Annotated in this window: 338 protein-coding genes, 7 tRNA genes, 7 pseudogenes and 1 riboswitch (1 of these 353 only partly in view); of the genes and pseudogenes, 187 read left to right on the forward strand and 165 right to left on the reverse strand. The window is 66.0% G+C overall.

All coding sequences use genetic code 11. The annotated features are described in order from the left end of the window. Positions 1-134: 134 nt before the first annotated feature. Positions 135-479, reverse strand: a pseudogene (locus F8S13_09405) (3-hydroxyacyl-CoA dehydrogenase). Here F8S13_09405 and infB point away from each other — a divergent pair. The 7 genes from infB to F8S13_09440 all read left to right on the forward strand — a co-directional run bounded on the left by infB (position 430) and on the right by F8S13_09440 (position 7,159). Next, positions 430-2,298, forward strand: coding sequence for a translation initiation factor IF-2 (gene infB, locus F8S13_09410; protein KAB8143234.1), 1,869 nt, complete (start codon positions 430-432; stop codon positions 2,296-2,298). The pseudogene F8S13_09405 and the gene infB sit on opposite strands and share 50 nt — an antisense overlap. 112 nt (positions 2,299-2,410) lie before the next feature. After that, on the forward strand, positions 2,411-2,791 hold the full coding sequence (gene rbfA, locus F8S13_09415) for a 30S ribosome-binding factor RbfA (GenBank protein ID KAB8143235.1): 381 nt from the start codon (positions 2,411-2,413) through the stop codon (positions 2,789-2,791). 65 nt (positions 2,792-2,856) lie between these two features. Then, on the forward strand, positions 2,857-3,444 hold the full coding sequence (locus tag F8S13_09420; protein KAB8143236.1) for a methyltransferase: 588 nt from the start codon (positions 2,857-2,859) through the stop codon (positions 3,442-3,444). 48 nt (positions 3,445-3,492) lie between these two features. Further along, positions 3,493-4,488, forward strand: a complete 996-nt coding sequence (locus F8S13_09425; protein ID KAB8143237.1) for a bifunctional oligoribonuclease/PAP phosphatase NrnA — start codon at positions 3,493-3,495, stop codon at positions 4,486-4,488. Next, positions 4,488-5,366 carry a tRNA pseudouridine(55) synthase TruB gene (truB, locus tag F8S13_09430; GenBank protein ID KAB8143238.1) on the forward strand — a complete coding sequence of 293 codons (879 nt, stop codon included), beginning with the start codon at positions 4,488-4,490 and terminating at the stop codon, positions 5,364-5,366. Before F8S13_09425 ends, truB begins: the two co-directional genes overlap by 1 nt. 80 nt (positions 5,367-5,446) lie before the next feature. Then, the gene (locus F8S13_09435) at positions 5,447-6,382 is read left to right on the forward strand and encodes a bifunctional riboflavin kinase/FAD synthetase (protein KAB8143239.1); all 936 of its coding nucleotides are present in this window, start codon (positions 5,447-5,449) and stop codon (positions 6,380-6,382) included. A 93-nt stretch (positions 6,383-6,475) separates the two neighbouring features. Further along, complete coding sequence (locus tag F8S13_09440; protein KAB8143240.1) at positions 6,476-7,159, forward strand: metal-dependent transcriptional regulator; 684 nt, start codon at positions 6,476-6,478, stop codon at positions 7,157-7,159. A 283-nt stretch (positions 7,160-7,442) separates the two neighbouring features. Here F8S13_09440 and F8S13_09445 read toward each other — a convergent pair whose 3' ends face one another. The 3 genes from F8S13_09445 to F8S13_09455 all read right to left on the reverse strand — a co-directional run bounded on the left by F8S13_09445 (position 7,443) and on the right by F8S13_09455 (position 10,850). After that, positions 7,443-8,480: a glycosyltransferase family 4 protein gene (locus F8S13_09445; GenBank protein ID KAB8143241.1), complete on the reverse strand. Its 1,038-nt coding sequence runs from the start codon at positions 8,478-8,480 to the stop codon at positions 7,443-7,445. An 18-nt stretch (positions 8,481-8,498) separates the two neighbouring features. After that, the gene (locus tag F8S13_09450) at positions 8,499-9,695 is read right to left on the reverse strand and encodes a GNAT family N-acetyltransferase (protein ID KAB8143242.1); all 1,197 of its coding nucleotides are present in this window, start codon (positions 9,693-9,695) and stop codon (positions 8,499-8,501) included. An 84-nt stretch (positions 9,696-9,779) separates the two neighbouring features. Next, complete coding sequence (locus F8S13_09455) at positions 9,780-10,850, reverse strand: methyltransferase domain-containing protein (protein KAB8143243.1); 1,071 nt, start codon at positions 10,848-10,850, stop codon at positions 9,780-9,782. Between the two features lie 800 nt (positions 10,851-11,650). Here F8S13_09455 and F8S13_09460 point away from each other — a divergent pair. Both F8S13_09460 and F8S13_09465 read left to right on the forward strand, forming a co-directional pair. After that, a complete protein-coding gene (locus F8S13_09460) occupies positions 11,651-12,697 on the forward strand; it encodes a LacI family transcriptional regulator (GenBank protein ID KAB8143244.1) in 1,047 nt (348 codons plus the stop codon). A 49-nt stretch (positions 12,698-12,746) separates the two neighbouring features. Then, the gene (locus F8S13_09465) at positions 12,747-13,850 is read left to right on the forward strand and encodes an ABC transporter ATP-binding protein (protein KAB8143245.1); all 1,104 of its coding nucleotides are present in this window, start codon (positions 12,747-12,749) and stop codon (positions 13,848-13,850) included. Positions 13,851-13,913: 63 nt separating this feature from the next. On the opposite strand, the gene F8S13_09470 is transcribed toward F8S13_09465, so the two are convergent. Then, positions 13,914-14,099, reverse strand: a complete 186-nt coding sequence (locus F8S13_09470) for a hypothetical protein (protein KAB8143246.1) — start codon at positions 14,097-14,099, stop codon at positions 13,914-13,916. A 262-nt stretch (positions 14,100-14,361) separates the two neighbouring features. Between F8S13_09470 and F8S13_09475 the strand changes: the two genes are divergently transcribed. Beyond that, positions 14,362-14,664 carry a hypothetical protein gene (locus F8S13_09475; protein KAB8143247.1) on the forward strand — a complete coding sequence of 101 codons (303 nt, stop codon included), beginning with the start codon at positions 14,362-14,364 and terminating at the stop codon, positions 14,662-14,664. Here F8S13_09475 and F8S13_09480 read toward each other — a convergent pair. Together F8S13_09480 and F8S13_09485 are read right to left on the reverse strand one after the other, a co-directional pair. Beyond that, complete coding sequence (locus tag F8S13_09480) at positions 14,582-14,890, reverse strand: hypothetical protein (protein KAB8143248.1); 309 nt, start codon at positions 14,888-14,890, stop codon at positions 14,582-14,584. The two genes, F8S13_09475 and F8S13_09480, sit on opposite strands and share 83 nt — an antisense overlap. After that, the gene (locus F8S13_09485) at positions 14,890-15,540 is read right to left on the reverse strand and encodes a hypothetical protein (GenBank protein KAB8143249.1); all 651 of its coding nucleotides are present in this window, start codon (positions 15,538-15,540) and stop codon (positions 14,890-14,892) included. Before F8S13_09485 ends, F8S13_09480 begins: the two co-directional genes overlap by 1 nt. Positions 15,541-15,846: 306 nt before the next feature. Here F8S13_09485 and phoU point away from each other — a divergent pair, with 306 nt between their 5' ends. The 12 genes and pseudogenes from phoU to F8S13_09545 all read left to right on the forward strand — a co-directional run bounded on the left by phoU (position 15,847) and on the right by F8S13_09545 (position 29,814). Beyond that, positions 15,847-16,500 (forward strand): phosphate signaling complex protein PhoU, encoded by a 654-nt coding sequence (phoU, locus tag F8S13_09490; GenBank protein ID KAB8143250.1) that lies wholly within the window; start codon positions 15,847-15,849, stop codon positions 16,498-16,500. 113 nt (positions 16,501-16,613) lie between these two features. Beyond that, positions 16,614-17,024 carry a CBS domain-containing protein gene (locus F8S13_09495; protein ID KAB8143564.1) on the forward strand — a complete coding sequence of 137 codons (411 nt, stop codon included), beginning with the start codon at positions 16,614-16,616 and terminating at the stop codon, positions 17,022-17,024. A gap of 67 nt (positions 17,025-17,091) precedes the next feature. Beyond that, entirely contained in the window at positions 17,092-18,036 is a 945-nt protein-coding gene (locus F8S13_09500) for a universal stress protein (GenBank protein ID KAB8143251.1), read from the forward strand. 180 nt (positions 18,037-18,216) lie between these two features. Further along, entirely contained in the window at positions 18,217-18,471 is a 255-nt protein-coding gene (locus tag F8S13_09505; GenBank protein ID KAB8143252.1) for a hypothetical protein, read from the forward strand. Positions 18,472-18,792: 321 nt separating this feature from the next. After that, positions 18,793-18,949: riboswitch (SAM riboswitch) on the forward strand. 47 nt (positions 18,950-18,996) lie between these two features. Further along, positions 18,997-20,028: an S-methyl-5-thioribose-1-phosphate isomerase gene (mtnA, locus tag F8S13_09510; protein KAB8143253.1), complete on the forward strand. Its 1,032-nt coding sequence runs from the start codon at positions 18,997-18,999 to the stop codon at positions 20,026-20,028. Positions 20,029-20,044: 16 nt separating this feature from the next. Continuing rightward, a complete protein-coding gene (locus F8S13_09515) occupies positions 20,045-21,079 on the forward strand; it encodes a hypothetical protein (GenBank protein ID KAB8143254.1) in 1,035 nt (344 codons plus the stop codon). A 103-nt stretch (positions 21,080-21,182) separates the two neighbouring features. Further along, the gene (locus F8S13_09520; protein ID KAB8143565.1) at positions 21,183-22,112 is read left to right on the forward strand and encodes a carbohydrate kinase family protein; all 930 of its coding nucleotides are present in this window, start codon (positions 21,183-21,185) and stop codon (positions 22,110-22,112) included. Positions 22,113-22,174: 62 nt separating this feature from the next. After that, positions 22,175-23,437, forward strand: coding sequence for an adenosylhomocysteinase (locus F8S13_09525; GenBank protein ID KAB8143255.1), 1,263 nt, complete (start codon positions 22,175-22,177; stop codon positions 23,435-23,437). An 86-nt stretch (positions 23,438-23,523) separates the two neighbouring features. After that, positions 23,524-23,895 (forward strand): hypothetical protein, encoded by a 372-nt coding sequence (locus F8S13_09530; GenBank protein ID KAB8143256.1) that lies wholly within the window; start codon positions 23,524-23,526, stop codon positions 23,893-23,895. Between the two features lie 71 nt (positions 23,896-23,966). Next, positions 23,967-25,178: a methionine adenosyltransferase gene (locus F8S13_09535; protein KAB8143257.1), complete on the forward strand. Its 1,212-nt coding sequence runs from the start codon at positions 23,967-23,969 to the stop codon at positions 25,176-25,178. Positions 25,179-28,063: 2,885 nt separating this feature from the next. Next, a pseudogene (locus F8S13_09540) lies at positions 28,064-28,777 on the forward strand (hypothetical protein). A 596-nt stretch (positions 28,778-29,373) separates the two neighbouring features. Beyond that, positions 29,374-29,814 carry an LPXTG cell wall anchor domain-containing protein gene (locus tag F8S13_09545; protein ID KAB8143258.1) on the forward strand — a complete coding sequence of 147 codons (441 nt, stop codon included), beginning with the start codon at positions 29,374-29,376 and terminating at the stop codon, positions 29,812-29,814. Positions 29,815-29,893: 79 nt separating this feature from the next. Here F8S13_09545 and F8S13_09550 read toward each other — a convergent pair whose 3' ends face one another. Continuing rightward, positions 29,894-30,874, reverse strand: a complete 981-nt coding sequence (locus F8S13_09550; protein ID KAB8143259.1) for a polysaccharide deacetylase family protein — start codon at positions 30,872-30,874, stop codon at positions 29,894-29,896. A gap of 973 nt (positions 30,875-31,847) precedes the next feature. Between F8S13_09550 and htpG the strand changes: the two genes are divergently transcribed. Together htpG and F8S13_09560 are read left to right on the forward strand one after the other, a co-directional pair. Continuing rightward, positions 31,848-33,722: a molecular chaperone HtpG gene (gene htpG / locus F8S13_09555; GenBank protein KAB8143260.1), complete on the forward strand. Its 1,875-nt coding sequence runs from the start codon at positions 31,848-31,850 to the stop codon at positions 33,720-33,722. 220 nt (positions 33,723-33,942) lie between these two features. Continuing rightward, the gene (locus F8S13_09560; protein KAB8143261.1) at positions 33,943-34,590 is read left to right on the forward strand and encodes an SH3 domain-containing protein; all 648 of its coding nucleotides are present in this window, start codon (positions 33,943-33,945) and stop codon (positions 34,588-34,590) included. Positions 34,591-34,658: 68 nt separating this feature from the next. On the opposite strand, the gene lon is transcribed toward F8S13_09560, so the two are convergent. Beyond that, on the reverse strand, positions 34,659-37,037 hold the full coding sequence (gene lon, locus F8S13_09565) for an endopeptidase La (protein ID KAB8143262.1): 2,379 nt from the start codon (positions 37,035-37,037) through the stop codon (positions 34,659-34,661). 80 nt (positions 37,038-37,117) lie between these two features. Beyond that, the gene (locus tag F8S13_09570; GenBank protein ID KAB8143263.1) at positions 37,118-37,474 is read right to left on the reverse strand and encodes a hypothetical protein; all 357 of its coding nucleotides are present in this window, start codon (positions 37,472-37,474) and stop codon (positions 37,118-37,120) included. Positions 37,475-37,773: 299 nt separating this feature from the next. Between F8S13_09570 and F8S13_09575 the strand changes: the two genes are divergently transcribed. After that, the gene (locus tag F8S13_09575) at positions 37,774-39,108 is read left to right on the forward strand and encodes a M20/M25/M40 family metallo-hydrolase (protein KAB8143264.1); all 1,335 of its coding nucleotides are present in this window, start codon (positions 37,774-37,776) and stop codon (positions 39,106-39,108) included. Between the two features lie 51 nt (positions 39,109-39,159). Next, positions 39,160-41,256, forward strand: a complete 2,097-nt coding sequence (locus tag F8S13_09580; GenBank protein ID KAB8143265.1) for a hypothetical protein — start codon at positions 39,160-39,162, stop codon at positions 41,254-41,256. Positions 41,257-41,693: 437 nt separating this feature from the next. Here the strand turns inward: F8S13_09580 and nudC are convergent, their stop codons facing one another. The 6 genes from nudC to F8S13_09610 all read right to left on the reverse strand — a co-directional run bounded on the left by nudC (position 41,694) and on the right by F8S13_09610 (position 49,509). After that, entirely contained in the window at positions 41,694-42,515 is an 822-nt protein-coding gene (nudC, locus tag F8S13_09585; GenBank protein ID KAB8143266.1) for an NAD(+) diphosphatase, read from the reverse strand. Between the two features lie 74 nt (positions 42,516-42,589). After that, a complete protein-coding gene (gene map, locus F8S13_09590; GenBank protein KAB8143267.1) occupies positions 42,590-43,360 on the reverse strand; it encodes a type I methionyl aminopeptidase in 771 nt (256 codons plus the stop codon). Positions 43,361-43,456: 96 nt separating this feature from the next. Beyond that, positions 43,457-44,596, reverse strand: coding sequence for a pyridoxal phosphate-dependent aminotransferase (locus F8S13_09595; protein KAB8143268.1), 1,140 nt, complete (start codon positions 44,594-44,596; stop codon positions 43,457-43,459). Between the two features lie 504 nt (positions 44,597-45,100). Beyond that, positions 45,101-45,955 carry a hypothetical protein gene (locus tag F8S13_09600; protein KAB8143269.1) on the reverse strand — a complete coding sequence of 285 codons (855 nt, stop codon included), beginning with the start codon at positions 45,953-45,955 and terminating at the stop codon, positions 45,101-45,103. 597 nt (positions 45,956-46,552) lie between these two features. Continuing rightward, entirely contained in the window at positions 46,553-48,769 is a 2,217-nt protein-coding gene (locus F8S13_09605; GenBank protein KAB8143270.1) for a GAF domain-containing protein, read from the reverse strand. Positions 48,770-48,828: 59 nt separating this feature from the next. Next, positions 48,829-49,509 carry a response regulator transcription factor gene (locus F8S13_09610; GenBank protein ID KAB8143271.1) on the reverse strand — a complete coding sequence of 227 codons (681 nt, stop codon included), beginning with the start codon at positions 49,507-49,509 and terminating at the stop codon, positions 48,829-48,831. A gap of 776 nt (positions 49,510-50,285) precedes the next feature. On the opposite strand from F8S13_09610, the gene F8S13_09615 reads away from it, so the two are divergent. After that, positions 50,286-51,473: a tyrosine--tRNA ligase gene (locus F8S13_09615; protein KAB8143272.1), complete on the forward strand. Its 1,188-nt coding sequence runs from the start codon at positions 50,286-50,288 to the stop codon at positions 51,471-51,473. Positions 51,474-51,524: 51 nt separating this feature from the next. On the opposite strand, the gene F8S13_09620 is transcribed toward F8S13_09615, so the two are convergent. Next, a complete protein-coding gene (locus F8S13_09620) occupies positions 51,525-52,913 on the reverse strand; it encodes a hypothetical protein (protein ID KAB8143273.1) in 1,389 nt (462 codons plus the stop codon). A 41-nt stretch (positions 52,914-52,954) separates the two neighbouring features. On the opposite strand from F8S13_09620, the gene F8S13_09625 reads away from it, so the two are divergent. The 3 genes from F8S13_09625 to F8S13_09635 are packed head-to-tail and all read left to right on the forward strand — an operon-like array spanning position 52,955 to position 55,132. After that, the gene (locus F8S13_09625) at positions 52,955-53,608 is read left to right on the forward strand and encodes a DUF2085 domain-containing protein (GenBank protein KAB8143274.1); all 654 of its coding nucleotides are present in this window, start codon (positions 52,955-52,957) and stop codon (positions 53,606-53,608) included. A gap of 40 nt (positions 53,609-53,648) precedes the next feature. Further along, positions 53,649-54,221, forward strand: coding sequence for a TlpA family protein disulfide reductase (locus F8S13_09630; GenBank protein ID KAB8143275.1), 573 nt, complete (start codon positions 53,649-53,651; stop codon positions 54,219-54,221). A gap of 50 nt (positions 54,222-54,271) precedes the next feature. After that, positions 54,272-55,132, forward strand: a complete 861-nt coding sequence (locus tag F8S13_09635; protein ID KAB8143276.1) for a DUF2085 domain-containing protein — start codon at positions 54,272-54,274, stop codon at positions 55,130-55,132. Between the two features lie 70 nt (positions 55,133-55,202). On the opposite strand, the gene F8S13_09640 is transcribed toward F8S13_09635, so the two are convergent. Beyond that, positions 55,203-56,384, reverse strand: coding sequence for a S1 RNA-binding domain-containing protein (locus F8S13_09640; GenBank protein KAB8143277.1), 1,182 nt, complete (start codon positions 56,382-56,384; stop codon positions 55,203-55,205). Positions 56,385-56,921: 537 nt separating this feature from the next. On the opposite strand from F8S13_09640, the gene F8S13_09645 reads away from it, so the two are divergent. Together F8S13_09645 and F8S13_09650 are read left to right on the forward strand one after the other, a co-directional pair. Continuing rightward, positions 56,922-57,824, forward strand: coding sequence for a metalloenzyme (locus tag F8S13_09645; protein ID KAB8143566.1), 903 nt, complete (start codon positions 56,922-56,924; stop codon positions 57,822-57,824). Between the two features lie 88 nt (positions 57,825-57,912). Beyond that, the gene (locus tag F8S13_09650; protein KAB8143278.1) at positions 57,913-58,749 is read left to right on the forward strand and encodes an NAD(+)/NADH kinase; all 837 of its coding nucleotides are present in this window, start codon (positions 57,913-57,915) and stop codon (positions 58,747-58,749) included. On the opposite strand, the gene F8S13_09655 is transcribed toward F8S13_09650, so the two are convergent. Beyond that, the gene (locus F8S13_09655) at positions 58,746-59,954 is read right to left on the reverse strand and encodes a DNA double-strand break repair nuclease NurA (protein KAB8143279.1); all 1,209 of its coding nucleotides are present in this window, start codon (positions 59,952-59,954) and stop codon (positions 58,746-58,748) included. The two genes, F8S13_09650 and F8S13_09655, sit on opposite strands and share 4 nt — an antisense overlap. 371 nt (positions 59,955-60,325) lie before the next feature. On the opposite strand from F8S13_09655, the gene fabF reads away from it, so the two are divergent. From fabF to F8S13_09670, 3 genes are all read left to right on the forward strand, one after another. Continuing rightward, positions 60,326-61,570 (forward strand): beta-ketoacyl-ACP synthase II, encoded by a 1,245-nt coding sequence (gene fabF / locus F8S13_09660; protein KAB8143280.1) that lies wholly within the window; start codon positions 60,326-60,328, stop codon positions 61,568-61,570. A 72-nt stretch (positions 61,571-61,642) separates the two neighbouring features. Further along, a complete protein-coding gene (gene rnc / locus F8S13_09665; protein KAB8143567.1) occupies positions 61,643-62,338 on the forward strand; it encodes a ribonuclease III in 696 nt (231 codons plus the stop codon). Positions 62,339-62,348: 10 nt separating this feature from the next. Further along, complete coding sequence (locus tag F8S13_09670) at positions 62,349-63,188, forward strand: SDR family oxidoreductase (GenBank protein ID KAB8143281.1); 840 nt, start codon at positions 62,349-62,351, stop codon at positions 63,186-63,188. A gap of 62 nt (positions 63,189-63,250) precedes the next feature. On the opposite strand, the gene F8S13_09675 is transcribed toward F8S13_09670, so the two are convergent. From F8S13_09675 to F8S13_09695, 5 genes are all read right to left on the reverse strand, one after another. Further along, the gene (locus F8S13_09675) at positions 63,251-64,087 is read right to left on the reverse strand and encodes an alpha/beta hydrolase (protein ID KAB8143282.1); all 837 of its coding nucleotides are present in this window, start codon (positions 64,085-64,087) and stop codon (positions 63,251-63,253) included. A 127-nt stretch (positions 64,088-64,214) separates the two neighbouring features. Beyond that, on the reverse strand, positions 64,215-72,671 hold the full coding sequence (locus tag F8S13_09680) for a GAF domain-containing protein (GenBank protein KAB8143283.1): 8,457 nt from the start codon (positions 72,669-72,671) through the stop codon (positions 64,215-64,217). 100 nt (positions 72,672-72,771) lie between these two features. Continuing rightward, positions 72,772-73,716, reverse strand: a complete 945-nt coding sequence (locus F8S13_09685; protein ID KAB8143284.1) for a response regulator — start codon at positions 73,714-73,716, stop codon at positions 72,772-72,774. A 33-nt stretch (positions 73,717-73,749) separates the two neighbouring features. Then, a complete protein-coding gene (locus tag F8S13_09690; protein KAB8143285.1) occupies positions 73,750-75,150 on the reverse strand; it encodes a multidrug transporter in 1,401 nt (466 codons plus the stop codon). A gap of 186 nt (positions 75,151-75,336) precedes the next feature. After that, positions 75,337-75,984 (reverse strand): 4-vinyl reductase, encoded by a 648-nt coding sequence (locus F8S13_09695; protein ID KAB8143286.1) that lies wholly within the window; start codon positions 75,982-75,984, stop codon positions 75,337-75,339. A 436-nt stretch (positions 75,985-76,420) separates the two neighbouring features. Between F8S13_09695 and F8S13_09700 the strand changes: the two genes are divergently transcribed. The 4 genes from F8S13_09700 to F8S13_09715 all read left to right on the forward strand — a co-directional run bounded on the left by F8S13_09700 (position 76,421) and on the right by F8S13_09715 (position 83,912). Next, a complete protein-coding gene (locus F8S13_09700) occupies positions 76,421-80,221 on the forward strand; it encodes a hypothetical protein (protein ID KAB8143287.1) in 3,801 nt (1,266 codons plus the stop codon). Between the two features lie 130 nt (positions 80,222-80,351). Next, complete coding sequence (locus F8S13_09705; GenBank protein ID KAB8143568.1) at positions 80,352-81,497, forward strand: glycosyltransferase family 4 protein; 1,146 nt, start codon at positions 80,352-80,354, stop codon at positions 81,495-81,497. Positions 81,498-81,541: 44 nt separating this feature from the next. Beyond that, a complete protein-coding gene (locus F8S13_09710; GenBank protein KAB8143288.1) occupies positions 81,542-82,459 on the forward strand; it encodes a DUF2029 domain-containing protein in 918 nt (305 codons plus the stop codon). A gap of 76 nt (positions 82,460-82,535) precedes the next feature. Further along, complete coding sequence (locus tag F8S13_09715) at positions 82,536-83,912, forward strand: dipeptidase (protein KAB8143289.1); 1,377 nt, start codon at positions 82,536-82,538, stop codon at positions 83,910-83,912. 62 nt (positions 83,913-83,974) lie between these two features. Here F8S13_09715 and pknB read toward each other — a convergent pair whose 3' ends face one another. Together pknB and F8S13_09725 are read right to left on the reverse strand one after the other, a co-directional pair. Next, positions 83,975-85,813, reverse strand: coding sequence for a Stk1 family PASTA domain-containing Ser/Thr kinase (pknB, locus tag F8S13_09720; GenBank protein ID KAB8143290.1), 1,839 nt, complete (start codon positions 85,811-85,813; stop codon positions 83,975-83,977). Between the two features lie 150 nt (positions 85,814-85,963). Next, a complete protein-coding gene (locus F8S13_09725; GenBank protein KAB8143291.1) occupies positions 85,964-86,470 on the reverse strand; it encodes an exonuclease in 507 nt (168 codons plus the stop codon). 280 nt (positions 86,471-86,750) lie between these two features. Here F8S13_09725 and F8S13_09730 point away from each other — a divergent pair, with 280 nt between their 5' ends. Then, complete coding sequence (locus tag F8S13_09730; GenBank protein ID KAB8143292.1) at positions 86,751-87,770, forward strand: nucleoside hydrolase; 1,020 nt, start codon at positions 86,751-86,753, stop codon at positions 87,768-87,770. Positions 87,771-87,829: 59 nt separating this feature from the next. Here the strand turns inward: F8S13_09730 and F8S13_09735 are convergent, their stop codons facing one another. The 5 genes from F8S13_09735 to F8S13_09755 form a co-directional block, all read right to left on the reverse strand. Continuing rightward, a complete protein-coding gene (locus F8S13_09735; protein ID KAB8143293.1) occupies positions 87,830-89,623 on the reverse strand; it encodes an aldehyde ferredoxin oxidoreductase in 1,794 nt (597 codons plus the stop codon). Positions 89,624-89,847: 224 nt separating this feature from the next. Then, positions 89,848-90,525 carry a tRNA (adenosine(37)-N6)-threonylcarbamoyltransferase complex dimerization subunit type 1 TsaB gene (gene tsaB, locus F8S13_09740; protein ID KAB8143294.1) on the reverse strand — a complete coding sequence of 226 codons (678 nt, stop codon included), beginning with the start codon at positions 90,523-90,525 and terminating at the stop codon, positions 89,848-89,850. Positions 90,526-90,582: 57 nt separating this feature from the next. Continuing rightward, on the reverse strand, positions 90,583-91,098 hold the full coding sequence (gene tsaE / locus F8S13_09745; GenBank protein KAB8143295.1) for a tRNA (adenosine(37)-N6)-threonylcarbamoyltransferase complex ATPase subunit type 1 TsaE: 516 nt from the start codon (positions 91,096-91,098) through the stop codon (positions 90,583-90,585). Positions 91,099-91,260: 162 nt separating this feature from the next. Further along, positions 91,261-91,644: a hypothetical protein gene (locus F8S13_09750; protein ID KAB8143296.1), complete on the reverse strand. Its 384-nt coding sequence runs from the start codon at positions 91,642-91,644 to the stop codon at positions 91,261-91,263. Between the two features lie 214 nt (positions 91,645-91,858). Continuing rightward, the gene (locus F8S13_09755) at positions 91,859-93,310 is read right to left on the reverse strand and encodes a murein biosynthesis integral membrane protein MurJ (GenBank protein ID KAB8143297.1); all 1,452 of its coding nucleotides are present in this window, start codon (positions 93,308-93,310) and stop codon (positions 91,859-91,861) included. Positions 93,311-94,123: 813 nt separating this feature from the next. Between F8S13_09755 and F8S13_09760 the strand changes: the two genes are divergently transcribed. The 7 genes from F8S13_09760 (at position 94,124) to F8S13_09790 (ending at position 102,760) form a co-directional block, all read left to right on the forward strand. Further along, positions 94,124-94,627, forward strand: a complete 504-nt coding sequence (locus F8S13_09760; GenBank protein KAB8143298.1) for a hypothetical protein — start codon at positions 94,124-94,126, stop codon at positions 94,625-94,627. A 102-nt stretch (positions 94,628-94,729) separates the two neighbouring features. Beyond that, complete coding sequence (locus F8S13_09765) at positions 94,730-95,809, forward strand: deoxyguanosinetriphosphate triphosphohydrolase (GenBank protein KAB8143299.1); 1,080 nt, start codon at positions 94,730-94,732, stop codon at positions 95,807-95,809. Positions 95,810-95,835: 26 nt separating this feature from the next. After that, entirely contained in the window at positions 95,836-97,800 is a 1,965-nt protein-coding gene (locus F8S13_09770) for a DNA primase (protein KAB8143300.1), read from the forward strand. Between the two features lie 10 nt (positions 97,801-97,810). Beyond that, entirely contained in the window at positions 97,811-99,451 is a 1,641-nt protein-coding gene (rpoD, locus tag F8S13_09775; GenBank protein KAB8143301.1) for an RNA polymerase sigma factor RpoD, read from the forward strand. Between the two features lie 65 nt (positions 99,452-99,516). Then, entirely contained in the window at positions 99,517-100,896 is a 1,380-nt protein-coding gene (locus tag F8S13_09780) for a J domain-containing protein (GenBank protein KAB8143302.1), read from the forward strand. A gap of 108 nt (positions 100,897-101,004) precedes the next feature. Further along, complete coding sequence (locus F8S13_09785) at positions 101,005-101,880, forward strand: DUF1028 domain-containing protein (protein ID KAB8143303.1); 876 nt, start codon at positions 101,005-101,007, stop codon at positions 101,878-101,880. Between the two features lie 85 nt (positions 101,881-101,965). Further along, positions 101,966-102,760, forward strand: a complete 795-nt coding sequence (locus F8S13_09790) for an HAD-IIA family hydrolase (GenBank protein ID KAB8143304.1) — start codon at positions 101,966-101,968, stop codon at positions 102,758-102,760. On the opposite strand, the gene F8S13_09795 is transcribed toward F8S13_09790, so the two are convergent. After that, positions 102,666-104,564 (reverse strand): adenylate/guanylate cyclase domain-containing protein, encoded by a 1,899-nt coding sequence (locus F8S13_09795; protein ID KAB8143305.1) that lies wholly within the window; start codon positions 104,562-104,564, stop codon positions 102,666-102,668. The genes F8S13_09790 and F8S13_09795 overlap by 95 nt on opposite strands. Positions 104,565-104,653: 89 nt before the next feature. Continuing rightward, positions 104,654-106,147, reverse strand: coding sequence for a potassium/proton antiporter (locus F8S13_09800; GenBank protein KAB8143306.1), 1,494 nt, complete (start codon positions 106,145-106,147; stop codon positions 104,654-104,656). Between the two features lie 1,341 nt (positions 106,148-107,488). Between F8S13_09800 and F8S13_09805 the strand changes: the two genes are divergently transcribed. The 4 genes from F8S13_09805 to F8S13_09820 all read left to right on the forward strand — a co-directional run bounded on the left by F8S13_09805 (position 107,489) and on the right by F8S13_09820 (position 111,266). Next, complete coding sequence (locus tag F8S13_09805; GenBank protein ID KAB8143307.1) at positions 107,489-108,391, forward strand: MSMEG_4193 family putative phosphomutase; 903 nt, start codon at positions 107,489-107,491, stop codon at positions 108,389-108,391. A gap of 29 nt (positions 108,392-108,420) precedes the next feature. Further along, positions 108,421-108,924 (forward strand): DUF3090 family protein, encoded by a 504-nt coding sequence (locus tag F8S13_09810; protein KAB8143569.1) that lies wholly within the window; start codon positions 108,421-108,423, stop codon positions 108,922-108,924. A gap of 59 nt (positions 108,925-108,983) precedes the next feature. After that, positions 108,984-109,721 carry an SCO1664 family protein gene (locus F8S13_09815; protein KAB8143308.1) on the forward strand — a complete coding sequence of 246 codons (738 nt, stop codon included), beginning with the start codon at positions 108,984-108,986 and terminating at the stop codon, positions 109,719-109,721. A 147-nt stretch (positions 109,722-109,868) separates the two neighbouring features. Next, positions 109,869-111,266 carry an NADP oxidoreductase gene (locus tag F8S13_09820; GenBank protein ID KAB8143309.1) on the forward strand — a complete coding sequence of 466 codons (1,398 nt, stop codon included), beginning with the start codon at positions 109,869-109,871 and terminating at the stop codon, positions 111,264-111,266. A gap of 48 nt (positions 111,267-111,314) precedes the next feature. Here the strand turns inward: F8S13_09820 and F8S13_09825 are convergent. Next, positions 111,315-111,399: transfer RNA gene (locus F8S13_09825), tRNA-Leu, on the reverse strand. 136 nt (positions 111,400-111,535) lie between these two features. On the opposite strand from F8S13_09825, the gene F8S13_09830 reads away from it, so the two are divergent. From F8S13_09830 to F8S13_09870, 9 genes are all read left to right on the forward strand, one after another. After that, positions 111,536-112,558: a peptidase C39 family protein gene (locus F8S13_09830; protein ID KAB8143310.1), complete on the forward strand. Its 1,023-nt coding sequence runs from the start codon at positions 111,536-111,538 to the stop codon at positions 112,556-112,558. 60 nt (positions 112,559-112,618) lie between these two features. Next, positions 112,619-112,798 (forward strand): hypothetical protein, encoded by a 180-nt coding sequence (locus F8S13_09835; GenBank protein KAB8143311.1) that lies wholly within the window; start codon positions 112,619-112,621, stop codon positions 112,796-112,798. A 285-nt stretch (positions 112,799-113,083) separates the two neighbouring features. Beyond that, positions 113,084-113,902, forward strand: a complete 819-nt coding sequence (locus tag F8S13_09840) for a hypothetical protein (GenBank protein ID KAB8143312.1) — start codon at positions 113,084-113,086, stop codon at positions 113,900-113,902. Positions 113,903-114,196: 294 nt separating this feature from the next. Further along, on the forward strand, positions 114,197-115,204 hold the full coding sequence (locus F8S13_09845; protein KAB8143313.1) for a flippase-like domain-containing protein: 1,008 nt from the start codon (positions 114,197-114,199) through the stop codon (positions 115,202-115,204). Between the two features lie 6 nt (positions 115,205-115,210). Further along, a complete protein-coding gene (locus F8S13_09850; protein KAB8143314.1) occupies positions 115,211-116,434 on the forward strand; it encodes a hypothetical protein in 1,224 nt (407 codons plus the stop codon). A 187-nt stretch (positions 116,435-116,621) separates the two neighbouring features. Further along, positions 116,622-116,912 carry a 30S ribosomal protein S15 gene (gene rpsO, locus F8S13_09855; GenBank protein KAB8143315.1) on the forward strand — a complete coding sequence of 97 codons (291 nt, stop codon included), beginning with the start codon at positions 116,622-116,624 and terminating at the stop codon, positions 116,910-116,912. Between the two features lie 315 nt (positions 116,913-117,227). Next, complete coding sequence (gene pnp, locus F8S13_09860; protein ID KAB8143316.1) at positions 117,228-119,489, forward strand: polyribonucleotide nucleotidyltransferase; 2,262 nt, start codon at positions 117,228-117,230, stop codon at positions 119,487-119,489. A gap of 89 nt (positions 119,490-119,578) precedes the next feature. Then, on the forward strand, positions 119,579-120,946 hold the full coding sequence (locus F8S13_09865) for a DEAD/DEAH box helicase (protein KAB8143317.1): 1,368 nt from the start codon (positions 119,579-119,581) through the stop codon (positions 120,944-120,946). A 270-nt stretch (positions 120,947-121,216) separates the two neighbouring features. Continuing rightward, positions 121,217-122,308 (forward strand): hypothetical protein, encoded by a 1,092-nt coding sequence (locus F8S13_09870; protein ID KAB8143318.1) that lies wholly within the window; start codon positions 121,217-121,219, stop codon positions 122,306-122,308. 69 nt (positions 122,309-122,377) lie between these two features. Here the strand turns inward: F8S13_09870 and F8S13_09875 are convergent, their stop codons facing one another. Then, positions 122,378-123,349, reverse strand: a complete 972-nt coding sequence (locus tag F8S13_09875) for a MoxR family ATPase (protein KAB8143319.1) — start codon at positions 123,347-123,349, stop codon at positions 122,378-122,380. Between the two features lie 92 nt (positions 123,350-123,441). Further along, entirely contained in the window at positions 123,442-124,326 is an 885-nt protein-coding gene (locus F8S13_09880) for a GNAT family N-acetyltransferase (protein KAB8143320.1), read from the reverse strand. A gap of 80 nt (positions 124,327-124,406) precedes the next feature. Between F8S13_09880 and F8S13_09885 the strand changes: the two genes are divergently transcribed. From F8S13_09885 to purQ, 15 genes are all read left to right on the forward strand, one after another. Continuing rightward, on the forward strand, positions 124,407-125,534 hold the full coding sequence (locus F8S13_09885; protein KAB8143321.1) for a glycosyltransferase: 1,128 nt from the start codon (positions 124,407-124,409) through the stop codon (positions 125,532-125,534). 55 nt (positions 125,535-125,589) lie between these two features. Continuing rightward, complete coding sequence (locus F8S13_09890) at positions 125,590-126,033, forward strand: hypothetical protein (GenBank protein ID KAB8143322.1); 444 nt, start codon at positions 125,590-125,592, stop codon at positions 126,031-126,033. Between the two features lie 406 nt (positions 126,034-126,439). After that, positions 126,440-129,349 (forward strand): malto-oligosyltrehalose synthase, encoded by a 2,910-nt coding sequence (gene treY / locus F8S13_09895; GenBank protein ID KAB8143570.1) that lies wholly within the window; start codon positions 126,440-126,442, stop codon positions 129,347-129,349. A 33-nt stretch (positions 129,350-129,382) separates the two neighbouring features. Beyond that, complete coding sequence (gene glgX, locus F8S13_09900) at positions 129,383-131,515, forward strand: glycogen debranching protein GlgX (protein KAB8143323.1); 2,133 nt, start codon at positions 129,383-129,385, stop codon at positions 131,513-131,515. Positions 131,516-131,625: 110 nt separating this feature from the next. Further along, complete coding sequence (gene treZ, locus F8S13_09905) at positions 131,626-133,428, forward strand: malto-oligosyltrehalose trehalohydrolase (GenBank protein KAB8143324.1); 1,803 nt, start codon at positions 131,626-131,628, stop codon at positions 133,426-133,428. Positions 133,429-134,540: 1,112 nt separating this feature from the next. After that, the gene (locus F8S13_09910) at positions 134,541-135,356 is read left to right on the forward strand and encodes a 6-pyruvoyl tetrahydropterin synthase (protein ID KAB8143325.1); all 816 of its coding nucleotides are present in this window, start codon (positions 134,541-134,543) and stop codon (positions 135,354-135,356) included. A 36-nt stretch (positions 135,357-135,392) separates the two neighbouring features. Next, complete coding sequence (gene folE, locus F8S13_09915; GenBank protein KAB8143326.1) at positions 135,393-136,076, forward strand: GTP cyclohydrolase I FolE; 684 nt, start codon at positions 135,393-135,395, stop codon at positions 136,074-136,076. 4 nt (positions 136,077-136,080) lie between these two features. Beyond that, on the forward strand, positions 136,081-136,791 hold the full coding sequence (locus tag F8S13_09920; protein ID KAB8143327.1) for an SDR family oxidoreductase: 711 nt from the start codon (positions 136,081-136,083) through the stop codon (positions 136,789-136,791). A gap of 10 nt (positions 136,792-136,801) precedes the next feature. Continuing rightward, on the forward strand, positions 136,802-137,125 hold the full coding sequence (locus tag F8S13_09925) for a non-heme iron oxygenase ferredoxin subunit (protein ID KAB8143328.1): 324 nt from the start codon (positions 136,802-136,804) through the stop codon (positions 137,123-137,125). A 737-nt stretch (positions 137,126-137,862) separates the two neighbouring features. Continuing rightward, positions 137,863-138,546, forward strand: coding sequence for a deoxyribose-phosphate aldolase (deoC, locus tag F8S13_09930; GenBank protein ID KAB8143329.1), 684 nt, complete (start codon positions 137,863-137,865; stop codon positions 138,544-138,546). A 123-nt stretch (positions 138,547-138,669) separates the two neighbouring features. After that, entirely contained in the window at positions 138,670-139,488 is an 819-nt protein-coding gene (locus F8S13_09935) for a nitroreductase family protein (GenBank protein ID KAB8143330.1), read from the forward strand. Positions 139,489-139,579: 91 nt separating this feature from the next. Next, positions 139,580-139,873, forward strand: a complete 294-nt coding sequence (locus F8S13_09940) for a Dabb family protein (GenBank protein ID KAB8143331.1) — start codon at positions 139,580-139,582, stop codon at positions 139,871-139,873. A 54-nt stretch (positions 139,874-139,927) separates the two neighbouring features. Next, positions 139,928-140,623, forward strand: a complete 696-nt coding sequence (locus F8S13_09945; protein KAB8143332.1) for a metallophosphoesterase family protein — start codon at positions 139,928-139,930, stop codon at positions 140,621-140,623. Positions 140,624-140,868: 245 nt separating this feature from the next. After that, a complete protein-coding gene (locus F8S13_09950; GenBank protein ID KAB8143333.1) occupies positions 140,869-142,284 on the forward strand; it encodes a protein kinase in 1,416 nt (471 codons plus the stop codon). Positions 142,285-142,330: 46 nt separating this feature from the next. Next, entirely contained in the window at positions 142,331-143,113 is a 783-nt protein-coding gene (gene purQ, locus F8S13_09955) for a phosphoribosylformylglycinamidine synthase I (protein KAB8143334.1), read from the forward strand. 15 nt (positions 143,114-143,128) lie between these two features. Here purQ and F8S13_09960 read toward each other — a convergent pair whose 3' ends face one another. Next, a complete protein-coding gene (locus F8S13_09960) occupies positions 143,129-144,004 on the reverse strand; it encodes an amino acid ABC transporter substrate-binding protein (protein ID KAB8143335.1) in 876 nt (291 codons plus the stop codon). A gap of 187 nt (positions 144,005-144,191) precedes the next feature. Between F8S13_09960 and F8S13_09965 the strand changes: the two genes are divergently transcribed. The 4 genes from F8S13_09965 (at position 144,192) to F8S13_09980 (ending at position 149,055) form a co-directional block, all read left to right on the forward strand. Continuing rightward, positions 144,192-144,803, forward strand: a complete 612-nt coding sequence (locus F8S13_09965) for a hypothetical protein (GenBank protein KAB8143336.1) — start codon at positions 144,192-144,194, stop codon at positions 144,801-144,803. 50 nt (positions 144,804-144,853) lie between these two features. Then, the gene (locus F8S13_09970; GenBank protein ID KAB8143337.1) at positions 144,854-146,749 is read left to right on the forward strand and encodes an AAA family ATPase; all 1,896 of its coding nucleotides are present in this window, start codon (positions 144,854-144,856) and stop codon (positions 146,747-146,749) included. 249 nt (positions 146,750-146,998) lie between these two features. Next, positions 146,999-147,946: a GDP-mannose 4,6-dehydratase gene (locus F8S13_09975; protein KAB8143338.1), complete on the forward strand. Its 948-nt coding sequence runs from the start codon at positions 146,999-147,001 to the stop codon at positions 147,944-147,946. Continuing rightward, entirely contained in the window at positions 147,943-149,055 is a 1,113-nt protein-coding gene (locus F8S13_09980; protein ID KAB8143339.1) for an NDP-sugar synthase, read from the forward strand. Before F8S13_09975 ends, F8S13_09980 begins: the two co-directional genes overlap by 4 nt. A gap of 66 nt (positions 149,056-149,121) precedes the next feature. Here the strand turns inward: F8S13_09980 and F8S13_09985 are convergent, their stop codons facing one another. Then, a complete protein-coding gene (locus tag F8S13_09985; protein KAB8143340.1) occupies positions 149,122-149,733 on the reverse strand; it encodes a hypothetical protein in 612 nt (203 codons plus the stop codon). A gap of 262 nt (positions 149,734-149,995) precedes the next feature. Here F8S13_09985 and gap point away from each other — a divergent pair, with 262 nt between their 5' ends. Continuing rightward, a complete protein-coding gene (gene gap / locus F8S13_09990; GenBank protein ID KAB8143341.1) occupies positions 149,996-151,039 on the forward strand; it encodes a type I glyceraldehyde-3-phosphate dehydrogenase in 1,044 nt (347 codons plus the stop codon). Here the strand turns inward: gap and F8S13_09995 are convergent. The 6 genes from F8S13_09995 to F8S13_10020 all read right to left on the reverse strand — a co-directional run bounded on the left by F8S13_09995 (position 151,036) and on the right by F8S13_10020 (position 158,579). Then, a complete protein-coding gene (locus F8S13_09995; protein ID KAB8143342.1) occupies positions 151,036-151,602 on the reverse strand; it encodes a hypothetical protein in 567 nt (188 codons plus the stop codon). The two genes, gap and F8S13_09995, sit on opposite strands and share 4 nt — an antisense overlap. A gap of 131 nt (positions 151,603-151,733) precedes the next feature. Next, a complete protein-coding gene (locus F8S13_10000) occupies positions 151,734-152,489 on the reverse strand; it encodes a sigma-70 family RNA polymerase sigma factor (GenBank protein ID KAB8143343.1) in 756 nt (251 codons plus the stop codon). 243 nt (positions 152,490-152,732) lie between these two features. Continuing rightward, a complete protein-coding gene (locus F8S13_10005; protein KAB8143344.1) occupies positions 152,733-153,908 on the reverse strand; it encodes a hypothetical protein in 1,176 nt (391 codons plus the stop codon). Continuing rightward, positions 153,905-155,923, reverse strand: coding sequence for a DUF2142 domain-containing protein (locus F8S13_10010; GenBank protein ID KAB8143345.1), 2,019 nt, complete (start codon positions 155,921-155,923; stop codon positions 153,905-153,907). Before F8S13_10010 ends, F8S13_10005 begins: the two co-directional genes overlap by 4 nt. Next, positions 155,923-157,344, reverse strand: coding sequence for a sugar transferase (locus tag F8S13_10015; protein ID KAB8143346.1), 1,422 nt, complete (start codon positions 157,342-157,344; stop codon positions 155,923-155,925). Before F8S13_10015 ends, F8S13_10010 begins: the two co-directional genes overlap by 1 nt. 53 nt (positions 157,345-157,397) lie before the next feature. Further along, positions 157,398-158,579 (reverse strand): glycosyltransferase family 4 protein, encoded by a 1,182-nt coding sequence (locus F8S13_10020; protein ID KAB8143347.1) that lies wholly within the window; start codon positions 158,577-158,579, stop codon positions 157,398-157,400. A gap of 574 nt (positions 158,580-159,153) precedes the next feature. Here F8S13_10020 and zwf point away from each other — a divergent pair. Then, complete coding sequence (zwf, locus tag F8S13_10025) at positions 159,154-160,683, forward strand: glucose-6-phosphate dehydrogenase (GenBank protein KAB8143348.1); 1,530 nt, start codon at positions 159,154-159,156, stop codon at positions 160,681-160,683. 42 nt (positions 160,684-160,725) lie between these two features. Continuing rightward, entirely contained in the window at positions 160,726-161,838 is a 1,113-nt protein-coding gene (locus F8S13_10030; protein KAB8143349.1) for a glucose-6-phosphate dehydrogenase assembly protein OpcA, read from the forward strand. 81 nt (positions 161,839-161,919) lie between these two features. Here the strand turns inward: F8S13_10030 and F8S13_10035 are convergent, their stop codons facing one another. Beyond that, entirely contained in the window at positions 161,920-162,984 is a 1,065-nt protein-coding gene (locus F8S13_10035) for a LacI family transcriptional regulator (GenBank protein KAB8143350.1), read from the reverse strand. Between the two features lie 107 nt (positions 162,985-163,091). On the opposite strand from F8S13_10035, the gene F8S13_10040 reads away from it, so the two are divergent. The 6 genes from F8S13_10040 (at position 163,092) to F8S13_10065 (ending at position 170,113) form a co-directional block, all read left to right on the forward strand. Further along, positions 163,092-163,844, forward strand: a complete 753-nt coding sequence (locus tag F8S13_10040) for an ABC transporter ATP-binding protein (GenBank protein ID KAB8143351.1) — start codon at positions 163,092-163,094, stop codon at positions 163,842-163,844. Further along, positions 163,841-166,390, forward strand: coding sequence for an ABC transporter permease (locus tag F8S13_10045; protein ID KAB8143352.1), 2,550 nt, complete (start codon positions 163,841-163,843; stop codon positions 166,388-166,390). Before F8S13_10040 ends, F8S13_10045 begins: the two co-directional genes overlap by 4 nt. Before the next feature lie 8 nt (positions 166,391-166,398). Further along, positions 166,399-167,559, forward strand: coding sequence for a carotenoid 1,2-hydratase (locus F8S13_10050; protein ID KAB8143571.1), 1,161 nt, complete (start codon positions 166,399-166,401; stop codon positions 167,557-167,559). A gap of 119 nt (positions 167,560-167,678) precedes the next feature. Then, the gene (locus F8S13_10055) at positions 167,679-168,584 is read left to right on the forward strand and encodes a PDZ domain-containing protein (GenBank protein KAB8143353.1); all 906 of its coding nucleotides are present in this window, start codon (positions 167,679-167,681) and stop codon (positions 168,582-168,584) included. Positions 168,585-168,614: 30 nt separating this feature from the next. Next, complete coding sequence (locus F8S13_10060; protein ID KAB8143354.1) at positions 168,615-169,499, forward strand: trypsin-like serine protease; 885 nt, start codon at positions 168,615-168,617, stop codon at positions 169,497-169,499. Beyond that, complete coding sequence (locus F8S13_10065; GenBank protein ID KAB8143355.1) at positions 169,496-170,113, forward strand: response regulator transcription factor; 618 nt, start codon at positions 169,496-169,498, stop codon at positions 170,111-170,113. The genes F8S13_10060 and F8S13_10065 overlap by 4 nt, the downstream gene beginning before the upstream one ends. A 7-nt stretch (positions 170,114-170,120) precedes the next feature. Here F8S13_10065 and F8S13_10070 read toward each other — a convergent pair whose 3' ends face one another. The 3 genes from F8S13_10070 to F8S13_10080 all read right to left on the reverse strand — a co-directional run bounded on the left by F8S13_10070 (position 170,121) and on the right by F8S13_10080 (position 173,228). Continuing rightward, a complete protein-coding gene (locus tag F8S13_10070; GenBank protein KAB8143356.1) occupies positions 170,121-171,749 on the reverse strand; it encodes a DUF2723 domain-containing protein in 1,629 nt (542 codons plus the stop codon). Next, positions 171,746-172,549, reverse strand: a complete 804-nt coding sequence (locus F8S13_10075; GenBank protein ID KAB8143357.1) for a hypothetical protein — start codon at positions 172,547-172,549, stop codon at positions 171,746-171,748. The genes F8S13_10070 and F8S13_10075 overlap by 4 nt, the downstream gene beginning before the upstream one ends. 145 nt (positions 172,550-172,694) lie before the next feature. After that, entirely contained in the window at positions 172,695-173,228 is a 534-nt protein-coding gene (locus F8S13_10080; protein ID KAB8143358.1) for a hypothetical protein, read from the reverse strand. 380 nt (positions 173,229-173,608) lie between these two features. On the opposite strand from F8S13_10080, the gene F8S13_10085 reads away from it, so the two are divergent. After that, the gene (locus F8S13_10085) at positions 173,609-174,589 is read left to right on the forward strand and encodes a Gfo/Idh/MocA family oxidoreductase (GenBank protein KAB8143359.1); all 981 of its coding nucleotides are present in this window, start codon (positions 173,609-173,611) and stop codon (positions 174,587-174,589) included. A gap of 240 nt (positions 174,590-174,829) precedes the next feature. Next, complete coding sequence (locus F8S13_10090) at positions 174,830-175,822, forward strand: hypothetical protein (GenBank protein KAB8143360.1); 993 nt, start codon at positions 174,830-174,832, stop codon at positions 175,820-175,822. Positions 175,823-175,902: 80 nt separating this feature from the next. On the opposite strand, the gene F8S13_10095 is transcribed toward F8S13_10090, so the two are convergent. Next, on the reverse strand, positions 175,903-177,522 hold the full coding sequence (locus F8S13_10095) for a M1 family metallopeptidase (GenBank protein KAB8143361.1): 1,620 nt from the start codon (positions 177,520-177,522) through the stop codon (positions 175,903-175,905). Between the two features lie 211 nt (positions 177,523-177,733). On the opposite strand from F8S13_10095, the gene F8S13_10100 reads away from it, so the two are divergent. From F8S13_10100 to F8S13_10200, 21 genes and pseudogenes are all read left to right on the forward strand, one after another. Continuing rightward, the gene (locus F8S13_10100) at positions 177,734-178,306 is read left to right on the forward strand and encodes a Crp/Fnr family transcriptional regulator (GenBank protein ID KAB8143572.1); all 573 of its coding nucleotides are present in this window, start codon (positions 177,734-177,736) and stop codon (positions 178,304-178,306) included. 242 nt (positions 178,307-178,548) lie between these two features. After that, complete coding sequence (locus F8S13_10105) at positions 178,549-178,785, forward strand: 4Fe-4S dicluster domain-containing protein (protein ID KAB8143362.1); 237 nt, start codon at positions 178,549-178,551, stop codon at positions 178,783-178,785. 102 nt (positions 178,786-178,887) lie between these two features. Then, a tRNA-Met gene (locus F8S13_10110) sits at positions 178,888-178,964 on the forward strand. 101 nt (positions 178,965-179,065) lie between these two features. Further along, a complete protein-coding gene (locus F8S13_10115; protein KAB8143363.1) occupies positions 179,066-180,067 on the forward strand; it encodes an ABC transporter ATP-binding protein in 1,002 nt (333 codons plus the stop codon). A gap of 15 nt (positions 180,068-180,082) precedes the next feature. Then, positions 180,083-181,012, forward strand: a complete 930-nt coding sequence (locus F8S13_10120; protein KAB8143364.1) for an ABC transporter permease — start codon at positions 180,083-180,085, stop codon at positions 181,010-181,012. 250 nt (positions 181,013-181,262) lie between these two features. Then, on the forward strand, positions 181,263-182,114 hold the full coding sequence (locus F8S13_10125) for an ABC transporter permease (GenBank protein KAB8143365.1): 852 nt from the start codon (positions 181,263-181,265) through the stop codon (positions 182,112-182,114). A gap of 15 nt (positions 182,115-182,129) precedes the next feature. After that, positions 182,130-183,254, forward strand: coding sequence for an NAD-dependent epimerase/dehydratase family protein (locus tag F8S13_10130; GenBank protein KAB8143366.1), 1,125 nt, complete (start codon positions 182,130-182,132; stop codon positions 183,252-183,254). Between the two features lie 25 nt (positions 183,255-183,279). Beyond that, positions 183,280-184,338 (forward strand): NAD-dependent epimerase/dehydratase family protein, encoded by a 1,059-nt coding sequence (locus F8S13_10135; GenBank protein KAB8143367.1) that lies wholly within the window; start codon positions 183,280-183,282, stop codon positions 184,336-184,338. Between the two features lies 1 nt (position 184,339). Next, positions 184,340-185,131, forward strand: a complete 792-nt coding sequence (locus F8S13_10140; GenBank protein KAB8143368.1) for a glycosyltransferase family 2 protein — start codon at positions 184,340-184,342, stop codon at positions 185,129-185,131. A 376-nt stretch (positions 185,132-185,507) separates the two neighbouring features. After that, positions 185,508-187,265 (forward strand): hypothetical protein, encoded by a 1,758-nt coding sequence (locus F8S13_10145; GenBank protein KAB8143369.1) that lies wholly within the window; start codon positions 185,508-185,510, stop codon positions 187,263-187,265. Positions 187,266-187,451: 186 nt separating this feature from the next. Continuing rightward, entirely contained in the window at positions 187,452-189,812 is a 2,361-nt protein-coding gene (locus F8S13_10150; GenBank protein ID KAB8143370.1) for a hypothetical protein, read from the forward strand. Next, positions 189,813-190,517, forward strand: a pseudogene (locus tag F8S13_10155) (ABC transporter ATP-binding protein). It abuts the gene before it with no gap. Positions 190,518-191,173: 656 nt separating this feature from the next. After that, complete coding sequence (locus F8S13_10160) at positions 191,174-194,344, forward strand: glycosyltransferase (GenBank protein KAB8143371.1); 3,171 nt, start codon at positions 191,174-191,176, stop codon at positions 194,342-194,344. A 3-nt stretch (positions 194,345-194,347) separates the two neighbouring features. Further along, positions 194,348-195,688, forward strand: coding sequence for a glycosyltransferase family 4 protein (locus F8S13_10165; protein KAB8143372.1), 1,341 nt, complete (start codon positions 194,348-194,350; stop codon positions 195,686-195,688). Positions 195,689-195,959: 271 nt separating this feature from the next. Further along, positions 195,960-198,614: a hypothetical protein gene (locus F8S13_10170; protein ID KAB8143373.1), complete on the forward strand. Its 2,655-nt coding sequence runs from the start codon at positions 195,960-195,962 to the stop codon at positions 198,612-198,614. After that, entirely contained in the window at positions 198,577-199,656 is a 1,080-nt protein-coding gene (locus F8S13_10175; GenBank protein ID KAB8143374.1) for a glycosyltransferase family 4 protein, read from the forward strand. Before F8S13_10170 ends, F8S13_10175 begins: the two co-directional genes overlap by 38 nt. Continuing rightward, positions 199,653-200,975: a glycosyltransferase family 4 protein gene (locus F8S13_10180; protein ID KAB8143375.1), complete on the forward strand. Its 1,323-nt coding sequence runs from the start codon at positions 199,653-199,655 to the stop codon at positions 200,973-200,975. Before F8S13_10175 ends, F8S13_10180 begins: the two co-directional genes overlap by 4 nt. Positions 200,976-201,103: 128 nt before the next feature. After that, positions 201,104-201,832, forward strand: coding sequence for a glycosyltransferase family 2 protein (locus F8S13_10185; GenBank protein KAB8143573.1), 729 nt, complete (start codon positions 201,104-201,106; stop codon positions 201,830-201,832). Between the two features lie 5 nt (positions 201,833-201,837). Next, positions 201,838-204,093 (forward strand): glycosyltransferase, encoded by a 2,256-nt coding sequence (locus tag F8S13_10190; GenBank protein ID KAB8143376.1) that lies wholly within the window; start codon positions 201,838-201,840, stop codon positions 204,091-204,093. Positions 204,094-204,100: 7 nt separating this feature from the next. Continuing rightward, entirely contained in the window at positions 204,101-205,033 is a 933-nt protein-coding gene (locus tag F8S13_10195; protein KAB8143377.1) for a glycosyltransferase family 2 protein, read from the forward strand. Positions 205,034-205,061: 28 nt separating this feature from the next. Further along, on the forward strand, positions 205,062-206,006 hold the full coding sequence (locus tag F8S13_10200) for an NAD-dependent epimerase/dehydratase family protein (GenBank protein KAB8143378.1): 945 nt from the start codon (positions 205,062-205,064) through the stop codon (positions 206,004-206,006). 69 nt (positions 206,007-206,075) lie between these two features. On the opposite strand, the gene F8S13_10205 is transcribed toward F8S13_10200, so the two are convergent. Beyond that, complete coding sequence (locus F8S13_10205; GenBank protein ID KAB8143379.1) at positions 206,076-207,458, reverse strand: hypothetical protein; 1,383 nt, start codon at positions 207,456-207,458, stop codon at positions 206,076-206,078. 275 nt (positions 207,459-207,733) lie between these two features. Here F8S13_10205 and F8S13_10210 point away from each other — a divergent pair, with 275 nt between their 5' ends. Continuing rightward, positions 207,734-209,314, forward strand: a complete 1,581-nt coding sequence (locus tag F8S13_10210; GenBank protein ID KAB8143380.1) for a hypothetical protein — start codon at positions 207,734-207,736, stop codon at positions 209,312-209,314. A 141-nt stretch (positions 209,315-209,455) separates the two neighbouring features. After that, on the forward strand, positions 209,456-211,129 hold the full coding sequence (locus F8S13_10215) for a hypothetical protein (GenBank protein KAB8143381.1): 1,674 nt from the start codon (positions 209,456-209,458) through the stop codon (positions 211,127-211,129). Between the two features lie 54 nt (positions 211,130-211,183). On the opposite strand, the gene F8S13_10220 is transcribed toward F8S13_10215, so the two are convergent. Then, a complete protein-coding gene (locus F8S13_10220; protein KAB8143382.1) occupies positions 211,184-213,808 on the reverse strand; it encodes a hypothetical protein in 2,625 nt (874 codons plus the stop codon). 730 nt (positions 213,809-214,538) lie between these two features. Here F8S13_10220 and dnaE point away from each other — a divergent pair. The 3 genes from dnaE to F8S13_10235 all read left to right on the forward strand — a co-directional run bounded on the left by dnaE (position 214,539) and on the right by F8S13_10235 (position 220,508). Then, complete coding sequence (gene dnaE, locus F8S13_10225) at positions 214,539-218,327, forward strand: DNA polymerase III subunit alpha (GenBank protein KAB8143383.1); 3,789 nt, start codon at positions 214,539-214,541, stop codon at positions 218,325-218,327. A 192-nt stretch (positions 218,328-218,519) separates the two neighbouring features. Then, a complete protein-coding gene (locus F8S13_10230) occupies positions 218,520-219,632 on the forward strand; it encodes a DNA methyltransferase (GenBank protein ID KAB8143384.1) in 1,113 nt (370 codons plus the stop codon). Positions 219,633-219,659: 27 nt separating this feature from the next. Continuing rightward, a complete protein-coding gene (locus F8S13_10235; GenBank protein ID KAB8143385.1) occupies positions 219,660-220,508 on the forward strand; it encodes a sulfurtransferase in 849 nt (282 codons plus the stop codon). A gap of 62 nt (positions 220,509-220,570) precedes the next feature. On the opposite strand, the gene F8S13_10240 is transcribed toward F8S13_10235, so the two are convergent. Further along, entirely contained in the window at positions 220,571-222,796 is a 2,226-nt protein-coding gene (locus F8S13_10240) for a hypothetical protein (protein KAB8143386.1), read from the reverse strand. Positions 222,797-223,709: 913 nt separating this feature from the next. On the opposite strand from F8S13_10240, the gene F8S13_10245 reads away from it, so the two are divergent. Further along, positions 223,710-226,913: an isoleucine--tRNA ligase gene (locus F8S13_10245; GenBank protein KAB8143387.1), complete on the forward strand. Its 3,204-nt coding sequence runs from the start codon at positions 223,710-223,712 to the stop codon at positions 226,911-226,913. Between the two features lie 277 nt (positions 226,914-227,190). Then, the gene (locus tag F8S13_10250; GenBank protein ID KAB8143388.1) at positions 227,191-228,174 is read left to right on the forward strand and encodes a hypothetical protein; all 984 of its coding nucleotides are present in this window, start codon (positions 227,191-227,193) and stop codon (positions 228,172-228,174) included. 346 nt (positions 228,175-228,520) lie between these two features. On the opposite strand, the gene F8S13_10255 is transcribed toward F8S13_10250, so the two are convergent. Next, positions 228,521-228,802 carry a DUF342 domain-containing protein gene (locus F8S13_10255; GenBank protein KAB8143389.1) on the reverse strand — a complete coding sequence of 94 codons (282 nt, stop codon included), beginning with the start codon at positions 228,800-228,802 and terminating at the stop codon, positions 228,521-228,523. A gap of 29 nt (positions 228,803-228,831) precedes the next feature. On the opposite strand from F8S13_10255, the gene F8S13_10260 reads away from it, so the two are divergent. Further along, positions 228,832-229,518 (forward strand): hypothetical protein, encoded by a 687-nt coding sequence (locus F8S13_10260; GenBank protein KAB8143390.1) that lies wholly within the window; start codon positions 228,832-228,834, stop codon positions 229,516-229,518. A 489-nt stretch (positions 229,519-230,007) separates the two neighbouring features. Here F8S13_10260 and F8S13_10265 read toward each other — a convergent pair whose 3' ends face one another. The 3 genes from F8S13_10265 to F8S13_10275 form a co-directional block, all read right to left on the reverse strand. Then, positions 230,008-231,285, reverse strand: coding sequence for a S8 family serine peptidase (locus tag F8S13_10265; GenBank protein ID KAB8143391.1), 1,278 nt, complete (start codon positions 231,283-231,285; stop codon positions 230,008-230,010). A 71-nt stretch (positions 231,286-231,356) separates the two neighbouring features. Then, positions 231,357-234,779, reverse strand: coding sequence for a M6 family metalloprotease domain-containing protein (locus F8S13_10270; protein ID KAB8143392.1), 3,423 nt, complete (start codon positions 234,777-234,779; stop codon positions 231,357-231,359). A gap of 402 nt (positions 234,780-235,181) precedes the next feature. Beyond that, positions 235,182-238,784: a S8 family serine peptidase gene (locus tag F8S13_10275; protein KAB8143393.1), complete on the reverse strand. Its 3,603-nt coding sequence runs from the start codon at positions 238,782-238,784 to the stop codon at positions 235,182-235,184. 703 nt (positions 238,785-239,487) lie between these two features. On the opposite strand from F8S13_10275, the gene tatA reads away from it, so the two are divergent. The 6 genes from tatA (at position 239,488) to F8S13_10305 (ending at position 247,327) form a co-directional block, all read left to right on the forward strand. Beyond that, on the forward strand, positions 239,488-239,673 hold the full coding sequence (gene tatA, locus F8S13_10280) for a twin-arginine translocase TatA/TatE family subunit (GenBank protein ID KAB8143394.1): 186 nt from the start codon (positions 239,488-239,490) through the stop codon (positions 239,671-239,673). Positions 239,674-239,890: 217 nt separating this feature from the next. Then, complete coding sequence (gene obgE, locus F8S13_10285; protein KAB8143395.1) at positions 239,891-241,189, forward strand: GTPase ObgE; 1,299 nt, start codon at positions 239,891-239,893, stop codon at positions 241,187-241,189. A 26-nt stretch (positions 241,190-241,215) separates the two neighbouring features. Then, complete coding sequence (locus F8S13_10290; GenBank protein KAB8143396.1) at positions 241,216-242,274, forward strand: [LysW]-lysine hydrolase; 1,059 nt, start codon at positions 241,216-241,218, stop codon at positions 242,272-242,274. Between the two features lie 331 nt (positions 242,275-242,605). Beyond that, a complete protein-coding gene (locus F8S13_10295; GenBank protein ID KAB8143397.1) occupies positions 242,606-243,835 on the forward strand; it encodes an ammonium transporter in 1,230 nt (409 codons plus the stop codon). A gap of 523 nt (positions 243,836-244,358) precedes the next feature. Then, positions 244,359-245,546, forward strand: a complete 1,188-nt coding sequence (locus F8S13_10300) for a cation:proton antiporter (protein KAB8143398.1) — start codon at positions 244,359-244,361, stop codon at positions 245,544-245,546. A 242-nt stretch (positions 245,547-245,788) separates the two neighbouring features. Continuing rightward, positions 245,789-247,327, forward strand: coding sequence for an ammonium transporter (locus F8S13_10305; GenBank protein KAB8143399.1), 1,539 nt, complete (start codon positions 245,789-245,791; stop codon positions 247,325-247,327). A gap of 73 nt (positions 247,328-247,400) precedes the next feature. On the opposite strand, the gene F8S13_10310 is transcribed toward F8S13_10305, so the two are convergent. The 3 genes from F8S13_10310 to F8S13_10320 form a co-directional block, all read right to left on the reverse strand. Next, complete coding sequence (locus F8S13_10310; GenBank protein ID KAB8143400.1) at positions 247,401-247,838, reverse strand: Rrf2 family transcriptional regulator; 438 nt, start codon at positions 247,836-247,838, stop codon at positions 247,401-247,403. A 1-nt stretch (position 247,839) separates the two neighbouring features. Further along, the gene (locus F8S13_10315; GenBank protein KAB8143401.1) at positions 247,840-248,229 is read right to left on the reverse strand and encodes a response regulator; all 390 of its coding nucleotides are present in this window, start codon (positions 248,227-248,229) and stop codon (positions 247,840-247,842) included. A gap of 151 nt (positions 248,230-248,380) precedes the next feature. Then, entirely contained in the window at positions 248,381-249,646 is a 1,266-nt protein-coding gene (locus tag F8S13_10320) for a Glu/Leu/Phe/Val dehydrogenase (GenBank protein KAB8143402.1), read from the reverse strand. A gap of 607 nt (positions 249,647-250,253) precedes the next feature. On the opposite strand from F8S13_10320, the gene F8S13_10325 reads away from it, so the two are divergent. Next, positions 250,254-251,567, forward strand: a complete 1,314-nt coding sequence (locus F8S13_10325) for a glycoside hydrolase family 1 protein (protein ID KAB8143403.1) — start codon at positions 250,254-250,256, stop codon at positions 251,565-251,567. Beyond that, positions 251,567-253,054 carry a glycosyltransferase gene (locus F8S13_10330; protein ID KAB8143404.1) on the forward strand — a complete coding sequence of 496 codons (1,488 nt, stop codon included), beginning with the start codon at positions 251,567-251,569 and terminating at the stop codon, positions 253,052-253,054. The genes F8S13_10325 and F8S13_10330 overlap by 1 nt, the downstream gene beginning before the upstream one ends. A 54-nt stretch (positions 253,055-253,108) precedes the next feature. Here the strand turns inward: F8S13_10330 and F8S13_10335 are convergent, their stop codons facing one another. Together F8S13_10335 and F8S13_10340 are read right to left on the reverse strand one after the other, a co-directional pair. Further along, the gene (locus F8S13_10335; GenBank protein KAB8143405.1) at positions 253,109-255,439 is read right to left on the reverse strand and encodes a PHP domain-containing protein; all 2,331 of its coding nucleotides are present in this window, start codon (positions 255,437-255,439) and stop codon (positions 253,109-253,111) included. Positions 255,440-255,541: 102 nt separating this feature from the next. Continuing rightward, a complete protein-coding gene (locus tag F8S13_10340; protein KAB8143406.1) occupies positions 255,542-256,069 on the reverse strand; it encodes a hypothetical protein in 528 nt (175 codons plus the stop codon). Positions 256,070-256,520: 451 nt separating this feature from the next. Here F8S13_10340 and F8S13_10345 point away from each other — a divergent pair, with 451 nt between their 5' ends. The 5 genes from F8S13_10345 (at position 256,521) to F8S13_10365 (ending at position 262,308) form a co-directional block, all read left to right on the forward strand. Next, complete coding sequence (locus tag F8S13_10345) at positions 256,521-257,876, forward strand: branched-chain amino acid ABC transporter substrate-binding protein (GenBank protein KAB8143407.1); 1,356 nt, start codon at positions 256,521-256,523, stop codon at positions 257,874-257,876. A 163-nt stretch (positions 257,877-258,039) separates the two neighbouring features. Next, entirely contained in the window at positions 258,040-259,161 is a 1,122-nt protein-coding gene (locus F8S13_10350; protein ID KAB8143408.1) for a branched-chain amino acid ABC transporter permease, read from the forward strand. A 3-nt stretch (positions 259,162-259,164) separates the two neighbouring features. Beyond that, on the forward strand, positions 259,165-260,643 hold the full coding sequence (locus F8S13_10355; GenBank protein ID KAB8143409.1) for a branched-chain amino acid ABC transporter permease: 1,479 nt from the start codon (positions 259,165-259,167) through the stop codon (positions 260,641-260,643). 59 nt (positions 260,644-260,702) lie between these two features. After that, positions 260,703-261,533, forward strand: a complete 831-nt coding sequence (locus F8S13_10360; GenBank protein KAB8143410.1) for an ABC transporter ATP-binding protein — start codon at positions 260,703-260,705, stop codon at positions 261,531-261,533. Between the two features lie 52 nt (positions 261,534-261,585). Next, positions 261,586-262,308 (forward strand): ABC transporter ATP-binding protein, encoded by a 723-nt coding sequence (locus tag F8S13_10365; GenBank protein KAB8143411.1) that lies wholly within the window; start codon positions 261,586-261,588, stop codon positions 262,306-262,308. On the opposite strand, the gene F8S13_10370 is transcribed toward F8S13_10365, so the two are convergent. Next, on the reverse strand, positions 262,290-262,610 hold the full coding sequence (locus F8S13_10370) for a YdgA family protein (GenBank protein ID KAB8143412.1): 321 nt from the start codon (positions 262,608-262,610) through the stop codon (positions 262,290-262,292). The two genes, F8S13_10365 and F8S13_10370, sit on opposite strands and share 19 nt — an antisense overlap. A 166-nt stretch (positions 262,611-262,776) precedes the next feature. Here F8S13_10370 and F8S13_10375 point away from each other — a divergent pair, with 166 nt between their 5' ends. Further along, positions 262,777-263,646 (forward strand): DUF72 domain-containing protein, encoded by an 870-nt coding sequence (locus tag F8S13_10375; GenBank protein ID KAB8143413.1) that lies wholly within the window; start codon positions 262,777-262,779, stop codon positions 263,644-263,646. A 57-nt stretch (positions 263,647-263,703) separates the two neighbouring features. Here F8S13_10375 and dprA read toward each other — a convergent pair whose 3' ends face one another. Beyond that, the gene (gene dprA / locus F8S13_10380) at positions 263,704-264,783 is read right to left on the reverse strand and encodes a DNA-protecting protein DprA (protein ID KAB8143414.1); all 1,080 of its coding nucleotides are present in this window, start codon (positions 264,781-264,783) and stop codon (positions 263,704-263,706) included. Positions 264,784-264,977: 194 nt separating this feature from the next. Here dprA and F8S13_10385 point away from each other — a divergent pair, with 194 nt between their 5' ends. Both F8S13_10385 and F8S13_10390 read left to right on the forward strand, forming a co-directional pair. Beyond that, entirely contained in the window at positions 264,978-265,556 is a 579-nt protein-coding gene (locus F8S13_10385) for a CAP domain-containing protein (protein KAB8143415.1), read from the forward strand. A gap of 140 nt (positions 265,557-265,696) precedes the next feature. After that, positions 265,697-268,195 (forward strand): NTP transferase domain-containing protein, encoded by a 2,499-nt coding sequence (locus tag F8S13_10390; protein KAB8143416.1) that lies wholly within the window; start codon positions 265,697-265,699, stop codon positions 268,193-268,195. A 63-nt stretch (positions 268,196-268,258) separates the two neighbouring features. On the opposite strand, the gene F8S13_10395 is transcribed toward F8S13_10390, so the two are convergent. The 10 genes from F8S13_10395 to F8S13_10440 all read right to left on the reverse strand — a co-directional run bounded on the left by F8S13_10395 (position 268,259) and on the right by F8S13_10440 (position 281,176). Next, the gene (locus tag F8S13_10395) at positions 268,259-270,481 is read right to left on the reverse strand and encodes a S8 family serine peptidase (GenBank protein ID KAB8143417.1); all 2,223 of its coding nucleotides are present in this window, start codon (positions 270,479-270,481) and stop codon (positions 268,259-268,261) included. Positions 270,482-270,800: 319 nt separating this feature from the next. Next, positions 270,801-270,875: transfer RNA gene (locus F8S13_10400), tRNA-His, on the reverse strand. Between the two features lie 64 nt (positions 270,876-270,939). Next, complete coding sequence (locus F8S13_10405) at positions 270,940-272,988, reverse strand: hypothetical protein (GenBank protein ID KAB8143418.1); 2,049 nt, start codon at positions 272,986-272,988, stop codon at positions 270,940-270,942. Positions 272,989-273,147: 159 nt separating this feature from the next. Further along, complete coding sequence (locus F8S13_10410; GenBank protein KAB8143419.1) at positions 273,148-274,131, reverse strand: YvcK family protein; 984 nt, start codon at positions 274,129-274,131, stop codon at positions 273,148-273,150. Positions 274,132-274,215: 84 nt separating this feature from the next. Then, positions 274,216-275,592, reverse strand: coding sequence for a hypothetical protein (locus F8S13_10415; protein ID KAB8143420.1), 1,377 nt, complete (start codon positions 275,590-275,592; stop codon positions 274,216-274,218). Between the two features lie 7 nt (positions 275,593-275,599). Beyond that, positions 275,600-276,790 (reverse strand): hypothetical protein, encoded by a 1,191-nt coding sequence (locus F8S13_10420; GenBank protein KAB8143421.1) that lies wholly within the window; start codon positions 276,788-276,790, stop codon positions 275,600-275,602. A gap of 6 nt (positions 276,791-276,796) precedes the next feature. Further along, complete coding sequence (locus tag F8S13_10425) at positions 276,797-277,930, reverse strand: phosphoglucomutase (protein ID KAB8143422.1); 1,134 nt, start codon at positions 277,928-277,930, stop codon at positions 276,797-276,799. Next, positions 277,927-279,324 (reverse strand): phosphomannomutase/phosphoglucomutase, encoded by a 1,398-nt coding sequence (locus F8S13_10430; GenBank protein ID KAB8143423.1) that lies wholly within the window; start codon positions 279,322-279,324, stop codon positions 277,927-277,929. Before F8S13_10430 ends, F8S13_10425 begins: the two co-directional genes overlap by 4 nt. Positions 279,325-279,439: 115 nt before the next feature. Continuing rightward, a complete protein-coding gene (locus tag F8S13_10435) occupies positions 279,440-280,270 on the reverse strand; it encodes an alpha/beta hydrolase (protein KAB8143424.1) in 831 nt (276 codons plus the stop codon). Positions 280,271-280,543: 273 nt separating this feature from the next. Next, on the reverse strand, positions 280,544-281,176 hold the full coding sequence (locus F8S13_10440) for a hypothetical protein (protein ID KAB8143425.1): 633 nt from the start codon (positions 281,174-281,176) through the stop codon (positions 280,544-280,546). Between the two features lie 278 nt (positions 281,177-281,454). On the opposite strand from F8S13_10440, the gene F8S13_10445 reads away from it, so the two are divergent. Further along, positions 281,455-282,288, forward strand: coding sequence for a hypothetical protein (locus F8S13_10445; protein ID KAB8143574.1), 834 nt, complete (start codon positions 281,455-281,457; stop codon positions 282,286-282,288). A gap of 247 nt (positions 282,289-282,535) precedes the next feature. Beyond that, positions 282,536-283,384, forward strand: coding sequence for a ribosomal-protein-alanine N-acetyltransferase (gene rimI / locus F8S13_10450; GenBank protein KAB8143575.1), 849 nt, complete (start codon positions 282,536-282,538; stop codon positions 283,382-283,384). 64 nt (positions 283,385-283,448) lie between these two features. On the opposite strand, the gene F8S13_10455 is transcribed toward rimI, so the two are convergent. Then, the gene (locus F8S13_10455; GenBank protein ID KAB8143426.1) at positions 283,449-285,128 is read right to left on the reverse strand and encodes a ribonuclease J; all 1,680 of its coding nucleotides are present in this window, start codon (positions 285,126-285,128) and stop codon (positions 283,449-283,451) included. A 654-nt stretch (positions 285,129-285,782) separates the two neighbouring features. Between F8S13_10455 and F8S13_10460 the strand changes: the two genes are divergently transcribed. From F8S13_10460 to F8S13_10470, 3 genes are all read left to right on the forward strand, one after another. Then, positions 285,783-287,549, forward strand: a complete 1,767-nt coding sequence (locus F8S13_10460) for a methionine--tRNA ligase (GenBank protein ID KAB8143427.1) — start codon at positions 285,783-285,785, stop codon at positions 287,547-287,549. A gap of 62 nt (positions 287,550-287,611) precedes the next feature. Beyond that, complete coding sequence (locus tag F8S13_10465) at positions 287,612-287,926, forward strand: hypothetical protein (GenBank protein KAB8143428.1); 315 nt, start codon at positions 287,612-287,614, stop codon at positions 287,924-287,926. A gap of 119 nt (positions 287,927-288,045) precedes the next feature. Beyond that, positions 288,046-288,300 (forward strand): NrdH-redoxin, encoded by a 255-nt coding sequence (locus tag F8S13_10470; GenBank protein KAB8143429.1) that lies wholly within the window; start codon positions 288,046-288,048, stop codon positions 288,298-288,300. Between the two features lie 69 nt (positions 288,301-288,369). On the opposite strand, the gene F8S13_10475 is transcribed toward F8S13_10470, so the two are convergent. Beyond that, positions 288,370-289,662, reverse strand: a complete 1,293-nt coding sequence (locus tag F8S13_10475) for an adenylosuccinate synthase (protein ID KAB8143430.1) — start codon at positions 289,660-289,662, stop codon at positions 288,370-288,372. 253 nt (positions 289,663-289,915) lie between these two features. Here F8S13_10475 and F8S13_10480 point away from each other — a divergent pair, with 253 nt between their 5' ends. Further along, positions 289,916-292,045: a GAF domain-containing protein gene (locus tag F8S13_10480; protein KAB8143431.1), complete on the forward strand. Its 2,130-nt coding sequence runs from the start codon at positions 289,916-289,918 to the stop codon at positions 292,043-292,045. 81 nt (positions 292,046-292,126) lie between these two features. Here F8S13_10480 and F8S13_10485 read toward each other — a convergent pair whose 3' ends face one another. Next, positions 292,127-293,443 (reverse strand): HAMP domain-containing protein, encoded by a 1,317-nt coding sequence (locus tag F8S13_10485; protein KAB8143432.1) that lies wholly within the window; start codon positions 293,441-293,443, stop codon positions 292,127-292,129. Positions 293,444-293,641: 198 nt separating this feature from the next. Next, positions 293,642-295,792 carry a hypothetical protein gene (locus F8S13_10490; protein KAB8143433.1) on the reverse strand — a complete coding sequence of 717 codons (2,151 nt, stop codon included), beginning with the start codon at positions 295,790-295,792 and terminating at the stop codon, positions 293,642-293,644. A gap of 337 nt (positions 295,793-296,129) precedes the next feature. Between F8S13_10490 and F8S13_10495 the strand changes: the two genes are divergently transcribed. From F8S13_10495 to F8S13_10510, 4 genes are all read left to right on the forward strand, one after another. Next, entirely contained in the window at positions 296,130-297,692 is a 1,563-nt protein-coding gene (locus F8S13_10495) for a protoheme IX farnesyltransferase (protein ID KAB8143434.1), read from the forward strand. A 73-nt stretch (positions 297,693-297,765) separates the two neighbouring features. Then, positions 297,766-298,353: a GNAT family N-acetyltransferase gene (locus tag F8S13_10500; GenBank protein ID KAB8143435.1), complete on the forward strand. Its 588-nt coding sequence runs from the start codon at positions 297,766-297,768 to the stop codon at positions 298,351-298,353. Between the two features lie 170 nt (positions 298,354-298,523). Then, positions 298,524-300,347, forward strand: a complete 1,824-nt coding sequence (locus F8S13_10505) for an ABC transporter ATP-binding protein (protein ID KAB8143436.1) — start codon at positions 298,524-298,526, stop codon at positions 300,345-300,347. Positions 300,348-300,437: 90 nt separating this feature from the next. Beyond that, positions 300,438-302,234 (forward strand): ABC transporter ATP-binding protein, encoded by a 1,797-nt coding sequence (locus F8S13_10510; protein ID KAB8143576.1) that lies wholly within the window; start codon positions 300,438-300,440, stop codon positions 302,232-302,234. Positions 302,235-302,290: 56 nt separating this feature from the next. On the opposite strand, the gene F8S13_10515 is transcribed toward F8S13_10510, so the two are convergent. Next, on the reverse strand, positions 302,291-303,001 hold the full coding sequence (locus F8S13_10515) for a SpoIIE family protein phosphatase (GenBank protein ID KAB8143437.1): 711 nt from the start codon (positions 302,999-303,001) through the stop codon (positions 302,291-302,293). Between the two features lie 364 nt (positions 303,002-303,365). Between F8S13_10515 and F8S13_10520 the strand changes: the two genes are divergently transcribed. Further along, positions 303,366-307,595: a tetratricopeptide repeat protein gene (locus tag F8S13_10520; GenBank protein ID KAB8143438.1), complete on the forward strand. Its 4,230-nt coding sequence runs from the start codon at positions 303,366-303,368 to the stop codon at positions 307,593-307,595. Between the two features lie 438 nt (positions 307,596-308,033). Here the strand turns inward: F8S13_10520 and F8S13_10525 are convergent, their stop codons facing one another. From F8S13_10525 to F8S13_10545, 5 genes are all read right to left on the reverse strand, one after another. Next, positions 308,034-308,255, reverse strand: a complete 222-nt coding sequence (locus F8S13_10525; protein ID KAB8143577.1) for a hypothetical protein — start codon at positions 308,253-308,255, stop codon at positions 308,034-308,036. A gap of 2,715 nt (positions 308,256-310,970) precedes the next feature. After that, positions 310,971-311,768, reverse strand: coding sequence for an ABC transporter ATP-binding protein (locus tag F8S13_10530; protein KAB8143439.1), 798 nt, complete (start codon positions 311,766-311,768; stop codon positions 310,971-310,973). 19 nt (positions 311,769-311,787) lie between these two features. Continuing rightward, entirely contained in the window at positions 311,788-312,831 is a 1,044-nt protein-coding gene (locus tag F8S13_10535; GenBank protein KAB8143440.1) for an iron ABC transporter permease, read from the reverse strand. Next, positions 312,831-313,868 (reverse strand): iron ABC transporter permease, encoded by a 1,038-nt coding sequence (locus F8S13_10540; protein ID KAB8143441.1) that lies wholly within the window; start codon positions 313,866-313,868, stop codon positions 312,831-312,833. Before F8S13_10540 ends, F8S13_10535 begins: the two co-directional genes overlap by 1 nt. 200 nt (positions 313,869-314,068) lie before the next feature. Next, positions 314,069-314,614 carry a single-stranded DNA-binding protein gene (locus tag F8S13_10545; protein ID KAB8143442.1) on the reverse strand — a complete coding sequence of 182 codons (546 nt, stop codon included), beginning with the start codon at positions 314,612-314,614 and terminating at the stop codon, positions 314,069-314,071. Positions 314,615-315,139: 525 nt separating this feature from the next. Between F8S13_10545 and F8S13_10550 the strand changes: the two genes are divergently transcribed. Beyond that, positions 315,140-316,495 (forward strand): HAMP domain-containing protein, encoded by a 1,356-nt coding sequence (locus F8S13_10550; GenBank protein ID KAB8143443.1) that lies wholly within the window; start codon positions 315,140-315,142, stop codon positions 316,493-316,495. Between the two features lie 124 nt (positions 316,496-316,619). Here F8S13_10550 and F8S13_10555 read toward each other — a convergent pair whose 3' ends face one another. The 6 genes from F8S13_10555 to fabZ form a co-directional block, all read right to left on the reverse strand. Next, the gene (locus F8S13_10555; protein KAB8143444.1) at positions 316,620-316,910 is read right to left on the reverse strand and encodes a hypothetical protein; all 291 of its coding nucleotides are present in this window, start codon (positions 316,908-316,910) and stop codon (positions 316,620-316,622) included. 118 nt (positions 316,911-317,028) lie between these two features. Next, positions 317,029-317,742: a Crp/Fnr family transcriptional regulator gene (locus F8S13_10560; GenBank protein ID KAB8143445.1), complete on the reverse strand. Its 714-nt coding sequence runs from the start codon at positions 317,740-317,742 to the stop codon at positions 317,029-317,031. A 140-nt stretch (positions 317,743-317,882) separates the two neighbouring features. Further along, complete coding sequence (locus F8S13_10565) at positions 317,883-318,281, reverse strand: hypothetical protein (GenBank protein ID KAB8143446.1); 399 nt, start codon at positions 318,279-318,281, stop codon at positions 317,883-317,885. A gap of 115 nt (positions 318,282-318,396) precedes the next feature. After that, complete coding sequence (locus tag F8S13_10570; protein KAB8143447.1) at positions 318,397-319,008, reverse strand: GNAT family N-acetyltransferase; 612 nt, start codon at positions 319,006-319,008, stop codon at positions 318,397-318,399. 78 nt (positions 319,009-319,086) lie between these two features. After that, a tRNA-Leu gene (locus tag F8S13_10575) sits at positions 319,087-319,172 on the reverse strand. A gap of 60 nt (positions 319,173-319,232) precedes the next feature. After that, a complete protein-coding gene (gene fabZ, locus F8S13_10580; protein ID KAB8143448.1) occupies positions 319,233-319,670 on the reverse strand; it encodes a 3-hydroxyacyl-ACP dehydratase FabZ in 438 nt (145 codons plus the stop codon). A 253-nt stretch (positions 319,671-319,923) separates the two neighbouring features. Here fabZ and F8S13_10585 point away from each other — a divergent pair, with 253 nt between their 5' ends. The 6 genes from F8S13_10585 (at position 319,924) to F8S13_10610 (ending at position 326,113) form a co-directional block, all read left to right on the forward strand. Continuing rightward, positions 319,924-320,652, forward strand: a complete 729-nt coding sequence (locus F8S13_10585; protein ID KAB8143578.1) for a class I SAM-dependent methyltransferase — start codon at positions 319,924-319,926, stop codon at positions 320,650-320,652. A 30-nt stretch (positions 320,653-320,682) separates the two neighbouring features. Continuing rightward, the gene (locus F8S13_10590) at positions 320,683-321,648 is read left to right on the forward strand and encodes an asparaginase (GenBank protein ID KAB8143449.1); all 966 of its coding nucleotides are present in this window, start codon (positions 320,683-320,685) and stop codon (positions 321,646-321,648) included. Positions 321,649-322,234: 586 nt separating this feature from the next. After that, positions 322,235-323,005 (forward strand): type III pantothenate kinase, encoded by a 771-nt coding sequence (locus tag F8S13_10595; protein ID KAB8143450.1) that lies wholly within the window; start codon positions 322,235-322,237, stop codon positions 323,003-323,005. A 37-nt stretch (positions 323,006-323,042) separates the two neighbouring features. After that, positions 323,043-323,756: a ubiquinone/menaquinone biosynthesis methyltransferase gene (locus tag F8S13_10600; GenBank protein KAB8143451.1), complete on the forward strand. Its 714-nt coding sequence runs from the start codon at positions 323,043-323,045 to the stop codon at positions 323,754-323,756. Between the two features lie 17 nt (positions 323,757-323,773). Further along, a complete protein-coding gene (locus F8S13_10605; GenBank protein KAB8143452.1) occupies positions 323,774-324,688 on the forward strand; it encodes a DUF4230 domain-containing protein in 915 nt (304 codons plus the stop codon). 42 nt (positions 324,689-324,730) lie between these two features. Continuing rightward, complete coding sequence (locus F8S13_10610; GenBank protein ID KAB8143453.1) at positions 324,731-326,113, forward strand: GTPase Era; 1,383 nt, start codon at positions 324,731-324,733, stop codon at positions 326,111-326,113. 473 nt (positions 326,114-326,586) lie between these two features. Here the strand turns inward: F8S13_10610 and F8S13_10615 are convergent, their stop codons facing one another. The 3 genes from F8S13_10615 to F8S13_10625 all read right to left on the reverse strand — a co-directional run bounded on the left by F8S13_10615 (position 326,587) and on the right by F8S13_10625 (position 332,817). Continuing rightward, positions 326,587-326,805, reverse strand: a complete 219-nt coding sequence (locus F8S13_10615; protein KAB8143454.1) for a hypothetical protein — start codon at positions 326,803-326,805, stop codon at positions 326,587-326,589. A 1-nt stretch (position 326,806) separates the two neighbouring features. After that, a complete protein-coding gene (locus F8S13_10620) occupies positions 326,807-331,075 on the reverse strand; it encodes a tetratricopeptide repeat protein (GenBank protein KAB8143455.1) in 4,269 nt (1,422 codons plus the stop codon). Positions 331,076-331,413: 338 nt separating this feature from the next. Beyond that, a complete protein-coding gene (locus F8S13_10625) occupies positions 331,414-332,817 on the reverse strand; it encodes a hypothetical protein (GenBank protein ID KAB8143456.1) in 1,404 nt (467 codons plus the stop codon). Positions 332,818-333,213: 396 nt separating this feature from the next. On the opposite strand from F8S13_10625, the gene F8S13_10630 reads away from it, so the two are divergent. Next, positions 333,214-334,092, forward strand: a complete 879-nt coding sequence (locus tag F8S13_10630; protein ID KAB8143457.1) for an alpha/beta hydrolase — start codon at positions 333,214-333,216, stop codon at positions 334,090-334,092. A gap of 73 nt (positions 334,093-334,165) precedes the next feature. Here F8S13_10630 and aspS read toward each other — a convergent pair whose 3' ends face one another. After that, positions 334,166-335,473: an aspartate--tRNA(Asn) ligase gene (aspS, locus tag F8S13_10635; protein ID KAB8143458.1), complete on the reverse strand. Its 1,308-nt coding sequence runs from the start codon at positions 335,471-335,473 to the stop codon at positions 334,166-334,168. A 647-nt stretch (positions 335,474-336,120) separates the two neighbouring features. Here aspS and F8S13_10640 point away from each other — a divergent pair. Further along, positions 336,121-336,801, forward strand: a complete 681-nt coding sequence (locus F8S13_10640) for a hypothetical protein (protein ID KAB8143459.1) — start codon at positions 336,121-336,123, stop codon at positions 336,799-336,801. A 73-nt stretch (positions 336,802-336,874) separates the two neighbouring features. Here F8S13_10640 and F8S13_10645 read toward each other — a convergent pair whose 3' ends face one another. Both F8S13_10645 and F8S13_10650 read right to left on the reverse strand, forming a co-directional pair. Then, positions 336,875-337,927, reverse strand: a complete 1,053-nt coding sequence (locus F8S13_10645) for a flippase-like domain-containing protein (protein KAB8143460.1) — start codon at positions 337,925-337,927, stop codon at positions 336,875-336,877. Between the two features lie 774 nt (positions 337,928-338,701). Next, on the reverse strand, positions 338,702-339,604 hold the full coding sequence (locus F8S13_10650; GenBank protein KAB8143461.1) for a phosphatase PAP2 family protein: 903 nt from the start codon (positions 339,602-339,604) through the stop codon (positions 338,702-338,704). 44 nt (positions 339,605-339,648) lie between these two features. Here F8S13_10650 and F8S13_10655 point away from each other — a divergent pair, with 44 nt between their 5' ends. Next, positions 339,649-340,773 carry a PQQ-binding-like beta-propeller repeat protein gene (locus F8S13_10655; GenBank protein ID KAB8143462.1) on the forward strand — a complete coding sequence of 375 codons (1,125 nt, stop codon included), beginning with the start codon at positions 339,649-339,651 and terminating at the stop codon, positions 340,771-340,773. A gap of 78 nt (positions 340,774-340,851) precedes the next feature. On the opposite strand, the gene F8S13_10660 is transcribed toward F8S13_10655, so the two are convergent. From F8S13_10660 to F8S13_10690, 7 genes are all read right to left on the reverse strand, one after another. Beyond that, entirely contained in the window at positions 340,852-342,702 is a 1,851-nt protein-coding gene (locus tag F8S13_10660; GenBank protein KAB8143463.1) for an NADPH-dependent assimilatory sulfite reductase hemoprotein subunit, read from the reverse strand. Continuing rightward, entirely contained in the window at positions 342,702-343,226 is a 525-nt protein-coding gene (gene cysC / locus F8S13_10665) for an adenylyl-sulfate kinase (protein ID KAB8143464.1), read from the reverse strand. Before cysC ends, F8S13_10660 begins: the two co-directional genes overlap by 1 nt. Positions 343,227-343,273: 47 nt before the next feature. Beyond that, on the reverse strand, positions 343,274-344,089 hold the full coding sequence (locus F8S13_10670) for an ABC transporter permease (protein KAB8143465.1): 816 nt from the start codon (positions 344,087-344,089) through the stop codon (positions 343,274-343,276). Further along, the gene (locus tag F8S13_10675; protein ID KAB8143466.1) at positions 344,089-344,919 is read right to left on the reverse strand and encodes an ABC transporter ATP-binding protein; all 831 of its coding nucleotides are present in this window, start codon (positions 344,917-344,919) and stop codon (positions 344,089-344,091) included. The genes F8S13_10670 and F8S13_10675 overlap by 1 nt, the downstream gene beginning before the upstream one ends. 78 nt (positions 344,920-344,997) lie before the next feature. Continuing rightward, positions 344,998-346,152, reverse strand: a complete 1,155-nt coding sequence (locus F8S13_10680; GenBank protein KAB8143467.1) for an ABC transporter substrate-binding protein — start codon at positions 346,150-346,152, stop codon at positions 344,998-345,000. 33 nt (positions 346,153-346,185) lie between these two features. Beyond that, the gene (gene sat, locus F8S13_10685) at positions 346,186-347,355 is read right to left on the reverse strand and encodes a sulfate adenylyltransferase (GenBank protein ID KAB8143468.1); all 1,170 of its coding nucleotides are present in this window, start codon (positions 347,353-347,355) and stop codon (positions 346,186-346,188) included. Positions 347,356-347,464: 109 nt separating this feature from the next. After that, positions 347,465-348,181: a phosphoadenylyl-sulfate reductase gene (locus tag F8S13_10690; protein KAB8143469.1), complete on the reverse strand. Its 717-nt coding sequence runs from the start codon at positions 348,179-348,181 to the stop codon at positions 347,465-347,467. 249 nt (positions 348,182-348,430) lie between these two features. On the opposite strand from F8S13_10690, the gene F8S13_10695 reads away from it, so the two are divergent. From F8S13_10695 to F8S13_10705, 3 genes are read left to right on the forward strand one after another with little or no spacing between them, the layout of a single operon-like run. After that, positions 348,431-349,108, forward strand: coding sequence for a bifunctional precorrin-2 dehydrogenase/sirohydrochlorin ferrochelatase (locus tag F8S13_10695; GenBank protein ID KAB8143470.1), 678 nt, complete (start codon positions 348,431-348,433; stop codon positions 349,106-349,108). Beyond that, positions 349,101-349,913, forward strand: coding sequence for a uroporphyrinogen-III C-methyltransferase (cobA, locus tag F8S13_10700; GenBank protein ID KAB8143471.1), 813 nt, complete (start codon positions 349,101-349,103; stop codon positions 349,911-349,913). The genes F8S13_10695 and cobA overlap by 8 nt, the downstream gene beginning before the upstream one ends. A gap of 42 nt (positions 349,914-349,955) precedes the next feature. Then, positions 349,956-350,795, forward strand: coding sequence for a hypothetical protein (locus tag F8S13_10705; GenBank protein ID KAB8143472.1), 840 nt, complete (start codon positions 349,956-349,958; stop codon positions 350,793-350,795). A 28-nt stretch (positions 350,796-350,823) separates the two neighbouring features. Here the strand turns inward: F8S13_10705 and F8S13_10710 are convergent, their stop codons facing one another. The 3 genes from F8S13_10710 to F8S13_10720 all read right to left on the reverse strand — a co-directional run bounded on the left by F8S13_10710 (position 350,824) and on the right by F8S13_10720 (position 353,263). Further along, positions 350,824-351,462: an NYN domain-containing protein gene (locus F8S13_10710; GenBank protein KAB8143473.1), complete on the reverse strand. Its 639-nt coding sequence runs from the start codon at positions 351,460-351,462 to the stop codon at positions 350,824-350,826. 120 nt (positions 351,463-351,582) lie between these two features. Next, positions 351,583-352,737 carry a radical SAM protein gene (locus F8S13_10715; GenBank protein ID KAB8143474.1) on the reverse strand — a complete coding sequence of 385 codons (1,155 nt, stop codon included), beginning with the start codon at positions 352,735-352,737 and terminating at the stop codon, positions 351,583-351,585. Positions 352,738-352,795: 58 nt separating this feature from the next. Further along, positions 352,796-353,263, reverse strand: coding sequence for an NUDIX domain-containing protein (locus F8S13_10720; GenBank protein ID KAB8143475.1), 468 nt, complete (start codon positions 353,261-353,263; stop codon positions 352,796-352,798). A 71-nt stretch (positions 353,264-353,334) separates the two neighbouring features. Here F8S13_10720 and F8S13_10725 point away from each other — a divergent pair, with 71 nt between their 5' ends. After that, the gene (locus F8S13_10725; GenBank protein ID KAB8143476.1) at positions 353,335-353,613 is read left to right on the forward strand and encodes a SelT/SelW/SelH family protein; all 279 of its coding nucleotides are present in this window, start codon (positions 353,335-353,337) and stop codon (positions 353,611-353,613) included. On the opposite strand, the gene F8S13_10730 is transcribed toward F8S13_10725, so the two are convergent. The 12 genes and pseudogenes from F8S13_10730 to F8S13_10785 all read right to left on the reverse strand — a co-directional run bounded on the left by F8S13_10730 (position 353,610) and on the right by F8S13_10785 (position 368,407). After that, positions 353,610-354,407: a hypothetical protein gene (locus F8S13_10730; protein KAB8143477.1), complete on the reverse strand. Its 798-nt coding sequence runs from the start codon at positions 354,405-354,407 to the stop codon at positions 353,610-353,612. The two genes, F8S13_10725 and F8S13_10730, sit on opposite strands and share 4 nt — an antisense overlap. Further along, positions 354,404-355,033, reverse strand: coding sequence for an urease accessory protein UreG (ureG, locus tag F8S13_10735; GenBank protein ID KAB8143579.1), 630 nt, complete (start codon positions 355,031-355,033; stop codon positions 354,404-354,406). Before ureG ends, F8S13_10730 begins: the two co-directional genes overlap by 4 nt. A 133-nt stretch (positions 355,034-355,166) precedes the next feature. Continuing rightward, positions 355,167-356,150: an acetylxylan esterase gene (locus tag F8S13_10740; protein ID KAB8143478.1), complete on the reverse strand. Its 984-nt coding sequence runs from the start codon at positions 356,148-356,150 to the stop codon at positions 355,167-355,169. A 1,156-nt stretch (positions 356,151-357,306) separates the two neighbouring features. Then, positions 357,307-357,993 carry an urease accessory protein gene (locus tag F8S13_10745; GenBank protein KAB8143479.1) on the reverse strand — a complete coding sequence of 229 codons (687 nt, stop codon included), beginning with the start codon at positions 357,991-357,993 and terminating at the stop codon, positions 357,307-357,309. A 210-nt stretch (positions 357,994-358,203) separates the two neighbouring features. Continuing rightward, positions 358,204-359,205: an aldehyde dehydrogenase gene (locus tag F8S13_10750; protein KAB8143480.1), complete on the reverse strand. Its 1,002-nt coding sequence runs from the start codon at positions 359,203-359,205 to the stop codon at positions 358,204-358,206. 105 nt (positions 359,206-359,310) lie between these two features. Continuing rightward, positions 359,311-360,042 carry a DUF4261 domain-containing protein gene (locus F8S13_10755; GenBank protein ID KAB8143481.1) on the reverse strand — a complete coding sequence of 244 codons (732 nt, stop codon included), beginning with the start codon at positions 360,040-360,042 and terminating at the stop codon, positions 359,311-359,313. A gap of 211 nt (positions 360,043-360,253) precedes the next feature. Further along, positions 360,254-362,518, reverse strand: a complete 2,265-nt coding sequence (locus F8S13_10760; GenBank protein KAB8143482.1) for a PKD domain-containing protein — start codon at positions 362,516-362,518, stop codon at positions 360,254-360,256. Between the two features lie 6 nt (positions 362,519-362,524). Beyond that, on the reverse strand, positions 362,525-363,673 hold the full coding sequence (locus tag F8S13_10765) for a PQQ-binding-like beta-propeller repeat protein (GenBank protein KAB8143483.1): 1,149 nt from the start codon (positions 363,671-363,673) through the stop codon (positions 362,525-362,527). A gap of 1,239 nt (positions 363,674-364,912) precedes the next feature. Further along, the gene (locus F8S13_10770; protein ID KAB8143580.1) at positions 364,913-365,332 is read right to left on the reverse strand and encodes a PQQ-binding-like beta-propeller repeat protein; all 420 of its coding nucleotides are present in this window, start codon (positions 365,330-365,332) and stop codon (positions 364,913-364,915) included. Between the two features lie 212 nt (positions 365,333-365,544). Next, positions 365,545-365,721: pseudogene (locus F8S13_10775) on the reverse strand (heparin-binding hemagglutinin). 1,114 nt (positions 365,722-366,835) lie between these two features. Next, positions 366,836-367,321 (reverse strand): annotated as a pseudogene (locus tag F8S13_10780) (hypothetical protein). A gap of 453 nt (positions 367,322-367,774) precedes the next feature. Further along, positions 367,775-368,407, reverse strand: a pseudogene (locus F8S13_10785) (bacillolysin). A gap of 912 nt (positions 368,408-369,319) precedes the next feature. Here F8S13_10785 and F8S13_10790 point away from each other — a divergent pair. Further along, positions 369,320-370,180 carry an alpha/beta fold hydrolase gene (locus F8S13_10790; GenBank protein ID KAB8143484.1) on the forward strand — a complete coding sequence of 287 codons (861 nt, stop codon included), beginning with the start codon at positions 369,320-369,322 and terminating at the stop codon, positions 370,178-370,180. A 98-nt stretch (positions 370,181-370,278) separates the two neighbouring features. On the opposite strand, the gene F8S13_10795 is transcribed toward F8S13_10790, so the two are convergent. Then, the gene (locus tag F8S13_10795; protein ID KAB8143485.1) at positions 370,279-370,707 is read right to left on the reverse strand and encodes a hypothetical protein; all 429 of its coding nucleotides are present in this window, start codon (positions 370,705-370,707) and stop codon (positions 370,279-370,281) included. Positions 370,708-370,804: 97 nt separating this feature from the next. Beyond that, entirely contained in the window at positions 370,805-371,407 is a 603-nt protein-coding gene (locus tag F8S13_10800; GenBank protein ID KAB8143486.1) for a hypothetical protein, read from the reverse strand. Positions 371,408-371,603: 196 nt separating this feature from the next. Here F8S13_10800 and F8S13_10805 point away from each other — a divergent pair, with 196 nt between their 5' ends. Further along, the gene (locus tag F8S13_10805) at positions 371,604-372,203 is read left to right on the forward strand and encodes a TetR/AcrR family transcriptional regulator (protein KAB8143487.1); all 600 of its coding nucleotides are present in this window, start codon (positions 371,604-371,606) and stop codon (positions 372,201-372,203) included. Between the two features lie 240 nt (positions 372,204-372,443). After that, complete coding sequence (locus F8S13_10810; protein ID KAB8143488.1) at positions 372,444-372,815, forward strand: DoxX family protein; 372 nt, start codon at positions 372,444-372,446, stop codon at positions 372,813-372,815. On the opposite strand, the gene F8S13_10815 is transcribed toward F8S13_10810, so the two are convergent. The 4 genes from F8S13_10815 to F8S13_10830 form a co-directional block, all read right to left on the reverse strand. Beyond that, complete coding sequence (locus tag F8S13_10815) at positions 372,812-374,266, reverse strand: hypothetical protein (protein ID KAB8143489.1); 1,455 nt, start codon at positions 374,264-374,266, stop codon at positions 372,812-372,814. The two genes, F8S13_10810 and F8S13_10815, sit on opposite strands and share 4 nt — an antisense overlap. Then, entirely contained in the window at positions 374,263-375,315 is a 1,053-nt protein-coding gene (locus tag F8S13_10820; protein KAB8143490.1) for a hypothetical protein, read from the reverse strand. Before F8S13_10820 ends, F8S13_10815 begins: the two co-directional genes overlap by 4 nt. Next, entirely contained in the window at positions 375,302-376,033 is a 732-nt protein-coding gene (locus F8S13_10825; protein ID KAB8143491.1) for a response regulator transcription factor, read from the reverse strand. The genes F8S13_10820 and F8S13_10825 overlap by 14 nt, the downstream gene beginning before the upstream one ends. Positions 376,034-376,338: 305 nt before the next feature. Further along, positions 376,339-378,000 carry a SulP family inorganic anion transporter gene (locus F8S13_10830; protein KAB8143492.1) on the reverse strand — a complete coding sequence of 554 codons (1,662 nt, stop codon included), beginning with the start codon at positions 377,998-378,000 and terminating at the stop codon, positions 376,339-376,341. Positions 378,001-378,267: 267 nt separating this feature from the next. Between F8S13_10830 and F8S13_10835 the strand changes: the two genes are divergently transcribed. The 3 genes from F8S13_10835 to F8S13_10845 all read left to right on the forward strand — a co-directional run bounded on the left by F8S13_10835 (position 378,268) and on the right by F8S13_10845 (position 380,763). After that, complete coding sequence (locus F8S13_10835; GenBank protein ID KAB8143493.1) at positions 378,268-379,026, forward strand: glucose 1-dehydrogenase; 759 nt, start codon at positions 378,268-378,270, stop codon at positions 379,024-379,026. A 149-nt stretch (positions 379,027-379,175) separates the two neighbouring features. Further along, positions 379,176-379,877: a DsbA family oxidoreductase gene (locus F8S13_10840; GenBank protein ID KAB8143494.1), complete on the forward strand. Its 702-nt coding sequence runs from the start codon at positions 379,176-379,178 to the stop codon at positions 379,875-379,877. A 214-nt stretch (positions 379,878-380,091) separates the two neighbouring features. Then, a complete protein-coding gene (locus F8S13_10845; GenBank protein KAB8143495.1) occupies positions 380,092-380,763 on the forward strand; it encodes a DinB family protein in 672 nt (223 codons plus the stop codon). On the opposite strand, the gene F8S13_10850 is transcribed toward F8S13_10845, so the two are convergent. Continuing rightward, on the reverse strand, positions 380,749-380,985 hold the full coding sequence (locus F8S13_10850; GenBank protein KAB8143496.1) for a hypothetical protein: 237 nt from the start codon (positions 380,983-380,985) through the stop codon (positions 380,749-380,751). The two genes, F8S13_10845 and F8S13_10850, sit on opposite strands and share 15 nt — an antisense overlap. Before the next feature lie 271 nt (positions 380,986-381,256). On the opposite strand from F8S13_10850, the gene F8S13_10855 reads away from it, so the two are divergent. Next, positions 381,257-382,564: an esterase-like activity of phytase family protein gene (locus F8S13_10855; protein ID KAB8143581.1), complete on the forward strand. Its 1,308-nt coding sequence runs from the start codon at positions 381,257-381,259 to the stop codon at positions 382,562-382,564. Between the two features lie 469 nt (positions 382,565-383,033). Here the strand turns inward: F8S13_10855 and F8S13_10860 are convergent, their stop codons facing one another. The 5 genes and pseudogenes from F8S13_10860 to F8S13_10880 form a co-directional block, all read right to left on the reverse strand. After that, positions 383,034-383,804 carry a methyltransferase domain-containing protein gene (locus tag F8S13_10860; GenBank protein KAB8143497.1) on the reverse strand — a complete coding sequence of 257 codons (771 nt, stop codon included), beginning with the start codon at positions 383,802-383,804 and terminating at the stop codon, positions 383,034-383,036. Between the two features lie 26 nt (positions 383,805-383,830). Further along, positions 383,831-384,679, reverse strand: a complete 849-nt coding sequence (locus F8S13_10865) for a DMT family transporter (protein KAB8143498.1) — start codon at positions 384,677-384,679, stop codon at positions 383,831-383,833. Positions 384,680-384,681: 2 nt separating this feature from the next. Beyond that, the gene (locus F8S13_10870) at positions 384,682-386,103 is read right to left on the reverse strand and encodes a PLP-dependent aminotransferase family protein (protein KAB8143499.1); all 1,422 of its coding nucleotides are present in this window, start codon (positions 386,101-386,103) and stop codon (positions 384,682-384,684) included. A gap of 1,074 nt (positions 386,104-387,177) precedes the next feature. Continuing rightward, positions 387,178-387,318: pseudogene (locus F8S13_10875) on the reverse strand (RNA chaperone Hfq). Positions 387,319-387,505: 187 nt separating this feature from the next. Beyond that, complete coding sequence (locus F8S13_10880; GenBank protein KAB8143500.1) at positions 387,506-388,234, reverse strand: SDR family oxidoreductase; 729 nt, start codon at positions 388,232-388,234, stop codon at positions 387,506-387,508. 718 nt (positions 388,235-388,952) lie between these two features. Here F8S13_10880 and F8S13_10885 point away from each other — a divergent pair. Continuing rightward, entirely contained in the window at positions 388,953-389,390 is a 438-nt protein-coding gene (locus tag F8S13_10885) for a hypothetical protein (protein ID KAB8143582.1), read from the forward strand. Positions 389,391-390,707: 1,317 nt separating this feature from the next. Here F8S13_10885 and F8S13_10890 read toward each other — a convergent pair. Beyond that, positions 390,708-392,948, reverse strand: a complete 2,241-nt coding sequence (locus F8S13_10890; protein KAB8143501.1) for a HAMP domain-containing protein — start codon at positions 392,946-392,948, stop codon at positions 390,708-390,710. 713 nt (positions 392,949-393,661) lie between these two features. Here F8S13_10890 and F8S13_10895 point away from each other — a divergent pair. Beyond that, complete coding sequence (locus F8S13_10895; protein KAB8143502.1) at positions 393,662-395,488, forward strand: glycoside hydrolase family 3 protein; 1,827 nt, start codon at positions 393,662-393,664, stop codon at positions 395,486-395,488. A 126-nt stretch (positions 395,489-395,614) separates the two neighbouring features. Continuing rightward, positions 395,615-397,156, forward strand: a complete 1,542-nt coding sequence (locus F8S13_10900) for a glycoside hydrolase family 43 protein (GenBank protein ID KAB8143503.1) — start codon at positions 395,615-395,617, stop codon at positions 397,154-397,156. Between the two features lie 87 nt (positions 397,157-397,243). Here F8S13_10900 and F8S13_10905 read toward each other — a convergent pair whose 3' ends face one another. From F8S13_10905 to F8S13_10930, 6 genes are all read right to left on the reverse strand, one after another. After that, the gene (locus F8S13_10905; protein ID KAB8143504.1) at positions 397,244-399,418 is read right to left on the reverse strand and encodes a phospholipid carrier-dependent glycosyltransferase; all 2,175 of its coding nucleotides are present in this window, start codon (positions 399,416-399,418) and stop codon (positions 397,244-397,246) included. A gap of 25 nt (positions 399,419-399,443) precedes the next feature. After that, entirely contained in the window at positions 399,444-401,603 is a 2,160-nt protein-coding gene (locus F8S13_10910) for a glycosyl transferase (GenBank protein ID KAB8143505.1), read from the reverse strand. Then, a complete protein-coding gene (locus tag F8S13_10915; GenBank protein KAB8143506.1) occupies positions 401,600-403,984 on the reverse strand; it encodes a hypothetical protein in 2,385 nt (794 codons plus the stop codon). Before F8S13_10915 ends, F8S13_10910 begins: the two co-directional genes overlap by 4 nt. Positions 403,985-404,110: 126 nt before the next feature. Then, positions 404,111-404,767, reverse strand: a complete 657-nt coding sequence (locus F8S13_10920; protein KAB8143507.1) for an intracellular protease/amidase — start codon at positions 404,765-404,767, stop codon at positions 404,111-404,113. Between the two features lie 42 nt (positions 404,768-404,809). After that, entirely contained in the window at positions 404,810-406,366 is a 1,557-nt protein-coding gene (locus tag F8S13_10925) for a hypothetical protein (protein KAB8143508.1), read from the reverse strand. Positions 406,367-406,902: 536 nt separating this feature from the next. After that, entirely contained in the window at positions 406,903-407,184 is a 282-nt protein-coding gene (locus tag F8S13_10930) for a PspC domain-containing protein (protein ID KAB8143509.1), read from the reverse strand. A 144-nt stretch (positions 407,185-407,328) separates the two neighbouring features. Here F8S13_10930 and F8S13_10935 point away from each other — a divergent pair, with 144 nt between their 5' ends. Further along, complete coding sequence (locus F8S13_10935; protein KAB8143510.1) at positions 407,329-407,706, forward strand: DUF1294 domain-containing protein; 378 nt, start codon at positions 407,329-407,331, stop codon at positions 407,704-407,706. An 837-nt stretch (positions 407,707-408,543) separates the two neighbouring features. Here the strand turns inward: F8S13_10935 and F8S13_10940 are convergent. The 8 genes from F8S13_10940 to F8S13_10975 all read right to left on the reverse strand — a co-directional run bounded on the left by F8S13_10940 (position 408,544) and on the right by F8S13_10975 (position 419,088). After that, positions 408,544-409,017, reverse strand: a complete 474-nt coding sequence (locus tag F8S13_10940) for an Appr-1-p processing protein (protein KAB8143511.1) — start codon at positions 409,015-409,017, stop codon at positions 408,544-408,546. 112 nt (positions 409,018-409,129) lie between these two features. Next, positions 409,130-409,561 carry a response regulator transcription factor gene (locus F8S13_10945; protein KAB8143512.1) on the reverse strand — a complete coding sequence of 144 codons (432 nt, stop codon included), beginning with the start codon at positions 409,559-409,561 and terminating at the stop codon, positions 409,130-409,132. A 3-nt stretch (positions 409,562-409,564) separates the two neighbouring features. Continuing rightward, complete coding sequence (locus tag F8S13_10950; GenBank protein ID KAB8143513.1) at positions 409,565-411,088, reverse strand: biotin/lipoyl-binding protein; 1,524 nt, start codon at positions 411,086-411,088, stop codon at positions 409,565-409,567. Positions 411,089-411,114: 26 nt separating this feature from the next. After that, a complete protein-coding gene (locus tag F8S13_10955) occupies positions 411,115-414,261 on the reverse strand; it encodes an efflux RND transporter permease subunit (GenBank protein ID KAB8143514.1) in 3,147 nt (1,048 codons plus the stop codon). Positions 414,262-415,125: 864 nt separating this feature from the next. Further along, positions 415,126-415,809, reverse strand: a complete 684-nt coding sequence (locus F8S13_10960) for a response regulator transcription factor (protein KAB8143515.1) — start codon at positions 415,807-415,809, stop codon at positions 415,126-415,128. Further along, positions 415,806-417,851: a GAF domain-containing sensor histidine kinase gene (locus F8S13_10965; GenBank protein KAB8143516.1), complete on the reverse strand. Its 2,046-nt coding sequence runs from the start codon at positions 417,849-417,851 to the stop codon at positions 415,806-415,808. Before F8S13_10965 ends, F8S13_10960 begins: the two co-directional genes overlap by 4 nt. Positions 417,852-418,120: 269 nt before the next feature. Continuing rightward, positions 418,121-418,582: a GNAT family N-acetyltransferase gene (locus F8S13_10970; protein KAB8143517.1), complete on the reverse strand. Its 462-nt coding sequence runs from the start codon at positions 418,580-418,582 to the stop codon at positions 418,121-418,123. Positions 418,583-418,674: 92 nt separating this feature from the next. Further along, the gene (locus tag F8S13_10975; protein ID KAB8143518.1) at positions 418,675-419,088 is read right to left on the reverse strand and encodes a BLUF domain-containing protein; all 414 of its coding nucleotides are present in this window, start codon (positions 419,086-419,088) and stop codon (positions 418,675-418,677) included. A 280-nt stretch (positions 419,089-419,368) separates the two neighbouring features. On the opposite strand from F8S13_10975, the gene F8S13_10980 reads away from it, so the two are divergent. Continuing rightward, complete coding sequence (locus F8S13_10980; protein KAB8143519.1) at positions 419,369-421,960, forward strand: tetratricopeptide repeat protein; 2,592 nt, start codon at positions 419,369-419,371, stop codon at positions 421,958-421,960. A gap of 57 nt (positions 421,961-422,017) precedes the next feature. Here the strand turns inward: F8S13_10980 and F8S13_10985 are convergent, their stop codons facing one another. From F8S13_10985 to ltaE, 5 genes are all read right to left on the reverse strand, one after another. Then, positions 422,018-425,194, reverse strand: a complete 3,177-nt coding sequence (locus F8S13_10985) for a DUF4832 domain-containing protein (protein KAB8143520.1) — start codon at positions 425,192-425,194, stop codon at positions 422,018-422,020. Continuing rightward, the gene (locus F8S13_10990; protein KAB8143521.1) at positions 425,103-425,414 is read right to left on the reverse strand and encodes a hypothetical protein; all 312 of its coding nucleotides are present in this window, start codon (positions 425,412-425,414) and stop codon (positions 425,103-425,105) included. Before F8S13_10990 ends, F8S13_10985 begins: the two co-directional genes overlap by 92 nt. A 285-nt stretch (positions 425,415-425,699) precedes the next feature. Continuing rightward, entirely contained in the window at positions 425,700-425,966 is a 267-nt protein-coding gene (locus F8S13_10995; GenBank protein ID KAB8143522.1) for a BLUF domain-containing protein, read from the reverse strand. A 343-nt stretch (positions 425,967-426,309) separates the two neighbouring features. Continuing rightward, positions 426,310-427,005: a hypothetical protein gene (locus F8S13_11000; GenBank protein KAB8143523.1), complete on the reverse strand. Its 696-nt coding sequence runs from the start codon at positions 427,003-427,005 to the stop codon at positions 426,310-426,312. Between the two features lie 104 nt (positions 427,006-427,109). Then, a complete protein-coding gene (gene ltaE / locus F8S13_11005) occupies positions 427,110-428,156 on the reverse strand; it encodes a low-specificity L-threonine aldolase (protein ID KAB8143524.1) in 1,047 nt (348 codons plus the stop codon). Positions 428,157-428,805: 649 nt separating this feature from the next. Here ltaE and F8S13_11010 point away from each other — a divergent pair. Next, positions 428,806-429,660: a bifunctional 5,10-methylenetetrahydrofolate dehydrogenase/5,10-methenyltetrahydrofolate cyclohydrolase gene (locus F8S13_11010; protein ID KAB8143525.1), complete on the forward strand. Its 855-nt coding sequence runs from the start codon at positions 428,806-428,808 to the stop codon at positions 429,658-429,660. 153 nt (positions 429,661-429,813) lie between these two features. After that, positions 429,814-431,562, forward strand: a complete 1,749-nt coding sequence (locus F8S13_11015) for a PAS domain-containing protein (protein ID KAB8143526.1) — start codon at positions 429,814-429,816, stop codon at positions 431,560-431,562. Here F8S13_11015 and F8S13_11020 read toward each other — a convergent pair. After that, complete coding sequence (locus tag F8S13_11020; GenBank protein KAB8143527.1) at positions 431,559-433,232, reverse strand: AarF/ABC1/UbiB kinase family protein; 1,674 nt, start codon at positions 433,230-433,232, stop codon at positions 431,559-431,561. The two genes, F8S13_11015 and F8S13_11020, sit on opposite strands and share 4 nt — an antisense overlap. Positions 433,233-434,584: 1,352 nt before the next feature. On the opposite strand from F8S13_11020, the gene F8S13_11025 reads away from it, so the two are divergent. Then, positions 434,585-435,781 (forward strand): radical SAM protein, encoded by a 1,197-nt coding sequence (locus F8S13_11025; protein KAB8143528.1) that lies wholly within the window; start codon positions 434,585-434,587, stop codon positions 435,779-435,781. Positions 435,782-435,827: 46 nt separating this feature from the next. Then, on the forward strand, positions 435,828-437,378 hold the full coding sequence (locus F8S13_11030) for a hypothetical protein (protein KAB8143529.1): 1,551 nt from the start codon (positions 435,828-435,830) through the stop codon (positions 437,376-437,378). Between the two features lie 46 nt (positions 437,379-437,424). Here F8S13_11030 and F8S13_11035 read toward each other — a convergent pair whose 3' ends face one another. Then, entirely contained in the window at positions 437,425-437,826 is a 402-nt protein-coding gene (locus tag F8S13_11035; protein KAB8143530.1) for a poly(hydroxyalkanoate) granule-associated protein, read from the reverse strand. Positions 437,827-437,925: 99 nt separating this feature from the next. On the opposite strand from F8S13_11035, the gene F8S13_11040 reads away from it, so the two are divergent. From F8S13_11040 to F8S13_11050, 3 genes are all read left to right on the forward strand, one after another. Continuing rightward, on the forward strand, positions 437,926-438,840 hold the full coding sequence (locus F8S13_11040; GenBank protein KAB8143531.1) for an HAD family phosphatase: 915 nt from the start codon (positions 437,926-437,928) through the stop codon (positions 438,838-438,840). A gap of 170 nt (positions 438,841-439,010) precedes the next feature. After that, positions 439,011-440,081, forward strand: coding sequence for an STAS domain-containing protein (locus F8S13_11045; GenBank protein ID KAB8143532.1), 1,071 nt, complete (start codon positions 439,011-439,013; stop codon positions 440,079-440,081). Between the two features lie 54 nt (positions 440,082-440,135). Beyond that, positions 440,136-440,975 carry a PAS domain-containing protein gene (locus F8S13_11050; protein KAB8143533.1) on the forward strand — a complete coding sequence of 280 codons (840 nt, stop codon included), beginning with the start codon at positions 440,136-440,138 and terminating at the stop codon, positions 440,973-440,975. A 79-nt stretch (positions 440,976-441,054) separates the two neighbouring features. Here the strand turns inward: F8S13_11050 and F8S13_11055 are convergent, their stop codons facing one another. After that, positions 441,055-441,681 (reverse strand): TetR family transcriptional regulator, encoded by a 627-nt coding sequence (locus tag F8S13_11055; GenBank protein ID KAB8143534.1) that lies wholly within the window; start codon positions 441,679-441,681, stop codon positions 441,055-441,057. A gap of 101 nt (positions 441,682-441,782) precedes the next feature. Between F8S13_11055 and F8S13_11060 the strand changes: the two genes are divergently transcribed. Then, positions 441,783-442,259, forward strand: a complete 477-nt coding sequence (locus F8S13_11060; protein KAB8143535.1) for a nuclear transport factor 2 family protein — start codon at positions 441,783-441,785, stop codon at positions 442,257-442,259. Positions 442,260-442,320: 61 nt separating this feature from the next. Here F8S13_11060 and F8S13_11065 read toward each other — a convergent pair. The 3 genes from F8S13_11065 to F8S13_11075 all read right to left on the reverse strand — a co-directional run bounded on the left by F8S13_11065 (position 442,321) and on the right by F8S13_11075 (position 442,579). Beyond that, positions 442,321-442,396 (reverse strand) — tRNA-Phe (locus tag F8S13_11065). Between the two features lie 11 nt (positions 442,397-442,407). Next, a tRNA-Val gene (locus tag F8S13_11070) sits at positions 442,408-442,483 on the reverse strand. A 9-nt stretch (positions 442,484-442,492) separates the two neighbouring features. After that, positions 442,493-442,579: transfer RNA gene (locus F8S13_11075), tRNA-Leu, on the reverse strand. A 204-nt stretch (positions 442,580-442,783) separates the two neighbouring features. On the opposite strand from F8S13_11075, the gene F8S13_11080 reads away from it, so the two are divergent. Further along, complete coding sequence (locus F8S13_11080) at positions 442,784-443,932, forward strand: zinc-dependent metalloprotease (protein KAB8143536.1); 1,149 nt, start codon at positions 442,784-442,786, stop codon at positions 443,930-443,932. A gap of 66 nt (positions 443,933-443,998) precedes the next feature. Here the strand turns inward: F8S13_11080 and F8S13_11085 are convergent, their stop codons facing one another. The 3 genes from F8S13_11085 to glpX all read right to left on the reverse strand — a co-directional run bounded on the left by F8S13_11085 (position 443,999) and on the right by glpX (position 447,533). Further along, positions 443,999-444,601: an HD domain-containing protein gene (locus F8S13_11085; protein KAB8143537.1), complete on the reverse strand. Its 603-nt coding sequence runs from the start codon at positions 444,599-444,601 to the stop codon at positions 443,999-444,001. A 7-nt stretch (positions 444,602-444,608) separates the two neighbouring features. After that, positions 444,609-446,267, reverse strand: coding sequence for a protein kinase (locus F8S13_11090; protein KAB8143538.1), 1,659 nt, complete (start codon positions 446,265-446,267; stop codon positions 444,609-444,611). 267 nt (positions 446,268-446,534) lie between these two features. After that, the gene (gene glpX / locus F8S13_11095; protein KAB8143583.1) at positions 446,535-447,533 is read right to left on the reverse strand and encodes a class II fructose-bisphosphatase; all 999 of its coding nucleotides are present in this window, start codon (positions 447,531-447,533) and stop codon (positions 446,535-446,537) included. A gap of 606 nt (positions 447,534-448,139) precedes the next feature. On the opposite strand from glpX, the gene F8S13_11100 reads away from it, so the two are divergent. Further along, on the forward strand, positions 448,140-448,442 hold the full coding sequence (locus tag F8S13_11100) for a co-chaperone GroES (protein KAB8143539.1): 303 nt from the start codon (positions 448,140-448,142) through the stop codon (positions 448,440-448,442). Positions 448,443-448,535: 93 nt separating this feature from the next. Then, the gene (groL, locus tag F8S13_11105; GenBank protein ID KAB8143540.1) at positions 448,536-450,173 is read left to right on the forward strand and encodes a chaperonin GroEL; all 1,638 of its coding nucleotides are present in this window, start codon (positions 448,536-448,538) and stop codon (positions 450,171-450,173) included. A 232-nt stretch (positions 450,174-450,405) separates the two neighbouring features. Here groL and F8S13_11110 read toward each other — a convergent pair whose 3' ends face one another. From F8S13_11110 to F8S13_11120, 3 genes are read right to left on the reverse strand one after another with little or no spacing between them, the layout of a single operon-like run. Continuing rightward, positions 450,406-450,921 (reverse strand): hypothetical protein, encoded by a 516-nt coding sequence (locus tag F8S13_11110; protein KAB8143541.1) that lies wholly within the window; start codon positions 450,919-450,921, stop codon positions 450,406-450,408. A gap of 48 nt (positions 450,922-450,969) precedes the next feature. Continuing rightward, entirely contained in the window at positions 450,970-451,668 is a 699-nt protein-coding gene (locus F8S13_11115) for a hypothetical protein (protein ID KAB8143542.1), read from the reverse strand. After that, positions 451,649-452,719 (reverse strand): histidinol-phosphate transaminase, encoded by a 1,071-nt coding sequence (locus F8S13_11120; protein ID KAB8143543.1) that lies wholly within the window; start codon positions 452,717-452,719, stop codon positions 451,649-451,651. The genes F8S13_11115 and F8S13_11120 overlap by 20 nt, the downstream gene beginning before the upstream one ends. 244 nt (positions 452,720-452,963) lie before the next feature. Here F8S13_11120 and F8S13_11125 point away from each other — a divergent pair, with 244 nt between their 5' ends. Both F8S13_11125 and F8S13_11130 read left to right on the forward strand, forming a co-directional pair. Further along, the gene (locus F8S13_11125) at positions 452,964-453,734 is read left to right on the forward strand and encodes a hypothetical protein (protein KAB8143544.1); all 771 of its coding nucleotides are present in this window, start codon (positions 452,964-452,966) and stop codon (positions 453,732-453,734) included. Positions 453,735-453,934: 200 nt separating this feature from the next. Next, positions 453,935-455,254: a hypothetical protein gene (locus tag F8S13_11130; protein KAB8143545.1), complete on the forward strand. Its 1,320-nt coding sequence runs from the start codon at positions 453,935-453,937 to the stop codon at positions 455,252-455,254. A 75-nt stretch (positions 455,255-455,329) separates the two neighbouring features. Here the strand turns inward: F8S13_11130 and F8S13_11135 are convergent, their stop codons facing one another. Beyond that, a complete protein-coding gene (locus F8S13_11135) occupies positions 455,330-455,548 on the reverse strand; it encodes a hypothetical protein (GenBank protein KAB8143546.1) in 219 nt (72 codons plus the stop codon). Positions 455,549-455,654: 106 nt separating this feature from the next. On the opposite strand from F8S13_11135, the gene F8S13_11140 reads away from it, so the two are divergent. Continuing rightward, complete coding sequence (locus F8S13_11140) at positions 455,655-456,425, forward strand: BON domain-containing protein (protein ID KAB8143547.1); 771 nt, start codon at positions 455,655-455,657, stop codon at positions 456,423-456,425. Positions 456,426-456,500: 75 nt separating this feature from the next. On the opposite strand, the gene cysK is transcribed toward F8S13_11140, so the two are convergent. After that, the gene (cysK, locus tag F8S13_11145; GenBank protein ID KAB8143548.1) at positions 456,501-457,433 is read right to left on the reverse strand and encodes a cysteine synthase A; all 933 of its coding nucleotides are present in this window, start codon (positions 457,431-457,433) and stop codon (positions 456,501-456,503) included. Between the two features lie 133 nt (positions 457,434-457,566). Continuing rightward, positions 457,567-459,705, reverse strand: a complete 2,139-nt coding sequence (locus F8S13_11150) for a hypothetical protein (protein KAB8143549.1) — start codon at positions 459,703-459,705, stop codon at positions 457,567-457,569. 317 nt (positions 459,706-460,022) lie between these two features. On the opposite strand from F8S13_11150, the gene F8S13_11155 reads away from it, so the two are divergent. After that, positions 460,023-460,610: a PspC domain-containing protein gene (locus tag F8S13_11155; GenBank protein KAB8143550.1), complete on the forward strand. Its 588-nt coding sequence runs from the start codon at positions 460,023-460,025 to the stop codon at positions 460,608-460,610. A 58-nt stretch (positions 460,611-460,668) separates the two neighbouring features. Here F8S13_11155 and F8S13_11160 read toward each other — a convergent pair whose 3' ends face one another. Beyond that, on the reverse strand, positions 460,669-461,373 hold the 3' portion of the coding sequence (locus F8S13_11160; protein KAB8143584.1) for an ABC transporter ATP-binding protein. It continues 1,152 nt past the right edge of the window; the window shows 705 of its 1,857 coding nt (coding positions 1,153-1,857); its start codon lies beyond the right edge, outside the window; its stop codon occupies positions 460,669-460,671.

Raw genomic sequence — 461,373 nt, forward strand, 5'->3', positions numbered from 1 at the left:
GGCCCTGGCGGCGGCGGCGGCGGCGGGCGTGGCCCCGGCGGCCCTGGCGGCGGCGGCGGGCGTGGCCCCGGCGGCCCTGGCGGCGGCGGCGGCGGCGGGCGTGGCCCTGGCGGCCCTGGCGGCGGTGGCGGCTACCGTGGCGGCACTGGCGGCCCCGGTGGCCCCGGTGGCCCTGGTGGCGGTAGCGGCGGCGGCGGTGGCGGCGGCTTCAACCGTGGCCCTGGCGGTGGCGGCGGCTTCAGCCGTGGCCCTGGCGGTGGCGGCGGTGGCGGCTTCGGCGGCGGCGGCAGCGGTGGCGGCGGCTTCGGCGGCGGCGGTGGCCCGGCAGCGGGCGGTCGCGGCGGCAGCAGCCGTGGCGGCAGCAGCCGTGGCGGCAGCAGCCGTGGCGGCAGCAGCCGTGGCGGCAGCAGCGACCGACGCGACGGCGATATGAACGACGGCGGGCTGGGCCGTGGCCGTGGTGGCAGCGGGCGCGGCGGGCGTGGGATGGCACGCCCTGCCCCGGTGGTGCGCGCCCCGGTGCGCCCCAAAGGCCCGATCGAGCTTTCCAGCGTCATGACGGTGCGCGAGCTTTCCGAGGCCATGGGCGTCGGCGCTTCCGACATCCTCAAGGTGCTGATCAAGCTCGGCATGCTGGCCACGATCAACCAGCAGATCGACTACGAGACCGCCGCGCTGGTCGCCTCGGAGTTCAGCTTCGAGACCAAGGAGATGGTCCCCGAGATGCTGGCCGGGATCATCGACAACGTCAAGGACGTGATCGCCGAGCAGCAGGCCGAGGATCTGCGCCCCCGCCCGCCGGTGGTGACGATCATGGGCCACGTGGACCACGGCAAGACCAAGCTGCTGGACGCCGTGCGCTCGACCCGCGTGGCCGAGGGCGAGGCTGGCGGCATCACCCAGCACGTGGCCGCCTACCAGGTGGACATCCACGGGCGCAAGATCACCTTCCTGGACACCCCCGGCCACGAGGCCTTCACCGCCATGCGCGCCCGCGGTGCCCAGGTGACCGACATCGTCATCCTGGTGGTGGCCGCCGACGACGGCGTGATGCCCCAGACCCTTGAGGCCATCTCGCACGTGAAGGCGGCGGGCGTGCCGCTGATCGTGGCGATCAACAAGATCGACGTGGCCGAGGCCAACCCCGACCGCGTGCGCCAGCAGCTGGCCGAGCACGACGTGATCGTCGAGCAGTACGGCGGCGACGTGCCCTCGGTCGAGGTCTCGGCCCGCCAGAAGATCAATATCGACGGCCTGCTGGAGATGGTGCTGCTGGTGGCCGACCTGGCCGAGCTGAAGGCCAACCCGAACGCAGCCGCCATCGGCACGATCGTGGAGGCCGAGCGCGACAAGAGCCGCGGCGCGGTGGCCACCGTGCTGATCCAGAACGGTACGCTGCGCCTGGATGACAACATCCTGGTGGGCGGCACCTTCGGCTCGGTGCGCGCGATGTTCAGCGACACCGGCAAGCGCCTGCGCTCGGCCGAGCCAGCGATGCCCGTGCTGATCATGGGCCTGAACGACGTGCCCCAGGCCGGCGACGTGCTCCAGGTCGTCTCCGACGTATCGGTGGCGCGCGAAGTGGCCACCCAGCGCCAGCGCCAGCAGCGCATGGAGACCATGGCGGCCACTGCGCGCGGCACCACGCTGGACGAGCTGTTCAAAAACGCGCAGCAAGGCCAGATCAAAGAGCTGAACCTGATCATCAAAGCCGACGTGCAGGGCTCGATCGGCGCGCTTGAGCACGCGCTCGGCCAGCTCAACAACGAGGAGGTCCACATCCGCGTCATCCACCGTGGCACGGGTACGATCACCGAGAGCGATGTGAACCTGGCGGTGGCCTCGCACGCGATCATCCTTGGCTTCACCACCCGCCCCGACCCGGCGGCGCGGCGCGCAGCCGAGACCAACGGCGTGGACATCCGCTACTACAACATCATCTACCAGCTGATCGAGGACATCAAGAAGGCCATGATCGGCATGCTCGATCCGGAGTTCAAGGATGTGGCCACCGGCTTCGCCGAGGTGCGCAACACCTTCCGGCTGCCCTCGCGCGAGACGGTCGCGGGCCTCTACGTCACCGACGGCAAGATCACGCGCGGCGACAGCGTGCGCGTGCTGCGCAGCGGCGTGGTGATGCACGACGGCAAGATCGGCAGCCTCAAGCGCTTCAAGGACGATGTGCGCGAGGTGGCGTCGGGCTACGAGTGTGGCATCACCATCGATGGCTTCAACGATGTGCTGGTGGGCGACACGATGGAGTTCTACCGCAAGGAGCGCGTGGAGCGCACCGCCTAGCAGACGGCGCGTGGGGCGTGCCGCCGCTCGGCGGCGCGCCCTTCCTTTTCTGGCAGGGGCGTCGGCCCCATACGCAGGCGCTATGGCTGCCATGGGCCTGCACCTAGGATGTATGAGCAAACGAACCCAACAGGTCGGCGATGAGATCCAGCGCATCCTGAGCGAGGCCATCCAGTACGAGCTGCGCGACCCGCGCGTGGGCTTCGCCACCGTGATGAACGTGGAGATGAGCGCCGATCTTCAGCACGCCAAGGTCTTCATCTCGGTGATGGCCGAGCCAGCCGAGCAGAAGGAGACCATGGCCGCGCTTGAGCACGCCAAGGGCTTCCTGCGCCGCGCGGTGGCCCAGGGCCTGCGCCACATGCGCTCGGTGCCCGATCTGCATTTCCACCTCGACACCTCGCTGGCCTACACCCAGCGCATCGACGAGCTGCTGCACGAGATCAAGCAGGAAGACAAGGGCGACCAGGACAAGGGCGGCGAGCAGAAGTAGCGCACCGGCCAGCTGGCCAGCGCCCTCTGCCCCGCCCTTGCTGTGCGCCAGGGCTGGTGTCTGCGATGATTGAAACCCCAAACGACGTCTATTTTAAAAAGCGGCTGGACTACTATGTCCATAGCCAGACCTTCGCATTCGATGTGGGCCACACGCTGTTCTCCTCGTTCCAGGTGGATGAGGGCACCGACCTGTTCCTGCGCACGATCGACGTGCCGCCGCCGCGCCAGGTGCTCGACATCGGCTGCGGGGTGGGCGTGATCGGCATCGTGCTGGCGCGGCTGTACCCCGAGGCCCAGGTGCTCTGCGCCGACCGCGATCTGCTGGCCGTGCGCTACACCCGCCACAACGCCCAGCTCAACCAGGTGGCCAACGTCACCGCCATGGGCAGCGTGGGCTTCGAGGATGTGCCCAGCGACAGCTACGACCTGATCACCTGCAACATCCCGGCCAAGGTCGGCGACGAGGCGATCGAGCGCGAGTTCATCCTGGAGCCGCTGGCCCACCTGCGGCCCGGCGGCGACTACTGGTTTGTGGTGGTGAGCGGCCTCAACCACCTCATCCCCAAGGTGGGCGTGCGCCACGGCCTGCACCTCAAGCAGGTGAAAAAGCGCGCCGGACACGCGGTCTACCACCTCAGAAAGCCCGCCTAGCTGGCTCCATGCCCAGGGTTCGGCCCCCGAACGCTGGCCACACACACCATGCATCTGTTTACCGACCCGCACGCGGCGGCGGCCCCCATCGCCGCGCAGATCGCCGCCGCCAGCCACGTGCTAGTGCTCACCCACGTCAACCCCGACGGCGACGCCATCGGCTCGCTGCTGGGGGCCACCCACGTGCTGCGCGCCATGGGCAAGCAGGTGACGCCGGTGGCCATGCCGCCGCTGCCCGCCTACACGCTCTGGCTGCCCGCCGCCGACACCATCCAGGTCTACTCGCCCGGCATGGCCCTACCCCAGGCCGATCTGCTGCTGGTGGTGGACACCGCCAGCATGGGACGGCTGGGTGAGATCTACCCCAACCACATCGATCAGCTGGGCCAGCTGCCCATGGTGGTGGTCGACCACCACATCACCAACGATGGGCGCGGCACGCTCAACCTGATCCAGCCCGCCGCCGCCTCGGCCTGCGAGCTGCTCTACCAGCTGTTCGCCGCCATGGATGCCCCGATCAGCCCCGAGGCCGCGACCTGCATGCTCTTGGGCGTGACCACCGACACCCAGAGCTTCCAGACCAGCGCCACCAAGCCCAGCAGCATGCGCGCCGCCGCCGACATGGTCGAGCGCGGCGCGCAGCTGGCGCGCGTGGTGCACGAGGTCTACTTCGCCATGCCGCCCACCAACGCGGCCCTGATGGGCCACGCGCTCACCAGCATGCGCTGGGAGGACGGGGTGGCCTGGGCCTTTGTGACGCGGACCATGATGGACGCCACCGGCGCTGGCGACGAGGCGGCGGATGAGGTCATCCAGGTGATGCAGCGGCTGGCGGGCATCCGCGGCATGGTGCTGCTGAAGGAGCGCGAGGACGGCACCACCAAGATCAGCCTGCGCTCGCTGCCGCCCTACAACGTGGCGGTGCTGGCCCAGCACTATGGCGGCGGCGGCCACGCCCAGGCCGCCGGTGCCACGCTGCTGCTGGCCCCCGAGGCCGCCGCCGCCGATGTGCTGCCGCGCCTGCGCGCCCTGGTGGATGCCTGATGCACGGCTTTCTGAACATCGACAAGCCTGCGGGCATGACCTCGCACGACGTGGTGGCCCGGCTGCGCCGCCTGGCCCGCCAGAAGCGCGTGGGCCACGCTGGCACGCTCGACCCCGCCGCCACCGGCGTGCTGGTGGTGGCGCTGGGCCAGGCCACCCGCCTGATCGAGTATGTGCAGGATGAGACCCGCAAGTCGTACCGGGCCACGGTGCGGCTAGGCGCAACCACCACCACCGACGACGCCGAGGGCGAGGTGGGCGTGGTGCGCCCGGTGCCCGCCCTGGCCCAGGCCGATCTGGCCCAGGCGCTCGCGCCGTTCCAGGGCCACATCCAGCAGGTGCCGCCTATGTACTCGGCGCTGCACCACGAGGGCCAGCGCCTGTACGATCTGGCCCGCGCCGGGGTGACGCTCGACCTGCCCGCACGCCCCGTGGTGATCTACCAGATCGACCTGGTGGAGCTGCGCCTGCCCGATGTGGTGCTCGACATCACCTGCGGCAAAGGCACCTACATCCGCTCGATCGCCCGCGACCTGGGGGCGGCGCTGGGCTGCGGCGCACACCTGGCCGCGCTGCGGCGCACCGCCGTGGGCACATTCGTGGTGGCTCAGGCCGCCACGCTTGAGGCGCTGGAGCAGGGCCAGCCGGCCCTGGCCGAGGTGCTGCTGCCCGCCGAGCACGCCGTGCGCGACTGGCCCGCCGTGGCGCTAGATGCCGAGCAGGCCGCCTTCGTGCGCAACGGCAGGCCGCTGCTGCTGCCCGACGCCCCCGCAGGCGAGCGCGCCCGCGCCCACGGCCCCGGCGGCGAGCTGCTGGCCACGCTCCAGCTTCAGGATGGCCGCTGGCAGCCCACCAAGGTCTTTCAGTGGGACGCATAAGGCGGTTTTCTCGATTACAATGGTAGAGCCATCCTTACGAGGATCTTGTGGCCGCACTGTTTGTAACATCGAGAGATCCCATGAAGCTCATCCAAGGCTCGCAGCAGCCTGTCAACGATCTTCCCACGGTGCTCACCATCGGCGTGTTCGATGGGATGCACCGTGGGCACCAGCACCTGATCAGCAGCGCCGTGCGCCGCGCCCACGAGCTGGGCGCGCAGGCGGCAGTGCTGACCTTCGACCCGCACCCCGACCTCGTCATCCACCCCGAGCGCAAGCGCATCTACCTGGGCACGCTGCAGCAGCGGCTCGATATGATCGCGCGCCTCGGGGCGGATGTGGCGATCGTGCTGCCCTTCACCGAGGCCACCAAGGGCCAGAGCGCCCAGGCGTTTGTCGAGCAGATCACCGCCACGGTGGCGCTGCGCGAGCTGTGGGTCGGCTACGACTTCGCCCTGGGCCGCATGCGCGAGGGCAACACCACGCGCCTGGCCGAGCTAGGCCAGAGCTACGGCTTCAGCGTGCACCCGGTGGCCGCGCAGATCGACGGCGACGCGCCGATTAGCTCCTCGCGCATACGGGCGGCGCTGGCCCAGGGCGACATGGCCGAGGCCCAGCGCCTGTTCGGCCACCCCTTCGAGGTGGCCGGGCCGGTGGTGCAGGGCGACCAGCGCGGGCGCACCATCGGCTTCCCCACCGCCAACGTGGCCGTGGATGAGCTGGTGGTGCTGCCCGCCGACGGCGTGTATGTCTGCACCGTCGACCTGGATGGCACCCGCTACGGCGCGGTCACCAATGTGGGCGTGCGCCCCACCTTCGACGGCGTGCGCCGCACCTGCGAGGCCCACCTGCTCGACTTCAGCGGCGACCTGTACGGGCGCACCATCGGCGTGCGCATGCTGCACCGCCTGCGCGGCGAGCAGAAGTTCGCCGGTGTGCAGCAGCTGGTGGCCCAGATCCAGGCCGACGCCCAGGCGGGCCGCGCATGGCTGGCCCAGCACGACACAACACCGTAGAACGACGATATCATACGTTGCCCCATGGCCAGCTGCCGTGCTATAGTGCCAGCAGACCGCCAGCGAGGCCGGGGCAACCTGAAGAGAGAGACTATGGCGAAAGGCGATGACCGCACCCTCACCAACCGTGGCGTGAGCCGCGCTATCGAAGACTACCTGAAGGCGATCTACACGCTCGCCCAGGAGCATAGCGCGGTCTCCACCTCGCTGCTCTCCGAGCAGCTCGGCGTGCGACCCGCGTCCGTCACCGGCATGCTCAAGGCCATGGCCGAGGCCAGCCTGGTGATGTACACGCCCTACCGTGGCGTCGAGCTGACCGCCGAGGGCCAGCGGATCGCGCTGGAGGTGGTGCGCCACCACCGGCTGCTGGAGCTGTACCTGGTGGAGGCGCTGGGCTACAGCTGGGATGAGGTGCACGAGGAGGCTGAGGCGCTGGAGCACCATATCTCCGAAAAATTCGAGCAGCGCATCGCCGCCGCCCTGGGCAACCCCGAGTTCGACCCGCACGGCGACCCCATCCCCAGCATCCACGGCACGCTGCCGATCGGCTCGACCCGCCGCCTGGGCGACATCGCGGTGAGCGAGTGCGGCGTGGTGAACCGCGTGAGCGACCAGAACCCCGAGCGCCTGCGCTACCTGGCCGACATGGGCATCATCCCCGGCGCATCGGTCGAGGTCACATCCAGCGCGCCCTTCGACGGCCCCGTCACCGTGCGGGTGGGCGAGCACAGCTACGCGCTCGACCGGCGGCTGGCGCGCAAGATCTTCATCACGTAGCGGGTATAGTTCCCACCAAAGCTCCAAGACTCCAAGATTCTGAAGGTGTGAGATGGCTCGCACCTTCTTTTTTATGTGCTGAAAGCGGACACGAGATCCACACCTTGCCCACATCGGGCTGGGGGCGATAACGACAATGCGTGATCATATCTCATTCAGACAGGGGGGTTCACCGGCCCGGCAGGGGGGTTCACCGACAAACGCCTATAGGCAAACAACCCCCAAGGCCGCAACATCCGGCTGCCTTGGGGGTGAAAACCTGCGCATCGGCGTAAGAAGGGCGCTACCGCCCGAGCAGGCGGGCATAGAGGCTGGTGAAGCCGGTGCCGAGCGGCTGATAGCCGTAGGTGGATGCCACCTTCTCGCGGCCATGCAGGCCGAACTGCCGCCGCAGCGCCGCATCCTCGCCCAGCGCGCGCACCTTCTCGGCGTAGGCCGCCACATCGTTGCGCGGGCACAGGAAGCCGTTCTGGCCCTCGTCCACCACCTCGGGCAGGGCCGAGGCGTCGGTGGTGACCACCGGGCGACCGCAGGCCAGCGCCTCGGCGGGCGCGATGCCGAAGCCCTCCAGCCGCGAGGGGAACAGCAGGATGTCGCACGACTGGTAGGCCTTCACCAGCCCGGCGCGGTCGGGCGAGCCGATCGAGATCATGCGCGGGTGGGGCGGCTGCTCGTCGCTGCCCTGGAAGCCGCCAGTGTAGTAGAGCGCGTAGTCCTCGGGCAGCATGTCCATGATCTTGGGCAGCAGGTCGAAGCCCTTGCGGCGCGTGCGGTTGCCCACGAACAGCAGGCGGATGCGCGCATCCGAGGGCGGCAGGCCATCGTCGCTGCGGGCCAGATCGGGCGTGGGCACAAACACGTCGGTGTCGATCCCGTCGTAGATCAGCACGGTATCGCGCTTGCCGTAGGTCTGCTCGACCTGGCGCTGGGTGTAGCGCGAGACGCAGACCACCGCGTCGGCCTCGCGGATGGAGCGCTCGTCGTAGCGCGACTCGACCAGGCGGTAGAAGATGCGCTGGGCCAGCGAGCTGTAGGGCTGCAGCTCGGGGTCGGTGGTCAGGTGGTGCACAGTGGTGACCAGCGGCATGCCGGGCACGCGCAGCGCGAAGCCCACGCGCGAGCGGCCCTGGATCACGTCGAAGCCGCGCCACCAGCCCATGGGCAGGCTGCGCTGGATGAGCATGGGCGCGAAGTTGTACAGCTCGGGCAGGCGCAGCAGCTCGGCGCGGGGCGCACCGTGCTGGCGCACCGAGCGCAGGATGTTCTGGATGCCGAAGTCCACGCCGCCGCGCCCGGTGGGCGAGAGGTAGAGAGGTCGCATAGCGTACCGCCAGATCTGCTAGAAGAAATCGAATGAGAACGGCGCAAGCCCGGCGAACAGCGTGTCGGCCACGGCCAGCGCATCGCGGCTGCTGGCCGTGATGATGCCGAACGCGGCGGCAGCGCTGGGCCGCAGGTAGCGGGCATAGATCTGGGCCAAGGCGCGCACGTCGCAGCTGATCTGGGCGGGCGCGTCGGCGGGCAGGCGGCGCACCTGGGCCGCGCCATCGGCCACCTCGATCTGGTAGACACCCTGGTTGAAGGCCAGCCAGTCGTCGGCCACGGCCAGCGTCAGCGTGCCGCGCGCGGCGGAAGGGAAGCGGTAGCTGGCCAGCGCCTGCTCGACATCCACCAGCCGCAGCATGAAGTGCTGCTCCACCTCGCAGCGCAGCGGGTTGGGCATCAGCAGGTTCACCGGCGCATCCACCGGCGCGCGGAACTCCACCTGCTCACACTGCGAGTCGTGCTGCGAGAGGAAGGCGAACAGGTTGGCGCGGGCCACTGGGTCGAGCGCCACCATCTCGCGGCAGACCATGCGCGTGGTGCTGTCGGGCTTCTTCTCCATGCGGTAGATGGTGTAGGCCCGGCCCTGGCCCTGCTCGTCGCGCCAGATGGCGATGCGGCGCGGCTTGCCATCCCATGTGGTCAGGATCTCGCTGCGCCACCACTGGGCGTCGCGCACCATGGGCCCGAAGCGGCCACGCAGCGCCTGGGCGTAGATCGCATCCAGCTGCGGGATGCTGCGCTCATCCTCGATGGTGAACTGGCCGCTCTGCCGCCGCTGGAAGGGCAGCAGATCTTCGGGGGCGCAGCGGTAGACCGCCCGATCCATGCAGGTGGCCCAGCCGAATCGCCCGTAGAACGAGACCTTGAACGGGTGCAGCATGGCCAGCGCCATGCCGCGCTCGCGCATCTCGTCACAGGCCCCGCGCAGCATCTGCTCCACATAGCCGCGCCGCCGCAGCTCGGGCGGGCACGAGACCGCGCCGATCGCGCCGAACAGGTGGCTGGCGCGGCCATCGGTCAGGGTGTAGGGCTGCAGCACCATCTGGGATGTGAGCCTGCCGCCCGCGAACACGCCGCGCGCCACATTCTGCGGCAGCGTGGCCAGCCAGCGGTCCACATCCACCGACTCAATCCCGAAGGCGAAGGCGTCGCCAGCGGCGAACTGGGCCATATGCTCGGCCCCCACGGGGGCGTAGATCGTATCACTCATCGGCGGTCGCTCCTTTCATCATCGATTCGAGCGCGACACAAAAGAGGGGAGGCCTGCCGCCTCCCCAGCGCGGGACGGTAGCGGCTAGGCGCGGGGTTTCTCGACCACGATAAAGTAGCTGCCCGAGCGCAGGTGGCCGAACAGCCACAGGTCCAGCTCCATCATCAGGGTCACGGCGTAGAGCGCGTAGTAGACCGGGCCGCGCTTGCCCAGGAAGCCGCGCATCTTGCGGCGGGCGCGGATCTCGCGGGCGGTGCCCTCGGCCACATGGCCCTCGCCGGTGGCGGGTGCGGCGGCCTTCTTGGGCTTGCGGGCCAGCGCGGCCTCGCCCAGCTTCATCAGCACGTGCTCGACAAAGCTGGTGAACACGCTGTTCCAAAACACCACCTTCACCACCCGCAGCCCGGCGCGGTCCATGGCGGCCAGCACATCCTCCCAGTGCGGCATGGCCTTCACATGGTCGGATTTGCGGCGGGCCTCGCGCTCGAAGTCGTACACGCCCGCCTTCACGAACTGGCGGCCAAGCCAGCGGCTGGCATCCACCAGCGGCTGGAGCGACGACGGATCTTTGGTGTTGGAGAAGGCCATGAACTGGCCGCCCGGCTTGAGCACGCGGGCCGTCTCGGCCAAGTAGGCGTCGATCACGTCCAGCGGGAAATGCTCAAGCACATCGATCGAGAACGACTTGTCAATGGTATTCTCGGCGAAGGGCAGGCAGCGGGCGTCGGCCTTGGTGAGCGTGATCTTCTCCAGGGCCTCGTCGGCAAACATGGTCGCCGGGTCGGAGCCGATCATCAGGCCGACCTTGTCCACATTCCAGATCGCGTGCTTGGCGGTGCCGCAGCCATTGTCCAGCACCACATCGGTGGGCTTGAACTTGAGCAGGCGGGCCAGCGCGCGGTCGCGCACGCCAGCGGCCAGCAGCGCCGGGGCCATCTCGCGGTAGTCCAGCTCCTCGGCCAGCTCGGCCTCCTCGCTGACATACTTGGAGACGTAGCCGAACTCCACCGAGCGCGGCATCAGGTCGATATAGCCCTGCTCAAAGGGGTAGTCGTTGCCGCAGTGGGCGCAGTGCACGCCCGCATCGGCGACAACCAGGTCGCGCGACTGACATGTCGGGCACTGGAGCAGGTGGAAGAGTTCACGAGCGATCATAGGTTTTGCTTCTGTGTTGGAATTCAGACACGGTGCCCCACCGGGATGGCCGAAGCAGGCTCGGCGCTAGCGGGGGAGCCGCTCTCTCAATAGGCGCGTGGGGCGCTGTATAGCGAGTATGGCTAGCGCTGCGCATTGTACCATAGCGCGGGCGGGGCGAAGAACAATGAACCACGAAGACACGAAGGCGCGAAAGACGGGGGAACCGTTTTACCACCAAGGCTCCAAGACGCCAAGGGAAACATTAACCACGAGGACACGGAGGCGCGAAGGGGAGAGCCTGGTTACCGCCAACACACGCCAAGGAAAAAGGGTGCACCCCCAAACCTACCCACCCGGCCCATGCGGCGAAGATGTCGCTGGTGTTTTGATCGCCATATGCGCGAACACCAACTGCCAGGAAAACAGCATCGGAAAGCCTCAAATTGGGGATCCCAGGGGGCGATGCCCCCTGGCGGGGTTCCTAGGGGCTGGCCCCTAGGCGCTGCCCGCGCAGGGCATGCACCACCAACCACACACTACCATCATTATCCATTATCGAAGCCGCAGCCGCGCCATCCCGACCGGGCAACGCTCCAAGCATTGCCTACGGTCGGGATAACCGCGAGTCGACGCGGAAACCCTCGAAACATGACACCGAGCGAGCACGCCCGCCCATACATCGTGCGCGGCGGCACATGGAAATGCCGCATTCCAATGCCTTGGCGGCAGCAAAATCTGGTGTTGACAGCGTGGACAAGCGGTGCTATACTCCGCTTAATCGTTTCACCGGTTAATCGTTTAAATGCAGACAGGTCGCAATGGCCGCGACGATCAAACAGGTCGCACAGCACGCCGGGGTCTCCCCCGCCACCGTCTCCTACGTGCTCAACGGCACGGGCACCGTCACCGAGGTGACGCGCCAGCGTGTGCTGGATGCCGTGGCCGCGCTGGACTACCAGCCCAGCTACGCGGCGCGCAGCCTGCGCGGCAGGAGCCACACCCTGGGGCTGGCGCTCCCCGCCATGCCGGGGCGGCTTGCCGATCAGGCCCTGGCCGAGGTGCTGGCGGGCATCGCCGACGCGGCCACCGCGCGCGGCTACCAGCTGCTGCTGGCCGCCCCCGACGCCCAGCGCACCGGGGCCGAGCTGTGCCGGTCGCTGGCCCGCACGGGCCGGGTGGACGGCATGGTGCTGCTCGACCTGCTAGTGGACGATGAGCGCGCCTCGGCGCTCTGCGAGCTGGGATTCCCGCACGTGTGCGCAGGCCCCGCCCCCGCAGGCTGCGCCAGCCCATCGGTGCAGACCGACGGTGCGCAGGGCGCGGCCCTGGCCGTGCAGCACCTGATCGGGCTGGGCCACCGCCGGATCGGCCTGATCCAGCTGCCATCCGACATGGCCGAGAGCGAGCCGCGCTACGAGGGCTACGCCAGCGCCCTGGCCGAGGCCGGGATCGACCCCGACCCCGAGCTGGTGGTGGAGGCCGGGCGGCGCGAGGTGGATGGCTACCAAGCCATGCAGGAGCTGCTGGGCATCCCCGAGCCGCCCACGGCGGTGCTGGCCTGCAGCGACGAGCTGGCCCTAGGCGCGATGCACGCGCTCTACGACGCCGGGCGCGAGATCGGGCGCGACACATCGCTGATCGCCTTCGAGGACACGCCGGTGGCCGCGCACACCCACCCGCCGCTCACCGCGCTGCGCCAGCCGCGCTACCGCATGGGCGAGCAGCTGGCCACCCTGCTGATCGAGGCCATCGAGCAGCGGGCGCAGCAGCCCAGGCGTGTGACCCTAGAGACCCGGCTGGTGGTGCGACGATCCACCGGCCCCAACCAAGCTATCACCCCAGGCGAAACCGCCCAGCCCACGTAGGCGAAGGCGCGACGCCGATGATATTCTCTATGCGAAGGAGCATTCTGGTATGGCTAGCATCAAGTTTGACCACGTCAACAAGCGGTTCGGCGAAGTTCACGTTCTGAAGGATCTCAACATCGACATCCAGGACCAGGAGTTTCTGGTGCTGGTCGGCCCCTCGGGCTGCGGCAAGACCACCGCGCTGCGCTGCCTGGCTGGCCTTGAGGAGATCACCGACGGCAGCATCTACATTGGCGACCGCGTCGTCAACGACGTGCCGCCGAAGGATCGCGACATCGCCATGGTGTTCCAGAGCTACGCGCTCTACCCGCACATGTCGGTCTACGACAACATGGCCTTTGGCCTCAAGCTGCGCAAGACGCCGAAGTCCGAGATCGACAAGCGCGTGAAAGAGGCCGCCGAGATGCTCTCGATCGGCCACCTGCTCGACCGCAAGCCCAAGGCACTCTCCGGCGGCCAGCGCCAGCGCGTGGCCCTGGGCCGCGCCATCGTGCGCAACCCGGCGGTGTTCCTGATGGACGAGCCGCTGTCCAACCTCGACGCCAAGCTGCGCGTGCAGACCCGCGCCGAGATCTCGAAGCTGCACCAGCGCCTGAAGACCACCTTCATCTATGTGACCCATGACCAGACCGAGGCGCTGACCATGGGCACCCGCATCGCCGTGATGAAGGACGGCGTGCTCCAGCAGCTCGACTCGCCGCAGACGCTGTACGACCGCCCGGCCAACATGTTCGTCGCGGGCTTCATCGGCTCGCCGGCCATGAACTTCTTCGAGGCCAAGCTGGCCCGTGGCAACGGCGGCCTGGTGGTCGACCTCGGCTCGTTCCAGCTGCCGGTGCCGGCCAACCTGGCCGATGGCATCGCCGCCCACGTGGGCAAGCCGATCTACCTCGGCATCCGCCCCGAGGACGTGCACGACGCCAACTACGTGCCGCGCGGCGTGGACGAGAGCGCCAAGGTCACCACCCGCGTGAACGTGGTGGAGCCGCTCGGCTCCGAGGTGTACGCCTACATCGAGAACGGCGGCAAGGAGCTGGTGGCCCGCCTCGACCCGCGCACCGGCGCTCGCGTCGGCCAGCCGCTTGAGGTCACGGTGGACATGAGCAAGATGCACATCTTCGACCACGAGACCGAGAAGGCCTACCTCTAGGCATTCGGCTTCGCACAGCACAACGCGACGGCCCTGGCAGGTTGCCAGGGCCGTCGCGTTGTGTCATTTCTTCTGCTCATCCGCGGGCCTGCGCGGGGCAGCGCCCTCGTACTCCGACGTGCTCTCGGTCTTCACCTCGGTGTCGTCGCCGCTGGGCTGGCGGCTCTCTGCGCCCTCGTACTCCGACGTGCTCTCCGGCTTGGGGATGCCGGGCAGCTGCTCATCCTGCCGCGTGCCTTTGTCGCCCATGGTTGTCCTCCTGATGCATCGTCACATCGCTTGGCCATGGCCTACCGCAACATCTGTGCCGCAGCAATAAACACGGTGAAACCACAACACTGGGTTACGCCCTATACCCTAGATAGAACCAACGTGGGGCGTATACTATGGACAAAAGCGTACCCGGCGCGCATCCCCAAAAAAACCACAAAAAAAGATTTGCATTGCGATGCGCGCTGGTACTCCTGGTCGTTTCCCCACACACCGACGTGTGGGCCAAAGGAGGCCGACGATGCTACGACGACCACACCCCAACAGCGCCGAGCGCGCAACCCACCTCATGGATCAGCTCCACTCGATCGCCGAAGGCGCAGTCATCGACTGGCTGCTGCGCACCGGCCAGTGGGATCCCGAGGCCGAGACCAAGATCCAGCGGTTCCTGGACACGCAGCGCAGCTACCTTGAGCCGCAGGCCGAGGCCGAGCCAGCGCCCGAGCAGCAGGCCCCCGCGCCTAGAGCGGCAGCCCAAGCTGCTCGGCAGTCGGATCGTCATCCGTTTCTTCTGGTGCTGCCGAAAGAGGAATACGCAGCCTAACAGCGCGGTCGCCCTTGGGCCGCAGCAGGCGGGCGCAGCGGGCGCACAGGTTGCCCGGCGGCGCGGCCAGCTCGCGCAGCTGCCACTCGCGCAGGTTCAGCAGCGCGCCGCAGCGCGGGCGGCCCGCCGCATTGGCCAGGTGGTAGTGCCAGTCGGGGTTCACCCTGGCCAGGGCGCTCTTGGCCAGCACCCGGATGGGCTGGTTCGGCTCTTCGTGCATTGGCATCACCCCTCTTCGTCTGCGCGAAACAGCAGGCAGTAGCTGTGGTCGTAGCCGTCGTAGTAGCGATCCCATGTGATCACCACCTCGCCCGCAAAGCGCAGCACCTGCCCGACCGAGCGCGCCACATCCCAGGCCAGCGTGGTGATACCGTGGCTATCCTTCAGGTTGGCCACCTCGATCACCACGTGGCCACCAGGGGCCAGCAGCCCGCGCACCTGCGCGTAGATTGCAGCCAAGTCGTCCAGATACTGCCCGTAGGCATCCTCGGCGGGAGCGCCGCGCAGCACGTTCTCGCGCTCGTGGGAGGCCATGAAGGGCGGCGCGCTCATGGCCAGCGCGGCGGGCGGCAAGCCCAGCGCGGCGATCTGGCGCGAGTCGGCGCACAGCAGCCGCTCGGGGTTGCGCAGCCGCCCGCGCGCATACTGCGCCCGCCGCTCGTCGATCTCCACCCCGTAGCCCTCGCGGCCCATGGACTCGGCCACGGCCAGCGTGGTGCCGTAGCCCGCAAACGGGTCGAGCACACGCTCGCCCTGGCGCGTGAGCCTGCCGATGAACTCGGCGGCCAGCTCCTCGGGGTAGCGCAGCTCCTCCTCGCGGAAGGCGGGCGGGAGCCTGCCAGGCAGGCGGTGCTTGAGGCGAAGGTAGGTGCGCACGGGGCTTGTGTCTCGCTCTGCTGCTGCCGCAGCGCTTGGATCGGATCGGCCTATTATAGCGAAAGTTTGCCGCGCCCGCCGATGGTAGCTAGATGTCAACCGACCGGTAAACTCTTCCTCCCCCAAAACGAGCCATCCTGCGCTATCATGCCAGCAGAGCAGTGATGCTAGGCAAAACAGGAGCTACGCAGTCGAAGGTGCCCGTGTAGCAAGCGCGACCCAGATTCAGCGCACACACCCACCTCGGCCCCTCCAATCTCCCTTCTCGCTCCCGCGTAGGCCCCTGTGCACAACCGGAGGCAGCGTATGCGCACGCAGTACACATGGGAGCTAGAGTCCCTTCGCACCCAGATCACCACCCTGGGCCACACCGTGGCCGACCGGCTGGCGCAGGCCATTCTGGCGCTGCAGCAGCACGACACTGCCCTGGCCAAGATGCTGATCGACGCCGACAGCGAGATCAACGCCATGCGCGACACCATCGCCGAGCGCGTGGTCGCGATCATCGCCACCCAGCAGCCAGTAGCCTACGACCTGCGCGCGCTGATCGCCGCGAGCGAGATCGCCAGCGAGCTAGAGCGCGTGGGCGACTACGCCAAGAGCCTGGCCAAGATCACGCTGGGCAGCCCGCGCCAGCAGGCCAGCGCCATGCCCATGCCGCTCGCCCCGCTGGTGCGCGAGGTGCAGGCCATGCTGGCCGAGGCGATCGAGTGCTTCGCCATGCAGGATGAGATCCGCGCCCGCGAGCTGGAGAGCGCCGACGACGTGGTGGATGCGCTAGAGGCCCAGTTCCGCGCCCACGTGGCCGAGATGCACCGCGACGACCCGCAGTCCATGCTCTGGGCCACCGACGCCCTGATCGCCGCCCACACGCTGGAGCGCATCGCCGACCGCGCCACCAACATCGCCGAGCGCGTGATCTTCATCGCCAGCGGCGAGCGGGTCGAGCTCAACCACTAGCGCCGCCCGTCGCCACAAGGATGTGGCGCAGCGACCTACGAAAGGACACGACCATGGAAACGACAGCAGCCCGACCGAAATCATTCCCTGTCGATCAGGAGATCCGGTTCTGGATGTCGGCCCCGGCGGTCACGGTGAACCTCGCGGTGCCGCTGAGCGAGGCGCTGGAGCTGATGAGCACCTCGGGCGTGCGGCGGCTGCCCGTGGTGGTGGACACCGGCGAGCTATGCGGGATCATCACCCAGGGCGACATCCGCGGCGCGGATGTGTTCCAGGCCGCTGGCGTCGACACGCTGGCCATCGCCGAGACTCTGTGCAGCGTGAAGGTCTACCAGGTGATGTGCGACACGCCGCTGACCGTCGGACCCAGCACCAACATCCGCGAGGCCGCCATGCTGATGATCGAGAACAAGATCGGCGGCATCCCCGTGGTGGATAGCCAGCGCCAGGTGGTGGGCATCATCACCGAGAGCGACCTGTTCGAGGCCCTGGTCGAGCAGCTCGACCAGCGACATACAATGTAGCTATGATCGATGCCCCAGCAGTGTCGCTGGGGCGAATGTGCAGTGTACGAGCAAAGGAGCTACGGCCATGAAACACATTCTGGTTCCTCTAGATGGATCATCCCTCGCCGAGCGTGTGCTGCCCTACGTGCGCGAGATCGCCAAGATCGCCAAGGTGGATGTCACCCTGCTGCAGGTGCTCGACGACCGTGGGCAGGAGGCCTTCATCGCCGAGGATGCCATGGTGGCGCACGCCGACGGCAAGGAAACGTCATCCCCGCGCCGCCCGCCCTACGACACCGACGACGCCGAGTACGCCCGCACCTATATGGCCGATATGGTCGCCGACCTGAGCCGCGATGGCATCGAGGCCCAGTCGATCATCCGCGTGGGCCAGCCCGCCGAGATCATCGTGGAGATGGCCGGTGCCGCTGGCACCATGATCGCCATGGCCACCCACGGCTACAGCGGCGTGCGCCGCCTGGCCCTGGGCAGCGTGGCCGACAAGGTGGTGCACCTCTCCGAAGGGCCGGTGTTCCTGGTGCGCGGCGATGTGGAGGTGGCCGAGCCGCGCTTCCACCGGCTGCTGGTGCCGCTGGATGACACGCCAGTGGCCAAGCAGGTGCTGCCCTGCGCGATCGATTTCGCCGAGCAGGCCGGGGCCGAGCTGCTGCTGCTGCGCGCCATCCAGCCCTTTGTCGACCACTACGCCGAGCTGCAGCCCTTCGGCTACACCCAGCCGCCGGATGAGCAGTGGCTGATGGAGCAGCGCGCCGAGATCAAGCGCGATCTGCTGGGCCACGCCGAGCTGGTGCGCCAGCGCCACGCCGCCACCCGCGCCATGGTCTGCGACGGCGACCCCGCCGAGGTGATCGTGGAGGAGGCCAAGCGGCTGTGCGCCGACGTGATCATTATGGCAACCCACGGGCGCAGCGGGCTGCAGCGCTGGGCCATGGGCAGCGTGGCCGACACTGTGCTGCACCACACCTGCAAGCCCATGGTGCTGGTGCGCGCCCACCACAACCATAACTAACCCGCACCACAACGCCAGGCGGAGCGATCTGCCTGGCGTTGTGGTGCCCAAATACAGCAATTGGCAGCGAATCCCCTGCTGCGTACAGCATTTCATGGCTATGCTTGCCACAAAAGCGCCGCAATCAGCGTCTACCTATGCAGAACCTATTGCGAGGTAGCGATGTTCATGGGGGGTCGTATGATGAGGCAAGACGAGCAACATTCCTGGGAAGAGCTATGCCGATGGGCCGAGTTCGGGCTGATCACCCCCGAGCAGTTCGCCGAGCAGCAGCCGCAGCGCCCGCCGCTGCTGGGCCAGCGCATGGCTGCCCTGCTGGGCGCGCTGGGGATGCTACTGGGCGTGCTGGGCATGGGCCTGCTGGGCGCGCTGCCCGCCGCCCTGGCCCTGGCGATCGCGCTGCTGGGCCTGATGCTGGTGGCGGCGCGGATGTAGCCCAGCGCGTGCGGCCCGGCGGCGTACCGCTGGGCCGCACGGCAGATCCTGCACGATAGCATCACTTTCCGCGATAACATAGCTCTTCTTATCTATTTTTCACCCCTACACCGATTTCCCCAACCTTAGCGCACCATTTAGGTTGACTTCTCTATTCATATTGTTTTCCCCTATCAGCCATGTTCATGCAAAAAACATGCTCGAACTCGGGTTCGCATGTCGCAAAGCGCCGCGCGGATATACCTTCTTCCTCACAGGCGCAGAAAGTTTGCACCGATTTTCAAGCTATGCTATGATAGCCACGCACTAATTCAATAGGAAGACTCATCACGAGGGGCGGAGGGACTGGCCCGGTGAAGCCCGGCAACCCCCATGAGCACCTTGCCTTTAGCGGCCCACGGCGGCGGCAGAAGGCGGGAAGCAGGCATGGGAAGGTGCCAATTCCTGCAGGCGGGTGCTGCCGCCTGGTAGATGAGAGGAAAAGGATGAGCGGCCTCTCGCCTTGCGAGTGGCTTTTTTTGCGCTATGGCCAATGATCTTGAGACACTATGGTGGGAAGCTGGCGCACTCTACCTGATCGACCAGCGGCTCCTGCCCGCACAGGTGGTTCCCGTGCGCTGCGACACGGTGGGGGCGGTCGCCGCTGCCATCCAGTCGATGCAGGTGCGCGGCGCTCCGGCCATCGGCTGCGTGGCGGCCTATGGCATGGCCATCGCCGCGCGCACCCCGGCCACATCCGCCGCCGCGCTGCTGGATGCGCTGGTCAGCGCCAAGCGCCAGCTGGACGCCGCCCGCCCGACTGCGGTGAACCTGGCCTGGGCCACCGCGCGCATGCTGGCCCGCGCCCAGCGCGAGGGCAGCGTGGCTGGCATCCAGCAGGCCCTGCTCGATGAGGCCCACGCGATCAAAGCCGAGGATCTGGCCATGTGCCACGCCATCGGCCAGCACGGCGCGCCGCTCATCCCTGCCCAGGGCCGCGTGCTAACGCACTGCAACGCGGGCGGGCTGGCCACGGCGGGCTACGGCACCGCGCTCGCACCCATCCGCACCGCGCACGCCCAGGGCCGCGCGCTGCATGTGTGGGTCGATGAGACCAGGCCGTTCCTACAGGGCGCGCGGCTGACCGCGTGGGAGCTGCAGCAGGCCGGGGTGCCGCTGACGCTGATCACCGACTCGATGGCGGGCTACTTCATGCAGCGCGGCCAGGTCGACTGTGTGATCGTCGGGGCCGACCGGATCGTGGCCAACGGCGACACCGCCAACAAGATCGGCACCTACAGCCTGGCGGTGCTGGCCAAGGCGCACAGCATCCCGTTCTACGTGGCCGCGCCCTCATCCACCATCGACACGGCCCTGCCCGATGGCTCGCACATCCCGATCGAGCAGCGCGCGTCGGACGAGGTGACGCAGCTGGCTGGCACGCCCATCGCCCCGGCGGGCGTGGACGCCGCCCACCCGGCCTTCGACGTGACGCCCGGCAGCCTGATCACGGCCATCATCACCGAGCGCGGCGTCTGGTACCCGCCGTTCGCATTTACCCGCCTGAACGCTGCCTAGCAGCCGATTTTCGCCTATGCCGCTGCCATTCAAACCCGCCTGCGCACCGATGCTGCTCGGCGATCTGCCACACCAGACCGCGAGCCAGGCGCTCGCGCTGGCCCGGCAGCACACCGGCACCCTGCTGGCCTGGCCCCAGCTGCCCCAGCGCAGCCCGCGCGAGCAGCCGCTGGCCCAGTGCGCGGCGGGCTTCCCTGGCCTCGTGCACGAGGCGCACAGCGGCAGGCTGTATGTCGCCAGCGATGCCGCCGAGCCAACCCTGGGCACCTTCGAGCTGGCCTACCTAGAAAACCGCAGCGGCATCGCCCACCTGGATGAGCAGAACGCCGCCGGATTCTACGAGCTGCTGCGGCATGGCGAGGGCATGCCGCAGGCGCTGGCCTTCAAGGGCCAGACGCTCGGCCCGATCAGCCTGGCGCTCCAGCTGACCGACGAGCAGGGCCAGCCGCTGATCTACCAGCCCGCCCTGTTCGACCGCGTGACCCAGTTCGTGCGCATGCGCGCGGCCTGGCAGGAGCAGCGGCTGGCCGAGCTGGGCAGGCCCACCATCATCTGCCTGGATGAGCCTGCGCTGGAGCTGATGGGCTCGCCCTTCCTGCCGATCGGCTGGGAGGACGCCGCCGAGCAGATCGGCATGGCGATGGAGGATGTGCGCGGCTGCCGCGCGCTCTTCATCGGCAGGGGCTGGGAGCACATGGGCTGGGTCAAGGCCGACCTTGTGATCGGCAGCGCGCTGGGCCACGCCGACGCCATGGTCGACGCCGCCGCGCAGATCATCGCCCACCTGCAGGACGACGGCCTGATCGGCCTGGGGATCATCCCCAACCAGCCCGAGCCGCTGGCCGCAGCCACACCCCAGGCCCTGCGCGACCAGATGGCCACGCTGCTGGGGCAGCTAGAGCAGGCCGGGGTCGCGACCCGCACCCTGCTGGAGCAGGCGGTGATCACCACCGCAGGCGGCCTGGGCGCGCTCACCCCGCCCGAGGCCGAGCGCGCGCTGCGGATGCTGGCCGACACGGCGGCGCTGCTGCGCGACGAGTATCTGGCATAACCTGGGCTGCTGGCCCACCGCCGCGCAGGCGCGAGCCGCGCGAGATGAGAGGAAACCGACCGTGCGTATTGTTGTCACCGGTTCGCTGGCCTACGACTATATTATGAACTTCCCCGGCTCGTTCCGCGATCACATCCTGCCGGAGAAGACCCACATGCTCACCGTGAGCTTCCTGGTCGATTCCATGAAGCGGCTGCGCGGCGGCGTGGCGGGCAATGTGGCCCTGACCCTGGCCCTGCTGGGCGAGCGCCCGCTGGTGCTGGCCAGCGCCGGCCAGGATTTTGGCGAGTACCGCGCCTGGATGGAGGAGCACGGCATCGACCACAGCGGCATCGCCGCCGTGGCCGACGAGTTCACCGCCTCGTGCTTTATCAACACCGACCTCGCGGGCAACCAGATCGTGGCCTTCTACACCGGCGCGATGGCCTACTCGAAGAACCTTTCGCTCGTGCCGCTGGGCCTGGGGCCAGACGACCTGGTGCTGATCTCGCCCACCGACCCCGAGGCCATGAGCCGCTACGCCCGCGAGTGCCGCGAGTTGGGCGTGCCCTTCCTGTTCGACCCCGGCAAGCAGACCCCGCGCCTCACCGGCGAGCAGATCGTGGATGGCCTGCAGGGCGCGAAGATCCTGGTGGGCAACGACTACGAGTTCGCCATGATGGCCCAGGCCACCGGCAAGACCGAGGAGGAGCTGATCCGCTCGGTGCCGATCACCCTGGTGACGCGCGGCGGCGAGGGCGCGACGATCTACACCGAGGGCCGCGAGATCCACATCCCGATCGCGCCGGTCGAGCGCGTGCTCGACCCCACCGGCGCGGGCGACGCCTTCCTGGGCGGCTTTGTGTTCGGCCTCTCGCGCGGGCTGCCGCTGGAGACCGCCGGGCGCATCGCGGCGCTGGCCGCCTCGTACTGCATCGAGCAGCACGGCTGCCAGGAGCACAGCTACACCAGCGCGTCCTTCGCCGAGCGCTACGCCGCCACCTTCGGCACACCGCTGCCGCTGGAGGCCCTGGCCGCACAGGCGAGCGCCTAACCAACGCCGATACATTTGCCAATCGCGCAGATCTATCAATCATACATAAAAGGAGAAGACCCTTGGCCAACCCGTACGACATTAAGGACATCAGCCTTGCCGAGCAGGGCCGCAAGCGGATCGACTGGGCAGAGAAAGAGATGCCCGTGCTCCGCCTTATCCGCGAGCGCTTCGCCAAGGAGCGCCCCCTGCAGGGCCTGAAGGTCTCGGCCTGTCTGCACGTGACCGCCGAGACGGCCAACCTGATGAAGACCCTGGCCGTAGGCGGCGCAGATGTGGTGCTGGCCGCCTCCAACCCGCTCTCGACTCAGGACGACGTGGCCGCCGCGCTGGTGGCCTACGAGGAGATCCCGGTGTTCGCGATCAAGGGCGAGGACAACGAGACCTACTACAGCCACCTGAAGGCCGCGCTGGACCACAACCCGAACGTCACCATGGACGACGGCGCGGATCTGGTCTCGGGCGTGCTGAAGGATCGCCGCGACCTGCTGCAGACCCTGCTCGGCTCGACCGAGGAGACCACCACCGGCGTCATCCGGCTCAAGGCCATGGCCGCCGACGGCGTGCTGTCCTTCCCGGTGATCGCGGTGAACGATAGCGACACCAAGCACATGTTCGACAACCGCTACGGCACGGGCCAGTCGACCATCGACGGCATCATCCGCGCCACCAACGTGCTGCTGGCCGGCAAGACCTTCGTGGTGGCCGGCTACGGCTGGTGCTCACGCGGCATCGCCTCGCGCGCGCACGGCCTGGGCGCGAACGTGATCGTGACCGAGGTCGACCCGATCAAGGCGCTGGAGGCCGCGATGGACGGCTTCCGCGTGATGCCGATGCTGGAGGCCGCCAAGCTGGCCGACTTCATCTGCACCGCCACCGGCGACAAGAACGTGATCGACGGCCACCACTTCGAGGTGATGAAGGATGGCTGCATCGTCTCGAACTCGGGCCACTTCAACGTGGAGATCAACATCCCCGCGCTTGAGGCCCTCTCGGTCGAGAAGCGCCAGCCGCGCCAGTTCATCGACCAGTACATCACCAAGGATGGCCGCCAGATCAACCTGCTGGGCGAGGGCCGCCTGATCAACCTGGCCAGCGCCGAGGGCCACCCCAGCGCCGTGATGGACATGTCGTTCGCCAACCAGGCCCTGGCCAGCGAGTTCCTGCTGGAGAACAAGGGCAAGCTCTCCAACGGCGTGCACGCGCTGCCGAAGGAAGTGGACCAGCGGATCGCCGCCCTCAAGCTTGAGGCGATGGGCATCAACATCGACACGCTGACCGCAGAGCAGGCCCACTACCTGGCCTCCTGGGAAGAGGGCACATAGTTCGCACCCCACCGGCGGCAGGGCATCGGACCGGTGCCCTGCCTTTTGCTATCGCGCTACGCCGGCACATGGAATGGAGCACCCCCATGAGCTACGACCCCGAGCCGACCCAGCCATCGTTCACGCCGCCGCCCGGCTTCGCCGCCGCGCCGGAGATCGCCACCGAGCGCAACGACGGCGACAACTGGTCTATTATCGCTATCACCGTAACGACGATGACCCTGCTGGCTTGTGTGCCTGGCCTGAGCTGCCTGGTGCCGCTCGCACCGCTGATCGCAGGCATCATGGCGCTTTCCAAGGCCAAAAACGCCAGCAACCCGCAGCAGGCCAAGACATTCGGCTGGATCGCAACAATCCTGGGCATCCTGGTGCTGCTGGCGGCGGTGGTGGTGATAGTGCTCTACGGCGCGATCATCGCCGGGGCCATCCAAGACGCCCAGCGCAACGGCGACTTCTAGCGCCGCACGCCCACGCTCGGCGCGGGCAGCGTTCTCTCTTATCTGCTTCTAGCCTAAACTGGAGTATAGGCATGCCAACATCGTTCATGCAATCCCCCAAGCTCTTCTTCACCTCCGAGAGCGTCACCGAGGGGCACCCCGACAAAATCTGCGACCAGGTATCCGACGCGATCCTGGATGCGTTCCTTGCCCAAGACCCGCGCGCCCGCGTGGCCTGCGAGACGGCCACCACCACCGGCCTGATCGTGGTGCTGGGCGAGGTCACCTTCGGCACGGGCTACATCCCGGTCGAGGAGATCGTGCGCAAGACCGTGAAGGAGATCGGCTACACCAGCAACGACTTCGGCTTCGACGCCGACACCTGCGGCGTGATGGTGGCCCTGCACGGCCAGTCGCCCGACATCGCCCAGGGCGTGAACCGCGCCCTTGAGGCCCGCAGCCGCATCACCGAGGAGGAGGTCGAGACCATCGGCGCTGGCGACCAGGGCATGATGTTCGGCTTCGCCTGCAACGAGACCCCCGAGCTGATGCCGGCCTCGATCGCGCTGGCCCACCGCCTGGGCCGCCGCCTCTCGAAGCTGCGCAAGGATGGCACCCTGCCCTACCTGCGCCCCGACGGCAAGAGCCAGGTGACAGTGGAGTACAGCTACGGCAAGCCCGTGCGCGTGGACACCGTGCTGATCTCGAACCAGCACGCCGCCGATGTCGAGCAGGAGCAGATCCACCGCGACATCATCGAGCAGGTGATCAAGGCCGAGATCCCCGCCGAGTGGCTCGACGAGGACACCAAGTTCTTCGTCAACCCCACGGGCCGGTTCGTGATCGGCGGCCCCATGGGCGATAGCGGCCTGACCGGGCGCAAGATCATCGTGGACACCTACGGCGGCGTGGGCCGCCACGGCGGCGGCGCGTTCAGCGGCAAGGACCCGACGAAGGTGGACCGCTCGGCGGCCTACGCGGCGCGCTGGGTGGCCAAGAATGTGGTGGCCGCAGGCCTGGCCGAGCGCTTCGAGGTGCAGCTGGCCTACGCCATCGGCGTGGCCAAGCCGCTCTCGATCGGCGTCGAGACCTTCGGCACCGGCAAGGTGGCCGACGAGGTGATCGTCAAGGCCATCAGCGAGGTCTTCGACCTGCGCCCCGGCGCGATCATCCGCGACCTCGACCTGCGCCGCCCGATCTACCGCCAGACGGCGGCCTACGGCCACTTTGGCCGCACCGATGTGGAGCTGCCCTGGGAGCAGACCAACCGCGTGGACGCGCTGCGCGCGGCGGCTGGCCTCTAGGCCCACACCGGCACACACCGACCCAAAAGGGCGCGGCGAGCTACTCGCCGCGCCCCTTTATTATGGCCTATTCCTCGCAAAATCCCTCACAAAGAAGCAACCAAAAAATCCCCCGCCAACCGTTTAATTTCACAGATCCAGGTTCCTCAATCTTTCTTGGTGTCATGCGGGCCTCTGTATGGTCTCACGCGCGGGCTGTGGTGCAGCCGGTGCGCTCGATCATGCGCCCGCGCGATGCCCGCCCTGTAGCATAGGGAGCACGTATGCCGTTCCGTTGGAGCACGCGGGCCGTTCACCCCCGCGCGACGTTCGCCGCCACCTGCGTGGCCGCCATTGCGCTGGGTGCCATAGGGCAGCCAGGCGTGGCGCGGGCCGCCGCCATCACCATCACCGTCACCAGCGCCGCCGACACCATCGGGGCATGCCCAGGGCCTTCCTGCAACCTGCGTGCGGCCATCGATCTAGCCAACGCCAACCCCGGCACCGATACCATCGCGTTTGCGATCGGCGCGCTGGGCAGCGCGGCCACCATCCAGCCCACCTCGGCGCTGCCCGCCATCACCGAGGCGGTGGCCATCGACGGCTGGAGCCAGGGCGGCATGCTCTACGTCGGCGCTCCGCTGATCGAGATCCAGGGCGCGGGCGCGGGCAGCGCCGACGGCCTCGTGCTGGATGTGGGCAGCGATGGGTCGACCATCCGTGGTCTCACGATCAACCAGTTCGCGCAGAACGGCATCCTCATCCGCTCGGCCAGCAACCGCGTGATGGGCAGCTACATCGGCACCACCGCCGACGGCGGCGCGGCGGCGGCCAACGCGGGCGCGGGCGTGATCATCAACAGCAGCGCGGCCAGCGACAACCTGATCGGCACCGATGGCGACGGGGTAGATGACGCCGCCGAGCGCAACATCATCTCGGGCAACGGGATGTACGGCATCAACCTGAACCTGGGCGATGGGAATGTCGTCGCGGGCAATATCATCGGCCTCGACGCCGCCGGGAGCAGCGCCGTGCCAAACATGGGCGCTGGGGTAGGCATCTTTTCCAGCAACAACCTGATCGGCATCAGCAGCTTCGGCACGGGCACCGCCGATGCGGCCAACATCATCAGCGGCAACATCACCAACAACTTCGGCTCGCCCAGCACCTCGGCCTGCACCGGTGTGCCCGGCGACGGCATCGCCCTCGTCAACAGCGCCAGCGGAAACACCATCGCGGGCAATATCATCGGCCTGAACGCCGCCGGTACGGCCCCGATCGGCAACACCTGCGATGGCATCAATATCGGCGGCCCCAACAACCATATCGGCGTGGCCTACATGGGCAGCAACACCGCCGGGCGCAATGTGGTGGCGGGCAACCGTATAAGCAACATCTCGATCTTCTACACCAGCGGCACCGAGATCGCGGGCAACTACATCGGCACCACCGCCGACGGCCTGAGCGCGGCCTCGTCGAGCGGGTTCACCTACGGCATCCAGATACAGGGCGGCACCAGCACCACCATCGGCACCAACAGCGACGCCATCGGCGATGCAGGCGAGCGCAACATCATCGCGGGCAACCCCTACATGGGCATCCGCGCTATCGGCGCGGACACGGTGCACATCGCAGGCAACTACGTCGGCCTGAGCGCCGCCGGACTGCCGCTGGGCAATGGGGCCGCAGGCATCACCATCGACAACAACTCGCACGACTTCACCATCGGCGTGGATGGCGATAACGATGATGGCGAGCGCTTCGAGGGCAATGTCATCTCCAGCAATGCGGGCAACGGCATCGAGCTCTACAGCGGCCTGGCCAGCGGGGCCGATAACAACGTGATCGCGGGCAACTGGATCGGTACCGACCCCAGCGGGGCTGGCGGGGCAAGCTTCGGCAATGGGATGAACGGGATACTGATCGCCAGCATGATCGACTCCTCGGGCACACGCATCCCGGCCAACAACAACCGCATCGGCACCAACGACGACGGGGTGAACGACGAGCTTGAGCCAAATGTGATCGGCAACAACAGCAGCACGGGCATCAACCTGTTCAAACCAGGGGCTGCCACCATCGCGGGCAACTTCATCGGCGCGAGCGCAACCGCCACCCTGCAGCCTAACGGATGGGATGGCATCGCGGTGATGGAGGGCGACCCAATCACCATCGGCGGCAGCACCAGCGCGACAGGCAACCTGATCGCGGGAAATGTCGGTAACGGCATCGAGCTGGTCGGCTCCTCGCCCACTATCCGGGGCAACACCATCAGCCAAAATGGCCAGAGCGGCATCACGCTAGGGGTGAGCTTCAATGGCACCTATAGCCCCACGCAGGCCAGCGACGATGTGGTGGCCCAGCCCCAGATCGTCAGCAACACCATCCGCGACAACTGCTCAAATGGAGCCTCAAGCTGCGCGGGCATTTTTGCCCTCGACACATCGCCTGCCAACAGCGCCACGCTGGCGAGCGACAACACGCCCTACGCCAACAATGCTGAGAACTATATCGAGCAGTACTGGTACGGCGCAGCCGAGCTGATCAGCGGCGGCTCGCCCGTGGCGGGCAGCATCGTGCTGGACAGCGCGAACGGCGGGCCGAGCTACACCCTGGGCAGCAGCGCGAGCTGCGCGGCGCTTGGGACGATCATCCACGGCGACCAGGGCGCAATCAACTGCGACGACGTGACGACATGGGCCAGGATCTCCGAGTATCAGGTTTCAGCTGCGGGGGTGCGCTCCGCCTACATGCCGATCACGGCGGCTGCGCCGAGCACCGGCAGCTACAGCTTCGACGGCGACGCCAGCACCGACCCCACCGACAGCGGCGATGGGTTCGTGGGCGAGGGCACCACCACCGGTTCTCTGAGCCGGTACCAGATCATGGAGGTGCAGCCCGCCGCCGCAACACCGACCCCGTCAAACACGCCAACGGCCACGCCGTCAAACACACCGACGCGGACGATGACGCCGACGCCATCCAACACGCCAACGGCTACACCATCCAACACGCCAACGGCCACGCCGTCAAACACACCGACGCGGACGATGACGCCGACCCCGTCAAACACGCCAACGGCCACACCATCCAACACGCCAACGGCCACGCCGTCAAACACACCGACGCGGACGATGACGCCGACCCCGTCAAACACACCGACGCGGACGATGACGCCGACACCATCCAACACGCCAACGGCCACACCATCCAACACGCCAACCGCAACACCGTCAAACACACCGACGCGGACGCCGTCGCTGACACCATCCAACACGCCGACCAACACTGCGACGCTCACCCCGTCCAATACCGCAACGCCAACCGATACACCGACCAACACGCCAACCGCAACACCAACCGATACACCGACCAACACGCCAACCGCAACACCAACCGATACACCGACCAACACGCCGACCAGCACGCCGTCGCTGACGCCCACACTTACGCCAACGAACACGCCAACGAACACGCCGACCAGCACGCCAACGAACACGCCAACGAACACGCCGACCAGCACGCCAACGAACACGCCGACCGGCGTGCCTTCGGCCACACCCACGGGGACCATGTCGCCAACACCAACCAGCACGCCGACGCCGACTATCACGCCGACACCCAGCTCAGGGGTGGCACATAGCGTGTTCCTCCCCCTGCTGATGCGATCTGGCACGCCGGATCTCACGGTGACGAATGTCGAGATCGCGCCTGCCAAGCAGGGATTCACCACCAGCGACCAGGTGACAATCAGCGTGACGGTGAAGAACCAAGGCAGCGCAGCCACCGCCAGCGGCTTCTGGGTCGACCTCTACGTGCAGCCCTCGGCAGCACCCGCGATCAACACGCTCTGGCACGAGATCTGCGGTATCACGCCGTGCGTAGGCATGGCGTGGCCGGTGCGGCAGGCGCTGGCCCCTGGCGAGAGCATCACGCTCACCAGCGCCGCCAGCTACGACCCGCAGCGCAGCTTCTGGCTGGGCTGGCTGCCCAGCGGCACCAGCGACATCTACGCCCTCGCCGACAGCTGGAACACCAGCGGCACCAGCGGCGCGGTGATCGAGAGCGACGAGCAAAACAACCGCTTCCACCTGGGCGGCCTGAGCGTGAGCGGCGAAAACCCGCCCTACCAGCCCTGGCAGCCCGGCGCGACCCGCTCGCACGAGGTTCCCGCACGCACCCCGCTCGACCTGACAACCGTGGAGGAGGCCCACTAATGCACGCACGACACCTCGCGCCCATCCTGGCGGCGGCGCTGATCTTCGGCGGGATCGCAGGGCTGGGCGCGCCCGTGGCATGGGCGCAGGAGCCGCCGCCGCGGCCCACGCTCACGCCTGCGCCGCCCACCGCCACGCCCGAGCCGACCGCAGCGCCCACCAGCACGCCCCGGCCCAGCCGCGACGACGACAATGATGACGACCGGCCCACCGCCACGCCCGAGCCGACCGCCACCGTGGCCCCCACCGCCACGCCCGAGCCGACCGCCACCGTGGCCCCCACCGCCACGCCCGAGCCGACCGCCACCGTGGCCCCCACGCCGGTGGTGGCCCGCCTGCCGGACACCGGCGGCAGCGGCGGCGCACCATGGCTGCTGGCCGCGCTGGGCGCGCTGATGCTGGCCACCGGCATCGGGGTGCTGCGGCGCAGCATGCGCTAGGCGGCGCACCAGCACACAAAGGGGCGGGCGATCATGCGCATGATCGCCCGCCCCTTTTGCTGCCCGGCTATTGGCCTGGCTACCCGGCGCGATACCATCCGGCGCGCAGCGCCGTCGGCTCCTGCACCAGCGACGCGAACACATCCAGCCCTTTGCCGCCCTCGATCCGCCGTCGCGGCAGCGTGAGCATGTCCGAGTAGTCGTTGTCGTAGCGGGTGGTGGTGGCGTTGCTGAAGCCAGCGGCGCGCACCTGCGCCACCGTATCGGCGTTGTAGCGCCCGGATGGGTAGCAGAAGCTGCTGATCGGCGCGCCGATCTTCGCCTCGATCTCGCGCTTCGAGTCCGCCGCCTGCCGCAGCACCTCCGCCGAGGCTGCCTGCGAGAGGTCGATATGGTCCAGCGTGTGCGAGCCGATCTCCATGCCATTGCGGTGCATCGCCACGATCTGCTCCCAGCTCATGTAGGGCGGCTGGCCCACGAAGCTATCCACCACGTAGAACGTGGCCACGAAGCCGTAGCGCTGTAGCACCGGTAGCGCCTCGGTGTAGGCATCTAGGTAGCCGTCGTCGAAGGTGAGCGCCACGGTCTTGGCCGGGCAGGCTGGCTCGCCCTGGATGCAGCGCTGGGCGGTGGCCATCGTCACTGTGGCGTAGCCGTTGTCGTGCAGCCAGCGCATCTGCTCGTCGAACTGGGCAGGTGTGACCGAGAGGCCGTAGCCCAGCGGGTCGGCGGCCTGATCGACGGTGCGCACGTAGTGGTACATCAGGATGGGCACCGGCCCGGCCTGCAGCGGCCCGCCGAGCGCGGGTAGCGGCGTGGGAACCAGCCCAGCGGCCCCCACCAGCTGCAGCGGCCCGGGCTTGGCCGCGCCATCGGCCAGCGACGTGGGCGAGGCCAGGCCGCCGACCCCGCCCGCCCTCGGCAGGTACAGCCAGGCCACCATGGCCAGGCAGAAGGCATTCAGCACGATCAGGTATTTCGCCAGCCCCGATAGCCCCCGCCGCCGCCGCTCGCGCAGGCGGCGGTACTCGGCGCGGCGAGCGGCGCGCAGTTCTTCCATGGGCAGCCATCCTTTTCTTGGCCAAGGCCGCGTGACAGATCGGCATGATGGTAGCACTGCGATTTTGGCGCGTCAACAGGCGGTAGATTCTTTACCACCAAGACTCCAAGTCACCAAGGGGACGAATAACCTCGAAGGCGCAAAGGGGAAAAGGGAACGGATACCCTGGTTATTGATGCGATTGGGCCTGTGTACCCTGGGGAAGGGCCTGTGCAGCACAGCGGCCCACCTTCCCACCCGGCCCATGCGGCGAAGGTGCCGCTGAGGTTTTGATGGCCATATGCACGAACACCAGCGACCAGCATTCGGCATTGGAACGCTGCAAATTGGGATTCCAAGGGGGCGTAGCCCTCAGCAGGTATTACTTTTATGAGCGGGGCTTCTGAATGTGGCAAAACACACCATCAAGCGTGCCGAGCTATGCCGACCATGCATCATGCGCCACGCCATGATTGTTGCCCACCTTCCCACCCGGCCCATACGGCGAAGGTGCCGCTGATGTTTTGATGGCCATATGCACAAACGCTAGCCGCCAGGGAAGCGCATAGGAATGCCTCAAATTGGGGGTTACGAAGGGGGTTACACCCCCTCGCGGGGTTCCTAGGGGCTGGCCCCTAGGCGCCGCCCGCGCAGGGCATCCACCCACCCGACAACCACCACCGACATCGGTGATGGGGGACACGTCGAAAAAGTGACCCCATGTGAGGGGCGATGCCCCTAGCCGCCCGCGCAGGGCGCACACCAACCAAATATGAGCAGCCATCATCGAGGCCGCAGCGGTCGGCCCGACCGCGCCATCAGCCCAAACAGCGGCCCCATATGAACGCATCGCCCCCTCGCGGCAAATTCTAGCAAAACGTTTACGCTCCGCCCCGCCAAACGCTATTGCCGATTTCCGACTCCTCCGCTATCATGCCAGATCGCAAACCCGATATTCCAACACCATACTGTATATCTGAAGGAGAAGACTCCGATGACCGCTGAGACGACAGCAACGCCAGAGGCGACGCCGGTATCGTTCCGCGCCGAGACCAAGCAGCTGCTGCACATCCTAGCACACTCGCTCTACACCGACCGCGAGATCTTCCTGCGCGAGCTGCTCTCCAACGCGTCCGACGCGCTCACCCGCATCCAGTTCGAGATGCTCACCAACCAGGATGTGCTCGACCCCGAGGCCGAGCTGGCCATCCACATCACGGTGGACAAGGACGCGGGCACGATCACCATCAGCGACACCGGCATCGGCATGACCGCCGAGGAGCAGATCGAGAACCTGGGCACCATCGCCAAATCCGGCGCGCGCGACCTCATCCAGCGGCTGGAGGCCTCGCAGCGCGGCAGCATCATCGGCCAGTTCGGCGTGGGCTTCTACTCGGCCTTCGTGGTGGCCGACGAGGTGGCGGTCGTCTCGCGCTCGTTCCGCCCCGAGGCCCAGGCCTCCGAGTGGCGCTCGCAGGGCGAGGACACCTTCACGCTCCACCCCACCGAGCGGGCCGAGCGCGGCACCAGCATCATCCTCAAGCTGAAGGAGGACGCCAAGGAGTTCGCCGAGGACTGGCGGATCAAGCAGATCATCAAGAAGCACTCCGACTATATCAGCTTCCCGATCTACGTGGGCGAGGAGCAGGCCAACCAGCGCACCGCCATCTGGCGCAAGGCCCCGCGCGAGGTGAAGCAGGAGGACTACGAGGAGTTCTACCGCCAGAGCACCATGGACTTCAGCGCGCCGCTGCACCAGCTGCACCTGGCCACCGAGGCCCCGGTCGACATCCACGCCATCCTGTTCGTGCCATCCACCCGCGAGCGCGGCCTGATCGAGCGCCGCGTGGAGGGCAAGATCAAGCTCTACTCGCACAACGTGCTCATCCAGGAAGAGGCCAAAGACCTGCTGCCCAACTACTACCGCTTCATCGAGGGCGTGGTGGACAGCGAGGATCTGCCGCTGAACGTGGCCCGCGAGACCGTGCAGAGCACCCAGGTGCCCGGCAAGATCAAGAAGACCCTGACGGGCCGCCTGACCAAAGAGCTGGTGGATCTAGCCGAGAAGAACCCTGAGACCTACAAAAAGTTCTGGGATGAGTTCGGGGCCTTCATCAAAGAGGGCATCGCCACCGACTACGCCGCCCGCACCGACCTGCTGCCGCTGCTGCGCTTCTACAGCTCGAAGGAGCCGGAGAAGCTGGTTTCGCTGGCCGAGTACGCTGGCCGCATGATCGACAGCCAGACTGACATCTACTACGTGCTGGCCACCGACATCGAGAGCGCCCGCCGCAGCCCGCACCTAGAGGCCCTGGAGGAGCGCGGCATCGAGGCGCTGCTGATGGTCGACTTGGTCGACGGCTTCATGCTCAGCGGCCTGCGCGACTACGAGGGCCACGCGCTCAAGAACGCCGACGACCCCGACCTGAAGCTCCCCGGCGAGGCCGCAGCCCAGGATGTCGAGCTGTCCGACGAGGCCTTCGCCCGCGTGGTGTCCAAGGCCAAGGAGGTGCTGGGCGAGCGCGTCACCGGCGTGCGCGCATCCAACCTGCTGCGCACCAGCGCCGCCCGCCTGGTGGCCCCCGAAGGCTCGCCCAACCACGAGATGGAGCGCGTGCAGCGTATGCTCGACCGCGACTACAAGACGCCCGCACGCCTGCTGGAGCTGAACCGCAGCAGCCAGCTGGTAGCCGACCTGGCGACCCTGATCGAGCGCCAGCCCGAGGCCGAGATCACCAGCATCCTGATCGAGCAGATCTACGACGACGCGCTGCTGCTGGAGGGCCTGCACCCCAACCCGGCCAACATGGTGGACCGCATCGCCAAGCTGATGCAGGCCGCCGCCAGCGCCGCCGCCAAGGGCGCCTAGCCACACCGCTGCGGGGCGCGGCCCACACCGCGCCCCGCCCAACCACAGCAGAACGGCACCGCCGCCGCCCTAGCAATGTCGCCAGATCGCAGCCCACCCTCTGCCCTCTGTGCGCAGCATGGCGCAGGCCCAGCGGCAAAAATTGAAACAGCCGCTGGCCTATGCTATCATTCCAGCTAAGCATCCACCACATCCATGCAAATAAGGCAAGAGGACACCAATGGCACGGGATGAGGACGACTACGGCAGGCACGATCGGACCACCCAATCGGCACGCCGCCCCAACGACCAGGCAACCGAACGAATGTCTCAGCGCGAGATCCCCCAGGGCGAGCCGCTTCGTTCCGACTGGCTAAGCTCGCGCACCGCAGGGCGACCCAGCCGCCGACGGGCGAGCACCGTCCCTTCATCCCGCCAGGAGTTCGCGCTCTGGCTCCAGTATGGCGGCTGGCGCACGGTGCTGATCATCGCCGGTGCCGCCTTCGCCACCATCCTGCTGCTGATCGTGGTCGTCAATGGGGCCAGCAAGAACAATGCGGGCACGCCACCCGACAGCGGCGTGGGCGTCAACGGCCAGGTGGTCCCCACGCCCAACCCGTTCGGCCAGCCCACGGTCACGCCCGCCGCGCCCCCGCCCGCCGCTGCGACAGGCCAGTTCCGCGTGAAGGGCACCGATGGCGAGGGCCTGTTCCTGCGCTCTGCGCCGGGCACCAGCGGCTCGACGCCGATCGATGTGCTGCCCGACGGCACCATCGTCACCGTGATCGGCGACGACGAGATCGGGCAGGACTACACCTGGAAGCACATCCGCGCGCCCAGCGGCAAAGAGGGCTGGGCCGCCGCCAAGTTCCTTGAGCAGGTGCAGTAGCCCCTCGCATGCGCGCGGCCCCGCATGGCAAGCCATGCGGGGCCGCTTTGTATCGCGCTGCCGCCCGGCTAGGGCAGCAGCGCTGCCTCTAGCACCTCATCCATCTGCTCCACATACACAAAGCGCAGCTGGCGCTTGACCGAGGTCGGCACGTCGATCAGGTCGCGCTTGTTCTTGGCGGGCACCACCACCGTGCGGATGCCAGCGCGGTGCGCGCCCAGCACCTTCTCCTTCAGCCCGCCGATCGGCAGCACCCGCCCGCGCAGCGTGATCTCGCCCGTCATCGCCACCTCGCGCCGCACCTTCCGCCCCGACAGCGCCGAGATCAGCGCGGTGGCCAGCCCGATCCCCGCCGACGGCCCCTCCTTGGGGATGGCCCCCTCGGGCACATGCACGTGGATGTCGAGCCGGTCGAACTGGCGCGAGTCCAGCCCCAGGCGCTGGGCGTTGGCGCGGGCGTAGGTCAGCGCCGCCTGCGCCGACTCGCGCATCACATCGCCCAGGTGGCCGGTAAGCAGCAGCGCGCCCTTGCCCTCCATCACCGAGACCTCAATGGCCATCACATCGCCGCCCTTGGCGGTCCAGGTCATGCCGGTGGCCACGCCCACGCCATCCTCGCGCTCGGCCAGGCCGTGGCTATAGCGGGCTGGCCCTAGGAACTGGCTGATGTGCTGCCCCTGCACACGGTGCGGGAAGCTGCGCATCTCGGCCACCCGCCGCGCGATCTTGCGGCACACCGCGCCGATCTCGCGCTCGAGGTTGCGCACGCCCGCCTCATAGGTGTAGTGGCGGATGATCTGCCGCAGCGCCGAGTCGGTAAACTGCACACCCATCGCTTCGAGGCCGTTGGCCTCGATCTGCTTGGGCACCAGGAAGCGCTGGGCGATCACCAGCTTCTCCTGCTCGGTGTAGCCCGAGAGCGTGATCACCTCCATGCGATCGAGCAGCGCCGCCGGGATGGGGTCCAACAAGTTGGCGGTGGCGATAAACAGCACCTTGGAGAGGTCGAACGGCACATCGAGATAGTGGTCGCGGAAGGTGGTGTTCTGCTCGGGGTCGAGCACCTCCAGCAGGGCCGCCGCCGGGTCGCCGCGGAAGTTCGCGCCCAGCTTGTCGATCTCGTCGAGCATGAACACCGGGTTGCTGGTCTCGGCCTCTTTCATGGCCTTGATCACCCGCCCCGGCATCGCGCCGATGTAGGTGCGCCGGTGGCCGCGGATCTCGGCCTCGTCGTGCACGCCGCCCAGCGACGCCCGCACGAAGGTGCGCTCCAGCGCCTCGGCGATCGAGCGGCCCAGGCTGGTCTTGCCCACGCCGGGCGGCCCCACAAAGCACAGGATGGGCGACTTCTGCTTCTCGCCCGCCAGCTGGCGCACAGCCATAAACTCAAGGATGCGCTCCTTCACCGAGTCCAGCCCATGGTGGTTGAGGTCGAGCACGTGTGCGGCCTCCTCCAGATCGTAGCGGTCGTCGGTCAGGTTCATCCACGGCAGGTCCAGCAGCCAGTCGATGTAGGTGCGCACGATGCCGTACTCGGGCGAGGCGGGCGACATCGCCTCCATCCGGTCGATCTCCTCCATGGCCTTCTCGCGGATGTTCTCGGGCATCAGCTCGATCATCACGCGGGTGCGCAGCTCGCCGATCTCGTGGGTGAGCGGGTCTTCCTGGCCAAGCTCGCGCTGGATGGCCTTCATCTGCTCGCGCAGGAACAGCTCGCGCTGGTTGCGGTCGACCTCTTTCTGCACCTGGGTGTGGATGCGGCTCTCCAGCTCCAGCACATCCAGCTCCTGGGTCAGCATCACCGAGAGCCGCCGCAGCCGCTCCTCGGGGTCGAGCGTCTCCAAGATCTCCTGGCGGCGCGGCACATCCAGCGGCATGGTGGAGGCGATTAGGTCGGCCAGCCAGCCGGGGTCATCCACGTTCATCGCCATCACGTACGAGTCGTCGGGCAGCGTGCGCGAGAGCTTCACCACCCGCTCGAACAGCGACAGCACCGCGCGCATCATAGCCTCGACGGCCAGGGTGCGCTCCTCCTCGCTGAAGATCGGCTCGACCCGCGCGTGCAGGCAGGTGCCGCCATCCTCAAACGAGCGGATGCGCACGCGCCGCTGGCCCTGCACCACCACCGAGGTCGAGCCATCGGGCATCTTCAGCATACGCTGCACCAGCGCCTCGACGCCGATGGTGAACAGATCGGCTGGCCCCACCTCATCCACATCCTGCTCGCGCTGGGACACCGCCACGATCCGCCGGTCGGCGGCCATCGCCTCCTCAACTGCCTGCATCGAAGGCTCGCGGCCAACAAACAGCGGGCTGAGCATATGAGGGAAGAGCACCGTGTTGATCAGCGGCAGGACCGGCAGGTCGGACTCGCCGCCCTGGCCCTGGCTAAATGCGGCATCAGGGTTCTGCGGGAAGTCAAACAGGATGGGTGGCTCGTTGGGCATGCTGCACCTAATGCACAAACTTCTGCACTGTCTGAATTATAGCATAGCGCAGCCGCCCTAGCCGGAGCCAGCCCGCGTGGCTACGCTGCCCTGGCAGGAAAGCGGCCAAGGTAGCCGCCCAGCGCCGCCGCCAGCCAGCCGAGCAGCACGCTAAGCACCAGCAGGCGGGTGGACAGGCCGCCCAGAACCACGTTCATCAGCACATCAACCGCGCCCAGCAGCACCCCGTGCAGCAGGCCATCCTGCTGGGCAACCCGGCCCGCCGCGTAGCCGCTGGCCAGCATCACCACCACGCTCACCGACAGCAGCGCGGCGGCCACCGGGCTGCCCAGCGTGCCATAAGCAATATCATCTTGGCTGAAAAAGCCCCCCAGCATCACCGAGAGCAGGAAATCAACTGCGTAGCCGATCGCTATCGCCCGCCAACTGATAGACATAGCACGTCCTTCTATTCCAAACGCCATATCCCTATAGCATACCAGCAACCGCCGATCGTGTGGCAGGACACCTACCCATAGGCCTATGCGTTCTCCAAAATGCTTGAGTGAGATGGAAGCAAACAAACGCCGCAGGTAGGAGTGGCTTCGTGTTGTGGTTAAAACATACTGCCGAACGAGGGCGCAGCGACCTACACCAGCCTATAGGCCTATTGACGAGAGGAACCGAAGTTCTGGTTTTAAAAGGAAAGCAGTATGCTATAATTGCTACGATTGTTCTTTCCGCAATGGAGCGCGGCGTGATCGAATCAAGCCTTATCTCAACCGATATGCTGGTGGACGATCTGCGGCAGCTCTGTGCCATCCCCACAAGCACCGACCAGAGCGAATCAACCACCGCAGCCAGCCACATCGCCACGCTTATGCGGCTGCGCGGCCTCCAGGCCGAGATCATCCCCACCGCCGGCGCACCGCTGGTAGTGGGTCGGCGTGCTGGGCGCAGCCCCTTCACCCTGCTGCTCTACCACCACTACGACACCGCCCCGGCTGGCCCGTGGCGGGCATGGAACCACGAGCCATTTCTGCTGGCCGAGCGCGAGGGCTACCTCTACGGTCGCGGCGTAGCCGACGGCAAAGGCCCGCTGGCCGCCCACCTGGCCGCCATCGCTGGCGTGATCGCCGCCGAGGGCGAGCTGCCGATCGGCGTGGTGGTGGTGGCCGAGGGCGAGGCGCTGCAGGGCAGCCCCCACCTGGGCGCGCTGGTGGCCGAGCACCGCCAGAAGTTCCGCGCCGACGCCTGCCTGGCCACCGCTGGCGAGCGCGACATGAGCGGTAACCCGATCTGCTACGGCGGCGCGAAGGGCCTGCTGCAGGCCCGGCTCACCGCTGTGGGCGCGAACCAGATCTTGCCCGCAGGCCTGGCCGCCACCGTGCCCAACCCGATCTGGCAGATCACCTGGGCGCTCGCCCAGATCAAAAGCAGCGACGAGGAGATCCTGATCGAAGGGTTCTACGACGATGTCGAAAGCCCCAACCGGGTCGAGAACCAGCTGCTGCGCGCGGTGCGTGTCGATGAGGCCAAGCGCCTTGAGGCCTGGGGCATCGAGCACTTCCTGTTCGACATGAGCGGGGCCACGCTCACCACCGCCGAATCGACCCTGCCCACCTGCAACATCAGCGCGCTCAGCGTCGAGCCACAGTCCGAGATCGCGGGCGTGCCGATCGTGGCCACCGCGCGGATCGATTTCCAGCTCGTGCCGCGCCAGCGCCCCCAGGTCATCCTCGACCGCCTGCGCGAGCACATGAAGGAGAAGGGCTTCGACACCATCAACGTCGAGCGCATGAACGGCGGCTACCCCGCTGCCGCAACCCCGCCCGACCACGCCTTCGTCCAGCGCGTCCGCGGCATCGGCCAGCAGACCCACGGCGAGCCATTTGTGCGCCTGCCGTTCGGGCCGTTCGCCCTGCCGCTCTACTTCTTCGCCGAGGCGTTCGGCATGCCGCTGGCGGTGGTGGGCTGCGCCCGCCAGGACAGCGCCACCTACGGCCCCAACGAGCGCATCCCGCTGCGCGATCTGGTGCAGCACGGCCAGCTCCTGGCCGACCTCTTCACCAGCTACACCCAGAACCCCTAGGCCCTAGCCGCCAGCACGCGCATCGCCCAAACAGTGGTATTATTTGCGGCGATGCAACCAACATTTTTTACGAAGATCTACCACGGCCTTGTCGCCGAGCTGCGCGCCCTGATCGGCGCGATCCTCTCGCCCTGGCTGGCGGGCGTGCTGCTGCTGACGCTCGCCCTGCTGGCTGGCGCGGCCCAGCCCGCACAGCGCTACCATATCGAGGTGGGGTGGGAGGAAGGCGACCACGCCGACCTGCCGCTGATCGACGGCTTCTACGCCGCCGAGCCAGAGGGCCAGAAGACCACGCCCAACTACCGCTGGACCAGCGAGCGCGCCACGGTGGCGCTGCCCGGCTTCGGCGCGCGCCCGCTGGTCGCCACGCTCGCCGTGCTGCCGCTCAACCAGGAGCTGGCCGAGAAGGCCGCGAAGTCGTTCGAGGTCTGGGCGGGCGGGCAGAAGCTGGCCGATTTCCCCGTCGCGCCGCAGGGCCGCACCTACAGCTTCCTGCTGCCCAGCGCCGCCAGCGGCCAGGGCTTCGAGATCCGCTCGGCCACCATCACGCCCAGCGGCGATGCCCGCTCGATCGGCTTCGCGGTCGACCGCGTGGATGTGGCCGCCGCCGCTGGCCCGGCTCTGCCCGACCCCGCGCCTACGCTGGCCTGGCTGGGCGCGCTGGCCCTGGCCTGGCTGGGCGTGCGCCGCTGCGGGGTACCGCCGCGCCCGGCGGCGGTGGCGCTGGGCGCGCTGGGCGCGCTGCTAGCCCTGGCCGCCACGCTCGACCCGCCGCGCACCGCGCTCGGCCCCAGCGCCGCGCTCACCGCGCTGGCCCTCGGGCTGGCCCTGGTGCTGGTGCTGCGCCACGCTGTGCCAGCGCTGGCCCGCGCCGCCCGCATCCCCCTGGGGCAGGAGGCGCTGCGCTGGCTGCTGCTGCTGGCCCTGGCCGCGTTCGCGCTGCGCTACGGCGGCAAGCTCTACCCCTCATCCATGTGGGGCGATATCGGCTTCCACGCCAACCGCTTCACCGAGGTGGTGCTGGGCCGCGTGCTGCTGCTCTCGCGCAACCGTGGCGTCGATTTCCCCTACCCGCCCGCGCTCTACCAGCTGCTCGCGCCGATCATGCTGGTGGGGGTGGACATGCGCATGCTGCTGCGCGTGGGCGCTGCGGTGCTGGATGCGCTCAGCCCGCTGCTGGTCTACGCCATAGGCATGGTCGCGTTCGGCGGCACCGCGCCAGGCGCAGCCGAGGGCGAGGGCCGCACCAGCCAGCGCTGGGCGGTGGCCGCCGCCGCGCTCTACTCGCTCAGCGCCGCCACGTTTATGACCACATGGTGGAACTTCAGCACCCACATCTTTGCCCAGTTTGCCGACCTGCTGCTGATGGCCGCGCTGGTGGTGGCCGCGCCGCGCGTGCTGGCCAGCGTCGCCACCGGCAGGGCCACCAGGGGCGAGCTACTTGAGGGCGCGGTCTTCACCTCGCTCTACTCGCTGGTGTTCCTTGGCCACTTCGGCTTCTGGATGAATGTCTCGCTGCTCGGCGGTATGCTGATCATGGCCATGCTCATCCTGGCGTGGCGCGGCGCGCTGCCCTGGCGGGCGTTCTGGCGGCTGGCCCTGCCCTTCGCCCTGGCCGAGCTGATCGCGGCGCTGCTGTTCTACACCGGCTACACCAGCCTGTTCCTCGACCAGATCCGCGCCACCAGCGAGGGCGGCCTGAACGGCATGGCCGGCGGGCGCGCGCCCATCCCGCAGAGCACGCTCTGGCGCACACTCTGGGACTCGGGGTTCCGCGTGCACTTCGGCTTCTTTCCGGTGCCGCTCGCCCTGGTCGGCTTTGGGCTGTGGCTGCGATCCAAGCCCAAGGCCGCAGCGCCCGGCGACCCCTGGCCCGTGCTCGTGGCTATGATCGCGGCCACCTTCATCATCGCGCTGCTCTTCGCGGCGCTACCCTTCCTCACCGGCTCCTCGCTCTCCACCCGCTGGCTCATGTTCTCGGCCTGGGCCATCGCCATCGGCTGCATCTCCACTGTGCGCGCCACCTGGCGCTGGGGCTGGCCGGTGCGCGCTGCCTATATGCTGATGGCGGCCTACGTGCTGTGGGTCACGGCCAGCCAGTGGATCGGCGCGCTGGGCTTCCGCATCCGCCCGCCCGAACCATTCTAGGCCACTGCCCCGCCGCACCAAGGAAGCTGAGGGATAGATGCCCTCAGCTTTTTTGATCATCTGAGGGGAGACAGCCAGCGGGCCGCCGCACATCCTGCGGGCTGGTATGCCCATGCTGAAATGGCGCAGGCCCGCCAGCGCTGCCAGCCTGCTTTTCCCCCTAGCTGCCGCCAGTCCTACTAATCCGCGCCGCAGCTATCGCGCGGGCAGCTGCACTGGTTGAGCGGCCTGCTTCAGGGCCAAGAAAGCACATCCGTACGCAGAAGCAGCCCACGCAGCCACCCACGCAGCCCGCATAGCCGCCGAAACCACCCGCGCAGCCTGCGCAGTAAAGAAAAGCACGCCCCGCATACAAAAACACACGCCGCGCGACTGATGCGGGTCAGTCGCGCGGCGTGCGGCGGGCTATGGGCAAAACGGTGGAGGGAAAAGCGGGGCTAGGCTGGCCTGCGGCTGGCCACCCAGTGGTCGATCAGCTGGCGCGAGAGGCTGAGCGGGCCAGGCAGATCCGGCAGCTCATCCACGTGGAACCAGCGCGCATCATCCAGCTCGTGCGGGTCGATCACCAACTCGCCCCCGGCGTAGCTGCAGGTGAAGCCCACCATCAGCTGGGCGGGGAAGGGCCAGCCCTGGCTGCCAAAGTAGGTCACGCCAGCCACATCCACCCCGCACTCCTCCATCACCTCGCGCTGCACGCAAGCCTCTAGCGCCTCGTTCGGCTCCACAAAGCCCGCCACAATGCTGTAGCGCGCACCCCAGCCCGGCTTGTGGGTCAGCAGGATGCGGTCGCCATCGTGCACCAGCGCCAGGATGGCCGGGCTGATCTGCGGGTAGCGCGTGAAGCCACAGCTGGTGCAGCGCCGCCCCCAGTCGCCGCCCACGTGCTCCGTAGGGGCAGCGCACACCGGGCAGAACTGGCTCGTGCGCTGCCAGAACAGCATCTGGGCGGCATAGCCCGCGATGCCATACTCCTCGTCGCCCAGCGCGCCGAACAGCGTGCGCAGGTTGCGCGGCTGCCAGCCCTCGGGCAGCGGGTCGTCGCCCGCCAGGGTGCAGGCGATATATGGCACACCATCGAGCGTGCCCAGGTAGATAGGCGTGCCGCCCTGGGCATCGGCCAGCGCCGCGCGGTCGGCGATCAGCGCGATCTGTTCGCCCTCGGCCCGCACCAGCAGATCGCCATTTCGAAACAGCAGCCAGCGAGCCTCGCCCTCGGCAGGCTGCGCGGGCGGGTAGGCCCGCAGAAAAGTGCTTCGCATAGAAGAGACCTCATCGCGCTTGGCGCATAGGGGCGCGGCAGGGCACACCCGCCGCGCCAATCAGAACATACCGCTTACAGCTGGGTCAGCACCTCGGGGCCGTGCTCGGTGATCGCGATCGCGTGCTCGTACTGCGCCGAGAGCGACCCATCCGAGGTGCGCACCGTCCAGCCATCGCGGCGATCCACATACTGCTCCGGCCTGCCCATATTCACCATCGGCTCCACCGTGAAGATCATGCCGGGCATGATCTTCTGCAGCGTGCCAGCCTTGGCCACATGGGGCACCGTCAGATCCTCGTGCAGCTTTCGACCAACGCCGTGGCCCGTCCACTCGCGCACCACCGAGAAGCCCTGCGGCTCCACGTAGCCCTGGATGGCCGCGCCGATATCGCCGATCCGGTTGCCCGGCTGGGCCGCGTTGATGCCACGCCACATCGACTCCTTCGTCACCTCCAGCAGCCGCGCCGTCTCCGGCGGCAGCACGCCCACGCCATAGGTCACGCACGAGTCGCCATAGAAGCCATTCAGCTGCAGGCCGATGTCCACGCCCACAATATCGCCATCCTTCAGCGGCGTGTCGTCGGGGAAGCCGTGGCAGACCACCGAGTTGACCGACGCGCAGATCGTGGCCGGGAAGGCCGTGGCCGAGAAGCGCGGCTTGTAGCCCTTGTAGGCGGGCACCGCGCCGTGCTTGCGGATGTGGCGCTCGGCCAGCGTATCCAGCTCGCGCGTGGTCACGCCAGGGCGAATATGCTCATGCAGCAGCGCGAACACCTCGGCGGTCAGTCGGCCCGCATCGCGCATCTTCTGGATCTCAGACTGGTTATACAGAACAATCGCCATCACACACCTCACTTCTTTACCCAGCGCAAAACAGCCAGAAGACCGAGGCCGCAACGCAGCGCCCGATCTTCTGGCTGCTGGATTTTGGTACCTAAATTATAGCGCTTCTACCAGCCGCTGCACGCCAATTTCCAGCTGCGATCGCTCGGTCAGGCACGAGAGCATGATATGTGTGCCCTGCTCGTAGCCGTAGAAGTAGCCGGGGTGCACCAGCACGCCGTGGTTCAGCAGGTGGATCACCAGCTCCTCTTCGTCATCCCAGCCCTCCACCGAGGGAAACAGGTAGTAGCCGCCATCGGGCTGGTGCACGTGGATGCGCGGATTGGCCGAGAGGATCTCGATCGCGCGGTCGAGGTTCGAGCGCACCTGCGCCACCATCTGGGTGACAAACGGCCAGCCCTGGCTGAACATGTCCGGCAGCATGGCCTGCGTCAGCGAGTTCGAGCTGAGAAAGGTGTCGTTCAGCAGCTCTAACCGGTCGCCGAACGCCGCACTCGCGGGCTCGTTCAGGCCGATCCAGCCTAGCTTCAGGTCGGGCAGCGCAAACATCTTCGAGATGCCATTCAGCAGAAACACCGGCAGGCCGGGGAACAGGGCCGACAGCGGCGGGGTGGCCGGCGCGCGGTAGCTGAACTCGGCGAACACCTCATCGCAGATCAGCGGCAGCCCCAGGCGCTCCAGGGTCGGCAGCGCCTCGCGCACCACCGCGCCCGTGGGGTTGTGCGGCGACACGATCAGCACCGCCCGCGTGCGGTCATCCACCTGCACCCGCAGGCTGGCCGGGTCGATCCGCCAGTCGTGGGCCTCATCCAGCGCATAGGGCCGCAGGTCCACGCGGTAGATGTTGGCCAGGTACTCGAACAGCGGGTAGGAGACCACCGGCGCAAGCACATTGTCGCCAGGGTTGGTCAGCAGCGCGAACAGCAGACCATACGCCTCGCTGGTGCTGGCCGTCAGAAAAATATTCTCGGTCGAAAGAGTGTAGGATGGCGTCCGCCGCATATAATAGTCTGCGATCGCCTGACGCGCCGCCAGCAGCCCGCGCGGGTCTGGCTCGTAAGTCCGGCTCAGCAGGTAGCGCTCGGCGGCGGCGCGCAGCACCGCGTCGGGGAAAGTAAAGCCTTGGTGCGTTGGGTTACTGCTGGTAAGATCAATATACCCCTGCGACTCTGCTGCCTGCCGCGCTAACTCAATACGGTTGAGCGAAAGATCACCATCTGCAAAAAAACCTGTCATACGATACCACGATAAAAATCTATCAAAAAGCATAATAGCGTAAGTATACGTTCTTCACGCTAAAGCGCAAGCGGAAGCGCTCCACAGCCGCCCAAAGGCAGGCTTGAGCGCCGCGCCCAGTGGCCTGGCACACGTTCGGCAGGGCCACCTCCCATATTATAAGGTATAAGACGCCAGTGTAACACTCTATGTCAAGCCCTGCCCAGCGCAGCCCACCTTCCCCAGGGCCTATGCGTTCTGTCTGCGCTCTTTTCGCGTTTTGGCATCTTGGGGCAATTCGGTTTTTCCTTCGTGCCCTCAGCTCTTCGTGGTAAATAGGTCTTGTGTTCCTTGGTGTCTTGGTGGTAAAACGTGCTGCCGAACGAGAACGCATAGGCTCTGGCACCAGCCCAACAAAAAAACCCCGTGGCTTCTGCCAGGGATCTCTCACCGCGCCAGCGAAAGCGCCATGCCCCGAAAGCGTCCGCACCCGCGTTCAGCATGGCAGGCGCCGCCCGAGCAGGCCTAGCTGCACTCCTCTTCCGAGGGCAGCAGCGCAGGCTGCTGGCGCGCGGCCTTCATCTCCTCGCGCTGGCGCTGCAGCAGGCGCTGCAGGTGGGGCGAGTTCACCGACTGTATGGTGGTGCCGAACTGCTGCACCTGAAAATGCTGACAGTAGCGATCCTGGCGCGCGCACAGCAGGCAGCCATAGGCGTGGTTGCCGTTCGTGCCGCACAGCCGGTGCCCCATCACCGGCCCCATCGCCACGCCCAGCTCATCGGCGATCGTGGCCAGCAGCGTGCGCACATGGTGCTCGAACTTGGGTGAGAGGTGCTGCTTGCGGCCCGCCAGCCCGTGATCCCAAGTGGGCACCACCAGCCCGCGATCCTGCAGCACCGCCTCCACCTCCGCCGACATCACAATGCCCGAGAGGATGACGTGGTGCGACACATGGGGCAGCAGCTCGTGCGCAAGGCGGGTGAGCAGCTCCTCGTCGTACCAATCCTCAGTCAGCGGGCGCAGGTACCAGCAGCATGGGATGCCCAGCGCCACCAGATCTTGCAGCAGCCGCACACGCCCCGGCACCGAGGCCCGCTCGTAGCCCTCGCGCAGCGGCGGCAGGCTCACAAACACCGTCACGCGCAGGCCATTGGGCTGGGCCAGCAGCGCGCGCAGCCTGCGCAGGAAGCGCATGCCGGGGTGCACCTTGGTGGTGATATAGACCAGATTCTGCGCCCCACGGTCGATCAGGGCCTGCAAGATGGCGAGCACGCGCTCGCGGTGGGCGGGGATAAACGGGTCCGAAAAATCGCACAGCGAGATCGGGAAGCCCGCCCGGCCCTCCGAGCTAGCTAGGATGATATCCAGCAGCTGATCCATCAGATCCGCTGGGGCCTGCACCCCGGCAAATGTCTCGGGCCGGTGGTGCCAGCTGCCGTCCTGATGGCATACGCAGTAGGCGCACTCGATCGGGCAGCGGTTGTGGTTATCGGGAAGAAATGGGTTGAGGCTAAAATACTTTACAGCTCGCGCTGCATCTGGCAGACCGAGGACGGGGAAGCCAGAGACCATATATTGGCTCCCCACCCTAGAAACCCCTGCTTCAGCATCCATCCCCTGCTCTGCCATGAATTGCCTCGCCGTACTACATTACGTCGTACAAACGATTATACACGTCTGGCTTTTTACTGTCCAATGATGACCCGTGCGGTTTCGGTTACAGAATCGAAGCATTTTGGCGAATGCCACGGCAGCCCAGCCCTTGGCAAGGCCGCCTTTTATCATTCCAGCCACCGCCGCGCCAGCCACCAGCGGGGCGGATCGCACGGCACATCCATACCGCGCCACCACAGAGAAGAGATTCACACTGGGGCCATAACTGGCCAGCAAAGCGCGATCCCGAGCATTCAACTGTAAACCATTGCAAGAAAAAAGGGCCTGGCAAAATTGCCAGGCCCCAGGTCGACCCCACCCAAGCTAGAGCGCCATCGTGGTGCTCAAGGCCCGCTCTTGGCTGATCAGCGGCAGCGCAAAGCTGAAGACGCTGCCTTTACCCAGCTCGCTCTCCACCCAGATCCGCCCGCGATGCCCCTCGATGATCTGCGCGCAGATCGCCAGGCCAAGCCCCAAGTGGTTACCCTTGCTCGATGCCTGATCGTGCGCACGGTAGAAGGCGCGGAATACCTTGTCGATATCTTCTTCGGCGATGCCCACCCCGGTGTCCTGCACCCGCAGCCAGAGCTCATCCTCGTGCACCTCGGAGCGCACGCGGATGGTGCCCCCCGCCAGCGTGGCCTTGATCGCATTCTCGATCAGGTTGGTCAGCACTTGGCCGATCCGCTCACTGTCAAAGTAGCACTGGGGCAGATCTGCGGCAACATCATTGACCAACTGCAGATCGTTATTTTCGGCCTGGTACTTGAGCCGCGTAATAGTGCCAGACACCAGCATGGGCATGTCGCCGCGCTGCGGGTTCAGCACCAGCCGCCCCGACTGCACGCGATTGTACTCAAGCAGCTCGGCGATCCGGCCATTCAGTAGCTCGATCTGGCTATCGACAATCTCCAGAAACTCCTGCTGCATGTCGGTCAGCGGGCCAACCTTGCCCTGCAGCACCAGCTTCACAAAGCCATTCATGGAATGCAGCGGGTTGCGCAGCTCGTGGGCCACCATGGAGATGAACTCCTGCTTGCCGCGCTCCTCAACCTTCTGCGCGGTAATATCATGCAGCACGATCGCGATCAGCATCTCGTCATCGCTCGGCTGGCGCACCAGCGAGGCCCAGGCTTGGAAGGTGCTGCCCTTGCTCTCGTCGTCGTCGCTGTGGGTGCGCATCTCACGCGCCAGGATCTGATGCCCCTCGGTGCGCATCGCCGCAGCCAGATCCAGGATCTGCTCGCGGATCGCCGCGTTTTGGTCGGCATCCATCAGGCGTCGGCCCAGCGGATTCACAAGCACCACCTGCTGCTGGGCATCCAACACAACCATCGCCTCGGTAATATCACGCATCACCGCCTCCAGCAATTGGCGCTGCTGTTGCATGCGGCTATGAAGTTCGGCGTTCTGGATAGCGATGCCAGCCTGGGTGGCCAGCGCCGACAGATGCCGTGCGTCGGTGCTATCATAGATCCCACACTCGCGGCTCACCACAGTGAGCGCCCCCCGAACTTCACCGCTGCCCACAAACAGCGGCACACTTAGCGCGGAACAAATGGTATGGTCAAGGTTTGCAAGCACGCGATTATGTGCGCTATCGGTGATAATCAGCGGGATCTGCTTTTCCACTGTGTGCCGCGCGATCGCATCGGCCACCTGCTTGCAGATCGCCACTTCGCTGCTGGCGGTGCGATGCTCGAAGCCATCGCCGGTCGAGAGCGAGAGCGCCACCCCATGGATGCGCGCCAGCCCAAGCATCTGGATGGTGCTATCGACAATCTGTCCGAGCACCTCATCAAGGCTCAGGCTGCTGGTGATCACGCGCAGGCCCTCTTCTAGGGCGTGCTGCTCGCGCATCCTGGCCCGCAGGTCGTTGGTGCTGCGCTCCAGCTGGGCCACCCGTAGCTCGGCGGCCCGCTTCGCATCGTGCAGCTCCTGCTGAAGCTGCACATTCAGCCGCACGGTGGCGGTGCTCGACCAAATAGCAGCGATACCGAAGCCGAGGCTCCCCGCCAGCAGCGCCAGGGCGGCATACTGATCCTGCGGCGGCTGTGCCGCAAACGGCGTGGCGAGGATCACGAAAAAGAGGTAGAGCGGGCCAAGCAGGAACGGCACCGCAGTGGCCACTGGGGTGATCCGGTAGACCGATAGCGCCCGAAGCGCCACCAGGGCAAACAACGGGTAGAATGCGTGGCCCAGCTGATCGGACTGGTACAGCAGCAGAAGGCTAAACAGTAGATCGAGCACTAGGCTTAGGCCCACCGAAAGGGTCACCCGCAGCCATGCCATGCGCCTCAGGCCGATCAGCGCAAGGTGCGCGATGCTGTAGGCCATGGCCTCATTCCAGATAAGGGGGGTTGTCAGCAGGGCGCTCGACCACCACGCCATGGCAAACGCTACGAGCGGTGTGAGCGTATACATCAGCTGGCGGCGAGCATGTGCCCATGGCCACCCTGGGGCCGATGATGCATTGCCAGCAACCATATTCATAGCTCCTACTGATAGCGCTGCGGCAAAACCAACAGCCGCTGTGGCCATGCCGCTGCTACCTGCATGTCGTCATCCTACGGCCCATAGTCATCCCTTCCGACTGGTGGCTACGCCTCGAACTTATAGCCGAGATTGCGCACGGTGATGACATGCTTGGGCGAATCTGGCTCTGGCTCGATCTTCGAGCGCAGCCGCCGGATATAGACCGCCACCAGGTTGCTCTCGCCCTCGTAGTCATAGCCCCACACCTTGCTCAGGATCTGGCTGGTGCTCAGCACGCGGCCCGAGTTCTTCATCAGGTAGTAGAGCAGGCGGAACTCAAGCGGGGTCAGCTCGACCACGCGGCCATCGCTGAACAGCACCTTGTGCTCGACCGGGTCGAGTGTGATCTCGCCCTGGCTGAGCCGCGCCGAGGGGTTGAGCATGTCGCTGTTGCGGCGGCGCAGCACCGCCTCGACGCGGGCCAGCAGCTCAGATGGCTCGAAGGGCTTCACCAGGTAGTCGTCGGCCCCGATCTGCAGCCCTGTCACACGATCTTGCAGCTGGCCACGGGCCGACAGGAAGATGATCGGAACATCGGATGTGCGCCGGATCTGGCGGCAGACATCAAAGCCATTGGTCTTGGGCATCGATACATCCAGCAGCACCAGATCTGGCTGGCTCTGCTCTATCGACTGCATGATCGAGGGGCCATCGTAGGCCTTTAGAACACGGTATCCAGCTTCTTCGAGAAGGAAGGAGGTGAGTTTAACACTTGGAAGGTCGTCGTCTGCAACCAGAATATGCATACTATTTACTCCTCGCCATGGTATGGTATGACACGCATAGCCAGCGCTCTGTTGTACTAAACTCTCGACTTTGGAGGGATGGGGCACACTGCTGCAATCTTACGCATGTGCTCTACTCTATATTAACAGCAATTGTGACCAAACAGTTACGTATGTGTCTTTCTTGTATAAGACATAAGTCCCAGCCAACTACAGGACTAACATAAAGATTCGCTGCCTGGACAATTATGAGCGACATTTTCACTCTTTTTAGCGGGCCTCTTTTCTCTTCTAGAAAATATCTATTGGCCTTCTATCGATCAGCAGGTGTAAATATTTTATTGTTGCCTTCATTGTGTCCGCGCAGCAGGAACCGAAAAGCGCCCTTTTTTTCAGGTTCATCATGTAACTGTTTTGTTATGCTGTTGATCACAAGATAACAGAGTACTCAAGCTAGCACCCTCGCCGATTCACCATGTTGACAGATAGCATAGGCACTGTAGCAAAATCTCTGGCCAGAATCAACCGCCTAAGATCGGGAATTAGTCCTGTTTTGCGCATGGGCAGGCCATGGCGGCGATCCGAGTGGATCTTGACACCCTGCGCGCTCCGTGCTAGGATACGCGCAGTTTATCAAGGGAATCGCCTTATGACAAATTCTTCACAGAGCACCTGCTGCGACTATTACCCCCGAGCATCTCAATCCTGATCATGCTCCACGGTTGTATGTCGCAATAAGATGGAAGAGACCACACGTGGACAACACCGTCCACGTTTTTTGTTGCACAGGGGGCAGTATGGCCGATATATACGATGAACTCCTCTCGCGTGGGGTGGCCGAGGTGCTGGTGGCGAGCGAGCTGCGCGCCAAGCTGCAGAGCGGCAAGAAGCTGCGGCTGAAGCAGGGCTTCGACCCGACGAAGCCCGATATGCATATTGGCCACGCCGTAGGCCTGCGCAAGCTGCGCAAGTTCCAGGAGCTGGGCCACCAGGTGGTGCTGGTGGTGGGCGACTGGACGGCCCAGATCGGCGATCCCTCGGGCCGCGATGAGACCCGCCCGCGCCTCACCGCCGAGGTGGTGCAGGAGAACGCCCGCACCTACATGAAGCAGTTTTTTAAGGTCGTGGATGAGTCGCAGACCGAGGTGCGCTGGCAGTCGGAGTGGTACGGCAAGTTCAAGCTGATCAACGCGCTCGATCTGGCCGGGCGCTTCACGCTGGCCCAGATGCTGGCCCACGAGACCTTCCGCAAGCGCTACGAGGAAGGCGCGCGCCTGAGCATCCTAGAGCTGATGTACCCCATGCTGCAGGGCTACGACTCGGTGGCGATCAACGCCGATGTCGAGTTCGGCGGCACCGACCAGAAGTTCAACAACCTGGCGGGCCGCGAGCTGCAGGGCCAGATGGGCCAGACCCCGCAGGACATCCTGCTGGTGCCGCTCATCCCCGGCACCGACGGGCGCAAGATGGGCAAGACCTTCAACAACACCATCGATGTGCTGATGCCGCCCTTCGAGATGTATAGCAAGGTGCTCTCGATGACCGACGACGTGATGCCGCTGTACTACGAGGTGCTGACCGACGAGCCGCTGGCCGACATCGCCCAGATGAAGCAGGCCATGGCGGCGGGCACGGCCAACCCCATGGACTTCAAGATGAAGCTGGCGCGGCTGGTGGTCGACCAGTTCCACGCCATCGGCGAGGGCGCGCAGGCCGAGGCCGAGTGGATCAAGCGCTTCCGCGAGCGCGAGATGCCGACCGATATCCCGAGCTTTGCGATCAGTGCGCCGATCGCGATCATCGACCTGATGCTGGCGGCGAGCATGGCCGCGAGCAAAAGCGAGGCGCGGCGGCTGATCGACGGCGGCGGCGTGCGGCTGGGCGGCGAGAAGGTGGAGGGCTACGATGTGGCCGTTTCGCCCGACAAGGCCCCGGTGGTGCTGCAGGTGGGCCGCCGCAAGTTTGTGCAGATCGTGGCGCAGTAGCGCTGGTGGGCAGGGCCTGGGGCGGCATCGCGATGCTGCCCCAGGCCTTTTTTAGCGCCCGTAGGCGGCGGCCAGCTCGCGCAGCCGCACGTGCCGAACCCAGGCGTAGGTGTAGCACTTTTTGTCGAGGCAGTACGAGCGCAGCGTGCGCCCCTGGATGCCGGTGCCCACCTCTTTGCCCTTGCTCATATAGTCGATGCTAGCCTCCACCACCTCGTACTGCTCGGCGAGGGTGTACGAGCGCCCGCCGCGATCGACCCCGGCAAACGCGCCGACGTACAGGTTCACATGGCCCGCGACCCGGCCAGCCGTGCCCGAGGGGCCATATAGCAGCACATCGCCCGGCAGCCAGTCGTTGGGCGCTGTCACCTCGATCAGCTTGGGATTGCGGTCGGGCACATAGTAGTCGGCCATGCTGGGGTTGGCGCTGCCGCCCCATTTGATATCGCAGCCCGCGCCTGCCAGCACCAGGCTGACCAGATCGGCGCAGACGATGTCTTTGTAGTGAAAGTCGTTGGGGTTGCCCAAGAAGCGGGCGCCGTAGCACATCTGCCGAAGGTTGGCCGGCAACAGGTCGAAGGTCTGGGCATCATCGCCCAGCGTGAAGAGGGCCAGGTCGATCACGCGGCGGGCCTTCTCGGGCAGCGAGCCATAGTCGGCGCGGGCGGTGCGCACCGTGCCGCTTGCGCCCCAGGCGGGCGCGAAGGTGGCTGGCTGGCTAGGCTGGGCCGCAAGCGGCATCAGCTGGATGTGCTGCGTAACCGCGCCGTTCAGCATCAGCGGCAGCACGTAGCGCACGTAGCCATCCACCTCCACCTGCAGCTCGCACACGGCTGGCGATCCACCCAACGTAAGCTGGTAGCCGCCCTGCGCGTCGGTGGTGGCCTCGATTGTGGCGCGCGGCGCGGCATCGCTCTGCGGGATGAGGTAGGTGCGCTCGGGCCTGAACACGCGGCCATCGGCCACCAGCTGGGGATTGTAGAGCAGCGCCTGATCGCGAAACTGATCCCAGGTGATACCGGGCACCTTGCCCTGCACCTCTTTCACCCAGCAGTCCCACCGCGACCCCGAGAACCCCAGCAGCCGCCGCGTCCAGGTGAGCGGCACCACCGCCTGCGCCTCGGGGATGAGGTAATCCTGCGCTGGCTTAAACACGCGACCATCGGCCACCAGCTGGGGGTTGTGCAGCAGCGCGCCGTCGCGAAACTGGTCCCAGGTGATACCGGGCACCTTGCCCTGCACCTCTTTCACCCAGCAGTCCCACCGCGACCCCGAGAACCCCAGCAGACGCCGCGTCCAGGTGATCTGCTGGCCCTGCGGCATTGCGGCAGCAGCCGCGCCCAGCGCCGCCGCCGGGCCAACCAGGCGCACCGAAACCCCGGCAATCGGCGCAAGGGTGGTGGCTCCGACAACCCGTCCAGACAACATCATTGGTGGCATCTATCGCTTCCTTCTAGTGTTATGAGTCGGCGCAAGGAGCGATGCAGCGCTCTAGGGCGATTATAGCGGCTCGCAAGCCCCGCCACATAAGCGAATTTGCTATAATACCTGCGCAAAAACCGGAACAACTAGGACCATCCATGATCGAAACCACATCGCGACCGCGCTGGGAGCAGCAGATAAACAACGGAGTCCGCTGGGCGCTCCGCCACTGGCTGCTGATGATGAACAGCATTGTCTTCCTCTACGGCGGGCTGCCGTGGCTCTCGCCGATCGCACATGTGCTGGGGCTGCACTGGCTGGGTAGCGCGATCTTTCTGGTCTACTCGCGGCTGTGCCACCAGAAGCCCGGCCAATCGTTTTTTCTCGATGGCTACCAGGTGGCCTTCTGCGAGCGCGAGACGGCCATGTACACCTGTCTGTTTGTGGGCGGTCTACTGTTCCACCTGGTGCGCACGCGGGTGCGCCCCGCACGGCTGTGGGTGGGCGCGCTGCTGCTGCTGCCCATGCTGCTGGATGGCGGCAGCCAGCTGATCGACGACGTGTTCCACACCTCGCTGCGCGGTACCGATGATACGATCGGATCGTTCAACTTCTGGACCCGCATGATCACGGGCCTGCTGTTCGCCATCGCCACGCTGATCACTGTCTACCCACGCCTGCAGCGCGACCTGCGGGATATCGATATCGCCTAGCTACCGCGCGGGTATCGCCCGCGCAGCCCCGAGGAGAGCCGTGAGACGATTTTCTTTCGCCGCCCTGGCGCTGGCCATGCTGCTAGCCGGGTGTGCCAGCCAGCCCACCGCGTCGGCCCCGGCCGCTGCGGTGGACAGCAACCCCAATGCCAAAATCGCCGTCGCATCCAAGCTGATCGACAGCGGCGCACCATCCATCCCCGATGTGGGCCAGGCCGCGCCGGATTTCGAGTTCACCATGGCCGACGGCACGGCCAAAAAGCTGAGCGACCTGCGCGGCAAAAAGGTGATCGTAAACTTCTGGGCGACGTGGTGCGAGCCATGCCGCGAGGAGATGCCCGATCTCGATAAGGTGCAGCAGGAGTATGGCGACAGCCTAGTGATCCTGGGTGTCAACAAGGCCGAGTCGCTTGAGCAGATCAGCCAGTTCACCACCGAGCTGCCGGTGAGCTTCGCGCTGGTGGCCAACCCCGATGGCGATATCTCGCAGCGCTACTTCACACGCACGGTGCCAAACAGCTATTTTCTCAACACCGATGGGACGATCGGCGCGCGCGAGCTGAAGATCATGGACTACAAGACGATCAAGAGCGCGCTCGATTCCCTCCACTAGCGCCCGCCGCACGCATAGTCCGTGCGATGGGCCACAGGTCAGGTCACACCATGCAACACTCCCCCGATGAGATCCTTGAGATGGCGCGGCGCGAGGTCTCGGCCCGCCACGAGCAGGAGCGCACCACCAAGCTCCACCGCGACTTGCCCTGGCGCTACGCCTTCATCGGCCTGGCCGGGGCGCTGCTGCTGGGCCTGCTGGCCTGGCCAGGGGCCGCGCTGAACTGGAAGATGTACGCCGTGGTGCACGGCGTGTGCGCCCAGATCCACAATGTGGAGGTCGGCGGGCTGCAGCTGCCGATCTGCGCGCGCAATACCGGCATCTACAGCAGCTTCCTGGTGACCTTTCTGATGCTGTTCGCCATCGGCAGGGGTCGCGCCGCCAAGCTGCCGCCCATACCGATCACCGTCACGCTGGTGCTCTTCATCCTGGCCATGGCGGCGGATGGCTTTAACTCGATGCTGCGCGACATGCTGCTGCCGCACCTCTACACGCCGCAGAACTGGCTGCGCACGCTCACCGGCACCGGCATGGGCGTGGCGGTGGCGGTGCTGCTGCTGATGGTGCTGAACGTGTCGCTGCGCAAGGATGCCGACCACGCGACACCGGTGATGCGCAGCTGGCTGGAGCTGGCGGGCGCGCTGGCGCTGAATCTGCTGGTGATGGCGGCGATGTATGGCAACATCAGCTTTATGTACTGGCCGATCGCGGCGAGCGCGTGGCTGGGCATCACCGGCGTGCTGTTCCTGGTGAACCTGCTGGTCTCGGCCCTGGCCATGGGCTACGATAGCAAGATCGAGCGGCTGGCCCAGCTGGCCAGGCCGGGCACGCTGGCGCTGGTGCTGACCCTGGTCGAGCTTGGGCTGATGTCATCCATCCGCTTCTACTTCGAGGGCCGAGGGCTGATGTAGCACCCGCAGACGCGCAAAAAGGCCGCCCCACGCAATGTGGGGCGGCCTTTCGTTTCCGTGGGGCAGAGGGCTACTCGCCGGCGACTTCCTCGCTGGCGACTTCCTCGCTGGCCTCGGCAGCCTCGGTCTCAGTGCCGTCGTCGTTCAGGCGGCGGATGCTGAGGCCCATGCGCTGGCGCTGCTTGTCCAGGCTGATGATCTTCGCCGTGACCGTCTGGCCAGGCTGGAGCAGGTCGCGCGGCTGAGCCTGCGGGTCCACGTTCAGCTCGCTGGCGTGGATCAGGCCCTCGACGGCCTCCTCGATCTGCACGAACGCGCCGAACGGCGTGACGTTCGTCACCGGGCCGCTGACCAGCTGGCCAAGGGCGTAGCGCTGGTCGATCGTCTCCCAGGGGTTCGACTGGAGGCGGCGGAGGCTCAGGCCGATGCGCTCGCGCTCGGCATCAACCTCGACGACCATGACCTTGACTTCCTGGCCGGGCGAGAGCACCTCGCGCGGGTGGTTGACGCGCTGCCACGACAGCTCGGAGATGTGCGCAAGGCCATCCGCGCCGCCCAGGTCGATGAACGCGCCGAAGTTGGTGAGCTGGTTGACGCGGCCCGTGAGCACGTCGCCCGGCTGAAGCTCGGTGAGCAGCCGGTGCTTCTGCGCCTTGCGCCACTCCTGAGTCGCAAGCCGCTCGGAGAGCACCAGGCGGTTGCGCTCGCGGTCGACCTCGATCACCTTCAGCGGGATGTTCTGGTTGACCATCCGCTGCAGCGCCTGCTGGCGCTCCTCGGCGGCGGTGCGGCCATGGAGCTGCGCCACCTGCGAGGCCGGAACGAAGCCGCGGATGCGGTTGAACTGCACCAGCAGGCCACCCTTGTTGTAGCCAACAACCATGCCCTGCACGATGCCGCCCTCGCTCTGGAGCCGAGCAGCCTCTTCCCAGTCTTTTGCAACCTGAACCATCGTCAGCGAGAGGATCAGCTCGCCGTCGCGGTTCTCGGGGTCCTGCACATAAACCTGAATAGAATCGCCAACCTTGACATTTTTTGTAAACTCTTCGCCCATGGACTTCAAATCGCTCTGGGGGATCACGCCCTCGCGCTTGGTGCCGATCGAGACCAGGATCAGGTCGTTCTCGATGCGGATCACCATGCCGTCGCGAAGCTCACCCCGCTGAGGCGTGGCATAATCATACTCGTCCAGAAGGCGCGTCCAGTCAAGCTCTTCGACGTCCTGTTCGGAACTAACAGGAGACACGTTCATCCAAAGCCTCCAAAACCAAAGAATTGGGTTGCCTGCTGCGCTGCCGCTCGCACCAGTCTCGAATAATGGCCCGCCTCGCGTAGGCAGTGGCAGCACGGCGCGACAGGGCTAGGGTGCACGGGCTAGTAAATAATCAAAAGCGCCGTGTCAGCCAGTAGCCACAGTCATGGGCCGGTGCCCGCGAAGGCTCCGCGCTGGACATCTCGTGTGTTGGTCTCGGCATTGGAAAGTCGAGTCGTAACAGAGGAGGAGGCCCGAGGCGGAATATATGGGAACGACTATGTACAACCTTGGGCATTATACCGTGTGGCCTAGGGGCTGTCAAGCAAATCTGCAGGGCAATCTTGCGGCTATCTGTACCCGATTTTTTCTTCCACATCGGCTGCATTGCCCCGCCAAATGCATAACGGCGGGCAAAACCCGGGCAGAATAGCTTTACACAGCTGATACGGCGGCATGTCGTTTCAAGACAACCGCGCGGCATCCATGGTACTCTATCCGCAAAAGAACGCTCAGAAGGAAGATGTGGGCGAGAACATGGCGATCCTGTTTGTGTTTCTGGATGGCGTCGGCCTCGCGCCCGCCAGTGCCGACAACCCCCTGACCGACGCGCCCACCCCGGCGCTGCGCGCCCTGCTGGGTGGGCCGCTGGTGATCGAGACCGCCCGCCTGCCGCAGCGGCCCGGCCTGCTGCTGCGCCCGATCGATGCGACGCTGGGGGTGGAGGGCACGCCCCAGAGCGGCACTGGCCAGACGGCCATGCTGGCCGGGGTAAACGCGCCTGCGCTGCATGGCCGCCACCAGCCCCACGTGCCGCCGGTGGCGCTGCGCCCGCTGCTGGCCGAGCGCAGCATCCTGCGCCGCGTGGTGGATGCAGGCGGGCGCGCGACCTTCGCCAACGCCTTCACGCCCGGCTACTGGGAGGCCCTGGCCACCCGGCGGGCGCGCCGCTCGGCCAGCGTGATCGCCGCCGAGGGCGCGGGCCTAGCGTTCCGCACCGCCGAGGATCTGCGGCGCGGGCAAGCGCTCTCATGGGATATCACGGGTGCGGCGCTGCGGGCCGCCGGGCTGGACATCCCGTCGATCACGCCGCAGCAGGCGGGCGCGGCGCTGGCCGCCCTGGCCCACAACCACGACCTGGTGTTCTACGAGAACTTTATGACCGATCTGGCCGGGCACGGGCGGCTCACCATGGGGCTAGACCAGATCTTTGGCCTGATCGACGCGCTGCTGGGGGCCGCGCTGGAGCACATGCGCCCACAGGACACCCTGGTGCTCACCAGCGACCACGGCAACGTGGAGAGCCTGAGCGCGCCCAACCACACCCGCAACCCAGTGCCGCTGCTGGCGGTCGGCCCGGATGCCCAGCGCTTCGCCCAGATCGAGGATCTCAGCCAGCTGGCTGATGGTATGATGGATGTGATCTTCTCTCGGCGCTAGAGCGGGCAGCATGTGCGGCGCGGCACAGCGGGCAATGGATGCTCTGCGACCCCGTATCTCTTGCGCCTTTATGCCCTACGAGGTATCTATGCGCCGCATTGGCGTTCTCTACAACCCGCTCTCCGAGCAGTCGATCAACACCTCGCTCCAGGTCTCGCGCTGGCTCGAAGCCCAGGGCATCACCGTGTGGCGCGGGGTCTCGCACGAGGGCCGCGAGGAGCCGTCGGCCCTGGATGAGCTGGACCTGCTGGTGGCCCTGGGCGGCGATGGCACGGTGCTGCGCGCCGCCCACCTGGCCATGGCCAAGGGTGGCAACATCCCGGTGCTGCCGGTGGCGCTCGGCCACCTGAGCTTCATGGCCGAGCTGCAGCCCGACGAGGTCTATCGCGGGCTGCAGATCCTGATCGAGGGCGGCGGCTGGCGCGACGAGCGCGCGCTGATCGACGCGACGATCTTCTGCGACTGCTGCGCGCCGCGCTATGTGACGGCACTGAATGAGATCATCGTGGGGCGCGGCGAGCTGAACCGCGTGGTGCAGGTGGAGGTCGAGATCTACGGGGCGGCGCTCACCACCTACCTCTCCGACGGGGTGATCGTGGCCAGCGCCACAGGATCCACCGCCTACGCGCTCTCGGCGGGCGGGCCGATCATCGACCCGCGCTCGCGAGCGCTGGCCCTGGTGCCGCTGGCCGCGCACCTCACCAACCTGCCATCGCTGGTGCTGCACGAGGATGCGGTGATCCGCCTGCTGCTGCGCAGCCGCCACGCCGCCCTGTTCGCCGCCGATGGGCGCGAGAGCATCGCGCTGCACCCCGGCGACTACGTGGAGGTGCGGCGGGCGCAGCAGACGCTGACCTTCGCCCGCGTGCATCCGCCCACCGCCTTCTACACCGAGCTGACCAAGCGGCTGCGGCGCGAGAGCTAGAGGCTGGGGCGCTGCTTGCTCTCGGCCTTGCGCGAGGATGAGGCGGGCAGGTCGGCGCGCAGCAGGCTGCCCTCGACGATGCTCATAAACGCCTTCTTGTCCGCCGAGCGCACAATAGCCTGCTCGTGGGCGCGGGCCAGCACCACCGGGTAGCCCTGGCCGCGCATGCACTGGTCGTAGATCAGGCTGTGCACGCGGTCGACCATGGCGCGGTCAAGCGCGACCCAGCGCGGGATCTCCACGCGGGCAACCTCGCGGCCCACCCGCATGTAGAAAAAGTGGATGAGGTGCTGGCCGTACTTCTCCACATTGATCCGCGACATAGAGACGAAGATCGGCCCGCGCTGGCCCTCCTCCAGACCCTCCGCCAGGATCTCGGCGTCGGTCAGGCCATCGCACACCACGCAGGGCGGCTCGCTGCCGGCGGCCACCGCGCTGCACGAGCTGCACGTGGCCCCCCGGCCCTCGCTCACCTTCACATCCGGGCAGAACATGAGGCGGATGGTGCCCGCCACCTCGGGCGCGCGCGGCCTGCTGATGTAGGAGGCCACGGGGATGCCGCGCTGCTGCATCGCCGTGAGGTACTCGAAGTAGGGCGTCAGGAACTCATCCTGCACCACGCGCTCGGCGTTGGCCAGCGTCCAGCGCACCAGCGTGCCATCCTGCAGCGCGATGCAGGGCAGGCTATCATCCAGAAACTCGTCGGCTAGGCCCACCAGGGCCACGCCCTCCTCCACATCGCGTCGCGAGCTAAGGTAGTTGCCCTCGATCGGGATGCGCCGCACGCCATCGCTCAGGTAGAGGTCTTCGTCGCGGTAGAACAGGGTCGGCTCGGCATTCAGGCGCGCCATGGGCTGATCGCCGTAGCGGATGAACACGCGGCCAATGTTGATCACGTAGCACACCGCGATGCCGTGCCGCTCCACATCGATCTGCGAGCCGTCGGTGGCCACCAGGGCGTAGGCCTCGGGGCGGAAGGGCAGGTCGACCACCGTGTCGAGCGGCTCGGTGGGCTGGGCAAACAGCCAGGCGGCGGTCTCGCGGCTCAGATTCACGGCCTCGGCCCACTTGTGGTGCTCGGCGGCCTCCTCAAGGTAGCGGCCCAGGGCCAGCTGCTGGCGGCTCTGCTTGGCGTCGGCCTCCACGGCGAGCGAGCCGCTCATAGCCCGTATCTGCTTGCTGAGGTTGGAAAGATCCAGCGGCATGATGCACTCCTTCGGGTGCGAACATCTGTGCGGTAGCATAGCATAGCGATTTTGGCGCGTCAAGGCGGGGGGAAACGATTTACCACCAAGACTCCAAGGCACCAAGGTTTATAAGAAAACGAAAACCACGAAAGCGCGAATGGGCAAAATGCCAGCGGCCCAGCCCATCCAGCGAAGGCGCTGCCCAACGACAGCTGGCCATAATCCGCACCGCAGCGGGAAATACCGCCCCAGCGAGGCAGCGCGATTGCCCTCGTAGATCCAGCGCCCCAGCGCCAAAAGCAAAGATGCCAGCAAAGAATGCTATAATAGCCCCCACAGACTATGTCAAAAAACGCATCGGCGTCAAATACACGGAGGACTGAGAGAAGATGGAGCGGCGTGTTGTCATCACTGGAATGGGCGCGGTCAGCCCGCTGGGGCTGGATGTGCCGTCGCTGTGGGAAGGCATCTGCACAGCTCGCAGCGGCATTGGGCCGATCACCCTCTGCCCCACCGACGGGCTAGAGTCCCGCATCGCGGGCGAGGTCCACGGATTTGACCCCAACAACTATATGGATCGGAAGGAGGCCCGCCGCTACGACCGCTTCATCCACTTCGGCATCGCGGCCTCGGGCGAGGCGCTGAAAAACGCCGAGCTGGAGATCACCCCGGAGAACGCCGAGGAGATCGGCGTGATCATCGGCAGCGGCATCGGCGGCCTCGGCTCGCTCTCGGATGGCGTGAACACGCTGCGCGACAAGGGGCCGGGGCGGGTCAGCCCGTTCCTGGTGCCCGCGATGATCACCAACATGGCCGTGGGCCTGGTGTCCATCCGCTATGGCATGAAGGGGCCGAGCTACAGCACCACGTCGGCCTGCGCCAGCAGCGCCCACGCGATCGGCGAGGCCTTCGAGACGATCAAGCGCGGCTGGGCCAAGGCGATCGTGGCGGGCGGCAGCGAGGCCTCGGTGACGCCGATCAGCATCGCCGCGTTTGTCAGCGCGCGCGCCATCTCCACCAACAACGACGAGCCGGAGACCGCCTCGCGCCCATTCGACGCGACCCGCGACGGCTTCGTGCTGAGCGAGGGCGGCGCGGTGCTGGTGCTTGAGGAGCTGGAATTCGCCAAGGCGCGCGGCGCGCGCATCCTGGCCGAGATCGTGGGCTACGGCCTCTCGTCCGATGCCTACCACATCACCCACCCCGCACCCGGCGGCGAGGGCGCGTACCGCGCCATGAAGCTGGCCGTGCAGCACGCAGGCCTGACGCCCGACGCGATCGACTACATCAACATGCACGGCACCAGCACGCTGCCGGGCGACATCGCCGAGAGCACCGCGATCAAGACGCTGCTGGGCGAGCGGGCCTACCAGATCCCGGTCAGCTCGTCGAAGTCGCAGCTGGGCCACATGCTGGGCGCTGCCGGCTCGGTCGAGGCGATCATCTCGATCCTGGCCATCCGCAACGGCCTCATCCCAGCCACCATCAACCTGCGGACCCCCGACCCCGAGTGCGACCTAGACTACGTGCCCAACACGCCGCGCCCCGGCACGCTCAACACCGTGATGAGCAACTCGTTTGGCTTTGGCGGCCACAACGTCTCGCTGATCTTCACGCGCTACAACGAAGATTAGACCGCGCTCGCGGCCCGCGATCTGCCAGCAGATCGCGGGCCGCCGCGCCCAACGGCCAACGCTATGCCAGCTATCGACAAACTCATCCGCCGGATCGGCCTGATCTTCAACAACACCAGCCTGATCCAGGGCGCACTTGCCCACCGCTCCTACGCCCACGAGCACCCCGACCGCGCCCACGGCCTGGCCGACAGCGAGCGGCTCGAGTTCCTAGGCGACTCGATCGTCAACTTCATCGCCGCCGATCTGCTCTACCGCCACTTCCCCAACCGCCCCGAGGGCCAGCTCACCAAGCTGCGCGCATCGCTGATCAAAACCGGGTCGCTGGCCGGCTTCGCCCGCGAGATCGACCTGGGCAGCTACATCCTCATGGGCAAAGGCGAGCGCAACACCGGCACCCACACCCGCAACCCCCTGCTGGCCGACACCTTCGAGGCCCTGGTGGCCGCGATCTACCTTGACCAGGGGCTGGATGCCGCACGCGCCTTTGTGACACCCTTCTTCGAGTCCCAGATCGCCCAGATCCAAGACGACAGCAACATCGACGCCGACGACTACAAGTCGCAGCTGCTCACAGTGGTGCAGGGCAGGTTCGGCGTCACGCCATCCTACCGCATCGCCGCCGAGAGCGGGCCAGAGCACCGGCGCGAGTTCACCGCCGAGGTCTACCGCGGCGAGCAGCGCATCGGCAGCGGCAGCGGCCTGAGCAAACAGCTGGCCGAGCAGGAGGCCGCCCGCGAGGCGCTGGCGCTGCTGGCCGAGCACTAGGAGCAACCCCATGCCACAGGTTCTGATCACCGGCGGTTCGGGCTACCTAGGCCGCGAGCTGGTGCGGCTGTGCCTTGCGGCGGGCTGGGATGTGACCGCCACCTATGCCAGCCACCCGCCGCAGATAAGTGGCGCACGGCTGCTGCCGCTCGACCTGCGCCAGCCCGGCGCGGCGCTCGCGCTGGTGCGCGCGGCCCGGCCTCAGATCGTCATCCACACCGCCTACGTGCAGGGTGGGCCAGATCTATCCGCCATCACCGCGCAGGGGCCAGGCGATGTCGCCGCCGCCGCCCACTCGGTCGGCGCGCGCCTTATCCACCTCTCCTCCGATGCGCTCTTCGACGGCGAGAGCCAGCGACCCTACACCGAGGACGACCCGCCCTCGCCGATCACGCCCTACGGCCAGGCCAAGGCCGATGCCGAGCGCGCCGTCGCCTTAGCACACCCCGCCGCGCTGATCGTGCGCACCTCGCTGATCTACGGCGGCCCCACGCCCAGCCCCCACGAGCAGATGGCGCTGGACGCCGTCGAAAGCCCCGAGCGCTTCACCTTCTTCACCGACGAGCTGCGCAACCCTGTGCTGGTGGCCGACCTCGCCGCCGCGCTGGTCGAGCTGGCCCCCACCAGCCGCAGCGGCATCCTCCACGTCGCCGGTGCCCACACCATCAGCCGCTACGAGTTCGCCTGCCGCATCGCCCGCGCCGCAGGCAGGCCAGCCGACGCGCTGCGAGCCGGGTCGAGCGCGGCCAGCGGGCTGCGCCGCCCGCGTCACGTGGCCATGGACAGCAGCCGCGCCCAGGCCATCCTGCGCACCCAGCTGCGCGGCGTGCGCGATGTGCTGCCCGCCTAGGCAAGCAAAAGGCCGGGGATCGTACCCCGGCCACCACAAGCGCAAATAGTAGTGCAGAAACGCTAGATATACTCGAACTGGCTGACGCGCCGCCGCCACTCGTTCTTCAGCTCCACCGCATCCTCGCCGGTGCTCCCCAGGTAGTCCATCAGCGCGCGATAGAACATGGTGGACTGATCGAGGAAGGGGAAGTGCGCCGCCTTCGGCAGCGTCAGCACCTGCTTGAAGGTCTTCGACTCCTCATCCTCAAGCGCATCAGAGACGATCAGGGTGTCGCGCTCGCCGTAGAGGGCCAGCAGCGGTGTGCTCAGGCGCGCAAGGTCGGCGCTCAGGTCGGTCTCAAGAATCGAGTTCAGCACCGAGCTCACCACGCTCTCGCTCAGCGCCTCGGTATCGTCGATGATCTCCTTCTGCACCACCTCGTCGCTGAGCTTCATCTCGCGCACCTGCTTGGTCCAGATGTTGTTGGGGTTGGATCGGCCCAGCAGGCGCGAGAACGCCCCCGGCTTCACCACCGACTGCAGCTGGGTACCCTGCATCGGCGTGCTCACCACCATCAGCTTGGTGAACAGCTCGGGGTGCTCGGTCGCGGCGCGCACGGCCACCATGCCGCCCAGGCCATGGCCCACCAGCACCACGCGGGACATACCCATATTGTCCATAAACCGCAGCAGCATGTCCACATACTCGGAGACCGAGAACGTGCCCTTCTCATCGAGCGTCTCTCCGAAGCCCCAGAAGTCAAGGGCATAGGCTCGGTAGCGCTCCGACACATACTCCATCGTCGGCAGCCAGTAGCGCCACGAGCCAAGCCAGCTATGCAGGAATATGATCGGCTGGCCACGGCGTCCAACGAGTTCGTAGTGAACCATCCGACTGTCTAGATATATCGCGCTCACGTTTCCGTGCACCTATCCGATAGAAGGTCGCCGCTTATCCCAGATCGAGCAGCAGGCCCTTTGCGCTTATATAAACGCAAGAATAAAGAAACATCCCATAGCCGCGCCGTCGGCAGCAGCTACGCCCCTACGACTCTACCTCTTCCGGCTCGGGCTGAGTCACGGGCAGAACAAAGTAGAACGTGCTACCCACGCCGATCTCGCTCTTCACCCACATCTCGCCGCCGTGCAGCTCCACAAACGACTTCGCGATCGAGAGGCCGAGGCCTGTGCCACCCGCCTCGTCGCGCAGCGGGTTGTCCGTCCGATAGAAGCGGTGGAACAGCTTCTGCTGATCCTCAGGGGTGATGCCCACGCCATTGTCAGTCACCGCCACCTCCAGCATCCCCGAAGGGTTCAGCTGGACGCGCAGGTCGATCTTGCCCTCTGCATAGGTATACTTCACCGCGTTCGAGACAAGGTTGAGCACCACCTGGGTGATGCGCCGCTCGTCGGCCTCGATCTTCGGCAGATTGTCGGCCATCTCCAGCGAGACCTGCATGCGCTTGCGCTCGATCTCGGCGCGCATGGTCTGCATCACATCCTGGAAGATCGAGCTGATGTCCACCTCGTCAAAATTCAGCTGGATCTTATTCGAGTCGATCCGGCCAATCTCAAGGATATCGTTGATGAGGTCCATCAGGCGGTTGGCGTTATTCTTCACCACGCTCAGGAACGAAGACTGTGTCTCGCTGATCGGGCCTGCTGCGCCCAGCACCAGCAGGTCCACATAGCCCTTGATCGCTGTGAGCGGTGTGCGCAGCTCGTGCGAGACGCTCGACACGAAATCGCGCTTGGCGCGTTCGGACTCGATCTCGCGGGTGATATCGCGGAACACCACCACGCTGCCGTAGGTCAGGCGATCTGGGCCAACCATAGGCGTGAAGTATAGCTCGATCGTCTGCGGCGGCGTGCCTAGCTCTAGGCGCTGCTGGCTCTGGCCCTCATCGCTCAGCCGCTGCAGGCCAGCCACGATCGTCTCGTGAATAACCTTCAGGCGTGAGCGGGACGAGGGCGAGGGATCATAGGTAAGGATATCGCCCAGGTGCTGCCCCAGCAGATCCGCCTCACGGATGAGAAGAATATCCTCCGCCGCCGGGTTGAACAGAATGACCTTCTCCTGCTCGTCGAGCACCACCACGCCCTCGCCAAGGCTGCGGAGAATCGCCTGGTTCTTGATCGTCTCCTCACGCTGCTGGTTAAACGACTCCGAGAGCCGCGTCGCATACTCCTGCACCAGCGAGTACAGCTCGGCGTTGTGGATGACGATCGCCACCTCATTGGCGATGGTCGAAAGCAGCTGCTCCTGGCTGGGGGTGAAGTAGTGCAGGTGCGGGCTGGTCAGCATCAGCACGCCCAGCGTGCCCACGCCCTCGGCGCGCAGCGGCACCGCCACCACCGAGCGCACATCCTGCGCCCGCCCTGGCTCCTGCACCCAGCGCTTGTCGCGCCGCACATCGCCGATGCAGATCGGGCGCTGGTTGTCGCGCACCCAGCCTGCCAGGCCTGTGCCCTCCTCAAAGGCAATCGCGATATTCTCTGCGTGCACCTCGCCGTCGTCGCCAAGCACCGCGCGGCACACCAGTCGGCGCTGCTGCTCATCCCACAGCATGATCGAGCCGCGCCGCACGCCCAGGTTCTTCGCGGCCAGCTGCAGGGTCTTCCGCAGCGTATCGTTCATCTCAAGGCTGGCCGTCAGCTCCACCGTGATGGCGTGCACCGCCTGCAGGCGCTGCTTCTCATCGGCCAGCTGCATGTTCAGCTCGGCCAGGGCCGCCGTGCGCTCCTCCACGCGCTGCTCAAGCTCGGCGTTGAAGCGCCGCACCTCGTCGAACAGGCGCGCGTTGCGCACCGCCTGCGAGGCCTGGCTGGTGAGCGTAAAGGCAAGCTGCGCATCATCCTCGGTGTAGACGCCCGGCTTATGGCTATCCACGGTCAGGACGCCGATCACCTCATCGTCGAGCAGCAGCGGCACGCCGATCCAAGCGCGGATCAGCGATGTGCCCGCAACCTCGCGGAAGCCCTTGGCCTGCTTGACATCCTTTTCCACAAACGGGCGCTTGGTGCGCACGATCGTGCGGAGAGTCAGGTCATCCTTCAGATTAAAGGTGATCTGCTCAACCGCAGGCCGCTCCGACTCGGGGAAGCCACGCGTCGCGACGATCCGCACGGTGTTGGTGTTGCTATCGCGCAGCATCAGCGACGCCGAGCTATAGGGCACCACCTGCCGCAGCTGATCTAGCAGCAGCGAGTAGATCTCATCAAGCTCCAGCACGCCAGTCAGCCGCTCGGCCACCGTGCGCAGCGTATCCGAGGCGGTGCGACGCGCCTGCTCCAGGGCAAATAGGTGGGCGGTCTTCAGGCCCTGGCTGGAGAGTGTGGTAAGGATCGAGATCATCGAAAGCTCGCGGCCCTGCCAGTCGCGCGGGCGGCGGTCGCCGATCCACAGCATACCCAGCGGCTGCTCGCGCGAGCCAAGCACCTCGCCGATCAGCCCGTGGATGCCGAGGCCCTCCCCAAAGATCTGTGGCATCTCGGCCAGGGCATCGCGGAACACCACCGGCTTATCGCTGCTGAACAGCATCGTCACCAGGTCTTCTGGCAGCGCCAGCGGCGGGTACTCGATCACATCTGGACGCTGATTATCAAACATAAACTGCTGCGTCACCTGCCGGTTGCTATCCAGCAGCAGCAGCGCGCCCATCTGCGCGTGCAAAAGCTCCAGCGCGTTGAGCACCACGATCTGCTGCACCTCGGTGGCATCCAGCGTGCCGGCCAGCTGCATGCTGATGTCGTAGAGCAGGCCGAGCTCCTGCAGGCTCTGGCCCTGCTCGCTGAACATGCGGGCGTTCGCCAGCGCCACCGCGCCCCAGGATGCGATCGTGGAGAGCAGGCGCACATCCTCGTCGATATAGGCGTTCTCGCGCTCGTAGTCCTGAATCGCGATCAGGCCAATCACCTGATCGTTCGCGATCATCGGAACCCCCAGCCACGACAGCGAGGTCGGCCCATACTGCTGAATGCCCAGCTCTTGCAGGCGTTCAGCCTGATACTCACCCTGCAGCAGCAGCGGCGCGCGCGACTGGATCACATAGTGCGAGAGGCTATCCGACTCGCTCAGCGGCTGCTCTTTGACAAGCTCGCCATTATGGTAGTAGATCGGGAACGACACGGCATGGGCATACTCGTCGTACAGCCCAAGGTAGAAGTTCGTCGTATCCAGCAGTCGGCTGGCCTGGCGATAGATCAGGGCGATCAGATCATCCAGCTTCGGCACCGCGCTAAACTGGCGACCGATATCATTGAAGGTCGAGAGCTCCTCGATACGCCGCCCGCGCTCCTGGAACAGACGCGCATTATTGATCGCAACCGCTGCCTGATTGGCCACCGCCGCCACAAACCGCACATCCTCTGGCCCAAACGCGTGCTGCTGGTAGCTCTGGATGTTGATCACGCCCAGCACATCATCGCCCGACGAGATCGGCACCACCACATACGACTGCTCAACCTTGTCATCAGGGCCAAATCGGGTCCCCACCCGGATATGCGTGGTGCGGTAGGCCATTGATTCCTCGTGGGTGCCCAGCAGCAGCGGCTGGCGGTTCGTCACCACCCAGTGATTGACCCCACGGGTCGTGCTCGGCTCAAGCGTGATGCGCTGCCCGTGGTCATAGGCCACCGGGTAAGAGAGGATATGCCGCCGCAGATCGTACAAGGCAATAAACGAGGTAGACACATCGATCACGCGGCCCAGCTGCGCGTGCAGCCGCTCAAGCACATCCTCAAGATTCAGCGTCGAGGTGATCGCGCTGCCGATCTCCTGCAGCACACTCACCTCGGCCAGCCGTCGCTCGCGCTCGCTGAACAGCTGGGCGCGGGCGATCGATGTTGCGGCAAGGCCCGCGATCGTGATCAGGAAGCGCTCATCATCCGAGTCAAATTTCTTTGGCTCAGGGCTCTGCACATTGATGATGCCAAATACCGCGCTACCTTCGACAATGGGCACGCTCAGCCACGAGGAGATGTTCGCATGATCCGAGGCCTCAAATCCGCTTTCCAGCAGATACTGCGCCACCTCATCACGGGTCTGCAGCAGCACCGAGCGCCGCTCGTTGATCACGCGCCACGATATCGCTGGCTCGTGCGCGGTATGCACACTGCCCTGCTGGCCCGATGGTCTGCCGTCTTCCCAGAAAATCGGGTACGAGATCTGCTGCGTCTCGCTGTGGAACAGCGCGATAAACGAGTGCCGCCGATCGAGAACCTGACCGATCTCCTCATGGATGATCTGAATCAGCGCCTCTAGCTGGACCGCAGCATTCAGTCGCTGGCTAATCCGGTTGAAGGATGTCAGCTCGGCGATACGGCGGTCGCGCTCGGCGAACAGCCGCGCGTTCTCCAGCGCGATCGCCGCCTGATCGGCGATACCAGCCAGCAGCATCTGCTCATCATCGCTGAACTCGCGCTGCTCGATGGTCATCACGCTCAGCACGCCTACGATCTGCTCGCGATACACCACCGGCACACCCATGAATGTGGTCAGCGCATGGTCGCGGTTGAAATCGGGGTAGAGCGAATGGCCCTCCTGATTCACATCGAGCACGATCAGCGGGCGGCCCGTCGCAGCCACGCGCCCGGTCAGGCCCTGGCCTACCGGCACCGACATCTGGTCGGCGATCTCGTGCGAGATCCCGAGCAGCGCCGCCGCCCGCAGCATCTGATCGGGGGTGACCGTCCACAGGCCCACCGTGCTGACATTGAGGTGGCGGCCCACCACATCCATCAGCCGATTCAGCACCTCATCGGGCCGCAGCGAGGAGCTGAGCACGCGCGAGGCCTCAAGCAGGGTCGAAAGCTCGCCAACCTTGTGCTCAAGCACCTCGGCATTATGCCCGATCTGCGAGAACAGCCGCACATTCTGCACGCCCAGGGCCAGCTGGCTGGCCACCGCCGTCATAAAAGCAAGCTCGCGCTCGCCATACAGGTTCGGCGTATAGCTCTGGATGCTGATCACGCCCTCGATCATGCCATCGTTGCCCAGCAGCGGCACCCCCAGCCACGAGGCCGAGCGCCGCGCCGTCACGCCAAATGCGATCGGCTTCACGCCCGAGGGCTTCTGCTCGCCAGCCAGATTCTGGAACAGCAGCGGCTGCCGCGTCTGCACAATTTGCGTGGTGAGGCTGCCCTCAGACAGAAGGCGCTTGACGGGGTTGATCGTCCGCAGCTCCTCATCGGCCTCAAGCGACATCGCAACCTGCTTACGCGTCTCATCAAATGCGTAGATATAGCCCGCATCAACCGTCAGAAAATCACGGATGCGCTCGTAGATCTGGGTAAACATCTTGGGAAGATCCAGCGTGGTGCTGGTGATCCGCCCGATGTCGTTGATCACATCAAGCTCGGCAATACGATGCTCGCGTTCGGCAAATAGCCGCGCGTTCTCCAGCGCGATCGCCAGCTGGTTGCCCAGCGATGAGAGGAAGCGGATATGCCGCTTGGTAAACGCGTAGGCCGTGTTGCTCTGCACCGAAAGCACGCCGATCACGCGGTTTTGGCTGCGCAGCGGGATGCCCACCCACGAGCGAACTGGCTTGTCGAGCACCACCGGCTTCACCGGCAGCTGCGGGGGCGCATCGTGGTAGTCGCGAATGTCCAGCACCTGCCCGCTATCGATCACATGGCCTGTCAGGCCGGCTTTGGGCTGAACCAGTTTGGTGTGGGTCTCAAGCGTGCGGCCTTCTTCCTTGAACAGCTCAAACTGAATCGACTCATGCTGATCGTGGTAGGAGGCTACAAAGAAGAAGGTTGGCGTGCCCATGTACGAGACAATCTCGGTGTAGACACGATCCAGCAGATCATCAAGGCTCAGCGTCGAGACCGCCGCTTTGCCAACCTTGTACAGCGCGCGCATCTGCTCGGTCTGCGCCCGCGCCTCGCGCAGCAGCGTAGCATTCTCGATCGCGATCGCCGCCTGATCCGAGAGCACCTCGATAGCCTCAAGCGAGCGGCTTGTTGGGCGGAGCCGGTTATATGGCTCATCAACCGAGAGCATGCCCACCAGCCGGGCGCTCGTGCTGTAGAGCGGCAGGAACACCCGATCTTGGGGGTGCCACTCATCAGGTGCCTCCGGCAGCGCATCGCTCTCAACCGAGAGCTGCGGCACCACAAAGCCAGCGCTCACCTCTTCGAGCGCCTCGGCGGGGAGGAAAAAGCTGCGCCCCATCCGAAAGCGCTTGTTTAGAATGCGGTCAATAAAGCCCTTGGGCATGGGCAGCGTCCGCAGCTGATCGAGCTCGGGCAGCGCCACGCCAGCCCCCGATACCACCCGCAGCGCGTCAGCCTCATCGGGGTCGGCGATATAGAACACCGCACGCCGAAAGCCGGTGGTGTCCACAATGCTGAAGGCGATCTGTTCCAGCAGATCCTCAATCGACCGATCGGCCCGCAGCGCCTGGCCAATATCAAGCACCTGCTTGAGCATGCTGGCTCGCTGCTGAAGAAGCGAGCGCTGACGCTGCTGCTCTTCGTAGCGGCGGGCATTGCCTAGCGCGAGCGCCACCTGATCCGTGAGCGCTCGCACAAACTCGACTGTATTGTGGTCGAAGGCCTGGGTTCGCTCGCTATGCAGGCACACCACGCCAACGATCTGATTTTCATAGTAGACCGGCATCGCCAGCACCGATGCGGTGTTTGGGCCAATGCCATTCGGTCGATCATCATGAGCCAGCTCATCCACCAGCTTGGACTCGCCGCTGGCCAGCACGTCGCCCACGGTCCGATCCGATACCTCAAGCACCTGGCCCAGCAGCTTCACATCATCTGCGCCATAGCCAGCCGTAGCCAAGATCCGATAGACCTGCATCCCATCGTCATGCAGGGCAACAAACGCGATAAACTGGCCGCTGTCGGCATCGGTAACGCGCAGGCCATCTTTATCATCAGATCGCAGCGCAATGAAGGCCTGCGTCGCAGGTGTGGCCTGCAGCGCCTCATCGAGCGCAAAGCTGAAGATCAGGTCGAGCGAGAGCGTAGCCGTCAGCTGGCGGCTGATCCGCTGTAGTGCGGTGAGATGCTGCAGGCGCCCGCGCAGGTGTGTATCGGTGTGCGAAAACTGCCGTGCGCTTGCGATAGCCAGCGCAGCCTGTGTAGCCACCAGCTGAAGCAGCCGCTCCTGATCGGCGGTAAACACCCGCTGCTGATCCCCAAATAGCTCGATCGTACCGATCAGCTGCTCGCCCACCAGCAGCGGAGTACCCAAAAAGCTCATGGGCGCTGCACCTGTGGCAAGCTGGATGGGAAGGGGTTTTACGGGGGCGTGCTCGAAGCTCGCCATGCGCAGGATACAGCGGTAGCGCCCAAGCCAGCCCGTCAGGCCATGCGAGAAACGCTCGGGGGTGCCCGACACTTGGCCAGACTGATATTCACCAGCAAGTCCTGTCTGCACACCCAGCGCAAACATCTCATCTTCGGCATCGTACAGGCAGATCTGCGCCCCAGCAAAAGGAATAAAGCCGCGCACGCCCCGGAGGATGGCGTAGAGGGTATCTTCAAGCGGCTGCTCAACCCCCAGGCGCAGGCTGAGATCCTGCAGCGCATCGAGCTCTTGAGCACGGCGCTGCTCGGCATCATACGACTGCGAGCCAGCGATAGCAACCGCCACCTGGTCGGTAATCGTCTGCGCCAAGCTCTGCTCGGCCCGGCTAAATGCATGGTCGCGGCTTGTGTAGCCCGTCGCCAAAAAGCCCACAATCTGATCGCGCACTTTCAGCGGCAGCAGGAGCGCGCTCTGAAAGCCCAGCACATCACGTTTTGGGTTTGCATCGCCGCCAATGATCTGGATCTGACCGGACTCCAGCACCTCGCTAATCGGCCCGTGGCCATTCACCGTATAGTGTGGAACCAGCACATCTTCATCTTGATCAAGGCTGTAGGAGGCTGCCTCAAACAGCTGCTCTGGGTCATAGCGATCGCGCAGGTGGATAATACAGCGATCCGCACGTAGCGCCAGCGACACATTCTCGGTGATCCGCGCCAACATCGCCTCCAGGCCAAGCCCCGAGGTGATGATCTTGCCATTTTCCTGAAGGATGAACAGCTCGCGCGAAGACTCGAGCTGAGCCGTGTGGGCGGCGCTATCGCGATAGTGAAGCTGCACCAGCAGGGCTATCTGGTGGCGCAGGGCGACAAAGAAGGCTGGGGTAAACAGCGCCTCTTGCTGTGGGGAAAACGGAGCCAGCAGCACGCCAGAGCCATACTCGCCAGCAAAGGCGAGCTCTTGAAACGGCTGGCTGAGCACAGAGCGATCGCCTTTTCGGAGCGCCTGCTGGGCCTGCTCATCAAGCCCATGGGCAGCGCAGAGCGCGCCTCCGATAGGCTGTAGTAGCAATACAGCCCAAGGGCACAGTAGCGACGCACACACACGATCGACGATACTCTGGGCTAGCGTAGAAAGATCGCTCAGTCCGTGCTTATCGTTGCCGCTGACCGCAAGTTCTGCTATTAGTTCCCAAGCCGAAGCTTGCGGCACTAGTGTCGTCGTATCCATAGCCAAGAACGTATCCGCTCCCACCCGCTGCGCGGGATAAACTTTTTATCGCCCTATGCTCGATAGATGGCACACTCAAGACGGGCACAAAAACTACCTGTTAGGCTCGCCCATAGCTCACATGGCTCTTGCGGCCCAGTTCGCGAGCCTCGGCCTGTGCCTTCTGGCGTGCGTCCTCCGCAGTCTCGCTCAGCTCACGAATATCGTAGAACGGCCCATCATCGCTGGTAAGCACGCCGATCGAAAGCGACATGAGCGGCACCTGCTTGGGCGTGCCCGTATCATCAGTCACCGTGATATAGCCATTGCGCCGATCTTTATAGTTGTAGTGAAGGCCGACCTCGGCGTCGAAGCGCTCTATCAGCTTCTCCGATACAGCCTTTAGGTTCTCGCGGGAAGACGTGATCACAAAATCGGGGCCGACCACCATCTGGCCAATGAAGTCATCGGCGGTGCCAAGCTCGTTGACCACCTCGCTGGTAAGCAGCGCGGTAAATCGGAGCACATCTTCGCCCACCACAGCGCCATACGCCTGCGTGAAGGTCTCAAAGCCATTGATATGGATCTGCGCCATGGCCCAGCCATTGTTTGCGATCAGGGTGCGGTACTGCTCGTTGATCAGCTCCGCAGTTGGCAGATTCGTGACCGGGTGGGCAAGGTTGCGCTGGCGTGCGCGCTCAAGTGCACCCTTCACAATGGTATGGACTTCTTCGATATCAAACGGCTTTACGAGGTAGTACTCGGCCTGAACCTCACCAAGCCCCTTCAGGCGATCTTGCTTTTCACCACGGGCAGTCAGGAAGATGATCGGGATATGGCGGGTGCGAGCGCTGGCTCGTAGCGCCTTACCAATATCATAGCCCTCCATATCAGGAAGATTCACATCCAGCAGGGCGAGGCTCGGCGGGGTCTTGCGGCAGATATCGAGGGCAATCTGCCCGCGCATGGCGGTCATCACCTCATACCCCTGTGATGTAAAGTAGATTTTGAGTAGGCTTGAAATATCGGGTGCGTCTTCGACGACCAGGATCTTTTCCTTATTCACCGAGGTATCCTCCTCAATTGCCCCAGTATTTGGCTAACGAATGCCAAACAACTTTGAAAATTCAGTATCGGTCGGCTGGATCGGCGTGATAGACTGTGATGGGTGCTCGCCATCAGGCTTTGGGAAATAGCGATCAGGCCATTTATAGATTGCCTGATCTGGCTCGCTATCTGGGTTCATCTGTTCGCCAAACGGCGGCACATTAACATCCCGCGGGACAACTGTATGAGGATCGCTATAGACCAAGGTCGTATTCGAGCCGATCATGCGGCCTGGATACACCACGAAACCGCTGCCAATCCGGCAGTTGTGCCCCACAACCGAGCCAATCACGGGCATATCGATCTCGACCTTTTCGCCTTGATGATCTATTTTAAGCTTACGGCCAAGAAGGTGAAAATCGGTGAAGATATTTCCGGCCCCGATAAAGGTATTGCGGCCAACGACACACATCTGCAGGCAGCTTAGCTGTGCAACCATGGAATTTTCCATAAGACTGGTCATAAAAAGACCAGTGTTCCAAGGCAGGTAGCACTTGTTGCTGACTACGCTAAGCATCACCTGGCAGCCCTGCATGATCGTGACATTATCGCCGATCAGGCTGTTGGTGATCACCGCGCCAGCACCAATATAGACGTTATCGCCGATCACCGTCGGGCCATGGATAACAGCAGTAGGATCGATAGAGCAGTTCTTCCCGACCTTCACCAGCCGCGAGCACGAAAAAAAGTGCGATTTGCGCCAGCTTGGGGCCATGGGATTGATGCGATCCAAGAGATGAGAAGCTGAAACTGCCAACTTCTCCTTCCAGCTGGTTTCTACGCGCTCTTCATGGGTTCGCCCCCACGAGAACACACCAAAGGGAGAGTTGGCAAGATAGAGGTGGAGCCAATTTTCGATCGACAGAAATGCGCGAATGGGTACGTGAAAAACTAATTCACCGCCATTCACTGCCATATATTTCGGGATATTGTAGTACCCCATCTCGCGCGATGCAGTATCGACCACGAGCGGGATAGGCTCTTCTTCAGTGCGACCGGCTGGAAAGTAAAAAAGATCGGCGCCATACACTTCCCCTAGATCGGTGAAGCCTTTCGATAGGGGGATGGCGTGAACCGTGATGGCTTTATCTTGTTTTGAAAACGCCAACTGGCACGCCCGCCCGGAGGCGCGTGCCCGCGTCACAAAATCGTCAATAAGCGCCTGATTAAAGAAAAGATTATCTCGATAGATAATCTTTTCCTCGGTTTCATCTTTTTTGTCCCGAGCGGTGCGCGCCTCAGTCAGGGAGGTTGCCTCTGGCGCAATTCGGCCATAGCTAGCCAGCAAGTCGCGCTGGTGAACCCAGAGCAGCTTGTTTAAAATGCGGAGGTCGCGCGCCGGCTCGCCGAAAGGTGGGATTATGGTCGTATCGGCGATCGGTATGCATTTCATGTGTGCGTTCACTCCCCTGTCACAGAGATGAGGGTAAGGTTATCGTAGACCTCCCCGGGGTACCATCCCCAATACTATACAGGATAGAGACCGCTCATCTCAAGAGGTTGAGATTACAGTCATATTACGTAACGCACAGGAGAGCGTGGGCCCGGTCGACCCACGTAGACACCATCCGGATCTGTTTTAGTCGACCGGGTCCTTGTCGATCGCAAACGTACAGGACGCAGCACCAAGGCCGCGGCACTCGATCTCTTCCATATGGAAGGAGTGGCCGCCCGTCACCCAGGTAAGTGCTTCCTCAAGGATACCCTGCGCGAGATGACAGCAGGGGCGTTCGGTATGGCGACCCCAGCACACAGGGCACTTTTCAATGATGTAGAGGAATTGCCCTTTACGCTCCTCGACACGGGTCGGCTGGTCGCTAAAGCGATCAAAGGTCTGCGCTGTTGCGTTGAGGGCGATTTTCATTTTCATCGTCATCGGCATCAGCTTCAGCGCAAGATCAGCCATGCCAAGGAGTGGGCCAAACTCCTTGAGGCCTAGATTGAACGCATACCGCCCAGCACGCAGCTCCATGCCGCGAGCACCTCGGTGGCCATACATCGTCTCTGTCGACTTGGAAATCGTCGACAGATCATGGAAGGAAAACTCACGCCGGAGGTTGCTTGGCGGGTAGTTGTTCACCAAGTGTTTGGTGCCGGCGAGGTTTAACAGGGCATTAACACCGTTACGCCCCATGACGTCTTCCAGGCTAAGCAGGTACAGACGTCCGATCAGATTGGGATAAAATCGCGGCTCTAGCTCGCTCGCGTTGCCACGCTCATCTGGCATTGCCCGGCTCCTTCGGGTCTATGGCTTGAAGGCAAGCTGAATTTGCGGCCCAAAAAGCTTGAGATATTGTACACGATGCTACGTAGAATCGTCAACCAGAAGGGTTGTACTTCTGGGTTGAGTTCAGGTAGTACCCCGACTACCGATTGAAGATGGTGCGCATACCAAAATTCTCCTGTTCTGCATGTAGTAAAATGGTCCTACTATACAATAGACGATAGCCTGATACAATGATCATGCTTTCGTTATCTAAAGACATTTTAACTTTTTAACAACACATTTTAGCTGATCAGGAAAACATTGCTAAAAATCTAAACCTAACTTTAACTTATATCGGCTGTATAATAACCCTGCACCACCGCTTGTTCCTAATGCCTTAGGATTTAATGCGTTTCTGTTCTTGTTTGTAGCACTAGCTACAGGAGATCGAGCACCTATGTATGCTTCCACTGGCCAACGCATGGCTACCATTCTTATGGTAGCACTGATTGGGATGTCCATGGGGGGAACTTCTGTTTCAGCCCAAACTCCCACCCCTGAACCACCCAAACCAAACACAACACAGGTAGGAGAAATTCTCGGGACGCAGCTCCCACCTAAAGCTTCACTTTCGGATCTGGATACTGCTGCCCCCTCCGATGAAACATTACCTGAGACCACTGTCACCAGTATTGAGGCTCCAGCGGACAGTATCACAGCTCAGGTGGAGCCTGCAACTGTAACAGAGGGGGTAACAAGCTCGCCAAACTTTATCACAAATGCCACCACACCAAGCATCATTGACGTGTCAACGCCAAACGGTGTTGTTGCGGGCGGGGTGATCACCTATACCTACACATTCACCAATACGATTGCTGATGGTGATTTCTATGTGCAGGCCTGGTGGCTTAATTATAGCCCAACTTCGGGCGGAAACAACCAGTACTGCGACGACAAGACCGAACCTAAAAAATGCGATGCGATCCCTGAGACAGCTTATCAGCTACCAAATAAAACCCCATTAACGATCACCCATGGTACGTGCCCCCCAGGAGTCACGCCTATAAGCAGCACCTGCTACCTCGTCCATGGTCTGCCCCAATCGCAAAAGGGGCAATTTCAGGTCCGCCTGCGCACCAAGACTAACCTCTACCCCAAGACAAATGCGAATATAACCACGCTTTCGGGATCGGCAAAACTGTTGCCCCTGGGCACAACCACAGGGCAGGGTGAAGACACAGTAGCGACCCTTGTGGTTGGGCCTGTGCTGTCAGCTACAAAAACAGCAGTAACCACTGGAACTATCTACACCGGTGATCAGGGCACATTCAAGATTTCAGTTGGGAATGCTGTTGGTACCAAAGATAAATCTGCTGACGGCACCATTCGTGCGGATGCGCGTACCGCAACAAACATTTTGGTCACCGATCCTATTCCAACCGGAGCGACGTTTGTCAGCTCCAATCAGGGGACTTATCAGCAGCCATTTGACCCATCCAAAGATAAAGAGATCAAGTGGCTGTTCCCTGGGCCGCTGAAACCAGGTGAGAAGCTGCCAGATATCCAGGTAGTGTTCAAGAAGACTGGCGGCACTGTATCTGAGTGTACCGTTCTCAAAAACCCAAGTGTAAAGCTAACCAGCCCAGAGTATCCGCTTGCCAATGGGGCTACGACGACACTTTCTTTTAATGGCGCTTCTATCCCGGTTGTATCTGCGTTGGTGGTAAAGAAGCCAGTTGCTTCACCGGCCACGATCGCCTTCGGTGAGACTGGTGAGATCTCGATTGTGGTGCAGAACTACAAGCCCACAACGATTAATAATGTCACATTGACCTATCAGGTCCAGACTGGGGTGACATTCCTTGAGGCGTCACCGAAGGAGACCTCGAATAACCAGGCAACACCACCAAAGATTACTTGGGTCTTCAGCATTCCCGCTGGGTCACTGACCCAGCCCAAAGAGATGACCTTTGTGGTCAAGGTAAAGGCCGGGTACTCCACCTCTACCACTGGTGGTAGCGCAACCCTCACCGCCACCGACCAGGCTATCGATTGCAACACCCAGGCAGGGCGCATTGGCATTGTCGAACGACTCCTGATCAAGAAATCAGCTGGCGATAACCCGTACGAGAGCTCGGGAAATGTCTATCTGCTGCCTGGCCCAGCTGACTTTGAGTACGTTATCGAGCTAACGAACAATAGCTCATCGGATGTCTCAGGGATTGAGATCATTGATAAGATCCCACAAGGTGATGGCAACGGCCCTGGAACCGGAAAGTTTGCATACATCGACGGCAGTGCACAAGATAAAGTATCAGGCATAGAGTATCCACCAGTTGAGGTCACCAATCTCATCATTCGCTGGAATAATATCAGCATAGATGCAGGTTCGACGATCTATCTTTCCTATAAGCTTCGTGCCGATGGCGACAACTATGTCAAGTACTGCAACTCGGTCTCTGCTGTTGCCTACCACGAGGGCGAGGATAACGAGCCGGTGAAGGGTGCTGGAGGCACGATTGTGTGCCTACGCCTCAACCCGCCGCTGACCTTCTCGAAAGTTGTGGACAAATCTGTTATTGCTATGGAGGACGATGGCGATACACCAGTAGCAGATCGAACGGTCACCTACAAACTTACGGTGACCAATGAGGGCACCATTAGCTATCCCTTTGGGTTTGTAGATGCGCTCCCTGCAGTAGATTATGTGGAAGGCAGTACCACTACGACGCCTTCAAACATCTTTGGTGGCGAGCCATCGCTGCAAAGCGGCTATCTGGTGTGGGAAAACAACTTCCCAGGTGGCGTTGTCCCAAGCATTGGCGCAGGCCAAACATTGACCCTAGAATTCAAGGCGATTGTGCCAGAAGGCTGCGGTGGAAAGTCAAACGTCTCGTACACCAATAAGATGCTGTTCCGGGATGACAAGTACTTTATTGTCATCGATCCAACTCCATCGGCATTGGTGGTGGCTAACTGTGGCAAGATCGAAACGACAATCGCCGTTGATCCTAAGACGGTCAGCATTGGCAACGAGCAGAACTTCATCATTACGCTAAAAAACACAAGCAAAACTGCGACTGAGAGCAACCTGCCGGTTGAAGTTCGCTTGCCTTCAGACTACACCTACGTCGGGCTGAACACGGGTAGTTCGGTCAGCACTACGCCAACTTCAACGATCTCAGGGACCTTTACCACCCTCAAGTGGACTGTGCCTTCAATCGGGAAAGATGGCACCAGTGATGCGACCAAGACTATCAAGTTTAAAGCACGGGCGGGCCTGACGGTTCTTCCAGACAATATTGTGGATGGAGTCTGGGCAAGAACACTGAAAAATGGGAAATGCCCTGCTTCTTGTATAGCAGACCCACTGGGTGGCGCAATATGGTCGGCGGCTGGGGTAAAAGTGGACACGCTCGTGACGCTCTCGTCGAAATTTACTGAGACGGGATGCGCAGAAATAAATACCACTCGAACCTACGAGCTGACTGTCTCCAATACCAATACAAAGTTGGATTATACGTCGACGATCATCACCGTGACGCTGCCGCTTGGTATCGAGTATGTGGGTAAAAGTACTACGACACCAATACCAACTGTCACAACGATTGAAGGCAAGCAAACCCTGATTTGGGCTGGCCAGACTATTGCGAAGAGCACGGGTGTGGCCTCAACCAAGCTGTATAGCCTGAACCTCAAGATCACTGGTAAGGGCGGTGGGGCGCTAGCGGTAGCATCGACCGCCAGCAGCCCGGTCGGCGCGTTCCCGCCACGCACTGGTGTGGTAGACCCAACGGTGTTTATCTGCCTTAGCAAGCCGGCAATCTGGTTTAACTCGACCCCTGTGGCGGCGCTACCAGGCCAGACAGCAGTGTTTGAGATCCAAGCGACCAACCCTCTGTCGGACTCATATGCGCTTGGGTTCGAGTACGCTATCCCTGATACACTCACGTTTATCACTGATACGGCCGATATCGAGGATCCGACCTACATCACACCAGAAATCAATGGGAATGTCCTGAGCTGGCCGTCTGTCACCCTACCCGCTGCGGCAGATACATCCACCTATGGACAGCTGGTGATCCGCTTTAAGATGCGAATCAATGATGATGCCGTGATCGGATCTGCTATCACCAGCAAGATTACGGTAACGAAGAATATTCCAGGGACAGACTCTATGCCACTTGTAGAGATCAAAGACGACACCACCACGCTATTGGTGATGCGCAGCATCTACCTGCCGATGGCGCTGAAATAACCTGATCGGCCATTCATTGGCAAACAGCCTGGGCGTACGTCTACGCGTACGTCCAGGCTTTTTCTATGCTAGGATAGCGAGGATAGGACTAGCAAGAATATGAGGTGGGATGCGCGCTCTTTCTATTGCGATGCTGGCCCCCTTCGGCATACGCCCCAAGGGCACACTGCTGGCCCGCATGCTGCCCCTGGCCCAGGCGCTGGTGCGGCGCGGGCACCAAGTGAGCATCGCCGCGCCAGCGGTGCAGAACCCCGAGGACGCGGGGACGTGTGCGGTGTACGGCGGTGTGCCTGTGCACCATGTGGCGCTGGCCCCGCCGCTGCTGGGGCCGCTGCACCAAGGCTGGGCGCTGCTACGCGCGGCGCGGGCCGCGCGGCCCGACCTGGTGCATGTATTTAAGCCCAAGGGCTACAGCGGCCTGGCCGCGCTGGGCGTGCAGCGCTGGCCGCGCAGGCTGCCGCTGGTGCTCGACACCGACGACTGGGAGGGCTGGGGCGGCTGGAACGACCTGCTGCCCTACCCCTACCCTGCCAAGCTGCTGTTCGGTTGGCAGGAGCGCGACCTGGCGCGGCGGGCCGATGCGGTGACTACTGCGAGCCGCACGCTGCAGTCGCAGGTGTGGGGCTTTGGGGTGCCGCCCGGCAGAACCGTGCTGCTGCCCAATGGGGCCGATGCGCGCAGCACCACTACCACGCACCGCTACCGCACGCCTGGGCGGCACCTGCTGCTCTACACACGGTTTTGGGAGCTGGACCTGCGTGAGCTTGTCCGCTCGCTGGTGGCCACCCACGCGCTGGCCCCCGAGCTGCGGCTGACGGTGGTGGGCAAGGGCGAGCGCGGCGAGGAGCGCGAGCTGCTGCGGCTGGGCGAACGCGCCGGGCTGGCCGATATGATCAACTACCATGGCTGGGCCAGCCCCGATCAGATCCCCGAGCTGCTGGCCGCCGCCGATATCGCCTTGGCCCCGCTGGAGGACACGCTGATCAACCGGGCACGCGGGCTAGCCAAGCTGCTGGAGCTGATGCAGGCCGGGCTGCCGATCGTGGCGCACCAGGTGGGGATGTCCGCCGAGTACCTGGGCTACGGCCAGGCTGGGCGGCTGGTAGCCCCTGGCGACGTGGCGGGGTTCGCCCGAGCCATCGTGGAGCTGGCGGGGGATGCCAGCCTGCGCGAGCAGCTGGGGCTGGCCGCCCAGCGCCGCGCGGCCAGCGCCTATAGCTGGGATGTGCTGGCCGCCGAGGCCGAGCGGGCCTACGCCATCGCGCTTGGGATCTAGAATCGCGCGAGACAGAGCCATTTGCAACGGAAGGACATCGTACCATGGGTGGGCTGTTTCAGATCGACTGGCGAATTTTCATGGCGGGCGTGGAGGCCTGGATCCAGGGCCGCAACCCCTACGGGGTGCTCTCGCCTGAGTTTAGCGCGGGCGCGTTCGCCTACCCGCCCACCGCGCTGCCCTGGCTAGCGCTGTTTCTGCTCCTAGGGCCGCTGGGCTATTATGTCTGGACTGGGCTAGAGCTGGGGCTGTGGTGGTGGCTCATCCGCCGCGAGAACCGCTGGCAGATCATGCTGCTGTTCTGGTCGCCCATGGCGCTGCACCTGGTGGAGGGCCAGAGCAGCCTGGCGCCCACGCTGGTGCTGTGGGCGGCCACCCGGGCGCAGCGGCGCGGCTGGCTATGGGGGCTGGCTATCGCATGGGCCATGACCAAGCCGCAGGTGGCGCTGGTGCCTATGCTCTGGCTGCTGTGGCACGACCGCGCCGCCGAGGGACGCTGGAAGCTGTGGGGAGGGATCGCCCTGGGCACGCTGCTGCTAGCGCTGCCAGCCACGCTGATGTCGCCGGGGATCTGGGGCCTGTGGCTGGATGGCCTGGCGGCCTACCGTGGGCGTATCCTGCAGATGGCAGCCTGGCAGGGGCCCAGCGCGCTGCTGCTGGCGCTGGCCGCCTACCTCTGGTACCGCCACTACAACCAGGGCTGGCAGTGGTGGCTGGCCGCCGCCATGTTCCCCCAGACTAGCTTCTACGGCATCGTACCCGCGCTGCCAGCCCTGCACATCCGCCCAAAGAGCAACTGGGCGCTGGCTGGGATCGGGCTGGCGGCGGTGCTGCAGGTGGGCGTGAGCGAGGCCACGCTGCCATGGCTGCTGGCCGCACATGTGCTGGTGCTGTGGGTGCTGGTCGGCGGGCCGACCGCGCGTTCCGCCCAGGCTGGTGGGCAGGCCAGCGCGCCTGCCTAGCGGGCCTATTTGCCCGCCACAGCGTTCTGACTGATAATGCGCACGGCAGAAACTCTTGGTGGGAAAGGAGTGAACGATGCCAAGCACAAATGTGCTCTCCTATGTCAAGTTCAACCGTGATCGATTCCTGACCGAGCTGAAGGAGCTGATCGCGATTCCGAGCATCAGCACGCTTTCCGAGCATAAGGACGATGTGCGCCGCGCCGCCGAGTACTTGGTCGCGCAGCTGCGCACCAAGGTGGGGCTAGCCGAGGCCCACCTGATCGAGACCGAGGGCCACCCGCTGGTCTATGGCGAGTGGATGGGTGCGGAGGGCAAGCCCACCGTGCTGATCTACGGTCACTATGACGTGCAGCCGGTCGACCCGATCGAGCTGTGGAAAACCCCGCCCTTCGAGGCCACCCTGATCGGCGACAACCTATATGCGCGCGGCGCAGTAGACGACAAGGGCCAGATGTTCGCCGCGCTAAAAGCGCTGGAGGCGCTGAAGGTAGCGGATGGCGCGCTGCCCTGCAACATCAAGGTGCTGCTGGAGGGCGAGGAGGAGTCGGGCGGCGAGTCGATCGCGGCCTATGTCGAGTCGCACGCAGCCGAGCTGGCCGCCGACTGCACGCTGATCCTCGACACCAATATGTCGACCAAGGGCCAGCCGTCCATCTCCTACGCCCTGCGCGGCCTCACCTACATGGAGATCGAGGCCAGGGGCGCAGGCCACGACCTGCACTCCGGCGGCTACGGCGGCATCGCGCCCAACCCGTTCCAGGCGCTGTGCTGGGTGCTGGGCGCGATCAAGACGCCCGACGGCAAGATCCACATCCCCGGCCTCTATGACACGGTCCGCCCGCTCTCCGACCAGGAGCGCGCGACCCTCCAGCGCCAGTCGGATGCCCTAGAACAGTCGATCATGGCGGCGGGCGAGCTGACCAGCCTGCCCGGCGAGGCTGGCTACAGCATCCTAGAGCGCGCCACCGCCCGCCCCACTTTCGAGATCCACGGCATCAAGGGCGGCTTCACCGGCGAGGGTGCGAAGACCGTGATCCCCGCCGTGGCGACGGCCAAGGTGAGCCTGCGGCTGGTGGCCAACCAGCGCCCCGACGAGGTGCTGGAGCTGGTGCGCAGCCGCGTGGCCGAGCTGACCCCCGAGGGCGTGACGATCGAGGTGCGCGACCTGCACGGCGGCGATCCGGTGGAGACTCCGCTGGACGCGCCGGTGATGCAGAAAGCCGCCAAGGCGCTTGAGGAGGAGTTCGGCAAGCCGGTGGAGTACGAGCGCAGCGGCGGCACCATCCCGATCGCGGCGCTGTTCAGCACGGTGCTGAAGCTGCCAGTGGTGATGATGGGCTTCGGCCTGCCCGACGACAACGTGCACGCCCCCAACGAGAAGTTCTACCTGCCGAACTTCTACGCCGCCATCCGCAGCGTGGCTGGCTTCCTAGAGCTTGTCGGCGAGTAGCACACGAAAACGAGGCTGCGGCGTGTTTGCCGCAGCCTCGTTTTTAGTGCCCGCAGCGCCCGCTAGGGCTGGCGCACGCCCAGCGTCACGCCGTCGCCGCGCTTCACCGTAGCCCCCACCCCCGGCACCGAGCTGACCACCACGCCCGGCCCGTAGCGATTGCACAGATCGCCCAGCTTGTCGCAGCCCTGGTAGTCGGTGTACTCATGGGCAAGCCCAAGCTCGGCGATCCGCTGCTTGGCCTGCTCCTCGGTCATGCCCGCGAGGTCGGGCATGGTGAACTCGTTGCCCGTGCTCACCACCAGATCCACCGTGTCGCCAGCCGCCAGCCGGTAGCCAGCGGGCGGATCCTGGCGAATGACAAAGCCTTTGCTCACCGTATCGCTCTGCTCGTAGGTGACGTTTGGCACCAGCTTGTTGTCCTGCAGCTGCTGCACCGCCACCGCCTCGCGCAGCTTCGACAGGTCGTTCAGCGTCACCACCACCACCTCCGGCCCAAGGCTGATGGCAAATGAGACCACGCCAGTCGCGTCGATCAGCTGACCGGCGGGCGGGTTCTGCTGCATCACCTGGCCGTCGGCCACGCTGTCGCTATTCCTGGGCTGCTCCTCGTAGGGGCGCAGGCCCTGGTTGGCCAGCGCCTGCAGCGCCTGCTCGCGGCTCAGGCCCAGCAGCTGGGGCGCGGGCACCTGCGGCACGGCGGTGCCCTGGATGGGCGCTGCGGTCGGCCCGCCAGCGGGCGCGCTAGTGGGGTAGCTCGGCGTCTGGAAGTTGAGCGAGGGCATCAGCCCGGCCAGCCCGCCCGAGGCTAGCGCGCCCACCAGCGCGATCACGCCCACGATTAGCAGCAGCCCCAGCAGGAAGCCGCCGAAGCCCAGGCCGCTGCTGCGCGGCGCAGGCTCGGGGATGCTCGGGCGGGGCGGCAGCGAGCGGTTGGTGGGCGGCGTCGTCACCGGGCGCGGGCGCGGCACCGGGCGCGGGCTGTAGGCCACCGTGTCCGACTCGGCGGGCTGCTGGCGCGGCTGCTGCTGGCGCGGCTGCTGCTGCGGCACCGGCACCGTGCGCACCACGGTGCCCTGGTCGCCCATGCGCCGGTAGCCCTGCAGCATCTGCGCGAAGGCGCGGGCCGAGGGCGGGCGGCGGGCCGGATCTTTCTCCATCGCGCCCAGGATGATATTCTCAAGCTGCGGCGGGATGCGCGGGTTGTAGCTGCTGGGCGCGGGCGGCTGGGCGCTCACGTGCTGCATGGCCACCGCCACCGAGTTCTCGCCGCTGAAGGGCAGCCGCGCCGTCAGCATCTCGTAGAGCGTGATGCCCAGCGAGTAGATGTCGGACGCGGGCGTGGCCACCAGGCCGCGCGCCTGCTCGGGCGAAAGGTAGTCGGCGGTGCCGAAGATCACGCCCGTCTCGGTGGCCGAGGTCGAGAGCGCGCTCTTGGCGATGCCGAAATCGGTGATCTTGGCAACCCCAGTGCTGCTGATGATGATGTTCTGAGGCTTCACATCGCGGTGCACCAGCCCGGCGCGGTGGGCGGCATCCAGCCCGCTGGCCACCTGCTCGGCGATCTCGACCGCCCGCTCGATCGGCAGCGGGCCGCCCAGCCGCAGCAGCGCCTTCAGATCCTGTCCCTCAACATACTCCATCACGATGTAGGGGATGTCGTCATCCTGGCCCACATCATAGATATCGATGATGTTCGGGTGGCGCAGATTCGCCGCCGCCTGCGCCTCGTGGTTGAAGCGCGCGATAAAGCTTGGGTCGCTGGCATACTGGCTATGGAGCACCTTGATCGCGACCGCGCGGCTCAGGCGAAGATCGCGCCCAAGGTAGACGCGGGCCATGCCGCCCTCGCCAACCTTACGCTCCAGCTCATAGCGGCCGTTGAGAATTTTCTGCTGCATTGTTCCGTCAATATGCGCCGAGGCGCGGGCCTGCGGCGGTCGGCTAGCTGCCATGGCGCGGCAACCCACACAGGCGGGCGCGGCGGGAGAGGCTCACTCTATTCAACGATCAAAAGCGCGGCTTTACGCGCACACGCGGGCGCGGCGGCGCTAGGCGAAGATCTGCTGCACATCCTGGCATGGCTCGCAGTGCTCGATCACGCCGAGCTTGGCCTCAAGCAGTGCCAGGTTGATCACGTCCTCGCGGTTGTAGCGCAGCAGCGTGTCGATCGCCGCCGCATCGCCGGTGCGCTCGTACAGCTCCCAGAGGCGCGGCGCGTCGTAGCCGGTGATCCCAGCCGTCTCGCGCTCGATGCCCACCGCCGCCTCGATCTTCTTCAGGCCGCCGCGCAGGTTGTGCTTGCGGCACACATACATCAGGTCGCTATGGGTAAACTGGCCCTTAAGATCCACCAGCAGCCTGCGCTGGATGATCGGCAGGTCGAAAGAGGAGCCGTTGAACGTGACGATGGTACTGACGCCATCGAGCGCATCGTAGAGCGGCAGATCGCGCACGCCCGCGCCCACCAGCTGGGTCGTGCCGCGGTCGGGGCGGTAGATCCCGATCACGCTGATCGCCCCGCTGAACGAGGTCTCAATATCAAGATAGGCACGCACCCCAGTCTTCCTTACTAGCCAGATCGGCGACAGCCACGCAAGCCGCGCCCGCTGCGCGCTTGATGCCGCGTCATTATGGCACACCAAAAACACGCGGTCAAGGAAATTCGGCAGCCGAACGCGTCATTTCTCAGCGAAAGACGGGCGCTCCGGCGCATTTTCAGCAAATGCTCACAATTGCGGGGGCGTGCTTCGCAGGATGCCGCCTAACCAATACCGGCAGGGCGCTAGGCACAGGCCGATGGTATAATCGGGCATTCGAATACACAGGAGCTACCCCATGCCACAGCGCATTGTGCTGGACACCGACCCCGGCATCGACGACGCGCTCGCCATCCTGCTGGCGCTGGCCTCGCCCGAGATCGACTTGGCCGCCGTAACCGTGACAGCGGGCAACTGCAGCATGGAGCAGGGCGCGCGCAACGCCCGCGCGGTGCTGGCGCTGACCCCACAGCCGGGGCTGCCGGTGTGCCACGGCGTGCCCGTGCCGCTGCTGCGCCCGCTGTTCACCGCCCCCGAGACCCACGGCGACACCGGCCTGGGCTACGCCCGCCTAGCCGAGCCAGCCCAGCCGCCCGCCGCCGAGCACGCCGTCGACCGGATCATCCGCGAGATCATGGAGCACCCTGGCGAGGTGACACTGGTGGCGGTGGCCCCGCTCACCAACGTGGCGCTGGCGCTGCGCAAAGAGCCGCGCATCGCCGCCAACGTGCGCGAGGTGATCATCATGGGCGGGGCCATCCATGTGGATGGCAACACCACGCCGCACGCCGAGTTTAACTTCTTTGTGGACCCGCACGCCGCGCAGATCGTGCTGGGCAGCGGCATGCCGATCACCCTGCTGCCGTGGGATATCACCAAGGATGTGGTGCTTGAGCAGCGCCACGTCGACCAGATCCTAGCCACCGGCTCGCCGATCGCCCGCTTCATCGCCGACGCCACCCGCTTCTACATCGCCTTCCACGAGCAGTGCTTCGGCATCTCGGCCTGCGCGATCAACGACCCGGTGGCGGTGGCGCTGGCCTTCATGCCCACCCTGGCTACGACCACGCCCATGCATATCGCGGTGGAGCACACCAGCGAGCTGATGATGGGCAAGAGCGCGGCGGGCTACATCGGCAGCACCGACAGCCCGCCCGCCGAGCACGACATGCTGGGCTGGGATACCCGGCGCTACCCGCACGGATGGGCGCATTCGCAGCGCCCCCTGCCCAACGCCCAGGTGGTGACGCGGCTGGACACGGCCAGATTTATCGATATGTTTGTCGAGCGGATGATCGCCCTGAGCCGGGCGGGGTAGCAGCAAAAGCGCGAGGGCTTCGGCCCTCGCGCTTTTGCTGCTATGGATGGGTGGGGCGGCTAGAGGCCAAGCTCGGCCAGCCGCTTGGGGGTGGGGTCGCCGTTCTCGTCCCAGCCGTGGCGCTTGTAGTACTCGGCCAGCAGGTCTTCGAGCGCGGGCAGGTGGCCAGCGGCGCGGCCATCCTTCAGCGCCTGATCGCGCCAGCGGGCGGGCAGCTTGTCCTCGGAGCTGACGGTAGAGTAGGTGCGCATGAACTGTCGCTCGACCGTGACGATGCGCTCGCCGATGCGGGCCAGATCCTGGCCGGTGATCGCGCGGCCCAGCGCCGCCGAGAGCAGCTCGGCGAGGTCGGCGGGGGTGGACTGGTAGGCCAGCAGCGAGAGCCTGCGGCAGAAGCCAGCCGCATCTAGCGCGGCGGCGAAGCGCTCGTGCCAGATCAGGCGCGATGCCTTACCCTTCACCGCCTGGGGGTGCGATGGCTCGTCGGGCAGCCACGAGGGCGGGTCGGGCAGCATCTCCTCGTAGCACATGGAGTAGCGGTAGTCGCCGCCGATCGAGGCCGAGGCCAGGCTCAGCGCGATCTCGTTCAGGGCGCGCGGGTCAAGCGCAGGCATGGCCAGGCCCTTCACCTGGGGGGCGAAGGCCGCGCTGCCGAAGAAGACCTCCTGCATCTCGCCCACGCCCAGCGACAGCAGATCGCGCTTCTCCTGCTTCTGGCCCAGCTTCTGGATGGCCTGGAAGATCGCCTCGTCGTCGCCCCAGGTAAGCGTGCCCGCGCGGCTGAGACCCTCCTGCTGGCATTCCAGCATGAAGGCGATGGCCGCGCTGGTGGATGCGACATCCAGGCCCAGGCGCTGGCAGAGGTCGTTGGCGAAGATCAGCGCATCGGGGTTGGTCAGCCCGCAGCGTCCGCCGAAGCCCGCCACCGCCTCTAGCTCGGGGTAGGCCATCGGCTCGCCATTTTTGCGCACATAGTGCGAGTAGCAGGGGATGGGGCAGCCATCGCAGCCGAACGACTCGCGCTTGCCGCGCTGGGCCAGGGTGGTGCGGGTGATGGCCTGGAGCTGCTGGGCGCGGCCATCCTGGCCATTACGGCCTGTGAGCGCACCCCACTCTTTGACAAACGGCAGGTAGTAGTTGCTGCCAAACTGGCGCACGCCCTGGGCCAGCTCGCTGGTGGCGGCCCGCTTGGCCAGCGCCGCCACCACCGCGTGGGCGCGGGCCGAGTCGGCCAGGGGCTGCTGGGCACCGCCGCGCACCACGATGGCCTTGATATGCTTGGATGACATCACCGAGCCGGTGCCCGCAGGCTCGGCCACAAAGCGGCCCTCGGCCACGATGCTGCTGTAGGCCACGCCCGCCTCGCCCGCCGGGCCGACGCAGGCGACCGCAGCGTCCTCGCCATACTTCTGGCGCAGCGCAATGTCGGTGGCGCGTGTGTCGGCACCCAGCACGGGCGCGGCGCTCTCGAACGAGATCTTCTCGCCATCGATGACCAGCACACACCACTCGGCGCTCTGCCCCTCGATGATCAGCAGATCGTAACCAGCACGGCGGAGCGCGCCGCCCCACGAGCCATGCGCCCACGAGTGGGCGATGGCGCCAGTCAGGGGCGAGCGAGTACTGACGACAAAGCCGCCGGTGGCACCGATACCAGTGCCACTGAGCGGGCCAGTGCTAAATACAAGCAGATTCGCGCGCGAGAGCGGGCCGGTGTTGGGTGGGAGGCGGTTCGCCAACACCCACACGGCAGCGCCGCGACCGCCGAGGTACTCCTGCTCTACAGCAGGGGGTAGTGTTTCCGGCTGCGCTGTGCCTGTATCGAGAAGAATCCGAAGAGCGCGCAGGGGCATAGGTTCCTCGTGGATACGTATTGCGTCTTGCGAGAACACGCTAGGCATCTGGCCCAGCGTACACGGCTACTCAAACTGACAAGATACCAGTTATGTTCATAATACTACCATAGCCCCTACAGTTCTAGCGAGACGGGACTATGGTACTTCGGGCGCAATCTTCACAACTATTGTGGGGGATTCCCTGCCAGGCGAAGCCAGGTACCCGCCCAACGTCGAGGCCGCTAGGGGGCCGCCGGGGCCTGCTTCACCGGCTGGCCAAGGTAGATCGGCTCCAGGGTGGCGCGGTCATCGGTGTCGCCCGCCTGCCAGCGCAGCCATGCGAGCTCGGCCAGGAAGCCGGGGCGGCGCTGGCTGGCCGCTGGTGTCGGGAAGACGCACGCGCTGCCTAGCGCGCCCACCAGCGCCGCACGCGTGTCGGCGTCGATCTCGCCGCAGAACAGTGTGCGGCCAGCGACCTCAGACACGATCTCGGCGAGTGTGACGTTGCGGGCGGGGGTGACGTAGGGTGGTGCGGGCGGTGCCGGGAAGGCTGCCGTGGCGAAGCGCTCGCGCCCTAGGCGGATGATGGGGTAGACCGGCATGCCGGGGCGATAGTGCTGGTACACCAGCGCATCGAGCGTACCCACGCCGATCAGCGGCAGGTCGCGGGCCAGCGCCATGCCCTTGGCGGTGCTCATACCCACGCGCAGGCCGCTCCAGCTGCCGGGGCCGAGCGCCACCGCCAGCGCCTGCACATCCGTGGGGCCAGCGCCGATGTGGCGCAGCAGCATGTGGATCTGCGGCACAAGCTGCACCGTATGGTCGCGGCCCGAGAACCACGAGCATTCGCCCAGCAAGCCGGTGGCAGCATAGCAGGCGATGCCGGTGTGGGCCGTTGATGTATCGATAGCGAGTAGCATGGCAGCCGTGCGAGCGCAGCCAGGGCTACGCCGTCCTTATTTCACTGGTACGCGTCTCTATGCAAAAGCCGTGCGCTTGAGCGACTCGATCAGGTCGGCGGCGCGCTGGCCGTGTGGTTCGAAGCGCAGCGAACGCTTGGTCTCGCTCACGTGGCGCAGATGGATGGCAAGGTGCTCGGGCGGCAGCAGCGCATCCAGGCGCTCGGCCCACTCGATCACGCAGATCCCGTGGCCATCCAGCGCGTCGTCGAGGCCGATCCCCACCAGCGCCGCTGGATCTTCGATCCGGTAGAGGTCGATATGGTAGATCGGCGCGCGGCGGTGGGCCAGCCCCGAGCGGTACTCGTTGATCAGCACGAAGCTGGGGCTGTTCACCATGTCGTCCGACCCCAGCCCTTGGGCGATGCCTTTGGTCAGGTGGGTCTTGCCAGCACCGAAATCACCATAGAGCAGCAGGGTGTCGCCAGGGCCGAGCAGCTCGCCCAGGCGGTGGCCGATGCGCACCGTCTGCGCCGCGCTATGCGAGACAATATCGAGCACATGTGGCATCTGGCGAGAATCATATCTGCTCATAATGCAGTATTGTAGCATACTTTGTTGGGGGCGCTTTCTGGGCAAAGATCGCGCAGGCAGCGGGAAAAAGGCCTAGGCATGAGGGGGGGCGCGGCGGGCAAGCCGACCTAACACTGCGCCTGTGGAGAGGGGATGCCCCACAGGCGCGGCATGAGCGCAGGGCTAGGAGACGATCGTGGTGGCGGCGGCAGATCTGCGCACACCAGCTGGCGGCTCGACGGCGGTGGCCGCCGGGATGGACGCGCAGATCTGGAGGTTCTGGGCCGAGAACTCTTTTAGCGTGCGCTGAGCGTGCGGGCTGACCTGGGCGTTCTGGATGAGCAAGATGCCACCGTGGTAGCGGCGCAAGCGCACAACCTCGGCAAGATCTTGCACATCGGCCTCGCCGATCAGCGAGCGCGACTGCACCAGCACGGCAAGCAGTTGGCCAAGATGATTGCGAACAACGAGAAGCCAGCGATTAGCGCGAAGACGATCCGAAGCAACCACGTGATAACCGGCGGTGCGAGCTTCCTTCTCGATCTGGGCAAGCGTCAAGAGTGCCATACAATCTTGCTCCCCATTGGGCCATCGTTCAGGGATGACACAGTTGCTACATTGACAAGTGTATTGTTACGAGGGCGTATCGCCGCTTCTTTTGGGTGGATGCTACTGATTATAGCATAGTTCGTACGCGAAAATTTCACATTATTGATATTATTTTGTAATAAGTACCACTTCTCAACAATGTCAAATGCCCAATTACCCGTTTTAATTCCTCTTATCTCCCCTCTTCGAGATCAATAGACGCAGCTACCCGAAGATTTTCCACCCTTCGCCGCCGCAGACGCAGCCAGAACACCGCCGTGAGCAGGGCGCTCTCGACCGCCGACGTGGCGGCGAAGGCCAGCGGGATGGCCAGCGCGCCAAGCGGCTGCAGCAGCAGCGCCAGCAGCCCAATGCGCCCAGCCACCTGCAGCAGATTGGTGAGCAGCGGGGTGCGCGTGTCATAGAACGCGGCCAGGGCGCGGGTGCTCAGCTCGGTGGCGATATAGAACGGGAGACCCAGCGCATAGGCGGCCAGGGCCTGGGCGGTCAGGTCGGCGGCGGCGGCATCGAACGCGCCACGCTCGAACAGCAGCCCCACCAGCCAGCGCCCCGCCAGCGCCAGCGTGGCAGCCGCAGGCAGCGCCAGCCCCACGGCCACCACCATGGCCCGCAGATAGAGCCGCCGCATGGTCGCCCAGTCGTGCGCGGCGGCGCTGGCCGCCAGCCGGGGGAACACCGCCTGCGCCACCGCCATGCCCAGCAGCCGGATGGGCAGGCCGATCAGCAGCAGCGCACTATTCACCGCTGGCAGCGCGCCGGGCTGGCGCACCAGCGAGGCCGCCGCCGTGTCCACGATCGTGCCGCTAAAGTTGACGATCGCCGAGAGGCCGCTGGGGATCAGCAGGCCCACGATCTGGCGCAGGCGCGGGTCGCCGCGCGGCCACGATAGGCGGAAGCGCAGCCCATTGGCCCGCAGCCCCGGCAGCAGGATGGCGGCCTGCAGCGCACCATCGGCCAGCAGGCCAGCCACCGGCCCGGCGATGCCTAGCTGGGGGAACACACGCGCCGCCGCGATGCCGCCGATCAGCGCGATATTGTGCAGCGCCACCGACACCGCCGCCAGGAAAAACTGGTTGCGGCTGCCCAGCACCGCGATCGCCACGGTGGTGATGATGATCAGCGGCGGCTGCAGCATCATCACACGGGCCAGCGTGACGGTGAGCGCGCTGGTGGCCGGGTCGAAGCCGGGGGCCAGCACCGCCCGCACGAACGGCCCGGCCATGGCCACGCCCAGCACCGAGGCCACGATGCCAAACGCCCCGATCAGCGTGAGCGCACGATTGATCACCTGCTGCTCGCGGGCCGCGCCCTCGGCGTGGCGGGTGTGCAGCAGCACCGGGATCATGGCGCTAGAGAGCGCCCCACCGCCCACGAGGTTCAGCAGGGTCTCGGGCAGGCGAAAGGCCGCCACGTAGGCGCTGGCCTCGGGGCCGATGCCAAACTGGGCCGAGAACAGCATCTGCCGCACCACGCCCAGCACCGCCGAGACCAAGAAGGCCAGCTGAAACAGCACGCTGGCGCTGACCGGATCGAAGACCAGGGTGGGCAGATCGCGCAGGCGGCGCGAGCGGGCGGCCTGCGCGGCGGCGCGGGCGCGCGCGGCAAGCGAGGGAAGATCGGGCATGGCATCCTTCGTGGCGCTAGGCGGCGGGTGTCGTGCGCACTATACCGATTTCTGGCCGATCCGACAACGCGAGGTCTATACGCTCTCGTTCGGCAGCGTGTTTTTATCACCAAGACGCCAATCTGAGCAGGGCATGCAGATGCGGCAGACGGTGCGATCCAGCGTGCCAGTGCGGGCATGGTCGTTGCCACCGGCAGCGGGTGGGCATGCACGCGATGCGCTCCGGGACGTAGGAGCGGGCACCGGCCCCCCTACACCCAATACGGGGCACTGCGAGCATCGGGCTGGAGGCGATGACCGCAATGTTGATGGTCGGGGAACCTCTGTGTGAGTTGGGGGAACCTCTGTGTGAGTTGGGGGAACCTCTGTGTGAGTTGGGGGAACCTCTGTGTGAGTTGGGGGAACCTCTGTGTGAGTTGGGGGAACCTCTGTGTGAGTTGGGGGAACCTCTGTGTGGGTTGGGGGAACCTCTGTGTGGGTTGGGGGAACCTCTGTGTGAGTTGGGGGAACCTCTGTGTGAGTTGGGGGAACCTCTGTGTAGGTCGGGGGAACCTCTGTGTAGGTCGGGGGAACCTCTGTGTGGGTTGGGGGAACCTCTGTGTGAACTGGCGTGTTGCCGCATCCACGCTGGTGGTTGAGCAAGGCGGGATGTGCAGAGCGCAACCTACTTTGTTCCCTTCTCTCCTCTTCGTGCCTTCGCGTCTTCGTTTCCGTTTGTTCCTTGGAGTGTTGGTGGTAAACATGACGCTGATCGCGAACGCACAGGCCTGCGCTAGGCAGCCATTCCCGCATCAATATGGTATAATCCCCGCTATGCAAACGAACCGATCTTTCGATCTCAAGACCTTTCTGATCATGCTCGGGGCCGCCGCGCTGGGCGGGATCTGGGCCAACTATAACCGCATCCTGGCCGCTGGCCTCTCGGGCGAGGCGGCGCTGCGGCCAAACGTGTGGGCCGTGTTCGCGCTGCCATTTGCGCTGTTCATCGGCTGGCTGATCGCCCGCCGCCACGAGGGCTGGCTAGCATTCTTCGTATGCTTCTGCCTCTACTTCTTCTCGACCTTCATCGCCGCGCGCTACGAGTCGTGCACGGTGGTGACGGGCCAGTTCAATCTCGCGATCTGCTTCGCCAACACCGCCGAGGCCCAGGCCGCAGCCCAGGCCAACCGTCACGAGATCTATTTCCTGTCCATCCTTGTGATCCAATCCCTCGCGGCGCTGGCCACCGCTTTGCAGCGCGCCCTCAGCCGTAGTACAATGCCGGATCGGACACAGCAGCAGCCGAACCCAGCGATCAGTCCCAACCGCCCAGCGTAACGATTTTTCGACAGGCATGACGTGGCCGAAGGCGTGCCATCCGTGTGTTCTGTGCCTGTGCGCCGCGCAGAAGCGCTATCTTCTCGAAAGATGGAGACGCCTATGCCCACCGCCGCAACCCACGCCGCCGTACGCGACCGGATCGAGGCAGACGAGCTAGCCCGGCTCTCGCCCCTGGCCGCGCAGAGCGCCGCCGCCCGCCGCGCGCGCGACGAGCAGGAGTCGCCGGTGCGCACCCGATTCCAGCGCGACCGCGACCGCATCCTGCACTCCAAGCCGTTCCGCCGCCTGAAGCACAAGACCCAGGTGTTCATCGCCCCGCTGGGCGACCACTACCGCACGCGCCTGACCCACACCCTAGAGGTGACGCAGATCGCGCGCACGGTGGCCCGCGCCCTGCGGCTCAACGAGGATCTGGTCGAGGCGATCGGGCTGGGGCACGACCTGGGGCACACGCCCTTCGGCCACGCCGGCGAGGTGGCGATCTCGCACGCGCAGGGCAGCAGCTTCCGCCACAACGAGCAGAGCCTGCGGATCGTGGAGGTGCTGCTGAAGGATGGCCAGGGGCTGAACCTGACCGAGCCGGTGCGCGAGGGAATCTACATGCACTCGAAGGGCCGGGCCAGCGTGGCATCCAAGGCCTGGGGCAACGCCAGCACGCTAGAGGGCCAGATCATCAAGATCGCCGACGCGGTGGCCTACATCAACCACGACATCGACGACGCCATCCGGGCGGGGGTGATCAGCCAGGCCGATCTGCCGCAGGATGTGCTGGCCGAGCTTGGCCAGACCCACGCCGCCCGGATCAACACCATGGTCTGCGACCTGATCGACGCCAACTGGTGGGCCACCGGCGAGGGCCAGCCGCCCGCCGAGCCGCTGCTGGCCATGAGCCAGCGCATGCTGGCGCTCACCAACGCCCTGCGCGACTTCATGTACGAGCGGGTCTACCTCAACTCGCGGGCCAAGGAGGATGACGGCAAGGTACGCAAAATGATCGAACTGCTGTACAATCATTTCAAAGATCACCCCGAGCAGCTTCCAGCAGAGCTACGTGCGATCAACACCCAGCGCGGCGAGCCGATCGAGCGCGCCGTCATCGACCATATCGCGGGCATGACCGACCGCTACGCCATCCAGGTCTTCAACAGCCTCTATGTGCCGCGCACCTGGGGCGCGTAGGCGGCCAGGGCCATAGCTTTCTCCCTATGAACGGTGCCACCGACACAATCAAAGAGCGCATCGACGTGGTCGAGTTCATCTCGGGGTATATGTCGCTGCGCAAAAGCGGCAAGAACTTCGTGGGGTTCTGCCCGTTCCACCCGAACACCAAGACGCCCGCGTTCTACGTGTTCCCCGACACCCAGAGCTTCCACTGCTTCGGGTGCAAGGCCTCGGGCACGGTGTTCGACTTCCTGATGCGGCGCGAGGGCCTGGAGTTCCGCGACGCGCTGGAGCAGCTGGCCGCGCGCGCCGGGGTCGAGCTTGCGCCGCGCACCCCCGAAGAGGAGCAGGAGGACCAGCAGCGCACGAGGCTGCTGGCCATCAACCAGGCGGCGGCGGTGTTCTTCCAGCACATGCTGCTGAAATCGCCGCGCGGCGAGGCCGCCCGCGCCTATGTCGGGCGGCGCATGCTGGATGAGGCAACCGTCGAGGCCTTCCAGCTGGGCTTCGCCCCCGACGAGTGGAGCACGCTGCTGGGCTACCTGACCGACCGCAAGGGCTTCGACCCCGAGGATGTGGAGGCGGCGGGCCTCGTCATCCACCGCGACCAGGGCGGCTACTTCGACCGCTTTCGCAACCGCCTGATGTTCCCCATCCGCAATGTGAAGGGCGAGATCATCGCGTTCGGCGGGCGGGCGATCGGCGACGCCCAGCCCAAGTACATGAACTCGCCGCAGACCCCGCTGTTCGACAAGGGCCGCGTGCTCTACGCGCTAGACATGGCGCGCGACCGCATCCGCGCCGAGGACGCCGTGGTGATCGTGGAGGGCTACGTGGATGCGATCGTGGCGCACCAGTATGGCTTCAAGAACGTGGTGGCCCCGCTGGGCACCGCGCTGACCGCCGACCACGTGGGCGTGCTGAAGAAGCTGGGCGTGAAGACCGTCTACCTAGCGCTGGATGCCGACGCGGCGGGCGTGCGCGCCACGCTCAAAGGGCTGCAGATCTTGCAGGAGAACATGGATGGGCGCGACGTGCCCATCCCCACCGCACAGGGCGTGGTGCGCTGGGGCCGCGAGCTCGACGCCGAGATCAAGATCATCGTGCTGCCCGAGGGCCGCGACCCCGACGAGGTCATCCAGGAGCGCCCCGAGGCCTGGGGCGAGCTGGTGCAGGCCGCCCGCCCGGTGATGGACTTCTACATCACCGCGCTCACCAGCGACCTGGATCTGGCCAGCGCCAAGGGCAAATCCGACGCGGCGGCGCGGCTGGCCCCGCTGGTGGAGCAGGTGACCAACCCCGTGCAGCAGGCCCACTACATCCAGCAGATCGCGCGGATGCTGCACGTGGAGGAGCACACCCTGCGCGCCGCCATGCCCGGCCAGCCGCGGCAGCCACGGCCAGCGCCGCAGCGCCAGGGGCAAGGGCAGCAGCGCCAGGGGGCCGCGCCACCACCACAGCAGCGCCAGGGGGCCGCGCCGCCGCCAGCGGTCGACGCCCCATCCAACGAGGACTTCCTGCTGGGCTGGCTCATCCGCCACCCGACCGCGCGGCGGGCCGTGCAGGAGAAGATCTACAACGACCTGCAGCCCTTCCCGCTGGTGGCCGGGCTGCTGGAGGGCACGATCGTCGAGCTGCTGCGGCGGCCCGAGATCCGCGCGATCTGGCAGGCCTGGGAGCCAGAGCCCGAGAGCACCGACCCCACAGCATGGGCGCAGCAGCTCGACGCCGACATCCTGCGCCCGCTGGCCATGCGTGCTATTACCCTCGATGTTACCGAATCACAGTCGTACCGATATGTCAATGATGCGCTGGAACGTGCTACAATGCTACAGCTCAATCTCGCACGCGAATGGAAAAAACGGCTGAGCGAGCAGCTCGACCCAGCAGACGAGGCGGCCTATCGAGTGATGTCGGATCAACTGATGCAGATTCTCTCGTATATCGATGCGCTGAGCATACCAAAGCGAAGCCCTACCTATAATGATCTCCATACGCGTGCGGTTTGAGGAGTGACCAATGGCGAACCGGAAAGAACCGATGCTTGAAAATGATCCCGAGCTTGAAGAAGATCTGGGCGAAGAACCCCGCGATCATGCCGCATCTGCTGAAGAGAGCGAGCCAGAGGCACCGTCGGTGCAATCCCTCACCGAGCTTATCGCCATTGGGAAGCAGCGCGGCTATGTGACCGAGGGCGAGGTGCTGGCGCTGGTGCCCAACCCCGAGTCCGACCTCGACAAGCTTGGCCAGATCCAGGCCGCCCTTCAGCAGGCCGGCATCTCCACCCGCGACGACATCATCGGCGGCAGCGGGCCAGAGGCCGACGCGCTCTTCGCCGAGGAAGAAGACCTTGACGATCTCAACGTCGATGGCATCAGCGTCAACGATACCGTGCGCATGTACCTGCGCGAAATTGGCCGCGTGCAGCTGCTGAAGACCAGCCAAGAGCGCGAGCTGGCCCACAACATTGTGGTGGGGGCCTACGTGCAGGCGCTGAAAACCTTCTTCGGTGTCGACTGGCGCAGCGACAACGTGGCCAGCATCGGCATTGAGATGTACGGGCGCTTTCTGAAGAACTGGCCAAGCGCCAGCAGCGTGATGACCGACCTGGTGTCGCGGCTGGGTGAGGGTGAAGGCCCGGTGCCGCCGTCGAAGCTGCGCGAGTTCCTTGAGCTGCAGGATCGGCTGACCTTCGACCAGAAGATCGCCTTCGACAAGCGCCGCGGCGAGATCGCCAAGGAGCATGGGCTGAACGCCGAGAGCCTCGACCAGACCATTGGCCAGGCCATGATCATCTATGGGCTCTGCCCGCGCGACCTGCAGCACGCGCTGAACACCACCCCCGAGGCCACGTGGCCCGGCGAGCAGGATGCCCGCGCACTATTCGCCAGCGCACCCCTACTCTGGGGCAGCTGGAACGCCCAGGTGGAGATCGGCGAGGATGCCCGCAAGCACCTGACCGAGGCCAACCTGCGCCTGGTGGTGAGCGTGGCCAAAAAGTACATCGGGCGCGGCCTAAACCTGCTGGATCTCATCCAGGAGGGCAACGTGGGGCTTATCCGCGCTGTCGAGAAATTCGACTACCTGAAGCGCTACAAGTTCTCCACCTACGCCACGTGGTGGATCCGGCAGGCCATCACCCGCGCCATCGCCGATCAGGCCCGCACCATCCGCATCCCCGTGCATATGGTCGAGACCATCAACCGGCTGATGCGCGAGAAGCGCCGCATGCTGCAGGAGCTGGGCCGCGAGCCGACCGATGAGGAGCTCTCCAAGGTGCTGGGCATGCCGGTCGAGAAGGTGCGCGCCATCCACAAGACCTCGCTAGAGCCAGTGTCGCTGGAGACCCCGGTGGGCCAGGAGGAGGATAGCCAGCTCGGCGACTTCATCGAGGACTCGAAGGTGCTGGCCCCCTCGGATGCGGCCAGCCACCAGATGCTGCGCGAGCAGGTCGAGCAGGTGCTCAACCAGCTGACCGAGCGCGAGCGGCGGGTGCTCCAGCTGCGCTTCGGGCTCGAGGACGGCCACAGCCGGACGCTCGAAGAGGTGGGCAAGGAGTTCGGCGTCACCCGCGAGCGCATCCGGCAGATCGAGGTCAAGGCGCTGCGTAAGCTCCGGCATCCGCGGCTGGGCAAGAAGCTACGGGACTACCTCGAGTAGTCGTGGAAGATGGCGGGCGACGCCCAGCAGCGCAGCCCGCCATCTGCTGCATACTGAATATTTAGGTGATTGCGGTGTCCGACTTCCTGGATTTGGATCACTACGAGCTACTTGGCATCGCCCCAGCGGCGACGCAGGATGAGATCAAGCGTGCCTATCGGCGCGAGATCGCAAAGTACCATCCCGACCGCTTTGTGAGCGCCAACGCCGACGAGCAGGCCTACGCCCAGCGGCGCAGCCAGGCCCTGACCGAGGCCTACGCCACGCTGAGCAACTTCCGGACGCGCAGCCTCTACAACGCGAGTCTGAAAACCATGGGTGGTTCGGCGGCGGCGCAGCGCCCCAGCGCGCAGCCCCAGCGCCAGCCCGGCCAGACCCCGCAGCGCGACCACCAGGCCGAGCTGTACGATCAGGCGGTGGCGCACCTGCAGGCGGGCCACACCCTGCAGGCCATCGCCGCGCTGCGCCAGCTGCAGCAGATCAACCCCTTCTATCGCGACAGCGCGGCCCTGCTAGAGCAGGCCGAGGCCCAGGGCCACGCGCAGCAGCATAGCGCCCCCAAGCAGCCCGCCGCCGAGAAGCCCAATAGCCGCCGCACCTTTCTGATCGCAGGCGGCGTGGGCGGGCTGGCGGTGCTGGGCCTGGCCGCATGGGCCTTGACCCAGCACGGCGGCCAGCAGACGGTGGCAGGCCAGCCCGACACGCCGGGCGCGCCGCTGCCCACCGCAGCCAACACCGCCGAGCCAAGCCCCACCGCCGCCGCCACCGCGCGGCCCACCAGCGCGCCCACGGCAGCCGCCACCGCGCGGCCCACCGCCGCGCCCACGGCAGCCGCCACCCAGCCCCCCACCGAGGTGCCGACCGAGGTGCCGACCGACACGCCCACGGCGCTGCCCGCCGAGCAGGGCCAGCTGCTGTTCTCCGACAGCTTCACCGGCGCGGGCTGGGCCGACCAGAGCGGCGCGGGCTGGAGCGTGGGCTACGCCCAGGGCGGGCGCTACCGCATCGCGGTGAACGCGGGCATCGGCATGATCTGGAGCTACCGCACCCTGCAGCCCGGCCAGCACAGCCTGGGCGTGGATGTGCAGGTGGCGCAGTCCGAAGGCGGCATGCTGCTGTCCTTCGTAGACGAGGATAACTTTGTCAGCTTTGTGGTGAACCCGGCCCAGTCGTCGTACCGGCTTGAGCGGCGGGGCAGCCAGGCCGCCGAGGTGCTGGCGGGCGGGCAGTCCGACGCCATCCTGGGCGGGGCCAACGATACCAACCGCCTGCTGGCCCGCGTCAGCAGCAGCACGGTGCAGCTGGTGATCAACGGTCAGCAGGTGGCCAGCATCGATACGCCCGCCGACATCCTGGGCAGCAACCGCTTCGGGCTGATCGCCGTGTCGGGGCGCAGCGACGCCGAGGTGTTCTTCGACAACCTTGAGGTGCGCGCCCTTCAGTAGCGGGGCCGCCTGGCCACGCCAGCCCGATTTTCTGCCGAAGGCCGACCCGAGCACACACGCTCATCGGCCTTCGGCTTTTTTCCGCATCTGTTAGCCCACGAGGAGCCTATGAGCAGCAGAATCATCGCGACCTTCTCGATCGTGGCGTGCGACCTCGCCAGCGGCGACCTAGGCGTGGCCGTCGCATCCAAGTTTCTCTCGGTGGGCGCGGTGGTGCCCTGGGCGCAGGCCGAGATCGGCGCGGTGGCCACCCAGGCCCTCGCCAACACCGGCTTCGGCCCGCGCGGCCTGGCGCTGATGGCCGACGGCCTGAGCGCCCAGGAGGCGCTGGACGCGCTGCTGGCCGAGGACGAGGGCCGCGAGCATCGCCAGGCAAGCTTCGTGGATGCCGCCGGGAACGCGGCGGCCTTCACCGGCGCGGCCTGCTTCCCGTGGGCCGGGCACATCGTGGGCGAGGGCTTCACGGTGCAGGGCAACATCCTGGCGGGGCCGGAGGTGGCCGAGGCCATGGCCGCCGCCTTCCGCGCCACCGAGGGCGAGCTGGCCGAGCGCCTGCTGGCCGCGCTGAGCGCGGGCGATGCCGCAGGCGGCGACAGCCGTGGTCGCCAGTCGGCGGCGCTGTATGTGGCGCGCAAGGGCGGCTCGTACGGCGGCTACATCGACCGCTACATCGACCTGCGGGTGGATGACCACGCCGCGCCCGTGGCCGAGCTGGCCCGCCTGCTGCGCCTGCACCGCTTCTACCTGACCCCGCCAAGCCCCGAGGATCTCATCCCGATCGATGCGCAGGTGGCCCGCGAGCTGCAGGATCTGCTGGCCAGGGCGGGCTTCTACCACGGCCCGATCAGCGCCAGCTACGACGAGGCCACCGACGCCGCGCTGGCGGCCTACGGCGGGGTGGAAAATCTGGAGGAGCGCCTGATCAGCAAGACCCACATCGACCCGCTGGTGCTAGCCTTCATGCGCGACAAGATCCTGAGGTAGCGCCCACAAGCGCATTTTTCGCACGCGATACGCTGGGGCGCGGCCAAGCTCGCCGCGCCCCAGGTCAATTTTTTTGGAGAACCCAATGCTGAACCTGAATGATTTTACCGCCGTCGTGTTCGACATGGATGGCGTGCTCTACCGTGGCAAGCAGCGCCTGGCGGGCGTGGCCGAGCTGCTGGCCTTCTTCGAGCAGCGCGGGGTGGCCTACGCCTGTGCCACCAACAACTCCACGCTCACACCGCAGCAGTACGAGCAGAAGCTGGCCGCCATGGGCATCGCAATGCCCGCCGAGAAGGTGATCACATCCTCGGTGGCCACGCGGCACTACCTGGAGGCCCAAGCCCCGCGCGGCACCAGGGTGGGCATGATCGGCATGGATGGGCTGCGCGACGCACTGTTTGGGGATGGCTACTTCGAGCCAGATCAGGTGGCCCCCAGCTACTATGTGGTGGGCATGAACTTCGAGGCGGGCTACGCCGACTTCCGCCAGGCCTGCAAGGCCATCCGCGCTGGGGCCGCCTTTGTGGGCACCAACGCCGACGCCACCTTCCCCGCCGAGGATGGCATCATCCCCGGCGCTGGCTCGCTGATCGCCCTGCTGGAGACAGCCACCGAGCAGCGCGCCCTGGTGATCGGCAAGCCGCAGCCCGCCATGTTCCACGCCGCCGTGGCCATGCTGGGCGCGCCGCCCGAGCGCACGCTCACCGTGGGCGATAGGCTCGACACCGACATCGCCGGGGCCAGCGCCGCAGGCCTGGCCACCGCCCTGGTGATGACCGGCGTCACCAGCCCTGCGGCGCTGGCGGCAAGCCCCCTTCAGCCCGATGCGGTGTACGCCGATCTGCCTGCCCTGCTGGCGGCGTGGCGGCAAGCCTAGCGGCCTCGGGCAGCCACAGCCGGTGCAGCATGGCCAGCTGACTGATGCCCTTCAGCTGGCGCTCGAACGGCTCGACCTGCGCTCGCTCGCGCTCGACCATCGCCCGCACCGCCTCGTCCTCCATCACCGCGCTGGAGAGCACGATGTCGCCGCCCAGGCTCTCGCCCTGGATGCGGGCGGCGGTGTTGACGGTGGAGCCGAAGTAGTCGAGCAGGCCGTTGGCATTCACCACAATGCACGGCCCACGGTGCAGCCCCAGCTTCACCCGCAGCGCCGGGCGGCCCTGCGCGATCTCGCCCAGCGTGAACTCGCGCTGGATGGCCACCGCCGCCTCGCCCGCGTCGCCTGCCGAGGGGAACACCGCCATCACCGCGTCGCCGATGGTCTTGACCAGGGTGCCGTGGCGCTCATCGATGATCCGCCGCATCAGCGCGAAGTGGTCGCGCACGCGGGCGTAGGCGGGCGCGTCGCCGATGCTGTCGTAGATCGCGGTCGAGTCCTTCAGGTCGCTGAATAGGAAGGTCATGGTGCGCACCGCCATGCCCACGCCCGGCGAAAGCACCTCGGAGGAAAACAGGGTGCGGAACTCGGCCATGGCCGTGACTATGGCCGCGCTGGCGGCGTAGGTGGTCCAGGTGCGCTCCTCCACCAGCACCAGCATGTCGGCGTCGGTGGGGTTGGCCAGCTGGATGCTGCCGCCGCCCGCCGCCAGCGTGGCGGTCGCCGTCGGGGCGGGCTGGCCCAGCGCCAGGGCCAGCTCGCCCGCGCCGCCCTCGCGCACATCCACATCGGCCTGCCCCGCCGCTCCCACGGCGCGGATGCGGTAGGCCCCCGGCGCAAGCCGCAGCGCCACATCGGCCTGCCCGCCCGCCGGAACCCGCAGCTGCGCCGCGATGTGGCGCGTGTTGGCCGGGCCGCCCACGCAGTAGGTCGCGTCGTAGGCCTCGCGGATGTCGGGGCTGACGCTGAAGCGCAGCTCCACCGCCTCGTCGAAGTTCAGGTGGTAGTGGATATTGCAGGCCGCGCAGTGGGCCTCGTGGGCCAGCTCGCCCAGCGTGGTGGCGCGCTCGGTGATGCCTCGGCAGCCGGGGCAGACCACATCCCACTCTAGATCGAGCAGCCCGGCGCGGGTGGCGTAGAGGCACAGCCGCAGCACCTCCTGCCGGTCGGCCCGCCACTGGTCGGCCAGCACGAAGGGCCGCATCTTCACCACATCGGCGTCGGCGGCGGTGCGGATGTGCTGCACCAGCGACTCGGCCAGCGGCCCGGCCACACCCAGCTGGGCCAGCCGCCCCTGGGCGGCCTGCAGCCGCGCCGCGCTCACCCTGGGCTGGCTGCGCGCGGGCGGGATGCGCCCCATCGCGGCGGCCCGCTCGAAGATGCGGTAGACCTTCAGCATGTCGTCCAGAAACTGGCGGGCCACCACCAGATGCGCGGCCAGCCAGCCAGCAAACCAGCGGCTCTCCACCACCACATCCACATCCACCCGCGTCTGCTGGCCCTGCGGCACCAGCGCGGTGCGCACCACCACCCGCGACACCGGAAACGGCGCGTCGAAGATCCGCTCGCTGACAAACCACTGCTCGAACACCCACTGGAAGGGCGGCTCGCGCCAGGCGACCGGCACGCCCATGTAGCGGGCGCGGATGGCCAGGGTGGCGTTCTCGCCCGCCTCCACGCGCTCGGAGGCAGGCAGACCCATCATCCGATTCACGCGGTTGGTGTCCGAGAGCAGCGGCCAGAGCGCCGCTGGCGTGCCATCCAGCACGATGCTGCGCTGGAAACGGGCGGTAGAAAATGACATGCGGGGCTTCTCCCTGTGGTTGCTATCGGCAGCGCTGTGTGGCCCACATGGATAAACGCAGTGCGCCGCCGCAATTTTCCCGCCGCGCCCTAGCTCTCGCTGGCGGCGGGCTTGCTCTGCTTCGACTGCAGGTCGAGCAGGCGGGTGTTCAGCTCGCTCACCTGGCCGGGGTCGGCTAGCACCCGCAGGTGGTCGCCCGCGCGGATCACGGTCGCGCCGCTGGGCACGATCTGCTCGCCGTTGCGCTCGATCAGGATGACCAGCACGTTATGCGGCAGCTCTAGGTCGCGGATAGTGCGCCCGCCCACCAGCGCGCCGATCGGCACCACCAGATCCAGCACGCGGCTCTCTGGCCCCACGCTGGGCACAAAGGCCAGCGAGTGGCGCTCCTCGCCCGGCTCGCGGCGGTTCAGGCCCAGCCAGCGCGCCACACGGGCGATGGTGGTGCCCTGCACCAGCACCGAGGCCAGCACGATAAAGAACACGATGTTGAAGATGAAGCTGGCGTGCGCCACCCCATCCAGCAGCGGGAAGGTGGCCAGCACGATCGGCACCGCGCCGCGCAGCCCGGTCCACGAGATCATCAGCTTCTCGCGCACACTCATGCCGCTGAAGGCCAGCGCCACAAAGACGCTGGCCGGGCGGGCCACAAAGATCAGCACCGCCGCGCCCAGCAGGCCCTGCCCGGCCAGCGGGATAACCTGCGAGGGGAAGACCTGCAGCCCCAGCGTGAGGAACATGGCGATCTGCATCAGCCAGGCGATCGCGTCGTGGAAGCGCACGATCGACTGGCGGCGCACCATGCGGCGATTGCCCATGGTGATGCCCGCCAGGTAGACGGCTAGGAAGCCATTGCCGTGCAGCAGCGAGGAGGCCCCAAACACCAGCATCACCGTGGCGATCGAGAGCACCGGGTAGAGCCCATCCACATCCAGGTGGATGCGGTTCATGGCCCAGGTCATAGCCCAGCCGATCCCGAAGCCCACCAGCGCGCCCAGCGCCATCTCCCAGAAGAACAGCGGCACCAGCCCGGCGATGGATGCGCCGGGGTGGATCAGCAGCTCGGTCAGCCCCACGGTCAGAAACACGGCGATCGGGTCGTTGCTGCCCGACTCCAGCTCGATCAGCGGCTCCAGCTGGCCCTTCAGGTGCACGCCGGTGGTGCGCAGCACCGAGAACACCGCCGCCGCATCGGTGGATGAGATGATCGAGCCGAGCAGCAGGCCCTCGCCCCAGCCCAGGCCCAGCACGTACTTGGCGAAGATGCCGAAGATGCCGGTGCTCACCAGCACGCCCACGTTGGCCAGCAGCAGGCCCTGGCGCAGCACCGGGCGGATGGCCTTCCAGTCGGTATCTAGCCCGCCCGAGAACAGGATGAAGGCCAGCGCCACCGTGCCGATGTTCTGGGCAAACTGGGCGTTGTCAAAGTAGATATTGCCAGGGCCGTCGGCCCCGATAAACATGCCGATGGCCAAGAACAGCAGCAGCGAGGGGATGCCAAAGCGGCTGGAAGCCTTGCTGGCGATCACGCTGGCAAGCAGCAGCAGCGCCCCAATAAAAAGCTGCTCTTCGATCGTGAACATCATATGCGCCTCTCTCTTCCACAGCGTAGCTACTCGAAACAGATGGTCATTTTGTGAGGCCAAACCTAGAGGTGTTTGGTGTGAGGTATGCCGCTATCGTACCAGCAGTTCTGGGCAGGCGTCAATCGCTACGATCAGGCCTTGCGGTGTATGTCGGCGAAGCCGCGCATATGCTGCTCAAAGGAGGAAATCTGCGCATATATGCAATTTCCACGAAATACCGATAGTTATTTTAGGTATCTTATACTTTTACCTACTATCAGCAATTAATGGCGCGTTGATTTACTCTTTATTACGCTTGAGAAATAAACAACGGCGGAAATCCGAGCGAGCTGGGTGGATGCCCTGCGCGGGCGGCGACTAGGGGCCAGCCCCTCGGAACCCCGCCAGGGGGCGATGCCTTCAACAGGTGTCACTTTTGCGGCGTTCCCATGCGTTTTTGGCAACCATGCACGATCGATGGCCGATGCACCGCATTGCCGTCATCGCACCCGACCCGATGATCGCAATGATCCGCCATGAGTGTAGGGGCGGATCTCGTGTCCGCCCCATTGCAACGCGCCGCAAGCATCGAGGCCCGATCCGATGCTTACGACACATCCCAATGCGTTCCACGCCGCGTTTCATCGCATGCATCGAATGCCCTGCGATGCGTGCGATGAAACACGGCGTGGGCGGGCACAAGACCCGCCCCTACAGCAATGATCACATGGCGTGCATGCCCGGCACGCCGTTTCATCCCGTGGGGCGCATCCCGACGCCCCGACCCAAGAAAGTGACACCTGTTAAAGGGCATCACTCTCATATGGTGCCGCTTTCTGCGGCTTCCCGAGGCGTTTTTGGTAAAAATATGCGTTGTCGTTGATTCGGCCAGGGTGCGCCTTCGTTGATGGCGGTTGTACTTGTTCGGTGGGTGGATGCCCTGCGCGGGCGGCGACTAGGGGCTAGCCCCTAGTAACCCCACGAGGGGGCGTTGCCCCCTTCGAACCCCCAATTTGAGGCGTTCCTATGCCATTTTCCTGGCGGCTGGGGTTCGTGCATATGGCTATTAAAACACTAGCGGCACCTTCGCCGCATGGGCCGGGTGGATGAGGATTCTTTGATCTTGCTTGCCCTGCACGCCCTGGTACGCTAGATGCCGTCCGCTATTGCATCCCGGTGCCCCACCCCAAAAAGCAACATCATGTTGTGACGCTCCCCCGACCCACACAGAGCTTCCCCCGACTCACACAGAGCTTCCCCCGACCCACACAGACCTTCCCCCGACCCACACAGATGAACGTTGTGATGATGTCCATGAAAACCATAGCGGCATGTTTGCCGTATGGATGGTGAATTGGCATGTATGCTCTTGGAGCCTTGGCAGCTTGGTGGCGAGCCGGTGTTCTTCCCTTCGTGTCTTCGCGCCTTCGTGGTATTCGTTTCCTTTCGTTCCTTGGGGTCTTGGTGGTGAAGAATCCTCGGCGTGCCGAGAGCGCCTGCGCCGCAAAACGAAAAGTGGTATCATGCCCGCGCAGCGCCGCTGAAGCGAAAGGAATACCTGTGACCCTTGTGTTACTGATCCGCCACGGCACCAACGACTGGGTCCACGGTCGGCTGGCGGGCTGGACGCCCGGCGTGCATCTGAACGACGCGGGCCGCCAGCAGGCCGCAGCACTGGCCACGCGGCTCACCGCCATCCCCCTGGATGCGATCTACGCCAGCCCGCTGGAGCGCACGCTGGAGACAGCGCGGGCCATCGCATCGCCGCGCGGCATGCCCATCCACATCTTGGATGCCCTGGGCGAGGTGAAGTATGGCGAGTGGCAGGGGGCCGAGCTAAAGGAGCTGTACAAGCACGAGCTGTGGCCCGGGGTGCAGCACTACCCCAGCGGCACGCGCTTCCCCGGCGGCGAGACCCTGGGCGAGTCGCAGGCCCGCATGGTGGCGGCGGTGGACACCCTGCGCGGGCGGCACCCCAAGGGCATCATCGCCGTGGTCTCGCACGCCGACATGATCCGGCTGGCGCTGGCCCACTACATCGGCATCCACACCGACCTATTTCAGCGGCTTGAGATCCTGCCGTGCGCCCTGAGCGCGGTAGCCTTCACGCCAGCCGGCCCGCGCCTGCTGGCCTATAACGATACGGGGTCGCTTGAGCACCTGCGGCCAAAGCCCGAGGAGCCAAAGCCCGAGCAGCCCGCCGAGCAGGCGCAGCCCGCACCTGCCCCCGAGGCCGCGCCCGAGGCCGCGCCCGAGCGATAGACCCGGCGTTCTACAACAACCCTATGAGCATGGAAGATTTCACCTACGACCTCGATCCGGTGAGCCGGATCACCATAAACGCCGTCGGAAAGCCAGGCCAGCGCACCTTCTACATCCAGGCGCGGCGCGGGCCACAGCTGGTGTCGGTGGTGGCCGAAAAAGAGCAGGTGCAGGCCCTGGCCCAGCACATCGAGCAGTTCCTTGAGGAGCTGACCGAGAAAAACCCGCTGCTCTCCGCATCCGACGAGTTCCTGCTGATCAGCGACATGAGCCTGGAGGAGCCGCTGGAGCCAGCCTTCCGCGTGGCCCAGATCGGGCTGGGCTACGACGAGGCGCGCGATATGGTCATCCTGCTGCTGCAGGGCCTGGATGATGAGGACAACGCCCCCACCGCGCGCATGAGCGCCACCCGCGAGCAGATGCGGGCCCTGAGCCAGCACACCCAGCAGGTGGTCTCCAAGGGCCGCAAGATCTGCGGCAACTGCATGCGGCCCATCGACCCCGAGGGCCACTTCTGCCCGCGCATGAACTAGCGGGCCTTGCGGCGCGAAGAATCTAGGCGATCGCTGCAGAGCATACGGAACGGAAAGCCATGAGCGAATCATACGAGATCTCGGTGAGCAGCGTCCTAGAGCTTCTGGCCAAGGGCGAGATGGAGATCCAGGGCATGCTGCCCTACAGCAGCAACTACACGCTGCTGGCGCTGGTGCGCAGCGAGGGCCTGCAGGGTCTGGGCGTCTACAAGCCACGGCGCGGCGAGCGCCCGCTGTGGGATTTCCCCGACGGCACGCTGTGCCAGCGCGAGGTGGCGGCCTATGTGCTGTGCCAGGCGCTGGGCTGGCAGCTGGTGCCGCCCACGGTGCTGCGCGATGGACCCTTCGGCATCGGCTCGCTGCAGCTCTACATCGACTGCGACAGCGAGGCCCACCTGCTGACCATGCAGAAGGAGGGCGGCTACGAGTGGCAGATCGAGCAGCTGGCCGCCTTCGACTACCTGGCCAACAACGCCGACCGCAAGAGCGGCCACTGCCTGAAGGGCAGCGACGGCAGGCTGTGGGCGATCGACCACGGCATCTGCTTCCACAGCGAGATGAAGCTGCGCACGGTGCTGTGGGATTTCGCGGGCGCGCCGCTGCGGCCCGACATCCTAGCCGACCTGCAGTCGCTGGCCCAGCGCCTGGCCCCCGGCGACCCCAGCTACGACATGCTGGCCCAGCTGCTGGAGCCGGACGAGCTGCGGGCGCTGCAGCGCAGGCTCAACCGGCTGGTGAATACCGGCTGCCACCCCGAGCCGGGGCCGGGCCGCAACATCCCCTGGCCGCCCGTATAGCCACGCCCGCCCCCCAAGATATGGTATACTCTGCCAAATTGATCCTCTTGGGAGCAATGAGCGCAGGATCAGAGTCGATCGCAGGCTCTCGATCTGCTGCGCTCTTTTTATTTCTAATACATCTTTAGAGAGATGGGGAGGAGCCTCGTGGATCAGCGTTTGGGAACCCCAGAGCGCCCGGTGCGCATCGCCATTATCGGCGCAGGGCCAGCGGCCTTCTACTCGGCAGAGGCGCTGCTCAAGCAGAAAGACCTCAGCTACAGCATCGACTTCTTCAACCGATTCCCGACCCCGTTCGGGCTCGTGCGCGAGGGCGTCGCCCCCGACCACCAGTCGATCAAGGCCGTGACCCGCGTGTACGATAAGATCGCGGCATTGCCCAACGTGCGCTACTTCGGCAATGTCACCTTTGGCCTCGATGTGACCCACGAGGATCTTGCCCCGCTCTACGACCAGATCATCTACGCGGTGGGCGCGCAGTCCGACCGCAAGATGGGCATCACGGGCGAAGATCTGGCCGGCAGCTTCCCGGCCACCCAGTTTGTGGGCTGGTACAATGGCCGCCCCGACTATGTCGACTTCGACTTCGACCTCTCGGTCGAGCGCGTGGTGGTAGTGGGCAACGGCAACGTGGCCATGGATGTGACCCGCATCCTGGTGGCCGACCCCGAGGAGCTGGCCAAGACCGACATCGCCGACCACGCGCTGGCCAAGCTGCGCAGCAGCAAGGTGCGCGAGGTGGTGATGCTGGGGCGGCGCGGCCCGGCCCAGGCCGCCTTCACCAACCCCGAGCTGAAGGAGTTCGGCGAGCTGCACGGCGTGGACGTGCTGGTCGACCCCGCCGACCTTGAGCTGGACCCGGTGAGCGCCGAGACGGTGGCCAGCGACAAGACGGCGGCCAAAAACGTGGACATGCTGCGCAACTACGCCGCCAATGGCGAGAAAGGCTCGCCGCGCCGCATCATCATGCGCTTCCTCAGCTCGCCGGTGGAGATCATCGGCAAGGATGGCAAGGTCGCGGCGGTGGTGGTCGAGCGCAACCAGCTAGAGGCCGACTCGCGCGGCGGGCTGCGGGCCAAGGGCATCGGCTCGTTCGAGACGATCGAGGCCGGCATGGTGCTGCGCTCGGTGGGCTACAAGGGCGTGCCGCTGGCCGGTGTGCCCTTCGACGATTCGACCAGCACGATCGCCAACGTGGCGGGCCGCGTGGTGCGCGAGGGCACCGGCGAGCCAGTGCCCGGCGAGTACGTGGTGGGCTGGATCAAGCGCGGCCCCTCCGGGATCATCGGCACCAACAAGCCCGATGCCGTGGCCACGGTGAACGCCATGGTCGAGGATCTGGCCACGCTGCCCGGCATCGCCGACGACCAGCGCGACCCGGCCAAGATCGTGGCGCTGCTGGATGAGCGCAAGCCCGACTACGTGACCTGGGAGGGCTGGAAGACGCTGGACGCCTACGAGACCAGCCGGGGTGCCGAGCAGGGCCGCCCGCGCGTGAAGGTGACCCGCGTCGACGAGATGCTGGCCCAGATCAACCAGGGCTAGAAACGCCGAGCGGCGGCGGCCAAACATGGCCGCCGCCGCTCGCATATGTGGTGGGGACGGAGAGACTTGAACTCTCACGCTTTGCAGCACTAGATCCTAAGTCTAGCGCGTCTGCCGATTCCGCCACGTCCCCATATCAGGCTGTTGGGATTGTACCATATGCATGGCGCTTGGGCAAGTCGCCGCGCGGCCCGTGCCTATCGTGCGGTATTCCCACACCTCATCTTGCGCATTGCAAGGCCCCGAGCAGCCGCCCCTACCCAGATACGATGACGAGACACGCTATGAGAGCACTCTTCCGCTGGCATGCCCCTAGCCAGGCCCAGGGCTGGCAGGTGGAGGCCCGCGCCGCGTTCCGCGAGCTGATCAGCCCGGTGGTCGCGCCGGCGCAGCCCTTTGACGAGGCCATCCCCAGCTGGGCGGCAGCCACCCCCGGCGAGAGCTGGGTGGATGTGGCGCTGCGCGTGCGCCAGGGCGACACCTGGTCGGGCTTCTACCAGCTGGCCCGCTGGGATGACCGCGCCGAGGGCAGCAGGCGCACCAGCTTTGGCCCGCAGCGCGACGCCCACGCCAGGGTCGAGATCGACACGCTGGCGGCATCCGCGCCCTGCGCGGCGGCCCAGGCGCGCATCCGGCTCTACGGGCAGGCCGCGATCCACAGCTTCAGCCTAGCGCTGAGCGCGCCCCAGCCGCCCGAGCCCAGCGCCCCGCCCGCCACGGGCGTGCTGGCCGTGCCGCCGCGCTCGCAGCTGGCCTACGCCGACGGCGCGGGCTGGTGCAGCCCCACCAGCGTGGCCATGGTGCTGGGCTACTGGCACCAGCGCACTGGCCAGGCGCAGCTCGCGCCCTTCCAGCACCAGTCGGCCATCCCGCAGATCGCCGCGCCGCGCTGCTACGACCCCAACTACCAGGGCACCGGCAACTGGGCCTTCAACACCGCCTTCGCGGCCACCGCCGGGCTGGATGCCTACGCCGCCCGGCTGCACAGCCTGGCCGAACTAGCCCCGCTGCTGCGCGACGGCGTGCCGCCCATCCTCAGCATCGCGTGGGAGGATGGCCAGCTGGACGGCGCGACCGACAGCTCAAGCGGCGGACACCTGATCGTACTCACCGGCCTCGATGACGAGGGCGGTGCGCACGTGGCCGACCCAGCAGCCCCCAGCATCGCCGAGGTGCACCGGTGCTACCGCGCCGACCAGCTCGAGCGCGTGTGGCAGGGCGGCTCGCAGGGCCTGGTCTATATTATCCACCCCCACGGCTGGGTTGCCGAGCCGAAAGGAGTATGCCCCTGAGGCACAATTCTTGCTTGAGGCGATGGTATGACCTATGCCCAACATCCATGGAGCGCAAACATGGACACCGAGACCGAGCGACGGAGGGCCTACGTCGAAGCACTGATCATCCGCCTGCGTCGGCACTACGCCGAGCGCGTGCCGCTCCCCAATCGACACGATCAGGAGGAGGAAGGCATCTCGCTCCAGCTGCTGCAGCGGCTCTACCGCTATGTGACATCCGAGGGCTACGGCGAGTAGACAGCTAAACTGCTCTTTTTCTTTTTTCGTATCGCCGCCGTGCCCCGCCGCGTGATGTGCGCACAGAGCTGCCGCCACGCGGTGATCACAATCTTTTCACCTTGGGCCGAAAACTGGCCCAGCACACGTATATATTCTCAAAGGCCCTTGCGCACACGCCCCGGCAGCCGCCGAGAAACGATCCCAAGGGCCTCGCATTGTTTCGGCGACGGGGGCGCACTGTGCGCCTCGCCAGGGCCGGGGCATGATCCTGCGGACATGCCGGGGATCAGAACAGGAGATCACATGCAGTACCGTACCCTTCGACCCGCTCTTGTGGGCATCGTGGCGCTCGCGATCACGGCCTGCGGCAGCAGCGCCGCCACGCCCGCCACGGTGGTGCCCGCCACCGCAGCGGTAGCCGCCACTGCGGTGGTCGAGCCGACCACCGTGGTCGAGGCCACTACCGAGGTCGAGCCGACCGCCGAGGTCGAGGCCACCGCCGAGGCCGGAGCCACCGCCGAGGCCAGCACCGGCGCAGGCGCCGCGCTGCCCGCCGACTGGCAGCGGATCGAGGTCAGCGGCGAGGGCTTCGCCGTGGCGCTGCCGCCCGAGTGGGAGCAGATCGACCTGAGCGACCCCAACCTGACTAGCAGCCTGAACGACGTGCTGAAAAACAACCCCGAGCTGGGCGAGCAGTTCCAGGGCCAGGTCGAGTCTATGGCGCAGGCTGGCATCAAATTCTTCGCGTTCGACGCATCGGCGGATGGCACCAAGGATAACTTCACCACCAACATCAACATCATCAAGCAGGCCATCGGCATGGAGATGCCAATCGAGACGATCGAGCAGGCCAACATCGAGCAGATCAAGTCGGCCCTGAAGACCGAGGACATCGAGAGCACGCGCATGACGCTGCCCGCTGGCGAGGCCGTGATGCTGCGCTACACGCCCACGATGGCCACCGGCGCAGAGGGCACCAGCACCACCGCGTCGATCACGCAGTACATCATCATGGCGGGCACCGACATGTACGTCATCTCGCTGACCACCGGCCCCGACCGCACCGAGGAGTACAAAGACTCCTTCGACCAGATCGGCCAGGGCTTCGAGATCGTCAAGTAGGCCTCTCGGCGCGCGCATCGCTTGGTGCGCGCGCCCTCCCCTCGGTCTCCTGCGCATCGGGCCTTCCCCCACCCTCACCTCTCCCTCCCCACGTAGCATTACACCTTTCTGACGTAGAGACCCTTTTGTTTCTTGGTGTCTTGGAGTCTTGGTGGTAAAGAATCTTCGATGTGTTAAAAATGCATCGGCCAAGCCCCAGCATCCCCGCTGCAACACATGGCCCCACATCTTGTACAATACCCTGCGGCGGCGCACCCGACCCGCCCCAAGAACATGTACACAACGGAGCCATGCGTGTTATCTCAACTTCGTGGAAAGATCATTCTTGCCGCCCTGATCGGCCTAGTCGTCGTGGCGGCGCTTGGGCTATTTAGCGACATACGCCAGGTGGGCGATAGCTTCCGCCACTTCAACTGGGCCATGCTGCCCGCCATCCTGGGCTTCACGGTGCTCAACTACCTGCTGCGCTGGCTCAAGTGGGACTACTACCTGCGCAAGATGAACATGGGCCACGGCGTCAGCTACGCCGACAGCGGCCTGCTGTTCACCAGCGGCATGGTGATGGCGGTGACGCCGGGCAAGGTGGGCGAGGTGCTCAAGTCGTTCCTGCTGCGCACAATCAACGGCACGCCGGTGGCGCAGTCGGCCCCGATCGTGCTGGCCGAGCGCCTGACCGATGGCCTGGCCATGCTGCTGCTGATGGGCCTGGGGCTGACGCTCTACCCACCCGCGCGGCCCGCCTTTGTGCTGCTGCTGGTGCTGAGCGTCGCGGGCATCATCGTGCTGCAGTTCCGCCCGCTGTGCGAGCGCCTGCTGGCGCTGCTGGCCCGCATGCCGGTGGTGGGCAAGCTGGCCCCCAAGATCGCCACGATCTACGAGAGCACCCACCAGCTGCTCTCGTGGCAGCTGCTGCTGGTCTCCACCATCATCAGCGTGGTCTCGTGGTTTGGCGAGTGTGTGGCCATGTACTACGTGCTGCGCGGCCTGGGCATCGACCCCTCCTGGCTGCTGCTGCTGGTCGCCACCTTTGTGTTCGCCGCATCCACGCTGTTCGGGCTGGTCTCGTTCCTGCCCGGCGGCCTGGGCGTGTCCGAGGCGTCGAGCACGGGCATGCTGGTGCTGCTCATCCCTGGGCTGGCGGCGGGCGGGGCCACCACGGCCACGCTGATCATCCGCTTCTGCACGCTGTGGTTTGGCGTCAGCCTGGGCGCTGTCGCCCTGGCCATGCTCAGCCGCCGCTACCGTTTCGATGAGGCCCCGCCCGCCGACGACCCCAGCGTCACGGCGGACGCCTCGCTCTAGGAGCCTATGCAACGACTACACCACTCCCTGCTGGCGATCTGCGCCGCCCTGGCGCTGTGCCCTGCGCTCGCCGCGTGCGGCGCGAGCCAACTGCTGGTCAACTCCACCCCCGCCACGCTGGTGCTCGACCGCAGCAGCGGCGCGGATGTGAGCTTTAGCTACAACGTGGGCCGGGCGGCCAAGATCTGGGTATATGTGGATGATGCCCAGGGCACCCGCTACACCCTACGCGAGGGCGAGCCGCGCACGCCCTCGGGTACGCCCTACACCATGCGGTTCGACGGCACCGCGCCCAGCACTGGCACGCCCGACGTGCTGCAGCGCGCCCTGCCGAGCGGCGAGTACACCTACACCATCCAGGCCAAGGCCGACGACGGCGGCGAGCAGGCCGAGCGCCAGGGCAAGCTCACCATCACCGGCACCGACACCCCGCCACCCTCGGTCGAGAACCTGACCGTATCGCCCGCCACCATCTCGCCCAACGCCGACGGCATCGACGACCAGGCCGAGATCAGCTACCAGCTGCCGATCACCGCCACCGTCGATCTGAGCATCGCGCGGCCCGACGGCGGCAATACCATCCCGATCATCACAGGCGAGCAGCAGGAGCCGACCCCACACACCGCGCTGTGGAACGGCAAGACCAGCGATGGCGCTATTTTGCCCAATGGCGTGTACACCTATACGCTGCGGGTGCAGGATGCGCTGGGCAATATCGTGCAGCGCAGCGGGCCGATCACGATCGTGGAGAGCGGCCAGCCCGAGGCGACGATCACCTACAGCAACATCGCGCCCGCCCGGATCGAGCTGGGCGACACCATCACCGTCACGCTGCGCGTCAAGAACACCGGCGACGTGCCCATCCGCACCTACGGCCCGGCATCCGGCTACACCTACACCACCAACGATGTCTTCTCGTCGATCGAGCAGGGCAAGTACGTGCAGAAATCGGGCGGGTTCTGGCGCGTGGGCGTGGACTGGGATGGCAACACCAGCGCCGGGCCGCGCCGCTACCCCTACCGCTGGGCGATCACGCCGCGCACGCCCGACAAGTGGCAGGTGCCCTACCAGGAAGATCTGCTGCTGCCCGGCGAGGAGGCCGAGGTGATCGGGCGGATACAGGTCGACCAGCCCGAGAACAAGATGGGGTTCTACGTGGGCCTCACCTGGGATGGCGTGGGTTTCCGGCAAGATCGCGTGGGACGCCAGATAGTAGAGGTGGGCTTCTAGGCCATGGCGCAGCGGCGGGCAGCCGATCGGGGCGCGCCGAAACGGCCAGATCGATGCACCAAGATCACAGTTGCATGCTGATTCGCACGAATTGCCATAATCTGCTATAATGCGTCCGGCTGTTATTTGGCTACAACGGCAGGCACCGCCAGCCTGTACGCGGTTTACGAGAAAAGGAGCATTTCTCATGGCGCTTGAGAAGGACGACAAGAGCACAATTATCACCGGCTACCGCACCCACGAGAGCGACACTGGCTCGCCGGAGGTGCAGGTTGCGCTGCTCACCGAGCGGATCAACCAGCTGATCGAGCACCTGAAGACCCACATCCACGACCACAACTCGCGGCGTGGTCTGCTGAAGCTCGTCGGCCGCCGCCGCCGCCTGCTGGCCTATGTCAAGAGCAAGGACACAGATCGCTACCGCGCGCTCATCGAGCGGCTCGGTCTGCGCGACTCGCTCTCGCAGCGCGGTCGATAGGTACCTATGGCGCAGCAGGCAATGATTCGATGGGGGTTTGTGAAGATCAGCTATTGGCATGGCCCTGCTGCGTAACACGGTGTGTACAAGCCCGGGGGATCGCATTCCCCGGGCTTGTGTTATACCACCCCTGGTGTGGTTTCCCCTAGCCCGCGCCCATGGCGCAGCGGCCCTAGGTAATAGGTTTTGAGGAAGTACAAGCCGAGCGGACTGTTAGGGATTGGAGAGCGCGCTTGAGCACAGATTCGAGCGCGGCCTCCAGTGCCTAACACCTCTCGGCGGGCTGCAAAGGGCAGCCAGTCTGAAGGAGAACATATGACAGAGCGAAAGGTTTACTCGGTCAGCACCGAGATCGCCGGGCGGACACTGACGATCGAGACCGGGCGGCTTGCCGAGCAGGCCAGCGGCGCAGTCACCGTGCGCTACGGCGACACCGTGCTGCTGGCCACCGTGGTGGGCGGCGACGCGCGCGAGGGCGTGGATTTCTTCCCCCTCACCGTCGACTACGAAGAGAAGATGTACGCCGCTGGCAAGATCCCGGGCAGCTTCTTCAAGCGCGAGGGCAAGCCCACCGAGACCGCAACCCTGATCTCGCGGCTCACCGACCGCCCGCTGCGCCCGCTCTTCCCCAAGGGCTACCGCAACGACGTGCAGGTGATCATCAACACCTTCTCGGTGGACATGATCAACGACCCCGGCCCGCTCGCCATCATCGGCGCGTCGGCGGCGCTGGCGATCTCCGACATCCCGTTCAAGGGGCCGGTGGGCGCGGCGCTGGTGGGCCACATCGACGGCGCGATCGCGATCAACCCCGAGATGCCCGAGATGGCCAACAGCCGGCTCGACCTGGTGGTGGCCGGCACCAAAGACGCCGTGCTGATGGTCGAGGCCGGTGCCTACGAGCTGACCGAGGACGAGATGCTCGACGGCGTGGTCAAGGGCCACGAGATCTGCAAGCAGATCTGCGAGCTGCAGGAGCAGCTGGTGGCGCTGGTGCAGCCGGTCAAGAAAGAGTTCGTCGCGCCGCTGGCCGACAACTCGCTTGAGCAGGCCGTGGCCGGCTACATGGGCGCTCGCCTGCGCGAGTCGCTAAACAACCCCGACAAGCTGGCCCGCCAGACCGCCACCGACGCCCTTGAGGCCGATGTGCTCGCCCACTTCACCGCCGATGAGCCGGAGGAAGAGATCGAGAGCCGCAAGAAGGCCGTCAAGAAGGTGTTCGACGCACTGGTGAAGGAGGAGGTCCGCTCGGCCATCCTGGAGCGCGGCCAGCGCGTGGATGGGCGCAGCGTCACCGAGATCCGCCCGATCAGCATCGACGTGGGCATCCTGCCCCGCGTGCACGGCACCGGCCTGTTCACCCGCGGCCAGACCCAGGTGCTCACCATCACCACCCTGGGCGCGCCCGGCGAGGAGCAGCGACTGGATGACCTGGGCATCGAGACCTCGAAGCGCTACATCCACCACTACAACTTCCCGCCCTACTCCACCGGCGAGGCCCGCCCGCTGCGCGGCCCCAAGCGCCGCGACATCGGCCACGGCGCGCTGGCCGAGCGCTCGCTGATCGCGGTGCTGCCCGATGAGAACGAGTTCCCGTACACCCTGCGGCTCGTCTCCGAGGTGCTGTCCTCCAACGGCTCCTCATCCATGGCATCGGTCTGCGGCTCCAGCCTCTCGCTGATGGACGCGGGCGTGCCGATCAAGCGCCCGGTGGCCGGCGTGGCCATGGGCCTGATCACCGGCGAGAATGGCCGCTGGCAGGTGCTGACCGACATCCAGGGCGTCGAGGACGCGCTGGGCGATATGGACTTCAAGGTGGCGGGCACCAGCGAGGGCGTCACCGGCCTGCAGATGGACATCAAGACCACCGGCATCACCTACGATATCATGCGCCAGGCCTTCGCCCAGGCCCGCGATGGCCGCCTGTTCATCCTGAACAAGATGACCAGCGTGCTCAGCGCCCCGCGCGAGGAGCTCTCGCCCTACGCGCCGCGCATCATCACCCTGCAGATCAACCCCGACAAGATCGGCGCGCTGATCGGGCCGGGCGGCAAGACCATCCGCAGCATCACCGAGGCCACCGGCGCTTCGATCGATGTGGAGGACGATGGCCGCGTGTTCATCGCCACCGCCGACGGCGAGGCCGCCAAGCGCGCCGTGTCGATGGTGGAGGCCCTAACCCGCGAGATCAAGGTGGGCGATGTGTTCCTGGGCAAGGTCGTGCGCATCATGCCGTTCGGCGCGTTCGTCAACCTGGTCCCCGGCAAGGACGGCATGGTCCACGTCTCCGAGCTTGACACCAAGCGCGTGGAGAACGTCGAGGATGTCGTGAAGATGGGCGACGAGATCAACGTGATGGTGATCGGCATCGAGCAGGGCACCGGCAAGGTCAGCCTCTCGCGCCGCGCCATCCTCTCCGGCGAGTCGCCGGAGGACCGGATCGCGGCTGGCGCTGGCAAGGGCATCGGCCCGCGCAACGGCGGCGGCGACCGTGGCCCGCGCGAGGGTGGCGAGCGACGCGGCCCGCCCCGCGCCGATGGCGACCGCCCCCGCCCCCGGCGGCGCGACGAGCGCTAGGCCCCATACTCGACGACGAAATACGAAACTGAAGGTGAAGGACGAAGGCTTCCCGCATTCGTCCTTCATCCTTTGTTGGAAGGTATACTTTGAGCTTTACACAGTTTTCGCTAGACGAGCGCCTGCTCCACACCGTGCAGGTCGCTGGATACACCGAGCCGACCCCCATCCAGAAGGCCGCCATCCCGGTGGCGCTCACCGGCGTGGATATGATCGGCACCGCCCAGACCGGCACCGGCAAGACGGCGGCCTTTGTGCTGCCCATCCTGCAGAAGCTGCTGCGCGGCCCCCGCAACATCCACCGCGCCCTGATCGTCACCCCCACCCGCGAGCTGGCCGAGCAGATCAACGATACGGTCAAGGCCCTGGCCAAGGGCACCGGCCTGCGCAGCGCCACCATCTACGGCGGCGTCTCCATGCTCCCGCAGGAGCAGGCCCTGCGCAGCGGGGTCGAGATCCTAGTGGCCTGCCCTGGGCGGCTTCAGGATCACATCGACCGCGGCACCGCGCGCCTGGGCGGGATCGAGGCCCTAGTGCTGGATGAGGCCGACCGCATGTTCGACATGGGCTTCCTGCCCGCCGTGCGCCGCCTGCTCAGCCACCTGCCCAAGGCCCGCCAGACCATGCTGTTCTCGGCCACCTTCCCGCCGGATGTGGAGGCCCTGGCCTCGGCGGCGCTCAGCAAGCCCCAGCGCGTATCGGTGAACCTGAGCGCGCCCGCCAGCACGGTGAGCCACGCTATCTACCCGGTGCCCTCGCACCTGAAGACCAAGATGACCATGGCCATGCTGGAAGATCTGGTCGAGGACGCGCAGTCCATCCTGATCTTCACCCGCACCAAGCACCGCGCCAACCGCCTGATGCAGCAGATCGGGCGCGAGGGCTACAAGGTGACAGTGCTGCACAGCAACAAGAGCCAGAACCAGCGCCTGGCCGCGCTGGATGGCTTCAAGAAGGGCCTGTTCCAGATCATGGTCGCCACCGACATCGCGGCGCGCGGCATCGATGTGCAGAGCATCACCCACGTGATCAACTACGACATCCCCGACACGGTCGACGCCTACATCCACCGCATTGGCCGCACGGGCCGCGCCGAGCGCGAGGGCGACGCCATGACGCTGGTGACGGATGAGGACAGGGCCACCGTCAAGGCGATCGAGAAGGTGATGGGCCGCCCGCTGGAGCGCAAGCAGCTGGACGGGTTCGACTACAACGCCGCCGCGCCCGCGCCAGAGCCAGTGGTGCAGCCCCAGCGCCCGCCGCGCCAGGGCCGCCCGCAGGCCCAGCGCGATAGCGCGCCGCGCAGCCAGCAGCCCAAGCGCGACAGCGCGCCGCGCAGCCCGCAGGCCCAGCGCGACAGCGCGCCGCGCAGCCAGCAGCCCAAACGCCAGGGTAGCGCGCGCGGCCAGCGAAGCCAGGGCGGTGCGCGCCCATCCGGCTCGCGCAACGCCAGCTAGCACGCCCGCCGCAGCCGAACGGCCCGCCCTCTTGTGGGGCGGGCCGTTTTGCATGCGCCCGCCGTACCCAACTGCACCACATGATACGCGTGCTGCACTTTGCTCCCTTCGCACCTTCGTGCCTTCGCATCTTCGTGGTAAATTGGTTCTTTTGCACCTTGGAGTCTTGGTGGTAAAGAATCTTCGGCGAGTGGAGAGGTAGGCTTTCCAGCGGGCAGACAGTATGCTATTGTATGGGCCGGATCCGCACGATGTTCACGAGTTTCACCCATGCGCTCGATAAGCACACGTTTTGCCCGCATCCCGCGCGCCGCCGCGATCGCCATCCTGGCCGCGCTGGCGCTGCTGATCATCTACGGCTTCTTCTGCCAGTACGAGGCGCTCTCCGAGACGGTGGTCAACAAGCCGCGCAACAACAACACCGATATCGCGCTGTACTACCAGATCGTCGAGCGCATGCGGCAGGGCGAGGGCTACTACCAGGCCACCGGCACCAGCATGCGCTTCTACGGCTACACCACCCGGCCCTTCCTCACCTGGCGGCTGCCCACCGAGGCCACGCTGCTGGCTACGCTGCCCTCGCTGGGGCTGGCGCGGGCGCTGCTGGGGCTGCTGGCGCTGGCCGTGCTGGCGGCATGGGTGGCCCGCCTGCGCGAGGTGAAGAAGACCGCGCTCTGGTTCGCCGCCAGCATCCTGATACCGGGTACGGCGCTCATCCTCAGCTTTGGCAAAGACGCGATCGTGTTCCACGAGCTGTGGTCGGCGCTGCTGATCGCGCTCTCGCTGGCGCTGCGCCAGCCTGGCCGCTGGCTGCCCAGTGTCCTCGTAGGAACCCTGGCCCTGCTCTTCCGCGAGATGGCGCTGCCCTACCTGGGTATTATGCTGCTGCTGGCGTGGCGCGAGGGCCAGCGGCGCGAGGCGCTGGCGTGGCTGGCCGGGCTGGCCGTGGGCGCGGCCTACATCGCCTGGCACGCCGCCACCGTCACCCCGCTGATGGACCCGGCGGCGGAGAGCAAGGGCTGGCTGGCCTTCGGCGGCTGGAGCTTCGCGCTGGCCACCGCGCAGTGGAACATCCTCACGATCACGCTGCCGCGCTGGGTGGTGCCGGTGATCGTGCCGCTGGCGCTCGTGGGGCTGGCCGGCTGGAAGGGCGAGACCGGCACCCGCGCGGCGCTGACCCTAGGCATCCTGATGGCCGCCTTCATGGTGGTGGGTCACCCCACCAATATCTACTGGGGCCTGATGTACGCGCCGCTGCTGCCCCTGGGCTGGCTGTTCTGCCAGCCCGCCCTGCGCGACCTGTGGGATGCGGCCTGGCCGCGCAAGAAGAAAATCGTCTCCAGCGGGCTGGGCGGGCTATAACCCTCTGTCAAACAAAACGCGGCCCCCAGGTGCTACAGCAGCACCTAGGGGCCGCGCCGTGTGCGGCCCCTAGCGGGCGGCGGGCATGTCGCGGCGGCCCGCCCTAGCCCCCGGCACCGCCACCGCCGCCAGGATCTCCTGCATCACCGCGCTGGCCGAGACACTGCGGATGCGCGCCGCCGGGCTGATGATCATGCGGTGGCCCAGCACCGGCACCGCCAGCGCCTTCACGTCGTCGGGGATGACGTAGTCGCGGCCCTGCAGCGCGGCGCGGGCCTGCGCGGTGCGGTAGAGCGCCAGCGAGCCGCGCGCGCTGGCCCCCAGGTAGACATCCTCGTGGTGGCGGGTGGCGGTGGTGAGCGAGACGATGTACTCCTCGATCAGCTCATCCACATAGATCGCCTTGATCTGCTCCTGCAGATCCAGCAGCACGGTGTCGCTGGCCACCTGCGCCAGGGTGTCGATCGGGTGCTGCTGGCGCTGGCGGCGCAGCATGGTGATCTCATCCATGCGCTCGGGGTAGCCCAGGTTGATGCGCAGCAGGAAGCGGTCGAGCTGGGCCTCGGGCAGCGGGAAGGTGCCCTCGTACTCGATCGGGTTCTGGGTGGCCAGCACGATGAAGGGCTGGGGCAGCGCGTGGGTGGTGCCGTCCACGGTGATCTGGCGCTCCTCCATAGCCTCCAGCAGGGCGCTCTGGGTCTTGGGCGTGGCGCGGTTGATCTCGTCCGCCAGAACGATCTGGGCCATCACCGGGCCGGGGCGAAACTCAAACTCGCGGCTCTGCTGGTTGAAGATCGATATGCCGGTGACATCGGACGGCAGCAGATCGGGGGTGAACTGGATGCGCTTGAACACGCAGCCGATCGAGCGCGCGATCGCCTTGGCCAGCGTAGTCTTGCCGGTGCCAGGCACATCTTCCAGCAGCACATGGCCCTTGCACAGCAGCGCCACCAGCACCAGATCCACGGCCTTGCGCTTGCCGACGATCACCTGCTCGACATTTTCTATGACACGGTCTGCCACCTGTTTGACACTCTCCATGGAACCTCTTGTGCTCTATTCAGGTGTGGCGGGAATGTATGGTGCGAATTGGGACATGGCAAGTATAACATGGCGCATTGGGGAGCGGCGCGCTAGAGCGGGTAGGAGAGCACCGTCTGGCTCTCGCCGGTGCGGCGGAAGCCGAACCACTCGTAGAGCCGCTGGGCGGCGCGGTTTTCCTGCTGGGTGTTGAGCGTGATCGACTCGGCCCGGCTGCGCTCGGCGAAGGCCACGACCTCGGCCAGCAGCCGCACGCCCACCTGCTGGCCGCGCGCGCCGGGGTCGACCGCGATGCGCACCAGATGCACCAGCATGCCCTGGAAGTGGCTGGTGACGAAGGCGTAGCCCACCGGCAGATCATCCAGCTCGGCGATCAGGAACAGCGGCTGCTCGACGATCGCCGGGCCGAGGATGCCCTCATCCTTGGCCCACTGCGGATCGAAGCACAGCCGGTCGAGCGCCACCACGGCGGGCAGGTCGGAGAACAGCGCCTTGCGCACCCGCACGCGCCCGTTCCCCGGCGAGGGAACCGCGAAGCCGTGCTTTTCGTACACTACCACATCGGTCTGCCGCACCCAGCCGCGCGCCAGCAGGGCAGGCTGCAGCCAGGTGTCGGCGGACAGGTCGCCCGCGTAGAACAGCCGGGCCACGCCGCGCTGATGCGCGATGTCGGCCAGCGGCGGCAGCAGGGCCTCCAGCCCGGCGGGCACGGGCACGCTGTCGGCCAGGGCCACAGCCCGCAGCCAGGCCACATGCTGCACTGGCCAGCCCGCCACTACGGCCCCCAGCACATCCGCGCCCAGGGCCAGCGCCACGGCGGGGGCGCCGCCGAGCAGCGCGGGCAGGTCGGCGCTGGCGGCGGCTAGGAAGCGGTGGGACTGGTCGCGCAGCATGCGCGAGATCGCGGTGATGTCCTCGGGCGCGCACGGGCGCACCGTCGCCTGGCTGAGGTCGAGCGGACGGCGAAAGAATGGCATAGTCAACTTCTTCTTGTGGATGGCGCGGCTGCCGCTGCGGCGGCCCCTCTGGCTGTAGTATACACGATAGGATCTTTGCTATGCAGTGGCTTTTTGGCCTGCTTGGGCTGGGCGCGGCCCTGGCCGCCGTGGCGGCGCAGGATGCCGCGCGCATGCGAGCCACGCCCCAGCTGCCCCAGGCTGCCTCAGCGGCGGGCGGGCGCATCTCGGTGCTCATCCCCGCTCGCGACGAGGCCGGGCGGATCGGGGCATGCCTGGGGGGGCTGGCCCACCAGCGCCTGCGCGCCTGCGAGGTGATAGTGGTGGATGACGCCTCGACCGACGGCACCGCCGATGTGGCCCGCGCCCACGCGGCGGCGCTGCCCGAGCTGCGCGTGCTGGCGGGCCAGCCGCTGCCGCCGGGCTGGGCGGGCAAGTGCTGGGCCTGCTGGCAGGCCGCCCAGGCCGCGCGCGGCGAGTGGCTGCTGTTCCTCGACGCCGATGTGGTGCCCGCCCCTGGGCTGCTGGCCGACGCGCTGACCCACGCCCAGCGCGCCGACGCACTGACCCTGATGCCGCGCCAGACCCTCGTCACGCTGGCCGAGCGCCTGCTGGTGCCCGCCTTCCACACCATCCTCTATAGCCTCTACCCGCTGGCCGCCGTGGGCGACGCTAGCTCGCCGCTGGCGCTGTTTAACGGCCAGGCCATCCTCATCCGCCGCGAGGTGTACCAGGCCACCGGCGGGCACCGCAGCGTGCGCGCCAGCGTGCTGGAGGATGCCGACTACGCGGCGGTGGTGAAGGGCGCAGGCTACCGCATACGCGCCGCCGAGGCCTTCGGGCAGCTGTCGGCGCGCATGTACACGGGCTGGCCCGACGCGCTGGAGGGGCTGGGCAAAAACGCAGTGGCTGGGGCGCGCAGCGGCGGGCCGCGCAGCGCCTGGGTGGGCCTGCGCCAGGGGCTGCTGGCCTTCGGGCCGTGGTGGGCTATGGCGGCGGCGCTAGCGGCTGGCCCGCCGCTGGCGGCGGCGGGTGCGCTGGCCCTGGCCGCGCTGGCCGCCGCCCACGTGGGCTGGCTCTACCACCGGCGCTATGGCCTCGCACCGTGGTGGGGGCTGGCCTACCCGCTGGGCCTGGGCATCTACTACGCGGTGGCGCTGCGCGGGCTGCTGCGGGTGCGCGGCGGGCGCGGCGTGCGCTGGAAGGGCCGCGTGCTGGACGGGCGCTAGGGGGCCGATGGCCTAGTTCTTGCGCAGAGGAGGCAGAGCCAAAAGGAGAACTGCAATGACTGAGCAAGAGCCGCAGACCATCGTCGCGCTGTTCGCGGCGCTGCCCGCCGCCACCACGGCGCTCGACGCGCTGCAGGCCGCCGGGCTGCCCTACACCAGCCTAGCCCTGCGCGAGCAGCGCCCCGACGACCCCGGCCTGCCCGCGCAGGCCCAGCAGGCCCAGCAGCTGTGGTCCGTCGCCGCCAATGTCGGCGGGCCGCTGCACCAGCGCGCCTACGATCTCCTCCGCGACCACGGGCCGCTGGCGCTCGGCCATAGCCGGGCCGACGCCCGCCCCGAGGCCACGCGCGGCAGCATCGCCTGGGGCCACTATGTATTCGAGACCAGCGCCCCCACCAACCCGATCGGCGATTCCGCCGGGACCACCGGCGTGAGCGGCGTGGCCACCAGCGGCATATTCGCCAGCGACGCGCTGGCCGAAGATCGCCCCGCCGACTAGGGCCGATGCGTTCTTGAGCCACCAAAGTTTCTTTACCACGAAGACGCGAAGGTTTTATCACTTTGTTTCGAATCTCCATGCCGTCGTAGAGAGTGGATTCCTAGGTTCCTTGGAGTCTTGGTGGTAAAAGAATCGGCGCGCTGTCGAAAACGCATAGACTCTAGCCGCCAACGCCGCAGGGTGACATCGGCCCCCGTTTGTGCTAGCATAGCTCGCAGAGCAAATTGACCTGCCGCGTGCGTTTATGCTAGAGACGCACGCCCAAACGTCAGATGCTTGCACTCAGACGGCCAAGACCAAACAATCAAGCACAGGCACCGCACTGCTCGCACCATGCCGTGCGGTGCTTTTCCATGAGAGGTTGACCATGTCCGTCCTACCTGACACCGAGCCTCAGCGCGATTCGATGGAGAACCGCCCAAACCGCATCCCCAGCGCCACCTACCGCGTGCAGATGAATAGCGCCTTCACCTTCGCCCAGGCCCAGGCCATCGTGCCCTACCTGCGGGCGCTGGGCGTGAGCGACCTGTACGCCTCGCCGATCTTCCGCGCGCGGCCCGAGAGCACCCACGGCTACGACATCGCCGACCACAACAGCCTCAACCCCGCGCTGGGCGGCGAGGATGGCTTCGAGCAGCTTTCCGCCGCCCTACGCGAGCACGACATGGGCCTGCTGCTCGACATCGTGCCCAACCACATGGGCATCGGCGAGCCTTCCAACACCTGGTGGATGGACGTGATCGAGAACGGCCCCTCCTCCAAGTACGCCCGCTTCTTCGACATCGACTGGCACCCCGTCAAGCGCGAGCTGGAGAACAAGGTGCTGCTGCCCATCCTGGGCGACCAGTACGGGCGTGTGCTAGAGCAGGGCGCGCTGCAGGTGCGCTACGAGGATGGCGCGTTCTGGCTGCACTACTACGAGCACTGCCTGCCGCTCAACCCCCGCAGCTACACCAACATCCTCGCGCCCCAGCTGGATGCGCTGGCCGAGCAGCTGGGCGACGACCACGCCGACCTGCTGGAGTACCAGAGCATCATCACCGCGCTCACCAACCTGCCCGAGCGCACCGAGACCGACCAGGCCCGCGTGGCCGAGCGCCACCGCGAGAAGGAGATCATCAAGCGCCGCCTGGATGCGCTGTGCACCAGCTCGCAGGCGGTGCGTGAGGCCGTGGCGCGCAGCATCACCATGATCAATGGTGCGGCGGGCGACCCGCGCAGCTTCGACGCGCTCGACGACCTGATCGGCAGGCAGGCCTACCGCATGGCCTACTGGCGCGTGGCCGCCGAGGAGATCAACTACCGCCGCTTCTTCGACATCAACGACCTGGCCGCCATCCGCATGGAGGATGAGGAGGTCTTCCAGTCCACCCACCAGCTGCTGCTGCGCCTGCTGGCCGAGCAGAAGATCACCGGCGTGCGGCTCGACCACCCCGACGGCCTCTACGACCCCGAGGGCTATTTCCGGCGGCTCCAAGAGGCCTTCGCCATCGCCCAGATGGGACAGGACGCCGAGGGCATCGCCTGGGCCGAGCACGAGCGCCCGCTGTATGTGCTGGTCGAGAAGATCCTGGCCCGCAACGAGCCGCTGCCCGAGAGCTGGCCGGTCTATGGCACCACCGGCTACGATTTCCTGAATGCGGCGGGCGGCGTGCTAGTGGACACATCCGCCGAGCGGCGCATCAGCGAGATCTACAGCGACTTCATCGGCAGGAAGATCGACTTCGAGGATCTGGTCTACAACACCCGCAGGCAGATCATGCGCACCTCGCTGGCCAGCGAGCTGACGGTGCTGGCCTACCAGCTCAGCCGCGTGGCCGAGCACAGCCGCTACTATCGCGACTTCACGCTCAACTCGCTGCGCGAGGCCCTGCGCGAGGTGATCGCCAGCTTCCCGGTGTACCGCACCTACACCGTGGCCGCCACCGACACGGTGAGCGAGCGCGACCAGCAGGTGATCGACCAGGCCCTGGCCCGCGCCCGCCGACACAACCTGGCCGCCGAGCCGACAATCTACGACTTCATCCGCGATGTGCTGCTGCTGCGCTACCCCGGCATGCTGGATGAAGCCGCCCGCGAGTCGCAGCGCCAGTTCGTGATGAAGTTCCAGCAGCTCACCGGCCCGGTGATGGCCAAGGGCCTAGAGGACACCGCCTTCTACATCTACAACCGCCTCACCTCGCTGAACGAGGTCGGCGGCGAGCCGCGCCTGTTCGGCACCACCGTGGCCGCCTTCCACCGCCAGAACCACGAGCGCCTGCGCACATGGCCGCTGGCCATGCTGGCATCCTCCACCCACGACACCAAGCGCAGCGAGGATGTGCGCGCCCGCATCAGCGTAATCTCCGAGCTGCCCGCCACATGGAAGACCCTACTCGGGCGACTCAGCCGCCTGAACCAGCGCAAGAAGCGCGAGATCGACGGCAGGCCCGCCCCCGACCGCAACGAGGAGTACCTGCTCTACCAGACCATCCTCGGCACCCTGCCCATCGAGCCGCTGGATGAGGCCGCCCTGCGCGCCTACACCGCCCGCATCAAGGCCTACATGGTCAAGGCCATCCGCGAGGCCAAGGTGAACACCAGCTGGCTCAACCCCAACAGCGAGTACGATGACGCGGTGCAGGCCTTCGTCGAGGCCACCCTGGCCGACAGGCGCTTCATGGCCCAGATCCGCGAGCTGCACCAGCTGGTGGCCCACTTCGGCATCTACAACAGCCTCAGCCAGACCCTGCTGAAGCTCACATCCCCCGGCGTGCCCGACATCTACCAGGGCACCGAGATGTTCGACTTCAGCCTAGTGGACCCCGACAACCGGCAGCCGGTGGACTACGCTCTGCGCACCTACCTGCTGGATGAGCTGACGACCATGGATGTGCCCGCCCACGATCTGGCCCGCACCATCAGCGACCCGCGCGACAGCCGATCCAAGCTCTTTCTGGTCGCCAAGGTGCTGGCCTTCCGCGCCGCGCACCCCCAGCTCTTCCAGGGCGGCAGCTACGCCGCGCTGGCTGCCACCGGCACAGCCGACGAGCACGTGGTGGCCTTCGCCCGCCGCGCCGAGGACCAGATGGCGATCGCCGTGGCCCCCAGGCTGCTGGCCAAGAAGCTGGGCGAGGCCCGGCTGCCGCTGGGCGCGGATGCCTGGGGCGATGACATGCTGGTGCTGGCCAGCGCCCGCGCCGGGCAGCTCTTCCGCAATGTGCTCACCGATGAGACCGTGGCCGCCGTCGAGCGCAGCGGCCAGGTGGGCCTGCCGCTGGCCCAGGTGCTGGCCAGCTTCCCGGTGGCCCTGCTCGCGCGCGACGAGCGCAGCTGATCTTGTACCCTTTCGAGCGAATCCGGAGGACGTATGGGCAACATCTGGCCCGGTAGGCCATACCCGCTCGGGGCGACGTGGGATGGCCAGGGCGTCAACTTCGCCATCTTCTCAGAGCACGCCACCGATGTCGAGCTGTGCCTCTACGATGCGGCAGACCCCGCCCGCCAGATCGGGCGCTTCTCCATGCCCGAGCAGACCGACAACGTCTGGCACGGCTACCTGCCCGGCATCCAGCCCGGCCAGCTCTACGGCTACCGCATCCACGGCTCCTACGAGCCGGAGTTCGGCAGCCGCTTCAACCCCAAGAAGGTGGTGGTGGACCCCTACGCCAAGGCGCTCAGCGGCACCGAGCGCTGGGATGACGCGCTGTTCGGCTACACCATCGGCGACGAGTACGCCGACCTCACCCCCGACAGCCGCGACAGCGCGCCCTTCATCCCCAAGGCGGTGGTGGTGGACCCGGCCTTCGACTGGGGCGGCGACGCCCACCCCAACACGCCCCTGCACCGCTCGCTGATCTACGAGCTGCACGTCAAGGGCTTCACCAAGCTACACCCCGAGGTGCCCGAGCACATGCGCGGCACCTACGCCGCGCTCGGCCACCCCGCCGTGGTCGGCTACCTCAAGGATCTGGGCGTCACCGCTGTGGAGCTGCTGCCCATCCACCAGCACGTCGACGACCGCATCCTGGTAGATCGCGGCCTGACCAACTACTGGGGCTACAACACCCTGGCCTACCTGGCCCCCGACATCCGCTACGCCTGCGCGCGCGGCCCCGGCGAGCAGGTGCGCGAGTTCAAGGCCATGGTCAAGACCCTGCACGCCGCAGGCATCGAGGTCATCCTCGACGTGGTCTACAACCACACCTGCGAGGGCAACCACCTCGGCCCCACGCTCTCGCTGCGCGGCGTGGACAACCAGAGCTACTACCGGCTCGTGCCCGACCTGCCGCGCTACTACATGGACTACACCGGCTGCGGCAACAGCCTCTCCATGCTGCACGCCCGCACGCTCCAGCTGATCATGGACAGCCTGCGCTACTGGGTGCTGGAGATGCACGTGGATGGCTTCCGCTTCGACCTAGCCGCCACGCTGGCGCGCGGCATGCAGGATGAGGAGCGCCTGACCACCTTCTTCGACATCATCCACCAGGACCCCGTGCTCTCGCAGGTGAAGCTGATCGCCGAGCCGTGGGACATCGGGCCGGGCGGCTACCAGGTGGGCAACTTCCCGGTGCTGTGGGCCGAGTGGAACGGCAAGTACCGCGACATCGTGCGGCGCTTCTGGAACGGCGAGGCCGAGGGCGTGGCCGAGCTGGCCTACCGGCTCACCGGCTCCAGCGACCTCTACCAGCACAACGGGCGCAGCCCCGCCGCCTCGATCAACTTTATCACCGCCCACGATGGCTTCACCCTGCGCGACCTGGTGAGCTATAGCGAGAAGCACAACGAGGCCAACGGCGAGGGCAACCGCGACGGCGAGAGCCACAACAACTCGTGCAACTGCGGCGTGGAGGGCGAGACCGACGACCCAAAGGTGCTGGCGCGACGCCGCACCCACATGCGCAACCTGATGGCCACCCTGCTGCTCTCGCACGGCGTGCCCATGCTGCTGGCCGGCGACGAGCGCTGCCGCACCCAGCGCGGCAACAACAACGCCTACTGCCAGGACAACGAGATCAGCTGGCTCGACTGGTCGCTCGACGCCGAGGCCCAGGCCATGCTCGATTTCACCAAGCAGATCATCCGCCTGCGCCAAAGCCACCCCGTGCTGCAGCGGCGGCGCTTCTTCCAGGGCCGCCTCATCCAGGGCCTGCACATCCACGATATCGAGTGGCTGCGCCCCGATGGCAACGAGATGTCCGACGAGGAGTGGAACGAGGCCATGGTGCGCGTTCTGGGCGTGCGGCTCAACGGCAGCGCGATGGACGAGTGGGATGAGCAGGCCAACTTCATCTACGACGACATCTTCCTGCTGCTGCTGAACGCCGCCGACCAGCCGATCGAGTTCACTATCTCGGCCACCCAGGGCTTCGAGCCTTCCCCCTGGGAGGTGGTGTTCGACACCGCGCGCTGCCACGACGAGCCGCTGCCCACCTACGACTCGGGCGACGACTACCCGCTGTGCGCCGGGTCGCTGGTGCTGCTGCGGCAGGTGGAATAGATCTTGCTCAGGCTATCAGCGGTATAGAAAACCAGAAGGCAGGCACCAGAACACCAAGGTTTTCGCCTTGGTGTTCTGGTGTTCGCCGCCACCCATAGAGAGGCACAGCCATGATCTTCTCCCTGCCCTTCGGGGCCACGCCCGCAGCGGACGGCACCCACTTCCGGGTCTGGGCCGCCAGCGCCAGCCAGGTGGATGTGGTGATCTACCAGGATGGCAGCCCCGCCGCCGCCTACCCCATGCGCCCCGCGCCCGGCGGCTTCTTCGAGGCCAGCGTGCCCGGCGTGGGCCACGGGGCCAGGTATATGTACCGCCTGAACGGCGCAGACGACCGCCCCGACCCCGCCTCACGCTCGCAGCCCGAGGGCGTCCACGGCCCATCCGAGGTGGTGGACCCCGCCCGCCATCCCTGGGGCGACGCCGACTGGCGCGGCATCCCGATCGAGCAGGCCGTGATCTACGAGCTTCACACCGGCACCTTCACCCCCGAGGGCACCTTCGACAGCGCCATCCCGCGCCTGGCCGCCCTGCGCGACCTGGGCGTCACCGCCATCGAGATCATGCCGGTGGCCGACTTCCCCGGCCAGCGCGGCTGGGGCTACGACGGCGTCAGCCTGTTCGCACCATCCCGCGCCTACGGCGGGCCAGAGGCGCTGCGCAGGCTGGTGGACGCGGCCCACCAGCAGGGGCTGGCCGTCATCCTCGACGTGGTCTACAACCACCTCGGGCCGGATGGCAACTACCTGCGCCAGTTCGCCGAGCACTACTTCACCCACCGCCACAGCACGCCCTGGGGCGACGCGCTGAACTTCGACGACGTGGCGAGCGAGCACGTGCGCGCCTTCTTCGTGGCCAACGCCTGCTACTGGGCCGCCGAGTTCCACCTGGATGGCCTGCGCCTCGACGCCACCCACGCCATCCAGGACGACAGCCCCACCCACATCCTAGCCGAGATCGCCGCCAGCGTCCGCGCTATCCAGCCGCCGGGCCGCCACTTCATCCTGATCGCCGAGGACGAGCGCAACCAGCCGCGCCTCATCCGCCCGCCCGCGCAGGGCGGCTACGGGCTGGATGCGGCCTGGGCCGACGACTTCCACCACCAGCTGCGCGTGGCGCTCACCGGCGAGCGCGAGGGCTACTACGCCGACTACACCGGCAGCGCCGCCGACCTGGCCGCCACCATGCGCCAGGGCTGGTTCTACACCGGCCAGATCTCGGCGGCCATGGGCCACCCGCGCGGCCAGCCCGCCGATGGCTGCCCGCCCTCGGCCTTCGTCTACTGCATCCAAAACCACGACCAGGTGGGCAACCGCGCCTTCGGCGAGCGCCTGGGCCATATGGTGCCGCCCGAGGCCTACCGCATGGCCTCGGCGCTGCTGCTGCTGGCCCCCCACACGCCCATGATTTGGCAGGGCCAAGAGTGGGACGCCTCCACGCCCTTCCTCTACTTCACCGACCACCACGCCGAGCTGGGCAGGCTGGTGACCGAGGGCCGCCGCAAGGAGTTCGCCCGCTTCGCCGCCTTCGCAGGCGAGCAGATCCCCGACCCCCAGGCCGATGAGACCTTCCTGCGATCGAAGCTGCGCTGGGCCGAGCGCGGGCAGCCCCGCCACGCCCAGACCCTGGCGCTCTACCGCGACCTGCTGGCCCTGCGCCCCAGCCTGCCCCAGGGCAGCTTCAACGCCCAGCCGCTGGGGCCGGACACCCTGGCCCTGCGCCGCAGCGATGCAGACCGCGAGCTGCTGCTGCTGGCCAACCTGCGCGGCGCAGCCCGCCACCCGCTCGACGGCCAGTGGCAAGTGCTGCTCTCCACCGAGGAGGCCCGCTACGGCGGCGCGGGCGCGGCCACGCTCGCCGACGGCGCGGCCAGCTTCGACGGCCCCGCCGCCCTGCTGCTCCGCCGCGTGGGGTAGGGGAAGGGGACGCATACCACGAAGCCGCGAAGGCACGAAGGGAGAACCGACTCACCACCAAGACTCCAAGATACCAAGGAACACAAGGGCACAAACACCTCAAAGGCACGAAGCCGCGAAGGCACGAAGGCACATCAGGGCGTAGGTGAAGGGAGATCACACCCGATAGGTGATCTCCCTTTTATCAAGAATAGGGGGAGCCTCGCCCGCCCTTCCCCATGCGGCGACGGTGGCGCTGGTGTTGGCTGGCCCTATGCACGAAGACCAGCCGCCAGGCAACGGCATCTGGAAACGGCAAAGCATACCACCAGCTGCGCTCCCAGCAAGCGATCTGCCCCAAACCATGATCGCGGCGCACCAGCCCACCTCTCCCATGCGGCGAAGGTGCCGCTGATGTTTTCATGGCCATATGCACGAACACCAGCGGCCAGCATTCGGCATCGGAACGCTTCAAATTGGGGTTCCAAGGGGCAACGCCCCTGGCGGGGTTCCAAGGGCGCGGAGCCCTTGGTGCCGCCCGCACAGGGCATCCACCACCAAACAAGAACAACCACTATCCCTCGAAAGCATACCCTGGCCGACCCGATAGCAAGGCACCATTTCGCCAAAACGGCCTTGGGACACCTAAGAAAATGACACCATGTCAGGGCATTGCCCCTGGCGGGGTTCCTAGGGGCTGGCCCCTCGACACTGCCCGCGCAGGGCATCCACTCACCACCCAAACACCACCGCCATCAGTGATGGGGAACACGTCGAAAAGTGACACCATGTGAGGGGCAACGCCCCTCGTGGGGGTCTAAGGGCGCGGAGTCCTTGGTGCCGCCCGCACAGGGCATCCACCACCAAACAAGCGCGTACCATCAACGGATCGCGCACCAGCCTCAGGCCGACCTAGGCGCTGCCCGCACAGGGCATCCACCGAACAAGCATCACCGCCATCGCGCATAGAAAAGAAGCCCAGCACCGATGTAAAAAGTGACACCATGCGAGGAGGCATGCCCCGGCTGCCGCCCCTCGGCACCCTTCTTGCCTCACCCCTCTAGCACATCCAAGCTAACCGGCACCGCGTAGCATCTAGCGGCGTCGAGCAATTCACGAAGAGAAGCGCAACTATGGTCGCAATCACCAGAAGATTCGATTTCTCCGCCGCCCACCGCTACTGGAACAGCGACTGGAGCGCCGAGGAGAACCAGCGCGTGTTTGGCCGATGCACCAGCCCCTATGGGCACGGCCACAACTACCGGCTGGATGTCACCGTGCGCGGCCAGGCCAACCCGGTCACCGGCATGGTGATCAACGTCACCGAGCTGAAGCGCGTGGTGAACGAGGTGCTGGCCGAGTTCGACCACAAGCACCTCAACGAGGACACGCCCTACTTCAAGCAGCAGATCCCCACCACCGAGAACATCGTGCGCGTGCTGTGGCGGCTGATCGCCCCCCAGCTGCCGCCCGAGGCCGCGCTGGCCCACCTGCGCCTGTACGAGATGGACGACCTGTGGGCCGACTACGCGGGCGAGGACGAGGCGCAGTTCTCGCGATCCTACGTGTTCTCGGCGGCGCACCGCCTGCACGCCCCGCAGCTCTCCGACGAGGAGAACCGCGAGCTGTACGGCAAGTGCAACAACCCCAATGGCCACGGCCACAACTACACGCTGGAGGTGAGCGTGCGCGGCGCGATAGACCCATCCACCGGCATGGTGATCGACCTCGTGGAAATGGACCGGGCCGTGCGCGGCGTGCTCGACACGCTCGACCACACCCACCTCGACCGCCAGGTGGCGCACTTCGCCGAGCGCACATCCACCGCCGAAAACATCGTCGTCTACCTGTGGGGCCAGCTGGCCCCGCGCTTCGAGGGGCGGCTGGCCCACCTGAGGCTGTGGGAGACGCGCAACAACAGCTTTGAATATAGCGGCGAGAGGCCGTAACATACAGCAGTACACCCACCACGATTGGAGCAGACCATGCACACAAATGGGCATAATGGACACAGCCACGCCGCAGACGATATCGAGACCCTGGACTACCAAGAGCTGGTGCTGCCCGGCCAGGGCAAGCTGGAGGGCCTGACCTTCACATCCGACGCCCGCATCGAGCAGGGCGTCTACGACATCCTAGAGGCCATCGGCGAAGACCCGGCCCGCGAGGGCCTGCAGAAGACGCCCAGCCGCGTGGCCAAGATGTACGCCGAGCTGACGGCGGGCTACCGGATCGACCCCGAGGCCCTGATCAACGAGGCGATCTTCACGGTGGACTACGACGAGATGGTGATGGTCAAGGACATCGACTTCTACAGCCTGTGCGAGCACCACATGCTGCCGTTCATGGGGCGGGTGCACGTGGCCTACATCCCCAAGGGCAAGGTGATCGGCCTCTCGAAGATCCCGCGCGTGGTCGAGATGTTCGCCCGCCGCCTGCAGGTGCAGGAGCGCATGACGGTGCAGATCGCCGACTTCCTAGACACCTACCTGCACCCGCAGGGCGTGGCCGTGGTGGCCGAGGGCGTGCACATGTGCTCGGTGATGCGCGGCGTGAAGAAGGCCAACGCCAGCATGATCACCTCGGCCATGCGTGGCGTGTTCCGCAGCGAGCCGGGCGTGCGGGCCGAGTTCATGGGCCACGTCGACCGCTCGCGCGGCAGGGAGTAGCACCATGGCCGAAACACAGCACGTGGCCGTGATCGTGGGGGCCTCGCGCGGCATCGGGCGGGCCAGCGCGCTGGCGCTGGCCGCGCCTGGCCGCACCCTGGTGCTGGCCGCCCGCGACGAGGCGGGCCTGGCCAGCCTAGCCGCCGAGGCCCAGGCGCTGGGCGCACAGGCGCTGGCCATACCCTGCGACGCCACCAGCGAGCCGCACATGCGCCGCCTGATGGAGCAGGCCGCCGCGCACACCGGCCAGATCGACATGCTGGTGAACAGCGCGGGCGGCGCGGTGATCGCGCCCTTCGAGCAGCTGCGGCTGGAGGACTGGGAGCACGGCCTGCGCACCACGCTCACCGGCGCGTTCCTGGCCTGCAAGCACGCCGCCCCGCACATGGGCGCGGGCGGCCTGATCGTCAACATCGCCAGCGTGGCGGCGCGGCAGGCCTTCCCCGGCTGGTCGGGCTACGCGGCGGCCAAGGCCGGGCTGCTGGCCTTCACCAGCGCCATCCGCGAGGAGCTGCGCGAGCGCGGCGTGCGGGTGACCGCCGTGCTGCCCGCCGCCACCGACACCAGCCTGTGGGACGCGCTGCCCGGCGAGTGGAACCGCGCCAACATGCTGCGCGCCGAGGACGTGGGCCGCGCCATCGCCGCCCTGGCCAGCCAGCCGCCATACATGGCCACCGAGGAGCTGGTGGTGGGCCACGTGGCGGGCAGGCTCTAGCGGGGGCGCAATGGCGAAAGAGGAGACCCGTGTGGCCAGCCTGGCCGAGATCCCGCCTGGCGCGCTGCGCTACGTGGAGGTAGACGGCCTGCCGATCGCGCTGGCCAATGTGGATGGCCAGATCTACGCCATCGGCGACTCGTGCCGCCACGAGGGCGCGTCGCTCTCCTGCGGCGCGCTGGTGGGCGACACGGTGGCCTGCCCCTGGCACGGCTGGACCTACAGCCTGCGCACCGGCAAGGCGATCGTGCCGCCGGTGGGCATCCGGGTGCCCAGCTACCCTGTGCGGGTGGATGGCGACGATGTGCTGGTGACGGTGGACTGGCCCGACTGAGGGGCCAGGGAACAGGGATCAGCGATCAGGGATGTGGCATCTGGATAGCGCGCCTATCTCGGCGATCCCATCCATCTGTTCATCATAGCCCAATGCGTCTGCCGCTGCGCGATTAAAAATCTTGGTGCCTTGGAGCATTGGTGGTGAAAAACCTTCGCGTCTTCGTGGTGAAAACGGTCAACCGGACGCCAAGGTACCATTCATGATGGTGTTTCTGCGTCCGGTCGACCGTAGGCAATGCTTCCAGCGTTGCCCGGTCGACCGGGCTGCTTGCCGCTTCGATGATAATGGCTCCTCGTGGCTGGTTGGTGTGTGCCCTACGCGGGCAGCGTCTGGGGGCCAGCCCCCAGAACCCCCGCGATGGGGCTACGCCCCCTTCGAACCCCCAATTTTGAGCGTTCCCGCGCTGGAAAATAGGCGGCTGATGTTCGTGCATATGGCCAGTTTGCGTGAGCGACACCTTCGCCGCATGGGCCGGGTGGGTAGGGGGGCCTCTCACCATCCTCCAGCACATTTTCTCCCCTTAGAGTCTTGGTGGTAAAAAGAATCTTGGTGCCTTAGAGTTTTCGTAGTGAAAAACCTTCGTGCTAAAAAATCTTGGAGCCTTGGAATCTTGGTGATAAAAACCTCGCGCCTTCGCGTCTTCGTGGTGAAGAATCGCAGCGGCGGGGGCGGATGCCTGACGCTGTGCTATAATCGGGAGACCGACCGATAGCACTATTAAAGGATTCCGAGCCATGACCATCGCTCGTTTTATTGACCACACGCTGCTGAAGCCCGACGCCACGCCCGAGCAGATCGAGACGCTCTGCGCCGAGGCCCGCCAGTACGGCTTCGCCAGCGTCTGCGTGAACCCGATCTACGTGCCGCTGGCCGCCAAGCTGCTGACCGGCAGCACCAGCGGCGTCTGCACCGTGATCGGCTTCCCCCTGGGCGCGACCCCCACCGAGGTCAAAGTCTTCGAGGCCGAGAACGCCATCCGCCAGGGCGCCACCGAGGTGGACATGGTGCTGCCGATCGGCCTGCTGAGGGCGGGCGAGCTGGATGCGGTGCGCGACGACATCCAGCGGGTGGCCGCCGCCAGCCACGCGGGCGGCGCGATCTGCAAGGTCATCATCGAGGCCTGCCTGCTGACCGACGCCGAGAAAGAGACCGCCTCGCGGCTGGTGGTCGAGGCCGGGGCCGACTTCGTCAAGACCTCCACCGGCTTCTCCAGCGGCGGCGCGACGGTGGCCGACGTGGCGCTGATGAAGCGCGTGGTGGGCGAGAACGCCAAGGTCAAGGCGGCGGGCGGCATCCGCAGCCTGGCCGACGCCAAGGCTATGATCGCGGCGGGCGCGGCGCGCCTGGGCACCAGCGGCGGGGCCTCGCTGGTGCGCGAGGAGCAGGGCGCGGGCGCTGCGGGCATCAGCGGCTACTAGGCCCACCCCAGCGCGAGCGGCAGGCGGCGGGCGCACCCCGCGCCTGCCGCTCGGTATTTCTGCCCCACCCGCCGCCCAAGCGTACAAGCGTGCGATCCTATCGCACTGGAGCGAGGAGCACCCATGGAACTGCACGAGGCCATCCGCAAGCGCCACACCACCAACGGAGCCTTCGCCGACCGACCCGTGTCCCCCGAGCACCTGCGCACCATCCTGGAGATGGCCGCCCGCGCCCCATCGCACTTCAACTCGCAGCCCTGGCGCTTTGTGGCCGTGCAGGATGCCGAGCGCCGCGCCGCCCTAGGCGAGATCGCGGGCGACTCGATGCGCCAGCTGATGGCCGAGGGCCGCTTCATCCAGCAGTACCGCCACCTCTTCCGCTTCTCACAGGAGGAGATCGAGCAGAGCCACGACGGCATCCACTTCGACAATATGCCCACGGTGCTGCGCCCCTTCGCCAAGTATGTGTTCACCGAGCGCGGCACCCAGATGATGAACACCTTCTTGGTGCCCCGCGTGCTGGGCAACGACGCCCGCAAGCTGGTGGCCGGGTCGCCGCTGCTGCTGGGCATCGCGCTCGACCGCGCGCTCTACCAGCCGCTGGAGCTGACGGGGCTGTACACCAGCATCTCGCTGGGCGCGGTGGTGCAGACGATCTGGCTCACCGCGATCGCCCAGGGCATGGGCATGCAGTTTGTCTCCACCCCGCAGGAGATCCCCGCCCAGTGGGCCAGGGTCAGCGATCTGCTGGGCGTGCCGCCCGAGTTCGAGCTCATCCTGCTGCTGCGGCTGGGCTACGAGGATCCCGCGCTCAAGCGCCCGACCATCGACTGGACCTCGCCGCAGCGCAAGCCGGTGGAGGAGCTGGCCTTCGCCGAGCGCTGGGGCCAGCCGGTGGCGGGCGGAACGGGGAGCGAAACGCAAAGCAGCGGTGACGCATAGCAACGAGCCAGCGCGCAAGCTCGGCTATACTGCGGGGGTGGGCCTGCGATGTGGCGCGGCCCGCCCCTTGCACTGAGAAAAGGAAACCGCAATGGTCAAGCACCTTGTGATGCTGAAGAAGAAGGCCGACACCGACGACGCGACGGTCAGCGAGATCATGGCCCGGCTAGAGGCACTGGTGGGCCAGATCCCCGGCCTGATCGAGCTGCGCTGCCACCGCAGCCTGCCCTCCGAGCGCCCCGTGGTCTGGACCTTCCTGCTCGACAGCACGCTGGAGGATGAGGCTGCCCTGGCGGCCTACGTGCCGCACCCCGCCCACGTGGCGGTGAACGAGTGGATGTCGCCCTTCCTTGAGTCCCGCGCCGTGATCGACTACGTGATCTAGGCCGCCGCACGCGGGCGGCGCGCTGCGCCGCCCGCCCACCACCGGAGCCAGCCCATGCGAATCGTGATCTTCTCGGATGTGCACGGCAACGCCGCCGCCCTTGAGGCGGTGCTGGCCGACATCCGCACCCACGCTGCGCCCGACGCCATCTTTGTGGCGGGCGACCTGGTGCTGAACGGCCCGCGCCCGGCGGAGGCGCTGGCCCTGCTGCGCGGCATCCCAGGGGCGCGCTTTGTGCGCGGCAACACCGACCAGTACCTGCTGGATCGCTCGGCAGATGTCGAGGATGTCGACTTCGCCCGCGAGCGGCTGGATGGCGACGCGATGGCGTTCCTGCACGCCCTGCCGTTCTCGCAGCAGCTGGATGCGGCCCCCGGCCACCGGCTGCTGGTGGTGCACGCCAACCCGCGCGACCTAGAGGGCCAGATCAAGCCCGGCAGCCCCGACGCGCTGCTCCGCCCGTGGTTCGCGGGCGTGAATGCGCAGGTGGTGGCGTTCGGCCACTACCACGTGCCCTTCACCCGCACGCTGGATGGCGTGGCACTGGTGGATGTGGCCAGCTGCGGCATGCCGCGCGACGGCGACCAGCGGGCCGTCTACGCCACGCTCGACTGGGACGGCGCAGCCTGGCAGGTGGCCCACCGCCGCGTGGCCTTCGACATCGAGGCGGTGGCACGCGACTACGCCGCCGTCGGCTTCCCCCACGCCAAGCACGCTGCCGCCAAGCTGCTGCGGGCGCGCTACGGCTAGCGCGCCCATTTCCCATCAGGACGCAAGGACACCAAGGAAAAACAGACACTTCCTCCCCTCGCACCTTCGTGTCTTCGTGGTATTCGCTCTCTTATGTCCCCTTGGAGCCTTGGGATCTTGGTGGTAAAAACGTGCTACTGAACGAGAGCGCATCGGCCCTGGCATCACGCGGGCCTCAGCCTCAGAACAGGTGCGGTTGTGGTACAATCAGGGCCGTGGCATCTACCGAAGTCTAGCGACATACTATGCTTCCTGAACTACTAGCCCCAAACACGGTTGTCCGTGGAAAGAACGCCGAGTACCGAGTCCTCAGCGTCATTGGGCGCGGCGGCATGGGCGCGGTCTACCGGGTCCAGCGCACCGCCGACGGAGCGCTCTGGGCGCTGAAAGAGATGCGCGTCCCCTCCGACGTAGCCGAGCAGGAGGCGCAGGAGAACCGGCGGCTCTTCGAGCAGGAGGCCGAGCTGCTGCGCACGCTCGCGCACCCCAGCCTGCCGATCGTCGCCGACTCGTTCGAGCAAAATGGCCGCCCCACCATGGTGATGGAGTATGTGCCGGGGCAGAGCCTAGAGGACCGCATGCGCGAGGCCAACGCGCCGCTGCTTGAGCAGCAGGCCCTCGGCTTCGGCATCCAGCTCACCCGCGTGCTCAGCTACCTGCACACCCGCAACCCGCCGATCATCTACCGCGATCTCAAGCCATCCAACGTCATCCTCACCCCCGAGGGCGTGCTCAAGCTGGTGGATTTCGGCGTGGCCCGCACCTACAAGGCCCGCAAGTCGAAGGATACCGTGGCCATGGGCTCGGCGGGCTACGCGCCGCCCGAGCAGTACGGCAAGGGCCAGACCGACCAGCGCTCGGACATCTACGCCCTGGGCGCGACGCTGCTGCACCTGCTCACCAACATGCCGCCCATCCCGCTGCAGACGCCCACGCCGGGCAGCATCCGCAAGCTCAACCCGTCGGTGGATGCCCAGGCCGAGGCCGCGATTATCAAGGCCATGGCCCTTGAGCAGGCGGCCCGCTTCACCTCCATGGCCGAGTTCGAGCAGGCGCTGGTCAAGTGCCTCGACACGCCCTTCGTGGACCCGAGCGCCCGCGCCACGCCGCCGCCGCCGGTGACGCCAGTGCCAGGGGCGCAGCCGCCCGCCCAGCCCGCACCAGCCCAGCCAGCCGCCCAGCCGAAGGCTCAGCCCGCCCAGCCAGCCCAGCCAGCCGCCCAGCAACCAGCCGCCCCAGCAGCCAACGCCGCCGACATGGTGGCCTGCGAGCGCTGTGGCAGGCTGAACAAGCGCGTGGCCAAGTTCTGCGCGGGCTGCGGCGCACCGCTCGGCGCACCGCCTGTGGCCCGCCTGATGCTCAGCTCGCCGCGCGGCAGGTGGGAGCAGAAGATGGACCGCATGCCCATGCGCATCGGGCGGCGCGACCCGCGCCAGCAGCACTACCCCGAGATCGACCTGGCCGAGCACGACCGCGGCATCGCCTCGCGCAACCACGCGATCATCAGCCGCAACGGCGACTACTACACCATCACCGACCTCGGCTCGACCAACGGCACCCAGCTCAACGGCAAGCCGCTGGGCCAGCACCAGGCCACGCGCCTGCGCTCGGGCGACAAGATCAAGATCGGCGAGGTCGAAATAGAGTTCCGAGGAAGCTAGAAAAGGACGAACCAGCAGGGCGGGAACGCCCAGTTCGCTAGGAGCTATGGCACCAAAAGCACTTATTCTCCGCGCCCCAGGCATCAACCGCGACGCAGACGCCGCCGCCGCCATCGAGCTGGCCGGCGGGCAGGCCGAGCTTGTCCACGTCAACCGCATCGTCGAAGGCTCGGCCAAGCTGAGCGACTACGCGCTGCTGATCATCCCCGGCGGCTTCTCCTACGGCGACCACCTGGGCGCAGGCAAGCTGCTGGCGGTGGACCTGGCCCATCGGCTGGGCGACCAGATCCGCGCTTTCGTCGAGGCGGGCAAGCCGGTGATCGGCATCTGCAACGGCTTCCAGGTGCTGGTCAAATCGGGTGTGCTGCCCGACACCGGCGAGCAGGCCAGCGGCACGCCCGCCGCCACGCTCACCGACAACGCCTCGGGCACGTTCGAGTGCCGCTGGGTGCACCTGGCTGCCGCGCCCGAGAGCCGCTGCATCTTCACCAAGGGTATCGAGCAGCCGATCGAGGTGCCGATCGCCCATGGCGAAGGCCGCTTTGTCGCGCGCGACGCGGCGGCGCTGGCCGCGCTGCAGACCAACGGCCAGGTGGCGCTGCGCTACACCGCCAGGGGCGGCAGCGTGGGCTACCCCGCCAACCCCAACGGTTCCGACGACAACATCGCAGGGATCTGCAACCGCCAGGGCAACGTGCTGGGCCTGATGCCCCACCCCGAGAACGCCGTGCTGCCCACCCAGCACCCCGCGTGGACCCGCGAGCCAGCCCGCGCCCAGGGCGACGGCCTGATCATCTTCACCAACGCGGTGCGCTACGCCGCGCAGTAGCCACCCCCAGGCGGGCTAGGGGGCCACCCCTGCGCCCGCCTGAAACCACTTCGCCCCATTCTGCTCCAGCCACCCATTCGTGCGCAGCCGCTCCAGCGCCCCGTTGATCGCATCGCGCAGCAGGTAGGCCCTGGGCGCGACCGCCACCGCATACGGCTCCAGCGTCAGGGCGGGCGGCACCAGCCGCAGCCCGGCCTGGCTATTGATGGCCGTCAGCGCCGAGGCGTTATCGGCCACCACCGCATCGGCGTCGCCCGCCCGCAGCGCAGCAAAGGCCTGCTCGGGCGTGTCGTACGCGGCGCGCACGTGGATGCTGGCATCCTGCGCGGCGCGGCTGCGCACCAGCGTGTCGGCATCCGACCCCAGCGCCACGGCGATGGTCAGCCCACCTAGCCGCTCGGCATCCTGCAGCGGCGAGCTATCGCGCACCACCAGCACCTGCCCGGCGTTGAAGTAGAAGGTGGAGAACGCGGCCCGCCAGCCCTGCTCGGGCGCGTAGGGCAGCGCCGAGATCACCGCATCGGCCTTGCCAGTGTCGATCGTCTCATAGGCCGCCTCCAATGTGGTGGGCACAAACTCCACATCCATGCCTAGCTGCCGCGCCACCTCGCGGGCCAGATCCACATCATAGCCATACGGCTGCTCGCTGGCCTGCCCGCCCATCATCACCTGGCGCGTGCCCGTGAACGGCGCGTAGCCAAAATCGACCGCCACCCGCAGCCGCCCGCGCTGCTGGGCCGCCGCCCACACCGGATCGAGGCCCTGGCCGGCCACATTTGTGCCCAGCTGCGCGCTCAGCGCCAGTACAGCATACATGCCCAGCACCGCCCAGGCAGGCCAGCCCCCTTTATGAAAGCGATTCAAAACCGCATACCAAACATGTCTGATCATCCGATCTACCAACCTTGCGTTTCAATAGCTGGCTCCGTATACTGAAGAATAGCCTAGTTTTGCTGCCAAGCAGCGCCCCTATCCGTCACATACCAAACAAACGAATCCCTCCGACCTAACCAAATCGCGCAATCATCGCAACTTCATGTCTTCCAACCCATCAACCCATCAACCGTAGGTGACAGCCATGGAACAACACACGGAAACGCGCGCCCCGATCGGCATGGCCACGCACGCCCCCATGCGCCCCGGCCCACTCCTCATCCTCCGCCGAGCCACGCGGCTCTTCCTCCGGCGCAGCATCTACCTTGGCGTGCGGGCGGCACAAGCGCTGCACCAGCGCGCCGCCCTGATCGCGATCATCGCCCTGCTGCTCGGGGCCAGCGGCTGGATGGCTTTCCAGCTCTGGGGGCCAAAGACAGCCTCGGCAGCGGCGCTCTCATCGATGCCGCCATCCGAGAATGTCAAGAATTATATCAAAGGCCGCACCGACTTCAACGCCCAGCTGATGTGGAGCTCCTTCAGCGACGACCTGCAGGCCCGCCGGATCACCAAAGGCGAGACACCCGACATCATGCAGGCCAAAGCCGATCAGGAAGAGCAGCTTGGCATCAAGTTCCTCGACTACATCTACATTGGCGGCCTCACGCTCGACGACGGCGACACGATGTACTTCTACTCAACCAAGCTCATGATCGCCGGGGAAAATGTTGACATCCCCTCAACATTCCTCACCACCCCCGATGGCAAGCTCAAAGCGATCTACGCGATCGACCCCATCCAGCTGCTGCCCAAGTAGCCCCCAGCATCCCGACACCGATACTCGCACACGCAGAAGAGGGGAATCCTATGGCGCTTCGACCATCTCAGCACTATCAGGATGAGCTCGACCAAGCGATCGATAAGAAAATCGACCAGGCTCTTGAGCGCTGGCCCGCCAAGCTCTGGCGGATCTTCCAGCGGCTGGCGATCATCGGCGTCTCGGTCGCGCTCTACTGGTTCTACCTCGCCCCCGTCGTCACCGGCTGGGTCACACAGGGCAACCCGGTGCTCGACGTGCTGATGTTCGCCATGCGCATGGCGCTCACCATCGCGCTCTCGATCGTGCAGTTTGTGGCGATCTTCTGGTTCATGGGGCGCGGGCGGGTCTACTGGGTCAAACCCGGCGAGACCGGCATCTCGTTCAAGGACTACCGAGGTAACCCCGAGGTGGTCGAGGCCGCCCAGCGCATCGTGACGCTGCTGAAGGGCGTGAAGGAATTCAAAGACATGGGCGGCGAGGTCACGCGCGGCCTACTGCTGATCGGCCCGCCCGGCACCGGCAAGAGCTACCTGGCCCAGGCCATCTCCACCGAGGCCGGTGTGCCCTTCGGCTACGCCAGCGCGCCCTCGTTCCAGAACATGTTCGTGGGCGTCGGCCCGCTACGGGTGCGCATGCTCTACAGCAAGGCCCGCAAGCTGGCCAAGACCTACGGCGCATGTATCCTCTTCATCGACGAGATCGACGCGATCGGCACGGCGCGCGGCGGCGGCACCGGCGGGCCGATGGGCGCGATGGGCGGGATGTTCGGCGGCGGCATGGGGCTGGGCATCATCAACGAGCTGCTGCTGCAGATGGACCCGCCGCCGCAGGAGGTGCGCTGGTGGAAGAAGGCGCTACGCACCATCGGCCTGCTGCGCAAGAAGGTCGAAATGCCGCCGGTACTCACCATCGGCGCGACCAACCTGGCCGAGACGCTCGACGCCGCGCTGCTGCGCCCTGGCCGCTTCGACCGCAAGATCGTGGTCGACAAGCCGGATGCCGATGGGCGGCGCGAGATCCTTGAGTACTACCTCAGCAAGGTCAAGCACGACCCGATGCCGATGGAGCGCATGGTCTCCGACACCATCGGCTACACCCCGGTTGCACTCAAGTACGTCATCAACGAGGCAGTCATCCACGCCCACTTCGACAGCCGCCAGTCGATCAGCTACTGGGATTTCAGCCACGCCCGCGAGGTGCACGAGTGGGGCCTGCGCCAGCCCATCCGCAATATGAGCTACGAGGATCGGCGGCGCATCGCCTACCACGAGGCCGGGCACGCCTACGCCATGGTCAAGCTGTATAAGAAAGAGAAGTTCCGGCTCACCAAGGTGACGATCATCCGCCACGGCGGGGCGCTGGGGCTGGCCGCGCCCAAGCCGGTGGAGGAGACCTACACATCCACCAAAGAGGAGGAGCTGACCAACATCCAGATCAGCCTGGCCAGCCGCGCCGCCGAGGAGATCTTCCTGGGCGTGCAGATGACCGGCGTCACCGGCGACCTGCAGAGCGCCACCGTGAGCGCCGCGCTGATCGTGGGGGCCTATGGGATGGACAGCAGCTTTATCTCCTACCTGCCCATGGGCTTTAGCGGCATGCTGCAGGCCACCATGTCCAACCCCGAGCTGAAAGCGCGCATGGACCGCATTCTGAACGAGCAGTACGCCCGTGTAAAGGCGCTGATCGAGCAGAATAAAGAGGCCGTCAGCGCGATCGCCGAGGCGCTCATCCTGCGCAACGAGCTGACCGACATCGACGTGGCCGAGATCTTGGCCAGGGTCGAGGCCGAGCGACCCTTCAGCCTCACCCCCGAGGGCGAGCGGCGGCACTTTGGCTTCGGCACACAGCTCCTGCCCGAGCCAGCCGCGCCGCGCCGCCACTACCCCAGCGACAGGCCCCACATCCCGGTGCCCTCGGCCCAGCAGCCCTCAGCCGAACGATAACATCGCGACAAAACACACGCCAGCAGGCCGTGGGGATGGCGTTCCCACGGCCTGCTGGCGTATTTTCGCCCCATGCGATGGAGGCGGATCGGGCCTAGAAAGCCCACCAGGCGCCATGCGCCACACGATAGGGTTGCCTATCGAGCAAAAGACTACGGTAGGCAGGATACCCGGTTGTGTGTATACTTGTGCTGTTTCTGCAATAGAGCGCGGTTGCAGCCTTTTTTCGTTTCCGATACACTAATGCCTATGCGAGCACTGATTACGGGTATCAATGGATTTGTCGGCGGCTACCTCGCCGAACAACTGATCGCCGAGGGCGGCTGGTCGATCTGGGGTATCGCCCGCCAGCCAGCGCTCTCCCTTGACCATCTGCGTGGCGCAGCCCAGCTCATCGTTGCCGACATGGCAGACGCCGACGATCTTGAGCAGGCGCTGCTCGCAGCCCAGCCCGATGTCGTCTTTCACCTTGCCGCCCAGTCGAACATCCCAAGGTCGTTTGCCGACCCGCAAAATACGCTCACCACCAATATCAATGGGCAGCTGGTGCTCTTCCAGGCGCTGATCAAGCTCAAGCTCAGCCCGACGATCCTGATCACGGGCAGCAACGAGATCTACGGGCAGATCCGCCCCGAAGATCTGCCTATCGATGAGCAGACCGCATTTCGCCCCGTCAACCCCTATGCGGTCAGCAAGGCCACCCAGGATCTGCTGGCGCTGCAGTACCATATCAGCCACCAGCTGCGCACCATCCGCATGCGGCCATTCAACCACATCGGGCCGCGCCAGACCGAGGCATTCGTCGCCTCGGCCTTCGCCGCGCAGATCGCGCGGATCGAGCGCGGCCAGCAGGAGCCGGTGATGCGGGTGGGCAACCTGGCCGCCGAGCGCGACTTCACCGATGTGCGCGATATCGTGCGCGCCTACGCGGTCGCGGCGGTGGCGGGGCACCCCGGCGAGGCCTACAATATCGGCTCGGCCCGCAGCGTCAGTATCCGCTGGATACTCGACACACTGCTGGGCATGAGCACCCACACCATTGCCGTCGAGCAAGATCCCGCGCGGATGCGACCAGCCGATGTGCCCCGCGTGATCGCCGACTATACGCTGTTCCACAGCCACACTGGCTGGCAGCCACAGATTCCCCTAGAGCAGACCCTACACGACATCCTTAGCTACTGGAGAGCAACGCTATGAAAGCTGTCATTCTTGTCGGCGGGCTGGGCACGCGCCTGCGCCCGCTCACATGCAATACGCCCAAGCCCATGATCCCGCTGGTAAACCAGCCGTTCATCGAGCACATGCTGGAGAACCTGCGCGACCAGGGGATCACCGAGGCCATCTTGGCCGTGCAGTACCTGGCCGAGCGCTTCCGCGAGGCCCTGGGCGATGGATCGCGCCTGGGCATCAAGGTGCATATTGTCGAGGAGCCAGAGCCGCGCGGCACGGCGGGCGCGGTGAAGAATGTCGAGCACATGCTGGATGGCCCGACCTTTGTGTTCAACGGCGATGTGATGACCGACCTCGATCTGCGGGCGATGTACGCCTTCCACCAGGAGCGCCAGAGCAAACTGACCATCGCGCTGACGCCGGTGGAGGATCCCACCGCATTCGGCCTGGTCGAGACCAACCCCGACGGGCGCATTCGCCGCTTCCTAGAGAAACCCCGCCCCGAAGATGTGACCACCAACATGATCAACGCTGGCACCTATATTATGGAGCCGGAGCTGCTGCGCTACGCCCCTGCGAACGAGTTCTACATGTTCGAGCGCGGCCTGTTCCCCACCGTGCTGGAGAAGGGCGACCTGATGTTCGGCTACCCATCCAAGGCCTACTGGACCGACATCGGCAAGCCGCAGGCCTACATCGACGTGCACCACGACATCCTCATGGGCAAGGTGCGCTACGGCTTCCGCGGAAATGAGATCGCCGACGAGGTCTGGGCCGAGGGCGAGGTGCAGATCGCGCCCACCGCCCAGATCCACGGGCCGGTGGTGCTTGGCCCCAATGTGATCGTCAAAGATGGCGCGGTGATCACCGGCCCAGCGGTGATCGGCGCAAACTGCGTGATCGGCGAGCAGGCCCGGCTGGAGGATGTGGTGCTGTGGGATGGGGCCGAGGTGGGCGAGGGCGCCGAGATCGAGTGGAGCGTGATCGGGCGCGGGTCGAAGGTGGGCGCGAAGGCGCGGATCAGCGACGGCGCGATCATCGGCGACAGCTGCACCATCGGTGCGGAGAACCATCTGACCAAGCACATCCGTATCTGGCCAGGGACGCAGCTGAACGACAAGTCAATCACCTTCTAGCACGTATGGAAGGTCGACCCAGCTGCCGCAGCATCCTAGGATCTGCGGCAGCTGTTTTTTGGTGTTCTACGAGCCGAGGCGCTCGTTGATCTTGTCGAGCACCGCCTTCTGGGCTGCGCCGCCGGTGGGCTTCGCGCCCGAAGCCGCGCTTGCGGCGGCACGGCGCGCCAGCAGGTGGTTGCCCCCAACGACCGCGACCACAATCGCCATCGCAGCCGCGCCGCCAGCCAGCAGCGTGGAGACCCGCTCGTACAGAAACTGGCCCACCGCCGATGCCTGGACCTGGGCCAGAAACCCAGGGTTCTCGTAGCAGGCGTAGATGATCAGGAAGCCCGCTGCCAGACAGCCGCTGAAGACCCCAAGCAGCGCGCCCGTGGTGCGAAACAGCGTGCTGGAAACCGCCGACGGAGGGAAGAGCAGGCCGCTGCCGAAGCCCACGACGGCGGTGGTGGCGATAAACACCACGGTGCTGGCGAAGCGCTGCAGCAGCGCGATATCGGGGTTGCCGAGGCGCTGGGACAGATCGGCGGCCAGCGGGGCCGACCAGAAGCTGACCAGGGCGGCCCCAAACAGCACCCCGGTGAGCACCAAGATCCCCCGCTGCAGATCGCGCATAAACCCGCTGATGCCAAAGCCGATGATTAGCGCAAGCGCTCCAAGCGTCACCAGAAGAGCCATAGATCTGCCCCTTGAGAAGGTTGAGGTAGCCCGATGTAGCACTATACTACCTATTGTAGCATACCCGCTAGACCACCTACCTCGCTCCATGGATCATTCGCGTGTGCCTCGTTTTCGTTAGGAAAACACCCGCTTCTGCGCTCGCCACACCTGCACCAACCGCCCCTGGATAGAGGTTAATGCTATAATAAGCGGCCTTCTTTGCAAAAGGCCGTGTGCGGCGACCCGCACTACCACTGTGGTACCACGAGGAGAGCAAACCATGGCCCGAGTTGCCATCAACGGCTTTGGTCGGATCGGACGCCAGAGCTTCAAGGCCCTGCTTGAGCGCTATGGCGACGATCTAGAGATCGTCGCGATCAACGACCTAACAGATAACGCAACCCTCGCGCATCTGCTCATGCATGACTCGACCTATGGCCCCTTCGAGGGCAATGTGAAATATCAGGAGGGCGCGCTGGATGTGCGCTACTACGACGAGGATGGCGAGGAGCGCGAGAAGAGCATCCTCACCCTGGCCGAGCGCGACCCAGCCATGCTGCCTTGGCGCGATCTCGGCATCGATATTGTGATCGAGTCGACCGGGCGCTTCACCGACGCCGACAAGGCACGGGCACACCTGCAGGCCGGTGCCAAGAAGGTGATCATCACCGCGCCAGCCAAGGGCGAGGATATCACGATCTGCCTTGGCGTCAACGAGGGCCGCTACGACCCAGATGTGCACCACATCATCTCGAACGCCTCGTGCACCACCAACTGCCTCGCGCCGGTGGCCAAGGTGCTCAACGACCGCTTCGGCATCCGGCGGGGTATGATGACCACCATCCACTCGTACACGATGGACCAGAACCTTCAGGACAACGTGCACAAGGATCTGCGGCGCGCGCGGGCGGCGGCCATGAACATCGTGCCGACCACCACCGGGGCGGCGCAGGCGGTGGCGCTGGTCATCCCCGAGCTGAGGGGCAAGTTCAGCGGCTACGCGGTGCGCGTGCCCACGCCCACGGTCTCGCTGGTGGATTTTGCGGTGCAGCTTGAGCGCGGTGCCAGCATCGAACAGATCAACGAGGCGTTCCGCGAGGCATCTGAGAGCGAAGATCTGGAGGGGATCTTGGGGATCAGCGAGGAGGAGCTGGTCTCCAGCGACTTCATCGGCACCACCTACTCAAGCGTGGTCGATCTGCCGCTTACATCGAGCCTGGGCGAGGATTTCTTCAAGGTGGTGGCCTGGTACGACAACGAGTGGGGCTACTCGACGCGCGTGGCCGACCTCACGGCCTTCCTGGCCGATGAGCCCGAGGCCTAGAGAACGCGATGCGCATCCACGATCACCGCATGATCGTGGATGCGCAGTAATGAGAAGCCGCTCGGCGTGCCATCCAGTTGCGGCGGGCGGGGAGGCTGGCCGCCCGGCCAGGATGCCGCGAGGGGCGGCTGCGGCGGCTCATCAAGCGCCCTACGCTCGGCAGCTGCCGCCGCGCCAACGGGCGCAATGCAGATCAGCCCGGGCGGCCTGTCGGGAGGAGCCATGGGGGAGGTGGATGCAACGCCCTCCAGCATCGCCAGCTCCTCCTGGCAGTGGGAGCACTCGGCCAGGTGGGCCAGCACGCGCGCCCGCGCCGTAGGTGCGAGCAGGCCCTGCAGGAAATCGGCCAGATCATCGGTGGGCGGGCAGAACAGCCGATAGAGGCGGGCGCGCAGCTGGCCCTGCAGATCGGCGATCGCCGCAGCCCGCTCGCGGCAGTGTGGGCACAGCGCCACATGCGCCAGCACATCGGGCGAGGCCTCGTGGTCGGCCAGCGCGATCAGATCGAGCTCATCCAGCTCTGGGGGGCATATGCAGGCCTCCGCCCTTGGGTGTTCCGCCATAACGTACTCCACATGAATGCTACCTCTTTGCAGTACTGAACGTAGCGCCGTGTCTGTTTTGGCGTACAAATTCTTAACTTTTCCGTTAACCAAACGGCCACTTCGGATGCACGATCCGGCGCGTGCCCAGCCTAGGAGGCGGCCAGCAGCTTGCGCAGCTCCTGGTTGCGGCTGAGCCGACCGAGGATATTGCGCTTGACGTTGTAGACATCGTTGATGCAGCCGAACAGATCGGGGCGGCCCTGGTAGATATCGCCCGGCTTCATGCCCATCACGAACGAGCTATACATCACCACCCGCTCGGCCTCATCATTCAGCTGGGCGTTGATGTAGTTCCAGAACTCCTCACGGTTGATGCGCTCCATAGCTTCCTCATCTGGCGATACAAGCGAGGCGCTTCCATAGGGGATGGCCTCTTCCGGCACCATCTCGGCCCACGACTGCGAGCGAACACTGTCGATCACCACGCACCCCGCGCACAGCTGCAGGTAGTGCAGCAGCGATGCGAGCGTAGGAAACGCGGGAAATTTCTCGGGGGTGACCGCGCGCCAGAAGCGCGTGAATGCCGACACCACAAAGTACTCGCTTGTCTCGCCGCTGCTGGCGAACGCACCCGAGCGGCGCACCCAGCTTTCCACCAAGGGGCTATAGTGGGTGTAGATGTACTCCCAGGCGGCCTCGGAGCGCTCGACCAGCGCCCGGCGGAACAGCTCGTAGGAGTAGGATGGGTCGTGCGGCTGGCCGCGGTAGAAGCGCTCGCTCTCTGCGCCGCACAGCCGCATCAGCGCCGCAATATCCATCTGCGCGATAGGGCGATTCTCCGCCATATGGGCCGACGTATAGCTGGAAGCTGGCCCAGCTGCCGATGCTACGCTCTGCTGCATCATAGAATAACTCCTTCACCACTCGATGTATCACATGCGCCCGTGTGCTACGTTCTGCCGCAAGCATAGCAAAGCCTCACTGCGGAATTGGTTCGGCAGGACTACGGTCGAACTACGGGGCCGATTTCATTGCGCTATACCAGGATTGTAGGCGGTGGGGCGTGTGGCGAAAAGAGCAGTGGATGAGCAGAAGATGACAGTCGTACTATGCCGTGTCGAAGATCTGGATACAGCTATTGGCAGCGCCTAGCGCGCTAGCTCTTGCAGCAGGAGCATGCGGCGCTCCCAGGCTTCGGCCTCGGCCTCGGCCCCCACGGCGCGGGCCTCGTCGCGGTTGCGCTTCATGGCGTTGAAGCCCTGGCCCGCCGCCAGCCACAGCTGCGCCATGCGGCGCTGGGGGTGCAGGGGCGCGAGGGCCATGGCCTCGGGCGTGGTGAGCGCGAGGTCGCCCCAGCCATACCAGTCGTCGGTGGGGTCGCCCGCCCGCCCCGGCCCCGTCTCAAGCGTGACCGTGACGCGCTGGCCCGCCCAGCGCCGCAGGTCGGCGTAGCCGCGCACCCAGCCCAGCCGCGCCGCCGCCGCATCCACCGGCAGTGCGAGCGCCTGCTCCTCGTGGCCCTCTGCGCCTACTAGGATGCGGAAGGTGGCCCCGTCGGATGCCCAGTCGCGCGCCACCGGGTCGAGGCCCACCGCAAAGCGCAGGATGGGCAGATCCTGCGGGATGTCAAGCGCGGCGCTGAGGCGGGCCGTGGGGTGCAGGAATAGCACGTCGCGGCGCACATCGCCGCTATCGGGGTCGTCGAGGTTGGCCTGGGCGTAGGAGGTGCGCCCAAAGTAGCACGAGGCCGCGCCAGAGGCATCGCAGAACTGCGAGCGCACCATCTGCCCAGGTGCGCTCAGCTGGCCAGCGGCGAACAGCTCGAACACCGAGCGCTCAGGCGCGCCATCCAGCTCGGGCAGCAGCTGCTCGTAGGCGAGGCTGGCCTGCCAGGCGGGCAGCGGCTCGGCGGGGGCCAGCCAGTGGGCGCGCTCGAACGAGGCCGCCGCCTGCCGCCACTCGCCGCGCGCCATGTGGGCGTCGCCAGCCAGCCGATAGGCGTAGGCGTGGCCGGGGCGGGCCAGCTCGGCTGCCGCCAGATGCGCCAGCGCGGCATCCAGCTGCGCGGCATCGCCAACGGTGGGCAGGCTGTCGGAAAGGCGCGGGGTGGGCCAGCGCAGCCCTCGCTGCAGATCGCGCCCGGCCTGGTCGAGGTGGTAGGCCCAGACGGCATAGGGCCAGAGCACAGCCAGCAGCGCCAGCGCGGCCAGCGCCAGCAGCGCCAGCCGCACGGGGCGCGGCCAGCGCCGAGGATCGGGGGAGGTCTGTCCAAGCGATGTGAGAGCCTGCAAGACGCGGGCGGGGATGCCAGGGCGAGTGCTCACAAAAAGTAGCTCCGGATCAACATGAGGGACGCCACATCGAGCGACACCAGCGCCAGCAGGAAGATCAGCAGCGCTAGCGGGCGATAGCGGCGCGGCGGCAGCGCCCAGCTCCCCCCCGCGAGCAGCAGCACGGTAGGGATGATCGCGGGGAAGGTGTAGCGCGCGATCGGGGTCGCATCGCCGCTGCCGATGCTGGGCAGCGGGCGCAGCACCACATTGGCCCAGGCCAGCGCCCCCGCCAGCGCCAGCAGCAGCAGCGCGGCGTAGACGCGGCGGTCGACCGACCGCCGCCGCGTGAAGAGCCACCAGAGCGCGCTGGCAGCGGCGAGGCCTGCCACCAGCCGCGACGCTAGCACCCATGCCGGATCGGTCAGGCGGGTGCCGCCCCAGCCAAACCAGCCCGCAAAGCTGTCGAAGGCCAGCGGCAGCCACCCCGAGACAATCGCCCAGCCCACCCGCTCGACATCGAGCAGCGCCGAGAGGATCTGCGCTGGCGAGCGGTGGATGTAGTGGTAGATCGCATCGTCGATCCAGGGGCGCAGCCGCAGCCAGCCCTGCTCGCCCGAGCCGTTGCGCACCAGATTCACAAACTGGCGGCCGCCCCATGTGCCCTGCGTGGCATCCGCATCGGCGAACTGCGGCGCGGCCTGGGTGTCGTACCAGCCGGGGGCGAGCATCACGCCGTCGGCGTAGACCGTCGCCCCGCTGCCATCGGGCGGGGCCTCGGCGTACAGCATGTACGACATGGTCTGCACATACTGCGGGATCGGGGTCGTCCACGCGAAGAAGCGCGGCTCGGTGCCCACATCCACATCCCAGACGATATCGGCATCGGCAGCGCCGGCCTGGGCGTAGCGCAGGCCGACTTTCGCCCGCGCATCGGTCGAGCTTGCCCACATCCACACGCCCACGGTCACTGTGCGCCCGCTGATGCGCTGCACCTGCGCGGGCAGCAGCGGGCTGATCAGCTGGCGCATCGGCGATTCTGCCCCCACCTGGTTCTCGATCACCGCGCCGCCCACGGGTGCGCCGGAGAGCAGCGCCTGCGTGCCAGCCCGCTGGCCGTCGCCGCTGGCCCAGCGGTACCAGCCAAACGCATCGCCCCCCTGCAGCGCCGCCACGCCCAGCGCCAGCGCCAGCGCGGCGCAGGCCAGCCCGGCCCAGCGCAGCCGCACGCGGGCATGGTGCACCACCACCGCCAGGCCTAGGGCCACGCCCAGCAGCGGGATCATGATCGAGGTCGTATTTTTCGTAAAAATGCCAACCGCCACCGCCGCCACCGCGCCCAGCAGCCGCCATGGCCCCAGCCCATAGCGCACCAGCCGCACCGCCGCCCACAGGAACAGCGAGCCGACAAAGGCTGCGCCCACATCGCTATTGACCGAGGTCATCACATCGGCAAAGGTGGGGGTCAGCGCCATGGTCAGCGGCACCGCCCAGCGCAGCGGGTGGCGCTCGGGCAGCAGGTCGCGCATCAGGCCGAACGCCACCGCAATCGTGGCCAGAAACAGCAGCAGCGAGCCAAGCCGGGCCACATACAGCTGGGTCAGCACATCCAGGTGCGCGACAAGCCGCAGCGGCAGGCTGAGCAGCGCATAGTAGAGCGGCGGGTGGCCTAGCTCGGTTACCCCCAGCCAGACATCCTTATGGCTGGTCAGCAGCGCTGGCGCGGGCACACGCTCGAAAAAGCCGGTGCCAAACAGCGTGCTCAGCACCTCGCGCCGCATGGCGGGGTGCTCGTCGCCGGGGCTGGGAAAGCTGCCGGTGTTGGCGATCAGCCAGGCATACTCGAAGTGGGTTGGCTCGTCGTAGTGCTGCCAGGGCGGCACCGTAGCCACAAACAGCAGGCCGTGGATGAAGGCCAGGCCCAGCACGGCCCAGAAGATCGTGCGGTAGCTCAGGGCCTGCAGCCAGGCCAGGGTGCGCGGCGCGACCAGCCGCACACGCGGCAGCGGCATGGGCGGCGCAACCAGCGGGGCGGCGGCCTGATTGCGCGCGGCGGGGCGGCGGGCCACTAGTAGGCCCCTTGACCGCTGGCCACCACAAAGATCGTGCGCAGCAGGATCTTGATATCGAGCATCAGCGAGTAGTTTTGGATGTAGTAGAGGTCGTCGGCGGTGCAGAGGTGCTGGTGCTCAAAGCCGCGCCGGTTGATCTGCCACCAGCCGGTCATGCCCTGCGGCACTGTGAAGCGGCTCCACTGCCATGGCTCGTACTCCTCGCGCACGATCATCGGCAGCTCGGGGCGCGGGCCGACCAGGCTCATGTCGCCAAAGAACACATTCAGCAGCTGCGGCAGCTCGTCCATGCTGGTGCGGCGCAGCAGCCGCCCGATCGGCGTGATCCGAGGGTCGTCGGGGTGCTTAAACTCCAGCTTGCCATCGGGGCGGCGCAGCGACACCTGGTTGAACATCTTATCGGCATTCTGGTACATGGTGCGGAACTTGTACATCTTAAATGCCGCGCCGTTCTCGCCGATGCGGTTCGAGACATACAGCGCCGGGCCAGACGAGGTGACGCGGATGATCAGGGCGATCAGCAGCATGAGCGGCGAGACGATCAGCAGCAGCAGGCCGCTCACCGTCAGGTCGAACAGCCGCTTGGCCACGCGCTGCTCGGATGTCATCGCAGGCACGCGCAGGCCAACCACCGGCAGTCCCTCTAGGTAGTCCACGCGGGCGTTGATCATCGCGTAATCGAGGAAGTCGGGCACCAGCCGGATGTGCACCGGCGTGCTCTGCAGCTTGCGCACCAGCTTCACGGTCTGCGCGTGCTCCTCCAGCGACAGCGCGATGAAGATCTCCTCGATCGACTCGCGCTCGACCACGGCCAGCGCATCTTCCACTGTCCCCACCACCGGGTGCTCGTCGAGCCGCACGCCCACCATGCGCGCGTCGGTGCTCAGGTAGCCGACCATGGGTGCAAAGCCCGCCATCTGGCGGTCGATCGCCCGCGCGATGTTCTGCGCGTTGGCCCCGGTGCCCGCCACCAGCACGCGGCTCTGGCTGCGCGGCTGCTGGCTCTGCCGCCGCATGGCCAGCTGCAGCACCACATAGAACACGATCAGGGCCAGCAGATCGAACACCACAAAGTAGATAAAGTAGAGCCGCGAGACATCGCGGAACGACAGGTACATGGTGCCCGCGAAGGTGAGCGAGGCCAGGCCCACCGCCGTGACGATCTGCCAGAGGCCATCCAGCAGCGTGCCGGTGCGCACCAGGCGCGGTGCCGAGAAAATGATCAGAAAGAAAAACCAGATCAGCCCAACGATCAAAAACAGCATGGGCGGAATCACCTCTGCGCCAGGCTCCAGCGGGCGTCCCAGCGAGAGCAGCTTGCGCACCTCCATCGCAAGATAGAGGACGGCTTCGGTGATCGCAATGCTGCCCAGCAGCACCAGCAGATCGAAGTGTGTCTGTGTTCGTGGCTTCATCATGGTTGCGTGCCTTTTCGCACAGCGGTTCGAGTATTAAAAGATAGCCCAGCGCATCACAGAGCGCCGTAGGCTATCGTGTCTGGCAGTGCCTGGGGCCGGATCTTCAGCACCTGGTCGTAGAGCGCCATGGTCGCGCCCGCCATGCGCTCGGCGCTCCAGCGCTCGCGCACCCAGGCCCCGCCAGTGCGCAGCATCGCGGCGCGGCGGTCGGCGCGGGCCAGCAGCATCTGGGTGGCGCTGGCGATCGCGTCGGGGCGCTGCGCGGGGGCCAGCAGCCCGGCCTGGCCGCGCAGCAGATCGCGCGTCCCAACGGCATCGCTGGCCACGATCGGCACGCCCAGCGCCATGGCCTCCATCAGCACCGTGGGCAGGCCCTCGTAGGCCGAGGTGAGCCAGAAGCAGTCGAGCGCGGCCATCACCGCCAGCGCATCCTCGCGGTGGCCCAAGAAGCGCACCGCGTGGGCTACGCCCAGCTCGTTGGCCCAGGCCTCGGCCTGGGGCTGCAGGTCGCCGCTGCCGCACCACACAAAGCGCGCCGCTGGCACCGCGCCAAGCAGATCGCGCGCGGCCTCAAGAAACAGGCGCGGGTCTTTCTGGGCCGACATGCGCGCCACCGTGCCGATCAGCGGGCCGTGGCCAGCGCCAAGGCTGGCGCGCATGGCCGCGCGGCGGTAGTCGGCGGGCAGCTGCGGCTGCCGGATGCCATTTTCGATGCAGACGATCCGCTCGGCGGGGGCGATATGGGCGCGCTGGGCGTGGGCGTACTCGCCGGGCGACACGGCGATCACGCGGTCGCCAAGCCGACCGGCCAGCTGCTCAAGCAGCAGAAAGAAGCGGCGTTTGAGCGGGCTGCGCAGCCCAAGGAAGTACAGGCCGTGGGGGGTGTAGACCGAGGGCACGCCAGCGACCCGCGCCGCAACGCGGCCCAGAAAGCCAGCCTTCGAGCTGTGCGCGTGCACCAGGTCGATCTGCTCGCGCCGGATGATCTGCACCAGCGCGGCCAGCGCCCGCGCATCATCGGCGGGGCGGATCGAGCGCGACATCGGCACCTGCACCACCGGGATGCGGGCGCGCTCAAGATCGCCCACGAAGCAGCGGTCGCCATACGATTGCGCTCGCTCGGGGGGGCAGGCCACAGTCACCGCATATCGACGCTGATCTATAGCGCTGGCGAGGGTAAAGACTTGGGTGCGAACACCAGCAGTAGTTGACTCGACAACAAATAATATGCGCATAGCACACACACCATCTACAACATGGGAGGGTGCGTATGAGGCTCCTTTCACAAAGCGCGATCATTATAGCATATCTAGTACGACGTTCCTAGATACGATCGCCTGCGCTCACAGCATCGGAATGCGGCGGCTGCCTGTTCGCGCGCACCGGAGGCCGATCTTCGATCTTGCGACATCCAGCGGCGGGGCGATCGCCAGATCATGCCGCCCCCAGTCATAAACGTGCTGCCGATCCACATTCTCTTTGATAAGTATTTAGCGTATAATATGCAGCATTCAGGTTGTCCTCTGGCAATCTTCATGGTGTAAGCGACAACAGCTGGCCTCCCGCAGGGCGGCGAGGGGGCCGGGCAAAAGTCGATACATCTTGTTGCGCCGCCAGCAACGTATCATGAGCGCACGGCATGGCTGTGCCCTCATATGGTGGTGTGTTCCCCGGGCGACGCCGCTGTCGCATCTGGCAATAATCCAACCATGTATGGCGTTTCAATTCGCTCTAGCAGACAGAAGCGCGAAGACCTCCGGCAGAAGGTTGCTCTGCCACGGCCTTCCGTCTTCGGTCTAACGGAAGGCCATGACAGAATCTACCACTAACCCCCTGCGTTCGGGCCTGCGCATGCAGCGCACCCCGGAGCCATGCACTGTTGTCATCTTCGGCGCGACGGGCGACCTCACCCACCGCAAGCTGGTGCCGGGCCTGTACAATCTCTACCGCGAGCGGCTGCTGCCGCCCGGCTTCAGCGTGATCGGCTTCGCCCGCCGCGAGTGGACGGACGAGTACTTCCGGCAGACCCTCTACGACGACGTGAAAGAGTTCTCGCGCAGCGGCCTTGAGGAGCCGCTGTGGCAGAGCTTCGCCGAGGGCATCTCCTACAACCGCTCCTCGTTCGACGACCCGGCGGGCTACCAGGCCCTGGCCGAGAAGCTGGCCGCGCTCGACGAGCAGCGCGGCACCGGCGGCAACCGCCTGTTCTACCTGGCCACCCCACCCGAGTCCTACGCCACGATCATCGAGCAGCTGGGCGCGGCGGGCCTGAACCACTCGCCCAACGGCGGGTGGACGCGGATCATTATCGAGAAGCCCTTCGGGCGCGACCTGAACAGCGCCCGCGCGCTCGACACCGCCGTGCACAAGGTCTTCGACGAGTCGCAGGTCTACCGCATCGACCACTACCTGGGCAAAGAGACCGTGCAGAACATCCTGGTGTTCCGCTTCGCCAACGGCATCTTCGAGCCGGTCTGGAACCGCCGCTATGTCGACCACGTGCAGATCACGGTGGGCGAGAGCGTGGGCGTGGAGGGGCGCGGCAACTACTACGAGCACGCCGGCACCATCCGCGACATGGTGCAGAACCACCTGATGCAGCTGCTCACGCTCACCGCGATGGAGCCGCCCGGGTCGTACGAGGCCAACTCGGTGCGCGACGAGAAGGTGAAGGTGGTGCGCGCCATCCGCCCGATCGCCCGCGAGGATGTGGCCAAGTACTCCATCCGCGGCCAGTACACCGCCGGAACCGAGGGCGGCAAGCCCGTGCCCGGCTACCGCGAGGAGACCGGCGTCGACCCCAGCTCGAACACCGAGACGTATATCGCGCTGCAGCTGTTTGTGGAAAACTGGCGCTGGGCCGGGGTGCCGTTCTACCTGCGCACCGGCAAGCGCCTGCCCAAGCGCGCCAGCGAGATCGCCATCCAGTTCAAGAGCGCGCCGCTCATGCTGTTCGACCAAGGCCCGCTGAACAACATCGAGCCAAATGTGCTGACGATCAAGGTGCAGCCGGATGAGGGCATCTCGCTCAAGTTCGAGTCGAAGATCCCCGGCCAGACCACCCAGATCCGCCCGGTGACCATGGACTTCCGCTATAACGCCTCGTTTGGCGTGGCCTCGCCCGAGGCCTACGAGCGGCTGCTGCTCGACGCGATGCTGGGCGACTCCACCCTGTTCACCCGCAGCGACGAGGTGGATGCCTCGTGGTCACTGATCACGCCCATCCTGGAGGGCTGGCAGAACGGCCCCGCGCCCGAGCCATACGAGGCAGGCACGTGGGGGCCGCAGGCATCGGATGCGTTCCTGGAGAGCGCAGGCCGCAAGTGGCGCAAGCTCTAGCGTCGCCGACCTGCATAGAGCAGCGAGAAGAGAGGCAAGTAGATGACGAGCATTCCGCTTGGCGAGCGCCAGCCAGTCGATATCGGCGCAATCGAGAAGGATCTGGCCGCGCTCTGGAAGCAGCCGCTCGGCGGCGACTCGCAGCGCGCGCAGATCACACGCTCGTGCGTGATGACGCTGATCGCCGTGGTCTCGGGCCAGCGCGAGGCCAACGAGGTGACCTCGGCCATCATCCAGATGACCGACCGCTTCCCCAACCGCACGATCGTGATCGACGCCCAGCCCGAGAGCGGCGGCGAGTCGCTGGAGGCCTGGGCGCAGGTGAGCTGCCAGGTGCCTGCGGCGGGCAGCACCCAGATCTGCTGCGAGCAGATCGCGATCGAGGCGCGGGGCGCTGGCGTGGGCCGCGTGCCCGGCGCGGTGCTGCCGCTGCTGGTGCCCGATGTACCGGTGGTGGTGTGGTGGCCGCGCAGCGCGCCGCTGGGCACGCCGCTGTTCGAGCGCCTGAACGCCATGGCCGACCGCGTGATCATCGACTCGGCCCTGATCGATGAGCCGGAGGGCCAGATCGGCGGGCTGCTGGCCAAGTTCGGCAAGGGCCGCGCGATCAGCGACCTGGCCTGGGGCCGCCTGACGCCCTGGCGCGAGCTGACCGCGCAGTTCTTCGACACCCCCAGCGCGGTCTCGCACCTGAGCGAGATCACCGATGTGGCCGTGCACTATCGCTCGCGCCCCGATGGCACGGTCGACCGGCTCCAGCCGCTGCTGTTCATCGGCTGGCTGGCATCCAAGCTGGGCTGGCGCACCGCCGAGTGCGCCGAGTGCAACCGCGACACCAGCATGAAGCTCCAGCGGCCCGACGGCGGCATGGTGCGGGTGTCGCTGGCCGCCATCCCCGGCGACCTGCGCCACGACGAGCAGATCGAGGGCGTGGTGATGCACTGCGACCACGCCAGCTACCAGATCAGCCGCGAGGGCGAGCGCGCCGACGGCGTGATCGTGGCCACGCGCGAGGGCGAGCTGGCCCCGCTGCGTCGCGTGGTGCACCTTGAGCAGGTCGATCTGCTGAAGCTGCTGGCCGAGGAGCTGCGCCAGTTTGGGCGCGACCTGGGCTACGAGCAGGCGCTGGGGGCCGCCGCCGCGATGGTGGCCTAGCCCCACCCGAGCACAGCGCAACGACGAGGCGTGCGGGCAGAGTGCCCGCACGCCTCGTCGTTGCTTCACGGCCTCGCCTGCTCAGATCAGCGGCACGTTGCTGAGGGCCAGCACATCGCGCGAGATCGGCAGCACCGAGTCGCGGATGACCAGCTCGGTGGGCAGGATGTGGTGCTGCGGCTCGCCCTGATTCTCGATGGCGTTGACCAGGATCTCGGCGGCCAGCCGCCCTTTCTCCTCCACCGGCTGGCGCACTGTGGTGAGCGGCGGGCGCATCAGGCGGGCGTCGGGCAGGTCGTCGAAGCCCACCACCGACAGCTCCTCGGGCAGGGTTAGGCCCATGCTGCGGGCCGTATCCAGCACGCCAAAGGCCAGGATGTCGCTCATAGTGACAATAGCGGTGGGGCGCTGGGGCAGCGCCCACAGCTGCTCGAAGGCGTTGCTGCCGCCCTGCCAGCTGCTGGGGGCCTCGACAAAATGCACCCGCTCGTCGTCGTGGGCGATCCCGAACTCGCTCAGGGCCTCGAAGTAGCCCTGCAGGCGCGCGCCCAGCGTGCCGGTGTAGTTCTCCGGCCCGGGCTTGCCCGACTCGATGCTGATCACGCCGATGCTGCGGTGGCCCTGCTCAAGCACATAGCGCATGGCCGCGCGCGCCCCGCTGCGGTCGTCCACGTTCACGCTGGGGATGTCGTCGGGCGCGGCGCTGTCCACGATCACGAAGGGGATGCGGCGGCGGCGCAGCAGCACGATCTCGCTGCGGTCGACCTCGATGCCCACCACGATAAAGCCGTCGACGGTGGCGTGCGGGATGGCCTTCAGGCGCGAGCCCCAGAGCGGCGGCACGATCATCAGGGTCTTGCCGGTGCTGTTGCAGATATGGCCGATGCCGCGCATCAGCTGGGCGAAGAAGGGGTTGGACATCACGGTGGCGATGTCCTGCGGCACCAGCAGGCCCAGCGCGTTGGTGCGCCGCGTGGTCATGCTGCGGGCGATCGGGTCGGGCGAGTAGCCCAGCTTCTCGGCGACGGCGTGGATGTGCTGCACCGTGGCCTGGGCCAGCTGGCTCGGGTCGTTAAATGCAAATGATACGGCGGTTTTTGAGACGCCCGCCTCTTTTGCGATGTCGTTAATGGTGACTTTTGCCATGGATTGCGGTCTCCTGATGGGGCAATTATAGCATAGCGCTATGCTGCATCCATACCTATTTTTAAGCCGTATTAACCTGTGGCAGACCGCACAATGTTAGGCATACTATGTCCACTGATTTTCTGCTCGAACAGCTGCTCGCCAACTCCCCAGCCCCGCGCCCCCCGGCCCCCACCCTGATCCGGCTCGACCGCGTGAGCAAGAGCTTCCGCGAGGGCGGGCGCACCCGCAGCGTGCTGCACGAGGTAAGCGCCAGCTTCGCCACGGGCGAGTTTATCGTGCTGCTGGGCAAAAGCGGCTCGGGCAAGAGCACGCTGCTGAATCTGATCAGCGCGATCGACACGCCCACCAGCGGCGAGGTCGTCATCGGCGGCACGCCCATCCACAGGCTGGGCGAGCACGAGCGCACCCTGTTCCGGCGCGAGAAGATCGGCTTCGTGTTCCAGTTCTACAACCTGGTGCCCACGCTGACGGTGCTGGAAAACCTGCTGCTGCCGCTGGAGCTGAACGGGCGCACCACACAGGCCGACCGGCGGCGCGCCACCGACCTGCTAGAGCAGGTGGGGCTGGAAAGCCGCCAGCGCGCCTACCCCGACACGCTCTCCGGCGGCGAGCAGCAGCGCATCTCGGTGGCCCGCGCGCTGGTGCACGACCCGCAGCTGGTGCTGGCCGACGAGCCGACCGGCAACCTGGATGAGGAGACCGGCCAGCAAGTGCTGGCGCTGCTGGACACGCTGACGCGGCGGGCGGGCAAAAACCTGGTGATGGTGACGCACAGCCGCGACGTGGTGGGACTAGCCGACCGCGTGTTCCGCATCCGCGAAGGGCGGCTGCTGGAAGAGGCGGGCGCGGCGCTATGATCCCACCGACCCTGCTCAAGACCTCGTACCGCACCATGCTGCGCCAACCCTGGCAGATCCTGCTGGCCATCCTGGGCGTGGCGCTGGGCGTGGCCGTGGTGGTCGCGATCGACCTAGCCAACGACAGCGCCCGCCAGGCCTTCGCGCTCTCCACCGAGACCCTGACCGGCAAGGCCACCCACCAGCTGCTGGGCGGGCCGCGCGGCGTGGATGAGGCGCTGTACCGACGGCTGCGCCAGGAGCTGGGCCTGCGCGACGTGGCCCCGCTGGTGGATGGCTACGCCGCCGACCCTGACCGCGCGGGCCTTACGCTGCACATCCTGGGCATCGACCCCTTCGCCGAGGCGGCGTTCCGGCCCTACCTGGCGCCCAGCGGCCAGGGCGCGGCAGTGGGTGACGCCACCGCGCTGCTGCGCACCCCCGGCGCAGCACTGATCTCGGCTGGCACAGCCAGCGCCTACGGCATCCGCCCCGGCGACCACATCCGCCTGCAGCTTGGGCAGGAAGCGCGCGAGGCGCTGATCATCGGGCTAATCACGCCGGAGGATGAGACCTCGGCGCGGGCGCTAGATGGCATCCTAGTGGCCGATATCGCCACCGCACAGGAGTGGCTGGGCAAGCTCGGGCGGCTGAGCCAGATCGACCTCATCCTGCCCGAGGGCGACGCGGGCGCGGCGCAGGCCCAGGCCATCCAGGCCATGCTGCCCGCCGACACCCGGCTGGCCCGCCCCGCCGCCCGCACCGAGGCCATCCAGCAGATGACGGCGGCCTTCGAGCTGAACCTCTCGGCGCTGAGCATGCTGGCGCTGGTGGTGGGCATGTTCCTGATCTACAACACCATGACCTTCTCGGTGGTGCAGCGGCGCGGCCAGATCGGCACGCTGCGCTGCATCGGCGTGGCGCGCGGGCAGATCTTTGCGCTGGTGCTGGGCGAGGCACTGCTGGTGGGGCTGGTCGGCTCGCTGCTGGGGCTGGCGCTGGGCGTGGCGCTGGGGCGCGGCCTGGTGGGGCTGGTGACGCAGACGATCAACGACCTGTACTTCGCCGTCTCGGTGCGCTCGGTGGCCATCTCGGCGCTGCCGCTGGTCAAAGGCTTCGCGCTGGGCATGCTGGCCACGCTGGCCGCCGCCGCCGCGCCCGCCTTCGAGGCCACCACCACGCCGCCGCGCATGGTGCTGCGCCGCTCGTCCTACGAGCAGCGGGTGCGGCGGGCCGTGCCGCTGGTGGCGGGCGCGGGCGCGGCGCTGATCGCGCTGGGCTGCGGGCTGCTGGCCTGGCCCAGCCAGAGCATCGTGCTGGGCTTCGCGGCGCTGTTCGCCATCACCATCGGCGCGGCGGCGGTCACGCCCCTGGCCACGCTGCTGCTGATGGACACAATCCGACCGCTGGCGGGCCGTGTGGGCGGCCTGCTGGGCCGCATGGCCGCGCGCGATGTGGTGGCCGCGCTCTCGCGCACCTCGGTGGCCATCGCCGCGCTCATGATCGCCATCGCCGTGACGATCGGCGTGGGGCTGATGGTCGGCAGTTTCCGCCAGACCGTGGTGCAGTGGCTGGGGCAGACGCTCCAGGCCGACATCTACATCTCGACGCCCGCGCAGAATGGCGAGCCGCTCGCGCCCGAGCTGATCGCATCGTTTGGCGCGACCCCTGGCGTGGCCGGGCTGCGCCGCTACCGCGAGGCCTCGGTCGATAGCGCGCAGGGGCCGACCCAGATCGTGGCGGTGGATGTGGTGCAGGGCCGCGACGACCGCTCGTTCACGCTGATCGAGGGCCAGCCCGACCAGGCATGGCCCGCCTTCACGCGCGGCGCGGTGGTGGTGAGCGAGCCGCTCTCCTACCGGCGCGGTCTGCACGCTGGCGACGTGCTCCAGATCACCACCGACCGAGGGCCACGCGCGCTGCCAATCGCGGGCGTGTTCACCGACTACGCGTCCGACCAGGGCCGCGTGTTTATGTCGATTGAGACCTACCAGTCGCTGTGGGATGACCCGGCGATCTCGTCGCTGGCGGTCTACGCTGCGCCGGGGCAGGGCGTGGATGCGCTGGTCGAGCGGCTGCGGGCCGAGGTCGGCGCGGGCCAGGTGGTGCAGGTGCGATCCAACCAGGCGCTGCGCGAGCAGTCGCTGGTGGTGTTCGACCGCACCTTCGCGATCACCCGCGTGCTGCAGCTGCTGGCCATGATCGTGGCCTTCATCGGCATCCTCTCGGCGCTGATGGCGCTGGAGCTAGAGCGCGGGCGCGAGCTGGGCGTGCTGCGCGCCAACGGCCTGACCCCGCGCCAGCTGTGGGCCATGGTGCTCTCGCAGACCGGGCTGATGGGCCTGACCGCCGGGCTGCTGGCCATCCCCATGGGCGTGGCGCTGGCCAGCGTGCTGGTGTTCGTGATCAACAAGCGCTCGTTCGGCTGGAGCCTGCTGTTCTCGCTGGATGGCGGTCTATTCGCCCAGGCGCTGCTGGTGGCCGTGGTGGCCGCGCTGCTGGCGGGGGTCTACCCCGCCTGGAAGATGGGCCGCACCTCGCCCGCGCTGGCCCTGCGGGAGGAGTGAGGATGAGCATGCGAGCCTATCGAACAGCGCTGGCCTTATTTTTCCTAACTATTGCGCTGGCATCATGTGGAAAAGCTGGCCCGGCGGCCATCCAAAGCCATATCTCGGCAGTGCAGGCCGTGGGCGGCAGCGGCGGCGCGGGATTCGCCAAGGCCACCGAGCCGCGCACGTTCAGCTTCCCGCGCGACCACGGCGCGCATCAGCAGTACGCCACCGAGTGGTGGTACTACACCGGCAACCTCGCCGCCGAGGATGGGCGGCGCTTCGGCTACCAGCTCACCTTCTTCCGCTTCGGGCTGGGGCCGCAGCTGCCCCAGCGCGCCTCGGCCTGGGCCGCAGGCAATGTCTACATGGCCCACCTGGCGCTCACCGATGTGGCGGGCAACACCTTCCACGCCTACGAGCGCTTCAGCCGCGACGGCGCGGGTCTGGCCGGGGCCAGCGGCGAGCCGCAGTTCCGCGTGTGGCTCGACGACTGGTCGGCGGAGGGCCAGGGCCAGGCCGGGCTACCCATGCGGCTGCGCGCCGCCCAGGGCGCGGTGGCGCTCGACCTCACCTTGGAAGGCGGCAAGCCCGTGGTGCTAGAGGGGCCGGGCGGCGTCAGCCAGAAGAGCGCCACGCCGGGCAACGCCTCGTACTACTACTCGTACACCCGCATGCCCACTCAGGGCAGCATCACGCTGGATGGCCAGCAGATCGCCGTGCGCGGCAGCTCGTGGTTCGACCGCGAGTTTGGCACATCGGCGCTGGAACCAGGTGCGAGCGGCTGGGACTGGTTCGCCATCCAGCTCGACGACGGGCGCGACCTGATGGTCGCCCAGATCCACCGCGCCGACGGCACGCCCATGTTTGCCGCAGGCACCCTGGTGGCCCAAGATGGCACACCATCTTACCTAACTATGGATGACATCACGATCACGGCCACATCCACATGGCAGAGCCAGCGCAGCGGCGCGCGCTACCCCAGCGCGTGGCGCATCCTGGTGCGCTCGGCCCAGATCGACCTCGCCGTCACCCCCGCCATCCCCGACCAAGAGCTGCCGCTGACCGTCACCTACTGGGAGGGCGCGACCAGCGTCGAGGGCAGCGCCGCAGGCCAGCCCGTGCGCGGCCAGGGCTACACCGAGCTGACCGGCTACGGCGAGCAGGGCCAGCTGCAGCTGCGCTAGCGCCCTGGCCATTTGTCTAGGTGCGCCCTGGCCAGTCGGCCAGGGCGCGCTCGCCGCCGCCGCCGTATACTTCCCCCACAACCGCAACCCAAGCAGAAAACCGAACAAGGAGCGCGATCATGACCCAGCCCGATGTGAGCTTGCTCTACGCCTTCTCAAACCAGTTTGCCGACGCCGTCGAGCGCGCGGGCGTCTCGCTGGTGCAGGTGAACGGGCGGCAGCGCCAGTCCTCCAGCGGCGTGGTGTTCGCCGACGAGCGCGTGCTGACCGCCGACCATACCCTTGAGCGCGAAGAAGACCTAACAATTGAAACCCACGACGGGCGCACTCTGCCTGCGCACCTGATCGGGCGCGACCCCGCCACCGATCTGGCCGTGCTGCACGTGCCCGGCCTGGGCCTAGCCCCGGCCACCACGCCCGAGCAGCCCGCGCGGGTGGGCCAGATGCTGCTGCTGGTGGGGCGGCCATCCCCGGGCGGCGCGATGGCCAGCCTGGGCATCGTGAGCGCGGCGGGCGGCCCCGTGCGCAGCAGGCGCGGCGCGATGCTGGAGCGCTACATCCAGACCGACGCCACGCCCTACCCCGGCTTCTCGGGCGGCGCGATGATCGACGCCCACGGCGCGGTGCTGGCCATCACCACCACCGGGCTGGCCAGCGGCGTGGCCGTAGGCATCCCCAGCGACCTAGCGTGGCGCGTGGCCGAGGCGATCGCCAGCCAGGGCCACGTGCGGCGCGGCTTCCTGGGCATCAGCAGCCAGCCGGTGCCCATCCCGCCCGCCCAGCGTGCGGGGCGCGATCAGGCCCGCGGCCTGCTGATCGTCACCGTGGAGGAAGGCAGCCCGGCGCATACCGCAGGCGTGCTGGTGGGCGACATCTTGGTGGGCTTCGACGGCCAGCAGATCGCCGACACCGACGACCTCCAGAACCTGCTCTCCGGCGATCGCGTGGGCCAGAGCTTCCCCATCGATCTGCTGCGCGGCGGCAGCCTAACTACCATCCAGATCACCATCGGACAGCGCAGCTAGATTTCTTCTGGTGTAGAAAAAGGGGCCTATATGGCGACTTTCGTCCCAATCTATCTCCCCGGCGATCTCTCGCAGGAGATCGCCGAGATCGCCAGCCGGGTGCGGGCCAGCATAGTGCAGGTGCAGGCCCACAGCCACGGCGGCGGCGCTGGCTTCGTATGGGGAGAGCGCGGCCAGATCATCACCAACCAGCACGTGGTGGGGCAGCACAGCGAGGTGAAGGTGCAGCTTGCCGACGGCAGCGCGCATGCCGCGCAGGTGGTGGCCCGCAGCCAGACCCTCGACCTGGCGCTGCTGCAGATCGAGGCGCACGGCCTGCCCAGCATCCCGCTGGCCGACTCGGCGCGGCTGCGCGTGGGCGAGCTGGTGATCGCGATCGGCCACCCATGGGGCCAGCCGGGCGTGGTGACGGCAGGCGTGGTCAGCGGCATCGGCGAGCTGCCGGTGGGCGATGGACGCACGGCCAGCTACATCCGCTCCGACGTGCGCCTGGCCCCCGGCAACTCCGGCGGGCCGCTGCTGAACGCGCGCGGCGAGCTGATCGGCATCAACGCCATGATCTTCGGCGGCGATCTGTCGGTGGCCATCCCCAGCCACGTGGCGCGGCGCTGGGCCGAGGGCGCAGCCCAGCAGCAGCCCATCACCCTGGGGGTGCAGCTCCAGCCCGTGGCGGTGCGAGCGCCAGGCGGCAGCGCCGCGCCCGCCCTGCTGATCGCTGGCGTGGCCGAGGGCTCGCTGGCCGAGCGCGGCGGGCTGTTCGTGGGCGATGTGCTGCTGGCGGTGGGCGGCCAGCCCGTGGCCGACGCGGCGCACCTGCGCGAGGCGCTGCTGCCCGACGAGCACGGCCAGCTCGCCATCCGCATCCTACGCGGCGGGCAGATCGCCGATCTGGTCATCCAGAGCGAGGGCCAATGACCCAGGTGCTGATCATCAGCCCCAGCCGCGCGGTGCGGGCCGGGCTGCGCGCCCTGCTGGCCGAGGGCGGGGCCGAGGTGGCGGGCGAGGCCCCATCGTTCGCGCGGGTGGATCTGGCCAGCGCCGACGCGGTGCTGCTGGCCGACGAGAGCCAGCTGGCCGACGCCGAGCAGGCCCTGCGCGAGCACGCCCGCCCGCTGGCCCTAGTGGTGCTGGCCGAGCGGCCACAGGTGGCGGCGGCCCTGCGCGACATGCCGCTGGCGGGCTGGGCCGTGGTCCCCCAGGACTCCGGCCCAGCCGAGCTGGCTGCGGCCATCGCGGCGGCGGCCCAGGGCTTCGCGGCGCTGCCCGTGGCGATGGCCCGCCGCGCCATCGCCAGCGGCCCGCCCGGCGCGGGGCTGGCCGCCCCATCCGCCGAGCCGCTCACCCCGCGCGAGCGCGAGATCCTGCAGCTGCTCGGCCAGGGCCTCTCCAATAAAATGATCGCCCGCGACCTTGGCGTGAGCGATCATACCGTGAAATTCCATGTCTCATCGATCTACGCCAAGCTGGGTGCGGCCAACCGCGCCGAGGCCGTGAACCTGGGCGCGCGGCTAGGGCTGGTGGCGCTGTGACTCAGGGCTAGGGCTGCAGCTCGTAGACATTGGCGTAGTCGTTCGCCAGCACCAGCGTCACATCCATGCCCTGCACATCGGCCGCGCCGCCCACCAGAAACACCGGCCTGCCCGCGTAGCGCGATCTGGCCCGCTCCTGCCAGGGGTCGTCGGTCGGCTCCACCACATCCACCCACACATCTGGGCGCTGGTGCTCGGCCAGCACCAGATACTGCAGCAGCATACCCTGCTCCCAGTGCGCGATCACGATCGCGTTGCGCGGCAGCTGGGCCAGCGCCGCCTGGCCAAAATCGCGCCATACGGTGAGATAGCGCTTGTTGGCGTAGGGAAGCCGCGTCTTGCCCCAGGCCAGGGTCAGCAGCAGCAGCGCGACCAGCGCGGCCTGGGCGCACGCCGCCGCCACGCGCGTGTCCCAGCGCCCCGCCGCGCGGCGGATGAGGTTGGCCAGCGCCACCCCGCCCGCGCCCGCCCACAGCGCCAGCGGCAGCAGCATCGGCAGGGTGAAGATCGGCGCATCCTGCACCGCCGGGCCGAGCAGCAGCAGGTAGATCAGGGTGCCCAGCCCAATGCACGCCGCGCCCAGCCAGGCCCGCCAGCTGCGCCACAGCAGCCAGCCGCAGCCAAGCGCCGCTAGCGCAAGCCCCAGGGTGCCAAACTCGAACCGCAGGCGCTCGCCCAGGTTTGCCAGCACTGCCAGCGCAGCCTCGGGCGTGGGGATGCGGAAAACGCCCTGCCGCATGGGGCCGCCCGCCAGCATGCCGATCGCATCGGCCCAGCGGGTGGGGCTGCCCCAGAAGTAGAAGCGCGGCAGGCCGTAGTTCTCGCCGCTGAATGGCCCGAACCGCGCGTACTGGATGAGCGGAAACAGCCACGGCGTGAGGCCAAGCACCAATGACACACCTAACGCAATAACAGCAATCACCACACTGCGCACGCCACGACCGCGCCCAGCGCCCAGGGCGCGCGGCCAGCAGGCATAAAGCAGCAGCGCCAGCGCCACAAACGGCAGCGTGGTAAACACGAACAGCCCGTGGTGCGCGATGCCCAGGCCCGCCAGAAACGCGGCCAGCAGCGCGCTGGGCTGCACATGATCCCACAGCTGGGCCAAGCCTTTGCGATACGGCCCATCCGACAGCGCACGCAGGCGGGCCGCATCCACATGGGCCACCGCCAGCCAGCAGCCTGCGATCAGCGCGGCCAGCAGGCCATACACCTCGGCCATCGTCGCCGCGTTCCACAGCCCCGGCGCAACCATCAGGGCCAGCGCGGCCAGCCAGCCGCCCAGCGCCGATCCGGTCAGCCGCCGCGCCAGCGCGCCCAGCAGCGCCACCGCCAGCGCCGCCCCGAACGACGAGACCAGCGTCACGCGGTGGGCCAGATCGCCCAGCGGCACGGCCAGGGTGAACAGCTTGCCCAGCAGGATGGCGAGCGGGTAGGTGGTGGGGTGCGGCACGCCCAGCAGTGGGGCCGCCATCTGGAACTCCGCCGAGTCGCCGCCCATCACGCTGGGCGCGGCGGTGTAGGCGTACAGCGCCGCCGCCACGCCGAACAGCACCACGCCCGAGGTGAGCGGGTGGCACAGAAGCGAGATCAGCCGCGCGGCACGAGGTGGTGCGGGGGTTGTGGGTTCGCTCATCGTCGCTTGGTTTTGCTCTCCATCGCCTTTCGCATGGCCTCGGCAAATGCGCCGCCGTCGTCATCGGCAGCATCGGCGTCGGCTGCGTCGTCAGCTGGGGCCTCCTCGGCGGCGGGTTCCTCCGCGCCCTCATCCTCATCCTCGATCAGGTCGTCGTCCTCATCCCACACTAGGTGCAGGTTCTCCTCGCCCGCGATGGCGATGATATGCTCCACATCAAAGCGCATCAGGTTTACGGCGGCGGGGTCGCGCGCATCCAGCGTGGCGGCCTGGCGCACCTCGGGCAGCAGGGCCAGCACCTCGTCGAGCGTGGGCGGCGGCTCGAAGGGCGCATCCTCCCGCGCCATGATCGCGGCCACATCCTCGGCGGTCTTGGGGATGCCGGTGTCGACCAGCAGGATGGTGCATGTGACATTGCGGAAGATCATCTGCAGCAGCTCGCGGCTGTCGCGCAGCTGGCGGGCGGCGCGGCGCACGCTGCTGGCCTTCTCGCTGGCCTTCATCTCGAAGATCTGCACCGAGCTGCCTTCGATGATCACGGCATCCAGCTCGCGGTACTTCTTCACCGCCGAGCGGCCCTTGTGCTCAAGATACTCGATCAGCCGCCTGTCGGAGAGGGTGTAGCGCTCGCCCAGCCACTGGCGCAGCGCCTCTTCGGCCTCGCCGCCGAACAGCTCGCGGGCGCGCGGGGGCCGCATGGGCCGGTGGTTGTCCTTGGTCATCATGATGCGGGCCAGATGCTCGCGGTAGAGTCGGTCGCTGGCATCGATCAGGCGCGGGCGCGAAAAGCGTGGTGCCACAGTCTGGCTCCTTCGATGTATCTCGATTTTTTGCATTGTAGCACTGTTCGCAGGCGCGGCAGTGGTGGTTTTTCTTTAGAGTTCGCTGAAAACAAAACGCACCAGGGCCGAGGCCACTGGTGCGTTCTGCGGATGTTCTGGGCTGCTACTGCGCGAGCGCCGAGCGCTCTTCGGCGGTGATCAGCTGAAACTGGCCATCCTTGTTGAGGTAGACAATCTCTTCGTTCTTGATGTTGACGACCAGATCCCTCGTGCCGTCTTTGTTGAGATCATCCAGCCGCATGAGGACCGGGGTCTTGTCCTCATCGGCGCCGAACAGGTAGGGGCCAGTCAGCGTGCGAACCTTCGAGGAGTCGCCCCCTGGTAGCTCGATGATCACCACCTGTCGATTCAGGTTGATGGCCATCAGGTGGGTGGGGTTGGCGGGGCTGTCCTCGTGGCCAATCGCCTCGGAGAGCTGGAACGTGCGCGGGTTCCCATAGCGCAGCGTGTCGACCTGGGTGCGGCCCCACGTCACGACATTGCCCATGATGGCGGAGATGGCGGCAAGCGCCAGCAGCGCGGTGACAATGTAGGCGAGTGCGTGTGGCGCGACCGAGGGAGTGACAGCGACCGGGCGCAGACTTGGGGTGCTGGCCCTGGTGGCGGCGTTGCGCATTTCCTGGCTTCGTACAGCCATGGTGGGTTCCTCCTCACGGCGACTTGGTAGTTACATCCACCCGACCTCTATGCTCTTTTTAAACATCACGAATGCTTGTTCTGTCATCGGGTATCAGGAGTATACCAGAACAAGTGTTCGCAGTCAAGCATGGCGACAGGCGGTTGATTGCAAATGTATGACAGCATATATAGTACCACATTATGTCCCTTGGTTGGTTACGCCATCGCCACAGGCGAGGATCTGTTTGTTAAACGAATCGTAGCGAAGCGTTATCCTACGCACTGTAGCAGGCCAGGCTCCAGGCGGCGTGGCGCGCGCCGCCCGAGCGCAGGGGTGGCAAGGCCACGCTACGCTGCTATAATGGCCCCAAGGTTTTTCCAAGCAAAGGGGGCGCTACGATGCAGAAAATACGCTGGGGTATCCTTTCCACCGGCAATATCGCCGAGCAATTTGCCAGGGGCCTGGCGGTGCTCGACGACGCCGAGCTGGTAGCCGTCGGCTCGCGCTCGCAGGAATCGGCGGATCGCTTTGGCGACACGTTCAATGTGCCGCATCGCCACGCCACCTACGAAGATCTGGCCAGCGACCCCGATGTCGATGTGATCTACGTGGGCACGCCGCACCCGTTCCACGCCGAAAACACCCTGCTGTGCCTGCGCGCGGGCAAGGCGGTGCTGTGCGAGAAGCCCTTCGCTATGAACGCCGCCGAGGCCGAGGCCATGATCGGCGAGGCCCGCGCGCGCGGCCTGTTCCTGATGGAGGCGATGTGGACGCGCTTTCTGCCCCATATCGTGAAGCTGCGCGAGCTGCTGGCCCAGGGCGCGATCGGCGAGGTGCAGATGATGACGGGCAACTTCGGCTTCCGCACCGAGTTCGACCCCAAGAGCCGCATGTTCGCACCCGAGCTGGGCGGCGGCGGCCTGCTGGATGTAGGCATCTACCCGATCTCGCTGGCCTCGATGCTGTTTGGCGCGCCCCAGTCGGTGGTGAGCCAGGTGCGGCTGGGCAGCACCGGGGTGGATGAGCAGGCCGCCGCGATCTTCCGCTACGCCAGCGGCGCGATGGCCAGCGTGGCCTTCGCCACCCGCACCGAGCTGGTGAGCGAGGCCTGGATCTACGGCACCACCGGGCGCATCCACGTCCGCCCGCCATGGTGGGGCCCATCCACGATCACACTCTACCAGAACGGCCAGCCCGAGCAGCAGATCGCGCCCGAGCAGGTGGGCAACGGCTACAACTACGAGGCAGCCGAGGTGGCCGCCTGCCTGCGCGCGGGCAAGCTGGAGAGCGACGTGATCTCACTGGATGAGACGCTGGCGATCATGCGCACCATGGACACCATCCGCGCCGAGTGGGGACTGCGCTACCCCGGCGAGTAGCGGTCGCACAGGTCGTATGGCGGGTAGCGAGACACATCTCGCTACCCGCTTTTTTCAGCTCTTCGCAGCCTTGTACATACGTTCGGCCATAGGATTGCCGATACGCAGGGCTTCAGAATGCCCAACTTGACGCACCGCAGGGGCTATGCTATAAACACCGCCACACATGGTTTCTCGTATTGAATAGATGCCCCGTGGCATCTACCACGAGCACCCCGACCGTGCTCGCCAGCAGGTATTATGCTGCAACTAGCCCAGCGGCTCGCCGCTTTCTTTGCGCCAATGGCCGTTTTCTCGGCTTTCTTTCCGATCGGGCCTGCGCCACTGCCCGCCCCCAAGCCAGTGGTCGCCAGCGATCTGCCCCCAGCCGCCCCAGGCCTCGCCCATAGCATGCTCGCCGCGACGCCCGCGCTGCCCGCCGCGCTGCTGCCGGGCCGCCAGGCCGCACTCAGCGCCCAGCAGGGCATGATCCACGCGCTCGACAATATGCCCCAGCAGCTGGCCCAGCTGCCCGACCGCCCGTTCTGGATCGATGGCGCTGGCCCGCAGCTGCGCGGCACCCTGGTGGCCCAGACCGAGCGGCTCGACCTGTATGTCGGTGTCAGCACCTTCTCCGAGCAGGAGATCGCCAGCATGTCCGGCCACATCGAGCAGATCCTGCGCGACGACGAGGCATGGTTTGGCACGCGGCTGGGGCACCGCATCTCGCTGGGCTTCTTCCGCCCCAGCGCCGCCGAGATCAAGGGCGTGCGCGGCCTGGCCTACACCGACGCCGCCCGCGCCGAGGTCTACTTCGCCCAGGGTGAAAGCCTCGACCGCGCGCTGGTGGTGGCCGCCCACGAGATCGCCCACCATCTGGAGGAGGAGCGCTACGGCACCGCCGTTCAGAAGCGCGCCGACACCATCCTGCACGAGGGCCTGGCCACCTGGATCACCGGCAGGCGCTGGCTGGAGCTGTGCGGCGCATCCACCTGGAAGCAGCGAGGCCGCCAGCTGCGCGATGCGGGCATCCCCCTGCGGCTGCTCACCGCCGAGGACTACGGGGCCAACAACGCCTACGAGATGTGGACCTCGTTCGTGCAGTATCTGCTGCTGCAGTACGGCTGGGAGAAGTTCGACCAGCTCTACAGCTCCAGCTCGGGCCGCGCGCCCGGCTCCGCCGACTATGAGGGCGTGCTGGGCAAGCCGCTCGATCAGCTGGCCGACGACTGGCGGGCCTGGCTCGACTCGTAGCTGAAAACCGCAGACAAAAAGAGCGCGGTCGGCATCATATGCTGGCCGCGCTCTTTCTCTTTATCTCGCACCATAGCGCGCTAGGGAACCTTAACCGCCACCGCCCGCTCGATCCAGTTGGTGTAAAGCGTATCCAGCTGGCATCCGCAGGCATCCTCCGCCGAGGCCAGCAGGTCGCCGCCGCCCACATACTGGTAGCGCCGCTGCTGGTAGTAGCTGTGCAGGAAGCGGTCGAAGGCCTCCTCGCCCAGCTCGTTGCGCAGCGCCTGGATGAACAACGTGCCCTTGCCGTACACCACCGCAAAATAGTTCTTGCCAAACGCGCTGTTGCCCTGGCCCACCGGCGCATCGCGGCCAGCCGCGCGGTTGCTGCGGTAGCGCTCGCGGAAGCTGGCCAGCTCGCGCTCGGCGGCGGCTGGCCCCGCCGTCTCCTCGCGGTAGATCACCTGGGCGTAGCTGGCCATCGCCTCATCCAGCCACGACTCGCGCAGCACATTGTTGCCCACCGCATTGTAGAACCACATGTGCGCCACCTCGTGCGCCACCGTGATCTCTAGCTCGCCGGTGTTGCTGCTATAGAGCGTGTGGTTGATCATGGTGAGGCCTGGGTACTCCACGCCAAAGAAGATCGTGGCGCTGATCTCGATGATCTCCAGCTCGCGCTGGGGGTAGGGGCCAAAGCGCCGGTTGTAGATCGCCAGCGCCCGCGCGGCGGCGTCCAGCGCCTGCTGGCCCTGCTCGGCGCTGCCGGGGCGGAAGTAGGAGGTGATGGTGGTGCCATCCACATGCGTGCTGGCCTCTTGCAGCTGCAGCGCGGCCAGGGTGAAATCGCGCTGCGGCCCGCTCACGAAGCGGCTGGCCTGCACACCCTCGCGCACCTCGTAGCCCACCGCCGCGCCGGTCGTCACCAGCTTCCAGTCGGCGGGCGCGCGCAGGCTCACGTCGTACAGCGCGGTCTCGCTATTCACAAAATCGCCCTTGGGGTCGGGCCGCTCGGTGTCCCACGCGCCGCCGCGCACCAGCGCCAGCGTGGGGTAGGCCGAGGCCATGGCCAGCACGCCCGCCTCTTTGTTGAACGCGCCATACTTGCTGCGGCTGGCCCCCAGCGGCGCGGTGGTGGTGAAGCCCAGCCGCACGCTGGCCGATGCCCCCGGCGCAAGCGGCTGCGGCAGGTTCACCCGCAGCAGGAAGCCCTTGGCCTCCAGCACAGGCTCCACGGCCTGGCCATCCACGCTCAGGCTGGCCACCTCGGTGCTGCCGCCGAAGTCGCCCAGGTTGGGGTAGAGGTGGAAGTAGATCGCATCCAGCGGCGCGCTGTCGCGGTTGGTATAGTCCACGCGCTGCTCGGCCCGCAGCTGGCGGGCCTCCACATCCAGCGTGCCGCTGATGGTGTAGCGATTCCAGGCCGCCGCCATATCCATGTCTGCCGCCTGTTCGGGGCGCAGCGCCGCCGCCTGGGCTGCCAGGTCGAACGGCGCATCGATCGGGGCCGCAGGGGTGGGCGTGGGCGCAAGGGTCGGGGTGGGATGCGGCGTGGCGGTGGGCACGGGGGAGGGCGTAGGCGTGGATGTATGCCTTGGCGCGGCGGCCTGGGCCAGCGTGGCGCTCGGCAGCAGCGCGGTGGGCGCGGGGGCGTAGGCCATCGGCCCGCCGCAGGCCGTGAGCAGGGCCAGCAGCGCAAAAAGAGATGACGATCGCACGGGGCGTTCCTCCTAAGCTTGGGCTACCAGGCGCATTATACCTGCCCGCCGTGGTAAGATACCCCCGGTGGAACTGAGAATCTCCTTATATCTTCGCCGCACGGCCCGCGCCGCGCGCGAACCCGCTGCCGTGGTAACATCCGCCGATCTGCGCCAATTCACCTTTCTGGCGGCCCTGGATGAGGCCGCCCTGGCCGACGTGCTGCGCCAGATGCGCTTGTGCGAGTACCGCCCAGGCGAGTATGTGCTCTACGAGGGCGAGCAGCCGCCGGGCCTGTTTCTCATCCTGCGCGGGCGGGTGCGGCTCTCGCGCACGGCCCCGGATGGCCGCGAGCAGGTGCTGGCCATGCTGCGCCACGGCGCGCACTTCGACGCCGCCCCGCTGTTCGACCATAACCCCAATATGGCCACCGCCCGCGCCATGAGCCAGGTGGCCTGCCTGCTGCTGCCGCGCGAGGCGCTGCTGGCCCTGATCACGCGCCACCCCCCGATCGCGCTGGCCCTGATGGCCGAGATGGCCGGGCAGCTGCGCGAGCTAGTGGTGCTGGTCGAGGATCTGGCCTTCCGCTCGGTGCGCGAGCGGCTGGTGCGCCAGCTGCTGCGCGAGGCCACCGAGGGCGCAGCCGACCTGACCCAACAGGAGCTGGCCGAGCGCACCGGCACCGTGCGCGAGATCGCAGGGCGCGCGCTGCGCCAGCTGGCCCAGGAGGGCCTGGTGCAGCTGGAGCGCGGGCGGGTGCGCATCCTCAACCAGGCCGGGCTGGCGGCAATCGCCGAGGGCTAGCGCGGTACAGCCATTGAATGCATCCGCAGATCACGCGATTATGGCGAAAGATGGTATTTTGACACAAAAGGTATAAATTACCGAAAGTTATCTATTTCCTCTTTTCATTCTGAAAGTAATTTCTTGTTTTATAGAATATATTCCATCTATCAAAGTTATGGTACAAAAGTCGCATACGGTGGTTATTTTCTGTGCTATTCTTCAGCCCAGAGCAAATGCTTATGAACCTGAAGGAGCCTACCATGCCATATGTGATCACTGAGCCGTGCATCGGCACCAAGGATGCCGCCTGCGTCGCTGTCTGCCCTGTCGACTGCATCTACGAGGGCGACGACCAGTACTATATCAACCCCGACGAGTGCATCGACTGCGGCGCGTGCGAGCCCGAGTGCCCGGTCAGCGCGATCTTCTCCGAGGACTCGATCCCGGCCCAGTGGGCCAGCTACGCCGAGAAGGCCAAGGGCTTCTTCAACGCCTAGCCCACCCGCTGCCTGCGCCCGGGGTAGCTGGGCGCAGGCGGCGCTGCCTATTTGACAGTTCGGCAGTGCTATGCTATTATTCACGCCGCTACAGAAGAAGACGCCGGGGTAGCTCAGATGGTTAGAGCGTGGGATTCATAACCCCAAGGTCGAGAGTTCGATTCTCTCCTCCGGCACCACACAAGCCTCACGGCAGCGCCGCTGGGGTTTTTTTGTACCCCGCGCCGCATCTAGTGTACAATACAGCAGCTTCTAGCCAGCATGTGCCAGAGGAGAGGCAATGGCGATTGTCGAAACGCGCGACCTGACGCGCACCTACGGCTCCACCCTCGCACTCGACCACCTGACGCTTGAGATCCCCGAGGGCGCGATCTACGGCTTTATCGGGCCAAACGGCGCAGGCAAAACCACCACCATGCGCATCCTCACCACCCTGCTGGCCCCATCCAGCGGCGACGCCTGGGTGGATGGCATATCGGTGCGGGCCAACCCGCGCGGCGTGCGCCGCTTGGTCGGCTTTATGCCCGACTACTTCGGCGTCTACAGCGGCATGAAAGCCTGGGAGTACCTCGACTTCTTCGGACGGGCCAACCACGTGCCAGCCACGCGGCGCGCCCAGCTCATCCCCGAGGTGCTGGAGCTGGTGGACCTAGGGCACAAGCGCGACGACGATGTGATGGGCCTCTCGCGCGGCATGAAGCAGCGCCTAAGCCTCGCCCGCACCATGATGCACGACCCCCGCCTGCTCATCCTCGACGAGCCAGCCTCGGGCCTCGACCCGCGCGCCCGCATCGAGCTGCGCGAGCTGCTGAAGGAGCTGAGCGCGCTGGGCAAGACGATCATGATCAGCTCGCACATCCTCACCGAGCTGGCCGAGATGTGCACGCACATCGGCATCATCGAGCGCGGGCGGCTGCTGGCCACCGGCAGCGTCGAGCACATCCTGCGCTCGCTCCAGCCCCACCGCACCATCGAGCTGCGGATCCTGGGCGATGCGGAGCCTGCCACGCTGCTGCTCGGCCAGATCCCCGGCATCACCAACGTGCGCGGCGAGCAGCCCGCCCCCGAGGAGATCGCGCCCGAGCCGACCGAGGAAGGCGCGCCTGCCCCCGCAGGCCAGCCCACCACCACGCTGCTAGCCGACTTCAGCGGCGATGAGCGCAGCCAGGCCGAGCTGCTGGCCCGCCTCGTGGGCGCAGGCATCTTGGTGACACGCTTCGCCGAGCAGCAGAGCGACCTTGAGGACATCTTTATGCAGGTCACGCGCGGCCTCGTGCAATAGCAAGAGAGAAAAGCCATGCCAGAACTAAACCCCGTGCTTGTAAAAGAGCTGCGTGGGCGCATGCGTGGCATGCGCTCGTTTGTCATGCTTACGATCTTCCTGGGACTGCTGGGCGGCGCGACCCTGCTCGTCTATATGGCGCTCAACGCCTCAATCAGCGTCTACAGCAACCCCAACCGCTCCTCCGAGATCGGCCAGTTCCTGTTTCTGATGGTCAGCGGGGCTGCGCTGGTGGGCATCTCGATCATCACGCCCACGCTCAGCACGGGCGCGCTGGCTGGCGAGCGCGAGCGCCAGACGCTCGACCTGCTGCTGGTCTCGCAGCTTTCGCCCTGGCAGATCGTGATGGGCAAGCTCGGCTCCTCCATGGGTTTCGCGCTGCTGATCGTGATCGCGGTGGTGCCCTTTATGAGCATCTCGTTCCTGTTCGGCGGTGTCTCGCTCACCGAGGTGCTGATCGCGATCGAGGGCCTCGCCGTGTCCACCCTGCTCTACACCTCGATCGGCCTGTTCTGGTCGTCGGTGATGCGCACCACCCTGGGGGCCACCAGCCTAACCATGGGCACGGTGGCGCTGCTGCTGCTGGGCATCCCCTTCCTGATGCTGATGGTCTCGATCACATCCAGAGGGTCTGATTGGTTTACCACCGTCCCCATGATCTATATATCGATCACCGCGATCTCGGCACACCCATTTATCGCGCTCGGGCTGACCGAGGCCATGCTGCGCGACGGCCAGGGGGCGCTGTTCATGAAGTTCCCGATCTACAACAGCACATCCAGCACCAGCACCGAGGTCTACATGCCCAGCTCGTGGCTGATCTTCACCACCCTGGCAGTGCTGGCCAGCGTGGTGCTGCTGCTGATCACCGTCAGCCGCGTGCGCGCCGGCGGCGGGGCGGGCAGGCGGCCCAGCGCCAAGGCGCAGGCCCAGGCCGAGGGCTAGCCCGCAACCTGACAAAAGTGGCAGGTTGGGTAAATGGGCTGGCATCCCCTTAAAAATAACCGTACCCCTCCTCTAAAGGTTATCAGCACAGCTTAAACCAGCCCCACATTCCTAACAACTAAGAAGTTGCACCGCCGACAAATTGTGGTATTATTGTCCACTGCAGAAACAAAAAGTTCAGAAACGCTGGGGATGGAGCGATTCCTCTGATGGTGCCAAGCAGCATCTGCCCTAGCCACGTAGGATGTTCATGGCAACAGTCATCACATCGCGCTCTGAGAGCGTGTTTCACTACCTCAATCCTATCGCAATGGTGCGACATCTCTGGCAGCACCGAGACCTTATCCAGCAATTCACCAAACGAGAGATCGAGGGGCGCTATAAAGGATCCTTTCTCGGCCTGTTTTGGTCTTTTATCAACCCGCTTATCCTGCTCTTGATCTACACCTTTGTTTTTGGCGTCGTGATGAAATCACGCTGGTCGATCTCACAAGAGTCAAGCCTGAGTGAATTTGCACTCATCCTGTTTTGCGGTCTTATCGCCTTCAATATCTTTAGCGAGTGTGCTGGGAAAGCTTCTAATATCATCACCAGCGTACCCAACTACGTGAAGAAGGTGGTCTTCCCCCTTGAGATTCTCCCCGTGAGCACCCTGGGCAGCGCGCTCTTCCATGGCGCGATCAGCCTTGGCATTCTGCTGGTGGCAAAGCTGATCATCACTGGTACGCTGCAGCTGACGTTGCTGCTGCTGCCTATTATCATGCTGCCGCTGCTCTTTCTCTGCCTGGGGTTAATGTGGTTTCTTGCCAGTATGGGGGTCTTCATCCGAGATATTGGCTATACCGTTGCGCTAGTACTCCAGGTGCTATTTTTTCTCACTCCCATATTTTATCCGATCGAAAGCATACCTCAGCCATTTAATGCGATCATTCGTCTTAATCCGATGGCGTCGATCGCCGATAATTTTCGAAGAAGCATTATCTGGGGCACATCCCCCAGCTGGTATGGCTGGCTCGCATGGACTGCGCTCACGGGCAGTATCATGATTCTTGGCTATGCTTGGTTCATGAAAACAAAAAAAGCATTTGCAGATGTGATTTAGCTGGAGCTGCGATACATGCCATACCATATCCTTATCACTGGTGGCGCTGGGTTTATTGGTTCTTTTCTTACCGACTACTTTCTATCGAGCGGCCACCGTGTGCGCATCCTCGATAATCTTGACCCGCAAGTGCACCCACATGGGGCACCGGCCTATCTGAACAGCAAGGCCGAGTTCCGCCAGGCCGACATCCGCGATAAGCAGGCGGTGTATGACGCACTCGAAGGCATCGATGTCGTGATCCACGCCGCAGCGGCTGTAGGCGTTGGGCAATCGATGTACCGCGTGCAGCACTACGTCGACACCAACGCGGGCGGCACCGCAGTGCTGTTCGAATGCCTGATCGAGCGCAAGCAGACGCTGAAGAAGCTGATCGTCTTCACATCCATGACCGGCTATGGCGAGGGCCTCTACCGCCGCCCCAGCGACGGCAGCCTGCTGCGCGTCGCCATCCGCACCCAAGAGGACATCGCCCGCTTCGGCTGGGATCTGGCCGATCCGGCCAGCGGCGAGATCCTAGAGATCGCCCCCACCCCCGAAGACTCGGCGCTGCTGGCACGAAATGTCTACGCCCTGGCCAAGCGCTGGCAGGAGGATCTGGCCCTCAGCCTCGGCGAGGTCTACGACATCCCGACCACATGCCTCAGGCTGTTCAACGTGTTTGGCCCGCGCCAGTCGCTCAGCAACCCCTACACCGGCGTGCTCGCCATCTTCCTGAGCCGCCTGCTCAATGGCGAGCGCCCGGTGGTCTACGAGGATGGCCGCCAGAGCCGCGACTTTGTCTCGGTGCACGATGTGGTGCGCGCCGTCGACCTGGCCATCCAGAACCCAGCCACCAACGGCCAGGTCTTCAATATCGGCACGGGTATCGCGCGCGAGGTCGGCCAGATCGCGCAGACCCTGGCGCGGCTGATCGGGCGCGAGGACATCGAGCCAAACATCACCGGCCAGTTCCGCAAGGGCGACATCCGCCACTGCGTGGCAGATCTGACCCGCAGCCGCGCGATCCTTGGCTTCGAGCCGCAGACCAACTGGGAAGATGCGCTCCAGGAGATCATCGCGTGGTCGGCTACCGCCGATAAGATTGACAACTTCCAGCAGGTCGATCAAGAGCTGCGCAAGCATGGCCTCGTAAGCTAATAGTGTACTGAAAGACAGGTTTGTTATGTCTATGCATAAAAAGGTGCTCATCACCGGCAGCAGCGGGCTCATTGGCTCCGAGGCCGTGGCCCACTTCGACCGCAAGGGCTGGGATGTCCACGGTGTCGACAACAATATGCGGCGCGAGTTCTTCGGCCCCGATGGCGACACCACCTGGAACCTCAACCGCCTCAAGGGCTCGACCAAGCGCTTCACCCACCACAACCGCGACATCCGCGATCGCCAGGGCATCCTCGACTTCATCGGCGAGCTGCGGCCCGACCTGATCATCCACTGCGCCTCGCAGCCCTCGCACGATCTGGCCAAGGATCGCCCCTTCGACGACTTCGACGTCAACGCGGGCGGTACGCTCAACCTGCTGGAGGCCACGCGGCGCGCATGCCCCGAGTCGCCCTTCATCTTTATGAGCACCAACAAGGTGTATGGCGATGCGCCAAACGAGATCCCGCTAGTCGAGCAGGAGACCCGCTGGGAATATGCCCGCCCCGAGGACTTCCACGGCGTCAGCGAGCAGTGCCGGATCGATGCCAGCACCCACAGCCTGTTTGGCGCATCCAAGGTTGCCGCCGATGTGATGGTGCAGGAGTACGGGCGCTACTTCAACATCCCCACCGTCTGCCTGCGCGGCGGCTGCCTGACCGGCCCGCACCACTCGGGGGCCGAGCTGCACGGCTTCCTCTCGTACCTGGCCAAGGCCACCCGCGAGGGCCGAAAGTACCGGATCTTCGGCTACAAGGGCAAGCAGGTGCGCGACAACATCCACTCGCACGATGTGTGCACCTTCTTCGAGGCCTTCTACAACGCGCCGCGTGTGGCCGCTGTCTACAACCTGGGCGGCGGGCGCGAGAACAGCGTCTCGATGATCGAGGCGATCGCGCGATTCGAGGCCCTGATCGGCAAAAAGCTGGATGTCGAGTATATCGACCAGAACCGCGTCGGCGACCATATCTGCTACATCAGCGATCTGCGCCACATCCACGCCGATTTCCCCAGCTGGCGGCAAGAGTACACGCTTGAGCGAACCCTTGCGGAAATTGCAGCGGCAGGCGTAAAGGAGCAGTAAGATGAAACTGTCGATCGTGATCCCTGCGCGGAACGAGGCGGGAAATATCGGCGCCACCATCGATGTGCTGCGCGCGCGGCTCGCCCGAGAGCAGATCGCCTATGAGATCCTGGTGGTCGACGATGGCAGCTCGGACACCACCTGCGACGAGGTTCTGGCCAGGGCCGCTATCGACAGCGGGGTGCGCCTGGAGCGCAACCTGGGCCTGCACGGCTTTGGGCGCGCCATCCGCTACGGGCTCGAGCGCTTCACCGGCGACGCGGTGGTGATCGTGATGGCCGATGCCTCGGACGACCCCGAGGACGTGGTGCAGTACTACTATGTGCTGCGCGACGAGGCCGAGTGCGCGTTTGGCTCGCGCTTCATGCGCGGCGGCGGCACCTACGACTACCCGAAGTTCAAGCTGGTGGTCAACCGCATCTCGAACCTGTTCGTGCGGCTGCTCTTCGGCCTGCGCTACAACGATGTGACGAACGCCTTCAAGGGCTATCGCGCCGAGGTCATCCGCGGCTGCCAGCCGCTGATCTCGCCCCACTTCAACCTGACGGTAGAGATCCCGCTGAAGGCGGTGGTGCGCGGCTACAGCTACAAGGTGCTGCCGATCACATGGCGTAACCGCAAGGTTGGCAAGAGCAGCCTGCATCTTGAGGAGCAGGGCAGCCGCTACCTCTACATCGTGCTCAATGTCTGGATGGAGAAGCTGCTGACCAAAGGCGACTACCGCCGCCCCAAAGACGAGGCGTTTGAGCCGTGGGAGATCCAGCTTGGGCAAGAGCGTCATTCCACACAGTAGACTCCAGTAGCGCAATCCTACGCGAGCCAGCGTGTCAAACGTGGGACGAGAGGGAATTCTCGTGCTGAGTATTCACCTGCGGTGGGTACCGGCAGCGGGGCATCGCTGCGCGATTTTCAAGCGCACGAGGCGCAAAGTGCACGCCTAGGGATCAGCCTCACGAGGCTCGCGCTCCGGCACTATCAGCCGCAGATAGGCTCGTTATACCAGACAAAGTGGTACATATCGTTGGCTCTAAGGTATCTAACCGGCAGCAACAGGCCATTCACGACAGTCTACACTACCAAGCATATAGAGTAAGGTTATCATGAAACCTCCTAAGGCCAGCCCAATCAATCTACCAGTTCTGCCTGATAATCTTAAGCAGTCCATAGCGATGAATGCACTGCTTTCTGTATTATTATTAACGGCCTTCCGGCTCTACCTATTTGTAAACCAGTATGCAGTAAATATACTCTTTTGGGATCAGTGGGATTTCTATGACCCAATTTTCAACCAGGAGAGCCTGCTCACCCTGTTTGATCGCCAGCATGGGCCACATAAACAAGGCCTCGGGTTCATCATAACCAAATACCTAAATGACATCACACATTGGAACTCTCGATCTGACTCCTTTTTTATTGCATCAGTCGTGTTGGTGGCAGCTATATGTTTTATCTTCCTAAAGGTAAGAACAGTAAAGTCACTCCATATAACCGACTTTATCATCCCCGCCTTAATTTTAAACCTCAATCAATTTGAGACATTTGTAGGAACGCCTAATGTCTCCCACTCAGCCTTCGCCTTATTCCTTATAAGTCTATACGCGTTATCCTGGACTATACCAAACATCCATCTCAAATTTATCGCCATCGTATTCATTAATTTTTTGCTCATATTCTCGGGATTTGGCTTCTTCATGGGGCTATTCACCCCACTGCTGCTCATCCTGATGATCATAAACAAATTCATCCGGAAAGATCACAGTTCATTCCACGTCTATTTTATCAGCCTTTTCCTGTGCTTTCTCTCGTTGTTCTCATTCTTCGCGAAGTACAATATCGAGCAAGGTATTGGGTGCCTCGCAGCCCCTGAGAGTAATCTCGGCAACTATGTGCTCTTTGTGGGCCTGATGCTCGTGCATATTAATGGCACCACCATAAGTGCATTGGGGGTGGCTGCGCAGATATTCGGCTTCATCCTGCTGCTGCTATTCATAGCGACGATCATATACCATGGCCTGATTCTGCTGAGAAATGACATTAGCCAGCACACATCGAGCATTATCATCCTAGCGCTCACCAGCTTCTCCATGATCTTTGCGCTCAATGTGTCGCTTGGGCGATTCTGCATGGAGGGAGCGGCAGAGGCATCTCGGTATGTCACCCTGCTCCTGCCTGGCTTCCTTGGCATGTACCTCCACCTTCTTCAGATCAACGTTGCACCGCCGATAAAGCATACGGCAGTCGGCATATATTGCCTATTCCTGCTCCCCTGCCTTATCTTTCCGTTCAACTTCAACGACGATCTTCCGGTGAACTTCTATGCGAAAGGTAAGGAGAAGTGGAAAGCCTGCTATCTGGTTCTTGAGAACGCAGAGGACTGCGACAAGGCAAGCGGCTTCCCCATCTATCCCAACAACGCTAACACCCGCCTAGACTATAAGCTTAATTATCTGAAGTCGAATAATCTGAATCTGTTTCTTGATGCCGATTCTTACAAAGAATATCTCTACCCGATACAAGACTCGAATGACCACGATTTCGGCCCAATCACATCAGATAACCCACTAGAGCAGGATTTCCTCTCAAACTCTAATGGCCTGAAGGCGGTGTATATCAAGCTCGCAACATACAATCGTGTAAACCATGGTAACGCCACCATATCGCTCTATACTGCTGATGACAAGCTGATCGCACAAGAGACCGTAGATATGTCTGTCCTCAAAGACAACGATTTCTTTGTGCTCCAGTTCCCAAAGCAGAACTCGAAGAACGTGCGCTACCTAATCAAGATAGCGACCGACACAGCCGACCCGAGCCAGACAATCACAGCTTGGATGAATAAAAAAGATGTCTACCAGCAGGGTAGCATCCACTCAAAAGATGGAAAAGTCAAAGGCGATCTCGCATTCAAGCTACTTTACGAGAAATAGCTACCCTTTAGAACCCAATACCATCAGCTCCTGAGATAGATGATCTCGACTATCTCAGGAGCTTAGAATAACCAGCAGGGATATTAAGCGTATCTAGGCACAGTCACCCACAGAGTAAGCACTATAACTATGAAAAATTTAAGCATAAGTAGAATCATCAAAAGTAACATATTCATAGTCTTGTGTATGATTGTGCTATCTGCCTTTATGTTCTTGATGGGACTAAGCAAAAATCAATATTGCGAACTGCCCGATCTCGACTGCTCCTGGCGCGCAGATCTGCAATATAAGCTTGATAACAACCAGCTGTCGGGAAGAGACTTTATCTTCACCTATGGCCCGGTGTCCCAGTATATCTTCTCGATTGGGCAGGCGATCACCCCCACTGGCAGCGTAGCCGACTCTATGCCCTATATTTATGTTGGGCCATATATTGTTGCGATTCTCGCTCTCGCCTGTGTTCTGGTGCTATCGCCATGGATAAACTGGCAAGGCTCCTTATTAACCCTGACGCTTTTTATTATCTTGGATGTCATTTTAAACATGCGCGCGCTGGTGTCGATTGTAGCTTTAGTTATCTTTTCATCTGCCATCAATGGCAGTAATAGATATATAAAGCTGAAGTCGATCATAGCGGGGCTGGTATGCTTCTTAGCTCAGACCATAACCTTTGACTCGGGCATCTTCTGCGCGGCAGCATGCACCGCACTCTATGCCATACATCTGTTCATATACTATAAAGAAAATGGTCTCAGTCAAATCAAAGCACATATCATCCGCATACTGATGCCTTATCTACTCTTTATAGGCACCTTCATAGCGCTCAACATAGGCATAGATATCTTCTACGTAGCTACCTCGAACAATTATAGCTTTTTCGACTACCAATTCCTCAATCTTCAGCTGGTCCAGGCCTATAACTATACGATGGGTTCATCGTGGGAGCCGGACAACCTTTTCACGCTGGTGATATTTTCCATCCCTGTATATTGTGTCTTTGTGCTGCTCAGTATCTTCTCGGGATTAGATAAAGAGAAGCGGTACGCATACATTGGCCTAGGCATCATGTCGCTGCTTCAGCTGAAAGGTGCGCTGGTACGCAGCGATAATGGCCATGTCATGATCGCATTATCGCCATTGATCCTTCTCTTTGCCTTGCTGATTGTTGAAAATAACAAGCAGCACCTGCGCATCATCGGAAGCCTGCTGCTGATCCTGCTGATCGGGGCTTGGCCGAATAGCGCTGGGATCACTACGCTACGCTTGGTGGCCGAGCTGCCGCAGAATCCCGCTGCGCTCATCAAGCATATTCGCGACATCCGGAGCTACCGGCTGCCGGTGGACACCGTAGTTCCAAGCGAGCTTCAGGCCAAGATCGACCGTGATTCTCACATTCTTAATTTTCCAAATGAGAACATCATGGCGATCGCCCTCGGGCACCAGAATATCGCTCCTGTGCTGCAGCCCTACTCGGCGCATAATAGCCTGCTGCAATCGATGTATGTGCATCAAGCATCAGCATTCAAGGATACTACGAATATTATCTATGGTATCGACTTCGGCATGCCCGACCAAGTTGATAATATCACTCGCACGCCTCAGATATTCGAGTATATCTTCAATAACTTCGAGCGCGTGGATGATAGCCTCTACAAGAAAAACTACTTCCTACTAAAGCCGAGGAAGCAGCCAATAGCATTTCCCACCAAGGCGATCTCCTCGGCCACAGAAGATTCCAACAATGGCCGTATAACGATCAATCTGAAGGAGCCAGCCACATGCACGCTGGTAAAAGTGCGCATGTCCGTCAGATACCCGCTCACCAGCTCGCTCGGACGGCCTACGCCGCTGAGCATCAAGCTGCGGCTCAAGGGCGGCGATATTCTGGAGCGCAGGATACCGGCCATAGATGTAGGCAAGGAGTTCGCAACCTATGTCTATGTTGGCAACGCGGCAGATTTCCCGAGTATGTTTGCGCATAATGGAAAAAATGCCGATGCGCAGATCTTCGACTCAATACAGTTTAGCACTACCTCACTGGGGTTTATGAGCGTACCGCCAAGCTCATTCCAGGTGGGCGGCATCGACTGCATCGATCTGAGCGATGGAAAAACCAGCGTCAACCAATCACTATCGAACACCACCGCAAAGCCGATTGTAGCCGATAACCCGGTGCAGCAAGACTTTATCGCCACCCAAGATAATCTCCAAGGCGTCTCTATTCGTCTGGCGACCTATAACCGAACAAACAGCGGCACCGTGACCTTCACGTTGTCGGAAAACCTGGATGCGACCGGCAAGCAATCCGTCATCACCTCCCAGACCGTCAAGGCTTCGGCCATCGTCGACAATGCGTATTTTCTGCTCTCGTTCGACAAACAGCCATCGAAGGGCAAACGATATACCATCTCGATATCGGCTACCGCTACGGCAAGCAACAAGGCGATCACCGCCTGGATGCAATCTGGCAACCCCTACCCCTCAGGGAAACTGCTCCAGGGCGGGCAAGAGGTGGATGGCGACCTCACTTTTAAGCTGAAATATTAAATGACAAACATAGCAATTAGCATTCACGATGTCAGCAAGATGTACCGCATCTACGAGCAGCCGCAGGATCGGCTGAAGCAGATGCTGTGGCGCGGACGCCGCCAGTATGGCCGCGAGTTCTGGGCGCTGCGCGGGATCTCCATCGATATCGAGCGCGGCGAGACGGTGGGGGTGATCGGCAGGAACGGCAGCGGCAAGAGCACGCTGCTGCAGATCATCACCGGCACGCTCGCGCCCACCACGGGCAGCGTGCAGGCCCATGGCCAGATCGCGGCGCTGCTGGAGCTGGGCAGCGGGTTCAACCCCGAGTTCACCGGGCGCGAGAACGTCTTTCTGAACGGGGCCATCCTGGGCTTCACGCGCGAGCAGATCGCGCAGCGCTTCGACGAGATCGCGGCGTTCGCCGACATCGGCGAGTTTATCGACCAGCCGGTCAAGCTCTACTCCAGCGGCATGCTGGTGCGGCTCGCCTTCGCGGTGCAGGCCTGCGTCGAGCCAGATATCCTGATCGTCGACGAGGCGCTGGCCGTGGGCGATGTGTTCTTCCAGCAGAAGTGCTACCGCCGGATCGAGGAGCTGCGCTCGCGCGGCACCACGGTGCTGCTGGTCTCGCATAACCTCAGCGATATCCGCCAGTTCTGCCGCCGGGCCTTCATGCTCGAAAGCGGCGAGATCGTCTCCGCCGGGGCTTCTTCGGATGTGGTTGCGCACTATATGCTGCGGCAGCAGAACCGCCAGCCCGCCGCCCACCAGGAAGCGCCAGCCCAGCCCCTGCGTGACGAGCAGGCCCCCGCAGCGGACACGCTCGGCTGGCCCAGCGACCCGGGCGCGTTCTACAGCCTCGGCGAGGCGCAGCAGGTGAGCAACGGCTGGGCGCGCTGCACCGCCGTGGGCCTGACCAACCGCGATCTGGAGCCATGCCGGATCTTCCTGCCCGGCGAGAAGGCCAAGATCTTCTACGAGTTCGAGATCGTCGAAGATATGAGCATCCCGATCGGCGGCTTCAACATCGAGAACGATAAGGGCATCCTTGTCCATGGCAAAAATGGGTTACAATATGACCGCCCGTCGCACGCCATAACCCATGTTCGCAAGGGGGCACGGCTGCGCTTTTGCCATGAGATCGTGCTCGATCTCAACCTTGGGGAGTACACCTTTGAGATCGGGCTAGCCACCATCGATGCCCAGAGCTACGAGCAGCGGGCGTGGGTGAGCGCGCCAGATCTGTATGATCGTGTCACGCGGATCTGCCATATCAATCCTGCGGGGAACTTCGCCATCATGTCACCACCGCTGGGGGATGCGATCCAGCTTGCACACTTTGGTATCGCAAATCTCTCTGGAGAATATACAGTCGAGCTATGCTAACACCCTTTCTTCGGCCTATTGCGCTGCAGCCGCCACACCGCCTATCGCCCCCGTTTGGGTGGGTCGAGCACATCCCCTTCGCCATGGCGCTGGTCGATATGCTGCGCCCGCGCACCATCGTAGAGCTGGGCACGCATACGGGCAACTCGTACTGCGCCTTCTGCCAGGCGGTCAAGGCGCTGGATCTGCCCACCAAGTGCTACGCCATCGACACATGGCAGGGCGACCCCCAGGCAGGGTTCTACGGTGCCGAGATCTTGGAAGAGCTGCGCGTCCACCACGACCCGGAGTACGGCGCATTCTCTCGGCTCATCCCCAGCACCTTCGACGAGGCGCTCGCACATTTTGCCGAAGAATCGGTCGATATTCTCCACATCGATGGGTACCACACCTACGAGGGCGCGCGCGGCGACTTCTATAACTGGCTGCCCAAGCTCGCGCCCAATGCCATCGTGCTGTTCCACGACATCAATGTGCGCGAGAGCGATTTTGGCGTGCACCGGCTGTGGGACGAGCTCCGCGCGAGCTACCGCCACTTCTCCTTCCTGCACGGCAATGGGCTGGGGGTGCTGGCGCTGGGCAACGACTACCCGCCGGATCTGCAGGCGCTCTTTGACGCCGACGAGACGACCACCGCGCTGGTACGCCAGCTGTTCTACACGCTCGGGCATCGGCTCACGCTGGAGGGCGACGCCGCCAAGCGCGAGCTTGAGCTGCTGAAGACCCGCACCGAACTGCGCGAGCAGCTGGAGCGCTACGATCGCGACTACCGCGCGCTGCAGCGCTGGATCACCGAGCGCGATGCCCATATCGCCAAGCTGGAGCACGATATCACCCTGTTCCAGGGCTGGATCAGCGAGCGCGACGCCCAGCTGCAGCACCAGCAGCAGCGCATCTTCGAGCTTGAGGCGATCATCGAGCAGATCGAAAGCGACCTGGGGGAAAAGCAGCAGCACGCCCAAGACTCAAGCGAGCTGGCGGAGCAGCAGCTCAGCACCATTCAGGATCAACGAAAAGAGCTGCTGACTCGGGATGGCCAATTTGCAGCTCTGACCTTGCTCTATAGCGAGAGCGAGAAGAAAATCGCCGAGCTTGAGAGCTACCTCGCGAGCCTTGAGGCTACCGAGCGCACTAGCATCCAGACGCAGCAGGCGCTGGCCGCGCTGCAGGAGAGCAAGGCGCAGATCGAGCAGTCGCTTGGCTGGAAGATGCTGATGCGGGTCTGGAAGATCCGCTCGCGGGTCTTCCCCTACCAGTCGTTCCCATCCAAGCTCGCGCGCCTGGCGTGGCGAGGGGCCAAAGAATATCGCGCCAATGGCATGAAAAGCGTGATTCGCCGTGGGGCCGCCAAGGCGCTCCGCAAGCTCAATCAGCCACAGCCAGCCCTGGCCCAGCACGAGCCAGCGGCAAGCCAGCTGAATGACTACCAGCAGTGGATCGCCCAGCACGAGCCAGACGCGCAAGGGCTTCGCCAGCAGGCGCTGCGCTCGCTTGAGCGCACCAGCCCGCCGCTGATCAGCATTGTCACCCCGGTCTATAACACCGAGCCGCAGGTGCTAGCCCAGATGATCCGCTCGGTTATCGCCCAGAGCTACCCCTACTGGGAGCTGTGGCTTGTCAATGCCAGCCCGGAAAACGAGGCGATCGACGAGCTTATGCATCGGTATTCGCAGAACGAAGCGCGGATCAATGTGCTGACCCTGGAGCACAATCTTGGCATCATCGAGAACACCAATGCCGGGATCGCCCAGGTGTGTGGCGACTATGTGGCCTTTGTCGACCACGACGACCTGCTGACACCCTTTGCGCTCTACGAGGTGGCCGAGGCGATCGCGCAGCACCCCGACGTCGGCCTGTTCTACTCGGACAGCGATCTGATCAATCAGCAAGGCACCACCCGATCGCGGCCCCTGTTTAAGCCCGATTGGTCGCCGATTATCATGCTCTCGTCGAACTATATCACCCACCTCTCGGTGGTGCGCAGCGCGATCCTCCGCGAGCTCGGTGGCCTTTCCAGTGGGAACGATGGCGCGCAGGATTGGGATCTGGTGCTGCGGATCAGCGATATGGGGCAGCGCATCCACCATATTCCCAAGATCCTGTACCACTGGCGCGACAGCCCTTCATCCACCGCCACCGACATCCGCCAGAAGCCCTATGCCATGCAGGCGCAGCTGAAGGTCATCCGCGATCACCTGCTGCGGCGAGGGGTCGATGCGCAGGTGTACTTTGACACCAGCGGCTATATTCGGGTGGCGTGGCCGCTCAGCGGGGCGTCGAAGGTATCGATCATCATCCCATCCCGCAACCTGCGCCTGGTCCAGCGCTGCGTCGGCTCGCTCCAGCTGCGCACCGGGTATCGGAACTTCGAGATCATCATCGCCGACACCACCGCCGATGCGTCGATCGCGCGCTACTACGAGCGGCACCCGCAGGAGAACATCCGCGTCATCCACCACCACCAGCTGCCGTTTAACTACTCGGCGGTCAATAACGTGGCGGTGGCCGCATCCACAGGCGACATCCTGCTGTTCCTCAACGATGACACCGAGGCGATCGACTCGCAGTGGCTGGCCGAGCTGGTGCGCTGGGCCGAGCGCGAGGAGATCGGCGTAGTGGGGCCGAAGCTGCTGTTCGAAAACCGCAGCATCCAGCACGCCGGCGTGGTGATCGGCCTCGATGGCTTTGCCGGGCACCCCTTCGCGGGCATGCCAGAAGGATCGCACACCATCTACGGCTGCACCGAGTGGTACCGCAACTATAGCGCGGTGACCGGGGCATGCCTGGCCATCCGCCGCGAGGTGTTCAACCAGATCGGCGGCTTCGACGAGGCGCTGATCCTGTGCGGCAGCGATATCGCGCTGTGCCTTGCGGCCACCAAGCTGGGCTACCAGGTGGTCTACACGCCCTTCTCGCGCATGCTGCACCTAGAAAGCACCTCGCGCGGCAGCGATATCCCGCCGAGCGATTTCGCCCTATCGTATGCCTACTACCAGGAGCTCCTGCGATCGGGAGACCCCTACTACAACCCCAACCTATCCTATTGGTCTGCAGCGCCACAGCTGTCGCGGCCCGATGAGCAACAGCCGATAGATTTTGTCCACCGCCATCTTGAGGCAATCGGGCTGCCTGTTCTGGCGAGCAATGAAAAGAAAAGCTTGTAACCTATGAGCACTCCTCAGAAACCCGTTGATAAGGCGCTCAAGACCTTTGCGCATCTTTCGAGCCGCAGCGTCTATGTGCTGCAGAAAGAAGGCCTGAAGGGCTTCTACGCGCGCACCAAGCGCAAGATCCTGCCGCCGAAGGTGCTGCAGGCCGAGTGGAGCAAGACCTACGCCTCCGAGGCGTTTATGCTGGCCCAGTGGCTGGACTGCACCCCCGAGCAGATCGAGCGCAGCAAGCAGCAGATGGAGCGCTACGCCGAGGGGCTGCAGATCCAATCGATCAACTGGTACCTGCCGCACTTCGAGCACGCCTACTACGGCGGGGTGTACACCATCCTGCGCTTTGCCTCGTACTTCGCCCAGCACTACCAGGTCCAGAGCAACTTCATCATCCTGGGCAGCCCCGAGTCGCCTGCGGCAGAGGAGTACGCCAAGCGCGTCAGCAGCGTGTTCCCTGCGCTGGCCTCGGGCAAGGCCGTGGTGATCCGCTCGGACAATGATCTGGCCAGCGTGCCCCACACGGATGCCTGCGTGGCGACCTTCTGGAGCACCGCGTACTATGTGCTCAAGAACCAGAACACCAAGCGCAAGTTCTACTTCCTGCAAGATTTCGAGCCGATGTTCTACCCCGCTGGCTCATCCAGCGCCCAGGTCGAGGCGACCTACCGCTTCGGGTTCTACGCGCTGACCAACACGATCAGCCTGAAGGAGCTGTACGAAGAGCAGTTCGACGGCAAGGCCAGCTTCTTCAACCCCTGCGTCGACACCAGCATCTTCCACCCCCCAGCGCAGCGCGACTGGGGCGGCGAGCACCGCCCATACACCGTGTTCTTCTACGCGCGGCCCAACTTCTTCCGCAACGGCTTTGAGCTTGGCTCGATCGCGCTGCGCAAGCTGAAAGAGCAGCTCGGCCAGCGGGTGCGCATCCTCTCGGCGGGGCAGAACTGGAACCCGGCGGACTATGGCCTGGAGGGCGTGGTGGAAAACCTGGGCCTGCTCTCCTACCAGCAGACCGCCGAGCTGTACCGCACATGCGATGTGGGCCTGGCCATGATGTTCACCAAGCACCCGTCCTACCTGCCGTTTGAGTTCATGGCCAGCGGCTGTATGGTGGTGTCGAACGTCAACAGCGCCACCAAGTGGCTGCTGAAGGATGGCGAGAACTGCCTGCTGACCAACGCCACCGCCAGCTGCATCGCCGACACGATCATACGCGGGCTGCAGGATCACGAGCTTCGCAAGCGGATATCCGATCAGGCGGCGGGCATGATCCAGACGCAGTTTTCCCAATGGGACGCGCAGATGGAGAAGATCTACCAGGCTATGTGCTCAGACATGCGCTAGCAGATAGCTGGAGCACTGTGTCGCCGGTATGGTTTCCCGTTGGGCATGGCCCAGTATCAGGCCCAACGGGAAGCGCTAAAGCGCAACCCTATCTATAGAGGCACTCGTGCTGGCTGATTCAAACACACCATAGTCTGGCCCATGTCTATGATAGACATGCCATTTCAGCAAGCTACCCCCAAAAATATACTGATCGATAGACACCTGTACATACAAGCCACTACCACAGCCTCTGCGCCTCTTCCGGTATTTATACTTTTTCACACCAAATATGGGACACCTATTTGGTTTATATATTCTCTTGACATCTGAAAGCGGATTAGCAAAGATGAAAAGTATGAATCAGCTATCACAAGAGCGCACCACCGCTTCCGTGATCGCCTCAAGCAGCAAGATCTGGATCGCACTGGCCCTGGTAGGGATCATGGCAGTCGGCATCGGCCTTCGCTTCTACAACCTGGGGCTCAAAGGCTTCTGGGGCGATGAGATCTGGGCCGCCCAGCGCAGCGCAGAGCCTGTGCTGACGATCATCCGCGAGTATATCGACACCCCTGGCCCGATCTTCTACCTCCTCTCGCACATCACCCTGCGCTGGTTCCCCTACGAGCAGGCCGAGACCGCCATGCGCCTGCCGTCGGCGGTGGCCAGCTGCCTGATCATCATGGTGGGCTTCCTCGGGGTGCTTCGCGTGCATGGGCGTGCGGCAGCGTTCGTGACTGCGGTGCTGCTTGCCGCGTCGCCGTATCAGGTGTGGTATGCGCAAGAGGCTCGGTTCTACGCCGTATCAACGCTGTTTTGCTTTATTGTCTGGTTTTGTTTTCTTCAGCTTGTCGCTGGCCAGCGCTCCAAGGTGCTGTGGGCCGGGTTTATCGGCAGCAGCGGCCTGGCGCTCTACACCCAGCCGCTGCCGGCGGCGGTGCTGCTGGTAAGCCTGTTTGGCAGCGTCGCTGTGCTGCTCGCGCCGCGCCGATCGCTGCGGGCGTACCTGCCATGGGTGGCGGCGGCGTTTGCCATCGGCCTGCTCTACGCCCCTGTGATCGTGAAGGTGCTGCTCGCCAAGATGACTGACGGCAGCGTGGGCAACTATGTCGACTACGACTCGGGCGATCAGATGTTTAACCCCGGTAAGCTACCGTTTACCCAGCTCTCCTCGATGGTGCTCAATGCTATCTTCCGTCAGTTTACGGCGGAAGGGAGTATCTGGGCGATCTTTCTTGGCCTATACTGCGCTGGCCTGCTCATCCTGCTCTATAGCAAAAAAACGCATCTCATCGTCTCACATCTCTCGCCCTTCTTCGTCATATTCTTTATCTTTGTGCTTCTTCAGCCGATCAATGGCTTTATCGCCCGATATATCCTCTTCCTTCAGCCAATCTACCTATCGATGGTGGCGGTAGGTATTGTCGAGCTTTCACGCATCATCATCAACAAGCTACCCCAGATTCGCGCTGCCTATAAGCCAATAGCGGCACCTGTGCTGAGCGGGCTGCTCACGCTGCTGCTGGTCATCCCCTGCCTGAAGACCATCAACCACAGCTATTCCCAGATGAAGATCAACGACTGGAAGGCGATAGCGCGCTACCTTCATACCAATGTCAGGCCAGGGGATGTGATCGTCGGATCTGCCTGGTTTAACACTGCGCTCGATTGGTACGAGATCCCCAAGCACACCACGCTGTTCAACGACTACCAGCAGACCGGCAGCGACTACGTCAACGCCGGGGCGCGCGTGTGGTATGTCCAGATCAAAAAACATATGGGGCCCTATGGCCAGAGCCTAGCACAGACGCTCACACCCGTGGATGACGCGCTGTGGATGGAGCCGGGGTTCTCCTACGCGTCGCTGACCAGCTTCTTCCCCCAGTCGGAGGCCCCCGCGCATATCTTTGTCGGCGGCCCTGCCTATGCGCAGTCGCGCCACTTCTTCGATCTGCCCGAGCCGAACTGGGCCAACCGCAGCTACCGCGGCATCGACCCAGGGCAGACGCTAGGGCTTGAGCTTGGCATGGAAGGCAGCGCGAGCAGGGCGCTGGCGGTCACCTATTTCGACGGGCCGGGCCAGAACATCCAGGTGGAGATCGCGGGCGCGACCACCGCGCTGCCGATCAACCAGCGGTATGCCTGGCGCACCGAGCGCGTGCCGGTGCCGAGCGCGGCGGGCACGGTTGTGCCGTTCTCGATCACGGCCATAGGGGAGAACATTGCGGCGGTGAGCGATGTGGCCCTGGAGCCGCTATCGGATGCGCGGCAGCAGCACTTCACCGAGGTGGCCGAGCCCAACTGGACCGACCGCAGCTACCGGGGCATTGAGCCTGGGGATAGCGCCGAGCTAGCGCTAGAGCTACGGAGCACGGCGTCGCGGGAGCTGGCGATCACCTATTTTGATGGGCCGGACCAGAACATTGAGGTGACGATAGCGGGCGCAACCACCGCACTGCCGATCAGCCAGCAGTTCGCCTGGCGCACCGAGCGCGTGGCGGTGCCGAGCGCGGTGGGGGCTAGCGTGCCGATCACGATCACGGCCGTGGGTACGCACACCGCCGCCGTCAGCGATGTGGCGCTGGAGGTGGTGCCGATAGGTCAGTCACACCATTTTACCAGCGTGGCGCAGCCAAACTGGACCGACCGCAGCTACCAAGGACTAGAGGTGGGCGAGAGCACCGCCCTAACGCTAAGCCTAGAGCCAAGCCAGAGCCGTGTGCTGGCGATCACCTACTTTGATGGGCCGGGGCAGGCTGTGCGGGTCGATATGGCGGGCAGCATAACCACGCTGCCAATCGACCAGCAGTTCGCCTGGCGCACCGAGCGCGTGGCGGTGCCGAGCGCGGCGGGGGCCAGCCTGCCGATCACGATCACGGCGGTGGGTACCCACACGTCCGCCGTCAGCGATGTGGCGCTGGAGTATGCCGCACCCCAGCAGCCCTAAACCAAAAAGCTACCTGCAAGCGCCGAGAGGTATTGTGCAGCCCGTCTTCATCCACAGCCAGCTCGGCGCTTCATCCCGATACCGCGTCGAACATCAGAAAGAGCAGTGCCGCCCAGCCGCCGGGGGCGCGCTGCTCTACCTTCACCGCATCCCGCTCACCTCGCGATCGCTGCCGATGGTGGCGTCGGCCAAGCTGCGGCGCGTGCCCGTGGTATTCGACACCGACGACCTGGTGTGGGATGAGCGCGAGCGCGAGTACAACCACCTGGATGCCCACTACCCGCCTGCGGTGGTGCGCCAGATTCTCAGGGGCACGCGGCGCATGCGCGCCATGATGCGCCTGGCCGATGCGCTGGTGCTCTCGACGCCCTACCTGGCGCAGCTGGCAGCGCAGCGCTTCCGCCAGCCAGCCTATGTCAACCTCAACGCGCTCTCACACGAGCAGGTGGCGCTCTCGCACCGCGCGTGGCAAGCGCGCACGCGGCGCAGCGATGCGCCTATCATTATCGGCTACTTCTCGGGGCAGGCCAAGGTGCACGACGAAGATGTGGCCAGCATCGCCCCGGCGCTCAGCCACGTCCTGCAGCACTACCCGCATGTGCGGCTGCGGATCTACGGCGGGCTGCGGCTTCTGGGCGGGCTAGAGCACCAGCGCTTCGCCGGGCAGATCGAGCGCCGCGACGCGGTGGACTGGCGCGATCTGCCCGACCAGATCGCCCAGGTGGATATCAACATCGCCCCGCTGATCGACAACCCGCAGCGGCGCGCCAAGAGCGCGGTAAAGTACCTTGAGGCTGCGGCGGTGGGCGTGCCCACGGTCGCGGCAAAGCGGGAGCCATACGCCCTGATCGAGCACGGGAAGACCGGCCTGCTGGCGTGGCCCCCCGACGAGTGGCGCGATAGCCTCGCCATGCTGATCGAGGATGGCCAGCTACGCACGGCGCTGGGCGAGGCCGCGCGCGCCGATGTGCTGGCACACCACACCACCAGCGCGCGGGCCGACAGCTTCAACCGCATCCTAGAGGAGATCGCTAGACGATGAGCCATCTGCTCCTGATCGTGCCATGGCTCAGCATGGGCGGCGCGGACAAGTTCAACCTCGATCTGCTGCGACAGCTGGCCCTGCGCGGGTGGGGGGCGACGCTGGTCACCACCCAGGAGAGCGAGCACCCCTGGCGGGAACTGTTCGCGAGCGCGTGCGACGACATCGTCGATCTGGCCAGCACCCCCGCCCCGCAGCGACCCGAGCAGCTGGCCGAGCTGGCAACAAGCCGCCGGGCGGATGTGGTGCTGATCGCCCACTCGGACTTTGGCTACCACGCGCTGCCCTACCTGCGGGCGCGGCACCCCAGCGCCGCCTATGTCGACTACTGCCACATGGAGGAGCAGTGGGGCGATGGCGGCTACCCCCGGCTGAGCCTCGATGCGAGCGCCTGGCTCGATCTGCAGATCGTCTCCTCGTCGCACCTGCGGGAGTGGTACATCGAGCGGGGCGGCCAGCCCGATCAGGTGGCCGTGGCCACCACCAACATCGACCCCGCCGACTGGGACGCAGCCCGCTACCGCCGCGCCGACATCCGCGCCGCGCTCGGGGTCGCGCAGAGCGCGCCGGTGGCGCTCTACGCCGGGCGGCTGGCGCGCCAGAAGCAGCCGCTGCTGGCCATGGATGTGCTGCGCGAGGTGGCCTTGGCGCACCCCGATGCGGTCTTCCTGATCGCAGGCGATGGCCAGTTCGCGCCCTATGTGCGCGGCTTCGTGCGGGCGCAGCGGCTGGGGCGGCAGGTCCGCTTCCTGGGCGCGCAGCCCTCGGCGCGCATGCGCGAGCTGCTGGCCGCCAGCGATGTGCTCTTCCTGCCATCGCAGATGGAGGGCATCTCGCTGGCGATCTACGAGGCCATGGCCATGGGCGTGGTGCCGCTGAGCGCCCATGTGGGCGGCCAGGCCGAGCTGGTAACGCCCGAGACGGGCGTGCTGGTGCGGCGTGGCCCCGACGAGCGCGCGGCCTATGCGCGGCAGCTGCGCGCGCTGCTGAGCGACATGGAGCGCACCCGCCAGCTGGGGGCGGCGGCGCGCCAGCGCGTCGCGCAGCACTTCCGCCTCGATCAGATGGGCGAGCGCATGGACGCGCTGCTGGCCGAGGCCCTGCGGCGGCACCGCCAGCAGCCCCGCCCGCCCATCAGCCAGGCGCAGGCCCAGGAGTCGGCGCACAGGGCCAGGGCCGAGGCAATGCGAAACCTGCAGCAGAGCGAGCAGCTCAACCGCCCGCTGCGCAAACGCGCCCGGCAGATCTTCTGGTGGGCGGTGGAGCACGGCGCATGGCCGCTGGTCGCCATACGAGAGAAGCTGAAAACACAGCCATAACGGGCAATCTGTAGCGGCGATTCTGAGGCATATGGCCAGCAAACACCTGAAGACAAGCTGCTATAATAGCCCTGCCTATGCCGCTAAAATTTATTTAAAGGGTATTTATGGACCGTCTTTCGCCGACAATGATATCAAATCATACCCGCAGCGATCTGCCAGAAAAATCGAAGCCGGTACTCAGTATTATTATCCCCTGCTATAACGAAGAGCCAACACTCGTCAAGATCCTTGACGCGGTGCGGGCGGTCGATATCGATAAAGAGATCATTGCCGTTGATGACAACTCGTCCGACCAGACCTACCGCCTGCTGCAGCAGCAGGCCGAGCAGGACCCATCGTTCAAAGTCGTGCACCACACCAAAAACATGGGCAAGGGCGCGGCGGTGCGCAGCGGCCTGGCGCAGGCCAGCGGCCAGATCGTGCTGATCCAAGACGCCGACCTTGAGTACGACCCGCAGGACTACTACGAGCTGGTGCGCCCGATCATGGATGGCAAGGTGGATGTGGTGTTCGGCAGCCGGTTCATGGGCCGCCACACCGGCATGTACTTCTGGAATGCGCTGGGCAACAAGGGCCTGACCTTCCTCACCAACTTCCTGTTCAACGCCTGGATCTCGGACATGGAGACCTGCTACAAGGCCATGCGCACCGAGATCATGAAGAGCCTGAAGCTAGAGAGCAACGACTTCCGGCTGGAGCCGGAGATCACCGCCAAGATTCTGCGCAAGGGCTACCGCATCTACGAGGTGCCGATCAGCTACCTGGGCCGCACCTACGAGGAGGGTAAGAAGATGCGCCCCAGCCAGGGCTTCTACGCCATCCTCGCGCTGCTGCGCTACCGCTTTCTGAAGTAGGCCGCATGCACCCCCTCGACCCAGCCCAGCCCAGCTACGGCTACGCCGCCGCCGACCCGAGCGCGCCGCCTGCGGTGAGCGTCATCACCCCCTACTACAACACCGGCCCCATATTCTTGGAGACAGCGCGCTCGCTGCTGCGCCAGTCGCTGCAGCAGTGGGAGTGGATCATCGTCAACGATGGGACGAGCGACCCCGCAGCGCTGCGGGCGCTGCTGCCCTTCCGCAGCGCCGACGCGCGCATCCGCGTGGTAGACCAGCCCAACGGCGGGCTGCCCGCCGCGCGCAACGCCGGGGCGGCGCTGGCGCGGGCCGACCTGCTGTTCTTCCTCGACAGCGACGACCTGCTGGCCCCCACCGCGCTGGAGAAGCTGGCCTGGTCGCTGGCATCGCACCCCGGCAGCGCCTTCGCCACGGGCTGGAGCGCGACCTTCGGCCATAAGAACTTCCTGTGGCCGCGCGGCTTCGAGACGCGCTACGCCTTCCTGCACGAGAACATGACCAGCCCGCAGGTGATGGTGCGCCGCAGCAGCTTCGACACGGCGGGCGGCTTCGACGCGGCGCGCCGCAAGGGCATGGAGGACTACGAGTTCTGGCTGCGCTGCGCATCCAAGGGCATGTGGGGCCACGATGTGCACGAGTACCTGATCTGGGTGCGCAGCAAGGCCCCCGAGACCTACACCAGCTACCGCTGGAGCTTCCAGGATGACCCCGGCGCGCTGGCCGCCTTCAACCGCGAGATGCGCGCGCGCTACCCGCAGCTCTACCGCCACGGCCTGCCCCGCGTGGGCGGCGCGGGCGGCGGCCTGCTGGGCACCTACGCGCCGATCGACGACACGCTGCCGCTGCGCAACCCGCTGGCCGCGCGGCCTGGCCAGCGGCGCATCCTGCTGCTGATGCCGTGGGCCAGGATCGGCGGGGCCGACCGCTTTGCGCTGGACATGGCGGCGGGCCTGGTGGCGCGGGGCGATCTGGTGAGCGTGGCGCTGCTGCGCGATGAGCCGCACACGCTGATGGACGAGCTGCTGCAGATCACGCCCGATGTCTTCAACCTGGCCGCATTCCTCACCCCCGCCGACTTCCCGCGCTTCCTGCGCTATCTGATCGAGTCGCGCCAGATCACCACGGTGGTGCTGGCCAACAGCCTGCTGGCCTACCAGCTGCTGCCCTACTTGCGCGCCCACTGCCCCGGCGTGGCGATGGTGGACTACCTGCATATGGAGGAGGAGGGCTGGCGCGATGGCGGGCTGCCCCGCGCTGGGATCGACCACGAGGACTATCTAGACCTGCACATCGTGGCCTCGCAGCACCTGGGGCGCTGGATGGCGGCGCGCGGCGCGCGGCCCGAGCGCACCGAGGTCTGCACGATCAACATCGACGAGCAGCTGTGGCAGCAGCAGCCAGGCCAGGCCCAGGCGGTGCGCGCCGAGCTGGGGCTACCCAGCGAGACCGCGCTGCTGCTCTTCCCGGCGCGGCTGGTGGCCCAGAAGCGCCCTCGGCTGATGGCCGAGATCGTGCGGCGGCTGCGCGAGCGCGGGGCCAATCTGGTGTGCCTAGCGGCAGGCGGCGGCGAGGACAGCGGCTGGCTGCGGCGCTATGTGCGCACGCACCGCCTACAGCAGCACCTACGGCTGCTCGGCCCGCAGCCCTCGGCGCGGGTGCGCGCCCTGATGGACGCCGCCGATATCGTGCTGCTGCCATCCGAGCAGGAGGGCATCGCGCTGGCGCTCTACGAGGCCATGGCCATGGGCGCGGTGCCGGTGGCCGCCCAGGTCGGCGGCCAGGCCGAGCTAGTCACTCCCGAGTGCGGCGTGCTGATCGCGCAGGGCGAGGGCGAGCTGGCAGCCTATGTGGAGGCCATCGAGCAGCTGATCGCATCGCCCCAGCGGCGCGCCGCCATGGCCCAGGCCGGGCGGGCGCGGATCGAGGCCCACTTCAGCCACCAGGCCATGCTCAGCCGCATGCAGGCGCTCTTCGACCAGGCCGCCGCCCTGGCCCAGGCCGACCCGCGCCCGCCGGTGAGCGCGGGCCAGGGCCACGCCGCCGCCGCGCTGGCCATCGAGCACCACCAGCTGGAATCCAGGCTGCGCGGGCTGCCCCCGGTGCGGCTGGCCCTGCGCCTGCGCCAGTCGCCTATCGGCGGCCTCGCGGGGGCGGCGGCGCACATCCGCAGCGGCATCGAGCAGATCGACCGGACATCCTACATGCTTCGCAGGGCCGCAGCCGCCAGGCTGCGCAGGCTGCGCGGCGCTGTGCGATAGGCATACCATGAGCGAAACTCGGCAGCCGCCGCAGGTGGCGGTGATCATCCCCTGCTACAACCACGCCCGCACGCTCCCCGCCACGGTGGCAAGCGTGGTGGGACAGACCTACCCCAGCTGGGAGATCATCATCATCGATGATGGTAGCGCCGATGGCTCGGCCCAGGTTGCCGAGCAGCTGATCGAGCGCTTTTCCACGCGCTGCATACGCCTCATCCAGCAGCCAAACGGCGGGCAGGGGGCCGCGCGCAATCGCGGCATCGCCGCCACCAGCGCGCCCTACATTCTGCCGCTCGACGCCGACGACCTGATCGACGCCCACACGCTTGAGCGCATGGTCGCGCTGATCGAGGCGGACAGCACATGCGGCTTTGTCACCGCCAACGCCCGCTTCTTCGGCGAGGAGACGGGCATATGGTCGGGTGGCGAGCCAAGCCTTGAGCGCATGCGCTTCGACTGCCGCACCACGATCTCCGCCCTCTTCCGCAGGCAGGCGTGGGCAGCGGTGTGCGGGTTCGACGAGGATCGCGCGGCGCAAGGCTACGAGGACTGGGACTTCTGGCTGCGCCTGATCGAAGGGGGCTGGCATGGCACACACCTCCCCGCCATGCTTATCTGGTATCGCCGCAGCGCCAGCGGCCAGCTGACCCGCGCAACCCGCGAGGATCTGCGATTCCGCGCCCAGATGGTGCACAGGCACCCCACGCTCTACCCCCCGGCATTTCGCCCCTGGGCCATGGCCGTGCTCGGCGGCTGGCCCAGCCACAGCGCCGCGCGCTGGTGGGGGTGGTATGCCTGGTACAGCGCACTGGTGGGCCGCCACGCCCCGCACGAGCTGCCCAAGACCCTGCTGCGCCCCGCGTTTAAGGCCATCGGGCCGCACGCCCAGATGTATGCGCGACGGCTCGCCCAGGCCATCGGGGTTAGCCGCAGAGCCTAGGTAGGCCATAGCAAGAAAGAAATCGGCCATGTACGTGCTTATCACTGGCTCTAGCGGCCAGATCGGAACCAACCTGGCGCTGCGGCTGATGGACCTGGGGCACCAGGTTTTTGGCGTAGACAAGCGGCAGAACACCTGGACCGACCGCATCCCCACGCTGCTGCAGGATCTCTCGGCCCCGCTCCGCGACTTCAGCGGCGGCATCGGCAGCGTGCCCTACCCCAAGGTGGATGTGGTCATCCACCTAGCGGCCAATGCCAAGGTGCACGAGCTGGTGCAGTTTCCCCACCGCGCCATGGAGAACATCTCGCTCACCTTCAACGTGCTGGAGTTCTGCCGCCACAATCAGCTGCCGATCATCTTCTCCTCCTCGCGCGAGGTCTACGGCGACATCCACCGCTACATCACCGAGGAAAAAGAGGCCGACTTCGCCTTCACCGAAAGCCCCTACTCGGCCTCCAAGATCGCAGGCGAGGCCCTGGTCTACTCGTATGCGCGCTGCTACGACCTGCCCTACCTGGTGTTCCGCTTCTCGAACGTCTACGGGCGCTACGACAACGACATCGAGCGCATGGAGCGGGTCATCCCGCTGTTCATCCGCAATATGGCGCGCGGCGAGCCGGTGACGGTGTACGGCAGCGAGAAGACGCTCGACTTCACCTACGTGGATGACTGCGTCAGCGGGATCGTGGCCGGGGCCGAGCGGCTGGTGGCTGGCAGCCTGCGCGATCAGACAATCAATCTGGCCTACGGCGAGGGCAACACCCTGGTGCAAATGGCCGAGTATATCGCCGCCGCGCTCGGCGTGCCGCCCAACATCTTGGTGGAGCCATCCAAGCGCGTGGGCGAGGTCACACACTACGTGGCCGACATCAGCAAGGCCCACCAGCTGCTGGGCTACCAGCCCCAGGTGCCCCTGGCCGAGGGCATCCGGCGCGCGGTGGCGTGGAGCCAGCGCTTCGGCAGGCCCTAGAAAACCAGTGCGACGGCTGCGATCCCCCGCAGCCGCCGCACCAGCCAAGCGCCCCCAGTCGGCCCGCCCCTAGTTCGGAACCTCAACATAGAACGGGTTCGAGTTCACCGCAATATTGATCAGGCCATCGCTGTTGGTGTCTGTGCACTCGTAGGGGGTCTTCCAGCTATCCGCCTTATTCAGCGTCTGCACACAGTAGGCCTTGGCCCCGCGCAGCACTGGTATGCGGTAGATCGTATCGGGCCGCGCCGAGTCGATCCGAGGCACCCACAGCACATAGAGCGTGCTCGTCGGCTTCTTGAACTTCAGCATCTGCACTTTTTCTAGCTGATCGGGGGCCAGCTCGGTGAGCGGCGGACCAATGTACTCGGCACCGGAGAGCAGGTGCGAGGAGTTCATAAAGGCGTAGTAGGCTGGGCGAGGCACCAGCCGACCATTGGTGTCATCGATCAGGTGGCTAAAGCGAAAGCCCGGATTGGTGCCGCTAAGCGAGTACCAGAAGGCCCCATCCAGCTTCAGCGCCAACGCCTCGGCATAGATTCGCGCGGCGTAGTTGGCCTGGGTATACAGCCAGTCGTTGTAGGTCGGCGTGCACTCGGCCTCGACCCACCCAGCGCACATGGCCGCAAGCTCGGTGGAGTAGATCGGCTTGTCGGACAGCTGGTACTTGGCCAGCTGCGCCCGCACGCGGATGGCCTTGGCCACCAGCATGCTGTTGGCCCCATACTCGCCATAGGCGTGGAAGCTCAGCGCATCGAAGGATTTGCCCGCCCCCGAGGCCAGCATGCCATCCAGGAAAAGCTCGCTGATGTGCGGCTTATCGGATGTGTCGCTAACCAGGCCATAGATGAGCGCACCGGCGATCACCTTGGCATTGGGGTTAGCCGCTTTGATCATCGGCGAGATGCGCTGCAGCACCTGGCCGTAGTAGCTGCCGCCATAGTCAGCCTTGCTCGGATCGGCCCAGCAGCCAATGCCATGCTCATCCAGCGTATCCTGCGGCCGGGCATCTGGCTCGTTCCAGAACTCCCAGTAGTTGACCTGCAGGTCGCCCGAGGAGTAGCGTTTTACCAGCGCGTAGACATAGTTGGCAAAATCATCAAGCACCTCGGGCTTGGGCGGGCTGCACAGCCGCCCGCCCACCTGCTGCGCCCACGAAGGCGACTGCTGGATGATCAGCGTCGGCTCGATGCCCGCCGCGCGCAGGCGACGGATATTGGACTCGACATAGACTAAAGAGCTCCAGTCGTAGCCAGCGCCGCGCACCGGCTCGACCTTTGGCCAAAGCACATCGCCAGCGCGCGCCCAGCGCGGCTGCGTCTCCAGGCCATACTTCAGCACATCGCCGCTGCTATAGATCGACAGATCGAAGCCAAAAGGATTACGCGGCGCGGGCACGCTGACCATAGGCAAGTAGACCATATGCTTGGTCGGGGCTTGCGCGCGTGCCACCGGAAAAGGCCCCTGCGCGCTAAGAACAACAAAAACAAACAAGAGCAGTATCCGGCGAAAACAGAGCGGCGATCGCTTATGAGAAAATGTGTGCATAGATGATGTGGGATGAGCTGAATGTTCTACGTGGGATGCATCTCTATTGTATCAAAAATATGCGTATCGTTATAGCGTTCGAGATTGCAGATATCTAACAAAATAGCCTATCACCGCTGGCCTGCAGCCGCAGCGCCGCGCAAGAGAACCCGTTCCATATGAGAGAAAGCAGACCACCAATGTCTAGAGCCAAGCTGCCCATCCGTTGGATCGTCGCCGCCACTATCGCCGCCCTATCGCTGGCTATTGTACTCCAGCCCTTCCCATTCCTGATCCGCCATCTTAAAGATGACAGCTTCTACTACTTTCAGACCGCCAACAATATCGCGCTGGGCTACGGCTCAACCTTTGACCGTATCAACCAGACCAATGGCTACCACCCGCTCTGGATGCTGAATATCATCCCTGTCTACTGGGCCTTTCCACACCAGCCGATCCTCGCGCTCCGCATCATCCTTGTGCTGGTAGCGATCTACCACAGCATCGCCGCCCTCAAGCTCTTCCAGGTTATCTCGCGCACGCAGGGTGCGGCACTCGCAGCCGCCGTGAGCCTGGGATGGGGCATGTGCCCAATCGTGCTGCGCATGAACCTCAACGGCATGGAGTCGGCGCTGTACGCCCTGGTGCTGGCCTTCTGGGTGGCGTGGGCGGCGAGGCTGCAGGATGCCGATCCGGCAGAGCTGCGCTCGTGGCGCACCTGGGCCTACGGCGGCGCGCTGGGCGCGCTGTGTGTGATGGCCAGGCTCGACGCCGCGCTGCTGGTGGCCGCCATGGCGCTGTGGGTGATCGTACGCCGCCACGGGCTATGGGCCGCATGCCTGATTGTGCTGCCCTCTTTCTGCGCGCTAGTGATCTACATGGCCATCAACCAGGCGCTCTTCGGCATACCGCTGCCGGTCAGCGGCCTGATCAAGCAGGCCGCCATCCCCGCCGGGATGTGGGATGCTGTGGTGCAGTTGCTCTGGCCGCTCGCGCCGATCATGCGGCGGGTGGGCGAGTGGCCTACGATGCTGGCGGTGCTGGCGGCCATGGTGGCGGTGGCCTGCCTGCCCGGGCGGCTGCGCCAGGCGATCTTCGCCCGCCACGGCTGGCTGTGGATGGGGTGCGCGCTGCTCTACACCTACATCGCCTACAGCAAGACCTTCATCGCCAACTGGTACTATGTGCCCTTCTGCATGCTGGCCGCCCTAGTCGCCGCCGATCTGTGTGGGCTGGCGCTGGCCGCCTGCCGCTCGCCGCGCTGGCGCGCGGGGCTGGGGGCAGCCGCCGCGCTTGGGGTCTGCTGCGCCTATGGCATGCTGGCGACGCTTGAGTTCAACCCGCGCAAGAACGACACCATCGCCCAGACCCTTGAGGCCGCCGAGTGGATCCGCACCAGCTTGCCCGAGGGCAGCATCGGCGGGGCGTGGAGCGCGGGCATCCTGGCCTACTTCTCGGGGCGGCAGGTGGTCAACCTCGATGGCCTAATCAACTCCTACCCCTACTATCAGGCCATGTCGCGGGGGCAAGCGCCCGCCTTTGTCGCGGCGGAGGGGGTGAGCTATGTCTTCGATATGTTCCCTGCCCCGCCAGCGGGCGACACAGCCGCCTTTGTGCCCGACCCCACATGGCAGCCCTACCTCGTACCCTTCTACGAGCGCCGCTACGAGGCCAAAAATGTCGGTATCTCATCGCTCTTCTCCACCATGCTGCCGGTGCCCGAGCGCGACGCGAGCTTTATGTGGAAAGTCTGGAAGGTGGAGCTGCCGCAGCAGCCCTGACCCCGCCAGCCCATCGCGCCAGCGCTGGTACGATCTTTGCTTTAAGCAAGGAGTCCGGCGCTGCGTAGGTCAAGGCTTGCCTTGCCAGCCCAATGCGCCAACCATGTACTCTCTGCTGTGTGAGAAGGAGCAAGGCAACCTATGGCAACCAAGGCACCTGAGGTCGCGGATGTGCCGCGCGCTACCGCTGGCGGCGCGTGTGTGGGGGATGATGGGAAGGTGCTATTTGCGCTATGGGCACCCTGGAAGAAGAGCATCCACCTGGTGGGCGATTTTAACAGCTGGGACGCCAAGGCCGACCCGCTAAAGGTTGACGAGAGCGGCGTGTGGTGGATCGAGAAGCAGCTGGAGCCTGGCAGCTACGAGTACCAGTTTGTGCTGGATGGCGAGATCTACATCTGCGACCCCTACGCCCACAAGCTGCGCTGGGCCGACGGCAACCCCGAGCCGCACGCGATCGTCGAGGTGGGCGGCAAAGCCTACCAGTGGGGCGACGAGGGCTTCGGCATCAAGCCGCTCAACCAGCTGGTGATCTACGAGCTGCACGTAGGCGACTTCAGCCCCGAGGGCACCTTCCAGGGCGTGATCGACCGGCTCGACTATATCGCCGACCTCGGCATCGACGCGATCGAGCTGATGCCGGTGCAGGAGTTCCCCGGCGACCGCAGCTGGGGCTACAACCCGGCCTACTTCTTCGCCGTCGAGAGCGCATACGGCAGCGCCGAGGACTTCAAGCGGCTGGTCGACGCGGCCCACCAGCGCGGCATCGGCATCATCCTCGATATGGTGTTCGCCCACACCACCACCGATGGCCCGATCAGCCGCCTCTACCCCTTCGACCAGAACCCCTACTTCAGCGGCGGCACCAACCCGTGGGGCTTCCCCAGCCTCAACCACTGGAACGACGCCACCAAGCGCCTGATCGACGACATCCAGCGCTACTGGCTCACCGATTTCCATATCGACGGCTTCCGCTACGACTATGTCGAGGGCATCCGCTACGATGGCATCAGCGGCATGAGCTTTATCTCGTGGGCGGCCAAGCAGTGCAAGCCCCACGCCTACCTGATCGCCGAGGACATCGTGCAGGATCCGGCGGCGGTGGTGCGCGACACCGAGACCGACTGCTCGTGGCACTGGCAGTTCAACAAGATGCTGCGCGCCCAGCTCTACGAGAGCGAGTACCAGGGCAACGGCTACGGCGATATGGATGGGGTCGAGCGCGTGCTACGCTTCAACGGCGACGGCTACCTGGACAACGCCCAGCCGATCAACTTCCTGGAGACCCACGACGAGGAGCGGCTCATCCGCGATGCCCAGAGCTGCAACCAGAACCTTGACGATGCGGGGGCCACCCGCAAGAGCATGCTGGGCGCGATCGCGCTGTTCACCGGCCAGGGCGTGCCGATGATCTACCACGGCCAGGAGTTCGGCACCAAGTCCGAGAAGACGGTGGATGAGAACAAGATCCCGTGGGAGTACCTGGAGAGCGACGCGGGCAAGGCGCTGCGCGCCCACTACGCATCGCTGGCCTACCTGCGCCACACCCAGGGCGCGCTGCAGGGCAACTGCTTCGAGGTGCTGCACAAGGATGGCGAGACCAAGACGATCGTGTTCCACCGCTGGAACGACGCGGGCAACATCGTGGTGGTGGCGCTGAACTTCTCGCCCGCCGCGCAGCACGTGTCGGTGTGCTTCCCGCGCCCTGGCCGCTACCACGAGTGGCTGCACGACTACGACGAGCACGTGGGCGAGGAGGCGGTGGATGTCGAGATCCCCAGCTCGTATGGCAAGGTGTGGGTGTTCTGCGAGTAGCGCCAGAAAGGCAGGAGCGGCACCTGGGGACATACCCCAGGTGCCTTTTTTGCGCTAGGGGGCGGGGGCCGCCGTCTCGGCGGCTTCGCCCTCGGGCTGGAAGGGCCGCGGCGGCTGGGGCACGGTGGCGCGCAGCAGGTGGCCGTGGTTCACCAGGTAGAGCACCGCCTGCGGGCCGCTGGTATCAACGGTAAACGACGACACACCATCGAGCGGCTGCTCGGCGTTGGCGCGCACCTGCATCTGCTGGATGAGCGCGCCGGTCTTCTTATCCACCTGGATGACCCGGCCCTGCTCCAGGTAGAAGATCGAGCCGATCTCAGGATCATCGCCAGTGACCACAAAGTTCGATGCGGCGGCGATCGACGGCTCGACCTTGGGCGCGGGCAGCTCGCCCTGGAAGGCCCCGCCCGTGAAGATCTGCACCCGCCCATCGGGCTGCAGCAGGTACACCTGCCGATCGATCGCCAGATCGACCGCCGTGGATGTGTCGCTGGTGCCAAAATCGGTGATCCATGGGCTGAACAGATCGCCCGGGCGACCGCTGGCATACTTGAAGATCTGGTTGGCGCTGGCCCCCCAGAAGTACAGGTTGCCATCGTAGGTCACAAAGCGCAGGCGCGGGATCTCGGCCCGCCACTCGCTGCTGCCGCCCAGGTTGCTGTTGCTCCACGCGCCGCCGTTGCGGAAGTAGTACATGTAGCCGCCCTGGGCCTGCCCCACCGCCACCAGATTATCAAACCGCCAGGCGATCGCCTTGATGCGCCCGACCAACACGCCGTTGGCGATCTGCTCATTTGGGCGCAGCAGCGGCGTGATCTCGCCGCCGCCCTTGGGCATCTGGTAGATCACGCCGCTGTCGTTGTCCAGCGCGTAGATCGACTCGAAGGCCTCGGTGTTGGTGATGGTGGTGGGTGGCGGCGGGATGACCACCGACGCGAAGGTATTGCCGCTCTCGGCCTGTGGGTGGTGGCCGATGTCCTCCAGGCTGTCCAGATACGAGATCCGCTCGACCGAGGAGTAGACGCGGTCGTACTCGCGCTCCAGCGAGAGAAACTCCTGCCGCAGCAGCGCCGACTCGGAGATCACGCCCGAGGAGCGCACCGACTCCAGCGCGATCGAGGCCCGATCTAGCAGATTCCGGGCGGCCTGCTCATCCGGAGCATTGCGCAGCGCCGCCACCGACTGCCGCGCCTGGTCGAGCACCTCGTTCTGCTGCTGGCGGGCGCTGATGCTCTGCAGGTTGTAGCCCAGCACCACCAGCAGCGCGATGATCATCACCAGCATAGACAGCGCCATCCACTGGAACTGCGGCCCCTCCTTGCGATAGGAAAGCCCGGCGCGGCGGCGCTTGGGCGGCAGCGCGCGGGGCGGCAGCTGCTTGCGCATCCGTCGGTTGCGCCAGGCCATGCGCAGGCTGGCCACCGCCCGGCCAAAGGGCTGGGCCAGCTGCTCGCCCAGCGTCGGGTCGAGGTTGGGGATCTCGCCATAGGAGCGACGGGCATAGCTGGTGAAGGTCTCGTTGGAGACCGAGTCGCCTAGATTGATCGGCTCCGGCTCGCGCGGGTCGATATAGTCGCCCTCACCCAGAAACGAGGATGGCGTGTAGTCGTAGCCGTCGGGGCGCTGGGGCATATGGCCCAGCCGCGCCATACGCTCGTTGTGGCGCTCGGCCATGGTGTCGGCAAGCGACGCGCCGATCTCGATCGGGCGCACGCGCAGATCCTCGCGCGGGGGGCGCGGCGGATCCTCGGGCAGCGTGCTCAGCTGCTGGCGCTCGCGCAGGGCGTGGGCGTCGCGCAGGGCATCGCGGTCGAGCTGCTCGCGGGCCTCGCGGCTCTGGAACAGCCGCGCGAAGCTGGTGATCAGCGCTGGCGGCGCGGCAGGCTCGCTGGCGGCGGGGGCGAGCGGCGCGGCAGGCCCTGCGGGCGCAGGCGCGGCAGGCGCGGGCTGGTCGGCGGGGCGGCTGGCAACCACCAGGCGCAGCGCCATGCCATACACATGCTCCAGCTCGTAGTCGCGGCTGAGTGCAGACACGTCGTTGACGATCGTCTGGGTATCGGGGCTGCGCAGCATGTGCTCGGCCATATCGCGGCGCAGCGCGGGCGCAAACGAGCTAGAGCAGAGCAGCATGGTGTCGCCAGGGCGCAGCGTGGCCTGGTAGAACGACGGCTCGATGGTGAGGCTGGCCCCCAGCGCGTTGGGCTTGGGGTGGGCCACGGCGTCGCCGCCCGCCCAGGCGGCGGCCTGCGGCAGCGCGCGCAGCTTGCCCTCGGCCAGCAGGTAGGCCTGCGACGGCAGCACCTGGGCGATAAACAGCCGCTGCTCTTTGATCACCGCACATGTGACGCCCACATACGAGCGTTTGGCGGCGGCGGTGGTGAAGTTCTGCTGGTAGAGCTGGCTGTTGGCCTTGTCGATCGCCTTGCGCAGCGAGGACGGAATGCTGTACGAGCTGTCCTCGTAGAAGGCCTTGCGCAGCGTGCGCAGCATCTGCAGGCATGCCTCGCGCTCACGCCCGTTCTCGTGCGTGGCCTCGGCAATGATATACAGGCGGCCCTTGCGCGCCTCGGGGGCAAATGGTGAAGCAGGCTCGAACGCCAGGATCAGGTCGCTGTGCTGCTGCAGCTGGCCCTGGGCGATGCTAAACTGCTGAAAGTTCGTTTCGTAGCGTGGCATTGTGCTCAGTTCGGGTGGTCGATGATGCTGCCAAATTATACCACGTGCGCCCCGGCGCGGCGGGGCGGGCCGCACCACGGCAGGGCCTATACGTCCTTGGTACGCCGAAGATTTTTCGCCACCAAGACGCCAAGAGAGCGCAAAAGAGCGAATACCACGAAGGCGCGAAGGTGCCGCCAGCTGGCCAAATCATGCCGCGCCAAGGGTATCGGGCCGCATACGATGATGAAGTGGCAGGACGGTCGGCCCGACGAGGAACGCTACACACATTGCTACAGTCGGGCCACATGGAAACGCCCGAAAACGCGACACCAGGTGAGGTGCCACGCCCCAGCGCGCCCACCCAGCAGCGCCGCAGCCCAGCGTATTTCCCGCGCAGCGTGCGCCGCACGGCGCGCTACGAAGCACCTGTGTACTCCACAAAATCGCTTACACACTCCACAGCTTATCCACAGCTTATACCCCCATACCCTGTGCTATAATGCCCACAGAGCACAGGGTTCCGCGCATACACACGCACGTGTTATGTATATCTAGCGCGCCCTGCTGCGGAATTTCCTGACATCGCCAACTTCCCTGCATACGCCGCCTCGCTCCCACACCGCAGTCTGGGCAGCGTGCTATTGCAGAAGTGTCAATAGTTTTTATCAAAAGCACGAGACGAAGGGCGAAATGGGTTCGATCCTTCGTCTTTCTGATCTGCACTTCCAAGGTTGCTCGGAGCCGCACCATGTCGAACGATTTTGTCCACCTCCATGTTCATTCAGAATATAGCCTGCTAGATGGCTACGCCACCACCAAGGGCATCGTCGAGCGGGCCGCCGAGCTGGGCATGGACAGCATCGCCCTGACCGACCACGGCGTGATGTATGGCGCGATGGAGTTCTACACCAACGCCAAGAAGGCCAACATCAAGCCGATCATCGGCATGGAGGCCTACATGGCCCCCAACTCGATGAAAGACCCGATCGTCAAGGGGGGCAAGAACTACTACCACCTGGTGCTGCTGGCCCAGAACGAGATCGGCTACGAGAACCTGGTGCGGCTCACCTCGCGCGCGCACCTGGATGGCATGAACCGCGGCGTGTTCGCCCGCCCGCGCATCGACTGGAACCTGCTGGAGCAGTACCACGAGGGCATCATCGCCACATCCTCCTGCATCGCTGGCGAGGTCATCCAGAAGCTCACCGCGCAGGACAAAAAGCAGGCCCGCGAGGTGGCGGCGCGCTACCGCGACCTGCTGGGGCCAGAGAACTACTACCTTGAGCTGCAGCTACACGGCAACACCCCCGAGCTAGAGCCGATCAACGACGAGCTGGTGCGCATCAGCCACGAGCTGGGCATCCCCCTGGTGGCCACCAACGACACGCACTTCATCCGTGCGCAGGATGTCGAGACCCAGGGCCGCGTGATGGCCATGGGCTTCAACCTGACGTACAAGGAGTTCTGCTCGAAAAGCTACCAGATGGATGAGACCTACCACATCATGTCGGCGGAGGAGATGTACCAGCGCTTCAAGCGCTACGGCACATCGCCGATCGAGAACACCCGCCGCATCGCCGACATGGTGCACCTCAAGCTCGACTTTGGCCGCGTGCAGCTGCCCGAGCTGAAGTTCATCCCCGAGGGCCACGACGCCGAGAGCTACCTGCGCGTGGTGTGCGAAGAGGGTCTGATGAAGCGCTTCGGCGGCCAGGTGCCCGAGGAGTACGTCAAGCGGCTCGACTACGAGCTGGACGTGATCAACGCCACCGGCTTCCCCGACTACATGCTGATCGTCTGGGACTACGTGAAGTTCGCCCGCTCCAACGGCATCCCCGCGCTGCCCCGTGGCTCGGCGGGCGCGTCGCTGGTGCTCTACAGCCTGTTCATCACCGATGTCGACCCGCTGAAGAACAAGCTGCTGTTCGAGCGCTTCCTCTCGCGCGAGCGCCTTGAGATGCCCGATATCGACACCGACTTCGCCGACTCGCGCCGCCCCGAGATCCTGGACTACATCGCCCGCACCTACGGGCGCGAGAACGTGGCCCAGATCATCACCTACGGCACCCTGGGCGCGAAGGCCGCCCTGCGCGACATGGGCCGCGTGCTTGAGGTGCCGCTCAGCGATGTGGACCGCGTGGCCAAGCTCATCCCCACGCTGCCGGTGGGCACCACCATCGCCATGGCGCTAGAGCGCGTGCCCGAGCTGAAGCAGATCTACGACAACGAGCCGCAGCTGCACGAGCTGATCGACTGGGCGCGCAAGGTCGAGGGCCGCATGAAGAGCGTGGGCACCCACGCCTGCGGCATTGTGGTCTCGCGCACCCCGCTGGAAAACATGGTGCCGCTCCAGCGCACATCCAAGGATGAGAACGCGGTGATGGCCGCGTTCGAAGGCCCCACCCTGGCCAAAATGGGCCTGCTGAAGATGGATATCCTCGGCCTCGCCAACCTCTCGATCGTGGCCGAGGCGCTCAAGTATATCGAGCAGACCACTGGACAGAAGATGTGGCTCGACCAGATCCCGCTGGAGGATCGGGCCACCTTCGAGAGCCTGGGCCGCGGCGAGACCAAAAACGTGTTCCAGCTGGAAAGCGCGGGCATGACGCGCTACCTGATGCAGCTGAAGCCCACCCGCGTTGAGGATCTCTACGCCATGGTGGCGCTCTACCGCCCCGGCCCGCTTGAGCAGATCCCAGTCTACATCCACAACAAGAACAACCCGCGCGACATCAAGTACCTGCACCCCATCCTCAAGCCCATCCTAGAGGACACCTACGGCGTGATCGTGTACCAGGAGCAGATCATGCAGCTGCTCCAGAACATCGCCGAGTACACGCTGGGCGAAGCGTATATCGTGATCAAGGCGATCAGCAAGAAGAACAAAGAGCTGATGGCCGAGAACGGCACGCGCTTCAAGAAGGGCTGCCTCTCCAAGGGCCTGACCGAGGCCCAGGCCGATCAGCTCTGGGAGCTGATCCTGCCCTTCGCCGGCTACTCGTTCAACCGGCCCCACGCCACGCTCTACGGCCTGCTCTCCTACCAGACCGCATGGCTGAAGACCAACTACCCCACCGAGTACCTGGCCGCCGTGCTCTCCGCCGCCGCAGGCGAGATCGAGGAGGTGGCCAAGTCGGTGGCCGAGTGCGCGCGGCTGGGCGTGGCCGTGCTGCCGCCCGACGTGAACCGCAGCGGCGAGGGCTTCACCCTGGAGCCGCTGCCCGACGGCCAGGCGCTCGACTACCCCAACCGCACCGGCATCCGCTTCGGCCTCTCGGCCATCCGCAACGTCGGCTCCGGCCCGGTGCAGTCGATCATCGAGGCGCGCGCACAGCACGGCGGATTCAGCTCGCTTGAGGATTTTTGCGACAAGGTGCCCCGCGCGGCGCTCAACAAGCGCGTGCTAGAAAGCCTGATCAAGTGCGGCGCGATGGACTCCATGCCCGGCACGCGCCACCAGAAGATGGCCATCCTGGATGCCGCTCTGAGCGCCGGGGTAGAGGCGCAGAAGTCGCGCGAGGCCGGGCAGGCCAGCATGTTCGACATGCTGGGCGGCGGCGACGCGGGCAGCGCGCCGGTGCACGCCATCCCGCTGCCGCCCATGCCGCGCACCCCGCAGAGCGACAAAGAGGCGCTAGCCTGGGAAAAAGAGCTGCTGGGCATGTACACATCCGACCACCCGATCGCCCGCGCGCTCGACGGCATCGATATGAGCCAGGTGACCACCATTGGCCGCCTAGGCGAGGATGAGAGCCTGGTGGGCCAGACGCTCACCTTCTGCGGCATGATCACCGGCACCCGCAAGCTGGCCACCAAGAAGGGCGACAGCATGCTGGTGGCCAGCTTCGAGGATATCGAGTCCTCGATCGAGCTCGTGGCCTTCCCTAAAACCTACGAGAAGTGCAAAGACCTGCTGGTGGATGATGCGCTGCTCTGCATCACCGCCAAAGTCGATCGCGGGCGGCGCGACGACGCCATCCAGCTGCTGCTGGAGACCGCCAAGCCGATCGAGTCGGTCGAGCGCGCCGCGCCGAGCGCCGCTGAGCCTACGCCCACCGCGCTCGCAGAAGAGGTTTCCGCCATGCCTATCGACCAAGAGCCGCCGCATATCGCCGAGTCGGCGCCGCCGCCATCCGCCGCACCCACGCCTGCCGCCAGCGCGGCCCCGGCTGCGCCCGCAGCACCGGTGCAGGTGATCAAATCGCGCGTGAAGGTGAATGTGGCCAGCGCCCACACCAGCGACAGCAACCATGGCAACGGCAACGGTGCCAGCAGCCCCAGCCCCAGCAGCTACGGGCCGCGCAGCACCCTGCGCATCTGGCTGCCCCACACCCGCGACTTCGACGCCGACGTGCAGATCATGCAGGACATCGACGACCTGCTGCGATCGAGCGAGGGCGAGGACGAGGTGCTGATCACCATCCAGAACAAAAACGCCCGCGTCGTCATCAAGCCCAACTACACCGTGCGCAGCACCGACGCCCTGCTGGCCCCGCTGCGCACCATGCTGGGCAGCGAGGCGGTTATCGTCGAGTAGCGGGAATCCCCCCTAGCGATAGGCAGCGCGGGCTGGCCTGCAGCAGGCCAGCCCGCGCTGCCTATCGCCACCCACACCCTCGTGGCAGGCCAGCGTTTCGCACGGCAGCGCCGCGCCTGCGCGTATGCAGATAGGCAGAAGGTAGAGTATACTAAGGGCCATGCCAAACCTTCAGCCAAGAGCTTGAACACTATGAGCCTCGATCTCCCCTCCCCCGAACCAACCGACGAACCCCGCATCGCCCTAGACCCAGCACGCTTCGAGGAGCGGCTCCAGGCCCTGCTGGCGCTAGAGACCATCGGCGAGGTGCGCAGCGCCATCCCCCAGGTGCGCGAGGAGTGGCTCGCCAGCGAGCGTGCCGCCGAGGGCGATGAGAAGACGCTCAGCCTGCCGCCGGGGTTTCTGGGCCAGGCGCTCGACCAGATCAGCCAGGCGCTCACCATCGAGCGCGCCCGCTACTATATCGAGCGGCTGCGGCGGCTGGCCGGTGAGCCGCGCACCAACGGCGTGAACGACATTGACCTGAACCGCTGGAAGACCTACGCCGACATCCGGACCGACAGCCTCTGGCAGATCGAACGGCGCGACACATCCGGCGCGCACACGGCGGGCTACTGGGGCAACTTCATCCCCCAGATCCCCAACCAGATGATGCAGCGCTACACCCGCAAGGGCGGCTGGGTGCTGGATGCCTTCGCCGGCTCGGGCACCAGCCTGATCGAGGCGCGCAGGCTTGGCCGCAACTGCATCGGCGTCGAGCTGCAGGAGCACGTGGCCCAGGGCTCGCGCGAGCGCCTAGACCGCGTGCCGAACCACAGCAGCGTAGCCACCGAGATCCACACCGCCGACAGCTCCACCTTCGACTTTGTGGCCGCGCTGCGCCGCCACGGCCAGCCCAAGGCCGATCTAGCCCTGCTCCACCCGCCCTACCACGACATCATCAAGTTCAGCGACGACCCCCACGACCTCTCCAACTGCGAGTCCATCCCCAGCTTCCTCGACCGGCTTGGCCAGGTGGTGGAAAACGTGTCGCTGGCGCTCGAAGAGGGGGGATTTTTGGTGCTGGTGATCGGCGACAAGTACGCGCGCGGCGAGTGGCACCCGCTGGGGTTCCAGGCCATGCAGGTGGTGCAGCAGCAGGGCTTCATGCTCAAGAGCATCGTGGTAAAAAATTTCGAGGAGACCACCGGCAAGCGCGCGCAGAAGGAGCTATGGCGCTACCGCGCGCTGGCTGGCGGCTTCTTTGTCTTCAAGCACGAGTATATCTTTGTGTTCGAGAAGCGTGGGCAGGAGCCCCAAGCCTAGCTTCTACACCACAAGCAAGAGGAACCCATGAGCGTACCGCAGCTTGTCACCCCCAGCTGGCTCGCCGAGCATCTTGGCGAGCCACATGTCCGCCCGATCGACGTTCGCTGGTATCTGACCGAGCCGGGCCGAGGTCGCCAGGAATATCTTGAGGCGCATATCCCCGGCGCGCCCTTCCTCGACATCGACGGCGACCTGGCCGCGCCGCGCGGCAGCGGCCCTGGCCGCCACCCGCTGCCCAGCGCCGAGCACTTCGCCGCCGCCGCCAGCCGCGCCGGGATCGGCCCCAGCACCCACGTGGTGGCCTACGACTCAAGCGGCGGGGCCTACGCCACGCGGCTGTGGTGGCTGCTGCGCTACTTTGGCCACCAGCAGGTGTCGCTGCTAGATGGCGGCTGGATGGAGTGGCTAGCCCAGGGCTACCTTACCGAGGCGGGCACGCCCACCATCGCCCCCGCGCCCTTCGTGGCCAGCCCCACCCCCGGCCTAGTGGTGAACGCCGACCAGGTCGACATACTGCGCACCCAGCCCGGCGCGCTGGTGCTGGACGCCCGCGCCGCCGAGCGCTACGAGGGCCGCAGCGAGCCGATCGACCCACGCGCCGGGCACATCCCAGGCGCGAAGTCGGCCCCCTTCGCCGCCAACCTGCGCGAGGATGGCAGCTTCAAAAGCCCCGAGGAGCTGAAAGCACAGTTCGCCGCGCTGGGGGCCGATGGGGCAGAGCAGATCGTGTGCTACTGCGGCTCGGGCGTGACCGCCACCCACAACATCTTCGCGCTGGCGCTGGCGGGCTACCCCGCCCCGCTGCTCTACGAGGGCTCGTGGTCCGACTGGAGCAGCGACCCAGCGCGCCCCGCGGCCACCGGCGGCGAGTAGCGACGCGCAAAAAAACAAAATCCCCCAGGGGCCGAATGGCCCCTGGGGGATTGTTGTCTGCGCTACTTCGTCACCAGCGGCAGGAAGACCGAGGTCTGCCCGACGCTAATCGCGCCCGCCTTCACGTCGCTCACGCCGCCCGACGTCAGCTTGACGCCATAGCTGCCCTGGGCAAGCGTGGTCGGCAGGGTGAAGGTCAGCTGGCCCTGGTTCACCAGCACCACGCCGGTCACCGCGATCTCGCTGCCATCGGGGCCAACCAGCGCCACCGCAGTGTCGCTGCCGAAGTTCTGGCCCGTCACCGTCACCGTCGCGGCCTCGCCCAGCGCCACCGTGCCAGGCGACACCGCGCCGATCGCCACCGAGGTATCCGACTTACGCAGCGATGTCGAGATCGCCCAGGTGGTGCTCGGCAGCCCCGCGTCCTGCGCGAACACGAAGCTGTGGGTGCCAGCCTTCAGCGGCACGCGCAGGGTGCTGACCGTACCGCGACCAACCGGCCCACGCGCCAGCGCGAGGCCAGCCGCCGAGTCGATCTTGATCTGGCCAGAGCCGCTGTCGACCGTCACCACCACCTGGTAGGTGCCATCCACCGGCGCGTTCAGCGTGATGGTCGACTGCAGGCCCGCCCCGCGCGAGATACCAGCCCAGTTCGACGGGATAGCGGCCACACCATACAGCACCAGATCATAGGCTATCTTGCCAGAGTTGGTGGCCGGAGCAACGATGTGGATCAGGTTGCGCCCCTTGGCCAGCGTGGTGCTGCCCCAGAACACCTCGGTGCCATACACCGTATCGGCGCTGTACACCTTGGCGTCGGCGTTGTAGATCTCCACCTTCATAGCATCAGCGGTCGCGCCATTCACCGCCAGGCGCATGTTCACCTGCGCGTCGCCGGTCAGGTACACCGGGATCCACTCCTCGGTAAACGCGTTGCCCGCGCCGCCCAGGGTCGAGCTCTTGGTGGCAAACGGCAGCGCGTCAGATTTCTGCTCGGTCGCGGCCACCGCCACGCTCCAGGTCGTCTGAGCCTGCGCTGGATCCTGCACCACCTGCAGCGTCTGCGCGCCGCCGGGCACAAAGGCGGTGAACGTCACACCAGCGGTCGTCACCGTCTTGCGCACATAGTTGCCGCCCAGCAGGAACTGGTAGCGGCCTGCATCCGCGCCCAGGGTGAAGGTGTAGAGGCCGTTGGAGGGGAATACCAGCCGAATCCGCGAGATACCGTCGCCGTTATGCTGGGCGCTGCCATAGCTGGTGCCCTTCCAGGTGACCGGAACCTGCGACACGGCGCTGATCTGAACATTGTAGGCCATCGTACCAGCGTTGCCCGAGGCCACCACGTGGATCGAGTTGGCGCCTTCGGTCAGCCCAGCCGTCACCCATGCCGTCTCGCCGCCAAACACCGGCGAGCTTGTGAAGACCTTCTCGGCCCCGTTGTAGAGCACAAGGGTCAGCTTGTCGGTGGTAGCGCCGCTGGTCGCGATGCGGATATTCACCGGCTGATCTGCCGCGATCTGCAGCGGGATGTGCTCCTCGGCGAAGAACGAGCCGCCACCGATCTGCTGCGTGCTCTCGCTGCTGGGCAGCGCATCCACCCCGCCCACCGGGGTCAGGCCGATGCTCCACTCGGTGGTTGCGGCGGACGCCGCCTGCACCACCGTGAGCGTGTGCACGCCAGCCGACAGGTAGTAGGTCGTGTCAGCTGCCTTTGGGGCCTTGCCCGACACCACCGTCTTCCAGATCTCGCCGCTGTCAACCCGCAGCTGGTAGCTGCCCTTGGCGGCCTCCAGGGTAAAGCGGTAGAGGCCGCTCGTCGGGGCCGTTACCTGGGCCGCGCTCTGGGTGCTGCCGCTCTGGGCCACACCGCTGAGCGTCGGCACATCCTCGCCGAACTTCGGCGCGATGTCCAGCGCGTAGGCCTGCAGCGAGTAGCTCAGCGCGCTGCTGCTGGTGTTCTTCAGCACCAAGATGCCGCTCGGCGAGGGCAGCGTGGTGTAGCCCCACACCGTCTCGCCGGTGCGCGCCGTCCATGCTGCGCCATCCACGCCCTGGATGGTCACCTGGATCGCGTCGTTCGCCGCACCGCCGCTCACAGCAAAGCGGATATTTGCCGGGCCGCCGGTGTAGAACGAAAGCTGCTGCTGGCTGCCCGCAGGGATCGAGCCAGAGCTGTTGATCAGCTGCTCGCCTGGGTCGGCGGCCTTGGCTGGCACGGCGGTGAAGCCCACCGCGACCAGCGCGCAGAACAATACCCCAACAAACAACGAGCGGAGACGGACATTCATCACGGTAACTCCTTACACTGGCAGGGGAGATCAGCTTGTACAATATCGTCGAACGGCAGCATCCAGCCAGGCGCACAAGATGTACACGCTACCGCGCAGCCCGCCACGCATCCTTGCGCCTGTGTAGGTATGTTCGAGCATACAGACACACTCTGACCTTTAAACAACAGACAAAGCCGCTTAGAGCATACCCAAAGAACTTGGGCGGGGGAATAGCCCGAAGGTACCGCCTAGTACTATGCTCCTATCTGAGTTAGGGTAGGACTTGACCTGCTCGCATACCAGCGTTCAGGACTTTCGGGCCGTATCGATTCCCACATCGCCCCTATAGCAAGATCGTCGCCGCCAAGGCTGCAAGAAGCATCCAAGCAAAAAAACTGGTACCGCGCAGATCACCGCTCGCTGGCTGGTTGACTCGCCTTCGCGTCTTCGTGGGAGACCGGTTCTTTTGTCCCCTTAGTGTCTTGGAGCCTTGGTGGTAAAACATGCTGCCGAACAAAGAACGCAGAGGCCCCGCAGCTCGGCCAAAAGGCGTGGTCGCACCCGCGCGAGATGTGGTACAATAGCCCGGAAAGGCAAAGACGGAGACGAGTAGGCAGCCCCTGGCTGGTCTAGCGAGCGCACACCCGGTGCAAGGTGCGCCCACCCACCTGTCGAACATCCCTCCCGAGCCGGCCAGTGAACGGCCCAGCGGCCCCCGCCGCCCCAGGCCCAGTAGCCGCGCCCGCCCTCGCCCGGCGTTACCACGGCGGCGGTGTGCTAGCACCGCACCGAGCGCCCCTGCCCCGCACCATGCGGCACAGCGGGGGAAGCAGGGTGGTACCACGGGGTTTTTCGCCTCGTCCCTGGTTGGGGGCGGGGTTTTTTGTTGTGTTCTGGGGTCAGCCCCAACGAGTGGGCAGGAGGAAGCCCGATGGCATTCAAGGCAGTAGATACGCGCGCCTCATTCCCCACGCTGGAAAGCGGCGTCAGCGAGTGGTGGAAGGCCAACGGCGTGGTCAAGAAGTCGCTGGAGAGCGGCGACCGCAGCAACCCGTTCATCTTCTTCGAGGGGCCGCCCACCGCCAACGGCAAGCCCGGCGTGCACCACGTGGAGGCCCGCGTCACCAAAGACCTGATCGTGCGCTACCAGCGCCTGCGCGGGCGCTATGTGATCGGCGCGCGCGGCGGCTGGGACACCCACGGGCTGCCCGTCGAGGTCGAGGTCGAGAAGGAGCTTGGCTTCAAGGGCAAGCCCGACATCGAGCGCTACGGCATCAAGGAGTTCAACGCCAAGTGCAAAGAGAGCGTGAACCGCTTTGTCGACCGCTTCGAGGAGCTGACCGACAAGATCGCGTTCTGGCTCGACCTTGAGCACCCCTACACCACCTACGACAACAGCTACATCGAGTCGCTGTGGTGGATCTTGCAGCAGCTCTGGCAGCAGGATCTGCTGTTCCGCGACTACAAGACCACCTGGCACTGCCCGCGCTGCGGCACCACCCTGGCCGACGCCGAGGTGGCCCAGGGCTACGAGGAGAACACCGACGACCCCTCGGTGTGGCTGCGCTTCCGCCACACGCCGTCGGGCCACGCCCACGACGCGCTGCTGGCCGATTCCGCGCTGGTGGCCTGGACCACCACGCCCTGGACGCTGCCCGCCAACGTGGCGATGGCCGTGAACCCCACCGCCAACTATAGCCTGGTGGAGTACACCGGCGGCGAGCAGCCCGAGCGGCTGGTGCTGGCCGAGGCCCGGCTCGATGCCACGCTGGGCGAGGGCAACTACACCGTGCTGGCCACGCTCACCGGCGAGGCCCTGTGGGGCGTGCGCTACGCCAACCTGTTCGAGGGCGTGGCGGGCGCGGGCGACACCCCCGACCTCACCAAGGCCTACCGCGTGGTGGCCGACGACTTTGTGTCGCTCGACGACGGCACCGGCATCGTCCACATCGCCCCGGCCTACGGCGACCTGGAGATCGGGCGCAAGTACGACCTGCCCACGCTGTTCTCGGTGCAGCTGGATGGCAACACCGACGCCGCGTTCGAGCCGCTGGGCTTCGGCGGCATGTTCTTCAAGCAGGCCGACCCGCTGATCACGCGCAACCTGAAGGAGCGCGGGCTGCTGTTCCGCGGCGGGCGGGTGAAGCACACCTACCCGTTCTGCTGGCGCTGCAAGACGCCGCTGCTCAACTTCGCCAAGCCCTCGTGGTACATCCGCACCACCGCCAAGAAGGATCTGCTGGTCGACAACAACCAGCAGGTCCACTGGGTGCCCGAGCACATCCAGAACGGGCGCTTCGGCAACTGGCTGGTCAACAACATCGACTGGGCCATCTCGCGCGAGCGCTACTGGGGCACGCCCCTGCCGATCTGGGTCTCCAGCAACGGCCAGCACACCGAGGTGGTCGGCTCGGTGGCCGAGCTGTCGGCCAAGGTCGGGCGCGACCTGAGCGATCTGGATCTGCACCGCCCCTTCGTGGACGAGCTAACCTGGGAGCACCCGCAGCACGGCACCATGCGCCGCGTGCCCGATGTGGCCGACGCCTGGTTCGACTCCGGCTCGATGCCGATCGCGCAGTGGCACTACCCGTTCGAGAACAAGGAGCTGTTCGAGCTGGCTGGCCAGGCCGACTTCATCTCCGAGGCTATCGACCAGACCCGCGGCTGGTTCTACACCCTGCACGCGGTCTCGACCATGCTGTTCGACCGGCCCGCGTACAAAAACGTGATCTGCCTGGGCCACATCCTCGACGCCAAGGGCGAGAAGATGTCGAAGTCGCGCGGCAACATCGCCGACCCGTTCGAGCTGCTCGATCAGTACGGCGCTGACGCGATGCGCTGGTACATGTTCGCCAGCGCGCCGCCCTACAACGCCCGCCGCTTCGGGCCGGACTACATCTCGGAGATGCTGCGCCAGTTCCTGCTGACGCTCTGGAACACCTACGCCTTCTTCGTGACCTACGCCAACCTGGATGGCTGGACGCCCAACAGCGGCGTGACGCCCGAGCTTCAGCCCACCGACCGCTGGGCGTTGTCGCGCCTGAACGCGCTGGTGCGCGACATGACCACCGGCCTCGACTCGTATGACGTCTACGCGCCCGCTAAGGCCGTCGAGTCGTTCGTCGAGGAGCTTTCCAACTGGTACGTGCGCCGCAACCGCCGCCGCTTCTGGAAGGAGGAGCACGACGGCGACAAGGAGGCCGCCTACCACACGCTCTACACCTGCCTGGTCACGCTGGCCAAGCTGATGGCCCCGTTCACGCCCTACATGGCCGAGGAGATCTACCAGAACCTGGCCCAGGGCGACGCCAAGGAGGCCGAGTCGGTGCACTTGACCACATGGCCCACCTACGACGAGGCCCTGATCGACGAGCAGCTGCTGGCCGACACCGCCCTGCTGATGGAGGCGGTGAGCCTGGGCCGCGCCGCCCGCAAGGGCGCTGCGGTGAAGGTGCGCCAGCCGCTGAAGGAGCTGTGGGTGCGCGTGCCGCCCACCTCGCTCGATGGCCTGAAACGGCTTGAGGGCGAGCTAAAGGACGAGCTGAACGTCAAGGCCGTGCGCTACCTCGACAGCTCATCCAGCCTGGTCGAGTACCGCTTCAAGCCCAACCTGCGCGTGGTGGGCAAGAAGTACGGCAAGCAGGTGCCCGCGCTCACCGCCGCCCTAAAGGAGCTGGCGGGCGAGGCCGCGCGCGCCGCCGCCCAGGCCCACGAGGCCGGGCAGCCCTTCACGCTCACCGTGGGCGGCGAGGCCCTGGAGCTGCAGGCCGACGAGGTGCTGGTCGAGTCCTCCTCGCCGGAGGGCTACGCGGTGGCCGAGGGCGCTGGCGTGCTGGTGGCGCTCGACACCACACTCACCCCCGAGCTGGTGGCCGAGGGCATGGCCCGCGAGCTGGTGCGCAACATCCAGGATGCCCGCAAGGCCGCAGGCTTCGAGATCGCCGACCGCATCCACATCTACCTGGGCGGCGCGCCCGAGCCGGTGACGGCGGTGGTGGCCGAGTACGGCGCGTACATCCGCAGCGAGACCCTGGCCGAGTCGCTGACCCTGGCGGCCCCGCCCGCCCAGGCCCACGCCGAGCAGCTGGAGCTGGGCGGCGCGACGGTGGCGCTGGGCGTGGCCCGCGTGGCCTAGCGCAGCACGCATCGGGGGAAACAGGGAGGCCAGCGCAGTGCGCTGGCCTCCCTGTTTATGCCCGCAGCTTGTTGATCGAGGGTGCCTCTATCGCCCATATCGCATCGTGTGTTGCGCTGTGGTCAAGGCCAACATCACCACGCCCAGCGCTCAGCGCTGCCCCTACCCCGTAGGCAGGGCCATAGCGCGGGCCGCATTCGATGCTGCCTGGGAACCTGTCGCATCAATCACGCGTCCTCTCAGGAGATAGACGTGAATAGATGCACAGGAGGCGGTTATGCTCGGTTTGCCCAGAATACTGGTTGCCAGCTTCATCGTGTGGTCGCTCGCCGGGTGTGGCGGCCAGGTATCGCAGGCAGCATCGCAGCCCACAGCAGCGCCTACCACCCTCGCTCCCCTCGCCCCCGAGCCGACGGCAGCGCCTAGCACACCAACGATCCCCTCTGCCCAGCCAGCTGCGATCAGTGAGATGGTGGCCCCAAAAACACCGATTACGGTGCGCCTTGATGCGCAGGTCCTCGACCCCGCTCAGAGCACCATCCGCTATGTTATGACCGTAACATCGGCCATTTCGCTCCCCGATATCGAGGCATCGTTCTGGATAACACCACATATGCGCTTAGTGGCAGGGCAGGCAACCGATCACACCCCGCTCGAAGAAGGCATCGCTAAGCAGTTCGCCATCGATGTGCAGCTGGAGGAAGAAGGCACCTATGATATGGTGGCATGGGCTGGCACGACAGGCTCCGGCAATAGTGACGCCTTGTATGTACGACAGCAGGAAGGCACCTTCGCGATCTCGCGCGATGAACTGCCGCACCCCACACAGCATCGGCCACCGCCCCCCACCGCTCGGCCTGAGCTGCCAACGGTAGCGCCCACCACGCCAACGCCTACAGCGGTGAAGCCACCATCGCTGGCTACGGTGCGCCTTGATGCGCAGGTTCTCGACCCCGCCCAGCGCACCATCCGCTATGTTATGACCGTGACCTCGACCATTTCGCTCCCCGATATCGAAGTGTGGTTCTGGGTAACGCCACATATGCGCCTGATGGCAGGGCAGGAAATCTATCACGCCCCGCTTGAAGAAGGCATCGCCAAGCAGTTCACCATCGATGTGCAGCTTGAGAAGGAAGGCCTCTATGAGATGACGGCTGGGGCTGCTTCCAAGCATGAGGGCTGGGCAATAAAAGAAGCTGATAGCCTCTATATACGCCACCAAGGCAGTACCTTCGAGATCGTACGCAACGGGAGTTCCTAAGCCAAAACAACAGCGAAACACCACCGTAGGGGCGGGACTCGTGTCCACCTGCGATGATCGGCATCGCGTCGCGCCGTGGGCATTGCACAGGAAGACCATGCGCGCGGCGATCTTTGATGGGGGCGGGCACGAGACCCGCCCCTACGCCATGGATGGCATCGGGCGGGCATGCGAAGAACGCCATGGGCGGGCCTTGTGCCCGTCTATAATGATCGGCGTCGCCACATCATCACATGGCCTATCTCGCAGGCAAAACATAGATCGGGTGTCAAAGCTTCCTTGCCTTTTCTTGCATTCTATCTATACTTCTCTACAAGATATGCGCTATCTCAGAGGCAATACAGCGCTATCGCGATAGGCCCCGCGCTGCCATTTCAGAAAAATACCGCTCATCCAACGAGTTCAGCCTCTCATCCAACGAGTTCAAGTCTTCATCCAACGAGTTCAGCCTCTCATCCAACGAGTTCAAGTCTTCATCCAACGAGTTCAAGTCTTCATCCAACGAGTTCAGCCTCTCATCCAACGAGTTCAAGCCTTCATCCAACGAGTTCAAGCCTTCATCCAACGAGTTCAGCCTCTCATCCAACGAGTTCAGCCTCTCATCCAACGAGTTCAGCCTCTCATCCAACGAGTTATCAGTTCATGAAGGAGAAAACGGTGCCGCAGCTCACTGACATCACGCGTGAGGGACAATCGACCAAGCTATTCAACACCATCGCCGAAAACCCCGACCTCCAGCATGCTCTAGAGGAGGCCGGTTACACCAGCGACGTCATCGCCCAGGGCAGGGCGCTCCATGACGCCCACATTGCCGCGCTCAACCATGCGAATCAGGCCCAAGGCAGGCGCATCAATGCAACCAAGGCCCTACAAGATCAGATGAAAGCCATGAAGATACAGGTGAGTGGGCTAGAGAAAATTGTGCGGTCGCTGTTTGGGAAAGATGCGGGGGTGCTGCGGGCATTGGACATGCGACAATATGCCGCTTTTGGTACGGTCAAAACACCCGAAGAAAAGGCCTCACGCCAGCCAAGCAAATCGCAGGCCGCCTTCCTGGCCCACGCCCGCAGCCTCTACGATGGGGCGCTGGCCCGCCCCGACGTGCTGGAGAAGCTGGCCACCGTGGGCTACCCCGCCGCGCGGCTCGCGAGCGAGCGCGAGCAGGTTCTGGCGCTGGCCCAGGCCGACGCCGCCCAGGAGGTGCGCAAGGCCGAGGCCAAGGCCAGCACCGCCGCCCTGAACGCCGCCGAGCGCGCCCTCGACCAGTGGGTGAGCCAGCTGGCCACCGTGGCCAAAGTCCACATGCGCGCCCGCCCCGATCTGCTCGACAAGCTGGGGCTGTAGAGGGACGCAGTAGGCCGCTCACTTTTGAGGCTGGTTCTGCGTCGTTTTGGGGTCAGCCCGACCGTAGACTATGCTTGCAGCATTGCCCGGTCGGGCTGACCGTTGCGGCTTCGATGATGATGGTTCCTTGTGGTTGGTGGGTGCGTGCCCTACGCGGGCAGCGGCTAGGGGCCTGCCCCTAGCAACCCCGCGAGGGGGCATCGCCCCCTTCGAACCCCCAATTTGAGGCATTCCCGTGCTGTTCGCTAGCTGCTAGTGTTCGTGCATATGGCCATCAAAACACGCGCAGCACCTTCGCCGCATGGGCCGGGTGGGTAAGGTGTGGCAGTACTTATTTTGAAACTGGTTTGCAGGCGATGATGCGCTGTACATGGTCTAATCTGGCACGCAGTTCGCACGCTTTACCGCATCCAAAAGCCCATCCATGAAAATGATACCTGCTGAGGGGCGGGCCGCCCGCCCACAATGATCGGCAGCGCGCCGCACGCGCTACCGCCCCAGCAGCGGCAAGAACACCTGCCCGCCGCATGTGCGCAGCGCCGCCCCGGCATCCACGATCCCCCAGCCGGTATCGTCGTCGCGGCCCGCCGCGCCCACACCCTGCGCGCTGCGCAGCAGGCAGCCGCGCAGCTGGGCGGGCGTGGTCTGCGGGTAGCGCTCCAGCACCAGCGCCGCCACGCCCGCCACGTGAGGGGCCGCCATGGATGTGCCCGACATGGCGTAGAAGCCGCCGTCGCGCCAGGTGCTGAGGATGCCCTGGCCGGGGGCCAGCAGATCGAGGCGCGGGCCGGATGCCGAGAAGCTGGCCCGCAAGCCCGCCGCGTCGCTCGCACCCACGCTCAGCACGCTGGGGTAGGCCGCCGGGTAGAGCACCGCGCCGCTGTTGCCAGCCGCCGCCACCACCACCACCCCGCGCGCCTCGGCCTGGGCCACGGCGTCGGCCAGCAGCGGGCTGGGCGCGTCGAAGCCCAGGCTCATATTCACCACCCGCGCGCCGTGCTCCACGGCGTAGCCCAGCCCCCGGATCACATCCGATTCCCAGCCGCTGCGGTCGGCATCCAGCACCCGCAGCACCATCAGCCGCGCGCGCCAGGCCAGCCCGCTGGTGCCCTGGCCGTTGTCGCCGCGCGCCGCGATGATGCCCGCCACGTGGGTGCCGTGGCCATCGGGGTCGGCCAGGTCGGCGTCGTCGCGGGCGTAGCTCTGGAAGTTGCTGACCACGTGGTAGAAGTGCCAGCCCGAGGTATCGTCGATCAGGCCGTTGCCATCGTCATCTAGCCCGTTCCCCGCGGCCTCGCCGGGGTTCTGCCAGAGCTGCCCGGCCAGATCGGGGTGGTCAAGCTGCGCGCCGGTGTCCAGCACAGCGATCGGCACATCCAGCGTGGAAGTGACCACATCCCAGGCCTCGGCGGCGTGGATCTGGCCGATCGCCCACTGCGAGGCCAGCAGCGGGTCGTCGGGCAGAGCCTGGGCCGCCAGGCGGTGGTCGGGCTGGGCCACGGCCACCCCGGGCAGCGCGGCCATGCGGGCGGCGTAGGCGCGCTCGCCGCCCACCGGCACCTGCACGCTCAGCATGTCCTGGGCAAGGGCCGCATCCAGCGCGGCATCCGGGGGCAGCAGCCGAGCCACACCTGCGGCGCTAGCCCCTGGGCGCAGGCGCACCAGCACCGCGCCGGGGCGGATGTCGGGCGGCGGCGCGGGCGCGGCAGCAGCGGGGGTAGCGGCGGCGCAGATCAGCGCGCACAGGCAGAAAAGAGACAGATGCACAGGCATAGACCCCTCAGAACACAAAAAGCGTGCCGAGGCCCAGTGGGCCTCGGCACGCCACGCATGCGGTCTTACTTCGACGAGATCGGCAGGAAGTTGATCTTGCCGAACTGCTCAAGGCGCAGCGATGTGAAGGCCCCATCGTTGACCTCGACCTTGTTCTGCACCCGGACCGCCAGCATGGTGGTGCGGGTCAGCTTGTAGCTGAAGCTCACCTTGGCCCCGCTGTCGATCGTCGCGCTGCCGGTCAGCACCACAGCGATCGCCTCGCCGGGTGCGGCGCGCACCGCATCCAGGCCAGCCACGCCCTTAGTCGCCAGGATCTGCTGCACCTGGGACAGGGTGGCCTTCACCGGCACCGCGCCATCGCTGGCGCTGCCTTCCACATAGGTGGCAGCCGCCTCGTCAAAGTCGCTGTACACCGTGAGCTTGGCCGGGCTGCCCACGTTCTGGCCCACCACCTTCACTGTCACCGGGTCGGTGATGCCGCCATCAGGAGTGATCGTAGCCGACGAGTCCGCCGCCGTCTTGGTGTTGTACACCCGGATGGTGCCGTACGAGCCGTTGTCGGCCTGGCCAACCACCTCGAAGTGGTAGCCGTACTGCAGGTTGGTCGAGCCGGGGTTACCGCTGTGCTGGCCCGTCACCACTACTCCAGCGGTCGAACCAAGATCCAAGAAGTTCACAATATCGGCGCTATAGATCGTCTCGTAGGCGCTCGGCGTCGTGCCCTCGGAATCGGCCACGAACTCGGCAGGCGTCTTGGGCGAGTAGTAACCCGAAGCTGGCACGACCACGCTGGCGTCGGGGTCGCTCAGCGCAAAGCGCCGCGCGCGCACAGCCGAAGTGGCCACCGCCGTATCCAGCCGTTCGACGCCTGGGTAGTAGCCCAGCGCATCGTGGAAGCCGTTGACCGCAGGCAGCGCGGCCTGCAGGGTGGGCGTATACACATAGTCGGAGCCGATCAGCGAGGCCAGCGTCAGCGTGACCGCAGGCGAACCCTGCAGGTTGAAGGCGCTGTTGATCGCCTGCACGCGCCCGCTCCAGTTGTTGCCTGGCGCGTAGGGGAAAGTGCCCACGCCGGTGGTGATCTTGCCGTTCCTGGGGCCGCGCAGCGGCTGCGGGTTGGCATCCACGATCAGCAGGCCGCCCTTGGGGCCTTCGCTGGGCAGATCCTCCAGGGTGGCGATCGGCGCGTTGGTCGCGCCAAACGGGTCGACGCCATAGCGGCTATCGCGCAGCCAGACCAGCAGGCCGGGGGCGTTAACCGGCGTGTGGTCGACGCGGAACTGCTCGCGGCCATCGGCGGTGATATCCGAGAAGATCGTGTTGTAGCCATACTTCAGGCCTCGGTCGAAGCCATCGGTATTGCGCCACTCCAGCAGGTAGTACTCGGGGAACTCCTGCGTGCCATCCGAGAAGCCCCAGCCAGCGCCCAGCGTCTCGCCCGGAATACCGGCGGCAACGGCAGGCACCCAGCCCTTCAGGTCGCTGCTCTCGATTCCGTCGCTGAAGATCGCCGTGATACCCTCGCGCACCACAATGTTGTCGATGAACGAGCCGCGCAGGAGCGAGGCCTCATCGGTGTTGTAGCGGAAGCGCAGCTTGATATTCTGGCCAGCGTAGGCCGAGAGATCGTGCGCCACGCGCTCCCAGCCGCCGCTGGAGCCGGTGTAGGCGTAGGCATTCTCGTAGGCGAAGCGCTTGAGGTTGCCGTTCGGGTCGGTGTAGCTCGGCCCGCCCACGGTGGATGGGTCGGCGGTGCCGTCGATCACGCCCGGCAGCGTGGTGTAGGTGGTGCCGCCATTGGTCGAAACCTCGACGAACAGGTAGTCCCAGTCCTCCTCGATCTCGTGATCGATGTCGAACTTCAGCGTGAGCGGGGCGCTCCGGCCAGCCAGGCTGAGATCACGGGTGATGGTGTTCTGCGCACCGTTCTGGTCATTGTTCGACCACCACGCCTGGTTGCTGCTACCCTGCAGCTCGGTATAGGTGACATGGTTGGGCGGCAGGTTCACGCGCACCGCCTGGGTGGTGCCCGCTGGCGGGTTCGAGGTCTGGCCCAGCTTCAGCTCCTGCGGTGCCGCCGACGGCTCGACCACCTTGTAGTCGGCCCAGCCGAGGGCGTATTTGTCCCAGGCGCTCATGTGGGTCGGGTGGGTGCCGATCAGCTTGCCGGTGTTGCTGCCGGTGCTCATCAGATCCCACCACACCACGTTGCTCTCGCCCGCGCGCGAGGTGTCGTACAGGTCGGGCAGGCCGAGGTCGTGGCCGAACTCGTGCACCAGCACGCCGGTCTCCACATCCTCGTACTGCAGGGTGTAGCCATTAAAGCGGATGTCGCGGTCGGTCGGGTCGCTGGGGTCTTTAGTGTGGGCGACAAAGTTGGGGTCGTTCTGAGGCACGCTAGAGCGGTGCGCCCACAGCGCCTGGTAGCCCTGCACGCCGCCGCCCGACGACTTGTCCTTGCCAGCGTGGAAGATCACCACGTGGTCGATCAGGCCATCGCCATCGGTGTCGTAGTCCTTCCAGGGGAAGCTGGGGTCGGCCTTGTTGATCTCGGTGATCAGGTCGGCGATCAGGGCCTTGGGGCCACTGCCGAAGTAGGGGTTGCTGGGCAGGCCGTCCATATCGGCCATATCCGCAGACTCACCATCGTAGCAGGCGCTCGCGCCGTAGTAGGCCTCGGAGTGCGGCAGCGTCACCCAGCCGATCACGCCCTTGGGGCCACCGTCGAACTGCACGTGGCCGCCCGAGACCTCCTCGTAGTAGTTGCGCATGGTCTGGCCGGCCAGGTTGATGCCGGGCTTGCCATCCTCGGGGTCGGTCAGGTCGAGCCGCACGCGCTCGGTGATGCCCTCGGTAGAGAACACCAGCTTCTCGTAGTACTCGCGCTCGAAGCTCGGCTGCCAGAACGTGAAGTTATCCAGCGGGCCGGGCGAGGGGATCTGGTTGTGCAGCGGGCCGGTGGCCGTCACATTCTCGGTGATGCAGGTCGGGTCATCCACCGAGGTGCGGTGCGAGAAGGCGGTGGCGGTGTCGGTGCCGCCGAAATCCACCATCACCGCGAACAGGCGCAGGGTGCCCTCCACGCCCAGGCCCATGGCCTTGGGGCTGCTGTTGGCGGCCAGCGCGCGCTGCTCGTTCTGCTGCAGCTTGGCGTAGGCAGCAGCGTTGGGGCCGTGGTAGTGCTCGGCGTTCCAGCTGTCCAGCAGCTCCTCGCGCTTCTGGGCCAGCTGCGCCGCCGATGCACCGGCCCCCAGCTGGCTGCGGGCAATCGCGCCAAGCAGCGTCTCACGCGGGGGCTGGAGGCTCAGGTCGCGCTTGAGGTCAAGCGAGCGGCCCGATGTGGTTGGCGTGGCTGCCGCGCCGGGGCCATCTTCTTGGGGCGCGCGCTGGGCCTGGGCCGCAGGGGCGGCGACCAGCGAGCATGTTAAGCCCAGCACCATCAGGGCTGCGGTGCGAGACCACACATAGGACAGTGATCGTTTCAAGCCAATGCTCCTTCTGAGTATGAAGGCCTACACACCTAGCGAAAGCGGCCTTTTGCAAAGCTCGTACACTAGCAAGGATGGATCAGAATGAAACAGCAGCAGCACCATCGCCACGCTGAAGGCAATATGGGGTGATAAGGTGATGAGAATGAATGGAATAAAATAGATAGTATGCGCGGTTGTTTTTTTTGTCAACTAGTCGACGGCCGTAAAAATGCACAAAGAGAAAGAAGCCCAAAGCATATTGATCTGGCATTAGCCCACCTTTAGTGCACTTTTCACCACCAGAGCCAGCTTCACAGCACAGCCACTAGCACAAAACGCACCATGTGAGAAAGGGTTCTCGCACGGTGCGTTTTGTTAGGAGATCATCCTACCAGCAACCACCTAGCTGCGATCATGCTAGCGCGTGACCAGCGGCAGGTAGATAAAGCTGTTCGGCCCGCCACCCGGCGTCGGCGTCACCGGCGTCGCGGTCGGCGTGGTGGGTGTGGTTGTCACCGTGCCTGTCGCGGTCGGCGTGGTCGGTGTCGTCGTCACCGTGCCCGTCGCGGTCGGCGTGGTCGGTGTCGTCGTCACCGTGCCTGTTGCGGTCGGCGTGGTCGGTGTCGTCGTCACCGTGCCCGTCGCGGTCGGCGTGGTCGGTGTCGTCGTCACCGTGCCTGTCGCCGTCGCCGTCGGCGTGGTCGTCACGGTCCCGGTCGAAGTCGGCGTCGAGGTCGGCGTCGGCTCGACAAGGTCGATCACCTCCAGCTTGTTGCCCTCGGCGTTGTGCATGTGGAAGAGTACGATGCCCTGCGTGTCGTTGTCGGCGTAGGCCGCGCGGTTGTAGACCGCCGGGATAGTCTCGCCCTGGTAGTCCACAAAGAGCGGTATGCCCTCGACGATACCGCCGCTGAACTGCACGCCAGGAGTGGCCGGGTTGTAGACCAGATCCGGGGTCGAATCGACCAAGTTGCCAGTGAGCTTCGAGTAGGTCGCCACCGAGTAGGTGAAGGTGCTGTTGCTGTCGGTCAGGCCCAGATCGGCAGCGTCAGCGCCCAAAACCATCGCGTTGGTGTGATAGGGCGCTTGGTCAATCGCACCGCTGGCAAAGTTGAGGTAGCCGACTGCCGAGCTTGCCCCCACCGAGTAGTCGTAGAGGCTGGTGACGAAGACATCCGTCGGGCTGGTGTTCTGCTTGATCGAGTTGTTGTAGAGCACATAGTCATAGAAGCCATCGTTGTCCGAATCGATGAAGATCTCGTAGTCAACGATATTTGGCGAATCCCAGCTACCGTAGCCCGAAACCAAGAAATACAGTTTGGTGTCATCGATCGACAGGTCAGGGGCATAGGTGCTAGAAACACCCACGTGCTGGATGTCGGAGGCGCGCGCGACGCCAGTACTGCCAGCATCGGGGCTGGTGTAGGCCAGCTCGAAGGCCGAGACGAGGGAGAAGGTGTCATCGGCCGCCAAGCCCGTATCAAAGCCCTCGCCCGTCAGGTCAATCGACACATCCTGCGAGGCAGCCCCCGTCAGCTCGACCTCGCTATCGGATGCCTGCATGGTGGATGTGATGCGCGGCGCGGCGTACACCGGCAGGCGCAGCTCGGATGCCGCCGTGGTCGGCACAAGCTTCAGGTAGCCCTGGGCCTCGCTGATCCAGTTGCGGGCATAGCCGACCTGGGTCGAATTCTCCGAGGGGCTGAGCGCGTGGTTCAGCTGCGCGGGATCCACCGTCAGCGTGATCGTCACATCCACGCTCGCGCCCGCCGCCACCGTCACCTGCGCGGGGCTGACCGTGTACGCGACGCCTGGGATGCTGGCCGCCGCCACATAGCTGAGATCGTAGGTGACCGAGCTGGCACCTTTGTTCTCGACCGTGGCCTGCTTCTGCAGCGTGATCGCCTCGGTGATCTCCAACGTGCCGAACGACACGCCGACCACATTCGGCTGCTCTTTGTTATAGATCAGCACCGAGTCGTTGGCGGCATTCACCAGATCCACGCGGCCAGCGCCCATGCGGGTGGGGCCGAAGATCGGCGAGTTGCTGGCAACCGCCGAGCGCACGTCGTTCTTCGCCGTGTTCATGGCCAGCGCCTTCAGCTCCTGCACGCTCCAGCCGGGGTGCAGCTGGCGCAGCAGCGCCAGCGAGCCTGCGATTTGTGGCGCGGCCATCGAGGTGCCATTCAGGCTCTCGCCCCCAGTGTTCGAGCCCGAGCGGGTGGAGAAGATACCCTGGCCGGGGGCGGCAATATCGGGCTTCAGCAGGCCATCTCGGCGCGGCCCCATCGAGGAAAAGTCGGACAGGGTGTCGCTCTGACCAGGGAAGCCGTACTGGCCCGTGCCACGGTAGGCCTTGTCAAAGGTAGCCGTGACACGCTTGCCAGCGGCCAGAGCCGCCTTGATCGCAGCGCCGGTGGCCTTGGGCATCGAGGCCGAGGGCGCAACCGAGCTACCCGTGATGCTCAGATCAAACACGTCGGTGTTGTCGACCAAGATAACGCCCTTGGCACCAGCAGCCACCGCATTCCCTGTGCGCGCGACCGAGCCGCCGCAGCTTGGGTCGGTCCAGTCCAGCAGGGCGATCTTGCCGTTCAGCAGGGCCTTGTTCGCCGTGGTGAAGGCCGCGCAGCCATCGCGCTGGGTGGGAGGGTAGACAATATCGCCCGTGAAGCCGGGCGCGGAATCCCAGGCGTAGGCCGCCGAGAAGGAGATAGGCTGCAGCGTATCAGCCAGCGCCTCGGAGTCGGCGGTCACGTGCATCGAATCCATAATGTCCGCTGCATCGACCGAGGAGGCCACGCTGATCACGCTGGCGGCAGAGCCAGGCGAGCCAGTGATGTAGTGGGTATCGTACGCGTTACCCGACGAGGCCACCACCACCACACCAGCACTCACTGCGCGCTCGCTGGCCACCGCATCAGGGTCGGTATCCAGGTCGTCATAGCCCGAGTAGCCCGAGCCAAGCGACATGTTCACCACATCCAGGTGATCGCTAGTGTCGCCGTCGCCATTGGGGTCGATCGCATAGTCCAGCGCTGGCACCACCAGGTTGGTCGAGCCATCGCAGCCAAACACGCGGATGCCATACAGCAATGCGCCAGGGGCTACGCCAGGGCCGATCTTGAATGAGGAAAGCGAGAAGTCGAGCGAGCTGTTGTAGGGGCCGGCGTAGGTATTGCCAGCTGTGGTGACGCCCAGGCCAGCCACGGTGCCCGCCACATGCGAGCCATGGCCGCCGCCGTCATCCGCCGAGCAATCTAGCGGGTCGGCATCGGGGTGAGGAACCGGCTGGTAGCTCGGCGATGTCGGGTCGGCGTTGTAGTCGTCGCCAGCCAGATCGGTGCCGCCCGCCACCTTGGCCGTGGGGAACGAGCCAGGCTCGATCACCGCACCATCATTGGCGGCGTAGTCCTTGGTGCCGCCAAAGTTGGCGTGGGTGTAGTCGATGCCCGTATCGATGATGCCAACGCGGATGCCCGTGCCGGTCACATTTGCGCCAGTGGTATTCCACAGCTGCGGCGCGCCGATCTCGGGCACGCTGATCGAGTTGTCGAGCTGCTTTGGTGTCAGGCGATGGATGGCCTTCACACTGCTGAGCGAGGACAGGGTGGAGAGCTTGGCGGCATCCACCATCACCGCCACGCCGTTGTAGACACGCTGCGAGGTATAGATCGTCTTCGCGCCAGCGCTCGTCAGAGCGCTCTGCAGGGCCGACTGCTCGCCCTTGATCGTGGCCAGCTGGCTTCGCTGCGCGGCAGCGATGGCATTCTGGGAAAAACCACGAGATTTACCCTCGATCGCCACCTGGAAGGTAGGGGGGGTCTTCAGCTCCAGCAGAACCTGTACATCACCCTTGGCCTGCTGCAGGCTCGGGGGGATCTTCGCGGCAAGCTCAGCGCCCGCCAGCTTTTGCGAATCGCGCACGGTTGGCGGCTGTGTGTGTTGGGCCGATGCGGTAAGCGGCACCATGCTGGCAAGGATCACAACCGTTGCCAGTGAGCGGAAAAGATGTCTCATGGGTTACCCTTGGCTATGAGAAAACAACTCCAAGAAACCAGCCTCCGACGAGCGAACAGTCCTTTCTATCCATAAAAAGCTATAGATAACAGCAGCTTTGTGCTGAAGACCACTTCATTATCGTAAGGCAGAGTAGATACCGTTTGGCATCACCAGGGTATACCAACCGAAGGGATACGAGCATATCGTTCCCATGCGCTTCCCACAACAAAATATGCAGAACCAGCCTATACAGGCGATATTTGATCGAATCTACCGCTCGGGCGATAGCAGAAAACCAGCATGGAATCTATCGACGACATCCATACTGGGCAACTTCGGTGTCAGAACTTAATGAAAAAATGAGAGTTCGGAGTATTATGCGTATTTTCGCCAGATTGTCAAGTTGACCACTCGGATCAACAAGGCCTATGCGTTCTCGTTCGGTAGACATGTTTACCACCAAGGCTCCAAGGCTCCAAGGCTCCAAGGAGAAAAAGAGAACGATGCCACGAAAACACGAAGGGGAGAAAACCGATTCACCATCAAGAGGCCCTAGGCAAAACATCATCATACAGAATGCATAGGCCCTGGGGACTTAGGTGCGCTTTAATTGACAGCCCCTATCCATACGGTATAATACCTAGGTCGGAAGCCCATAGGGCGGCGTGCTTGCCATGCCGCAAATCTATGGCCGATATCTACTTTATGAAGGAGAACGGCTATGCCTAGCCTCGGGCCAGTCGAACTGATTATCATCCTTGTGATTGTGGTTGTGCTATTTGGCGCGAGCCGGCTCCGTGGTATCGGCGGCGCACTGGGTGGCAGCATCAAAGAGTTCAAGCAGGCCGTGCGCGACGACTCGTCTGCGGCATCGAGCGCGCCCAATAAGGACGATCAGAAGGCATAGTCGGTCGCCACAGCGCCTTTGGCATGTGGCCTGTTTACGTTGTCCTGTCGCTGTACCAGCGGCCTGAACGGGAAGAGGCGTCGCCACTTCTGGTGTGCCATCGCCTCGATCCACCTTGCGCCTGCCAACGCGCAAGCTGTTTAGGCTCGCGGTACAGCTTTTTTTCGCTATCGCCGCCGGTGCCCTGTGTAGTGGCGGCAACACACACAACCCCTATATGAGTGCAGAATTTTTTGACCGCGCGCAGATCTTGGTGCGCGCAGGCACCGGCGGCGACGGCATGGCCACCTTCCGGCGCGAGAAGTTTGTGCCCCGCGGCGGGCCGGATGGCGGCGACGGCGGGCGCGGCGGCAGCGTGTATCTGGTGGTCGACAAGCACCTCAACACGCTCCAGCGGTTCCAGAACGACCGCAAGTTTGTGGCCAAAAACGGCGACAACGGCGGATCGACCAAAAAGCACGGGCGCAACGGCGACGACCTGTTCATCCCGGTGCCACCTGGCACCGTGGTGCGCACCGAGATCGACGGCCAGGTCTACGAGGTCGATCTGGAGCAGCCGGGCATGCGCCTTCTGGCTGCAAGAGGAGGCAAGGGAGGGTTAGGCAACGTGCACTTCACCACCTCCACCCACCAGGCCCCCAAGATCGCCGAGCTGGGCGAGCCGGGCCAAGAGCTCACGCTGGAGCTGGAGCTGAAGCTGATCGCCGACGTGGGCCTGGTAGGCTTCCCCAACGCCGGGAAGTCCTCGCTGATCAGCGCGGTGAGCGCGGCGCGGCCCAAGATCGCCAACTACCCCTTCACCACGCTGCAGCCCAACCTAGGCGTGGCGCTGGTGGGCGACTTCTCGTTCGTGATCGCCGACATCCCCGGCATCATCGAGGGCGCGCACCAGGGCGTGGGCCTAGGCTTCGACTTCCTGCGCCACATCGAGCGTACCGGCATGCTCATCCACGTGGTGGATGCGGCGGGCACCGACGGGCGCGACCCGGTCGAGGACTACCGGATCATCCTGAACGAGCTGAACGAGTACCAGCCCGAGCTGGCCGAGCGCCCGCGCATGGTGGCGCTGAACAAGGCCGATCTGCCTGAGGCCGAGGAGCACATCCCCCGCCTGCGCGAGGTGATCGAGCTGCCGCCCGAGCAGGTCTTCACTATCTCCGCCGCCACCCGCCAGGGCACCGACGAGCTGATCCGCAGCGTGGCCGGCCTGCTGGCCCAGTCGCCACGACAGACCAGCGAGGTGCGCGAGGAGCTGCTGGAGTGGAACGTGCCCGTGGTGGACGACCGCGCCTATTCGGTGGAGCAGGTGGATGGCGGCTACCGCGTCGAGGGCAAACGCATCGAGCGGCTGGTGTCGATGACCAACTTTGCCCAGCCCGAGTCGCTGCTGCGGCTCCAGCGCGTGCTGGAGGCCACCGGCATCACCAGGGCGCTGCTGGCGGCTGGCGTGAAGGAGGGCGACACCGTCTTCATCGAGAAGGCCGAGCTGCTCTGGTCGGATGAGTACGGGGCCTAGCCCCGCTGCGTGGAAAGAAGAGCGACATGGCATTCGACGCGGTAGGCCTGCTTGAGCAGATGCTGCGCATCCCCAGCGTCTCGGGGCAGGAGCAGGATGTGGCGCAGTACCTGGTGGCCCAGATGCAGGCCAGCGGGCTGCACGCCTATGTGGATGGCGCGGGCAACGCGGTGGGCGAGCTGGGCCAGGGGCCAGAGGTAGTGCTGCTGGGCCATATCGACACCGTGCCTGGCGTGGTGCCGGTGCGGATCGAGGACGGCATGCTCTACGGGCGCGGCGCGGTGGATGCCAAGGGGCCGTTCGCCACCTTCGTGAGCGCGGCGGCGCGGCTGGCCCAGGGCGAGCCGCTGCCCTACAAGCTGGTGCTGGTGGGCGCGGTGGAGGAGGAGGCCGCCACATCCAAGGGCGCCCACCACATCGTCGAGCGCCACCGCCCCGCCGCCTGCGTGATCGGCGAGCCGAGCGGCTGGGATCGGCTGACCCTAGGCTACAAGGGGCGCATCCTGGCCGACGCCCGCTGGGAGCAGGGCATGGCCCACAGCGCTGGCCGCGAGGCCGCCGTGACCGAGCGGGCCGTGGCCTTCTGGAACGATGTGGCCGCGCTGTGCGCCAGCTTCAACGCCAGCAGGCAGCGCCTGTTCGATCAGCTGCTGCCGTCGCTGCGCGCGATCAACTCGGGCAGCGATGGCCTGACCGACTGGGCCACGGTGGTGGTGGGCATCCGCCTGCCCGAGGACATGCCCCCGCCCGAGCTGGCCGCCAAGCTCACCGAGCTGGCGGGCGCGGGCAGCATCCACTTCCACGATGGCTGCCACGCCTACCAGGGCGAAAAGAACTCGCCGCTGGTGCGCGCCTTCCTCAAGGGCGTGCGCGGCGCGGGCGGCACGCCCGGCTTCCTGCTCAAGACTGGCACATCCGACATGAACGTGGTCGGGCCAGTGTGGAAGTGCCCCATCCTGGCCTACGGCCCAGGCGACTCGAACCTCGACCACACCCCGAACGAGCATGTGGCGGTAGATGAGTACCTGCGCGCCATCGATGTGCTGGTGGCCGCGCTGCGCCAGCTTGGCACCACACTAGCCTAGCCTACCTCGGCCAGGGCGCACAGGCCATGCCTGTGCGCCTTTTGCATCCCCTCGCACCCTCCCAAAGCCCTCTGCCAGCCGCCAGATCCTCTTGTTAAGTGTTCTTTATACATTTTGCCCAAATCACCCACTGGTATTTCGTACCAAATCGCCGTAGCGTAAGGCGGGCTGCTGGGAGTATCTTACAAACGAACCACAAATGTCTGAAATACACAAGTTTGAAAAATAATCTGCGGCTGGTATGCGGTGAAGCACGCCACCTCAACGAAGAACCGTTGGGTTGGCGTTTTCTTTTGGCAGTGTTCGTAGATCAACCACAAAGAGAGGCGAGATGGAGAACATCAACGGCGCAGACACGGCATGGGTACTGATCTCATCAGCCCTCGTCATGCTCATGACACCAGGACTCGGCCTGTTCTATGGTGGCATGGTACGTGGCAAAAACGTACTCTCGACCATCATGCACAGCTTCTTTCTCCTCGCGCTGATCAGCGTGGAATGGGTGCTCTGGGGCTACTCGCTGGCATTTGGCCCGTCGCAGGGCGGCATCATCGGCAGCCTGTCCTGGGTGGGGCTGAACGGCGTGGGCGTCGAGCCGAACGCCGACTACGCGGCCACCATCCCCCACCAGGCGTTTATGGTCTTCCAGATGATGTTCGCCGTCATCACCCCGGCGCTGATCTCGGGCGCATTCGCCGAGCGCAAGCGCTTCAAGACCTTCGTGCTCTTCTCGCTGCTGTGGTCTACCCTGGTCTACGCCCCAATGGCCCACTGGGTCTGGGCGGTGGGCGGCTGGCTGCGCGGCCTGGGCGCGCTCGATTTCGCGGGCGGCACCGTCATCCACATCACCTCGGGCATCTCGGCGCTGGTGTGCGCGCTGGTGCTGGGCAAGCGCTCGGGCTACGGCACCGAGCCGATGCAGCCGCATAATGCCACGCTCACCATCATCGGCACGGCGATCCTATGGTTCGGCTGGTTCGGCTTCAACGCCGGTAGCGCGCTGGGCATCGGCGGGCTGGCCGTCGAGGCCTTTGTGAACACCAACATCGCCGCAGCCATGGCCGCGCTGGCCTGGGTCACGGCCAGCTGGATCCGCCACAAGCAGCCCAGCGTGATGGGCGCGGCGGCGGGCGCGGTCGCGGGCCTGGTGGGCATCACTCCCGCCGCTGGCTTCGTCACCCCGATGGCCGCGCTGATCATCGGCTTCCTGGCGGGCGTGGGCTGCTTCTTCGCCGTCGAGTATGTGGTGCGCGGTCGGGTCGACGACTCGCTGGATGTGTTCGGTGTCCACGGTGTTGGCGGCATCATCGGCGCGCTGGCCACGGGCATCTTCGCCACCAAGACGGTCAACTCCGCCGGTGCCGACGGCCTGCTCTACGGCAACCCTAGCCTGCTGCTCACCCAGGCGATCGCAGTGGTGGTGGCGGTGGTCTACGCCGCGGCGGTCACCTTCATCCTGCTCAAGGTGCTGGACGCGACCCTTGGCCTGCGCGTCACCGAGGAGGAGGAGAAGCAGGGCCTCGACGCCAGCCAGCACGGCGAGGTGGCCTACCAGGTCTAGCCTTACAAATAGCACCTATCTAGCTCCATAATCGACCGGACATTTACCTGATAAACGCTAAACCATACGGAGGAAACCAATGGACATCACAACTGTACTCGCGCTGGTTATGTTCGTTGCGATGGTTGCCCTGTGGGCCGTGCTTCCTAGCTCCAACGAGCCAACGATCGCCCACATGGTGAGCGGCGACGACAGCGTGGCGCTGGCACCCACCGCCACTGCCTCCTAGGCTAGCTCGCCAGAGCCAGCGCAGAAAGCCCCGAGCCTCTTGATCTAAGAGGCTCGGGGCTTTTTTCGTCATCTTCGCTCGAACCATGGGCAATCCGTCAGCTACCACCGGTTTAATTGGTGGTATTGCACAAAAGGAAGGGTGGGTTTTCCATATTTTCTACCCCTAGCGCCGCCGAAACGAGCGGCGTATGATACCACCTCAGATACCCCCAAACACAATATGATGCACTGATGCAACACCGAAGGCCCACCACACGGCCTGCGGTGTTGTTGTTTTCGGGAACAACAAGCTATGGGTGAAACCATACGTCTCCTGCTTCCACTTGCAGCCATCCTCATTGGCGCAAAGTTTGCGGCCCAGATCAGCATGCGTTTTGGACTGCCAGCCGTATTCGGCGAGCTGGTGCTCGGGTTGGTGCTGGGGCCATCGGTGCTTGGGCTGCTCCACCCAAACGAGATCCTGCAGACCATCGCCGACATCGGCGTGATCCTGCTGATGTTTATGGCCGGGCTTGAGACCGATGTCGCCGCAATGAAGACCGTGGGCAAGGCGTCCCTGCTCACGGCGGTAGGTGGGGTTATCCTGCCGCTGCTGGCGGGCCTGGGCGTGGGCGTGGCCTTCGGGATGGAGTGGCACCACGCGCTGTTCTTGGGCGCGGTGCTCACCGCCACCAGCGTCAGCATCTCGGCGCAGACGCTGCGCGAGCTTGGTCGGCTGCGCTCCCGCGAGGGGTCGATCATCCTCGGCGCGGCGATCATCGACGATGTGCTGGGCGTGCTGGTCTTCGCCTTTGTGCTGGCGCTCTCGGGCGAGGGCAATATCCTGCTGACGGTTGGCAAGATGGCGCTGTTTTTCCCGATCGCGTGGTTCCTCGGCGACAAGGTGGTGCCCTACATCATCCGCTGGGAGAAGAAGCTGCACCAGCGCGAGGCTGGCCTCGCGATCATCTTCGGTATGGTGCTGGTGTACGCCTGGGCTGCCGAGGCGCTGGGCAGCGTAGCCACCATCACCGGTGCCTACCTGCTGGGCGTGATCGTGGCGCGGCACGCCAAAGAGGGCCATATTGTCCACGAGGGCACCTCGGCGGTGGGCTACGCCTTCTTCATCCCCGTGTTTTTCATCAACATCGGCCTCCAGGCCAGCATGCAGGGTCTGGTGCTGCTGCCTGGGCTGGCCATACTGCTGATCGTGCTCGCCATCGCCAGCAAGGTGGTGGGCTGCGGCTTCGGCGCGCTGGCGGGCGGCATCGACCGCGCCAAGTCGTTCATCATCGGCTGCGGCATGATCTCGCGCGGCGAGGTGGCGCTGGTGCTGGCGGGCGCGGGGCTGGCGGCAGGGCTGCTCGATGCCAACCTGTTCTCGGTGCTGATCGTGGTCACGCTCGCCACGACGCTGGTCACACCGCCCCTGCTACGGCTGGCCTACATCGCCCGGCCACAGCCCACCGATCCAGTTGAGGCCGCAATCGCAGGCGACTGACCTTGACCGATCCTAAGCGCCACGCACGTGGCGCTTCGTGCTTATTGGCTTGTGATCCACGCTTGATCCCTAGCGCATGAAGGAGGTTTCCCGCACCTACCCAGCAGCGGTCGGGCCGCCGCTGCAGCCATCCCCGTCCGATGGCTCGGCCAAGATGCCAAAGGGTCGTTGTGATCTTGTGGCGCGATGGGCGCTCCATCCGCTCGCTGACTACAACGAGGATCATTAAGGAGAATCCCCCTATGGAAGAGCAACTCTCGCTTCTCACGATCGCAGCGAATACGCTGTGGCTGCTGCTCGCAGGCTTCCTGGTATTTTTCATGCAGGCTGGGTTCGCATTGGTGGAGACGGGATTCACCCGCGCAAAGAATGTCGCGCACACCATGATGATGAACATGATGGTGTTCTGTATCGGCGCGATCGGCTACTGGATCTGCGGTTTCGCATTCGAGTTCGGCGCGGTCAACTACACCTACCCCCAGGCGGGCGCAAACGGCGCGTGGGCCTTCTCGCCCATCACCATCGGCTCGTGGGCAGATGCGGCGGGCAACCCGCTGCTGTCCAGCGGCCTGCGCATCGGCGATCAGGCCGGGTTCCTCGGCCTCTCGGGCTTCTTCCTGCAGGGCATCCCGCTAAGTCTGGCGGGCATCTTCGCCTTCTTCCTCTTCCAGATGGTCTTCATGGACACCGCGGCCACCATCCCCACTGGCTCGGGCGCAGAGCGCCTGAAGTTTATCGGCTTCGTGCTGATGAGCCTGTGGGTGAGCATGTTGGTCTACCCGCTGGTCGGCAACTGGATCTGGGGCGGCGGCTGGCTGCAAAACCTGGGCCGCTCGGCTGGGATCGGCAACGGCGCGGTAGACTTCGCCGGGTCGGGCGTGGTGCACACCACCGGCGGCGCGGTGGGCCTGGCGATCGCTATGGTGATCGGCCCGCGCATTGGCCGCTTCAACAAGGACGGCAGCGCCAACACCATCCCCGGCCACAACATCCCGATGGGCGTGCTGGGCACCGTGATCCTGTTCTTCGGCTGGTTCGGCTTCAACCCCGGCTCGGCCATCGGCCTGGTGAATGCGGCGAGCGGCTCGGCCCCGGCCAACCTCATCCCGCTGAACCTCACCACCATCGCGGCGGTCAACACGCTGCTGGCGGGCGCGATGGGCGGCTGCTCGGCCATGGCCTACATGTGGCTGTTTGGGCCGACCAAGAAGCCCGCGCCTGGCATGTCGGTCAACGGCATCCTGGCCGGTCTGGTAGCGATCACGGCCCCCTGCGCCTTCGTGGACAACTGGGGCGCGGTGATCATCGGCCTGATCGCGGGCGTGCTGGTGTGCGTGGCCACCACCGTGCTTGAGAAGGCCAAGATCGACGACCCGGTAGGCGCGGTGCCGGTGCACTTTGTGAACGGCCTGTGGGGCGTGCTGGCGGTCGGCCTGTTCTCGGTCGGCAACACCGACACCTCGGGCTGGAACGGTGTGTCGACCCCGATCACCGGCCTGTTCTACGGCGGCGGCGTGGGCCAGCTGGGCGCGCAGTTCCTGGAGGCGATCTCGGTGGCGGTCGTGGTCTTCGGCCTCTCCTACGCCTTCTTCACTGTGCTGAAGCGGGCCGGGCTGCTGCGCAGCCGCGAGGCCGACGAGATCGGCGGCCTGGACATGCCGGAGATGGGCGAGGAGGGCTATGTGGCCGATGTGCCGGTCCCCGGCGGCCAGGTTGGCCCGGTGCCCACCCCCACCTTCGCCACTGGCGCGGCCAGCTCGGCAATCACGCCAGAGAAGTAGCGTTCCATAGGGCAACAAGATCGGGCTGGGGGCATACCCCCCAGCCCGATTCGCGTTTTGGCTGCGCTGTGCGCTAGATGTAGTACATTACCTCGCCCTCGTGGGCGCGCTTGCGCTGGCACAGATCCTCCAGGGTGATCGTGGACAGGTGATCCTGCACGGTGGCGCGCAGATCAGTCCACACCCCGCGGATGATCATGCGATCTGCAGCGTCGGCGGTGGCGATCTCGCCGCTGCTGTCGGGCGGCAGCAGCGGGCCCTCCAGCGCCACCAGCGCATCCAGCACGCTGATGCGGGCTGGCTCGCGCGAGAGGCGGTGGCCGCCCTGCGGGCCGCGCAGGCTCTCGATCAGGCCAGCCTTACGAAGAAGGATCAGGATCTGGTTCAGGTAGTTCTCGTCAATCCCCTGCCGCTCGTGGATGTCGCGGCTCTGGATCGGCCCCTCGCCAAAGCGCTGCGCCAGGTCAAACAGCGCCCGGAGGCCATACTCGCTTTTGCTCGAAATCCGCATGTTAGTTTGCTACACTACTGCCGCGTGCTTTCGCCGCCAGCATATATTCGCGCACGGTCTGCTCTAGCGCGTCAAGATCGATCGGCTTCGCCACATATGCACAGAAGTCCGAGGTGATGAGCGATCGGGCCTCGGGGCCATCCAGCCCGCTCATGGCGATGGCAGGGATGTGGGCGTACCCTGGCAGCTCGCGGAGCAGCCGGAGCGCCTCGGGGCCGTCTTGGTCGGGCAGGTGCAGATCCATCAGGATCAGCGACACAACAGCGTGGCGCGCTTGATCGACAGCCTCATCGGCTCGTGCAGCGAGCATCACCCGATACCCCAGCGATCCAAGAAAACGCTCAAGGACCTGCTGCATGAGGAGGTTATCATCCACAAGCAAGATATCCATACCCTTGTCCTTCGGTGCAGTGCTGCGAATGCGAGTATTCTATCATTTATTGTCAAGAATGTGTAGCGATTTTTAACCGGGTAGTACGCGCCCCGTAGAAAAAGGCCCGCCGAGCATGTGCTCGGCGGGCCTGGGGGCGCTCTCGGCGCTGCTAGGGGTAGATGCCGCGCGTGATCGTGGCATCGGCCACGCGGCGCACCGCCAGCAGGTAGGCGGCCATGCGCAGCGGGATGCGCCGCTCGCGGGCGAGCGTGCTGACCTGCTGGTAGGCCCCCACCATGATCCGCTCCAGCTTGGCGTTCACATCCTGCTCATCCCAGAAGAACGACTGGAGGCCCTGGACCCACTCGAAGTAGCTGACCACCACGCCGCCGGCGTTGGCCAGGATGTCGGGCACCACGGTGATGCCGCGCTCGGCAAAGATGGCGTCGGCACCGGGGGTGGTGGGGCCGTTGGCACCCTCGACGATGGCGCGGGCGCGGATGCGGCTGGCGTTCTGCTCGGTGAGCTGGTTCTCTAGCGCGGCGGGCACCAGCACGTCGCAGGGCAGCTCCAGCAGCTCGGCGTTCGAGACACGCTCGACCCCAGGTGCGGCGTAGCCCTCCAGCAGGCGGCGCGGGTGGGCCGCCACATGGGCCTGCATCGCCGCCAGATCCAGCCCACCCGCGCAGTAGTAGCCACCGCTGGCGTCGCTCACCGCCACCACCTTGCAGCCCAGCGACTGGATGAGCCGCGCCGCCGTGCCGCCCACGTTGCCAAAGCCCTGCACCACCACCCGCAGGCGGCTCGGCTCCAGCCCCTGCTCGGCGGCCAGCTCGCGCAGCATCAGGCTGACGCCGCGCCCGGTGGCGTCGCTGCGCCCTAGCGAGCCGCCGATGCCGATCGGCTTGCCGGTGATCACCGAGGGCACGGTGTGGCCCGCGTGCATGGAGATCGTGTCCATGATCCAGGCCATAACCTGGGCGTTGGTGTTCACATCCGGCGCGGGGATGTCTTTATCGGCTCCGATCAGCACGCTGATCTCGGAGGCGAAGCGGCGGGTCAGCCGCTCAAGCTCGTGGATGGAGAGGCCCGCCGGGTCGACGACCACGCCGCCCTTCGCGCCGCCGTAGGGGATGTTCACCAGGGCGCACTTCCATGTCATCCACATGGCCAGGGCGCGCACCTCATCCAGGTCGACCGACGGGTGGTAGCGGATGCCGCCCTTGGCCGGGCCGCGCGCCAGGTTGTGCTGCACGCGGTAGCCGGTGAACACGCGGGTCGCGCCGCTGTCGAGCTTCACCGGGAAGGTGACCGTCAGCTCGCGGTTGGGGACACGGAGGATGTCGCGGATGCCCTGGGGGAGATCGAGCAGCTCGGCAGCGCGGTCGAACTGCTGCTGCGCGATCAGGAAAGGATTCTTCAGCTCGGACGTCATTGTCTTCGCCTCCACACGATGAGATGGTTCATGACACTTGTCTAGCTTCCCGCCCACATACTTTGTGAGCGGTGTCTCAACGTACCACGAAAAAAGCCATTTCGCAAGGGTCGGACGCCAAAGGAACACAAGAATACCACGAAGACGCGAGGGCACGAAGGAAAAAAAGACGGTTTTACCACCAAGGCTCCAAGGAACACAAGAGACCAATACCACGAAGGCGCGAAGGGCAACGGGTGATTGGATTCATACACAGCCAACCCTGCACCCTAGCCCATGCGGCAAAGCTATGGCTGTTTTGATGAGCATAGGAATATATCATCACTTTAACGCTCGTATCGTATACGTTTTGGGTATTTTTGATCGTATATGCTGACGCGTTAATCCTAGACTGGATGCATTCTCCAAAACCAAGATAGCGCGATCAAGTGAGCAATGCGGAGATCACGACGATTCGCCCCTTTTGTTCCTTGGAGTTTTGGCGTCTTGGTGGTAAGGCGTTCTGCCGCGCGAAACCGCAAAGGCCCTCGCGCAGGCTGCCCCGCATTCGCTATAATAGCAGCACCCACCGCCAGACAGGGCCGTGGCTGTTTCTAACGAGGTTCGTATGACGCCGCTTCGCTTTCCCCCTGGCTTCCTGTGGGGCACCGCCAGCTCCTCGCACCAGCACGAGGGGGGGAACACAAACAACCAATGGTGGGACTGGGAGCAGCAGCCGGGCAGCATCTGGCACGGCGACCGCTCGGGCGCGGCCTGCGGCTGGTGGGAGGAGATCGAGCCAGATCTCGACCGCGCCGTGGGGCTGGCCCAGAACGCGCTGCGCATCTCGCTTGAGTGGAGCCGGATCGAGCCAGAGGAGGGCCGCTTCGACGAGGGGGCCATCCAGCGCTACCGCCAGATCCTCCAGGCCATCCGCGCGCGCGGCATGACGCCGATGGTGACGCTGCACCACTTCACCAACCCGCGCTGGATCGAGCAGAAGGGCGCGTGGCTGCACCCCGAGACGCCCTACCGCTTCGCGCGGTTTGCCGAGCACGCCCTGGCCCGCCTAGGCGACCTGTGCGAGCTATGGTGCACCATCAACGAGCCGACGATCTACGCATCCATGGGATACCTGCACGGCCACTGGCCGCCGGGCCGCTACAGCGTGGGCCAGGCGCGGCGGGTGCTGGTGGCCATGCTACGCGGCCACGGGCTGGCCGTGCAGGTCATCCACGCCGCCGGGCCGCAGCACCGCGCCGGTCTGGTGCATAACCTGCACATCGTGGACCCCTCTACCCCCAACCTGGGCGATCTGGCCATCGCCAAGTTCCTAGATGTGATCACCAACGGCGCGGTGCTGACCGCCATCCAGACCGGGCGGATCATCCCGCCATTTGGCCACGGCAGGCTGGTGCTGCCCGGCCTAGCCGAGAGCGACTTCATCGGCCTCAACTACTACTCGCGCTCGTGGGTGGCCTTCGACATGCGCCGCCCGCGCGAGTTCTTTAGCCGCAGCTACACCCCCGACCACGCCCCGCAGAGCGACCTGAACTCGCAGGGGCGCTCGTATGGCGAGATCTACCCGGATGGCCTGTACCGCGCGCTCAAGCGGCTGAGCGGCATCGGCCTGCCGATCTACATCACCGAGACTGGCCTGCCCGACCATGACGACGACCAGCGTCCGCAGTTCATCCTCAGCCACCTAGCCGCCGTGCACCGCGCGCTGCGCGAGGGGGCCGATGTGCGCGGCGTGTTCATCTGGTCGCTCATCGACAACTTCGAGTGGTCGGAGGGCTGGGAGCTGCGTTTTGGGCTGTACGGGCTGGATGAGCGCACCGGCGAGCGCACGCTGCGGCCATCGGGCGCGCTCTACGGGATCATCGCCAGGGCCAACGCCCTGCCCGCACAGCCGCACCAGCACGAGGAAAGGAAGCGATAGTGGAAGAGACACGCGTGCTCATCCTCTCGGCGGCGGTCGGCGCAGGGCACAAGACTGCGGCGCGGGCGCTGGAGAAGGCGTTTCGCAAGTACCCGCATGTGCAGGTGGCCAACCAAGACATCCTGGACATGACCAACGACGCCTATAGCCGGATCTCATCCGAGGTCTACCTAGAGGCGGTGAAGCGCGTGCCCTGGCTGGTGGGCGTGGCCTACCAGTACAACGACGAGCCGTTCAAGAACGAGGAGCCGCTGCGCCGCATGTGGGACATCCTGAACACGCAGCCGGTGGTGAAGTTTCTCAAAGATTTCCAGCCGCATATCTGCGTGTGCACCCACTACACGCCCGCCGGGATCGTGGCTCAGATGATGGCCCAGGGCCAGCTCGACACCTCGCTGTCGGTGGTGATCACCGACTTCGACTTCCAGGGCATGTGGCTCTCCAAGACCTTCAACCGCTACTTTGTGGCCCGCGAGGAGGCCAAGGCGCGGCTGGTCGACTTCGACGTTGAGCCAGAGCACATCACGGTCTCGGGCATTCCGGTGGACAGCAGCTTCGGCGAGCCGGTGGACGCCGAGGCCGTGGCCAGGCGCTACGAGCTGGACCCCGCGCTGCCCACGCTGCTAATCTCGGCGGGGGCGGTGGGCGGCGGCCCGGCGCTGGAGATCGTGACCGAGCTGATGAAGCTGCGCCACGAGGCCCAGACCGTGGTGGTGTGCGGCTCGAACGCCCAGCTGCGCCGCGACGTGGAGACCCTGGTGCTGCCCCAGGCCCGCAAGTTCCGCGCGCTGGGCTTCACCAGCGACATGCCCGACCTCATCCGCGCCGCCACGCTGTTCATCGGCAAGCCCGGCGGCCTGACCGCCTCGGAGTGCATCGCGGCGGGCACGCCCATGATCATCGTCGAGCCAATCCCAGGCCAGGAGGAGCGCAACGCCGACTACCTGCTGGAGGAGGGGGCCGCGCTGCGCTGCAACGACCTGGAGATCATCGACTACAAGATCGACCAGCTGCTGGACAGCCCCGAGCGGCTAGCCCAGCTGCGGGCCAACGCGCGGCGCATCGGCAGGCCCGATGCCGCCGATGTGATCGCCGCCACCGCCCTGGCCGACGAGAACGCGCCGGTGAAGTTCGACTGGCGCAGCCAGCGCAAGCGGCTGCTGGCCGAGCCGCTGGCCGCCGAGCCGCTGGCCAAGGTCGAGCGCGCCCTGTTCGGGCCAGATGAGAACGAGACGCTGGCCTTCTACGAGGATGGCACCGGCGTGTTCTTGGGCACGCTCGACCCCGCGCAGTTTCGCAGCCTGCGCAGGCGGCTGTTCCGCAGCGGCGAGGAGGTGGCCACCACTACCGTCACCCAGGATGACCTCGACCGCATCCGCGCGCTGGGGATGGGCAGCGAGCTGGTCGACCGGATCAGCAAGCGGGTGCGCTTCCGCGGCCCGATCACGCTGCGGCGGGTGCGGATCAGCCTGCCCGAGGGCTCGTAGGGCGCAAAAAAAGGCGGGGCCATAACGGCCCCGCCATGCTGCCTGCGCGGTCGGCTAGACCTCGCCGTACTCCTCAAGCAGCGCGCGCCACTCGCCGGTCAGCTCGTCGCGGCGGGCGGCGTAGTAGATGTGGTCGATACCATTCTCGTCGCGGTAGACCAGATCGACCTGGCTGCGCATGGGCCGCAGGTAGCCGATATTGCCCCACCAGCGCACCTGATCCTCATCCAGCGGCACATCCTTCAGGGCCATACGCGCGGCGTACTGGCGCACCGTGCCATCCTCGATATCCTGCAAACGCCACGGCACATTCGAGACCTCGCCGGTGCGCAGGTTGCAGAACACGAAACGCTTCTCGCCCTCCTCCTCCACCACGCGCACCACCTCGATGCCGGTGCGCGGGCGCGGCACGCGGATGAGGCTGAGCCAGGCATCGGTCAGCTTCTCGCGCACCACCTCGGGGAACTCGCGGATGTCCTGGCCATCCTTATCCTTCATGGCTAGGTCGAATATCGGCGACTCCTCGTCGTCGTGGTTCACGCGCCAGATCCCGCCGCGCCCGCGCCAGCGGTAGCGGCGCTCGCCCCAGTTGCCGTTGGCGCTCTCGGGGAGCAGCTCGGGGCTTTCCAGCTCGGGCTGTTTGGGGTCGTCATCGCTGAAGGCGCGCGGCTCCTGCTCCACTGGCTCCTCGGTCTTGTCGCCCAGCAGGCTCTGCCAGCCCTCGCCCAGGCCCCAGTCGGACACGCCGAAGAAGATGTGGTCGATCACGCCGTTGGCGTCGCGGTGCACCAGATCGTACTTGATGCGGTTGCCCTGACGGTAGGCCCGCCAGAGGCCCAGCCGCCCGCGCCACTTCACCTGGCTCTGCACATCGATCTTGCCGTCGCGCAGATCCTCGTAGCGGCTGATCGCATACGACCACAGGCCCTGGGCGCGGTCACGGGTGACGCCCGCCGTGGTGCGTAGGTCGCGCACCTCGTAGTACCACTGGCCGCTGCGCTTCTGCGCCGACACCACCTCCACCCCCGAGCGCGGCAGATCCAGCTCCTGGCCGTTGTCCAGCTCGGTGGAGGCACCGTTGGCGATCGCGCGTCGGCACAGCTGGATGATCTCACTGCGGTCGGCGGGCAGGGTCTGGCCATCGCGGCGGGTGTAGACCACGCCGTTGCCGCCGATGTAGGGCGGGTGGTCGGGGGCCTTCACCTCCACGCGGATGAGATCCTTGCCCTCATAGTTCAGCAGCTCCAGCGTCAGGTAGGGCTGGGGGTTGATCTGCTCAAGCACCGTGCGGCGCAGCATGTCGCTCACCTGGTCGGGCTTGCTCACGCCCACCGTCGCACCATCCTGGCCGCAGCCCACGATCAGGGTGCCGCCGCCGATATTGGCCAGCGCCGCGATGTCGCACCACAGCGTGTCGCTCTGCTCCTCCAGGCGCAGGGCCTGGCGGTCGGTGGGCGGGCCAAAGCGCAGGGTGTCGATCTCCCACTGCTTCTGGTCGCGCTTGGGCACACGCACGCGGTCGAAGTCGTGCGACGAGAGCAGGGTGCGCAGGGCCTGGAAGGTGTTGTCGGGCAGCAGCATCTCGTTGTAGCGGTCGCCGATGCCGTGGTAGTGCCAGCCCTCGCCGTTGCCCTCGCTGACGCGGCGCAGGCGGTGCGCATCCGAGCCTTGGATGCAGAACATGCGGCGCTCGTAGTGCTCGGTCTTGCCGTTGTAGAAGCCGGGCGAGGTAAACTTCTCGTGGTCGGTGTAGAAGTTGATGAACTCCAGCGCGGCCAGGGCCGGGTGCTGGGTGGCGGCCACGCGGGCCTGGCCGCTGGTGCCCATGCGCAGGGTCTCGGTGATCACGCCGTTGGGGCCGTTGGCGTGCGGGGCGATCACCAGGCCACCGGCGCGGGCAATGATCTCGTAGGCCTCGGTGACGTGGCGGGTGTTGGCCACCGATGTCAGGCCCTTCTTCAGATCCTCGGCGGGGATACCCAGCTGCAGCAGCGTAGCCTCGACCAGGCTGATCGGGCGGTCGGGCGCAAAAATAGCTAAAATATGCGAGCCATAGTGCGAGGTAAACTCAAAGCCAGGAAGCACGGTCAGCTTTTTCCGCAGTCGCCGGTACTCGTGGATGCGCTCGCTCTCCTCCTCGGTCATGCGCTGGCCGCGCTCTAGCGCCTCAAGCAGATCAATCTCGCGCAGCATCTGCTCGTAGCCGTGGACCGTGTTGTGGTCGGTGAAGGCGATGATCTCAAGCTGCCGCCGCTCCGCTTCCTGTAAAATTTCCAAATAGCTGATCGTCGGCTCGGCATAGTCTTCTGAGGCGGGGGTGTGGATGTGTAGGTCGACACGCATCCACCGCTTTCCATTCCGCGGTGATTCCCCGTTGGTTGTCATATTTTGTGGTTACTCCAAAACATTCAAGATCGCAGATTTCTGTGAGCGCTGGGCGCGCAGCAATGGCACAACAGTCCACGCGCACCGCGTTCCTTTCTCTTTCTATCTCGTGAGCGCCGCACGACGGCGGCACACCTCGCTTTCCTCTTGTGCTTTTCTATCGCCCTGCCGCAGATTCATGCGGCAATAAACCCATAAATGATAAAGACGTAGAACCTGTGACTTTTCGCGCATATCATACTCGAAAGCAAGCCGGATGGCAATGGTATGGGCTTCTGGCTGCGCTTGTTTTCTGCGGCGCGGCGCGGCGCTTCCCAGTGCGCACGAGCGCGCCATGGCCAGCCACGCGGCGGGGCCGAGCGGCGGCCAGGGCCGACGATAGCGCTGCCCGATAGTAAGGCATACTACGTGCCACAAAATTGCTCGGGGCCGATGACCAAAGCCATTTAGATATATCTTACAAAAACCTAGCGATAATCGCCCTGAAAAATATTCGGGTCTGCAAAGAGAACATACCATATTAATCTTCTTTTTGAAGAAATATACAAATAACGGTAGAAAATAACAAGAATTTGTAGTCAATACTTCACGAAAAGAAATAATACATCTTGAGATGGAGAATGAATGCATCGTAAGTCGGTTGCTTGGCTTGACAAAGAAAAGGGCTTCAAGTACACTTCGGGCATACACACATCCCCCAGATGTAGCAACGAGCGACAGCGCCATGCCGCGTGCGAAGACGGCCCCGCGACGGTTGTCGTTTTCCCGTTCCCTATGCGCTATGGTGTCACCCTTGTCCCCTCGTGCTACCTGGGCCAAGCTCCAGAACCAAACTGCGCGCAGCGTTCGCCTGCGTGTCCAAAGCATCCCTGACGCACCCCCGCCGAGGCATACGCCCCTAACGGTCGATCAGGGTAGAGAGAGGGGGAAACAGGCTTTCCAGTCGAGCGCGGCGTTCGCACCACTTCAGCGTTGAGGGTCGCCGGGGAGCCGCCGCATGGTTAGCCACCACCTGTCCCGCCAAGGCCCCGGTCATCCCAGATTCCCTTGTGGCCGCTTTGTAAAGGAGCGACAGATTTCCATGAAACGTTACGCAAGCATCGCGATGCTCTCCGTCCTGTTTGCTGGCTCGCTGGCCGCCTGCGGTGGCAGCACGGCCACGGCACCTGCCGCCACGGCACCTGCCGCCACCACTGCCGCTGCCACCGAGGCTGCCGCCACCATGGCGCCTGCTGCCACCGAGGCCGCCGCCACCATGGCGCCCGCTGCCACCGAGGCCGCCGCCACCACGGCACCGGCCACCGGCTCGGGCGATGGCGGCGTGATCAAGATCGCATCCTCGCTGCCGCGCACCGGCTCCTCGAAAGGCCAGACCGACACGATCGCCAACGCGATCAAGCAGCGCCTTGAGGAGGCCAACAACCAGGCCTGCGGCGGTAAGTTCACCCTGCAGTACCAGGACATGGATGATGCTATCGCTGCCACTGGCAAGTGGGATGCGGCGCAGGAGGCCTCCAACGCCAACGCGGCGGTCGCCGACCCCGATGTGATGGTCTACATCGGCACCTTCAACTCCGGCGCGGCCAAGATCTCGATCCCGATCCTCAACGCCGCCAGCCTGGTGATGATCAGCCCGGCCAACACCTACCCCGGCCTGACCAAGCCCGGCAAGGGCGAGCCGAACGAGCCGGATGTCTACTACCCCAGCGGCAAGCGCAACTACACCCGCGTGGTGCCCGCCGACGACCTGCAGGGCAAGGCGGCCGCCAACTTCGCCAAGAGCCTGGGCGTGGCCAAGGTCTACATCCTGGATGACACCGAGCTGTACGGCAAGGGCATCGCCGATGTGTTCGACGCCACCGCCAAGGAGATCGGCATCGAGGTGGTGGCCCACGAGAGCATCGACGGCAAGGCCGCCGACTACCGCGCGCTGGCCGCCAAGATCCTGGATGCCGCGCCCGACCTGGTGTACTACGGCGGCATCACCCAGAACAACGCCGGCCAGCTGTGGAAGGACATCCGCAACGAGGGCTTCGAGGGCAAAATGATGGGCCCCGACGGCATCAACGAGTCGGCCTTCGTCGAGGCCGCTGGCTCGGCTGCCGACGGCACCTACGCCACCTTCGGCGGCCTGCCGCCGTCGTCGCTCACCGGCAAGGCCGGCGAGTGGTACCAGGCCTACAAGGCCAAGTTCAACGCCGAGCCCGAGGCCTACGCGGTCTACGGCTACGAGTCGGCCAACGTGGCCCTGGCCGCGATCGAGAAGACCTGCACCAAGGATCGCGCCGCCATCAACGATGCGGTGTTCGCCACCAAGGATTTCGCGGGCGTGCTCGGCACCTGGAGCTTCGACGCCAACGGCGACACCTCGCTCACCTCGATGAGCGTGTCGCAGGTCAAGGGCGGCAAGTTCGAATTTGTCCAGGCGGTTGAGTAAGGATCGTTTGGCGGGGGGCATTCGTGCCCCCCGCCCCCTTTGGTGAAGCGTGCCACCGGCCTGGCCCCGCACCCGATGCGCCCTTTGTCCCCGCGCTTCCCACCGCAGCCCATTTCCACACGCCCCCGAAAAACTCGATCCGTACATTGCACGAGGTTAGGATATGGCGACAAAGGCGATAGAATCAAACTACCAAAAACGCGCGCTTCCCTGGGCCACGATCGGGAAGATCGCGCTTCTTCTTTTCTTTATCCTGTTTCTTGCTGTTCCCACCTATAATATTCTGCTGCAGATGATCGCCAACCCGCAGCTGCTGCTGCGCCAGCTGATCATCGGCCTGACAAATGGCGCGTACATCGCCCTGATCGCCCTGGGCTACACCCTGGTGTATGGTATCGTCGAGCTGATCAACTTCGCGCACGGCGATGTCTACATGCTGGGGGCGTTCTTCTCGCTGTCGCTGGTGGGCCTCTTCCACCTGAACGAGGACACGCCGATGGGCGTGCGCATCCCGCTGATCCTGCTCATCCTGTTCCTCACCATGTTCGCCACGGCCATGCTGAACGCCTTCATCGAGCGCTTCGCCTACCGCAGGCTGCGCAACGCCCCCAAGCTCGCGCCGCTGATCAGCGCGCTGGGCGTGTCGTTTGTGCTGCAGAATGTCGGCCTGCTGTGGGGCTACCTGCGGCTGCCCGCCTTCAACGGCGTGATGGGCACCAACGCCGTGGCACCCAAGAGCTTCCCGGGCCTGCTGCCCAACACCAACGTGCTGGCCCCGCTGCAGGATGTGTTCGGCAAGGGCTTCACGCTGCGCCTGTCGGTGCGCGACCTGGTGGTGATCATTGTGTCGGTGGTGCTGCTGATCGCGCTCTACCTGTTCGTGCAGCGCACCAAGATCGGCAAGGCCATGCGCGCCACCGCCCAGGATCGCGACGCGGCGGCGCTGATGGGCATCGACGTGAACCGCACGATCTCGCTGGCCTTCCTGCTGGGCGGCGCGCTGGCCGGCGCGGCGGGCTTCCTGGTGGGCATGTACAACGGCACCGTGGTCTACACCAACGGCTTCACCGCTGGCCTGCGCTCGTTCACGGCGGCGGTGCTGGGCGGCATCGGCAACATCATGGGCGCGATGTTGGGCGGCCTGCTGATCGGCCTGATCTCGGCGCTCTCTGACCAGTATATCAGCGCAAAATGGACCAACGCGGTGGTCTTCGGTCTGCTCGTCCTCATCCTCGTCTTCCGACCCACCGGCCTGCTCGGCGACGATGTCCAACAGAAGGCATAGCGCATGAACCTACGAACTCGCGCCGCAGTCACCGGCGGCATCTTCGGCCTGCTGATCGCGCTGGTCAGCGGAGGCAACGTTGGCTATCTCGCGGGGATCATCGCAGGCACGATCGCGGGCATCCTGGGCACATCCGAGCCTGCCCCCAAAACCCCGCGCGAGGGCATGCAGCTGGGCGTGCTGGCCGGGCTGGTGGCGGGCGTGCTGGCCGCCATCGGCGTGGCCCTGCGCACCTGGATCGATGTCTCTACCGCTGTAGTGGGCGCAAGCGCGGCCACCCTGCCCATGCTGCTGGCGGGCACGCTGCTGCTGGCAGGCGCGTGCGGCGCGGCCTTCGGCTGGGTGCGCGGCATGCCCCACCCATGGGATCGCAACGGCCTCTACATCGGCATTGTGGCGCTGGCGATCGCCTTCCCCTTCATCGACCAGGCGCTCAAGCTGCAGTTCCTCAACGCCATCATCCCGGTGCTGATCTTCGTGCTGATGGCGCTGGGCCTGAACATCGTGGTGGGCTACGCTGGCCTGCTCGACCTAGGCTACGCCGCCTTCTTCGCGATCGGGGCCTACACCACCGGCATGCTCTCCTCGCCGCACTTCGGCGTGAACCTGCCGTTCTGGATCGTGATCTGGATCGCGGCGGCGGTGGCGGCGATCTTCGGCATCATCCTTGGCTCGCCCACGCTGCCGCTGCGCGGCGACTACCTGGCGATCGTGACGCTGGGCTTCGGCGAGATCGTGCCGATCTCGGTCAACAACCTCGACCACTTCTCGCTCAGCATCCTGGGCCAGCAGATCATCCCCGACATCGACCTGACCGGCGGCCCCAAGGGCATCAACCCGATCAACCGCCCCTCGTTCTTCGGCTACAACTTCCAGGCCGCCGAGCCGATCCCGTGGTACTTCCTGATCCTGGCCATCCTCGGTATCTCGATCTTCTTCATCCTGCGGCTGCGCAACTCGCGCCTGGGCCGCTCGTGGGCGGCCATGCGCGAGGATGAGCTGGCGGCCTCGGCCATGGGCATCGACCTGGTGCACACCAAGCTGCTGGCCTTCGCCATGGGCGCAACCTTCTCGGGCTTCGCCGGGGCGTTCTACGGCGCGTTCATCAGCGCGATCTTCCCCGACGCCTTCCGCTTCGACGTGTCGGTGATGCTGCTGTGCATGGTCATCCTCGGCGGCATGGGCAATATCAACGGCGTGATCCTCGGCGGCCTGATCATCCAGTTCGCCGACCGCCTGTTCCTGCCCAAGTTCTCCGAGCTGGTGCAGCACCTGCTGCAGAACTCGGGCAACGATGTGCTGAAGGAGATCGACTTTGCCAGCAATTTCCGCATGATGCTGTTCGGCCTCACGCTGGTTATTATGATGTTGGTGCGGCCCGAGGGCCTCATCCCCAGCGAGCGCCGCCGCCGCGAGCTGCACGACGACAGCCCCGACCTGCCGCAGAAACAGACATCCCTGTACGACACCGAAGCCGCCTAAGTATTGCACTGGCCGCGCGTAGCGCCCCAGCGCGCTACGCGCCACCCACGGAGCGGATCGTGAGCGAAAACTCTCTCCTTCTAGATGCACGCGACGTCACCAAGCAGTTCGGCGGCCTCACCGCTGTCAACAGCGTGAACTTCACCATCGAGCAGCGCTCGATCAGCAGCCTGATCGGGCCGAACGGCGCGGGCAAGACCACGTTCTTCAACATGATCACCGGGCTGTACGTGCCCACCTCGGGCCAGATCATCTTCGACGGCCAGGTGATCAACGGCACCAAGCCGCACCTCGTCACCGCCCTGGGTATCGGGCGCACCTTCCAGAACATCCGGCTGTTCAGCCAGATGACCGCGCTGGAAAATGTGCTGGTGGGCCGCCACAGCCGCCTCAAGGCCGGGCTGGCGGGCATCCTGCTGCAGTTCCCCAGCGTGCGCAAAGAGGAGGCCGAGGCCAAAAAGGTGGCACTCGACCTGCTGGACTACGTGGGCCTGGGCCGCCGCCGCGCCGACGAGCTGAGCAAGAATCTGCCCTACGGCGACCAGCGCCGCCTGGAGATCGCCCGCGCCCTGGCCACCAACCCCAAGCTGCTGCTGCTGGATGAGCCGACCGCTGGCATGAACCCCAACGAGACCGACGAGCTGACCGCGCTCATCCGCCGCATCCGCGACGATCGCGGCGTCACCGTGCTGCTGATCGAGCACGATATGAAGGTGGTGATGGGCATCTCCGAGAAGGTGACGGTGCTCGACCACGGCGCGAAGATCGCCGAGGGCCTGCCCGAGGCCGTGCGCAACAACGAGCAGGTGATCGAGGCCTACCTTGGGCGCGGGGCCGCCGCCCACGGCAAGAGCGGCAGGGCATCCGCCGCCACTTCCACCACGGCGTAGCAATTTGCTGGCGGGGCGCTGGCCAGCGCTGCGCTATTCACTGCAGAAGATTATGACAACGACACCAATTCTTGAGCTTCGCAATGTCCACTCCTACTACGGCAACATCCACGCGCTCAAGGGGATCTCGCTCACGGTTGAGAAGGGCGAGATCGTCACGCTGATCGGCTCGAACGGCGCGGGCAAGAGCACCACGCTCCGCACCATCTCGGGCCTGCTGCAGCCGCGCGAGGGCGAGGTGCTGCTGGAGGGCCAGCGGATCGACCGCGTGCCCGCCCACAAGATCGTCGAGCGCGGCGTGCTCCAGTCGCCCGAGGGCCGCCGGATCTTCCCGCGCCTCTCGGTGCAGGACAACCTGCTGATGGGCGCGTTCACCCGCGACGATAAAGAGAACATCGCGCAGGATCTGGAGCGCGTGTTCACCCTGTTCCCGCGCCTGCGCGAGCGCGTCAGCCAGAAGGGCGGCACGCTCTCGGGCGGCGAGCAGCAGATGCTGGCCATTGGCCGCGCGATGATGGGCCGCCCCCATGTGCTGCTGCTCGATGAGCCATCCATGGGCCTCGCGCCCGTGCTGGTCGAGCAGATCTTCTCGATCATCAAGGAGATCAACAGCCAGGGCACCACCATCCTGCTCGTGGAGCAGAACGCTCTGATGGCGCTGGCGATCGCCAACCGTGGCTATGTGCTGCAGACGGGCAAGATCGTGCTTGCGGATGACGCCAAGGCGCTGAGCGAGAATGAGACGGTGCAGAAGGCCTACCTCGGGGCCGAGTAGCGCTGTTTGTGGCAAAAAAAGCAGGCCCGCCCTGGCAGAGCGCTGGGGCGGGCCTGCTTTTTTCCGTCGAGGTTCAGTTTGACCCCGTCGAGGTTCAGTTTGACCCCGTCGAGGTTCGGTTTGACCCCGTCGAGGTTCAGTTTGACCCCATCGAGGTTCAGTTTGACCCCGTCGAGGTTCAGTTTGACCCCGTCGAGGTTCAGTTTGACCCCGTCGAGGTTCAGTTTGACCCCGTCGAGGTTCAGTTTGACCCCGTCGAGGTTCAGTTTGACCCCGTCGAGGTTCAGTTTGACCGCGCGCATCCCACCCATCCCCAACCCCTTGGAGCCTTAGTGTCTTGGTGGTAAACCGTTTTCCCCCTTGTGCCTTCGCGCCTTCGTGGCAAAAAACCCTTGGTGATGTGTGCCAGAACGCGGTGCAGCCGGTATAATGAGGCGTATCCGGTATCAAAGAGAGGCGAGAAGCGATATGGATGCGCCCTTTCATCTTGGCTGCGCGGTGTGGGGGTATAAAGACTGGGTCGGGCGGTTCTTCCCCAGCGGGAGCCGCAGCGGCGACCTGCTGCGGCTCTATGGCCAGCGCCTGACGGCGGTGGAGGGCAACACCACCTTCTACGCCCAGCCCCGCCCCGAGATCGTGCAGCGCTGGGCCGAGGAGACCCCCGAGAGCTTCCGGTTCTGCCTGAAGCTGCCGCGCGAGGTGAGCCACAGCGACGCGCTGGCCAGACACCTGGCCGAGACCCAGGCCTTTGTGGAGCTGATGCAGCCGCTGGGGCCGCGCCTGGGGCCGTTCTTCCTGCAGCTGCCATCCAGCTTTGCCCCCGACCAGATCGACGACCTGGCGACCTGGCTGGACGCCTGGCCGACCCAGCAGCGCATCGCGGTCGAGGTGCGCCACCTCGGCTGGTTCGAGCCAGCCAACGAGGGCATGCTGATGGCCCTGCTGGATGCCTACAGCGCTGGCCGCGTGATCATGGATGTGCGCCCGCTGGAGCTGGCCCCGCTGCCCAATGCCGAGGAAAACCCCCAGCAGGCCCGCGACAACAAGCCCCGCGTGCCTATGCGCCCGCTGGTGAGCGGCGGCTTCAGCATGGTGCGCTACATCGGCCACCCCACGCTGGATCTCAACAGCCAGCTGATCGACGAGTGGGCCGCGCGCGTCGCGGGGTGGCTGGCCGATGGCGTCGAGACCTTTTTCTTCATGCACTGCCCGATCGAGACCTACTCGCCCGAGCTGTGCCGCAGCTTCCAGCAGCGGCTGGAGGGGCTGGCGCCCGTCGCGCCGCTGCCCTGGGATCAGGTGCCCAGCGGCCCCGAGCAGCTGAGCATGTTCGACTAGCGCAAAAAGATGCGCGCTGGGCGGCACCCAGCGCGCATCGCGACGGCCAGCCACGGCCTAGCGCAGCACATATTTGAGCACGCCCGCCTGGCGGATGTAGCCCTTGATCTCCATCATGGCCAGCGAGGCCGCCACATCGGCGGCGGCCAGCCCGCTCGCGCGCCCGATCTCGTCGATGTGGCGCGGCTCGTAGCTGAGCAGCTGCAGCAGCGCGGCCTCCACCGGGTCGGCGGGCAGGGCCTGGCGGGCCTCCTGCTGGGCGGTGGCCGAGGTCCAGCTGAGCGCATCCAGAATATCCTCGGCGCAGGTGACCATGGCCGCGCCATTGCGGATGAGGCGGTTGGTGCCCGCGCTCTTCGCGCTGAAGATCTGGCCCGGCACCGCGAACACCTCGCGCCCCTGCTCCAGCGCGAACTCCACCGTGATCAGCGCCCCGCTCTTCGCGCCCGCCTCCACCACCAGGGTGCCGCGCGCCAGCCCGCTGATCAGGCGGTTGCGGGCGGGGAAGTTGCTAGGCACCGGCAGCATACCCAGGGGGAACTCGCTGATCAGCGCGCCGCTGGCCACCATGCGCTCGGCCAGGGGCCGGTTGGTCTCGGGGTAGGGCACATCCACGCCGCAGGCCAGCACGCCGATGGTGCGCCCCGCCGAGTCGAGCGCGGCCTGGTGCGCCCGCGCGTCGATGCCCAGCGCCAAGCCCGAGACGATGGTGACGCCCGCCAGGGCCAGGTCGCCCGCCAGCCGCGCGGCGGCCTCGCGCCCGTAGTCGCTGGGGCCACGGGTGCCCACCACCGCCACCGCCCACTCGTCGGCGGGGGCCAGGGTGCCGCGCACATAGATCAGCGGCGGGGGCTGGGGGATCTGGCGCAGCAGCGGGGGGTAGCCGTCGCTCTCGATGCTGAGCAGGCGCACACCCAGGCGCGCGGCGCGCGCTAGCTCGGCATCCAGGTCGATGCGCCTGCGCGTGGCCAGCAGGGCCTCGATGCTCTTGGCATCCAGCCCGCAGGCCATCAGGTCGCCGGGGCTGGCCTGCCAGGCCGCCTCGGGCGTGCCAAAATGCTCGATCAGGCGCGCCACCCGCGCCGGGCCGATACCCGAGGTGATGTTGAATCCTAGGTAGAAGCGGGTATAGTCCATGCTCGTGCTCCTTGCGATCGCTCGTAGCTACGCCGAGTATAGCAGCCGCATGTTACCCCTCGCCAAAACGATGCCCGTTCGCAAAAAACCAATTACCTATGGCTAGTTGGGAAAAGTGTACTACTTTCCTATGCTTCGCGGGCAGCGCCAGCCACTATAATCAACGGGAAATGGTACTATCAAGGGAGACCCCCGTGCATCAATATGTTCAACAGCGCCTGCTGCCCCTGCTCGGCGCCCTGCTGATCAGCGGCGCGCTGGCTGCCACCGTGGCCCACGCCGCCACCCTGCAGCCCCAGGCCTACCTGCCGCTGATCGTCAAGGCCGCCAACACGCCCACGCCCACCGCCACCAGCGTGCCCACCGCCACCCCCGGCGGCCTGCTCAGCGCCCAGGAGCAGCAGACGCTCGACCTGATCAACGGGCTGCGCCGCGACGCTGGCTGCAGCGACCTGAAGGCCGTCGGCACGCTGCAGAACGCCGCCGCCGCCCACAACATCGACATGATCACGAATAACTTCTTCGACCATGATAGCAGCGATGGCTCTAGTTTCAGCGTCCGAATTACTAAATACGGCTACAAATGGTCGCTGCTGGGCGAGAACATCGCGGCGGGCTACACCACCCCCGCGTCGGTGGTGAATGCCTGGAAGAACAGCCCGGGCCACTACGCCAACATCGTCAACTGCAAGTTCCAGGACACCGGCCTCTCGGCCAAGGCCGACAGCGAGGGCACGCTATACTGGACTCAGGATTTCGGCAGGCCCCAGTAGGCCGCGCAGCCATACCAGCAGGCCCAGGGCAAACGCCCCAGGGCCTGCTTTTTTGCGCCGCGCAGCCGACGCAGCAATTCGGCACATGCTATACTACCCCTTGCACAGCAGCAGGCAGCACAGGAGAGAGGAACAGCACGATGAAGGCTGTGGTCATGGCCGGTGGCGAGGGCTCGCGGTTACGCCCGCTCACGATCAGCCGCCCCAAACCGATGGTACCTATCGTTGACAGACCGGTGATGGAGCACATCATCGAGCTGCTCAAGAAACATAACATCACCGAGATCGTCGTCACCGTGCAGTACCTCGCCAACGTCATCCAAGATCACTTTGGCGACGGCTCGGCGTTCGGCGTGCATATCGACTACTCGCTCGAAGACCAGCCGCTGGGCACCGCAGGCAGCGTCAAAAATGCCGAGCACCTGCTCCGAGAGCCGTTCCTCGTCATCTCCGGCGACGCGCTCACCGACTTCGACCTCACCAAGATCATCGCCGCCCACGACGCCAGCGGCTCTATGGCCACCATCACGCTCACCCGCGTGCCCAACCCGCTGGAGTACGGCGTGGTGATCATGGACGAGCAGAACAACATCCGCCAGTTTCTCGAAAAGCCCAGCTGGGGCGAGGTCTTCTCCGACACCGTCAACACCGGCATCTACGTGCTCGACCCCAAGGTGCTGAAGTATATCGAGAAGGGCAAGCCCACCGACTGGTCGAAGGACGTGTTCCCATCCATGCTGCGGCGCAAAGACCCGATCAAGGGCTATATCGCCGAGGGCTACTGGACCGACGTGGGCACGATCGATGAGTATATGCGGGCCAGCCGCGACTATATGTCGGGCAAGGTGAACCTGCCGCGCGTGGGCCACCTGCTGGATGGCGAGATCTGGCTGGATGGCGACGCCGAGATCGCCCCCGACGCCCAGCTGTACGGGCCGGTGTACCTGGGCCACGGCGTGAAGATCAAGGGCGGCGTGATCGTGCACGGCCCCACGGCCATCCGCGACTACACCGTGGTGGACACCCGCGCCACCATCGACCGCTCGATCATCTGGCGCAACTCCTACATCGGCGAGCGGGCCGAGCTGCGCGGAGCGATCGTGCTGCGCCAGTGCAACATCAAGAGCCGCTCGGTGCTGTTCGAGGGCGTGGTGGTGGGCGACCAGACAATCATCAACGCCGGGGCGGTGATCGGCGCGAATGTGAAGATCTGGCCTTCCAAAGAGGTGGATGAGGGCGCGACAATCAGCTCCAGCATCATCTGGGGCTCGCAGGGGCGGCGCGTGCTGTTCGGGCGCAACGGCATCACCGGCCTGGTGAACATCGACCTGACGCCCGAGTTCTGCGCCAAGCTGGGCGCGGCGTTCGGCACCACGCTGCCGCAGGGCTCCACCGTGCTGATGAACCGCGACGCCCACTACACGCCGCGCATGCTCAAGCGCGCCATGCTGGCGGGCCTCTCCTCATCCGGCATCACCATCGCCGACATCCACAGCGTGCCCATCCCCGTGGCCCGCTTTATGACCAAGGCTAGCGGCGCGGCGGGCGGCATCCACGTGCGGCTCTCGCCCTTCGACAACCGCGTGGTGGACATCAAGTTCTTCGAGCCGCAGGGCCTCGACATCGACACCGCCACCGAGCGCAAGATCGAGGGCGTGTTCTTCCGCGAGGACTACCGCCGGGTCTACCTGGATGAGATCGGGCGGATCAGCGACGGCGAGGACATCGAGAGCATCTACACCGACGCGTTCTTCGCCGCGCTGCGCGACGACGCGCTGGCCCGCATCACCAAAAACTTCAAGCTGGTGGTCGACTACGCCAACTCCAACCCGTCGCCCATCCTGGCCAACATCCTGCGCCGCCTGGGGGCCGATGTGGTGGAGCTGAACGCCAACCTCGATGACACGCGGATCTTCCAGACCACCCAGCAGTTCGAGGAGGGAATGGAGCGGCTGGCCCGGATCACGCCCGTGCTGGATGCCAGCATCGGCGCGCGGATCGACAGCGGCGGCGAGAAGCTGTTTTTGGTGGACAACACCGGCAAGCACGTGCCAGGCGTGCAGGCCCTGCTGGCGCTGACCGCGCTGACCATGGCCGTGAACGGCGGCGGCAGCGTGGCGGTGCCCGTCACCGCGCCGCGCGCCTTCGAGCAGATCGCCGCGCGCTACGGCGGCAAGATCGTGCGCACCCGCGCCACGCTCTCGGCGCTGATGCGCACCGCCTCGCAGAACCGCGACATGCACCTGCTGGGCGATGGCCAGGGCAACTACATCTTCCCGCACTTCTTCCCAGTGGCCGATGGCCTGTTTGCGATCGTGAAGATCATGGAGCTGCTGGCGCTGCACGATCTGCCGCTCTCCGAGGTGATCGCGGGGCTGCCATCCTACCACATCGACCAGACGCGCGTGCCCTGCCGCTGGGAGTACAAGGGCAAGGTGATGCGCATCCTCAACCAGCAGTACCAGGACCGCAAGCTGGAGCAGATCGACGGGATCAAGATCGACCTAGGCGACGAGTGGGTGCTCATCCTGCCCGACACCGATGGGCCGTTCTTCCACGTGATCGCCGAGGGCGCGACCGACGACCACGCCCGCGTGCTGACCGAGAAGTACGCCGGGCTGGTGGCGGGCCTGCAGTAGCGTAAAAAAGCCCCGCAGCGCTGGCACGAGCAGCGCTGCGGGGCTTTGCCATGCGGCCAGCGCCTAGCGCTGCAGCAGCGGCAGGTAGATGTGCGAATCGACCGCCGTGCCCAGCACAAACGGCGAGAAGCTGGCGGTGGTGCCGCAGATCCGATTCGCCGCCAGATCATGCGATACGGTGATGTCGTGCCACGCGCCCTCGGCAAAGTGCCAGAGCCGCAGGTCGCCCTCGGCCAGCCCAGCGGCGGCCAGATCGGCATCCTGATAGGGGAAGCAGACCTGCGCGGTGTGGAAGCTCAGCTGCTGCTCGGCAAGCTCGAAGTAGCTCGGCAGCCCCTTGATCACCCCAGCGGTCGCAGCCGCCGCGCCATGGTGCGCCGCAACCTGAAGCGACCCAGCGCCCACAAGCCCGCCGAACGCCACCGTCACCGGCCCATCTGGCGTCTCCACCGAGGCGCGGACCTCCTCGCCTGGTATGGCTGGGGCCGCAACATCCACCGGCTGCGCGTTGACCGGCACCAGCCAGGCCACCGATATGCCGCCCGCCGCCGTCACCTGCACGCTGTGCCAGCCAACCGCCGCGGTGTCGCCTGCGGCGGTGGTAAAGGTCAGGCGGTCGTCGCCCACGTAGGCCGTATCGCGCGGCTCGCCATCCCAGAGCACGGCGCTGCCCGCGCCGAAGCCCTCGCCCGCAACCGTGATAACGCGCGGTGCGTCGCCCACCTGCAGCGCATCGGGCAGCAGCGCCGTAATGCTGGGCACCGGTAGCCCAGGTGTCGCCGTGGGCGTGGGCGTAGAGGCTGGCGCGGTCGCCGTGGGTGTGGATGCTGGCGCGGTCGCCGTGGGTGTGGGCGTAGAGGCTGGCGCGGTCGCCGTGGGTGTGGGCGTGGATGCTGGCGCGGTCGCCGTCGGCGTGGGCGTGGATGCTGGCGCAGTCGCCGTCGGCGTGGATGCTGGCGCGGTCGCCGTCGGCGTGGGCGTTGCCGAAGTCAGCTGGTAGAGCCGAGCCAGCGCGGTATCCACACGCAGCGCGCCATAGCCATAGGTCGCATCAAAGCCCGCCGCGCCCAGATCCTGCGCGCCCTGCTCAAGGGCCTGGCGAACCTGAGCGCGGCTCGCCGAGGGGGCCGCAGCCCGCAGCAGCGCCGCCGCGCCCGCCACATGCGGGCTGGCCATCGACGTGCCCTGCATGAAGCAGTAGGCGAACGCGCTGGCCGAGCCGCACGCCGACCCCAGGGTCTGCTGCAGCACGCCGTCGCCGTAGCCGTCGCCGGTGGCATCCGCGCCCATGTTGCCGCCGGGCGCAGCAATGCCGATCGCGCTGCCGGTGTTGGTGTACGGCGCGGGCGCATCCAGCGCATCCAGCGCGGCCACGGCCAACACGTCGGGGTGGTTGGCGGGGAAGGAGACCACGCTCTGGCTGGCGTTGCCCGCCGCCGCTACGATCAGCACATCGGCGGCGGTGGCCATCGCGATGGCGTCATTCACAATGCCCGCCGAGCAGTCGGGCCACAGCCCCGAGCCGACCCCGGCGCAGTTGGTGCCCAGCGACAGGTTGATCACGCCCGCACCGTGTGAGCTGGCCCAGATAATCCCCTCGGCGATGTCCGACATGCTGCAGCCGCCAAACGCATTGCAGACCTTGACCGGCATCAGTGTGGCGCTGCCGGCCATGCCCGCGCCGCCCTGGCCGTTGCCGCTACACTCGGCCACCGTGCCCGCCACGTGGGTGCCGTGGCCGTTGTCATCCTGCGCCGCTGCCAGGCTGGCCTCGCCGGTGATGGCGCTGTAGGGCGACACAAAGCTGTGGCAGCCCATGTCGGGCGCGGCGCTGGCGATGCCGGTGTCGAGCACGGCCACCACCGCGCCAGCGCCGGTGGTGGTGGGCCACACCGCCGGGGCGTTGGTGGCGCGCAGGTGCCACTGGTAGCCGTAGTAGGGGTCGTTCACGTCGGACTGCAGGGAGGCGCTGGCCATGTCGCTGATCTGGATGGTGTAGTCGGGCTGGGTCAGCTCCACATTGGGCAGCGCACCGATCTCCTGCGCGCGCGCGCCCGCGCTGATGCCCGCCACCAGCGGCACCGAGTACCACGATCCGAACAGATGGGTGGCCCCGGCCACCTGGGGCGCGCCGCCCGAGGTGCGCACCAGCACGTGGTCAACCGCCGCTGCGGCGTTGAGCGCGCCGCCCGTGCCAGCCGAGGGCTGCGGCTGCCCCTGCAGGGGGGCGATAGGGACGATGGACAGGGCAATAGCACACGAAAGGAAGAGGGTGTGAGATGACATGGTCGGTGTCTTCCTGCCTATCTGTCTGACAAGGACAAACAGCTATTGGCTACAGGATGGTGGGTTTGTCTGGGCTAACTATAGCCCTCGCCCGAACCAGGGCTGTACCATAGAGCACTTCTAGGTCAGGAGTTCACGAGAGCTGGTAGTTATGCGCCAAATCCAGCTCGAATAGAGAGACATCTCGATCATGTATCGCTTTTTTTGCTTCTATGCTGGTGATACCATGCGGCAGTCGGCAGCGATTTCACGGGTGAGGGAGAGGGCTGATCACGCGGCAAAATGAAGACCACCCGTTGTATAACGGGTGGTCTTCTGGTGGGGTGCCCGATGGGACTCGAACCCACAACATCTTGATCCACAATCAAGTGCTCTGCCATTGAACTACGGGCACCACAGCAACGCGGCGCATTATAGCACGCCGCCCGCACGCTGTCAAATAGCTATGCTGGACGCCGCTAGGCCAGCCAGCCCGAGGCCCGCCACTCGGCCAGGGCGGCGCGCAGGGCGAAGGCCGCGCCGGGACGCAGCGGGGCCAGCGCCAGGGCCAGCCGCTCGCAGCGGGCCGCGCCCAGGCGGCGCGCCAGGGCGGCCAGCAGCGCCGCACCGCTGTAGCGCAGGTAGTCGCCCGCCCACCGGGCGTAGCCAACTGCCCCCAGCACCGCCCAGGCATCCAGCACCACGCGCGGGCGGCGCACCAGCATGCCCAGCACCATCTGGTGGTAGTCGCCCCAGCGCATCTGGTCGCGGAAGAAGCGCTGCGCCAGATCGGTGCCGAGGTCGCGCAGCACGCCCAGAAAGATATTTTGCAGCACGTTCACATCATCCGCCCGGCCCCACGGCTGCATGAAGCGGCTAAACACCCAGCCCAGCGAGGCGTTGGCCTGGTAGGGCGCAACCCAGCGCAGCTGCTGCGGGGCCAGCAGGCCCTGGCGCAGCGCCGCATCCAGCAGCGCGGTGGTGCGGCCCAGGTTGCGCACGTGCGACCCGAAGCCGCAGAAGGTGAGCGGCGACTGCTGGGCCGCCGCGTCGCCGATCGGCAGCACGCCGGGCAGCAGCGGGGCCTCCTGCCGCCGCAGGCTGTGGCGCGCGGGGATGTAGCCGAACACCGGCTTGTGGTGGCGGAACTGCGGCCCGGGCCGCTTGTAGCTGGGCAGCAGCGCGAAGTAGTCTTCGAACAGCTGCAGCAGGCCGGGCGCATCAGGGCGGTGGCGCTTGCCCAGGGTCTCGTAGTAGAACAGGTAGACCGTCAGCTCGTCGCCGCGCCCTGGGAAGCCCTCCCACATGTACTGCTGGCCGCGCTGGGCGTGGTCGATCGAGAGCAAGATCTCGCCCACCCCCGGCTGGTGCTGGTCGGGCGCGGCCCCTGGCTGCAGGCCGCTCACCACGGTGCCCACGGTGGGGCACACCGCCGCGAAGGGCTGGCCCGCGAAGCGCTGGAGCGCCAGCGGCGACGCGCTGCCCATGCCGTCCAGCAGCAGCCGCCCACGGTAGCGCTCGGTGCCGCCGTCGGGCCGGGCCAGCTCCACCGTCAGCGGGGCGGCGCGGTCGGGTGGCACCAGCACGCGGCGGAAGGCCCGGCCATCCAGCACCACGCCGCCCGCCTGCTCCAGCCTGCGCCGCGCCATGCGCTGCAGCTCGCCCGCGTCGATGGCCACATCCAGCACGTGGGGCAGCCACAGCTCGGCGGGCCGCTGCTCGCGGTGGAAGCGCACGAAGCCGCGCTCGTACTCGCGCATCACCACCGCGCCCAGCTCGCCCCAGGTGAACAGGCCCAGATCGACCAGCGCGGCCAGCTCCTCGCGCGAGATGTTCCACTCGCGGTGGGCGGTGCCGACCTCGCCCCGGTCGAACAGCAGCACGCGCCAGCCGTAGCGCTGGGCCATGGCGGCGGCGTGCAGCAGCCCCAGCCCGCCCCCGGCGTAGATCAGGTCGAAGCTGGGCAGCGGCTCGGCGCTAGGGCTGGGGTCGGCCACCCAGGCATCCTCGGCGGCGGGGGCGGCCCCAGCGCGGATGGCGTCCCACGCGGCGTCCAGCCGGGCCACCTGCTCAAGCTGGGGCAGCGCGCCCATGGCCGCGAAGGCGGCGGCGGTGCGCGGGTAGCGCGCGGCCAGCTCGGCGGGCGGGCGCGGCGCAGGCAGCAGCGCGGGCAGCGCGCCCGCCACCTGCGCGGCCAGCCGCGCCAGCCTGGCCCTGGCCCGCACATAGCCCCACGCCGCCACCTGCGCGCTGGCCGTCACCCGCACGCGGGTGGTGATGGTGGTATCCTCAAACGCGAACGCCAGCCGGAGCGAGCGATCTGGGCAGGCGGGGCAGGCCACATCCAGCGCCACACCATCGCTGGCATCGACCCGCAGCTCGTACAGCTCGCCTTGGTAGCGCCAGTAGCCGCCTAGCCGCCGCAGGCCCGGCAGCAGCTGTGGCCAGCGCCGCTCATCCAGCAGCGCGGCGCGCAGCTCGTGCGCTGCCACCGCAACCTCGCACCATCTCTGCACCTGCGCCCGCATGTCGCTCCTTTCGTATTTTTCAATCGCGCTGGCGCTCTTCAGCCAATACAACAGTGCCTACGCGCGTTTTGTTTCTTCTTGGACAGTTCTGACGAGATATCCCCGGTTTCTATGTACTTTCACTGGTGACACCCCCATCTGGGCCGGTATAGCTTACGTTCAGGGCAGCGACTCGTAGAGCGCACGGCCCAGCGCCTCGGTATCGTGGCGGATGGTGTCCTGCTTGTTCCAGATCGCCCGCTTCTCGCCCACGGCCTCGGTCAGCGGCCCCACCACCAGCCGCGGCACCAGCGCGCGGATGGCATCCAGCTCGACGTCATCGGGCTGCAGCAGGTGCAGGCCCTCGGCGTCGTACTGGCGCAGCAGCGCGGGGTCGGGGTCGCTGCGGTTGACCAGCGCCACATCCAGCGCGCCGGGGCCAAGCACCTTCGTCACCCAGCGCACGTGGTCCAGCGCGCGGAAGCCGTCGGTCTGGCCGGGCTGGGTGGTGGTGTTGCAGACATAGGCCACGGTGCCGCGCGTCTCGCGCAGCGCCTGGGCCATGCCCTGGTGCTGGAGCACGGCCAGCACCGTGGTGAACAGGCTGCCTGGGCCTAGTACGACCAGATCGGCCTGGTGGATGGCCGCGACCGCCTGGGGGAGAGCGGGGGCTGGCGCATCGAGCCACAGCCGCGCGATAGGGGCCTTGTCGCGCCCGCGCACATCCAGCTCGCCCACACGGGTGGAGCCGTCGGACAGCTCGGCGCACAGGTTCACCGAGGCGGTGGAAGCGGGCAGCACCGCGATGGCGGTCTTGGCCAGGGAGGCCACCCGCGCCACCGCCGCGCCGAAGTCGCCCAGCTCCTCGGCCAGCGCCGCGATCATCAGGTTGCCGAAGGCCATGCCCTCCAGCTGGGCCACGCCCGCCCCGCTGAAGCGATGCTGAAGCAGGCGGCCCAGCTCGGCATCCTGGGCAAAGGCCGCGATGGTGGCGCGCAGGTCGCCGGGGGCGGGGATGCCCGCGATAGCGCGGGCCAGGCCAGTCGAGCGGCCCGTGTCGGTCACGGCGATCACGGCGGTGCGCTGGCCCGCGAAAGGCGCGACGGCGTGCAGCACCTGGGTGGCCCCGCCGCCACCGCCAATCGAGACAACATTCGGCGGCATAGCATGGCTCCTTTCAGCCGATAGAGAAAAAGAGCGCGAGGGGCTTCCCTCGCGCCTGTCACACCCGCATGGTTGAATGATACGCTACTTGTCCGGCGCGGCAGGCTCGAAGGCCAGCAGCGCCTCGGCCTCGGCGTTGGCCAGCGCCATGCTGTCCGCCGACATCGGCGGCGGCGCGGCCTCGGCCTGGTCGATCAGCTGGGCGCGGCTGCCGCGCGTGAAGGCGAACACCTCGCGCAGCATGGCCTCCTGCTCGTCGGTCAGCGCGATCTTGCGGCGCGACATCACCTTGCGCGTCACCGCGATCATGCGGTCGATCTGGTACTCGCGGAAGCGCTCGCCGCCCCAGGTGAACGAGGGCACCGTCTTGGGGGCGAAATGCGCGCCGAAGATGTTCGAGCCGGTGCCGATCATCGAGCCGCCGTTCAGGTGCAGGCCGATGCCCAGCTTCACGTGGTCGGCCAGGAAGCAGCCCAGCTTCATCTGTCCGCTGTCCACCTGGCCCATGCCCTCGATCACGATCTTGATGTTGCCGTAGGTGTTCTTCAGATCGCTGGTGGTGGTCATCGCGCCAATGTTCACCCACTCGCCCAGGTACGAGTGGCCCAGAAAGCCATCGTGGTGCTTGTTGGTGTAGCCCTGCACGATGCTGGCCTCCACCTCGCCGCCGATGCGGCACACCGGACCGATGGTGGTCTCGCCACGGATGCGGGCGCTGCTGATCAGCGCGCCAGGGCCGACCGCGCACGGCCCCTGGATGAACGAGAACGGCTCGATATGCGCCGCGTCGATCACGATCGGGCCGCCGCGCGCATCCAGCACCAGCGGGCCATCGAGCTGGGCCTGGGGGTGGATGTAGATCTGCTCGGGGTTGTGCAGCACCACGTGGGGCGCGCTGGGCGGCTGCTGGGCGGCGCTGCGCCAGCCCAGCCGCTCGATGGTGCGGGCGTCGCGCTCGATCTGCGCGCCGTTCTGGGTGATCAGATCCCACGGGAAGGAGAGCAGCGGCGTCTCCACCTCCACCACACGGCAGAAGCGCCGCAGCTCGGCCAGGGCTGGCTCGGCGCGCTGGGCCAGCAGGTCGGCGAACACCGCGCTGGCCACGGCGGGCGCGAGCCGCGCGCCCAGCAGCACGTGCGCGCCCAGCACATGCGGCCCGGCATCGGCCACATACACCGTGTTCAGCGGCTCGCGGTCGAGCTGCGCGATCCAGCCAGCATCCAGCGCCCGCCCGTTCACAAAGGTGAGCGGGGCGCTGCTGGACAGCAGGCCCAGCGGCCAGCGGCCAGCGCCAAACACGGTGGCTAGGTGGCTGCGGCACAGCGCCTCGGGGCGCACGTGGTAGGCCAGCTCGATCCGCTCGCGCAGCGTCCAGATCCCGCAGCGCACGTCGAAGATCGGGCGCGAGTAGGCCAGCGGCAGGAACGAGCGGAAGCTCTCATCTTCAAAAAGAATGATCATAGCAGTGCTAGTGGCGCTTCAGGATCTCAAGGATCGCCACCCGAAGCTTCTCCGGATCGTGGCGCAGCACCTGGACCGCGCGGCTCTCGGTGGGGTTGTTGAGCGAGGTCGAGAGCTGCACCACCGAGGATGCCAGGTCGGCCTCGACCACCACCGACCCCTCCACCACAATATCGCGGGCGGTCAGGCGGTCGCTTGCGCCCACCATGGTCTCCTCGTACTCCTCGGGGGTCAGGTACACCGGCGACTGGTGGGCGGCCTCGTAGATGCGGCGGATCTCCGGCTCGATCCGCTGGGCGTTCACCAGCACATAGTCGGGCGTCACGCCGCCGAAGCGCACGAACTGGCGGATGTGGTCGGCCACGGTGAAGCCGGTGGTCAGGCCCGGCTCGGTCATTAGGTTGCAGATATAGATTGTCTTGGCGTGGCTGGCGCGGATGGCGTCGCGGATCTCGGGGATCAGCAGGTTGGGGATGATGCTCTCGAACAGGCCGCCGGGGCCAAAGATGATCATGTCGGCGTGGGAAAAGGCATCGGTGGCCTTCTGGAACACCTGCTGGCGCTCGCCGCCATCCACCAGCTCCACATCCACCACATGGCGCTCGGCCAGCAGCGGGTTCTGCGAGATAGCATCCTTGATGCTGTGGCGCGAGCCATCATCCAGCGTCACCACCACCGCCAGCGGCCTGGGCATGGGCGCGACATACAGCACCTTCTCGAAGTTGAACAGGCTGGCGGCGCGGTAGTAGTACTCGATCGGGTCCTGCACCGGCGTCACGCAGGTCACCTGCTTGGCGGCGCGGCCCAGGTCGGCCAGGCGCAGAATGCCCGCCCCGCCCGCCATCACCGCGATGGTGGGCGGCGGGGCCGACTGGCGGTAGCCCACCACCAGCTCGGCGGTGGCGTCGCGCTGGCCATCCAGCGGGATCACGGCCACATCGCTCATCTGCCAGATGCCCATGCCCAGCGCCACCATGCCGACAATGGTAAACACCACCCCGCGCAGCCAGCGGTCGATCGGCTGGAGCGTGATGATGTAGATGATGTCGTGCAGGAAGGGCGGCGCGTTCACGGTGCGGTAGGCGGCCACAAAAAAGTAGGCCACGCCGATAGAGAACAGCGTGACGCCGATAAAGGTCAGCGTCAGCGACTTGGCGAGGTAGGAGAGCTTCGAGAGACGTTTTGCGATAGATTGCATAGGTTCCTAGGGCTGCTGGATGCGGGCGCGCAGGTCATCCAGCTGGGCGCGCAGCTTGCCGCCGTTCACGGCGATCATCTCGGTGAGCAGCAGGGCGGCCATGGCGGCATCCGCCGAGCCGCTGTAGCGGCCCAGGGTCGGCTCGCCCAGCTCGGTGACGCCCACCAGCAGCGCGGTGCGATCCTGGGCCACCAGCTCGGCCACACGGGCGGCGGGCTGGCCGCTCGGCTCCACCTTCAGGCCGGTAGCGCTTTCCCAGGCAGCGATCCCAGCGGGCATATCGGGCTGAAACGGCACCACCACATGGCCGCGCAGGCGGTGGTGGCGGGCCAGGTGCTGGGCCAGCAGCAGCGCCAGCTCCAGCGGCGTGGCGACCTCGCCGCTATTGTCGGTCACGCCCAGCGCGCGCCCATCGGCAGATATAGCCACGCCCATATGCGAGTCGCTCTCCTTCACCAGCTTGCGCAGGCGGGGGAAGCCGGTCTCGGCGGGGGATGGGATCTGGCGGTTGAACAGCGGGTCGGCCTCGCGGTTGATCTCCACCGCGCGGGTCTGCGCGCCCTCGCCCAGCAGCGCGGGGAACAGGCCGCTGGCCGGGCCGTTCATCGGGTCGACAAACACGGTCAGCGTCGAGCGGCGGATCAGGTCCATGTCGGCCACCTCGCGCAGCAGCTCCAGGTAGGGGCCGCGCAGGTCGGCGTGGGCATGCTCGGGCAGGGGCGACAGCTCGGGCGGGAAGGGCGGCGCGGGGTCGGGCGCGGCGGGCAGCGCGGCGAAAGGCTCGGCATCGGCGGCGGGCAGCAGGGCGTGGAGACCCGCGTACCAGTAGGGGCGGTTGCCCGCCGAGAGCATCAGGGCGCTCTCGAAGCGGCGGCGCTCGATGGCCAGCTCGACCATGGCCACCGAGGCGGGCGTGGGGCACAGGCCCACGCGCACCCCGGCCATATCAAGCATCTGGTAGGCGTAGCGGGCGAACTGCGCCCCCATAAAGCGGGTATCGCAGGCCACTAGGCAGCTGCGCTGCTGGGCGCGCAGCAGGTCGGCCACCGCCTGCACCCGCTGCGCCAGGCCCGCCAGCGTCACATCGACCGTGTAGATACCCTCCCAGCGATACCACTGCAATCGCGCGCGCTGGTTCATAGTTTTGCTGCCGCGCTCCCGCCCCGGCGGAAGGCCTCGACCTCGTCCAGCATCAGCGTGCGGATCTCGGCCACGCGCTCGGGCGTCACCGCCTCGAAGCGGGTGGTGAGCACCGGCTCGGTGTTGGAGGCGCGCACCAGGCCCCAGCCATCGCCGAAGTCCACGCGAACGCCGTCGATGTCCACCACCGGGTAGCTTTTCTTATACACATCGCGCAGGTGGTCGATCACGGCGAACTTGGACTCCTCGTCGCAGGGCACGCGCTCCTCGGGCAGCGAGGGCCGCTCGGGGTAGGCTGCCAGGATCTGGCCCAGGCTCTCGCCCAGCTGCGCCAGGCCGTAGAGCAGGTAGGCCCCGGCGAAGGTGCCGTCGTCGAAGGTGTGGTAGCGCACGCCGGTGAGCACGTGGCCCGACAGCTCGCCCGCCAGCGGCGAGCCGACCTCGCGCATCTTGGCCGACTGCTTGGGGTAGCCCGTGCCCGAGAGCACCGGCTGGCCGCCGAAGTCGCGGATGGCGTCCTCAAGCACGGCGCTGCACTTGGTGTCGATCACGATCGGCGCGGGGCCGTGCTGGCGCAGCACATACTTGGAAAGCGCGATCAGATAGCGGTCGGCGAAGATCATCTTGCCGCTGCTCTCCACCACGCCCAGGCGGTCGCCATCGCCATCTAGGCCGATGCCCAGCTCCGCGCCGGTCTCCAGCACCTTGGCCTTCAGGTCGCGCAGGTTCTCCTCTTTCAGCGGGTCGGGGTGGTGGTTGGGGAAGCGGCCATCCGGCTCGATGTAGAGCGGCACCACCTCGCAGCCGATCGCCTCCAGCGTGCGCAGGCCCAGCGGCCCGGCCACGCCGTTGCCGCCATCCAGCACCACGCGCACCGGGCGCGGCAGGCGGAAGTGGCCCACCACATCGGCCACATAGGCGTCTGACACATCCAGCTGCTCGTAGCCGCCAGCGCCCTGGGCGAACTCGCCGCCGTTGGCGAGCCGCCCGATCTCCTGGATGGCCGCGCTGTCGAGCGGCTCGCCGCCGTAGACCGGGTCGGACTGGCGCAGCTTCAGGCCGTTGAAATTCGGGGGGTTGTGGCTGGCCGAGATCACCGCGCCGCCATCCGCGCCCAGGTAGGCCAGCGCGAAGTACATCAGCGGCGTGGGCACCATGCCCAGGTCGACCACATCGCAGCCGGTGGAGCGGATGCCCTGGATGAAGGCGGCGGCGTAGGCGGGCGAGGTCAGGCGGGCATCGCGGCCCACCACGATCCGGCTGCGCCCGCTGCGGCGGAAGTAGGTGCCCGACGCGCGGCCAAGCACCTCGTACACTGGCTCGGAAAGATCGACATCAACGATCCCGCGGATATCGTACGCGCGGAAGATCGTCGGGTTGACGGCAAAACTCATAGCAACCATCCCCCGATGGAAAAAGGCCATAGATGCGCGTGTGGACGCGCATCTATGGGCAGATCACATCTTCAAACATAAGCTGTAGGGATGGTATCGTAAAGGGGGCGTTCCGTCAAGAAACCACGCTGGTCTGCTGCAGCTTGACGCGGGGTGCCGAGCGCTGCTGCTCCTGCTTGAGGAAGCGCAGCAGCAGGTCGTTAAACACGTCGGCCTCGTCGAGGAAGGGGAAGTGGCGGCTCTCGGGCATCACCACCACCTCGGCGCTAGTCACGTCGTCGAAGAGATCGGCCTGGTTGGGGTGCACGATATCGTCGCGCCCGCCCTGCACGATCAGCGCAGGCACCTGCAGGCGCTGCAGCTCGGGGCGCAGGTCGGTGCGCCACATCGAGCTGACCGAGCGGCGCAGGGTGGTGCCGCTGGACTTGAGGCTGTCGGCGATCACCTCGTGCACCGCCGGGTCGTTGGTGCGGCCCAGGAAGAAGCGGAACAGCGTGCTGCGCAGCCACGGCACGGTCACAAAGGCGTCGGCGAAGAACGGGCGGTCGGTCAGCTTCAGCAGCCACGAGAGCGAGTCGCCGTCGATAGGCGCGCCCACGGCGGCCACGCGGTTGATGCGCTTGGGGTGGTTGATCGCGGTCTTCAGCGCCACCATGCCGCCCATCGAGTGGCCCACCAGGGTCACGCGGTCGATGCCCAGCTCGTCGATGAAGCGGATCACCTGGTTCGAGTAGTTCTGGATGCTCTCGGGGGTCTGCTGCTGCCGCCGCGAGTCGCCAAAGCCCCAGAAGTCGAACGAGTAGGTGCGGAAATGATCGGAGACGACTTCGATAGTCGGGTACCAGTAGCGCCAGCTTCCCAGCCAGCCATGCAAGAAGAGCACGGGGCGCCCGTGACCAAACACTTCATAGTGGACGACCTGCCGGTCAATTACCATTACGCTCATAGTCGTGTCCGTGTGATGTGCGGCTACTTGTTCGAACGAGTAATATGAAGGGCCATGTCGGGCGGACCCGCACGGACGGGGGTAAACTCTATAATACCATAAATAACCACGTATTGATTCAGCGCTGTGAGCGCGCCGCTCTGACTCTTCTAAACGCGCTCCGCTGCCGCTTCATCATACCGGAATGGCTGTTTTGGATATCAAAATAATAACAGCATTTCCATCAAATTGTCTACTATCAATGGTCATTTTCTTTGCCATCCGCCCTGGCTACTAGTAGGAAGCGCCGTTCATGTGGCTGCGAGCGTAGGGTGTGGTCGCCTCGCGCTCGTGCAGCGAGCGCCGCAGCCGCCACTGCAGCCGCTCGATATCCTCGGATATCCCGCGCAGCCGCTCCATCTCCTGCTCTAGGTCGTGCAGCATCTGAGAGGCCTGGCTGCTGACATAGGCCGGATTGCGGTCGCGGCTCAGCTCGCCTATCCGCTCCTGCATGGCCACCAGCAGTGTCATCAGGTTGCCCCACGACTCGTTGTCGTGGTCGCTCTGGGTGCGGGCCTGGGCGTCGCGCTGGCGCATCCAATCCTGCAGCTGCGCCTGCATGTCGCGGATGTGGGTCTCCACCTGCTGCAGCTCTTGATCAACGTGCGCGTTGGCCGTCACCGGGATGCCGTTTTTGGCCATCACCTCCAGGTGCTCGCGCAACCCCGAGAGCGAGCCGCCCAGCTGGGTCTGGCGCAGCGTCACCGCCTCCTGCTCATTCAGCAGGTCGAGCAGCATCTCGCGCAGCTGCCCAGTCTCGCCGGCCACGCGGCTGGCCTGCTGCTGCAGCAGGTGCGGCACAAACCAGAGCAACAGACCCAAAAGCGACAGAACCAGTATTCCTAAGATGATAAACAAGGCATCCATCGGCCCCTCCTCGTTTAGCACGATTATAGCTAGTGAACCGAGCGAGGGTCAATGGTTTAGAGGCCCCTGGGATGACAGCTGGATTACACACCGTCAGGCAGATCTGGCCGCACGCCCGCGCGGCGCGGCAGCGTTGACAATCGCGAAACGGCCTCCTATAATGCGCGTCGAATACCGCCGCTACATCCTGGCTCTCTGGCGTGTGTGACGGTCAGCGCATCGCTTCCCCACGCCACGTATGCCGCTGCGAGGAAACTATCTTGCGAAACCGTTCTACACTGCTGCGACCATGGCGCGCGGCATGTCTCCTGTTTGCCCTGATCGGCGCGTGGGCTGTCTCGGCCTGCCAGAACCCGCTGGCCCCCAGCGCGCTGATCGTACCGAATCTGACCGCCGCGCCCGACCGCTACAAGGGCAGCGTGGTGGAGGTGCAGGGGGCCTACCTCAACCGCGCTGGCACCGACGCCGTCGGCGTGCTGGCCCTGGGCGTCAGCACTCAGGACAACGGCCTGGGGGCCGAGCCGCTGGGCGACCCGATCTGGCTTGAGGGCTTCCCCGAAGATCAGCTGCGCGGCCAGCTGCACCAGCCCGGCGACTCGACCTACGGCTTCGTGCGCGTGACTGGCACCTTCGACGCAGGCGGAACCTACGGCCCAAGCAACACCTATAAATACAAGATCAGCGTGACCAGCGCCGAACCAATCGAGCGCATCCACCGCACCGAGCAGCGCGTGGCCGCAGGCTCGCCCGGCGAGGGCAAGGTGGCGCTCGCCGAGCTGGCCGACAACCCCGCCGCCCGCAACGGCCAGCAGGTGATCACCCAGGGCTACTACTTCTGGAACGGCTCGGTGAACATTCTGTCCGAGGGTATCTCCGCCGAGGATGACGGCAGCAATCCGCAGCCGATCGGCAAGATCATCTGGATGGAGGGCTTCCCGCCCTCGATCTCGGGCCAGCTGCACGTGGGGCCGGGCAGCCCGGCGGCCTATGTGTGGGGCAAGGTCGAGGTGAAGGGCCAGTTCAGCGCGGGCACCTTTGGCAAGGATGGCGCGTACAGCGCGCAGCTGCAGCTCGACCCGAATGCGGCTGATGCGGCGAAGGCCATCCAATAGCGCTTGACCCGCGCATACACCAGCCGAATGTGAGGGGCGATCGCCCCTCACATTCGCATTTTTGCCACGGGCTGGGAAAATATGGGCGAGAAACGCGCGCCAGAATCCGCTAGTATAGGTACAATACTAACAGCGACAGCAGTGCGGCTGCCGCTGTTAGGCTTATACCACCCAGATCAGGCGAGCAGCAGGCCATCCAAAACCGGCGAGACATGCGAGGCGTAGCGTGTATTACTTCATTGAACCGATGGTAGAGGCCGATATCGAGCGCGTCCAGGCGATCGAGCGCCAGAGCTTTGCGACGCCATGGTCGGCCAACACCTACCGCAGCGAGCTGCGCAACCAGTCCACTAGCCGCTACGTGGTGGCCCGCGCTAGCCCCACCCCGCCCCCGCCCCAGCGCGACGACACCACCCGCAAGCGCGGCATCCTGGCCGATATCGTCTCGGCGCTCTTCGGCGAGCCGCCCGAGCCGACCACATCCAGCCCCCACCCGATCGTGGGCTACGGCGGGCTGTGGCTGGCCATCGACGAGGGCCATGTCACCACCATCGCCGTCGAGCCTGCCTACCGTGGCCACGGCATCGGCGAGCTAGTGCTGAATGGGCTGATCGACCAGGCTATGCAGCTGAACGCCGAGATGCTGACCCTGGAGGTGCGGGTGAGCAACGTAGTGGCCCAGCAGCTCTACCTCAAGTATGGCTTCCGCGCTATCGGCACGCGCCCGCGCTACTACACCGACAACAACGAGGACGCGCTGATCATGTCCACCGACCCGATCCGCACGCCCGCCTACCAGGAGCGCCTCAAGCAGCTGCGCACCGCCCTGTTCGAGCGGCTGCGCCAAGAGGCGGCCAACGCCCCGCCGGTGGTCAAGCAGCCCATACCGCAGGCCCCAGCCCCAGCGGCTGCGCCAGTAGCCCCAGCCGCCGCACCGCAGCCCAAACCCCAGCCGCCTGCGCCCCAGTCAGCTGCGCCCGCCCCAGCGCCGAGCACGCCGCCTGCCCCAGCGCAGCCCGCGCCGAGCCTGCCCCAGCCGCCTGCCCCAGCGCCGAGCACGCCGCCTGCGCCGCAGCCGCAGCCCGAGCAGAAGTAGCCCGCGCAAACACAAAGGCCGCCCCCGCGACTGTTCGCAGGGGCGGCCTTTTGGCTCTGCAGAGCTACATCTCCATCACCACCGGCAGGATCATGGGGCGGCGCTTGGTGCGCTCAAGCAGGAACTCGCTCACCACATCCTTCACCTTGCGGTTGATGAACCCGGCGTCTACCTCGGTCTCGCCATTGTTGCTGGTGGCGCGGCGCAGCGCATCGCGCACCACCGCCTTGGTCGCGTCGATCAGGTCGTCGGACTGGCGCATGTACACGAAGCCGCGCGAGACCACATCCGGCCCCACCACCAGCTCGCCGGTGGAGCGGTCGATGCCCACCACCACCATCAGGATGCCATCGCGCGAGAGCAGCTGGCGGTCGCGCACCACCACGTTGCCCACATCGCCCACCGTGGTGCCATCCACATACACATAGCCCACCGGGGCCTTCGAGACGATCTTGCCAAACTCGTGGCTGAACTCCATGATCGAGCCGTTCTCGGCCACGATCACGTTCTCATCCTTCACCAGGCCGCCCATACCCAGCGCCATCTTGCGGTAGAGCATCAGGTGGCGGTAGTCGCCGTGGAAGGGTACCACAAACTCGGGGCGGAGCATGGCCAGCAGCATCTTCAGCTCCTCCTGGGCGGCGTGGCCGGAGACGTGCACGTTGGATGTGCCGTAGACCACATCCGCGCCCAGGCGGAACAGATTGTTGATCACGCGGCTGACCGAAACCTCATTGCCAGGGATGGGCGTAGCCGAGACCACCACGGTGTCGCCCGGTTTGATCTTGACGTGAGGGTAGTCCTTGTTGGCCATGCGGGCCAGCGCGGCCATCGGCTCGCCCTGGCTGCCGGTGCAGACCACCGCGATCTGGTCGTCGGGGTAGTTGTTGGCCTCGTTGGGGCGGATGACCGTGCCCGGCTCGGCGTGCAGATAGCCCAGCTCGAAAGCGATCTTGCTGTTGTTCTCCATGCTGCGCCCGGCCAGCACCACCTTGCGGCCATAGGCCTCGGCGGAGTCGATCGCCTGTTGCACGCGCGAGATGTTCGACGCGAACGTGGCCACGATGATCCGGCCAGGGGCGGTGGCAAAGATGTTGTCGAAGGCCTCGCCCACGGTCTGCTCGCTGGGCGTGTAGCCGCGCGACTCGACGCGCACGCAGTCGGTGAGCAGCACCAGGGGCTTGCGGTGGCCCAGCTCGGTGATCTTGGCGATATCGGTCGGTCGGCCATCCACGGGGGTGTGGTCGAACTTCCAGTCGGTCAGGTAGATCGCCAGGCCAGCGGGCGTGGTGATCGCGAAGCCCACCGTGTCGGGGATGGAGTGGGCCACATGGAACGGCTCGACCGTGAAGGTCTCGCTCACCTTGATGGTGTCGCCCGCCGTAAAGCGGTTCAGCGACACCTTGTCCAGCAGGCGGTGCTCCTTCAGCTTGCCCGTAACCATGCCGATGGTCAGCGGCGTGCCGTAGACCGGCGGGAAACCCAGCTCGGCGATCAGGTGCGGCACCGAGCCGATGTGGTCCTCGTGGCCGTGGGTCAGGAACAGCGCCTTGATCTTGTGCTGCTGCTCGCGCAGGTAGGAGATGTCGGGCAGCACAAGGTCGATGCCGAGCATCTCGGCCTCGGGGAACATCACGCCACAGTCAAGCAGGATGATCTCCTCGCCGTACTCGCACACCCACATGTTGCGCCCCACCTCACCGACACCGCCGAGAGGGATCATGCGCAATCGGTTTTTCGCCATAGGTTGTTATGAAGTCAGGAACCGTCGAATCCTCAGGTCCGTCCTTCGCTCCTTTCTAAGCAGGGACGCCCGCCGACGCGCCGCCACGGCGGTAGCGCTGCGCCCCAATCGATTTCCAAACAGGACGTATATACAAAAGCCGCCCGCGAGGGGGACGGCCTGTGCGACATAGGTTGGCTCGCCGGGTGGCGAGAGCCGTCAAGTGTAATGCTAGGCAATAGACACATGTCACAAGCACTGCCCTAAGTATATCATGCATGGTGGAGGTTTGGCTACCACCCCAACAGCACGCGCTGCGGTGGTAAGGCGCGGCTTATTCCCAACATACGCGCGGCGCGGCGCAGTGGATGTATTGGCCCAGAGGCTGCGGGTGAAGATCGGCTATTGCGGCGATGCATTTTTTTGCTATAATAAGGCCCGGATGAGAAACAGCGAGGTGACATGATGGATCGCCCGATCAACTTCAACATCATGCGCATGGGGATGGACATGTGCCGGGCCATACCGGTCGTTTCCCTATGCTGAGATCGCGCCTCCCCAACCTTGTTCTTTCGGGGCCGCCCAGCGGGGCGGCCCTTTCTGTTGCCCCAGGGCGGTAGCCTTGTACGAACCGACGGTCTGATCTATCCTGAAGCGACACCAAGGAGATCTTCCATGCCAGAAAACATCCACGTCTCGGTGGCGTGGCCGTACGCCAACGGCCCGTTCCATGTCGGCCATATCGCGGGCGCGTACCTGCCCGCCGATATCTTCGCCCGCTTCCAGCGCCTGCGCGGCAACAACGTGCTCATGGTCTCGGGTTCCGACTGCCACGGCACGCCGATCACGCTCAAGGCCGAGCAGGAGGGCATCCCGACGCAGGATGTGATCCGCCGCTACCATACCTCGTTCCTCCAGTCGTTTGTGGCGCTGGGCATCAGCTTCGACCTGTTCACCCAGACCTACACCGACAACCACTACGCGGTAACGACCGATATCTTCCTGCACCTTCAGGAGCGCGGCTACATCTACAAGCAGCAGATGGTCGGCTCCTACTCGGAGACGCTGGGCCGATTCTTGCCCGACCGCGAGGTGGAGGGCACCTGCCCGCACTGCGGCTTCGCCAGCGCGCGCGGCGACCAGTGCGACAACTGCGGCAAGCTGCTCGACCCGCAGGATCTGGTCAACCCGCGCGCCAAGATCGACGGCAAGCCGATCAGCTTCCGCGACACCGAGCACTACTTCCTGGATCTGGCCAAGCTGGAGCCGACCCTGCGCGCGTGGCTGGACAGCGCCGACCGCAGCTACTGGCGTCCCAACACCGTGCAGTTCACCACCAACTGGCTGCACGAGGGCCTGCGTGGCCGCGCTATCACCCGCGACCTGGAGTGGGGCGTGCCGGTGCCGGTCGACGAGCCGGAGTTCAAGGACAAGCGCATCTACGTGTGGTTCGACGCCGTGATCGGCTACCTCTCGGCCTCGGTCGAGTGGGCTAAGCGCGTGGGCCGCCCCGACGCCTGGAAGGAGTGGTGGGTCTGCGGCGCGGATGGCGCGGCGCCGGCGCGGGCGTTCTACTTTATCGGCAAGGACAACATCCCCTTCCACACCATCATCTGGCCGGCCATGCTGCTGGGCTACGGCGAGCGCACGCTGCCCTACGATGTGCCCGCCAACGAGTTCCTCAACCTGGAGGGCGAGAAGATGAGCACCAGCCGCAACTGGGCGCTCTGGTCGCCCGACATCGAGTCGCGCTACCAGCCCGACCAGATCCGCTTCTACCTGACCGCCGCTGCCCCCGAGGGCCGCGACAGCAACTGGTACTGGTCGGACTTCGTGCAGCGCAACAACGCCGAGCTCGTGGCCAACTGGGGCAATCTGGCCAACCGCGTGCTGAACATCGCCCACAAGAACTTCGGCGCGGTGCCCACCCCCGGCGAGCTGGCCGAGGCCGACAAGGCGCTGCTGGCCGATGTCGAGGCAGGCTTCCAGCGCGTCACCGAGCTGCTCGACGCGGTGAAGATCAAGCAGGCGCTCACCGAGGCCCTGCAGATCTCGCAGCGCGTCAACCAGTATCTGGCCGAGACCACGCCCTGGAAACTGGTGAAAGAGGACCGCGAGCGCGCCGCCACGGTGCTGTTCGCCAGCCTGCGCGCCATCGACACGCTGAAGGTGCTGTTCACGCCGTTCCTGCCCCACTCCAGCCAGCAGCTGCACGAGCTGCTGGGCTACAGCGGGGTGATCGCGCCGCTGCCCCACACCGAGGATGCCGAGGACAAGGATGGCGGCACCCGCCAGGTGCTCACCGGCGACTACCAGACCGGTGCAACCTGGGCGATCAGCCAGCTGCCCGCTGGGCAGGCCATCCACGCGCCCACACCGCTCTTCCGCAAGCTGGAGGAGGCGGTGGTGGAGGAAGAGCTGGCGCGGCTGCGCAGCGCATAGGTAAGCCGTGGGGCGCGGGCTGCATAGCGGCCCGCACCTCGCCAAGGGAAGGGAGCAACACAATGGAACAAGCTATCGCCCGTGCGGTTATCGTGCTGGTCGTCGCGGTGGTGCTGGCCATTATGGCCATCCGCTCGAAGGGGCTGCGCTTCCGCCAGCTCAGCTTCGGGCTATTCTCCGCCGCGCTGGTGCTGCTGGGCATATCCAGCCTCACGGGCATTCAGCCGCTGGTGTGGGTGGCCATGGCCCTGCTGGCGGGCATGCTGGTGTGCTACGCCCTCTCGTGGAGCACCGGCGAGGTGCGCAAGCAGCAAGATGCGTTTATCGCCAAGATGGCCGAGGCCGCCAAGAAGCACCGCGAGGCCTCGTCGAAGTAGCCGCGCCGAAGGTGATCTAGATTACAGCCAAGAGCTGCAACTATGGGTATACTTCTTGGTACGGGTACCCCCTATGGGTATCCAGAAGATACTAGATGCAGAAGGATACACATACAGCTATGGCAGATCTCAGCGTCACCCTCTACGGAACCAACTGGTGCGGCGACTGCAAGCGGGCGCTTCGCGTGCTCAAAGAGATGGAGTGGCCGGTCAACTATATCAATATCGAGCAGGATGAGAACGCGGCGGCCTACGTGCAGCAGGTGAACAACGGCAGCCGCAGCGTGCCCACCATCATCTTCCCCGACGGGTCGGTGCTGGTCGAGCCGTCGAACGCCGCGCTCAAGGGCAAGCTCGAAACCTTTAAGTCGTAGGGCTGGCACACGAGCACAGCAGGCCGTGGCGCGATGCCACGGCCTGCTTGTTTTGCGCGCCCCAGCGGGCTACAGCACGCGGTTGACCTCGATCACCTGGTCGCGGCCCTGGCCCACGCCCACCATGCCGATCCTAGCCCCCACCAGCTCGCAGATCCGGGCCACGTAGGCCTGGGCCTGCTCGGGCAGCTGATCGAAGTGGCGCGCGCCGCTGGTGGATGTGCGCCAGCCCGGCAGCTCCTCGTAGATCGGCTCGACCTTGCCGTAGGTCACAATGTCGGCGGGCGGGTAGTCCAGCTCGGCATCGTGCAGGCGGTAGCCGGTGCAGATCTTGACGGTGGGCAGGTCATCCAGCACATCCAGCTTGGTGATGGCGATGGTATCGAAGCCATTCAGCTGCGCCGAGTAGCGCGCCAGCACCGCGTCGAACCAGCCCACGCGGCGCAGACGCCCGGTGGTGGTGCCCACCTCGGCCCATGGCTTGCCGATCTGGCGCAGCGCGTCGGCCTCGGCGCCCTGCACCTCGCTGGGGAACGGCCCCTCGCCCACGCGCGAGACAAACGCCTTGTACACGCCCACCACCGACGAGAAGCGCGTCGGGCCGATACCCGAGCCCTGGGCCGCACCCGCCGCACCAGGGGGCGACGAGGTGACGTAGGGGTAGGTGCCGTAGTCGATGTCGAGCAGCACGCCCTGCGCGCCCTCCAGCAGGATGCCCACGTCCTTGTCCAGCGCACGGTGGATGATCGGCTGCACATCGGTGATATGCTCGGACAGCTTGCGGCCATAGTCGAGGTACTTGAGGTAGATCTCGTGCAGCGAGAGCGGCTGCGCACCGTAGAAGGTGGTCAGCAGCTTGTTCTTGATCTCCAGCACCTGGCGCAGCCGGCTGAGCAGCAGCTGCTCGTTGAGCAGATCGCCCATGCGGATGCCGATGCGCGACATCTTGTCGGCGTAGACCGGGCCGATACCACGCCCAGTTGTACCGATCTTGCCATCGCCGCGCATGGTCTCATCCATCTGGTCCTGCATCACGTGGTAGGGCATGATCACGTGGGCGCGGTCGCTGATGAACAGGCGCTCGAGGCTGATATTGCGCTCGCGCAGGCCCTCGATCTCCTTGATCAGCACCGCCGGATCGATCACCACGCCCGACCCGATCACATTTACGGTATGGGGGTAGAACAGGCCGGATGGCAGCAGGTGTAGTTTGAATGTGCCGAGATCATTCACCACCGTATGGCCGGCGTTATTGCCGCCGCCATAGCGGACTACGAGCCGCGCGCGCTCGGCGTACATATCGATGACGCGACCCTTCCCCTCGTCGCCCCACTGGGCACCGATCACAGCCACGACCGGCATAAGCTCCCCCTTGTTCATGCTGCATCCAGCAGGCGGCACGGCACGCACGCGCGCTCCACCGCGGGAGAGCACACCTTGCTACGAAACCACCCAGCGCTGCTGTTCGCAATGATCTGTTTTTAGATGCCTATTATAGCTCAGGCTGATTATTTGTTTGGCGCGCGAAGCTGCGAAGATAGCCCGTAGAGCCACCTTGTCACACATGCGCCATCGCGCTACAATACCCCCAGCACTGTGCGTTAATGGTAGCAGCATGCTTGCACTCTCTCCGATAACTCAGCCCGCCCCCGCCGCGCTGGCCGCGCTGGCCCGCCTGCTGTCCAGCGAGCGGGCCTTCGAGTCACGCATCGCTGACATGTTCGGGCTGCTGCGCGCCGCCGTGGACTATGGCGACGCCCGCCTGATCTGCTGGAACGCTAGCGCCAGCGGAGGACACCGCATCTTCACATCCGACGATGCGCTGCCGCAGCCATGGGATGACACTCTCGCCGACCAGACCGCGCAGCAGCTGACGGTGCGCCGGGTCAGCCTCGCGCCCGCCGCCATGGCCGCCGCCGCCGACTCGCTCACGATCTACAGCGCGCCGGTGGTGTGGCTCGGCCAGCTCCACGGCGTGGTAGAGCTGCGCTCGACGCTGCCCGAGGCATTCTCGCCCGCCGAGCAGGCCTTTATGGCCGCGCTTATACCGCTGCTGGCCGCCGCCATCGCCACCGCCCCGGCCCCGCAGGCCCAGGCCCTCGCGCCGCGCCCCGCCGAGCTGAGCATCCGCCAGCATCGGCTGCTCGACACCGCCCGCGCCGAGCTGGAAGACCCCTTCACCCTGAATGAGCTGCTGCTGCACGTGCTGCGCTGGGCCATGGACACCACCGGCGCCGAGGCGGGCATGATCAGCCTGGTCGACCACGACCAGGGCGAGCTGATCGTGCAGGTGTTCGAGGGCTACCCGCGCGAGCCATTCAGCCGCGACACCTACGGCGAGGCCAAGCGCCGCTGGAGCTGGAGCGCCGGGCTGGCCGGCAAGGTGGCCCGCGAGGGCCGCGCCCTGCTGCTGCGCGATGTCTCGCACGACCCCGACTTCATCCCTGCCACGCCCGAGATCCGCGCCGAGCTGGCCGTGCCTATCGGCGAGCCGGGCCACGCCGTGGCCGTGATGGTGCTGGATAGCCCGCGCTCCGCCGCGTTTGGCGAGGCCGAGCTGGCCTTCGTGCGCGCGCTGGCCCAGGCCGCCCAGCTGCCGCTGCAGCGCGCCATGGGCTACCAGCACGCCCTAGAGACCAGCATGCAGCTCGGGCAGGTGTTCGGCAGCATCCCCAGCGGGCTGGCGCTGATCGATGGCCAGGGCAAGCTGCTGCGCTACAACCCCGCCTGGCTCGCGATCTGGGGCCTGGACGATGGCGACATCGACGCAGGCTTCCACCTGCCATGGGATCTGGTCACACGCCTGCTGGCCCGCCTGACCGACCCGCTTAAGCTCAGCGAGTTCTGCACCACCGGGCAGGCCAACCCCACCGACATCCAGCAGGCCACGATCATGCTGCGCGACCCGCATCAGGAGCTGGAGGTGTTCTCGGTGCCCACCCGCGACAGCCTGGGGCAGCTCACCGGGCGGCTGTGGGTGCTCTCCGACGTCACCCGCGAGCGCGAGGCCGACCGGCTGAAGAGCGAGTTCATCTCGATCGTCTCGCACGAGCTGCGCACGCCGCTCACGTCCATCCTCGGCTACACCGAGCTGCTGCTGGCCCGCAGCTTCACCCCCGCCGAGCAGAAGGACTTCATCAAGACGGTCTACGACCAGGCCAACTACCTCTCGCAGATCGTGGAGGACATGCTGGGGATCTCGCGCATCGAGGCAGGCAACGTGCGGCTCAACCAGTGGGTGGTGTCGCTGCGCCAGCTGATCAGCGAGATGATCGCCCAGCTGAACACCCACGTCTCCAGCCGACACCGCGTGGTGATCGACGTGCCGCAGCGCCTGACGCCCGCCTACCTCGACCGCGACCGCATCAAGCAGGTGCTGGTCAACCTCGTCACCAACGCGATCAAGTACTCGCCCAAGGGCGGCGAGATCACGTTGCGCGTGCAGGAGCACCCCAAGCTGCCGCCCGATCACCCCGAGGGCAGCTTCCTGCTGGTCTCGGTAAGCGATCAGGGTATGGGCATCCCCTCCGAGGATCTCTCGCGGATCTGGGAGCGCTTCTACCGTGTGGACAACTCGAACACGCGGCGGATCGGCGGCACCGGGCTGGGCCTCAGCATCACCAAGGCGCTGGTCGAGCTGCACGGCGGGCGGATCTGGGTCGAGAGCAAGGTGGGGGTCGGCAGCACCTTTTTCTTCTCGGTGCCCGCCGCAACCGAGGCGATGGCCGCCATGCGCGAGCCATAGCGGCGAGGGGCGCACGACATGAAACGAGGCGGGGCTGGATGCAGCCCCGCCTCGTTTGTGTTGTAGCTAGCGAGCGGACGGCTAGTTGGCGCTGAACCGCGAGCGCGATTTGGAGAACGCCGCATCCAGGCTGTTCTGCAGCGAGCTGAACGTAGTGATCTCGCCCAGATCGACGCCCAGGCCCACGATCGACTGCGCCACCTCGGGGCGAATGCCCACCACCATCACACGGCAGCCCAGCAGCTGCGCCGCCTGCACGATCCGGATGAGGCCCTGCGCCACCTGGGTGTCGACGATCGGCACACCGGTGATGTCGAGGATGAGCGAGAGCGCCCGCGACTGCTCGATCGCGCGCAGCGCGGACTCCTGGGCGATGAGCAGGCGTGCCGAGTCGAGCGCGCCGATCAGCGGCATCACCAGGGTGCGCTCGTTCAGCGGCAGGATGGGCACGCTCATCTCGCGGATGGTGGCCTGCTGGGCCTCGATGGTCTCAAGCTGCTCGGACAGCTTGGCGCGCACCGCCACCGCCTCGGCGCGGGCAGCCTCGGTGCGCGAGTACTGGGCGTGGAGATCGCGGGTGTTCTGCTGGATGACCGATGCCATATGGTCGAAGGTACGCGCCAGCGTGCCGAACTCGTCGCGGCGGGTGATGCCGGTGCGGGTGTCGAGATCGCCGTCGGCCACGCGCTGCACGGCGCTGGAAAGCTCGCGCATGGGGCGGGCCAGCCAGATTGGAAACAGGATGCACCACAGCAGCGCAAAAATAGTGGTGACAGCAGCGAGACCGATCACGCGCTTCACCGCCAGATCGTAGTTCTGCCCCAACGTCACGGCGGTAGCCTGGGCCTCCTGGTCCTTCTTTTCGGCCTGCACCACCACCTCGTCGCTCAGCAGCGAGATCGCGCTCTGGTAGTTGGCAAAATAGGTGCGCGCGGTCTGCTCATCCTGAATGATGCCGCTGGTCACCTGCTGCTCGACACGCTCGATGCCCTTCTCATAGCTGGCGAGCTGGGCGTGCCAGGCATTGATCCGCTGGCGATCCTCGGGGCTTTGCGCCACGGTCTCGTAGTCATCGATGGCCTGCCCAAGCTCGACATTGCTCTGCTTCCAGCGCTTCAGGTAGCTGTCGATGTCGCGGCTGCGCACATTTAGCAGGTAGTCTTTCTCGTAGCGGCGCGACTGGAGCGCCTTGATGGCGATCTGGCTAGAGAGGCGGCTCAGGCGGCCATCCACCGAGATGGCATGCTCGGTTTCCTGATGCAGCCGCGTGATATCTAGCACGGCGATAGCAGCAACAATGATGACAAGCAGCGCAACAAAGCCAAGCGCCAGGCTCAGCCGCAGACGGAACCCAAGGTGTGGGAAGAAGGCAGGAAATGAGCGACGTTCCACAGACACTGAGACCTCCTAGGTGATCTGGCTTGGCGATATGATCGGCATGGATCAATAATCGTTATGTATACGAGCCAGCCTATAAACACGTAAGGCACCCGTCCAAAATAAACGTGATGCCACTGTTTCCTTACGTATAGTGTACCACTCATTTGTCATACAAAAGAGAAACGACAGCCTACCAGCCGCCGCAGCGCAATGGTACTAGGGCGTGATGGTAATCGTTGCAACATGCACTTCACCCGCATCCTGAAGCGCACCATCGATTTGCAGCGGTGGATGTTGTTGTAGCTCAGGATTATACATCCCTGCCATAACCGAATAGGTACCAGCGGGAAGATCCGCCGGAAGTTGTACATCATTTATGTCCATCAGCAGAGTGCCGGGCTGCCAGGATGTGGTGGGGAACAGGCCCTGCCACGGCACGGTGTCGCGCTGGGCCACCGTCGTACCCTGCGCATTGCGGATATGCACAAAGATCAGATAGGGCGTATCAAAGGCAGATTCGACCTGCCAGAAGCTGCGGATGCCCACAATGTCACCAGAATGAAATGTGGAGGTGGCAGCCACACCTATCTGCCGCTGCTGGGCGGGCAGCGCGCCCACCGCAAGCCCTAGCAGCCGAGCGCCGCCAAGGTGCACATCCTGGCCTAGCGGCTGGGGCACATCCGCCGCGCTCAGGCCGGTGGCGTAGATGCGAATATGCGGCCCGAGCATCTCGTAGGGCGTCGCACCGCCGAACTCGGCCAGGGGCGGCCCCGAGGCCAGATGCTGGTAGGCCTCGGGCATGGCCCACTGCCGCCACACATCCGACGAGGCCAGAATGTAGCTGTAGCCCTGCTGGCGGTACCAGGCCATATCATGCCCCAGCAGCGACTCGACCTCGGTCCAGCGGCTCTCGATCGGGCCGGGGATGGGGGCGAGCTCGGCGGCGATGCGCGTGCCAGGCGGCAGCATGCGGGCGATCCAGTCGAGCGCGTGCACGCGGGTGTCGCCCGCCGCCATGCGCAGGCTGTGCTGCACCGAGGCCTGCGCCGGCACCCACAGCAGGGCCAGCAGCGCCGCAGCCGCAGCCACAGGCCCGAGCCAGGCCCTGCGCCGTGCGGCCTGGGCCGCGCCCTCGGCGCAGGCAATGCCGATAGGCAGCGCGCACAGCACCACCAGCGGGATGAGGTTGCGGGTGAAGTGGCTGCCCTGCGAGACATGCAGCAGCAGATAGGGCAGGCAGAAGCTGAGCCAGAGCGCCAGCGCGGCCCGCCAGCGCCAGGCCATGATCGCTAGCCCCGCCAGGGCCAGCAGCAGCGCGGCTAGACCAAACTCGCTACTCGTGAAAAACTCGCCGTAGCCGCCCCAGTTCCACGCGCCAGTGAAGTCGCCGTGGTTGCCGCTGCTGTAATCATCCACCTGCCCCAGGATGCCGCGCTGGAACTCGCCAAAGCTCAGCAGCGCATAGGGCGTGCCGATCACAAAGCCCGCCAGCGCCGCGCCGCCGCTGGCCACCAGCCGCAGGCCCTGGCGCAGCAGATCGCGCCGCCAGCATAGCACATGCGCCACCACGATCGGGATGGCCGCCACGCCCACATTGTACTTGGTGGATGCGGCAAAACCCGCCAGCAGCCCGGCCAGCAGGTAGTCGCGCCAGCCGCCCTTGGCAGCCACGCGCAGCGCGAAGGCATAGCAGAGCAGCACGAATAGCCCGCTGGTGACATCTGTGGTAACATACTGCGAGTGACGGAGGTGAAATGGCGAGGTTGCCAGGAACAGAGCCGCCGCAACGCCCGCCCCTTGCCCCCAGAAGCGCCGACCGACCTGATACACGCACCAGACGCTCAGCCCACCTATCGCCGCCGTGAGCACGCGCCCCCACAGAAAAAACTGCGGCAGCGTGGTGTACACATGGGTGGTAATAAACATCTGGTTCAGATCGCTGTAGAGGCCGCTGGAAAGCCCCAGCCGATAGTTCACCGATAGCACCGCAAGCAGCAGATACACGTAGAGCGAGGGCTTCTGGAAGGCGTGGGGGTTCAGATCGCCCGTCTTGAGCATACCAATCACATAGGTCACTGGGTTTGGCTCGTCGGGATGGTCAACGTAGGGCAGGCCGCGCCGCACTGTCCACGCGCGCACAGCGAAGGCCGCCAGCGCAATAGCAAGCGCTAGGGTCGCCCACAGCCAGCCTCGGCTGGTGGCCAGCGGCGCGGCGTGGGGAAGGGTATCTGCCCGAGCCGAGTTCGGCTGCGATGTTCGTTTGGTTTCTGGTGTGACCACGTCTGCCCTCCTTCTAGAGGGGCCATTATAGCGCAGCAGATCACCGACGCTGAACACTTGGACGCCGTCGAGAGCCAATAGCGCCATCTGATCGTATCTACCTCAGGGCCGATGCGTTCCTGATTCACGAAAGATTCTTTACCACGAAGACGCGAAGGCTCGAAGGTTTCTCTTCCTTTTTCCTTCACGTCTTCGTGCCTTCAAGGTAATTGATTCCCTAAGGTAATTGATTCCCTTTTTTCTTGGTGTCTTGGTGGTGAAAGTATCGGTGCTCTGTCGAGAACGCGTAGGCCCTAGTATCTACCTTGTGATATTTGACGCAAAGAATAGCGTGTGCTAGACTCACACCTACTACACCTCATTTTTCAGCAGCATCGCGCCACATGTGTGCAGATGACACACATCTCAGCTAGAACGAAAACATATGCAACAGGAACGAACGCACGTACGGCCCTTGGTATGGGCGCTGGCCATGGGATTGGCCCTGTTTTCGTATGCCGCAGTGCTCGTCAGCCTTCTGCTGCCCGCCGCAGCCGCCACGGCGCTGAGCGGGGCGGCGCTGGCCGTGCTGGGCGGCGCGGTCGGGTGGCAGGTCTGGTGGCGCACGGCCCCTGCGGGCGCGCTGCTGGGCGGGCAGGCCCAGGCCACCTGGCGCAGGCAGAAGGCGCTAGCCGCGCTGAGCCTGGGCGCGGTCTACGCCACGCTCGTGCTGGGCACGCTCGCGGCTAGCTCGGGCGCGATGTGGCAGTGCCCCACCTGGCCCACCTGCGCGATCACCAGCGATCTGGCGCTGCTGGCCATGGTGCACCGCTCCACCGCGGCGCTGGGCACCATCCTGGTGCTGGCGCTGGCGCTGCTGGTGCTGCTCGGCCGCGCGGGCCGCACGAGCCGCGTGGCGGCGGGGGCCGCGCTGGGCCTGCTGCTGGCCCAGAACGGCATCGGCCTGGTGCAGGTGCTGCTGGCCATGGGTGGCGGACAGCTGCCCTTCGCCACGGCGCGGCTGCTGCACATGGGTGTGGGCGCGCTCTCGTGGGCGGCGGTGGTGGCGCTGGCCGTGCTGGTGGTGCGCACGCCGCCGCTGCGCCGCGCCAAGCCCGCGCCCGCCGAGGCCGCCGCCAAGCAGCCCTCGCTGCTGGCCGACTACGTGAGCCTGACCAAGCCGGGCGTGATCTCGCTGCTGATCTTCACCACCTTCGCCGCGATGTTCATCACCCCGCGCGGCGCACCCGATCTGTGGCTGGTGGTCTGGACCATGGTGGGCGGCTGGCTGATGCCCGCTGGCGCGCACGCCATGAACTGCTACTTCGACCGCGACATCGACGTGCTGATGGGGCGCACGGGCCGACGGCCCATCCCCAGCGGGCGCATCCCGGCCTGGCACGCGCTGGCGCTAGGCATCGCGCTGGGCGTGGTGGCCTTCGTCATCCTGGCCGCGCTCGTGAATATGACCACGGCGCTGCTGGCGCTGGCGGGCTATATCTACTATGTGGTGTTCTACACGCTCATCCTCAAGCGCAACACGCCGCAGAATATCGTGATCGGCGGTGGCGCGGGGGCCTTCCCGCCCATGGTGGGCTGGGCTGCGACCACGGGCGAGGTGTCCATGGCCTCGCTGCTGCTGTTCATGCTGATCTTCTACTGGACGCCGCCGCACTTCTGGGCGCTGGCGCTCATCCGCCAGAAAGACTACGCCAACGCAGGCGTGCCCATGCTGCCGGTGGTGGCGGGCGACGAGGAGACCAAGAAGCAGATCGCGCTCTACACCGTGCAGATGGTGATTGTGAGCCTGCTGCTGGTGCCGGTGGCCTCGCTGGGCCTGTTCTATGCCGCTGCGGCTGCGGGCCTGGGCGGGTGGTTCTTCTTCTACATCTGGAAGCTGTTCCGCAACGACAGTACGCCCACGCGCTGGGCGCTCTACCGCTTCTCGCTGATCTATCTCTTCCTGCTGTTTGTGGCGATGATGGTCGATCGTCTGGCCTTCGCCTAGCGATCTGGTATTGGCGCGGTCTGGATTCGCCTGATCCAGGCCGCATTTTCTTTCCCCAACGAAAGGATGAGCGATGCTGAACATCGACGCGGCATTCGCCAGCTTCCCCACGCTGGAGACCCCACGCCTGACCCTGCGCGAGGTGCGCGACGAGGACGCGGCACCGCTGTTCCGCATCCGCAGTAACCCGTTGGCCATGCGCTACTTTGGCAGACCCATGATGACCCAGCCCGAGCAGGCCGCCGAGCGCATCCAGCGGCTGCGCGCCAACTTCGCCGAGCGCGAGGCGGTGCAGTGGGCGATGGTGCTGCGCTCCAGCGGCAGCTTCGTTGGGATGTGCGGGTGCTGGCGGATCGAGCGGGAGCACGCCCGCGCCGAGCTCGGCTACGAGCTAGAGCCGGCCTACTGGGGGCAGGGGCTGATGCCCGAGGCGCTGGCGGCGGCGCTGGGGTTCGTGTTCGGCACGCTGGGCCTGCATAGCCTAGAGGCCCACATCCACCCCGCCAACACCGGCTCGCGCCGCGTGCTGGAGAAGAGCGGCTTCGTGCAGGAGGGCTACTTCCGCGAGAACTTCTACGACCAGATCGAGGGCCGCTTCACCGATACGGCGGTCTTCTCGCTGCTGCACGCCGACTGGGCCGCGCGCCCGCCCGCCCGGTAGCCAGCTGCCCGCGCCGCACGATCCCGCTTTTGTCCCATAGTAGCTCCGCCCTGGGGCGGAATACCGCCAGTGTACCGTATGGTATAGTACCCTGGCGCGTCGCGACCTGCGGCGCGCTTCTTGCCGTTTTCCCCAAACCTACCCCACACAATTGATCAGGAGGTAACTGCATGCAACAGCTTCGAGCGCTTGTCCCCTTTGCGATGCGCTATAGGGGCAGGTTGCTACTGGGCCTGCTCTTCTCGATCTGCGCCGCGACTACATCCGTCACCCTACCACAGATCATCCGCTCGGTCGTCGATCTCCTGAACACCCGCGGGGTTGTCCCCAGCGAGCTGCTCCGCTTCGGCCTGATCATGTTTGGCATCGGCATTGTCGACACACTGTTTCGCTTTGGGCAGCGCCAGACGATCAACGCCAGCTCGTACCTGGTGGAGTTCGACATGCGCGAGGCGCTATTCGCCAAGCTGATCACGCTCGACCAGCGCTTCTACGGGCGCAACCACACCGGCGACCTGATGACGCGCGTCACCAACGATCTCTCGGCGGTGCGCCAGTTCCTGGGGCCTGGGATCAACTCGCTGATGAGCGCGGTGCTGCTGATCGTGTTCGCTGGCACGCTGCTGGTGCGCACCAACGCGCTGCTGGCCGTGATCGTGCTGCTGCTGCTGCCGATGGTGTCGCTGCTCTTCATCGTGATCGGCGACCGCATGCGCCGCCTGTTCCGCCGCGTGCAGGATCAGTTTGGCGATCTCTCCACCCGCGCCCAAGAGAACTTCAGCGGCATCCGCACCATCAAGGCCTACGCCCAGGAGGACGCCGAGATCGAGACGTTCCGCGAGGCCAACGAGCAGTACCGCCAGCTGAACGTGCGCTACGTGCTGCTCTCGGGCCTGCTGTGGCCCTCGATCGGCCTCATCCTGGGGCTGGTGGCGGCGATCGTGCTGTTTATCGGCGGGCGCCTCGTGGCCGAGGGCAGCATGTCGCTGGGCGACCTGGTGCTGTTCAACACCTACCTGGGGCTGCTCTCCTTCCCCATGATCAATCTAGGCTGGACAGTCAACCTCTTCCAGCAGGCATCCGCGTCGATGACGCGCATTGGCGAGGTGCTGCACTACCACGCCGACATCACCACCCAGGTCGATGAGGGCACGGTCGAGATCGCGGGCGCGATCGAGTTCCGCGACGTTGGCATCCGCTTCAACTACAGCGAGGCGATGCACAGTCATGGCGAGGGTAGGCCCGCGCTGCCCGCCCCCGCCGCGCATGCCGAGCGCTGGGTGCTGCGCCACATCTCGTTCAGCGTGCCGCGCGGCAGCTCGCTGGCGATCGTGGGGGCGACTGGCGCTGGCAAGACCACCCTGGTGAACCTGCTGGCCCGCGTGCGCGACCCCGACGAGGGCCACGTGCTGATCGATGGCACCGACGTGCGCGACCTGCCGCTGGAGGGGCTGCGCCGCAACATCGGCTATGTGCCGCAGGACACCTTCCTGTTCAGCGTGCCGGTGCGCGAGAACGTGATGTTTGGCCGCCCCGACGCCGAGGAGGACGAGATCGAGCGCGCCCTGCAGATCTCGCGGCTCTCAAACGACATCGAGCAGTTCCCCGATGGGCTGGAGACCATGCTGGGCGAGCGCGGCGTGACGCTCTCGGGCGGGCAGAAGCAGCGCACCGCCATCGCCCGCGCCGTGCTGCGCAACCCAGCCATCCTGGTGCTAGACGACTCGCTCTCCAGCGTGGACACCAACACGGCGGCCCAGATCCTGGGTGGCCTGCGCGAGGTGATGGAGGGGCGCACCAGCATCCTGATCGCCCAGCGTATCGCCACCGTCAAAGACGCCGACCAGATCATCGTGCTGCACGACGGTCAGATTGTCGAGCAGGGCCGCCACCAGCAGCTGATCGCGCAGAACGGGCGCTACGCCGCCATGTACCGGCGCGAGCTGCTCGAGGCCGAGATGGAGGACAGATCTCCCCTTTCGGATGTCGGGTGAAAGCCGAGCAACAGCGTATGGAGGCCCCAAGTGGCAGGAATCCAACACGAAGAAGATGAGATCCTTGGGAAGGCATACGACGGGCGGCTAATGCGCCGCCTGAGCGTGTTCGTGCGGCCCTACTGGCGCAAGATCGCGGTGGTGATCGCGCTGCTGTTTGGCGCGGCCCTGGCCGAGCTGGCCCCGCCCTACCTAGTGAGCCGCGCGATCGACGGCCCGATCGCCCACGGCGACATCGCCGGGGTGACGCCGATCTTCGCGCTCTACGTGGGCGCGCTGCTCCTATCGTTCGCGTGCCGCTACGCCCAGACCTACATCATGCAGTCCACCGGCCAGCAGGTGATGGTGGACATCCGCATGACGATCTTTAGCCACATCCAGCGCATGAGCCTGTCGTTCTTCGACCGCAACCCGGTGGGCCGCCTGCTCACGCGGCTCACCAACGATGTAGATGCGCTGAATGAATTTATCTCGCAGGGCATGGTGGCGCTGCTGGGCGATGGCAGTCGCCTGATCTTCATTATCATCACCATGCTGCTGATCAACTGGCGGCTAGCGCTGATCAGCTTTGCGGTGCTGCCGTTTGTCATCATCGCCACGGTCTTTTTCCAGCGGGTGATGCGCTCGTCGTTCCGCCAGGTGCGCCAGCGGCTTGCCCGCATCAACGCCTACCTGAACGAGCAGATCACGGGCATCCTGGTCACCCAGCTGTTCAACCGCGAGGAGCTGAGCCGCATTCGCTTCGCGGAGCTGAGCCGCGACTACCGCGCCGCGCAGTACCGCTCGCTGATGGCGTTCTCGGTGTTTTTCCCCACCGTCAGCTTCCTGTCGATCTGCGCCAGCGCGCTGCTGCTGAACCTAGGCGGGCCGGTGGTGCTGGCCGGATTCGCCACGCTGGGCACGCTGGTGGCCTTCATCCAGTACACCGACCAGACCTTCGGGCCCATCCGCCAGATCGCCGAGAACTACAACACGCTGCAGAGCGCCATGGCCTCGTCCGAGCGGATCTTCCGCATCCTCGACACCGAGGAGGACGTGCGCGACGCCGAGCAGCCGCAGCACCTGGCCAAGCCGGTGCGCGGCGAGATCGCCTTCAACAACGTGTGGTTCAGCTACAACGCCGAGGGCGCGGCGGCGGCCCAGGGCGACCCCAGCGCACATGCCAATTGGGTGCTGCGCGGCCTGTCGTTCAGCATCCCGCCGGGGCAGTCGGTGGCGATCGTGGGGGCCACGGGCGCGGGCAAAACCTCGCTGGTGAGCCTGCTAGCGCGCTTCTACGACATTCAGCGCGGCAGCATTACGCTGGATGGCGTGAACATCCGCGACCTGCCCCAGCGCGAGCTGCGACGCCACATCTCGGCGGTGCCGCAAGATCCAGTGTGCTTCAGCGGCACGGTGGCATCCAACATCCGCCTGCACGACAGCAGCATCAGCGACGATCAGGTGTACCGCGCCGCCCAGGTCGCCAACGCCCACCCCTTCATCGAGCGCCTGCCCGGCGGCTACGAGTTCGAGGTGCGCGAGCGCGGCTCCAACCTCTCGGTGGGCCAGCGCCAGCTGCTGGCCTTCGCCCGCGCGATCGCCTTCAACCCCGAGGTGCTGCTCATCCTCGACGAGGCCACATCCAGCGTGGACACCGAGACCGAGTCGCTCATCCAGGAGGGGCTGGAGCGGCTGCTGCATGGCCGCACGTCGATCGTGATCGCCCACCGGCTCTCGACCATCCGCCACGTCGACCGCATCATCGTGCTGCACAAGGGCAAGATCGTGGAGGACGGCAGCCACGACGAGCTGCTGGCCCAGCAGGGCTACTACCACCGGCTCTACCAGCTGCAGTTCGCCGAGCAGGCCGCCCAGCGCGACCTCTCGCAGCGCGAGACGACCTAGCAAAAAGGCCCTCGCCGCTCATCCCAGAGCAGCGAGGGCCTTCCAGTACATCCTGACTAGGGCAGCGGAAACGAGACCTGAAGGCGACGCGCCGAGTGCGTGATCGGCTGCTCGATCGCGGCCAGCACCAGGATGGTCATGTCGTCGGTCGGCGCGTGGCGGTCCAGCTCCAGGGCACGCGCGAGGATCTGCTCGCACAGCGCCTCGGCGCCCAGCTGCCTTTCCACCGGCCAGCCCGCCAGAAAGTTGCCGATCTCGCCATCTTCCTCAAACCGCTCGCCCGCCTTCAGCAGGCCATCGGTGAAGACCACCACATACAGATCGGGCTTGATAGCAATATCGACGATCTGGGGCTTTGTCATGGGGTGGATGCCGATGGGCTGCGAGCTTTCGCCATAGGTGCGCACGCCATGCCGGTCGAGCACAAAGAACGGGGCGGGGTTGTTGCGCGACACCAGAATGCTGCTCGACTGAAAATCCACCGACACAATATTCAGCGTAGCCGCCTCCTGGCCCATGCGGTAGGTGTAGAGGTAGTCGTGGGCGGTGCGGGCCGCCACGCCGTCGCGCGCGCCATCTTTCAGCTGCGCCATCGCGCGTGTCACCACCAGGTTGCTCAGCGATTTCGCGCCGCGACCGCTGCCCTGCCCATCCACCAGCACAAACGAGAAGCCGCCGCCGGGCCGCTCGATCATCTCAAGCGTGTCGCCGCTCTCGGCCTGGCCATGGCGGGCCACCTTGGCAGCCGCGACCTGTAGTTCGATCATAGCGCATCCGCCTTATGAAAGTTCGCTCACAAGATCGTGAGGATTGTTAAAGAAAATGGCTGCGCAGCAGTGGAGACAGCCATAGGTATTGTATCACAGCGAAGCCGTACCAAAGCCTTAGAGAAGCGGATGATTACCGCCAAACGATAACAACAAAGCGACCTGATTGACACCGCTTCGCAATACAAACCATTGTACAAAAGCTCATACTATACTCGTTTAGATCAACAATAGTGTTTGTAGCGCAAAAAAGGCATCTTTGGCTCGGGCGGCGAGCGCGCTCGCCAAAGGCCGCACGCATCAACCATCCGCTGTTCCATGTCGTTCATAGCCACCCCAGCGCCGCTCGATAAGGACGCCCACCGTGAACCAGCCCGACCCGCTGCCAGTCCACATCCCCGATCGGCTCCGATCGCTGCTCGCCCTCGGCAACACCGAGCGCGCCGCCCAGATCGCCGCCGAATCGGCCCGCCTGCACGACGAGCTGCGCAGCCTGGCGGCCTATATCCCCGCGATCATCATCCAGCAGCAGCTGCGCGACCCAGCCCCAGGGCGCGTGCGCGGCGAGTACTGGGATGGCAGCGTGCTGTTTGCCGACCTGTCGGGCTTCACCGCGCTCTCCGAGCGGCTCAGCACGCTGGGCAAGCAGGGCGCCGAGGAGATCTCGGGGATCATCAACCAGCTGTTTGGCGCGCTGGTCGACGATATCCTGCGCTATGGCGGCACCGTGCTCAAGTTTGGCGGCGATGCGATCACCGCCTTCTTCGCCGAAGAGTCGCTGGGCCAGCAGCACGCCGCGCTGGCCACCAGCGCGGCCCTGGCGCTGCAGCAGCGCATGCAGAGCTTCGCGCAGACCGAGACGCGGGCGGGCACCTTCCGGCTCCAGCTGCGCATCGGGGTGCACAGCGGGCGCGTGTTCGCCGCCCAGGTGGGCGACGCCGAGCATATCGAGCTGGTCGTCACCGGGCGCAACATCAACCGCGTGGCGCTCGCGCAGGAGATCGCCGAGACCGGGGAGATCGTGATCTCCTCGGCCACCCACGCGCTGATCGAGGGCGCGCAGACCGAGGAGCGCCACGCCGGGTTCCGCCTGCTCACCGATTTCCCCCAGGCTACGCCGCCCGCCCAGGCCAGCCAGCCGATCTGGCAGCCCGGCCCACCATCATTTGCCCAGCTCTGCATGCTCGACGCCTACGCCGAGGCGCTGCGGCCCTACCTGCCGCGCCAGCTGCCCCACCGCTTCCTGGGCGACACCCCCGACGAGTCGGGCGAGTTCCGCCCCGTCACCGTGCTGTTCGCCAACTTCCTGCCCTTCAGCAGCGCCCTCGACATCCTGGGCGAGAACACCGCCACCGCCGCGCAGGTGCTCAACGCCTACTACCAGCGCGCCCAGTCGGTCGTCCACCGCTACGGCGGCATCGTGAACAAGGTGGACATGTACACCTACGGCGACAAGCTGATGGCCCTGTTTGGCGCCCCCAGCGCGCACGAGAATGACCCCGAGCTGGCGGTGCGCGCCGCGCTCGACCTGCAGGCCGAGCTTGAGCACACCAACGCCGAGATCCTGGCGCTGCTGCGGCCAGCCGCCAAGGGGCTGCTGGCGATCGACGAGCGCTTTCTCAAGCAGCGCATCGGCATCAACACCGGCGTGATGTTCGCCGGGCTGGTGGGCAGCCAGCAGCGCCGCGAGTACACCGTGATGGGCCAGCACGTCAACCTCGCGGCGCGGCTAATGTCGGCGGCGGAGGAGGGCAGCGTGGTGCTCTCGCCATCCACCCGCCGCGCCGTCGAGCGCCACATCGCGCTGCGCCCGCTGGAGCCGATCCGGCTCAAGGGCATCGCCGAGCCGGTGGCAGCAGCCCAGGCCATGCGCCCGCTCGACTTCAGCCAAGATCTGCCCACCGGCCTGGCCAGGGCCGGGCTGGTGGGGCGCGCCGCCGAGCGCGAGCAGCTGCTGGCGATCGCCCGGCGAGCGCTGGCGGGCCAGGGCAGCGTGGTGTCGATCACCGGCGAGGCCGGGATCGGCAAGTCGCGCCTGATCGAGGAGCTGCTGCGCCACATGGTGCTGCAGAGCGCCGACCCAACCCAGCCGATGCCGCCGTTCTTCCCCTACAGCGTGGAGTGCCAGAGCTACGAGCAGAACACGCCCTACGCGCTCATCCGCCAGATGCTGCGCCAGGTGCTCAATCTCGACTTCTTCGAGAGCCTAGGAGACACGCGCTCGATCGAGCGCCGCATCCGCGAGTTCGCCCCCGACCTCATCCGCTTCACGCCGCTCTTGTCCGACCTGACGGTGGCCCACATCGCCGACACCGAGCTGACGGCGGCGCTCAGCCCCGAGCAGCGCCGCGACCGCGCCCGCGAGCTAGCCGAGGCGATCTTTCTCAGCGCCGCACGCCAGCAGCCGATCGTGTTCATCCTGGATGACCTGCACTGGGCCGACGCATCATCGCTCGATCTGCTGGCCGGGCTGGTGCGCCACGCCGCCGACACGCCGCTGCTGATGCTGCTGAGCTACCGCCGCGACAGCGGCGCGGTCGACCGCTGGGCCAGCCTGCCAAACGCCAGCCACATCGCCATCGGCGAGCTGTCGCCCGAGCTGAGCGCCAGGCTGGTCGAGCAGCTGCTCGACAGCCCGCTGCCAGCCGACATCGCCCCGCTGATCGAGAAGACCCAGGGCAACCCCTTCTACATCGAGGAGGTGATGCACAGCCTGATCGAGTCGGGGCTGCTGGTGCGCAGCGCCGAGCGCGGCTGGCAGTTCACCATGCCGATCGATCAGGCCGCCATCCCCGACAGCATCGAGGGCGTGATCATCGCCCGCCTCGACCGGCTCGAAGAGCGCAGCCGCGAGATCCTGCAGGTGGCATCGGTGGTGGGGCGGCGCTTCCCCTACCAGGTGCTCAGCGGCGTGCTGCTAAAAACTGACGATGTGAAAGAGAAGCTGGGCAGGCTCACCGACGCCGACCTTATCCAGCTAGAGGAGATCGAGCGCGAGCTTTCGTACCTATTCAAGCACGCGCTCACCCGCGACGTGGCCTACGAGGCCATCCTCTACGCCCGCCGCCGCGACCTGCACCGCCGCGTGGCCCGCCAGATCGAGACGCTCTACCCCGAGCGCCTCGACGAGCAGCTGGGCGTGCTGGCCCACCACTACCTGCTGGCCGAGCAGTGGCCGCAGGCGTTCGAGTACCACATGCGGGCGGGCAGGCAGGCCCAGGCGCGCTACGCCAACCGCGAGGTGATCGCGTTCTTCGAGCGCGCCAGGCAGGTGGCCGAGAAGCTGCCCGCCAGCGCCGAGCTTGGCCACGCGCTGGTCGAGGTGCACGAGCGGCTCGGCTTTGTCTACGCCCTGACCGGCGAGTACGACGCCGCGCTCGGCCACTACCAGCACGCGCTCGACCTGCTGCACCAGCAGCCCGACGATATGGTCGGCGACGCCGTCGATGGCGTGATTCGGCTGCACCACCACATCGCCCGCATCTACGAGAAGCGCGCCGACTTCGAGACCGCATCGGGCTGGATCGAGCGAGCGCTGGTCTTCGACCCCCAGATCCAGAGCGTGGAGAGCATCCGCGGGCTGCTGCTGGGCGCGGGGCTGCACAAGCGCCAGGGCCGCTACTTCCAGTCGCTGGAATGGAGCGAGCGCGCGCTGCAGCTGGCCGATAGCGCCGGGCACCTGCGCGAGAAGGCCCAGGCGATGAAGGCGATCGGCAACATGCACCGCACGCTGGGCGACAACACCCAGGCGCTGCCGCTGCTCAACCAGTGCATCGCGCTCTACCAGCAGACATCCGACCTGATCGGCCTTGCCGATGCCCATAACGATCTGGCCAACACCCACTACGATCTGGGCCAGCTCGACCTGGCCGACACCCACTACCGCGCCGGGGCCGAGATCAAAGAGCGGATCGGCGATGTCTACGGGCAGGCCATGATCGCCAACAACCTGGGCGAGCTCTACCGCCTGCAGAACAAGCTCAACGAGGCCATCGAGTCGTACCAGCACAGCCTCCACAAGTTCGAGCAGCTCGGCTCGCTCCACGCTGTCGGGCTACTGCACATGAACCTGGGCGCGACCTACATGCTGCTCGACCAGCTCGACACCGCCGAGCAGCACTTCTTCCAGAGCACCGACCTGTTCGAGCGCGCCAACGCCGAGGATTTCCTGCCCGAGCTGGAGCGCTACCTCGCCGAGCTGCAGATGCGCCGGGGCGACACCCCCAGGGCGCTGCTGGCCGCCGAGCTGGCGCTGACCACCGCCATCCGCCTTGAGGCCCGCGCCGAGGAGGCGATCACCCGCCGCGTGCTCGCCTCCATCCACCTGCAGAACGGGCGATACGCCGAGGCCTGGGATGAGGTTTGCCAGAGCGCGCAGGCGCTGCGCAGCGCTGCCAACCCGCTCGAAGAGGTGCGCGCGCTGCTGCTGAAGGCGCGGATCGCCCCCTACCTTTCGTCCTATGATCATGGGCAGATAGCGATCGACGATGCGCACCGACTGCTGCAGAGTATCAGCGCCCCGCACGAGCAGCGCGAGATCGCCCAGATCGCCGAGCAGCACCGCTACACCCTGCCAGCGCCCACGGTACGTTAGGTAGCTGCGCCCCCCTCCACCCAGGCGACAAAAAAACAGCGTATTGCCGTTCTAACCCATAGCTGGCACCTGTTGGCATCAACGCAACCGGCGCTCATACCAAAGGAGCACTCTTGTGAATGTCGTATCCCCCACCCAGGCGCTCCATCGGGCGCGGCTCGTGCTGGCGCTGCTGGCGGCGGCGAGCCTCGCCCCCAGCGCCACCACCCATGCCCAGCCCGCTACTGTGGAGGTAGCCACCGAAAGCGAGCCTAACAATCTCACCAGCCAAGCCAACCCGCTCTCGCTCAGCAGCGGCAGTATCACCGTCAGCGGCACCATCGACGATGCCGCCGCGCCAGCAGGCGATGAGGGCGGCATCTACGGCGACTGGTATGTGATCACCAGCGATGTGCCGGGGGCTAGCATCAGCATCCGGCTCTCGCAGCTGCCCGCCGACTACGATGTGGCGCTGGTGGCCGACCCCACCACCGTGATCACGAACAGCGACGGCATCGACCTGAGCCAGATCGCCGACACCGGCAGGCTCGAATCCACCGGCAGGCTCGAATCCACCGGCAGACTTGAGTCCACCGGCAGGCTCGAATCGATCGGGCGGCTTGAGTCCACTGGCAGGCTTGAGTCGACCTCCACCAACACCGGCACCAGCGCCGAGAGCATCGACGCCTACCTGCCCACCGCAGGCAAACACTACATCCTGGTCTACAGCGCCACCGGCCAGACCAGCGACAGCCCCTACGAGCTGAGCGTAAGCCTCACACCGGGCGCGCTAGCTGTGCCCGCACAGAAGGCCACACCCGTCAACACCTTCACGGGCAGCCCCGACACCAGCATCAAGACGCTCTACCTCTACCACAGCCTGCGGATGCAGAATATCTATAACCCCTCGGGGGAGGACGCATCCGTCAGCTCCAACATCTCGGCGATTGTCGCGATACTGAACAGCTCGTCGAGCAAGCTGCTGTCGACGACCAATGTCAAGGGCATCGGTGTCGATCTGGCGGGGTACAACGCCCCGCTGTACTACAACGACGGCAACCTCTCCGCGCTCTACGATCAGTGGGATGGATCGAAGTTCCAGCCGCTCTACGCCAACGAGGTCGCAACCCAGATCTCGTATATTGTTAACCAGCTGATCAGCGATCTCTACCCCAATGTTGAAAATATCGTGCTGGTGGGCGGCGATGACATCATCCCGTTCTTCCGCGTGCCCGACGAGACCACCATCGCCAACGAGAGCGAGTACTACGGCCAGCTCAACGATGGCCAGTCGAGCTTCAGCCCCGACAGCACGCTGGGCGGAAGCCTGTTTTTCAACATGATCCAGACCGACAACTACTACGCCGATAGGCAGCCCACCCGCTGGCGCGGGCGCGCGCTCTACATGCCCGATCTGGCCGTCGGGCGGCTGGTCGAGCAGCCGAAAGACATCCGCAGCTACCTGGAGAGCTACGAGTACTCGCTCGACCCCGACCGCTTCTTCATCCGCGCCGACCGCGTAGATACCGACAGCGGCGGGGTGGTGCACCAGGGCGCGGCCTTCGTCACCGGCTACGATTTCCTGAGCGACCAGGCCACCCGCATCGCGATGCGCTTCAAGGCCTATGGCTTCAGCCCAACCACCAGCGCAACCCCGCCGCTCCACCCGCTGTCGGTGCTCAACGATGACACCTGGGACAGCGAGGATCTGGCCAAGGTGTGGTTCAGCGGTCGGCTCGCGCAGTTTGGCGACGGCTACACCGTGCAGAACAAGCACCACCTCACCTCGCTCAACGCCCACTTCACCCACTACGGCATTTTCCCGGCCCAGGGCGACACCATGCTGTACGCCGAGCGCATCTACACGCCCACAGCCGCCTACAGCACCACGCTGTTCTTCGGCGACCTGAATAAGACGCCCGGCAACCGCGCCTCGCCCACCAACTCCACATCGCTGATCTGGTCGATCGGCTGCCACTCGGGGCTGAGCGCCCCCGACGAGTACTTCTACGACCCGCAGTTCCAGGCCGATTTCCCGCAGGCCACGCTGAAGCAGGGCGGCAACTGGATCGGCAACACCGGCTTCGGCTATGGCGACAGCGATCTTGTGGCCTATAGCGAGAAGCTCTCGGACCTGTTCACCGTGATGATCGGGCGCAAAGTGCTCAACCAGATCGGGGCCTACCAGGGCGTGCCAATCGGCGCGGCGCTGGTGCGGGCGAAGCGGGCCTACCTGCAGGATGCCAGCGTCGGCAGCTTCAGCGTCTACGACGAAAAGGTGCTGCTGCAGTCCACCCTCTACGGCCTGCCCTTCATCCGCGTGCTGGTGCCCAACCCACAGGAGCCATCCCGCGACCAGATCGGCAGCTACGACGCCCCGGCGCGCCGGATCAGTGTCGACCCCAGCGCGCTGCCCGCCGTGTTTACCCGCACGATCACCTTCACCAACCAGTTCCTCACGCCCGACGGCAGCGCAGGCGAGGTGCCCGATGTGGTCAGCAAGGTCCGCGACAGCATCGCCCCAGGCGAGGAGATCACCGTCAAGGGTAGCCGCCAGATCATGCTGGGCAAGCCGGTGCTGCCGAGCCTGCCGTACGACATCACCCTGGTGTCCTCCAACGGCAGCCAGCGCTACCAGCCGCGCGGCGTGCGGGTAAAAAGCGCCATCACGCTGCCCGACCTGAGCCGTGTTGACCCGCATGTCACCACCATTGTGAGCGACACCATCCTGCCGCACCAGCAGGATGACCCCGATATGGCGCTGATCGGGTCGTGGCTGCCCGAGGTGCCCTTCACCCAGCAGAGCATCCACCAAGAGCTGGGCGGACTGGATGTGGTGACCAGCACGCTGCTGATCAACCCGGTCCAGTTCCGCGCCACCGACACCGAGCGTGGCTGGATGCGCCGCTTCGGGCAGATGGTGTTCGAGATCACCTACCTCGACCCAAGCGACCCCAACGGCCCGGCCCTGGAGAGCGACACCCTGCCGCCGCTGATCCGCAACGTGCAGTTTGGCACACTGCGCAGCCAGGCGCGCGCTGCGGGCGCGGTCAGCATCAGCGCGCAGGTGAGCGACAACACCGGCATCACCAGCGTGCAGGCGTTCTACACCGGCGATGGCAAAAACTGGCAGGTGCTCGCCCTCACCGACCCCGATGGCGACGGCACCTACGCCGGGCAGACCGGCGCGCTGCAGTTCAGCACCGATGTGGTGGCGATGGTGCAGGCCACCGATAGCGCGGGCAATATCATCGTGCAGACATCCAAGGGCACGCTGACGCCTGGATTCAACGACACCTACCTGCCGCTGATCTTCCGCTAGGCATCCTGACCGCATAGCAAAGGGGGCGCGGTGCAATACCGCGCCCCCTTTACTATTACCCCAAAATGGCTACGCTAGGCCGCCTGCTCGCGGCACAGCCCATACGGCAGGCAGAGCGGCACCCCCGTGCGCGTGTCGCTCACAATATCGGCCTCAATGCCAAACACGCGGCGCAGCAGATCGGGCGTGATCACCTCGCTGGGCGCGCCCGCCGCCACCACCGCGCCAGCGCGCACCGCCACAATATGCTGCGCATAGCGCGTGGCGTGGTTGAGATCGTGCACCACCATCACCACGGTGCGGCCCTCATCGCGATTCAGCCGCTCTAGCAGGTGCAGCACCTCAAGCTGGTGCGCCATATCTAGGTAGGTGGTCGGCTCATCGAGCAGCAGCAGCTCGGTCTCCTGGGCCAGGGTCATCGCGATCCAGGCGCGCTGGCGCTGCCCGCCCGAGAGCGCATCCACCGGGCGCGCGGCCAGATCCACCATGCCCGTGATCTCCAGCGCGCGCTCGACCGCCCGCTCATCCTCGGGCGACCACTGCTGGTACCAGTGCTGGTGCGGGTAGCGGCCCTGCGCCACCAGCTCGCGCACCAGCAGGCCCTCGGGCGCGACCGGGCTCTGCGGCAGAATGCCCATGATCTTGGCCAGATCGCGCGTGGCGATGCGGTGGATGTCCTTGCCATCCAGCAGCACCGAGCCGCCGCGCGGGGGCATCAGCCGCGCCAGGCCGCGCAGCAGGGTCGATTTCCCGCAGCCGTTCGGGCCGATCAGCGCCGTGATCTTGCCCGCCGGGATAGCCGCCGAAAGCTGGTGGATAATAGGCTGCCCATCGTAGGCCAGCGTCAGGTCTTGGGTCTCCAGCATGCTCATACCAACTCCATAGGGTCGCTCAGGCGCGAGCGCGATACAGCAGATAGATAAAGAACGGCGCGCCGATCGCGGCGGTGATCAGGCCGCAGGGCAGCTCGATGGGCGCGATGATCGTGCGACCCACGAGGTCGGCGGCCACCACGATCAGGCCGCCGAACAGCGCGGCGGTGGGCACCACGCCCTCGCCGCTCGGGCCAACCAGGCGGCGGGCGATGTGCGGCGCGATCAGGCCCACAAAGCCGATCGCGCCCGCCGCCGCCACGGTGGCACCGGCCAGCGCCACGGTGATCAGCAGCAGCAGGCCGCGCTGCATCACCACATGGCTGCCCAGGCCGCGCGCCACATCCTCGCCCAGCCCCAGCGCATTCAGGTGGCGCGAGAGCAGCAGCGCCAGCGGCACAAACACCACCAGCCAGGCGAACAGCGGCCAAAAATCATCCCAGGAGCGGGCGTAGACGCTGCCGGTGAGCCACACCATGGCCCGCTGGACATCGTTCACATTGCCAAAGGTGATCATGATCGTGGTCATCGCGCTCGTCACCGAGGTGAGGCCGATGCCCACCAGCACTAGCCGGATGGGCGAGTCGCCGCCGCGCCAGGCCAGCAGATAGATCAGCACCGCCACCACCAGCGCGCCAGCGAATGCGGCAAATGGCAGCACCGCCGGGGAGACCGCAGGGAACACCACGATCAGTGCCACCGCCACCAGGCTCGCGCCCGAGCTAATGCCCAGCATATCGGGCGACGCCAGCGGGTTGCGCGTCAGCCCCTGCATGATCGCGCCCGAGACCCCGAGCGCCATACCCACCAGCGCGGCCACCAGCATGCGCGGCAGCCGCAGCGTGTTCACGATAAAATCGTAGTCCTCGGGCGATCCGGGGATGTGCAGCACCGTGCGCACCACATCCAGCGGCGCGATCGGGTACTCGCCCACGCCAATGTTGATCACCATCAGCGCCAGCGTGGCCAGCAGCACCAGCGCCAGCACCGGCGGCAAACGCCGGTCGACCCGCAGCGAAAACGGTATGCGGCCAAGCCGCACCACAATCCAGGGCTGTTGCATTAGCGTTTCACCCGCCAGCGCACAAGGTAGATAAACACCGGCCCGCCGATGATCGCCGTGGCGATACCCACCGGCAGCTCGATCGGGCGGATGACCATGCGCGCCGCTATATCGGCGATTATCAGAAAGATGCCGCCACAGAGTATCGAGTAGGGCAGCACCCAGCGATAGTCGATGCCCACAAACATCCGCACCATATGCGGTATCACCAGCCCCACAAAGCCGATCGGCCCGGCCAAAGCCACCGAGCTGCCCGCCAGCAGCACCACCGCCACCGAGGCCAGCGCCTTCACCCAGCCGGTGCGCTGGCCCAGGCCGCGCGCCACATCATCGCCCAGCGAAAGCGCGGTGATCTGCCTGCCCAGCGCCAGCGCAATAACAAACCCTACCAGAAAGTAGGGCGCAAGGGTCGCAAGCATATTCAGATCGCGGCCCGCCACCGAGCCAGACAGCCAGAATCGCACCTCTTCCAAGGTCTGCTGGTTGAGGATCAGGAAGCCAGTGGTGAGCGAGGAGAGCAGCGCCGAGATAGAAGCCCCAGCGATTGTCAGCTTCAGCGGCGTAGCGCCGCCCCTGCCAAACGACCCGATGGTGTACACGCATACCGCCGACACCGCCGCCCCCACAAAGGCAAACAGCGCGTAGCTGCCCAGCGACGAGATATGCAGCAGGGTCACCCCGCTCACCACGCCCAGCGCCGCACCGGCCTCGATGCCCAGCAGGCCGGGATCGGCCAGCGGGTTGCGCGTCAGGCCCTGCATCATCGCGCCCGCCACGGCCAGCGCACCGCCCACACAGGCCGCCACCAGCGCGCGCGGGATGCGCAGGGTGCGGATGATCAGGTGGCTTGTCGAGTCGGGATTGAAGTGGAAGAGCGCCGCCCACACCGTGGCGAAGTCGATATCGGCGGCCCCAAACACGATGCTGGCAAGCATCGCCAGCACCAGCAGCCCAAGCCCCAATACCAATCCCATCGCCAGCAGCAGCCGAGGCTGGAGCTGGCCCGCCGCACGCCGTGGTGCTGTAAGTGTTGTCATAGCGTACCAGTAACTTTATGCGTACATGGGCAAATAGTAGTGATTAGCGTAGACTAATATCATCTATTTGTCAAGTTTATACTATCCAAATATGCAAAGAGCTAGACCGCTTCTAGCGCCTTGGAATAACAAAAACGCCTAGAGGAAAAATCCTCTAGGCGTAGGAGACGTGTGCTGGTTATAATCAGCCTAACCAGGTGCTAGAACGGCAGATCCTCGTCGCCCTCGATCGGCTGGGGCGCGTTGCGGGCGGCGGGCCGACCATTGCCGCTGGGCCGGGCGTTGCCGTTGCTGGCCCGGGCCGGCGCAGGCGCAGGCGCGGCGGCGCGGCGGCCTGCCGAGGGTGCCGGTGCAGCCATGTCATCTTCCATCGGGGCATCATAGTCGGGGACATTGGCGCTGCCCCCCTCTTGCTTGCTGGAAAGGATGATCATGTCGTTGGCGATCACCTCGGTGGTATAGCGATCCTGGCCGCTCTGATCCTGCCACTTGCGTGTCTGCAGGCGGCCCTCGATGTACACTCTGGTGCCTTTGGTTAGGTACTGGTTGCAGATCTCACCCAACTTATCCCAGGCCACCACGCGAAACCACTCGGTGTCATCGTGCTGAGATCCATCAGCCGACTTCCAAGTGCGACCCGATGCGACCCGAAACTGAGTTACGGCGCTACCCTGGTTGGTATAGCGCATCTCAGGATCTGCGCCAAGGCGACCTGTCAACATGACTTTGTTCAGATCCTTCGCCATGGCATTCCCTCCTCGTGTTTAATAGTACGATTTCGTCCCATGCAGCAGAGATACTCATATCTTGACATCGCACACCAACATACTCGAACCTCTGTGCGAATTATACCATCCCCCACGGCCATCGTCAAGACAAAATTCACCAGCAGATCGCACGATGCTGCGTCATACCGCGCAAGCACCTGACAAGTCGGCGTAGACAATTATTGCAAAATAGCATCGAAGATGCATCTTTTCTGCTAAACATTACAACTTCCCGACGCTCTTTGCCAGCACTTGATAAGCGCGTCAGGATACGCTAAGATACATGATATACGCAGCCCAAAATATCGCTGGGTGATCCATGCTGTCATGGTGTATATTCACCAAGAATCCGGTGCTTGGCCTGTAATATGCATCGCCGATTCTTATAGTGTAGACCGCTACCTTATACCGAAGGTCGCACAGCACCATCGTCCCATGCTAAACGGCCGCTATCGCACAACGTAGTCCTACGCCTTACTCTCGGCATAACGGGCCTCCATAGATATGCAAGGGCGCATATCGCCAATGCTGGCCCCACACAGGTTGCATATGTCAATTCGTATCAAACTTTTATTGGCCTTCCTAACTCAAATTCTTCTGCTCGGCTGTGTTGGTGTCATCATCTCACTACAGCTTTCCTCTGCGCAAAACCGGGTCGACGAGATCAAACATAATGCCATCCCCTCGCTGAGCCAGCTCAACGATCTGAGCGTCAATATCTCACGCTATCGCATCCTGCAGGCCATGCATATGGCCAGCACCAACGAAGATACGATGGTCGATGTTGAGAAAGAGATGCAGCAGACCGAGAAAAAGATCTCGGCCATGCTCGCCACCTATACCTCCTTTATCGTTGGCGAGGTCGAACAAAAAGACCTGAATCAGATCCAAAGGCGCTGGCCGCTGCTGGTCACACAAACCCAAAGATCATTTCTGCCCTACAGCCGCACCTACCAATATGAGCGCGCGCTCTCGGCCTACCGCGAGTCGCAGCCCAACTACGACATCATTCAAAACTCGATCAGCAAGCTGATCGCCGAGAAAAAAGTCCAAGGCCAGGCATCGGCCGATCAGGCCCAGAGCGCCACCAAGGTTGCCCTCAGCTCGCTCCTCCTCGTGCTGGCGCTGGGCTTTATCACCTCCATTGGGGTGGGGCTTATCATCACGCGCCTGATCACCAACAACCTCCATCGGGTGATGAAGGCGGCAGCGGCGGTGGAGCAGGGCGACCTCGATCAGCATGTGCCGGTGCAAGGCAAAGACGAGATCGGCCAGCTGGCCCGCAGCTTCAACGCGATGCTCAACGGGCTACAGCAAGCCCAGCAGGAGCGGCTCACCTACCAGGCCACGCTCGAGCAGCGCGTGGTCGAGCGCACCCGCGACCTAGAGAACACCATGGGCGAGCTAAAGGCATCGCTAGATGCGCGCAACGAGCTGGCCGCCACCGTGCGGGCGCTTTCTACCCCGATCATCCCGGTGCGCCGCGATGCCCTGGTGATGCCGCTGGTGGGCTTGCTCGACACCGAGCGCAGCGAGATGCTGATCACCACCCTGCTCAACACGGTTGAGCAGCAGCATGCCCGCGCCGTGATCATTGATGTCACCGGCGTGCCGCTGATCGATACGGCCACCGCGCAGTCGCTGCTGCAGGCCACTGCCATGCTGCGGCTGCTAGGTGCCCAGACCGTGCTGGTAGGCCTGCGCCCCGAACTAGCGCAGACGATTGTCTCGCTGGGAGTGGATCTTTCCAGCCTGCATGTGCAGGCCGATCTGGAGGCTGGTATCAACTCGCTCTCCACACTGCTCAGGCGCGATCGCGGCAGCCGCGCCGTGAAGCTCAGCGACACCATCCCGGTATAGGCAGGGCGCAAACAAGCCGAGGCCATCCCTCACGTAAAGGGATGGCCTCGGCTTGTTTATGCTGCTGATGCTGAGCAAGCAGCAAAGAACACTATCATGTGCCGCTTGGGCAATACCTGGGCCGCTAGGCGAAGCTCTCGCCACGGGCGGCATCGGTGTCGATCAGCTGAACCTCGCTACGCCGCACGCTCAAGCACATGCGCAGATCCTCGCTGCCATCGCGCCGAAAGCGAGCCAGGTAGATCGCGGCACGAACAATAAATGGCGTGCGCTCGACATGATTCCGGCTTAGCTCGACTATCAGATGCCGATTCGCCCCAACCTCAAGGCGGACCTCCTGCACAAGGTCGCCAGCCGCCCTGTTCTGCTGCCGAAAGTCGGCATCTCGATACGGTACCAGATATCGCCCCAGCACAACATCCTCCTTCTAGGCCACGTACAACGCCCTGGCAGTACGTAGCAAAGATAGGTACAACAACGTTCATTTGGCTAAGTAAACCCTAACATCCAGTCAATACCGCGCTATTACCACGCTATGTCGAAACCGAGCGCTCGCGCATGTAGCCGCCCGGCAGCTCAGCCGAGCGCGCCAGCAGCCGACGCAGGTCGCGGATGATGATCCGGCCTCGGCCAGAGCCAACGATCTGCATATCGCGCCACGAGCGGAACATGCGGCTGACGGTGAACTGAGTGACGCCGACGATATCGGCAAGATCCTTCTGCGAGACCGGCACGCTGATCTGCACGCCCTCGTCGGTGACGACGCCGTAGCGCTGGGCGATGCGCGCCAGCACATGGGCCACGCGCTGCTCAACCCGCTCGGTCACCAGCTCGTGGTACTGCTGCTGCAGATCCTCAAGGTTGCGCGCCATCATGCCCAGCGCATTCTCGCACACCTGCGGGTACCGGCCGATCAGTGGCGTCAGATCGGCCTTTTCCCACACCAGCAGGGTGCAGGGCAGCGTGGCCTGGGCGGTAAACGAGTAGCGGCTGCCCGCCACCAGCGTGCTCAGGCCCACTACCTCGGATGGCCCAGCGATGCGGATGACCATCGGGCGCGCGTCGGGGCCTGCCTTGACCATGCGCACCCAGCCGCTGGCCAGCACATACAGCGTCGAGGAAAGCTCACCCTCGCTGAACAGCACGCTCTCGCGGGCGACGCGGATCTGGCGGGCGCTACGAGCAAACATTTGGATGGCCCTATCATCAAGGCCGCAGAACAGCGGGACTTTGCCAAGATGCAGCATGGGGAAACTCCTTCACCTGAAAAGCTCGCGCCGCACGCCAAGCAGCTGCACCCATGGGGGTAAACAGCCAGCACTGGCGCGACAGCACAAGCATCTGCTCCTTTGTCAAAACCTTACGGGCTGGCAAATCTGAGCAGGGATCAGCGGGGAGGAGGGGTGGGCGGCACGGTGATGAAGAACGAGGGCTTTGGCGCGGCCAGGGCGCGCTGGCCACGCCGCGCGGCGGGCAGCGGGCTGAGGGCGAGGCCACCATGCACGATGCCCTCGCTCGGGGCCTGCTGCCACGCGCCAGCGCTGTGGGCCAGCTGGGTGCTGGCAGGCGGCTCGGGGTGCGAGGCCGCCACATGCTGCAGCGCCAGCGAGCAGTAGAAGAGCTGCGATCCGCTAGCTGCGGCAGAGATAGCGCGGGCAGGCTGGCAGTGAAGCACACAGGCCAGCGGGGCAAAGAAGCCGACTAGCACGGCCAGCACCAGCATAGCAAAACCCCGCCCGCCTGGGGTGGCCCGAAGGTGAGGTTGGATGCCTGCCACATATGCCATTGGAGCGCTTCCTGCCTAGATCCTGGGTGATATGCTAGAGTATAGCATCTCTGCCGCGCCACCGCGTGTTTGTTGCGAAATGCTATCCATTCCCCAGGCTGTGGCTGCGCTGGCCCTAGCGCGGCGGGCCAAAGACGCCGGCGTGGCGCGCATCCCACTCCTCGCGCAGGATGCCGTAGCCCATAGCGTCGTAGTATGCGCCCTCGACGATCCGCGCCTTGCGGAAGCGCCCCTCCTCGCGGAAGCCGAGCTTGGTGGCCAGCCTCATCATGCCGTGGTTGCCCGACCACGTCTGGATGTCGAGCCGCACGATCTGGGGCAGCGCGCCGAACACATAGGCACACCAGTGGCCAAGCGCGGTGTAGCCCAGGCCCCGCCCCCAGTGCGCAGGGTCGAACAGGACGATGCCAACGGCAGGCCAGTCGGTCTCCTCGCTGATCCAGTACCACGAGACAAGGCCGATCAGGGTGTCGGTGGCGTCGTAGGCGATGGGCATGCGGGTGCGGGGCGTAGGCCACTGGCCCTCATCGATCTGCTCGCGCAGGGCGTCGACCTTGGCGTCGATCTGGGCGTGGCTGGTGGATGTGCGGTAATAGGGGCCATCCAGCGACTGCCAGCGCTGGCCGGGCTGCAGCCAGCGCCGGTAGGGGGCCAGATCGTGCAGCTGCCAGTCGCGGATGGTGAGCGGGGGGCAGGAGATCGGGAGCATACAGCCTTCCTCACACATCAAGAGCGTTCTCGCACTATGCGAAAAGGCATCAGGGGAGAGCTACACTCTCCCCTGATGCCTATAGCGCTTTTAAGCTGGTGCCGGAGGCGGGTCTCGAACCCGCACGAGGTTGCCCTCAGGGGTTTTTAAGACCCCAGCGTCTGCCATTCCGCCACTCCGGCGCGCGCCCGTATCATACCATAAAATAGCGCTGGTATGGCGGGCGGGTTAGGATCTGGGCGTTACTGCTGGGGCGCGTCGGTGATCGCAAACAGCAGCTCGGCCTCGCACACCAGCTTGCCATCCACCGTGGCCACGCCGGTGCCGCGCCCGATGTTGCGGCGCATCTTGTCGAGCTTGGTCTCCAGCCGCAGCACGTCGCCGGGGCGCACCATCTGCTTGAAGCGCACCTTGTCGATGCCCGCGAAGATCACGAACTTGCCCTTGTACTCATCCATGCTGAGCGCGACCACGCCGCCCGCCTGGGCCATGGCCTCCACGATCAGCACGCCGGGCATGATCGGCACCTCGGGGAAGTGGCCCTGGAAGAACGGCTCGTTGACCGTCACCAGCTTCTCGGCCACGGCGCGCACGCCTGGCTCAAGCTCGATGATCCGGTCGAGCAGCAGAAACGGGTAGCGGTGCGGGATGATCCGCATGATCTCCTGCGCGGTAAGCATGGCGAAAGCTCCTTGTATGCCGGTTGTCTCCGGCCTGCCATTATAGCCGAAGACGCGCGCCCGGACGCGCCCCAGGCCAGCCCGCGCGCCGAAGAATCCCGAGGAGTCTCAACAGGTCATTACGACCGCCCATCCCAGGGCGGGCCGAAGATTCAGGCGGCTGCATGGTACAATAGCGCCTGGCACACAGAAGGAGCAGCGCGTGAGCGGCATCTACCACGACTACGCCCCGTTCTACGATGGCAGCGGCCAGATGCGCTTCGCCATATTGGTGGCGCACTACCTGGGCGACGTGCTGGCCCGCCACCCCGCGCCGGGGCGGCGCGCGCTCGACCTGGCATGCGGCACCGGCACGCTGGCGCTGATGCTGGCCGACGAGGGCTGGGATGTGCTGGGCGTCGATGGCTCGCAGGCCATGCTGGCCCTGGCCCGCGCCAAGGCCGCCGCGCTGGAGACCGCCGGGCGCGCCAGCTTCGCGCTGGGCGACATGCGCAGCTTCGCGCTGGGCCCGCAGGCCGCGCCAGGGCTGCGGCCCAGCAGCTACCACCTGGCCACCTGCACCTACGACAGCCTCAACTACCTGCTGCGCGAGGAGGAGCTGGCGGCGTGCTTCGCCAACGTGGCCCACGCGCTGGCCCCAGGCGGCCTGTTCTTCGCCGATATGAACACCCGGCACTTCCTAGAGCACGACTGGGACCCCGTGATCGTGGATGAGAGCGAGGGCTTCGTGCAGATCTCGCAGAGCGACTTCGACCCGGCCAGCGCCTGCTCCACCATGGTGGTCACAGGCTTCGCTGGCGACGACGTGCGCGGCTATCAGCGCTTCGAGGAGACCCACGTGGAGCGCGCCTACCCGCCAGAGACGGTGGCGCGGCTGCTGGAGCAGGCCGGGCTGGCGGTGGAGGCCGCCTACGATTGCTTCACCCACCAGCCGCCCTACGAGGCCTCGCAGCGGATCGCCTGGATCGCACGCAAGCCCTAGCAGCCGCCCATCTGTACAGAGGAGACCCCGTTGAAAAAAGCCATCATCATCACAACCGGCGGGACGATCGCCATGAAGCGCAGCCCCATGGTCGGCGGCGCGGTGCCAACCCTCAAAGGCGATGATTTCCTGGCCCAGCTGCCGCGCTCGGGCATCGACCTGGCCTTCGAGGAGTTCTCCAACCTGCCGAGCAGCCACATCACGCCCACCCAGGCGCTAGACCTGAGCCGCAGGGTCGAGGCGGCGCTGCGCGCGCCCGATGTGGATGGCGTGGTGGTGACGCACGGCACCGACACGCTGGAGGAGACCGCCTACCTGCTCGACCTGACGATCAACTCGCCCAAGCCGGTGGTGGTGACTGGCTCGATGCGCACCGCCACCTCGCTGGGCTACGATGGGCTGGCCAACCTGGCCGCCGCCATCCGCGTGGCCGTGGCCCCCGACGCGCGCGATCTGGGCACGCTGGTGGTGTTCGACGACGCGATCTACGCCGCATCCGAGGCCCAGAAAACCCACAGCCAGGTGACACACGCCTTCGAGGCGCCGGGCAGCGGCCCGCTGGGCCGGGTGGACAGCGAGCGGGTCTGGATCACCCACCGGCCAGCCCGCCACCAGTACATCCCCTGCGCGCGGCTGGATGAGATGGTGGACATGATCACGATCACCCAGGGCGGCGACGAGCGCCAGCTGCGCCACTCGATCGAGGATGGGGTGGCGGGGATCGTGATCGAGGCGTTCGGCAGCGGGCGCGTGCCGCCGTGGTGGCTGCCCACCATCACCGAGGCCATCCAGCAGCGCACGGCTATCTGCGTGACGAGCCGCTGCGGCGCTGGCACGCTGGGCGACGAGTATGGCTATGTCGGCTCGTACCACGACCTGAAGCGGGCGGGGGTGCTGTTCGGGCACAACCTGAACGGCCCGAAGGCGCGGATCAAGCTGATGGTGGCGCTGGGCGCGGCCCGCTACCCCGAGGAGCTGCGCACCTGGTTCGCGTAGCGCCCGCGCAGCGCTTGCTCTACGGCTGGGCCGCGTGCGGCCCAGCCTTTTTTGTGGGCCAGCCGCTGCGGGGGATACGGGCTGCGCCAGGTCTTTTTTGTGATAAATCTGGGGTTCACCGGCCCGGCAGGGGGGCACCGGGTAAAAGAGCTTTTTCGGCGCTCATGTTCTAGATGCACCGATACGGATACATCGATCACTTTAGCTATGTTGTTGATCTGAAGTGCTTGCTCCCATGGGCAATGGCGGTTCTGCTTGGTTGCTGGGTGGATGCCCTGCGCGGGCAGCGCCTAGGGGCCAGCCCCTAGGAACCCCGCCAGGGGGCGTTGCCCCCTTGGAACCCCCAATTTGAGGCGTTCCTACGCCGCTTGCTGGTAGCTGGTGTTCGTGCATATGGCCAGTTGGCGCGAGCAGCACCTTCGCCGCATGGGCTAGGTGGGATGGCGGTTAACCCTGATCTCGATTGCCCCTCGCGTCTTCGTGTCTGCGTGGTGAATATTCTTCTGCGCAGCGGCCATGTTTTGCGAAGGGCCTGAAGCGGATATAATGCACACATGGCTTTTTTGCACCTGGAATAGTAGACACCATGCTTCTTACGGTTGATATTGGCAACACAAACATCAAGCTGGGCCTCTACAAGGGCGAGGAGATGGTGGCGCACTGGCGCGTGGCCACCGAGCGCCACCGCCTGGCCGACGAGTACGCCGGGCTGATCCGCAACCTGTTCATCATGGGCGGCATCCGCATGGATGCCATCCACGGCTGCGCGATCTCGTGCGTGGTGCCGCCGCTCACCGGCCAGTTCCGCGAGATGTGCCGCAGCTACCTGGGCTTCGAGCCACTGGTGGCCAGCGCACATGTGAAGACCGGGCTGACCTACCAGATCGACACCCCGCACGAGCTGGGGGCCGACCGCATCTCGAACTCGCTGGCGGCCTACCACAAGTATGGCGGCCCGGTGATCGCGGTGGCGTTCGGCACGGCCACCGCCTTCGACATCGTGCTGGATGGCGGCACCTATATCGGCGGGGCGATCGCCCCGGGCATCGGCATCTCCGCCGACGCGCTGTTCCGGCTGGCCGCCAAGCTCTACTCGGTGGAGCTGGTGCGCCCGCCGAAGGTGATCGGCAAGAACACCGTGCACTACATGCAATCGGGCCTGATCCTGGGCTACACCGGCCTGGTGGAGGGGCTGGTGCGGCGCATGAGCGACGAGCTGGGGTTCCGGCCCAAGGTGGTGGCCACCGGCGGGCTGGCCGATGTGATCGCGGGCGAGACCGACGCGATCGACGTGGTAGAGCCGCTGCTGACGCTTGAGGGGCTGCGGATCATGCACGGGCTGAACTATAGCGAATGACACTCAGGCGGCCTGCCGCACAAGATAGGAAACTGCGATGTCCGTGCTTCCTTCCCCCGACGAGAAATCGGCCTATGTCGAGCAGATGTTCAGCCGGATCGCCGACGGCTACGACACCATGAATCGGATCATGACGTTCGGGCTGGACCAGAGCTGGCGAAACTACGCCGCCGACAGCATCGGGCTGGCCTCCAACGGTCGCGTGCTGGATCTGGGCTGCGGCACCGGCGACTTTTTGCCCATCCTGGCGCAGCGGGCCTACGACGGCATGGTGGTGGGGGCCGACTACACCCTGCCCATGATGCAGGAGGGCCTGGGCAAGCTAGCCAAGCTGGGCGGGCGCGGCAGCTTCATCCAGGGCGACGCGCTGCGCCTGCCCTTCGCCGATGGCGCGTTCGACGCGATCACCACCGGCTTCATGATGCGCAACGTGACCGACATCGGCGCGGCCTTCCGCGAGATGGCGCGCGTGACGCGGCCAGGGGGTCGGGTGGCCTGCCTGGAGGTAGCGCGGCCCAAGAACCCGCTGGTGCGGCTGGGGCACGGCGTGTACTTCTACCACATGGTGCCGCTGATCGCCCGCGCGCTGGGGGCCGACCCCACGGCCTACCGCTACCTGCCGCAGTCGGCCCAGGCCTTCCCCCAGCCCGAGCGGCTGGCCGAGATCATGGCGGATGCGGGCTGGGGCGAGGTGCGCTACACCCTGCTGGGCTTCGGCGCGGTGGCCGTGCATATTGGCGTGAAGAAGTAGAGTGAGGAGGCGACGCTATGCCTCGATATGAGGATGACGAGCGCGACGAGCGCGACGAGCGCAGCCGCCGCGAGGGCCTGGCCCCACGGCAGCGCGACAGCCTGATCGAGCGGCGGCTGCGCGCGCGGCGCGGCGAGGACTACGACGACGAGGATGACGACTTCGCGCCGATGCCGCGCTACCGCTCGGCCCCGGCGGGCTACCCCGCGCCCACCAGCAGGATGGGCAACATCCTCTATATCCTGCTGGGCGTCGCCGCCCTGATAGCGCTGGTCGCCATCGTCGCGCCGCGCATGGTGGGCAGCCTGGTGCCCACGGTCAGCCTGCCCAGCGTGCCCAACGTGCCCGCCGCCATCCAGCAGGTGGTGGCCACGCCCACCGCCACCGTGATCGACCGCGGCGGCACCATCCTGCAGATCCGCAGCCTGAACAGGCTGGAGACCAACCAGTTCAGCGCCGAGCGCGTGATCGAGGCCAAGATCGAGCGCGGCAACCCGCTGGACATGGTGCTGGGCGACAAGCTGCTGCTGATCGCCAGCGGCACGGTGATCTCGGGCGTAGACATGGGCAAGCTGGCCGACCAAGATGTGACGATCTCGCCCGACGGCAAGACCATCACGATCAGCCTGCCGCCGTCCGAGATCTTCATCCAGACACTCGACAACGAGCGCACGCGGGTCTACGACCGCACCACCGGCATCTTCGCCAACCAGGACAAAGACCTGGAGAGCAAGGCCCGGCTGGAGGCCGACGCCCAGATCCTGCAGGCCGCCTGCGAGGCCAACGTGCTGCAGAAGGCCGCCGACGAGGCCAAGACGGCACTGACCATGACTATGCGGCTGGCCGGTTTCCAGGAGGTGGTCGTCAACGCCAGCGCGGGCCAGTGCGTGGCCCCCGCCGTCGTGCCCACCGCCCAGGCCGCCCAGCCATAGAAAAAATAACCGCCGCCAGCTGCGGCAACAAAGGAATGTTGAATGATTGCTATCTCCCACGACCCCGACTCCGGAACGCTCTACTGGTACTTCACCGACATCATCGCGGGCAGCACCGATGGCGAGGGCGAGTGCGACGCCACGCTGCTGCTGGATGAGGACGGCCAGATCATCGGCCTAGAGCTTGAGCTGGACGGCAGCGTCAGCAAGAGCGACCTAACCTTCGCGCTGGGCCACCCCGGCGTGCGCTACGACCCGGCCACCTACACGCTCAGCATCCAGCTGCTGGAGGCCGCCGACATCGACGCCCAGCCGATCTCCGAGTCGGCCATCCTCGACTTCGATCTCGTGGGCATGATCCAGGGCGCGGAGATCCAGCCCGCCAAGACCTTTGGGCTGGACACCCGGCTGGAGCGGCTCGCGCCATTCATGGTCAATCTGGATGAGGCCGAGGATGAGGGCGAGGGCGAAGCGCCGATCGCGCCGCCCGCCATCCCCCCAGCCGCCGAGCAGGCCGCACCCGCCGCTGAGCCAGAGAAGAGCATCCGCTCGGGCTTCGTGGCGCTGGTGGGCAAGCCCAACGTGGGCAAGTCCACGCTGCTCAACGCCATACTGGGCGAGAAGGTGGCGATCACCTCGCCCAAGCCGCAGACCACGCGCATCCCCATGCGCGGCATCTACACGCGGCCCGACGCCCAGGTGATCTTTGTGGACACCCCCGGCATCCACGACCCACGCACCAAGCTGGGCAGCTTCATGGTCGACCAGGCCCGCCGCGCCATCCCCGACGCCGACATCATCTGCTTTGTGGTCGACATCTCCGAGCCGCCCAGCAGGCTCGACCGCAAGATCGCCGAGCTGATGCGCCGCACCCGCACGCCCAAGCTGCTGGTGCTCAACAAGGTGGATCTGCCCACCCCCAAGGGCCAGCAGAACCTTGAGGCCTACCGCGCCCTGGGCACGTGGGACATGGAGCTGGCCGTCTCGGCCACCAAGCAGAAGGGCCTAGACACCCTGCTGGATGAGCTGGTCAAGCGCCTGCCCGAGGGCGCGCAGCTCTTCCCCGACGGCCAGCGCACCGACCAGGGCAGTCGCGAGCGCGCATCCGAGCTGGTGCGCGAGCAGGTGCTGCGGCTCACCGAGCAGGAGGTGCCCCACAGCGTGGCCGTAGAGGTGGAAGAGTGGGAGGAGCGCGGTGCGGCAATTTATATGCGCATGACCGTTTATGTAGAAAAGGAATCGCAGAAGGCCATCTTGATCGGCGCGAAGGGTGCCATGCTCAAGCAGATCGGCAGCCGCGCCCGCACCGGCATCGAGCGCATGCTAGGGCGAGCGGCCTACCTCGACCTGTGGGTAAAGACCCGCACCAACTGGCGCGACGACCCCTCGTCGCTGCGCTGGCTGGGCTACACCGACAAATCGTAACTACGACAGCGCATGTGCATGCGGCGGCGGTGAACAATGTTTCACCGTAATTCACTATCGTAACTCTGGTTTTGTTTGTGCGGCGTGGTACAATACCAAGCATACGATATATGCCCCTAGGGTTGGTACCCGATGAAGCTGGGACCGGACGCCTATGGATGTTGAGTAGTGGCTCTGTTATACTTCGCCTGTATTTTTTGTACAGGTTCAGCGGCACCGCTCACGGATTGCTAAAAGGAGTCGTACCATGGTGACATTGATGCTGGTCGTGGCCCTCGCGGTGTTCGCAGCCCTGATCCTGCGCGCCAACGATAGCACCACCAAGCGCGAGCAAGTGCGCGTTCCGATCTACATCGAAAACATCTACGCCCGCCGCCGCCGCCGCGAGTAGTGCGCGTTTCTATAGAAACACGAAGGCCGTCCCCCGATCGCTCGGGGGACGGCCTTCGTGTTCCGCATCCGGTCGGTAGCGCCTAGGCGAAGCCCGCGCCGCTTGTCTTCGAGATGCGCTTGTCCAGCGTGCCCGAGAAGGCCAGCAGGCTGGTGGCATCCAGCTGCTCCAGCGCATCCAGCTCATCCTCGGTCAGATCGTAGTCTTTGCATGCCTCGTGGGCGTTGTCGATCAGGGCCTGACGAAATGCGGCGTCGGTCACCGCGCGCCCGATGACGCGCTCCACCTCATTCTGCGACATGTTAGCGTGCTCCCTCTATGATCGCTTGCAAACGTAGCCGTTCACCATTGGCTTCCAACAAAATAAACGTGTGCTCAGCATCTTTTAGGAGCAGCAGCGCAGCCTCGATCTGCCCAGATCGGATCAGCACCACGCCGCGCGCCATATGTGTGCGCGCCAGCTCGAACTGATCCTTGGTCTCGGTGAAGATCTGGGCGCTCTCGTCGAGCAGGGCCTGGTGCAATGGGTCGTCGGCGGGCAGCGCGAGCGCCAGCAGCCGGCCAGCGATGCCCTGGTCGTGCTTGCTGTGGATGCGGCGGGCGATCTCCAACGCCTGCCGCGCGTGGGCCTGGGCGTGGTCGCGCTGGCCAAGCGCGCTGTGGGCCTCGGCCAGCCCGCTCAGCGCCTCGGCGCGCAGCCGGTCGGACTGCGACTCGTTGGCGAGGGCGAGCGCGCGGGCGGCGGCGGCGGCGGCCTCGTGGTGGCGGCCCATGGCGCAGAGCGCGAAGGCGTAGTTGGCCAGCGAGCTGCCCTCCTGGTAGCCGCTGCCCAGCAGCCGATGGATCTCGACCGCATCCTCATAGGCCCGCACGGCGGTGGCGTAGTCGCCCTGGTGGTACGAGATCAGCCCCAGCGTGTCGTAGGCCTGCGCGATATTGCGGCGGTCGTTCATCTCGCGCGAGAGATCGAGGGCCTGCTGGCAGCGCAGGCGGGCCTCGTGGTAGCGGCCCAGGCTGATCAGGGCGTAGGCGCTATTCAGGCTGGCGAAGACGCCCATGTAGCGCAGGTTGATGCGCGCCACGATCTCCTCGGTGATGCGGTAGTGGTCTAGCGCCTTCTCGTACTCGCTCTGCAGCTGCCAGAGGTAGCCGAGGTTGTTGTGGGCGGTGGCCAGGCCGGGCAGGTCGTCGATCATCTCGCGGATGCGCAGGCTATGCTCGAAGTGCTGGCGCGAGCGCGGGTAGTCGCCGCGCATACCGTAGACTGCGCCCAGGGTGGACTGGAGCCGGGCCTCGATCTGCTCATCCTCGTGGGTGCGCGGGTCGCGGGTGATGTGGCGCAGGCCCTCCTCGCAGGCGGCGATGGCCTGGTCGTGCTCGCCGCGGCGCTGGTGGATGAGCGCGATGTCGGCGCAAACGATCGGGATAGCCAGCACCGAGAGGCCCTCGGCCCCCGAGCGGGCGATGGCCATGGCCCGCCCCAGGTCGTCGAGCGCCTGGTTGTACTGGCCCTGTTTCTCAAGCACGCTGCCGCGCTTGCCGTAGGCGCGGCGGGCCACCTCGGCGGTGATGTCGGGCGCGGCCAGCACCTGGCTGTGCTGGGCCAGTGCGTCGTCGTAGCGCCCGATGGTGGCCAGCACATCGCCCAGCGCGTCGCGGGCGCGCCAGGTGCGTGGGTCGGCGGCATCGTCGAGCGCCTCAAGCGCCCACTCGTAGTACTGGATGGCCTCATCGCTGGCGTAGATGGCGCTGGCCGCATCACCCGCCATCAACAGGTAGTCGATGGCCTTCTCGCGCCGGTCGCTCAGGCGGTAGTGGTGGGCGATCAGGCCCAGGTAGTCGTCGAGGTCGCCAGCGTAGCGCCGCTCAAGGTACGCGCCGATCCGCCCGTGCAGATCGCGGCGGCGCGAGTAGAGCATGGATTGGTAGGCAACCTCTTGGATCAGGGCGTGGCGAAAGATGTGCACGCGCTCCGGCTCGATCCGCTCCAGCTGGGTGAACTCGTGCTCATCCAGGCGCACCAGCTGCCGCACCAGCGTGCCCTGCTCCACCGGCTGGAGCGCGCGCAGCACGCCGAAGGGGATGCGCTGGCCGATCACCGAGGCGACGCGCAGGATGGTGCGGCTGGTCTCCTCGAGCTGGTCGATGCGGGCCAGCAGCAGCCCGTGGAGGCTGTCGGGCAGATTGTCGAGCGCGGGCTGCAGGTCGGCGGCATCGAGCTGGTCGGCGGCATAGCCTGCCCGCTCAAGGTCGTGCACCTTGGCGAACACGGCGTGGATCAGCTCGTTCAGGAACAGCGGGTTGCCCGCCGCCCGCTCGATGATCTGGTCGATAGTCTCGGCGGGCAGGCTGGATGCGCCGCCCAGCAGCGCGATCAGCTGGCTGCTGTGCTCGGCGGAGAGCTCGCGCAGGCGCAGCAGGGGCGCATCCTCGGGCAGATCTAGCTCGGGGCGGTGGACGCCCACCAGCAGCACGGTGTGGCCCGCCAGCTTGGGGCCGACCTGCTGCCACAGATCGAGCGAGATCGGGTCGGCCCAGTGCAGATCTTCAAACAGGGCCAGGATAGGGCCGTCGTGCGCGGCGTGCACCAGCAGCTGCTCAAGCAGCTCGAAGCGGCGCTGCTGGCGCTGCTTGGGATCCAGGCCGCGGGTGAGGCGGTTCTCGGGGATGTCGAGCCGGGCCAGATCGCCCATAATCGGCAGCCACTCCTCCATCTCGGGGCCAAGCTTGGCCAGCTCGGCCCCCAGCTTGCGGATGCGCTGGGCGTTGCTGTCGCTGGCCACGATGCCGCAAAGCGATTTCAGCCACTCGGCCCAGGCGTTGTAGGGGATGCCGCTGGCGTAGGAGTAGCACGAGGCCGAGATGGTGCGGAAGCCGGCCGCCTGGGCATCGGCCACCAGCGCGGCGGTGAGGCGCGACTTGCCCACGCCCGCCTCGCCCACGATCCGCACCGCGCTGCCCTGGCCCGCCTTCACCGCGGCGATGTGCTCGCGCAGCCAGGCCAGCTCCGGCTCGCGCCCGATCAAAGGGCCATCTGCAGGCAGCAGCTCCTCGGCCACCGACTCGCGCAGCGAGACGATGCGCAGCAGCGGCACCGGGTTGGACTTGCCCTTCAGGCTGACCTCGCCGCGCGGCTCGCAGACCACCCGCGCGTCGACCTCGTCGGCCACCGCCTGGCTGCACCAGACCTCGCCCCACGCGGCGTTGCTCATCACGCGGGCGGCCACATTCACCGCGTCGCCCATCATGGTGTACTCTTTTCGGGCGGCGCTGCCTACATTCCCCGCGAACACCGTGCCCAGATTCAGCCCGATGCGCTGGGCCAGCACCACCGCGCCCTCGCCCATAGCGGCCTGCAGCGAGGCGAGCACCTGGGGCATGCGCTCCTGCATGGCGATGGCGGCCATGGCGGCGCGCTCGGCGTGATCTTCGTAGGCGATCGGCGCGCCGAACATAGCCACCAGCTTCAGGCCCTCGTCGGCCACATCGACCTTGTTGATCACGCCACCGAACAGCTCCACCGCCTCCTGCATGCTGGTGATGTAGGTCTGGATGGCCTGGGCGGCGTGGGCGGGCGGCAGGTACTCGGCCAGATCTTCTAGCCCCACCACCTGCGCAAACAGCGCGGTGACGGGGCGCAGCTCGGCCTCGATCTGGGGCAGCTGCGGGTCGAGCTGGATCTTCTCTAGCAGCGACGCGGCTAGGTAGGGGCTAGTGCGGTTGAGGTCGTCGATCAGCGGGGGGATGGCCAGCTCGGGCGCGGCCACATCGGGCAGCAGCTCGGGCGGGGGCTGGTAGGCCAGGGCCGTTCCGCCCAGCGCATCCAGCCGCAGGAAGCCCGGCGCGGCTGCAGCGCCCTGGGCCAGCGCGCCGATCTGGCCCAGCATGCCTGGGCCAATCACCACCTCGCGCGGGCCAGCCAGGCCCTCGGCGGTGGCCACACGGTTCACGGTGGGGCCGAGCACCGCGCAGTAGCGGGCGTGCTCCAGGCCCACGCTGGCGAAGGCCACCGGCCCGCTCTCCACCCCGATATGCAGGTGCATCGGGAAGGAGCCGACACCCAGGACCACATGCGTATAGTCGCGCAGGGCCTCCTGAAGCGCCAGCGACGCGCCCGCCGCCGCACGGGCGTGGTCGGCCTCGCCAAAAAACACCAGCAGGGCATCGCCGCCGAAGGCGATCAGATCGCCGCCGTAGCGCTCGATCCGCTCGATCATAATGTCGAAAATATGGTTGAGCGCGCCGGTCACGCGCTCGATACCCTCGCGGCCCATGGTCGCCAGGCGCTCGGCCAGGGCGGTGGAGCCGGAGAGATCGGCAAACAGCAGCGACCCGGTGCGCCAGAGCAGCCAGGGGTTCTCGCGCCGCTCGTGCAGCAGCTCGTGGGTGAGGATACGCGGCAGGTAGGTGGTGACGGTGTAGCGCGAGGCCGCAAGGTGCACAAAGGCCTCAAGCGTGTACGCGCCCAGGCCCGAGTCGCGCTGGCCATCAATGGCCTCGACCAGCTCGGATGGGAGGTAGCGGCGCAGGTGCTTGGGGTCAAGCACGCCAGGATCATTCGGCTCCGCCATAGTCCATCCTTTGGCCGATATATGCCGGGGTTGCTAGGGTTTGCATGCCGCTCTTCTCATTATACAAAAAACGGCATGCCCACGCACAGTGGGCATCTGCGCCGGTAGGGTCTATGTGTTCTCGACAGGGCGCCGATTCTTTTACCACGAAGACTCCAAGACACCAAGAAAAGGGAACCAACCACCACCAGGCGCGAAGATTCGGACGATCCTTCGCGTCTTCGTGGTAAAGAAGGTTCGGTGAATCAAGTGTGTATAGGCCCTGCCTGCGTCGGCCAGCTGGCGGGTGCTCTGTTGCTCTGCTCTATATAAACGCAGCAGAGAGCGCTCTTTTCTCCCTAGCGGGCGATCCGCGCGCTGCCATCGGGGAAGTCGACGATCAGCGCGCCCTGCTCGTAGTTGGCCTCGGCGATCTCCCATGTGGGGGCGAAGACGGGCGTGGTGCGCTTGCCGCAGGCCAGGCGGATAGCGGCGCGGGCGTGGTCCTCGGCCACGGGCGGGTTGAGCACGATCATACGCTCGACCTTGCGCTGGGCGCAGGTGTCGAGCGCAAGGCGGAACAGGCTGCCGCCAGCGCCGGTGGCGGCGGCGAAGCGCTGCTCGCGGGCGTAGCTCTCGGCTGCGCCGTAGGCTAGGGCCAGGGCGGCCAGGGCGGCCAGCGCGCCCGCTGCCCAGCGCCCGCGCGGCCAGGGCAGCCGCCCCAGGGCCACGCCAGCGGCGCAGGCCGCCACGATCATGGGCAGGTAGAGGTAGCGCGCGTTGGGCGGCGCGGTGAAGGGCGCGGTGGGGGCCAGGGTGCAGCCCAGCGCGGCCAGGGCCAGCAGCCCGCCAAGGGCGCGGCGGCGGGCTAGCGCGGCCCCGGCCTGCGCCAGCAGCGCCAGCACCAGCGCGCCGCCCAGCCACACCAGCCAGGCGGCGTCGGCCCGCTCGCTGCCGGGCAGCGGCGCGGCCAGCAGCGCGATGGCGCGCAGCGGGTTGAGCGCCACATGCAGCCCTAGGCCGTAGTGCCCGCCACCTACCACATAGTTGCGCTGCTCGATGTGGAGCTGGATGGCCAGGTAGACCACCGTAATCAGCGCGGGCAGGGCGTAGCGCGCCCAGGCGGCGGGGCGGCCAAGCCAGCGGCGCGTGTCGCCCTGGGCTAGCCAGCCGTCGGCCAGCACCAGCAGCGGCAGGGCCGCGATCGCGCTCTCCTTGGACAGCAGCGCCAGCGCCATGCACAGCGCGGCCAGCGCGCGCAGCCCCCACTCGCGCCGCGCCCCCGCCGCGCCCCAGGCACCCACCCAGGCGTGCGCCATCAGCAGCAGCCACAGGCAGGCCAGCAGGTCGCTCTGGGCCGAGATCCAGACCACCGCCTCGAAGGGCGCGGGGTGCACCGCCACCGCGCAGGTGGCCAGCCCGGCGACCCAACCGCGCCCACCGGACAGCCGCCACACCAGCAGGCCCGCCAGCGCGGCGTTGGCCGCGTGCAGCGCCATGCTGGCCGCGTGGAAGCCGCCCCAGCCCAGCCCGAAGCTGTGGCCCTGCACCCAGAAAGCCACCCAGATCAGCGGGCGGTAGAAGTGGCTCTGTTCAATATCAAACGCGCCCCGCAGCATCTTGGGGAAACTGTAGGTGTAGCCGCCGATCAGCCACTGGAAGTCGTCGGCGGCGAAGGGGCGGGCGGGCAGCGCGCGGTAGGTGAGCAGCGTCAGCGCGGCAGCGGCGAGGGCGAGCAGGGCGGTCAGGCGTCGTAGGTTCATGCGGTTGGCTCTGGCGCAGGCAGCGGAGCGTGGCTGTCGGCACCAATTGGCGGTTCCTCTCTTCGGCTGGGCCGGGTTGCCCGCTAGGATACCACGAACTCGCCCATACAGTGGGAGCGGGATAACCACGAAGACGCCAAGGCACAGGGGGAAAGAAGCGGCAGCGCTCGTGCATCTTCTCTTATGTCAAAAAACCTACAATATCCACTGAGGATAGCCCGCATCTAGATATTTAAGCCGCCGTTGCAAACATGGACTCTGCGAGGGGTGCTAGAAAAACCACACGGCGCTGGCGACCAGAGTACTACGCCATGGGCCGCCCGCAGCGGGGCCGCTCTGCTATACTGCCAGTAGGCGCCCGCGTGCGGCGCTACCGACCAAGCGCCAGGAACGCCCATGCTGCTCCACAAGCTCCACATAGAAGATCACAAGCTCGCCGCGCTCGCGCTCAACCCCGACGCCGACGGCGAACCGATCATCCTGCTCCACGGCATCAACCTCTCCCCCAGCTTCTGGCGCACCGACGATCTGTTCACCCGCCACGGCCCGTGCCACGCGCTGACGCTCCCCGGCCACTTCCCGGGGGCCTTCCCGCCCAACATGCCCGAGAGCGCGCTGGATGCGGCCAGCATCGCGCGGCTGCTGGCCGCCACCATCCGCCAGCTGGTGGGCGATCGCCCTGTGACCGTGGCGGGCATCTCCACCGGCGGATTCGCCGCGCTGGCCCTGGCGGCCCACGAGCCGCAGCTGGTGCGCCGCGTGGTCTCGATCTCGGGCTTCGCCGAGGGCGGCTGGACCGGCATGCTGGGCACCTACCAGGCATGGCTGCGCGACACGCCGCCGCACTACCGCCGCTTCCGCATCCTCTGGCAGCTCAGCCACCTGAGCCAGGGCTTCTTCCGCCGCTTCGTGTGGCCCACCCTGGTGGCCGACCGCGCCACCTTCAACCGCTACCCCCAGCTCTCGACGCTGATCAGCCATATCTACGCCGACTGGGTGCACCAGGACATGGACATGGTGGCCATGTACTACCGCCGCATGCCCGACATCAGCATCGCCGACATGCTGCCCAGCATCCGCGCCCAGACCCTGGTGCTGGCGGGCGACAGCGACCCGACCGTGCCGCCCGAGCAGTCGCGCCTGATCGCGCGGCTGGTGCCGGGGGCCGAGCTGGCCATGCTGGAGGGCGCTGGCCACCTACTGTTCGCCGAGCGTCCCCACATGTACGACACTATCATCGAGGGCTGGCTCCAGCGCACCCGCGACAACAGCTAGGCGGGGCGGGTCTGGCGCAAAAAGGCGGCTGGGGAAGCAATCCCCAGCCGCCTTTTTGCGCCAAGCAAACGGCCTAGGGCGCAAGCCGGTTCAGGTCACGCGGGAAGAGCGTGGTCTCGCGCACGTTCGGCACCTCGATCATGCGGGCCAGCCAGCGCTCTAGGCCGATGGCGAAGCCGCCGTGTGGCGGCATGCCGTACTTGAAGGCCATCAGGTAGCTCTCGAACGGCTCGGCGGCGATGCCCCGCGCCTCCAGCGCCGCCAGGTAGTCCTCGTAGCGGTGCAGCCGCTGGCCGCCCGTCACCAGCTCCAGCCCGCGAAACAGCAGGTCGAAGCTATTCGAGTAGGCCGGGCGCTCAGGGTCGGCGTGGGTGTAGAAGGGCCGCTTGGCCATCGGGTAGCCCCACACGAACAGGAACTCCGACCCGTGCGTCCGCTTGGCCCACTCGCCCAGCCAGCGCTCGTGCGCGGGGGCCAGGTCCGGCTCGTGGCGCGCGTCCTCGCCGGTCTCGCGGTAGATCAGCTCCAGCGCCTCGGTGAAGTGGATAGCCGGGATCTGCTCGGGCACCTCGGGCAGGGCCACCTTCAGCAGGGACAGCGCCTCGGCGGCGTCCTCGCGCATGCTGGCGATCATGCCCCGCAGCGCCGTGGTGAGCACGGCCATCACGTCGCGGTGGTCGCGGATGAAGCCCAGCTCGCAGTCGAGCGACACGTACTCGTTCAAGTGGCGCGGCGTGTCGTGCGGCTCGGCGCGGAACACCGGCGCGACCTCGAACACCCGCTCGAACACACCGACCATGGTCTGCTTGTAGAACTGCGGGCTCTGCGCCAGGTAGGCCTTCTGGCCAAAGTACTCGATCGCAAACACGTTCGCGCCGCCCTCGGTGGCCGAGGCCACCACCTTGGGTGTCTGGATCTCGGTGAACGCCATGCCGCGCAGCGTCTCGCGGAAGCCGCGCATGGATGCCGACGAGAGCGCGAAGATCGCGCGGTGGCGCAGGTGGCGCAGCGCCAGCGGCGCGTGATCCAGGATGGTGGGCAGCTGGGCCTTGATCGTGGGCCGGAACATGTCGAAGGGCGGCGGCTCGTGCGAGCGCGAGAGCACCTCGACCTGCGGCGCGTGGATCTCGACACCGCCCGGGGCCTGCGGCACGGCCACCGCCTGCCCCGTAATGCTCAGCACGGTCTCGGGGTGCAGCGCAGCCACCTGCGCGGCCAGCGCGGGGTCGTCGATCACGATCTGGGCGAGGCCCTTGGCGTCGCGGAGGATGAGGAAGCTGACGTTGGCCAGCTGGCGCAGGCGGTGCAGCCAGCCGCACAGGCGGACGGTCTCGCCGCTGTGCTGGCCGATCTCGGTGGACCAGATACGGGCGTGTTCCATGGGGTGCCTCCACAAGATTGTGCCGCTCGCCGCAGGCTGCGTGCGAGGGGCAAACATAGCCCCCGCTCGCCATGCGGACGAGGGGGGCCAGCTCGTGGTGCCACCGCATTTCGCCGTGCGCGCTGGAGGGGCGCGCCGGCCTTCGGGTGCCCGCTAACGGGGGCAGGGCGGCGGGGCTTACTGTGCGGCGCAGGCCGCGGTTCTCCCCGCGCTCGGGAGGGTCTTCGCCAGGGGAGCGGAGGCCGCGCTCACAGCTCTGCGCAGCTCTCTGAGGCTCTGCTCATCCCCGCTACTTGTCTCCGTCATCGCTTTCGCATGGAAGCATACCAGCTGCGCCGCACGATGTCAAAGGCCTTTTGGCCGATGTCAGCGGAACGAGCCGATGGGCAACGAATACCACGAAGACGCAAAGGCACGAAGGCGAACAAACCAAATCACCACCAGGACTCCAAGGCTCCAAGGTTCAGAAGGGGCCGCTATAGAGCCAACCCTGATGCCGCCCGCCTCACCAGCACCACCCCTCCGAGGTCAGCCCTGTGCGGGCGTATACGTTCTGACCATTGGAACCTATACGCCACGTCCCCTTGATCAGGCCCCGCACCGCGTGCTATCATCACAGCAGTCTCCGCAGCGAGAAAGCGAAGCCCATGCCAGCGCAAGAGGATATCCGCCACCAGCAGGAGCTGCTCTCGATCCACCGCAGAAACCTAGAGGTGCTGCTGAGGCAGCACGCGCTCCAGGGCGGCGAAGCCCACGCCACCCCGGTCGTCACCAACAGCATCCGCGAGAACCGCACGCAGATCGCGCGCATCAAGGGCGTGCTGCGCGGCTGGGGTCTGCCCGCCGAGGATCACCCAGACGATGTGGAGGTGCCGCCGCAGGGCCAGGCCTCACAGGCCCCTGTGCCAGGCGGTGGAAATGTCACTATTCACGGCGGCACATTCTATGGCCCGGTCGGGCCGTCAGGAGGAAGCGTGTTCAACCAGTCAAACTGGAACGTGCAGGGCAACGTGTACAACATCGCCGGGGATCTGAACCTCGGCGCGAGCGCTGGAAAGGATGAGTTCCTGGCCGCGCTGCGTGCGTTTAAGGCCGAGCTGGACAAGGCCAAGGATGTGCCCGCCGACACCGCCGAGGATGTGCGCGACGATGTGGATGGGGCGATCAAGGCCATCGACCGCGCCGCGCCCGACAAGGCCCGCGCCGAGTCGAAGCTGGAGAGCGCCAAGAAGCTGCTGGCCGACATGGCCGGGGCTGCGCCATCGGCGCTGCTGCTGGGCAAGCTGCTGGGCGACGCCCTGGCGGCGCTGCCGCAGCTGCCGTTCTAGCCCCGCCGCCCTGAGAGACGACGAGGCCCGCCGCACGCCATCGGGCGCGTGCGGCGGGCCTTACTGCGATACGCTACTTGCCCTGCGCCGCCTCAGCCTCGGCGGGCGGCTCGGGGGCGTCGGACTCGCGCGAGATGCCGCGCATCAGCAAGCGGTAGCTCACCACCGCGATCGGCACCATGCACCAGTAGTTCAGCACGCGGAAGATCAGCGTGGAGGGGATGGCCGCGTTGCCCACGCCCAGGCCCTGCAGGGTCAGCGTGATCGCCGTCTCCACCGTGCCGCCGCCGCCCGGCAGCACGTTGAAGGTGCTGGAGATCAGGGCCACGCCGAAGGCGGCTAGCACCACCCACAGCGAGGTGAGCGTGCCCAGGCTGTAGAGCACCAGCATCAGCGCCACGCTGTGGATGGTCAGCGCCGTGAGCTGCACGCCGATCAGCAGCAGCAGGTCGGTCCAGCGCGCCGTGATCATCTCGCGGCCCCGCGCCAGCTCGCCGATGGCCCGCAGCACCAGGCCGTCATCCCAGGTGCGGCGCGCGATCTGCTCCAGCAGGCGCTTGACCCACATGGCCCAGCGCAGCAGCAGCGCCTCCTCGCGGGTGAGCACAAACACCACCACGCCCACCACCACCACGCCCACCGCCGCCGCGATCAGGCTGTCGGTCTCGGCGCGGCCAAAGTTGCCGCGCACGCCGATGAAGAACAGGCTGAAGCCAAAAAGGATGATCATGGCCGTGGTGTAGCTCAGCGCCTCTAGGGTGGCCAGCAGCGCCGAGTGGGCCGCCGTGACGCCGCGCCGTCGGAACGAGTGCACGATAAATGCGTAGCTGGCCACGCCCCCGGCGGGGAAGGACTGGCTCATAACGATGGCGATCATGGCCACCGCCCACAGGCGCAGGGCGCTGAAGCCCTTGTAGCCCAGCGAGTGCAGCCCCACGCGGTAGACCTGCGAGGCGATGAAGAAACCGACCAGCTCCAGCACGAAGGCGAGGGCAATCCACAGGGGTTGGGCCGAGAGAGTCAGCTTGAGGGAGTCAAGAATGTGCGCAAAGTTTTGGTAGATGAGGTAGATGACAACCGCTGTCAGAATAAGACTCAAAGCGATCTGAAAACGCCGGAGATTCATACACTTCCTTTCGCAGCGCGGCCCTGTGGGGTGGACGCCCAATCTCTCTGTTGTGTTGCACGCTCTTTCCGGCAGTATACACGAGAGCCACGCGGGCTGTCACGCTTGGGGGCGCGGGATCGCAGGGGCGGTGCACTCTGGTTCGGCAGAACGTTTTACCATCAAGACTCCAAGACTCCAAGGGGCAAAAGGGAACACATCCTCTGGTTTCAGCATTGTTCGCTTGATCTTGATGCATTGGTTTTAGAAAACGCATAGGCCCTGGAGTACAGCTTGGCGCTGCGGCAGGGGAATCTTCTCTAGTTTTACACCCCGCATCGATCTATTTGTATCTATGAGCCGATGTATATCTTTAATAGTCATTTTATTGTTCTACCACATTGCGCTGCTATTTTCCCAGAGGATGTGCTATTGTCCAGGCGGATCTTTCATTCTACGTGTTCCTCCGTCACTTCCCCTGGTGGGCGTTTTGGTAAACATGTGCATTGCCATTGATTTGGCCAGGGTGCACCTTCGTCGATAGTGGGTATTTTTGGATAGTGGTGCATGCCATACGCGGGGTTGCTCGGGGCAGGACCCAAGCAACCCCGCGAGGGAGTGTAACCCCTTTCGATTCTCCCAATTTGAGGCGTTCCTATGCCGAATGCTGGCCGCTGGTGTTCGTGCATATGGCCATCAAAACGTTAGCGGCACCTTCGCCGCATGGGCTAGGTGGGTAGGGCTGGCTGCCCACCATTTCCTTACACCTTTTATTTCCTTGGTCTCTTGGTCCCTTCAGAACCTTGTTGCCTTGGTGTCTTGGTGGTGAATGGGTTCCCTTTGCGCCTTCGCACCCTCGCGGTGAGTCGTCCGATCCTCCCAGCGCCAGGTGGCGATACGCAGCGCCACGATGCAGCAGGCCAGCCAGATCGCCCCGGCCAGGTAGCCGCCCAGGATATCGGTGGGGAAGTGGACGCCGAAGTAGACCCGCGAGAGGCCGACGCCCAGGATGATCAGTGTGGCGGCGGGCCAGACCGCCGGGCGCAGGCGCGTGCCGCGCAGCAGCCGCCAGAGCACCACGGCCAGCATGCCGTAGCACACCATCGCGCCCATGGCGTGGCCGCTGGGGAAGCTGTAGCCCGCCACATCGAAGGTGCGTGGGGTCAGATCGGGGCGCACGCGCTGGTAGAGGCCCTTGAGCAACTGGTTGAGCACGCCGCCGCCCGCCGCCGCCAGCACCAGAGCCGCCGCGTCGACCCAGCGGTGCTTGAGGTAGAGGCCCAGCGCCATCAAGGCCACCAGCAGCCCCAGCACCATGGGCTCGCCGATGGTGGTGAGGAGCAGCATGGCCGCGCTGAGCGCGGGGGTGGCGCGCGCGTGCAGCCAGAGGATGAGGCCGTCATCCAGGTGGATGTAGCGGTCGCCCAGCGCACCGTGGGCCAGCCAGACAAACAGCATCGCGGCCAGCGCGCAGAACGCCGCGCCCGCAGCGAGGGTCGCGCCGATCTTTCCGAGGGGCAGCAGGCGGGCCGCATCGTCGGGGCCGCCGGGCTGGGGTGGGGCAGATTGCTCGTGCATGGTCGTGTCCTTCTTTGGTTGTCTCGCTGGTGGGGGAAGAGCAAGTTTTTTGCCCGCGAGGGCAGCATCTATTGACAGCGATTCATCCAGAATGATACGATAGCAGAAGGCAGCACGCATGTTTCATTTTCTATAGCGCCATCATATGACCGGGAGCACCTCCGATGACCAGCCACCCCGCGCCCCAGATCGCGCCGCCTCTACACCTCGTGTGGCGCTACCGCACCCGTGTGTACAACTGGGGGACTGCCGCGATCCAAGATGGGCGTGTCTACATGTCCCCCTTGTCCGTCCTTGCGCTCGATTTGGCTACGGGGGCGCTCATCTATGAGACAAAGCGATTATCAGGTATGGGCCGTTCGCTCTGTCTTGTCGACGGATTATTGCTATTTGCCTATGAGGGCGGGATTGGTGCGCTTGACCAAACGGATGGCCAGCCTGTGTGGCAGGTTACGACCACGGCAGCACGGGAGGTGTCACCTTTATGTGACCAAGGCATCGTCTATTGGATGAGCCATTCGCTCAGCGCCGATAGAAACATCGCACAGAGCACCTCGCTCTGTGCCTATGATATTCGCCAACAACAGATGCGCTGGCAGGTAGAGCTTGGGGTTTATGTGCATGGATCGCTTATTCCTGCCCTCGATCAAGAGGTGATCTTTATTACTCGCCATCAAGAGGGTGAAAAACAGGTGGCGGCTCTGCGTACCAGCGATGGGTCGCTGATTTGGACTACTCCACTCGCGCCAAAAGAAAGTGCGCTTTGGAATATTATCGCGGATGAGACGACGGTGTATGTGCCGCTTGAGCGGGGACGGTTGCTCGCCTTGGACCGTGCGACGGGGCAGGTGCGCTGGGCGATCCCATCGAGCCTGTATCATCCGCAGCGCCAGGGCATCAATGTGCATACGGGCGTCACCTTGGCCGACCAGCGGCTGTATCTGGGTACCGATGCAGGCATCAGCTGCGTTGATGCGGCGACCGGTGCGATTATCTGGGAGCGGGAGCGGGAGCTTATTGACAACAGGGGACACTTCAGCTGCGATGGAGCACCCCCACTGGTGAGCGGGGCGTATCTCTACGTTCCTTCGCGCTATGGGCTGTCCTGCCTCGATCGCAGCACCGGCGAGGAGCTGTGGGTCTACCATACGCGTGGGGGGATCCATACCGCGCTCGCCGCCGCCGATGGTTACCTGGTGTTTGGTTGCCACGATGGCTACTACTACTGCTTCGCCGACGATACCCACCCGCCCGCGCCCAAGCCGCGCGGGCGGCGGAAGGTCACATAGGGCCGTAGCACGCAGCAGGGCGCGGCCACCATGCGGTGGCCGCGCCCTGCTGCTCTGTGTCTCGCGCTGCGCCGGGGCCTAGCTGGCCCAGAGCACCTCGTCGGTGGGCACGAGGGTGCGCGCGGCCCAGTCGCCGAAGGCCTCGCCCTCGCGCCGCGTGCCGCGCCACTGGTCGAAGGCCTCGGCCAGCACATCGGCCAGCACGTCGCCGCGCACATCCGACTTGTACAGCCGGGCCAGGCGGGTGCCCTCGAAGCTGCCGCCCACGAACACGTTGTAGAGGTTCAGGCTGCGCCCGACGATGCCGATCTCCGCCGTGGGCGGGCGCGAGCAGGCGTTGTGGCAGCCGCTCATGCGGATCCACACGCGCTCGCTGCCGTAGCCGCGCTCTTCGAGCTGGCCGATCACCTTGGGCAGGAAGCGCTCGCTCTCGGCCACAGCCAGGCCGCAGGTGGGCATGGCCACGCAGGCCATGGCGTAGCGCCGCAGCTCGCTCAGCTCGCCGCCAGATGTGCGCAGGCCGTAGGCATCCAGCTGCTCCTGCAGCGCCGCCTTGTCGGCCTCGTCGATGTTCACCAGCACCAGGTTCTGCTGGGCGGTCAGGCGTATCTCGGGGCGGAAGCGCTCGATGATCGCGCGCAGGCCCTCCTTGCTGCGGGTGGTCGCGTCGTTCTTGATGCGCCCGTTCTCGACCCAGATGCCCACCAGCCAGCGGCCATCCTTCTGCTGCTCCCAGCCCAGGTGGTCGTGCACCTCGTAGGTGGGCACCTCGGCGGGCGCGGCCAGCTCGTAGCCCAGCACCTTGGAGACCTCGTCGCGGAACCACTGCACGCCGCGCTCGGCCAGCACATACTTCAGGCGGGCGTGGCGGCGGTTGCTGCGGTCGCCCGAGTCGCGGTAGACCGCGCTGGCGGCCTCGATCACGCTCTGGGCCTGATCGGGCGTGGTGAAGCCCACGCGGTCGGCCAGGCGCGGGAAGGTCTCGGCCTTGCCGTGGGTGCTGCCCAGGCCGCCGCCGGCCAGCAGGTTGAAGCCGCGCACCGCGCCGCCCTCGCCCAGCACCGCCTCCAGCGCCAGATCGTGGGTGAAGATGTCCACGCAGTTATCGTTCGGCAGGCCGATGGCCATCTTGTGCTTGCGCGGCATGTACTGCGTGCCGTAGAACGACTCGCTGCGGGTGGGGGCGACCTTCACGCGCGTGCCGTCGGAGAGGAACTTCTCGCCGTCGAGCCACAGCTCGTAGTAGGCGGTGGACTCGGGCAGGAAGTGGTCGCTGATCTTCAGCGCCAGCTCCTGGAAGTCGAAGTCGTAGCCGGGCAGCAGGTCGGCCACCGGGCAGGCCATGAAGTTGCGGGCCACGTCGCCGCAGCCGCCGTAGGTGGTCATCCAGCGCTCGTTCAGCGCGCGGATGAGCGGCTTCATGTTGGCCTTGCCCACGCCGTGGAACTGGAAATCCTGCCGCGTGGTGATGCGCAGCGTGCCGTTGGCGTACTTGGTGGCCAGCTCGTCGGCCAGCAGGTACTGCTCGGCGGTCAGCCGCCCGCCAGCGAACTTGGTGCGCACCATGAACGACCAGGCGCGGCCCAGCCCCTGCTTCTTGCGCGCCTGGCGCTCGTCGCGGTTGTCCTGCTGGTAGGAGCCGTGGAACTTCAGTAGCTGGTTCGCATCGTCGGAGACATTCTCCGTCGAGAGATCGCGCATCTCATCAAAGATCAGGCCGCCGAGGCCGTTCTCGATCTTCAGATGCTCAACGTGGGACAGCTCGGGTGTTTCCTCAGACATAGGGAGACTCCTCATAGTCGCCAGGAGCGCTGGCAGATGCTGGGTGACCGTGCCGAAATGCATGCGATGGGGGGCACGCGGGGAGAATACCACACCACGGCAAAAAAGACGAAGGGCGGCGTAGGCCCGCGTGAACCCCAGCTGCATTAGAGATACCCCAGCTCCTCCAGCTTGCGGATGATCTTGGCCGCGCTCTCCTGCGGGGTCTCCTCGGCGGAATCCACCACCACCTCGGGGTTCAGCGGCTCCTCGTAGGGGTCGCTCACGCCGGTGAACTGGGTGATCTCGCCCGCCAGCGCCTTCTTGTACAGACCCTTCACATCGCGCTCGATCGCGACCTCCAGCGGCACGTGCACGTACACCTCGACGAAGTTGCCGATCTTGCCGCGCAGCTCGTCGCGGATCGCGCGGTAGGGCGAGATCGCGGCGGAGATCGCCACCACGTCGTTGCGGGTCAGCACCTCGCACACCCAGCCGATGCGGCGGATGTTGGTGTCGCGGTCCTCCTTCGAGAACCCAAGGCCCTTGGAGAGGTTGGTGCGCACCACGTCGCCATCCAGCACCTCTACCTTCTTGCCGCGCTCGCGCAGGTCTTTCTCGATGATCTCGGAGAGGGTCGACTTTCCAGCGCCAGACAGCCCAGTGAACCAGATCGTAAAGCCGGTGGACATGTTCGCTCCTTCAGACAGCAAATAGTCGGTAGAAAAATCAGCGGGAACTACGATTCGGTCAGGCCCCAGCGCACGCGCACGCGGTGCTCGATCGGGGCGAAGATGATACGGTCGATGGCGACGCCCACCATGATGATCAGGATCATCACGGCCATCACCTGGGCGGCGTCGTTCAGGTCGCGCCCGGTCTGCAGCAGGTTGCCCAGGCTGAGCGTAAAGTACAGCAGCTCGCCCGCCATCAGGCTGCGCCACGCGAACGACCAGCCCTGCTTCAGGCCGCCCAGGATGGTGGGCAGGGCGGCGGGCAGCACCACTTGGGTGTACACGGCGGGGCCGCGCGTGCCCAGGGTGCGGGCGGCGCGCAGGAAGATCGGCGGCGTGTTCTTGACGCCCGCCTCCACGCCCAGCGTGATCGAGAACAGCGCGCCCATCACCACCACGAAGATAATCGCCCGCTCGTTCAGGCCGAACCAGAGGATGGAGAGCGGCAGCCAGCACACGCTGGGCAGGGCCTGCAGGCCCAGCACCAGCGAGCCGAGCGTCTCGTTCAGCCACTTAATCCGACCGATCAGCAGGCCCAGCACCACGCCGATGGCCAGCGAGATGCCGTAGCCGATCGCCAGGCGCTTCAGGCTCACCAGGGTGGCGGTCAGGAAGCCGCCGGTGGTGATGCCCGCCCACAGCGTGCGCAGCACCTCGATCGGGCCGGGCAGCAGGTAGGGCGGCCAGATGCCCGCGCGGGCCACCAGCTCCCACCCGGCCAGCAGCGCCAGGTAGAAGGCCAGCCGCCGCAGCCAGGGGCCAGCCGACTCGGCCAGCGCGGCAGATGCGGTGCGCTGGATGGGCAGGGCGTCGTTGCTCATCAGGCGGCCTCCATGGCGGTGCGCAGCACGCCCAGGATCTCGGCGGCCTTGTGGGCCAGGGCCGGATCCTCCAGACTGCGGGTGCGCGGCAGGTCGATGCGGTAGTCGGCGATCACGCGGCCCGGGCGGGGCGAGAACACCAGCACGCGGTCGCCCAGGGCCACGGCCTCGCGCACGTTGTGGGTCACAAACACGATGGTCTTGCGCGTGCTGGACCAGATCGCCTCTAGCTCGGCGTGCAGGCGGTCGCGGGTGAGCGCATCCAGCGCGCCGAACGGCTCATCCATCAGCAGCACCGAGGGGTTGATGGCCAGCGCGCGGGCGATGGCGGCGCGCTGCCGCATGCCGCCGGAGAGCTGGTGCACGTAGCTGCGCTCGAAGCCCTGGAGGCCGACCACGCCCAGCAGCTCACGGGCGCGGTCGGCGCGCTCGCGGGCGGGCACGCCTAGCTGGCGCATGCCGTACTCCACGTTGTGCTGCACATCCAGCCAGGGAAACAGCGCCGCCTCCTGGAACAGCAGCACGCGCTCGGTGCCTGGGCCTTGGATGGCCTGGCCGTTGGCGTAGATCGTGCCGCTGGTGGGCGCATCTAGCCCGGCGATGATGCTGAGCAGCGTGGATTTGCCGCAGCCGCTCGGCCCCAGCAGGCACACGAACTCGCCAGCGGCGATGTCGAGCGTGGTCGGCTCAAGCGCCGTCACCAGGCCAGCGCGGCTCACAAACTGCTTGGAGACGCCCTCTACCCGCAGCGGGATGCCGCCGCTGGTCGGCTCGGATGCCGACACGTTGCGCTGTGTGTTCACCGCCACCCCAGAAACTCGTTCGACCATGTGATAGCTCCCCGTGGCCCGCCCCAGGCGCTGCGGCCTGAGGCGGGGCGTCTTCCCACTGCTTCTCGATGCGCGCCGCTACTGCGCGGCCACGGGCGCGAGGCCCTTCTCCTTCAGCACCTCGTTGAGCGGCCCCAGGTCGTAGATCCCGCTCAGGTCGGGCTTCGCGGCCCCCAGGAAGCCGAGCGCGAAGGCGTGATCGGCGGATGTGAACAGCGACTGGGCCAGGGGGTCGTAGGTGATGTCCAGGTTTTTGTAGGCCGCCTCCAGCACCGCATCCGAGAGCGCCGCGCCGGTGATCCGCTTCAGCTCGCTGTTGACGATCTTCTTGGTCTCATCGGGGTTCTGCTTGATGAACTCCACAGTCTCGACGTGGGCGGCCAAGAAGGCCTTGACCAGGTCGGGGTGCTCGGACAGGAACTTGCGGCTGGCGATCACGTGGGTGGTGACAAACTGACCGTTGGGCCAGATCGTCCGCTCATCCACCAGCACCTTGCCGTTGGCCTCCTGGATGAGGCGCGAGGCCCACGGCTCGGGCACCCACGCGCCATCGATCGCGCCCTGCTTGAACAGCGTGAGGATGTCGGCGTTCTGGGTCGGGATGATCTCGACCGTGCCGCCCTTCTCCGCCGTCTGCAGGCCATTCTCCTGGATGTAGTAGCGCAGCGCCACATCCTGGGTGCCGCCCAGCTGCGGCGACGCGATCTTCTTGCCATCAAGATCCTTGCCAGAGGCGATGTTCGACTCGGGGCGGACGATGAACAGCGCGCCGCCGCTGGCCGCGCCCGCCACCACGCGCAGGGCGTCGCCCTTGCTCTTCACATAGCCGTTGATCGCCGGGTTCGGCCCGATGTAGCCTAGGTCGATCTCGCCTGCGAACAGCGCCTCGATCAGGGCGGGGCCGGCGTTGAAGGTCTTCACATCCAGCGTCGCGTTCGCGCCCAGCGCATCCTTGAACGTGCCGCGCGCCACGCCCACCACCGCCGGGGCGTGGGTCAGGTTGGGGAAATAGCCCAGCCGCACCGTCACGCCCGCGCCGGATGGGGCGGGGGCGGCCTGCTCGGTGGCGGCGGCCTGCCCGGCGGCAGGCGCGGTGGCGCTCGGCGTATGGGTCGCCCCCGATGGGGCCGTGGTCACCGCGCTGCTGCCACACGCCGCTAGAATGAAGAGTGCCGCCGCCGCCGCCATCGCCCGAAACGAGATGAGCTTCCTCATGAGCGTTCGCCTTTCCATTCTAGCCAGAAAAAACCGGACAACCAGCAGCGACTAGGCCGACTGGGCCTGCGCGTAGGCCTCGATCAGCACCTGCGCGACCTCGGGGCGGGTGAACTCGGGCGGCGGAAGCTCGCCAGCGCTCAGCAGCTCGCGCACCTTGGTGCCGCTCAGAATCAGGTGGTGCGAGTGGTCGTGCGGGCAGGTGCGCGAGGAGACAATCGAGCCGCAGGTGCGGCAGTAGAAGGTGTGCTCGAACTTCACCGGCGTGACCAGCAGGTCGCCCGGCTGCAAGGTGTCGAACAACAGCTGCGCGTCGTAGGTGCCGTAGTAGTTGCCCACGCCCGCGTGGTCGCGGCCCACGATGAAGTGGGTGCAGCCGTAGTTCTGGCGCGAGATCGCGTGGATGATCGCCTCGCGCGGGCCAGCGTAGCGCATCGCCGCCGGGTAGGCGGCCAGCAGCACGCGGTTCTTGGGGTAGTAGCCCTCCAGCAGCACCTCGTACGAGCGCACGCGGGTGGCGGCGGGCACGTCGTCGCCCTTGGTGGCGCCCACCAGCGGGTGCAGCAGCAGGCCGTCGATGGTCTCCAGCGCGACCTTCTGCAGGTACTCGTGGGCGCGGTGCACCGGGTTGCGCGTCTGGAAGCCGACAATCGTGCTCCAGCCCTGCTCGGCGAAGTAGGCGCGGGTCTCGGCGGGGGTGTAGGCCAGCTGCGGGAACGAGGGCGCGATCGGGGCCAGCTGCCAGACCGGCCCGGCCAGCAGCACCGGCCCCTGGCGGTAGAGCCGCGCCACGCCGGGGTGGGCCTCGTCGGTGGTGCGGTAGACCAGCTCGGCCTCGCGGCGCACATCCACGCGGTACTTCTCCTGCAGCTCCAGCAGACCCACCAGCTGGCCATCCTGGCTGCGCAGGGCCACGCGGTCGCCCTCGCTCAGCGCTGCGGCCTGCTCCTCGCTCACGGCCAGCGTGATCGGGATGGGCCAGAGCGTGCCGTTGGAAAGGCGCATCTCGCTGATCACGCGCTCGTGGTCGGCGCTGCCCAGAAAGCCGGTGAGCGGGCTGTAGACGCCGGTCGCGATCAGCTCAAGGTCGGCCAGGCCCACCTCGTTCAGCACCACCGTGGGCGCGCTGGCGGCCTGGGCAAGCGCATCATCCAGCGCGCTGCCGCTGAGCACGCGGTTCACAAGCTCGCCGCCGTGGGGAAGGATCTGCTGTGTTGCCATTCTCTCCTCGGATTCGTTTCGATTCAATGCACTGCCAGGGAAGCTCGGCTGGCGGGCAACGGGTGGCGCGAGAAGCGCAGCTGCCCGCCAGCTATATGAGAGGGTTTGATTAGAGATGGATGCCGCACTCGACCTTGCCCTTGCCCGCCCAGCGGCCAGCGCGGGTGTTCTCGCCAGCCGCCTGGCTGGTGCAGGGCGCGCAGCCGATGCTGGGGTAGCCCTGGTCGAGCAGCGGGTTGTAGGGCACGTGCTGGGCGTGAATGTAGCGCCACACGTCGCGCTCGCTCCAGTAGGCCAGCGGGCTGATCTTCAGCACCTGGTGCTTGGCGTTCCACTGCACTAGGTCGGTGGCGGCGCGGGTGGAGGACTGGTCGCGGCGGATGCCGCTGATCCAGGCGTCGTAGGGCGCGAGCGCATCGGCCAGCGGCTTGACCTTGCGGATGCCGCAGCAGCGGTCGGGGTCGCGGTCGTGCAGCTTGGGGCCGTACTGCGCATCCTGCTCGATCAGCGAGAGCGCGGGGCGCTGGTACTCGACCGTGATATTGTAGCGGTGGGCCGCCTGCTCGGCGGTGGCGTAGGTCTCGGGGAAGAGCAGGCCGGTGTCCAGAAACACGATCGGCGTGCCACGGCCCAGCCGCGCCACCATATCGAGCAGCACCATGCCGGAGGCACCCCCGAAGCTACACGTCAGCACAAGCTGCTGGCCAAAGGTGTCGGCGGCCCACGCGAGCAGCTCCTCGGACGGGGCGTTGCGGAATCGGGCATTGATGGCATCTAGCTCATCGCTCGACCAACGTTCCGTATCAAACGCAACAGAAGTTGTCATCGATCTCGCCTTCCACAAAGAGAAACCCGGCTGTGCCAGGGTGGCCAGCGGGTTCATGCCTCAGCGCACGGTGTAAATGTTGTGCAATACACTCTAGTTACTTAGGATAATATTATAGTTGACTTTACTTGTCAAGTACTTTATAATTTCGGCGCTTGTCAAGCAATAACTTCTTGATTTCGGCCTTCTTCTACCGCCGCCCGCGCTGCCGCACAGCGCGCAGCCACCGCAAGAAACTCGACAAACTACATGCCCGCATACCCGATCATCCTCACCCAGCTCGATCAGGCCCGTGTTATTGTCATAGGCGGGGGCAGCGTCGCCGAGCGCAAGATCGCAGGGCTGATCGAGGGCGGCGCGTGTCCCGTGGTGATCTGCCCCACGATCACCGCAGCGCTCGCAGCCTGGCACGCCGAAGGTAAGATCACATGGCAGGCCCGCCCCTACGCCGAGGGCGACCTAGCCGGGGCCGCGCTGGCCATCGCCGCCACCAACGTGCGCGGCGTCAACGCTGCCGTGGCCGACGAGGCCCGCAGGCGCGGCGTGCTGGCCAACATCAGCGACGCACCCGAGGAGGGTGGCTGGACCACCACCGCCACCGTGCGGCGCGGCGACCTGCTGATTGCCGCCACCACCAACGGAGCCAGCCCATCCCTCACCGCCGCCATCCGCCGCGAGCTTGAGGCCGCCTACGGCGACGAGTACGCCGCGCTGCTCGCACTGCTGCGCGAGATCCGCGCCGGCCCCGCGCGCAGCCTGCCCCCCGCCGCACGCACAGCCCTGCTGCGCAGGCTGGCCAGCCGCGAGGCGCTGGCCCTGGTGCGCGGCGGCCAGCACGAGCAGATCGCCCAGATCGTGGCGCAGGCGCTGGCGGAAGCCGCGCCCGAGCAGCCACACCAAACGCCCAAGGAGCACACCCATGAGTAGCACCGGCTTTGTCTCGCTGGTGGGCGCTGGCCCCGGCGATATCGAACTGATCACGGTGAAGGGGCTGCGCAGGCTGCAGCAGGCCGACGTGGTGCTGTACGACGCGCTCAGCAGCCCACAGCTGCTGGAGGAGTGCCGCCCCGACGCGCTGCTGATCGCCGTGGGCAAGCGCAGCGGCAAGATCTCGGCATCGCAGTCCGCGATCAACCAGCTGCTGGTCGCCCACGGCCAGGCGGGCAGGCGGGTGGTGCGGCTGAAGGGCGGCGACCCCTTCGTGTTCGGGCGCGGCGGCGAGGAGGCCGAGGCCCTGACGGCGGCTGGCATCCCGTGGGAGGTGGTGCCGGGCATCTCGTCGGCCATCGGCGTGCCCGCCTACGCGGGCATCCCCGTGACCCACCGCGAGGCGGCCTCGTCGGTGACGATCGTCACCGGCCACGAAGATCCCTCGCGCATGGAGACCCGTATGAACTGGCACGCGCTGGCCCAGGGCGCAGACACGCTGGTGTTCCTGATGGGGCTGGGCAGCATCGCCGAGATCGCCGCGCACCTGATCGCCCACGGTCGGCCCACCGACACCCCCGCCGCCGTGATCAGCCACGGCACCACCGCCGCCCAGCAGGTGGTGGTCGGCTCGCTTGAGAATATCGCCGACGCCGTGCAGCAGGCCGGGGTCAGCACCCCAGCAGCGATCGTGGTGGGCGAGGTGGTGCGGCTGCGCGAGCGGCTGGCTTGGTTCGCCGCCGAGCACGGCATCCAGCCCGCGCCCGCAGCCGAGCCGCTGGCCGTGGCGCGCGGCCAGCGCTAAAGACACACCCGCGTACACAGCAGAGCAGGAGGAGGAGAGGCGATGTTGTTGGCGCAGCAGATCTCGACGACTACCGCGCAGCCGCGCGGCGAGGCCCGCCGCCACGCGGTGATGCTGGTGGGGCATGGCAGCCTGCGGCTTGGCTCGGGCGCATCCATGATCCGCCTCGCGGGCCACCTGCGCGCGGCGGGGGCCGCCCCGATCACCCAGGCCGCGTTTCTCAACTACACCCGCCCCTCGGTGGCCGAGGGCGTGGCGCGCTGCATCGCGCGCGGGGCGGAAACGATCACGGTGCTGCCCTACTTCCTGGTGCCGGGCTGGTTTGTCACCAGCGCGCTGCCCAAGCAGCTCCGCGCCTGCCAGCTGGCCCACCCCGGCGTGCCGATCGCGCAGGCCGCGCCGCTGGGCGACCACCCGGCCCTAGCGCGGCTGGTGGCCCAGCGCGCCGCCGAGGCTTCCCAGCGCCACTGGCAGCGCCCGCCCCCGCCCCACACCGCGCTGCTAATGATCGCCCACGGCAGCCCCGACGGGCGCAACAACCGCCCGATCTACCAGGTGGCCGAGCGAGTGCGGGCATCAGGGAAGTTCGCGCATGTGGCAGTCTGCTTTATGGATCTGAACGCGCCCAGCATCGGCGCGGCGGTGGAGGCGGCGGTGGGGGATGGGGCGAGGCGCGTGGTCGCGGTGCCCTACTTCCTGCAGATGGGCAACCATGTGGCCGAGGATCTGCCGCAGCTGGTGGGCGAGGCCGGGGCGCGCTTCCCACACACCCCTGTGGTGCTGGCCGAGCACCTGGGCTACGACCGCGCGCTGCTAGGGCCGCTGGCCGACCGCGCCGCCGAGGTACAGAGGATTCGCTCTGAAATCAAGATAGAAAAATAAGCTCACTACGAGAGCTTATCCAAGCGCATTACCACGAAGAAGGTTTATTAAACGTACCATTAGCATCTGCAAGCGTATCATCAAACTGGCTACTCGCTAGGGCACCCTGACGGATAGGTTTCTGAAATGATGCATGTTTTCCTAATTCAACACTTGGATGCCGAGGATTTGGATTCAGAACACCCACAACCAATCCTAAATCTTTTCTTATAACTTTAATTGGCTCAACGAGATCCGAATCATTTGTAATTAATATTGCAGCGTCATATTCACCCATAAAGCCATCCTTTAGAAGATGCGTCGCAATATTTACATCCGATCCTTTCTCCTCTGTCTTAATAACATTTACATATGGGCTACTTCCTGGGGGTGGACTTACAAGCCTCATCATCACAGAGCTAGTCAAGAAGTGCCCTAGGACTATCTGCAAATTTGGGATAGTGCGTAGTGCACGTAAATATAGCTGTTGCCGAGTGTGCTGATCTGGATCATTTGGCCGAGCACTCACATGTGCCGTAAAATACGTAATAGAGTTGATAGTATGGCGTGGTAATAAAGAAGTAGATAGTTTATGTATGTTCAGCCATTTATATGGAGTACCTTTGACTGCACAATAATATAAGTTAAATCCATCAACGTAGATGTTCGTTTTCACATTTTTGTCCATTAATAAAGCAAAGACCGCATCTGAAACAGATACGGTCTCGCACTCTGTCTTCGAAAAGACAGAGGGGATGTGGAAATACTATACTACTGAACGCCCATTTTGTCAAACTATAATACGCGCCTACCACAGCGCCAGCTGAGCGGCGGGCCGCTGGCCTGCCAGCAGCACATAGGGCGCGGCCCAGCCCGCCACCACGCCCAGCCGCTGCAGCTGGCCCAGATCGGTAATCTTGGCCGCGCGCCGCGCCGCGATGATCTTGTCGGCGCTAGCTGGGCCGATGCCAGGCACCCGCAGCAGCACCTGGCGCGGCGCGCGGTTGACCTCGACCGGCTCGTGCAGGTGCCGCTCGGCCCAGGCCTGCTTGGGCGTGCGGTCGCGGGGCAGCAGGCCACCCTCATCAAACGGCAGATCCTCCACCGCAAAGCCATAGTCGCGCAGCAGAAACTCGGCCTGGTACAGCCGCAGCTCACGGGCCGGATCCTCGGCGGGGATGTCGGCGAACGGCGACTCGTCGATCGGGCGGAAGGCGCTGAAGTAGGCGCGGCGCAGATCCAGCTCGTGGTGCGCCCGCGCCACCGTGGCCATCAGCTCGCGGTCGCTCTCGCCCGCCGCCCCCACCACAAACTGCGTGGTCAGGCTTTTCGCGCCTGGCGCACCTGTGGCCCTGGCCTGCCGGATCAGCTCGGCGGCCCAGGCCATGCGGCCCCACATGCTGCTGGTAAACTCTTTGTCGGGGGAGAGCTGGGCCAGCCGCTCGGCGTTGGGGGCCTCTAGATTCAGTGAGACTCTATCTGCCAGGGCCACCGCGCGCTCGATATACTCGAACGCCGCGCCGGGGATGAGCTTCAGGTGGATGTAGCCGGTATAGCCCTCGCGCAGCCGCAGCCGCTCGACGGTGGCCAGCATCTTCTCCATGGTCGTGTTCGCATCCGGCACGATCCCCGAGGAGAGAAATAGGCCCTCGGCGCGGCGGCTCTGGCGCAGGATGCCAAACGTCCTCACCAGCTCGTCAGGCTTAAACGTGGTGCGCTGGCGGCGGATGGCGCATGACGTAAAGCAGTAGGAGCAGCTGAATCGGCACGCATTCGTCTGCAGCACCTTCATCAGCTTGGTGGTGCCGCCGGGGCGCTTGGCCTCGTAGATCATGTTGGCCGCGCCGCGAAGGCCGCCGGGGGTGGGGGCCGACGTCGGCACGCTGGTCACGTCGTCCTCGGCCTCGCCGCCCAGGATGTGCAGCTTCTGCTGGATGTCCGGCTCGAAGATCAGCGCTGCCATGGCCTTACCTCTAGATAAAACATATGTTCTCATTATAGCATAGGCCATGGCGATGCCGCTAGCGCATATACGGCGCATCTCCCCCCGCGCGCACGTCGCGCAGGCGCACCACATGCGGGTCGATGATGTCCATCTGCTCCAGCTCATCCCAGCCGAAGAAGCCGTACTCGGTGGTCTCGTCGCTCAGCCGCAGCTCGCCGCCCACCTGCTCGACCACGAAGTTGAGCGCCACCAGCTGGAAGCGGTTGCCGTCGGCGTAGGCCACCAGCATGTCGGGCGAGCTGTACACGCCCAGCAGCCGCGTGGCCCGCACCCGCAGCCCGGTCTCCTCCCAGACCTCGCGCTCGACAGCCTCGGCCACGCTCTCGCCCGCATCCACCCCGCCGCCGGGCAGGCACCAGCGCCCGTTGTCGGTGCGCCGCGTCAGCAGCACGCGCCCGCCGCCCGCATCCAGCAGCACGGCGCTGCAGCCCAGGCGGATGCTCGCCTCGCGCCCGATCCGCTCGCCGTAGAGATAGTGGGCCATGGATCAATCCTTTCTCAAAGCTGTGGTACGATCTGCTTGCCAGAATTGTATGAGAAGAAAAGAGGGAGCCTATGGAGGAGAAACCACGCATCCAGATCCGCTACTGCACGGGCTGCCGCTGGCTGATGCGCGCCGCCTGGACCGCGCAGGAGCTGCTGACCACCTTCGAGCAGGAGCTGGGCGAGGTGGCGCTCGCGCCGGGCAGCGGCGGGGTGTTCGAGGTGCGGCTCGACGGCGAGCTGGTGTGGTCGCGCGCCGACGAGGGCCACCTGCCCGAGCTGAAGGAGCTGAAGCAGATCATCCGCGACCGCGTGGCCCCAGGCCGCTCGCTGGGCCACTCCGACCGCTAGACCCAGCCCAGATCGGCCATGGCCCCCAGCAGCGCGGCGCGCACGGCGCTGCCCGTGTCGCCAAGGGCGCGCACCAGCAGCCCCGCCCCGCCGGGCAGCGCGGTCGCGCCCAGGCCGGGCCGCCGCGCCAGCGCCGCCACGCCTGCGGCGGCGTCCAGCGTGTCGCCCAGCAGGTAGAGGCTGCCCGCCACCGGCTGCGCGGCCAGCACGCCGGGCGCATCCAGCGGCTGCTGCCCAGGCTCCAGCGCAAAGCGCTCGGCGGCCAGCAGCCGCCCGCCCGCATCGCAGATCTCCACACGGCTGGCGTAGCGCCGGAACGCGAAGCGCTCGCCCCGCGCTAGCCGCCCCGGCACCAGCACATCCAGCAGCGCCAGCCGCGCGCCCGCCCCCAGCAGCACCCGCGTCTCCTGGCGAAAATCGGCCCCGCCGAACAGGATGGTCGGCTCGGGCAGCCAGCGCAGGCGCGCGCCCGCCTCCAGCCGCAGCTCCAGGGCTTGCTCGGCGTGCAGCGCGGGCATGCGGTAGACCTGCGTGGCGGCGGCGGTGGTGATGGCGGCCTCGGCCCCCTGGCCCAGCGCCACCCGCAGATCGTAGCGGTCGCCCGCCAGGATGCCGCCCAGGTGCACCATGGTCAGCGCCGCCATGCCGGGCGCGTCTGGCTGGTCGTAGCGCAGCCGCGAGAGCTGGATGGGCGGGTGGGTGGCCAGCCGGGCCGCGCGGGTGGTCGCGCCGTCGCGCGCCAGGGCCACGTCCATCGCGCCGCGCTGGCGCTGGCTCACGCTGGCCGTCGTCATGCGCCGCGCTCGATCACGCCGATCACGGCCTCCAGCACCGCGTCCAGCCCCTCGCCGGTGGCGCAGTTGGTGAACACGAACGGCTTGCCCTGGCGCTGCACCTCGGCGTCGCGCCGCATCACATCCAGGCTGGCCCCCACGTAGGGCGCGAGGTCGGTCTTGTTAATCACCAGCAGGTCGGATGTGATAATGCCCGGGCCGCGCTTGCGCGGGATCTTGTCGCCGCCCGAGACATCGATCACGAAGATGAAGTAGCTGACCAGAGCGCGGCTAAACGTCAACGTCAGGTTGTCGCCGCCGCTCTCCAGCAGGGTCACGCGGCCATCGGGGAACTGCTCCTCTAGCTCGGCGGCGGCGGCCAGGTTCATGGTCGGGTCGTCGCGCACCGCCGTGTGGGGGCAGCAGCCCGTCTCCACACCCACCACGCGCTCGGCGGGCAGCACGCCCTCCAGGGTGCGCCGCACGTGCTGGGCGTCCTCCTGGGTGTAGATGTCGTTGGTGATCACCAGCGGCGGGTAGCCGCGCGCGATCAGCATGGGCACCAGCCGCTCGATCAGGGCCGTCTTGCCGCTGCCCACCGGGCCGCCCACGCCCACGCGGGGCGTGCTGCCGATGCCCCAGCCCATGGGCAGGGGGTCGTCGTGGGTGTGCGGGTGGGTGTGCTCGTGGTCGTGGGTGTGCATGGCGCTCTCCTCGTGTGGTGCCTGGGTGGGAAAACCGCGGGCGCAGGGAACACCCGCGCCCGCTCCGTGGCCCGCGCTACTTCTCGCCCTGGAGGTGCCGCTGGGCAAACTTGACCTTCTCGATGGTCTGGAAGCTGCCGCCGCCCTCGTGGTGGTTGTAGTGGTAGATGCGGATGTCCTTCTCGCCCGCCCAGTGGTTGTGGGCGGCGAAGACGGTGGAGGGCGGGCAGATCTCGTCCATCAGGCCCACCGAGAACAGCGCCCGCGCCTTGGCACGCGCCGCGAAGTTCACGCCGTCGAAGTAGGAGAGCGTGGAGAACACCTGGTCCACCTGGTCGCGGTGCACCAGCAGGTAGCGCACGATCTCCTGGTAGGGGTAGCCGTCGGTGATGGCGGTGGCGCGGCGGTAGTGGCACAGGAAGGGCACATCGGGCATGGCCAGCGCCACATTGGGCGAGAGCGCGGCGGCGGCGATGCTCATGCCGCCGCCCTGGCTGCCGCCCGTCACCGCCACGCGGGCGGGGTCGATGGCCTCGTGGGCCAGCGCGGCCTCGACAGCGCGGGCGCAGTCGGTGAACAGCCGCCGGTAGTAGTAGGTCTCGGGGCTGGCCACGCCGCGCGTCATGTAGCCGGGGTGGTGGGGGTTGCTGCCCTCCGGCTCGGCGTCGCCGGTGTCGCCCACCTGCCAGCCCGAACCCTGGCCGCGCGTGTCCATCACCAGGTGCGCGAAGCCAAGCGAGGACCACAGCGTCCAGTCGGTCACAAACGCGCGCCCGCCGCCGTAGCCGATGAACTCGACCACGCAGGGCAGCTTGCCGTCGCGCTGCTTGGGCATGGTCAGCCAGCCCTTGATGCGCTGGCCGCCGTAGCCGCTGAAAGTCACGTCGTAGGCATCGATGGTGGCGAAGCGCAGGTCGCGCACCGGCTCGAACACGGGATTGAGGTCGAAGGCTCGGGCCGTGGCCAGGGTATCGCGCCAAAATGCGTCAAAATCAGCAGGCTCCTCGCGCTCGGGCAGGTAGGTGCGCAGCTGATCCAGTGGAAGGTCGAAGAACGCCATGGGTCACTTCTTTCTTCTGGCGAATGCGGACGGCGCTATGATACCACGGACGAGAGGGCTTTTCACCACCAAGGCTCCAAGCGAGCACAAGAAACCTTTACCACGAAGACGCGAAGGCACGAAGGGAAAACCGATTTGCCACCTCCACGACAAGCAGCAAAAGGGTAGCAGGCACAACAGACATGGCCTATGAGCCCTCGGGCAGCGCGCAGATTTTTTACCACCAAGACTCCAAGAGAGCACAAAGAGCCGCTTTACCACGAAGACGCAAAGGTTCCAAGATTCTCGGGCAACACACTTGCCTCTTTTGTCGCATTTATAGATGGGTTTCTATCTTTAATAGCGGGTCTGTGATTCAAGAGGCTCGGTCTGTGATTCAAGAGGCTCGGTCTGTGATTCAAAGATAGATCATGTGTGTTACTGCGTAAAATACTGCTATGCGGGTATTTTTGATGATAGATCTTTGCGCTTGGTGGGCGCACACCCTGCACGGGCGGCGCACAGGGGCCAGCCCTTCGTAACCCCGCGAGGAAGCGTGGCCCCTCACGTGGTATCAAATTTACGCCAGCGTTGGGCCTTTTCCCCATCAGCGATAGCGGTGGTACTTGTTTGGTGGGTGGATGCCCTACGCGGGCAGCGCACAGGGGCCAGCCCCTGTGAACCCCGCCAGGGGGCGTAGCCCCCTTGGAACCCCCAATTTGTAGCGTTCCTATGCTGTTCCCTGGCGGCTGGTGTTCGTGCATATGGCCATCAAAATACTATCGGCACCTTCGCCGCATGGGCCGGGTGGGTGAGATTCTCAACCTCACATGCGGTGCATAGCTTGGCACGCGTTCTTTCGTCATATGCCGCATCGAGAAGCCCCACACAAAAAAGTGGCACCTGTTGAGGGCGATGCCCCTTGGAACCCCAATGTTGAGCGTTCCTATGCTGTTTCCTGGCTGCTGGTGTTCGTGCATATGGCCAGTGTGCACGTGCGGCACCTTCGCCGCATGGGTCAGGTGAGTAGGGTTGGGCATCTGCTCTTTCTCGGATTTTTCGCCTCTTGGAGTCTTGGAGGTAAATCGATCCCTTCGCGCCTTCGCGTCTTCGCGGTATTTGTTTTTCGCGTCTCTTGGTGTCTTGGTGGTGAATCGTTCCCCTCGCGGTAAATCGATCACGACACGAACATGTGCATGCCGCCCGCCGGGTGCTGGAATTGGGCCAGCTCGATCTCGGGCGCAAAGCCGCCGATGTCGCGCCAGTGCAGGTCGCGGCCCAGCGCGGCGGCCTGGGCCATGGCGGGGTGGGCCTGGAACAGCAGGCGCTGCCCGGCCACGTGGTCGAGCGCGCCCAGGCGGATGGCCGCGCTCACCAGGCTCACCGTGAAGCTGTGCAGCTCCACCGCCACCGCCTCGTCCTCGGCCAGCCCGGCGGCGTGGGCGGCCAGCGCCAGCGCCACGGCCTGGTGGCCGTGGGCCTGCGCGGCGCGCACGCGGCGGGCGTAGGCGGGCAGGTGCGGCCCGCCAAAAGACTCGGCGGCCAGCAGCAGCAGCCGCCCGCCGCAGCGGCGCGAGGCCAGCCGCCCCTCGCTGGCCAGCTTGGTGGCCTCCAGCCGCGCGTCGATCTGGGCCACCGTGTCCAGGTCGCCCTCGGCCAGGGCGCGGGCGCACCAGCGGGCCGCCAGCGCGTCGCCGGGGGCGGCCACGTGCAGCACATAGCTGCGCACCACGGCGGCCACCGCGGCCTCGCCCGCCAGCCCCTGCTCGACCAGGCGCTCCAGCCCGTGCGACTGGGTGAACATGCCGGTGGGGAAGAACGAGTCGGCCAGCTGGAGCGCGGCGAACAGCGATGCGGCGTTCATAGGTGTTCCTTTAGCAAAAAACCGCTTTACCACCAAGACTCCAAGACACCAAGAACTTGTTGGTCGTTTATGTGTGGAATGACCACTTTACCACCAAGCCGCCTAGACGCCAAGGGTATCTTGAAGCCCAGCGTGTTAACAACAAAAAAGGCTCCAAGACACCAGAGAAAACTTGGTGTCTTGGAGCCTTGGTGGTTAAACCAATCGAGCCTAGCTGTTGGCCAGCTTGGCGGTCATCTCGGCCAGGCGCGAGGTGAAGCCGTACTCGTTGTCGTACCACGCGGCGACGGACAGGAAGTTGCTGTCCTGCACCATCGTCAGCGGCAGGTCGACGATCGACGAGTGCGACTCGCCGACGATGCGGGACGAGGCCCACTCGCCCTCCAGGATGCCCATCACGCCCTTCAGCGGGGCGGTGGCGGCGGCGGCGCGGAAGGCGTCGTTGACGGCCTGGACCGTCACGGGCTTCTCGGTGACGCAGTTCAGCTCGACGATCGAGCCGGTGCGCACCGGCACGCGGTAGGCCTTACCGGTGATGTTCAGGCCCTTGTAGATGTAGCCCAGCGCCTTGGCAGCGCCCGACGACGAGGGGATGATGTTCTCGGCGGCGGCCCAGGAGTCGCGGCGATCCTTCATCGGCTGGTCGGTGAGCGACTGGGTGTTGGTGTAGGCGTGCACCGTGGTGAACAGGCCGTACTGGATGCCGAAGTTCTCGATCAGCACCTTCACCACCGGCGCGAGGCCGTTGGTGGTGCAGCTGGCCATCGAGACGATCTTGTGCTGCTCGGGGTCGTAGGTGTCGTCGTTGATGCCGGGCAGCAGGAACGCGTCGGCGTCCTCTTTCGACTTCGAGGGGGCGGAGACCAGCACGCGCTTCGCGCCGCGGTCCAGGTGGGCCTGCGCGCCGGGGCGTGCCGTGGCGCGGCCCGTGCAGTCCACCACCAGATCGACGCCCAGCTCGCCCCAGTTCGGAAGCTCCTTCATGGCGTTGAAGTAGAGGATCTCGCGGCCACCGACGGTGATACCCGTCTCGGTGCTCGTCACATCCTCGTGCCAGCGGCCATAGTTGGAGTCGACATAGAACAGCGAGCCGAGGGTGTCGGTGTCCTTGATGTCGGAGATCGAGAACGGCGTGAACAGATTGCGCTGAAGACCGATGCGCATCAGCGTGCGACCAATGCGGCCGAAGCCGTGAATAGCAACCTTACCCATGGTGATCCTCCTCAGTTAGATCGGGTTGTCCAAGAATACAGCAGAGCTGCAGCTTTTCACTCCCAGAAGACGGCGACACCGCCATCGAGCATGCGCCAGCGGCGGCTACTCGGTGATCACGCTTAATCGCCATATTCCGTACGGATTATACATCAGGTTGTCCGGCTCCTGCAGATCGCTTGGGCCGTAGGCCAGCCGGTACGCTGGCGACTGCGGGTCGGCGCGGAAGGCGTGCCCATCCTTGAGCGGCGGGTTTTCGAGCAGCGTGTAGAGCAGGAAGGTCTGCAGCAGCTCGCCCGCCTCGTTCGGGTCGCCCGCGTGCTCGATGAGCGCGTCGGGCAGGCCGAACACGTGCATGCCAACCGAGAAAAAGCGGCTACCCTGCTGGGCAAACGTGACGTATGTGTCGAACAGTGCGGCCCCGTTGGTGCGGTGCTCGGTGAGCAGGTGCCAGTAGGCGGGGCTGTGGGCCGCGCCCGAGGTAGACACCTGGATGGCGGAGCCGCCGGCCTGGAGCAGGCTGTCGGCCACGGTCATCATATCGCGGGCGGCGGGGGCCATACCGCCGGGGCCGATCAGGTAGAGCACAAAGGTGTGGCGCTGCAGACGCTCGGCGTCGGCGGGGGTCATCGAGTGCTGGCCCGCGAACAGGATCGCGGGGATGAGGTGCTCGTCGCGCTCGTGGATGTCGAGGCTGTAGCTCAGCTGCGTCCGCAGATCGGTGATGATATCGCCCGAAAAGAGGAAGCGGCCCTGCCGGACTATAGCGGCGACCATCTCGGCCCGCGTCGGCCACTCGCCGGGGATCGCCAGAACAATCTGAAGCTCTTCCTGCATACCTTCCTGTTTTCCACAAAGACGCGAAGCGGCGTTCCACACGCAGCCCCGCGTGATGGCTCTATTGTAGCACGCTTCACGCCAACATTCGTAGAGGTTTGGTTCCCACACGTTGCGGCGGCCCGACCGAGCGGCGGGGCGAGAAAGCAGCAGGCGGGTCAGGGGTGATCTGGCCCGCCTGCTGACTCCGAATAACGATATTTCTCGCTCTTTATTGGGGTGTATCTGTTGGATCTAGACACTTCCCTGTGCAGGGTCCTGGGTTAACACGAGTTGGTGTAAGTGTGCCTACCGGTGTACGGGTCGGTGTTTTGGTAACGGTTGGCGTCCTCGTCACAGTAAACGTTGGTGTTGTCGTCCTAGTGGATGTTGGTATAACGATTGGCGAACTTGTTACTGTGGGTGTTTTCGTCGCGGTCGGCGTGCTCGTCGCAGTCGGCGTGGGTGTGCTGGTCGGCGTGCCTACCGGTGTGGGCGTGCTGGTCGGCGTGGGCGTGCGGGTGCCGTAGCCCTCTACCACCTGCACCGGGTAGCTCGCCACGCCCACCCCGCCATCGTCGTCGGCGACCTGCAGGGTCACGGTGTAGGTGCCCACGGCGCTGAAGCTATGCGTCACAGTCAGCGCGCTGGTGACGAGCGGCTGGCTGCCATCGCCAAAATCCCAGGTGGCAGTCAGAGCGTCGGCGCTGCCCGGGTCATCCGCCGAGCCGACGAAGAGCACCTGCTCGTTCTGGAAGGGCAGCTCTGGCTCGTTGAAGTACCACACCTCCGGCTCTACGTTCTCGACGGCCACCGTGATCGCGGCAGTCGAGGCCAGGCCATGCGCGTCGGTGATCGTGAGCGATGTGGTAAAGATGCCGTCGTCGCGGTAGGCGTGCTCGGGCCACAGCGTGTCAGTCACCACCGTGCCATCGCCCAGATCCCAGCGGTAGGCGTGGCCATCGGGGCTGTCGGTATCGGTGAGGATGCCGCTGAACATGAGCGGGTCGCCCTCGTAGCTCGTTTCCATTGGCTCGATCTGCACCTGCGGCGGCTGGGGCTGGGGCGGCACCAGGGTGAAGGGCGCGGTGGCGGGCTTGCTGCCAAGCTCTCCCAGCGAGATGCTGTAGGGGTAGTAGGCCCCGTCGATCTGCAGGTAGAGCTGCAGCTGTGTGGCGGCGCGGTCGAGGGCAAAGACCATGAAGTCCTCGCCGCGCTGCTCGGTCGCGGTGAAGGTGATCCGGCTGCCATCCGCCGTCACGCTGTCGCCGCCCTCGTAGTCGGCCCCCACCGGCTGGATGGGCGCATCCGACTGCACCCAGCCCGAGAAGGTGTGGGCGAAATCGTCGCCGGTCCAGGCCACGTGCCACAGGTAGGTCGCGGGGTCAAGCCACACATAGTAGCCCTTGTTCTCGCCGAGGGTGTAGCTGGGCTTGCCGCGCGGGTCGATCTCGACCAGTGGCGCGCTCAGCGGCCCGCTGTAGACCAGCCCAGTGTCATACGAGGCCATCCAGACGCCCTGGCCCGCATCGGCCACGATGCCGAGGATGTCGTCATCAGGCAGGGGCGTGGAGCCGCTGGCCGAGCGCTGCCATGTCGTGCGGTCAGCGGAGAGGCGGCTGGCCCCGCCGCCCAGGGTGCCAAACCAGTAGTTGCCTGCGCTGTCGATGCTAATGCTCTGCACGAAATCGCTGCTCAGGCCGCTGTTGGCGCTGGTGTAGCTGGCCCACTGCTGGTTGGCGGCATCCAGCACCAGCACGCCCGAGCCATCGGTGGCAAACCACTTGTTGCCCGCCGCATCGACCGCGATATCCACAATGGCCTTGTTGGCCACCTGCGCGCTGGGGTCGACCGGGCTGGCGATGCTGGCCGTGGGGCGGTAGATCTGCCACGCCCCGCCGACCAGATGCGCAACCCCGTACCCGATGGTGCCGACCCACGGGCTGCCGTCGCGATCCAGCGCGATGGCGTAGATGTCGTCGCTGGGCAGGCCCGAGCTGGCGGCGGTGTAGGTGGTGGTGGTGGTGGTGGCGGTGCCGCTGATCACGCTGGTGACGCCGCCGCCGTGGGTGGCGATCCACAGGTCGCCGTCGCGGGCGGCCAGATCCCAGGGCCGCGCCGCGCCGAGATTGGGCGGCGTGCTGGGCAGCACCGCGCCATTCGCGCCGATGTGGCTGATGCTGCCATCGTGCGCCGCCACCCACAGGCTGCCATCGCCCGCCGGGGCCATGGCCAAGATGTCGTCGCCGAGCAGGCCGGAGCCGCTGGTGTAGGCCACCTCGGCACCCGTCTCGCGCTGCCAGGCGCGCAGGCCGCCCTTGTAGTGGCCGCTCCACACGTGCCCGGCGGCGTAGGCCACGCGCTGCACCGGCGCGTCGGTCTCCCACACGATCCAGCCGTCGGCGGCGGGCTGGGCCTGGGCGGCGCCGACCGCCAGCAGGGCGCACAGCCCCGCCGTGGCGAGGCGCAGGCTCCGGGGGTGTTGTATCTGTGGCATACCAGATTACCCTTCAGACTCTGAGGTTTTTGGCTTGACGCGCCGCCCGCGCGGCTTGGGTACGGGCGGGTGGGTATCGTCGGCGAAGCAGTAGTAGTAGCCATCGTGGCAACCAAACACCAGGTAGCCATCGGCGGCGGCGAGCGCGGTGCGGATCTCCCCACGGGTAGAGTAGACCCACAGCTCCTCGCCAGTACTACGATCAAGGCAGGATAGGCCATAGCTCGATGGCACGTAGAGATATGCGCCGCTCACCAATGGTGGGGCATCGTGACAGCGAAAGGCTCCCCTGCCACGAATAGTATCCCGCTCTCGCTCCCAAATAATCGCACCTGTCGCCGCATCGACACAGCTAATCCCCGCATCAGTGCCCAAATACAGCCGCTGGTCGGCCAAGGTGACGCCTGTATGCGCATTGATGCCCTGGCGCTGGGGGTGATACAGGCTCGATGGGATCGCCCAGCGCACCTGCCCTGTCCCACGATCCAAGGCCAGCAACCGTCCACATTCGAGCGGTACATACACCGTCGTTCCATCCGCCACGATATTCCAACGAGCTTTTTCCCCAGGTTCGAGGGGGGTAGACCAGATCAGCGACCCATCGCTGGTACGCAGAGCTGCCACTTGTTGATCACAGATGCCAAAAATGACACCCTGATCTAGAGCGGGAATAAACGATTTAGACACATAGATCCCTAAATCTGCGCGCCAGCGCATGTGTTGCTGATGGATATCATAGGCATATAAATAAGACCTACGTGGTACATGAGTATCAATGAACGGTGTATGGCTAAGCCAATAGGCTATCCCTTGCTCACATAAGGGCATCATTTCCCGCACATTCTTGGTAGTCACCTGCCAAGCGGGTAGTCCATCGGCTTGATGAAGCGCACCAATCCCATCATCATAAGCAAACATGAGTAGGCCATCGGTAAGATGCAGTATATGTCGAATCCCTGGAAATGGCCCCGTCTCATAGATGAGAGCACCCGTTTCCAACTCCATCGCAATAATCCTATTGGGTGATATATAGACACGCCCATTTTGGATTGCGGCGGTCGCCCAGTTGTAAACGCGGGTGTGGTAGCGCCATACCAAGTGCAGGGGCGGTGCAATCTCGGGAGCAACATGGTTCACAAGATTCATGTCACACATAGATATCAACCCATGGATGAATAATCTTCAGACTCATAATATACCTCATATAATATATCTCTACATTAATGACAGCCAACGATAACTTTTGCCTCTTTAGCAATTACTGGTCCTATATACACAGCTTTATCCCACCCCATAAATCGTATTGTAAATTCTTCAAAGTCATCCTCATCCATAAGTTCAGATTCGACTGCTTTTCTTGCTACATCGCAAAGTAGTTTTACCATCGTCTTATCTTCTTTTGATCGGAATACATACTCATACTTTCTACTACCATATCGAGCTTGTAGTTTATTACCATCTGCATCAACAGCCAACCCTACATACTTCTTAAATTGATCCACAATTTCATTATAATTACGACTAGGTCTTTCCCAGTTTTTCAAATCTATATACCTTCCGTCCTTGGTAATAAAATCCATGCCTTTCGCAAGCACACCATCTGTATTAGGGGCATAATGTTGATATGTATCTATATTATCAACACCTATCACCTCAGTACCATAACGAAGCTCAAAGAATGCTCCGACCTTATTAACATCCTTCTCATCTTTAGCATAGCCAGCTAGGCTTCTAATGAGTTCAGCCATAGAATCACCCGAACTTGACGTCGGTACATCTAAAAACCCATCAAGCCACTCAAATACAAGCTTACTTGTCTCCTTCGATCCATATGCACCAAATATCGCCTTAGTAGAATCTTCTCCGTATCTATTCACTGTTTTAATAAGTCCATCATAACCCTTATTCACCCAAGGCTCAGATTGCTTTTGAAGAAGCCGAAACGTCTTCTCAATTGTCTCATCCGAATATGACAACCGAAACCGCTGAATAGCCTGCTCAACAAAGGCCTCACCATTATGATGAATAGCCCATCCAAGACCATTCACACTCTCTTTCGACCACTTATTGCCAAATTGCTTATAGAGTAGCGTCGCTTTCGCCGCATCAGGACAGTCAAGTGTGGCCGCAGCGAGCGGGCTACGAACCGGCGCTGCCAGCCCACGGGGCTTGAACGCCACACTCTGGGCAAAGCAGCCAGCTCCAGCATAGAACCACTCTGCATCAGGGCCAAGATCATCGGCGACTTTCGCCATCCCATCGGCCACATCATCGCTCAGCTCTACGCCATTGGCCACAAACCGATCCGCCAACCCATCCAGGTTGCGCAATGTCTCATCAGGCAGCGAGGAGCCAAGGCGATTGAGCACCCCACCAACAACGACACTGCCCTCATCAAATCCTATGTCTGTCAGCAGCTTCACGCCGCCGTGGTACACAAAGGACACGAAGCTCTCCCAGAGCTGCCCCGTCGCCTCGAAAATACGCATCAGAGCCGCCACCAGGCCATCCTTGGTCAGCAGGTCGCCGCCGATCTTGATGATGCGCGGTACAGAAACGCTCACCAGCTGGATCACCACCTGAAAAACCTTTGGCAGCGGCAGCGCATTCAGCGCATGGAGCATATCGGTAGTAGCCGTCGTGGCAGCCAAACACCAGGTAGCCATCGGCGGCGGCCAGCGCGGTGCGGATCTCCCCACGGGTAGGGTAGACCCACAGCTCCTCGCCGGTACTACGATTAAGGCAGGATATGCCATAGCTCGACGGCACATAGAGATATGCCCCACTCCCCAATGGTGGGGGACTCCATCGCAGTTAAAGTGCCCCCTGTTGTCAATTATCTATAATATCAATATCCTCAATCTTTTTGGTTTAGATTAAGTTGATATGAAGTATATCCCACACACAGCAGCGCACGATAGCTGGTGGCTACCGCGCGCTGCTGTATACAATCCTATTTTTCCACCCCAGCTACCGCACGATCAGCGGCAGGTAGATGCTGGTGGTATCGGGGCCAGGCGCAGGCGTCACCGTCGGCGCGGTGGTCGGCGTGGCCGTGCCAGGCGCGGCGGTGGCGGTCGGCGTAGCCGTGCCGGGCGCTCGCGTACTTGTCGGCGTGGCCGTGCGGGTCTTGGTCGGCGCCGCCGTAGTCGTCGCGGTCGGTGTCAGCGTCGCGGTCGGCGTGGCCGTGCTCGTCGCGGTCGGCGTCAGCGTCGGCGTGGCGGTGGCCATCAGCACTGTGATGGCGACGGTGGCCGGGCCGCCGGTCGCGCCCTTCGAGTCGACGGCGGTGTAGGTGAAGCTGTCGCTGCCGAAGAAACCGGCCTCGGGCGTGTAGGTGAACGAGCCGTCGGCCAGCAGGGCCAGCGTGCCGTGGGCCACATCGGTGGTGAGCGTGGCGGTGAGGGTGTCGGTGGCGTTGGGGTCGGTGTCGTTGGCCAGCACGCCGGGCGCGGGCACGGCCAGCACGCCGCCCTGGGCTGTGGTGTAGGCATCGTCGGCGGGCGTGGGGGCCAGGTTGGGCACGCAGGTGTAGACCAGCACGCTGTCCACGTACCAGCCGTCCAGGCCGCCGCAGCCGTCGTTGCCAAAGTCGAAGCGCAGCTTGATGCTGTCGCCCGCCGCCACGTTCAGCTTGGTCAGATCCACCTGCGACTGCCCCCACGACCCAAAGACCAGGCCGCCATCGCTGCCGCTGAAGGCCGCCTGGCTGGCCAGCGGGTCGGTGTTCTTGGGTGCGGCGGCCAGCGTGGTGTTGTAGGGGTTGAAGGTAAAGGCGCTGGCGGGCACCAGGGCGTACGCGCCGCCATTGATGCTGATCTTCAGGTTGCCGCCGTCGTACTTGTTCTCGCTGGCCACGTAGTGCTCGAAGGCCAGCTTGGGCGTCGCGCCCGCCGGGATGGTGATCGCGGGGCTTTCCATGGACTGCACGCCCGAGATATCGCCGTTGGGCACGCCGCACTGGCCGCCGGTCAGATCGACGGCGTAGGCCGCGCCGCCCGCCCTACCGCCGGGCAGCGTGGTGTCGGCCACCCAGTTCAGGCCCGGCCAGCCGGTGTACACGCCGGTGCTGGTCAGCGTCCACGCGCCCAGGCCCTGCTCGAAGTCCTCGGCGAAGATCGGCTCGGCGATCTGGTCGGGCGCGGCGCACAGGTCGGGGGCGTTGGGGTCGAGCAACGGGGTGAAGTTGCACTGGGTGGGCGCGGTGCGCAGCTCCACGGCCAGCGTCATCTTGGCCACCTGCTCGCAGTCGCTGGCGGTGATCAGCTCGGCGGACATGCCCGAGCCGCCGGGCGAGGTCGAGAGATCCTTCAGCGGCTGGCCGATCAGATCCTGGCACGACTGCTCCAGCGCATCGGCGTGCTCGGCGAAGCCGGTGACCGGGGTCTGGTAGGTGGTCTGGGCCTGCCAGTAGATGTGGGCGGCCTTCACCAGGCCCAGGCCCACCACGGTCTGGCCGTTGTAGCTGCCGCCATCTACCAGCAGCGCGTAGCCGTGGTTGGGCACCGCCGAGTTGGTGTGCACGCCGCCGCCATCGGCGGTATTGCAGTAGTAGTTGGCATCGGCCACGCGGCCCGGGTCGCCCAGGCAGTCGGGGTTCCACATGTCGCGCAGCGCCTTGTTGAACGCGGTCGCGTCCTCGCCCATCAGCCAGCGGTACGAGTCATCCGCCGGGCCGAACAGCCCAGCCTTCAGCGTGGCCTGCACCGTCTCGCCAGCAGCGATGGCGTTCTTGATCAGCTGGCCGTTCTCGTTCGAGATGCGCACCGAGGGGATGGTGATGTTCAGCACGATATTGTTCATATCATCCGCCGCCGAGGTGGCGCTGACGATAATCGCGCCGATGGCACCGGCGGTCTGGGCGGCGCGCACCTTCTTGGGGGCGTTGCACGCGGCGCTATCGTTCAGCAGGGCGATCTTGCCACTCACCGCCGCCGCGTTGGTGAGCGCGGTGCAGCCGGTGTTGTCGGCCCCATCCAGGCCGATCACCACCTGGCCCGAGACGCCCGCCGCGGTCAGCGCGGGGCCAAACAGGGCCTCGCCAGCGTGGCACTTGCCCGCGATCGAGGTGGGCGCGGTGATCTCCAGCATGGCCTCGGGCGCGTAGGCGTATGTCGAGCAGCCGCCATCGGCGCGCGCGCCAGCGGGCGAGTCGGTGCCGGTGCCGTTGATCAGGTCCACCGTCTCGCCCCAGATGTCCGAGTAGGACTCGTTCAGCGCGCCGGGCTGCCACTGGTAAACCAGGCCGTGGGTGTACTCGGTGAAGGCGTGGCCCCACTCGTGCGCCACCACATCGTCGCCGCTCACGCCGTCGCAGTAGTTGGTGGTGATGCCGTTCCAGTTGGCGTTGGGGCACTGGATCGTCGGGTCGTTGTTGACAGTGCGCAGCGAGGCCCCGTGGGCATCGTACGAGTCGCGCCCGAAGCTGTCGAGGAAGAAGTAGTAGGCGTCGCCGCTGGCGTTGATGATGCGCTGCTGATCAATGTTCAGCGTGCCGGGGAACTCCTGGCCCTCCTCCCAGACCTGGTGGTCAGTGTCCTGCTCGTAGAACACGCGGTGCAGGCCGCTCTCGATATCGGTGTAGCGGTTGAGCACCTTGCCCACGTTGGCCTGTATGTACACCCGCTCGCGCACGCTGCCGCCGTTCGTCACCGTCACCTCGTAGGCCAGCTGGCTGCTGCCTTCGGCATCGCGCACCAGGCCGGTGCGGTAGATGTAGAGGTCGGCGGCGGCGGGCCACAGGTCGGCGGGCTGCAGCGTGGCGGGCTGGCCCGCGCTGTCGGCGGGCGGGTCGGCCAGCACCTCGCGCACGGCCACGGCCCCGGCCTGCGCTGCGCTCAGCCTGGGCGTCACATCCAGCGCCGCCGTGGGCGCGGCCACACCCGCCACAGCGGTGAGCGCCTGCCCCGCGTCGAAGCGGGCCACCAGCATGCCGCCGAACACCGGCACGCCCTGGTAGACCTGGCGGAAGATCACGCGGCCCCCGCCGTAGGCGTCGCGCTCCACCCCGATCGGCAGCAGCTCCTGCGCGGGGCTGGCGATGCCGAACAGCCCGGCGTAGCTGGCCATGAAGCTGCTGGCCTTGGCCGCCATACCGCCCTTGGCCTGCGGCAGCAGGTCGCCCCCGGCAGGCACGCGCACCATGCTGGCCACGCCCGTAGCGCGCTTGAGGCTCACGCGCACGTCGCCCCTGGCCTGGGCGCGCAGCTGGCCCAGCAGCCCAGGGCCAGCTGGCTCGGCCTGGGCCGGGGCCAGCTGGGGCTGCCGCGCCGCCAGCGCGGGCGACACCACGCCCAGCAGCGCGCACAGCGCAGCGAGCGATACGAGCATTCGCAGTGTTAGATTCATGCCGATGTCTCCTCCGCTTCTTTATGATCTGATAACTGGTCAGAAAAGAGCGTTCCTATGAATAAAGATGCTTTCCGAGAAAAATAGTACGAGTGGCAAAATACGCTCTTTTTCCTACATAACAAAATAGAGGTGTGCCATAGGCCACCCGTACCATCAGCGTACGATCACATCCACCGATCGCCGCACAACGTGGAAGATATCTATAGTTTAGGCGCTGGGATTGAGCTATGCGTGGTAGTATACACGGATTCTTCGGGCATATCGATAGATTCTGACGAATCATCACAAAGTGTAGGGATTCTCATACCATATCTCGGGCTTTCCCTCCATTACCAAATAGCAGAGGACAGCATCTCGCAGAACGAGCACCGCCGCCCAACATTGGTGAGCCGACCAGATCGGCGCTACAATAGGGGCGGCGGAGCCAAGCACAAGCAGAAAAGAGCGGCCATGCGAGCAAAGATACGCGGCACAGAGATCTACTTCGACATCGATGGCGCGGGCCTGGTGCCCGATGGGCCGACCATGCGCGAGAAGCCGGTGCTCTTCGCGCTGCACGGCGGCCCAGGCGGCGACCACACCGGCTACAAGGCGGCGCTGCCGCCGCTGACCGACAAGCTGCAGGTGGTCTACATCGACCACCGGGGGCAGGGGCGCTCGGCGCGCGGCCCGCAGGAGACCTACACGCTCGACAACAACGTGGAGGATGTGGAGGCGCTGCGGCAGCACCTGGGGCTGGGCAAGATCGCCGTGCTGGGCCTCTCGTACGGCGGCATGGTGGGGCTGGCCTACGCCGCCCGCTACCCCGAGAGCGTGTCGCACCTGATCGCGGGCGTCACCACGCCCGACCACCAGTTCCTGGCGCAGGCCCAGCGCATCCTGGCCGAGCGCGGCAGCGACGAGCAGCGGCGCGTGGCCGAGGCGCTGTGGGCGGGCAATTTCACCAGCGATGAGCAGCTGGCCGAGTACTTCGACGTGATGGGGCCGCTCTACTCGCGCAGCTTCGACCCGGCCAAGAGCGCCGAGAAGCGCGGGCGGCAGATCCTCTCGTACGAGGCGATCAACCAGGGCTTCGGCGGCTTCCTGCGCAGCTACGACATCACCGCCGAGCTGCCGAAGATCACCGCGCGCACCCTGGTGATCGGCGCGCGCCACGACTGGATCTGCCCGCCGGAGAACGCCGAGCGGATCGCCGCCGCCATCCCCCGCGCCGAGCTGCGCATCTTCGAGAACAGCGGCCACTCCATCCTGGCCGACGACCACGCGGCCTTCATCGACATCGTACGCGGTTTCCTGACGTACAACCCGTAGGCCTGTGCGTCTGGCGCCCCGGCGACCGTAGGCAATGCTTGTAGCGTTGCCCGGTCGCCGTTGCGCTGATGTACGATCATATCAAGACAGCAGACCACCTAATCGAAGTACCACGACAACCGCTCGCTTGGATCAGCTATCAGAAGAAGCCAACCTACGACAAAAACGATAATCAGTAGGGTTTGCCATCGCCATAGGTATACACGTCGGAGCACCAAAGAAAGAAAAGGAAAGGCAACTAACGCTATAAATGGCCATAGCAAAAGTGGTAAAGTGAGCATATAGAGAGCATCGCATATGCGGCAATCAGGGGCAATAAATTTCGGGTCATCAATACTTGGCTGAGGCCAATGGCCAATCAGAAATGCAGCACGCCAGGAAAAGACATATAAACAGCCTATGACCAAGAGTGGTGCTAGAGCAAAAGAATGATGCAGAGCAATGATCATCAAGCGTAACATATGCTCAATTTTGGACAATCTTTGTGTTTTAGATACAGAAGGTGGGGTAGTGGGATTAGAATTCATAAGAGAGTCCTTATAACAGCTTTTCGAATTGTGTCTAAAAAGCACTTCGGCATGATCATCATCCTTCAAGAGCGCATACGCTCAATCCAAATTCGTACTACTCGTACTTGCTGATCACATCGCCAGCCAAGCCAAAGCCCGCCACAATCGCCACCAGCGCTAGCGCCGCGCAGAGGATCGCCAGCCATCCCCCGCGCCGCCGGAATAGCGCCCGCAGCAGCACGCTCAGGCTGCTTATCGGCGCAACGATCATCACAGGCAATAGAACTAGCGCGTTTATCATATCTCCATGCTCCCAGCGGAACCCCGGCCACACATCGTGAAACAGCATGGGCCGCTGGGTAAAGCAGTGGCCCTCGCCCAGGCAGTACAGCCCGCTGGTATAGGCTGGCAGCACAAACCACAGCAGGTAAAACGTCATCATCGCCAGCATGCCACCGTAGTAAAGCTTCAGCATCGGGATGCGCAGCCACCCGCCGATCCCGCGTGCAACCCAATAGACCAGCAGATTGAAGCTGATGCTTATGAGGAATGGCATCGGCGTTATAGCCACAACGTTTGGTGTAGCCCACCATGTGATTGCAATCTCTGGTACCACAAAAAGAACGGTAGAAATAATGATGATACGCAGTGGCTCGCCCAGCCCCCGCAAGGCATGATCAAAACGGCGCGGCATGGCCGACGTTGGGAGATCGCGCATGTGGTTCACCTCAGCACCTATGCCCACGGCAGCGGCAGCGCGCTGGGGTGCCATGGGAAACTCAGTCGCATGGCGCTATGCTAGCGCGCAGATATCGCGGCAGCATCACGGCCATGTAACAGCTGTGTAAACATTTTTAGAAAATGATCTCTTGACTGGATTTGATTATTGGTATACATTGTGGCCAGAGGAGGAGATGATGGCACGACTGCTACCCGAGGAGACGCGCGAGCTGCTGCTGGATCGCGCCGAGCACCGCTTCTGGACCTTTGGCTTCAAGAAGACCACTGTCGATGAGGTGGTGGCCGATGTGGGCATCAGCAAAGGGTCGTTTTACCAGTTCTTCGAGAGCAAAGACGATCTGATGCTGGCCACGATCGCCCGCTGGTACCAGCGAATCTTTGAGGAGCAGCAGTCGCTCATCAAGAATAGCCAGCTGCCCCCGGCGGAGAAGCTGCGCCACATCCTGATCGCCCCCATCCTGCGCACCTACCGCCAGTACGAGGCCCACCCCGAGGTGCAGGACATGATCATCATGGCGCACAACGCCCTGCCCACCACGCTGCAGTCGCTCATCCAGCAGCAGCTGGCGCTTGTCACAGGCGTGCTGGAGGAGGGACGAAAGAGCGGCCACTTTGCCTTCGCCGACGCGGCCCACACCGCGCAGGCGCTGCACCATATGACCCATGGCTTCTGGCCGCCCTACGCATGCGTCCAGGGTACCCAGGCCATCGAGCAGGCGCTGAACGACGTGCTCGATCTGGTGTTCCAGGGCCTGGCCGCGCCCGCCCGCTAGGCTTCCGCAAGCGCGCATCTGCCGCTCATTGCGAGATGACTAAAATACTTATTTAGTCATTTGTCACTATTAGTTCGCCACATGCCGCTTCTTGCCGTGAGGCTCGATCGAATCGCGGACTGAGCGAACCGCATAGATTCAGCAGAGAGGAGGGAGTCATGGGCTTTTTGTGATTTGACCAAAATACCGATATGGTCATTTGTTGAAAACGTGGCTTATATCAGAAAGAGAGGGAAGATCATGGATATCGCACTATGGGTCATACAGGGGCTGGTCGCGCTGACGTTTCTGATCGTAGGCGCGATGAAGGCCTTCATGCCGCTGGATCGGCTCGGCCAGATGTTCACGTGGGTGCCATCGTTCCCGGCCAGCTTCGTGCGCCTGCTGGGCATCGCCGAGATGCTGGGCGCGGCGGGCGTCATCCTGCCGCCGCTCACGGGCATCCAGCCCTGGCTGGCGCTGGCCGCGTGCGTGGGCTTCATCCTAGCGGCGGGCGGCGGCGCGGTGGTGCACCTTCAGCGCGGCGAGGGGTCGAAAATCGGTATCAACATTGCGCTGATCATCCTCAGCGGCCTAATCATCTACGGGCGGATCTTCCTCGCGCCGCTCTAGCGCTGCAGCAGACGGTCGAACTCCGCCGCCGCGTCGTTGAGCATGCCGGGGTGCTGCGCGAGGCTGTAGTCGCCCCACTGGCCGCCCAGCGGCGCATCGACGAACCAGCAGAGCGCACGCACCTGCGGCTCGCGCTCGACCTCGGCGAGGGCGGCGGTAAGCCACCCGGCGGGGTAGGACTGGGTGGGCGGGGCCATGCCGGGGGCGGCGGTGGTGTTGGCGGATGTGATGAAGGCAGGCAGGCCACGCGTGGCGGGGTAGCGGTTGATGATCGCCAGCCAGTCGCGGTAGACGCGGAAGCCCATCTGGGCCTGGCCCCAGCGCGGGTCGTAGGAATTGGCCGATGGCTCCTGCGCCGCCGCGGCATGGGCGGGGTCGACCCGGCCCGCCACGCGCAGCGCGAAGCCATCGGGCGCGGCGCTAGGCATATCGGCGGCCTCGTGGGCCTGCGCGGCCTCGTCGATGTGGGCCACCAGGGTGTTCATGTAGCTCAGCCAGGGCGCGCCCAGCGGGTCGGGCAGGCTGCCGCCCTGGTCGGCCACCCACGGCGCGACCGGCCCCACCAGCACACGCGCGGCGGGCCGCTGGGCGCGGATGACGTATACCGCCGTGTCCTCGCGGGATGCGGGCAGGCCATAGCCGCTGAGCACGCGGGCATACCACTCGGGCGTGGTGGGCGCGGCGGGGGCCAGCGCGTTCTCGCTGGCAGCATTGAAGCCCGCGCCGATCACATAGCCGTACACGTCGCGCAGGCGGTCGTCGCGGGCCAGCTGGGCGCAGTAGGCCAAAAAGCGGGCTAGGGCCAGCTCGTCGCCCGCCGGGGGCAGCGACTGGCTGCGGGCGTAGTCCACCCGCACCAGCACGCGCAGGCCCTGCTGGCGGGCCATATGCACGCGGCGGGCCAGCTCGTCGATGTTGAAGTCGCCCTTGGACTCCTGCGCGTAGGTCAGCTCCACGGCCCACCCGGCGCGGCCATGCCAGTCGCGGTCGGGGCTGGCGAACACCACGCCTAGCTTGGTGGGGCGCGGCGGCGCAGGCGTGGGCGGCACAGCCGCGCTCACCCCGCCGATGCTGGCGCGGCCCCGCTCGACGCAGCCCGCCTGGCAGCTGTGGTAGAAGGCCACGCTGAACTCGGCAGGCGGGCTGGGGGCCACCCAGCGCCAGGTCCACGGGCCGGAGCCGTGGTCGTAGGATTCGTCGCGGGCCAGCCCCTGGCCGTCTAGCTCCAGCCGCACATAGGCCCACGGCCTGCTGTCGCGCACATAGATCGTCACCGGCTCGGATGGCCGCACCACTGGCGGGTCAGTCCAGATCTGCGGCCAGGCCTGGGCCACGCTGGCCGGGGGGCCGGGAAGCACCAGCAGCTGGCCTTGGATGGGCAGCAGCCACACGGCCAGCGCCAGCAGCGCCAGCGCCAGCAGCGCCAGGGCGGGCGCGCGCAGCCTGCTCATGGCGCGGCCTCCCCGGCCATGGGCAGCACCCAAGAGCAGGTAGTGCCCGAGCCTGCTCCCGTGGCGCTGGCGATCTCCAGCGTGGCGTGGTGGCGCAGCAGGATCTCGCGCACCAGCGCCAGCCCCAGGCCGCTGCCCTCCACATCGGCCCTGGCGCGGTAGAGCGGCTCGCACACATGCGGCAGGTCGGCGGCGGGGATGCCCGGGCCAGTGTCGGCCACGCGGCAGCGCACCCCGCCCGCCTGGGGCTGCAGCGAAACCGTCACGCTATCGCCGGGGCGGGCGTACTTGATGGCGTTGTCCAGCAGGTTCAGGAACACCTGGCGCAGCCTATCGGGGTGGGCCAGCACGGCGGGCAGCGTGCCGCCCACCTCCAGCGCCAGCTCGACCTGGGCCGCCTCGGCGCGGGGGAAGAGCTGCGAGATGGCGGACTCGGCCAGCAGCGCCAGATTGGCAGGCTCCAGCGGCAGGTCGGCGCTCAGCTCTAGGCGGTGCAGCTCCAGCATGTCGCGCACCAGCCGGGCCATGCGCTGGCTCTCGCCGTGGGCGGTGGCCAGCGAGGCCTCGCGCAGCGCGGGCGGCGACGCGGGGGCGCGGGCCAGCTCTAGGTGGGCGATCACCGCCGTGAGCGGCGTGCGCAGCTCGTGGGCTAGCAAGCCCACGAAGGCCTGCTGCCGTGCGATCTGGCGCTGCTGCTCGGCATTGTCGGCCAGGATGAGCAGCGCGCCGCCGTGGGCCAGCGGGTAGGCCCACCAGCGCAGCGGCTGCGGCGCGGCCAGCATCCCGCTGGAGGACGCCCGCGCCGACAGGGCGGCCTGTCCCAGCGCGCGAGGTGGCTTCCCATCGGCCAGCAGCCGCCGCGCCTCGGCATTGGCCCGCAGCATATCGCCACCCGCGCCCAGCTCGGCCACGCCAAAGGGCAGCAGCTCCACATCCAGCGGCAGGCGGCGCTCGCCCGCACGGCGCCGCGCGGCCCACAGCGCCGCGCCCAGGCCCAGCGCCAGCGCCAGCAGCGCGAAGATCACCAGCTTCAGGTCAATCAGCAGCATGGGGAACGTGGGGGATCGTCAGGCGGTAGCCAAAGCCGCGCACGGTCTGGATGAGATCGCCGCAGCCAGCTATGTCAAGCCGCGCGCGCAGGCGCTGGATGTGCACATCCACTGTGCGGGTGTCGCCCGCAAAGTCGTAGCCCCACACCTGGCGCAGCAGCGTCTCGCGGCCAAGCACCACGCCGGGGCTGCGCAGCAGCGTCTCCAGCAGCTGCCACTCCTTGGGTGGCAGGTCAAGCGGCTGGCCGCCCGCCTCGGCGCGGTGCTCGGCGGGCCACATGGCCAGCGGCCCGGCCAGCAGCGGCTGGGCGCGATCCGCCGCGCTGGCCCGCTCGCGGAAGCGCAGCAGCGAGCGCACCCGCGCCAGCAGCTCGCTCGGCTCGAAGGGCTTGGTCAGGTAGTCGGTCGCGCCTAGCTCCAGCCCGTACACGCGGTCGGCCAGCTCGTCGCGGGCCGAGAGCATCAGCACGGGCACAGGCGCGGGCAGGGCCTGGATGCGCTGGCAGACCTCGTAGCCGCTGCGCTCGGGCAGCATCACATCCAGCACCACCAGCGCGGGCGGCGGCGCGGCGGCGAGCCGCGCTATGGCCTGCCCGCCGGTGCTGGCCGTGGCCACACGGTAGCCCTCCTGCTCCAGCAGCGCCGTGATGGCCTGGCGGATGGCGGGGTCGTCATCCACCACAAAGATCGTTGGGAGTTCGCCCATAACACCTATCATGAATCGCTCGTCCTGCGGGGAGATCATACCACGAAGATTCTTTTACCACCAAGATTCTTTTACCACCAAGGCTCCAAGACACCAAGATTCGCAAGAGGATGAATACCACGAAGGCGCGAAGACGCGAAGGGAACGAAAGAACCGTTTACCACCAAGGCTCCAAGACACCAAGATTCAGAAGAATATGCATAGTGCGAAGAAGCAACGGCGCGAAAAAAACAGGAAATAGAAAGCAGAAAAACACCAAGGCTCCGCAGGAAAAAACCTTGGAGCCTTGGTGTCTTGGTGGTAAACGATCGCCAGCGCTAGGCCGTCTGATACTGGCCGCACGCGGCGGCGATCGCCAGGTCGGCGCTCCAGAACAGGTGATTCTCGCCCAGCTCCTTCAGCAGGCCGGTGCGGCCCAGCATCTCGTGCACGTTCGGCTGCACCCCGCTCAGGAACACGTCGCCGCCGTGCGCCCGCTGCTCGTGCACCACGCGCTCCAGGGCCTGCACGCCCATCACATCGATCAGCGGTACGCCGCGCATGCTCAGGATCATCACGCCCTGGGAGTGGGACTGCCGCAGCGCATCCATCATCATGGTCACGCTGCCGAAGAAGATCGGCCCGGTCAGGTACATCACGGCGATCTGATCAGACTTCGCGCCCAGCTTCACGCCGCGCGCCCGCAGCCGCTCGGGGTCCACCGGCTCCACGCTCACCTCTAGGCTGCGAGCCGACTGGCGCAGGTAGATCAGGGCCGAGATCGAGATGCCGATCAGGATGGCCTGGGTCAGGTCGAGCGCAACGGTGGCCAGCATGGTCACGATCACGCCGATCAGGGCGTGCTTGATGCGGGCCTTGGCAAAGAAGCGCAGGGCCTCCCACTCGTTCATGCGCCAGGCCGTCACCATCAGCACGCCGCCCAGCGCCGCCACCGGGATCTTGCCGATGACCTGGCCCAGCACCAGCGCGCTGAGCAGCAGCACCACCGCGTGCACCAGGCTCACCACCCGCGTCTGGCCGCCGCTCTTGATGCCCACGCTGGTGCGGGCGATCGCCGCCGTGGCGGGCACGCCGCCGAAGAACGGGATGATGATGTTGCCGATGCCCTGGCCGATCAGCTCCTGGTTGCTGTCGATCGGCTGGCCCGTCATCGTCGCGCCCACCGAGGCGCACAGCAGGCTCTCGATCGCGGCCAGCGCCGCGATCGAGATGGCGGGCAACAGCAGATCGCCCATGTTGGCCCAGGGGATACTGCCGAAGCTCAGGCGGCTATCCAGCAGGATGGTGCTGGGGATGCTGCCGATGCTCTTCACATCCCAGCCCGCCGCCGCCGACACCAGCGTGGCCAGCGCGATGCCCACCAGCGAGCCGGGCACAGCCTTGGTGAGCTTGGGCAGCAGGATCATGCTGGCGGCCACGATCAGCGCCAGGGCCAGGGCGCGCACATCCGGCGCGGGCGGGTGCGCGATGAAGGCCCACAGCGCGCCCAGCGCGCCCTCGGCGTGCGGCGCGGGCACGCCCAGAACCTCGTCGATCTGGCCGATCGCGATGATCAGCGCGATGCCGCTGGTGAAGCCAGTGATCACCGGCGTGGGGATGAAGGCGATGTAGCGGCCAAAGCGAAACAGCCCCAGCAGCAGCAGAAACACGCCCGCCATCAGGCTGGCCGCCCACACGCCCGCCAGGCCGTAGCGCGCCGAGAGGCCGATCAGGATGGCCGACATGGCCCCGGTCGGCCCGCTGATCTGGAAGGCCGCCCCGCCGAACAGCGCGATCACCACACCGGCGATGATCGCCGTCACCACGCCGGCGGCGGCATCGGCCCCGCTGGCCACCCCGAAGGCCAGCGCCAGCGGCAGCGCCACCGCGCCCACCGTCAGCCCGGCCAACACATCGCGCCGCAGCGTCCCGCGCGAGTAGCCTGCGAACTCGCTCTCAATGGCCTTGACGAAGGGCAGGCTACGCCATGCGAACATCATACATATCTCTCATTCCACGAACTTCGGATCACGGGCCGCCACGCTGCGGGCTATAGGCCATGATACGGGAGATGCCGGGGAATGCAAAGGGAAAGCGGGGCTGTTTTGTTGCGAAGCCGCAAGCCCGAGGGCAGCCTTCGCAACAAAATATGAGAGCAGCCGCATATTCCGCAAAAGTGGCCATGTCAATGCGGCGTTCGCTGCTTTTTTGGCCAGAAGGCTGCGGCTATACTAGCGCTGCTTCTTCGCGTAGAGAATGGAGTTCATATGGGACAGCTAGAGGGAAAAGTCGCGCTGGTAACGGGCGCGAGCAGCGGGATCGGGCTGGCGGCGGCCATGGCCATGGCGCAGGAGGGCGCGAAGGTGGTGCTGGCCAGCCGCGGACAGCAGGCCGGGCTGGCCGCCGCCGAGCAGATCCGCGCCGCCGGGGGTGAGGCCACCTGGTTCCAGGCCGACGTGGCGCAGGCCGCCCAGGTCGAGGCGATGGTCGCCTTCACGCTGGCCACCTACGGGCGGCTCGACTGCGCCTTCAACAACGGCGGCAGCGGCGGCGGCGGCGGCTGGCTGGCCGAGCAGCAGGAGGGCGACTGGAATGCGACCATTGACGGCTTCCTGAAGAGCGCGTGGCTATGCATGAAGTACGAGATCGCCGCCATGCAGCAGGCGGGCGGCGGCGCGATCGTCAACGCCTCGTCGGTCGATGGCGAGCGCGCCTTCCCCTGGGATCCGATCTACTCGGCGGCCAAGCACGGCGTGCTCGGCCTCACCAAATCAGCCGCGATGCAGTACGCCAGCCAGGGCATCCGCATCAACGCCGTGTGCCCCGGCTGGATCAGGACGCCGCCGGTGGAGGACATGATCGCCCGCGACCCCGAGGCCGAGGGCCGCATGCTCACCCACCAGCCGATCGGGCGGCTCGGCAGCCCCGCCGAGGTGGCCAACGCCGTGGTCTGGCTCTGCTCCGACCGTGCCTCGCTGGTGTGCGGCGCGGCGCTGGCGGTGGATGGCGGCTACCTGGTGGTCTAGCATTTCCCACATGCCAATACTACCCTTACGATACCAGCTTGCAATTTGATAGCTAGATGTGGTAGACTAGAGACACTATCATTCTGACATACGCAAGGCCATGGAGCCTACCGCATAGAGCTATTGAAGGGAGACGGCATGTGGAACCGATGAAGATAGAGATCTGGTCGGATGTGGTGTGCCCGTGGTGCTACATCGGCAAGCGCCGCTTCGAGAGCGCGCTGGGGCAGTTCGCCCACCGCGACGATGTGCAGGTGGTGTGGCGCAGCTTCGAGCTAGACCCCGGCTCGCAGAGGCGCTCGCCCGGCACGCTGGATGAGCTGCTGGCCCGCAAGCTGGGCCGCAGCACCGAGCAGGCCGCCGCCATGAACGCCCACGTGAGCGCGCTGGCCGCCAAAGAGGGGCTAGACTACCACCTCGATCGCGCCCAGCACGGCAACACCTTCGACGCCCACCGCCTCATCCACCTGGCCGAGCGCCACGGCCTCCAGGCCGAGGCCAAGGAGCGCCTGCTGAAGGCCTACTTCACCGAGGGCGCCGCCATCGGCGACGCCGAGGCCCTGGCCGCGCTGGCCGACGAGCTGGGCCTGCCCGCCGACGAGGTGCGCGAGACCCTGGCGGGCACCGCCTTCGCCGACGAGGTGCGCGCCGACGAGCGCCGCGCCCAGGCGCTGGGTATCAGCGGCGTGCCAGCCTTCGTGATCAACGAGCGCTACCTGATCTCGGGCGCGCAGGAGCCCCAGGTGCTGCTGAGCGCCCTTGAGCAGATCTGGGCCGAGTCGCACCCGCTCACCCCGCTGGCCACCCCCGCCGGGGCAGGCATGTGCGACGACGAGAGCTGCGCAGTGTAGCTAGGCGCGGGAATTTCTTTACCACAAAGACGCGAAGGCACGAAGTGAAATTCGTGCCTTCGCGTCTTTGTGGTATTCGTCCCCTTTTATCCTCTTGGGGTCTTGGTGGTAAAGCTGTTTCTTTTCCCTTGGTGTCTTGGAGCCTTGGTGGTAAACGTTCCTCCCTTTTACCTTCACGCCTTGGCGTCTTCGTGGTAAAAATGTTTCTGCCCCAATGCAAGCGCAAGCCGCCTCGGGGCCGCGCTATGGTATGATGCCCCCCAACACCAACTGTAGCAAAGGGGGGATCATGGAAGACGACCTGCGCCACGCCACGCTCGATCTGCTTGTGCCGCTGGCCGAGGCCACCGCCAAAGAGGTCCACGACCTGTTTGGCACGCTCTCCGCCGCCGACCTGAACTGGAAGCCTAGCCCCGACGAGTGGAGCGTGGGGCAGTGCCTCGACCACCTGATCATCTCGACCCGCATCTACTTCCCCATCCTCGACCAGGTGATCGCCGGGCAGCACCGCCCCACCTTCATCGAGCGCATCCCCGTGCTGCCCGACAAGCTCGGCCCCATCCTGATCAAGGCGCTCACCCCCGGCAGCGCCACCGCGACCAAGACATCGGCGGCCCTTGAGCCGAGCGCCAGCGCGATCGCCCCCAAGATCGCCCTGACCTTCCTGCGCATCCAGGCCCAGCTGATCGCCCTGATGCAAGGCAGCGCCGACCCGCGCGTCCAGCGCACCGTGATCACATCGCCGATCATGCCGCTGATCACCTACCGCGTGATCGACATGTACCGCTTCACCCTGGCCCACCAGCAGCTGCATGTTATCCAGGCCCAGCGCGTGCTGGAGCAGCTGCGCGCCCCTGCCCAGCCCACCGAGTCAGCGGCGGCGTAGGCCGCCCGCCCGCCACCGGCGCAGCGCTCGGGCCAGCGCCGGTCGGGCCATGCCCCACAGCACATAGCCGCCAAACAGCCCCAGCAGCAGCCCCTCGCGCACCGCGATCTGCCGCTCGATCAGCACGGTGCCGCCCGCCAGCGCCACCAGCGCCAGCCCCCACAGCGCCGCCTGCAGCCCCCGCCGCCCAGCCCGCCGCCGCCCGTAGCCCCATATGCCCATCGCCCCGCTCCTCGCTTGCCCGAATCTGCCCAGAGCATAGCAGCTGGGGCATCAGCCGGGCATAAAAATGCGGCGGCGCGGCGTAAAGATCGCGTGGGGTGTCGGGGCGATTGTTAAGGCCCTTCATCAAAGCTTTACACGATTTTTGCACAAAAATGGCCAGCCAACCGCACGACAGATGGTACGATTGCCAAACGATGCCGCCGCACAGCAGAGGGGATCTCGCATGAATCGACCAAGGCTGCTCTCCGCCGGTCTGCTGTTTATCTGCATGTCGGGCGCGCTGGTGGGGCTGCGCGCCGCCGCCGCATCCGGCGCGGGCGAGCCGAGCGCCGCCACGCCGCAGATCGCATCCAAGGCCACCCTGGCCACTATCGCGCTGAAGGACGTGCCCGGCCAGCAGATCGCCAACGACCGTGGCATGAAGCTGGGCGGCGTGGGCAGCGACCTGTTCCACGGCCCCGGCGACGCCCCAGGCGAGTACTGGATGATCACCGACCGTGGCCCCAACGGCCAGATCAAGGTCTCGGGCAAAAACCGCCGCACCTTCCCCGTGCCCGACTTCAACCCCACCATCTTGCACGTGCGCGCCGAGGGCGACAGCCTGGCGCTGCTGGGCACCATCCCGATCAGCACCAGCGCGGGCCTGCCCGTCACCGGCCTCTCCAACCTGGCCGACAAGGACGAGACGCCCTACGACTACACCGCCCAGACCAAGCTCGATTTCAACCAGAGCGGCCTCGACCCCGAGGGCCTGGTGCGCACCAGCGAGGGCGAGTTCTGGCTGGCCGAGGAGTACCGGCCCTCGCTGGTGCACCTGGATGCCACGGGCCGCGTGCTGAAGCGCTACATCCCGGCGGGCATCGCGCTGCCCGAGGCCGGCTACCCCGTGAGCGACACGCTGCCCGCGATCTTCGACAGGCGCAAGTCCAACCGTGGCTTCGAGGGCCTGGGCATCAGCCCCGACGAGCAGACGCTCTACATCGCGCTGCAAAGCTCGCTCTCCAACCCCACCAAGAGCGACGGCGAAGGCTCGCGCAACACCCGCATCCTGGCCTTCGACATCGCCAGCCAGCGTGTGACCGCCGAGTATGTCTACCAGTTCGACGAGGCCGCCAGCTTCGACCCGGCCACCGCCGCGCTGGAGAACCCGCGCGACGAGATGAAGATCTCGGGCGTGATGGCGACTGGCCCCGACACGCTGGTGGTGCTGGAGCGCACCGACGCGGTGGCCAAGCTCTACCAGGTGACGCTCAGCGCCGAGGCCAACATCCTCGGCTCGAAGTGGGATGACGCGGCCACCGCGCCCAGCCTGGAGCAGCAGGAGGATCTGGCCGCCGCGCAGGTGGTGGCACTGCCCAAGACGCTGGTGGCCGATCTCTCCGCCGACGCCGCTGTGCCCGGCAAGATCGAGGGCGCGATCAAGATCGGCCCGGGCACCTACGCCATCGCCAACGACAACGACTTCGACATCGGCACGTTTGATGATGCGGGGAACAATGTGGGGGCGGGCACAACAAGCTCGCTGCTGGTAGTAAAGACGCTGCGCGAGCTGTTTTTGCCCGTGGTGACGCGGTAGAGCGCAAAGCGGGCCACCGGGGCTAATGGCATCACATGGTGTCACTTTCTTGGGCGGGGTATTTGGATGCGGCACATGACGAGAGAACACGTGCCAGGCCATGCACCGCATGTGAGATCGAGACTCTCAACCACCCGGCCCATGCGGCGAAGGTGCCGCTCGTGCAAACTGGCCATATGCACGAACGCCCGCTGCCAGGAAACGTCATAGGAACGCCTAAAATTGGGGGTTTCGAAGGGGGTTCTGGGGGCTGGCCCCCAGACGCCGCCCGCGCAGGGCATGCACCACCGATAAAGAACCACCATCCGTATCGAAGCCGTAGCCGGTCGGGCCGACCGGGCAACGCTCCAAGCATTGCCTACAGTCGGCCCGACTATTCTTGCCCGTAGTGACGCAGGAGAACGCAGGCGGTAGCATGCAAAACGGGCCGCCAGGGCACAGCCCCAGCGGCCCGCCAGCCTCGCCAGCCCTAGCCGCGCACGGCGCGGATGAGCGCGGTGGGCACGCTGAACGAGTAGTCGCCCAGGGCGAAGGAGAGCGCGTCGCGCACCTCGTGGGTGGCCCCATCGATCATGGCGCGCAGCTGGGTGATGGCCAGAAACGGCGTGTTCATGCGCGCCACCCACGACTCGAACTCCAGCCGCAGCGGCCAGGCCCCGGCCTGCTCGGCGCGCAGGCCCGCCGCGCCACACATAGCCAGCCACTGCGACACCGAGTGATCGCGCACGTGGCTGGGGTCGCGCAGCAGCTCGATGGCGTTCAGGAAGGTGTCGCTGGCGGGGGCCTCGGGGGCCACCACATCCACCAGCAGCAGCGCGCCGCCGGGGCGCAGCACGCGGGCGAACTCGCGCAGCGCCGCCTGGGGGTGGGGGTAGTGGTGGGCGCTGTAGCGCGAGGTCACCAGGTCGAACGAGGCGTCGGGGTAGGGCAGGCGCTCCACATCGCCGCGCTCGAAGGCCACGTTGGCCAGCCCGCGCTCGGCGGCCAGCCGCTTGGCCTGGGCCAGCATCGCGATGGTCAGGTCGCAGCCCACCACCTCGGCCACCTTGGGCGCAAACGCCATGGCGGTGTGGCCAGCGCCGCAGCCCGCATCCAGCACCCGCTCATCGCCGCGCAGCGGGATGGCCGCCAGCATGGCCGTCAGGTCGGGGCCGCCCACGTGCACCGTGCTGGTCGCGTAGTTGGAAGCGACCGCGCCGAACTGGTTCTGAACCGACTCTTTGACGTCTTTGATCTCCATCCGTACCCCTGCCCTTCGCTAGGCCGCTAGATGCTCACCAGCAGCACCCCCGCTAAAATGATCCCGACGCCCGCCCACTGATAGCTCGCCAGCCGCTCGCGCGAGACCACCCAGGCCAGCAGCACCGTGATGGCGCTGAACAGCGAGGAGAGCGCGGTGACGATGGTGGTGTCGGCGCTGCCCAGCCCGCTGTTGAAGGCCAGGAAGGCCACCGTGTCGAACACGGCGCAGCCCAGCACCAGCGGCAGCACCGCGCGCGGCGGGCGCACCGGCGCGATCTGCCGGTGCAGCATCCACAGCGCCACGCTGCCAAACGACACAATGCGGGCCAGCAGCACCGGCCACACGATCCCCAGCGACGGCGTGACAAAATCGAGACCCCAGAAGTATACGCCATATCCCACCGCCGCGCCCACCGCCTCGGGCGTGCCGGGGGCCATCAGGCTGCGCAGCCCCAGGCGCGGCCCGCCCTGGCCGCGCGCCACCACGGTAACGCCGCCCACCAGCAGCAGCGCGCCCAGCAGCGCCAGCCCGTTCGGGCGCTCGCCCGAGGCCAGCGCCAGCAGCGCCGTGACCACCGCAAACCCCGAGGTAATCGGCGACACGATCGAGAGCGTGCCGATGGCGTACGAGCGGTACAGCAGCACCGTGCACACCATGTTCAGCGCGGCCAGCCCCGCCGCCTGCGCCCACACGCCCGCGCTGGCGGCGGGCACCCCAAAGCGCACCGCCAGCACCAGCACGATAGCCACCAGCCCGGCCAGCTGGATGAGCAGCAGCGCCTGCAGGATGCCCATGCGCCGCGAGACCTGCGCCACCAGAAAGTCGGCCCCGCCCCAGCCGAGCGCGGCCAGCAGCCCGAACAGCACGCCCATAGCTACTGCTCGCGGATCGCGGCGGCCAGCCGCTGCACGCCCAGGATGATGTGCTCGCGGTCGGGGTGCGAGAAGTTGAGCCGCATGGTGTTGGCCGCGCTGCCGTTGGCGTAGAAGTCGGTGCCCGCCACAAACGCCACCTTCAGCTCGACGGCGCGCATAAACAGCGCCTTCATATTCACATGGTCCGGCACGGTGAGCCACAGGAACATGCCGCCCTCGGGCCGCGTCCAGCGCACGCCCTCGGGCATGTGCTGCTCCAGCGCGCCCAGCATCGCGTCGCGCCGATCGTGGTAGATCGAGCGGATCACTGGGATGTGCCGATCCAGCAGACCATCCTTGCACGACTCGTAGGCGATCGCCTGCACCAGCGTGCCGGTGTGCAGATCGATGCCCTGCTTCACCAGCACGATCTTCTGCAGCATCGCATCGGGGCCGACGATCCAGCCCACGCGCAGCGAGGGCGCCAGCAGCTTGGAGAAGGTGCTGAAGTAGAGCACCGTGCGCGGCGCGCCGTGGCGCTGGAAGTCGAGCGCGGCCAGCGGGGGCACCGGCTCGCCGCTGTAGCGCAGCTCGCCGTAGGGGTCATCCTCCACGATCGGCAGGCCGTGGCGCTCGGCGATGTCCAGCAGGGCCTCGCGCCGCTCGCGGCTCAGAGTCACACCGGTGGGGTTCTGGAACGAGGAGACAGTGTAGAGGAACTTGGCGCGGCGGCCCTCCGCGGCCAGGCTGGCCAGCGCCTTCTCCAGCTCGGCGGGGATCAGGCCGTCATCATCCATGGGCAGCACCACAAAGCGCGGCTGGTAGGGCCGGAAGGCCTGCAGCGCGCCCAGGTAGGTCGGATCCTCCACCAGCACCACATCGTCGCGGTCAACCATCAGCTTGGCCACGATATCAAGCGACTGCTGCGAGCCGCTGGTGATCAGCACCTGGCTGGGGCGGATGGGCACACCGCGCTTCGCCATCAGGCTGGCCAGGAACTCGCGCAGCGGCGGGAAGCCCTCGGTCGGGCCGTACTGCAGCGCGCGCACCGCGCCGTTCGCCATCACCTGCTCGGCGGCCACGGCCATCTCCTCCACCGGGAAGCAGGCTGGCGCGGGAAGCCCGCCCGCGAACGAGATCACCTCGGGCTGCTCGGTCAGTTTCAGAAGCTCGCGGATCGCCGACCCCTTGATCACCTCGACCGATGAGGCGAAGTTTTTCTCCCACGAGGTGCTCTGTGTTGTTGCCATGAACCTTGCCTTTAATCGATACACAAAAAGAGGCTCTGCCCCGCATAGATCGCAGCAGCAAAGGCTCCACACCGAGTCTCCAAGTTCGCCCAGCGGCAGGGGTGGGCCCGCTAGCGGCGGCGACCGCGCCCATACCCGCTGCGGAATGCAAGCCCCACCACGATCACCAGCAGCGCGAGGATGATCAGGCATTCGGCTGGACCGAGCCGGAACAGATACATACGCCTCCAGAAGATAAGTGGCTGCACCAAGTATACCAGATGCGCCCGTGTCAAAAAGTGACAATCCGTCGGTCGAAAGACGGCCAAGCGCAGCGCCGCCGAGGCCCAGTTTCTACCACCAAGACGCCAAGGCTCCAAGGGGCAAAAAACGGCTACCGCACGGTCATCGGGCCGGGGGCGATGCCCACAATGCGGCTCATCGCCGACACCTACCCGCCCGGCCCATGCGGCGAAGGTGCCGCGCATGCCAACTGGCCCTATGCACGAACATCAGCCGCCTGCAGATCGCACGGGAACGCCCAACATTGGGGGTTCCAAGGGGGACGATACCCTCACATGGTGTCACTTTCATGAGCGGGGCCTCTGGATGCGGTACATGCTGCAAACCCGCGTGCCGTGCCATACAAACCATGCACATTGTGCCACCTCATGATCGGGACGAACCCTTCCACCGTTCCCATGCGGCGAAGGTGCTGCTGATATTTTGCTGGCCATATGCACGAACATCAGCGGCCAGCATTCGGCATCGGAACGCTGCAAATTGGGGTTCCAAGGGGCATCGCCCCTGGCGGGGTTCCAAGGGCGCGGAGCCCTTGGTGCCGCCCACACAGGGCATCCACCACCATCCACGAAGACTCACTATTCCACGAAGGCATACCCTGGCCGTATCAACGGCAACGCGCCGTTTCGTCAACAACGCCTCAGAAAACCATACAAAGTGACACCAGGTGAGGGGCAACGCCCCATGGCCGGGTTGCTCGGGGCTGGCCCCTAGCCGCCGCCCGCGCAGGGCATCCACCCACTAACCACGAGGAGCCGCTATTGACGAAAGCGCACCCAGCTGGCTCTGGCAGCAACGCGCATGCTTACCTAAAGGCCTAGAAAAGCCAAAAACTGAAGCAAAAGTGCTCGTCGATCTCAAGAAAAACGACGGCATGATGCTCAAGCACAGGGGGAAAGACCAAAAAACCTCCCAAGCAACCATCAAACGAGAGAAGCACCCGCGCTGCAGTCCGAAGCAACCACACTGCAGCCTGAAGCAGCCACCCTGCAGCCCGAAGCAGCCACCCTGCAGCCCGAAGCAGCCACCCTGCAGCCCGAAGCAGCCACCCTGCAGCCTGAAGCAGCCACCCTGCAGCCCGAAGCAGCCACCCTGCAGCCTGAAGCAGCCACCCTGCAGCCCGAAGCACCCGCACTGCAGCCTGAAGCACCCGCGCTGCAGCCCGAAGCAGCCACCCTGCAGCCTGAAGCAGCCACCCTGCAGCCCGAAGCACCCGCACTGCAGCCTGAAGCACCCGCGCTGCAGCCCGAAGCAGCCACGCTGCAGCCCGAAGCACCCGCGCTGCAGCCCGAAGCAGCCACACTGCACCGCACTAGATCAGCCGCTGGCCGCCATCCACCGGCAGGATCACCCCGGTGACATAGCTGGCCGAGGCCAGGTACACCGCCGCCTGCGCGATATCCTCGGCGCTGCCCACCCGCCGCAGCAGCACCGTCTTGGCCGTGCGCTCGGCCTCCTCCTCGCCCCAGTCGGCGGGCAGCAGCACCGGCCCCGGCGCGATCGCGTTCACCCGCACCTCGGGGGCCATGTCCTTCGCCAGGGCCTCGGTGAGCGTCACCACCGCGCCCTTGCTCACCAGATAGGGCGTGTGATTCTTCCACGGGCGCATGGCCCCCACATCCGCGATATTGATCACGCAGCCGTGGCTGGCGCGCAGCAGGGGCGCGGCGCGCTGGCACGCGAAGAAGGCCCCGCGCGCATTGGTGGCGATCAGGGTGTCCCAGCGCTCCTCCGTCACCGTGCCCAGCGGGTCGGCCCCCCAGATCCCGGCGCAGTTCACCAGGATGCTCAGCCCGCCCAGCTGCTCGGCGGCGGCATCCACCACGTGCTCGGCCTCGGCCACGGCGGCCAAGTCGCCCTGCACCGCCGCCGCGTGCCCGCCGTAGGCCCGCAGCTCGGCCAGGGTGGCCTCGGCCTGCTGCGCCGAGCTGTGGTAGTGGATGGCCACATCGGCCCCCTCCGCCGCGAGGGCCAGCGCGATGGCGCGGCCCAGGCGGTGTGCGCCGCCCGTCACCAGGGCGCGTTGCTGCTGCAGTCGCATATCAGGTTCGCTTTCTTGCAGAAAAAAAGACCCGCAGCAGCGTGCTGCGAGTCTCGTGCCACGGATACGGGCGGCATGCCGCTATGGAATGATCTTGATCTGGACCGAATCGCTGGCCGAGGTTGCGTTCGCGGCCTTGATCGTCACGTGCACGGTGCAGGTGCGCGGCGAGGTGGCCTGGGCGGTGACGTGCTTGGTATCGCCGTCGCCAGGGCTCAGGCTGCTCATGGTCTTCGAGAAGCTATCATCGTCAAAGCAGCCGCCCGAGTTCGCCGAGAGCGTGACGTTGACCGCCGCGCCGTCGCCCTCGTTCCCATAGCCAATATAGAAGTTGATCTCCTCGCCCACGTGGACCGTCTGCGGCGCTGCCATTGCGACAACAAACAGCTCTGGGGTGGGCACGGGGGTCGGCGTGTTGCTGGGCGCGGGCGTCGGCGTGTCGCTCGGCACCGGCGTGTCGCTCGGCGCGGGCGTCGGCGTATCGCTCGGCACCGGCGTGTCGCTCGGCGCAGGCGTCGGTGTGTCGCTCGGCACTGGCGTGTCGCTCGGCGCGGGCGTCGGCGTACGTGTGTTGGTCGGCGTGCGGGTATCGGTCGGCGTGCGGGTATCGGTCGGCGTCGGCGTATCGCTTGGTGTCGGCGTGTCCGTCGGCGTTGGCGTGTCGCTTGGCGTCGGCGTGTCGCTTGGCGTCGGCGTGATGCTCGGTGTATACGTCGGCGTGCGCGTGTTGGTCGGCGTGCGCGTGCTCGTCGGCGTGCGGGTATCGGTCGGCGTCGGCGTATCGCTTGGTGTCGGCGTGTCCGTCGGCGTCGGCGTATCGCTTGGCGTCGGCGTATCGCTTGGCGTCGGCGTGTCGGTCGGCGTCGGCGTGATGCTGGGTGTCGGCGTGTTGCTCGGCGTCGGCGTGATGCTCGGCGTGCTGGTCGGCGTGCGCGTGCTCGTCGGCGTACGGGTATTGCTGGGCGTCGGCGTATCGGTCGGCGTCGGCGTGATGCTTGGCGTCAGCGTATCGGTCGGCGTCGGCGTGATGCTCGGCGTCGGCGTATTGCTCGGTGTGGGCGTGATGCTGGGCGTGCTGGTCGGCGTGCGCGTGTTGGTCGGCGTGCGCGTGCTCGTCGGCGTACTCGTCGGCGTGTTCGTCGGCGTCGGCGTATAGGTGGGCGGGGCCAGCACCACAAAATCGGTGCTATCGCTCTGGGCTGGGAAGTCGCCCTGAATTGTCACCACATTGGTGTACGAGCCAGGCGGCATCCACGAGGGCACCCAGGCCAAGATCGTGGCACGGAAGAAACCGTTGGTCGCCAGCACCTTATCGCCCGAGGTCCAGTTCCACTCGACCGCACCAGCGCCGCTATTTGTGGCGCTAGGCGAGGTGGACCAGACCATGAATCCAGGCGGCAGCTGATCGCGCACCTGCGAGAGGCTCACGGGCGGGCCAAAGTTAAACACCGTCAGCACATAGTGCATCCAATTGGCCGAGTAGCTGCTCGACGGCTGCATGTGCGTCACCACATAGACCAGCGGGGTGGGCGTGGGCGTGCTGGTGGGCGTCGGCGTGTTGCTCGGCGTCGGCGTGTTGCTCGGCGTCGGCGTGGCGGGCACAGGCGTAAGCGATGGCACCCAGGTGGGCGTCAGGGTCGGGATGGCGGTATCTGTGGGCGGCACCTGCGTGGCCGTGCTGCTGGGTGCGCTGGTGGGCTGCGCGGTGGCGGGCACTGCCGTAGGCGTGCTGCTGGGCAGTCTGGTCGGGGCAGGCGTGGCGGTGGGCGGAATAATCCGGGTAGGCGCAGGCGTGCTCGTCTCCACCGGCTCGGGGTTCGGGTTATCGGGCGTGGCGGTGTGCTGCGGCAGCGGCGTGCTGACTACCAGCGTGGGGGCCTCGGTGGGCAGCGCGGTGGCAGGCGCAGAAGTGCTGGTGGCGGCAGGCATGGCGCTGGGCAGCGGCGCGACGGACGTAGGCTGCTGGGGCAGCGCGGTCGCGATCTCGGTCGCGCCGCGCTCGGGCTGCGCGGTGGCGGGCGCTGCCGAGGCGGCGGGGCCGCCGCCCTGGGAGGGGTCGGCGGTGGCCGATGCGGCGGGGATGCTGACCACCGGCGTGCTGCCGACAGCCACAGTGGCGATGGCGGTGGGCACCGGCGTGTCGAGCAGGGCCAGGGCGCTGGCCGGGGCCTCGGCGGTGGGCAGCACCGCCACCGGCACCACGTGGGCCTCGGCCGAGGGGCCGGGCTGCGGCGCGGCCTCGGCCTGCTGGGCATCGCGCGCAGCCGCCTCGGCGGCGCGTGGGTTCAGCGCGGGGATGATCGGGCCGCCCGCGGGCCACACGCTATAGTCGGCCTTCAGGTTCGAGAGCAGGCTCTGCGGGTAGATCGCGCCATTCGGCTGGATCGCGCGCAGCACCGCAAACGACACCGCGACCGAGCCGATCAGCGCGAGCAGCACTGCGGCGATGATCAAGGTCAGCAGGGTGACGTGGTCACGCGACCTGAGCGAGGATTTGGTTGTTGTTCTGCGGTTCTGCATATGCGCATGGGAGCGTGAAACTGAACGTGCTGCCCTGCGACGATGTGCTCTCCAGCCAGATGGTTCCACCCTGGCGCTCAAGCAGCATCTTGGCGATAGCCAGCCCCAGCCCGATGCCACGCTCTTGTGAGTTAATCCCCTCGGTGCCCCGCACAAACCGATTGAACAAGTTTGCGCTCACCTCGTCGTCGATCCCCGGCCCTGTATCGCTGATGTCCACCCGCACGCGGTCGCCATCCTGGCACGCCGCGATGCGGATGCCGCCCGAATCGGTGTAGCGCCGCGCGTTATCGAGCAGCTGGTTGATCACGTTGGTTATCTGGTGCTCATCGACCATCACATCGGGCAGATCCTCGGGGATCTGCACCTCGACCTTGAGCGATTTTGCCTGGAAGGCGAAGCGCTGCCGCCAGACCAGATCTTCAATAAAGCTGCGCAGCGGCAGCGGCGCAAACACAAACTCGAGCGTGCCCGACTCCAGCCCAGCGATGACGATCACATTGTTGAGCACCGATGTCATCGACGTGGCGTGGCGGTGGATGGCCGTCACCAGCGACTGCTGATCCTCGTTCAGCTCGCCCACAAAACCGCGCATCAGCAGGTCGGCGCTGCCGCCCAGCACCGTCAGCGGGGTGCGCAGCTCATGCGAGATCGTGGCGATGAAGTTGGTCTTGGCGCGGTCGATCGCGACCTCGCTGGTGAGATCCTGGAACACATATACATCGCCCAGCCGCGCGCCCTCGGGCGTGGCCACCGGGGCCACCGAGATGCGCACGATGTGGCTGCCGATGGTGAAGAGGTCGGGCGACTGCTTTTCGCCAAACGACATGCCGCTGAAGGCCATATGCTCCATCTGGATGTCGTTAAAGCGCGCGGGCGGCGCGTCCTCCTCGGCAAGCGAGAGCAGCTCGCGCATGGCCTTGTTGATCACCATCACGCGGCCATCGAGGTCGCACACCACCACGCCATCGGTGATGCTCTCCACAATCGCGGCGCGCTGGCTCGACTCGCTGCGCACCTCGCCGTACAGATCGACCAGGTGCTCGGTCATGCGGTTGAACGACCGCGAGAGGATGCCAACCTCATCGTGGGCCTGCACGCTGCTGCGCCGGTCGAGGTCGCCCTCGGCCACCGACTCGGCGGTGAAGGCCAGCTCCTGCAGCGGGCGGGTGATCTGGCGGGCGACAAACACGCCCAGGCCGATGATCGCCAGCGTGAGCAGGATGGTCAGGCCCATGAGCGTGCCCGAGGCGTTCCACCACTGGCTAAACACATAGTCGCTGGCCAGCGACACCGAGACGATGCCCACCAGCTCGCCACGGATGCGCAGCGGCACATAGGCGAACTGGTAGTCGCGCGCGTTCACCGGCAGCGTGTCGATCACCGACTGGTTCTCGGCCAGCCGCACATCCTGCACGGTGGCCAGCTGGCGCGGCTCGATCTGCAGCTGGGCGACGCCGCCCTCGGGCACCAGCGAGCTTGCGAAGGCGACGCCATCCTCGGGGCGGTAGACCGTGACGATCGCGGCGGAGGATTCCTGGGCGATCTGGCGGATCATATCATCCAGCCGCGATGCGATCAGCACGCCGCCCACCACCTTCTCGCCCTGCAGCACCGGCGCGACGGTGAAGAGGTAGCGGCTCTGATCCGAGCCGAGGTCGAGCAGGCCGCTATACTTATCGCCCAGCACATCGTTCTGCTTGCCCAGGATGGCGGGCACAAACCACAGCGCCCTGAGATCGCGGCTGGGGGTGGCGGCAGGCTCCTGGCTGCCGCCGACGCGCTCCCAGTCGATCAGCGAGCGGCCCTGCGCATCAAACGCGATCATGCGGTCCACGCGCACGCCAGTGCGGCTGACGCTCAGGTCGTAGTAGGGCCGCAGGGCCGTGGCCACCTCGTCGGCGCTGGCGCTGGCGAAGGCGTCGGCCATGGAGCGCGCGCCAGCTCCGGGGTTCGCGGGGGCAAAGGTGAGCTCGCGCAGGAACTGCAGGTTGGTGCGCTCAAGGGTGACGATGCTGTCGCTGGTGCTGCGGGCGGCCTGGGCCAGCTGGTTGTTCAGCCGATCCTGCGCGCTGTTGGTGAGGAACAGAACGGAGACAGCCGAGCCTGCCAGCATCACCAGCAGCGTGAGAAGCAGGAACGGCAAGATGATCTTGTATTGAATATGTGATCGCAGACTGTGCAGCAGCTGCATGCGTGCATTTCCCACAGCCAAGATGCGCGATGTCAACGCGGCACGCGCACGACGTATAGTAGAGACAGTGCCTCAGAATAGTATAGACGCTCTTGCGCTCGCCCGCAACATGTGATTTTCGCAGGGCGGTGCGTTCTGGGCGGGAATTGCCGCCAGTGGTGCGGGAGCCGGTCGTAGACACTGCTTGGGGCACGGTGGTTCCGGTGTGGTGGCTGCCCTGCGCGGGCTGCCATAGAGGCCAACCACTAGGAACCCCGCGAGGGGTGTACCCTTCAACAGGTGTCACTTTCACGGCAGCGAGGGACTTCTTTCCCATGAACGATAGCGATCGTTCTTGCGCGGTGAGTGGCTGCCCCCGTCGAATCCCCCAATATTGAGCGTTCCTATGCCGAAATCAGGCAGCTATTGTTCGTGCATATGGCCAGCTTGCGCACGTAGCGCCTTCGCCGCATGGGCAGGGTGGGGAAGGTTGGCACTGCGCTCTTTTTGAGACCTTTTCTTCCCTTGGAGTCTTGATAGTAAAACCGTTCGTTTCTCCCTTTCGTGTCTTCACGCCCTCGTGGTGAGACGGTAAAGCGGTTGCCCGCGCCGATCGGTAGACATTTGGCAGAAACGCTCGTACAATGGGGATAATCTTGTGATGTGAGGGTGTTTTTTGGCATGATTACACGTGTAACCATGGCAAAACACGCGCCGAATCAAAGAAGGGAACCATGAGCAAACTGCAATCTACCAACGACGGTACGACGTTCCGCGATCTGAACGGCAATGGCAGGCTGGATGTGTACGAAGACCCGACCAGGCCCATCGACGAACGGGTCGAAGACCTGCTGGCGCAGATGACGCTGGAGGAGAAGGCCGGCCTGATGTTCCACACCGTGGTCGAGGTGGCCGCCGACGGCAGCCTCTCGCCCAACCTGCACTTCAGCCAGGTCTCGGTGACCGACATGGTCGCAAAGCTACACCTCAGCCACTTCAACGTGCACGCCCTGCCCAGCGCCCGCATCGGGGCCGAGTGGTACAACCGCGTGCAGCAGCTGGCCGAGAGCACCCGGCTAGGCATACCGGTCACCATCTCATCCGACCCGCGCCACTCGTTCTCGCACAACCCGGCGGCGGGGCTGGCCTCCGGCGGCTTCTCGCAGTGGCCCGAGCCGATCGGCCTGGCCGCCACGGACGACGAGCAGCTGGTGCAGCAGTTCGGCGACATCGCGCGGCAGGAGTACGTGGCCACCGGCATCCGCGTGGCGCTGCACCCCATGGCCGATCTGGCCACCGAGCCGCGCTGGGCGCGCATCAACGGCACCTTCGGCGAGGACGCGGCGCTCTCGGCGCGCATGATTGGGGCCTACATCCGCGGCTTCCAGGGGGCCAGCCTGGGCAGCCAGAGCGTGGCCTGCATGACCAAGCACTTCCCCGGCGGCGGCCCGCAGAAGGACGGCGAGGATCCCCACTTCAACTATGGCCGCGAGCAGGTCTACCCCGGCAAGAACTTCGACTACCACCTTATCCCCTTCAAGGCCGCGTTTGAGGCGGGCACCTCGCAGATCATGCCCTACTATGGCATGCCGATGGGCACCGAGCACGAGGAGGTTGGATTCGGCTTCAACAAGGGTGTGATCACCGGCCTGCTGCGCGAGCAGTTTGGCTTCGATGGGATCGTGTGCACCGACTGGCAGCTGGTGTGCGACCTGGAGATCCCCGGCTACGGCACCATGCAGGCCCGGGCCTGGGGCGTGGAGCACCTGACCCCGCCCGAGCGCGCCCAGAAGGCGCTGGAGGCAGGCGTCGACCAGTTCGGCGGCGAGACCTGCGCCGAAATCGTGGTAGGCCTGGTGCGCGAGGGCAAGGTGAGCGAGGCGCGCATCGACGAGTCGGCGCGGCGCATCCTGCGCGAGAAGTTCCGCCTGGGCCTGTTCGACAACCCCTTCGTGGATCCCGAGGCCGCCGACCGCACCATCGGCTGCGCCGAGTTCCGCGCGGCGGGCGAGCTGGCTCAGCGCAAGTCGCTGGTGCTGCTGAAGAACGGCGCGGCGGGCGCGCCAGTGCTGCCGCTGCAGGGCCAGCCCAAGATTTATGTCGAGCACATCAACCCCGAGGTGGCAGCGCAGTACGGTCAGGTGGTGGCCACGCCCCAGGAGGCCGACTTCGCCATCCTGCGCATCCAGACCCCCTACGAGCCGCGCAACAGCCAGCTGATCGAGGATTTCTTCCACGCGGGCGACCTGAGCTTCTCGCCCGAGGATATCGCGCACATCCAGCAGATCGCGGCCCAGGTGCCCACGGTGGTGGACATCTATCTCGACCGGCCCGCCGTGATGCCCGAGGTGGCGCAGGCCAGCGCGGCGCTGCTGGGCAACTTCGGCGCTGCCGACGCGGCGGTGCTGGATGTGATCTTCGGGCGGCATAGCCCCAGCGGCAAGCTGCCCTTCGAGCTGCCCAGCTCCATGGACGCGGTGCGCGCCCAAAACCCCGATGTGCCCTACGACTCGGCCCAGCCGCTGTTCCCCTTCGGCCACGGGCTGCGCTACGACAAGTAGCAGAAGCGCAACGCAATGCACAGCGGCGTGAGGCAGTATGCCTCGCGCCGCTGTGCTAGTATAGCGCAAATCGATTTGCGCGGGGCCGCGCCGCCCCGCCCAGCGCAGAAGGCAGGTTCCCCACCTATGCACATCCCCAACCCTGTGATCACCGGGTTTCACCCCGACCCCAGCATCTGCCGCGTCGGCGAGGACTACTACCTCGTCACTAGCTCGTTCGAGTACTGCCCCGGCGTGCCGATCTTCCACAGCCGCGACCTAGTGCACTGGCGGCAGATCGGCCACTGCCTGACGCGGCCCAGCCAGCTGCCGCTGGATGGCGTGCGGCCCTCGGGCGGGATCTACGCGCCGACCATTCGCCACCACAATGGCACATTCTATATGGTCACCACCAACGTCTCGGGCGGCGGCAACTTCTACGTGACCGCCAGCGACCCGGCTGGCCCGTGGTCGGAGCCAGTGTGGGTGAAGCAGAGCGGCATCGACTCCTCGCTGTTCTTCGACGACGATGGCCGCGTCTACCTAACCAGCACCTACGTGCTCCAGGCACCATCCACCGAGCACAGCAGCGACGGCACAACCTGGGGCGTGCAGCAGAGCGAGATCGACATCGCCACCGGCCAGCTGCTCAGCGAGCCGCGCCCGATCTGGGGCGGCACCGGCGGCAAGTACCCCGAGTCGCCGCACCTCTACCAGATCGACGGGCGCTACTACCTGATGATCGCCGAGGGCGGCACCGAGTACGCCCACTGCATCACGATCGCGCGCGGCAACACGCCCTGGGGGCCGTGGGAGGCCTGCCCGCACAACCCCATCCTGACCCACCGGGGCGTGGCCAGCGACATCCAGGCGCTGGGCCACGGCGATCTGGTGCAGGCCCACGATGGCACGTGGTGGATGGTGTGCCTGGGCGTGCGGCCCGTGGGCTACCCGCCCTGCTACCACATCGGGCGCGAGACCTTCCTCGCCCCGGTGCGCTGGGAGGGCGGCTGGCCCCACGTGGGGCGTGGCGGGCGGCTTCCCGAGGGCCTGGAAGCCCCGCAGCTCGCACCCGCGCCCTGGCCCGCGCACCCAGTGCGCGATGACTTCGACGGGGCCGAGCTGGGGCTGGAGTGGAACCAGATCGGCACGCCCCAGCCGGGCGCGTGGTCGCTGGCTGCGCGGCCCGGCGCGCTGCGGCTGGCGGGCGGCGCGGCCACGCTGGACGATGGCCCGCCCGTGACCTTCGTGGGGCGGCGGCAGGAGCACCTGGCCTGCGCGGCGGCCACCGAGCTTGATTTCAGCCCCGCCGCCGAGGGCGAGGAGGCTGGCCTGACGATCTGGATGAACCCGACCCACCACTACGACCTCGCGGTGACGCTCCAGGGCGGGCGGCGCTGCGCGATCGTGCGGCGGCGGATCGGCAGTCTCGCGGCGGTGGTGGCCAGCGCCGAGCTTGCGCCAGGGCCGGTGGCGCTGCACGTGCGGGCCACGCCCGAGCTGTACACGCTGGCCATCCAGCCAGCGGGCGGCGACGAGCAGGTGCTGGCCACCGGCGAGACCCGCTACCTCTCAACCGAGGTGGCGGGCGGCTTCACCGGCGTGTACTTCGCGCTGTTCGCCACGGGCGGCGGGAGGCCCAGCGCCGCGCCCGCCGACTTCGCGTGGTTCGACTACGCGGGCGAGTAGCCACATGGCCGAGGGGCAGGCGGGATTCGCATCCACCTGCCCCTCGGCCATCGACACGGCCAAAACAACCGGCTGTGGAGATCGAGACTAGCGCTCTTCGCTGGCCAGCTGGCCTGGCTCAGGGGTCAGATCGGCCCAGTCGAGCAGCACGCCCAGCGTGCGGTCGCCGCCCTGGAAGGTGGGGCTGCGGATCTCGACCATGTCGCTGCTGGCCGGGAAGAACAGCGTGTAGACGCGCCATGTCGGGTCGAGCGCCACCTCCTGGCATGTCGCGCCTCGGCAGACGGTGGCCGCGACCTGGCCGGTGGGGTGGGGCGCGGCCATGCGGATGCGCAGCCGCACCGGGCCAGCGCCCGCGCTCAGGCGCAGCAGGGCGCGGCCATTGGTCCAGCGCGCCGTGGCGCCCTGGGTCTGCTCGGCGGGGTAGACGCCCGAGACATAGCCGAAGTCCAGCCCATCGCCCACATCCAGCGCCGAGCGATCGGCCACGGGCAGGTTGCGCCACGACCAGTCGAGCATATCGCGCTCATCGGAGTGGAAGCCGTCGAAGGCGTCGACGGCCTGGGCGGCGTCGCCCTTGGCACGCAGCAGGTTGGCCAGGCTAGCGCTAGGGGCCACCCACATACGGGCCAGGCTACGGCTCTTGCGGTAGGCCTGCTCGGCCTGCTCGGGCATGCCGAGGCGCTGCGCGAGGTCGCCCAGCCGCCGGAAGGCGTCGCTGCTCTGGCTCTGCTCGGCGGCCTGGCGGTAGAGATCGAGCGCGGCCTGCTGGCTGCCAAACGCCAGGGCCACGTTTCCCGCCAGCTGCCGCCCGCCCCGCGCCAGATTCTGGCCCGCCCATGCGTAGGGGTAGGTGGGCAGCACCGCCAGCGCCAGCAGCCCGGCGCACAGCGCGAAGGCGGCGGGCCGCGCCAGCGTGGCCGCGCCCAGGCCGCGCCAGCGCGGGCGCAGGCTGCGCATCGCCCAAGCGGCGTAGGGGATGAGCACGGGGAAGAGGAAGTGGCGGTAGCGGCCCTCGCCATGGGTCAGCAGCATGCTGCCGATGCTAGAGCCGAGCCACAGCAGCGCCAGCGCCTTGGGCGATGCGGCCCAGGCCAGGGCGCGGCCCCGGCGCGCGCGGGCCAGCGCGGCATGCGTTGGCCGCCAGAGCAGCCCGGCCAGCGCGCCCAGCGCCACCGCCAGGTACAGCATGTCATCCAGCACGATCCCGGCGACAAACTGCGGCAGCGCCACATCTAGGTAGTAGCTCTCCAGCACGAAGCGGTCTTCGATCGGCTTGATGCGGGTAAGGTAGACCCAGTTGGGCCAGAGCTTGCGGGCTAGGATGGCCGGATCTTCACGAAGCCGCTCCATGCCACGCGCCATGGCGTAGTCGTTGCGCTCGGCGGGGTTGGCGATCTGCTTTAACGCCCGCCCGATCGCGGGCAGCTCCTCGCGCGGCTCGTTGAAGGCCCACATGTTGTAGCCCAGCCCGGTCTCGATCGGGATGACGCGGCCATAGGCCAGATAGTTGCGGGCCGCCCAGGGCGCGATGGTGAGCGCCGCCGCCAGCAGCAGCGCCGCCGGTGCGGCCACGCGCCGCCACTGGCCCGCACCGCGCTGGTGCTGGAGGGCCAGCCACACGGCGGACAGCCCCACAAAGGGCAGCACAGCAGATCGCGTGAGCGCGGCCAGCGCCAGAGCCGTGCCGCCCGCCACCAGCCACCATAGGCTCGCGCCCGCGCGCCGCCCGCGCGCCCAGCGCAGCAGGCACAGCATGCCCGCCGTCAGCCAGAAGGTGCAGAGCGTCTCGGCCATGTACAGGCTGGCGAAGGTAACGTTGGTCCACAGCACGGCCATGATCATGCCTGCCAGCAGCGCGGCGCGGCGGCCCACCAGCCGATGAGCGAGGCGGGCGACCAGCGCGATGTTGGCGGTGCTGAGCAGGATGTTGGGCAGGGCGGCCAGATGAAGGTTGCCCTGGGCCAGCCAGAGCGACGCGGCCAGGAACAGGTTGTAGAGCGGGGCGCGCAGCCAGGGGTAGTGGTCGTAGAACACCCAGCCGCGCCCGGCCAGCAGGTCGCGGGCGACGGTGACGTACTCCACCTCGTCGTTGGCCAGCTGGTGCAGCGGCCCGCGCCAGATGATCAGGCGCAGCGCTAGGCCCAGCGCCACCGCGGCCAGCAGTGGCCAGTAGGTGGGCAGCGGTATGTCGCGCAGCCGATGGTAGGCGTGCTGAAGCGCTCCGGCGCGCGGTCTCTCGGTTCGCTGGGTCGCAATCATGGCAGGCCCCGTTCTTCCAAAAGGACTAGGGAACCAGCTCGATCCGCCGCACCATCACGCCGAGCTGGCGGCTGTCGCCGCTGGCTGGGTCGAGATCGCGGGGGCGGAACGTCGTGGTTCGGAGCGTGATAGTATGGACATCGGTCGTAGATTCAAGCGAAAAAACGACCTGCTGCCAGCCATCGCGCAGGGTGATCTGTCCAATTTCGGTGCCACCATTGTACACGAAGATAGTAGGGGGCGGCGCGGCGCTGGGGCGGCCTGGGGCCAGATCGATCTGCACGCGGGCCGCGCCGGGGCGGGCGAGGCGCACCTGAGCCTGGGCGGTGCTCCAGCGGTAGCCGCCCTGCGCGGGGTAGAAGCCGCGCAGGTAGCCCAGATCGAGGCCGCCGCCCACATCCAGCGCGGCGGGCGGCCCGCCCAGCGGCGCGAAGGCATCCCACGACCAGGCCTGCAGATCCTGGAGCGACGCGGTCTCGTAGGCCAGCTCGGCGCGGGCCTGCTGGGCGTCGCCCTGGTGCCGCAGCAGCGCGCCGCGCAGCAGGTGGGCCTGGGGGTGCGCCCCCAGCGCGGCGATGGCCGCATCCATAGCCCGCTCGGCGGCCACGCGGTCGCCCGCCAGCAGCGCGGCGCGGGCCTGGGCCACCCGCGCCAGCGCGGATGTGTCGTCCATGGCCAGGGCGTAGGCGGCGGATCGGCTGGCGGCCCTGGAGTCGCCGCGCTCTAGGGCGCGGTCGGCCTCCCACAGCGCAATGTGCTTGTCGGCCAGCATCCAGGCCTCGGCCAGGTAGGGCCGGTGCAGCAGCATCAGCGCCAGGGCGGATGCGGCCAGCGCGGCGGCCAGGGCCACCCGCCCGCGCGTGGGCCTGGCCCAGCGGCCATGCAGCGCCGCCGCCGCCCAGCCCGCGAAGGGCGCGAGCGCGGGGTAGATCGGCAGGCGGTAGCGCAGCTCCACGTGGAACAGCAGCGAGGTGAGCAGGATGTAGGCGGCCCACGGCGCGAGCAGCGTGCGCTGGTCGGCCAGGGCCGCGCCTAGCCAGGGCAGCAGCCCACGCGGCCTGCGCGCCTGGCCCCAGCCGGGCCAGAAGCACATGCCCGCCAGCCCGCCCAGCAGCAGCGCCAGCCACACGCCATCGCCCAGCAGCAGCTTGGCCCACACCTCGGCGGGCGGCACCCAGATCGCCCGCTTCTCGCGCAGCTCGTCGAAGTGCTGTAGCGCGAAGAACTTCTTAGCCTCGCCCCACAGCTTCTGGGCGAACATGGCCGGATGCGCGGCGATCTCCGCCACGCCGCGCCGCGTGGCCAGCTGCTGCCGCCCAGCCCGATCTTCTTCCATAGCGTAGAGCTGGGCCTTGGCCGCATCTCGCCCAAGCGGGTCGTCGGCGCTGGCGGCGGAGAAGTTGTTGTCAAGCCAGAGGTTCTCGGCCCCGGTGGTGTCGATCAGGATGAGCGCGTGGTAGGCCAGCGTGTTGCGGGCGGCCCAGGGCGCTATCAGCAGCAGCGCGGCGGCGGCGAAGGCCAGCGGCAGCGCGGCGCGGCGGGCCAGCCAGCGCCAGCGCGGCGAGGCGAATGGCGCACCCGGCTGGGCCAGCAGCCACACCGCGCCCAGCGGCAGCAGCGGCAGCGCCACCGAGCGCACCAGGGCCAGCAGCCCCACGCCCAGCCCGGCCAGCGCGGCGCACACCAGCGGCCCGCGCTGCCCACCCTCGCGCAGCAGCCGCGCCGAGCGCAGCAGCAGCCAGAGCACCGCGCTCAGCCCGAACAGAAAGACCGTCTCGGTGAGCAGCTCGGTGGCGGTGGCGGCCAGGGTGTAGCTGGCAGCGAACAGCAGCGCGGCCAGCAGCGCCGCCCGCCGCGAGCGGGCCAGCTCGTGGGCCAGCGCGGCCACGGGGAAGATCGTCAGCGTGCTGACCACGGCCTGCACCAGCCGCACGTTCTGGATGAGCGAGTCGAACAGGTAGATGCAGCCCGCCAGGAACAGCGTGTAGAGCGGCGGGCGCATCAGGCGCAGCTCGACGTACTGCTTCTGCTGCAGCAGGGTGAGCGCCTGCTGCCAGTACTCGCTCTCGTCGCCGCTCAGCGGGTACGGCTCGCGCCAGCGCCACACGGCCAGCCGCAGCCCCAGCGCCGCCGCGAACAGCAGCGCGTAGGCCAGCCACAGCGGCAGCGCGCGGCGGCGGCTCACGGCGCACCCCGCAGCTCGGCCCAGTCGAGCCGCACGCCCAGCTGGCGCACCTGCCCGGCCAGCGCGCCCTGCTGGCGGTTGTAGTCGCCCGCGTCGGGGATGAAGGTGGCGGTGCGCAGCGTGATCACCACATCCTGCCCGGCGGGGGTGGGCGGCAGCGCCACGCGGAACTCCTGCGGTGCATCCATGCTAGGCGTAAAGCTGCCCGCCTCGCGCTCGCCCAGCAGCACGCGCACCGGCGGCGCGGCCCCGAAGCCCTGCCAGCCGCGCCCGTCGGCGGCCAGCACCAGGGTCTGGGCCGCGCCCGTGCCTGCGGCGGGGAAGCGCAGCTGCGCACCGTCGCTGCACCAGCGGTAGTTGCCCGTGTCCATCCCCCGGATGCTCTCGCCCAGGTAGCAGCCGCGCAGGTAGCCCACATCCAGATTCCCGCCCACGTTGATCAGGGTGGTCGGCGCGGGGTCGAGCCAGTCCCAGGCCCACTGCACGGGGTTGGCGTCATCGACAAACTGCTCGGTGAGCTGGGCGTTGGCCTCCTGCTCGCGGCCCAGGGTGCGCAGCAGGTCGCCGCGCACCACGGCGGCCTCCACATCCTTGGCGGCGGCGATCTGCTGCTGGCTGGGCAGCGCGGCCAGCGCCTCGGCGGCGCGGCCCTGGGCGGCGGCGGCCAGCGCGTCCACGATCTGGGCGTCGCTCATGGCCTGGGTCTTGCCCGCGCGCCTCAGCCGCAGCTCGGCGGGGCGGGCCAGCGCAGCGGCAGCGCCGTCGCCAGCGCGCAGGGCCAGGCGCATGCGCTCCTGGGCCAGGTAGCCATCCCGCGCGGCCAGCGCCAGCCCGGTGCTGGCCGCGCTCGACGGGTAGCGGCCTAGGTACGAGGCCCACGCCGAGTCGCCCTGGCCCGGCTCCAGGTAGGCGTAGGGCGTGGCCGCCAGCAGGAACAGCAGCGCGGCCACGGCGGCGGCCAGCGGGCGCACCCGCAGCAGGCGCGCGGGCAGCAGGGCCAGCGCGTAGCCCGCGAAGATGAAGGCGAAGGGCAGCAGCGGCAGGCGGAAGCGGTTGATCGCGAACAGCACGGGCGCGACCACGATGTTGAACAGCCAGAACAGCAGCACCAGCCAGGGCTTCTTTTTCGCCCCCTGCGCGGCGCACGCGGCCCAGCCCAGCGCGGCCAGCGGCAGCGCCAGCACATACAGCGTGTCATCCAGCGTGAAGAGCGTGAGCGCGTACCAGCGCGGCAGCCGCCCCAGCGCGAAGCCGTCGGTGAAGCGCTCGTCGCCGCTGTAGTTGATGCGGAAGAAGTCGAGCAGCTCGCCCGCCGACTTGGCCGCGAAGGCCAGCGGCCTGCGCTGGATGAGGCACAGCCCCTCGGCGGTCATCAGCTGCTGCACGGTGGCCTGGGGCACCGGCGCGCGGTCGAGCGCCTGCTGCATGCGCTGGTCGCCCTGCCCCAGCAGGCACGAGCCGCCCTGGTCGAGACCCGCGCCCCGGTAGAGCGTGAGCTGGTCGGCGGGCAGCTGGCCCAGCAGCGCCAGCGCGAAGTTGCGCGGCGGCGCATCCTGGCGCTGGCCATCGTAGGCGGTGCGCGCGCCCAGCATCAGGTTGAACGCGCCGGTGGTGTCCACCAGCACCAGCCCGCCGTAGACCCGCGCGCTGTTGTAGGCTGCCCACGGCAGCACCACCAGCGCCATCGCCGCCGCGAACAGCCCGGCGTGCCGCCAGCCGCCGCGCAGGCTCTCGCGCAGCGGCCCCAGCAGCCCCGCGCCGCGCCGCCAGCCCGGCCCCAGCGCCAGCAGCAGCCACAGCGCGGCCAGCGGCGCGAAGCCCAGCGCCAGGCTGCGGGTGAGCGTGGCCAACCCAAACAGCGCGCCGCCAGCCGCCGCCAGCAGCAGGCCGCGCCGCGTGGGCCGCGCGGCCAGCAGGCAGGCGAAGCCGCCCAGCAGCAAGGTCAGAAACAGCGTCTCGGAGAGCAGCACCTGGGCGTAGAGTGCCAGCGGCAGGTACAGCGCCATCAGCAGCGCGGCCACGAAGGCCGCCAGGGTGCGGCGCGGGCCGGGCACTAGCTGGAGCGCCAGCAGGTAGACCAGGGCCACGTTGGCCAGCCCCAGCAGCGTCTGGCTGATATAGATGGGCGCGGGCGAGGGGCCGAACAGCCGCAGGTGCGCGGCCACAAACAGCGGGTAGAGCGGCGCGCGGGTCCAGAGGTAGCCCGCGTACCAGCTGAAGCCGCGCCCCTGGGCCAGCCATGTGGCGGCGGCTAGGTACTCGCCCTCATCCGAGATCAGGCCGGTGCGGGGGATGCGGCCCCACAGCGCGAGGCGCAGCGCCAGCGCGGCGGCCAGCGCCAGGGCCAGCGGCAGCCACCGCGAGCGACGGAGTGTGTCCATGGTATCTTCCGCGCCGCCCGTGGGGCATGGGGCGGGCGGTCGCGGCCCGCGCCCGGTGGGCATACGCACTATGTACGGACTACAGAGGCGCAAATGTACCACAAAGGCGCGGGGCGGGCAACGGGGCTACCGAGGGGTAGCGCTGCAATGGTGCGACGGAGCCTCCGCGCGGACGCGTATCGCCTGATGCACCACGGCGTTGAAGTAGGGGCCAATATCTGCTGCGGAGCGTCCGGTGACAAGATCACCATCGACGACCACATGGCTTGGATCCGGGACGAAGATGGCACCTGCGTTGTGGACATCGGCCAGCACGACCGTGTGGCAGATAACCCGCCGCCCTTGGAGCACCTCGGGGCATGGGGTCAAAATCCAGAGCGCGTGGCAGAGTGCGCCCTTGATGATGCGGGTGTTGAGCATCGCTTGCCGAAAGAACTGAACGGCAGGTGGCGACTGGATGCCCTCGATGCTGCTGAGTGAACCCATTGGTTGGATCTCGCGCAGGCGGACGCTACAGTAGTTCGCAGCCATCAGAATAATATCATAGTCTTCTGGATGGCAGCTTTTGATATCCTTCTCGATCTCCATTGAGCATACTGGCTTCCCCAGAGCATCCACATCGCTCACAATCGTTCGGGATGGCTGGCCCCAAAGATTCGAGAGGAAATCGACGGATGCCCCCAGCACTGAGAAACCGACCTGATAGTAATCAATCTCTGCGGGGATATATTCGGTGTCTAAAAGAACGGCAACCCGCATACCCTTCAGCACCTGATAGGTCATAATTTGCCTCTGTGAGGGTGGGTTTGAATCGCACCCTGATCTTTAACGAATATCGGTAAATGTGATCTGGCACGTAGGCGGGAGATGGTCGTGCTCTTTTGAATCGAGCGTTTGGCGGCCAGCTTCCCGCGCCAGGAATGAGTAAGGCTGAACCAGATCACTCTGGTTTTCCAGGGCGTAGTACAGGGGGAGCACTTCGCGGTGCAGCTGGTGAGTGGTAATATAGGCCACCAGCATGTGCTCAAGCGAGTGCTCGCCGTTTTTCCACGCGTGCTGCTTGGGGAAGTTTATCACCGGCTTCTTGGTCTGCCAGTCCACATAGTGCCAGATCTCACCGTGCTCTTTGTCCACCATATAGTCAAACCAGCATGCGTAGGTCGACGTCAGGTAGCTGGCAAACCCCGGGTCGAGCAGCGCAAGCGTGGCCGCTGTCTGATCGAGCACAGCGCAGATCCACCACTCCTTGTCGCAGTCGTGCGCCCCCGAGGGCTTCAGCATGCGCGCCCATGTGCCATCTTCTAAGAAGGCCTCGCTGAGGATATGGGCGGCGTGGTTGGCCCCAAAGGTGTTGAGGAACAGATCGCCCCGCATTTTCCCCAGCTGGTGGAGCAGCCAGAAGGTTTTCACCGAGTGCCCAAAGTCGGTGTGCGGCTGGCCATAGCGCTCGTTGTCCACCGATGTGATCGACCCCCAGAACAGCTGATGCTGCGGGCCATAGAACTGGCTGATAATGATTTTTGCGATATGATCCATATCCGCAAACCACTCTTTGCGGATGCCCAGCGGCAGCGCAGGTGCGAGCCAGATCATATAGGCGAAGATCTGGTCAAGCTGGGCTACAAGCTCCTTTTGATCAGGTGTATCGCCATCTGGCGATGGCTCCAGCACCCATTGGAAGAGATCAAGATTTTCATCAAAATAGGTGGAGAAAATATAGTTCTTGATCGAGATGATGGGGTCAAGGAGTTTGGGGTCGTGGGTGAGATAGTAGTAGAACCCTATGCCCATCAGGGCATAGGCCATGCTCTGGCTGGTGCGCTGCTTTGGGCCAGGGGCACCGCGATCATTTTCCTGTGTCAGCAGGTACTCATAGGGGTGGCCGTCTGGGTCAAGCGCGTGCTCTAGAAAGAAATCGACCCCGGCACGAGCAAGATAAAGGTACTTGCGATCTCCTGTGACGTGGTAGGCAACGCCATAGACATAAGTCTGGCGGGCCTGAGTGCGGATATGCTGGCGATCTAGCCAGACAATCCCATCGACCGGGGTGCAGAACTCGATTGGGGGGCAGTAGGAGTCGAAAAGTTTCCCCTCATTCGTGCGGTAGGTGGGGAAGTTGCCATGGGGGCATCCTTTGGCCTCCTCCATCATCCAGAAGGGCATAAGCTCATTGGTGAGGTGAGTGTGCCAGCGCTGAGATGATGGGAGCGTCTCAAGCACTGAGCCGATGATCTGCCTCGCTCGGTGATACGATTCGGTGCTGGGGGCGAGCGTCCGTGCGGGGGCAAAAGCCTGCACGGTTTTCCCTGCTGCGGCTGAAATCTCCATTGTCTGTCTCCTTGTGCTACTGGCACGCTCTGACTTCCCTGGGCGTGCGCCCATACACACTATGGGCCTGATACCATGTCTGTAGCCGGTTGGGGCTGTGGGGGTTACCCCATCGAGAAGGTACAGGAGCTACATCTAGCTGACGGCAGGAGCGGATTGTGGGTGCATATCAGCTTCACCCAGACCGTGGCGGTGGTACAGGGGCGCTGTGCAGTAAAGCTCAATATGCGGCACCCGAGGCTTGAATGCGATCTGGCGAAGGTGAGCGGCTGCTCAACCGATTCGATGTACCACGCGTAGTCAGCGGGCACATCGTTGCGAAGCACAAGCGTAAATGACAGCTCGGGGGGCTTGGCATATGAAGGGGCAGACTGGGCATATTGCCTAAGGAACGTGCACATACCCTCTCCGTAATCCTGCTGCTTTCTAGCGCTGCCTGGTGTAGTTGCATAGTAGGATCTGGCGGCGCGCTCGTCGACAAGATTTGTGGTACGGAGATCGGCACAAAAAGTGGTACAGAAAATAGAGCAGGCCGGGGAGCGAAATCTGCTCTCCGGCCTGCTCGCTTAGTTTAGGATGCGCCGCTGGGGCTACCGCTGGATGCGCTCACCCGTCACCGGGTCGTAGTGCCACTGCTCCACGGGGCGCGGATGGTCGGGCACCATATGCACCACCTGGGGTGGCGTGCTGCGGTAGGCCTCGGGCATCACCAGCCACAGGATGGGGTAGATGATGACCGGGAAGCCCATAAACAGCGTGGCGAGCACGAACACCAGCCGGACGATCACCGGATCGATGTTAAAATATTCCGCGATCCCGCCGCACACGCCTGCGAGCATCTTATCATTGCTGCGCCGAAGTTGGCCCTGCATTGTTTTTCTCCTTCTTGCTGCTACGAGCGAAGCGCTCGAACATTCAGCCGCTTGTGTTCCTGCTAGTGGTACGCTAGGCCAGGGGGGATTGTTGCAGCGGCCCGCTGATCGGCGCGGGCATGTTCTGAATCGAATGAGGAGACCATGACACGACGATCTGCCGCCCGCCGCCCGCGCCGCTCGCCCTACCGCCAGTTTGGCGGCATCGCCGTGGGCCTGGGGCTGGGCCTGGCCCTGGGCATCGCGCTGTTCGCCAAGATCGACTGGCTGGCCGCCTGGCTGCTGGGATGGGGCGTGGTGGCCTTCGCGCTCTACGGCTTCGACAAGCGCCAGGCCAAGGCCGCAGGCGGGCGCGTGCCCGAGCTGGTGCTGCACGGGGTGGCGCTGGTGGGCGGGGTGTTCGGGGCCTGGCTGGGGCGCGGCGTGTTCCGCCACAAGACCCAGCACCAGTCGTTTACGCTGGTGCTGGCGCTAGCCACCGTGGTGTGGCTGGCGGCGGCGTGGTGGCGATGGTGGGCCTAGGGGCTGACACTTTACCACCAAGACGCCAAGACACCAAGGGGGAAAAGAACCGTTTTACCACGAAGGCTCCAAGACACGAAGGGAACGAAAGGGGGCAGGGAATAGGGAGCAGTTGCCTACCCACCCGGCCCATGCGGCGAAGGTGCCGCTGGTGTTTTGCTGGCCATATGCACAAACAATAGCGGCCAGCGAACGGCATAGGAACGCCCCAAATTGGGGTTCCGAGGGGCGATGCCCTCAGCAGGTGTCACTTTCTTGGGCGGGGCGTCGCAGGATGCGCTCCACGGGATGAAACGACGTGCCGGGCATGCGCGCAATGGCATCATGGCCGTAGGGGCGGACCTGGTGTCCGCCCACGCCGCGTTTCATCGGTATCATCGGATACCGTGCGATGCGTACGATGAACGCGGCGCGGAACGCATCGGGATGCGCCGTAAGCATCGGATCGGGCTTCGATGCACGCGGCGCATTGCAATGGGGCGGACACCAGGTCCGCCCCTACACCCGTTGCGAATCATTGCGATCATCGGGCCGGGGGCGATGCCCGCAATGCGGCTCATCACCGACACCTATCCACCCGGCCCATGCGGCGAAGGTGCCGCTGGTGTTTTGCTGGCCATATGCACAAACAATAGCGGCCAGCGAACGGCATAGGAACGCCCAACATTGGCGTCCAGGGGCCACTCCCCTGGCGGGGTTCCAAGGGCGCGGAGCCCTTGGTGCCGCCCGCACAGGGCATCCACCCACCAAACGTCGCCATCCCGTATGCCACACGCGCAGGGCCGACCGTGCAACGCTCCAAGCATTGCCTACGGACAGCCCTAGGCATAAGAGACCCTACTCGCCGCGCTCGTGCTCGAGCCGGAAGTCCTCGTAGATGATGAACTGGGTCGCGCCGCTGGCCAGGTGCTGCAGCATCAGCGGCCTGACCTGGGTCTGCCAGTCGAGCTTGCCCAGGCCAGCGCCGATCTTCGGCAGCGCCACGCTGGGGATGCCCCGCTTGGCGCAGTGCTTGGCCAGATTGCGCAGCCCGCGATTGAGGAAGGGCAGCGTCGCGTGGTACATGTCGGGCTGGGTGGCGATATAGATGATGCCGGGGCGCTCTGCGGTGGGCGGGATGACGCACATGTCGCCGCCGCCGAAGCTGGCGCTGCGGGTGTGGCGCTTGAACTGCTGCTGGGCATCGGGCCAGCGTGTGGAGATCTTCAGCGCCAGGCCGGTGCCCAGCCCCTCCTGCGAGCCGATGGCGACGCCCTGGGCGATATAGCTGGCCTCGGCCTGGAGCAGGTCGCCGCTGGCGAAGGTGATCATAAGGCTGTTCCCTCTGTCTAATGTGGTTTCGCAGAGGAGATCGTATCCCGCGCGCGTTGGATACGCCACGGCCTGGGGAAGGATCGCCATCCCCAGGCCGTGTGCGTGTTCGCTAGCAGATTGTGGCGCTGGCATCCGGCGCGCGGATGACATCGAGCAGGTCGGCGGTGGCGCAGCCCTTGAGCAGGAAGGTGTCGGCACCGGCGGCCAGCGCGGCGGCGTGGTAGGTCTCGTAGAGCGTCAGCACCACCACCCGCACCTGGGGCCAGCGCCCCTTGATGCGGCGGGTGGCCTCCAGGCCATCCAGCATCGGCATGCGCACGTCGATCAGCACCACATCGGGCTGAAGCGTCTCCACACGGTCGACGGCGTCCACGCCGTTGTCGGCCTCAGCCACCACGGCGATATCTGGCGTGTGTTCGAGCACCGCGCGCATTCCCGAGCGTGCCCGTGGCGTATCATCGGCGATCAGCACACGAAGTTGCCGCTGCATTGTTCTGCCAGCCTTTCTGGCGCACCCAAACCGTCCGGCCTTGGCGTCCATCGGCTACTTCTTGGCCGGAATGTAGAGCTGGCCGCTCATGCCGTCTCGCGCGTTGCCCGGTGCGCTCAGGTCAACCCGCACAAGGTAGGTCCGCACCTTCACGTTCTGCTGGGCGGTGGCCGCGATGTAGGAGATCGTGCCATCCAGCGGGGTGTCGGCCAGGGCATCCAGCACCACGGTCGCGCGCTGGCCCACGCGCAGCCTGCCGATGTCGGTCTCATCCACCGGCACCTCGAAGCGCAGCACGCTGGCGTCGATCAGCTCGATCGACTGCTGCACGGTGGGCAGCTCGGTCTGGCTGGTGGAGACGCTGGGCAGCGGGCCGGCCACCTCGCCCTCGTGCAGGTTGATGGCGGTGATGGTGCCGTCGAAAGGCGCGCGGATCTCGGCGTACTCGCGGGCCAGCTTGGCCTCTTCGAGGGCGGCCTGGGCGCGGCTCAGGTTGGCCTCGGCCACGGCCTTGGATGAGGCGCGCGGGCTGGGGTTCAGGCGGTTGCGCGCGCCCTGGGCGGCGGCCAGCACGGCCTCGGCCTCGGCCTTCTGGGTGGCGTCGTCGGGCACCAGCGCCAGGTTCAGCGCCGCCTGGGCCTGGGTCACCTGCTGCTCGGCGCTCTGCACGCCGGTCACCTCCTGCTGGCGGGCGGTGTCGAAGTCCACCTGGGTCTGGTGCACAGCCTCCTCGGCCTGGCGCAGCGAGGCCTCGGCGCTGACGTAGCGGTTGTAGTAGGCCTTTTTGGATGTGTCGTTCAGCTTGCCGACCTTGGGGTCGATCGTGCCGACCTCGCCCTGGGCCACGTGCGGGACATTCCCATTCACATCGGCGGTCACATTCGAGGAGAGCTGCGGGGCCTTGCCGGTCTCCTGCACGTACTCCCACTCGGCCTTGGCCTGCGAGTAGGCGGCCTGGGCCTGGGTCAGCAGCAGGGTGGCCTGCTGCATGCGGGCCTCGGCCTGGGTCTTCGCGCGCGAGAGCTCGTCGCGCACGGCCTGCAGGTTGTTCTTGGCAACCTCCACCGCGCTGCTGGCCGCCGTCGCGCCCTGCTCGTCGCGGTTGGCGGCGCGCTTGACCTGCACCTGGGCGGCCTGCACGTTGGCGTTGGCCACCTGCACATCCGCCGCGTTGGGCGACTCGGTCAGCGCCGACTTGGCGGCGGTGGCGGCGGCCACGTCGGCCTCGGCCTGGGCGATGGCGCTGTCGAAGGGGCGCGGGTCGAGCGTGGCCAGCAGGTCGCCCTGCTTCACCACGTCGCCCTCCTTCACCAGCACCTGCTGCACCAGCCCCGCCGCCATGAACGACAGCGAGGATGTGCGCGCGGCCTTCACGCTGCCGGTGCCGCTCACCGGCAGGGCGTCGGGGCCTGCCGCGCTGGTGGGCAGCGGCGTGGGCGGCAGCAGCGTGGGCACGGGCGCTGCCGTGGGCTGCTGGGCTGCGGGCTGGCTGGCCTGAGCGGTGGCGCAGGCCGCCAGGATGCTGGCGCTGATCGCCAGCGTTGCGGTTATCTGAACATAGTGCTTTGCGCTACGCATGGTTTCTCTCACCTTTCGCACAGAACTTATGCCTGCTGGATCGACTGCTCGGAGATCGCGGCCTCGTCGCCGTGTCGGTGGAACTTCTTGCCAAAAAGCTCGACGGCGGACTCGTAGACGCTGTAGGCCGCAGGGACCACCAGCAGCGTCAGCACGGTGGATGAGATCATGCCGCCGACGATCACGATCCCCAGGCCCTGGCGCAGGTCGGCCCCCGCGCCCAGGCCCATCACCGTGGGGATGTTGCCGCTCATGATCGCCGCCGAGGTCATCAGGATGGGGCGCATGCGCACCTGCCCGGCCTTGATCAGCGCGTCGTAGGTGCTCATGCCCGCCTCGCGCAGCTTGTTGGTGTACTCCATCAGCATGATCGAGTTCTTCACCACCAGGCCCAGCAGCATCTGCAGGCCCACCATCGTCACGATGTTCACCTCCAGGTTGCAGATGCGGATGGCCACCACCGCGCCGATCAGGCTGAGCGGCATGGCCAGCATCAGCACCAGCGGCTGGCTGAGCGAGCGGAAGATGCAGGCCAGCACCAGGTAGATCAGCAGGATGGAGATCACGATGGTGTTGATCAGGCTGCTGTAGCCCTGCTGCTGCTGGTTGAAGGTAAAGCCGCCGAAGGTCACATCCACGCCAGCGGGCGGCGGGTTCTGCGCGATCACCTGCTGCATGTCGGCGATCACCTGGTTCATATTGCGGCCCACGTTGTTGCCCGACAGCAGGATCTCGTTGGTGCGGTCGGCGCGCAGCGTGTAGAGCGGCTCGGCGGTGGGCTGGATGGTGGCGATGCTGCTGAGCGGCACCAGATCCTTGCCGGTGGGGATGCGCAGCGTGCTGATCGCATCCACGCTCTGGCGGTCCTGCTCGCGCAGCCGCACCGAGATGTTGTAGGCGTGGCCGTCCTCGCGGTAGCGGCCCACCGTGGTGCCGTTCACCAGGGTCTGCATCGTCAGGCCCAGGGTGGCGTTGGTGATGCCGTAGCGGCTGGCCTCCTCGGGCTTGATGCGGTACTCCAGCGCGGGCACGCCGGGCGTGTAGCTGCTGTCCAGATCGCCCAGGCCCTCCACCTTGGCGAAGGCGGCGCGCAGCTGGCTGGCATACGGCTCAAGCTGGGCGTGGCTCAGGCCCTGGCTGCGGATCTGCACCTGGATGGGCCGCACCAGCACATCGGTGATGGCGCTGCTCTCGTAGTTGGTGAGCGAGAAGGCCAGGCGGGGCAGCCCGGCCAGCTTGGGCCGCAGCGCGTCCTCGAAGGCCTCGACCTTCTGCTTGCCGGTGTAGGTCACGAAGAAGAAGGCGTGCTCCTTGCCCTCCAGGCTGCCCACCACGGTCAACACGTTCTTCACATTCGGCGTGTCGCGCAGGATCTGCTCGACCTGGCGGGCCTGCTGGTCGGTGGTGTCCAGCGGGGTGCCCGGCTCCATCTGGAACGAGATGCCCACCTGGTTGTTCTGGTCGAGCGGCAGGAAGGTGTAGCGCACCCCGATCGAGAGCACCACGGTGAGCACCAGGATGAGCGCGGTGCCCAGCATCACCAGGCCGCGGTGGTGCAGCGACCAGACCAGGGCGCGGCGGTAGACCCGGTTGAGCCGCGTGTCCTGGATGTGCTCCTTGGTCACGTCGTCCTCGCCATCCATCGTCTCGATCGGGGGCACACCCTTGGCGGGCTTCAGCCACAGCGCCGAGACCACCGAGCCGCTGGTGAAGGCCTCGAACAGCGAGACGGCCATGGCGCTGATCACCACCACCGAGAAGGCCGTGAAGATCATGCCAGGCACGCCGGGGGTGTTGATCGAGGGCAGAAACACCACGATGATCGTGAGCGTCATGCCCACCACCGAGCCGACCACCTGGGCCGCGCCACGGCTGGCGGCCAGCATGGGCGGGTAGCCCAGCTCTAGGTTGCGGAACACGTTCTCGCGCACCACGATCGCGTCGTCGATCACCAGGCCCACCGACACCGAGAGCGCCAGCAGCGTCACAATGTTCAGCGTCAGGCCCAGCGCGTACATGCAGATGAAGGTGCCCGCGATGATGATCGGCATGCCGAACACTGTCACCACGGTGTGGCGGATGTCGCGAAAGAACAGCCAGACCACCAGCACGGCGAAGACCACCGCGATGGCCACATCCTCCAGCGCGCCATCCACATTCTGCTTCACCTCCTCGGCCTGATCCTGCACGATGGTGTAGTGCACATCGGGGTAGGCGGCCAGGGCGGTGTTCAGCTTGGCCATGGCGGCCTTGGCGGCGTCGTCGGTGTTGGCGGTCGACTCGCGCTGGATGAGCATCACCACCGAGTCGGTGCCGTTCAGGCGGGTGTAGGTGTCGATCGGCGCGTGGCTGTCCACGATCGTGGCCACGTCGCCCACGCGGTAGTCGCCCAGGCTCAGCGGCACATTGGCGATGTCCTGCGGGGTGCTGAACGCGCCCGGCGTGCTGAGGCGGTAGTCGAGGCCGTTGGCCGTGGCGTCGCCCAGCGAGAGCGAGGGGCTGGCCGCCGCGATCGACATGTCGACCTCGGCGGGCTGGATGCGCAGGGCCTGGAGCTTCTCAAGGCTTAGCTCTACGTTGATCTGACGCTCGCGCCCGCCCACCATGATCACGCCAGCCACGCCGTCGGCGGTCTGGATCTCGGGGGTGATGGTGTCCTTGAGCAGCTGGTGCAGGTTCTCGGGCGTGCGGTCGCCGCTGCTGCTCAGGGCCAGCACCAGGATGGGCTGCTGGTTCTGGTCGTACTGCTGGTAGTTCGGCTCCAGCACGCCCAGCGGCATGCCCAGCCGCGCCAGGTTGACCTTCTCGCGCAGGGTCTGCTGCTTGGCGTTCAGGTCGACGCCGATCTTGAACTGGGTGATGATTGCGGTCATGCCCTGCTGCGAGCGGGCGATCACCTTGTCCACATCATCGAGCGTGGCGATCTGGTCCTCGATCGGCTTCACCACCTCGTCGGTCATGGTCTGCGGGCTGGCCCCCGGGTAGCTGACCAGCACCACGATCGTCGGCTCGTTCGATGGCGGCAGCAGCGAGAGCGGCAGACGGATGAATGCCGCAATGCCAAGGGTGACAATGGCGGCCATCGCGATCAGGATCAGGATCGGCTCCCGGATCGAGAAGTCGGCGACGGCGTTACCATTGAGCGTATACTTTTTGTTGGCGGGCGTGCTCACGGCGGAATGCCTCTCCTGTTTCAGGTTAACTGAGGGTAGGATACTCCGCCATGGCCTTTGTTTCAGCGGACATGCGCCGATCTTGCCCTACGACAAACGCCCGCCTTGGTCGGCGGGTGTCTAGGACAAATGTCGTACGTGGGTGGAAGTGTTTGTGGCGCGAAGGGTTGGATGTCGGGGGAAGCTCTGTGTGGGTTGGGGGAAGCTCTGTGTGGGTTGGGGGAACCTCTGTGTAGGTTGGGGGAACCTCTGTGTGGGTTGGGGGAACCTCTGTGTAGGTTGGGGGAAGCTCTGTGTGGGTTGGGGGAGCCTCTGTGTGGGTTGGGGGAGCCTCTGTGTAGGTTGGGGGAGCCTCTGTGTAGGTTGGGGGAACCTCTGTGTAGGTTGGGGGGGCCTCTGTGTGGGTTGGGCCGACCGATTACGGCCTCGATGATGACGGTTACGCTTGGTAGGTGGGTGGATGCCCTGCGCGGGCGGCGGCTAGGGGCCAGCCCCTAGCGACCCCGCGAGGGGGCGTTGCCCCCTTCGATCCCCCAATTTTGGGCGTTCCCGTGCCGTTTCCTGGCGGCTAGTGTTCGTGCATATGGCCATGAAGACTTTAGCGGCACCTTCGCCGCATGGGCCGGGTGGGTAGGGTTTTGGCTGCTCGCCACATTCTTCCACCTTTTCTGCCCTTGGTGTCTTGGCGGCTTGGTGGTAAAGAATCTTCGCGCCTTCGCGTCTTCGTGGTTATGGGTTCTCTTGTTTCCCTTGGTGTCTTGGAGTCTTGGTGGTAAAGAGTCTTCGCGCCTTCGCGTCTTCGTGGTATTCGTCCCCTTTGTTCCCTTAGTGTCTTGGTGTCTTGGTGGTAAAACGGGTTCCCTCCTACGGCTGCTCGGGCTTCTCGTCGCCCTCCAGCGACACCAGGCCCTCGCGCAGGGCGTAGAGCGTGGCCTGGGTGCGGCTGGCCAGCTGCAGCTTGTGCAGGATGTTGCTCACGTGGGTGCGGGCGGTCTTCTCGGTGATCACCAGCCGGGCCGCGATCTCCTTGTTGCTGAAGCCCTGGGCGATCAGCCGCAGCACCTCGATCTCGCGCTCGGTGAGCGGCTCGGGGGTGGGCGCGGCGGGCGGCGGGGCCGGGCTGGTCAGCTCCTGCAGCACCTTGCGGGCGATCGCGGGGTGCAGCGAGGACTCGCCACGGTAGACCTGGCGCAGCGCCTGGGTCAGCGCCTCCGGCTCGGAGTCTTTCAGCAGGTAGCCGCGCGCGCCCGCCTTGAGCGCGGGGAAGACCTTGTCGTCGGTGGTGAAGCTGGTGAGCACCAGGATGCGGATCTCGGGCTGGCGGGCGCTGATGGCCCGCGTGGCCTCGATGCCATCCAGCTCGGGCATGGAGAGATCCATCAGGATGACGTCGGGCTGAAGCTGGGCCGCCGCCTCGATCGCGGCCCTGCCGTCGCTGGCCTCGCCGATCACGCTGATATCCGGCTCGCGCGCGAGCAGGGCGCGCAGGCCCTTGCGCACCAGCACGTGGTCGTCGGCGATCAGCACGCGGATCTGTGGCTCGCTCATGGGTGTACCTCCACGCGGATGCATGTGCCCTGTCCAGGGGCGCTCTCGATGTCGATGCTGCCGCCGAGCCGCGCGGCGCGCTCGCGCATGCCGCGCAGGCCCAGGCCGCTGTTGGCTTTTTCCACGGGGCTGAAGCCCGCGCCGTCGTCGCTGATCTCTAGCCGGGTGGTGGGGCCGAAGCGCAGCCGCACCGCCACGTGCGAGGCGCGGGCGTGCTTGAGGATGTTGTTCAGCGCCTCCTGCACGATCGAGTATAGCTCGTGGCGCACGGCGGGCGGCAGCGTGTCCTCGCCCTCGGCCAGCAGGTCGGCGCGCAGCGCGGTGCGGGCCTCCACCGCATCCAGGCGGCCCTGGAGCGCGGCCACCAGGCCCTCGGTGTCCAGCTTGGGCGAGCGCAGGTTGAAGATCAGCAGGCGCATCTCGCCCAGCGCCTCGCGGGCGATGGTGCCAACCTCGGCCAGGTGCTCCTGCACCACGGCGTGCTCGCCGTCGGCCAGCGCGCCGCTGGCGGCCTCGGTGTAGAGCGCCAGGCTGTAGAGCGCCTGGGCCACCGAGTCGTGCAGGTCGCGGGCCAGCCGCTGCCGCTCGGCCACGATCGCTAGCTGCTCGACCTGCTGCTGCAGGCGGGTGTTCTGGATGGCGATGGCGGCCTGGTCGGCCACGCGCCCCAGCAGCCGCATGTCGTCGGCGCTGAAGCCGCCGGGCTTGTTCAGCACATCCAGCGCGCCGATGGCGTCGTCGCGCAGGCGCAGCGGGGCCACCAGCAGCGATGTGACCGGCGCGCCAGGGATGGCCAGCCCCAGCTCGCGGATGGGCTGGTTGAGGAACTGCGGCGCGCCCTGGCGCAGCACCTCGCCGGTGATCGAGCCGCCGATCTGGATGCGCTCGTGGGCGGCGGCGCAGCCCTGGCTGTGCGCTACCTGCAGCCACATCTCGTCCTCGCGCAGCAGGATGGCGCTGGCCGCCGCGCCGGTGAGCCTGCATGCCTCGGCGCACACCACATCCAGCACCTCGGACAGGCTGTTCTTGGCCAGCAGCGCGGCGGTCACGCGCTGGAGGCTGCGGCTCTCGGCCAGCTGGCGCTGGGTCTTCTCGTACAGGCGGGCGTTCTCCACCGCCAGCGCGCCCGAGGTGGCGATGCCCCAGGCCAGCGTCACCTCGTCGTCGCTGAAGGCCCGCCGCTCGCCCGAGGTGGCGGCGATGGCCACGCCCAGCGTGCGCTCGCTGGCGGCGATGGGCAGCACCAGCACCGAGGCCACGCCCAGCGCCTGCGCCAGCCCCTTGTCGATCCGCGCGTCGTGCTGGGCGTCGGCGGAGACCACCGGCTGCTGCAGCTGGATGGCGCTCTGGATGAGCTGGTTGCTCGGGAGGTCGATCGGCATGCGCAGGAAGGTCTTCAGGCGCGATGGGTTCGCGCCGATGGTCGGGAAGCGCGGCTCCAGCCGCTGGCCCTCATCCTCCAGCAGATAGATGCCGCAGTCGTAGACGCCGATCGCCTCGGCGATCTTGTTGGCGATCCTGGCCAGCACCTCGTCGAGCTGCAGCGAGCTGGCCGCCGTCTGCGTGGCATCCAGGATGAGCGCGGTGCGCTGCTGCTGCTGGCGCAGGTCGTAGGCCGCCGCCTCGGCGTGGTGCGTGGTGAAGCGCCCGATCGCCCAGTGGATGTGCGAGTCGAAGCGGGCGATCGCCGCCTCGGCGTCCTCGGCGCTGGGGCCGGTGGCGCTCATCAGCACCGGCAGCGCCGCTGTCTTGGCCAGCAGCAGCGCCTCCACCACCTCGCCGCTGTCGTAGCCGGGCCGCAGCCGCCACATGCACACATCGCTGATATAGTCGTCGAGGATCTGCAGCGAGCCGGTGGCGAGCGCATCGATCAGCGCGGCCAGCCCCTGCTGGGCGATCTCAAGCATGCTCTGCTGGGGCATCAGCGCCTCAAGGCCGCCGGTGCGCTGCTGGATGAGCGCGGCCCAGGCGTGGGAAAGCTCATGCTGGTGCTGCTCAAGCAGCGCGGCCAGGCTGTGCGAGGGGGTGAGCGTAGAAGCCATAGGTGGCCGGTTCTCCTGTGGGCCTGGATGGTGGGCCTAGCGCCAGTATAGCACGGGGGCACGGCGACGGCGCGCGGCTGGTGTTTTCACCACCAAGACGCCAAGGCACCAAGGATGAAAGGGGGCAACCACCACGAAGGCGTGAAGCGGAGATGGCGAGCGATCTCGTAGGGGGCGTGCCGCGCTGGGGCGCATGTCGGCCATGGCCCCGGCGTTGCCCGTTCGCGCCAGCACATTGCTTTTGGCGCACGCAGCGGCACGGGCTGGCGCTAGGGCTGCTGCTCGCGCACCATGATATGGCCGGTGGCCGCGAACTGCTCGTTGCCCGTAAGCCTGCCCTGCCTTGTCTCGCGGATGGTAAATCCCTCGCCCTGGTAGAGCCGGATGGCGGCGATGTTGCCCGCCAGCACCTCTACGGTGGCCGCGCCGCCGCAGCGGCTGATCGCGTGGCGCAGCAGCTTGCGACCAATGCCCTGGCGGTAGCGGGCCCGGTCGACATACAGCCAGGAGATCTCATCATCGCTGACCGCCACAAAGCCCACCACATTGCCACCATCATCGGCCACCCACACCTCGCCATCGAACAGGCCCTCGGTCTGGGCGGTCTGCTCAAGCGTGAGGAAGGCGGCCAGATCGACCGAGCCGCGCAGCTCATCGAGGCGAGCGCGGTCGTGGATGGCGCAGAGGCGCGGCCAGTCGGATTCCTGGTAGGGGCGTAGCTCGATCGCCATGGGTCAGCCTTTCATCTGAATCTGAAAGAGGGCGCGCTCGGTAGCGAACCGAGGGCACCATCGGCATACCGGCCAGCGCGCTGGCGGCGGCGCTACTGACCAAGCTGCTTGAAATGCAGCATGAACTTCAGCGCCCGCGAGCCATGATCGGCCATTGTGCTGCTGTCGAAGGCCTCGCTCATAAAGTCGACGAAGCCGTCGGGCGCATCGCTATCGCTCAGCCGCTTGAAGCCCATCGACCACTCGCCAAAGCTGCGCTTGAGGATCGGCGACTCATCCAGCATGACCACATGCTGGTGCCGCGGGTCGGCGAGGACGCGGGCGTAGACGCGGCGCACCGCTTCCTCCTCGCCCTCAAGGATCTGCATAAAGTCGCCGTCGCGGTAGAGCAGCAGGCCGGTGAGCCCAAGCGCGTGATTGTTGCGGCGGCTCACCGCAAGCAGGCTGTCAAGCTCGGCATCCCCAAACGGCTCGACGGAACAGCTGATGTAGATGATACGGATCATGACGCTCCTCTTTTTAATCCCTAGCGAACTATAGCTATTTTCCTGCCACGGGTGCCCGATAGTGGTACGTAGAGCCTAAAGTTGGGATGTCAGCAGGCCGCCATCAGCGCACGGGGCGCATCGGCGCGCTGGCCGTGCGGGGGCGAGCTGCACGATGGAGACAAAACCCGCCGGATCTGGCGTTCTATAGGATGCCCGATCTCTTTCCGCCATAGCCCGCCGCACGAGCACAACTGCCGCTGTGCCAGCGATGCAGGATCTGCTCAAGGAGAGCACCGCCATGACCCCTCTGTGGCACCCCGATATTGTCCAGAAGCTGCTCTTTGCGCCACACCTGCTGCTATCGGCTGCGCCGTGGCGGCAGTGGGTCGAGGCTCATGGCGGCATTGGGCGCGCCTATCATTTTCTGCAGGGGCTGCCGCTGAAGGAGTCGCTGCGCGAGGTGCTTGCTGTGATCATCGCTCACCCCGGCGCATCGGTCACAGTCTACCACACGCAGCTTGGCCTGGAGCGGAGCGCCTACCACTATCGGCGCAAGCAGCTGATCGCCACCCTGACCGATCTGCTGAACAGCGAGGCCCCGCTGGCCCAGGGCGAGCCGCAGCTGCCCGCGCGCCGCACCGCGCTGCCGCGCCCAGCCGCGCTGGCCCTGATCGGGCGCGAGGCCGAGCTGCGCGAGCTGATCGAGCTGGCCCAGCAGCCGCACATCCGCCTGATCACGCTGCTGGGCGCGGGCGGCACCGGCAAGACCCGGCTGGCCATCCAGCTGGCCCAGCTGCTCGCGCCGCAATACACCGATGGCCACGTATTCATCCCGCTGGGCGACATCACCGACCCCGACCTGGTGCCGTCGACGGTGGCCCGCCACCTGGGCCTGAAGGATGCGGCGGATCGCAGCGCGCTCGACACGCTGGGCGCGCACCTCGCCGACCGCCAGATGCTGATCGTGCTGGATAATTTCGAGCATGTGCTCGGCCAGGCGTGCTTGCTAGCCCAGCTCGCAGACCTGGCCCGCTCCTGCACGCTGCTGGTGACCAGCCGCCGCGCGCTCAACATCTATGGCGAGCAGCGCTACTACGTGCCGCCGCTGGCGGTGCCGCCCGACGATGGCCCGATCAGCCCGGCGGCGGCCATGCGCTACGATGCGGTGCGGCTGTTCGCCGCCCGGGTGCGCCAGTTCCAGCCGCACTGGGAGCTTGCCCCAGCGACGGTGCCGCTGGTGGCAGCCATCTGCCGCCAGCTCGACGGGCTGCCGCTGGCGCTTGAGCTGGCGGCGGCGCGCGCCGCGGGCATGCCGCTGGCCACGCTGCGCGCGCGGCTCGGCGCGCGCTTCCAGATGCTCACCAACGGGCCTGTCGACCTGCCCGAGCGCCAGCGCACGCTGCTGGCCACCCTCGACTGGAGCTACGACCTGCTGCCCGCCGATGCGCAGGCGCTGCTCGCCGCGCTGGGCGTCTTTGTCAGCGGCTGGGATCTGGATGCCGCCGAGGCGATCTGCGCGGGCGCGGCGGGGCAGATCCTGGATGCGCTCGATGTGCTGGTGCAGAGCAGCATGGTGGTGCTGCGCCCCACATCAGGCGATGGCGAGCGCTTCCAGATGCTCGAAACCATCCGCGCCTACGCGGCAGAGCTCCTGCAGGCCAGCCCCGACCACGCGCCGCTGCGCGAGCGCCACGCCAGCTACTACCTAGCGCTGGCCGAGCGGCTCGAAGGGCAGATCAACGGCCCCGATCAGCTGGGCACACTAGAGCAGATCGCCGCCGACTACCCCAACATGCGCGCCGCCCTGCAGTGGGCGCTCGACCACGGGCGGCGGGTGCTGGCCGAGCGCTTCTGCGGGGCGCTCGGGCGCTTCTGGCTGATGCGCGGCATGTTGCACGAGGGCCGCATGTGGGTCGGCCTGGCCTGGCAGTGCCAGGGGCCATGCGAGCCGCTGAGCCACGCCAAGTCGCTCTGGGCGGCGGCCATCCTGGCCTACGATCAGGGCGATGAGGCCCAGTCGATCAGCTTCAGCCAGCAGGCGCTGGAGCTCTACCGGGCGGGCGGCGATCAGGCCGGCATGGCCATGTCGCTCATGGCCATGGGTGCGGTGGTGATGATGCGCGGCGAGTACGAGCGCGCCGCCGAGGCGCTGACCGAGGCGCTGGCGCTGTACCGCCAGCTGGGCGACACGCGCAATATCGGCGCGACGCTGCACAACCTGGGGGCCACCGCAGGCGAGCAGGGCGATTTCGCCCAGGCCGAGATCTACTACGCCGAGTGCCTGCGCATCCACCGGCAGTCAAACGACGCATGGAGCCTGGCCCACGGCCTGATCAACTACGCGATGAGCCAGCATCACCAGGGCATGGTCACCGCCGCGACGCGGGCGATCTTCGCCGAGGGCCTGGGCCTGATGCGCCAGCTGAAGGACACCTACGGCATCGCCCGCGCCTACTTCCAGCTTGGGCTGCTGGCCTGCGACGATGGCCAGTTCGATCAGTCCTACGCCTACCTGCGCGACTCGCTGCAGCTGCAGCAGCAGATCGGCGACAAGCGCGGGATGATCAATAGCATCGAGGGCCTGGCCCGGCTCTGCATGGCCCAGGGGCGCTTTGTGTCGGTGGCGCGGCTGCTGGGGCTGGCGCTGGCGCTGCGCGGCGCGGTGGGCGTCCCGGCCTCGCCGGTGATGCGGCGCATGGCCTGCAAGACCCGGCTGGGCAGCCGCCAGCATGTCGCGCCGCAGCTGTGGGATCAGGCCTGGGGCGAGCTGCAGCACCTCTCGCTCGATCAGGGCGCGGCGCTGGCGCTGCGCTGCGCCCAGCCCGACCCGGCATGGCTGGCCCGCTTCCCCGCCCACTATCACGAGCGGCTCCTGCTCGGCATGGGCTAGCGACACCAAGGCGGCTGGGGTTGCCCCCAGCCGCCTTGGTGCCGTCCGTCGATCACGCTAGCACACCGTCGGGTCGCAGGCCAAATCGCCATCGATGGTGATCGGTATCTGCACCGGGCCGCCCAGCTGCGCCCCATGCGGCAAGAACAGGCCGAGCGTGAAATCCTCATCCAGCTCAATCGCCTTGTCGGTCAGCAGGTTGATCTCGATGTACTTTCGCGTCTCGCCGGGCGCAAAGCTGATCGTGCCCTTGAGCGCTTTGAAATCGACATCTTCGACCGCGCTGCCGCTGCTGCTGAAGTAGCTCACCTTCACCAGCTGGCTGGATGGCGCGCTCAGCTCGACCGCGACCAGCAGCGTGGTGCCCTCGGCGCCGTGGTAGTGGGCAGGGGTGAAGCGGATCGTATCGTTTGGCAGGATGGCGACCTTGGCCTCGGACGGCGGGCTGACGCTGCTGCCGCCGGTGGCGGTCAGCTGGACCGTGAACAGCTCCTCGCCCTCCTGGATGGCATCTTCGTTGATCGGGATGCTGAGCTCCTGGGTCTGCTGGCCAGGCGCGAAGCTGATCGTCCCCGCCACACCCGCCGGGAAATCTGCGCCCGCCGTGGCGCTGCCGCCCACCGCCGTATAGCCAAAGCTGAGCTGCTGCTGGCTGGGCTGGCTCAGCTCCACGGTCAGCTGCACGCTGCCCGCGCCCTCGTGCACCTCGTAGCGGGCCGCGCTAAAATGGGCGCTGGTATCGTCATCATGGATCACCACCTTCGTGGTTGTCTGCAAATCCAGATCGACCTGCGGGTTACCGATCAGCGCCAGCTGGAATTGCTCGCTTGGCTCGTACTGGCTGTCGTTGATCAGCGGCACGCGCAGATTGGCCGAGTGCTGGGTGTGGCTGAAGGTGATGCTGCCGGTGGTAGCTTGGTAGTCGCTGCCCGCCTGGGCGGTCTCATCCTGGGTGGTGTAGCTGATCACCGCCGTCTCGCCGGGTTCCATGGTGCCGATCTGCCGGATGGCCACGTCAACATAGCCTATATTCTCATACACATAGTAGGCTGGCGCGCCAACCATAAACTGGGCCTTCGCAGAGATGTAGATGACCGCCATCTCTACCGGCCCGATCGTTGCGCCATCGGCGTTGTAGAGCGAGAAAGAGAGGCTCTCCTGAACCTCGGTCTTGGTATCGTTGAGGATAGCGATGTGCACCAGCTTCTCGACCTCGCCAGGGGCGAAGGTGACGCTGCTGTCGACGGCGATGTAGTCCTCTCCCGCGCGGGCGTTGGCATCCCCCGTTCGGTAGTAGGCGGTCACCGGCTCGGCGGCGGGCTGGCTCAGCCGCACCGGCACCACGATCTCGCCCGCCCACTCCTTCACGTTGAAAAATGGCTGGGAGATCGAGACGCTGCTATTGCCGATCGCAAGATCCCCCAGGTAGTAGCTGCCATCGCTCTGCTTGCCTCCAATCGCAAGGTTTAGCGGCACCTGATAGGGCGCGGGAGCCGCCACCTGGACGTGCAGCGCATAGGTACCGGCGGGCAGCGTGGCCGGTAGGTCAAATGCATCGGTTGTGGTCACCGGGCCGGTGGCCGCCTCAAGCACACTGCCGAGCTGGAACGCCGACTCGCCCTGCCATACGACCGCGCCATTGTTGCGCAGCTGGAAGGTGGGGTGGACGGCATCGTAGATCGGCGCGTTGCCATGATTGCGCCAGGTGGACTCGATCGCCATCTGGTTCCCGGCAAAAGCGCCGAGCACGCGAACCTGATCAATGCCATAGCGGTAGCCTGCCAGCTTGCCTGCCTGCACCATATCGCGCACGTTCTCGTCGGTCCAGCTGGAGCTGGGGTCGCGGGTGCATGCGTTGTCGGGCGAGCTGTAGGGCGGCTGCTTGTAGGGCGGCGCAAAGTTGCCGTTGCCCACCAGCGAGACATGGTACTTGGGCACCTGGCTTTTTGCCAGCGCAAACTGGGCCTGGGCCTCGGCTATGGGTTCGTCGGCCAGATATTCGCCGATCATCTCGGTGAAGACTGGCTCGTACTTCCAGCGCTCGCGGATGGCCTCGCCCACGGGCACGCCATGGATCACCGCCGTGCTCTGCATGGCGCGGTCGATATTCTGCATCTGGGCATCATGCCCCAGCGCATCGCGGAACCAGCCCCAGCGCGGCATCTTGGTCATCGCATACTGGAAGATATACTGGTTGTTGTTGATCGAAGCACCATCACTACCATCGTTCTGCTGATCCGACAGCGCTATCTGAAGACGGTAGAGGCCGCGCAGCCGGCTGTGCCAGGCATCCACCATCCACTCGGCGGTCGCGGGGCTGGCCCAGATCGAGCTGCTGGCAGGGGTCTTGCGATTGATGTAGTTCTCGCCATACTTGCCGTAGCTGCGCATCTGGACACCGGCGATCCACGGGTGATCGGGGCTGTTGGCGGGGAACTCCTGCACAAAGCTATCGAGCAGCAGCTCTAGGCGCTGCCGCACCTGGGGGTTGTTGTAGTTGGGGTACCACACCCCGTCTGACCAATCGCCCCAGCCATCCTGCACCATATAGTTTGGCACGGCGGTCAGCGTACTCGTCACACTCACGCCGATGCCAAGCCAGACCCGCTGGCCGCGCGTGCGCGCCTTGTTCAGAACCTCATGCACCTTGCTCCAGTCATAGGTGCCCGGCGAGGACTCAAGTTTGCTCCACGCCCAGCGCTCATACTTATCTTTGTTCGAGATCAGGGCTGGGTCGCAGATGTAGGGCGGGGCCTGCCAGCGATACAGCCCGCGCCCAGGGTTGGGGATCTCATTGTTCTGCTCGATGGCGATCTGCTGCGGCTGGTAGGTTCCTTCGCCAATCGTTGTGAGCGGCCTGGCCTGGGCTGTCGGCGGGCCATGCGCTGGCGCGATAGCAGAAATGATCAGAATGGCTAGCCCTAAGAGCTGTCGTTTCATAGATAGAGGTGGCTCCTTGCGCCCACCGAACGAGGCAGATGCCGCGCTCGGTGGGCGCTCGCTGATTACTGGGGAGGCCGCGCTACGGCGCGAAGTAGACCGAGATCGAGTGGATGTAGTAGCCGCCATCGGTGCCGTTGGCATCATCGACGGCGGAAAACAGCGAGTGGCCCTGGAAGCTGCCCGACTGGGTGATGTTGAGCTACGCCCGCACCGAGCAGAAGGTGGTGTTGTAGCAGGTCTGGCTGCCGACGCTGCGCCCGCCATAGCTGGAGGTGAGGATGGTCTCGACATAGATCACATCCGCCGGAGTGTTGCATGTGACGTTGCCCACCGAGATGGCGGTGGTCTTGCCGAGCTTGTAGGGCTTGCCGACGGATGGCGTGCAGGAGAGGTAGCCAGCGGTGCTGGCCGTGGGGGCCGCCGTGGCGGGCACGGATGCCGCAGTAAGCGCGATCAGCGCCGTGGCGGCGCTGGCCGCAGCCCGCGCGGCGAGCAGAGAAAACATGCGCATCGGTTCCTCCTTGTGGTCGTTGCGGTTATTCGCTAGGCACAAGGAGTATAGAAAAGACGCGGGGGTGTGGAGTCCGAAGAAGATCCGAAAGCTGGCCAACATGTGTTGCGCTATCGTCCAGGCAGTGCCCGGGGTGCGCTACCAGCTCGCCTCGCGGAAGCTGAGCATGAACTGGAACGCCGCGCTGCCGCGACCCGGCAGCTGGTCGATATCGCTCGCCGTGTCGAAGAAATCGACAAAACCAGGCGCGAGCGCAGCCGTGTGGATGCGGTGAAAGCCCATCCATCACGCGCCAAAGCTGCGCTGATCGATCGGCGAGTCATCGAGCTGAACGATATGGGTGTGGCGGGGGTCGCGGCAGATCGTGGCGTAGACCGCGCGCACCGTGCGCTCCTCGCCCTCCAGGATCTGCATGAAGCTGCCAGCGCGATACAGCAGCAGCCCGGTGATACCGCGCGCCTGGTTGTTCCGGCGGCTGCTATCGAGCAGGGCCTCAAGTTCAGGCTGGGAAAACGGGCGAGCAGCCGAGCTAACGTAGATGATGCGGATCATGCGGCACCTGCTGGCTCGACAGCGCCACCGGCATCACACATCCAGTGCCCAACGGCGATGTCAAAAGCGGGGCAAAAGCTGACAGCTGAAGTTAGTATACGCAGGACGTGGGGCGCGCGCAAGCGACAGGGGCACCGCAGCAGGGCCTATGCGTTCTTGATTCAGCCAATCTTTTACCACGAAGGCGCGAAAGCGCGAAGATTTTATTTTCGAATCTTCGCGCCTTCGTGATATGCGTTCTCTTTTGTCGCCTTGGTGTCTTGGGATCTTGGTAGTAAACATAGACTGCCGAATGAGAAGGCATCGGCCCTGGGCACAGCAGGAAGGCGGGCAAGCGCCAATGCTAGCCCTTGCGCATCAGGTGGATGAGCAGGTGATCGCGCCAGAACAGCACCCAGCGCACGGTAAAGTAGACCTTGCGGTACAGCCAGCCCTGCCGCACCACATCGTAGTCCACCAGCACCACGCGGCCATCCTCGGTGTACATCAGGTTGTGCGAGCGCAGCAGGTTGCGCTCGACCAGGAAGCTCCACATGCGCTCGGGCAGCGCGGCCAGGCTGTTGTTGCGCCGCCGCTCCTCGTGGCTCTTGCTGGCGCGGCCATACAGATCGGGCATGCTGCCGCTGTCGCCGTAGAAGCGCAGCGAGCGGGCGATGATATCGCGCAGCTGGATGGCGATGCTGCGGCGCTCCGCCTTGGGCAGGGCATCGTAGTCGAGCGCCGCCAGCGGGCGCGCGCCTTCCAAAAAGGGCTGGATGACCAGCACCTGCGCGCGGTGCGCCGAGTCGTCGGCGATCAGGTAGAAGCTGGGGATGCTGGCGCGCGGCCCCAGGCAGCGGGCGAAGCTGTCGGCGGCGTCGCGCATGCCCTGGGCGATCCGGGCCGCATCCGCCGCCGAGCCGCCTAGGTCGGCCTTCAGCTTCACCACATAGCGCCCGTCGTCGCTGCGGTAGACCTCGGTCTCGTTCCCGCCGCCCAGCCGCTCCAGCGAGTGATCCAGATCAATAGGGGCAAAAACCCGATCGGTGTAGTGTGCCATAGCCCTCTCTGCTGCTGCGCTTCCTGCCCGCTACGACGACGCCCGCAGGCGCGGGGTTGCGCGGGCCACATCCGCCAAAGGGTGGATGTGGCCCGCGACGCCGCCTAGGCCGCCAGCACCTGGGCGAAGATCTCCAGCGCCGCCTCCACATCGCCCGCGTCGATGCCATAGTGGGTCACCGCGCGCACCCGCCCGCCGCCGATCTCGCCCACCAGCACGCCGCGCTCGGCCAGCCGATCGATCAGCGCGGCGGCATCCAGCGGCGCACCCGCTTCCAGCGAGAACACCACGATGTCGGTCTGCACGCTGGCCAGGTCGAGCTGCACATGGGGCAGCGTGGCCAGACCCTCGGCCAGGATGCGGGCGTTGGCATGATCCTCGGCCAGCCGACCCACCATCTGCTCCAGCGCCACGATCCCCGCCGCCGCCAGCACGCCCGCCTGGCGCATGCCGCCGCCCAGCAGCTTGCGCAGCCGCCGCGCGCGGGCCACCAGCGCCGCATCGCCCGCCAGCACCGAGCCGACCGGAGCGGCCAGCCCCTTGGAGAGGCAGAACATCACGCTGTCCGCCGTGGTCGCGATCTGCGCGGCGGGCACGCCCAGCGCCACCGCCGCGTTGAACAGCCGCGCCCCATCCAGGTGCGTGGCCAGCCCGCGCCCGCGCGCGAACGCCTGGGCCGCGCGCATGTACTCCAGCGAGAGCACGGTACCGCCGCAGCGGTTGTGGGTGTTCTCCAGGCACAGCAGCCGCGTCAGCGCCTCGTGCGCGTCGTCGGGGTTGCGGACGCAGCCGGCCAGCGCATCCAGCGGCAGCTCGCCGTGGGGCGCGGTGGGCACGGGGCGCAGCGCCACCCCGCCCAGCACCGAGGGGCCGCCCGCTTCGTAGTGGAAGATGTGCGACTCGTCGCCCACCAGGGCCTCGTCGCCGCGCCCGCAGTGGGCCAGCACCGCCAGCAGGTTGCCCATGGTGCCGCTGGGCACGAACAGCGCCGCCTGCTTGCCCACCGTGGCGGCGGCCAGCTGCTCCAGCTGGTTCACGGTAGGATCCTCGCCGTACACATCATCGCCCAGGTCGGCCTGGGCCATCGCGGCGCGCATCTCGGGCGAGGGCAGGGTCACGGTATCGCTGCGCAGATCGATCATCGTCGGCATAGAGGCGCTTCCTTTCCTAGTCGGGAAAACCCATGCACCAGCACCACGCGCCCCATCGCCGCCTGTGCGTGCAGCCCGCCCACTATACCACGGACAAGAGTTCTCACCACAAAGACACGGGTTTTCACCACCAAGGCTCCAAAACACCAAGGGGCGAAAGAGGGCGAATGCCACGAAGACACGAAGGCGCGAAGGGGGAAAGAACCGATTCACCGCCAAGGCACCAAGACGCCAAGGGGCAAAAGAGGCAGGAAAAAGCGCACCGCCCCAACCCTACCCACCCGGCCCATGCGGCGAAGGTGCCGCTCGTGCACACTGGCCATATGCACGAACACCAGATGCCTGATTTCGGCATTGGAATGCTACAAATTGGGGGTCCGAAGGGGGCGGCGCCCCCTCGCGGGGTTCCGAGGGGCTGGCCCCTCGGCGCCGCCCGCGCCGGGCACACACCAACTAACCAAGAGCCCCCCATCATCGAAGCCGCAAGCGGTTGGCCCGATCGGGCAACGCTGCAAGCATTGCCTACGGTCGCCCCGACCCAAACCGACGCAGAAACGGAAACACCAGCGAGCATATCGCGAGCGCAAAAGCCCCGCAACTTGCCCTATAATACACGGGCCTGAACACCAGAACACCGACGAGGAGCCTGATGGCCGCCAAAATTCTCGACGGGCGCGCGCTCGCCAAAACCATGCGCGAGGAGCTGCGCCAGAACATCCGCCAGTTTATCGAGCAGACCGGGGCACCGCCCACGATCACCGTGGTGCGCGTGCACGGCGACCCATCCTCGGAGCGCTACCTGCGCACCATCCAGAAATCCTGCACCGACATCGGCATCATCTTCCAGGAGCGCCTGCTGCACGCCAACGCCACCCAGGAGATGCTTGAGCATACCGTGCGCGGCGTCAGCAAAGATGACACGGTGGACGCCGTGCTGCTGCATCTGCCGCTGCCGCCCGGCTTCGACGCCAAGGCCGCGATCGCCCACCTCGACCCGATGAAGGATGTGGATGGCGTGCACCCCCAGAACGCCGGCCTGCTCTCGCAGGAGCGCCCGCGCTTCGTGCCTAACACCCCGGCGGGCGGCATGGAGCTGCTGAAGCGCAACGGCATCGAGCTGTACGGCAAGCGCATCACCGTGATCGGGCGCAGCAACGTGGTGGGCAAGCCCATGGCGCTGATGCTGATGCAGGAGGATGCCACCGTCACCATCTGCCACCGCGCCACCGTCGACCTAGCCCGCTCGGTGCGCGACGCCGAGATCCTGGTCACGGCGGCGGGCGCCCCCCACCTCGTGACGGGCGACATGGTCACGCCCGGCGTGGTGGTGATCGACTTCGGCATCAACGTGCTGGAGGATGGCAGCGTGGTGGGCGACGTGCACTACCCCAGCGTCTCCCAGGTGGCCTCGGCCATCACCCCCGTGCCCGGCGGCACCGGCCCGGTGACCAACGTGCTGCTGCTGCGCAACGTGCTGTGGGCGGCCCAGCTGCGGCGGGGCTAGCGCCTGCGCCAGGGGAGCCGACGCCGCCTCCCCATACATCTCACCGCAGCCAAGCTGCGCCGATGCCGTAGCACTTTTGTAATCATCCTGCCCGCATGCAGCGAGCCGAGCGCCCTATACTACTATGAGACGCCAGCCTCGTAGGAGCCAGCTATGCTGCAGATCATCCATCAGCGGGTCGCCGATCTCAAAAGCCAGTCCCCCGCCGACAGCTACCGCATCCCGGTGGTGCTGCTGCTGCTCGGCTCCTCGCTCGTGGCCGCCATGCTCGCGCTGGTGATCTTCATCATGGTCCCGATCTTCAGCGAGGTGCGGCTCCCCTTCCTGCTCAGTACGGTGGCCACTATCGCGGTCATCTTCCTCTGCTTCTTCTTGGTGTTCCAATCCCGCATCCAGGTGGCCGTCTCGATCATCGTCATCACCCACCTGCTCTCCCTGCTCTGGGGGCTCGACATCTTTGGGCTGGTGAACGGCAGCGTGTTTCTGGTGGGCTTCTCCATCCCAGTGCTCTTTGCGGCCATGGCGGGCAGCCGCAAGATGGTGATCAGCGTGACAGTCGCCAGCGTGCTGATCGTCGCCTATATCCTCTTCCGAAGCAACGCCTTCACCGACAGCCCGGTCAACTACATCAGCTCGATCCTGGTCTTCAGCATCGCCACAGGGGTGGTGGCCTGCTCCGCCGACTACTTCTCGCGCTCGCTGCAGTCGCACCTTTCCAACGCGCTGCAGCGCGAGCACGAGCTAGAGGAGCTGCGCCAATGGCTGGAGCAGAAGGTCCAGGAGCGCACGGTCGACCTGAAGCGCGCGCTCTACGATGTGGAGCTGCGCGAGGCCACCATCGCCCGCGCCCTCACCGATCTGAGCGAGAGCGAGTCGCTGCAGCGCGCTATCCTCGACGCCATCCCCGACGCCATGTTTCGCGTCAGCCGCGCGGGCATCTGCCTCGACTTCAAGCCCGCCCATATCTCCACCGACCTCAAGCTGCACAGCCCGATCACTGGCATGCCGATCGCGCAGGTTCTGCCCTTTGAGTACGCCTACCGCGTGCAGGGGCTGATCGCGGTGGTGCTCGACACTGGCGAGCCACAGCTCTTCGAGAGCACCATCCGGCGCGGGCCACAGGTGGCCGACTACGAGATCCGCATGGTGGCCTGCGCCGACGACGAGGTGCTGGGGATCATCCGCGACATCACCGAGCAGAAGAAGGCCGACCGGATCAAGAGCGAGTTTGTCTCGGTGGTCAGCCACGAGCTGCGCACCCCGCTCACATCCATCCGCGGCGCGATCGGGCTGGTAGCTGGCGAGGTAGCCGGGCCGATCCCGCCCAAGGCCAAGGACATGCTGGAGATCGCCCAGAAGAACAGCATGCGGCTGCTGCTGCTGATCAACGATATTTTGGACATCGAGAAGATCGAGACTGGCAAGATGCGGCTAGATCTGCAGCCCCACGCCCTGCTGCCCATCGTGGAGCACGCGGTAGCCGCCGATCAGAACTACAGCGCGCAGTACAATGTGGCGGTGCGGATCGCCAGCCCCACCCCGGATGTAATCGTGCGCATCGATGCCGACCGTATGCAGCAGGTGCTGGCCAACCTGATCTCGAACGCGGTGAAGTTCTCGCCCCCGGGCAGCGAGGTGCGTATCTGCATCACCACCTACGACGACCGGGTGCGCGTGGCGGTGCAGGATCAAGGCCCCGGCATCACCGATGAGTTCCGCACACGGATCTTCCAGAAGTTTGCCCAGGCCGACGCATCCGACCAGCGCCAGAAGGGCGGCGCTGGTCTGGGCCTCAGCATCTCGAAGACGATCATCGAGCAGTTTGGCGGCCTGATCGGCTTCGAGAGCGAGCCGGGCCAGGGCAGCACCTTCTTCTTCGAGCTGCCGGTGATGCGCGGCTAGTTCAGCCCACGCCGCAGGAAGCTGATGATCAGCGCCAGCCCCACCATGATCACCGCCACACCCGCCAGCGAGCCCAGCACCATCATCAGCGTGCCGCCCAGCCCCAGCGCTATGGCCACCCCCAGCAGCCCGATGCCCAGCACAAACGACCCCAGCACCACCGCCAGCGCCAGCCGGATGCTAGCCTGGGTCAGCGCGTTGGCGATCTGGTGGGCCTCGTGGATGCTGGCCTTGAGCGTCAGCTCGCCCTCATTGAGCTGGCGCAGCAGCGACGACATCTGCTGCGGCATGGCCATGGCCATCTCGCCCATGTCGCGGGCCTGCTGCCAGGCGTCGCTCGCCAGCCGCTCGGGCGAGAGCAGGCTGCGCAGCGCCTGAGCGGTGTAGGGCCGCGCGATCGCAAACACATCCAGCTGCGGGTCGAGCAGCACGCCGGTGCCCTCCATCATCACCAGGGCCTTCAGCAGGATGGCGAGCTGCGCGGGCATGCGCAGCTGGTGCCGCTGCACCAGCGCGAACAGCTCGTTGATCGTCTCCCGCGCCGAGAGCGCCTCCAGCGGCTGGTCGATGAAGCGGTCGAGAAACCGGCCCGCATCCCGCTGCAGCGACGCGCTGACCCCGGCGGGCGACAGGATGTCGAGCCGCTGCATGGCCCGCAGCATCCCGGCCACATCGTGCTGGGTGATCGCGTGCAGCAGCAGCAGCAGGCTGTTGGTCATGTCGCGATCCAGCACCACCACCTGGCCGAAGTCGATCGCGCAGATCACCTCGCCGGGCATGGCGAACATATTGCCAGGGTGCGGGTCGGCGTGAAAGAAGCCGTCGGCGAAGATCTCCTGCAGGATGAGGCTGCAGGCGTGCTGGGCCAGCTGCTTGCGATCCAGGCCCTCGGCCTCGATCCGGGCCAGATCGTTGATCTTGATCCCGAAGATCCGCTCCATGGTCAGGATTCGCGTGCTGCTATACTCCCAGTAGATCTGCGGCACGCGGGCGTGGGGGTTCTTGACAAAGTTCTTGGCGAAGCGCTCGGCGTTGCGCCCCTCGCGCCGGTAGTCTAGCTCGGCCCGCAGCGTGGCCGCGAACTCCCAGGCCAGCTCCTCAAAATCGTACTGGTTGCCCAGCCCGCTGTGCTGCTTGGCCAGCGTCGCCAGATCCTGCAGGATGGCCAGATCGTGGTTCACCACCGTGTCGATGCCGGGCCGCTGGATCTTGATCACCACGTGGCTGCCGTCGTGCAGCACGGCGGTGTGCACCTGCCCCAGCGAGGCGGCGGCGATCGGCACCTCGTCGAACTGCCGGAACAGCTGGCCGATCGGCTTGCCCAGGTCGGCCTCGATCATGGCGATCGCCAGATCCGATCCGAAGGGCGTCACCGCATCCTGCAGCTTGCTGAGCGCGACCACGTACTCGGGGGGGATCAGGTCGGGGCGCGTGCTCATGGCCTGGCCCAGCTTCACAAAGGTCGGGCCAAGCTCGATCAGGGCCAGGCGCAGCCGCTCGGGGCCGCTCAGCACGGGGTGGAGCGGGCGGCGGGCCACGCGGCGCGGCAGCGCCAGCAGCGGCGCAAGCCCCACCTGCTCAAGGAAGAACCCGAAGCCGTAGCGCGTGAGCACCTGGGCGATCTGGCGGTAGCGCCCGAAGTTGCGGGCCTGTCGGACAATCGGCCACATAGGCACCCTCCCCGCGCGGTGCGCCGATCTGGCGGCGGTGCGCGCAGGCAGATGATACGCCATGGCTTGCTGGCGCGTCAAATCGCCGCACGGGGGCATCAGAGACTCTGCGCTCTCGATCACCGCACCACTTCTTACCACCAAGCTTCCAAGGCACCCAGGGGACAAAAGGGGACGAATACCACGAAAACACGAAGGCGCAAAGGGAACAAGAAAACCAACTCACCACCACCAAGGCTCCAAGAGAAGGAAAGGCGGTAGAGCCGGGCGAGATACCACCCCTTTCACCATGCGGCGAAGATGCTGCTCGCGCAGGCTGGCCATATGCGCGAACACCAGCCGCCTGCGAACAGCACGGGAATGCTCCGAATTGGGGTTCGAAGGGGCAACGCCCCTCACATGGTGTCACTTTCTCTGGCGGAGCATTCGGATGCGGCACATGATGAGAGAACGCGTGCCAGGCCATGCACCGCATGGAAGATTCTCGATCTCACCCACCCGGCCCATGCGGCGAAGGTGCCGCTCAGGTCAACTGGCCATATGCACGAACACCAGCTGCCCGATTCCGGCATAGGAATGCTACAAATTGGGGGTTTCGAAGGGGGCAACGCCCCCTCGCGGGGTTCCTAGGGGCTGGCCCCTAGGCGCTGCCCGCGCAGGGCATCCACCCACCAAACATCGACCAATGCCATCGCTGATGGAAAAAACGCCCAGCGCCGACAGGAAAAGTGACACCATGTGAGGGCAACGCCCCTCGCGGGGATCCAAGGGCACGGAGCCCTTGGTGCCGCCCGCACAGGGCATGCACCACCAACCAGAAACAACCACTCTTAACAAAGGCGCACCCAGCCCCGACCTACGCAGAGCTTCCCCCAACCTACACAGAGCTTCCCCCAACCTACACAGAGCTTCCCCCAACCTACACAGAGCTTCCCCCAACCCACACAGAGCTTCCCCCAACCCACACAGAGCCTCCCCCAACCCACACAGAGCTTCCCCCAACCCACACAGAGCCTCCCCCAACCCACACAGAGCTTCCCCCAACCCACACAGAGCTTCCCCCAATTTTTGCCAAAGAATCACCGGAAACCCTTCAAAAGTGACACCATGTGAGGAACAGCATAGGCCCCGTAGCGCACCGCAGGGCTTATGAGTTCGCTCTGATGACGTTTCGCTTGGCGGTGATCGGGTTTCTTCCCTTCGTGTCTTCGCGCCTTCGTGGTATTCGTTCGCTTTTTGTCCCTTGGTGTCTTGGTGGTAAAAACATGCGCTGGCGACCGAGAGCGCATAGGCCCTGTAGCGCGTCGCGCCGGGCCTTCCGCCACCCGAACCCCCGTGCTATAATCTGCCCCATGGATCTGCAGAGCAAGCTCGACATCCTGGCGCCCGCAGCCCGCTTCGAGGCCTGCGATCAGCACCACCAGCCCGGCAGGCGCTACCGCCCCGCCAAGGCCACCAAGGCCACCTGGGACGACCGCGCCATCGACGCCGAGGCCGGGCCGCCGGGCCGCGCCCTGCCCACCATGCGCCTGCTGATGAGCAGCCGCTGCGAGTGGGACTGCCCCTACTGCCCGCTGCGCTCGGCCACCGACGCGCCGCGCGCCGCGCTTGAGCCAGAGGAGCTGGCCCAGGTGGTGCTGCCCCGCATCCAGCGCGGTGCGGCCCAGGGGGTGCTGCTCTCCACCGGCGTGGATGGCGACGCCCGCCGCGCCACCCAGCGCATGCTCGATGGCGTCGAGCACCTGCGCACCAAGGCCCGCTTCGAGGGCTACCTGCACCTCAAGCTGCTGCCCGGCGCCACCCGCGACGAGGTCGAGCGGGCCGTGCGGCTCGGCAGTCGGCTCAGCATCAATATCGAGGCCCCCACCGCCGAGCGCCTAGCCCAGCTCTCGCCCAAGCGCGACTGGTATGCCGACGTGATCGGCCCGCTGATCTGGGCGCGCGACTGGCAGCGCGCCGGGCTGCTGCCCAGCGGTATCGCCACCCAGTTCGTGGTGGGCGCGTCGGGCGAGAGCGACCGCGAGCTGCTGGATACCACCGCGTGGCTCTACCGCAGCCTGGAGCTGCGCCGCGTGTACTTCGGCGCGTTCCGCCCCATGCCCGGCACGCCCCTGGCCGAAAACGCCCCCACGCCCCTGGCGCGCGAGCAGCGCCTGAAGGAGGCCGACTGGCTGCTGCGCCACTACGGCTTCGAGAACCGCGAGCTGCCCTACGACACCGGCGGCAACCTGCCGCTGGGCATCGACCCCAAGCTGGCATGGGCCATCGCCCACCCCGAGCGCTTCCCCGTGGAGATCAACACCGCCGACGCCGCCCTGCTGATGCGCGTGCCTGGCCTCGGCCCCGTGAGCGCCAGCCGTATCATCCGCCTGCGCCAGCAGCACCGCTTCCGCGAGCCGCAGCAGCTGCGCGGGCTCGGGGCCATCGCCACCCGCGCGATCGACTTTGTGCTGCTCGACGGGCGCTTCTTCGGGCGCGACAGCGAGGCCCGCGCTCGCCACTACACGGCCCCACCGCCACCAGTGGCCGAGCAGCTCAGCTTATGGTAGGCTTAGGGTAGCCCGGATACATCGTCACATCAAGAGAGCACCCCCTATGGAGCCTGCGCCCCACCGAGCGATCTCCCTTGCCATGATCGGTATTGGATCTGCGCTGATCTACATCGCCGCGGCGATGGAGTTCCCGCTGTTCCGCTACTATGCCATCCCGCTCGCCAACCTCGACCGCATCACCCGATCCGATCCGCGCGCCGGGGTGACGATCAGTGTGTGCATCCTGCTGCTGTTTGGCGGCTACGCGCTAGGCGCTATCACGCTGGGCTGCTGGCGGCCCGAGGGCCGCGCCGCCCTGCTGGTGCTGCTGCCGCCAGCGATCTTCGCCATCACGCTGATCTTTGTCTACCCCACCACCTCGCTCGATATCTACGACTACCTGTTTCGCGGCAGGATGGCGGTGCGCTACGGGGCCAACACCTTCATCCAGCCCCCCGCCGAATTCGCAGCCGACCCGCTGCTGCGGGCGAGGCCGTTCCGCTTCATCCCCTGGAACCACGCGGTTACGGCCTACGGCCCGCTGTGGGAGCTGCTCAGCCAGATGGCCGCCATGGTCGCGGGCGAGCGCCCCGGCCCCATACCGCGCCACATCGACCCATGGCTCCAGCACCTGATGCTCTCGTACAAGCTGCTGGGGCTGGGCGGCTACGCGGCGTGCGGCGCGCTGATCTGGGGCGCGCTGGGCAGGCTGGCCCCCGAGCGACGCTGGCAGGGGCTGTACCTATGGCTGTGGAACCCCCTGGTGCTCTGGGAGTCGGTGGCGGCGGCCCACAACGACGCGTGGATGGCCGCAACCCTGGTGGCCGCCGTGTGGGCCATCGGCTACGCCCGCGAGCGCGACCCCGAGCAGATCATCCTGGCCGCCACCGGCGCGTTCCTGGCCCTCACCATGGGCGGCCTGATCAAGTACATCGCGCTGATCTTCGGCCTGGTGGTGCTGGCCTCGGCGCTGAAGCGGCTTGAGAACCGGGGCGCACAGCTGGCGCTGCTGCTGTTCGGCGGGGCCGCATGCGCGGCGCTGGTGTTCTGCGCCTACCTGCCGTTCTGGCAGGGGATGGAGACGCTGCGCAACTTCAGCGACCGGGGGTCGCTCTTCAACTCGTCGTGGCTCACCGCGCTGGCGCTGCTGCTCGGCCAGCTGGGCGTGCCCCAGGGCACCGCGCAGCAGATCGCCTCGGCGCTGGGCGCGGGGCTGCTGGCCGAGGGCGTGGCCTGGGCGGCGTGGCGGGCCTGGCGGCAGCCCGCGCGGATGGCGGCCCACTTCCTCTGGCTCACGATCTGGTTCCTGTGCGTGGCCAGCGCCTGGTTCCAGCCCTGGTATCTGGTGTGGGCCATGGCGCTGGTGTCCATCCAGCCCCAGCGCCTCCGTGCGCTGGTGGCGGTGGTGCTGTTCTGCCTCACCGCGATGCTGAGCTATGTGGCGGTCTCGTTCCTGATGCCCGCGCTGGGCTGGCGGGCCGACAGCGTCGCCTGGAACCTGCTGCTGCCCACCCTGGTGTTCGGGCCGCCGCTGCTGGCGCTGGGGCTGCGCCGCGCCGCGCCCGCTGGCACGCGCCCGCCCCAGCCCGGCCCGGCCCGCGAGGCGCAGGCATAGCAAAGGGGGCGAGGCCGTGCAGGCCTCGCCCCCTTCTGCACATGCGCTAGTGCTGGTCGCCGCCGCTCTTCAGCGCCGCGATCTGGGCATTCAGCTCGGCGATCTTGGCCGTCAGCTCGTCGATCTCGCGCTTGCTGGGGATATTCAGCCGCCCGAGCACCTGCTCGATGCCCTGCTCGATCTGGCGATTCAGGTGCGTGCCGCCCTGCTCGGCCTCGGCCCGCGTTGCGCGCAGCCGCTGGCCCAGCTCGCTCGTCAGGCGCTCGCCCTCTTTCTGGGCCAGCTCGCCGCGCTCCACCAGCTGGTCGATCACCTTCTCGGCCTCGTCGCGGGTGATGGCCACCGCGCCGATGCTGGCCAGCACCAGCCTGCGCACGCCATCGAACAGCGAGGGCGCGTGGCCAGCGGGCTGCGCGGATGTCACCTTGACCTCGACTTCTTCGCTCATTGGTGTCGCTCCTTATCTCTGCCGCATAGGCTATCGGCGGTATGACGCAGTGCGTTATACGGCAGTATAGCACGCCGCCTAGGCCGAGTCAACGGCCCGATGAAAGCGGGGCAGCTTGCTTTCTCCTGCAAAATATCTACACCGCGCTCGCATGTCTTGCGCTATGATGAGCAAGAAACCGGCAAGCATGAAAGAGCAGGAGCTATGACATACCGACTTCTGGCGCTGGATCTGGATGGGACGCTGCTCGACCAGCGTATGACGATCACCCCCGCTGTGCGGGCGGCGGCCAAGGCCGCCAGCGAGCGCGGCGTCACCATCACCATCGCCACCGGGCGCACCTTCCGCGCCACCCTGCCCTACGTCGAGGCGCTGGGCGTCAGCGGCCCCGTGATCTGCTACCAGGGCGGGGCGATCTTCGACTCGCAGAGCGGGGCTATGTCCAACCCGGTGTATGTGCCAGCCGCGCTGGCCGCCCAGGGCGCGCAGATGATGCTTGAGCGCGGGCTGTTCTGCCTGATCTACGCCGACGAGAAGATCTATATCGCCGACGACACCCGCCCCGAGCTAGCCTACTACCGCAGCTTCCACCCCGAGGGCCTCGACCTGGTGGTCGCGCCCGACCTGCCCGCCGTGGCCCACCACGCGGGCGTGCTCAAGGTGCAGTTCACCGCCGAGCCAGCGGTGATCGACCGCTTCCAGCCCGACTTCCAGGCCGCCTTCCAGGGCCAGCTGGATGTGCTGCGCTCGCACGACCACTACCTTGAGCTGATCCCCCAGAACATCAGCAAGGGCACCGCCCTTGAGGCGCTGGCCCGCGATCTCGGCATCCCGCGCGAGCAGGTGATGGCCATCGGCGACCACATGAACGATATCGAGATGATCCGCTGGGCCGGGCTGGGGCTGGCCATGGGCAACGGCGCGCCTGAGGCCCACGCCGCCGCCAAGGCCGTCATCCCCACCGTGGCCGAGGACGGCGTGGCCTGGGCCATCCAGCGCTACATCCTCGGCTAGGGCAGCCCACCCGAGCGCACGATCGTGCGGGGGGCCATGTGCCCCCACCGCCCCATGGTTATGGTTACAGTCTAGAGACAGGCATTTTCTATCATGCAGTAGGTGAAAGCCCCTACCCTATGTACGCCGGGCGCGTACCATAGCTACCTGGCGCGCGGAAAGACCATCCCATGACAGAATCACCCCAGGAAACCTACGAGATCGAGCTTCAGAACGCATCATTTCAGTGGCAGCTTGGCCAGGGCCAGCTCCACTTCTTTGGCCTGCCCGCCGTCCTTTTCTGGCTCAACCCCTCCATGCTGGACATGCTTCAGCCCTTCGCCAGCGAGGTCGGCACCCCGCTCTTCCGCCTGCTGATCGCCGAGCGCGCCAGCCGTGGGACCGACTCCGACTACCACGCCATGGTCACCACGCTCGGCAGCACCTTCGAGGAGGGGTTTCTTGCCTGGGGCCGCGCGGTGTCCGCCGCTGGCTGGGGGGCCTTCGAGCTGCACCACTACGACACCCAGCGCCGCGAGGCCACCGTGGTGGTACGCAACCCCTGGGAGCTGCAGATGCAGCAGGGGCAGGCGCAGCAGTGGGGCTGCCCCTTCCTACAGGGCAAGCTGATCGGCATCTTCTCGCATGCGCTTGGTATCACATGCTGGGCCGACGAGGAGTTCATCGACGTGGAGGGCCAGCCTGCGGTGCGCTTCCACCTCCGCGCGTCGGCCACTACCATCACCGGCGAGATGGCCCGCCTGCGCGAGCAGCGCATCCGCCACGAGCAGCAGCACCTGGCCGCCGAGATCCAGCGGGTCGCGCAGCAGCTACAGGAGGCGCAGCAGGAGCAGGTGCGCATCCAAGAGCAGGCGCTACAGACTCAGGCGGCGCTGATCGCCGAGCTGTCGACGCCGCTCATCCCAATCACCGACCATGTGGTGATGATGCCGCTGATCGGGCATATGGACTCGCAGCGGGCGCAGCGCGTGATCGATACGCTGCTGCAGGGTATCTCGCAGCAACAGGCGGCCTTTGCCATCCTCGATATCACCGGGCTACCGATTGTCGACACTGGCGTAGCAAATATCCTACTGCAGGCGGCGCAGGCCGTGCAGCTGCTGGGCACCACCATGATCATCACCGGCATCCGCCCCGAGGTGGCGCAGACGCTGGTGGGGCTGGGGGCCGACCTCGGCAAGATCATCACGCTCAGCTCGCTGCAGAGCGGCATCGCCTACGCGCTTCGCCAGACCAGCTAGCCATCATTTCAACCACGCTCTCTGAACCAGAGCGATGAAGAGGACGATCGCCCTATGAGCGCTCAGCTTATCCACAGCAGCATACCGGCCCAGATCTTCAAGGCCCTGTTCGAGCAATCGCCCATAGCATCCAGCCTGTTCGACCGCGAAGGGCTGTTTGTGGCCATGAACGCGGCCAACGCCCACATCTTCCAGTTGGACCCGCAGCAGGTGCTGGGGCAGTTCAACATGATCACCGACCCACAGCTGGCCGCCGGTGGCTCCGCCGAGCGCCACCGCCGCGTGATGGCGGGCGAGATTGTGGTGGTGCCTGCGCACTCTTTTGATGCGCGGGCGGTAGGCGGGGCCGAGGAATGCTGGGTCGAGGCGATCTACGCCCCGCTGCGCGATGCCGAGGGTGTGGTCACGCACCTCATGGCCTTCCTGCGCGATGTGACCCAAGAGGTGCAGCAAAATAAAGAGATCGAGCGGGCGCGCAGCGAGATCCAGGCCCAGCAGTCGATCATCGAGTCGCTGGCCACGCCGGTCATCCAGGTGTGGGATGGCATCCTGGCGATGCCGCTGGTGGGCGCGATCAACAGCCAGCGTGCGATGTACATCACCGAGACGCTGCTCACCGCCATCTCGGAAAACCAGGCCGACTGCGCGATCATCGACATCACGGGCATTGCGGTGGTGGATACCCAGGTGGGCTTCTACATCCTGCAGGCGGCCCAGGCCGCCAAGCTACTAGGCTGCGATGTGGCGCTGGTGGGCATCGGTGCCGAGATCGCGCAGACGCTCATCCATCTGGGCATCGATATGCAGTCGATCACCACGCTGGCAAACCTGCAGGCAGGCATCGAGTGGGCTTTCATACGCCACGGCATGCGCGTGGTGTGCGATAACGCCTAGCGGACGACACGCAACCGACACAGCGACACCCCTAGGCGCAGTGCCGCCCAGGGGTGTTGCTATGTCGAGGCCAAGCGGCCTATGGGGCGGCGCTGCGGCTGGCCTGAGCGCCCAGCAGGATATAGCGCAGCCCCATGCTGAAGCTGGCCTGGGCATCGTCGGCCTCATCCCGGCCTGCGATCGCCGCCGCCAGCGCGGGGTGGTGCGGCCCCGCCGCCTGAAGCTGGGCGAGCGTGTCGGGCGCTGGCCCGGCCTGCTCCTCGATCACAAAGCCAAAGGTGTAGCTCACCACCGTTTGGCAGAGCCAGCGCGCCTCGTCGAACGAGAAGCCCTGGGCCTGCAGCGTATCGATGATGCATGCCAGCAGCTGGGCAAGCGTGACAGCGCGGTGCAGGTGCGCCCCAGCCACCACTCGCCCGCCCTCGCGGTAGGCCAGCATGGCCCGCCGCAGCCGATGCGCGATTGCGGCCAGCCAGCCAGCCCAGGCCAGCCCTGGCGCTGGCGGCTGCATGTCGGTGAACTCTTCGGCCAGGATGGTGTTGGCCATCTCATCAAGCAGATCGTGCTTGTTTTTAACATGCCAGTACAGCCCGCCCACATGCACATCGAGCCGCGCCGCGACCTTGCGCACCGTCACGCCATCAAGGCCATCGCTATTCAGCAGCTGCAGCGCAGCCGCCACAATCTGTGCGCGTTGTAGGGTCATAGTACTTGACAGTATAGCATCAATGGTCTATCTTGAACATTGTTCAATTGAGCACTGTTCAACTTCTAACCATCGCACAGCATTTGGAAAGAGGGGTCTGCATGGAAGATCTGAAGAAACTGCTGCACAGCGCCGCAATCACCGATCTGCTCAACCGCTACTTTGTAGCGCTGGATGAGCGCCAGTTCGAGCCAGCGTCTATGCGGCAGATCTTTGCCGAGGGCGCGCTGGTACAGCGGCCCAACCGCACTACCATGCGTGGGCCAGAGGCGATCGGCCAGAGCCACAGCCAGAGCTTCTGCCGCTTCCGCGCCACCCAGCATCTGCCGAGCGGCCATATGATCACGCTCACCAGCGACGCTACGGCCCAGTTTCGCGTAAATGTGGTGGCCATGCACCTCTGGGCGGCGGGCGCGGGCGACCCAAGCGCCAACCCAGACGATAACTATTTTCTGGCCGGTGCGGTGCTAGAGGGCGAGGCCGCGCTCGGGCAGGATGGCTGGCGGATCGTGCGGCAGAGCAGCCGCGCGGTCTGGCGGCAGGGCACTGGGTTCCAGCAGATGCTGGCCACGCAATAGGCAGGATGGGGAAAGAAAAACCAAGAACCCCGCCCAGCAACGCTGAACGGGGTTCTCTTTTTGGTGCCACAGCCCGGGCTCGAACCGGGGACCCTAGCATTTTCAGTGCTATGCTCTACCAACTGAGCTACCGTGGCAAAATGCTTACTGGTGGGCGATGACGGGCTCGAACCGCCGACACCCTCGGTGTAAGCGAGGTGCTCTACCAACTGAGCTAATCGCCCTTTTTGGTTTGGTGCCGAGGAAGGGACTTGAACCCTTACGAGATTGCTCTCACTACCCCCTCAAAGTAGCGCGTCTGCCAATTCCGCCACCTCGGCACAACGTTGCGTATTATACACAGGTCGCTAGGGTTTGTCAAATCGGGCGCAACAAGCGCATGCGCGCCAGCGTCGGATGCGCATGCGGAGGGATCTTGTAGTATAGTTCCCCGCACACAGCGCTATTCATTCCACGTGCGCGCCAGCGGGCAGCCGCGACCGCGCCTGAAAGGAACGACCTTGGCGATAAGACAAAAAGACGATATGCGCCGACTCGGCGCTATTCTGCTTCTGGGTGCGGCGGCGGGCTTTGGGGTGCGCTATGTGCTCTCGCGGCCAGTGCCGAGGGCGGCGGGGCAGTCGCCCCTGGTCGATTGGGAGCAGGCCCGCAGCGTGGCGCTGCGGCTCTCGCGCTGGGAGCAGGCCCCGATCGACAACCGCGCCGCCCGCCGCGACCAGTACGCCCGCCTCGTGGCCCAGAGCGAGCCGCTGATCGCCAGCTATATGGGCGTGGATCTGCCCGCCCCCGTGGACAAGCTGTTTGTGGTCGACCGGCGCGACTGGATGCTGGCCAACTTCACCTCGTTCCAGTATGTGCTGGAGCCGGTGGAGGAGCTGTACACCCAGGTCGCCCGCCAGCAGGCCGCCAGCACCGTGATGGGCGCAATCAACCGCAAGATGATCGGCGCGCAGATGGGCGTGCTGCTGGGCTTTCTGGCCCAGCGGGTGCTCGGCCAGTACGATCTGAGCCTGTTCTCGCCCGACCCCGAGATGCGCGGCTCGCTCTACTTTGTTGAGCCGAACATCCAGCGCGTGCAGCAGCAGCTGGGCCTAAGCGACGAAGAGTTCCGCCTGTGGATCGCGCTACACGAGACCACCCACGTCTTCCAGTTCGAGGCCTTCCCGTGGGTGCGGCCCTACTTCAACCAGCTGCTGCGCGAGTTTCTGGGCGGCGTGTCCGACCAGCTCGCGGGCATGAAGCAGGGGCTGTCGCACCTGGCCAGCCAGCTGATGGGCGGCAAGGCCGACCGCGAGCACTGGATCGAGGCGGTGCTGACCCCGCAGCAGCGCGAGGTGTTCGACCGCATCCAGGCGCTTATGTCGATCGTCGAGGGCTACTCGAACCATGTGATGAATGCGATCGGCGAGCAGCTGCTGCCCAGCTTCAACGAGATCGAGCGGCGCATGGCCGAGCGCAAGAAGACCCGCCCGCTGTTCGAGGAGCTGTTCAATCGGATCACCGGCATGGATCTGAAGATGGCGCAATACCAGCAGGGCGAGGCCTTTATCAACGCGGTGGTGGCCGAGCGCGGCGTGGCCTTCGCCAACCGCGTGTGGGCGCGGCCCGAGAACCTGCCGACCATGCGGGAGCTGCGCAACCCCCAGGAGTGGATCGCCCGCATCGAATCCTAACTACCCATCGAACACCAAAAGAGCGGGGTGGCGCACGCCACCCCGCTCGGCATTGCCGCGCGGGCGCTACAGCGGCTGGCCGCCCGCCTCGGCGGCGGCGGATGCCAGAAAGGCCTGGAGCAGCGCCACCAGCGGCTGGGCCTCGGCCCGCGCGGCCTCGCTGCACAGCTGCTGGGGCAGCGAATCTACGTGCCGCCGCAGCTGCCCCAGCGCATCGGAAAAGGTGTGGTAGCGCGTGTCGCGGCCCACCTTGCTGACAGTGCGCAGGATGCCGACCGCGCCCAGCAGCTCCAGGATGTCGGCGTCGTGCAGCAGCACGCCCTCGAAGCTGGCCGGGCGCTGGTGCGGCAGGTGGTGCGCGATCACGTGGGCCACGGCGTCGATCTTCCCAGGCGGGAAGCCCCACTGTCCAAGCAGCCCTGGCACCACCTGCAGCGCGTAGGCCACATTGTCCCAGCTGGCCAGCTCGTGCGGGTCGGCGGGGCGGTGGCCCAGGAACACGCCGATGTCGTGCAGCCAGGCGGCGGCGTAGAGCACATCGTCGTCGTAGGGCTGGCCCTGGGCCAGGCGGGCGGCGCGGGCATAGAGGCGCGGCTGGTGGCTGTACTTGTCGGGGGGCAGCGCCTGCTCGCGGATGTAGGCGGCGATGCGCTGGCGAACGTCGCTCATTGCCGCGCTACCTCCGCTGCTTGGCCAGGCTGGCGCGGGCCAGCTGCAGCCCCGAGCTAGCCTCATCGAGCGTGGGGTCGAGCTTCAGCGCGAACTCGAACGACTTGGCCGCATCGGCGGTGCGGTCGAGCTTCAGCTGGGCCAGGCCGTAGCGCGCCCAGCCGATCGCCGAGCGCGGGTCGAGCTTCAGCGACTCGCCCAGCTCTTTGTGGGCGCTCTTGAACTGGCCCTGGGCCATATGGATGTCGGCCAGCAGCCGCCACGCCTTCGAGTCGAGCTTATCGTAGCGCAGCGCGGTGGTGAGGCACTGCTCGGCCTCGCGGGTAAACCCGTTTTTAAACAGCAGCCCGCCGCGCTCGCGCCAGAGGCCAGGCGAGTTCGGCGTGTACGACAGCCCTTTGTCATAGGCATCCACCGCCTCGCGCGGGCGCATCATCGCCGTCAGGATCTCGCCCTTCACCTGGTAGAGCTGGCTGAACTCGTTGCGCCCCCCGGCGCGCTTCAGGCCCTGCTCCACATCGCCCAGCGCCTCCTGGTAGTGCCAGAGCTTCAGCCTCGCCCGCGCCATGTTCAGCCAGACCGCCGAGCCGGAGTCGCTGAGGGCGACCGCCTGACGGAAGCAGGCCAGCGCCTCGCGGGCCTCGCCCAGCTCCATATGCATCATGCCGCGCTCGTTCCATGTCTCGCGGTCGGCCCCCACCGCCTGCGTCCACACCGCCGTGTAGCGCTCGCCCTTGATCTTCATGCGCAGCTGCTGTAGATCGCGCTCGACATCCTGAAAGCGGATGTAGCGCTCGGTGGGCTGCTTGAGCAGGCAGCGCATGATGATCTCGCTGGCCGCCGGGTCGAGCAGCGGCTGGAACTCGCGGGGGTCGAGCGGGGTCTGGCCCTGGTGCATGCGGATGATCGACTCGTCGTGGCGCGAGTCGAAGGGCAGCCTGCCGGTGAGCAGCTCGTAGAGCATGATCCCGAAGGCGTAGATATCGCTCCAGCTGTCGGGGCGCGGCGGGTGCTCGAATAGCTCGGGGGCCATGTAGGGCAGCGTGCCGCCGATGGTGGTGGCGAGCTTGCCGCGAAACACGGGCGAGGAGCGCTGCTTGCCATCGCCGCCGCCGCCATGGGCGCTGGGCAGCACGCGCGCTAGGCCAAAATCGGTAACCTTGGCCTGGCCATCGAGCGTCACCATGATGTTGTCGGGCTTGATGTCGCAGTGGATGATGCCCGCCTGCTCGACCGCGTAGCCCATGCCCCAGCAGATCTGGATGGCGTAGTCGAGTGCCTCGTGGGTGGAGAGGTGGCGCACCAGGGTGCGCAGCGGGCCGCCGTGCACGTACTCGGCGACGACATGGGGCTTGCCCAGAAAGTTCTTGAGATCGTAGGCCCGCACCACGTTGGGGTGGTGGCCAAGGCGCATCCATAGCTCGGATTCTGTGCTGAATCGGCTGATCGCCTCTTCATCCCACAGAAACTTGTTCTGGAACGTCTTGATCACCACGCGGCCACGGCGCTGGCGGTCGTAGGCGATGTAGACAATGCCCATGAACCCGCGCCGCACCTGCTCGATCTCGTAGCGCTGCTCAAGCGTATCGCCCACGTTGAACTCGCGGCCAAGCTCGACCCGAGCGCCTTTTTGGGGGCCATTCCTGGCGAACCAGCGTCGCATCATAGCGCCTCTGTATGCGTTAAAACCAGCGTAGAATCGTATGATAACACGATTCCCATTCGTACTACGGGACATGGAAAGCGTGCAGCATACCACCTGCTGCTTCGTTTGGTTCAGGGGGCAAAAAAAGAGATCAGAATGGCTTGGTAGAAATGACCGGGGAAAAAGCGGCCTGCGATCAGGCGAGAACATCTCAAAAGATTTATCTTCGCGAGGCCGCTCGTCACCCTACTTTCATCAAAAAACGATCATTTGGGCGCTTCTCGGGTACTACTCCTCGCCCGCCAGATCGTCGTGCACATAGTCGAGCGCCGAGATCCGCATCAGCTTATCCCAGCGGTGGTGGCTCTCGATGTAGCGCGTGGTGCCCGAGGCCGAGCGCATCACCACCGAGGATGTGGTGGCCCCGCCGCTGAAGTAGCGCACGCCGCGCAGGAACTCGCCCTCGGTGATGCCGGTGGCGGCCACGAAGATATTCTCGCCGCTGGCTAGGTCGTCGGTGCGGTAGACCTTGGCGAGGTCGATCTGGCTGTCGGCGGCCAGCGCGCGCTCCTCGTCGTTGCGCGCCCAGGGGCGGCACTGGATCTCGCCGCCCAGGCACTTGAGGGCGCAGGCGGTGATCACGGCCTCGGGCGCGCCGCCGACGCCCATGAGCATGTCGGCAGGCGGGAAGTCGATAGCGGTCATGATCCCGGCGGCCACATCGCCGTGGAGGATCATCTTGATCCGCGCGCCGGTCTCGCGGATCTGGCGGATCAGGTCGCGGTGGCGCGGGCGGTCGAGCACCACCACGGTCACATCCTCCACGCGCTTGCCCAGGGCGCGGGCCACGCGGTGGATGTTGTCGCGCACCGGCGCGTCGATATCGACCGCGCCGCGCGCAGCCTCGCCCACCGCCAGCTTGTCCATATAGGCGATGCCCGACCAGGTGTAGAGCGAGCGGCGCTCGGCGATCGCCACCACCGCGATCGCGCCCGGCATACCCTCGGCCAGCAGCGTGGTGCCCTCCACCGGGTCCACGGCCACATCCACCTCGGGGCCTTCGCCGGTGCCCAGCTGCTCGCCGGTGTAGAGCATGGGGGCCTCATCCTTCTCGCCCTCGCCGATCACCACCGTGCCGCTCATGGGTATGTTGGCAAGGGCATAGCGCATGGCATCCACCGCTAGCTGGTCAGCGGCGTTCTTGTCGCCACGGCCCATCATGCGGCCCGCGCGCAGCGCCGCCATCTCGGTGGCACGCACCAGATCCATGCCCAGGTTCCGTTCGATTCGCATAGCTCGCTCCTCTTCATCGATACAGCACAATGCGGCGAACAACGGTCATGTGTTGTGGGTGGGTGCTGGCGGCCTTTCTTTGCGGTGGTGGCGTGCTGGGGTGGTGCACAGGCGGCCAGCTGGGTGGGTTGTGTGGGCTAGTGTAGCATGGCTGTCTGCCGCTTTTCAATCGCCAAGATCATGGGGTTTCATTTTTTAGCGCATTGGCGTTTTCGTGGTAGAACTGGTAAAACGGTCCCTTCAGCCCCTTCGTGTTTTGGCGTCTTGCTGGTAAACGAGCATGCATACGCCGCAGCGGTGCTTGCAGGGTCTATGTGTTCTGTCTGACACCGCTTCACATCATCGTAGCTTGCTGGTCTTCGTTCCCATTTGTCCCTTGGTGCCTTGGAGTCTTGGTGGTAAAACATGCTGGTAAACGAGCACGCAGAGGCCGCAGCGGCGCTTATGTACACTAGCGCTCTTTTCGCAAGAGTGCTAAAATCCCCCTTGACAAATCCCCCGCTTCTGAGTAGTATAAACAACGGTTAGCACTCCCCTGTGCCGAGTGCTAAACTCTCTTGTATCATCTGTGTACTCTACACTTCTAAGGAGGATGGAGCCATGTCCGACTTCCGCATTCGGCCGCTGGGCGATCGCGTTGTCGTCAAGCCCGTGGAGCGCGAGGAGAAGACGAAGAGCGGCATCTTCTTGCCGGATACCGCGAGCAAAGAGCGCCCCATGGAGGGCAGCGTGCTGGCAGTTGGCGAGGGCCGCCGCGACGACAGCGGGAAGCTCATCCCGATGAGCGTCCAGGTTGGCGACAAGATCGTGTTCGCGAAGTACGGCGGCACCGAGCTGAAGCTCGACGATGTCGAGTACCTGATCCTGGCCGAGAAGGACATCCTGGGCATCATTCAGGACTAAGGCTCCCCAGCGCTGCATACCAGCGCCCCATTCCTGAATATATTCAGATCACGATTTCTCGTTTCTCACTTCTTTAGGAGGATAGACAGAGCTATGGCTAAGCAGCTCGAGTTCAATGAGTCGGCCCGCCGCTCGCTCAAGCGCGGCGTCGATACCGTTGCCGATGCAGTCAAGACCACGCTCGGCCCCCGTGGCCGCAACGTGGCTATCGATAAGAAGTTCGGCGCCCCCACCGTCACCCACGACGGCGTGACCGTGGCCAAAGAGGTGGAGCTGAAGGACCCGTTCGAGAACATGGGCGCGCGCCTGCTCGTCGAGGTTGCCAGCAAGACCAACGACGTGGTCGGCGACGGCACCACCACCGCCACCGTGCTGGCCCAGGCCATCTTCAACGAGGGCCTGAAGGTCGTGACCGCTGGCGTCAACCCCATGCTGCTCAAGCGCGGCCTGGACAAGGGCGCTGAGGCGATCGTCAACGAGCTGAAGAACCTGGCCACCCCCGTGCGCGACCGCGCCGACATCGCCCACGTGGCCTCGATCTCGGCTGCCGACAGCGAGATCGGCGAGCTGATCGCCGAGGTCAACGAGAAGGTTGGCAAGGACGGCGTGATCACGGTCGAGGAGAGCCGGGGCATCGCGTTCGAGACCGAGTACACCGAGGGTATGCAGATCGACCGCGGCTACATCTCGGCCTACTTCGTCACCAACTCGGACCGCATGGAGGCCGAGCTGGAGGAGCCCTACATCCTGATCACCGACAAGAAGATCTCAAGCATCCAGGACATCCTGCCGGTGCTGGAGAAGGTGCTTCAGACGGGCAACAAGAACTTTGTGATCCTGGCCGAGGACGTGGACGGCGAGGCGCTGCCCACCCTGGTGCTGAACAAGCTGCGCGGCACGCTCAACGTGCTGGCCATCAAGGCCCCGGGCTTCGGCGACCGCCGCAAGGCCATGCTGGGCGACATCGCCATCCTCACCGGCGGCACCGTGATCTCGGAAGAGGTTGGCCGCAAGCTGGACAGCGCGACGCTGGCCGACCTGGGCCGCGCCCGCCGCATCGTGTCCGACAAGGACAACACCACCTTCATCGAGGGCCACGGCGATGAGTCGGCCATCAAGTCGCGCATCGAGCAGATCCGCGCCCAGATGGAGACCACCACCAGCGACTTCGACCGCGAGAAGCTGAACGAGCGCCTGGCCAAGCTGGCCGGCGGCGTGGCGGTGCTCAAGGTCGGCGCGGCCACCGAGCCGGAGCTGAAGGAGAAGAAGCACCGCGTCGAGGACGCGCTCTCGACGGCCCGCGCGGCCATCGAGGAGGGCATCGTCCCCGGCGGCGGCGTGGCGCTGATCAACGCGGCCAAGGCCCTGGAGAACATCACGACCTCCGCCGACGACGAGCGCTTCGGCATCCAGATCCTCAAGCGCGCGCTTGAGGAGCCGATGCGGCAGCTGGCCCGCAACGCTGGCGAGGATGGCGCGGTCATCATCTCCGATGTCCGCCGCTTCCAGGCCGAGAAGGGCGACACCAACTACGGCTACAACGTGCTCTCGGGCCAGTACGGCAACCTGATCGAGCAGGGCGTGATCGACCCGGTCAAGGTCACCCGCTCGGCGGTGCAGAACGCAGTCTCGATCGCGGGCCTGCTGCTCACCACCGAGGCCCTGATCACCGACATCCCCGAGGAGAAGCCCGCTGCTCCGGCGATGCCAGGCGGCGGCATGGACTTCTAGTCCCGCACCGCTTGGCAAGGCCCCCGCACAACGATGTGCGGGGGCCTTGCTGTGCCTCGCGGCTAGATGGAATTTGCGACCTCAGCGCCTTTCGCTTTTCTAAAAAATGCGTTTTCCCTCATTTGCTACATTTCCTCTTGAGTAGTGCCCCATACCCACCACCACGCGCAGCTCAAAGCACAAAAAAAGAGGCAGCGCCTAGATGACGCCGCCTCGACCAGACCAGCCCGGCCTACACCAGCGGCGTGGTCGGCGGCGCGGGCGGGTAGCTTGTGGGCGTGTCAACCACCTTCTTGCCCGCGATCATCGCGCCGAACAGCCCGCCCAGCAGCGAGACCAGCAGGTTCAGCACGCCGAAGCATAGGCCCATCACCGGCCCCATCACGCCGACGATGCTCTGCATCTGCTCGGGCGAGACCTGCCCCGACATCTCCTGCCGCGACATCTCCTGCTCCATAATGGAGGAAAACTCGGGCATGCTTGCGACCATGCCAAAGGCAACGATCCAAAAGATCGCCCCGCCGATCAGCGTGCCGACGCCAGCCACCGTGCCCGCCAGCACGCCCTGGCCAAGGCCCGCCTGCTCGGTCGCCCACTTCAGCGCGAAGTAGCCCGCCACGCCGCCCACCAGCAGCGCGCTGACCGGGCTGCACAGCAGCGAGCCAACGACCGGGATCCAAGAGACCGCCAACGTAACCACGATCCCAACAAGGCCGAAGATCAGGCCCGATTTCATCGTCGCCGACATAGATTCTGCTCCTCACTATTGCTCTGGGGCGCAGGCCGCGCCCTGGGGCTACTGCTTTTTCCGCGTGTGCTGCGGCTCGACCGCCAGATTATCGAACACGGCTGTGACATCGGCAGTCGCAAAGGTGTTGACGCCGAGCGCCACATCGCCGCTAGCAAAGGTGGCATCCGAGGCCTGGCCCAGCAGCTCGCCGTTCAGGTAGAGGCTGATCAGGTCGCCCTGGGCCACCACCCGCAGTCGGTTGGGGCCGCCGCGCGTGTCGATGGTGGGCCAGTTAGTCCACTCGATCAGCGCGCGCCACGCGCCGCCCTCGCGCACATCTAGGCTGTAGAAGCCATCGCTGGAGATGCTGGCCATGTAGAAGTTCTGCTCATCCTGCTGCCGAAAGATCAGGCCGGCGGCGGTGGCGGGCGTACCGCGCGGGAAGCTGACATCCACATCCAGCGCGCCATCGGCCAGCGGGCCGCCCACTAGGCTGCGCACCAGCAGCTGCGGCTTGCGCACGGTGATGCGGTAGGTGCCATCCGCGCACGCGAACAGAGCGCTCTCGGTCGCGCCGGTGCGCAGCGCCAGGTGGGTAGGGTCGTCGAATAGCTCGCGCATAGCTGCGAGCGGCACAGGCGTGGCACTGGGCGCGGGCGTGGCGCTGGGCGCGAGCGTGGGCAGCGCGTCGGGCGCGGGGCCGAGCGCGCAGCCACCCAGCGCCACGGCCAGCAGCGCCACCACGCTAGCGGCCCAGCACCGCACGCAGCGCCGCGAAGAACCGCTGGTTCTCCTCCTCCAGCCCATAGGACACCCGGATGAAGCCCTCGACACCCCAGCCGGAGAGCGGCGTGACCGTGAAGCCGCGCTCCATCAGCGCGCCGGTGACGGCCATGTCGTCACCCACGTGGAAGGCCACAAAGTTGGTGGCGCTGGGGATCGGTTCCAGGCCCATGGCGGCCAGCTCGGCGGCGAAGGCGGCGCGGCAGGCGCTGGTGTGCTGGCGGCTGCGGGCCACATGTGGCTCATCGTCGATGGCGGCCAGGCCAGCAGCCTGCGACAGCAGGTTCACATTGAAGGTCGGGCGGGCGCGCTCTAGGTAGCCGATCAGGTCGGGGTGGGCGAAGGCGTAGCCCAGACGCAGCCCGGCCAGGCCGTAGATCTTGGCGAAGGTGCGCAGCACGATCAGGTTCCTACGCCCGGCGCGCAGCTCGGCCAGGGTGTCGGGGTAGTCGTCGCGCTCCACGAACTCCACGTAGGCCTCATCCACCACCACCAGCACATCCTCGGGCACGGCGTCCAGCAGGCGGCGCAGCTCGGCGGCGCTGCTGGTGGTGCCGGTGGGGTTGTTGGGGTTGCACACGAAGATCAGTCGGGTGCGCTCGGTGACGGCGGCGGCCATGGCGTCCAGGTCGTGGGCGAAGTCGCGCAGCGGCACGCAGATGGCGGTCGCGCCCATCTCCAGGGTGCGCAGGTAGTAGCTGATAAAGCTGCCCAGCGCCATCACGGCCTCGTCGCCCTCGCGCAGCAGGGCCAGGCACAGCAGGAACACGGCCTCGTCGGAGCCGTTGGTGCACATCACCTGCTCGGGCGAAAGCTCGAACTTCTCGGCCAGGCGCTGGCGCAGCGCCAGCGAGCCAGCGTCGGGGTAGCGGTAGACATTGGCCGCCGCCGCCTGGATGGCCTCGATGGCGCGCGGCGAGGGGCCGAGCGGGTTCTCGTTCGACGAGAGCTTGGTCATCCCGGCGGGCTGTTTGGCGATCAGCTTGGTAGGCTTGTAGGGCGGCAGGTGCTCGATATATGGCTTGAAGTGCATGACATCCCCCAGATCGGTGAATAGATCGCGGCCTGCCCAGTATACCAGATCGCCACCCGCAGCCACGGCACATGGGATTCTTTACCACGAAGACACGAAGGCGCGAGGGATTTTACCACCAAGGCTCCAAGGGAGAAGAGGGGGAAGAAATAATCGAAAACATCTTGCGAGAGCGATACGCTAACCAGCGGGAAAAATAAGCATGCTATAATTTCTCGCATCCGAATCAGCAAAGGTGCATACTATGTTTCGAGTCGTCTGGAAATCGATCAAAGATGTCTTTGACGAGATGTTTCTGATGATCCTCACCAACCTGCTGTGGTGCGCGATCTCCGCCCCGCTGCTCGGGCTGGCGGCCTACGCGGCCATCCAGGGCGCGGCATTGCCCGCCACCATCCTGGCCATGCTGGGCGTGCTGCCGCTTGGCCCGGCCAACGCGGGCATCTACACCATCGCCCAACGCGCCACCGAGGGCCGCACCAGCAAGGTCAGCATGTTCTTCGCCGCCATGCGCGAGCACGCCGTGTTCTCGTGGAAGATCTACGGCGCGTGGATGGCTGGCCTGATCACCATTCTGTTCAACTACACCTTCTACCGCGACTGGAACAGCGGCGCTGGCGCATTCATGCAGGTGCTGTTCATCTACATGTTCTTCATCTGGCTGGCCTTCCTGATCTACCTTGGCCCGCTGATGCTGCTGCAGAGCGACAAGCGGCTGCGCACGGTGGCCCGCAACGCTGCCCTGATGACCTTTGGCAGGCCGATCTTCACGCTGGTGACGCTGGTGATGATGGTGGCGATCAGCATTCTGGCCATGATCCCGGGCCTCATCCTGCTGCCCGGCCTCATCCTGTTCGCGCTGCTGTCGGTGTGGGGGTTCAACGCCACCAACCGCCTGATCGAGGAGGCCGAGGAGCGCCGACGGAAGGCCGAGGAGGAGGCCGCCGCCGCAGCCGGAAGCGCCAACTACAGCAACGAGAAGGGCCGAGGCGGCCAGGTGCGCCCGCGAGATTGAGACCAAGTTGTAACGATTAGCCCCCTAGCAGATCGCAGTACAATAGAGCCACATTCGCCCGATCACACCGCGCCAGCGCCGCGCCAAGCGCCAGAGCAGCAGAGCGCCCCGTGGGGCAGCGGGCCGACCGCGTCGCGCCGCCCGCCAGCAGCCTGGCCGCCGCCCAGCAGCGGACGATCACGCACATCAGGAGTGCCGCAATGCCCACCACCACCCTCACGCTCGACTGGCGGAAGACTCTGATCGCGGCAGCCGCGCTGGCATGCGCCCTGCTGGCCGCGCTGTTCCTGCTGCGTGGCACCACCGCCCACGCCCAGGGCCAGATCAAGCTGGAGATCGAGAAGACGCTGGAAGGAAGCGACCTCATCCGCGTCGGCCAGGAGATGACCTTCACGATCACCATCCGCAACACCGGCACCATCTCCGTCACCAAGCTGCCGCTGCTCGACCGCTACAACAGCGGCATCCTGCAGCTGGTGCGCACCAGCCCCGACTACTCCTCGCACGACACCGCCGCCAGCGAGATCCACTGGACCGACCTGACCACCGATACGCTGTTCGGGCCGCTGGCCCCCGGCGACACCATCAAGGTCACCACGGTGTTCCGCGCCATCCACGCCGCCCCCGAGACGGTGAACTACGCCGAGATCGGCGCTGCCGAGGGCATGAGCGGCGAGAGCGGCGGCGGCGAGAACGACCAAGACGCGGGCGGTGCCGAGGGTGGGCACGTCATCCTCACCAAGGGCCTGGCCCCCGGCCAGACGCCGATGGTGGGCAAGCCGATCACCTTCACCATCAGCATCCGCAACGACGGCGGGGCCGATCTGGTGAAGATCCCCGTGACCGACACCTTCAAGCCCGACTACCTGGCCTTCATCAGCAGCGAGCCTGCGCCATCCAGCGTCAGCGCCAACCAGCTGGTGTGGGATGATGTGCTACCGCTGGTGGGCCTCACGCGGCTGCGCCCGAACGAGGTGATCACCCTCACCACGGTCTACACCGCGCTGAAGGAGTTCGACGGCACCGGCATCAACGAGGTCGGCTCCTCGGGCACCGAGGACGAGTTCCAGAACGCTGTGGATGCGCCCAAGCAGGATGAGGTGCCCGTGCGGATCATCGGCGACGCCTCGGCAGCGCCCACCGCAGCGCCCACCGCCACCCCGGAGGCCACCGCCACCGCCACGCCCAGCCGCAGCACCGGCGGCGGCGACGATGACGACGACGAGGACAGCACGCCCACCCCCACGGCGGCACTCACCGCCACGCCGCTGGCGATCACGGCCACCGCTGTGGCCACCGATACAGCGGGCATCACCGCCACCCCGGCGGCGAGCGCCACCGCCGAGATCACCGCCACCGCTGTGGCGGGCAGCACCCCAACGGCCACCGCCGTGATCCCGGCGCGGCTGCCGGTGTCGGGCGGCGGCGAGGCGAGCTACGCGCCCTGGCTGCTGCTGGCCACGCTGCTGCTGGGCGGCGGCGCGCTGGCCTACCGCACCGCGCGGCGCGGCAGCCGCTAGGCCGCACGCAGGGCACAAAAAAGCGAGGGTCACACATCTGGCCCTCGCACCCCTCTTTTGCCCCACTGGGCAGCCCTAGCAGGTCGCGCAGCAGTTCTTTCGGCCATCGGCCACCCGCACCTCCAGGTGCTGGGCACCAAGATCCCCAAAGGCAAAATCGATCAGGCGCTCGATCAAGGCGCTCTGCGCTGGGAGCGGCTGCGAGGCCACCTCGGCATAGTAGCTGTGTGCGTCCTTCTTCACCAGATACTGGTCCCGCTTCGTGGCACGGCGCGCATACTTCTGATCTGCCATATATCGTGCTCCTTGTTTCGGTTCATCTATACTATAGCATATCTGTGCGACATGTAGCGTCACATGTTAATAATCCGTTGGGAAACCACATAACTCTGCTATAGCGATGGGTGGACAACCTGGTCCGCTTAGGCTCACGGCTGGTGAGCGATGGCATACTCTCTGCTTAACGATAGCTCAAGAGATAGTACGACGCATCGTACCCAATTGTTCCAGCAAAGGAGCAACTTTTATGAACGATCAACACAGAGAGACCCCGCTCAACCCGCCAGAGCCAGAGGGTGTCGATAAAGTGAACCAGCTGCTGGGCCAGCGCCGCCAGCAGGATCAGAGCGCGGTGGTGGACTACAGCGAGATCGACACGGCGGCTCGCGCCACGCCCACCAAGCTCTACGAGGGCGAGCCGGGCGGCAGCCTGGAAACCGAGGGCTACGGCGACGAGAGCCTGGAGGAGCTGACCGACCAAGAGCTGCGGGCCGACGAGACCGACGACCCGATGGAGGCTGTGGAGGAGGGCTACACCTACATCCCGCCGGTCGACCCGCCGATTGTGCCGAGCGCCGAGGGCAGCTACGAGAGCGCCGAGGTGGCCAGCGGCTTTGGCACCTCTTCGCTGGAGGACGAGTACGACGCGGATGGGCATGGCAGCTTCCTGCCCGCCGACGACGAGGTGGCGGCGCGCGTGCGCGAGGCGCTGCTAGCCGACAGCAGCACCAGCGCCTACGCCCACCAGATCAGCATCGCGGTGCGCGGCGGGCGCGTGCTGCTGCGCGGCGTGGTGGATGACCTGGATGATAGCGACAATCTCGCCGCCGTGGCCGGCTATGTCTCCGGCGTGGAAGAGGTGATCGACGACCTGGAGATACGCGGAATGTAGCGCAGGCTACACCATGGGGCAAAAACGGGGCGCTGGCCAGCTGGCCAGCGCCCCTCGTGCGTGCTAAGCCAGAGCCTACGCCTCCTCGGAGTAGAGCGGGGTGCTCAGGTAGCGCTCGCCGTTGCTGGGCGCGATAAACACGATCAGCTTGCCAGCGTTCTCGGGGCGGCGGGCCAGCTGCAGCGCGGCGGTGGCCGCAGCGCCCGAGCTGATACCCAGCAGCAGGCCCTCCTCGCGGGCCAGGCGACGCGCGGTGTCGAAGGCGTCCTCGTTCGAGATCTGGATGATCTCGTCGATGATGCCGGTGTTCAGCACATCGGGCACGAAGCCCGCGCCGATGCCCTGGATCTTGTGCGGGCCAGGCTTGCCGCCCGAAAGCACCGGCGAGGCGGTCGGCTCCACCGCCACGGCCTTGAACGAGGGTTTGCGCGACTTGATCACCTCGGCGACGCCGGTGATGGTGCCGCCGGTGCCCACGCCTGCCACCAGGATGTCGATCTCGCCGTCGGTGTCGCGCCAGATCTCCTCGGCGGTGGTGGTGCGGTGCACCTCGGGGTTGGCCGGGTTCTTGAACTGCTGGGGCAGCCAGGCGTTGGGCGTCTCGGCGGCAATCGCCTCGGCCTGGGCGATAGCGCCACGCATGCCGTCCGGCCCAGGCGTGAGCACCAGGTCGGCCCCGAAGCCGCGCAGCAGCTTGCGGCGCTCGACACTCATCGTCTCGGGCATTGTGAGAATGACGCGGTAGCCCTTGGCCGCCGCCACAAACGCCAGGCCGATGCCGGTGTTGCCGCTGGTCGGCTCGACGATCACCGTCTCGCCTGGCTTGATCGTGCCCGCGCGCTCGGCATCCTCGATCATGGCCAGGCCGATGCGGTCCTTCACGCTGCTGGCCGGGTTGAAGTACTCCAGCTTGGCGGCGATGGTGGCCGATGTGTCGTTCAGGCGGTTCAGCTTGACCAGGGGCGTGTTGCCGATCAGCTCGGTGATATTGTTGTAGATACGCGCCATACCCACCTCGTCCTATTCTAGTATTTGTTACTCAAGTTACTTGCGCCCATTATAGATCGTAGCGGCGCTCAGATCAAGCATTTTCTTGGGGTATTGGCAAAATTCGTCAACCTGCCCCAACGCGGGCACAGACCTAGGGCAAGGCGTCGCGCTGGAGCCGTTCGATCGCATCCTCGGCCTTGGGGCAGCCGTCCTGGCTCACGGCCAGCGCGCGGCGGTAGGTGGTGGCGGCCTCGCCGACCATGGCCAGCTGCTCGTAGAGCGCGCCGAGCGACAGCAGCACCGCCACCTGCTGCTGCCGCAGCTCCTCGCGGCGCTCCTCCACGTCGGACGAGTCGCCGAAGAACGGACAGTCGTCCATATAGTCGCCGCGGTAGAGCGCGGATGCCTGCTCCATGCTGGCGCGGGCCGCATCCAGGTCGCCCTGGCGCTGGGCGGTCTGGCCGCGCTCGACAGCGCGTGCGTGCTCATCCACATCGCACCATGCCACGCAGGCCGGGTCGAGCCAGTAGCGCTCGTGGTGATAGGTGATCAGCTTGCTCTCGTTGCCGCGCCGCAGCCCCGGCTCTAGCGTGCGGCGCAGGGCCGAGAGCGTGCGGTGGAAGGCGCTGTCGGCCTTATCCATGTCCAGATCGGGCCAGATGATCTCCTCGGCCTCATCTTTTGTCAGCCCTTTGCCGCGCCGGTCGAACAGAAAGGCGAACAGCGCCTCGGCCTGGTAGTTGCCCGCCTTATCGCCGCCCCAGCGCTCAATCCGGCTACCATCGCGCTCGACATGCAGCGGGCCAAGCGCCGAGACGCGCAGGCCCGGCTGCCGGGCCGCCGAGGCAGCGGGCGCGGGCTGGGCCGAGGCCAGTGCCTGGCGGGCCTCGGCGGCCTGAGCCTCAAGCTGGGCCTGCTCGGCGCGCAGCTGGCGGCTCTGCTCGGCCAGCGCGGCCATGGCCAGCTCCTCCTCCTGCTGGGTGCGGGCGTGCTTCACCGAGAGCGCCAGGTAGCGGCTCAGCGAGTCGAGCAGCGCGCGCTCGACCTTGGTGTACCAGTCCTCGGATCGCTTGGGGCCAAGCGCCAGCAGGCCCAGCACCTCGTCGCCACGGCGCAGCGGCATCAGCAGGCGGGCGTCGGGCCACGCGGCCAGCTCGCCCACATAGGCGGTCGGCTCGGAGGGGATGTCGATAGCGCGCAGGGCGCTGGCATCGGGCGCATCGGTGCCGTAGCTGGCCAGCATGCGCAGCCCGCCCGGCTCGATCACGGCCACCGCGCCCGAGCGAACCTTCAGCGTCCGGCAGATCGCCGAGAGGCCCGCGTCGAGCTGGGCGGCCAGATCGCCGTGCTCGAACAGATCCTCGCTGACCGCGCGCAGCAGGCGGCCATAGTCGAACTCGCGGTGAAAAAAGCGCCGGTCAAGCCACGAGCCGACCCAGTCGCGGATGGGCGCGAAGATCGCCACCAGCGCCACCAGCGCGAAGATTGTAAACAGCGGCGTCTTCAGGCCCAGCAGGCCGCTGACCAGCGGCTCGAACAGCAGCAGCGCGAGGATAAACGACAGCGTCACACCGCTGGCCAGGATCGAGCGGATGAAGGTGCGCCGTGCCACGCGGGCAGGCAGCAGCATGCGGTAGGCCAGCACCATGTAGGCCATCAGCGCCAGGCCCGCATCCATCAGCAGCTGGCCGGGGGCCTGGGGCCAGCCCACCTCGCGCGCCACCGAGGCGAACAGCGCGCCCGACACGGCGATGGCCACCGACCCCGCGAAGAAGCCGCGCCGCCGCCGCTCGATCATGTCGTCGCGGAACAGCAGGTAGTTGCGAAACACCAGCCACAGCGAGAGCGCCAGCGGAAACGCGCGCTGCAGCGCCGAGCAGGCTGTGAGCAGCAGGTGGGGGAAGCGCGGCGGCGACGAGGCCAGCTGCATATCGGGCGAGAGCAGCGCATAGGCGGCCAGCAGCGCGCCCGTGGCTAGGAAGATCGCCACCGCCGCGCTGCGCAGCCGCTCCAGCCGCCGCGTGTCGGCGACAATATTGGTGAAGTTGAGCCACACTGGCGGCAGCAGCATGGCCGCCGCGATCTCCAGCCGCAGCATCAGCGGGCGCACGCTGGCCAGCTCGCTGGTGAGCGCGCCCACCACATTCGAGAGGCCGTAGAGCGTCAGCAGCAGGCAGAGCCACGCGAAGGCGTGGGCGGCGGGGTCGCGGGGCGAGCGCACCAGCAGGCTCAGGCCAAGCCACGACGCCAAGACACCCATGAGGAAGGTGGGAATAAGCGCAAGCGGCATGAGATAGCCTCAGATCAAATACGATTAGGGTGAGTATAGCATCCAGCAGATGCTAGGCGCAAACAGATCGGGCCAGGCGAGATTCTCGCTCCCTCCAAGGCGCTAAGCAGCCATTTCACCACGAAGGGGCAAAGACACCAGGGCCGGAGCGGGGGGCTAGTTATCACCATCGCCTAGCAGCATTCCCACGCGCAGCGCCGCAGCGAATTTCTGCTACACTATGCGGCGAACGAACGCTGCAACAAAATCTTAACACCTGCCGTCGTATGGGCAGCTACAGATGGCACATTCCAGCCAACACAGAGGAGTAAGGGGACATGCAACAGCAGCGACTCATGCGTAGCCGCACCGAGGTCGTTATCAGCGGGGTGTGCGGCGGCCTCGGCGAATATTTTGGGGTCGACCCGGTCATCGTGCGCCTGATCTTTGCGCTGGCCACGCTCACCACCGGCATCGGCCTGCTCATATACCCGGCGCTCTGGATCGCCATGCCCAAGGCTCCGGCACCGGCGGGCAGCGCCCCAGGGCCGCAGATGTTCGGCGCGAGCGAGCAGCCCTACATGGTGCAGCGCGAGCGGGCGGGCGTGGCCAGCGCGGCGCGCTACGCCGAGCCGCCGCCGCCCAGCAGCTACAACTTCGACCCGCTCACCGGCCAGCCGGTGCGCCCCGCCGGGGCCACCGGCGAGACCACCCAGCTGCCCTACGACCCGTTTCCCGCCGACCCGCAGCAGATCTCCTACCCGGCGCAGCCCGCACCAGCCCGCAGCAACAAGGGCCGCTGGGTCGCCTTCGGCCTGATCGCCTTCGGCATCATGGTGCTGGCCGACCAGCTGCAGATCAACATCGGGTTTATCTTCCCATTTCTGATGATCGGGCTGGGCGTCTACCTGCTGCGCAAGCGCTAGGGCGCGGCAGAAAGCACCAAAGGCCACGCGGTATACCGCCGCGTGGCCTTTGTGTTGCCTAGCGGTAGCCCTCGGCCTGCATCTCGAACAGGCGGGCGTAGGTGCCACCCTTGGCCATCAGCTCGGCGTGCGAGCCAAGCTCGCCCACCTGCCCGCCCTCGATCACCACGATCCGATCGGCCATGCGCACCGTGCTGAAGCGGTGCGAGATCAGCACCGCGATCTTGCCCTCAGTCAGCTTGCGGAAGCGTTGGAAGATCTCATACTCGCGCTCGGCATCCAGCGCGCTGGTCGGCTCATCCAGCACCAGCACCTCGCCGTCGCGCATGAAGGCGCGGCTGAGCGCCACCTTCTGCCACTGCCCGCCCGACAGCTCGTGCCCCGAGCGGAACCAGCGCCCCAGCACTGTCTCCAGCCCCTCGGGAAGCTCCGAGGAGACCTCGTCGGCCCCGCCGCGCTCGGCGGCATCCTCGATGCGCGCGGTGTCCTCCATGCTCTCGATCTGGCCAAAGCCGATGTTCTCGCGCATGCTCAGGTGGTAGTGCACGAAGTCCTGGAAGATCACGCCGATCTTGCGGCGCAGGTCATCCGGCGCGAAGTCGCGCAGATCGATGCCATCCAGCAGAATCTGGCCCTCGGTCGGGTCGTAGAGCCGCGTCATCAGCTTGATCAGCGTGGTCTTGCCCGCGCCGTTCTGGCCCACCAGCGCGATCTTCTCGCCGGGGCGGATGACGAGGTTGATATCGCGCAGCGCCCAGTCCTC

Source organism: Chloroflexia bacterium SDU3-3, from assembly GCA_009268125.1.
GTDB lineage: Bacteria > Chloroflexota > Chloroflexia > Chloroflexales > Roseiflexaceae > SDU3-3.

Coding starts and splice junctions, on each gene's coding strand:
- F8S13_10150 (KAB8143370.1), top strand. CDS start 187,452: ATGATTGTGCTATCTGCCTTTATGTTCTTGATGGGACTAAGCAAAAAT.
- F8S13_10710 (KAB8143473.1), bottom strand. CDS start 351,462: ATGGACAAAAATGTGAAAACGAACATCTACGTTGATGGATTTAACTTA.
- F8S13_09925 (KAB8143328.1), top strand. CDS start 136,802: ATGGCGAAAGAGGAGACCCGTGTGGCCAGCCTGGCCGAGATCCCGCCT.
- F8S13_10070 (KAB8143356.1), bottom strand. CDS start 171,749: ATGAGCGAACCCACAACCCCCGCACCACCTCGTGCCGCGCGGCTGATC.
- ureG (KAB8143579.1), bottom strand. CDS start 355,033: ATGGGCTGGGGCATCGGCAGCACGCCCCGCGTGGGCGTGGGCGGCCCG.
- F8S13_10430 (KAB8143423.1), bottom strand. CDS start 279,324: ATGAGTTTTGCCGTCAACCCGACGATCTTCCGCGCGTACGATATCCGC.
- F8S13_10415 (KAB8143420.1), bottom strand. CDS start 275,592: ATGATCATTCTTTTTGAAGATGAGAGCTTCCGCTCGTTCCTGCCGCTG.
- F8S13_10475 (KAB8143430.1), bottom strand. CDS start 289,662: ATGCCGGTCGTGGCTGTGATCGGTGCCCAGTGGGGCGACGAGGGGAAG.
- F8S13_10195 (KAB8143377.1), top strand. CDS start 204,101: ATGAGCGAAACTCGGCAGCCGCCGCAGGTGGCGGTGATCATCCCCTGC.
- F8S13_10165 (KAB8143372.1), top strand. CDS start 194,348: ATGAGCACTCCTCAGAAACCCGTTGATAAGGCGCTCAAGACCTTTGCG.
- F8S13_10395 (KAB8143417.1), bottom strand. CDS start 270,481: ATGTCATCTCACACCCTCTTCCTTTCGTGTGCTATTGCCCTGTCCATC.
- F8S13_10305 (KAB8143399.1), top strand. CDS start 245,789: ATGGAAGAGCAACTCTCGCTTCTCACGATCGCAGCGAATACGCTGTGG.
- F8S13_10765 (KAB8143483.1), bottom strand. CDS start 363,673: ATGTGTGACATGAATCTTGTGAACCATGTTGCTCCCGAGATTGCACCG.
- F8S13_09950 (KAB8143333.1), top strand. CDS start 140,869: ATGCTTCCTGAACTACTAGCCCCAAACACGGTTGTCCGTGGAAAGAAC.
- deoC (KAB8143329.1), top strand. CDS start 137,863: ATGACCATCGCTCGTTTTATTGACCACACGCTGCTGAAGCCCGACGCC.
- F8S13_10365 (KAB8143411.1), top strand. CDS start 261,586: ATGACAACGACACCAATTCTTGAGCTTCGCAATGTCCACTCCTACTAC.
- F8S13_10325 (KAB8143403.1), top strand. CDS start 250,254: ATGACGCCGCTTCGCTTTCCCCCTGGCTTCCTGTGGGGCACCGCCAGC.
- F8S13_09480 (KAB8143248.1), bottom strand. CDS start 14,890: ATGCCAATGCACGAAGAGCCGAACCAGCCCATCCGGGTGCTGGCCAAG.
- F8S13_10375 (KAB8143413.1), top strand. CDS start 262,777: ATGGATGCGCCCTTTCATCTTGGCTGCGCGGTGTGGGGGTATAAAGAC.
- F8S13_10585 (KAB8143578.1), top strand. CDS start 319,924: ATGCGCTTCGCCATATTGGTGGCGCACTACCTGGGCGACGTGCTGGCC.
- F8S13_10250 (KAB8143388.1), top strand. CDS start 227,191: ATGCTCGGTTTGCCCAGAATACTGGTTGCCAGCTTCATCGTGTGGTCG.
- F8S13_09550 (KAB8143259.1), bottom strand. CDS start 30,874: ATGGAAGAACTGCGCGCCGCTCGCCGCGCCGAGTACCGCCGCCTGCGC.
- dnaE (KAB8143383.1), top strand. CDS start 214,539: ATGTCGAACGATTTTGTCCACCTCCATGTTCATTCAGAATATAGCCTG.
- F8S13_10675 (KAB8143466.1), bottom strand. CDS start 344,919: ATGGTCGAACGAGTTTCTGGGGTGGCGGTGAACACACAGCGCAACGTG.
- F8S13_11150 (KAB8143549.1), bottom strand. CDS start 459,705: ATGCCGCTTGCGCTTATTCCCACCTTCCTCATGGGTGTCTTGGCGTCG.
- F8S13_10840 (KAB8143494.1), top strand. CDS start 379,176: ATGAAGATAGAGATCTGGTCGGATGTGGTGTGCCCGTGGTGCTACATC.
- F8S13_09560 (KAB8143261.1), top strand. CDS start 33,943: ATGGCACGGGATGAGGACGACTACGGCAGGCACGATCGGACCACCCAA.
- F8S13_10895 (KAB8143502.1), top strand. CDS start 393,662: ATGAGCAAACTGCAATCTACCAACGACGGTACGACGTTCCGCGATCTG.
- F8S13_10970 (KAB8143517.1), bottom strand. CDS start 418,582: ATGGCGATCGAGCTACGCCCCTACCAGGAATCCGACTGGCCGCGCCTC.
- F8S13_09980 (KAB8143339.1), top strand. CDS start 147,943: ATGAAAGCTGTCATTCTTGTCGGCGGGCTGGGCACGCGCCTGCGCCCG.
- F8S13_10425 (KAB8143422.1), bottom strand. CDS start 277,930: ATGAACCAGCGCGCGCGATTGCAGTGGTATCGCTGGGAGGGTATCTAC.
- F8S13_10240 (KAB8143386.1), bottom strand. CDS start 222,796: ATGAATGTCCGTCTCCGCTCGTTGTTTGTTGGGGTATTGTTCTGCGCG.
- F8S13_10540 (KAB8143441.1), bottom strand. CDS start 313,868: ATGACAACACTTACAGCACCACGGCGTGCGGCGGGCCAGCTCCAGCCT.
- F8S13_10650 (KAB8143461.1), bottom strand. CDS start 339,604: ATGCGTGCTGCCTTCTGCTATCGTATCATTCTGGATGAATCGCTGTCA.
- F8S13_09435 (KAB8143239.1), top strand. CDS start 5,447: ATGAAGCTCATCCAAGGCTCGCAGCAGCCTGTCAACGATCTTCCCACG.
- F8S13_10120 (KAB8143364.1), top strand. CDS start 180,083: ATGCCAGAACTAAACCCCGTGCTTGTAAAAGAGCTGCGTGGGCGCATG.
- F8S13_10595 (KAB8143450.1), top strand. CDS start 322,235: ATGCTTCTTACGGTTGATATTGGCAACACAAACATCAAGCTGGGCCTC.
- F8S13_10020 (KAB8143347.1), bottom strand. CDS start 158,579: ATGCGCATATTATTTGTTGTCGAGTCAACTACTGCTGGTGTTCGCACC.
- F8S13_10720 (KAB8143475.1), bottom strand. CDS start 353,263: ATGGCCCACTATCTCTACGGCGAGCGGATCGGGCGCGAGGCGAGCATC.
- F8S13_10680 (KAB8143467.1), bottom strand. CDS start 346,152: ATGGAAAGGCGAACGCTCATGAGGAAGCTCATCTCGTTTCGGGCGATG.
- nudC (KAB8143266.1), bottom strand. CDS start 42,515: ATGCGAAGCACTTTTCTGCGGGCCTACCCGCCCGCGCAGCCTGCCGAG.
- F8S13_11040 (KAB8143531.1), top strand. CDS start 437,926: ATGAAAGCGGGGCAGCTTGCTTTCTCCTGCAAAATATCTACACCGCGC.
- dprA (KAB8143414.1), bottom strand. CDS start 264,783: ATGGACTATACCCGCTTCTACCTAGGATTCAACATCACCTCGGGTATC.
- F8S13_09885 (KAB8143321.1), top strand. CDS start 124,407: ATGCAGTGGCTTTTTGGCCTGCTTGGGCTGGGCGCGGCCCTGGCCGCC.
- purQ (KAB8143334.1), top strand. CDS start 142,331: ATGGCACCAAAAGCACTTATTCTCCGCGCCCCAGGCATCAACCGCGAC.
- F8S13_10295 (KAB8143397.1), top strand. CDS start 242,606: ATGGAGAACATCAACGGCGCAGACACGGCATGGGTACTGATCTCATCA.
- F8S13_10980 (KAB8143519.1), top strand. CDS start 419,369: ATGACCCCTCTGTGGCACCCCGATATTGTCCAGAAGCTGCTCTTTGCG.
- F8S13_09750 (KAB8143296.1), bottom strand. CDS start 91,644: ATGGCACTCTTGACGCTTGCCCAGATCGAGAAGGAAGCTCGCACCGCC.
- F8S13_10125 (KAB8143365.1), top strand. CDS start 181,263: ATGGCAACAGTCATCACATCGCGCTCTGAGAGCGTGTTTCACTACCTC.
- F8S13_10820 (KAB8143490.1), bottom strand. CDS start 375,315: ATGCTGCTGATTGACCTGAAGCTGGTGATCTTCGCGCTGCTGGCGCTG.
- F8S13_10135 (KAB8143367.1), top strand. CDS start 183,280: ATGTCTATGCATAAAAAGGTGCTCATCACCGGCAGCAGCGGGCTCATT.
- ltaE (KAB8143524.1), bottom strand. CDS start 428,156: ATGCCGACGATGATCGATCTGCGCAGCGATACCGTGACCCTGCCCTCG.
- F8S13_10315 (KAB8143401.1), bottom strand. CDS start 248,229: ATGGATATCTTGCTTGTGGATGATAACCTCCTCATGCAGCAGGTCCTT.
- F8S13_10015 (KAB8143346.1), bottom strand. CDS start 157,344: ATGATGAAGCCACGAACACAGACACACTTCGATCTGCTGGTGCTGCTG.
- F8S13_09810 (KAB8143569.1), top strand. CDS start 108,421: ATGGAAGATTTCACCTACGACCTCGATCCGGTGAGCCGGATCACCATA.
- F8S13_10625 (KAB8143456.1), bottom strand. CDS start 332,817: ATGAACCTACGACGCCTGACCGCCCTGCTCGCCCTCGCCGCTGCCGCG.
- F8S13_10615 (KAB8143454.1), bottom strand. CDS start 326,805: ATGTCGCAGAATGAGGTGGAGCGCGTCATCGGGCGCGCGGTGACCGAC.
- F8S13_10810 (KAB8143488.1), top strand. CDS start 372,444: ATGGATATCGCACTATGGGTCATACAGGGGCTGGTCGCGCTGACGTTT.
- F8S13_10045 (KAB8143352.1), top strand. CDS start 163,841: ATGATCCCACCGACCCTGCTCAAGACCTCGTACCGCACCATGCTGCGC.
- F8S13_10660 (KAB8143463.1), bottom strand. CDS start 342,702: ATGCAGCTGGGGTTCACGCGGGCCTACGCCGCCCTTCGTCTTTTTTGC.
- F8S13_09530 (KAB8143256.1), top strand. CDS start 23,524: ATGAGCTACGACCCCGAGCCGACCCAGCCATCGTTCACGCCGCCGCCC.
- rimI (KAB8143575.1), top strand. CDS start 282,536: ATGGTAGAGGCCGATATCGAGCGCGTCCAGGCGATCGAGCGCCAGAGC.
- F8S13_10855 (KAB8143581.1), top strand. CDS start 381,257: ATGTCGGGCGCGCTGGTGGGGCTGCGCGCCGCCGCCGCATCCGGCGCG.
- F8S13_10060 (KAB8143354.1), top strand. CDS start 168,615: ATGGCGACTTTCGTCCCAATCTATCTCCCCGGCGATCTCTCGCAGGAG.
- F8S13_10545 (KAB8143442.1), bottom strand. CDS start 314,614: ATGGCGAAGGATCTGAACAAAGTCATGTTGACAGGTCGCCTTGGCGCA.
- F8S13_09875 (KAB8143319.1), bottom strand. CDS start 123,349: ATGGAGAGTGTCAAACAGGTGGCAGACCGTGTCATAGAAAATGTCGAG.
- F8S13_11140 (KAB8143547.1), top strand. CDS start 455,655: ATGGGTGGACAACCTGGTCCGCTTAGGCTCACGGCTGGTGAGCGATGG.
- F8S13_10640 (KAB8143459.1), top strand. CDS start 336,121: ATGCCAGCGCAAGAGGATATCCGCCACCAGCAGGAGCTGCTCTCGATC.
- phoU (KAB8143250.1), top strand. CDS start 15,847: ATGCGCACGCAGTACACATGGGAGCTAGAGTCCCTTCGCACCCAGATC.
- F8S13_11120 (KAB8143543.1), bottom strand. CDS start 452,719: ATGCACTTCAAGCCATATATCGAGCACCTGCCGCCCTACAAGCCTACC.
- F8S13_10465 (KAB8143428.1), top strand. CDS start 287,612: ATGGAACAAGCTATCGCCCGTGCGGTTATCGTGCTGGTCGTCGCGGTG.
- rpoD (KAB8143301.1), top strand. CDS start 97,811: ATGGCGAACCGGAAAGAACCGATGCTTGAAAATGATCCCGAGCTTGAA.
- map (KAB8143267.1), bottom strand. CDS start 43,360: ATGGCGATTGTTCTGTATAACCAGTCTGAGATCCAGAAGATGCGCGAT.
- F8S13_10130 (KAB8143366.1), top strand. CDS start 182,130: ATGCCATACCATATCCTTATCACTGGTGGCGCTGGGTTTATTGGTTCT.
- F8S13_11125 (KAB8143544.1), top strand. CDS start 452,964: ATGTTTCGAGTCGTCTGGAAATCGATCAAAGATGTCTTTGACGAGATG.
- F8S13_10490 (KAB8143433.1), bottom strand. CDS start 295,792: ATGGCGCTATTGGCTCTCGACGGCGTCCAAGTGTTCAGCGTCGGTGAT.
- F8S13_11030 (KAB8143529.1), top strand. CDS start 435,828: ATGGAGCCTGCGCCCCACCGAGCGATCTCCCTTGCCATGATCGGTATT.
- F8S13_09640 (KAB8143277.1), bottom strand. CDS start 56,384: ATGAACGTGTCTCCTGTTAGTTCCGAACAGGACGTCGAAGAGCTTGAC.
- F8S13_10655 (KAB8143462.1), top strand. CDS start 339,649: ATGACCAGCCACCCCGCGCCCCAGATCGCGCCGCCTCTACACCTCGTG.
- F8S13_10880 (KAB8143500.1), bottom strand. CDS start 388,234: ATGCGACTGCAGCAGCAACGCGCCCTGGTGACGGGCGGCGCACACCGC.
- F8S13_10845 (KAB8143495.1), top strand. CDS start 380,092: ATGCAAGCGCAAGCCGCCTCGGGGCCGCGCTATGGTATGATGCCCCCC.
- F8S13_10630 (KAB8143457.1), top strand. CDS start 333,214: ATGCTGCTCCACAAGCTCCACATAGAAGATCACAAGCTCGCCGCGCTC.
- F8S13_10935 (KAB8143510.1), top strand. CDS start 407,329: ATGACACGACGATCTGCCGCCCGCCGCCCGCGCCGCTCGCCCTACCGC.
- F8S13_09795 (KAB8143305.1), bottom strand. CDS start 104,564: ATGTCATTTTCTACCGCCCGTTTCCAGCGCAGCATCGTGCTGGATGGC.
- F8S13_09910 (KAB8143325.1), top strand. CDS start 134,541: ATGGTCGCAATCACCAGAAGATTCGATTTCTCCGCCGCCCACCGCTAC.
- F8S13_10730 (KAB8143477.1), bottom strand. CDS start 354,407: ATGACGACGGCCAGCGTGAGCCAGCGCCAGCGCGGCGCGATGGACGTG.
- F8S13_10815 (KAB8143489.1), bottom strand. CDS start 374,266: ATGAGCAGGCTGCGCGCGCCCGCCCTGGCGCTGCTGGCGCTGGCGCTG.
- F8S13_11000 (KAB8143523.1), bottom strand. CDS start 427,005: ATGGCACACTACACCGATCGGGTTTTTGCCCCTATTGATCTGGATCAC.
- F8S13_09580 (KAB8143265.1), top strand. CDS start 39,160: ATGCAACCAACATTTTTTACGAAGATCTACCACGGCCTTGTCGCCGAG.
- rbfA (KAB8143235.1), top strand. CDS start 2,411: ATGAGCAAACGAACCCAACAGGTCGGCGATGAGATCCAGCGCATCCTG.
- F8S13_10760 (KAB8143482.1), bottom strand. CDS start 362,518: ATGCCACAGATACAACACCCCCGGAGCCTGCGCCTCGCCACGGCGGGG.
- F8S13_10170 (KAB8143373.1), top strand. CDS start 195,960: ATGGGACACCTATTTGGTTTATATATTCTCTTGACATCTGAAAGCGGA.
- F8S13_10870 (KAB8143499.1), bottom strand. CDS start 386,103: ATGCCTGATCATCCTCGCGCTGCTGGTGATCGTGGTGGGGCTTGCATT.
- F8S13_10215 (KAB8143381.1), top strand. CDS start 209,456: ATGGCAACCAAGGCACCTGAGGTCGCGGATGTGCCGCGCGCTACCGCT.
- F8S13_09610 (KAB8143271.1), bottom strand. CDS start 49,509: ATGCATATTCTGGTTGCAGACGACGACCTTCCAAGTGTTAAACTCACC.
- F8S13_10035 (KAB8143350.1), bottom strand. CDS start 162,984: ATGGCAAAAGTCACCATTAACGACATCGCAAAAGAGGCGGGCGTCTCA.
- F8S13_10925 (KAB8143508.1), bottom strand. CDS start 406,366: ATGGGCGCACGCCCAGGGAAGTCAGAGCGTGCCAGTAGCACAAGGAGA.
- F8S13_09420 (KAB8143236.1), top strand. CDS start 2,857: ATGATTGAAACCCCAAACGACGTCTATTTTAAAAAGCGGCTGGACTAC.
- F8S13_10690 (KAB8143469.1), bottom strand. CDS start 348,181: ATGACAACTTCTGTTGCGTTTGATACGGAACGTTGGTCGAGCGATGAG.
- F8S13_10495 (KAB8143434.1), top strand. CDS start 296,130: ATGCAACAGGAACGAACGCACGTACGGCCCTTGGTATGGGCGCTGGCC.
- F8S13_09605 (KAB8143270.1), bottom strand. CDS start 48,769: ATGGCCACAGCGGCTGTTGGTTTTGCCGCAGCGCTATCAGTAGGAGCT.
- F8S13_10410 (KAB8143419.1), bottom strand. CDS start 274,131: ATGCCGCCGAATGTTGTCTCGATTGGCGGTGGCGGCGGGGCCACCCAG.
- F8S13_10355 (KAB8143409.1), top strand. CDS start 259,165: ATGAACCTACGAACTCGCGCCGCAGTCACCGGCGGCATCTTCGGCCTG.
- F8S13_10030 (KAB8143349.1), top strand. CDS start 160,726: ATGACGAGCATTCCGCTTGGCGAGCGCCAGCCAGTCGATATCGGCGCA.
- F8S13_10310 (KAB8143400.1), bottom strand. CDS start 247,838: ATGCGGATTTCGAGCAAAAGCGAGTATGGCCTCCGGGCGCTGTTTGAC.
- F8S13_09475 (KAB8143247.1), top strand. CDS start 14,362: ATGCTACGACGACCACACCCCAACAGCGCCGAGCGCGCAACCCACCTC.
- F8S13_10560 (KAB8143445.1), bottom strand. CDS start 317,742: ATGCTGCATCTTGGCAAAGTCCCGCTGTTCTGCGGCCTTGATGATAGG.
- F8S13_10180 (KAB8143375.1), top strand. CDS start 199,653: ATGAGCCATCTGCTCCTGATCGTGCCATGGCTCAGCATGGGCGGCGCG.
- F8S13_11015 (KAB8143526.1), top strand. CDS start 429,814: ATGCTGCAGATCATCCATCAGCGGGTCGCCGATCTCAAAAGCCAGTCC.
- F8S13_10995 (KAB8143522.1), bottom strand. CDS start 425,966: ATGATCCGCATCATCTACGTTAGCTCGGCTGCTCGCCCGTTTTCCCAG.
- F8S13_10115 (KAB8143363.1), top strand. CDS start 179,066: ATGGCGATTGTCGAAACGCGCGACCTGACGCGCACCTACGGCTCCACC.
- F8S13_10335 (KAB8143405.1), bottom strand. CDS start 255,439: ATGACAACCAACGGGGAATCACCGCGGAATGGAAAGCGGTGGATGCGT.
- F8S13_11130 (KAB8143545.1), top strand. CDS start 453,935: ATGCCCACCACCACCCTCACGCTCGACTGGCGGAAGACTCTGATCGCG.
- F8S13_09500 (KAB8143251.1), top strand. CDS start 17,092: ATGAAACACATTCTGGTTCCTCTAGATGGATCATCCCTCGCCGAGCGT.
- F8S13_10235 (KAB8143385.1), top strand. CDS start 219,660: ATGAGCGTACCGCAGCTTGTCACCCCCAGCTGGCTCGCCGAGCATCTT.
- F8S13_09920 (KAB8143327.1), top strand. CDS start 136,081: ATGGCCGAAACACAGCACGTGGCCGTGATCGTGGGGGCCTCGCGCGGC.
- F8S13_09755 (KAB8143297.1), bottom strand. CDS start 93,310: ATGCCCGATCTTCCCTCGCTTGCCGCGCGCGCCCGCGCCGCCGCGCAG.
- F8S13_10435 (KAB8143424.1), bottom strand. CDS start 280,270: ATGAGCGTAATGGTAATTGACCGGCAGGTCGTCCACTATGAAGTGTTT.
- F8S13_10805 (KAB8143487.1), top strand. CDS start 371,604: ATGATGGCACGACTGCTACCCGAGGAGACGCGCGAGCTGCTGCTGGAT.
- F8S13_09545 (KAB8143258.1), top strand. CDS start 29,374: ATGCACGCACGACACCTCGCGCCCATCCTGGCGGCGGCGCTGATCTTC.
- F8S13_10975 (KAB8143518.1), bottom strand. CDS start 419,088: ATGATCCGTATCATCTACATCAGCTGTTCCGTCGAGCCGTTTGGGGAT.
- F8S13_09505 (KAB8143252.1), top strand. CDS start 18,217: ATGATGAGGCAAGACGAGCAACATTCCTGGGAAGAGCTATGCCGATGG.
- treZ (KAB8143324.1), top strand. CDS start 131,626: ATGATCTTCTCCCTGCCCTTCGGGGCCACGCCCGCAGCGGACGGCACC.
- F8S13_09455 (KAB8143243.1), bottom strand. CDS start 10,850: ATGATCGCTCGTGAACTCTTCCACCTGCTCCAGTGCCCGACATGTCAG.
- aspS (KAB8143458.1), bottom strand. CDS start 335,473: ATGGAACACGCCCGTATCTGGTCCACCGAGATCGGCCAGCACAGCGGC.
- F8S13_09445 (KAB8143241.1), bottom strand. CDS start 8,480: ATGCGACCTCTCTACCTCTCGCCCACCGGGCGCGGCGGCGTGGACTTC.
- infB (KAB8143234.1), top strand. CDS start 430: ATGAACGACGGCGGGCTGGGCCGTGGCCGTGGTGGCAGCGGGCGCGGC.
- F8S13_09690 (KAB8143285.1), bottom strand. CDS start 75,150: ATGAAATGCATACCGATCGCCGATACGACCATAATCCCACCTTTCGGC.
- fabF (KAB8143280.1), top strand. CDS start 60,326: ATGGAGCGGCGTGTTGTCATCACTGGAATGGGCGCGGTCAGCCCGCTG.
- F8S13_10515 (KAB8143437.1), bottom strand. CDS start 303,001: ATGATCGAACTACAGGTCGCGGCTGCCAAGGTGGCCCGCCATGGCCAG.
- F8S13_11045 (KAB8143532.1), top strand. CDS start 439,011: ATGACAGAATCACCCCAGGAAACCTACGAGATCGAGCTTCAGAACGCA.
- F8S13_11025 (KAB8143528.1), top strand. CDS start 434,585: ATGGATCTGCAGAGCAAGCTCGACATCCTGGCGCCCGCAGCCCGCTTC.
- F8S13_10930 (KAB8143509.1), bottom strand. CDS start 407,184: ATGCAGGGCCAACTTCGGCGCAGCAATGATAAGATGCTCGCAGGCGTG.
- F8S13_10510 (KAB8143576.1), top strand. CDS start 300,438: ATGCGCCGCCTGAGCGTGTTCGTGCGGCCCTACTGGCGCAAGATCGCG.
- F8S13_10750 (KAB8143480.1), bottom strand. CDS start 359,205: ATGGGTAAGGTTGCTATTCACGGCTTCGGCCGCATTGGTCGCACGCTG.
- F8S13_10715 (KAB8143474.1), bottom strand. CDS start 352,737: ATGGCAGCGCTGATCTTCGAGCCGGACATCCAGCAGAAGCTGCACATC.
- F8S13_10830 (KAB8143492.1), bottom strand. CDS start 378,000: ATGATGTTCGCATGGCGTAGCCTGCCCTTCGTCAAGGCCATTGAGAGC.
- F8S13_11135 (KAB8143546.1), bottom strand. CDS start 455,548: ATGGCAGATCAGAAGTATGCGCGCCGTGCCACGAAGCGGGACCAGTAT.
- F8S13_10745 (KAB8143479.1), bottom strand. CDS start 357,993: ATGAACGCCGCATCGCTGTTCGCCGCGCTCCAGCTGGCCGACTCGTTC.
- F8S13_09835 (KAB8143311.1), top strand. CDS start 112,619: ATGGACACCGAGACCGAGCGACGGAGGGCCTACGTCGAAGCACTGATC.
- F8S13_09945 (KAB8143332.1), top strand. CDS start 139,928: ATGCGAATCGTGATCTTCTCGGATGTGCACGGCAACGCCGCCGCCCTT.
- F8S13_11085 (KAB8143537.1), bottom strand. CDS start 444,601: ATGAGCGACGTTCGCCAGCGCATCGCCGCCTACATCCGCGAGCAGGCG.
- F8S13_11060 (KAB8143535.1), top strand. CDS start 441,783: ATGGAAGATCTGAAGAAACTGCTGCACAGCGCCGCAATCACCGATCTG.
- F8S13_10535 (KAB8143440.1), bottom strand. CDS start 312,831: ATGCAACAGCCCTGGATTGTGGTGCGGCTTGGCCGCATACCGTTTTCG.
- F8S13_11110 (KAB8143541.1), bottom strand. CDS start 450,921: ATGTCGGCGACGATGAAATCGGGCCTGATCTTCGGCCTTGTTGGGATC.
- zwf (KAB8143348.1), top strand. CDS start 159,154: ATGACAGAATCTACCACTAACCCCCTGCGTTCGGGCCTGCGCATGCAG.
- obgE (KAB8143395.1), top strand. CDS start 239,891: ATGAGTGCAGAATTTTTTGACCGCGCGCAGATCTTGGTGCGCGCAGGC.
- F8S13_09985 (KAB8143340.1), bottom strand. CDS start 149,733: ATGGCTCTTCTGGTGACGCTTGGAGCGCTTGCGCTAATCATCGGCTTT.
- F8S13_10795 (KAB8143485.1), bottom strand. CDS start 370,707: ATGAATTCTAATCCCACTACCCCACCTTCTGTATCTAAAACACAAAGA.
- F8S13_09470 (KAB8143246.1), bottom strand. CDS start 14,099: ATGGGCGACAAAGGCACGCGGCAGGATGAGCAGCTGCCCGGCATCCCC.
- F8S13_10600 (KAB8143451.1), top strand. CDS start 323,043: ATGTCCGTGCTTCCTTCCCCCGACGAGAAATCGGCCTATGTCGAGCAG.
- F8S13_10915 (KAB8143506.1), bottom strand. CDS start 403,984: ATGGACACACTCCGTCGCTCGCGGTGGCTGCCGCTGGCCCTGGCGCTG.
- F8S13_09890 (KAB8143322.1), top strand. CDS start 125,590: ATGACTGAGCAAGAGCCGCAGACCATCGTCGCGCTGTTCGCGGCGCTG.
- F8S13_10905 (KAB8143504.1), bottom strand. CDS start 399,418: ATGATTGCGACCCAGCGAACCGAGAGACCGCGCGCCGGAGCGCTTCAG.
- F8S13_10725 (KAB8143476.1), top strand. CDS start 353,335: ATGGAGGAGAAACCACGCATCCAGATCCGCTACTGCACGGGCTGCCGC.
- fabZ (KAB8143448.1), bottom strand. CDS start 319,670: ATGCTTACCGCGCAGGAGATCATGCGGATCATCCCGCACCGCTACCCG.
- F8S13_09710 (KAB8143288.1), top strand. CDS start 81,542: ATGGGTGGGCTGTTTCAGATCGACTGGCGAATTTTCATGGCGGGCGTG.
- F8S13_09695 (KAB8143286.1), bottom strand. CDS start 75,984: ATGCCAGATGAGCGTGGCAACGCGAGCGAGCTAGAGCCGCGATTTTAT.
- F8S13_10065 (KAB8143355.1), top strand. CDS start 169,496: ATGACCCAGGTGCTGATCATCAGCCCCAGCCGCGCGGTGCGGGCCGGG.
- F8S13_10825 (KAB8143491.1), bottom strand. CDS start 376,033: ATGATAGGTGTTATGGGCGAACTCCCAACGATCTTTGTGGTGGATGAC.
- F8S13_10835 (KAB8143493.1), top strand. CDS start 378,268: ATGGGACAGCTAGAGGGAAAAGTCGCGCTGGTAACGGGCGCGAGCAGC.
- F8S13_10455 (KAB8143426.1), bottom strand. CDS start 285,128: ATGGCGAAAAACCGATTGCGCATGATCCCTCTCGGCGGTGTCGGTGAG.
- F8S13_10460 (KAB8143427.1), top strand. CDS start 285,783: ATGCCAGAAAACATCCACGTCTCGGTGGCGTGGCCGTACGCCAACGGC.
- F8S13_10605 (KAB8143452.1), top strand. CDS start 323,774: ATGCCTCGATATGAGGATGACGAGCGCGACGAGCGCGACGAGCGCAGC.
- F8S13_09850 (KAB8143314.1), top strand. CDS start 115,211: ATGCAACGACTACACCACTCCCTGCTGGCGATCTGCGCCGCCCTGGCG.
- F8S13_10290 (KAB8143396.1), top strand. CDS start 241,216: ATGGCATTCGACGCGGTAGGCCTGCTTGAGCAGATGCTGCGCATCCCC.
- F8S13_09880 (KAB8143320.1), bottom strand. CDS start 124,326: ATGCCATTCTTTCGCCGTCCGCTCGACCTCAGCCAGGCGACGGTGCGC.
- F8S13_09815 (KAB8143308.1), top strand. CDS start 108,984: ATGAGCGAATCATACGAGATCTCGGTGAGCAGCGTCCTAGAGCTTCTG.
- F8S13_09425 (KAB8143237.1), top strand. CDS start 3,493: ATGCATCTGTTTACCGACCCGCACGCGGCGGCGGCCCCCATCGCCGCG.
- cobA (KAB8143471.1), top strand. CDS start 349,101: ATGAGTAGCACCGGCTTTGTCTCGCTGGTGGGCGCTGGCCCCGGCGAT.
- F8S13_10960 (KAB8143515.1), bottom strand. CDS start 415,809: ATGAGCGAGCCACAGATCCGCGTGCTGATCGCCGACGACCACGTGCTG.
- F8S13_10940 (KAB8143511.1), bottom strand. CDS start 409,017: ATGATCACCTTCGCCAGCGGCGACCTGCTCCAGGCCGAGGCCAGCTAT.
- F8S13_10610 (KAB8143453.1), top strand. CDS start 324,731: ATGATTGCTATCTCCCACGACCCCGACTCCGGAACGCTCTACTGGTAC.
- F8S13_10550 (KAB8143443.1), top strand. CDS start 315,140: ATGCAAGGGCGCATATCGCCAATGCTGGCCCCACACAGGTTGCATATG.
- htpG (KAB8143260.1), top strand. CDS start 31,848: ATGACCGCTGAGACGACAGCAACGCCAGAGGCGACGCCGGTATCGTTC.
- F8S13_09645 (KAB8143566.1), top strand. CDS start 56,922: ATGGCGATCCTGTTTGTGTTTCTGGATGGCGTCGGCCTCGCGCCCGCC.
- F8S13_10620 (KAB8143455.1), bottom strand. CDS start 331,075: ATGGCGGAGCCGAATGATCCTGGCGTGCTTGACCCCAAGCACCTGCGC.
- treY (KAB8143570.1), top strand. CDS start 126,440: ATGGAGAACCGCCCAAACCGCATCCCCAGCGCCACCTACCGCGTGCAG.
- F8S13_10900 (KAB8143503.1), top strand. CDS start 395,615: ATGCACATCCCCAACCCTGTGATCACCGGGTTTCACCCCGACCCCAGC.
- F8S13_09730 (KAB8143292.1), top strand. CDS start 86,751: ATGCCACAGCGCATTGTGCTGGACACCGACCCCGGCATCGACGACGCG.
- lon (KAB8143262.1), bottom strand. CDS start 37,037: ATGCCCAACGAGCCACCCATCCTGTTTGACTTCCCGCAGAACCCTGAT.
- tsaB (KAB8143294.1), bottom strand. CDS start 90,525: ATGCTACTCGCTATCGATACATCAACGGCCCACACCGGCATCGCCTGC.
- F8S13_11055 (KAB8143534.1), bottom strand. CDS start 441,681: ATGACCCTACAACGCGCACAGATTGTGGCGGCTGCGCTGCAGCTGCTG.
- F8S13_10000 (KAB8143343.1), bottom strand. CDS start 152,489: ATGATGCAGCAGAGCGTAGCATCGGCAGCTGGGCCAGCTTCCAGCTAT.
- gap (KAB8143341.1), top strand. CDS start 149,996: ATGGCCCGAGTTGCCATCAACGGCTTTGGTCGGATCGGACGCCAGAGC.
- glgX (KAB8143323.1), top strand. CDS start 129,383: ATGGGCAACATCTGGCCCGGTAGGCCATACCCGCTCGGGGCGACGTGG.
- F8S13_10890 (KAB8143501.1), bottom strand. CDS start 392,948: ATGCAGCTGCTGCACAGTCTGCGATCACATATTCAATACAAGATCATC.
- F8S13_10145 (KAB8143369.1), top strand. CDS start 185,508: ATGAATGCACTGCTTTCTGTATTATTATTAACGGCCTTCCGGCTCTAC.
- F8S13_09970 (KAB8143337.1), top strand. CDS start 144,854: ATGGCGCTTCGACCATCTCAGCACTATCAGGATGAGCTCGACCAAGCG.
- F8S13_10990 (KAB8143521.1), bottom strand. CDS start 425,414: ATGCGCATGTTTTCTCTGCTCGCCGCGCGGGCTGCGGCCAGCGCCGCC.
- truB (KAB8143238.1), top strand. CDS start 4,488: ATGCACGGCTTTCTGAACATCGACAAGCCTGCGGGCATGACCTCGCAC.
- F8S13_10050 (KAB8143571.1), top strand. CDS start 166,399: ATGCGAGCCTATCGAACAGCGCTGGCCTTATTTTTCCTAACTATTGCG.
- F8S13_09805 (KAB8143307.1), top strand. CDS start 107,489: ATGTATGCTCTTGGAGCCTTGGCAGCTTGGTGGCGAGCCGGTGTTCTT.
- F8S13_09960 (KAB8143335.1), bottom strand. CDS start 144,004: ATGATCAGACATGTTTGGTATGCGGTTTTGAATCGCTTTCATAAAGGG.
- F8S13_09535 (KAB8143257.1), top strand. CDS start 23,967: ATGCCAACATCGTTCATGCAATCCCCCAAGCTCTTCTTCACCTCCGAG.
- F8S13_11155 (KAB8143550.1), top strand. CDS start 460,023: ATGCAACAGCAGCGACTCATGCGTAGCCGCACCGAGGTCGTTATCAGC.
- F8S13_09715 (KAB8143289.1), top strand. CDS start 82,536: ATGCCAAGCACAAATGTGCTCTCCTATGTCAAGTTCAACCGTGATCGA.
- F8S13_10175 (KAB8143374.1), top strand. CDS start 198,577: ATGTGGCGCTGGAGTATGCCGCACCCCAGCAGCCCTAAACCAAAAAGC.
- mtnA (KAB8143253.1), top strand. CDS start 18,997: ATGGCCAATGATCTTGAGACACTATGGTGGGAAGCTGGCGCACTCTAC.
- F8S13_09625 (KAB8143274.1), top strand. CDS start 52,955: ATGCAGCGCTCTAGGGCGATTATAGCGGCTCGCAAGCCCCGCCACATA.
- F8S13_10440 (KAB8143425.1), bottom strand. CDS start 281,176: ATGGATGCCTTGTTTATCATCTTAGGAATACTGGTTCTGTCGCTTTTG.
- F8S13_10800 (KAB8143486.1), bottom strand. CDS start 371,407: ATGCGCGATCTCCCAACGTCGGCCATGCCGCGCCGTTTTGATCATGCC.
- F8S13_10470 (KAB8143429.1), top strand. CDS start 288,046: ATGGCAGATCTCAGCGTCACCCTCTACGGAACCAACTGGTGCGGCGAC.
- F8S13_10200 (KAB8143378.1), top strand. CDS start 205,062: ATGTACGTGCTTATCACTGGCTCTAGCGGCCAGATCGGAACCAACCTG.
- F8S13_10055 (KAB8143353.1), top strand. CDS start 167,679: ATGACCCAGCCCGATGTGAGCTTGCTCTACGCCTTCTCAAACCAGTTT.
- F8S13_10670 (KAB8143465.1), bottom strand. CDS start 344,089: ATGAGCAACGACGCCCTGCCCATCCAGCGCACCGCATCTGCCGCGCTG.
- F8S13_10525 (KAB8143577.1), bottom strand. CDS start 308,255: ATGCTCTCGGCGCTGGTGCCGGTGTTGGTGGAGGTCGACTCAAGCCTG.
- F8S13_10500 (KAB8143435.1), top strand. CDS start 297,766: ATGCTGAACATCGACGCGGCATTCGCCAGCTTCCCCACGCTGGAGACC.
- F8S13_10530 (KAB8143439.1), bottom strand. CDS start 311,768: ATGAGCATGCTGGAGACCCAAGACCTGACGCTGGCCTACGATGGGCAG.
- F8S13_09790 (KAB8143304.1), top strand. CDS start 101,966: ATGCTGAACCTGAATGATTTTACCGCCGTCGTGTTCGACATGGATGGC.
- F8S13_10370 (KAB8143412.1), bottom strand. CDS start 262,610: ATGCGCGCGGTCAAACTGAACCTCGACGGGGTCAAACTGAACCTCGAC.
- F8S13_10790 (KAB8143484.1), top strand. CDS start 369,320: ATGCGAGCAAAGATACGCGGCACAGAGATCTACTTCGACATCGATGGC.
- F8S13_09840 (KAB8143312.1), top strand. CDS start 113,084: ATGCAGTACCGTACCCTTCGACCCGCTCTTGTGGGCATCGTGGCGCTC.
- F8S13_10085 (KAB8143359.1), top strand. CDS start 173,609: ATGCAGAAAATACGCTGGGGTATCCTTTCCACCGGCAATATCGCCGAG.
- F8S13_09935 (KAB8143330.1), top strand. CDS start 138,670: ATGGAACTGCACGAGGCCATCCGCAAGCGCCACACCACCAACGGAGCC.
- F8S13_10040 (KAB8143351.1), top strand. CDS start 163,092: ATGTCCACTGATTTTCTGCTCGAACAGCTGCTCGCCAACTCCCCAGCC.
- F8S13_10080 (KAB8143358.1), bottom strand. CDS start 173,228: ATGGCTGTACGAAGCCAGGAAATGCGCAACGCCGCCACCAGGGCCAGC.
- F8S13_09570 (KAB8143263.1), bottom strand. CDS start 37,474: ATGTCTATCAGTTGGCGGGCGATAGCGATCGGCTACGCAGTTGATTTC.
- F8S13_10740 (KAB8143478.1), bottom strand. CDS start 356,150: ATGGCGTTCTTCGACCTTCCACTGGATCAGCTGCGCACCTACCTGCCC.
- F8S13_09440 (KAB8143240.1), top strand. CDS start 6,476: ATGGCGAAAGGCGATGACCGCACCCTCACCAACCGTGGCGTGAGCCGC.
- F8S13_09595 (KAB8143268.1), bottom strand. CDS start 44,596: ATGACAGGTTTTTTTGCAGATGGTGATCTTTCGCTCAACCGTATTGAG.
- F8S13_10105 (KAB8143362.1), top strand. CDS start 178,549: ATGCCATATGTGATCACTGAGCCGTGCATCGGCACCAAGGATGCCGCC.
- F8S13_09870 (KAB8143318.1), top strand. CDS start 121,217: ATGCGCTCGATAAGCACACGTTTTGCCCGCATCCCGCGCGCCGCCGCG.
- F8S13_09975 (KAB8143338.1), top strand. CDS start 146,999: ATGCGAGCACTGATTACGGGTATCAATGGATTTGTCGGCGGCTACCTC.
- F8S13_10645 (KAB8143460.1), bottom strand. CDS start 337,927: ATGAATCTCCGGCGTTTTCAGATCGCTTTGAGTCTTATTCTGACAGCG.
- cysK (KAB8143548.1), bottom strand. CDS start 457,433: ATGGCGCGTATCTACAACAATATCACCGAGCTGATCGGCAACACGCCC.
- F8S13_10965 (KAB8143516.1), bottom strand. CDS start 417,851: ATGGCTTCTACGCTCACCCCCTCGCACAGCCTGGCCGCGCTGCTTGAG.
- F8S13_09940 (KAB8143331.1), top strand. CDS start 139,580: ATGGTCAAGCACCTTGTGATGCTGAAGAAGAAGGCCGACACCGACGAC.
- F8S13_09800 (KAB8143306.1), bottom strand. CDS start 106,147: ATGTTCACGATCGAAGAGCAGCTTTTTATTGGGGCGCTGCTGCTGCTT.
- F8S13_10345 (KAB8143407.1), top strand. CDS start 256,521: ATGAAACGTTACGCAAGCATCGCGATGCTCTCCGTCCTGTTTGCTGGC.
- F8S13_10100 (KAB8143572.1), top strand. CDS start 177,734: ATGCGCTTGTGCGAGTACCGCCCAGGCGAGTATGTGCTCTACGAGGGC.
- F8S13_10210 (KAB8143380.1), top strand. CDS start 207,734: ATGTCTAGAGCCAAGCTGCCCATCCGTTGGATCGTCGCCGCCACTATC.
- F8S13_10350 (KAB8143408.1), top strand. CDS start 258,040: ATGGCGACAAAGGCGATAGAATCAAACTACCAAAAACGCGCGCTTCCC.
- F8S13_09620 (KAB8143273.1), bottom strand. CDS start 52,913: ATGCCACCAATGATGTTGTCTGGACGGGTTGTCGGAGCCACCACCCTT.
- pnp (KAB8143316.1), top strand. CDS start 117,228: ATGACAGAGCGAAAGGTTTACTCGGTCAGCACCGAGATCGCCGGGCGG.
- F8S13_10695 (KAB8143470.1), top strand. CDS start 348,431: ATGCCCGCATACCCGATCATCCTCACCCAGCTCGATCAGGCCCGTGTT.
- F8S13_10480 (KAB8143431.1), top strand. CDS start 289,916: ATGCTTGCACTCTCTCCGATAACTCAGCCCGCCCCCGCCGCGCTGGCC.
- F8S13_09770 (KAB8143300.1), top strand. CDS start 95,836: ATGAACGGTGCCACCGACACAATCAAAGAGCGCATCGACGTGGTCGAG.
- F8S13_11090 (KAB8143538.1), bottom strand. CDS start 446,267: ATGATGCGACGCTGGTTCGCCAGGAATGGCCCCCAAAAAGGCGCTCGG.
- F8S13_09785 (KAB8143303.1), top strand. CDS start 101,005: ATGAGCAGCAGAATCATCGCGACCTTCTCGATCGTGGCGTGCGACCTC.
- F8S13_09515 (KAB8143254.1), top strand. CDS start 20,045: ATGCCGCTGCCATTCAAACCCGCCTGCGCACCGATGCTGCTCGGCGAT.
- F8S13_10865 (KAB8143498.1), bottom strand. CDS start 384,679: ATGGGCGTGCTGTTCGGGCTGCTGGCCGCGCTCGGCTGGGGCGGGGCC.
- F8S13_10185 (KAB8143573.1), top strand. CDS start 201,104: ATGATATCAAATCATACCCGCAGCGATCTGCCAGAAAAATCGAAGCCG.
- F8S13_10275 (KAB8143393.1), bottom strand. CDS start 238,784: ATGAGACATCTTTTCCGCTCACTGGCAACGGTTGTGATCCTTGCCAGC.
- F8S13_09765 (KAB8143299.1), top strand. CDS start 94,730: ATGCCCACCGCCGCAACCCACGCCGCCGTACGCGACCGGATCGAGGCA.
- F8S13_10300 (KAB8143398.1), top strand. CDS start 244,359: ATGGGTGAAACCATACGTCTCCTGCTTCCACTTGCAGCCATCCTCATT.
- pknB (KAB8143290.1), bottom strand. CDS start 85,813: ATGCAGCAGAAAATTCTCAACGGCCGCTATGAGCTGGAGCGTAAGGTT.
- F8S13_10945 (KAB8143512.1), bottom strand. CDS start 409,561: ATGGACGCCAAGGCCGGACGGTTTGGGTGCGCCAGAAAGGCTGGCAGA.
- F8S13_09450 (KAB8143242.1), bottom strand. CDS start 9,695: ATGAGTGATACGATCTACGCCCCCGTGGGGGCCGAGCATATGGCCCAG.
- F8S13_10565 (KAB8143446.1), bottom strand. CDS start 318,281: ATGGCATATGTGGCAGGCATCCAACCTCACCTTCGGGCCACCCCAGGC.
- F8S13_10245 (KAB8143387.1), top strand. CDS start 223,710: ATGGCATTCAAGGCAGTAGATACGCGCGCCTCATTCCCCACGCTGGAA.
- F8S13_10985 (KAB8143520.1), bottom strand. CDS start 425,194: ATGTCGAGACCATCCTCACCTCCAGCTATGGCGGGCGCAGCGTCGGCA.
- F8S13_09635 (KAB8143276.1), top strand. CDS start 54,272: ATGCAACACTCCCCCGATGAGATCCTTGAGATGGCGCGGCGCGAGGTC.
- F8S13_09965 (KAB8143336.1), top strand. CDS start 144,192: ATGGAACAACACACGGAAACGCGCGCCCCGATCGGCATGGCCACGCAC.
- F8S13_10390 (KAB8143416.1), top strand. CDS start 265,697: ATGAAGGCTGTGGTCATGGCCGGTGGCGAGGGCTCGCGGTTACGCCCG.
- F8S13_09600 (KAB8143269.1), bottom strand. CDS start 45,955: ATGGATCAGCTGCTGGATATCATCCTAGCTAGCTCGGAGGGCCGGGCG.
- F8S13_09995 (KAB8143342.1), bottom strand. CDS start 151,602: ATGGCGGAACACCCAAGGGCGGAGGCCTGCATATGCCCCCCAGAGCTG.
- F8S13_10220 (KAB8143382.1), bottom strand. CDS start 213,808: ATGCCACGCTACGAAACGAACTTTCAGCAGTTTAGCATCGCCCAGGGC.
- rpsO (KAB8143315.1), top strand. CDS start 116,622: ATGGCGCTTGAGAAGGACGACAAGAGCACAATTATCACCGGCTACCGC.
- F8S13_11100 (KAB8143539.1), top strand. CDS start 448,140: ATGTCCGACTTCCGCATTCGGCCGCTGGGCGATCGCGTTGTCGTCAAG.
- F8S13_10850 (KAB8143496.1), bottom strand. CDS start 380,985: ATGGGCATATGGGGCTACGGGCGGCGGCGGGCTGGGCGGCGGGGGCTG.
- F8S13_10340 (KAB8143406.1), bottom strand. CDS start 256,069: ATGCATTCATTCTCCATCTCAAGATGTATTATTTCTTTTCGTGAAGTA.
- F8S13_09680 (KAB8143283.1), bottom strand. CDS start 72,671: ATGGATACGACGACACTAGTGCCGCAAGCTTCGGCTTGGGAACTAATA.
- F8S13_10405 (KAB8143418.1), bottom strand. CDS start 272,988: ATGCGGGCGCAGGTGCAGAGATGGTGCGAGGTTGCGGTGGCAGCGCAC.
- F8S13_10505 (KAB8143436.1), top strand. CDS start 298,524: ATGCAACAGCTTCGAGCGCTTGTCCCCTTTGCGATGCGCTATAGGGGC.
- F8S13_10420 (KAB8143421.1), bottom strand. CDS start 276,790: ATGCAATCTATCGCAAAACGTCTCTCGAAGCTCTCCTACCTCGCCAAG.
- F8S13_10755 (KAB8143481.1), bottom strand. CDS start 360,042: ATGCAGGAAGAGCTTCAGATTGTTCTGGCGATCCCCGGCGAGTGGCCG.
- F8S13_09460 (KAB8143244.1), top strand. CDS start 11,651: ATGGCCGCGACGATCAAACAGGTCGCACAGCACGCCGGGGTCTCCCCC.
- groL (KAB8143540.1), top strand. CDS start 448,536: ATGGCTAAGCAGCTCGAGTTCAATGAGTCGGCCCGCCGCTCGCTCAAG.
- F8S13_10860 (KAB8143497.1), bottom strand. CDS start 383,804: ATGGAGATCAAAGACGTCAAAGAGTCGGTTCAGAACCAGTTCGGCGCG.
- F8S13_09465 (KAB8143245.1), top strand. CDS start 12,747: ATGGCTAGCATCAAGTTTGACCACGTCAACAAGCGGTTCGGCGAAGTT.
- F8S13_11020 (KAB8143527.1), bottom strand. CDS start 433,232: ATGTGGCCGATTGTCCGACAGGCCCGCAACTTCGGGCGCTACCGCCAG.
- sat (KAB8143468.1), bottom strand. CDS start 347,355: ATGGCAACACAGCAGATCCTTCCCCACGGCGGCGAGCTTGTGAACCGC.
- F8S13_10950 (KAB8143513.1), bottom strand. CDS start 411,088: ATGCGTAGCGCAAAGCACTATGTTCAGATAACCGCAACGCTGGCGATC.
- F8S13_11035 (KAB8143530.1), bottom strand. CDS start 437,826: ATGAGCGAAGAAGTCGAGGTCAAGGTGACATCCGCGCAGCCCGCTGGC.
- F8S13_10920 (KAB8143507.1), bottom strand. CDS start 404,767: ATGACCTATCAGGTGCTGAAGGGTATGCGGGTTGCCGTTCTTTTAGAC.
- F8S13_09670 (KAB8143281.1), top strand. CDS start 62,349: ATGCCACAGGTTCTGATCACCGGCGGTTCGGGCTACCTAGGCCGCGAG.
- F8S13_09700 (KAB8143287.1), top strand. CDS start 76,421: ATGTATGCTTCCACTGGCCAACGCATGGCTACCATTCTTATGGTAGCA.
- tsaE (KAB8143295.1), bottom strand. CDS start 91,098: ATGAGCAGATATGATTCTCGCCAGATGCCACATGTGCTCGATATTGTC.
- F8S13_09705 (KAB8143568.1), top strand. CDS start 80,352: ATGCTGGCCCCCTTCGGCATACGCCCCAAGGGCACACTGCTGGCCCGC.
- F8S13_10140 (KAB8143368.1), top strand. CDS start 184,340: ATGAAACTGTCGATCGTGATCCCTGCGCGGAACGAGGCGGGAAATATC.
- F8S13_09615 (KAB8143272.1), top strand. CDS start 50,286: ATGGCCGATATATACGATGAACTCCTCTCGCGTGGGGTGGCCGAGGTG.
- F8S13_10230 (KAB8143384.1), top strand. CDS start 218,520: ATGAGCCTCGATCTCCCCTCCCCCGAACCAACCGACGAACCCCGCATC.
- F8S13_10090 (KAB8143360.1), top strand. CDS start 174,830: ATGCTGCAACTAGCCCAGCGGCTCGCCGCTTTCTTTGCGCCAATGGCC.
- F8S13_09520 (KAB8143565.1), top strand. CDS start 21,183: ATGAACTTCCCCGGCTCGTTCCGCGATCACATCCTGCCGGAGAAGACC.
- F8S13_09735 (KAB8143293.1), bottom strand. CDS start 89,623: ATGCCCCTGCGCGCTCTTCGGATTCTTCTCGATACAGGCACAGCGCAG.
- F8S13_10320 (KAB8143402.1), bottom strand. CDS start 249,646: ATGACGTCCGAGCTGAAGAATCCTTTCCTGATCGCGCAGCAGCAGTTC.
- F8S13_10160 (KAB8143371.1), top strand. CDS start 191,174: ATGCTAACACCCTTTCTTCGGCCTATTGCGCTGCAGCCGCCACACCGC.
- F8S13_11010 (KAB8143525.1), top strand. CDS start 428,806: ATGGCCGCCAAAATTCTCGACGGGCGCGCGCTCGCCAAAACCATGCGC.
- F8S13_09760 (KAB8143298.1), top strand. CDS start 94,124: ATGCAAACGAACCGATCTTTCGATCTCAAGACCTTTCTGATCATGCTC.
- F8S13_09495 (KAB8143564.1), top strand. CDS start 16,614: ATGTCGGCCCCGGCGGTCACGGTGAACCTCGCGGTGCCGCTGAGCGAG.
- cysC (KAB8143464.1), bottom strand. CDS start 343,226: ATGTCCACCGGCTTTACGATCTGGTTCACTGGGCTGTCTGGCGCTGGA.
- F8S13_09650 (KAB8143278.1), top strand. CDS start 57,913: ATGCGCCGCATTGGCGTTCTCTACAACCCGCTCTCCGAGCAGTCGATC.
- F8S13_10570 (KAB8143447.1), bottom strand. CDS start 319,008: ATGTGTGAGGAAGGCTGTATGCTCCCGATCTCCTGCCCCCCGCTCACC.
- F8S13_10190 (KAB8143376.1), top strand. CDS start 201,838: ATGCACCCCCTCGACCCAGCCCAGCCCAGCTACGGCTACGCCGCCGCC.
- F8S13_11080 (KAB8143536.1), top strand. CDS start 442,784: ATGCGCCGACTCGGCGCTATTCTGCTTCTGGGTGCGGCGGCGGGCTTT.
- F8S13_10705 (KAB8143472.1), top strand. CDS start 349,956: ATGTTGTTGGCGCAGCAGATCTCGACGACTACCGCGCAGCCGCGCGGC.
- tatA (KAB8143394.1), top strand. CDS start 239,488: ATGCCTAGCCTCGGGCCAGTCGAACTGATTATCATCCTTGTGATTGTG.
- F8S13_09655 (KAB8143279.1), bottom strand. CDS start 59,954: ATGCCGCTGGATCTTTCCAACCTCAGCAAGCAGATACGGGCTATGAGC.
- folE (KAB8143326.1), top strand. CDS start 135,393: ATGCACACAAATGGGCATAATGGACACAGCCACGCCGCAGACGATATC.
- F8S13_09830 (KAB8143310.1), top strand. CDS start 111,536: ATGACGAGACACGCTATGAGAGCACTCTTCCGCTGGCATGCCCCTAGC.
- F8S13_11050 (KAB8143533.1), top strand. CDS start 440,136: ATGAGCGCTCAGCTTATCCACAGCAGCATACCGGCCCAGATCTTCAAG.